The following is a 458,500-nucleotide window of genomic DNA, read 5'->3' on the forward strand; positions in this document are numbered from 1 at the left end:
ACCCGTTCCCATACCGAACACGGAAGTTAAGCTTCTCAGCGCCGATGGTAGTTGGGACATGCGTCCCTGTGAGAGTAGGACGTTGCCAGGCTATAGCCCCTTTGGGGCTATTATTTTGCCGAAAATTCATTATGGCCCCTTGGTCAAGCGGTTAAGACACCGCCCTTTCACGGCGGTAACACGGGTTCGAATCCCGTAGGGGTCACCATTTTGGAGGATTAGCTCAGCTGGGAGAGCATCTGCCTTACAAGCAGAGGGTCGGCGGTTCGATCCCGTCATCCTCCACCATAATTTTTTATAATACTTTTTGCCGGGGTAGCTCAATTGGTAGAGCACGAACGAATAAGCTCCCTGAATAAACATCAGCATACTGACCGAGCTGCTGCTTGCATAAGCTTTCTGAGGTCAGGATGACGGTAACAAAGACAGCGTAAACGAACTTAATATTTTTCTAAATTATACGCCGGGGTAGCTCAATTGGTAGAGCAACTGACTTGTAATCAGTAGGTTGGGGGTTCAAGTCCTCTCGCCGGCACCTTTTCTTTATTTTAGTACGAGCCATTAGCTCAGTTGGTAGAGCAGATTGCGGGCTTCATTGAATAAGCACCCGCGGGCAATCTGCGAGAAAGAACGAAAGTTCTTTTGAGCATCTGACTTACCACAATAAAAGATTAGTGAATCATTATAGTACGAGCCATTAGCTCAGTTGGTAGAGCATCTGACTTTTAATCAGAGGGTCGAAGGTTCGAGTCCTTCATGGCTCACCATAATAAGTTCCATTCTCTTTTTTTGCTTGTTTTATGCGGAAGTAGTTCAGTGGTAGAACACCACCTTGCCAAGGTGGGGGTCGCGGGTTCGAATCCCGTCTTCCGCTCTCTTTCAAGCCGGGGTGGCGGAACTGGCAGACGCACAGGACTTAAAATCCTGCGGTAGGTGACTACCGTACCGGTTCGATTCCGGTCCTCGGCACCATTTATAGAATAATGCGCCCGTAGCTCAATTGGATAGAGCGTCTGACTACGGATCAGAAGGTTGTGGATTCGACTTCTTCCGGGCGCGCCATATAAACGGGAAGTAGCTCAGCTTGGTAGAGCACTTGGTTTGGGACCAAGGGGTCGCAGGTTCGAATCCTGTCTTCCCGACCAGGAAGTTTACATTCACATTATGGGGCCTTAGCTCAGCTGGGAGAGCGCCTGCTTTGCACGCAGGAGGTCAGCGGTTCGATCCCGCTAGGCTCCATTGTTTTTTAAAAAATGGCGGTGTAGCTCAGCTGGCTAGAGCGTACGGTTCATACCCGTAAGGTCGGGGGTTCGATCCCCTCCGCCGCTATCGCATTAATGGACCTTTAGCTCAGCTGGTTAGAGCAGACGGCTCATAACCGTCCGGTCGTAGGTTCGAGTCCTACAGGGTCCATTTATATCTCATTTGGAGGAATACCCAAGTCTGGCTGAAGGGATCGGTCTTGAAAACCGACAGGCGGGTCAAACCGCGCGGGGGTTCGAATCCCTCTTCCTCCTCCATATTATTTTTAAGCTTTATAATTTCTATTGTCGCGGGGTGGAGCAACGAGCGTTGCTTCAATGAATAATCTGCGAGTTGTATCAATCGAGCTGCTGCTTGCATATGCTTTCTGAGATTGATACAGTCCATGGGTACATTGAGCATGGACAAAATTTAATATTTATTATTGTCGCGGGGTGGAGCAGTCTGGTAGCTCGTCGGGCTCATAACCCGAAGGTCGCAGGTTCAAATCCTGTCCCCGCAATTTGGTCTGGTAGTTCAGTTGGTTAGAATGCCTGCCTGTCACGCAGGAGGTCGCGGGTTCGAGTCCCGTCCAGACCGCCATTTTTTATTCCGGTATATTAAATGCCGTTGATATAGATTTTTTCTATGGCTCAGTAGCTCAGTCGGTAGAGCAGATTGCTTACATCACCGAAATTGCTTCTGCGGCAATCTGCGAGAAAGAACGAAAGTTCTTTTGAGCAAAGGATGATCCTAATAAAAGTTTAGGAGACTATATTAAAACGGCTCAGTAGCTCAGTCGGTAGAGCAAAGGACTGAAAATCCTTGTGTCGGCGGTTCGATTCCGTCCTGAGCCATCATTTACCTAATATGCTTTTCTTTTTTTTTATATATGGAGGGGTAGCGAAGTGGCTAAACGCGGCGGACTGTAAATCCGCTCCCTCAGGGTTCGGCGGTTCGAATCCGTCCCCCTCCACCATCATGGCGGTTGTGGCGAAGTGGTTAACGCACCTGATTGTGGTTCAGGCATTCGTGGGTTCGATTCCCATCAGCCGCCCCATTTTTATTCATGTTGGGCTATAACCAAGCAGTAAATAAAGCATCGTGGTTTGATTGCAGTATGCTTTGGTTCACGTTCAGATTGCCCAGCCAAAGTTAGGCAGCATAGCCAAGTGGTAAGGCAGAGGTCTGCAAAACCTTTATCCCCGGTTCAAATCCGGGTGTTGCCTCCAAATTTCTAGCATGCGGGTGTAGTTTAGTGGTAAAACCTCAGCCTTCCAAGCTGATGTTGTGAGTTCGATTCTCATCACCCGCTCCAAAATGTGGGCCTATAGCTCAGCTGGTTAGAGCGCACGCCTGATAAGCGTGAGGTCGATGGTTCGAGTCCATTTAGGCCCACCATATTATTCCGCAGTAGCTCAGTGGTAGAGCTATCGGCTGTTAACCGATCGGTCGTAGGTTCGAGTCCTACCTGCGGAGTCATTATTTTTAAAAGTAGAAGTAGAGAGCAAAGGTTCTCTGCTTTTTTTGTGTTGGTGCCTGTCATCCATTCAAACGTCCAAGTAGAAGGGCCCTACTTCGATGAAATGAAGAGTTCGATTCTCTCCCCCAATCCAGATATCGAAAAGGTGCCGGAAACGGAAACTTGGAACCAAGGGGACGGTTCTGGTGGCTTTTTGAACAAGAAAAAGTGAATGAAAAGACCTTAAGAACCGTCCCCAGGAGTCATTTTTGTGCCCAATTATCGATTTATTTTACACCGCTGCATGGATCGACATAATATTACTGTTCTTCCTTATATTTATTTAAGCAATTTTTACAAATACAATGTTTTCTTCGACTTTCCATTGGCACTAATTCGAAAATACCATTGGGGAATTCCTCCATATCACACCAGCAGTTACCGTGTTCTCCAGGACCTGTCATGCAATTGTTTTCCTCTCCACATATAGGACAATATTTATTCGCCAATTCCAATCCTCCCTAATTTCCTCATAATATATATAAATGTAGATTTCCAGCTCTGTAACGCATCCTTTAAATTTTTGAGCTTGTCGTTCTATGTTGTCTTTGCCCAAACGATTGATTAAATGATTTTTACGGAATTAGGGACTAAAATTAATGGGAAGCTGATCATCGTAATCATGCATCCCTAGTATTTATTTCCTTTAGTTGTTAAGGGTGGAAATTCTGTACTTTCTTCTCTAATCAATAATGTCAATTTTTATCTGATATCCTACATATGTCATTAGGTATTTACCTAACTCTTTCCAGCTGTAATTGTCTTCTGCCATTTGAATTACTGGTAGTTTTCCATTAGTTTGTTCATCTGACATATTTTACCATTACATGTATATGTTACTTTGCTTGGCTGCGGTCCCACAATACTCAGCTCCTTTTTCACAATTTCTATTCTATTATTTTAACCTTATGATACATTTTTTTGAAGGGTGATTTCGACCAGGGGTGACCAAGGGGACGGTTCTGTTGGTTTTTTTACCAATGAAAAAATCCAACAGAACCGTCCCTGAGGGTGGTTTTCTTTTTCCTTCCTTTTGTAGCAAGGAAAGAAGGTGATAATCTGGAAATATATCTGTTTATGCCCAAAACATTCTTTTTTATAACTTTTAGGATTTTACTTGATTGTCGATTCCAGCTGGAATTGTTTTTCGACGAAGGATGAAGATGATGCTAACGATGATGATAAACGGTACTCCAACTAGCCATGCGACCCGGAAGTCTGATGAAAAGGCCATCGTAATCAGAATAGCGCTTAATAGAATGATTCCAATCCACTGTAATAGCGGGAATAATGGGGCTTTTACAGGCAGTGGCTCTGGATGTTGTAAATGAACACTATTTCTAAAGTTTAGATGGCTTACTAAAATAATAATCCATACGAGGATTCCCCCGAATAATGCTACCCCAAAAAGATAGTTAAAAGCCATTGGGCTAAAGTAAGAAACAAGACTGGCAACCAAGACACCACCGCTAGAAGCTAGGATGGCATTCACAGGAGTGCCGGTTTTGTTTAAATTCCCTAGAGATTTCGGTGCGTAGTTCCCTCTTGAAAGCGAGAAAAGCATTCTGGAAGTGAGATAAAGATTTGTGTTCATGCTTGATAAGGCCGCCGTTAGGACGACAAAGTTCATGATTCCTGCCGCATAACGAATTCCGGAATTTTCAAAGACCTTCACAAAAGGACTTTGTTCCACTACCGTTGCACCGGCATGTGCCCAAGGGACGATGGCCAGGATAATGGCTAATGACAGAATATAAAAAAGGAATAAACGAATAATCATGGTTTTCATTGCTTTTGGGACTGCTTTTTGTGGATTTTTAGACTCACCAGCGGTAACTGCAATGATTTCTACCCCGTAAAAGGAGAAAATGGCCATGAGTACACCCATCCAAACCCCTTTAAACCCATGTGGAAAGAAACCTTGATTATCGGTATAATGACCAAAACCAACGGATTCCGAGTGTCCAATCCCAAATACAACGGAAATTCCAAAAATGATAAAGAGGATAATGGCTACCACTTTAATCATAGCAAACCAATATTCTATTGATCCAAAATTTCCTACAGAACGACTGTTAACATACAGAATAATGGCACCAAACCCAAGTGTCCAAAGCCAAATAGGAATCGAGGGGAACCAATATTGCATGTATATTCCCACTGCGACCGCTTCGCTGCCTATGGCGATTACTTGGGCAGCCCAATACATATAACGAACTAAGAATCCAACCCAAGAATTTAGATACATTTCAGCATATGTGCCAAAGGAGCCGGCTGTCGGATGAACAACCGCCATTTCTGATAGACTAAACATCATGATTACAGCAATACATGCCGTAATCACATAACTGATTAGAACTCCTGGCCCAGCATAGCCAATAGCAATCCCGCTTCCCATGAATAATCCAGTTCCGATTGCCCCGCCAATGGCAATCATCGTGAGTTGACGGTCGGTAAGCGCCCGTTGCAGACCCTCTTCTTGCTTTACTAAATGATCCTTCATAAACTTGCCCCCTCTTTTTTATATCGCCCGATAACGGATATCGATGAATCGACGCTTTTTCCTGCAATGATAATGCTTAAAAAAGTAAGAACGGTATGATCTAATCCATCTGTTAAAAAGGTCAAAAGAAGTACACAGCCATTTACGGCCATCATGGTTTTTCCGATTGTTATGAAGGGAAAATGCTTTGTAATCACAACACTGGCAATATCGAGTCCGCCCGTTGTGGCACCGGCTTGGATGACAATCCCAATCCCAATCCCTGAAAGTAATCCCCCTAAAATACACCCAATAATAGGTGAAGGAAGGGTAGGTATTGTTGATAAAACGGCTAAAAAGAGAGAAAGTGCTCCCATTCCAATCAAACTAAAAAAGGCAAAGGAGGAACCGATGGAACGGTATCCGATTAAAAATAATGGAATGTTGAGTATAAAATAGACAAGTCCTAAGGGGGAATGCAGGAAGTTGGCCAAGATCACGGCAATTCCCCCCAATCCCGGTGCCGTTATGCCATTTGGTTTTTGAAAAACATAATAAGCAGCAGCTACAAGGAAAGTGCCTATAAAAATCGCTGCGATTTTTTTACTTTGTAATAAGAGCATGGGCAATCGCCTCAATGGTCCGGATAATTTCTTCTTCTGTGTTATAAAAATGCGGAGCGATTCTAAGTACATCATTACGGGCTGATACAATGATTCCTTGGGATTTCAAGTGACCTTCTAAATAGGCAGCATTTTTCACCCGAATAGCGGTAGTGCTTCCCTTTTGCGCAGTATCTAAAGGACTAGCGATTTCGAGTTGGTGTTTTTGAGCGGTTTCTAGACAGACCTTAGATAAATGCTGTAAATACGTTTCAATCCGTTCGACGCCAATGTCATTAAGGAGGGAAATGCTTGCATGGGCGGCATAAGCATTGATCATGGGCGGTGTTCCTGTATCAAACCTTCGCGCACCATCTGCATAGTCTAAAACTTGATTTGTAAAAGCAAATGGATTTTTCCGGCTAAACCATCCTGTTGTCAGTGGTTCTAATTGATTGGCCAGTTCTTTTTTTACATATATAAAGGCAATTCCGGGAACTCCAAGTAAAAACTTCTGGGCTCCTGCCACGAGCGCATCCACATTACTATCTTTGACATCGATCGAGACACTTCCGGCGGACTGGTAGGCATCGACAAATACGTAGGACCCTTTACTGCGAGCGAGGGAAGAAAGCGATTTCAAATTCTGCTTAAAGCCGTTATAATAGGACACATGTGGGATGGACGTAACAAGTGTTTGGCTGTCAATCGCTGTTTCGTAGGATTCAAATGAAATTGTTTGATCCTCTTCCACAGGGATAAAGGTTACTTGTGCGTTTCTCCTTTCGTGAGAAAGCCAAACATGTCCAATGCAAGGAAAATCAATATCTGTGGTGACGACTTTATTTCGCTCAGCTGTAAAGGAAAGGGCACCGGCAAAAGCAGAGGCTGCGTCAGACACACTAGATAAAACAGCAATCTCTTCGGGATCGGCATTAATTAATGCAGCAAACTCATTTTTAGCATCTTGAACCCGCTCCATCCAGCCCATCCAATCCATGCCATTTTCCGTCCAGCTTTCAAGATACTTATTTATGGCATCTTTCACTGGCAAGCTGATCGCACTTTGTGAACAACTGGATAAATGGATGGTATTTGCTAATGTTGGAAAAAGCTTTCGTTGTTCTTTAAAAGGATGATTCATTACTTTTCTTCCTTTCTATCAGTCTGGTTAAAGGAGGCGCGCACATGAATTTATGGGTTGAGAAAGGGATGTGGGAACCTGATATCTTTAAGCAAAAAGGGACGCTCAAGTCTTACCCAAAGGGTACCTGCCTATTTATGGAAGACCAGCCCTTATCGGATGTTTATTTCATTCTAGCAGGGCGTATAAGAGCCTACCTGCTGTCTCCTTCCGGCGAAGAACGGCATTTGTTTGTTGTCGGAGCGAAATCACTCATTGGTGAATGCAATGTTTGGACTACGAAAATATATCCGTATAGTGCTGCTGCATCAACGAATATAGAAGTTATTAGAATTCCCCGAGCTATATTCCAAGAAACAGTCAGGGCAAGTCCAAGCCTTTTTGAACATGCATTGCAATCCATGAGCCAAAAACAAAATGCCTTGCTGGTCCAAACCCAATTAATGAGCTTTTCCAAAATAGAGGAACGAGTTATGTTTGTGCTCGTGCAGCTGGCAGAAACATTTGGAGAAAGAACAGGAGATTGTGTTTTCATCACCATCCCATTTACCCATCTAGAACTTTCTCAGGTTGTCGGCTCCTCAAGAGTAAGCGTCTCTAACGTCATGCTTTCCCTGCAAGAAAAGGGAATTGTCAGTAAAGTAAATAAGCAATACCTCATTCATTCAATGGACGCTCTCAAACTTTTAACCTACGATAAGTTTAATGTTTAAAACAATTAAGTTCTGTAAAACGTTTTACAAAATGTTTGAATTCAGTGAATATTTTGCGCTTTGGAGCTGAAATGAGTAAAGTTTATGGAAGTGAATTCGGTATCGAGTTTAGAAAAACTTGGCAAAGGGATAAAAAGAAGCCAAAACAGTGAAATAAGCTGTTTTGGCTTTGTCATTTTTCTTATATTAAACTATTTAAAAAACCCAGCTGGCGGCAACTGATACGCTGCAACAATTGTCTTCGATTGTGTATAGTTATCCAATGCTTCCTTACTATATTCCCGGCCGACGCCACTGTTCTTAAAGCCGCCGAATGGTGCGCCGGACTGGAAGTTAAAGTACTGATTAATCCAAACACTTCCTGCCTGCAGTTTATTCGCAGTGTCTAAAGCATTTTCAAGATCGTTTGTCATAATACCTGCCGCGAGACCGTAGTCAACATCATTTGCCATCCTGATGACATCATCGATATCGCTCCATCGTGTAACCGTGGCGGCAGGTCCAAAAATTTCCTCTTGGGCAATTCTCATCTCACTCGTAGCTTCAATGATGGTTGGCTCAATAAAATAGCCATATTCGTTACCTGGAACCGTAACACGATTGCCACCATAGAGGATTTTAGCGCCTTCTTCTTTAGCGATCTCGAAATAGCCGAGTACACTCTTACCTTGTTTCTCATTAATCAGAGCACTTACTCTTGTGGATCGGTCCGTCGGGTCACCAATTTTTACTTCTTTTGCTCTGGCAATTAATTTTTCTACAAACTCGTCATAAATGTCCTCATGGATGAAGAGACGCGTTCCAAGAATACAGCTTTGTCCGTTAAAGAAGGTGTATCCGAGTGTTGCATTTTCCACTGCACGATCAATATCTACGTCTGGAAAAACAATGTGCGGGGCTTTCCCGCCAAGTTCCAGGGTGACTGGCAGGATTCTTTCTCCAGCTGTTTTACCAACTAAACGCCCAACATCAACACTTCCAGTGAAGGCGAGCTTGTGTACATCCGGATGATCGATCAGTGCTTGGCCTGCTTCCGTTCCGTAACCTGGAACAATATTCACGACACCTTTTGGCAGAACTTCTTGTAAAAGTTTAGCAAATTCCATCGTGGAAAGGCTCGCATCTTCTGCAGGTTTTAATACGACCGTGTTTCCTGCGGCAAGCGCCGGAGCCAGCTTAAAGGAAACCATTATCATCGGTACGTTCCAAGGAATAATTTGCGCACAAACGCCAAGAGCCTCTTTCTTAACAATTAAATGTCCGTTTTGAACAGGTCTCGAGGCGCCTTCATATGTTAAGATTGCAGAAGCGAAATAGCGAAATTGATAGATTGCTAGCTGGTAATCCAGGTCGAATTCATGAATCGGACGGCCCGTGTCCAGACATTCAATCATTTTAAGACGGTCTTGGTTTGCTTCTAGTACATCAGCAACTTTATGAAGTAAAGCGGATCGCTCTTCGATCAGCGTAGTAGACCATCCTTTAAATGCTTCGTTCGCAGCTGTTACTGCCCGGTCAATCTCTTCTTTTCCGCATCTGGCGATTTTTGACAGTAATTTTCCGTTTGCTGCGTTGATAGCATCAATATAACCATTGGACGGCTCTACGAATTCACCATTAATAAACGCGCCGTACGTTTCGTCAAGCTTAAGGTCTACCGTCACTTTTTCACTAGTTGTTTCCATTACAATACCCTCCAATTATTATGATATATCCTCAAAAAAATGAGTGACTTGACACTTGCAATCAAATTGTCGTTAAAGTGTATTACTCTTTTTCAACCAACGCGATAACTCGGACAGGGCTGCCACTGCCTTTTTCAATTTTTAATGGATTCACGATTAGAATCGCGCCTTTTGCTGGCAGTTGATCCACATTTGTCAATTGAGCGAGACCGTATTTATTTGCTTTGTGCATATAATAGTGATTAGGGAAGGGGGGATTAAATGCGCCAGCAATCCCTGCATCTGTCCCGACGGTTTCCACGCCAACCCCTAGAATATCCCGTTCCTCGGCAAGAAAGATCGAGGCTTCCTTCGTAATTCCAGGCGTATGCGGCAGACCATCTTCGCCAATGTTATAAAATTTTTCGTGATCGTCTACAAAATTAGCCCATCCCGTATGAATTAGTACCCATGAATGTTTAGGAATTTCTCCATGCTGTTCTTCAAAACGTTGAATATCAGCCACTGAAAGACAATAATCCGGATTTTCTGAGACTTCTTTCCTTATATCGATGACGCAGGCTTCGCCAATCATGTTATTTAACGGCATTGTATCTACGGAATCATGATCCCTGCCCGAAATCCAATGGACGGGGGCATCAAAATGTGTGCCGCAATGTTCCCCCGCAACAAAGTCATTCCAATAAAAATCAGGGCCTTTTTCATCAAAATTGGATAACGGTTTAAGCTTAAATCCCCCTGTATTCGCAAATGGTTCTGGCAGCTTCATGACAGGTGTTTTTTCATTCAAAATCTGGGATAGATCCACCACTTTGATTCGTTCACTAAGGAGCCCGTTTAGCACTTCACCTAAAATAGTTGTTTTTACACTCATATTGTTTCTACCTCCATTTTTACTTTTTCATCTTCACTTGAATAAACATGAGGTATATAAACATCTACTACAGTCGTGCGCCCTTCTTTCACAAGTTGCATGGCTTTTTTTAGGGCATCTTTTAGTTCGGAGCGTTCCTTCACAGTTATCGGATAGACATCGCCAGCGGCTTCGGCAATTTTTGCCAAATTGGCTGGCGGATCAAAATTCACAAAAAATTGGTCGGTTTCATTGGCTATACCATGTGGATGAACACCCAAGGTTGATTGTTTTGGGGCTTTCCAGCCACGGTTATTGTAGATGACCGTTAAAAACGGGGTGTTATATCTTTTTGCCATCCAATGGACAGTAGATGGAATACTGAATAAATAGGAACCGTCTCCCGTAAGACTAACAATGGTTTTATCAGGTTTGGCTAATTTCATTCCGATGGCTGCGCCGCCATTCCAACCTAAAGAACCAGCACCGCTTCCATAATATGAACCTGGTGTATTTACTTCAATATGATTAGAAATGACTCCATAATTTGTGATGCCCTCATTCAAAACAATCGTATCTTCATCGATTACTTCTCTTATACAAGCAGTAAGGAACTCGGGGGTAATGACATCACTTTCTACCTGCTCGATCCGGCGTTTTTCTTCCCATTGACCATTATGAATGTCAGAGAACTTCTTCCAGCGCTTAGCCACTATGTCTTCGTCTACATCGCTGCTATTTTCTAAAGATTGGTTTATTTGCTGAAGAGCCACATTTGAATCTGCTTTAAAGAACCGCTTGGAAGGGATATACCACAATGGCATTTGTTCTTTCAACGGATCCACGTCGATATAATATACTGTTGCCTTTTCAGACGGTTTATTTTTCATTGGGATCCAGGGGACATCACTATCTACTACAAGGACAAAATCTGATTCAGCGAGTAATTCGTTTTGATTCTCCGTATTCCAATAGGAACCGCAATGCATTGGGTGGTCAGCTGGAAAATTCATTTGATGTGGTATCGATTCAATGACAGGAATGGCTAAACGCTCGCTTAAACGGACAAGCTGGCTGACCGCTTCCGGGTTTCTACCTAGATAGGATGTGACAATAAGTGGATTTTTGGCTGCGATTAAATCATTCGTTAATTCTGTCACTTGTTGGGGAGGAATAGCACTTGGTGAGATCGGTTCCCAAAGTTCTTTATTAATCGTGACAGGTTCAGCCTTTGCTTCCATAGCCTCCCGTGGACCCATTAGATAAACCGGCCCCATTGGGTCGCTTTTGGCAATTTGCAGGGCACGATGGACAAGCTGCTTCACATTGGCACCTGTGCGGATTTCATTATCATATTTTGTATATCCGCGCACAATGCCGCGTTGATCAAAGACATCCTGAATCCAGTGGATGAATTCATTCCTGCTCCCAGTTAACTCGTTTTCTTGTGTGTATGGTGAAGCACCGGCAAAAATTAATACGGGAACCCTGCTTTTGGCTGCGTTATGGATCGCCCCTCCAAGGTTTTGCGTTCCACACTCTACATGAACCATAACTGCTTGAGGTTTACCCGTCGCCTGGGCATAACCATGTGCGGCACTTAAAGCGACAAATTCGTGAGGGCAGGTGATGACGGTTGGCAATTTCGTATTTTCTTTTTTCGCCGCTGCTAAACTCTCAATGATTGCTGGGTGATCACTTCCTAAATTGGCAAAAATATAGGAAACACCCGCTTCTTGTAATGCTTCTAAAAATGCAGTACTCGTTGTATACAATACAAGTCCTCCTTTTTATGGAAATGTGTATATGATTATTTTATAACTGCAATCCGTCTTCCGTTGTTAACGAGTTAACATACCTGTCTTTATTTGTTAACGTTTACAAAAATATGTTACTATTAGAAAAAATAACTTCCCTATATTTTCATAGAGAGAGGAGAAGGAAACTTGATGGACAATAAACGATTCAGCTGGGAAAGTTATGGACAACTTCTTCACCTTCCAAGCAATTCACTATTATTTAGACAGGGTGATCTTGGTACAGGATTCTATTACTTAAAAGAGGGAGAAATCAAAATCAGCATCGTTAGTGACAATGGGGACGAACGGCTCATCGATTATTGCTATCCTGGAGAGCTAATAGGTGAACATGGTATCCATGAATCTTCTTATCTCACTACAGCAGAAACAACAATAGATTCTCGTTTATATTATTTCTCCCTAAAAAGCTTTTCAGATTTATGTACAAACGTTCCGGAAGCAGCTGAGGATATCAGTCTATCTCTTACTTCAAAAGTTCGAATGTTAATGGACATAAAATCCATTTTAAATGCCCCTGTTGAAGTTCAACTAGCACATTTGTTTAATCGGTTCTATGAAAAAACAGGAAAAAGTGAAATTCCCTTAAGCCAAACCACTATATCTAATTTTGTTGGTATGTCACGTGTGACGGTATGGAAAAAATTAAAAGAGTGGAGAAGGGAAAATATCATCACAATCAGTGATCGAATCATTTACTTACATGATATAGAAAAAATTAGACACAAGTTAAAACTATTTATTTAAACCTTTTTTTTAAGAAATATCTGCTATTTCCTTTAGACCTTGGGGATTGAGGACGGTTATATTCTTATTTTCTACTAAAATGTATTGATTCTCCCACTTTTTGAAGAGTTTGTATATGGTAATCCTTGTTAACCCAGTGTATTTAGAAAGATCTTGTTGTGTCAACGGAATCCTGTTGTTGTTATATTGCTTCCTAATTTTTAAAATGCAGCGAGCCAAAAGCTGCTCGGCAGGCAGAGAATGAATTAGAATATTGTTTAATAGGAGCCCTATTTTTTTTCCGAGAGAATGATAAAATAATAATCTTAGTTCATGATCATCCTTCATCAAACCCTTAATTGTACTGTATGGAAGGAAATACACCACAGAATCCTCAAAAGCCCGTGCTGTTGAAAAATAGGGCTGTCTATCAACCGTTTGCTCACCAAACACCTGGCCTTCCGTTATAATATCTATGATTTGATCCTTTCCAGCAAACGCGCTGGTATATATTTTAACGACTCCCTTTTGCAAAAAGTAAAATCCTTCTTCTCCACATGAGTCTTCTTTGAAAATGATTGAATTTCTTTTAAAAAACATTCTTTGTCCATATTTAAGATAATGTGTCCAATTTTTTTGTTTAGGTTTAAGGATCAACATAGTATCTCCACCTTTCGTTAACCGGCACGGAATCAATCAATCTGACTGTCTATAATAAATTGAAATAAAATGAAAAGGGCTAAGTCCTATAAATATGAATATACTTATAGTTCAGCCCTATCAAACTTTTAAATTTCTCCGTTTCTATTTTTCGGTATAAATAAAATCGATAACGCAGCCATGATACCCGCAAAAGCAAAGACATAAAAGTTCGTCGAGAGTTTAAAATTCCAGGACATAAATAATCCAACCAGAATGGGTGCTAAAATAGCTCCAATCCTGCCAAACCCAAGTGCCCATCCTAAAGCTGTACCCCGGTTTCCCGCGTCAAAGTATTTTGAAATATACGCATTTAGGATTAACGTGGTACCAATCGTCCCAAAACCTGCGAATCCAACAAGGCAATAAACGATAATCATCGATGACTTTATGCTTAATAATGAAATGGAAATACCCGCAAGTAAATAGGAAATACTGATGACTTTTTTTGAACCCCAGCGATCTGCTGCAACACCAGCTAAAAGGGATCCCGCAACGGCTGAAAGATTGAGCATTAACAAAAGTCCGAGACTTGAACCAAGTGGATACCCGGCTTCCCTCATCATTTTAGGCAGCCATGTTGTCAATCCATAAATCATAAACAAGCCCAAAAAGAAGGTAACCCAGAAAAACATGGTTGCCCGAATATTCTGTCTCGAAAAAAGTGTTGCAACCCTATTCGTTTTTCTTTTCGTTTCCTGCTTTTTATTCAATTGACTTTCCTTTATCGATTCAATGGAGATCTTATAGCGGTTCGCAAGACGCGTTGCCTCTGCGTGTCTGCCTTTCGCTACAAGAAAATCAATGGATTCAGGCAAAAATTTAATCATGAAAGGAACAGCAAGAATCGGTGCTGCACCAACAAAAAACATTAATCGCCAGCCATATTCGCCAAGGAAAAACATGGAGACTAAGGCTGAGAAAACACCGCCAAATGCGTATCCTGTATACATCATCGCATACATCAGGGACCTGCGTTTAAGAGGGGAATATTCAATGGTTAAGGCAGATGCTGTTGGAATGATCCCACCGCATCCAATCCCTCCAATAAAACGGAATAATCCGAATAGTTCAGGAGAGGGTGCCATTGCCGCGAAAACCATCATGACAGAAAATAGCGATAGACAAATGATCATAATCTTTTTCCGCCCCAAAATGTCAGTAATAGTCCCTACAGACACCGCCCCTATTAACATTCCAATGAGGGCATAGCTTCCGATAGAACCTGCCGCTGCCGGAGATAAGGACCATGCTGGGTCGTCCATTAATGTTGGAAGGACAGCACCATAGATTGCCAAGTCATAACCTTCTGCAAACATGCCAAACCAACAGATCATTACCACAAGGAAAGTAATGCCGGGAATTGCTTTATTTTCATTAGTAAGTCCATTTTGAAAACCTGTAGGGCTTTTCGAATATCCATCTTTAGCATGTGAAGTTTGGCTCATAAAAACATCTCCTTTGATCATAAACTTTTTCTTATCGTTAAGTTTTTCGTAATCTTGACCCAGATGTCGAATTTGTGAATCCGCTTACATTTATCGCTGTGAACTTAGCTCTTGATATCCTCCTTCCATAAAAAAGAAATCGTATTGTAATATCACAGAAGATTGGAATTATTCTTTCATTATAATTCCAAATTAGTAGTATAACTGTTAACGGGTTAACATGTTTTCCGTATTGTTATCTGAACCATGGGGACGGTTCTGGTGGTTTTTTTAACAATGAAAAAAGCCATGAGAACCGTCCCCATGGCACCTTGGCAACTACCTGTGGCAACTTTTTTTCAAAATTCTCCCGTTTAAAGCTAATTTTTATGCATCGATGAGACGAATCAATCGCATCATGATTGAGGAAGCAAAAAAAATCGAAACATTAATCAAGGATAAAGGGTATAGTGTCGATTACGTTGGCATGAACCGAGGGCTCGATGAAATATTTGTCATCCTTCCCGATACAGAAAAACGTGTTGATGAAGTTCGAACTATCATTCAAGCCTATCAAAAAGGAAAGTATAATGAATTTTCTTTGGATATTCGAACTGTGAACCTCATTAATTTGGATCAGGAAACAAAACTCAAAAAAGATCTTTATGTGATTTTCGAAGGGTTAGTGGCTAAGAAAGAGGCGTACAAAGTCAATTCTTTCACCTACTCTACAACTGATCAGCTTGTGATTACCATCGGAACATCCCTAGAGAAAAAGGATCAGAAGATAGAAGAGCAAATTCGCAAGGAAGTATCAGCGCAACTAGACAAAGATTATAAACAACCATACACCATTAACATGGTTGGATTAGAGGAACTGAAAGCAATAGGGGAATAAGGGGGAGACCAAAGGGACGGTTCTGCTTGCCTTTTTCACAACCAAAAAGACAATGAGAACCGTCCCCGTGGAACTCTCATATAATACCAATTATCGCTCTAAAACAAAGCAAAAAGAGTAAATAAGCTGTGACGCTGAAAACAAAAATTAAAACGATTGGCAGGAAATAGGTGATGGCTGCCATAACACATATAATCAGAATTACCAAAAAAGTCGATGGTAAGCAGGTTAAGGACAGGAGGAAGGAATTCTTCCATAATGTTGGTATCGAGAGATTATAATGAACCATTAATGTGACCATGTAAATGGACATAAGGAAAAGCAAAATACCTATGGATATTAAAATAGATAAAATAACCGTTCGAAACACACTGTTAAAATTGTCCAAAATACTAAGATTGGCAAATGCAATACCTAAGTAGAATAACCAAGCAAGCTCAAGAACCATGCTTTGCTTAAAATTTTCTTTAAATTTTTGAAAGAAAATTCGAAAAATTCTCGTTTCCTTTTTAGTCACCCATTCTCTAAAAACTCCGAACATAGCTGCTGTTGAAGGGAAAATAGTGAAGATTGGCAAACATGCTATAATCCAAAGTAGATTTAAAAAAAAGAGATTCGATATACGTTCAGTTATGGAAAAAAACTTCACGTATTGCACCTTCATAAATATCCTCACTTTCCCTAAAACCATTTAATTAGTTTGATAATATCGTTCAGTCACAAATTTTGCAAAATCCCCTCGAACAATTGTGGATGAATATTCGATTGGGACCATTTCAGTTGAATAAGTAAGGGACTCTGATTGGAAAGATGGGGTGTTCTCGGGAATCCCTAATAATTTACTAATCGGCAGTGTTGGGATTACAGGCTCGATCGATTCAATAGATTTTAAGAGCTTCAAACCATATTTCGTTTTGAGCAATTCAAATAAAGAGCCTGAACAATCATCATGAATTAAGTTAGGTGCTACTTTCCAAGGTACATAGGATGTGGAATGCTGATAAGGTTTTTGCCCGGCAAACCGCAAACGAACAAGCCTAAAGACAGGGTCGTTCGGTTGTATATCTAACGAATTTGCAAGAAATAAAGTCGCAGGTATTGTTTCGATACTTAACACTTCGGAATGAGCCTGCAGTCCTATACTCTTCATTTGCTCTGAAAAACTTTTAATCGTTAGAGTAAGAGTTTCTTGAATTTTTGGTTGTGCAACGAAGGTTCCTTTTCCTTGTAATTTGTAGATTCGTCCTTCTTGTTCAAGTTGTTGAAGTGCTAAACGAATGGTAGTCCGGCTAACCTCAAATTCCGAACAAAGAGCAGTCTCACTCGGCAGTTTCCCCCCAACTTGATAATATCCTTGATCGATCCGCTCAAGAATTTTTTCTTTAATAGAATAATACAATGCAGTTCCAGTTTTGTTTTTCATATATTTCACTCGTCCTTAAAATTAATCTCTATTGTAATCATGTTATAACAAGTTGATGAAAAAAGAAAGTTTAGATTTTTTTGATACATTTAATTAAGTGTCGGGAAACGTTGTCCTATAAGGGGTAAATTATATATTTATGATAAATTTAGAATATTAGTAAAATTAATGTTGACGTTCCTTTGTCTATGTACTAACATTGGATGTAGTAACAACATAACAAGTACTCCTTTGTTTTACCTCGAGAAAATTGCAGCTTAATAAATATTTTTGAATTTGAAACCGCTTTCCCTCTAAAAGTAATAAATATGAATATCTCCCTAAAATTTTGGACACACGATAAAACCATGTTCGTGTGTTCAGTTGTAATAACAACATAATGAGTTTAACGCGACGAAAGGAGAGACACATGGAAAAATACGATGTAATCGTTCAAGGCGTAGTGTCCACCGATGTGATATTTTCATCCATACCAAAAATGCCGAATCCAGGAGAGGAAGTTTATTGCGGTGCTTTTGAGTTCACATGCGGTGCTGCTTATACTACTGCCGTTGCTTTTGCAAGATTAGGCCTGAAAGTGGCGGTTATTTCCCCTATTGGGAGTGACGTGTTAAGTCAGTTTGTGCTAAAGAGCCTTGAATCTGAGGGTGTATCTACCAAACTTATGAAAAAATTAAATCAACCTCTCCGAACGCTGTCTGTTGCCATCAACTATGGTGGTGATCGTTCCTTTCTTTCTTATCAAGATGATGCGAAGGATTTCAATTTCGAAGACTATACGAACTCTATTATTGAGAAGGTCGATGCGTCCATCCTCCACTTGGGAGCTGGGCCACAGTCATTATCAACCATTCAATTAGCTAAAGAAAAAGGGATGAAAATATCGCTTGACATCGGATGGGATGAGCACTGGTTAAAGGATTCTAAATTAATAGAAATGATAAAGCTCAGTGACTTTTTTACACCCAATTTAAAAGAAGCTTGTTATATGACCAGCAATACTTCTGCGGAAGATGCACTAAATACCTTACAAAAGTGGTGTGAAGACACTTTGATCATCATCAAACTTGGGCCAAAAGGAGCTTTGGTGAGTATAAAAGGGGAAGAGGTTGTCGTACCTGGATACAAGAAAAATCCAATTGATACAACTGGAGCAGGCGATGTGTTTGCGGCAGGTGTATTAACCGGTCTTTTAAAAGGATTTGAAATAGAGAAAGCAGTTCGATTAGGGAATTTTTGTGGTGCTTGCTCCGTTGAAGGATTAGGAGGGGCAACTAAGAGTCCTTATTGGAACCAGGTAGAAGAAAAGTTTTTAAATACCAACAAACAAGACGAAACGGAGGAACTAGTATGAAGTTAACTGTTCTTGGAGGAGCTGGTATGCGAACTCCTCAATTAATCCAGGGGTTATTTAAACATCCTGACCTCCATTTAAGCGAAGTGACACTATTTGATAATGATGAGAATCGACTTTTGGTGATGGGGGAACTTTCAAAATACCTTGTCAAACTGCACCAAGCATCGTTTAAACTGACTTTTACTTCTGACATTAGAGAGGCTGTCAGAGGTGCTGAGTTTATCTATTCTGCTATTCGAGTAGGTCAAGAAGAATCCCGTGTCCTTGATGAACGCGTTTCTCTAAAACATGGAGTAATCGGTCAAGAAACAACTGGACCTGGCGGATTTGCCATGGCATTACGTACCATTCCAGTGATGATCGAGTATAGCAAAATCATTCATGAAGTTGCTCCGCAAGCATGGCTCTTGAATTTCACGAATCCGTCAGGGCTCCTTGCACAAGCTCTCAATACATATGGTCATCATGATAAAGTCATTGGTATTTGCGATGCACATGCGGGCATTAAAAATGCATTAGGGAAGTTTCTTGGTGTTCCTCATACAAGACTACAGGCTACATACTTTGGACTAAATCATTTAGGCTGGGTGCCTTCGGTGATTGTTAATGGTGAAAATAAACTTCCTGAAATTCTAGAAAACTATGAGTCTCTTTCACGTTCTTCTCATATCTTTAGCTTTTTTGATCCAGAACTAATCCGAAACATCGGGATGCTCCCTAATGAATATCTCTACTATTTTTATTATACAGATCAGGCTGTAAAAAATATTAACGAGTCAAATGAAACCCGCGGGGAACAAATTGTTAAACTAGGAAGACCTCTTTTAGATCGGTTGTATGAGCATGTGAAAGCAGGAAACATTGAACTGGCTTGGGCGGACTATAAGCAAACAATGGAAGAGAGAAATAACACATATATGTCACGTGAAACTTCTGGCAATGTTCATAATGTGTACGAGAAAGAAGAAAAAATTGAAATCACCTATGAAGAGGAAGGTTACGAAGGTCTCGCTTTAAATATTATCAAAAGCATTAAATACAACAAGCAGCAAGTATTGACATTGAACATACCAAATAACGGTACAATTGCTGGGCTTCATCATGATGATGTGGTGGAGGTTCCTTGTTTAGTGAACGAAAATGGTTATTTTCCATTAGCTGTTGGTGAAATTCCAGATGTTGCGATGTCATTAATGAAGCCTGTGAAAACATATGAAAGGTTAACGGTAGAGGCAGCAATTACCGGTGATTATGACACAGCATTAAAAGCATTAACGGTACATCCTCTAGTTCCATCTTATACCGTAGCAAAAGCAATATTGGATGAGTATTTAGAGGTCCACCAATCCTATCTCCCGCAATTTAATAGTGAACAACAGGAATTACCCAATTAAAAAGCTTCCCATCATTTAAGGAGGGATGCCGCTACTACATGGAAAAGGGTAGTACGATGGTTTGTATGTCACGTTAATTTGTTTAAAAAATATAAAATTATCAAAGGGGAGAAAAATGTGAAAAAATCAGTAAAAAGGTTTGGAATACTACTATTAGGTCTTATGCTAATCGTCATGTCAGCGTGCTCCAAGACAAGTTCACAATCCGAAACAGCCAACGGTGAAATTGTAATTAAGTTTCCTCATTATTATGTAGGAACAGATCCAAACGCCCAATGGTTTAAAAAGGTAGTAGATAAATTTAATACCAATCATAAAGGTAAAATTAAGGTTGTTACAGAAGAAATCGCAGGGGAGCAAAACTATGTAGACAAAATGAAGCTGCTTCTGCAGTCAGGTGATTTGCCTGATATTGGGATGTCGCCACTAGGACTACTGGATCTTGCCTACAAAGCAGGGAAAGCGGTTGACTTAACACCATACTTAGATGATGATGGGGAATTTAAAAGTCAGTTCGATCCCAAGTCTTTGGAAGTGAATACCTTCGATGGAAAAGTATATGGTTTTCCTACCTTTAGAGGAATGATGCAATACTACTATAATAAAGAACTATTTGAAAAAGCAGGCATTAAACAGCCAGCTCAAACATGGGATGAATTGTTCAGTCAATTTGACACATTAAAAGCAGCAGGAATCACGCCAGTATCAATGGATACAGCAGAGACAGGCTGGCTTACCTCTCTTTGGTTCAATGCCATGATCGGAAGTCACAGTCCAGAGGGATTGGAATTTATGAACACCTATTTTCCAAAAGACTTTAATAAACCATACATTGTTGATTCTCTAGAAAAAATTCAAACAATGTTTAAAAAATATACGACTAAAGATGCGGTCGGAGCCAAATATGATACTGCTGCTATGCACTTTTTAAATGGTGAGACAGCCATGATTGCAAACGGTCCATGGATGATAGGGGATTTTAGTGATACGAAAAAAGCAAAGAAAGGTTTGGATAAGCAAATTGGTGTTGCACTATTCCCTGAAAACACCTTATTTAACTCACCTGAAAAAGGATATTTTGTTTTATCGAAAGATAAGAAACATGCAGATGCTGCTGTAGAATTCTTGAAATTTCTTGTGAGTCCAGAGCATCAAAAGGAATTGTTAGTGCTGAAAGGAGAGCTTCCTGATTCTCCTAAAGTAGAAATCACGGACGATGTAAAACAAAAGTTTCCGATTTTAGCAGATTTCTTAAGTCAATCTGCAAATGCGAAAAATGAAATCTTGTATTACCAAAAGACATGGCATAACAACGTACAAAACGAAGTAAGTAACATCTATCCAGCCTTGGCAAATGGCCAACTTACGCCAAAAGAAGCTGCTCAAAAGTTAACAGAAGCAGCGCAAAAAAATTAATACACTAAATAGGCTTTTTCATGAATCGAAGGACGATTACGTCCTTCGATTCCACTTACATGATTACTAGGAGGTGCAGCATGAAACACAATCGAATTTGGTATGCTATTTTTCTAACACCCGCTGTTATCATCTTTCTTCTTGTGTTTGGATATCCGGTTATCAATGTGATCTTCACATCTTTTTTCGATTATAAAATAAATCAACCGATGAAATTTATCGGTTTTGATAACTACATAAGATTATTTTCAGATCAAGCTTTTCTGGTTGCGTTAAAAAACACGATTATCTGGGTAGTGCTGCAAGGTTCATTCCATGTGGCATTAGGTGTGTTGATTGCATTGGTTCTTTCACATAAACCATTTGGCTGGAAGTTCGTACGAACATCCTACATGATTCCAATCATCATATCCTCAGCCGCGAGAGCCATGTTGTTACTATATGTATTTAATCCTCAAATGGGTATGATCAATTCCATCTTAAAAATGATTGGTTTCGATGATTTTTCACTTAATTGGTATTTCGACCCTTTAACATCGTTTTGGACTGTAACAAGCGGCTGGTTATTCTTTTCAGCACTAATCACCATTATTGTTATGGCTGAGATTGCAACGATTCCCCAATCGCTTTATGAAGCAGCCAAAATTGACGGGGCAACAAAGTTTCAAACGGATCTGTTCGTTGTCTTGCCTTTATTACGAAATGTAATTGGAATCAGTGTTATTTTGGCGACAACAAGTATGTTAAAAGAATTCGAACTGATTTTTTTAACGACAAACGGAGGTCCTAATGATTCAAATTTAAATTTACCACTTTATTTATATAAAGAAGCCATGATGTTAAACAATTACGGGTATGCAAATGCGATTGGAACATTGTTGATTTTCTTAGGCTTGTTCATTATTCTTGTCACCACTCGAATATTTAAATTTGGACAATCGGAAGTCTAGGTGTGAAGGAGAGATGAAATTTGCGAGATAGCACCAAAGGAATTATATGGAAATCAGTGACTTGGATCTTTTTGGCGATCATAACATTTATCTCGATTCTGCCAATTTTTTGGGTTTTAATATCATCTTTTAAAACAACACAGGAAATAACTTCTACACCATTATCTCTTCCAACATCACTTAGTTTTGATGGCTATATAACGGCCATTAAGGTATCGCCAATTTTCCAATACTACGGGAACAGCATTGTGGTTTCTGTCGCATCAACTGTATTCAATTTAATTTTTATGGGGATGGCCGCTTATGTTTTTGCAAGGGTCAAATCAAAGGTCATTAATATATTGCTTGCAGTTATGAGTATCACATTGTTTATACCCATTACGTCTATGATGCAATCAATATACAGTGTGGTTGAGTTTATTGGACTTTATGATACAAAAACAGGATTGGTTTTGGTGTATACAGCCATTGGAATTCCCATTACCCTATTTGTTCTTCGAAGCTTTTTCCTTACGATTCCTAATGAGATTGAGGAATCGGCTTACATGGACGGTGCGAGTTTTCTTCGTACGTTTTACTCAATTGTGGTGCCAATCGCAAGACCTGGGTTCGCAACAGCAGCGATTATTCAATTTATCAATTGTTGGAACGAATTTTTGTTTGCCTTAACCCTTACCTCAAGCAACGAAAATAGAACTGTTCCATTGGTGTTAAATTATTTCACCTCTATGTTCAGTTACGATTATACTGCGTTATTTGCAGCGCTGACGATGATTACGATCCCGAGCATATTGATGTTTGTTCTGCTTCAAGAGCAAGTGGTTAGCGGATTAAGTTCCGGATCAGTCAAAGGGTAATGTCGTTTATCTTTCAAAATCTAAAATGCTTGAAAACTAGTGATTTTTAAAAATTTCATGAAAAGGAGAATACAAATGAACAGGGTTACGGTCGGAATTATCGGAGCTGGACGAATTGGGAAATTACATGTTGATCATTTGCGGTTGATTCCTCAAATAAAGATTAAAGCAGTGTCAGATATAGAGGTCAGACATTTACAGGAATGGGCTGAGAGTAGAGGAATTCCTGTTTTAACAACAAATTATCAAGATTTGCTGGCGGATTCTGAAATAGATGCTGTCTTTATTTGTTCACCAACGACTACACATGCACGAATCATTAAAGAAGCAGCTCTTGCTAAGAAAAATATTTTCTGTGAAAAGCCGGTTAGTTTCTCAGTGGAAGAAACAATGGATGCGTTAAAAGTGGTGGAAGAAAATGGCGTTCAGTTACAGGTGGGCTTTAATCGTCGTTTTGATCGTAATTTTAAGAGAGTACATGATCTTGTTCAAAATGGACAAATTGGAAAACCGCATATTTTAAAAATTACTTCAAGAGATCCCGAGCCGCCTTCCTTGGAATATGTACGGACATCAGGTGGATTGTTTATGGATATGATGATTCACGATTTCGATTTGGCTCGGTATTTACTGAATAGTGAAGTAGTGGAAGTGTCTGCACATGGAACAAATCTACTTGATCCTGCTATCGGGGAGGCTGGTGATATAGATACCGCCATCGTTACATTGAAATTTGCGAATGGTGCACTTGGAGTGATAGACAACAGCCGTCAAGCTGTTTATGGATATGATCAGCGTGTTGAAGTATTTGGAACAAAAGGAACAGCAATGGCTGATAATTGCCGGCCCACGACAGTGGAAGTATCGACAAGAGAAGGCGTTTCCAAAGATAAACCCTTATATTTTTTCCTAGAACGTTATACGCAAGCTTATATCGAAGAGGTCACTCAATTTGCAAAGACTATTTCAGAAGGTCATGATGTGAGTTGCACTGGGATGGATGGTCTTCAAGCGGAGCGGATTGCAAAAGCTGCCAAGGAATCTTTACTAAAAGGCTGCCCTGTTAAGCTCGATCATTCAAACCAGGAAATTACTTTGAATTCATAATTAAATAAAAGGTAATTATCGTTATCCAATTGAAGGGAGATTGCTAGAAATGTTTAAAGAGAATCAAATAAAGCTTGGTATTGCTCCAATCGGCTGGACGAACGATGATATGCCAGAGCTTGGGGGTGAAAACACTTTTGAACAATGTATAAGTGAAATGGCTCTTGCCGGGTTTAGCGGAAGTGAAGTGGGAAATAAATATCCACGTGACATTGAACAGTTAAAAAAAGCCTTAGCCTTGCGTAACCTGCAAATTGCTAGTGCTTGGTTCAGTGCATTTTTAACCACTAAGCCACTTGAAGAAACGGCAGCCGATTTTATCATCCACCGTGATTTTCTTTATGAAATGGGTGCTAAGGTGATTGTGGTTTCTGAACAAGGCCATAGCATTCAAGGGTTAATGGACGTTCCTTTATTTACTAATAAACCAGTATTCTCAGAAGAGGAATGGACTAAGCTTGTAGATGGACTGCATTATCTAGGTGGTTTGGCTGCGGAAAAGGATATGAAAATTGTCTATCACCATCACATGGGTACAGGTGTACAAACAACAGAAGAAATTGACAAGTTAATGAAGTTAACAGACCCTAACCTTGTTTCGTTGTTATTTGATAGCGGTCATCTTGTCTTTTCTGGTGAAGATCCACTGACCATTCTTAAAAAATATTTACCTCGCATAAAGCACGTCCATCTGAAGGATATTCGCCAAGATGTTGTCGATCGAGTGAAAAGGAATGGCTTAAGCTTTTTACAGGCGGTAAAAGAGGGAGCCTTTACCGTTCCGGGGGATGGGGGAATTGACTTTAGTGAAATGTTCACAACAATTGCCAGCTCAGATTATCAAGGTTGGTTTGTTGTTGAGGCAGAGCAGGACCCTGTAAAGGCAAACCCTTTTGAATATGCACTAAAGGCCCGCCAATATATTAAGGAAAAGAGTGGTCTCTAATACTAGTTAATTCTATTTTCAATAAAAAAATTCAATAGGCGTTAGTGAAAAGGAAGGGTATATGGAAGAAGAACACAAATGGTTGTTAGAACCGAAAGTCAAAATCTGGCCGGAAAAGAACTTAGAGGGAACCTATTATTCAGTATTTTTTACGGTTTTTTTCTAAGATAATATTTCTGAATTTTTAGTAAAAATATCTAAAGAACTAACGCCGATTTTTTATTATAACTATACTGTAGAGGTTTTTATTAAGTAAAAATTGAAAGGAGAAAAAGGTATGAAGAAAAGGTTTTCAACTATTGCTAAAACATTAACTTTAACGATGATGTGCAGTCTTTTTCCATTAGGTTCTAGTTTGGCAAAAACGGAAGAAAAACCGGTCGATTTAGATATGTTGTTCATCGGAGCTCATCCTGACGATGAAGCTGGCGGTTTGTCTACATACGGCCAGTGGATTGAACAATATAACTATAAGATGGGTGTAATGACCATTACCCGCGGAGAAGGCGGGGGAAATGCAGTCGGGACTGAAGAAGGTTCTGATTTAGGTATTTTAAGAGAAAAAGAGGAAAGAGATGCTGTATCAATTGCAGGAATCAATCATGTATTTAATTTAGATAAAGTTGATTTTTATTACAATGTTAGTGCGCCTTTAACTGAAAAAGTGTGGGACCATGATGTAACACTTGAGAAAGTTGTACGAACAATTCGAATGACAAAGCCAGAAATTCTCTTCACAATGAATCCATCACCAACACCAGGAAATCATGGTCATCATCAATATGCCGCGAGAATGGCAGTGGAAGCATTTTATGCTGCTGCAGATCCTACTAAGTTTCCAGAGCAAATTTCAAAAGAAGGTTTGAAAACTTGGAGTGCAAAGAAAATCGTCTATCGCGGGGCCAGCGGTTCAGGAGTTAACATCGGGGGAAAATGTGAAACCACTTTCGTTCCATCTGAACCAACTGATAAGGTGTACAGCATTTGGAGCGGAAGAAAATCAGAAAAGCAAAACAAGACATGGGCACAACTGGAACGTGATGCCCAAAAACTTTATGAGTCTCAAGGCTGGAAGGTATTTGATGATGTCCCGAATGATCCAAATCAATTAGGCTGTGATCGTTTTACCGAGTTTGATAGCCGTGTACCAATTACAAAGGATAACCAACAATCGACTTCATTACTTGAAGGTGCTCTTCTAACAACTGAAAAAGGTCTTCCTCTTGGAACAGAAATATCTGTTACAACTTCAAATTACAAAATTGTTCCTGGGGAAACGTTTAAGGTTAATATTGAAGTAACCAACAACAGTGAAAAGATTTTAAAAGATGCAAATCTAAAACTGGAATTACCTGGTGGGTTGGAAGCAGAGACGAATGGTCAAGTGTCTATTAAGCAGCTTAAAATGGGTGAAACCCAAAAGTTTAGTTTTACTGTAAAAGCTTCAACAACGATGGAAACGAAAAGATATCGTCTTAACGCCACATTAGCTGTTGGGGAAAAACAAGGCTTTTCAAGCAGAGTAATTGAAGGGGTATCAGCTTTAGAAGCGAAACTCCAGCCATTACCTCATGTAAAGCAGTTCCAGGAATGGGCGGAGAAAAACCGCGTCCAGCATTTAGAGAATTTAATTAAACCTGTATTTTCAATTGGTTTGGGTGAATCGAAGGATGTTCAAGTGAATGTAACAAATAACAGCAGCAGTGTTCAAAGTGGTGAAGTATCCATTCAGCTGCCGGAGGGATTCCAAACACTTCAACCTTCCATAACCATTGATTCTCTGAATCCAGACGAAACAAAAGCCATACAGTTTTCGGTTCAGAATACAAATACCTCATTAAAGACTTCTAATGAGGGAGGTACAAATGGTGATTACGACTTTACAATTACGACTAAAACCACTGATAAATCTGTGGTTCAAAAGGCAGCTATTAATTTAGTTCCTGTCACTGATATACAGCAAGCGGCAACGGAGCCAACGATTGATGGTGAGGAACACGAAGGTGAATATCCTGATCATGATATTGATTTAAGTCGGTTATGGGAAGGATCAGTACCAACCTCTTCTATGGACGCGTCCGGTCATGCCAAAGTGAGTTGGTACAAAGATGCATTATATTTCTACGTTAACGTTCAAGATGATCTGTTAGGTACTGTCTTAGATAAGGACGATGCAAAACGTCACTGGAGAACGGATTCTGTAGAAATTACCATCGACCCGCAAGGAAATTCAGAAAATACGTCTTCAACCTTTAAAGTCGGTGTTTTCCCAACAACGACTGAACATAAGCCTGCGGCCTACCGCGATGCTGATAACTATCAGGGTCCAATCGAACTGACTGCTCCAGGAATGGAAATCGCATCAAAAATTAACGAAGAGAATTATAATGGGTATACGATGGAAGTGAAGATTCCTTTCTCTGTATTACCTGCAGCAGTTGACCCTGAAAAGTTTGCCTTTAATATTTTCGTCTATGATTCAGATACCAAGGACAAAACAGGGCAAACCCGCCTCGGTTGGTCAACATGGGGTGGTGTCCAAGGAGATCCGTATCGCTGGGGCCATGGAAAGTTAAAAGACTACCACCCGGATGTGAACTTGCCGCAACAACCGAAAGAACCTATTATTCCAATGGATGTTGCGAAAAGTGTTTTATCACCACAATCTATCTTACAGTCCTCTCTGAATGGAGTTCCACTAGCCAGCGGAGTGGCACTTGAGAAAGATAGTCTAATGATGGTCGGAAAACCAAAAGTGAGTCAAAAGACTGTCAATGTGAAGCTCAAAGCTAAAATACCTGGGACCGCAAACGTGTTTCTGTGGTCAAATAAACAAATTTTAGACAAGAAATCAATCGATTTTGAATCTAATAAGCAAGCTGAAGTGGTATTGCAATATCCTACTGACAAATTAACAGAAACTACCTATGTGCTTGTTTCTTATGAAACAAAAGATGGCAAAACAATGAGTTTATCTTATCCGATAGGAAATTAATTTATCACAAATTCCCTTGGCCGATTATTTATAGCCAGGGGGATTTTTCTATATCAGGGTGACCATGGGGACGGTTCTGCTGGCTTTTTTCCGCAATGAAAAAGACCATGAGAACCGTCCCCGCGGTTTTTCATCGTAGAATCCAGGTGCCTATTCACAGCCCAAACAGTAAAAACCAGCTTGGATGACTCCAAGCTGGTTTCGTCTTTTGGATAATTTCTTACTTATTCAGATGGCATTTCGTTGAAGAATACTACATCTTCAATTGGAAGACGGGTAGTCGGATGTCCTGGTTTTGCTGCTTTTCCCATCGCAATGAGCATTACAGGCACATATCTTTCGGCAATTCCGAAAGCTTCAACAAATCTTGCTTTATCGTACCCTCCCATTGGAACTGTATCATACCCTTTGGAACGGGCGACAAGCATGAGCTGCATGGAAATTAGTCCGCCATCCGTATAGACGATTTGGCGAGCTGTTTCAGGCGGCAAGCTTGAGTACGTTCCGGTCGTACGCTCGATGAATGATGTAGCCGTATCCTCCGGCATAAAGCCTGCTTCCACGGCCTGTCCATAAATTTTTTCAGCTTTCTTATAGCTTTCTACGTCACCTAGCACAGCAATAACAGCAGAAGCTTCCACTACCTGTTGTTGGTTAAATGCGATGGGTAGAAGCTTTTCTTTCAACTCTGGCGTATCAATGACTAAAAATCGCCATGGCTGAAGGTTTGAAGACGATGGAGCCAATGTTGCCAGCTCCAGTATTTCGGTCATTTCTTCGCGAGAGATGTGCACCGTTGGATCATATGCCCGAACAGAACGACGTTCCCGAACCACATCGATGAACGATTGCTGTTCGATTTTTTCAAGCGTTTGTAAGTTTGTCATCATGATGCCTCCTAGTAATCAATTAATCGTTTCTATTAAGAAATTCATTTATGGCAAGGGTTACGAACTCTTTGTGTTTAAAATTTCATCTACTACTATTGTTCGCATGATACAAATTTACATTACTTATTTTACATCGTATTGTCAAAAATTATGATTCTTACTACTAGGATGGTATAAGGGATTAGGATACTTGCCATAGAATTCAATTGAATATAAGGGATTCTTGTTTCTTTAAAATAATAACTCCATGTGGACTGGATGGAAGCAACAAACGATTCCTCATTTTGGTTTAGGGGATCTGGAATGTTACAGCTATTAGAATTTGAACAAAATAGAAGCTGGCGAAAAACAAGATGTTTTTCGCCAGCTCTTTACTTTTTAGACAACCCCTATTTTACAATCCTTTTTTCACTTTCATTATAAAAGGACTACCTTATTTACTATGACCCGCTGGAGTCCGCACCTTGATTGAATCAGTCAAGGTAATGTTGTTAGAAGAGTTGCCAACGTACACTTTGTACTCGCCATCTATAGTTTTCCATGCATCAGCACTGGAATCCCAGATGGACAGTGGGTGATTGCTTGCTGCTGGGTCAATGGTAATAGTCACACGTTTCTTTTCACCTGGTTTCAGCCAGACTTTTTCAAATCCAACAAGCCGTTTAGGCGGTTCGTTGGCAACTTCAGGCAGACCTAAGTAAACTTGCGGTACTTCCGCACCTGCTGCTTTTCCGGTATTTGCTACAAAGAAGGATACCTGAATTTTCTTAGTCCCGTCCGTTGTCTTCGGCGTAACAACTAGTTTAGAGATGTCAAAGTTGGTATAAGACAAACCATGACCAAACGCAAAAAGAGGCTTGATTCCTTGTGCATCGTACCAGCGGTAACCCATTTCCAAACCTTCAGAATAGTACACTTGCGGGATCTCTTTGCCCGTGCTGTCAAGTACACCTTGATTAACGCCTGGATAGCGATCTTCCGTACTGGTTGGTGTGTCCGCTTTGGAAACCGGATAGGTCACTGGAAGCTTTCCGGATGGGTTGGCGAGCCCAAATAACAAGTTAGCGACAACATTGCCGTCCTCCTGACCTGGATTCCATGCTTCTAAGATAGATGGGACTTCATTAACCCATGGCATAAGTACAGGATCACCATCTTTAAGAACTAAAGCCGTTTTCTTGTTCGCTTCTGTCACAGCTGAAATCATTTCATCCTGGTTGTCAGGCAATGACAAGCTAGGGCGGTCACGGCCCTCGCTGGTTACTACACCAGCCATGAGGATGACGATGTCCGCATTCTTAGCCGCAGCAACAGCTTCGTTAAGATTGCTATTGTCATTAGCCACTGTTACCTTGGTAATCGCTGCGCTAGAGCCTAGTTTATCTAAAGTATTTTGAAGTCCCTGTAGAGGTGAAACGGTATATAGCGGACTTACCCGCGAACTGCCGCCTCCTCCTGCAACCGCTGCGTCAACATAGGTTGACTTACCGATTAAGACAATAGAATGAACCGATGGGTTGAGCGGAAGCAGGTTACCCTCATTCTTCAGCAATACGGCTGTCTGTTCTGCAATTTCGCGCGCTTTCGAACCGTTCGTCTCAGCATCGATCGTCCCCCGTACAATCGGACGGTCGAAAATTCCATATTTGAACATTTGGACATATCGGCGACTGAGAGCTTGGTTAACGGTATCCATCGTTAAGCTGCCATCCGCAAGTGCGGCATTAATGTTGGCATTGTTGAAGAATCGGGCACTCTGCATTTCAAAATCCAATCCGGCGTTAAGCGCTGGGGCAGTCGAATGGGTAGCACCAAAGTCAGATTGAACGTACCCTTTGAATCCCCACTGATCGCGCAAAACGGTATTCAACAGATACTCGTTCTCACAGGCATAGGTTCCGCTTACCCGGTTGTAGGAACACATAATGGAACCAACGTTGCCATCCTTTACTGACATTTCAAATGGGAGCAGGTAAAGCTCGTGAAGAACTTTCTCATCGACATTAACGTTCACTGACATGCGGTTTTGCTCTTGATCATTGAGTGCGTAATGCTTTGACATGGCAATAATATCATTATCTTGGATACCCTGAATTTCTTTAGAAGATAAAACACCAGCAAGATAAGGGTCTTCACCCATGTATTCGAAATTGCGGCCATTCTCGCCTAAGCGTGCAAGATTCATGCCTGGTGCTTCGAGTTCGTGCAGCCCAAGCGTACGGGCCTCACCACCCATTAGGTCACCGAAAGCGTAGGCAAGACTGGGGTCAAAACTGGCTGCCAGTCCAATTGCAACAGGTAATGCAGTCGCCTTATCCTGCGGGCTGCAGTCACCGCCGCCTAGACCTACAGGACCATTGGTAATTCTAAACGTTGGGATCCCGAGTTCAGGGATTCCAGGAACGTGCCTGCCTGGGCTTCCGCATTCAGGCAGCTCCGGGATTGCTCCACTTTTCCCCGCAAGCTGTTGGATTTTCTGGTCAAGCGTCATTGCATTGATAAGTAGTCCGGTACGTTTTTCAGGCGAAAGCGACGTATCCATCCAAGGCAGCTGGGATGAAACAGCGGCCTGTTCAGCGTTCACCTGTGTTGGCTGTGCAGAAAATGCCCCGCCTGCAATAGCTGCGACAGCTACACTCGATACAAATGAAGACCACACAAGTTTCTTGAATTTTTTTCCTACTTTTAACACCTTACCAACCTCCCCAAATTGGAATAAAGATTTTACTTTTTACCCACTCTTCACCTCCGTACTAGTTTTCATGAAAGCGCTATCTAAAAGATGTCAATCTCATTATAATGAACCATCTCAAGATTACATTTGTGATATTTTTATAATTTTTTGTAAAAAATCTATCTGACTATTGAAAAAATTAAAAATGATTATTTGGTAATAGGAAATATTTCTTATTCTTAAATGGTTAAAAGAGGACAATCCATTTGGTTTAAATGAGGAAATCAAAATAATCATCTTTAATTGTATGGATAGTGGAAAAGAAGATGAAGTTCCAGAATACGTGGTTGAAGAGTTTCATTTTGACGACATGTTTTCAACCGCTTATTACATATTTTGTGACGCTTACGACATAAATCGGAACACTTATGACCTTTTTTCAAAACTTACGACATTTTGCTGGATATTAATTGGGAATCACCTAACTTGAATGGCTCTAAGTCGTACTTTCCTCCACTTACGACATAACTTTGTCCACTTACTACCGTCCCCGTCGAACTTCGCGGAACTCTTCTGCTAAACAGCATTGTATAACAAGGTACATTGTTATACAATGTTATTAGCAATATTTGGAGGAGATTTTATGGATAGGGAATTGCTGAAAGGGAGCATTGAGATTCTCTTGCTGTCTTTGTTAGTCGAGAGTGACTGTTATGGTTATGAAATGACCAAGAAGTTGCGCATTTTAAGCGAGGATGCCTACCACATGAATGAGGGTACTTTATATCCGGCCTTAAAACGGTTAGAAAATAAGGAATGTGTGACATCCTACTGGAGCCAGCAGCCTGATGGAACTAGACGGAAATATTATTCTATTACCGAAACGGGGCATAAACTGCTTTCGGAAAAGCTCAAGAACTGGAAGCAAATCAATGCGTTAATTGATCGAACGTTAGGAGGATTAGCATGAATGAACTGGAGCGATATCTACAACAGATCTTAGCTGACTTGCCTCAGGAAGAGAGGGAGGAAATGCACGAGGAGTTATATGCCCATCTTGTCGAGCATATGAACGACTTAATGATTAAGGGGTATTCTGAAGAAGAGGCTGTGCACCAGGTAATCCAATCCTTCGGAAATGAGCAAAGCTTAAATCAGGAACTGAAGAGGGCTATGTTTCCTTGGTTGAAGATTGTCCGTTTTGTCTGGAGCGTCATCTTTGTCACCGCGTTTTTATGCCTTGTCTCGTATTCTGCGATGGAATTTTATCATCCGGAATTTTCTAATACTATCCCGGCTGAAAGTGTGGTAGGAGGATTTTTTATCGTCGTGTTTATGGCTGGGGCAGCCGAAGCGATATATGAGGCGATTAACCAGCAGTTCAATACGAAGTGGCTTCGCAACCCGTGGCTGTTCTTTTTTGTACCATCTTTGCTCGTTGGAGCGATCCAGTCTCAATCATTGATAAACCACCCGGACCAATATCCGGATGGTCTATGGCTTGATTTGTTCGCTATCCCGATCGGGGCGTTTGCTTATCTAATTGCAAGACAGATTTTTACCTTGCTGTTCTGGAACAAGAATCAAACAAAGAACAAGCGAAGGACGTTGATTCGCTGAAAAATTCCGGTGCCTGATCAGGCACCGGATTGTGTCGGAGGACTATGGGACGGTTCCTATGGTCTCCACTACCCTCATTAAAAAGCCATGAGAACCGTCCCCGTGGTCCTCCCTCCAGGGCGCTTGCGCTTTTCCTTCCAGGCTGTCAATCACCAAACATTTTTATTGCTATTGGTTTCCTTTGTTCAAACTTATAAATATAGGTAAATCCACATTCCCTCGCTATGTTATAGGCCTCTATCAGATTGGCTCCAACGGTTTCGGCTTTGTGCGAGTCTGATCCGATGGTTAAAATCTCTCCGCCCAACTCCTTGTATAGTTGAATAATATTCATGGATGGCAGTGTCTGTTTCAAGCCAGATCTGAGACCTGAAGTATTGATTTCAATCCCAATATTCCGTTCGATGGCCTTTTTTAAAATTTGGTGTATAATTTCCTGATAGTCTTCAAATTGATAGATTCCATACTCTTTATAGCCATAGCGCTTCATTAAATCTAAATGGGCGATCACATCTATGTCGGCTGCTGACACCATTTTATACAATTCTTCAAAATAAAGCTGGTAGGCTTGTTGATTATGTTCTTTGAGTACAATTCGGAGCTTTTGGTTGTTTATATTATGGACGGAGCCTAAAATGAAATCTAGATTTAGGTGTTTAAGAGTTTGGTCATATTTATCCGTTAAAAGATGGGGCTCACAAAGTTCTATCCCGGCTTTTACTGTTAATTGGCCGCGAAATTTCTCCTGACAATACCGAAGCTCACTAAAATATTTATTAAAATCCATGTGACCATAGGTTGGTGCAAGCGGATTAACCGAGAAATGCTCAGTAAAGCAAATCTCTTTAATATTATTTTCTATTGCTTTCAAACATACTTCTTCCATCATGGCAGTGGAGTCAAATGAATTGTTTGTATGATGATGATAGTCCATTAAGTACACAATATTTCCTCCTAAGAGATTCTGATACTATCTATCTTTCATTAAAATTAGGTGTTTGGCAACTATGAAGGTTCTTATGAAGACCATGGGAAGCCCATGGGGACGGTTCTTGTGGCCCACACAGACCTCAATAAAAGCCATGAGAACCGTCCCTGTGGTTCTCAAGAAGGAATTTTCGGAATTTTCCCGATAATAAATTGACAATGGAATTATTATGTGAGAATATCGATTTATGAATCCGCTTTCAATGATTGACATGTGAATAGTTACGGATGATTGTATTGGGAGAGAGTGACTAGTATCGCCGCCGAAGGAGCAAATTCCATAAAATCCTTGGAATAAATCTCTCAGGTAAAAGGAACCAATACATGACGTAGCTCTGGAGAGTGCATATTTCGTTATATGCCACCAAAGGGGACCTGCAATTTTTGTGGGAGAAACTTTCAGGTAAAAGGACAGAGAGGGTAGAAACATACCCTTCTTCTGTTCTTTTTTTGTTTGTGAAATCCTGCCATTAACCGATCAGCGAAATGGAACATTTTCTGTGAAAAGGAGGAAATAAAAAAACTACTCATTGTAGGAAACCATTTCTTTAGATTTTTCTACTTAGGCTGATAAGTTTGACAAAGAAGATTAAGTTTAATCGCACTAAATTCTAAAGTGGTTTGACAGAATTTATATCAAACTTTTAATTTGTAATGGTTAGAACAATGTCACAAATCCTAAAAAGGAAAAGAGGGGTAAACACATGCAGGAACAAAAATTAGCAAGAGGCCTAAAAAACAGGCACGTACAATTAATTGCCATTGGCGGGGCAATCGGGACTGGATTATTCCTTGGGGCAGGAAAATCAATCCATCTAGCGGGGCCATCCATTTTATTTGCTTATCTGATTACAGGTATCATTTGTTTTTTAATTATGCGCTCACTAGGAGAACTGCTTTTAAGTAATTTAAACTATCATTCTTTTGTTGACTTCGTACAAGACTATTTTGGTAATATGGCAGCCTTTATCACCGGATGGACCTATTGGTTTTGCTGGATTACGATTGCAATGGCGGACTTGACAGCAGTTGGAATTTATACGCAGTTTTGGTTTCCGAGTGTACCACAGTGGATGCCTGGATTAATAGCAGTTGTTATATTGTTGATGATGAACCTTGCAACCGTAAAACTTTTTGGCGAAATGGAATTTTGGTTTGCATTGATTAAAGTTATTGCGATTGTATCTTTAATTGTGATCGGCATCTTTATGATTATTAAGGGTTTTTCCACAAATTCAGGACCATCCAGTTTCACGAATTTATGGAGCCACGATGGGATGTTCCCGAATGGCATGAATGGATTTATCCTCGCATTCCAAATGGTCGTGTTTGCGTTTGTGGGAATTGAACTTGTCGGCCTCACTGCCGGGGAAACAGAAGACCCGGAAAAGGTTATTCCTAAAGCAATCAATAATATCCCGATTCGGGTTCTCATTTTCTACATCGGCGCACTTATTGTGATTATGAGCATTTATCCGTGGAACGCTATTAAACCGGCGGAAAGCCCATTTGTCCAAGTATTTGTCGCAGTTGGTATAGCGGCCGCGGCCGGTATTGTCAATTTTGTCGTCCTAACATCAGCAGCATCGGCATGTAACAGTGCGATCTTTAGTACAAGCCGGATGGTATACTCACTTGCAAAAAATCAAAGTGCACCTACATCATTTGCAAAACTCACTACACGTAAAGTACCTTCAAATGCTTTGTTCTTCTCAACAGTTGTTATACTTATTGGCGTTGCTTTGAACTACGTCATGCCGGAAGGAGTATTTACTCTGATCACGAGCGTTTCTACCGTTTGTTTTATCTTTATTTGGGGAATTACTGTCGCAGCCCATTTAAAATATCGAAAAACAAGACCGGAATTAGCTAAAGTGAACAAGTTTAAAATGCCGCTTTATCCATTTGCCAATTATTTGATCCTTGCTTTCCTTGCTTTCGTTCTTGTCGTGCTGACCCTTGCGGAAGATACTCGTGTTGCCTTGTTCGTTACACCTGTCTGGTTTATTTTGCTAATTGCCATTTATAAGGTACGGATGATGAAAGCCATTCAGGGAGATCAAGTGAATCAGGAAAAGATTAGCTGAAAATTAAGCGGCAACTCAACATCCATCCTTATAAAAAAATTAAAAAGAAAGCTATTAATAAAAACAGCGTGGAGGCCCTTCATTGATTGGGACCTTTACGCTTTTTATTTGCAGGCTTTTGGTTGTTTATATTATGGACGGAACCTAGAATGAAATCTAGATTTAGTTGTTTAAGTGTTTGGTCATATTTATCCGTTATAAATCGTTAACTACAATATAGGTTGCTTTTACGGGGCCATGTACGCCGACGACGAGATTTAGCTCAATATCAGCTGAGTTGCTTGGCCCGGTGATAAAGTTGATGCAGGAGGCCACGTGTCCTGTTTTTTGATAGACTTCGCGCATTTTCACTGCGGCCTGGGTCATTCTTGGAACGAGCGTGCTTTTTGGAATCAGCATAATGGATGCTTTCGGTAAAAAGCTGACGGTTCTTCCCTTATCTTTATCGCTAAAAAGGACGACTGTACCGGATTCGGCAAGCGTTATTTCGCTAATCGTGATGCCGACATTGGCGTTTTCTGCTTTATTAATATTCTCTTCCCCTAAGGTGTGGTCCCATTCAAACACATCGATCTGTTGGGACGGCCACTCTTTTTTCATTACGGAATCGAGCCCCCACTCAGAGAACCTTTCGTCCTTCCATGTGACAACCGGACCACCACCGCAGTTAGCGACCACATCATTAACCACAGCAGGAAGACCCTGCAAATCAGTTGTAAAAATGTCCGTATGGATTTTTTGGCAATGTTCCTCTAATACAGCTAAAAGCTCATCCTGTGTTGCATCCTTATATACCTCGTGCTGCGGCTGGTATTTCCAGTTTGGTTTTTGAATCTTCGAAGAAATTCGCGGCCGGCCTAGACGGCTGGCAATTTGATTTAAAAGTTTATCCCGATTTTGGATGGTGCCGTTCATGATTCTTTGTCTCCTTTTTCGCGATTAGTAAACCAATCTCTAAATCTCTCTTTATTTGGAGCCGGGAATTCTCGAATATCCGTCCATGCCTTAAGCGGCCCCGGCCCTTTGGAGATTTTGCCTCCTGACGTAAAGGGGTTCATGGCAGCAGGTGCGATTTTTGAACCAATCTTGTAAAGTGTCGGTGATGCGGCACCAAGCCCAAAGGCCTTCATTAATAATTTTTCTGAAACGGGTGCTTTTCCTTCTTTTTCAACAATGACTTCACGGTGTTTATGAAGCAGATTGTGTAACGGAATTTTCACTGGACATACTTCGGTACACGCACCGCAAAGGGTAGAGGCATATGGAAGCTCCTTGTATTCATCATATCCTCCAAGTAATGGCGAAAGAACGGCGCCGATTGGTCCTGGATAGATGGATCCGTAAGAGTGGCCGCCAATATGACGGTAGACAGGACAAACATTGATGCATGCCCCGCAGCGGATACATTGCAGAATCGATTGGAACTCGCTGCCGAGAATGTCTGATCGGCCATTATCGACAATGACAAGATGAAATTCTTCCGGGCCATCGGCATCCAATTCTTCGCGAGGACCAGTTAAAACCGTAATATAGCTCGTTAGCTTCTGCCCGACCGCACTGCGGGTTAACATACTTACGAGAACTTCCATTTCTTCGAAGGTAGGAACGATTCTTTCCATGCCCATGACAGTGATTTGGGTTTTTGGCAAAGCGGTAACCAAATCAGCATTCCCTTCGTTCGTCACTAAACTAAAGGAACCCGTTTCGGCAACGGCAAAGTTACAACCAGTAATCCCAATATCGGCTTTGAGAAATTTCTCTCGAAGGGTGACCCGGGCTTGGGAGGCAAGTTCTTCCGGTTTTGATGTGTTTGTATAGCCAAGTTTGTTCGCAAATACATCGCGGATTTGCTCTTTGTTTTTATGAAGCGCCGGTACCACAATATGTGATGGCGGGTCATGCTCATCGAGCTGGAGAATATATTCGCCAAGGTCAGTTTCGACCACCTCACAGCCTTCTTCTTCCAGCATCCCATTTAAACTGATTTCCTCGGTCACCATTGATTTTGCCTTCACGACTTTTTTGGCCTCTTTTTGCCGGATAATGCCTCTAATATATTCATTGGCATCTTCCTTCGTTTGCGCAAAAAAGACATGACCGCCAAGCTTGGCTATGTTGTCACTTAACTGCTCCAAATAATAATCGAGGTGCTCAAGCACGTGCTGGCGGATTTCCTCGCCATGATTGCGCCAGTCTTCCCAATTATCTAATTCGTCGGTTGTGACAATTTTTCGTTTAACCCCCATACCGTCTTGGGCCCCGGCGATAGCCCCACGCATAAATTGATCATGAATGCCCCGGTCGACACGATCCTTAAACTGTTCCGTGCTAATCTTCATTGCCATATGAATTTCCCCCCATCTATAAAAATATGAAACTCGAATTTCGCTTTTCCAATGATAGTAGAACTGCCTTTTAGCGGCTATTTAACACTTCTGCAATATGCAATACTTTAACCGGTTTTCCTAATCGCTCGATTCGCCCGCCAATATTCATTAAGCAAGCGCCATCTGCCCCAATAAGGTAATCGGCGCCGGTTTCTTCAACATGACATACCTTTTCATCGACCATTTGTTCAGATATTTGAGCATTTTTGACGGAGAAGGTGCCGCCAAAGCCGCAGCATTGTTCTTTACCCGGTAATTCTGTGAACTTTAAGCCCTTTACATTTTTTAATAGAATCATTGGTGGTTCTTTAACCCCCAATAATCGTGTCATGTGGCAGGAGGTATGATACGTTGCCGTTCCTTCAAACGTGGCACCGACATCTTCCATTTTTAAAACCTCCACAATAAATTGTGTCAGTTCATAGGTTTTTTTCGCTAATTGTTTTGCTTTTGGTTCCCAAACAGGATCCCCGGCGAAAATATGCGGGTACTCATGGAACATGAATGCACAAGAGCCGGACGGTGAAACTACGTATTCCGCATCACGAAACGTTTCCATCATTCGTTTCATTGCCTCTTTTGTTTCCTTGATATAGCCGCTGTTATAAGCAGGCTGGCCACAGCATACTTGAGATTCCGGGAATTCCACCTCACACCCAAGTCTTTCAAGCAGTTCAACTGTCGCTTTACCGACATTGCTCTGGAATAAATCGACGATACAAGTAGCAAAAAGTGATACTTTCATTTTTTTCTCCTCTCTAAAATGGTCAACTGGTCATCTGACGACCTAACGATATTGTTATTTTCTATCTTACAATAAAAGCAGTAGGTTTAGGAAGGGCTTTCATAGAAAAGTATGGTCTACGTGTCTAAAAAAAGAGTTCCTAAAAGTAAAGGAACCCTTGTTTTATCTATATTTTTCTGCATTAAAAATTATTAAAGCGCTCTTGTATATTCGTAATATTTTTCCAAAATCGTACCGACATTATCAAGGTGATGAAGCATCTTTTTCCTTGCGGCTTCTTCATCCTGGTTCTTAATCGCTTCATAAATCGCCAAATGCTCTTTATATAACTGCTCGATTGTTGTTTGTTTAGAAAACAGCCAAACCTTGCGCGTTTCACGCATCGTTTCGACCATGAGTTCTGACACATGATTCATTAAGTTCATCAATAGCTGATTCTGTGCGGCTTCAGCAAGGGCTAAATGAAATTCTAAATCAGCTTTTTCACCCAGATCTTCATCCTCTTTTGCATCAAGCATTGTTTCTAGAGCAGCCTCCATCAAGGAAAGATGCTGGTCCGTTCTTCTTTTTGCAGCTGCCGCTGCAGTTCCGCTTTCAATAATCTTCCTTACCTCTAATAATTGGGTGATGTCCTCCTTATTCATTAAAATGGCTGTTGATAATGGAAACGTAATTTGGTCTTTTTCAAATTCCTTTACATAGGTTCCCTCACCTTGCTTCATTTCAATGAGTCCCATCGCCCGTAATGAAGTTAACGCCTCACGAATAGCGGAACGGCCAACCTGAAAGTTCTCAGCGAGTTGCGTTACGGAGTCAAGTTTATCGCCCGGTTGCAGCTGACCTGACCGAATCATTTCATAAATGGCATCGGTAACTTCCTCATAAATCTTTTTTGGTTTAATCTTTTTATAATTCATTGTTTTGGCTCCTTAAAACAATTCATCGACCATGATGCATTTCAATTATATCAAATGAATGTGAATATCCTTCATTTTCACCTTATGTTTTGGTTGAAAGGTCTATGAGCTGCTTTTGTATTCCATGGTTAAATCATCCAATACAGTTAATTAACTTCAAAATATTGTCTAGATACCGTCCGGATGGTATACTTATTGAAGGAGGGATAAATTTGAAAAAGAGGGCTTTAAATGAAGAACTATTGGATGCTGCATCACGCGTTATTAATACAAAAGGCTTTTCTCATTTTTCATTAGCAAATGTTGCAGAAGAGGCAGGAGTTAGCAAAGGCGGACTTCTCCATCACTTCCCTAGTAAGAGGGCGCTAATTGAAGGGGGAATTACGTCTGTCCTTGAAAAGTACACAACGAGTTTAGAACAAAAATCTGCTTTAGATTCAAATCCGGGTCATACGCTTAGAGCTTACATAGATGTATCGCTTAAAGATCCCGAACAAATGGAAGCAGGATTATTAGCTGCCATTGCTACTGACCCCGAACTGCTTAAGCCTGTACAGGATCATTATCTTGTATGGCAAAAACGAGTGGAGGAAGATGGATTAGATCCTGTATTGGCAACTATTATAAGACTTGCTATCGATGGATTATGGTTCTGTGATATGTTTGGATTTGCACCGCTTGAAAATGACTTTCGGGAAAAGGTGCTGGAGGAATTATATTCTTTAACAAGGCAGGATGGTTGATTCTACATCACGTTTTGACAAAAAACTGCATTCTTCTCTATAAATTCCTTTATGATGGCTTTGAAAGGACAATAAAAACCATTGTAAGGGTTTTTTTGTTTAAAGTTAATTAATTATTTCGATTATTTCAGGGGAGTGATCAAAATGGGATGGATTTATCTTATTTTAGGTATTATTGCAGAGGTATTAGGCTCAACATCGATGAAAATATCGGAAGGATTTACAAAGTTAATTCCGTCTATCATGATTTTTGTTTTTTATGGGCTAAGTCTGATCCTCGTTACCTTATCACTCAAAAGTATTGAAGTGGGTGTAGCTTATGCCATATGGGCGGGATTAGGGGTTGCGATTATTACCTTTATCTCCATCTTTTTGTTTCAGGAATCGTTCAACCTTATGAAAGCCATCTCCATTTTATTGATTATTGCGGGTGTCATAGGACTAAATCTTAGCGGAGAGAAAAGTAAGCCGGAAACACAACTACATCAAGTGAAGATGGAAAAGGAAGCATAAATATGCCCTTAAAGCCGGTATTTGCAGACATTCAAATACCGTTTTTTAATGTTCATGCAGGAGAAATGAAATATTGTTATTGCAAAAAAAAGGAGGTGCTGTTATTATTTGTTTAAACCGTCTGGACGGTCTTGGTGTAAGTAGATAACATTTTATATCTACTTTTCAAGAAGCCTGTTTTTTTTACACAACGAATTCAGAATATTGAAAAATGGTAAAAAGGGGGAAATTATGGTAGGTGATCAAAAAATTTATGACATTACCATCATTGGCGGCGGGCCAGTAGGGCTTTTTACAGCCTTTTATGGTGGTATGCGGCAATGCAGTGTCAAGATTATTGAAAGTATGCCTAAATTAGGAGGACAACTAGCGGCCTTATATCCAGAAAAGTATATTTATGATATTGCGGGCTTTCCGAAAATTCAGGCACAAGAATTAGTGGATAGACTGAAAGAACAAGTTTCTCATTTTGATCCAACTGTGTGTTTGGAGGAAAAGGTAATCGATGTTTTTAAAGATAAGGATGAACTTTTTCATATCACAACAGATACCTCCCTTCATTTATCCAAAACCATCATTATTACGGCTGGAGCAGGCGCTTTTAAACCGCGAAAGCTTACAGTCGAAAATGCAGAGAGATTTGAAGGTAGGAATTTACACTATTTTGTAAACGGTATGGAACGATTTGCTAATAAAACCATTCTTATAGCAGGCGGGGGAGATTCTGCTTTAGATTGGGCGCTTATGTTAGAATCCATTGCAAAAAAAGTCACACTCATTCATCGCAGAGATACGTTTCGTGCACATGAACATAGTATCGATTTATTAATGCAATCGAAGATAGAAGTAAAAACTTCCACTGAGATTTCTAGTTTGGAAGGGAAAGACACTATTGAAAAGGTTCGAATCTTAAATAATAAAACAAATGAAGCGGAAACGATTGAAGTTGATGACCTCATTATTAATTTTGGCTTTGGTTCTTCAATTGGATCTATTAAGGAATGGGGATTAGCACTAGAGAAAGGGAATATTATTGTCAACTCTAAAGGAGAGACAAACATTGCAGGAATTTATGCTGCTGGAGATATAGTTACGTACCCGGGGAAGGTTAAGTTAATTACTGCAGGGTTTGGTGAAGGGCCAACGGCTGTAAATAATGCAAAAGCTTATATTGATCCGCAATCAAAATTGCAACCTGTTCATAGTTCTAATATGAAATTTTAATCCTACTGGCTCTCATGGTTTAAAAATCTGAGTATTATCTTTATTAACACTATTGAAAAAGTGTTTACCTAATGGTATGATTCTTTTACATACCGTCCAGACTGTCTTTTTGAAATCAAAGTTAAGGGGGAAAATAAAATGTTAAAAACAAGTGCACCTTTTCCACATCGTTTCCATGCTGATCCTGAACAATCCTATGCGTTAACGGGGCCTTATTACACAAGTCCTGAAATTTTTGAAATGGAGAAGGAGGCTATATTCTATAAAAATTGGCTTTTTGTTTGTCATAAAGAAAAGTTAGTAGAACCGGGCTCCTACGTTACTTTTTCCGTAATTGATCAAGAGATCTTTATTACTAGAACAAAAGAAAACGAATTAAAAGCTTTTTATAATGTGTGTCCACATCGTGGTCATCAATTAGTAGAAGGGGAAGGTAAAAAATCTATCATTACGTGCCCTTATCACTCTTGGACATTCCGTCTGGACGGTCAACTAAATAAGGCGAGAGGCCAAGATAAAGTAAAGAATTTTGATGCTAGTGAGCATTGTTTAACACAAGTTAAAGTAGAAGAATATGCAAGCTTAATTTTTATTAATATGGATATGAATGCAAAGCCGGCAAATATTGTTTATGACGGTTTGGAAGAAGATCTTCACCGCTATGTTCCTGACCTAGGTAAATTAACGTTTGCCCATCGGATCAAATTTGAGGTGAAAGCAAACTGGAAAGTTGTTGTTGATAATTTCTTGGAGTGTAACCATTGTAGTACGACTCATCCAGCGTTGTGCGATTTGATTGATTTAAAGAATTATAAATCGCATATTTACGAAAATTATTCTTCACACATTGCGCCTATGGGAAATCCGAATAGTAGGGCTGCATACAAGATTGACCCAAATGGCGGAAATCAAAACTTTTATGCTTACTGGTTATGGCCCATGACCATGTTTAATGCAAATCCAGGTGAAACGGCTTTTCAAATATTTCATATCGTTCCTACAGGTCCTGACACAACGACTGAGTACTTTGATTTCTATTTCCTTGATAAAGAACCTACTGAAGAGGGCTGGGCAGGGATTAATTATATGGAAAAAACGCTTAATCCGGAAGATATTGAAATCTGTGAAAGGGTTCAAAAGGGTCTTAAATCAAAAGGATATGCCGGTGGAAGGTTAATAGTCGATGAGGATCGGACAGGTGATTTTAGTGAGCATGCTGTCCACCATTTCCAAAGTTTAGTACTCAAATCTTTGAATGTGCTTTAATTCTTGGATTTTAAAAAAAAAACATTTTATTAGAATGAGAGAGGATGTTTATATGCAAATCGCTACAAAAAAATATCAAATGTTCATTAATGGGGAATTTGTTGAATCTACTTCAAATGAAACTTCGCAAGTGATTAATCCGGCAACGGAAGAGGTAATTTCCGAGGTTCCAAAAGGCACAATTGCCGATGTCCGCCAGGCGGTTGATGCGGCTGCAAAGGCTCAGAAAGAATGGGCGAAGCTTCCGGCGATTGAACGGGCAACGTATTTAAGAGCGATTTCTAAGGGGATTCGTGAAAACGCTGACAATTTAGCGCGCATCATATCTGAGGAAATGGGAAAAACGAAAGCGCTTGCTGAGGTGGAAGTGAACTTTACGGCAGACTATATTGATTATACGGCCGAATGGGCTAGACGTTATGAAGGAGAAATAGTCCAAAGCGACCGTCCAAACGAAAATATTTTCGTCTTTAAACAACCGATTGGGGTTGTTGCGGGTATCCTTCCTTGGAACTTTCCGTTCTTCCTGATTGCCCGTAAAGCAGCACCTGCTTTACTGACTGGTAATACGATTGTCCTTAAACCAAGTGCCGAATCGCCTAATAACGCGCTTGAATTTGCTAAAATTGTTGAAAAAGCAGGCTTGCCAAAGGGAGTCATTAATATCGTTACCGGAAGCGGTAGTGTGCTTGGAAATGAACTTGCCTCAAATTCAAAAGTTGGTTTGGTCAGCTTGACAGGCAGTTATCATGCCGGTGCGGCAGTCATGCGCGCAGCTGCTGAAAACATCACAAAAGTATCACTAGAGCTAGGCGGAAAAGCACCAGCGATTGTAATGGCGGATGCGGACCTCGATCTTGCCGTAAAATCTATTGTTGCTTCTCGTGTGATTAATTCCGGACAGGTCTGCAACTGTGCCGAGCGAGTTTATGTCCATGAGGATATAGCAGATGAGTTTTATGAAAAAATTGCCGAAGCCATGAAACAAATGAAATTTGGTAATCCATTAGTTCATTCAGATATCGATATGGGACCTCTAGTCAATAAGAGCTCTTTAGAAGCAGTGGAGGATCATGTAAAAGATGCCATTGCTGCAGGAGCAAAGTTGTTAACGGGCGGCAAGCGTTCGGGAGAAGTGGGATATTATTTTGAGCCAACCGTTCTGATTAACGCAACGAATGAGATGAGGATTATGCAGGAAGAAATTTTTGGTCCGGTTTTACCAATCGCCACCTTTAAGGATCTGGATGAAGCCATAGACCTTGCAAATGATTGTGAATTTGGGTTAACCTCTTCCATTTACACTCAAAACCTGGACGTTGCGATGCGAGCAAGTAATGAATTGCAATTTGGAGAAACCTATATTAATAGAGAGAATTTTGAGGCGATTCAAGGATTCCATGCAGGATGGAAGAAATCTGGAATCGGTGGTGCGGATGGAAAACATGGTTTAGAGGAGTATTTACAAACTCATGTTGTGTACCTGCAATATAACCTAGAGAAAAAGTAGCATATTTGAAATTTTTATATACGGGGTTCTGTAAATCTGTTGATTTACACGATACATACTTTACAGCACAAGATTTGCGGTCCCCCTTTTTTTTGTCGAAACATAGCGCGTCTTTGGTGATTTGCCAGCTAAATGAGTCGTATTTAATAAAGGGAGATGGTAGAGCTTGAAAGGGGAAACGGAGAATAGGGAATTAAAAAGAACGTTGGGTTTTTTTAGTGTTTTTGTACTTGGTTTATCACTTATGGTTCCAACTACAGTTTTTATTGTTTTCGGGCTTGCTTCAGACGCTACGAATGGACATGTTCCCCTTGTTTATATAATTGCTACGGTTGCCATGTTATTTACAGTTTTAAGTTATGCCAACATGGTAAGGGTATATCCAAGAGCCGGTTCGGCCTATACTTACGTGCAACAAGCCTTCAATTCCAATCTTGGCTTTTTTATTGGATGGGGTACACTTTTTGACTACATTTTTTTTCCGATTGTCTATGTATTATCCATAACGATTTATTTAGAACCGCTATTTCCGGGAATACCTGTATGGATCTGGGTCTTAGCTATCGTTCTTACAATCACACTTGCGAATATTTTTAATGTTAAGATTGCCGTCTCATTTAGCATGTTACTTCTTGTCCTTCAACTCTCTATCGCTGTCGTATTTGTTGCATTGTTAATTAAATTTCAATTGAATGCTTCTGCTCCACTCTTTTCCTGGGAACCATTTATGCCGCATAATCTATCTTTACCTGTGATTTTATCTGGCACAGTGATACTCGCTTATAATTTTATTGGGCTTGATGCAGTAAGCACTTTAGCAGAAGAAACGCATAACCCAGTAAAAACAATCCCCAAAGCAATGATAAGCATTGCCCTTTTTATCGGAATTATGTATACAGCCGTAAGTTATTTTATGCAGATCCCTTTCCCTGATATCTCTATTTTTTCGAATGTGGATGCAGTAACATTCGAGATTGCTGACAAAATTGGAGGGATGTTGGTTGCTTCTGTTTTTTTAGGAATCTTAATATTTAGTGTTATTGTTGGGGGAGTGTCAGCCCAAATGGGTATCTCACGACTTTTATATGCAATGGGAAGAGATAATGTCTTACCTAAACAAGTATTTGGCTATTTACATCCTCGAACGCGCATCCCAGTTTTTAATATCGTCATCTCAGGAGTTATTAGTATGACTGCGGTATTTTTAACGTTGGATACAGCGATTTCTATCATTAGCTTTGGAGCCTATACTGCCTTTACTTTCGTCAATTTAAGCGTCATACGTCACTATATCATCAAGAATAAAATGAGATCCATCAAATCGATTATTCATTATCTAGTATTTCCTATAATAGGTATCCTCTTTATCGCATTATTGTGGTCCCACATAAGTGAAATTGCAATAGTATTAGGACTCCTTTGGAACTGTATTGGGTTCATCTACCTGCTTTTTCTTACAAAAGCATTTAAAAAACCAGTACCAACCTTCACAATTGATGCAGGGGAGCAGGTGGAACACGGGGACGATTCTTCTGGTTCGTTTTCAGTGGGGTCAGACCCTCATTCAGTTAAAGTGTAACAAGGGGACGGTTCTTCTATTAGTACCGAAAATAAAAGGGGCAAGATTAGCCTAAATAGCATGTAAGAATTCGTAACAAATTAGGGCAAAATTAAAAAGCTTGTAAGGAGAGGCTAAGTCGGCCTCTTCTTACAAGCTTTTCGCTTAAAAGAGGGTTTTTCCCGGAAACCTCTAGTTGGCGGTTTGGGGTCAGCTATATAATTTTTATAACATCGCCTGACAATGTGCCAACGTAAATAAACTAAAATAGGTTCAAATTTCTAAGCTGATTTGTTGTTGTGCTGTTTCTTTTTTATCTCCTATTATTAAAACAGTAACGATCATTAAAAGGATAATAAAAATTAGCCCAAGAAACGCTGGAAAAAAATTATTATAAGTATCTACTGTGTAACCCATCAGTATTGGACCTAAAGAACCTAATATAAAGCCCCCAAATTGTATCATCGCAGCCCAAGAGGTCGCTTGCTTTGAATTAGTTGTTTCTTCAATTGGAAGAAGTAGCGCCAAAGGAAATAGTCCGCCGGCACCAATACCCAAGAAGACAGTAGCAAACCATGGGGAAGCGTTCATAATGAGCAAAATCACCCCTATTAATTCAAATATACAGCATATTAGTAGCCAATTTTTTCTATGCTGATATTTACTTACCAAAACGGGTATCAAAAAACTAACAGGTATCTGAATTACTGTAAATAAGGTGAGTACTAAACCAGACTGGAAATGGTCCATACCCATTTTCTGTACAGCTGGAGATAACCAAGCTGTTATAGAATAAAAAATAGCAGACATACAACCGAAAAATAGCGTAAATATCCAAACGCGAATATTTTTTAGTGGAGTTTTGGGTATAGTCATTGAAGGGATTTTTATTTTGGTTTTTTTTAGAAGTGGCAGCAGAAGCAAGCAAGCTATTAATGCTGGAATACCCCAAAAACCTAGTGTCTTTTGCCAAGAACCATTCCACGTTTTGAAAAGTGGAATGGATACGCTACAAGCAAGTGAGGCACCTATAACCATTGAGACAGAGTAAACGCTTGTTACTCCTGGATGTTCAGGGAAGTGTTTTTTGATAAATCCTGATAGTATTGGGCCTGCAATACCTATACCTATACCAGCAACTATGGCTGTCATTAGTAATTGATAACTATCATGTGAAATTATTCGAAAAAAAGTAGCGATCATAATAAAGAATAGTGCGATAAATAAAGAACGCTCAATACCTATTTGATAATTTAATATTGTGGCGATAAGGGAGAATAGTCCCATACATATTACAGGCAGAGTGGTTAGTAAACTCGCTTCTATCCCATTCATACCTAATTCCTTTTGAATTGTATCAAGTAACGGTCCAACTGAGGTAATAGAAGGCCTTAAATTAAGGGAAGCAAAAAATAAAACAACCAATAAATAGATAAAGCGCATATAATGTTCTCCCATCCTTGATTAATAAGTGTTGATTTTAGTATAGTTATAACTAATATATTGTTCAATTCTATTTTTTCTATGGAAACGATAGATAAAACCTATAGATGGAGGGAGAATCTTTTGGAATTTAGACAAATACAATACTTTCTTATGTTGTGTGATGAATTGCATTTTACGGAGGCAGCTAATAAATTAGGTATCTCCCAGCCTACATTAAGCCAGCAAATACGTGTTTTAGAGGATGAATTGGACACGCCTTTATTTGATCGTATAGGCAAAAAAACGGTGTTGACTGAAGCAGGTATGCTATTTCAGCAATATGCACAGCAGATTGTTCATCAAATGGAAAATGCCAAGCTCTCCATCTCGGATCTCATGAATCACCATACTGGCACTCTGAAAGTAGCTGTATATTCATCTGATTTAGATAATCGGTTAATCCCTCTTCTTATTGATTTCCATAAGGAATACCCTAAAACTAAAATTCAAATCATACCTTCCATAGATATATTGAATGATGTTTTAAATAACGAAGTAGATATTGGTATCGGATTAGCCATTAAAGCGGATCATCGTCTTCACATAACGCCCCTTTATACAGAAGGTTATCACTTATATGTAAGTGATCAACACGAATTTTCACAAAAAAGAATGGTCTCACCAAAGGAACTATCCACATTGCAAATGGTGATGTATCCAAAAGGATTCATTGGGCGTGATATAATTGACAAATGGTGTGAAGCAAATCATATTTCGATACAAACCATCATGGAAACGGGTTCAGCCACATCGTTAATTAAATTGGTGCAAGAAAATATTGGTGCCACGATTCAACCCTGCCAACTAATTGATTATTTTCGGGAAACCGGTGTGACATCCATCCCAATTAAAAATGCCCCCAGCAGGGAATTAGGGATCTTTTATCGAAAAGATAAATATTTAAGTAAAGCTGCCCATTCATTTATTAACAAAGGAGTAGCTTTATTACAAAAAGCATAATAAGTAGTTTTAAAATTGAAATAAGAAAAGGTGTGAGGTTATATGTTTGAGAACAAAATTACTCAAGTAAAGAAAAGCACTCTATCTCAAAATATTGTTCAACAAATTATGGAGCTGATTATGGATGGCACTGTTTCTCCAGGCGAGAAGCTCCCAAATGAAAGACAATTAATGGAGTTATTTGGAGTGGGACGTAGTACGTTAAGGGAAGCCATTAATGCACTTGTTGCCATGGGACTGATAGAAGTGCGAGTGCCAGAAGGAACGTTTGTTTCGGAATCGTTCTCCTCTTTTTTTACAAAGCATCTTAAACTAATGTCAAAGGTCAGTTTTAATAATATCGAGGAGCTTATTGAGGCTAGGATTGCGTATGAGTGTGACTTAGTTTCTTTGGCTGCTCTAAAACGAACACCTAAAGATTCTATGGAATTGGATAATGTCTTGACCAAAATGGCACAGGAGCAAGATAATGAACAATTTTTATTATTAGATTTAGAATTCCACAATCTTATTGCCAAAATGGCTCGTAACTCCTTTATGAATGAGGTTTTGTTTATTTTGCTTGATATCATAAAAGAATGGATGCACAGGGTTATTCAAAATTATCCTGTCAAGGAGATTGCCTTTGACCATCATAAGAAAATTGCAGAAGCCATTAAAGCCAATGATCCAGATAGGGCAAGGGAGAGTATGTATGAGCATTTACATGAAGTTAGTAAAATATTACTTTCTAATTTAGATAAATAGATGAATACTCTGATCCTTCTTTTTAAAATTTTAAAAATATTTTAAAAATACAAAAAATAATGTTGACTTTGATCAAATCAATCTATTATAATTCGATTATCATCAAGGTCTGATCATAGGATAATAACACTAAGGGGGATTTTTATGAATTCTATTAAAGAAGGTATAAAGGTTTATCAGCTTTACATTAATGGTGAATTTCAGGATTCAACTAGTTCGAAATTTAAAGCGGTTACAAACCCTGCCACAGGTGAAGTTATTTCCCAAATTCCAGAAGCAACCATTACAGAGGTAAAACTAGCCATTGAATCAGCTGACAAAGCCCAAAAATCTTGGTCACGTTTGCCTGCTATTGAAAGAGCGAAGTACTTGAAGGAAATTGCGAATAAGATCCGTGAAAATGAAGAGCAACTTGCAAGAACGATTACAGAAGAGCAGGGTAAGTTATTATCTCTTGCTCGAGTTGAAGTAAACTTTACAGCAGATTATATCGATTATATGGCAGAGTGGGCAAGAAGATATGATGGGGAGGTAGTTCAAAGTGACCGTCCGAATGAACATATCTTTGTCTTTAAAAAGCCGATTGGTGTCGTAAGTGGAATTCTTCCATGGAACTTTCCATTCTTCCTTATTGCTAGAAAGATGGCGCCGGCTTTAGTAACCGGTAATACAGTTGTTATTAAACCAAGTACTGAAACTCCTAACAATGCCTTTGAGTTTGCAAAGTTGGTCTCTGAAACGAATTTGCCTAAAGGAGTATTTAATCTTGTATCTGGGAGTGGAAGTGTCGTCGGCAACGAGTTATCCTCAAATTCAAAAATAGGCATGGTTAGTTTTACAGGAGGCGTGGATACAGGAACTCGGATTATGAAAGCTGCAGCAGATAACATCATCAAGGTTTCGTTAGAATTAGGAGGAAAAGCTCCTGCAATCGTGATGGATGATGCCGATTTGGAATTAGCAGTAACTAGCATTAAGCAATCAAGGATCATTAATAACGGTCAAGTTTGTAATTGTGCCGAACGTGTGTATGTTCATGAAAAAGTTGCAGATAAATTTATAAATATGCTTAGCGAAGCTATGAAAAACACGAAATCCGGAAACCCAATAGAAGAATCAACAGAGATCGGGCCTCTTATTAATGAAGCATCTGTCCAACATATTGAAAAATTACTAGACGATGCAAAGAAGGGCGGGGCTACAATCATTACGGGAGGCAAAAGAGAAGATTCAAAGACTGAATTGTATTTCCAACCAACGGTTGTGACGAATGTTACTCAAGATATGGATATTGTTCAGCAAGAAATATTCGGTCCGGTGCTTCCAGTCTTGACGTTCAAAGACCTTGATGAAGCGATCCTCTTAGCAAATGATTCAGAATTTGGTTTAACATCTTCCATTTATACGCAAAATCTTGATGTTGCCATGAAGGCATGTAAGGAATTGCAATTCGGGGAAACCTATATTAATAGAGAGAATTTTGAAGCTATTCAAGGTTTCCATGCTGGATGGAGAAAATCGGGAATTGGCGGGGCCGACGGAAAGCACGGCTTAGAAGAATATTTGCAAACCCATGTTGTGTATTTACAATACAATCAAGATAAAAAATAATTCGTGTGAGGAGGTTACCATGAATAAGGTAGAATATCAGCCAAAAATTAGTAAATATAAATCTATTAAACCATATGAACTAGATGTAGGCGTTAACTTTCATGATATGATGATACAGGATATGGGGCCAAAAACCTTGATTGTCGGTTTGGCTACCTTTGAACCAGGTAAAAGTTTACCTTGTCATATTCATAATGTCGAGGAATCCGTTACCATTTTAAAAGGAAATGCCTATTGTGATGTAGAAGGAGTAAGGACAGCATTAGAGCCCTATGATACATCATTTATTCCGGCGAATATTCCTCACCGTTTTGTCAATGCCAGTGAAACGGAAGAATTAATTATCCTGTGGGCTTATTCGCAGATTGATGAAAGCTTTTCACAGGTTGACATTGACCGGATTATTGTCCCAACTGATCGTTGTATGCTGGCTAGGTAACAAAGAGATAAAAAGAGTATGGTAAAAAACAATTGATTAAAATTGCTTTTCTTACCGTACTCTTTTATTGTGAAGAAACACCGAGAAAAGGAGGATTATAAGGTGAATATTCATAGGTATAAGCATCTAGAGGAACGGTTTTTGCCTAGGCTTACTTCCACTCAGGTAAGGGATTTACCCAAGGAAGATGCCTTAGTCATTCTGCCTATTGGAGCAACGGAGCAGCATGGTCCGCATTTACCGGTTTACACGGATACTATATTAGCAGAAACCGTTTTAGATGAAGCTTTTCAGCATCTATCCAAGGATGCAAATATTTGGACTCTCCCTTCCATCCCTTTTGGAAAAAGTGACGAGCATATGGATCGTCCCGGAACATTTTCTTTTTCTTTCGACACCCTTCGTTCGATCCTTTTAGATCTTAGTAGAAGTGTTCACGCAAATGGATTTAGAAAATTAGTATTATTTAACGGTCATGGGGGAAATATTGATACGTTGAAACTGGCAGCCAGACATGTGAGAATTGAGACCGGGTTAATGGTTTTTATTATTAATGTCGGAAATTTAACCATACCAGCAAGCATTATTTCTGAAGAGGAAATGTTCATGGGGATTCACGGTGGAGATTACGAAACTTCCTTACTCATGAGTTCTTATCCAGAATGGGTGCAAGATGACAAGCTTCCAAAAGAAGTGCCGATGCTTGCGGATAAGTCGAAGTATTTGCGATTTCAAAAAGGAAACTTTGCTTGGACAATTGAGGATGTGAGTGTATCAGGAATTCTTGGAAATGCGCAGCTGGCGACAAAGGAAAAGGGAGATGCGCTTTACAGGGAGCACGGAAGAGAAGTAGCCTCCTGTCTTTTGGATATTCTAACATTCGAGATCAGCGAGCTAATTGAACATTTACCAATTCAAGTAACAGAGGCAGGATCCGCAAAATAAGGGAGGATTAAAAGGTATGACTTTGTCTTATATAAGTGAATTGCAAGCTTTTTTGAAAGAAAAACAAATTATTACTGATCCGGTCCTTACGCAGAAGTTATCAAGAGATTGTTATTGGTATTCCCCTATTCTTGATGAAGAGTTAAAGGATATGAAGGCAGATGCTGTTGTAATACCTGAAAATTTGGAGGAAATCGAACAAATCTTTGCCATAGCATTTGAACATAAACAGCCTGTTCTATTCAAAGGTTCTGCAACAGGTAATTATGGTCAAATTGTTCCATTACAAGGTGGGATCCTAATTGACACAAAGCTTTTGAACAAAATTATCGAAATAAATCCTGGAGAAGTGCGAGTGGAGCCAGGCGTTAAGATTGGAATGCTTGAGAAAACTTTAAGAGAAAATGGTCAGGAGCTTTGTATTTTCCCTAGTACGTATTTAAAAGCGACGGCCGGTGGATTTGTCAGCGGCGGCTCTGGAGGGATTGGATCCATTACCTGGGGGAATCTATGGGACGGGAATGTAATTGAACTTACCATTCTAACGATGGAAGAAAAACCGAATAAGCTCACTATTTCAGGAGACGAACTTCTAAACTATATCCACAGCTATGGAACAACTGGATTTATTGCAGAAATCGTTTTTCGAACTTCTGAGAAGACAGAATGGATTCAACAAATCATATCTTTTGAAAATCTTGATGACTCTCTTCGATTTTCTGAAAAGCTGGCGTATGCATCTTCTATTCAAAAACGGTCAGTATCAACGTGCGAATGGCCCATTCCGTCCTATTTCAAACCACTGTCCAAATTTATTCAAGAGGGCAAGCATGTCGTAATCATTGAAATTAATGAAGAAGCAAGTGATGAGTTGCAAAGATTGGTAGAGGAGTGGAATGGCGAAGTCACATATACCATTTTAGCTGAAAAGTATCATAAAGGCTTAACTTTATCAGACTACACTTGGAACCATACAACATTATGGGCTTTAAACGCAAATGAACAAATGACGTATCTGCAAGCCAGCTTCGATTTAAATCGGTATATTGAGCAGGTTGCACTTATCCAAGAACAATTTAAGGATGAATTTTATCAGCATTTTGACTGGATGCGTATGGATGGAAAGGTTGTTCCTCAATCAATTCCTCTTGTTCGGTTTAGTACGAAGGAAAGACTCGATGAGATGGTTCGCTTTTGCGAATCGATTGGCATAAAGATTTTTAACCCCCATACGTATCTGCTAGAAGCAGGCGGCTGGGAAGCACATATCTCTTCAGTGTTAAGGACGAAAGGAAAGAATGACCCTCGCGCCTTGCTGAATCCGGGGAAAATTAGGGTTACATTAAGTGAAATTGTAAACTGATATACCATTTATGTAGAAAAAAGCTAGATTCAATTATCTGAATATTAGTAATATTTTTTTAAAGTCACTCTATCTTTCAACTGATTTATCCTATTTGCTTACTTTAGCGTAAATTCATAAATTGTCAACTATGGAGACTAGTAGATCTAAGGTCGATAAAAGGATAAGAAAATCCGGCAAATTAGTTTCAATTAAAACGGGGAAAGGGCAATAAATGCAAACCTTGTTACAGAACGCACAGTTAATTGGAAAGAATGAGTTAAGAAATATCACGATTGAAGATGGTGTTATTCAATCTATACAATCAGTTAAGCTTCCGATCAAACAAGAAGAAAATGTTGTTACCATTAATTTGGAAGGAAAAGTAATACTTCCAGCCTTTGCTGATATTCATATGCATTTAGATAAAGCATTCACGTATCCTTCTATTCAAAATAAGTCAGGAACCTTATCAGAGGCAATTAGGCGCTTTCAGGACTATCAGCCATCCATTAATTCTGAAATATTAGAATTGAACATGTGTAAAGGGATATACAGCGCGATACGACACGGGACGACCTCGCTTCGAACACACTTGGATGGAGATTCAACGGAATATATTAAACATGTAGTGGAAGCTTATCATGCAGTCAAGAGTAAATTTTCAGATTACATTCATATTGAAGCTGTCATCATGTGCCCATTTAACATGACTTTGGAAATGGAAAAAGATATTCGGTGGGCGCTTAATAATGGGATTGAGCACATTGGCGGGGCCCCTCATCTATCAGAACATCCGCAAAAAAACTTAGAGAGAATTTTTGATATCGCAATATCTGAAAACGCTGACATTGATTTGCATGTTGATGAGTCGGACGACCCGCAAGTCAATACTTTACCGGATATTTGTAAGTTGACTGATGAAGCAAATTATAATGGCAGGGTTATAGCTGGTCATTGTACTTCTCTTTCAGCAATGGATAAAGAACAGGCACATGAGATATTGCAAGGAGTGAAGGAATCTAAAGTAAGCATTGTGACATTGCCTGGAGCAAACATGTACTTGCAAGGGCGAAATGATCAAGGAATTATCCGACGAGGATTGACGCGGGTAAAGGAAATGATTGAGTTAGATATACCGGTTACGATTGGCTCTGATAATATTCAAGATCCCTTTCATCCATATGGAAAGGCTGATCTTCTACAAATGGCTTTACTAGGAAGCTATGGGGCACAACTCACTTCAGAAATGCATATGAACAAGCTAATAGACATGATCTCTATTATACCAGGTCATTTGATGAAGCGTAAACACGGGTTAACCCCCGGTTGCCCAGCTGATTTCGTTATTTTAGAAGTACGTGATCCTCGATTAATCCTCGCGGAACAAACACCCGCGAGAGAAATTTGGAGGAATGGAAGAAAGATTTGTAAAGTAACAGAAGTCGTCGAATTCGACCCTTTACTCAGTGCCAAAATTACCTCTATTTAGTTTATAGAGTAGGAATGCGAAGCATTATAAAGCTGAATTATATATGGGGGTGCATTATTATGGAAGATCATTCTACTATTGAAGAGGCGTTGTCAAAAAAGTACAAGCAACCAAAGAATATTGAGCAATTCGGCATTGAAGTCATTCCTAATGAATTAAGGACTGTAAAATGGTGGGATATATCGGCCATCGTATTAAATTTTGTTGTAAATCCCGGTACTATAGTAATTAGTGGTTCTTTAATTGCTGCTGGATTATCGTTCGGACAATCAATATTAGCGGGCTTTTTCAGTATTTTAATGGGTTTCGCAATCTATCTTGTAGCTGCGACTGTTGGTGTTGATTACGGGATTCCAGGGATTGTAAGTATGCGGAGTGTCTTCGGAATTCGTGGATCCTGGCTTGCTTCTGGGTTGAGGACGATATCAAGTGTGTATTGGTTTGCGTTTCAGACCATTTCCGGAGCTTTGGGTCTCACTGCTGTTTTAAAAGTCATGTTTAATACAGAAGTCAATTTAATTGTTGTAAGTCTTATATTTGGCTTGCTGCAAGTTTTAGTAGCTACGTTTGGCTATAATACTTTGAAGGTTTTATCCCGATACGCCTTCGCGTTAAAAATTATTTTCTCTACGATTATCGTATACGTATTAATGAATTATCCCCAGGAATCATTTCAACCTTTAGCTGTCTTTAACTTTGCGACAGGCGAAGGAGTGAAATGGACTTTAATTGCGCTATGGTCGACGAGTATGGCTGCTGCCTGGTTTTCTAATTTTACTGATGCAGCAGACTTTTGCCGATATTCTAAAACTCGTGTAGATATGTGGATAGGAACTTTCCTAGCCGCCGTTTTAGGCCAACTGATTTGTTCGTTTGTAGGTGGATATGCTGTCGCAGCAAGCATGGGTAAAATCTCAAACCCATTTGACGTTATCGTATCCACATCAAACGGTGCAATGTGGTTTCTAGTGCTCATATTCACTTACATCGTCTTGGATAACTGGACCATTAATGTTCAAAATTTATATACAGGTGGATTAGCGTTAACGAGTATATTTAGTAGCTTAGGACGTTTCTGGGGAACGATCATTGTGAGTGCAGTAGGGGTCACTCTATCAATAGTCCCTCAATTAGTCGAAGGTTATATAGGGTACATGTCGATATTAGGAGATCTTTTTGCACCTATGGGAGGTGTATTCGTAGCCCACTATTTGTTCTTTGCACGTGCGACTATCGATTTACCTTCTTTGTTTAACCAATCAAACCGTTATTGGTATTGGAAAGGATTCAATCTAGCTGCGATGGTTTGGATTGTAATCGGCTTTTTCATTAATAGGACTGTGCCAACTCAGTATTTGAACATTTTGATAACCGCTATCATATCGGCCATTGGATACATTATTACAGTATCTATCGCGCGCAAGTGGTCACCTAGTTTAACTATCGCAACACAAAAAGTAAAGCACAATACCGTTGAAGATATGTTGAGCGAAAATAAAGTGTCCACTATGTAGAACCAATATTTTAGAGGAGAGATAAAATGTTCAATCGAATTGCAGTAATAGGGGCAGGGATTATGGGTAATGGAATTGCCCAAGTAATTGGAACAGCAGGCATTCCTGTTAACTTATACGATATCCATCAAGAGTCCCTTGATAAAGCTTCTAGTACTATTGAAAAAAACTTGGATTTAATGATTCAACAATCTGTATTAGCGAAGGAAGAGAAACCCTTAATACTAAAAAGAATTTCTTACACAACCGACTTACAGGAATGTCTATCTCAATGCGACATGGTTATTGAAGTAGTGCCAGAAATTTTAGAACTTAAACAAACACTTTACAGACAAATAGAAAAAAACGTAAAAGACCATGTTATCATTGCGTCAAACACTTCAGCTATACCACTGACAGAGTTGACCCAACAGGCAAAAATACCTGATCGATTTATCATCACACACTTTATGAACCCAGCCCCCTTAATTCCACTAGTGGAAATTATTTCTCAGGAGCAGACGAATGTAGATGTGATTGATCAGACCATTCAGTTTATAAAGAAAATTGGAAAATCCCCCGTTCGGCTTAAAAAGGAGATTCCAGGAGCAGTTGTGAACCGCTTGCAGGCAGCATTATTGCGTGAGGCTTTCCATTTAGTAGAACAAGATATCGTCAGTTTACAGGAGATTGATCAGATTATCAAGGATGGGCCAGGCTTCCGTTGGGCATTTATAGGACCAATGCAAATGGTTGACCTTGGCGGTCTAGACACATGGAAGAGAATCATGGACCATCTATCACCGGAATTAGAAAACTCAAAGACATGTTCTTCCTTAGTACAGGAGTTAGTGGAGAATGGGCGATTAGGAACTAAAACAGGGAAGGGAATTTACGATTATGATGACGAACTTATAGAGCAAATTACTTTTGAGAGAGATCAAGATTTTATTAAACTCCTTAAGGTTAGGAACCCTGTAAATAGGGGCAACGCCAGTGAAGAGTCGGGAAAAACTGATCCCCATTCCGCTAAAGTTTAAAGCAATAAAGAGCGAAAGCTAATAATAAAAAAAGCGTAAAGGCCCTTTATTGATTGGGAACCTTTACGCATTTTTATTTCTAGGCTGTCAGTTAACAAACATTTTTATTGCTATTGGTTTCCTTTGTTCAAACTTATAAATATAGGTAAATCCACATTCCCTCGCTATGTTATAGGCCTCTATCAGATTGGCTCCAACGGTTTCGGCTTTGTGTGAGTCCGATCCGATGGTTAAAATCTCTCCGCCCAACTCCTTGTAAAGTTGAATAATATTCATGGATGGCAGGGTCTGTTTCAAACCTGTTCAAGATTCCATACTCTTTATAGCCATAGCGCTTCATTAAATCTAAATGGGCGATCACATCTATGTCGGCTGCTGACACCATTTTATACAATTCTTCAAAATAAAGCTGGTAGGCTTTTTGATTATGTTCTTTGAGTACAATTCGGAGCTTTTGGTTGTTTATATTATGGACGGAGCCTAAAATGAAATCTAGATTTAGGTGTTTAAGAGTTTGGTCATATTTATCCGTTAAAAGATGGGGCTCACAAAGTTCTATCCCGGCTTTTACTGTTAATTGTCTGCGAAATTTCTCCTGACAATTTCGAACCTCACTAAAATATTTGTCAAAATCCATGTGCCCATAGGTTGGTGCAAGCGGATTAACCGAGAAATGCTCAGTAAAGCAAATCTCTTTAATATTATTTTCTATTGCTTTCAAACATACTTCTTCCATCATGGCAGTGGAGTCAAATGAATTGTTTGTATGATGATGATAGTCCATTAAGTACACAACATTTCCCTCTAGGAGATTCTGATACTATCTAATATACCAAATTCCCCTATATAACGAAAATCTCCTTCTTGGAAGCGTGGGTGCCGGCCCTTGTCAAAATTTGTAGTATCATATTAATTGAGAGTGTAAGCGTTTTCAATTATAATAAGGACAGGTGGATAGCACGTGTGGCTATCGTGGTATTGTGCGTAGGATGGGGCCGATACTATTCATGATTACTAGCTAAGTAGAGACAAATAACCAATATTACTTATAGTAAATCATGTATTATTTTTTTATAAGAAAAGGCAAATTTAAAAGCTTGGTTAAAGAAGGGAGAAGGCAAGTGGAGAAAAATAAAACCTTGTTCGACCATTTTTTAAAGGGAGATCGATTTGAACTTCATGCATATCTTGCTTATTTGTTTAATCAGTTTCCGGAACAAGTAGAAGAAAAGATGGCGGGTGAATAAACGATGGATGAAAAATTAATAAGGACAAAAAAGTAAAAGCGGTCAATTTTATTTCAGGGAGAATAAAATTGATCGCTTATTTATTTTGGCTTAAAGGCAGAAATTCAAAATTTATCGCACCCTTACAAGCTGCATCCGCTGGTTGAACAAAGACGGATAGGATAGAGACCCGAGCATGATGCTTGTGACGGCGGCGGTGGTTAAGAGTAAAAATAAAATGAGCAATTGGAATTGCACGGCTTGAATGGGATCGGCGCCTCCGATGATTTGGCCGCTCATCATGCCAGGGAGCTGGACGAGTCCAATTGTTTTTTGGCTTTCGATTGTCGGAATCATACTAGCTTTTATCGAAGTGATCAGCTGGGTGCGGATGGCCTGTTTGGGTGTTCCGCCCAAGGATAGGATGAGTTCGGTCTCTTCCTGCCGCGCTTCTACCTCAGCAGAAAACCGGTTAAGGAACAAAATCGCAAGGACCATGGAGTTCCCAATCACCATACCACTGATAGGGATGATATATTGGGCGGTTGGCGGCGTAATGTTGAAACCGAGTAAAATGCCTTGCGTCAGCACTTCTATAAAAAGTAATGTTACCGCCACTTTCCACGTGATTCCTTTAATCACACTTCCTTTTTTTCGGGCATTTTGCGTGGCGGCGCCAATCATGACCGTTACCATTAGAAGCATAAACATATAGCTTTCCGTTTCAAACACGAAATGGAGAATGTAGCCGACAGCCAGCAGCTGGATAATCGAACGGATCGTTGCAATGATTGTGTCCTTTTCCAGACCCAGTTTTAGCGTTTTCGATAATAGAAGCGGGATGAGGACGAAAATAAGTGCGAAAGATAGTGAAAGATAACTCATTGTCCTTCTCCTTTCACAAAACGCCGGACTTTTTCATTTTCAGGTGAATTCAGCAAGCCACTTTCCCCGGTTTCGACAACTTTCCCGTCCATCATTACCCAGGTGTATTCCCCGATTGTCAACGCCTGCTCTAGATTATGCGTGATCCAAATGATGGTGGTGTTGAACTTTTTGTTTATTTTTACAATCAGGTTTTCGATTTCCTTCTGTGATGCCAGATCGAGTGAAGAGGTAATCTCATCGAGCAAAATAACCCGGGGACGGTTAACAAGTGTCCGGGCAATCGAAACCTTTTGGCGCTGACCTCCTGATAAATCCTTGATATTTCGGTGTAAAAGGGTCTCATGAAGACCGACATTGCCCAATAACTCCTTCGCCTCTTCTTCCATTAATTGTTTTCCCTGCAGCTCCATTGGCAGCGACAGATTTTTGAGTACGCTGCCGCTTATCATGGGCGCACTTTGAAGCGCGATTCCGACGTACCGTCGCAGTTGGACCGGTTCGTAGCTGTCGATGTTTTTGCCGTTCATCAAAATGTCTCCCGAATCCGGTGACAGCAGTCCATTGCATAATTTGAGCAGTGTCGTCTTCCCGGCTCCTGATGGCCCGACCAACGTGGTGATTTTGCCTTCAGGAAACGATCCGGTAATATCGTTTAAAATGGGCTGATTGCTAACGGAATAATAGACATTCCGAAAATGTACAGCCGGTTTATAATCCGCTGCCACTCCACTTCACTTCTTTCCAATTTCTTCTTGGGGAAATTATATCATAAAAGCCAAAGGGACGGTTCTTGTGGTCTTTTCAAATCTTGAAAAGAACCAAGAGAACCGTCCCCCTGGACTACCTGGACTCAAAACTGCGGTAAATGTTCTTTGTGTGCTTCTAGCATTTCGTCTAATATTTGCTTGGCCACTTTGTCGGATGGAACGAGCGGGTTGATGGTCATGGCAAGTAATGCTGTGTTATAGTCACCGGTTACGGCTGCTTCTGCCGCAACACGCTCAAAGGATTTAATTTGCTGCACTAGTCCTCTAACGGCAACAGGAAGATCGCCTACAGAGATGGGCTTAGGGCCATCCTTTGTGATCACACAGTTTACTTCAACCGCGGAATCATCTGGAATGCTGGCAATGGCACCGTTGTTACGTGTATTAACTGGCTGAATATCTCTTTTATCATTGTAAATCGAGTTAATCAGACTGCAGGCAGCATCGCTATAGTAGGCGCCGCCGCGTTTTTCTAGTTGAGGCGGTTTAATATCAAGGGTCTCATCCTTATATAGTTCGAATAATTCGGTTTCTAATTTTTGCACCACTTCCGCACGAGTACCTTCTGTTGCTGCCTTTTCTACTTCTTCTTGCAGCATTTCGTCCGTCTTATAGTAGTAACGGTGGTAGGGACATGGGATGACCCCTAAACCTCTAATGAAGTCAGGCTCCCATGACAAGCCGGAAATGTTCTTCATGGTCATTGCATTTTCCGGGTTCGCCATTGCTTCGATAACTTGGTCTTGAACACTTACGCCGTCAACGAATGTATCAAGCCCGAATACCATGTGGTTAAGACCGGCGAAGTTTACTTGAACACGCTCAGGTTCCACATTCAATGATTTCGCAATGCCCATCCGCATACCGATTGGCACGTTACATAAGCCAACTACCTTCTTAATGTTGCTGTACCGTAATACAGCCTCCGTTACCATCCCAGCAGGGTTCGTAAAGTTAACGAGCCAGGCCTCAGGACAAAGCTCCTCAATATCTTTACAGATTTCAAGAATAACAGGAATGGTACGGAGCCCTTTAAACAAACCGCCAGGTCCATTTGTTTCTTGCCCAATCACATTGTATTTTAATGGAATCCTTTCATCCTTCGCTCGTGCTTCTAAAAGCCCAACACGGAATTGTGTGGTAACAAAGTCTGCGCCCTTTAATGCTTCTTTTCTATCTAGTGTCAAATGAACCTCAATGGGAAGTCCTGCCTTAGCAATCATTCGTTTTGCAAGGTCTCCAACAATTTCTAACTTTTCTTTCCCCGCTTCAATGTCCACTAACCATAGTTCTCTTACCGGAAGCTCATGATAACGCTTAATAAAACCTTCCACTAACTCAGGAGTATAACTGGACCCTCCGCCAATTGTTACGATTTTCACGCCTTTTGACATTTACAAAACCCCCAGAAATGAATTTTTACTGTTCTTGAGTCCATTCTATTGGCTCAAGTGTGTTGCGTAAATATCCTTCGGCCATTTAGGTTTTTATATCGTTAAAAGGAATTCGTTACAAATAGGGAACACTGTGTTTCTTTTGGTGTGGTATGATAATAACATTAGGAGGAGTTCTCATGTTTTCGGGAGATATGATTGCATCGTTTAATGAATTAGAAACTTCTTTATATGACTATATTTGTAAAAATGGTCCCAAAGTTATCTACATGCGGATCCGTGATTTAGCGGACGAAACACATGTCTCAACTTCTACCATTCTTCGCTTTTGTCGAAAAATCAATTGTGAAGGGTTCACAGAATTCAAAGTGAAATTAAAGCTTTTTTTATATGAGGATGTCAAAAGTAATCTAAAGAGCAGCCAGTATGCACTCTCTGAATTTGTTGAGCGGACCTTAAACGGGAATCTTGACGCGGCCATCATGGCGGCGGCTTCATTGATTGTGAAATCTGATAACCTCATCTTTATCGGGACGGGAAGTTCAGGGATCTTGGCGGAGTATGGAGCAAGGTATTTTTCAAGCCTAGGAAAATTCTCGATGTATGTGAAGGATCCTTATATCCCGATTCACGCGAATTATCTGCACAATAGTACAACCATTGCCTTATCGGTCACAGGAGAAAACAGTTTTTCCATTTCCCATCTGAATCAGCTCAAACAAAAAGGCAGTCATATAATCAGCATCACGAATAATAAACATTGTACTATGGCCAAAATGGCCGATATAAATATTTCCTATTATGTAACGGAAGAATGGTACAAAAAATCAAATATTACAACCCAAATACCCGTAGTTTATATCCTTGAGGAAACGGCTCGGGAAGTACAAAAGCTATCGTAGGACCATGGGAGGACCATGGGTAGGACCATGGGGACGGTTCTTGTGGTCCACACAAACCTCAAAAAAAACCAGGAGAACCGTCCCCTTGGCATTTCACGAAGCGGGAGGAGATTAGAAAATATGAGCATTGGTTATTTTAATGGAGAATTTATTCAACTGGATCAAGCAGTTGTTCCGATTGATGAACGGGGACATCAGTTTGGCGATGGTGTCTATGAGGTGATCCGTGTGTATGATGGAAAACCTTTTATGCTGGATGAACATTTACAGCGGTTGATCACTAGTGCAAGGGCGATTAAATTACAAGTTGAACAATCCGAGGAAGACTTTAAAGCGATTATTTTAGAAGCCGTGCAAAAATCGAACTTACTCGATTGTGATGTGTATTTACAAATCACGAGGGGAATCGCAGTACGAAAGCATCTTTTTCCAGAGGCCCCTTTGTCCGTTTCCATGACCGTTCGACCGGCGAAAATAATTGAAGATTCTGTTAGGGAGAATGGTGTTACGGCAATGTTCCATACAGATGAGCGATGGGCAAATTGTTATATTAAATCATTAAATCTACTGCCTAATATTTTAGCGAAGCAAACCGCGGATGAAAGTGGCTGCTTTGAAGCGATCCTTGTAAAAGATGGATATGTAACAGAAGGAACGAGCTCGAATGTGTATATCCTTAAAGACGGAGCGGTCTACACTACACCGTTATCGAAGCAAATTTTATCAGGCATCACACGCATGGCGGTTGAAAAAGTCACCCATTCTCTCGAAATTCCTTTCATTGAAAAAATGTTTACCCCTGATGAATTACTCGAAGCTGATGAAGTGTTTATGACAAGTACTTCATCCGAAATTTTGCCGATTGTGAAAGTGGATGGAAAGGACATCAATCAGGGAAATCCGGGAGAATTAACTTTGAAAATGCATAAGAAATTCAAAGAATTGATTAAGTAAGACCGTGGGAATAAAACCGGAAGACCATGGGGACGGTTCTTGTGGTCCACATAAACCTCAATAAAAACCAGGAGAACCGTCCCCCTGGCACCCTTAGGAGGGATCGGAGTTGGAGTATCATACGCCTAAGAAGGTTAGGGACAGGGGGATTGTCATCGGACGGCTCCCTGTCGGTGAGAAAAACTGTATTACGGATGTGGAGGGAGTCCGGGTTGGCCACGTTACACTTGATTACCCTATGGACGGGTTGGGTGATTATGCTTGCACGGGTGTGACCGCAATATTACCGCACGGCGGCAACCTTTTTAAAGAAAAAGTAACAGCAGCAAGCTGTGTGTTGAATGGCTTTGGAAAAACAACTGGCCTCATCCAAGTAAATGAATTAGGCGTGATTGAATCACCGATCATGTTAACCAATACGTTCGGCGTTCCGGCCGTTACCCAGGGGGCATTGCAATACATGCTGGAGGAAAATTCTGAAATTGGTGATACAACGGGAACGATTAATGTGGTTGTAGGGGAGTGCAATGATAGCCATTTAAATTCGATCCGGCGATTCCCGGTCCAACCGGAGCATGCGATTGAAGCCATCAAAAAGGCATCCAATCATGTTGCGTCTGAAGGAGCAATCGGGGCTGGGAAAGGCATGGTTTGCTTCGGATATAAAGGGGGAATTGGCTCCTCTTCCCGAATGGTTGAGGCAGGTGGTCATTCGTTCACTGTTGGATGCCTAGTCCTAAGTAATTTTGGGAAAAAAGAAGAATTTCGCGAATGGGAATATTTACTTCGACGAGAAGAAAGTGTTCCAGCTTTATCGCAAACAACAGACGGATCGATTATTCTTGTTTTAGCAACAGACGCACCGCTTAGCAGCAGACAGTTGCAGAGAGTAGTCAAACGATGCGGGATTGGTCTTGGCAGAACGGGGAGCCACTTTAGCCATGGAAGCGGTGATATCGTGATCGGCTTTTCAACGGCCCGTAAAATTCCCCATTCTACAGATGAATTAATCGAAACACGTAGTCAGCTCAGGGAAGACCATCCACTCTTCAATCAACTTTTTACCGGGGCTGCAGAGGCTGCTGAAGAAGCAATCTTAAATTCATTATCACAAGCGGTAACGACGAAAGGCAGAAATGGACATGTTGTTCATGCTTGTCCACTTCAATAGAAAATGGAAAGCCAGAGGGACGGTTCTTGTGGTCTACTCAAACCCGGAAAAGAACCACCAGAACCGTCCCCTTGGCTGCTTTTTGTTATATTTTCGATGGCTCAAATGGATTATAGGTAAATCGCCATTTCTTTTCTGAAATTTCCTTTAAGCCTTTGCGCATCATTCGAAAGACTAGAATCCATGATGCCGCCATCAGAATGAGTTGCCCGAATGGAAAAATACCTGGGAGCGGGGTGTCCCATAGAGCATGCATCAAAATGGCCAGAATAAATATTCGAAGAAACTTTGGCTTGATCAACATGTTCAATTCGAAATGTTTGTCCCCTTGGATCATACAGAATGCGGCTCCTGTCAAAGCGGCCCACGCGACATGTCCCCCTGGAGCTAATAGGCTTCGCCAAAGTATGGTGGTATAAAGCGTATGGTAGCTTCCAGAAATAAGTCCCCTTAATGCATAACCGGCGGTTTCAAAAGCTGCAAAGCCGGCACCTACCGCAGCACCTAATAAAAGTCCATTCAGGATATATCTGTACTTCAGTTTTCGTACAAAATAAATAACGGTAACGGCTTTGGCGAGTTCCTCCGCTATACCAATCGTGATGGGATTGATGTTGTTTTTTAGAATATCAAAGAACACGAGCGCCACTAGCATGGAGAGGATCCCGCCGATAAACACCACATAGATGATTCGATAAATCGCAATATTTTGAGGGGCGTTCATTTCCCAAAAGAAAATCAGTGTTGTGAAAGGAACGGCGAAGGCACCGACTATAATAAGACCGGGGATAAAGTTTACATTTTGGAACAGGCTCACCCCTACGTACAGTCCTAAATAAGCAATGAGCGCAAAGAGAAAGACTCGCGCAAAAAGCCACGGTTTTGGCCATGTTTCCTTCACTTCTCTTATCTTGGGCGTTGTAAGTGCTGTTCCTACTATAAAAAGGCGTTCAGCCTCCAGTTCGCTATGCCTTCTGAATACCCGCGATAATATATTTCGAAATTTAGGTTCAACCGAACGTTCAACCCTCGGAACCATGTCAACAAAATGAGCAAACTCATAAAATAGGCTATTTCTTTCCTCAACTGTTTTATCAGGGCTATTACTGCTATAGCCACAGTTTAAGCAGCTTTTCACCTCGTCCGGAATTACATAAGCACATTGTGGGCACTTCATTTACCTTCCTCCTCAATATGAACAAACCTCTTTAGTTGGCTTTATGTTCTCCAAATAGCGGTACGAGAATACGGAAGTAGGAGAAAGCATCGCATTTCGGTGCTTTATCACCGCCCGATTTTAGAGGGATGCTTTATTTAAAAAAAGACTAATAAAAAGAAGAATAATTGCAAAGGATTACCTATATGCAGGAAAAATTTCATTCGTATTAAACGTTCATTTATCAATCCATATGCACCTTCATTTTTGCTATAAGGAGTTGGGCTAAAGCATGGCATTTACGGAAGGCATTAAACAATCTAAAGAAGGCATACAATTGATTATAGAAGCAAATAATATTATGTCTGAAGCGGTTGTTAATCACTTTCTTTTTACATGGCAATGGTGGTTCGGGATTGGATTATTTATTGTCCCATGGATTATTTGGCTTCTGTTTCGAAAAAAAGAAAGCTCGGGAAGGTTACTTCTTGGAGGGTTGACCACGATCATTTTATCACTAATTATTGATCTTATTGCTGTTTCATTAGGGTTATGGAGCTATCCAATGGAATTTTCACCTGTTGCACCACTGTTATTGCTTCCTTATCATTTTTCGTTAGTCCCGGTGGCCGTTATGTTTGCAATACAAATTAAGCCAAAAGCGAATTCGCTTTTAAAAGGGGCCATACTTGCGGCACTTTCTGCTTTCGTAGGCATGAAATTTTTTGTCTTGATTCATTTTTACGATCCAAAAAATTGGTTATCCATTTATGACTTTTGTATTTATTTATTTTTATTCTATGTTGCTTTCTGGTTTAGTAAGATCAGAGGGTATGAATCGATATCTGAACAATAATGGTGCAGCTTGGAGACGGTTCTTCAAGAGCACCGAAAAAGAGGCTTCTTAAGGACAAAACTCGCATCCCAAATTTAGAAACAAATGATCCCGATTGTTAATCAACCGGGATTTTTACTATATTCATGATAGAATAAAATTAATGTCGTTGATTTGAGCATTTGGGGGGATATTATGAATGAAAATAAGTTAAAACACCTTGAATTTATTCAGGGCGTAATCAATCGAATGGGGCAAAATTCCTTTTTATTGAAGGGCTGGGCTGTAACTCTTGTGGCTGGACTTTTTGTTTTTGCGAATACCCAAGATATGGACTATAGATATATTTCCATTGCATTAATACCCACTATTTTCTTTTGGCTTTTAGATGGTTATTTTCTTTGGCAAGAAAAGTTATTCAGAAAACTTTATGATCACGTTAGAAAAAAAGGTGAGGGAGTGGTGATCGATTTTTCAATGAATGTGAAACCTTTTCAGCCAGTAACGAGTTCATGGATTTCTATTTGCTTTTCGACTACATTAAGTTTATTTTATCTTCCCATCATTGCAATTATCATCATTACCATGGTGTTTGCTTGTAAATATTAATTTTTATGGTTAAAAGTAACGAAAAAGGGAAATGGATATTATAATAAAGACCACTTTTTGGAGGAGAAATGACCCCAATCAAACCAAAATTATTTATTGGATCTGCCAGAGAATCCGCTGAATATGTTGATGCCATTCATGAAGCACTCACAAATGTTGCTGAGGTTACGCCTTGGACTGCAGGTGCATTTCGCCCACTCGAATATAATATGGAAAGTCTTGAACGACTATTAGATGAAAATGATTTTGCTGTATTTGTATTTTCACCGGATGATGTAGTAAATATACGAGGAACGATTACATTTACGACAAGGGATAATACTCTGTTTGAAATGGGGTTATTCTGGGGAAGGTTAAGAAGAGGACGAGTGTTTTATATCATTCCTAATGCAACCCCGGAAAGTGAGGAAGCAATAGGGTTTCGCTTACCTTCAGATCTGGACGGTCTTACGGTATTACGGTACGAAATTCGTGGTGATCATAATCATGATGCTGCTGTTAATTTAGCTTGCAGGGCTATAAAAAGAAAAATGGCAGAGTTGGGCGTTTTTCAAGATCCAGCAAAGCTTTTAGCAGAAGCACAAGCAAACATGGATAAAGACTATTCCTTAATTCGTATACTGCGAACCTTAGCAAAACGACTCTTAGCAGACCCATCGAAGCAGTTTGAATATCTCCAAGAAGCTATTAGGAACGCTTATCAAGCTCCAAATTCTTATTACGTTGAAGGGATAGGCGTTTGGCTGGCGGAGGGTAGAGATGGTCTGAAACAAATAGCTGGAAATGATGGTCAAGGGCAATTTTACCCCTTTGATGTGAATGAAAATAGGGGAGAAACAGATAGAATCATCGTCATTGATTGTTTTTTACAAAGCAACGAGCTGGTTTTCCAAAAAATTAATTCAGCCTTTGATAATACGTATGTGTTGTGCTATCCTATAGGAAATCAGTTGGTTTTGACCGTTGCCATAACGGGAAGAAGGGCATTAAGTCAAGAAGAGATTGACGATATATTTCTCGATAATTATAACCTTTTAAGCACAATAAATAATATCTTTGGAGGTGCATCTTCATGAAAAGAGCAGTGATATCAAAAGTAGACAAAAAGTCATATAAACTTGGAGAAACTGTTACGGGTGTAAGAGCAGTTATTACCTCCATTCACGGAAAAGAAGAATCAGGAAAAGTAGTGTATAAACGAAAAGCTGATTATAGAGAGGACCCGTTTAAGAAGCGGGCTTAAGTGGGGGCAGACTCCCACTCGGCTAAGGTTTAAGGCGTTAAAGGAATTGAATTGAGGTATCAGAGATCCCAGTTGTTAATCAACTGGGATTTTTTATGTTCTTTTATTGAGTGTACTTTGTTGCTCTTTGGGCCAATTGCGACTTACTGAGCTTCCCCCAAATATGACTTTCTATTCCCAAAATATGACTTTAGGAATGACTTTTGTCACTATAAAGTGTGTTCTGGGAGAATTAAACTAAATTTTGCAGGGTAATGCTCTAGGGCTGAGGTCGTAGATTATATTACATCACCTGCCCGATGTTGAGGGCGAAATGGAAAACTTATAATAAACAGGTGGAATTATCCAATCAACAAGACTAAAACAGGGGAATGGAAGAAAAAACGGAGGGGAAGAGAGTAAATGAAATCATGGATTAAATTTTCATTAAAGAACGCTGGGGTTATTTTTATTGCCATGTTAATGGTGATAGCAGGGGGGATTTATTCAGTCAAAACGATGAAGATGGAGTCAATGCCTAATGTCGACATTCCTTATATTGTCGTCCAGGTTCCCTATATCGGTGCAACTCCTGACCAAGGATTAGAGGATATTGGCAAGCCATTGGAAACAAATTTGTCGGGCATCAAGAAACTAGATAATTTGTATGTTGAAGCTCACAGTAATATGGTCGTGGGGATTCTTGAATTTGACATGAGCAAGGATATGGACGAAGCGGAAAAGGATGTCACGACGGCCGTCGCTTCCATCAAACTGCCTGCAGGGGCAGAAAAACCGGAAATTTTAAAGGACGGTCCATCGGCCATGGCTGTATTTTCGTTTGCCCTTTCATCGGAAACAGCGAGTCAATCCGATCTGACACAATACATCAATGAGCGGATCAAGCCGGCATTGACAGGGATTGATGGGGCCGGAAGCATTGATATTTCAGGTGAGACGGAAAAGGAAGTAGCGATTAAACTCGATCCGGAAAAAATGAAGCAGCATGGAATAACCTATGAAACAGTCAAGCAAACATTTTTAGCACATAATTTTTCATTCCCGGCGGGGCAGGTAAATGTTGAAGATAAAACATTCAATGTGCAAGCCGATTTCAAGCTCAATTCCGTTGAGGATGTTAAAACCATACAAATTTTGGCCCAAGGACCTACTGGAATCGAAAAAGTGAGCTTGTCGGACATCGCTTCCATTTCTTATAGCAACAAAAAGGAAACGGTCTATACAAGATTGAATGAAAAGCCGGCCGTTCTGGTCGAAATGAAAGCACAGCCCGGCTCTAATACAGTTGAAGTGGTGGAGCAGGCAAAGGAAAAGCTGGATGCATTAGATCTTCCTGCCGGCTACAAATTAACGAAATTATATGATACATCAAAAGAAGTAAAAACATCTGTTGATGGGATGCTGCGGGAAGTGCTGCTTGGTACCTTGTTTGCCGTGATCGTCACGTTCTTGTTCCTTCGTAACATACGAGCAACGATTGTCGCCGTTCTTTCGATTCCTTTATCGATATTAGCCTCGATGATTACTTTGAAATATTTTGGCTATAGCTTAAACATGATGACCCTTGCTGGAATTGCCGTCGCCGTCGGACGGGTCATTGATGATTCGATTGTCGTGATTGAAAATATTTACCGGCGAACCTTATCTAGCCCGAAGCGTGATGAGAGAATGGTTCTTACGGCTGCCAAAGAAGTAGGTGGGGCGATTACCTCTTCCACCCTTACAACCATTGCCGTATTCGGGCCGCTTTCCTTTGTTCCGGGGATTATTGGCCGCTTTTTTGCTCCGTTTGGCATTACGGTCATCGTGGCTCTCGCCTTTTCTTTGATCGTTTCGTTAACCGTTGTACCGTTATTGGCCAAATTATTTTTACTGCGGATCAAACACCAAGAGGTGAAAGAAACATTTTTTGAAAAAGCCTATAAGCATGTATTGTCATGGGTATTAAATAAACGGGCTGTCACGATTGTTTTAGCGATTATCCTATTTGCCGGATCATTAGCATTAGTTCCAAGGATTCCGCAAAACTTTTTACCACAGGAAAAAGCAGTCTCCTATCGTTTAACAGGCGATTTACCAGCCGGAACTTCGTTAGAAAAAGCAAACAAGATTGCGGTTAAAGTGGAAGACATTTTGAAAAATGAAAAGGATATTAAACATACACAAACAATTGTGAATGGGGAACATATTCGTTTTTCGATTGATTTAAAGGATGGTATCACGAAGGGGCAAACTAGTAATTTTGAAAAAAGTGTAAGAGCAAAAGTTGAAAAATTGGACGATGACATGCAGGTTGCCCTTTCACCTGTTGGGATTGTTGGAACAAGCGGTTTAGCGTTAATGGTCGAGGGCGGGAATGCCAAAGATTTAGAGACGGCTGGAAAAATGATTACGGATAAAATTAAAGATATTGATGGCTTAGAAAATGTCGAATCCAACCTCTCAGGAGTGAAGGAACAGCTTCAATTGAAAATCGATGATCAGCAAGCGGCCGAAAACGGGTTAAGTCCGATCATGATTGCGGGATTTGTGAGAGAGCTCATTTCAGGTGATCATGTCGCTGAGATGCAAGTAGAAGGAAAAACAACGAGTGTCAATTTGTCATTGGCTAGCACTTCCGAGGGCACGATCAATGACATTATGAGTCAAAAAATGACCAATCCGATGGGGCAGCAAGTAGGCCTTTCAGAAGTGGCTACCTTGACGAAAACACCGAGTCCGTCCGCTTTGTATCGTTTAAATCAGCAGCCATATGTGCAGATTTCAGGCCGGATTACAACGGATAATTCTTCTGGCGTGCAGGCAGAGGTCGATAAACGACTGAAAACCTTAGATTTACCAAAAGGGGTAAGCTATCATTCAGAAGGTCAAGCGCAAGCGATGAATGAAGGGTTTACCAATATGATGCTGGCGATGGCCGTTGCGGTTGTGCTTGTGTTTATCGTGATGCTGATCGCATTTGGGAATATGTTAATGCCAGTCGCCATTCTCTCTTCGTTACCATTCTTATTTTCGGGTGGCTTACTAGGATTATATCTTACGAATCAAGCACTTGGGATGCCGGCTTTAGTTGGGTTCCTGATGTTAATCGGGATTGTTGTCACAAATGCGATTGTCTTGATGGAGCGTGTGAAGCAGAATGAGAAGAAGGGCATGGAGGTTGGCGCCGCGTTACTTGAAGCTGGAAAAACCCGACTTCGCCCGATTCTCATGACGGCCCTCGCGACAATCGGTGCATTATTACCATTGGCCCTCTCAAGCGAAGGCGGATTAATCTCACGGTCTCTGGCGATTGTGGTTATCTCAGGACTGTTAACATCCACACTCTTAACCCTGGTCATTGTACCAACCACGTATCATGTATTGAAATCAGTAAAGGGACGATTTTCTAGGAAAACTGCTGCTAAGCTGACTGAAAAGGAATCAGCGTAGCGGGGGTAAGCCCAAGGGGACGGTTCTTGTGGTACATTTTCATTTTAATCGCAACCATTAAGGGTCATATCCGCTGTTTCTCGGCAGCGGGACTGACCCTTTTTATATAGTTTTGGAGAGGAATCTTATGTTTCGAAATTCACTGTTTCTCCTATTGGATGCATTTCAATTAGGATTTTGGCCCAAAGTGAATCCAATAGCCCTTATTGGGTGCGTTTCTATCAGAATATCCTCTCATTACGACATATTTACAGTAGTTTATTACATATTTCTAGGCGCTTATGACATGATTCCGGACTCTTACTACCTATTTTTCAAAACTTATGACATTTTCTGGTATAAATTTGAAATTCCTGCGTATTTGAGTGACTTTATTCCGGCGTTTACTCCAAATGAAACATAAGAACCGTCCCCGCGCACCATGAATAGCATGAAGTTCTAGCGTAGTGGTATATCTGGCACGATTTTCTCTTATAATGGGGACATGGGTGCCGTTATCCAATAGAGAGGAGGTTAACCGTATGGGAAATAGGAAATGGTGGATAATCCCCGCGATTCTTTGGATGGCCGCTATCTTTTGTTTTACGCAGCTGCCGTATTTTACAGGGAAAAACACTTCAGATGCAATCCAAAAGGTTGTAGTAACAGAGCATAAGGCCATTCATACCCCAAGTGCTGATAAGGAAGAAGTGAATGTGCTCAACTTTATTGTAAGAAAGGCAACGCATATCACTGTGTTTGGTTTTCTTGCCTTGTTCTTGTTTAAGGTAGTAGAAAACATGCGTTTCCCGTATATTCTCTCATGGGTGCTTACTTTTCTCTATGCTATAACGGATGAATACCACCAATCCTTTATGCCTGGTCGCACTGCGGCCTTTATGGATGTCTTAATTGATTCGTTTGGTGCATTTCTTTTTTTATTTTTGACTTTTATTCTTAGAACGAAACAAAGTACATTTTTAAAAATAAAAGCGTAAAGGCCCTTTAGAACTCAGGACATTTACGCTTTTTTAAAATGATCGCGAAAGTGATTCATTCATACTTTTAACGCAACAGAAGATGAGTGATTAGTTTAAGCCAACCGAAAAACGCAACCCATAACGGGACGCTTAGAGACGTTCCCCAAAACAATCCAACTAAAAGATTTCCTTGCTTGTCCATGAAATCCACTCCCGCCCGAGTTTGATAGTTGCTGTAGATCATATTGTGTTTCAATAAATATAAATGAAACCGTTTACGAAAACAATGGTCCAAAATAAGGATGTTTATCACTAGTAACGCGATACAAAAGTAGGGATTTCCGTAGAATGTTTTAAACGTCTTAAGCCAAGGTGGTGGGGGTATTAGTCCTATTTCTAATAATATTAATGGGTTAATAGTGCTATTTTTCAATGGTAATTGATGGTATAATATAAACGAACACATAGTTCGTACGAAAGGGCAAATCCATTGAAAGATGGTGGCGCAAAGCTATAGGGGCTAAGGTTTAAAAAACTATGCCAGCCAGATACCGAATATGACACCTTCCTACGAATTATGAAATATATTATTGTGGAGGGAATCTATGTTACTATTTCTTGCAGGTTCAATTGTCGGTTCTTTTGCTATGCTCTTTACCATGAGTCTAATGATGGCGGCTAAAAGAGGGGATGAACAAATCGAGGCTTACTTTAAAGAAAAAGCGTACTAAGTAAGTAGAAAAAACGGTTTGTAAATATGGATTTGTCAGATTAATAGAGGAAAAAAGCCCGCCTTAAAAAAATAATTAAGGGGGGCTTTCCTGTGGTTACCAAGGGGACGGTTCGAGACCGGTGATAAACTAAACTTTTTTTGCACCATTTTTTATGAAATGTTTGAATATTTTGTTTGAATCTGAAAAGTATGGATTTTTTTCAATAAATCTTCTAATTGAGGGGATGTTTCTGTTCATATCCTCTCTATTTTTAGGAAAGACGTAACGATCTGTCCCTCCTATAATAAGTCACACCTAAAATCAGCCTCCGGAGGAGTGGTACCATAACTTCGCAAAATGAATACCTTTTTAAAAGCCTCTTTATTTGGGAGGGGGAAACTGTATCTAAAAACAGATAAAAATTACAAACAAATAGTTCCTTGAATATGGAAATCTCCATTTTAATCAAAAAATACGGAATACCCAAGGATTGAAACCCCACAGGCCAAAACCGCGACTTCATTCTTCTTGGGCAATCTAAAATTTTGCGAAAGGACCTTACCCTCTAAATAACACTAAGGCCCGACTAGCTTCTATTCACTAGCTGGACCTTTTCACGCGCAAAACTTCCGATTGTTCCCTAAAAGAACCGTCCCCGTGAGTTCGGATTCATTTCGCTCAGACTGAAAAAGAAAATTCAGAACGGCCTTATGGTTTCTCTCAGACATGTAAGGATAGAAGGATCCAGACTAAAAGCCTATGTCTCAAAATATAAAGCCATGGCACGTGAACGAATGAAACAAGAAATAAAGTGTTAAAGAATTTGTGCCAGAACTTTATACAGTATTCGTTCAGAAATAAAATTCACCCAAATATTTATATAATTCTTTGATTATAATCATTTCGTAGCAATAGCAGGTTTTCTAGCAGCATGTGATACTGATCCTGCAATGATAACTGAGATTAATACAATAATAAATGCATTCAGAAGACCTACAACATCTCCTAACTTTCCTAAAACAGGAGGGCCGACTAGAAATGCACAATAGCCTACTATTGAAACCGCGCCTACTCTTGCCACTGAACCATTAGGATCATCACCAGCTACAGATAATCCAACAGGAAATCCAATAGAAGCTCCTATACCCCATAAAAAAACACCTATTACACCTATCGTGAGATTTGAATTAAAAATAACAAGGGTTATACCTATCACTGCTAATGTGGCTGAAACACGTAGGGTGAAAACACGGCCATACTTATCAAGAAATAAACCTGCCGTGATACGACCAATAAACATTGCTGCTAAGAATACTCCATAAATAGCTGTGCCCGTTACATGTCTAACATGAAAGCCATCAACAAAAGCTAAAGGAAGCCAGTCATTTGCTGAGCCTTCTGCAAATGCCATTCCAAGGACAATTACTCCGATTAATAATGTTCTTGGTTCCTTCCAAATGTTTACTTTAGGTGTAGAATTGTTTATTGCTTTATTAGAATGAACGTTTTCTTTTCCTGTCCCTTCAGGTACGAACTTGTATAAAAGTAAAATAATGGTAAGGACTAAGGCGCTAATAAAAATTAGGTGCATGATAATGGATAAATGAATGGAAATGGCTAATGAACCTAACCCTGCACCAGCCAGAGTACCAGCACTAAATGAAGCGTGAAGTGCTGGTAATAATGTTTTGTTAGTTGCGTGCTCAAGGGAAGATCCTTCAACATTAATTGCTACTTCTGCAAGTCCGTATCCAATACCAAAAACGATAAGCCCCATAAATATTATCCATTTCAAAAGTATAAATGAACCAATTCCTACTATCAATAAACCCACTACTATCAATAAAAAACTAAAGACTATAGCATAACGAGCTCCAGTGCGTACAATAAATCGACTTGCACTGATAAGTCCAATAATTGATCCTGATGCTAACCCAAAAATAATCAATCCCATTGTTCCGTTTGAGGCATTAAGTGCATCTCTTACTTCCGGCGTTCTAGAAATCCAAGAAGCAAAAGAAAGGCCAGGTAAAGAGAAAATAATGAACAGTGCATTACGCCATAAACGTAAATTTGTATTAATATTATTATTTTGTTGTGCAATACACATTATATTTCTCCCTTTCTATTAATCCGTAAGTTAACCGGTCAACTTAATATTTAATTGTATAGACTGGTTGTTTCTAATGCAATGAAAAGAATGTTTAGAATTAATTTTTTAAATAAACTTAATTGTCTAAAAATTACCTTTACAAAAAATTAATTAAATGATAATGTTATTAAAAAGTATGGAGGTGAACCGGTGTACATAATAAAATAAATGGTGAACCTGATTATGGTGATTCAAGATTGAGTCTCTTGCGTCAAGTAAACCGGTTAACAATTTATCATTCTAGTTTCCTTTCAATTAAAATTTTTCAGAAGTTCCTCATGAACCTACATAAGAAAAACTTGCAGCAAGTTTAAAAAAGCAAGAACCGCATCTTTCCCATCTTTCTATTGTTGTTGACATACGAGAGATGCTAAAAACGGAAAGTGAACCGGTCAACTAAACGTTTTTTCAAAGTGGATCATAATCTCTGTCACCTAAGAACAGCTATAGCAAGGTAAGTTGACCGGTTAACAATCTGCGATGATTCTGTTTTCAAAGAAATCTATTCATTAAAAAAATTATTAAATTAGTAAAGATGGTGAAAAACATGGCGATCATTAAGGTTTTTGATCTAACTATAGAATTCCCAGGCGTAAAGGCTTTAAATGAGGTAACACTTGAAATAGAAGAAGGTCAGGTGGTGGCACTTTGTGGAGAAAACGGTGCTGGTAAGTCAACTTTGGGGAAAATTATTGCTGGTGTCAATCCATACGGTACCTATCAGGGTAAAGTTCTTTTCAAAGGCTCGGAGATAATATTCTCATCAACTTTAGATGCCGAGAAGAAGGGGATTGCTATCATTCATCAAGAATTGAATTTATTCAATGAGATGACGGTTGCCGAAAATATTTTCATTAGCAACATGCCCAACAAAGGAGGGGTTATAGATTTTCAAGTGTTGAATGAACAAGCTAGGGAACTTCTTGAAAAAATTAATTTAACCATTGATCCAAGAACTAAGGTTAAAGATTTAACGGTAAGTAAAAGGCAAATGGTTGAAATAGCAAAAGCGATTGCTAAAAATCCTAAAGTATTGATCTTCGATGAAGCAACCAGTTCTTTGACGAATAATGAAGTTTCTACCCTGTATGACATTATTAATGCCTTGAGAAAACAAGGTACAACAATGATTTATGTCTCCCATAAATTAAATGAAATTTTTGATATTTGTGATTCAGTCGTTATCTTGAAAGACGGGAAATATGTAAATTCAGCCCGCGTGAAAGATATCACCAAAGATGACATTATCCGATGGACGGTAGGCAGGGAGCTCGAGGATTTGTATCCCCCCAAGCGAAGCGCTAATATCCAGAGTGAAGTCCTTTTGAAAGTAGAGGATTGGAGTGTATTTGATCCGCAAGGGACGGGCAAAAGGCTTGTGGATGATATCTCTTTTAGCGTGAGAAAAGGAGAAATCCTTGGGATTTATGGACTGGTAGGTGCTGGGAGAACAGAACTTGTCGAATCCATTTTTCAAGGCCGAGATGGAAGCTATTCAGGGAAAATGTTTTTGGATGGTAAACCGGTCAACATAAAAAATCCTGCACATGCAATTGAAAATGGGATTGCTTTAATTACGGAGGATCGGAAGAAAACGGGTTTGGTTCTGGGGTTAAGTGTGGAGAGCAATGTATCGCTCGCCTCATTAAAGCAAGTTGCCAATAAAATGGGTGTCATTGATAAACAACAAGAAGATGAAAGAGTGCGGTCAATGGTTACAAACCTTCGTATTAAAGTGCCTGATGTCAAACACTTGGTAAAAAATTTATCCGGTGGAAACCAACAAAAAGTGGTGTTGGGAAAATGGCTCTTAACGAAACCTAGATTCTTGATTCTCGATGAACCTACCAGGGGGATTGATGTGGGGGCGAAATCAGAGATTTATAAGATTATGAGGAACTTAGCAGATGAGGGAATTTCTATAATCATGGTCTCATCCGAGCTTCCTGAAATTCTAGGAGTAAGTGACCGTATCCTGGTCATGAAGGACGGAAAGATAACCGGTGAAGTACTTCAGGGAAAAGCTGATGAGGAAGCGTTAGTTCGTTACGCAATGGGAGGAGTTCAACATGTATCGTAAAATTGAAGTGGACCAAATTCCACAAACTTATAGCGATAATCGTGGTAAGCGGATTCATACCATTAATTGGAAAAATTATACATCATTAGCTGGTTTAGTTCTTTTAATTATTATTTCATCAATTATGAGTCCTACATTTTTGTCCCCATTTAATATTGTCAATGTAGCTTCACAGATTGCAGCGCCTGGTGTTTTAGCCATCGGGATGACGTTGATCATTTTAACTGCTGGAATTGATTTGTCAGTTGGTAGTTTGATAGCTCTTACAGGAGTTGTATTAGCACTGGCGACTCCGGTTGTCGGTTGGCCAATGGCCTTATTGCTTACCATAATCGTTTCTATCACAATCGGATTGTTACATGGGCTGGTCATTACAAAATTAAATGTTCCACCTTTCATTGTCACGTTAGCCGGTCTCACCGGATACAAAGGATTGGCTTTGATTTTGACTGGAGCGGCATCGGTTCCTATCAAAGAGAGTGCCTTAAACTACTTGGGAGCAGGTAGAATCGATGGCATGACTTCATACATTATCTCAATCATTATAAGTGGATTAATCCTCGTAAATTATTTGAGATCCTTCAGAAAATATGAAGCAAGTGAAAAAATTAAAAAATTAGTAGTAAATTTGGTATCCATAGCGTGCTTGTTATTTTTTGGTTATCTCGTTTTTCAGGTGGGAGGAATACCTGTACAAGTTCTTGGATTTGTTCTGATCTTTGCAGTAGTTTGGTTTGTTCTAAACAAAACCATTTTTGGCCGTGAAATCTATGCCATTGGGGGAAACCCTGAGGCAGCGAAATTAGCGGGTGTGAAAGTTAACCGGGGGTTAGTGATTGTTTACTCTATTATGGGACTCCTATCCGCCATAGCAGGAATCATGGTTGCGACTAGGCTGGGCTCAGGAACCCCGCAAGTTGGAAACTTAGGTGAATTGGATGCTATTGCAGCAGTTGTTATTGGTGGTACGAGTTTAATGGGAGGGGTCGGTAAACTAGGAGGAACGATTATTGGTGTTATTCTCATAGGAATATTAAACAATTTATTATCGCTACTGAATATTACCGCGGATATGCAGATGATTTTCAAGGGTGCCATTATTTTGGGCGCCGTAATTTTGGATGGAAAACTTAGTAAAAAATAGGTAACTATTTTTAGGAAGTGGGTCAATAGGAGTTAATGAATAAGTTTGATTAACAATTCTAGTATTTTCTTTTTTTAAAAAAAACGGGGGTGTACCATGAAAAAATCTAGACTAGTCTTTTTAAGTTTTTTAATCGGATGTATGTTAATCATTGCAAGTGCTTGCGGGAACAAACAAGAGGCAAGTAGCGGAAAAGTCGAATCTGGCAATGGTGGAAAGAAAATTGTAATCGGTGTTACGAATACTACTTTAAAGTCACCCGTGTATCAAATTATGAAAGAGAAAGCGGAAAAGAAAGCAAAAGAACTTGGGGCAGAGGTAATTTGGCAAAGCGCAGAAAATGATCCTGCCACTCAGGCCAACCAAGTGCAAAACTTCATCGCTCAAGGCGTAAGTGTCATTGTTATTGAGCCGGCTGATGCAAATACTTCAAAAGAGCAGGTGGCCCGTGCAAAACAAGCGAAGATCCCAGTAATAAATTTAGAGGATCTAATTATGGGAACGACGACAGATTTAAGAATCGTGGCTGACAGCGAGAAGGTGGGCGAGATGCAAGTTGATAGTTTTTTGAAAGAGTGGGGGGATAAACCTGCCAATGTGATCGTCATTTCCGGAGCTAAAGGAAATGAAGGTGCGGAAACGATCACCAAAGGAGAATTTAATATTATTAACCAACACAAAAATTTAAAAGTAGTTGCGAACCAGTATATCGCAAACTGGGACACGCAGTTAGCCATGAATATGATGGAAAATGTATTAGTAAAGCAAAATAACGATATTCAAGCAGTATTTGCCAATAATGACGGAATGCTCACTGGTGCCCTAAAAGCTGCAAAAAATAATGGTGTATTAAATAATATTCTCTTCTATGGTGGTGACAATGATCAAAATATAGTAGAAGAAATCATAAAAGGAACTCCAGTAACGACAATAGATAAAGGCGCTTCACTGCAAGGAAATAGGCTGGCTGAAGCAGCAGTGAAATTAGCCAAAGGCGAAAAACCAACGTATGACAAGATCGTTGACGGTACACCTGTTTGGTACACTCCGATTTCGATTGTCAATAAAGATAACCTTGATGTTGCCAAAGAGAAGTACCCGGAATTATTCAAGTAGTCATGAATGAACTGCTACTTTAGCGGTTCGTTTTTGAAGCGCTTAGTGCGCTATCTCTAGGTGAGAATACTGAATAGAATCTAAAGAATTTGAGGATGTCTTAAATGAAGATTGGTATTTGTCAATGGTCCTTACCTATCGATGGACCCCATGCATGTAAACTAGCTGCTCAGTTAGGAATTGATGGTATACAATTAGATATTGGTGGATATGAAAGAGGATTTCCTCTTTCTAGAAAAATTGTTCAGGAATCTTATTTAGAGCTTGGTGACCAATATGGTGTGAGCTTTCCTTCAATCGCTGTGAATGAGACATCAAATTGGAGCATGACCACTCCCAAGAATTCACAAGAACATCAAATTATTATGACAGCAATTACGAAAGCAATTGAAACAGCAGAAATAATGAACATCCCACTAGTGATGATTCCAAGTTTTGAAGCGAGTGACATCAAAAATGAATTTGATTTTCAGCGCAGCATTGAAACATTACAAGATGCTTGTGACTATGCCAAGGATCTGGGAATTACGATTGCTACCGAAAATCTGTTGTCAATTGATGAAATGTTTAGATTATTTAATGGAGTAAATCGTTCCAATTTAAAGCTTTATTTTGATACTCAGAATCACTATTTAAGTAAGGGATACGATATTCCTGAAATGATAGAAAAGCTAGGGTCACTATTTTGTAATGAAATTCATGTGAAAGATGGAAGATACGGCTATGTGAGTGGTTCATTGCTTGGTGAAGGAGATTCAGGATTTTTTAGGTCGATGGAAGTTTTGAAAAAAATCGGATATTCGGGTTGGATAAATATTGAGAACTACTATGATCAATTGCCTTTAAGCTTAGAGAATGATAATCCCGTTGAACTTATCAAAAAGGATATAGAGACTTTGAAATCTACTATAAATGAAGTTGAAATAAAATATTAACAAAAAATTAATGAGATTCCTTTTAGACAAAACGTTTATGAAAAGGGGAAATATAATGGATTTAAAAAGTAAATCTGTCATCGTAACAGGTGGAGGTAAAGGGATTGGGAAGGGAATTGCTCTGGCTTTTGCCCGTCATGGTGCGGATATTATGGTTTGTGACCTCAATATGGAAACAGCCGAAAATACAGCCAAGGAAATTGAGGCACTTGGAAGGAAAGCGCTCTCATTCAAGATGGATGTAACAAATGAAGAAGATACAAAAAGAATGGCAAAAGCAGCTGTTGAGTATTTTGGTAAAATTGATGTACTGTGCAACAATGCCGGTATTGTCAAAATGAGCCTTATCGAGGAAACCGAACTTAAGGATTGGGAACTTCAGTTTGCTATTAACTGTCGAGGAGTATTCCTCTGCTCTAAAGCTGTAATTCCCTTCATGAAAAAGCAAGGAAGTGGTAGGATCATTAACACTGCATCTCAAGCAGGTAAAACCGGGCTACCGTTGGTAACCACGTATTGTGCGACAAAAGCTGCTGTCATCCTATTTACTAAAGGTCTAGCAATGGAGTTAGCGCCTTATAATATCTTGGTAAATAGTGTATGCCCTGGTTCGGTCAATACGGATATGACAGCACAAGAAGCGATATGGGCAGCAGAAAAACTGGGTGGAACTCCAGCATCACACATACAAAAATGGAAGGATGCTATCCCACTAAATCGTCTTGCGGAGGCAGAAGACATTGCGAGGGTGGTAGTTTTCCTTGCTTCAGACTACAGCAGCTACATGACAGGCCAAGCTATTAATGTCACTGGTGGTCAGACCATGCATTAACAAATCGAAAATCAGTATATATTAATGTGATTCTAGTTACATCATACCACCATCCGGAAGGTTCTGTATTTTCCATTTACGAACCGTCTATTTGGTGGTTCTTTTTTAGTCATTACTCTAATGCTGTGAGTAAAATAAATATGACCTAAGGGAATGGTCTGATCAATAATGACCAGGGATATATAATATAAAAAAAAGCAGGACAACATGGATTCTGCTTTTCTTTTTAAACCATTACTTACAATCTCAACTCCCACAGAGCGAAAATAGATCAATATCCACCATTAACCTATTTTTAATGTTCGCAGTAGGTTATTTACTTAAGATTACAAGAAACATTTATATGAATGTTTATAAAAATCATGTAGACTTCCTTACTAAAAGTTCAATGGGAAGGTCAATGTTTGCAGGGTCAGACGTTCCTTGTTCAATTACATTTAAAATAGTTTGAGCCGAAAGGACGCCTTTATTAAATACATTTTGACCAATTGTCGTCAAACTGGGCAATGAATAACGACTAATGACTAGGTCGTCAAAGCCAACGATGGCATAATCTTCTGGAACTTTTTTTCCATGCTCTTGAAGTGCTTTACTAATTCCAACGGCTAGAATATCTGAAGTTGCAAAAATACCTGTTACCTTGTCCCCAAATTCTAATAGTTTTCTCCCCATTTGAAAGCCAACCTCATAAAAACTACCTTGACCATCAAATAATAGATCCTCATTCAAAGGAAGATTACTTTCCTGTAGTGCTTTCATATACCCATGAAGGCGTTTTTCATCTACTGAGATTTTATTTAAAGCATGTCCCATAAAACCAATACATGTATGACCCTTATCAATTAAATGTTTTGTGGCAATATATCCACCCATTTCATCATCAATTCTAATATTTGGATAGCCTTCCCCGTGTTTTTCATAATTATCTATTAAAACAATCGGTATATTTAACGTTTTTATTACGTTATATATACTCTCAGGAAATAAACCTAAAAAAATGAGACCGTCTAAATTCCTTTTTTGAACCCAATTTTTGCATTCAACCGGACCCATCATGCTAGAAATGAGAAGGTCATAATTCTGGTTCTTAAAGACATACTCCATTCCACCTAAAATTTCAGTATAGTAATGATTTTCCCTGAAAATAGGGGCAAGAGATTTATCAAATGAAGGAATGACAACGCCTATAATATTTGATTTTTTCTTGGTTAAGCTGATTGCAGTGAAGTCAGGTTGGTAATTAAGCTCTTTAATTGCTTCTAATACTCTTTCTTTTGTTTCTTCGGAAGTTTTATTTATACCGTTAAGAATGTTAGAAACAGTTGTCCGTGAAACACCTGAGTATGCTGCTACATCGCGAATAGTAACTTTTTTTTTCATTTTCTCATACTTCCTCCGTTGACCGGTTAACTCACTATTTAAATTATATAGATTGATTCATTTTAATGCAATAATATACGCCTGTATAAAATTAATTTTCTAAATAAAATAAATTATCTCAATATTTTCTTTACAAAAAAATAATAGGATGTTATTTTTATTTTAACCTCTTGTTGACCGGTCAACAAAGAACAGTGAACTTAATAACTGGTGTTGTTAGTTTGAGTCTTTTGTGTTAGGTGAACCGGTTGACAAAAAAATTAATCTCAATTGGCATACATAAAAAAACAGGAGGATAAAAGAAATGGAAATGCACTATGACATCATTATCATCGGTACTGGCGCAGGTGGTGGGACTTTAGCTTACGCATTAAAAGATAGTGGATTAAAAGTTCTAATTTTAGAACGTGGCGATTATATACCGCAGGAACCAGAAAATTGGAATACGAAAGCTGTCTTTACGGATAAGCGCTATAGAGCAAAAGAACACTGGTACGACGAACAAGGAAAGCCATTCTCGCCAGGAACTAATTATTGTGTAGGAGGGAATACAAAAGTTTATGGTGCTGTTATGTATCGATTGCGAAAGGAAGACTTTAAAGCGCTTGAGCATGAAGGAGGAAAGATTTCTCCAGCTTGGCCGATAGAATATGAGGACTTAGAACCTTATTATGCTCGTGCTGAAAAATTGTATTGGGTACATGGGAAGACAGGGGAGGATCTAACTGACCCACCAAGGTCTGCACCCTTCCCTTATCCAGAAATTCCGCATGAACCAGTATTAGAAAAAATTGCGTCAAGACTAAAGAAACAAGGACTTAACCCTTCGCATCTTCCTATGGCTGTTAACTTTCATGCTGAAGGGAATTGCATTCGCTGTAAAACCTGTGATGGATTTCCATGCAATATTCATGCTAAAGGTGATGCCGATGTGTGCTGTATACGACCGGCACTTCAATCTCCCAGTATTACGATGATTACAAATGCTTATGCCCGCCGAATATTGACCGATGAAACTGGAAATCGTGCCACTGCAGTTGAATATGAGAAGGATGGAAAGGTATATACAGTGAATGGTGAAACGATTGTTTCTGCATGTGGTGCTATAAATTCAGCTGCTTTACTTCTCCGTTCAGCGAATGCTAAACATCCTGATGGACTAGCCAATCAATCAGGTTTGGTTGGTCGTAATTACATGATGCATATTAACACAGCAATTATTGCTCTAGAGCCCAAAGAAAACTCGACTGTTTTTCAAAAAACATTTGCTCTTAACGATTTTTATTTTGGCAGCCCTACGTTCCCATATCCTATGGGGAATGTCCAAATGCTTGGGAAGCTACAAGGTTCCATGATGAAAGATAAATTGCCGCTTATCCCTTCTCCAATTTTTAATGGTATTGCAAAGCGAAGTATAGATTTTTTAGTGATGTCCGAGGATTTACCCGACAGAGAAAACCGTGTAACTGTAACAAAAGACGGTAAAATTAAAGTTCGGTATAGAGTAAATAACATGAATGCTCATAAAGAGTTAATTAAAGAGACAAAAAAAATGCTTAGAAAAACTGGATATCCCATCTTAGCGGCTCAGCCAATGGGGGGGATTGAAACAAATTCCCATCAGTGTGGTACGATTCGTTTTGGTCATGATCCTGCCACCTCTGTCCTTGACCAATACTGCCAGGCTCATACAGTTCAAAACTTATATGTTATGGATGCATCGTTTTTTCCGTCATCAGCGGCGGTTAATCCAGTTCTGACTATTGTTGCACAAGCATTACGGGTTGGGGATCATCTACTTAAACAAAAGACCCTATTACCAGTTGGTGAAAGTATGTTTGAGTTAAAGTAGGATAGTAGAAACGATCTAATCATGTAAATCATTGAAGAGTAAAGTATATAAATCTCTTCCAAGTAGAATTGAATGAAAAGATTCTTGTGCAATGCTAGGTGGTCTATGATCTTGGGCAACTTACTTTTTCTTGAAGATGTCCAAGACCGCGCTTCTACCAACATCGGAATGTGGATGCAAGTGTACTAGTAATCAAGGATGAATGCATGTAAGTTACGTAATGAAATGAAGGGAAGTGAGAAGAATGAGTCATTTTTCGACTGCGAGAAATTTGAAAGCGGATTCAATTTTGGAGGCCAGAACAGAGAAAATAGGTGTGATGGAGAAGGTAAGCTTCGGATTAGGAGATACTGCTTCAAATTTTATTTGGGGTATGACCACGAGTTATTTACTTTTTTTCTACACCAATGTTTACGGTATATCAGCAGCTGCAGTGGGAACCTTGTTTTTGGTTACAAGAATACTTGATGCCATTTCTAATCCAGTGATGGGTGTTATAGTGGACAGGACCAAAAGTAAACATGGAAAAGCTAGGCCTTATTTGCTTTACCTGTCCATACCACTTGGAGTTTTAAGCGTGTTAACCTTTATTACACCGGATCTCTCATCATATTCTGGAAAATTAATCTATGCATATGTAACATATTTTTTACTAGGAATCTGTTATACAGCGGTCAATCTTCCTTATGGTTCAATGCTGACAATGATGACAAGGGATACGAATGAAAAGCAAAAATTAGGTAGTTATCGAACGATGGGAATGGGACTAGGTGCTACCATTGTAGCTTTTTGTACCTTGCCATTAGTTGACCTTTTAGGAAATGGAAATCAACGGTTAGGGTTTCCTCTTGTAATGGCCGTATATTCTATCCTCGGTACATTCATGTTTTTCCTTGTTTTTAAAAACTGTAAAGAACGCTATACAGAGTATAAAAAAGTAGGAGAGAAGCATGAAACAGGGAAACAAGTAATGAATATGTTTAAAAATAAACCGTGGGTATTGCTTGCTTTTAGCTGCTTAATGCAGTACTTAGGAATAGGCGCAGTGTCTAGTATCGTTATCTATTATGCACAGTATGTTCTCCAAGTACCTGCAATGGCTACAGTTTTATTGGTAGTGGTCAATGGAGGCAACTTCCTCGGAGGTCTAATTGCAAGCCCTATTTTAAAAAGATTTGGAAATAGAAATGGAAATCTTCTCACGCTTGGAGGAGCTCTATCATCCTTTATTCTTTTAGTCTTCTTTGGAAAACAAGTTATTCTGTTTACTATTTTGATGCTTATCACCTACATTTTAATGGGAGTGAGTTTTGCTGCAATTTATGCGATGTTGGGTGATACAGTTGATTATCAAGAGTGGAAATTTGGGAAGAAAAGTGAAAGTTTACTTTACTCTTCATATAGCTTCGCTTCCTTATTTGGTATCGCACTAGGCTCTGCACTTGTAGGATATGCATTAGGTTGGGGAGGGTACGATCCGAACGCAATTACGGATGGAGCACGAAGCATGATCTCTATTGTCCTGTTTACTAGTGGTATTTTATTTACAGCACTTCAGATCCTTCCACTCCTGTTCTATAAGCTGGACAGATATCATGGACAAATTCTTAGCGAATTAAATAATAGGAGACCCGTATAGCGGAAGCCTCAATAAGTAATTCATTGTTAAAGGAAGAGCGTTAACAGCTTTTTGAGAAGTAAAATAGGAATTGTTATGTGTGATTGTAGTCTGATTATTTTCATGCGTCCAATTATCATAATTAACTAAATCGTCTAAAAATATTAATTGTTTAGAAAACCATCTTTACAAAAAATTATTTAAATGTTAGCTTTATTAGTAAGCATATTAAGAGTAAGAAATCATCACTTTCCGTAAAACAAAAGTGGAAAGTGATCCAGTAAGAGGTGCTTCAATTTTAAACCTCTTATGTTAAGTGAACCGGTCAACAAAGAAAAAATGATTTGTTACACTCTGAAAGGTGAACCGGTTAACAAAAACAAAAAAGGGAGAAAAATGATGAGCAAATCAACCGATATGGTAAAAAATGAACTCGAAAAATTGGGTAATAATGAAAGTAATCGTGAAACATTAACAGGTAGTCAAATTATTGCAAAGGCTTTAAAAAATTATGGAATCCCTTATGTTGCAGGTATTCCTGGTCACGGAAGCTGGACGCTAATGGATGCTTTTCATCAGGAAGGTTGTGAAATCCCTTTTATCCAAGTAATGCACGAGCAAAGTGCAGTTCATCTTGCCGATGGATATTACCGTGCTTCGGGAAAACCGATGGCTGCTATGACTTCCGTTGGTCCTGGTGCAACAAATACGATAATTGGATTGGCCACAGCTTATGCTGACTCGACACCAACCATTCTGCTTACTGGTGGAATCGGAACCCATATGCGTGGTCACGGATGCATGCAGGAATTGGATCGTTACCATTCTAACGATTTTCCACGTGTTACCGAGGGGGTAACCAAGCGAAATTGGGAAGTCAGCCGGGTTGATGAGCTTCCCTTTGTTATGCACCGTGCCTTTAACGCTATGTTGAGTGGGAGACCAGGTCCTGTGCATATAGAGGTTCCAATGGACGTTCAAGCTGAGAGTGCAAAGGTTGAAATTCATGAACTTAAGAAAAGAATGCCGATGGGAAGACCTCATCCTGATCCAGAGGCAATCGAAGCTGCAGCACGGTTATTGTTATCTTCCGAACGACCAGTAATTGTTGTCGGTGGTGGTGCCATCACTGCAGAAGCTTCATCTGAAGTGCGTCAGCTAGCAGAAGTCGTTGGTGCAGCTGTAGTAACAACATGGAACGGAAAAGGAGCAATGCGAGAAGATCATCCTCTATTTGCAGGGGCAATTGGCCATACTGGAACAACAAGTGGCAACTACCTAGCAGCAAATGCAGATGTAGTCATATCGGTCGGGTGCCGATTTACTGATAGTTCTTCTTCAAGTTATGTAAAGGGTGTAACATATTCTTTCCCTCCGGCTAAGCTTATTCACATTGATATTGATCCACAGGAGATCGGAAAGAACTATCCAACCGAAGTAGGGATTGTAGCAGATGCTAAGTTTGCTCTTCAAGAACTATTGGCAATCATAACGCCAGAACAGGCAGAGGAAATAAATGAACGTCGTGGCAGTTATCACCTTGAGATTGAACAGAAAAAGGAAGAGTGGGAACAAAAACTTGCTCCTCGCCGTGATAGTGATAAATCACCGATGACCCAACAACGTGTAGTAGCAGAATTACGCAAAGTGCTTCCTCGTGATGGAATTGTAGCTGCAGGTTCAGGTAACTGTGAAAGTGTAATTAAACAAGGATTTCCTTTATACGAACCACGTACTTATATTCACTCAGGAAGCTGGTCTCCAATGGGCTGGGCTGTTCCAGCATCTCTTGGAGCAAAATTAGCAAGGCCAGATAAAAAAGTAGTGTGTGTCGTTGGTGATGGAGATTTTATGCAGTCATTACCTGAGATTGCTGTGGCAGTTATGCACAATATTCCTGTTGTTTTCTTAATTTTAAACAACATGGGTTATATGTCTATTCGCGGTGGCCAGCGCAAATTGACCACTCGACATATTGGTGCTGAATTTAGTCTGAAAAATGGGGAGCCATACACTCCAAATTTCGCTGAAGTAGCTAAGAATTTCGGACTCCAGTCTTGGAGAGCAGAAACACCAGATGAAGTAGCAAAAGCATTAGCAAAAGCATTAGAAGCTGATGGGCCTACACTAGTAGAGGCAATAACCTCAAGGGATGCAGCAGGTCCATTTACTCCAGGTTGGTGGGACTTCCCGGTAGCAGAATACATGGATGAAGAGCGTCGAGATGACTATGCGAAGCATCGATCTCTTCAACAACATCTATAAGTCTATTTGATTTATCAGGAGGGAAAACCAATGAGTAGAAAAAAAGCATTAGTACTACATGGAGGATGGAAATGGCATTATCCAAATGAATTGGCTGAATTAACTGCTAATCGTCTACTTGAAGGATATGAAGTAGAATGTACCGACGATGTGAGTATCCTAGAATCAAATCGTTTACATGAATTTGATGTTATGATCCCTATCTGGACTGCTGATCGAATCAGTATTATGCAAGAACAGTCAATCGTTAAAGCTGTTGAGCGAGGGGTAGGATTAGTAGGTTGGCATGCTTTAGCTGCAGCTTTTGATAGTGAACATCCTCATAAGTTCTTTAAGATGGTTTTAGGAGGACATGTCCTTGGTCACCCAGGTGATTTTATTGAGTATGAGGTAAATTTTCCAAAAGAAGACCCTTTAACAGAAGGGCTCTCGAGTTTTAAAATTTCCTCCGAACAGTACTATATGCATACAGACCCAGGTAATGATGTAATTGCAACCACCAAAATGGATGGAGCTGAATTTACTTGGTTGAAAGGTAACCCAATGCCGGTTGCTTGGAAGAGGCAATGGGGCAAAGGACGAGTATTCTATCATACACTAGGACATAGCCCTAAAGATTTTGAGATACATGAGGTAATGGAGTTAACTATACGCGGAATACGTTGGGCCACGAGGTAATCTAGCTATGATAATTAATAGGTAGGTTATAAAAAATTGGACTGCCTACACACACATTTGTAAACCCAATTATTTTGCGATCATATCATAATGACTTTAAGAGATGAATCTTAAGAAATTTGGTGGTTCATCTCTTAAGGCAAAAGAGGTACTTCGAAAAGACGTTCACGGTGCTATTAACAATCCTTAAGTCAATGGAGGGCTAAATGGAAACGAATATTATAAGTTTTATTAACCAAGGTGTAGGGTGGTTAAAACTGAACCGTCCTCAGGCACTCAATGCTCTTTCTGCAGAAATGGTAGAGAGTCTATATGCAACTTTAGATATATGGAGAGCAGATCCAAAAGTGTCGTTAATCTGTATTTCAGGAGAAGGAACAAAAGGTTTGTGTGCTGGGGGAGATATGCGATTCTTCTACGATCACCGGAACACTAACGTGGTAGAGTGTGCTCAACGTTTCTTTACTACGGAATATCGGATGGATTTAATGATTCATCAATATCCAAAACCAATCCTTGTTTATATGGATGGAATTGTTATGGGCGGCGGTGTAGGATTATCTGCCGGGGCAAGTGAAAGGATTGTTACAGAAAAAACCAAATGGGCGATGCCGGAAATGGATATCGGTTTCTTCCCTGATGTAGGGGCAAGTTACTTTTTGAATCAAATGCCTGGTCATGTAGGTCGTTATCTTGCGCTTACGGGAGAAACCATACAGGCTCCTGATGTAATTTATGGAGGTGCTGCGAATCGTTATATGAAAAGTACTCTTTGGGAGGAATTCATTAACGAGATTCAAAAGAAAAATTGGAGTTTGCACAATACAAGGAAGCAAATTTGTGAGTTACTAGATTCCTTTTGTTCTCATCAAGGAGAAGAATCTCCTCTATCTGTATTGCAAGCAAAAATAGATAAACACTTTGCCTATGAAACTGTAGAAGAAATTGTGACTTCATTGGGTATGGCAGCTGATTTAGGAGATGATTGGGCATGTAAAACAAAGTCAATCATCCAATCTAAATCTCCAACTTCATTGAAAGTGACTCTAAGCCAATTACAGAAGGGAAAAAACCAGTCACTTACTTCATGTTTAAATATGGAGCTTGCTTTGAGTATGAATTTTATGCAGAATCATGATTTCTATGAAGGGGTCCGTTCTGTGTTGGTTGATAAGGATCGTAATCCGCATTGGAGGCCAAATTCATTAGCTGAGGTAAGTAAAGAGGATGTAGAAAGCTATTTTCATCATAATATTAATGTTTCGAATACTTTACTGTGAACTGAAATGCTAGGAGGGAATTTATGACAGGATTTTCAGAGTTTCGTATGCCTAACCCCGTTTTTTACGGTCAAAATTCTTTAACCCAGCTTGGAGAGCAAGTTGTAGCCTATGGAAAGAAAGTACTCCTGATAAGTGATCGTATAATGGAGAAAATAGGTCATGTTAAAAAATGTGAAAAGATTTTAGAAGATTATGATGTTTCTTGTGTTTCCTACCTGGATGTCAACACGGAACCGACGGATTTGCATATTAATGAAGCACTTCATCTTTGCTTGACAGAGCAATGTGATGTCATTGTGGCGGTAGGCGGAGGCAGTTGCATTGATGCTGCCAAAGCTGTAGCAGTAGTAGCTACAAATGGTGGATATATTGGTGATTATATGGGAGGAAATTCTACAATTAAAGAACACCCTATTCCACTTATTGCCATTCCTACTACGGCTGGAACTGGTTCAGAAGTAACAAATGTTACAGTGATCACTAATACCACGGAAGATATCAAAATGATGATTAAACATCCAGCATTTCTTCCTAATGTAGCTATTGTGGATCCGGTTCTAACAATTTCTACACCTCCCCCAGTTACCGCGGCAACAGGTATTGATGCACTTTGTCATGCAATTGAAGCCTATATATCACGTTTATCACAACCATTAACAGAAGATTTGGCTCTTTCGGCAATAGAAGCTATTATGAATCATTTAAGAGTAGCTTATAAAGATGGAGAGGATTTGAATGCAAGACAAAAAATGGCGATTGCCTCTATGCAAGCTGGCCTTGCTTTTACAAACGCTTCCGTCACGCTAGTTCATGGGATGTCACGTCCAATTGGAGCTTTATTTCATGTGCCGCACGGTATTTCAAATGCTATGTTGCTTCCAGCAGTACTTGAATTTACTAAAGAATCTGCCATCGATGCATTAGCGACAATCGGACGTATTATTTCCCCTGAATTGAAGGCTTTAACAAATGAAGAATTAGCAGATGTAACTATAAATAAGATTAAGCAGCTTTGCTGTGATTTAAATATACCAAATATGAAAACTTGGGGAATTGATGCACATAAATTTCAACAAGTAGTTCATAAAATGGCAACAGATGCTTTAGCAAGCGGCAGCCCCGCAAATAACCCAAAAGTGCCATCCCATCAAGAAATAGTAGATTTATATTACTACTGTTATGATTATGATTTTTTGGTCAGCAAAAATACGATTCAATCATAAAATTTTACGAGCTTATTTAAAAAGGAGAATGCAAAATGTCAACGATTACTAATACAGAAGTAATTAAAAATTATATTGACGGCGAATGGGTGGCATCATCTACAACCAAAACGGAATCTGTATATAATCCAGCTACGGGTGAAATCATTGCCCAAGTATCACTTTCAACAAAAGAAGATGTAGATAAAGCTGTACAAGCAGCTAATGAAGCTTTTAAAGGCTGGTCAAAAATAGCAGTGCCAAAACGTGCACGTATCCTGTTCAAATACCAACAATTACTAGTAGATCATTGGGATGAGTTAGCGAAAATAGTCACAATCGAAAATGGGAAACCCTTTACTGAGGCACATGGAGAAGTACAGCGTGGAATTGAATGTGTGGAATTTGCAGCTGGAGTTCCTACGTTAATGATGGGGAAACAGCTTCCAGATATTGCAACAGGCATTGAGTCTGGTATGTATCGCTATCCAATTGGGGTTATTGGCGGTATTACACCCTTTAATTTCCCAATGATGGTACCGTGTTGGATGTTTCCACTAGCGATTGCTTGCGGCAATACCTTTGTGTTAAAGCCGTCTGAGCGTACACCACTTTTAGCTGCAAGATTAGTAGAATTATTTGAAGAAGCTGGTTTACCAAAAGGAGTACTAAACATCGTCAATGGTGCCCATGATGTTGTAAATGGTCTTCTTGAACATAAATTAGTGAAAGCCATTTCATTTGTTGGCTCACAGCCGGTAGCTGAGTATGTGTATAAAAAAGGAACAGAGAACTTAAAACGAGTTCAAGCGTTGGCCGGTGCGAAAAATCATTCCATTGTGCTGAACGATGCAGATCTAAATATAGCAACGAAACAAATTATTGGTGCAGCCTTCGGTTCAGCTGGTGAGCGTTGCATGGCGGCATCGGTTGTCACTGTGCAAGAAGAAATTGCAGATCAATTAATTGAAAGATTAGTAGAAGAAGCGAACAATATTGTGATTGGTAATGGATTAGAAGAGGATGTATTCTTAGGACCTGTTATTCGCGAGAATCATAAAGAGCGTACGCTTAGCTATATCGAATCAGGTGTGGAAGAAGGCGCTCATTTAGTTCGTGATGGTCGTGAAGATGCAGCTGTGAAAGGGAATGGATACTTTGTTGGACCAACTATCTTCGATAACGTGACACAGGAGATGAAAATCTGGCAAGATGAAATTTTTGCACCCGTATTATCGATTGTGCGTGTCAAGACGCTGAAAGAAGCTATTGATGTGGCCAACAATTCTCGTTTTGCAAACGGTGCTTGTATTTATACAGACAGTGGGGCAAGTGTTCGGGAGTTCCGTGAAAATATAGAGGCCGGTATGCTAGGTGTGAATGTTGGAGTTCCAGCACCGATGGCTTTCTTCCCATTCTCTGGTTGGAAAGACTCATTCTATGGGGATCTTCATGCGAATGGTACAGATGGTATTGAATTCTATACAAGAAAGAAAATGCTCACGGCCCGTTACTAGAAAATTCTTTAGGAAAGTGAATGGGAAGTAAAGATTCCCCTAAAATACAGAGTGTGATTTTTTCTAGCTTACTAGTCTAAAAATCCACTCTGTTTTCAAATTTTTATGTAGCTCAACTTAAGGTAGGTTTTTTTAAAGTGGAGGGGTAAGGTAATATGGCTCACAATCTAAATGGAAAAATTGCATTAGTTACAGGTGGCTCAAGAGGACTTGGAAAACTTATTAGTGCAGCTTTAGCCGATTCAGGTGCAACAGTTATTGTAAACTATGCAAATAATCAAGAAGCAGCACAACAAACCGTTGATTTTATTCGATCTACTGGAGGAAAAGCTCTATCCGTCAAAGCGGACGTGACAGATGAGGAATCAGTAAAGCACCTTGTTAAACAATCTGAAGAAAAAGCTGGTGGAGATATAGATATTTTAATTAATAATGCAACTGGCCCTCATCCGGAATTACCTATTGAAGAGTGTACATGGAACGATTATTTAGATCAACTTAATTTCTTCGTAAAAGCACCTTTATTATTAACAAAAGCTGTTTTACCTGGAATGAAGAAAAAAAATGAAGGTCGAATTATTAATATAGGAAGCGAAGTTGTTCAGATAGGAAATCCAAATTTTTCGAATTATGTAACAGCAAAGTCTTCTCAACTTGGAATGACACGTTCTTGGGCAAATGAGTTAGGACCTTTTGGCATTACGGTTAATTTAATCAATCCAGGTTTTATCCCAGTGGAAAGACATGAGGGAATAGATACGAGTGAATATAAAAAAGGAGTTCCTCTTGGTAAAATGGGTGAGCCTCGAGATATTGGAAATGCTGTTGCATTTTTGGCATCAAATGAAGCGAAGTTTATCACAGGACAATGTTTATCAGTTAATGGTGGAAATACCTTTGGAATTTAGAGGTAATAAACTAGGAGGAAGTACCTTGGTAAACGTAGAGATAAATGAATAACAAATTCCGTATGAAATGACAAACCCAGGTATTTCTGGGAACTTTCTTTTAGATAGAGACTAAATAAAGGCTCTGAATATAAGTATAAAATTAAAATATTTACTACTAAATGGGAGGAAAGCTACAGTGATTAAGTATTTAAAAGAAGGTAAAGCAAAAGAAGATATTGCATTAAATGATGAGCAAGTTTCCAATATAGTTTCTGAGACAATCAAAGAGATTGAACAGAATGGTGATAAAGCGGTCAGAGAATTGTCAAGAAAATTCGATAAATGGTCACCAGAGAGCTTTAAATTAACTGAAGCACAAATTCAAGAATCTATAGATCGATTATCAGAAGAGATCATCCACGATATTAAATTTGCTCAAAATAATGTACGCAGATTTGCTGAAGAACAAAGAAAATCAATGGTGGACATTGAGGTAGAAACACTGCCAGGTGTTATTTTAGGACATAAAAATATCCCAATTACTAGTGTAGGGTGTTATATTCCGGGTGGTCGTTATCCAATGTTGGCATCGGCACAAATGAGTGTATTAACAGCAAAAGTGGCTGGGGTAGAAAGAGTCATTGCATGCACACCACCAATTAATGGAATAATTCCAGACACTACAGTGGCTGCTATGCATTTTGCTGGAGCTGATGAAATTTATATTTTAGGTGGAATTCAGGCAATGACGGCAATGGCAATTGGCACAGAAACTATACAGGCTGTAGACATGATTGTAGGACCCGGAAATGCATTTGTAGCTGAAACAAAAAGACAATTATTTGGTAGAGTTGGAATTGATTTATTTGCTGGTCCAACTGAAACTTTAATCATTGCTGATGAGACATCTGATGCAGAAATTGTGGCTACTGATGTTTTAGGCCAAATTGAACATGGTCCAACTTCACCAGGTGCTATTATTACTACCTCTCAGAAGCTAGCTGAGGAAACTTTAGTAGAAATAGAAAGACAAATTAAGTTATTACCTACAGGTGAGATTGCTAAGGTAGCTTGGGAAGATTATGGAACATTGATCGTTGTTGATACAATTGAGGAAGCATTAGAAGAAGCGGATAAACTGGCGTATGAGCATGTACAAGTTATGACAGAAGATCCTGATTATTTCTTGCATAATTTAAAAAATTATGGAGCACTTTTCCTTGGTCCTGAAACAAATGTAGCATATGGAGATAAGGTAATAGGAACAAATCATACTTTACCTACTAAGGGGGCTGCTCGATATACAGGTGGACTATGGGTAGGTAAGTTTCTTAAAACTTGTACTTATCAAAAAGTTACTGAAGAAGCAAGTGCATATATTGGGGAGTATGCTGCCCGACTTTGTCAATTGGAAAACTTTGCTGGACATGCTGAACAAGCTTTAATCCGAGTACGTAGATATGGAAGGAAATAGACGATAAAAGAGTTATTGGTTCTAGTGCGAATAGTACGAAACTTTTAATATCCTTTTTGCACTAGAGTCGATTTTATTGTGTAAGGGGCTTGCTAATAGATGGTGAAAAATAAGTTCATAAAAATATATGAAGACATGGCAGAACAAATTCGAGATCAGATTGAAGCAGGGTCAATGTTGCCTTCAGAAAAGGAATTGGCCATTATATATTCAACGTCAAGAGAAACGATCCGCAAAGCACTTAAAATATTGTCTGATAGTGGATACATACATAAAGTACAGGGTAAAGGATCAATTGTACTGGAAGCGGCAAATTTTGAATTTCCCGCTTCCGGGATCATTAGCTTTAAAGAATTGTCTAAAAAGACGGGTCAACAAACAAAAACGGTTGTAAAAGAGTTAAAAAAAATAAGACCTACAAAGGATTTGATAAAGAAAATGAAATTAGGTAAGGAAGATGCCATGTGGAAAATCTTCCGAGTGCGGGAGATTGAAGGTGAAAAGATTACTTTAGATAAAGATTTTCTTGCTGAAAAATATGTCCCTTGGTTAACAAAAGAAATTTGTCAAGACTCTATCCACGAATATCTTGACAGGGAATTAGGACTAACGATCTCGTTTGTTATAAGAGAAATTTTAATAGAAGTACCAACGGAAGAAGACCGTGGCCAATTAGACTTAGAAGACTTTCACAGTATCGTTGTTGTCAAGAACTATAACTATCTTAAAGATGCTAGCTTATTCCAGTACACAGAATCACGCCATCGGCCCGATAAATTTCGTTTTGTAAATTTTGTTAGGAGTAAATAAGAGACTAATTGTGAATGCAGTTAAATGGGCTCAGCCTGTACAACGAAATCGTCCAGTCTACGATCGTGATAGGAGAAGGGAGATAAAAAAATGATAAAAGAAATTTATTATATTGTTGTAATGGGGAGTACCTTTGAACGGTATAGTGAAGAATTAGATCACTATCCAAGTGAAAAAGAAATTGAAGGCTTCATCAAAAAGTATAAAGGCGGAGTAAGTTTAAAAGTAGAAAAAAGATATAAATGCGTAGATTAATAGATGTTTAGAACCAGTGGTAGAACCAGTGGGACGGTTCTCCTGGCATTTTCCAATGCAAAAGAAACCAAAAAAGCCATGAGAACCGTCCCCATGGCAATTTCCCTTTATAGTTCTTCCCCGTTGCTTTCGATTACTTTCTTATACCAGAAGAATGAGTCTTTCCGGCTTCTCTCCAATGTACCGTTGCCTTCGTCGTCTTTATCGACATAGATGAAGCCGTATCGTTTAGACATTTCGCTAGTTGACATCGATACTAAATCGATTGGCCCCCAAGCTAAGTAGCCCATTAAGTCAACGCCATCGCCAATGGCTTCTTTCATTTGTTCGATGTGTTTTCTTAAGTAATCAATACGATAGTGATCATGGATGGAACCATCTTCTTCCACCTTATCATAAGCACCTAAGCCATTTTCAACAATAAACAGCGGCAATTGATAACGGTCATACAGTTCGTTTAAGACGACGCGTAAGCCAATCGGATCAATTTGCCAACCCCAATCAGATGCTTCTAAGTAAGGGTTTTTAAGTGAGTTCATTAAATTACCCTCGGTCCGTTCTCCTTCCGGGGAGGCTGAAGATAACATCGACATGTAGTAACTGAATGTAATGTAATCGACTGGATGCTGTTTCAGAATCTCATCGTCACCAGTTTCTTTGACAATCTCAATCCCATTTTCCTTAAAGAAACGATCCATGTATTTCGGATATTCCCCGCGGGCATGGACATCTGTAAAGAACAGATTTTCCTGGTTATCCCTTTGCGCCTTTAATACATCTGCAGGATTTGGTGTGTTCGGGTAATGACTCATTCGTGCCAGCATGCAGCCCATTTTTCCATTTGGATTTATTTCATGTAATTTTTTCGTAGCAAGCGCACTTGCGACAAATTGGTGGTGTAATCCTTGATATCTTGCTTGCATCGAGTTTGCTTCTTGATCCGATAAAACGCCGCCGCCGGTAAACGGGCTAATGGTAATCATATTGATTTCGTTAAAGGTGATCCAATAGTTTACCTTCTCTTTATAACGCTTGAATACTGTTTCGGCATAGCGAACGAAATGTTCAATGGATTCACGGCCAACCCAGCCATTATATTTTTCCGTTAAACCATAAGGTGTTTCGTAGTGTGATAAGGTTACAATTGGCTCAATATGATATTTCGCTAATTCATCAAATACATTGTCGTAAAATTGTAATCCTGCTTCATTTGGCGTTTCATCATAGCCATTAGGAAAAATCCGTGACCAATGAATCGAGAGACGAAAAGCCGTAAAGCCCATTTCAGCAAGTAAGGCAATATCCTCCTTATAACGGTGATAAAAGTCAATTCCTTCGCGTTTCGGATGGCGTGCGGTCGATTCACCACTTAAAGTTTTTCGAATTTGTTCAGTGGTGATTTCCATTGCATTGTCTTTTGTTCGCTGATCTTTCGGAATGTATTCGACAAAGTCTGCAGCAGATAAGCCTTTGCCGCCTTCATCAAAGCCGCCTTCAATCTGGTTGGCAGCCGTTGCTCCGCCCCAATAAAAGTTTTTTGGAAATTTTGCTTCAAATTGTGCCATGGTAAACTCTCCTTTATTTTACAATTGTTAGTATTGTTTCTTCTGCAGTAACAAGTCTTGGATTTGTTGGTACGACGTCTAAATAATCGGCCGTGGTGGTGATGATCACAGGTGTTGTCGTCTTATAGCCGGCCTCTTTAATAGCTTGAATGTCAAAGGTTACTAATTTGTCGCCTTTTTTAACGATTGAGCCTGATTCGACATGGGATTCAAAGTGTTTCCCGCCTAATTGAACGGTATCAAGGCCGATGTGGATTAAGACCTCAACGCCATCTTCACTGATTAAGCCGATTGCATGTTTCGTCGGGAATAGTGTTGCTACTTTCCCATCAAAGGGTGCGGACACAATCCCTTCAGTTGGTTCGATCCCAACACCTTTACCCATTGCCCCGCTTGAAAATACAGCATCATCTACTTTTTCTAAAGGGATCATTTCACCTTTTAATGGTGCAGGTAATTCATAGGTTTTGCTTGAATCCTCATCAGTATGAAGTGGTGCAGCTTCCACTGAGTTTTCAGTAGCTTTTTTCTTCCCTTCCGTACCAAAGATGAACGCTAAAATGGTTGCAGCAAGGAAGGCGGCGCCAATACCGAAAATATAGCCGAGTGTCGGTGTATAGGCTGGGATGGTCAGTGCACTATTAAATACAAACCCAAATACTCTTACATTAAATGTGGCAACAATCGCACCGCCAATGGCGCCAGCTATTAATAATAATGGTAATAACTTTCGGTATCGTAATACTAAGCCGTAAAGTATTGGTTCGGTGACCCCAGCGAACAAACCGGATAGTGTTGCCGCAAAGGATAAAGATCGTAATTCTTTATTTTTCCTCGAGCGTAAGAATATCCCAAAGGCGATCCCCATTTGTGCAAATGTAGACGCTGCAGTAATCGGTCCAATCATATCGCCGCCGCGGGAGAAATTATCAATCATGATGGGAACTACGCCCCAGTGCACACCTAAGATGACTAATATCGGCCAAATACATGCAATGATAATCCCAGTGACGATGGCCGATTTTGCCATTAAGAAAGTTACGGCTGTCCCAATTCCTAAACTAATGTATTGGGCAAACGGCCCGAACACTAAAGCCGTTAATGGGACCATGACCAAAATACCTACCATTGGAACAAAGAACAATTGAATCGTATCTGGTGTATGTTTTTTTACGAACCGTTCTAACGGTGCATAGATGGCCATGGCAATTAATAATGGGAATACGGTGGATGTATAATCCGATGCAATCAGCGGGATCCCGATAAAACTGACATCCCCAGTTGCTTTTAACAATCCTGCGAAATTAGGGTCAAGCAACCCGGCTGCAATGGCGCCGCCAACAAAGGGATTGGCATTCAACTTCTTAGCCGCGGAAATCCCCACAAAGATCGGTAAGAAATAGAAGAGGCCGCTTGAGGCTGCGTTTAAAACAGCGTAGGTTGATCCTTTTATATTAATCAGGTTTAAAATATCAAGGATTGCTAGCAATGCCTTGATCATACCTGCCCCTGCTAGAGCCGGAATTAATGGGGAGAACGTCCCGGAAATATATTCAAAGACTTTAGCCATGACGCCAACTTTTTCGCTTTTTTCATTATTAGAGGCCGATTCTCCAGACTGAATATGGTGGTTCTTCATAATCTCTGTATAAACTTTTCCTACTTTATTTCCAATCACCACTTGAAATTGACCGCCTTTTTCTACCACAGTCAGAACATCAGGGACATTACGTAAGGCATCCTTATCAGCTTTACTATGGTCATCCAGCTTAAATCTTAACCGCGTTGCACAGTGAACGAGGGAATGAATATTTTCTTCGCCGCCGACTAATTCAACAATGCGATTGCCTAATTGTTTGTTCTCCATTGTTTTCTCTCCTTTTGAAAAATAAAAAACCTGAAAAGAACAGAAATAGACATACATCTACTCGTTGTTCTCCCCAGGTTTTGCCTGCCAAACAGTAACAATCCTTTTAGGAATGGTTTAATTTTTTTCTCGACTTGAAACCCGATGAATATGAATCATAAAATAGGCTAACTCATCTTTGGTCATTTCCATTTGATATTGCTTTTTCAAATACGCTTGTACTTTCTTCGTGCATTCATAGGCTTGCGGGTATTGCAGCTTTACTTGCTGATACAAGGCATCATTCGCATCGTCATTTAACTCACCGCGCAGCATTCTGTAGGCGAAATAGCGCAGGTGGGTGATGAAGCGGCTGTAATTCATCGACTCTTCATCAAAATCAAATCCATAATGATACTTCACAATATTTGTCACATCATGAACGATGTTCGTCATCGCCATTGTCTCTTCCATCCCGGAACTATCTTGCCTTGCGTTGAAGAGATGCAGGGCAATGGATGCCGCTTCATCTTCGGGCATACTTACACCCGTTTTCGCTTGGATCATTTCCAATGCTTTAAGAGCAGCACGGTATTCCGCTTTGTAAAACTTTTGCACTTCCCACATCAGTGCATTCTTGATTGAGAGCCCATTTTTTGTTCTTGTTACAGCGAAATGAATATGATCAGATAATGATAAATAAAGAGAATCATTCAGTTCAGTGTGCAGTTCCCTGTTGGCCATCTCGATAATATCTTTTGAGAGTGCCATGATTTCATATGGAATTTCATCGAGTAAATCAGATAATTTTTCAGCAAAGCTTTTAGAAGGGGTGATAAATGTCTTTTCTATTTTTTCCGGATCGATCTGGTCGCCAATCTTTTTCTGAAAAGCGAGGCCTCTACCCATGACGACCATCTCCGTTTGATTTGAATCCGCTGTTAAAGCGACATTATTATTAAATATTTTCTTGATTTCCATATTTATCACTTTTCCTTCGAAAATTTAAATAAAAAAACCTGGATTAACAAAATCATAGATAGGTTTCCCTACTATAACTTTAATTAATCCAGGTTTTGCCTGCCGAACAGTAACAATCCTCTGATTGATTTTTATTATAGATGATAACGGTTACTTTTGCAATAGAAAAAAGTGACAGGACTTGTGTGGCTAGAACGATTAAGTGAAATGTTCGCAAAAAAGCTGTGCTAGGTATTCATTGCAAAATATTACTATAAAAAAAACGGACGGCTCTTGTCCTTCCTTGGCAGGAAGCACTTGAGCCATCCTTCTTAATAAATCACAACCGGGTCGTATGTGCTTAGAGTATTATACAAGGTTTTCATTACACTAGGGGGCGTGTTGACGCAGCCGCCTGATCCTGCCGTTAGATAGGCAGTACTTCCCCAGTTTGACCGCCAGCTGGCATCGTGAAATCCTTGTCCGCTGTTTGTGAACGGAGCCCAGTAATCCACTTTAACAGCATAATCTCCTTTACCTACGGCAGTACCCGTAAGTGTGTACCCTGTTCGTTTATAGAGGATATACCATACTCCTTTTGACGTGTCTTCACCGGTACTGTGTTTGCCGGTCACTACATTTGTTGTGAGTACCAATTGTCCATTTTTGTAAATCCAAATCCGCTGTTCGGCAATGGACACTTCAGCATACGTGTCACCAATGCCATTATTCGCAGTCGTTTCAAAGCCGATGCCTTCATTGCTCCAGCCTTTTCCGTAAATATTTGAAGCAGCGATCGATTTTTCTCCTTTTTCAAAAGTTTCCTTAACCAACGCTGTTTCTTTATCCACATCCAATGCCCAGCCATAGCCTTGTCCTTTTACCGAAATGACCGAACCTGAGTGAGTCTTAAATGTGAAATCTTTATTTAAGGTTGATTGAGAACGATTAATTTCATCTATCTTGGTCTTAATGTCACTCTCGGCGATTGTAACCTTCTTATCTTTTGACACATAGGCATTTTTAATTAATTCACTGGCTTTTAAACTATGCACTTTGTCCTGTACCTTATACTCAACGGTCCGCCCAAGGAGATCCTTTAGCGCGTTCTCCTCTTCTTTTATAATCGGACTGTCCGCTTTGAGCGGCTGTAGTAATACGGGATTCAGATGGATATCACTAGTATATTTTTGTTTATTAAAATCCTTTAATAGCCCTTCGATATCATACTGTTCTCCATTAATGCCATCTGCAATGACAATTTTACCTTGTTCCACTTTCGCCTCAGCATCTTGGGGTGCTTTTAATTTCTTATTCATGGATCGGAGTTTTTCTTCTACTTGCTTTTTCATCGTTTGGGTTCGAAACTCATCCGCCTGTTTGGGTAATAGCGAATAACCTTTTTCCTTTGAGGAAGGAAAAAACGTCCACTGGCTTTTCAGTAATTTTTGTACCTCAGAAAGATCTTTATCTGAAAATACCATCTGCGTATCTTTTTCATCTAAAATGAGCTGTTCTCCGACATATACTCTGTTTTTTAATACAGCTGTTTTTAATTTTTTTGTTGCTTGATCAGCAGTCAGTCCACCGACTTTTGTGTCATTAATCGTAATCTGCGAATTGAACCGGGTTGCCTGATAATAGCTCATCCCCGTAAATAGAAGTGCAATAATAATGATAACTCCAATTACAATAAATTTCCGGTTCTTAGGCCGTTTGAATCGGTTACTCCGTCCAGTATTCATTTCTTCAACTGTATCTTTTGCCGTGCTCATCTACATTCCCTCCGCTACATGGTAACCCAGCTACCAACCTTTTGCCTTACTTTTTAATTATAACTATTATACTACTAAATGGTATGGTGTGGAATTTGTCACATTTTGTATAAGGGAAAAAATTTTATTTTATTGAAGCAAGGGAGCAATTATTCTTGCTTCATTTTGTTGATTTCATGGGGACGGTTCTGGTGACTTTTTTTATTTGTATCTTAATAGTAGCAATTAAATTTAAAAGATAAATATTAACAAATTGATATAAAACAAAAGCCCAGAAATAGATTCTGAGCGTTTGCAATAATTCACTATTAATAAAATAGAGTAGCCTATTGATTAGCGGCTTCTTTTATACTGCCTGCAGTATTATGAACAGAAAGTTGATCAAGCAGTTTCGTACTCTCTGTATTTAGCCCTATCAGATTAACCTTAACTCCATTTTGCTGATACTTCATCACTACTTTATCTATTGAGCCAATGGCAGAGTCATCCCAAAGATGGGCATGGGATAAATCGATATCCACTTCAGCTATTTCTTCTTTAAAATCAAAATAATTCACAAAATCGGTAACAGAAGCAAAAAAGAGTTGTCCTGATACACGATAAATCTTTTTCGAGGAACCTTTTACTGAAAAAGTTTTAATATCAACTTTTGAAATCTTAGAGGCAAAGAAAATGGCACTCAAGATTACCCCTATCAATACCCCAATAGATAGATTATCCGTTGCTACGACGGTAATGACTGTAATGAGCATAACCGCAGTTTCTGATTTAGGCATAATCGGCAATTTTTTTAATGAAGACCAATCAAATGTCCCAATGCATACCATGAACATGACAGCTACTAATGCAGCCATTGGGATTTTAACAAGGACATTATTTAAAGCCACAATAAGAATCATTAAAAATATAGCAGCCCAAAAGGTGGAAAGCCTACCACGTCCACCTGATTTTACATTAATCCCAGATTGACCAATCATGGCACAACCAGCCATTCCTCCAAAAAATCCAGAGACAATGTTGGCAATCCCTTGACCACGAGCCTCTCGATTTTTGTCACTAGTTGTATCTGTCAAATCATCTACAATTTGTGCCGTTAAAAGAGATTCAATTAATCCAACAACAGCGATTCCAAGTGAATAAGGAAAGATGATTCGCAGTGTTTCCAAATGAAATGGAACATGGGGGAGCCAAAATGTAGGCAAGGCTTGTTTTAATTGACCAAGGTCTCCGACTGTGTTGACGTGTGCACCAGTTGCCACCGAAATAATGGTGATGATAATAATCGCTACAAGTGGTGAAGGAACTGCCTTTGTTAATCGAGGGAAAAGATAGATGATGGCTAATCCTCCTGAAACCATTGCATACATCACCCATGATTGCCCTTTAAAATGGGTTAGCTGCGCCATAAAAATTAAAATAGCTAATGAATTCACAAAACCCACCATAACCGAACGAGGAATAAATTTCATTAACCTAGCTACTTTCAGAGAACCAAAGATAATTTGAATCATCCCTGTTAGGATTGTTGCAGCTAATAAGTACTGTAATCCGTGATCTTTCACTAAACCACCCATTAATAAGGCGGTTGCTCCAGTTGCAGCTGAAATCATAGCAGGCCTGCCACCGACAAAAGCAATCACAAGGGCAATACAAAAAGAGGCATATAGACCAACCATTGGATTAACACCCGCAATAATCGAAAAGGCAATCGCTTCTGGAATAAGTGCTAAAGCCACAACAGTACCTGAAAGAATATCTCCCTTCATATTCCCGAACCATTCATATTTAATTGTATTTACATTCAACAATAGACACCTCATTTATATATTATTATTTTGACTTTCAACTCTCATGAAAGCCGGGTCCGTTAATAATAATAGAAAGTATAACTGAATATGACCATTTTGTGAAACCTAATGTAAACGTGGTCATAAAAGCTTTACTCTTAAATACTGCTATTTCGGCTATTTTATTAGGTTTTATTAAATAAGATTTATCGTCCGATAAATGGGGCTGAGAATATGGGCCCTCCTGCCTTATAGATGAAGTAACTATGACCATGAACTCTATATAGGAAATGCCTAGGTAAATGGGGATAAATAAGGAACGCACTAATTGGCTAGAATAATAAGGTGAAAGGGGTTTGTATATGGACTTTACAATTAACTGGAAAGAAAAAATGGCATTTTCGGGGGTTACCCCATCCGGGCATGACTTTATAATGGATGCCGCTTCAGAAGTGGGAGGTGAGAATACAGGTCCGAGGCCTACGGAATTACTTTTGCAGGCCGTTGCCGGCTGTACGGGAATGGATATTATCTCGATCTTGCATAAAATGCGGCTGGAGCCTGCCTCCTTCCAAATGGATGTGACGGGTGAGCGTGCCGAAGAGCATCCGAAAAAGTTCACATCCATTAACATTCATTATGCGTTCGATGGGGAATTACCGGAAGATAAGGTCATACGGGCGATTCAATTATCAAAAGATAAATATTGCTCGGTTTCTCATTCGTTAAATGCGGAAATAACCGTAAGCTACTCCATTAATGGTGTGAAAGGTAACAATAGCATTTAAGGGGAATACTCTCAGCTTAGCAAAAGTATAAAATTGTATAGTGTGAAAGCGGCGTGAATCACTTCAGACTCGCTGCTTTTTTATTGGTTATTTCCGACAAACTTTTCACCTTTTCATGAAACAAAAGACGCACCTATCAAGCGATCCAGCGTTTCTAATCAAACAATTAATTGATGTAGAAAAAAGTGATAAAGAGAAGAACGCTGTAGGAGCCGAAGAATGGAATCATTTTCTGGGGAATAATGTTGTTTTTTCGATTCAAATCATCGACAAATATTTTCTCTCCAGATTCCTCGAATCCCTATACAGCAGTGTATTCAGCTTTCAAACAAACAATTGATAATGAAACTGAACGATACTTGTCGTTTTTAACAAAAATTGACAAGAAAGGTTTAGAAGTGTTACATTAGATTTAGTAAATTAGTAATTTACTAAATTACTAAATCGCGAACGGTTCCTGGAGGTTATCATGAAAATTCCAACTACATTAAAACATAAACCTGTTATTGTCTCCGAAAATTACGAAAATGTTGATGGCAGAAATGCGTATCAAACCGACGCAAAAGGTCTCTCATTAGGCTTGGCGCAGTGGAATGACCGGGGAAAAATTGATATTTCCGCTAAAGTGTGGAGACATACTGGCGAAAAGTGGTCAAGGCAATCTGAGGAACTGCCGCTGCATCGGGTTATTGATCTTGCAATTCTCGTTTGCCGAACACAACTTCATTTCCGAGATGCTTACCGTTATGAAAAGTTATATGATTCCGAAAACCCTGTTATTGATCGAGTAGGTTTGCAGGGGGACGCCATGTCGGTGGCAGTATGTACGGACAATGAAAAAATTGATGAGGATATTCAATTATTCCGCCAAGCCCTCAGTGAAGATGATGAGCTTATGGGTGAACGATTGCGTGTCTTATCAAGCATGTTAAAAGAGATGGGCTATTAGTTATAGTGCTCGAAGGGAGAGGAAACTATGGATAAGAGCAGGCGTAAGGAGCTAAAAGCGGAATACAAGGAAATTAAAACCTATATGGGAGTTTACCAAATATTAAACAAAGCCAATGGTAAAATCTATGTTGATAGCTGTCCCAATTTAAAAAATAAGTGGCTGACCTTACAGGCACAACTTGAAATGGGGATGTTCGCCAATTTTCAGTTGCAAAAGGATTGGAATGAACTTGGAGCGGAGGCATTCGACTACGAGGTGCTAGAGAAAAAGGACGCTGGCGAAGTGACAGATAAGCGCTGGGAGGCCAAGCAAATGAAAAAGCCGTGGCTGGAGAAACTGCAGCCCTACGGGGACAAAGGGTATAATCGATTAAAATAGGTGACAGCTCGCCCCGAGATTAATCCTTCCTTCATTGGCTTGATGAACGACTGCCGTCGCAGTTTGGGCCAAGTGCGACTTAATCGTCTTTAACGGCCTGATGAAGGCAATTTTGTTGGCATTCGATCAGAGTTTTGGTCTTCATTGACTTTATGAAGACCATTTTGCGTGCATTCGATCAGAGTTTTGGTCTTCATTGACTTTATGAAGACCGTTTTACTGGCATTCGTCCAGAGTTTTGGTCTTCATTAGCTTGCTGAAGACCATTTTGCTTACATTCGATCAGAGTTTTGGTCTTCATAAGCTTGCTGAGGGAGGGTACGGCTCAATTTTCTCCGCTTACGACATGTTTTCAGCCGCATATTACATATTTTGTGGTACTTACGACATATATCCGAACACTTATGACCTATTTTTTAAAACTTACAACAATTTGCTGGAAATTAATTAGAAATCAAACGAACTTCAGTATTTTACTTCGCACTTTCCTCCAACTACAACGTAATCACTTTATATTTAGTCTCTTAGAATTAGCAACTCTCTCTTTTTCATTATTTTCAATATGTATACACAACTAAGAACAGTTTGTTAACGCTTCTGAATTTTATGGGCATGTGCTGTAAATTAGCAATATACTTCAAATATGAATATTACTCTATTGAAAAAATGATAGTGAGGGAGAGAATGAGATGTCTACCTATAATTGGATTGATACAATTCGTGTTACCGAGGATATGCTGGAGAGGAAGGATCAGCGCCTGCCTGTTATTTGGATTAGTGCGCTGGATTGTACAGGGTGTAAGGAGGCTTTTACCCGCTCGATTGAACCAACTACATTGGATGCGATGTTGAATTTTATTTCGTTGGAATATAGTGAACTGCTTTCTGCCGCGGGCGGCTTTCAGGTGGAGGCACATAAAGAGTCGATTTTCGAAACGTATAAGGGGGAATATATCCTTGCCGTTGAAGGCGGGATCCCTGAAAGTGATGAATTTCTGATGATTGCCGGAAAATCTGTCAGGGAGGAAATTATCCACGCTGCAAAAAATGCCAAGGCCGTGGTCGCCTTTGGAAGCTGTTCTTCATGGGGAGGTATTCCCGCCGCCGGCATGAATCCTACAAATGCTGGGGATATTCGGTCGGTTATTCCTGATAATGTCCCAGTTGCGCTTGTTCCAGGCTGTCCGCCCATTCCTGAGGCGATGATCGGGACACTTCTTCATGTGCATTTTCATGGCGAGTTGCCGGAGCTTGATAAAAAGCTTCGACCAAAAGCCTACTATCAGAAAACCGTTCATATGACCTGTCACCGCAAATCCTTTTTCGATCAAAAATTATTTGCCGAATCCTATGATGATGAAGGGGCGCGGAAAGGTTATTGCCTATTTAAATTAGGCTGCAAAGGTCCAGCAGCTTTCAATGCCTGTGAATCAATGGGGGTTGACCGCTGTATTGCAGCAGGATTCACCTGTATCGGCTGCTCGGAAAATGGCTTTTGGGATAAGGGCGGATTTTGCGGCGGTAAAAAACGGATTAAATGAGGTTCCAGCACGGCAGGATGGAGCATTTCTATGCATAACAAAACCAAGACGTGAGACCAATTCCACGCCTTGGTTTTGTTTTATAAAGCTAAATTTAATGCTCAAATCCCCACATGATGACAAGGCCATCATCATTATGGATAATCGTAAAGTTATCCTTATCTAACACATCAGTTTGTCTGGCCTCCATAACTAATTCAGTTAACACTGCTTCGGAGGCAGGTGCACCAATGGCGATGGCCAGTTTGATCAATAGCTCCTTGTCGGAAGAGGAACCCCATACGTATCCAGGATCACCGATAGAACCGGTCACGCCAACGGCCCCAATCGACCAACCATCCTTAAATAACTCAAACACTTTCAATTTTGAATTATAGTCAACTGTTACACCATATGGTGCTGCGATTTCGTTAAGTTTCTTTTCGTAGATGGCCCTTGGTGTATTATCTGGGTCTTTCACCCATACACCGTCTTCGTCAATTACATAGCCTTCGATGATGGTATTAACGGCCATGACCCCGTTTGGATAAAGGTAATACCAATCTCTGCCTAGTTGAAGCCAACCGGTTTTCATCGCCCCGTTCCAATCAAGAAAATAGCTACGCCCGTCAATCTCAACCCAGCCAGTCAGCATCGCTCCGTCTGTGCCAAGGTAGTACCAAGTTCCGCTCATGTTTTGCCAGCCGGTTTTCATGGCGCCATTTTTATCTAAAAGATACCACTCTCCGTCATCTTTGATCCAGCCCGTCTGCATGGCACCTGCGTTATTCAGGTAATACCAAGTCCCGTTATCGTTCAGCCAGCCCGTTTTGAGCCCGTCTTTACTTGTGTAATACCATGTCCCATTGTCCTTGATCCAACCTTTGTGGAGGGAACCATCACTTTGAAAAAAGAACCAGTCAATCCCGATTTTCACCCAGCCGGTTTGCATTTTGCCATCCTTGTTGGTGTAATAGAACTTATCTGTTGCAGTAAAGTATAACCAACCGGTTGACATTCTTCCTTTGTTATCGAAAAAATACCAAACTCCTTTTTCCTTGTACCAGCCGGTCAGCATTTCCCCGTTGCTTTTGAAAAAGTACCATGTGTACCCATCCGGCCCTTCAGGTAAATAAAGCCATCCGGTTTTCATTGCCCCTTTTGTGTCCAGATAGTACCATCTTCCTTGATCAAACAGCCAACCTTTGTAACTCGTTCCATTTGTATAGTAATACCAAGTCCCGTTGCTGCTTTTCCATCCGTTCACGGCTTGCTTGCTCACAGTGCCCTGAGTCCCATCAGTTCCCGCAGCAGAAACTTGTGAATACATGGCGAACGATAAAACAAAGGCAAAAATAGTTGAAAATACTAGTTTCTTCATTATATTTCTATCCCCCCTAGCTAGTAATTATTACTAGATTAATATACCATGATTTGGTATAAATGGGAACGAAATTAAGAATGGAATAGGCCTTTTTTCACAAAATGTTTGAAAAGCTTTAAGCCCGTGTAAAGGGCAGCCAAAATGGGTTTCGCAAACAAGTAGCGAGGTTTCGCAAACAAACAGGTTACTTTCGCAAACAAGCGGCGAAGTTTCGCAAACAAAATCTCATGGAAGGCCCAGCGCCCTCCATTTAATAGCTGAAACTATGTGACTTTCGAAAAATCCCCTTCTTTTTAGAAGGAAATAGCTCATTCCCTTGAAAAACAAGTCGGCCGATTCCCGCTTACGATCCTTTTGATTCTTTTTCCAAAAAAGAGTATTCTGGTAGAGTAATCTTACATATGCAAATTGAAAAATGATAGATGGAGGTATTTTGATTTGGAACCATTATTTTTAAAACCCGTTTTTAAAGAGAGAATTTGGGGCGGAACGGCTTTACAAAAAGAATTTGACTATGATATTCCAACAGAACATACTGGGGAATGCTGGGCTATTTCTGCTCATCCGAATGGCCCTTCGATGATAGAGAATGGACCCCATAAGGGAATGACACTGGACAGTTTATGGAAGGAACATCCTGAATTGTTTGGAAATCCGGATGGGGAGGTTTTTCCGCTTTTAACGAAGATTTTGGATGCGAATATGGATTTATCTGTGCAGGTTCATCCGGATGATGCCTACGCGATGGTGAACGAAAATGGCGAGTTAGGCAAAACCGAATGCTGGTATATCATCGATTGCAAAGAGGATGCTGACATGATTTTTGGCCATAATGCGCGTTCAAAAGAAGAGCTGGTTGAGCAAATGAATGAAGGAAACTGGAGCGATTTGCTGCGCCGTGTCAAAATTAAACCAGGCGACTTTTTCTATGTGCCAAGCGGAACGATCCATGCTTTATGCGAAGGAACGCTGGTATTAGAAACACAGCAGAGCTCCGACACAACCTACCGGGTGTACGACTATGATCGCCGCGATGCCGAGGGGAACTTACGGGATCTTCATTTAGAAAAAGCAATTGAAGTGACGACTGTTCCACATCGGGATGCGGTTAGTACACCAGTCATTCAGGAGAGTGGAAATGCACGGATCACCACCTTTGTGGAATCGGACTTTTTCTCTGTGTATAAATGGGAAGTTCGTGGTAAGTCTATTTTTTCAATACGCGATCACTATTTGCTTGTAAGTGTGATTAACGGCGAGGGAACCCTTTCGCATACGGGCAACCAATACGAATTGAAAAAAGGAACCCATTTCATCATTCCAGTGGGATTTGGCGAGTTTAAAATAGATGGCGATTGCGAATTGATTGTCTCGCATACGTAATCAAAAGAGTAAGGATCCTTACTCTTTTTTTTGCGAAAAAATAGGCTGAAGAACCCTTTCGTTTAGTCAATCAATCATTTGATTAGCAGCCAATATAAAGATACACTTACCTATATCGTTTTTAGAGCAGGTGCAAGGAATGAATAATAGACAACAAGAATTACTTAGAATCATTTTGATGAATGAGGAAGTGGCCTTACATATTAAGGATTTAGCGGAGCAGCTTGATTGTGCCGAGAAAACGGTGCGGAACGATTTGGACCGATTGGAAGAGTTTTTGCATGATTACCCGAATGCTAAACTGACTCGCAGGCCCGGTTTTGGCATCTCTCTAGATATAAACGAAGATGAGAGACGGCAAATTTTAATCAGCTTATTTTCCAGCCAGCCAAAAACGAATGAAGAGAGACTGTTTGAAATGGCTTTTCAGCTGTTAACCAGCAAGAAGGCGATTACGTTACAGTTTTTTGCCGATCGGTACTTTATGCCAAAAGCAGCCATAAAAAAAGACTTGGAGACCATTACCGAGTGGCTGCAGCGCTTTGACGTGGTGCTTGTCTCAAAGCAGCGACTTGGACATGTGATTGGAGGGTCAGAACGGCAAAAACGAAATGCCTTGGCGCGCTTGTCCGACCTGACTCCATCAAGTACGCAGGAAAAGAACTATGTATTACAATTATTTTTGCCCTATGAGATCAGCGCCGTAAAGAAGACACTGGTGGACATGAGAGACAAATATTCGCTTGCCTTTAGGGATGAAGCGTTAGAAAGCTTGCAGATCCATGCGTTGATTATGCTGAAACGGATTAGGCAGCGGTCACCTGTATCGATTCAACCGACTGAAAAGGAAATGGCTGCTAAGCGGAAGGAATATCACTATGCAAACTGGTTTTTTGAACAGTTCGAGCCCATCTTTCAAGTGAGTATTCCGGAAGAAGAGCGGGTTTATTTTACCTGGCACCTGATTAGCAGTAAGCGAACAGAGGAAGAAGCCGGGCAGGTTTACCAATATGATGATGAGACAGCCTCAGTCGTTCTTACTCTCATTGATAGATTGAGCAAACTGATATTAGTTGATTTTGCAATCGACTCGACACTTACGAATGGGCTCGCTGTCCATTTACATTCTGTCATTAATCGAATGAAATACGGTTTTCCGATTACCAACCCGCTGCTGTCCAATATTAAGAAAATGTATCCATACATGTTCAATATGGTTATTTTGGCGCTCGAGGAAATCCAGCAAACCGATCAGTTCGACATTCCTGAGGATGAAGCGGCCTATCTTGTCCTTCACTTTCAAGCCTCGATTGAACGGATGGAAAGTAAGAAGGCTTTAAGGAAGAAAGCACTCATTGTGTGCCATCTTGGAATGGGCATGTCCTATCTGCTAGAGGCGAAAATTGAACAGCAGTATCAGGACATTGAGGTCCTTGCCTGTATAGGGAAGGCGGAAGTGAGCGAATATGTAAGACTTCATCGACCGGACTTTATCATTTCGACCGTCCCACTTGAAAAAATAAAGGTCGAGCACATCGTCATTTCGCCGCTTTTTGGACAAGAGGATCAGAGGAAGTTAAGTCAGTTTGTCGAGAAGCTGAAACTTCAAAAACCTGATTTTCAGGGTCCGTATATTTTTTCGAAATACTTGACAGAAGAGCTTGTGTTTATGAAGGTCGAGCGTGAGCATCGCTATGAAGTGGTGGAAATGCTGGCGACATTGCTTTTTCAAAAAGGCTATGTGAGTAAGGAGTTTATCCATAGTGCAGTGAATCGAGAGAGGACCTCAGCAACAGCGATTGGCGGAGGAATTGCGATTCCCCACGGAAATCCATCCTTAGTCGAGAGGACTGCGATTGCTGCAGCAATCCTGAAGGATCCGATTGATTGGGGCAATGAGAAGGTGTCACTCGTGTTTTTGCTCGCAATTTCAAAGGAAAATCAAGGAGACAATCGAGGGATCATTGGAAAAATTGCTTCACTAAGCGAGTCGCCAATGGTTGTAAATACGTTAACAACCGTACGTGATGAAAGTGAGTTTTTGCGAATATTGGAAGGAAATTAGAGCGGTCGGGATATCTGCTCTTTTTTTGTGCCCGATGTGCCGTATTTTTTCGGTACATTGGCACAATTAATTTTTATTTACCGCAACTTCCGGTAAAAATATAAAAAATTTAATGGACAAGCAGGGTCTATTATATAAGTAAGCGATTTCTTAATTATTTTTAACAATAGGAGGAACCAGGATGGTGAAAATATTAGCTGTTACGGCTTGTCCGGTTGGTATTGCTCATACGTATATGGCCGCTGAAAATTTGCAAAAAGCGGGCAAGACGCTTGGCGTCGATATAAAGGTAGAGACACAAGGTTCGATTGGGGTAGAAAATGCGTTAACGGACCAAGATATTGCCGAAGCGGATGGGATTATCATTGCTGCCGACAAAGAGGTTTCGAAAGACCGGTTTGCCGGAAAAAGGGTCATTGTAACCGGTGTTCAAGACGGCATTCGCAAACCGGAAGAATTAATTAAACAGATTCAAAACGGCGAGGTGCCTGTTTATAAACCGGAATTAGCCTCTGCCGGTGGTGCTAAAAAGAGTGGTTCAAAGGAGAATCCCATTTATAAGCATTTAATGAATGGTGTATCCTATATGGTTCCATTCATTGTCGTTGGGGGATTATTGATTGCGATTGCGTTAACGCTTGGCGGTGAGCAAACACCGGGTGGAATTAAGATTCCGGATGGTTCCTTTTGGAAGCAAGTTGAAAGCCTCGGCGGGACTGCATTCATGTTCATGGTGCCAATCTTAGCCGGATTCATTGCGGTAAGTATTGCTGACCGGCCGGGACTTGTTCCAGGTATGATTGGCGGTTATATTGCAGCCAATGGCAGTTTTTATGGAAGTGAAGCAGGTGCCGGATTTATCGGCGGAATTATTGCCGGTTTCTTGGCAGGTTATGTAGCCCTTGGCATTAAGAAAATTAAAGTACCAAAAGCAGTTCAGCCTGTAATGCCGATTATTTTTATCCCGATTCTTTCTTCGGTCATTGTCGGTTTATTATTCATTTACGTGATCGGGAATCCGGTTGCAAGTGTGTTTGAAGGATTAACTACTTGGCTTGCCGGTATGCAAGGCGGAAGCTCGATTGTGTTAGCGATGATTCTAGGTGCAATGATTGCGGTTGATATGGGCGGCCCATTCAACAAAGTGGCCTTTTTATTCGGTTCGGCGATGATTGGAGAAGGAAACTATGAAATTATGGGACCTATAGCTGTGGCCATTTGTATTCCACCGATTGGTCTTGGACTTGCTACATTTATCAACAAACGCAAATTCAGTCAAACGGAAAGAGATGCCGGCAAAGCATCGTTCACGATGGGATTATTCGGTATTACCGAAGGGGCGATTCCGTTCGCGGCGCAAGATCCGCTGCGCGTTATTCCAAGTATTGTTGTCGGTTCAATGGTGGGTTCCGTGATTGCCATGCTTGCTGGTGTGGGTGACAGAGTGGCACACGGTGGTCCGATTGTTGCGGTATTAGGTGCAGTTGATCATGTCGTTATGTTCTTTGTAGCTGTCATTGTTGGGGTCATTGTCACTGCGATCATGGTAACGGCATTGAAGAAAAATGTTGAAGGTGCTGCTGTGCCGGCAGCGACTGGTGTAGGTCCAGTCATTGGAGCAGCTACGCCTCGGAACGAGACTGTTACGGTGAAAGTGGAAGAGGGAGCCACTAACAATGCCGAGATACAAAAGTTAACGGATATTACTAGCATAGAATTAATCGATACAGATTTAGCAGGAAACACACGTGATGATGTGATTGATGAATTGATTGCCAAGTTTGATGCAGTTGGTATTTTAAGCTCGAAGCAGGAATATAAACAAGCGATTTTAAATCGTGAAGGTGAAAGTTCAACAGGTCTTGGGATGAACATTGCCATCCCGCACGGAAAATCAAATGCGGTGAAACGCCCGGCTGTTGCCTTTGGGATTAAGCGTGACGGTGTTGACTGGAACAGTTTAGACGGAACCGATGCGAAACTGATCTTTATGATTGCCGTACCGGAAAAAGCTGCCGGGGATGCTCATCTGAAAATTTTACAAATGCTATCCCGTAAGTTAATGGACGACCAGTTTAGAGAGCAATTAGTAAAGGTAACTTCTAAAGAAGAAGCTTATAGGTTGTTAGAAACTATTCAGTAAGATAGTAAAAGTGTCTAGTTTAAGATTCCGAGAAAAATAAAGCCGTTGCCTCTTTGACTATTGTAAAACTGTCAAAGAGGTGACGGCTTTTTCCCTTTCTGGTTGTTAATGCTACTGTACCAAGGGGACGGTTCTCTTGGCTTTTTTGAAGCAAGGGGACGGTTCCCTTGTTTCAATTCAAAACAATTTAAATCTATTTATTATGATTGTCCAAAGTATTAAAGTTAATAATGGTAGTGAGACGATGGTGATTAACCATGCTCTTTCGAATAGATTGTATCCCTTTTTTTCCGCAAACCACTCACAAAGTAAGATAAGAATATAAAGTATTATAAATTGGATTGAAAGTGTTAATAGTTTATATGTGACAAAGGAAAAAGCTCCGTGGTTATCCATTTTTAGCCCCTTTCAGTAGTACATGTTTATTCATTTTGAATTCATTCCATGCCCAGTCATGCCTTGAAAGGATTTTTTTCTAGAAAATTGTTTTATCTAAGGAATTTCGGCGCATTTTATCAAAAAAATATTGTGAATTTTATTGTTCTCCCCTTAAAAGGGGTAATATTACACTAAATGATTTGCTTATTGGGGTATTTAAAGCGGGCTCTAATAATATATCGGCGAATTTTATAGGTTTATCGGCGAATCTGAGCAATATATCAGCGAATTTTTAGTTTTATCAGCGAATCAAAGCAATATATCAGCGAATCAAAAAAATAACAATTTTTTAGAACCCAAAATTAGTTAGTAAAAGACAAAAAGGAGATCATGACTTAATGTGCATTCAGACATAAGTCATGATCTCCTTATTCATTTTCATTTTGAAGCCATAAGAAGAACGAAATCGCTACGCGATAGTTCTTTAAAAGGCTTCCAGTTCCAAAAAAAGCATAAAAAATGAAAAATTTTGCGTATAGATCTTACGCAAAGAAAACAGTAAAGCACAACCAGCCCCTACCAGCTAGTTGTGCTTTTTTACGCGCAAAACTTCCGATTGTCCGCTATAAGAACCGTCCTCTGCTTCCATTAACATTGACTGAATTGATTTTGAGTATTAAGACGGAATTAAATATAACCAAAATATAATCAAAAGTTAACGAATAGGGGGTTATAAGCCGTAATAAGATTCGATGTAATAGAAGGTCGAGATGAAAAGTCTTTGAAAGAGTTAATGGTGCAGCCCATCGAGTTCATGAGTTAGGGGAAAGTTGTGGAATAGAACCTAACGATATTATGATATCCATTATTACAAATGGAGCGGCTGACTGGAGTTTTGGCTTTGGTGAGGCCCAGCTTTTAACGGGGTAATTGTAGTTGTCTTTAGAGAATCTTCTGCAATAAAGCTAATTGATTAGTAGTTAAATTGTAATCGATTTCATTGATCAAGAAAAAAAAGTTGACTGAAAGCGTTTTTAGTATTAAGATGAAATCGAATATAACCAAAAGATAACCAAAATATAATAAAATCATCAAATTAAAGCGATAAATCAAAAGGTTATCAACCTATAAGAAACGATTTTAGTCAACAAGCACAAATAACTTTAAGTAACGATCTTTAAGGAGGAACAAGAAATGACCGAAGTAATGGTGAAAGTTGAAAAACTAAAAAACTATATAAATGGTGAGTGGGTAGAAAGCAAAACTGCTCAATACGAAGATGTATACAACCCGGCAACAAAAGAAGTTATTGCTCAAGTTCCGATCTCTACAAAAGAAGATCTTGATTATGCTGTAGAAGTAGCAGCAAAGGCATTTGAAGAGTGGAGAAACGTCCCTGTTCAAAAACGTGCTAGAATTCTATTTAACTTCCAACAGTTATTACAAAAAAATACAGATGAGTTAGCAAGGATTATTACTATTGAAAATGGTAAAAATCTTTCTGAGGCATTAGGTGAAGTTGGACGCGGAATTGAAAATGTTGAGTTTGCTGCAGGAGCTCCTACGCTCATGATGGGTGATTCATTGACAACTATCGCAAAGGACGTAGAAGTAACGAACTATCGTTATCCAATTGGGGTTGTCGGCGGTATCACACCATTCAACTTCCCGATGATGGTGCCTTGCTGGATGTTCCCAATGGCGATTGCGGTTGGTAACACATTTGTATTAAAGCCGTCTGAAAGAACTCCGTTGTTAGCGCAAAAATTAGCAGAACTATTAGAAGAGGCTGGTCTTCCTAAAGGCGTGTTCAACGTTGTTCATGGTGCACACGATGTGGTAAACGGACTTCTTGATCATCCACAAGTGAAAGCTATTTCATTTGTTGGTTCACAGCCAGTTGGTGAGTATGTTTACAAACGCGGCAGCGAGAACCTTAAACGTGTTCAAGCCTTAACAGGTGCTAAAAACCACTCGATCGTTTTAAATGATGCTGATTTAGATCATGCTACAACAAATGTTATTGCTTCTGCATTTGGATCTGCTGGCGAACGCTGCATGGCTTGCTCTGTTGTAACAGTAGAAGAAGGCGTTGCAGATGCATTCCTTGAAAAATTAATCGAAAAAGCAAAAGAAATAAAAATCGGTAACGGCCTAGATGAAGGCGTGTTCTTAGGCCCGGTTATTCGTGAACAAAACCATCAACGTACATTAGGCTATATCCAAAAAGGGATTGAAGAAGGCGCGAAATTAGTTTGTGACGGCCGTGAAAGACAACCGGAAGAAGGATATTTTGTTGGACCAACCATTTTTGACAGTGTGACAACTGATATGCAAATCTGGAAAGACGAAATTTTCGCTCCGGTACTATCAATCGTTCGTGTTAAAAACCTAAAAGAAGCAGTAGAAACAGCCAATAAATCAGAATTTGCCAATGGTGCATGTCTTTATACTTCAAACGCTTCATCTATTCGTTACTTCCGTGAAAATATCGATGCAGGTATGTTAGGTATTAACTTAGGTGTTCCGGCACCAATGGCATTCTTCCCTTTCTCTGGCTGGAAATCTTCGTTCTATGGAACATTACCTGCAAACGGAAAAGATGGTGTTGAGTTCTATACTCGGAAGAAAGTCGTAACAGCAAACTACAAAGCACCAACATTTGAATAAAATTTTGAAGTTACCATCCCAACTATCATTAGTTGGGATGATAGCTATACATAAATGAGGAGTTGAAAAAAGTGAGTAAATTACTCCGAAAACCCAGTTTAGTAGAAACCTCATCAGGAGTTACGATTATACATGAAGTAACAAGTGAAAATTCTTCATTAGAATATGTCGCCATGAAAGTGATAGATTTAGCTCCGGGAGCAAGCTACCGAGAAGAATTAGGAAAAGTAGAGTGCTGTATTGTTGCCTTAACTGGAAAAATAAATGTAACAGACGATAAAGAAATATTTAAAAATATTGGTACAAGAGAAAGTGTTTTTGAAAAGAAACCAACAGATAGTGTCTATGTTTCTAATGACCGTTCGTTTGCCGTTGAAGCGGTTACAGAAGCGCGTATTATTCTTTGCTATTCTCCATCTGAAAAGCAATTACCTACTAGACTGATAAAAGCAGAAGATAACAGCATTGAACATAGAGGGAAATATAATAATAAACGACTGGTACACAATATTCTGCCTGACTCGGATCTGTCTGCAAATAGTTTACTAGTGGTAGAGGTCTTTACAGAAAGCGGCAACTGGTCCAGCTATCCGCCACATAAACATGATCAAGACAACCTGCCACATGAGTCATTTTTAGAAGAAACGTACTACCATGAAATGAATCCAAAACAAGGATTTGTTTTTCAACGTGTGTATACAGATGATCGTTCGCTTGATGAAACGATGGCAGTTGAAAATGGAGATGTTGTGTTAGTCCCAGCAGGGTATCATCCTGTAGCGGTTCCAGATGGGTATGAATCTTATTATTTAAACATCATGGCAGGACCAAAACGAATTTGGAAATTCCATAACGAACCTGCTCATGAATGGATCCTTGAGCGAAAATAAATGATGAGGAGTTGCTAAACAACATGAAGATTGAATTTAAATCTGAAAGAGAATTTGACTTAATTGCCATTGGCCGTGCATGTATGGATTTAAATGCGGTGGAATACAACCGACCAATGGAAGAAACCATGACATTTAAAAAATATGTAGGTGGATCACCAGCTAATATTGCCATTGGAGCGTCTAAATTGGGCTTAAAAGCAGGATTTATCGGTAAATTAGCTGATGACCAGCATGGCCGTTTTATTGAGCAATATATGAGAGGTGTTGGGGTTGATACCACTCAAATGTCAGTAGATCATGAAGGCCATAAAACTGGATTAGCTTTTACAGAAATTAAAAGCCCGGAAGAATGCAGCATTTTAATGTACCGTGACGAAGTAGCAGACCTTTACTTACATCCATCTGAAGTGAGTGAAGAGTATATTAAAAAGGCAAAAGTTCTTCTTGTTTCAGGTACAGCTTTGGCAAAAAGTCCATCACGTGAAGCGGTATTAAAAGCCATTCATTTAGCAAAGAAAAATGATGTGAAGGTTATATTCGAACTAGACTATCGTCCATATACATGGGCATCACCTGAGGAAACATCTGTTTATTATACTTTAGTTGCTGATCAGGCAGACGTTGTTGTGGGTACACGTGATGAGTTTGATATCATGGAAAATCTTAAAGATGGCAGCAACGAGGCTACTGTAAGCCATTTATTTAAACATTCTCCAGAGTTAATTGTGATTAAGCACGGTGTAGAAGGCTCCTATGCGTATACAAAATCAGGGGAAACGTTCAGAGGCCATGTTTATTTAACGAAAGTATTAAAAACATTCGGCGCTGGTGATTCATACGCATCCGCTTTTCTTTATGCGCTAATCTCAGGTAAAGATATTGAAACAGCCCTAAAATACGGCAGTGCCTCTGCAGCAATTGTTGTAAGTAAACACAGTTCTTCTGAAGCGATGCCAACAGTAGAAGAAATTGAGCAATTAATTGCTGAACGATCCAAAGAAGCAGTGACAAATCAGTAAGAGGTGAAAATGTCCATGGGGAAAATTAGATTAACAACCGCACAAGCTTTAATCAAATTTTTAAATCAGCAATATATCCATGTTGATGGTGAAGAATTTCCGTTTGTTGAAGGTATTTTTACTATATTCGGTCACGGAAATGTATTGGGAATTGGGCAGGCATTGGAACAGGATCCAGGCCACTTAAAGGTCTTCCAAGGTAAAAACGAACAAGGAATGGCCCTAGCTGCGATGGCGTACAGCAAACAAATGCTTCGTCAAAAAATCTATGTTGTCACAACATCTGTAGGACCTGGTGCTGCTAATCTTGTTACGGCTGCGGCAACAGCGCTGGCAAATAATATTCCAATGTTGCTCTTACCGGGGGATACGTTTGCAACAAGACAGCCTGATCCAGTATTACAGCAAGTGGAGCAGGAATACAGCTTAGCGATTACAACGAATGATGCCTTAAAACCTGTCTCCAGATATTGGGATCGTATTACCCGTCCTGAGCAGTTAATGTCAAGTCTAATCCGTGCCTTTGAAGTGATGACAGACCCGGGTAAAGCTGGCCCTGTAACGATTGCCCTTGCGCAGGATGTTGAAGGGGAAGCGTATGATTATGATGAGAAATTCTTCGAAAAGCGCGTCCACTATTTAGACCGCAAAGCACCGGTAGAGCGTGAACTAAAAGGTGCAGCTGAGCTGTTCAAAGCAAGCAAAAAGCCATTAATCCTAGTTGGCGGCGGTGCTAAATATTCAGGAGCACGCGACATCATAGTGGCTTTATCTGAAAAACATAATATTCCATTAGTAGAAACTCAAGCTGGTAAAGCGACGGTAGAATCTACTTTTAAAAATAACTTAGGCGGTATGGGTGTTACTGGTACGCTGGCAGCAAATAAAGCAGCCCGTCAGGCAGACCTCGTGATCGGAATCGGTACCCGTTACACAGATTTCGCCACTTCCTCTAAAACAGCATTTGACTTTGATAATGCTGAGTTTTTAAATATTAACGTCAGCCGCATGCAGGCATATAAATTGGATGCCTTCCAGGTAGTGGCAGATGCGAAAACGGTATTAGAGCAATTGGCACCGCTATTAGAAGGATATGAAAGTGAATTTGGCGAAACAATTGCCGAATTGAAACAGGAGTGGAACGCTGAACGTGACCGCTTAAGTAAAGTAACCTTTACTCGTGAAAACTTTGAATCGGAAATTAGAAGCCATTTCACACAGGAAATTCTTAATGAATATGCCGATGCATTAAACACGGAATTGGCGCAAACGACAGCGCTAATCGCTGTAAATGATACGATTGATCCAGACAGTACGATTGTTACTTCTGCCGGGTCACTTCCTGGCGATGTACAGCGTATCTGGAATCCAACGGTTTCGAATACGTATAACGTAGAATACGGTTATTCTTGTATGGGTTATGAAGTATCAGGAGCGCTGGGAGTTAAATTAGCTAACCCGGATAAGGAAGTATATTCTCTTGTCGGTGACGGGTCATTCTTAATGCTGCACTCTGAGCTGATCACAGCGATTCAATATGGCCAAAAAATCAATGTTGTGTTGTTTGATAACTCTGGTTTCGGCTGCATTAATAACCTGCAAATGGGCAACGGCATGGGAACTTATTTCACAGAGTTCAGAACACATGACAATAACATTCTAAATATTGATTATGCAAAGGTAGCGGAAGGTTATGGTGCGAAAACTTACCGCGTAAACACCATTGAACAATTGAAAGCAGCTTTAGAAGATGCGAAGAAGCAGGAAGTCTCCACTTTAATTGAGATTAAAGTAATTCCAAAAACAATGACAGAAGGCTATGACAGCTGGTGGAATGTCGGAGTGGCAGAAGTATCCAATAAAGAAAGCATCCAAAAGGTATATGAATTAAGAAAGCAAAAATTAGAAACGGCAAAACAGTACTAAGAACGGATGGCATATTGGTTGATGAGAGAGGTGAGATTCTAATGACTAAAGTAGCAACAAGATTAGTTTCGATGAAAGATATGCTGTTAAAAGCGAAAGAAGAAAAATATGCGGTTGCACAAATCAATATAAATAGTTTCCAATGGGCGGAAGCCATTTTAGAAGCGGCGGAAGAAGAACAATCTCCGATTATTGTAGCATCCTCTGATAGACTTGTAGATTACTTAGGGGGATTTAAAACGATCGCCACAATGATAAATAGTATTGTAGAGACAAAGAATATTACCGTACCAGTCGCTTTACACCTCGACCATGGACGCAGTGTGGAACGCTGTAAAGAGGCGATTGATGCTGGATATACGTCCGTAATGATTGACGGATCACATCATCCGATTGATGAAAATATTGAAATGACCAAGCAAGTAACTGATTATGCAAGACTTTACGGCGTTTCAGTGGAAGCAGAAGTTGGGACGGTTGGCGGTAATGAAGACGGACTAATTGGCGGCATTCAATATGCGGATCCTGGGGAATGTTTCCGTATTGTTCAAGAAACAGGGATCGATGCTTTAGCAGCAGCGCTTGGCTCAGTTCATGGTCCGTACCTAGGTGAGCCGAAGTTGGGATTTGCTGAAATGAAGGAGATTTCAGAGGCGACCCATGTACCACTTGTCTTACATGGCGGTTCTGGTATACCTGATTACCAAATCCAAAAGGCGATTGAACTAGGTCATGCGAAGATTAATGTGAATACAGAATGTTTGCAGGACTGGACGAAAGCAATTCGAAAAGTGTTGGCAAATGATAGCGAAGTATATGATCCTCGCGCAATTCTAACACCAGGTAAGGAAGCAGTCAAAGCAACTGTAAAGGCAAAAATTAGAGAATTCAAATCAAATAATAAAGCGTAAATATTGAGGGGATGTCAACTAACTAAGAATGCAGTAATTTAAAAGTAATTGAGGGGTTTATTTGCGAGGAGAGTGTATAAATTGGAACAAAAAGTGTTATCTGATTATGAGCATTTATCAAGAGCCGTCTCTGACTTTATTGTTGATTATGTTAATCAAAATCCCAATAGTTTGTTATGTTTGGCAGGTGGTCATACCCCGTTGCGTACGTTTGAACTACTTGTTGAGGCGAATAAAAAGAAATTGGTAAACCTCGAACAATGCAAGTTTGTTAGTTTAGATGAATGGGTTGGTTTAGGAAGAGACACTAAAGGGAGCTGTAAGGAAACCCTTTACAATCAATTGTTTGAACCATTATCCATTAATGAAGATCAAATTTGTTTTTTTGATGGGTTATCAAAGGATCTGGATTTTGAATGTAAGCGAGTTGACGATTTTATTAGAAAGAATGGTTCAATTGACCTTGTGCTCTTAGGTGTGGGGATGAATGGACATCTTGGATTTAATGAGCCAGGAACTGATCCGGATTTATATTCTCATATTGTTCCATTAGATCCGGTGACAACAGAAGTTTCATCAAAGTATTTTGAGGGAAAAAAGGAGGTCACAAAGGGAATATCGCTTGGAATCAAACACTTTAGGGAAGCTGATACAGTTATGATAATGGCTAATGGCTTAAAAAAGGCAGCGATTATAAAAGAAAGTTTTACGAAGGAACTAAACATTCAGGTACCTTCAAGTTTATTACAGAATCATGAGAATTTATATGTGTTTTTAGATGGAGAAGCAGCAAGTGAACTAAGGCATTAGATATAACCTAATAGATTGGTGGTATTGTTTATGAGTTGCAATTGAATCAAGGAGAGAATTTCCTGCTGGTGAAAAAATTAAAATAGAGATTACTAAATATCAATATTTTGAACTATAGCAAGGGAGGACCGATTTATGGGTATGAAAAAAGTGTTAATAGGTTTATCAATCTTTTGTATGATAGCTCCAAGCTTTGCTGCACGTGCAGAGGCCAAGAGTTATGAAGCTAAAAAAGAAACGAACGGCAGTATTGTGGCAGATTGGAAATTTTCAAAGGAATATGTAAAAAGCGGAGCAATTGAAAACGGGAATCTTGTCATTAATGATGCAAGTAAAAATGGAAATGATCTGGAGCTGGTGACAGTGGGGGACTCATCTTCACCGGAACTGGATGGGATAATGAAATGGTCTGAAGATGATTATTATAATCTAGCAAATGTAGATAGCCTGCAATTCTCTAATTCTAAGAAAGCTCCAGTGGGAAGATATTTAAGAACCATCAACAAAGCACCGATCAATTCGGAGAAATTTGAAGATGGATTTACGATTGAGGCTATTTTTAAATTACCAAGTAATTTTAATAGTAGTTTACATAGCTGGATGGGGATTTTAACAAGACAGGGACAGGCTGCAGACATTAATAAAATGGACGGTGAGAAAGAAATCCTGACTACCTTATCCATATCAAATGATAAGGAAATTCAATGGACAAGCCACCCAACTAATCTAAACTATAATGAGACGAATTGGTCCCGTTCCTTAAATACAGATGAATGGTATCATTTGGCGATCGTTAATGATGGGCAATCAACGAATTTAACGGTGAATGGCGTAAGCGATTACGGAAAATCAATTATGGTCAAAGGAATTGATTCTATAGAGGGAAAAGGCTGGAATATTGGTGCTTCCGAGTGGGGAAATGAATTAGATGCCTTATTTGCAGGCGAAATTCAAGAAATACGGGTTGCTGATAAGGCTTTGGATAAAAAAGATTGGCTTATCCCAGATGCACGTGATGATCAGCCGATTGAAGGTACAAACGATAAACTTCCACTCTTGACAAATAATAAGAATTATAATTTTCTTTTTGTCCCAGATCCACAAAAATACTCGAATATGAACCCAGAAATATTTGACAGTCAAATGAAATGGATTGCTAAAAACACAAAGAAGAACAATATTGCCATGAACGCATTTGTTGGAGATATTGTTGACAGTAATGCTGTGAAGCAATGGGAAAATTCTCTTCAATCTATATCCTATTTAGATAAAAAGGAAATTCCTTATGTGATGACGGCGGGAAATCATGATTATGCAAATGGAGACCCTTACTTAACCTATTATGGACCGCAGCGTTTTGCGGATAAAACGTACTATAAAGGATCCTCTCCTTCGGGATATGGTTCGTATTCGTTGGTAAAGGGCGGCAGCTATGAATATTTGTTTTTAATGGTTGATATGAAAAATCTTCAAAAAGACTTAGAATGGTCGAAAAGCGTCTTAGATCAACACAAAGATAAACCAACTATTATTGTATCTCATGATGTGATCTATCCGGAGACTGTAGACAATAAAACTGTAGCGGTTGAGTCAAGCAGGGGCCAAATCATTTGGGATGAACTTGTGAATAATAATAATCAAGTATTTATGACGGTAAATGGACATTTCTTTGGGGTCACCCATCGGGTCAAGCAAAATGCAGCAGGTAACGATGTTATTCAAATGTTAGTCAACTACCAGTATGATTATCGAGGGGGAAATGGCTGGCTGAGACTTGTAGAGTTTGATGAAGCGAAAAATAAATTGTTTTTCCGTACCTTCTCACCTTTTGTTGATGAAATGAAAAAGAAGGAAAGAACGTATGTTGATTTCGAATATTTAACAAATGAATATAACTTATTTGATTTAGATCTTAATTTTAAAAAGAGATTTAATTTGAAAAAATAATAGGTTTGTAAAAAAGTAAAAAAGAGGAGAGTGGAATCATGAAGAGGAAACTAAAATCTTTCATCTGCGGTTCAGCTGTTGTTTTAGTCCTTTCACAAGGGATGATGACCGTATCAGCAAAGTCAACAGATTCTCACAAGGATGCCGGTAAATGGATGTCCGGGGATTACCATATCCATACCATCCAATCAAGTGATGCATCAGAGCCGTTTATGAAACTGGAAAATATTTTGAATGCTGCCTTCCGTGAGGATATTAACCAAATGCCTGCTGAAACGGTGGTAAAGGTAAAATACGGCGAGCCTCTTGACTATATTATGCTGGCTGACCATTTGCGTAATTCACCGAGAGATCCCGATGGTAATGAAAAACCTACAGCACGCTTTGAAGCCATGCAAGATCAGCTGGCAAAAATCCGTTTATTGCAGGCGACTGGAAAATACACTGGCAAGATAATTTATCCCGGTTTTGAGTGGGATATGATGGATTTAGATCATGGTGCAGTCGCCATTATTGATTCCAACAGTAATAACGTACCATTTGATGCGATCCGTCAGTTTGAATGGCTATACAGCTATGATACAAGTACGGACAAGTTTAAATCGAACGAAGCCGAGCTATGGGGAGAAAGACCGGATAAGAATAAGCTGAAATCAGATAAAAGCAAAACCTTTGAAGCGATTAAATGGTTAAAGGACAATTATCCTGAAAGCTTTGTATTGCCGAATCATCCGTCCCGTCACAATGGGGGCGGTGGAGAAGTTACCGTAGAAGATCTTCGTAAGATGAATGATATTGCACCAGCAATTGTCTTTGGTATGGAAGGAATGCCAGGAAATCAGATGGCCGCCAGCTTTAATCGATCCGAGCTGTCTGATATATATGGTGGTGTGGATGCGATGGTAGCCAAGGTAGGAGGTGCATGGGATGCCATGCTTGGAGAAGGCCGGCATTTCTGGAATTTCACCAATTCAGACTTTCATTTCAAAGTTAGCAGCAACCGCAAATATTCAAGCGGCTACTGGCCAAGCGAGTATCAAAGAAGCTATACATGGGTTGAAGGCAAAGAGTTTAAGGATGTTGTTGAGGGAATGCGTTCAGGTAAATCGTACAGCGTATATGGCGATCTCATTAATGCACTGGAGTTCAATGTAGAAGGAAAGAAAAAGCAAGCAGAGATGGGCGAGGACTTGCATGTGTCAAAGGGTGATCAAACGACTATCACTATTCGTTTTAGAAGTCCAGAGTACAATAACTACATGCCAATTACTGCTCATAGCACTTCTGTTACGAACAAGGTCAAGGTTGATCATGTTGATTTAATTTCCGGTGAGGTAACCGGCAAGATTGACAAGAGCCAATATGCGAGCAATACGACGAATGATACGACTAAGGTTGTCAAGCGCTTTACTCAAAAAGACTGGGGCAAGCCGGATAAAGATGGCTATTATACAGTAAAATACAAAGTAAAGGCTGATACTGACCGTTATTATCGTCTGCGCGGTACCAACCTCGGTATGAATGTGGAAGGCTATATGAAGGACGGGGAGCCATTGATGGATCAATCCTTTGACTATGAAGGAACTCCTACACCTGAGCAGAATGAAGAGCGTTTTAACAATATCAATGACCGGAGTTACACTAGCATGTGGTTTTATTCTAATCCGATATTTGTAAAGGTTAAGTAATTTGCTGGGGTCCGTCACTCGATGCTTTAACGCAGCGGAATTAAAAACAGCAGCAGAATTAAACGAAGAAATCTATTAAACAAGGAAAAAGGTCTTCATCAACCCAATGAAGACCTTTTCGCGAATCCGGAGCAAAAGTCAATTGTAGGGGCATTTACTTGTAAGATGCTGGAAGCTATATTATTTCAGATGGGGACATGCCGTTATCTTGGCAGAAACAGGAGCTGGATACCATGATTCAATGGATCACACCAACAGGAGGAGAAAACAATGAAGGTTGATTACCATTTACATCTTGAAGAAGGGCCGTATTCATTGCGCTGGCTCGATCGAACAAACATTGCATTAGATCATTTTTATCCTATACACCACGAGAGACATACCATGGAATGGCTTCATGAAAGTATGAAGCGTTTAAATGAACGAGTACAAAAGGGTTCGTATGATGCCTCTTGGATTGACCTCTATTTACAGGAAGCGAAACGTAAGGGCCTGCATGAGGTAGGGATTGTCGATCACTTATACCGCTTTAAAGAAACAAGGGCTTATTTTGAAAAATACGTTGATATCAGTGATACAGAGCTTGGGAATCTGCAAAGAAAATGGTTAAACCAGGTTATGACAGAATCGATGGGGGATTTTGTCCAAGCGATTACGGAAGCAAAACCACGCTGGGCTGCTGAGGGAATTACCCTTCGCATGGGCATCGAAGCCGATTATTTTCCAGGCGGCGAAAAGGAATTAAAGGAGCTCCTGAGTGCCTATGAGTGGGATTATGTGAATGGATCCGTTCATTTTTTCAACGGCTGGGGCTTCGATAATCCTGAGACACAGCACCTTTTTGCCAATTATGAGTTGAACACGCTCTATAAGGACTTTTTCGAGGTTGTCGAAAAAGCCATCCGCAGTAACATCTTTAATTTTGTGTCTCATTTGGATAATTTAAAAGTGTTCAATTTCCGTCCAGATGAAAGCAGCCTGATTCCGCATTATGAAAAAATTGCTGAGGCCTTAGTGGAAACCGATACAGCTACTGAAATCAATGCGGGATTATATTATCGCTATCCTGTCAAGGAAATGTGTCCAAGTCCGAAATTTCTGGATGTACTCGTGGGCAAAGGGGTTAGCTTTACTACCTCATCAGATTCTCATTTCCCTGATGACATTGGCGCCTATATTGACTTAAATACTGAAACACTGCTAAACAAGGGAGTTACGAAAATAGCAACCTTTGAAAAACGCGAAAGAATCATGAAGCCATTGGGCGAGAGGGTGAAACATACCGCAAAGGTTTAATCATACATCAAAAGCAGCCTCTCCTATGGATAGACAAATGGACTGTCTGTGAAGGAGGATATCGAAATGGGGCATTTGGGAATTCTATTTGAAGATCATTTGATAAAAAATATCGAGATCTATCTTCGGCTTGTCATCAGTGCGCTTCTCGGAATGTTTATTGGCTGGGACAGAAGTGCCAAAAACAAGCCAGCCGGGTTAAAAACATTTATGTATGTTTCCGTTTCTTGTACATTAATTACGATTATCTCCATCTATAGTGCTGAGGTTTTTGGGAATTCGAATACGAATAATCGAATGGATCCGATGCGTCTGACGGCCCAAATTGTGTCGGGCTTAGGATTTCTTGGGGCCGGCCTGATTATTAAAGATGGAGTCCGCGTAAAAGGTTTAACCACGGCTGCGATGGTGTTTTTTGCCGGTGGCGTGGGAATCGGAATTGGTGCGGGATTTTATGGAATTGTTTTTGCAGCTGTGTTCATTACCTTTATATTGGCGAAAATCGGTCTATTGATCGAAAAAAGGCAAACACTGTCTAAAGAAAACAAAGAACAGCAAGGGATTCGCAAAAATCAGGGGCATGAAAAAACTCCGTGACAGTCCTTTGTCGCCTCCTTTTTTTGCAATCGAATCGCAGGTATCCACCATAATTTCGCCTTGTTTGTTACGTTTTTTGTCATAAAGCCTAATGAAATAGGCTGGGAGGCGAATTATACTAAACTATGAATACGGTTTTAGCCTAAAAGCGTAGGAAAGCAGGTGATAGATTGGATTTACTCATTATTACTTTTAATCTAAGATATGATAACCCAGAAGACGGTGAAAATAGCTGGTCTAATCGTAAAGCGAAAGTGGCGGAAATCATTAAACAAGAGCAGCCTGCGATTATTGGTACACAGGAGTTGCTTCCTGCGATGATCAAAGATTTAGATGAATTGCTAACCGACTATGATTGGTTTGGCCAGCCAAGACAAAACGATGATGAGCATTGTGCGATTTTTTATAAAAAAGATATGGTTCAACTTGTGAAAAATGGCACATTCTGGTTATCAGAAACCCCTTCGGTAAAGGCAAGCATCAGTTGGAATTCGGCACTGCCGCGAATCTGTACATGGGGTGAATTTGTCTGCTTAAATAGCGTACATAGATTTAGGGTTTTTAACACCCATCTGGATCACATCAGTGAAGAAGCGAGGATAAAGGGTGTACAGGTTATAGAGAAATATATGTCTGCCTTAAATGAGAGTGAACATCTCCCTGCGATTTTGACAGGTGATTTTAATGCTGAACCAGACAGTGACGAAGTGAAGTTTTGGGAGGACAAACCGTTCACAAGTGTTTATTCTGTCATGAAGACTACAGGTAAGGAACTAACCTTTCATGATTTCGAAGGCAGTTTGGAAGGCGCGCCGATTGACTTTATATTTGTTTCAAAAGACATAGAAATCAAGAGTGGCAGGATTATTCATTCGAAGGTGGATAACAGGTATCCATCCGATCATTATCCAGTTTCTGCCGCAGTGAAAATTTAAAGGGAGTGATTCATGATGCAATTAAAAATGGGGAAAGACGGCACATTTAAAATTTTACAATTAACAGATTTACACGTTGGCTCCATGCCATTTAATGAACAAGACTTACATACATTTGAGCACATTAAGGATATGAAGGAAAAAGCAAATCCCGACCTGATTGTCATCAGCGGCGACTTAGTCTGGTCGGAAGGCGTTCCAAATCCACAAGACAGCTTTAAGGCGTTAGTTACTGTATTAAACGAATTGGAAACACCAATCGCCGTCACTTACGGGAATCATGATACAGAAGAGGGAATTACCCGTTCCGATTTACGCAGCTTGGAAAGCCAGGTCCATTTGTTAGCGGAAAAGAAATATTCCCATGTGGTAGAGGACCGGGAATCTTACTGTGTCGAGATTACAAAAGAGGATGGAACGGTGTCGAATGTATTGTATTTACTCGACAGCGGGGCCGAGGACCCTTTAAAAATCGGCCAGTATGAGTATGTTCATCCGGACCAAGTTACCTGGTTTAATGAAGTATCACGTAAATATCAAAATAGAACAAATGGTTTTAAGCCAGACATGCTTTTCCTTCATATTCCACTTCTTGAATATAAAGAAGCATTTTGCAATGGGCAAGTAAGCGGGACAAAGTATGAAGACATATCTTCACCAGTGATTAATACAGGTCTTTATACATCCTTATTGATTAACGGTAAGGTTGCCGGCGTATTTTGCGGTCATGATCACGATAACGACTTTGTTGCTGATTATCAAGGAATCAAATTAGGCTTTGGAAGAATCAGCGGGTTTAATTGCTATGGAGAACTGACTCGTGGTGCCCGTGTGTTTACTCTTTATGATGACAAAGCGTTTGAGACGAGTATCATCGAAACAGAAAGGTTTTTAACTGTTAAGTAAGATATTAGTAGGGGAGTGTGCTCTTTGTACAAAGATATTATTGCCGAAGCCAATCAGATTGTAAGGGAGTCTATTGATGACCCAAAAGTGAGATCGATGTTTGAAAACTGTTTTGGTGATACATTGACTAAAACAACTAAGTATTTGGATGATGGAACGGTCTTTTTGGTGACGGGTGACATCCCGGCCATGTGGCTAAGAGATTCGTCGCTTCAATTAAGACCTTATTTACCTTTCCTTGGCAAATACAAGGAGTTGGACCGATTGGTTAAAGGTGTGATCAATCGTCAAATCGATTTCATTTTGAAAGATCCTTATGCGAATGCGTTTAATGAGACGGCGAATGGGAACAGATGGGATGATGATATTCCGCTGCAGGAACCTTCCATCTGGGAACAGAAATATGAAATAGATTCCGTCTGTTTCCCGTTTCAATTAGCCTATCAATATTGGAAGTATACCGGGGACACTAGCATTTTTACAGAAACATTTAAAAAGGCGGCACAAACAGTGCTATCACTATGGAAGGTCGAGCAAAATCATACCGACTTTTCTACCTATTCGTTTCAAAGACCAGAAACCGAGGATCTTTGTAATGAGGGGAAAGGGTCGCCGGTTGGCTATACAGGGATGACATGGTCGGGCTTTCGGCCGAGTGATGATGCTTGTGTCTACCATTATTTAATCCCTAGTAATCTATTTGCGGTAAGAATTTTAGAAATTATGTCAGAAATTTTTGAAGAGATTTACCAGGATGGGGCTTTACAATTAGCGGCCAAGAATTTGTCATCAGAAATTTCTTATGGTATTCAACGATATGGGGAAATCAAGAATGATGCCGGCCAATCGATGTACGCCTATGAAGTAGACGGGTTAGGGAATCACCTGTTAATGGATGATAGTAATATGCCGAGTCTATTATCTTTGCCGATGCTGATAAACATGGAAAAGACAGATGTAAAATATCAAACGACACGGAATTTTGTCCTAAGTAAACAGAATCCCTATTATTTTGAAGGAACTTGTGCAAGCGGCGTTGGCAGCCCGCATACACCAAATGGCTATATTTGGCCGATCGCTCTAGCAGTGGAAGGGATTACGGGAAATAGTCAAAATGAAAAGTGGGAAAAGATTCAGTTGATTTGTCAGAATGATGCCAATACAAACCAATCGCATGAATCGTTTGATTGTAATGATGCTGCTCAATTTACGAGAGAGTGGTTTTCTTGGTCAAATGCGATGTTCTGTGAATTAGTGCTGGATTATTGCGGCTATAAGGTAAGCTACAAATAGGCTCAAAGAAGGGATGATCGCCAAAAAGTAGAAAGATATAGAATTTTATAACTTTTAAATGATTTGTCCGTGACGAAAAATGTCATTAGAGCCTTTGAAAGCGCAATCACAAGTTTGTATGATTAAGTTGTAATCAATTTATTAGATAGATTGCAAGTATAAGTACATTAGGAGGGTAAAAGGCAATGGGTAAAAGAAAAAGGAATAAGTTTTTATATCTTTTCAGCGGTTTACTAGTTTTAATGTTCGCTTTGGCTGGATGTAGTTCTTCTAACGAGGCAAGCGGCAAATCAGCTGACGGTAAAACGAAATTAACTATTCATTATTATGTGGGCGCCATCAGTAAAGGTTCTATTGATGCAGCTAAAAAGAACTTTCCAAAATACAATTTAGACTTTGTGGAGCTACCGGCAGATAATAACTATGATGTGAAGTTAAAAACGAGCCTGAATTCAAAATCAGCGCCGGATATTGCTGCAGTCAATAGTAATATTCAAGACTTCCTTCCGTATGCTAATAAGTTTGTAAACTTATTGGATTATGGTGCAAATGATCTGGCAGACCAGTATGTTGAGTGGAAATGGGAATCAGCCAAAACTGGTGATAAGAAAAGCATGATTGCCATGCCTCTGGATATTGGTCCTACTGGTTTATTCTATCGCGAGGATTTGTTTAAAGAAGCAGGTTTACCGACCGATCCTAAAGAAGTTTCTACGAAAATTGTTACTGCGGATGATTATTTAGCAGCTGCTAAACAAATGAAAGAAAAGATTGACAAGCCAATGTTCCTTTCCGCTGTCGGCATTCTTGGAGAACGCTACAGAGCACTTGATTCTGGTATGTATAAAGAAGACGGAAAATTAACTTTAGCTGACGGCAAATTGAAAGAAGAATGGGATTTTGTTGTAAAAGCGATTAATGAAGGTTATACATTGGGAACAAAATCAAATTCTGTTGACAACGTCAATGCTCAAAACGAAGGAATGTACGGTGCATATATTGGAGCTTCTTGGGGTGTAATGGACGTTAAGGATGCTGATCAATCAGCTGGTAAATGGCGTATTGCAAAAACCCCTGGCGGCTATTCAAACCAAGGCGGCTCCTATTTAGCTGTATTAGGAAATACCAAACATCCTAAAGAGGCTGTTGAAGTAGTGAAATTCTTAACAAACGAAGCTAGTCAATTATCCAACTTAACTGAAAATAGCCTTTTCCCTTCAATGAAATCGATCTATGACAAACCAGAAATGGTGAATAAAGATGACTTCTTTGGCGGTCAAGAAATCAACGAGTACTTTATTGATGCTGCTAATAACATTTCTTATGTGTATAGAGATACTAGAGATACATCTGCATTCAGATATTTTGAAGATCAAATCACTTTAGTTGAAACACAAGGTAAAGATCCTGAAAAAGCTTGGAAAGATGCAGTGAAAAAAGCAGAAGGATTGTAAGGAAAGGGTGAGATTAAGCATATTTTTGCTTAATCTCTATTCTCTTTATATGAGGTGAAAGACATGGAGGCTATTACGAATAATATGCCAGATGACAAGAGCTCTAAGAAGAAACGAACATTAAAAGGCTTTGCCGATAAAGTAACTCCTTATTTATTCATATCCCCTTTTTATATACTCTTTCTTATTTTTGGCCTATTTCCGATTGTATTCTCTGGAATACTAGCATTTAGTCAATGGGATGGTATCGGGGATGTACAGTTTACTGGATTAGAAAACTTTAAGAGGTTAATGGCGGATACAGACTTTTGGCTATCGATCAAAAATACGTTGATCATTTGGGTCATTCAAACAGTTCCAATGCTAGTGATCGCGTTAGTGCTGGCCTTCCTTATTAATCTTCAGTTTGTTAGGCGTAAGGAATTTTTCAAAACAACCTTTTTCTTGCCATATGTTACATCGGTTGTAGCTGTCACAATCCTATTTGGATTGATCTTCTCGAATCAAAGCGGATTGATCAATGCTGTTTTGGAAATGTTTGGCCGTGAACCGATTGCTTTTATCGATAGTCCATTTTGGGTAAGGATTGTCATTGCTTTAGTTGGTATTTGGCAATACTTGGGGTACAACATGATTATTTACTTTAGCGGCTTACAAAGGATTCCGGCTGACTATTATGAAGCAGCCATCATTGATGGAGCTTCTAAATATCAATTGTTTACTAAGATCACAATCCCATTGTTAAAACCAATTATTCTATTTACCGTGATTATGTCGACCATTGGCGGTTTACAAGTATTTGCAGAAGCGCAGGTATTAGTGCCAACCAATGCCACAGCAGAAGGTGGCTCATTAACGATCGTTTACTATATCTATCAAACAGCTTTCTTACAAAATAGATATGGATATGGTTCTACTATTACGTGGGGATTAGTTGTCATCATACTGGTCATTTCCTTAATCAACTGGTACTTAACATCATACAGAATCAAGGGAGAGGATGACTAATGAAGAAACTATCACTTTCCAATATTGTTATTAAAGTTATCTTAATCATTGGTGCCATTTTCTCATTATTCCCTTTTTACTGGATGATTGTGATGGCAAGCAGGACCAATAGTGAGATTTTCGCGATACCGCCTCATTTCACACTTGGTACCCATTTGATAGAGAATATAAATATTGTATTTACACAAACAAACTTTTTTCAAGCCTTTTTAAATACCTTATTCTATGCCGTCGTCGCTACGACATTGGTGTTGTTCTTCGACTCCCTGGCAGGATATACATTTGCCAAATTGAAGTTCAAGGGAAAAAAATTCTTGTTTGTCGCGTTATTGTCGACGATGATGATTCCCGGACAAATCAACATTATCCCGCAATTTATCATGATGGATTTCTTCGGCTGGGTAGGGTCCTATAAGGCCTTGATTGTTCCTGGAATGGCCAATGCATTCGGTATATTTTGGATTAAGCAATATTGTGAAAATGCAATTCCGGATAGTATCATTGAGGCCGCAACGATTGACGGATGCGGTAAATTTGGAACCTATTGGAGAATAGGGATTCCAATCTTAAAGCCTGCCATGTCCTTCTTAGCCATTTACACCTTTATTGGGGCATGGAACGATTATACATGGCCATTAATTATCTTAAATGATGAAGCAAAATATGTGATTTCGCTGGCGTTAACTAGATTACAAGGATTGTATTTTACCAACTATCCACTTGTTATCACAGGTACATTAATCACTGTGGTGCCAGTATTAATTTTATTTGTCTTCTTTAGCAGACAGCTGATGGCTGGTATTACGGATGGAGCTGTTAAAGAGTAAGGAAAGGAGTACCTGAGGATGAAAGAGAAACTTTGGTTATGGCTGGATAAAGTAATGGACATCATACTCTTGAGTCTGGTAATTCTTATATTTTCTTTACCTGTGATCACGATGCTGGCTTCTTTCTCTGCAGGAATTCAAGTCTTTCGGTATAAGCAGACAGGTCAAGTGTCAGATAATGTGTTTCGGCTGTTCTTTATCTCATTTAAAGCTGTATTTTTCAAAGGCTTAATCGGTGAGCTCGTTCTAGGTTTGTTTTATTACATCGGGATGGTCAATATCGAAATTGCCAGAACAGCTGGTCAGTCGATGAGTATTTTCATCTATTCTATTACTGCCTTTTTCATGCTGGTGATCACTTTAACTGCGATCAATTATATGATTGTGATGCCCGATAAGGAACGGTCCATGAAAGTGATGCTAAGAAATAGCTTAATTATGACTTTTGTTAAATTTCCCTATTCCTTCACTATAAGTATCTGTTATGTAGCTTTAGTCCTATCGATTATTATCTTTCCTCCGATTATGATCGTTACAATCGGAACAGTAAGTTTTATCCATCAAAGGTTTGGAAAGAAAATATGGAATGCAACTGGTCAAGCCTTGATCGCTCCATAGATTCCTTCAGCTAAGATAAGCATCAAATAGTTAATGGAAGGTGTGTTTTATATGTTTTACTTGCTTGATAAAGTAAAAAGTAGGATTGAAGAATTAAATGGCTATCGATACCAAAATCGAGAAGGCATTAATGAATGGTTTTATAAAGAAGACGAAACAAAATCAGAAAAATATCCGCCTAAAGTAGATGAAACATGGAATGTGTTCCGCCGCGGCGAAACATGGTCAGGACGGGACTATTATATTTGGCTATCTAGCAAATTGTCTATACCTGATTCAAAAGACGACGAATTCATTTTACTGTTTGATTTCGGGAAAACCGATGGAGGAACGAACTCAGGTTTTGAATCCTTGCTGTTTATTAATGGTGTTCCTTATCAAGGAGTAGATGCGAATCATAAAGAAGTATTTATCGATAAACGATTCTATGGAACAACAATCGATTTGAGTTTGAAATTATGGTCTGGGTTAGAAGGCGGCGGTCCGCCAAGAACCATCAAACATGACTTTAAATATAGCGACATCGCAAGCTTGCAGCCGGATGTTGATGATTTATATTATACGGCCAAAATGGTTTTGGAAACGGCAGAGATTCTTGATAAAAATGATCCAAATAAAGTGATTTTAGAACAAGCTTTGGCGAAGACCTTTAAATATATTGATTGGTCTGAACCGGGAAGTGAATCTTTTTATCAATCCTGCATCGAGGCAAACGAAATCATGCAGCGTGAGATGGAGAAACTGGACAAGCATACACCTGTAACGGTGACAGCGATTGGACACACTCATATCGATGTGGCCTGGTTATGGAGATTGAAACATACGAGAGAAAAGGCGGCAAGATCGTTTTCGACAGTTTTACGGTTAATGGAACGTTATCCGGACTACGTTTTCTTGCAATCACAGCCGCAATTATATTCCTATATGAAAAAGGATTATCCGGAAATCTACGAGCAAATTAAGCATAGAGTTGCTGATGGTTCGTGGGAAATTGACGGCGGGATGTGGCTTGAAGCAGATTGTAATATACCATCGGGTGAATCGATTGTCAGACAGCTATTGCACGGAACACAGTTCATGAAAAATGAATTTGATAAAGAACCGAACTTCTTATGGCTGCCAGATGTTTTCGGCTATTCATGGGCATTGCCGCAAATTTTGGTGAAGTCCAATATCAAGGCCTTTATGACAACGAAGATTAGCTGGAATCAATTTAATCGGATGCCGCATGATACGTTTTGGTGGACGGGTATTGATGGAAGCAAAATCTTAAGTCATTTTATTACAACACCTGAACCTGAAGATTATGGGACCGATTCCTTCCATTATACGTATAACGCCGTATTAGAGCCAAAGACGGTGAAAGGTGTCTATGATAACTATATCGATAAGAACATTAATCAAGAAATGCTTGTTTGCTATGGCCATGGAGATGGCGGCGGCGGTGTGAATAGAGAAATGCTTGAACAGCGGAGACGCTTGGATAAAATCCCAGGCCTGCCATTTGTGAAGACAGGTTCTGCTAAGCAATACTTTGAAAATCTGCGCGAGACGGTAGAAAATACGGATGAATATGTTCATACATGGGACGGAGAACTGTATCTTGAATACCATCGCGGAACATATACTTCTCAAGCGTTCGTTAAGAAATTTAACCGTAAGCTGGAGTTAGGGTACAGGGAAGCCGAGTTTTTAAGACTATGGGCGTTAAAAGAGAATAGTCAGGCTGAGTATCCAATGGACAAGCTGCATGACGGCTGGGAGATTATTCTCCGCAATCAGTTCCATGATATTATTCCGGGTTCCTCGATTCATGAAGTATATGAGGATGCGAGATTGGAGTATGGTGAAGCAACAGAGATTTTAGAGCGAATTAACAATGAATTCCGTTGTGAAATAGTAAACAATCAACCAAATGAATGGACTGTTTTTAATAGCAATGCATGGGAACGCAGTGATTTTGTGTTCATTCCTGAAAAAGCAGCGGGGTTAAGCTTTGTCAATCATGCCAACCAACCTTTAGAATCGGTTGAACTAGTGGAAGGTTATATCGTGTATGTAACGCAAATTCCGACTTTAGGCTATGAAACTATTAAAGGGTTCAGCAAGAAGGAAGACACTGCTGAAGCAGAGGTATTTATTGTAGAAGAGCAAAAGGTGGAAACGCCATTCTACGTTATTGAGTGGAATACTGACGGCCAATTAGTTGGACTCATAGATAAAGAAACAGGAAGAGAAGTCCTTGCAGGTAAAGGAAATGTATTCCAGCTGTTTGAAGATAAACCAATGAACTTTGATGCATGGGACATCGATATTTACTATAGCGAAAAAATGAAAGAAATTACTGCAAGTGAAATTACGGTGAAGGAAAAGAATCACCTGTTTGTTGAAATTGAATTTACCTATCAATTCGGCAAATCTGACATCACTCAAACGATGCTCGTAAGTTCAAAAACTAAGAGAATTGATTTTAAAACAAAGGTAAATTGGAATGAACGTCAGCAATTGTTGAAAGTAGCGTTCCCTGTGAATGTAAGAACAACAGAAGCAACATATGATATTCAATTTGGTAATGTGAAACGCCCTACACATTGGAACACAAGCTGGGATATGGCGCGATTTGAATCAGTTGCCCATCAATGGGTTGACCTATCTGAATATCAGTTCGGTGTAAGCCTATTGAATGACTCGAAATATGGTCATGACATTAAAGAAAATGTCATCCGTTTAACCTTAGTAAAGGGAGCCATTGATCCAGACCCAACTGCAGATGTGGGCGAGCATGAATTTACCTATAGCCTATATCCTCATAGCGGTGATTTTATTCAAGCGAATACGGTTCAAGAGGCATGGGCGCTCAATTGCCCGCTAGAGGCAGTATCTGGAACGGTACCTTTTGATCAAAAACAACTTATTAGCTTTATGAATGAGCCGAAAATCTCGATTGATGCGATTAAAAAGGCAGAAAATTCTGATGGCTTCATTGTCAGATTCCATGATTATACAGGCGGCACACAAAAAGTGACGTTCAAAGCTAATTTCCCATTCAGTTCTTGGACGGAAACCGATTTAATGGAAAATCCAATTGGTGAACTGGAATCCACAAACGAAGTGGAAATAACAGTGAAACCATTCGAAATTAAAACCTTACTGTTCACATAAGACTTTCAAAGGGAACTTTCAACTTTGAGAATTATCCAGCTCCAGCGCCTAGCCCCTCGAGGTCACAAGCCAATCCGTCCAAAAGGTTAAAAAGCAACCTTTCGGCCGGCTCGTCTTGCGCTTGTCGGGGCTGACCAAGGCGCTTGCGCTTTTATTTGTATAATATTTTTCAGTCATTTAGCTGTCAAAAATGGTTACAAGTAAGATTGTTTAGATGCTTTTCGATATTTATTATGTAACTAGGGGGTAGGCATCATGGTGAGATTAAAGCAAAGAGAGCTTCAAATATTGGAATTCTTACTTGTCCAAGAAGAATTTATGACCTACAAGAATATCTCTGAACATTTACATCTCACAGAACGACAAGTAAGGTATGACATTAATAATATTGAAAAGTATTTAATGAAAAACGATATGGATGTAATCAGGAAAAATCCCAAAAAGGGAATTATCGTAGTGGAGAAGGCGGGTCTTAAGGAGAAACTGCAAGCCTTCAACCAATACACGACGATACGTGAATATAAGTACTCAAAGAAAGAGATTCAAAGTTTTATCTTGCTTAAATTGTTAATCTCAAGCGAAATTGTCCCGGTTGCGGAATTCGAGGATATTCTCTTTATTTCCCGGACGACCGTGTTAAACAATTTAAGCGAGATCGAAGAAATGCTCCTAATCGAGAATTTGTCATTGGTTCATCATACGAGAAAAGGCTTCACCATTTCCGGTCCACAAGTAAAAAAATATAACTTTTTTACAAGAGTGTTAATGGAGTTAATTAACATTCGAGAAATATATAGCTTTTTAATAAACAATGATAATGTTTTCTCGAAGCAGGCGGAATTGGTGTTATTTAATCTGCTTGATCTGGATATTTTGCAACATGCCTTACTGGAATGCCGCAATATCGAAAAATATGCGGGGAAAGTCTTAGATGACCGCAATTATGTCTTATTATTAATTGTCGTGATGAAAATCCTCCAAGAAAATGCTGATTGGCATTTTAATGATTTTATTCATCATCGCGAAGAGCAGTCCGAACATGGGGCGCTTCTATTAACGATTATTGAAAATATGAGAAGCCATTCCGATTATAGAGATGATCAAACGATTGCGAAATTTCTTGTAGAAATTATTGACCATATAAGCAGGGCCTATCACGTTGATTTCAATGAGAATCCTGCTTTTATCTCGCAATTAAAAGCACATATTGAGGCAATGGTGAAACGGGTGAAGCAGTCAATTGTTGTCCAAAACCCGATTTTTCACGAATTTGTTTCGGACTATAAAGAGCTATTTTTAGCGGCAAAAGCAGCATGTAACAATGCGGAGAACTATTTGGGGATTACCATTGGAGATCAAGAGATTTCCTTTATTGCGATCTACTTTGCATCAGAGATCCGCAGGCAGGAAGATCGCAAGGTGAAAATGGCCAGAATATTAATTGTCTGTGTGGAAGGGTTAGCGATTTCGCAAATGATCAGCACGCAGATAAAGAAAATATTTGAATATGAAGAAGTAAAAACCTTACCTGTACGGGAGTTTAGCGCAGAGCATCTCAATCAATATGATTTTATCATTTCTACGGTTGATTTGCCGGATATTCAGTCTTCCAAAATATTAAAGGTTAATAATTACTTGCGGAAAAAGGATTTAGAAGTCCTGCAGCAGCATTTAAGCTTAAAACTCGTCATGAATGAGAAAAACGAGTTAGATAAATTTAATTTGATTATGCAAACAATCCGTGCAAATACCAACATTACAAATTTGAGTAAGCTGGAATTGGATTTAATTAACATCCTTTCGAAAGATGAGGCAAGGGCTCCTAAAAAGGATATCCCGAAAATTTGTTTTGATGAATCTTATATCACGAAGGAAAAAAACATTCCAACCAACCGATGGGATTTGGCCATCAAAGCGGGGACACGTGCATTAATCGATAAAGGGTTAATTAGTGAAAACTACGAGCAAAAAATCATTACTAACTTGCGAAAGTTTGGTCCTTATATGGTTGTCGCACCAGGGGTTATGCTTGCCCATGCAGGAATGGAGGACGGGGTAATACAGGATTCCATCTCGATCACCATTTTACCAAATGGAATCGATATCAATGATCGATTTGAAAAGCCGATTAAATTAATTATTACATTAGCTTTTAAATCGAAAGATACCCATATCCTCGTGGAAAATATCGCAAAGCTGGCATTGGATGATGAGAAAGTGGGAAGGTTAATTCAATTACAATCAAATAGAGAAATATATGATTTGGTTTCTGCAACACTATATAGCTAAGGGGTGGTTTTAATGGTGAATGAGCAAATCTCATTTGAAATGATTTCAAAAGCAGGAGAAGCATTTTCAATTCTTGTAAAGGCGCTGGAACATGCCCGGAACGGGAAACTGGAGCTGGCGGAAGAAAATATAAAAAACTCCGAAATATTAATGAATGAAGCCCATAACTTACAAACTAGTTTAATTGTGAATGAAGCAAATGGCGTTCCAAATGAATTCTCTGTGTTATTAATTCATGCTCAGGATACGTTAATGAATACCATTTTAATGTCAACCATTGTGAAAGAAATGATTCTTACGTTCAACACTTTAAGGAAGGAGATGGTATGCAATGAACAATAAACTGCACATTCTATTGCTTTGTAATTTAGGCGCATCCACAGGCATTTTAGTGTCCAAGATGAAAGAGGTTGTCAACAACAGTGAAAAACTGAAAGACAAGGATATTAAAATCGAAGCGCATCCGGCAGGAGAATTAAACGAACATATAGCTCATTTCGATGTGATGCTTCTTGGTCCGCAAATCGGCCATCGTTTTGATGAACTAAAGGAATTGGCAGATGCTCATCAAAAACCAATTGAAATCATTAATAGCAAGGATTATGGAACGATGAATGCGGGGAATATTATTAAACAAGCAATTGTCATGAATTCACAAAGGGTTAATTAATAGGGAGTTCGCTTCAATGAAATTACTCCTTAGGTTTATAGACAAACGAATCCCCACCATTCAAAAGGCGATTGCACCCTTCGCGGGGAGACTGGAGAAGCAAAAACATTTAGCTTCCATCAAAAATGGAATGCAGGACTTAACAGCCGTCTTACTTATTGGATCGTTTTTCTTTGTTATTTCAATCATTTTACAATACTTACAGAAAAACCTTGGGGTAGTAGGACAGCTTAAGCTAGATTTATTGAATATTCCGGTACAGATGACATTCGGGATGCTGTCGATCTATGCAGCTATTTCTGTATCGTATCGCCATGCGAAACGGATGGATGCCCCTATCATCCCGTCGATTTTTTCCAGCGTGTTTATTGTCGGGGTTGCTGTTGGCGGGATTACCCCGACTGGAATTGATTATGGGAATTTTGATTCAGGCGGCTTCCTCATTGCTTTAATTGTGTCGTTAGTGACAGTTGAAGTCGTAAACAAATGTACGAAATATAATCTAACCGCTAAATTTAAACACATCCCAGAAGGCAGTGTTCATACATTCCAATTCGTCATGCCCGTTGTATTGCTTGCGGCTGCCTTCCTGACTATCAATCTATTAATTGAAACTACGACAAAGCAGACTAATGTGTCAGAGTTGATCTTTCATTACCTGTTTTGGGGGATTGAATCGATTGATACACCTGTCATGGTCTTTATACTCGTTTTCCTGGAAATGCTGTTTTGGTTTATTGGCATTAATGGGTATGCTGTTTTAGCCGGTTTTATTCTACCGTTCGCCACCTTCTATTTAGGAGAGGACCTTTCGGCCGTGATGAACGGGGAGACACCGGAATATATTTTCACTCCTAACTTCTGGGATTACTTTGCTAGTTTATCAGGAGCAGGGATTGCCGGTGCCCTTGTCATCTTAGCATTGGGAAGTAAAGTGAACGGGATTAAAAGTGTTGGTAAAACAGCTGTTATTCCAAGTTTATTTTCGATTACGGAACCGATTCTCTACGGCCTGCCGATTGCTTTTAATATCTATTTGTTTATTCCATTTGTGATAGGAACGCCGATATTGGCCACCTTACAATGGTATATCTTTAAATGGGGATTTGTGAACTTCCCGGTTGTTCATGTGGCCGATGCGCCACTCCCCGTTGCTCAGGTTTTGTCCACAATGGACTGGCGGGCGTTAATCATGATGATAGTTGTCTTCATACTCGCGATCATCATGTATTACCCTTTCTTTAAGCTTTATGAAAAAAGTGTGATCGAAGAGCAAAATAATCAAGATAACGATCCGTATGCAGATCTTGATCTAGATTTTTAAACCGCATGGGAGGAAGAAAAAATGAAAACTATTACAGTCAATGGGACCAGAGATCATCAGCCTATTACCCTAACTTGTTCAAATATTGTTTTGGGATCTGGGGATTTCTTGAGACTTGATAATATGGAATTTGCCGCGCCTGTTTTAGATGAATATATGGCTCGTGGCGGTAATACGTTTGATACCGCAAGACATTATCGTCATAGTGAGAAGGCTTTGGGAACATGGATGGAAATGAGAGGCAACCGTGACAAGTTGAATATTTTAACAAAAGGATGCCACCCTGTAAGGGAAAATTCACACCAGCCAAGAGTAACCCCGGAAGCGATTGAAGAAGATTTAATGACTAGTTTAGAGTATTTAAAAACCGATCACGTTGAAATGTATGCCCTGCATCGTGATGATCCAACAAAACCGGTTGGCCCGATTATGGAAGCTCTTCATAAACAGGTTGAAGCAGGTAGAATCTACGCTATTGGCCTGTCCAATTGGGAATTGAATCGAATCATCGAAGCTGATCATTATGCAAAAGAAAATGGGTTAACCCGACTTAGCTTCAACAGCCCGAACTTAAGCCTGGCTAAGCCATTAAAGCCGCGCTGGGAAAATTGTGTGTCCGCGAACAGTGACATGGTGAAATGGCATGAAGAGACAGGCCTTCCGTTATTTTCTTGGTCCAGCCAAGCAGGGGGATTCTTCTCAGGACGCTTTGCTCCAGAGATTCGCGACGATCAAGAAATGGTCGAAGTTTATTATAGTGAGGAAAACTGGGAGAGATACAGCCGTGCTAAAGTATTAGCTGAGAAGAAACAGGCATCACCGATTCAAATCGCTTTATCCTATGTGTTATATCAATCGTTTCCTACTGCCGCTCTAATCGGTTCTGAAAATAAGAATGAATTAGTTTCTTCCATTTCAGGTGCAGCCATTGAACTTTCTCCAGAAGAGATCCATTACTTGGATTTGAAAAGAGCTGATTTGGCGTGAAAAAGATAAGGTCAAAAATTGCGGCGCAAATGTATTCCGTCCGCAAGGAATTTGCGGAGGATGCTGAAGGGACTTTAAGCAGGTTGAAGGAAATTGGTTTTGAAGCTGTTCAGCTTGACGGGATGAGAGGAAATGATCTGATTCAAGTTGCCCGTTTACTTGAAAAATATCAATTACGGGTCGCAGGTATGCATATCAAGCATGATCGGTTTTTTAACGATTTAGATGGAATCATTGAAGAGGCCTATTTATTTGGCTGCAAAACGATTTACGACAAGTATATTGATGATAAAGAACAGAACGAACAAGGCTACTGCAAAACAAAAGAAGTGTTGCTGGCAGCAGCACAAAAATTGAGTCCGCTAGGTTTTAGAGTCGGGCTTCATAATCCTGAGTATGATTACAACAATGTCATCGATGGTCGGAAAGTCATGGATTATATTACCGACCCTGTTAATGGGGTATGCATTTACCCGGAGCCAGATACGTATTGGATGACGGTGGCTGGTGAAAATCCAGTGGAAGCGATTAAGAAATACAGCGGAAGAGCTCCGATTCTCCATTTGAAAGATTATCGTTCCGGCTATGATGTGAACGATATGGATAACAATTTAATGGAGGTTGGCAGTGGTGAGATCGATATGAAATCCGTTGTGGAATGGGGAGAAGCAAACGGAGTCGAATATTATTGTGTAGAGCAGGATTATTCTAGAATTGGCATCTTTGAGAGCTTAAAAAGAGGATTCGATTATCTCGTAAGCCTGGAAGAAGAATTGTAGAGGGGGATATGGATGAACGGGAGCGATTTTACTTTCGAAACGAGATGTTTGAGTTCCCTTGAAAAAGTGTTTGCGGATGAAGAGCTAACACACCCTTCGTTTAAAAGAGCAACTTCATTGCAAAATGAAGTTTTTTCTTTTCAAGTTGCTTATCGATTTAAGGGGGAACCGATCAAAAATATCAGTGTGGAAGTACAAGCGGATATTCAATCTCCTGTTCAAGTTCGGATGGTGGGGCTGGTTCCATCGGAATACCCTAGCTTTCACGACCATGATGATCAGGTTCTCCGGACGGCACCGGGGTTATATCCAGATCCCTTGTATCCGATTGATGAAGAAGGAATGATTGGTTATCCAAACCAATGGCGATCTGTCTGGTTTACCGTTCCTATCGATAAAAAGGACCAACCGGGCGTTCATGAAATTGCCATCGTTTTTAAAAATGAAAATGGCGACCAGTTGGCGGTGGAACAATTTCAACTTGAAGTGATTCCTGTTGAATTGCCTGAACAGCAATTGATTCATACGGAATGGTTTCATACGGATTGTTTGGCTGTCCACTACGATGTGGATGTGTTTAGTGAGGGGTATTGGGAACTCGTGGACCAGTATGTAAAAACAGCAGCTGACCATGGAATCAACATGATTCTTACTCCATTGTTTACCCCGCCGCTTGATACAGAGGTAGGTGGGGAACGGCCTACTGTCCAATTAATCGGGGTAGAAAAGCATGGAGATGATTATCGTTTTTCTTTTGACAAATTGACACGCTGGATTGAGATTTGTTCAAATCGCGGCATTCAATACTTTGAATTTTCCCATTTATTTACCCAGTGGGGTGCGTACCACGCTCCGAAAATTGTCGCCGTTATTGACGGGCAGGAGCAATCAATTTTCGGCTGGGATACGGATGCAACCGGTGAGGATTATACAACGTTCCTTTTCCAGTTCCTACCGCAGTTCGTGCAATATATTAAAAGTCACCATCTGGAAAAGCAGGTTTATTTTCATATCTCCGATGAACCAAACACGGAGCATTTGGAATCCTATATGCGTGCAAGTGCATTGATCTTTACCCATCTTGCGGAATTTCCTATTATTGACGCCTTATCGGATTATGAATTTTATAAAAAAGGATTGGTTAAACAGCCGATTCCAGCGACCGATCATATCGGACCATTTCTCGATAACGGCGTACAGAATCTTTGGACTTATTATTGCAATGCCCAATATAAAGAGGTTTCTAATCGCTTTTTTAACTTCCCATCAGTCAGAACGCGGATCCTTGGTTTACAACTTTATAAACATGATATTAAGGGATTCCTGCATTGGGGCTATAATTTTTGGTTTTCACAGTATTCACGTAAACCTGTTGATCCGTTTAAGAATACAGATGCGGATATCAGCTTCCCTTCAGGTGATGCCTTTTTAGTGTATCCTGGCGAAAAAGGTCCGATTGAATCGCTCAGACTCGAGGTCTTTTTCGATGCCTTGCAGGATGTACGAGCACTAAAGTTATTGGAAGGTCTGATAGGAAGAGACGAAGTCATTGCCTTATTGGAAAATCAACTAGAGCATCCGATTACGTTTAAACAATACCCATGTCACAGTGAGTGGTTATTGAGTATCCGGGAACAAATAAATAGAAAAATAGCTGATTCTATCTAGTCTTTCAATATAGCCAGCGCATCGGTGGCTATTTTTGTACTGGTATGAACTTGATACATAGGAAGGAGCAAACTTTTATCATGTTGAAAGCGAAAGAAAAATATGTATATACACCGCCAGCAAATGGATATCCCGAGTGGAATAACAATCCGGACATTTTTGAATTAAATCGTCTGCCGGCACATGCCACCAGTATGCCGTTTTTATCGGCAGCTGCTGCCATGACAATGGACCGAATGGAGTCGCCAAACTGTCAATTGTTAAATGGTCAGTGGAAATTTGCTTTTTTCAAGAATCCTGCGGCAAGGCTTGAGGACTTTTATCAACTTGGATTCGATGAAGGTGCCATGAAGCCGATTCAAGTTCCGTCGCATTGGCAGCTTCAAGGATATGATTATCCGCAGTATACAAATATCCGCTATCCATGGGAAGAACAGGAGGACCTCAAGCCGCCATTTGCACCAACGGACTATAATCCTGTTGGTCAATACATTACCTATTTTGATATTCCGAAAGAATGGGACAACCAGCCTGTGTATATTCATTTTGCTGGCGTGGAATCAGCTTTTTACGTTTGGGTAAATGGCGATTTGGTCGGATATGGCGAAGACAGCTTCACGCCAAGCGAGTTTGATCTCACACCATATTTAATAGAAGGAAAAAATAAATTAGCGGTAGAAGTCTATCGCTGGAGTGATGCCAGCTGGTTAGAGGATCAAGACTTTTGGCGGCTAAGCGGTATTTTTCGAGATGTCTACCTCTATACCACACCACTTCTTCATGTTCGGGATTATTTTGTACATACTCATTTGGATCAGGAGTATATAAACGCTGAGTTGTCTATTGATTTCAAGTTGTCGAATTATGCCAGTTTGTACGATGTTCCGGTAACGATTGAGGCACAATTATACGATCCCGCCGGTAACAAGGTTTTTCAAGAAATGGTGGCTGAGCAGTACAGGCAGTCCGAAGAAGAGGCAGAGCTGCACTTTAGTAAAAAGATTCTCTCACCGTCGCTTTGGAGCGCTGAAAAACCTTTGCTATATACCTTTGTTGTTACCGTGGAAAATAGGGAAGGGGCGATCATGGAGGCGCAAAGCTGTAAAGTGGGCTTTCGAAAAATTGAAATCAAAGACTGCCTGATGCTGATCAATGGCAAACGCGTTGTGTTTAACGGTGTGAACCGCCATGAATTTTCCCATCTAAGGGGACGCTCGATTACCAAGGAAGAAATGGTTCACGATATCTTGGCGATGAAACAGCATAATATTAATGCCGTCCGTACCTCCCACTATCCGAATCATCCTTATTGGTATGAGTTATGTGATCAATATGGTTTATATGTGATCGATGAAACCAACTTAGAAACGCACGGTTCGTGGAGGTATGGCCAAGAGGAAATAAATGATACCGTTCCAGGGGATCGTGAAGAGTGGACGGCAAATGTCATCGACCGCTGCCATTCCATGCTGCACCGGGATAAAAACCATCCTTCCATTGTGATCTGGTCCCTCGGAAATGAATCGTTTGGCGGCACAAACTTTATCAAAATGAAGGAACATATGAAGACCGAGGACCCAACCCGGCTTGTACACTACGAAGGGGTGACGCAATACCGAGCCTCGAATGAAGCAACTGAAATCGAAAGCAGGATGTATGAGTCTCCGTCTATGCTTGAGGAATATGCTTTACAGGCAGAAATGAGTCCTGTTCCGGTAAAGCCTTATATTGTCTGTGAATATGCGCATGCGATGGGAAATTCAGTCGGAAATCTCTATCAATATACAGACCTTTTTCAAAAATACCCAATTTTGCAAGGAGGTTTTATTTGGGATTTTAAAGATCAGGCCATACAAACGACCGCCGATACCGGTGAAACGTACTTAGCATATGGCGGTGACTTTGGCGAATCACCGCATGACGGGAATTTCTGCGGCAACGGTCTGTTATTTGGGGACGGGTCGTTAACACCGGAAATTTTTGAAGTAAAAAAATGCTATCAACCGATTGATGTTCGTTTTGAGGACAACGTTCTTACTGTGGTCAATAAACAGTTATTTACCGATGTGGGCGAATATGAAACAAGATGGACGATGTTGAGAGATGGGGAAGAAATAGCAAGTGATACTCTTAGGGTCACTTGTCCGCCATTATCACAGGCCGTTATAGACTTAACCGATGTTCTCGCAAAGTTGGTAAAAGCAGACCAGGAATCTATTCTCACGATTAGTTTTCATACCGTGACGGATCAGCCATGGGCTAATAAGGGGCATGAAATTGCCTTTGATCAATTTGTCCTATCGGAACGAAGCGTTGTTTCGCCGGTACAAGGGAGACCTTTTAAAAATATCGATGAAACCGATGACCAGTTGAAAATAGAAGGGGACACCTTTACTGTGTTCATCAGCAAATCAACAGGGTTGATTACCTCTTTGGTGATACAGGGTGCAGAGATATTAGCTGATCCTATTGTTCCGAATTTCTGGCGGGCGCTAACGGATAATGACCGCGGCAACAAGTTAGGGGAGCGTGCGGGAATTTGGGAACATGCCGGCAGGACGGCTAAGCTTGAGCAATTTAAAGTTGAAGAGACGGTTGGTAAAGTTGTGGTTCGCACTGTCCTTCAATTGCAAACGTCTCCTCTATCACAATGTATCATTGGGTACGAAATAACCGGCTTCGGGGAAGTACGGGTTGTATTTGAACTGGTGCCTGGTGAAGGGCTGCCGGAAATACCAGAAATCGGGCTGATTCTCCCATTGGAGAAGTCGTTTGAACATCTGTCATGGTACGGAAAGGGCCCGCATGAAAATTACTGGGACCGTGAAAAGGGTGCCAAAATCGGCCGTTACGTTTCCACCGTTACAAATGAGTTTGTTCCCTATTTAAAACCGCAGGAACATGGGAATAAGACCGATGTTCGTTCCTTTGAAATTGCAAATAAGCAGGGAGTAAAACTGCGTGTTACGGGTGAGTCATTACTAGAAATCAATGCTGGTGCCTACTCGGCGACTGAGTTACAGGAAGCGGGCCATACGTATCAATTGCCGGAACGGACGAAAACTTATGTGCGTGTCAACCATAAGCAAATGGGCGTCGGCGGTGATGACTCCTGGGAGGCTAAAACACATCCTGAATTCACACTATTTGCTGATCAAACATATCGCTATGTATTCCGATTCGTGTGCCTGTGATGGCCATCTGAAAAATATTGTAAAAGCTGACGTGTCGAGCAAACTAATGGTTGACAGGTACAGAGAGCGGTTATTAAAGGTAAAATCATAGATGGAAGCGGAGGCCATTTCTCTTGCTTCTTTCTTTGCGAATTAACATGGGGCGGTTTTTGGAAAGACCGATCCCTTTCACCTAAAAGGAGGTATTAAAGTATGTTAGGAGCAATTGAAGCAGGCGGAACAAAGTTTGTTTGTGCTGTTGGGGATGAAAATGGTCAAATCCATGAGCGGATTCAGATTCCGACAACGGTGCCAGAAGAAACAATAGGTCAGGTGTTGGAGTTTTTCCGGCAGTATTCGCTGGAAGCTATCGGGATTGGTTCTTTTGGCCCGATTGATGTAAACCGGGAGAGTTCAACATATGGTTATATCACGTCGACCCCTAAGGTGGCTTGGAGGAATTATCCGTTTGTCCAAGCATTGAAAGAGGCATTTAATGTTCCGGTTGGTTTTACGACAGATGTGAATGCGGCGGCATTAGGTGAAGTATCGATTGGAGCTGCCAAAGGATTGGACAGCTGCTTGTACATAACGGTTGGCACTGGAATTGGGGCTGGGGCTGTTGTTCAAGGCAAGCTTTTGGAAGGATTGTCCCATCCGGAAATGGGACATATCCTGGTGCGGCGTCATGAGGACGACCATTATAAAGGAAAATGTCCGTACCATCATGATTGTTTAGAGGGGCTTGCGGCCGGACCGGCTATTGAGGAACGCTGGGGTGATAAGGGCGTAAACCTTGTGACCCGGCCTGAGGTCTGGGATTTAGAAGGGTATTATATCGCTCAGGCGTTGATGCAGTACATTTTGATTCTTTCTCCAAAAAGAATAATCTTAGGAGGAGGAGTCGCGAAACAGGAGCAGGTATTTAGTGCGGTCTCTAAGTACTTGCCAGAGTTACTTAATGATTATTTGGCGTTACCGGATCTGGCTGAATATATTGTGAGCCCGGGTCTTGGGGACAACGCTGGAATTACTGGGGCGCTTATTCTGGCGAAGCAGGCTCTTTAAGACAAGAGCGCAGGCCAGGTTTGTATTAAATTGAACAACTCAAAATAAAGGCCTTTTCTCACGTTAATGAGGAACGGCCTTTTTGGTAATATAAGAATTTATTTTTTACTTATTCAGCAATAATAAGTTGAATGTTATTCTTTTGTGCGTAATTCTCGTAAACTTCATTAGGCATGGTATCTGTTACAAGATAATCAATCTTATCTAATCCGCAATAGGTCATTAACCCGTATTTATCAAATTTATCATGGTCAACTAATAAAAATACTTCAGAGCTTCTGTTCACAATGGAAGCTTTTAATTCGCTTTCAAGTGGTGAAGAATTCGTAACACCATTTGATAAGGAAACTCCTGTTGAAGCCATAAATGCTTTATTAATATTATAAGCATTTAAAATATCCATATATTTCAAGATCCCGAATGCCTTTGTCTTTCTTTCAAGTATTCCGCCTGCTGTAATCACGTTTAAATTTTCGAAAGGAAGTGCACGAATGATAAAATCAAGGCTATTGGTGATTACCGTGACCTGTTTGTTATTGATATATTCAATCAATTCAATTGTAGTTGTACCAGAATCGATAAAAATAATATCTCCGTCCTGTACATAATTCGCTGCAACTTTCCCAATCATTTCCTTTTCTGTTTGATTACGTACTCGCCTGTCATGGAAAGATTCTAATTTAGCACGCTTGTCATCATTTACAGCTACGCCGCCGTATACCTTTTTAAAATCCCCTTTTTCAACCAGTTCCTGAACATCACGGCGAATCGTGTTTTTAGATACGTTAAACACGTTCATTAATTCATCTAAAGATACTGATTTATGCTCGATAATATACTCTTCAATTTTATTGATTCGTTTATCTTTAATCATTCCTATTCACCCTTTATTTTCCAAATAACTTCAAATTGGTGCCGTTTTCAATATATCAATATTAATTATATATTACCAACAAATTATCAAAACTTCATTATGTAAATCAAGAATTTGTTAGATAAATAATTACCTAACTCTTTTTTTAACCTTTTTTCCTACTAATTTATTTCAAAATGAAAAAATCTTGACTGTAGCGTTTAAAAAATTGAGATGATATCATCAAGATCTAATCAAGATTTAACAATAATGATTTAATGGATTTACAGTATGATACGTATTCTAAAACGCTTTAAAGAACTGAGCCAAAACTAGGTAGTAAAAGACAAAAAGGAGATTTAGACATAAGTCTTAATCTCCTTTCCATTTTCATTTAACTTGCCTCATTGAAGTGCCAGCAATGTCATTTGTTGCCCTCTGTTTCCTTCGAGTGTTAGTGTTACTTTTTTTCCTTGGTGGTTAAATAGTTCATTTATCATGTTTTCGGAGGCTTTTGCAGCATACGTGTGGCCATCAGGGGTGATAAAACGAAATGTTCCCTCAGAGTCTACTCCTCCTATTTGAGCTGTTACTCTTATTTGATTAGGAGTAGAGGCAGGAATGTTGATTGCTTGGCCAATTTTCAACTTTGTTGGGTTCACTGATGGATTTAGTGCTTGAATGGAAGCGACAGAGACCCCTAATGCTTTACTAATTTTTGTAAATGTATCACCGCTCTTAATCATATACAAAGATGAACTTATTGTTGTGCTATCCTTATTAATAGACTCGGCAGATTTGTTATTCGTTAAATATGCGGCACTAACAAACGCTGCTTTGCCGTTGAACTGAATTTGAGCCCAACCATTAGAGGTGGCTGTCACAGACACACGGTCGTTTAATTTTAACGAACCTAGAACAGCACTGCTCGTAGTAGCAGCTTCCCTCACTCTCAATGACGATGCAGTCACAACCATTGTTTTTGCTTGAGATTCAACTGCTTGTTTTTGCGAAAGATAGGTATCACTCACAAAACAAACTCGCCCTTTAATCAGAATGCCGGCCCATCCGTCCTCTACGAATGCAACCTTCATAACATCCCCTTTTTTATATGTTCCGGTAATACTACTTGCAGTGTTTGGCTGAGAGCGAACATTTAGTGTTGTGGCAATAACAGTTCTGTCCTCTACTTTTGGTAATAGAATTTTTTTACCGTCAATGGAAGACAGCCCATTGGCATCTAATATTTCCTGCGCTGTGACACCATGTAACGCAGCAATTGTTTCAATTTTTTCACCACTTTTAACCTGATACGTGTATTCTTGAATAAATGCTGCATTCGCGCTTGTATACAAACCGAGAACAACGGTAAAAATGCCAGTCACTACAAGTTTTTTTACTATATTTGTTTGAATCCATTGGCTAACCTGTGAAACATATGTATTCCAATTTGCCTGAATATCTTTTAAGTATCCTTTGACATCTAGTACATTTCGAATATCAAACTGCACGCTTTTATAATATTCACGTTTTTCCATCCGTGAGGTGAAAACGGGCACACTCTTCGTTTGCTTGCTTTTTCCGTACGTTTCTTTCCTGCTTAGCGTTAATTCACCATTTACAACTAATTCTTTTGTCAAAATCACCATATCTCCAATTCTCTCTTTTTAGTTAAAAATAAGATATCCCCCTCTGTAATATTCGCCGTGCGGGATCATTTTCTGTCCCAATTTGTCATAATTAGCCGAAAATAGATGATGTTGGGCTAACTAACATAATTTTTATAACCTAGCCGTAAATGGTGAGGAACTATTTGTAAGTTGGACCTCTGATCGAACCTTTTAAAAAATTTTATCAAATTGTCGCCTGATTTTTTTCCACAAAAAAAACGGCCTGAATGAAGGGATCATTCGGCCGCCCTATGAATTGGTAAATAAGAACCAATTTTGTGTGCATAAAGGTCTGAATATTTGTATTGTCTGGAATCTTTATAAAACTGTAAATGAATTTTAATAATGTTCCAATATGATATACATAAAGGAGTGTGAGGTTATTGAACACAGTGAAATGGTTTTGGCACTATTTAATCATTAGTTACTACAAATCCAGACTCTCCATCGATCATGATTGCAAAGAAGTTTTAAGGAAAAGAATGAGGTATCATAGAATTAAGCAATATCTTTTAGAGAATAAATAAACTTTGTAAAGGAAAAGTTTTACCATTATAAAAAAGGGGAGGTGGGCAGCATCATGATTAAAGGAGTTATATTTGATTTTGATGGGTTACTTGTAGATACTGAGACCGTTTGGTATGAGGCGTTTAAAGAGGTACTTTTGGAAAAACATTCGGTTGAACTGGACCTAGCGGGCTACTCCCGATGTGTGGGTACAGGCAATGATGTCTTATATCCTTACATTCATGAAATCACAGGGAAGCCAGTAGATTGTGAGCAATTAGAGAATGATGCTTACGACAAAGTTAGAGTTAAAATGAATGCCCTTATTCTTAGAGAAGGGGTGAAGGAATACCTGGATGAAGCGAAACAACACAACTTGATCATTGGTTTAGCCTCCAGTTCGTCCAGAGAGTGGGTTATAGGATATCTTGAACAACTGGATATTATTGATTATTTCCATGTTATCAATACTAAAGATGATGTTACTAGGGTTAAACCAGATCCGGAGTTATATAAAAAAACATTAAGCGATTGCAGCTTGCTGCCGACAGAAGCGATCGCCTTCGAGGATTCATTAAATGGTTTACAAGCAGCAAAACAAGCCGGAATTCGCTGCGTGATCGTCCCAAACAATGTGACGAGAAATTTAGAGTTTATCCATCATGACTATCACCTCGATTCGATGAAGCAAGAGAAGATGAGTGAAGTAATAAAGAAGATTTTTGGCACAGGGCTAGAAGCCCCGCTTGGCTAAAATTTTGAAAAAAGGCCGGATTCATTGCGAACCCGGCCTTTCTCATTTAGATAGTGAAGAAGGAGAATCGTCCCCCTGCTCCCAAAACTATTGATTTGCCAATTGATCACGGTCTGCTGATAGTGGTGGTTCCTCCAGCCAGCCGTTTTGAATCATGAGGGTTGCGCCGTCCGCTGCATATGAAGCGATTTCGGCGGATAACCTTAAGTACTGAAGAGACAAGTCTTTTCTCATGCTTGTTGCCATGCTTGTTGCATAATACCCAATACTAAGAGCAGTTAACGAAGTGGTCATAAACATCATTATTTTATCTGAAAATGGAGCGACCGTGGAATCTGTGATGCCGATATCCCAAGTCATAGGGACAGGCAAATTATCTTCTTCTAACAATGAACCAAATACCTTCATATGTTTAAAAGCAATTTCTTTTCCTCTTATCATGAATGCTCCGACTTCTTTTGATTGCGCCACCTGACTATATCCCATCATTGTGGCAGACCCAAGTGCGTTTTTTTGGAGATTTGAAAATAAGTTTGTAATTTCGATTGCTGATAAAGGCCTTTTTTTACCTAATAGTTCAACCATCCAATTTTGATCTTTTACAAAATTCACCTCTTTAGGAGGAATTATATGGGGGGAACGAATGAACAAACCTTTTGATAACAAAAGACTTTTAGCCTTCGTATCATATTCCTTCAATTCAAGAAGGCATTCAGAAAAGTAAGAATCTATATCTGACCGTACGGCTAATGTCTTGGAAAGTGCATAAAAATGAAGAGCGGGTATTCCCATGTTATAAATGAAAAATAGGATAAAATTATCTGAAAACAATCTGGGAGCGGAAGTATTCACATCCTCCTCTACGTGAAATCCATGCGGCACTGGGTAACCTTCTTTTTGGAAAATGGCCGTTAGTTTTTGTATGTGAGCTTCCGCAAGATCTAATCCATGCTTTATGATGGGCCGTAATTCGGTATCTTCAGCTATTCCTAAGAAATAGGTAAACAAACATTTACTCATGCTGCTATTTATATATGCCGTCCAAAGTTGAGAGACTTCTGAAGCCGTTAATTTAATGTGTTCAGTTCCCATCCACGAACCCCCTTACATTTTGACTACCGATTATTATTCACATCATCGGTTCAAAATATTCCGTGAAGCAGGGGGACCGGAGCACCTAGTTCTATAGCAGATGATTGGCTATCAAAAAAGAAAGCTCTCTATTGTGGAAAACGCTCTAGCTATTTTTCAAAAAGCACTTAAGTTAAAGACAATAATTTTACTAAATCCGCTTCAATGCTGCTTGGATCTATCGTTGGGGCATAGCGTTTCATCACCTGGCCGTTCCGGTTGACTAGGAATTTTGTGAAATTCCATTTGATTCTAGGGGATAGAAGACCTGTCTTTTGTTCCTTTAAAAACTTGAATAACGGATCTGCAAAGGGGCCATTTACGTCGACTTTTGCAAAAATAGGAAAGGTTACACCGTAGTTTAACTGGCAAAATTCTGTCGTTTTTTCAATTTGGTTAAATTCTTGATTGTTAAATTGGGAACATGGAAAACCCAATATCTCCAACCCGCTATCCTTGTATGTCTCATATAATTGTTGAAGGCCTTTAAATTGGGGAGTAAATCCGCATTTGCTGGCTGTATTGACAATGATTAAAGGCTTGCCTTCGTATTCTTGTAAGGATTTCTCCTCACCATTCGGCATTTTTACTTGAAAGTCATAAACGGTTTTCATTATAAACACTCCTTTAAAATTGGATATTCGCCAGGTTTTACAGGGAAAATTGGATAAATGCACCATTTCAATAAGTATAAACTATCCTTTAGAATTTCACCTCTATTTTCACTATAAAGAGTAAAAGTTGAAGTTTGAAAAGACCTACCTTTTCTAGTGGAGTCCAGAAATGGCAGGTCTTTTTTTAGGTATTCTTGTCGGTCTAATTGCTTTTATTTCTTATCAATTTTTATTTCGTGAATTGTCGGGTTTTTTCCTTCCGGCCATTCAATATTTAGGTCAAGAATTTCCGGAATTTGCTTTGTATCAAAGAATTGGTAGCCTGATACAATGGTTCCGAGTTTTCTCCAGCCAGTTGAAGTTCTTACGGAAATCTTACTTCCGGATAAGCTGTTTGGATCTTCTAAAATGGTGATTCCTGTTACGCTTGTGCCGGCTTCCCCAATATGATAAAGTATTTCTCCAGCTTCTGTTCCAGCCGGCATGAATTTCGTATTCAGTTTGCCATCAACAAGATTATCCTTTGCATACCCTAGTTTCGCTGCTGCATTGGTTGTAATCGTCGGATCATTGTTTTCCGGGTAGTAGGCACCATCGTTGATCACCAATTCTTGCATTCTAATCCACTTATCTGACCCGACTTTCGTTCGTGTCACTTTAAATCGCAAATACTTGATTTTTTGATCTAAATCTCGGACTTCTTTTGTCCGATAGGGGGCTTCCAGTTTATCAAAGATTGCATCAATCTGGTCTTCATTCGTTGCTTCGCCCTCGTTTGCACCGTCTTGGCTGCCAAAGGTCATCACGGTCGTCCACTCGTTTCCATCTAAAGAAGCCTCAAGGATGGCATGTCTTGGATAGTCATGTTCGCCTTCTGCAATAACCGCTTTTAGACTATTCAGTGTGATTTCCTGGCCCATATCAAACGTAATATATTTTCCAGATAATTGACTGTTTTTTAACCAACCAGGTGTGGTGAAATCGGCGTCAAACAGCGCCAGTGGATTTTCCGTACTTGTGTAATTTGTCTCTTTCACTGATTTCGGTTCAACTTCAAACGATGTTACTTTAAAAATATCTAAAGTAAATTCAACTGGCTTCGCTTGTTTATTTAATAGCCTTACATATCTGGCGTCAGATGGAGCTGAGTTACTTTTTACCTTCTCCCACTTTATGCCGTTTAATGATGTTTCCAATGTTAACCCTTTTTCAGAAGGTGCTTTGATATCGGTTACATCTTTGACCCTGCTTAATTTTACGCCGAGATATTCATCTTTGTGGAGGGTAATTGCACCTGCATCTGTTATCGAAGTCACAGACTTCTCTTCATTTATAGATACATTTTTATATGCATCGACATTTGTAAAAATACTTGCTTTTGTTTCTGTTTTCTCAAGATCTAGCAGTGCTGCCACCTTTGGAGAAATCTTGTTCTCTAGGTTCGTTGTAAAAGGCTGCAGCCGTTTTTTAGCAGGTGTTGTTTTCATCGTGCCGCTTAAAAGTGGGCGATCATAGTTTAAGCTTTGCTGGCGTAAAGCCGTCGCTTTTGCGAAATGATCCCAGGTTTCGGCTTTATTGCCTGCTTCAATGGCCAAGTCTGTTTTGATAAACTGAATATCCGCAAGGACCATATCCCGTAATCCTTTTACAAATGGCTCTAACTCTTTCTTTAACTTTTCATTTTTCGTTTTTGCCAAAAATCCATTTGCGGCATCGGCAATTTTTTGCAGTTCAGCGATTGCTTCAGGTGCAGAATCTTTTAACGTGCTGCCGTTGTTTACTTTAGACGTAATCGAATCTAACAAACTCTTGATATCTTCACTCTCTGATAGTTTAAGACCGTTAGGATCAGCGTCAGACATATGTTTGGCTAAGGTATGAAGCTCTGCTGCTGCATCTGGTTCGATATAGTTAAAGCCATCTTCCCAACTTTTTTGGGCGTTAAACGTCTCTGTGTTCCATGTATAATCAGCAATGGCAAAAAGCGCAACCTTTGAGGCTTCTGCTTCTTGCATTGGGTTTGTTACGGCACCGGCAAGATTTTTAATTCCAGGCTCCAGCATTTCTCCTTTACCTAAAAATACACGCGACATATCGACATCATTGACTGGCCAGTTGAGCCAGAATAGTGGATCCCTTCTTTCGACTCCGCCATTACTTCTAGTCTTAAATGTATCAATGGTAGACTGGACGATAGGTGCACAAGTTGTCGAGCCAGTCCAGAAAATTTGAATGTTTTTATCGAATCCCTGCTCATAAGAATTCAACTCGGCAGGATTCCAAGCCCAGCTTGAATTATAGCTTGCAGGACAATAAAGAATATCATAAACATCGCCTTTTGCTTTTGCCCAGTCGGAAACTGAATGCATCAAGGCGATAACATAATCACGCGGCAGACTGCCTACATCATCACCTAAAACGCCGAATTGACGAACCCCAACATCGTATAATTGTTCGAATTTTGCCAGCATTTTATCGGTATTTTCTTGAAGTTTAAGCATCGGATCGCCGCCTGTTTGCGAGATCTTCGCTACTTCCGCTAATGGAGAAATTGTCCAAACGAAACGAGTTTTATTCTCATTTCCTACTTGCGCCATTTCTTTAATTTCTGCTAATTTTTCGGGCGGATAAACTTCTGCCCATTTTTCTCTATGATAAGGGTCATCCTTTGGTGCAAATACATAGGATGTCATTTTGAAATTACCGCCAAATTTCATCAGCGACATGCGGTCCTCATTGCTCCATGGAATGCCGTAGTATCCTTCAATAAATCCTCTGATTTTTGTATTGGCATAGTCTTGAATGGTTAAATTTCTGACTTCTTTGCCTGCAGCTTGGGCCAAGATGGCATTTAACGTTACCACACCATAGAAGCTGGCGTCGGTATCTTTTCCTAAAATCGTAATCGTATTTTTTTGGATTTCTAATTGATAGGCATCAATTTTAGTGAAATCCATGCCTTCGCTGTTTACTTTGTTTTCAGCATAAATATCTACAGGGCCGTTTGAGCCTTTCGTTCCTACTAAAATATTCATTTTGTCGTCAGCAGGCTGTGTCCCAATGCTTGGAGCCGGGTAGCCATTTTGTTTCAACACGTTTTCTACTTTTTTCTTTGTTACGGAATCAATGGTGTCGTCATAGATGACTTGGATCGCTTTGTCTAATTTAAGCGAGCCTTCATGATAGGTTACTTTGTGAGGTATAGGGTATATTTCATACTCTTTTGAAGAATTTTCATTTGCAGAAGCCGCAGGTGCTGTCATTCCAATTACTGTAGTGAATAGCACCGTAAAAATGATAGCTAGATTGAGCCAAAACTTTTGTTTCAAGTCGTTTCCTTCTTTCTAGATAATTTTATATTTCACTCCTGAAGATAGCGTTCTCCCGCAGATCACATCCCTCTTTAATTTTTCAATAATTGGTTTTTGTAATTAAAAAAGGCATGGAAAACAGCCGAGAGTGCTCTCGTTTTGTTTTCCATGCCTAGTATGATCTAGTAACATGAAACCAATTATATACCCCGATTCTAAACCGCTTACAATTCCAACGTCAATACATTAACTTATTTTTAGTAAAAATTTACTATTTAAAAGTTTGATAAGTAGGTATAAGGAATTATTTAAGTGAAATATCTGTCCTCATTCTTCCGGAAATCACAAAAAAGTGCAGGATTTTGCAAAAAAGTGAAGATAAAGATAGTTAATTTTTTGAATTTTCGTGATAGTCTATTAATGAAAGTGTTTTCAATTTGTGGAAGAGGAGGTAAAAATTATCTGTTATTTTACTAAAATCAAAAAGAGAGGATATGGACAAATGAAAAAAGCAATCAGCCGTCTTATTTTAATTACAGCACTGATTCTATCGAGTTTTACTGTTCCTGCTTATGGACAAGAAGCGGGGAAACCAACTAATACCACAACGGAAAACAAAGTTCAGTATGAGGGGGAGAGGCGGATTAACTTTAATGGGAATTGGCGCTTTCAACGAGAAACAAGTGGCAGTATAGCAGGAGCACAGAATCCTGCCTTTGACGATTCTTCCTGGCGGCAGTTGAATCTGCCTCACGACTGGAGTATTGAGTTAGATTTTAATAAAGCTTCACTTGCGACACATGAGGGAGGCTATTTGGACGGCGGAATCGGCTGGTACCGAAAAACCTTCACCGTGCCTGAATCGATGAAGGGAAAACGGATTTCCATCGATTTTGATGGTGTCTATATGAACAGTACCACCTATTTAAATGGGCAGATGTTAGGTACCTATCCGTTCGGTTATAATGCCTTTTCTTATGATATTACGGATAAACTCTATACAGATGGCCGAGAGAACGTTCTTGTTGTCAAGGTAAATAACACGCAGCCGAGCAGCCGCTGGTATTCTGGGAGCGGGATCTATCGAAATGTGTATCTCACCGTGACCAATCCGATTCATGTGGCGAGATACGGAACGTTTGTCACGACGCCAAATTTGGAAACCACTTTTGCAGCTGGCAGAGCCGATGTCAACATCAAAACGAAGGTCAGCAATGAATCGGGTGAAGCTAGGAACGTGAAGGTGAAGTCGACTATTTATGATGATGCTGGAAAAGCTGTTTCGACAGTGGAGTCGGAGGAAAAAACAGCTGCAGCGGGTGCAACAGCTAATTTTGAAGACAACACGATCATCGAGCAGCCGAAGCTCTGGAGCATCGACAATCCGTACCGATACAAGCTTGTCACTGAAGTCATGGTTGGCGGTCAAACCGTGGATACATATGAAACGCGCTTTGGTGCCAGATATTTCAAGTTTGATGAAAATGAGGGATTCTCGCTAAACGGGAAGTACATGAAGCTGCATGGCGTGTCGATGCACCATGATTTGGGTGCGCTGGGTGCGGCTACGAATGCACGTGCCGTGGAAAGACAAATGCAGATTATGAAGGAAATGGGTGTCAATGCGATCAGGGTCACCCACAATCCGGCATCGCCGGAGCTGCTTGAGGCCGCCAATAACTTAGGTCTATTCATCGTCGAAGAGGCCTTTGACAGCTGGGCACAGTCGAAGAAGACGTATGACTATGGACGGTTTTTCACGACGTGGGCAGAGCACGACATAAAGGAAATGGTCGATCGCGGCAAAAACGAACCGGCGATTATCATGTGGTCGATTGGAAATGAAATTTATGATACGACCAATGCTGCCGGAGTGGAAACGGCGCGTAATTTAGTCCGTTGGGTCAAGGAAATTGATACAACCCGGCCGACAACAATTGGCGAGGATAAAACCCGGGGAGATAAGGTGAATGTCACTCCGATTAATAGTTACATTAAGGAAATTTTTAATATAGTCGATATTGTCGGACTGAACTACAGCGAGAACAATTATGCGGGCTACCACCAGCAGAATCCGAATTGGAAGCTGTATGGATCTGAAACATCTTCAGCGACCCGTTCGCGCGGTGTCTACACCCATCCGTATCAGTATAATCAGAGCACGAAGTATGCAGATCTGCAGCAATCCTCCTATGACAATGATTATGTTGGCTGGGGCCGAACGGCGGAGGATGCCTGGAAATACGATCGAGACTATAAGCATATCGCAGGACAATTTATTTGGACGGGCTTTGATTATGTTGGCGAGCCGACTCCTTATTACAATGCTTATCCGGCAAAAAGCTCGTATTTTGGTGCGGTCGATACGGCCGGTTTTCCGAAGGATATTTTTTACTATTACCAGAGCCAATGGAAAAATGAACCGATGGTGCATCTGCTGCCGCATTGGAACTGGTCTGAGGGAGAAACAGTCCGCGTTCTAGCCTATACGAACGCCTTTAAGGTTGAACTTTTTCTAAATGGCGAATCATTAGGGGAGCGGAGCTATGAGAATAAACAGACTTCATGGGGTGCTCCTTATAAAGAAACAAAAGATGGAAAGACATACCTTGAATGGGCAGTACCATTCAAAGCCGGAAAATTAGAAGCAGTGGCCAAAGACGAGAGCGGCAAGGAAATTGCCCGTGACCAAGTAGTTACCGCAGGGGAGCCAGCCGCTGTCAGATTAACAGCTGATAAAAAGGTGATCACTGCAGACGGTACCGATTTATCGTTTATTACAGCCGAAATCGTTGACAATAAAGGGAATGATGTTCCGAATGCCGATCATCTGATTAAGTTTGACGTATCAGGCCAAGGGGAATTGGCCGGCGTTGACAACGGAAACGCGTCCAGTGTGGAGCGATACAAGGACACCAAGCGCAAGGCTTTTAGCGGAAAAGCGGTAGCGATTATTCAATCAAATAAGCTGGCTGGGGAAATCACCATTAATGCTTCTGTAGCAGGACTTTCCAGCGATACCACGAGCCTATTTACCGTATCGCCTGCAGACCGTGAAAAAAAGACTGTTGTTGGGATGGATGCGGTAAATGTCACCGTCAATGTCAATGAAGCGCCAAAGCTGCCTTCTGAGATGAAGGTATACTATAGTGATGCAACCGCTGATACGAAAAATGTAACATGGGATGCGATTGATCCGAAACGTTACAGCACTATAGGTAAATTTACCGTTGCGGGTAGTGTGGACGGAACTTCGCTTAAGGCCAAAGCTGTCGTGACCGTCAAAGGAATTGTCGCAGTGAAGCCTGTTTCAACGGCTACAAAGGTTGGCGTACGTCCGGTGCTTCCGGAAAAAGTGACGCTTCTCTACAGTGATGAAACGACCATGGATGTGGACGTGACGTGGACAGAGATTGCCGAAGACAAACTCACTAAAGAAGGCCGTTTTGTTGTCGAAGGCAGCGTTGAGGAAACAGACTTGAAGGCACAAGCCTATGTCAGGGCGACAAACGAAAGTAAATCGGTCAATATTATGCTACCGGCGCAAGGCTCGTCTTATCCGGAGCTTGAAGCAACTTTTACCAATCCGGCAGACAATCTTCAGCATTTGAACGATGGAATTAAGAGCTATACCAATAGCCCGGTCAATCGCTGGACGAACTGGACCAGAACGCCGCGTGATGATGGTGACTCGATTACTGTCAATTTTGGCAAGGAACATGTCATCAATAACTTAGATTTGTTTGTTTTTACCGACAGTGGCACGGTGGTTCCGGAAAAGGCAGCGGTGCAATATTGGGACGGAGCGGCTTGGAAAGATGTCGAGAATCTAACCCAGCCATCGCAATATGCCGTCGAGAAAAATGAAATCCGCTTTGACGCAGTCTCAACCGATAAGTTGAAATTCCATTTGACACCATCAGTAAAAGGAAAATTCCTGGCCCTGACAGAGGCAGAGGTGTATGCGGACCAGATTGTGATGAGTCCGACGGCTGAACTAAGCGGCATTACTGTCAATGGGAAGGCGTTAGCAGGTTTTGCTGCTGCTAAAAAGAATTATGAACTTGTATTGCCTTATGGCACTGCCCTTCCTAAAATAGAGGCGGCGGCCGCGGACAATGCCACAGTTACCATTTTGCCGGCATTCTCTTATCCGGGAACCGCTAAACTATTTGTTACATCAGAGGACGGGAAGGTAACTTCAGAAAACAGTATTCAGGTGTCGATGGAAGAACCAAAGCTGATCTCCGCTGAGTTATCCGTGGGTAAGACGAATATTGTCGAGGACGATATGGTTGACCTTAAGGTAAAGGGTCTTTTAGAAAGCAAGGAAATCGTTGACTTAACCGACATCCAGCCAACATATGAATTTGACAAAAATATTATTAGAATTGAAGGCAACAAGCTGTATGCGCTTGAAGCAGGCGAGGTCAAGGTGAAAGCAACGGTGAAGTACAAAGGTGTGACCGTCACGACACCGGAAGTTACTTGTAAAATTGCAAAAAATCCGACTCCAAAAAACATTGAGAGCTTAGAACCGGTCACGGTTATGGTCGAGAAAGGTGAAGCCCCGAAACTACCAGAAACGGTGGTCGCCCATTATAACAGGGGAATCCCACGCGAAGTCAACGTGAAGTGGGACAGAATCAATCCGTCTCTTTATCAAAAATTAGGTGAGTTTACGGTTTCAGGCAATGTGGAAGGGACAAACATTAAAGCGCAGGCAAAGGTTGTTGTGAAGGGTGCCGTTGCGATTGAGGATGTCACAATGGCGGTGTTGCTAAAGCAAGTGCCTGAGCTGCCGGAAGAAGTCACTGTTTTTTACAGTAATGGTACAGAAGAACATGCCGAGGTGAAGTGGGAGGAGATTCCACGGGATGAACTCCGAAATGTCGGCGAGTTTAAGGTTAAGGGTTCTGTCAAGGGCGTTAACCTGAAAGCAACTGCTACCATTAGGGTAACGGATGAAGTTGGCGGTGAGCAGAATATCAGCCGTGCGAAAAATGGCTACGAATATCCGAAGGCAGAGGCTTCGTTCACCAACAATGGGCCAGGATCGAGTGACAGAATTGAAGCAATCAATGATGATGTCATCTCATACGATACTGAGCCGCACAATCGCTGGACGAATTGGCAGCCGAAGCCGCGTGCAGGTGACTGGGTCTCAATTACCTTTGGAGACTATGAACCTACGGAATATGATGTTGATAAAATGGAAATTCACTGGTTCGCAGATTCCGGTACATCATATCCAGCTAGCTTCAAAATCCAGTATAAATCCGGAGATAGCTGGAAGGACGTCACCAACTTAAAAAGTGATCCAGCGTCACCAGAGTTGGGTAAGGCTAACGTATCTACCTTTGATAAAGTGAAAACCTCGGCTATAAGAGTTGAGATGACTGCACAGTCGGGCAAGAGCTTAGCCATCACGGAGATTAAAGTATTCTCCAAGTGGCCTAAGGCAAGTACTGAACCAAAGGTTTCCGATATTAAGATAGGTGGAAAAAGTGTTCTCGATGACTTTGAACAAAAAGGCGACGACTATGACCTAACTATTGATGTGGACGATGCAAAAGACCTGCAGAAAATCAAAGCTAAGGCTGAGGGCAATACAAGCATTACTGTCGTGCCAGTCGTGTCGGCTCCATCAACCGCCAAAATAATCGCCAAATCCGAGGACGGTAAAAAAGTGAAAGTATACTACATTCATTATAAATGAAGCGCAGGCAGAGTTGGATAGAAATCAGTGCATCATGAATAGAGGCAAGTTACCTGAGCCAAGCATCATGCTTGGCTCATTTTCTGTTTTAGAGATGGGGTGGCGAGTAAATTGTGGTAAGTGCAAAAAGATATGTAGGAAGTATAATTACATTTTAAACAATGCCGAAATAGGATAGAAGATTCATGATTAGGAATAACCTAACGTTAATATAATATTGACAAAATTCAGACTATAATTCTATAATTAAGAAAACGTTTTCCGAAAACGTTTTCTTAATTATAAAAATGAGGTTTTGCTATGACGATAACCATTAAGGATATTGCCAGAAAGGCAAATGTTTCTATTACGACAGTCTCTCGTGTGATTAATCAAAAGAGTGAGGGAATTGGAGAGTCAACCCGTAAAAAGGTGCTAGACATTATTGAAGAGCTCGATTATCGGCCTAATACGATTGCAAGAAGTATGATTACGAAACAAACAAACACCATCGGATTAATTATTCCGGATATTAGAAACCCTTTCTTCCCCGAGCTTGTTAGGGGGGTGGAGGATTTGGCCAATCAACATGCCTATAATGTCTTTTTGTGTAATACAGATGGAGATCCGAAAAGAGAATTAGAGTATGTAAGCTTAATGAGGGAAAAAAATGTCGATGGAATCATATTTACCTACTCATGCGCTGAAACCATTCATCAACTAGAAGAAATTGTACGGGAAAGGAATATTCCATTAGTCCTACTGGACCGGGGGGTAGATGACCAAAAGTTTAGTGGTGTTTCGATTCATAACGAAAAAGCGGGTTATCTCGCGACAAAGCATTTACTTGGGCTTGCCCATACTAAAATCGGTTGTATAACAGGTCCGGCACATTATTCAAACTCGAAGGCACGGTTGAGTGGGTATATGAGGGCCCTAGGAGAAGCGGGCATTCCATTCGATCAAGATTTTATTCTAGCTGCTGACTACCAAATGGATGGCGGGTACCGGGCAGCCAAAATCTTACTCTCGAAAAAAGATATTACAGCTATTTTTGCTTTTAACGATTTAATGGCTTTTGGTGTCTATCAGGCAGTAACGGAATTAGGAATGAGAATCCCACATGACCTGTCGGTAGTGGGTTTTGACAATATTAAATATAACCAGCTATTAACCCCAAAGTTAACGACCATTGAGCAATCTGTTTACGAAATGGGCGAAATTTCAGCAAAAATCCTATTTGAACAAATCACTCAAGGAGGTGATGTCAAAAACAAAACGTTGTATCTTGAACCATCACTGATTTTGCGAGAAAGTACCAAAAAACTAGAAAACTAGAAAAAAGGAGAACCGACATGTCCAAACCAATTATTATTGATTGCGATCCTGGAATTGACGATGCATTAGCCATCCTTCTTGCAATTTCATCTGAGGAACTTGATTTAAAACTCATCACTACCTGTGCAGGTAATCAAACTAGTGAAAAGATTACGACAAACGCCTTAAAGCTAGTAAGTTTTGTCGGTGAAGAAATTGAAGTTGCGAGAGGTGCTGTAGGCCCGTTACTTCATGAATTGGTTCTTGCGGAAGTAGCTCACGGCGAATCGGGCTTTGGCGGAGTGGAGTTAGGAGCACCTCATTATTCGGTTAGTAATCGTTCCGCACTTGAAGCCATGAGAGATACTATTCTAAACTCGCCGCAAAAAGTGACCATTGTTGCGATTGGGCCACTTACCAATGTTGCACTATTGATTAAGTCATATCCAGAGGTCATGGGGAATATTGACCAACTATCGATTATGGGTGGGGCATGTAATGGCGGAAATCGTACTCCAGTAGCAGAATTCAATATTTATGTAGACCCGGATGCAGCAAAAATTGTTTTTGACTCAGGTATTCCGATTACGATGTTTGGCTTAGATGTTACGAATAAAATACCGATGTATAAAGAGGATATTGATCGTATTCGCTATATTGGCAATAAAACAGGAAAAGCAGTAGCTAGCATGTTAGATTTTTACTTTAGGGATGGGCGTGCTGATGCCATGCATGACCCATGTGCGGTAGCAAACCTGATTGACCCTTCCTTATTTACTTTTATTCCTTGCAATGTCGAAATTGAGACAAAGGGTGAGTTTACGAGAGGGCAAACCGTAGTCGACAAGAAAGATCGAACAGGAAAGCCGAAAAATGTAAATGTAGCATTTGATGTGGACCGCGAAAGAATTCTTGATTTACTTTACACTGCGATAGAAAAATTGAACTAATCCATCATTAGTCATTCAAATGTACCAACCTGCTCCTATGTTTTTACTTAAAAAACTTAACCCAGGGGGAATTTAATTTATGAAAAAAGGTCTAAAGTACGATTTTACACTGATTGCAATTCTACTTATTCCAATTGGAGTGGCGATTAATGTCGTCATTTCACAGCTTGTTCAAGTATTGCGAATCCCTTTGTATTTAGATGCGATCGGAACGATGTTAGTAGCGATGATTGCCGGACCATGGGTTGGAATGGTAACGGGTGGGCTTACGAATGTCATTAAGTCGATATTTTCGCCAACGGAATTGCCTTTTGCGATTGTTTCGATGGTGATTGGACTTACAGTTGGTTATTTTTCTATCAAAAAAATGTTTACTGGTGTTGGAAAAACCGTCATTGCCGGCGTCATTTTAACCTTTATTGTGATTATTGTTAGTACACCGATTAGTGTCATCCTGTTCGGCGGGTCAACAGGAGACTCCTCCTCTGTTGTAAGAGCAATATTCTTGGCTTCGGGACAAGGAATATGGAAATCTGTCTTTTCATCCAATCTTATTGTTGAGAGTATTGACAAAATATTATCACTATTGATTACGTATGTTATTGTGAAAAAGATGTCTGACCGCTACTTATCCAAACATAATTATGGTCAAAATTTTTTAGATTCCTAGTTTATTATAATGAGAGGGTTTGCCATGAAGGAAAAATCCAACAATCTGCTTCTTGATCTATATCCATCAACAAAATTTTTGATCACGTTATTTATTATTATTTCTGTTTTTATTGTAAAAGGGTATTTGTATGGCTATTTAATGGTGCCGCTTTGCCTGCTAATTGCTTTATATGCAAGAGTTTTTAAAGAGTTTGCAAGCTTGTTGATTAAAACGCTTCTCGTATTGTGTACGTTTATCTTTTTAATACAGAGTTTTTTCTATCCGGGTGATACTATCCTCTGGAGTTGGAGTTTCCTTTCGCTGAGGCAAGAAGGAATTGATTTCAGCTTGCTGCTGACATCAAGAATTGCCGCGATCGGGTCAGCCTTACTGTTGTTTTTCCGCATCACTTCAGTCAAGGATATTGTGTATTCGTTAGAACAGCTTGGTCTTCCATCAAAAGTAACCTATGTCGTCTTATCGACACTGACAATTATCCCTGAAATGAAGAAGCTGTCGATGACGATTATGGATGCACAAAAAACGCGCGGGGTTGAAACTGAGGGCAATTTACGTGTACGGGCAAAAGCCTTTTTGCCAACGTTGACCCCGCTGATTTTAACGTCGGTTGCCAGCACGGAAGAACGGGCGATCACGTTAGAGGCTAGGGCTTTTACAGCACGAGTCAAAAAAACAAGCCTATATAGGATTGAAAAAACGCAAAAAGACACAGTTGTTCGAATCCTACTCGTTATTTTACTACTGGTCATCATTGTCTGGAGGGTGGCTTTATGAGTTTTATTCAACTGAGGAATGTATCCTATAAATACCCGATCGGGAAAGGCGATGTGCTAAAGGATGTCAATGTAGAGATTGAAAAGGGCGGTTTTTACGCGTTGATTGGTGCCAATGGCAGCGGGAAAACCACCTTTTGTAACGTATTACGCGGTTTTGTTCCCCATTTTTATAAAGGGGATTTACGCGGCGAAGTGCTGATTGATGGCAAAGATATTCGTGAGTGGGATATGGGTGAACTGGCACAGAAGATTGGTTTTGTTTTTCAAAATCCCTTTACGCAGATCAGTGGGGTAAAGGAAACCGTTTTTGATGAAATTGCCTTTGGCTTGGAAAACTTAGGCGTAGAGGTTGACGTGATTATCCAGAAGGTCGAGGATGTGATTGACATACTGGGGATTGGTTATTTACGTGATAAAAATCCTCAAGAGCTTTCAGGCGGGCAAAAGCAAAGGGTTGCGTTAGCCTCAATTATCGTCATGGAGCCGGAAATTTTAGTGATTGATGAACCAACGTCGCAATTAGACCCCCGCGGTACGGAAGACATTTTTAAAATTATTGAGCTGATGAAGCTTAAAGGGAAAACGATTATTTTGGCTGAGCACAAAATAGAATTAATTGCTGAAAAAGCGGAAATGATCCTTGTTTTCAAAGATGGTGAAGTGGTCATGCAAGGAACAACTAAAGAAATTCTTACGGATAAACGGGTGCAGGAATATGGTGCAGCACTGCCGCAATATGCGCTGTTAGGTCTTGAAATGGAGAAGCGAAACTGGGATGTTGATCGGATTCCACTGACGGAACAGGAAGCGATCTCAACGGTAAAAGGATTGCTGGCAGCGAAGGGAGGACAAGTATGTCATTCTTAACACTAGATGATGTGACCTATTCTTATCCTAACGGCTATAAAGCAGTAGAAAATGTGAGTATGTCTTTTGGTAAAGGGGAATCTGTTGCAATCGTAGGGCAAAACGGAGCTGGAAAAACGACGACCGTTAAATTAATGAACGGACTATTAAAACCGCAAGTAGGGAATGTCATTATTGATGGGTGGAATACAAAAGACTATACGACCGCGCAAATCTCGCGGAAGGTAGGATACGTGTTTCAAAATCCTGATGATCAAATTTTTCACAGTGATGTGTACAGTGAAATTGAGTTTGCTCCCAAGCGACTCGGCTTGTTGCCCGAAAAAATCAAAGAAAATGTGATGAAAGCAGCTGAGCTGGCGGGGGTTGTCCCTTACCTAAAGGAACACCCCTACAATTTGCCTTTTTCAATGCGGAAATTTGTGACCATCGCCTCCGTACTAGCCATGGATTCAAGTGTTATTATTCTCGATGAACCAACCGCCGGTCAGGATTTACTGGCGATGGAAAGATTAGGATCGATCATACGCACGTTGGTTGCCGAAGGAAAAACCGTGATTACGATTACGCATGATATGGAATTTGTCGTCAATAACTTTGAGCGTGTTATTGTCATGGCCAATCGAAGGAAGATTTCAGAAGGGAATAAACGAGACATCTTTTGGGATTATGATGTGCTAGAAGAAAGCATGCTCAAGCAGCCACATATTAGCCGTGTGAGCCGTTCGCTGCAATTAGGAGAGAAGGTCTTGTCAATCGATGAGATGATGAATCATTTACAACAAGTAAATAATTGGTAGAATGAAGCTTGAGGTGGGTTCTTTGAAGAAAATACTCGTAATTGGGAGTTTGAATATGGATTTAGTTGCCTATGTTCCACATCTCCCGCATCCTGGTGAAACGATTAGTAGTACAAAGTTTCAACAAAATCCTGGAGGGAAAGGGGCAAATCAAGCTGTTGCTGCCGCGAAACTAGGAGGAAATGTCGCCATGATCGGCCGGGTAGGGGTGGATGATCATGGTCAAGTGCTATTAAATAATTTGAAACAAGCCGGTGTCGATATCACAGGAATACGGCAAGAAGGTACAACAGGAATGGCTTTCATTAATGTAAGTAAAGACGGAGAAAATAATATTGTTTTAGTCCCTGGGGCGAATCATCAAGTAACTCGTGCGGATATCGACGCTTCCATCGAACTGATAAAAGAGAGTGAATTTATCATTATGCAGCTGGAGATTCCGCTGGATGTGGTCGAATACGTCTTGGCCATTGCTGCCGAGCATCAGAAGGAAGTTATTTTAAATCCGGCACCCTGTCAACCGTTATCTGACAAGATGCTTCGAATGGTTCATACCTTAATACCGAACGAAACGGAACTGCAACAACTGACAGGGATGCCAACAAGCACCATGGAAGAACTTGTGAAAGCGGCTCTTTTATTAAAATCGTCAGGTGTAGTTCGAATCATCATTACCATGGGAGATAAAGGTTCCTTTTTACTGAATGACGAACTTCAAGTCCATATACCGGCAACAAAAGTGATTCCGGTTGATACGACAGCAGCGGGAGATTCGTATATTGCCTCCTTTGCCGTCGGCATAACAAAAGGCATGAGTGACCAAGAAGCAGCAGAATTTGCCAGCAAAGTCTCCTCCATTGTCGTCACACGAGAAGGCGCACAGCCATCATTGCCAACATTAGAAGAAGTTTGAAGCAAGGGGACGGCTCTCTTGCTTCATTTTTTTATGCTTTTTTCGGGCCGGCAGGGCTTTTAAAGAGCTATCGTCGCACTTTCCTCCAATTATGACCCACTTTCAACGATCTTAGAGGTATCCCTTATTCAAATTTTTATAGTCTAAGAACTGCCCCTTGCTTCAAAAGGTGATAATATCAAAAAAAGTTGTTTGAAAATTTGCGCAAGTATGATAAACTAACATTAGTTTAATATAAAAAACTTGGTTTACTATAATAAACCAATAAAAGGTGCAGTGATGGTTATGAAAGAAAAGTATTGGGTCCCGGCAATCGAGCGGGCAGATAAGGTATTAAAGCAAATTGGTGAATTTCCGAATCAGTTACGTTTGATTGAATTATCCAAACGAGTAGATATAAATAAAAGTTCCCTATTCTCCTTGTTAAATACATTGGAAACATTGAAATGGGTAACCAAGGAGGATGGCGATACATATTCGTTAGGGCCAGCATTAGGTGCGATTGGCTCCGCCTATTTCCGCCAGTTTAATATATTGCAGTCCTTCTATAAAGAAGCCAGCCAATCTGTTGCCAAAATTAATGAGCATATTCAGTTAGGAATTTTAGACGAAGGGGATGTGGTTTATTTAGGAAAAATGGAAGGGGATTCAAGGGTCCGCCTGATCACTGATCCCGGTATGCGTTTTCCCGCATACGCTTCCGCAATTGGGAAAATTCAATTGACGCGATACGCTAAGGCAGAGCTCGAGGAAATGTACCCGAAACAATGGGAGCCAAAAACCCCCTTTACGATTTCAAACATCAACGTTCTCAATGACAATGTGCAACAGGCGAAAAAAGATGGCTACGCGATTGAGAATCAGGAAGCTTCTTTAGGATTCCACTGTGTCGCTGCGCCCGTTTATAATTTTGAAAATAAAATAATCGCTGGGGTTAGTTTTACTATGATGACAACTAGTTGGGAACAGAAAAAAGACTCTGCGAGGGAAGAAATCATCCAACTTGCCAGCCGATTATCCCAGCTTGCAGGCTTTACTGGGGAACAAAAACAAATGATCGAATAACATTTTCAAATAAGGAGTGGAGATTTTATGCAAACGGCTTTTTCCGAAAAAACGTATAAAAACTTTATCAATAACGAATGGATTGAATCCGAATCCGAGCAAACCATCAAAAGCATCAACCCGGCAAATAAAGAAGAAATCGTCGGCTACGTGCAAAATTCCACGAATACAGACTTGGAAAATGCTGTACAAGCGGCAGATAAGGCGAAAAATGCGTGGCGGAAGCTTGGTCAGGCCGCACGGGGTCAGCTTCTATTTAAAGTCGCCAATATCATCGAAGAAAACTTGAATGATATTGCTGAAACATTGACAAGGGAAATGGGAAAAACACTTCCGGAGGCAAAAGGGGAAACCGCCCGTGGGGTGGCGATTCTCCGTTATTATGCAGGGGAAGGGATGAGGAAGGACGGGGACGTCATTCCATCATCGGATAAGGATGCGCTCATGTTTACAAAGCGGACTCCCCTCGGCGTCGTTGGCGTGATCACGCCTTGGAATTTTCCCGTTGCCATTCCGATTTGGAAAATCGCACCGGCTCTCGTATATGGAAATACCGTCGTATTCAAGCCAGCAACAGAAGCAGCCGTAACTGCTGCAAAAATAGTGGATTGCTTTGCAAAAGCAGGACTTCCCGAAGGGGTAGTGAATTTTATTACCGGTTCTGGTTCGGTTATTGGCCAAGCGTTGATTGATCATCCACTTTTAAATGCGATTACCTTTACCGGTTCGGAGGGTGTTGGTGAAGGGGTTGCAAAATCAGCAGCAGCCCGCGGAATTAAATTCCAGCTGGAAATGGGCGGTAAGAACCCCGTCATCGTGACAAAAGATGCGGATCTAGATGCTGCAGTGGAAGCCGTGATCAGCGGGGGATTCCGTTCCACTGGGCAAAAGTGTACAGCATCAAGCCGTGTCATTGTTGAAACTGCCGTTTACGATGCTTTTAAAGAGAAGCTGATTCAAGAAACGGAAAAAATTACGGTGGGCGATGGGTTAAAAGAAGGGATCTGGATGGGGCCATGTGCCAGTGAAAGCCAGTTTACTACCGTCAGAAAGTATATTGAACAGGGACTAGAAGAGGGAGCTTCCTTACTTTACGGAGGAGAGCCATTAACTGGCGGTGAGTTTGATAAAGGATTTTATGTCGCTCCGACGATTTTTGAAAATGTAAAACCTGATATGGCAATTGCGCAGGAAGAAATTTTCGGCCCGGTTATTGCCCTCCTTAAAGCGGCGGATTTAGAAGAAGCGATTAAGCTTGCCAATGATACAAAATATGGATTGAGTGCCTCCATCTTTACGTCGAATATTGGTTCACTGCTTGAGTTTATTGATGAAATCGATGCCGGTCTCGTTCGAATCAACGCTGAAAGTGCAGGAGTTGAGCTTCAGGCACCATTTGGCGGCATGAAAGCATCCAGCACCGGTTCACGTGAACAAGGGGAAGCAGCGAAAGAATTCTTTACCACCATTAAAACCGTGTTTATTAAAGGCTAATCAAAATGGGGGATTTCTATTCTGGAAATCTCCCGGAAGCAACTTTTTGAAAAAATAAGGAAAGAAGGCAGAAAGATGAAAGAATCCAGAGCGTTATTAGAAAAGCTTGGTTACCCGCCTACAGATCTAACTGAGCTTCCGACTTCTACAAAAACTTTCCCGGACGGAGCGCAATACCGGATTGAACTTCCAAGTGTGGAGGGGCCGGTTGCGTTAAAGGAAATGTTAGCTGAAATTGACCACTATGGCTTAACGATTCACCGGGTATCACAGGGAAGCGGAATTATGCTGCAAACAGACGAAGAAATCCTGGAAATGTGCAGGCTGACGGCTGAAAGAGGAATGGAACTCAGTTTGTTTGTCGGCCCGCGCGGCACATGGGATATCAGTGCGCAGCCGTTGACGGAAGGCGGAAAATCGATCGCATTGCGTCACGAAGGGTCCGACCAGCTTGTCTATGCAATGGAGGATCTAAAAAGAGGAGCTAAGTTAGGGCTAAGGGGTGCATTAATTGCAGATGAAGGTCTCCTGATGCTGACGAAGGAAATGAAAAAGTGCGGCCAGCTTCCAGAGGACTTTGTTGTAAAGGTATCTGTGCAAATGGGATCTGCGAACCCGGTTTCTGTGAAGTTAATGCAAGACCTTGGGGCAGGCACGTATAATGTCCCAACAGCGCTTACCCTGTCAAAACTTGCATCCATCCGCCAGGCAATTGACATTCCGATTGATTTATATGTAGAAGTGCCGGATAATTTGGGCGGTTTCCTCCGCTATTATGAAATTCCGGAAATCATTCGGGTATTGGCGCCTGTTTATATTAAATTTGGGCTACGCAATCATCCGGATGTCTACCCTTCTGGGAAGCAATGGGAAAGTACAAATATATCACTAGTCAAAGAACGTGTCCGCCGTGCCGCACTGGGAGTTCAAATGATTGAGCGCTATTATCCGGATGCGAAAACATCCAAATTAGGTGCTGAAGGATTGGGCATTCCAAGGGTTACTACCACGTCTGCAAACCTTTCATGAACGTTTTAAAAGATAGGAGGAACTTGAAATGAAATTCGTCTCGTACCGTTCACAATCCAGCACGCATCTCGGTGTCTTAACCAAAGACGACCAAATTATTAAAATTAGTAGTTTACATGATTTGTACAAGAACCGTATTCCGCTAGACGTTACACTTCCAAATGATATGAAGCGGTTTATTGAACAAAGTGAGACAGCCCTTCCATATGTTGAGGCGCTATTGAATTGTTATGAGAGTGATCATGGAAAAAATGATCTTGCTTCATGCTCCATATCGGATGTTGAGGTAGTGGCTCCGATCGCCCAGCCGGAGAAAATTATATGCGTCGGTTTGAATTATATCGACCATTGTAAGGAAACCAACATGGAGCCGCCATCATCACCGGTTATTTTTTCAAAATATGCCAATGCCATCATTGGTGACAAGGCCGCGATTGAATTACCGATTAACTCCAATCAAGTCGATTTTGAAGCGGAATTGACGATTGTTATTGGGAAAGAAGCGAAATGTGTTTCTGAAGCAGAAGCGGAAGACTATATCTTTGGCTATACGATTATGAATGACGTTAGTGCAAGGGATCTGCAATTTGCCGACAGCCAATGGTCCCGCGGAAAATCGGCTGATACATTTGCGCCAATTGGTCCGGCGATCGTAACGAAAGACGAAGTAGGGGACCCGCATCATCTGGATATTTCTTTAACCCTAAATGAGAAAATCATGCAGCAGTCCAAAACGAGTAATTTAATTTTTCGCATTCCCACTATTGTCTCGTTCTTATCCCAGTCGATGACATTAAAGCCGGGAGATTTAATCGCTACAGGTACTCCACCGGGTGTAGGCATGGGAAGGGATCCGCAGGTTTGGCTGAAAGGAGGAGATACGCTGTCCATTACGATTGAGAACATTGGCACACTATCTAATGATGTTAAAAAACACAATCCTAACAAGAAACAGGATGCAAAGGAAAACGCCCTTCTACCCTCCAAGTAACTTATTTTTAGCAAAAGGTAAGCTAGCACTCTTCTAAGAATTGACGGAATCTTCTTTTAATATTTTGCAACCGATTACATTGGTGGATTATCCGTATAGGTTTTGTTTTACCCTCATTATGAAAAATCACTAGGAGAGTGAAAAGATGAAATTAAAACAGTCAATTGATAAAGTTCCCGGCGGCCTTATGGTTGTCCCGCTATTAGCAGGTGCTTTGTTAAATACGATCGATCAGCTTCATTTGCCTCTTATTATGGACTTCCTAAAAGGTTTGGGTGTCGCCGCTAACGCGGATGGAAACTATGAATTCTTGAAAATAGGCGGCTTTACCCAGGCATTGTTTAAGGATGGGGCTTTAACATTGTGTGCGCTGTTCTTGTTTTGTGCCGGCAGCCAAATGAATCTCCGGGTAGGTGGCAAGGCCCTTAAAAAAGGGGTATTACTAACAACATCAAAATATTTGGCCGGTTTTATTGTCGGGATGGTTTGGGGGATGTTGTCAGATCCGGTGCATGGCTTCCTTGGTTTATCGACAATGGCCATCATTGCCGCGATGACAAATGGGAACGGGGGAATGTTTGCTGCCTTAACAGGACAATACGGAAACCGTTCGGATGTAGGGGCAACAGCCGTCCTTTCCCTTAACGATGGACCGTTTTTCACCTTAATGGCACTGGGGATGATGGGCGCGAACTTCCCGTTAATCGCCTTTGTTGCCGTTCTTCTGCCGATTTTGATTGGTATGATATTAGGAAATCTTGATAATGAGATCCGCACATTTTTAGCAGCCGGAGAGTCTTTGGTCATTCCTTTCTTTGCTTTTGCTTTAGGTGCCGGTATGAACCTGGCAAGTTTCTTTAACCCGGAAGTAGTGGGTGCAGGGATTGTCCTTGCTGTAATGACCGTTATTCTTTCCGGGGGAGCAATGGTACTTACCTTCAAGCTCTTCCGTGAGAAAAGTTTTATTGCACCATGGGCAGAAGCTTCAACTGCCGGAAATGCGGTGGCAACGCCTGCTGCGATTGCTGCAGCCGCCACTGTCGCAGCCGGATCAGGACTAATGACGGCTGCCGAAGCGGAGGTCTATCAAGGTCTTGTGGCTGTAGCATCGGCACAAATCTCGATTGCCACCATTACCACGGCTTTGCTTGTACCAGTTGCCGTTATTTTAGCAGATAAGTATCAAAAGAAACGTGGTATCGATGGAAAAGTAGAGTTCCATGAAACGGGGAAAAAAGCTAGGGGTAATGCGACTGTTGAGGAAAATATCGTTTAATTTTTCCTAATATTCTTAACTTTGTTATGATGATATACAAGTGAAAGGGGAGCTTATGTTGGAGTATTCTTTTGACGGTTACAAAAGAAATGATGGGACGGCAGGAATCCGGAATCACATCGGTGTCATTTGTTCGGTCGTTTGTTCCAGTGTCGTTGCCAGAGAAATTTCCGAGAAGGTACCTGGAGCTGTTCCATTTGTCCACGGTAATGGCTGTGCACAGCTCGGGGATGATTTTAAATTAACGAAAAATATGCTTGCGGGCGTTTCTTCAAACCCAAATCTATATTCAGCCCTTCTTGTCGGACTAGGGTGCGAAACGAACCAAATCAGTGGCTTGCTTGAGAGCATTCCGAAAACAAAACCGGTAAAAGGAATCGGGATTCAGCAGCTGGCCGGAGGAGAAAACACGATCAATAGAGGTGTGGAAATTGCTGAACAATGGTCGAGAGAAGCAGCAAACCAAAAACGGGAGCGCCTGCCGCTTTCCGCACTGACAGTTGGCGTTTTACCGGTAGATTTGGATGAAGATGCATTAAATAGAGTGGCTCCGGTAATAGGCGGGGTTGTTGATAGATTGGTAGAAAGGAAGGCCAACGTTCTGTTCGGACTCTCGCAATCATTAGAACCAGCGGGCTCGGAATTATCCGAACGTTCCGAGAGTGAAAGTGTGAGAAATAGGCTGAAAGGCATTGGCGAGGGATTACAACGGAGACGTTGGAAAGAGGTAAGCAAGGGATCGATGACACATGATGATTTTTCCAAAAAAGAACAAGAACTTGCCAATCTGGAATTGATGATGACAGGTACTCAGTCTATTGCTAGTGTGCTAGGGTATAGTGAAATTCCTTCCGAGAAAGGGCTTCATCTCATAACAGTTCCGAGCAATATCGTTGAGGCCTTATCAAATATGGCATCCAGCGGCTGCAATCTTGTGCTAGTCGTTAGCAGCAGAGGGGTGCTGACAGGATCGCTTGCCCTGCCATGCATGACGATTGCCCCAAAGAATCCAAACGAGGCTTTTGACGAACTCATTGACTATACCGTCACAACAGAAGCTGCTCCTAACCAAGTGGAAGCAGTGATCGCTTCACTCATCGAAATCTGTTCTGGAAAGCTAACAAGCCTTGAAAAATTAGATCTGGGTGAGTTTTCTATACCTCACGTAGGAACGACATTTTAAATGCAGAAGGAGTGAACAAGGGTGAGCCGAAAATTTAATGCACTTAAATTGAATGCGACCGATAATGTGGCTGTGGCGCTTAGAGGTATTAAAGAAGGGGAATGGCTTTCGATTCAAGGGGATGATGAGAAAATACAAGTGATGCAGACCATTCCTTACGGACATAAGATTGCCACCACCTTGATCCCTAAAGATGCCAAAATCCTCAAATATGGAGAATGCATGGGCATTTCAACGGAAGAGATTCTGCCCGGTTACCATGTCCATGTCTTCAATGTTCGCGGACTAAAAGAAGAGGAACGATTAAGTTCTATTAAAGAGGTGCAGCTGCCATGAAAACATTTGAAGGATATCGGAGGCCGAATGGAAGCATAGGCGTCAGAAACCATGTGATTGTCATTAATACGGTGGGTGAATTGGCGAGTCTGACAAAAAAGCTGTCCCAGCTTGTCCCGGGTGTTATTCCAGTCGCACATCAGGCGGGAAAAGCCCAATATCCAGAGGATTTAGAACAGACCATCAGGACGCTGAAAGGGACGGCGGGTCACCCGAATGTTAGTGCCGCGCTATTTTTAGGAATGGGTGATGACGATCCTGCTGAGGAAATAGTTGATGTTCTGAAGGAAAGCGGTCATGATGTCCATGCGATTACGTTTCAGAGGGATAAAACAATCACCGACGTTTTGAAAGAAGGAAAACTCTGGCTGGAAAAGGCAGTGGAGCGGAGCCACGGCCAAAAGAAAGTAACTGCCGATGTGACTGAATTGATAATCGGGTTAGAATGCGGTGGATCTGATGCATGGTCGGGAATCACGGCAAATCCGGCAATTGGTTCCTGTTCCGATGCAATTGTCAGAGATGGCGGCACAAGTATTTTAGCTGAAACAACGGAAGCGATTGGGGCGGAACATATTTTGGCCAATCGCGCCGTAAGCCCAGCGGTAGGCGAAGCATTCCTAAAAATTGTTAAGGAATATGAAGAAAGAATTCGTGACACGGGTGAAGATATTCGGTCCGCCAATCCAACGCCAGGAAATATGGCAGGCGGGTTAACGACCCTTGAGGAAAAATCATTAGGCTGCATTAAAAAAGGCGGAAATTCCACGTTAATGGAAGTCATCGCCTATGCGGAAAAGCCGACCGAAAAAGGATTTATCTTTATGGATACACCGGGTTATGATGTTGAATCGGTCGCCGGCCTTGCCGCAGGAGGAGCGCAAATTGTCCTGTTTTCCACTGGCAAAGGCTCACCAACTGGTTCGCCAATCGTACCAGTTATCAAAATCGGAACGAACCCGAGACTCTACGAAATTATGTCGGAGCATATCGATGTCAATGCCGGAAAAATCATCGAAGGAATCAACACCATTGATGAAATCGGTCAAGAAATCTATGACCTCATCATGGAAACCGCCAATGGAGCCCAGACTGCCGCCGAAAAACACAAAAATCAAGAATTCGCTATATGGCGATTGGCTCAAACTATATAAAACTTTGGGGAAGGAGGGGATTCCGTGATTAGGGATTGCCCTCCTTTGCTATGCAAGTAATATAAAAAAGCACAAGTCTCCAACTGAAGTTACGCCTTTATAATTTGGGTTATTCTTCTAATTCCTTCACCACCAAAAAATAAAACAGGAATTCTTTGTTTTCGCTTGAATATTATAATAAATAGAATTTGGGGGTATATTATGAATGAAAATAAGTTAAAACACCTTGAATTTATACAGGGAGTCATAAATCGAATGGGACAAAATGCCTTTTTATTGAAAGGATGGGCAGTAACTCTTGTTGCTGGACTTTTTGCTTTTGCGAATACCCAAGAGATGGATTATAGATTCATTTCAATTGCATTAATACCCACTATTTTCTTTTGGCTTTTAGATGGTTATTTTCTTTGGCAAGAAAAGCTGTTCAGAAAACTTTATGATTACGTTAGAAAAAAAGGCGATGGAGAGGTTATTGATTTTTCAATGAATGTGGAACCTTTCGTGTCCGAAACAAGCTCATGGATACGTATTTGTCTTTCTAATACATTAGGCCTATTTTATCTTCCAATAATTGTTATAATTATAATTACTATTGCGTTTGTTTGTAAATATTAATTTCTATGGTTAAATATACCAAAAGAGGGTGATATAATTAAATAAAGTACATTGCTAAATAACATTTTATGGAGGAGAAATGACCAGAATCAAACCAAGATTATTTATTGGCTCTGCCAGAGAATCCGCTGACTATGTTGATGCAATTCATGAAGCACTCACTCATGTTGCTGAGGTTACTCCTTGGACAGCAGGTGCATTTCGCCCGCTAGAATATAATATGGAAAGCCTTGAACGACAATTAGATGAAAATGATTTTGCTGTATTTGTATTTTCACCGGATGACGTTGTAAATATACGAGGTACCATTACATTTACAACAAGAGACAATACTCTGTTTGAAATGGGGTTATTCTGGGGAAGGTTAAGAAGAGGACGAGTGTTTTATATCATTCCGAGTGTAACACCGGAAAGTGAGGAAGCAAAAGGTTTTCGATTACCTTCAGATCTGGATGGTCTTACTGTATTAAGATACGAAATCCGTGGTGATAGTAATCACGATGCTGCTGTTAATTTAGCTTGCAGGGCTATAAAAAGAAAAATTAGAGAGATGGGCGTCTTTCAGGATCCAGCAAAGCTCTTAGCTGAAGCTCAAGCTAACAGGGATAAAGACTATGCCCTAATTCGCATACTCCGAACTTTATCAAAACGACTCTTAACAGACCCAGCTAAAAAGTTTGAATATCTACAAGAAGCTGTTAGGAACGCTTATCAAGCTCCATATTCTTATTACGTTGAAGGAATAGGGGTTTGGCAAGCGGAGGGGATCGATGGTCTGAAACAAATAGCCGGAAATGATGGCCAAGGAAAATTTTACCCATTTAATGTAAATGAAAATAGGCGAAAAACAGATAGAATAATCGTCATGGATTGTTTTTTACAAAGTAACGAACTGGTTTTCCAAAAAAGTAGTACAGCCTTTGATAATACGTATGTTTTATGTTATCCTATAGGGAATCAATTGGTTTTGACGGTTGCAATAACGGGAAGAAAGGCATTAAGTCAAGAAGAAATTGACGATATATTTCTCGATAATTACAACCTTTTAAACACGATAAATAATATCTTTGGAGGTGCATCTACATGAAAAGCGCAGTGGTATCAAAAGTAGACCAAAAATCGTATAAACTTGGAGAAACTGTTACGGGTGTAAGAGCGGTTATTACCTCCATTCATGGAAAAGAAGAATCAGGAAAAGTTATTTATAAACGAAAAGCAGATTATCGAGAAGACCCATATAAGAAGCGTGCTTAGGTACGGTTCCCATTACGCCCTTGCGATGTTCGATAGATTTTTTCCTTCTTTCTCCTCTAAGTTCTGTTCGCAAATATTTTACCATACCCGCTTTCTAAAAAATCCTTAAAAAAACATCCATTCGGTAATTTTTAACCTTCCGAGTGGATGTTTTATTTTACTTTCATTCCTAATTTGATTGGGTAATTTCCCACTCAGCGGAGGGACGGGGGAGTCAGGCAGAACGCCTGACTTTTGAAATATTACTTGTTAAACAAAAATTAGAAATAGTTGATGTACATTTATGGCCGAGTGCGACAAAGTATGTGCATGGTTACAAAGAGGTTCCCGTGGATCTTGATTCATAAAACCGGTGATTTCCTTTAATAATGAGTCCAATTTCCTTTATTGGATGCATTTTGCTTAGGGGTTTCATCAAAAATGAATCCAATGCCCCTTATTGGATGCATTTCGCTCGGGAATTTTACCAAAAATAAATCCAATTTCGGCAGTATTCTTGGAATTTTGTCCTTTATCGGCTTGATGAAGGACATTTTTGCCGGGATTCTTTCGGAGATTGATTAAGTCCTTCACCAGTTTACCAGTGGTGTCAGGCACCAACCAATATAAGAGCCCCTTTCGTAATCGTAGCGAAAGGGGCCAAAATCTAATTTTCCTTTTTATTTTGCTTCAGGATGTCGAGGAACATCGGTTTGTATTCCCAGTTGGGATATAGCAGTCTTTGATCATCGAAGTGCGGTGAAAATGGATTGCCGTTTTGGCCTGGAGGCAGGATGTTCACGCTCTTCGTATTGCTCTTCGAGAATTCGACGATTTGGTTGTAGGTTCCTCTGTTCATATAAAGGATATCTGCGACACTGCCGGCACCCTGCGGTGAGAAGTTGATTTTTGCAATCGGTGTGAGCCAATCATTCAATGGTTTCCCTTGATTGCTGGAGCTTAAGCTTTGCACCGCGCTTTGAAGGCTTTCTAGGGCCATCTGGTTCAAATTAATGTCTCCTAAGAAGCTATATTTTGTTTGTAATTCTTCTTGATTGGCAGTGAGAACATGATACAGCAGATCATTCGAGTCCGCACCAGTTCCCTTTAATTCCCCTAAGACTTTTGCTTTTACCAGATTGAACCAGCTTCTGAAAATCGTTAAGCCTGGGTCATCATAAAGCACATCTCCATTATTGTTGGTTTGGTACATATCCCAGTTGTTAACAAGTTCAGCAGCCTGCTTGACGGTTGTTGGCAGTTCTTCTTCATTGTTAATTTTAGATACTAGTAGATTTTTGAAAAAATAAGCATTTAATTCGATGTGGCCAGACTTTTTGTTGATTTTCTCCATATCCGACCAAGAAACTTGCTTCAGTGAAGCAAGCTGATCAAGAATAAATTTTGAGCGATGGGTTGGCCCATACAGGGCTTCGGTTGACTCCCAGTCGGGACTTGGTTTATTGTTCCAGTTGGCTACCACACCTTGAGCGGGATTCTGGCTATGCGGCAATGTTTCAAACGGTGCGTCTCCTTGCCAATCCTGCGATTCCTTGCCAATCCTGTGAGCCATCTCCAAGCATTGGAAGGCGGTTGTCGGTACCTTCTGCTCTGATTGGCTTTCTTCCGGTCACCCAGTAGCCCCGATATTCCCTTGTTTGTCCGAATAAAGGAAATTGTGGATGTCGGGATTTCCTTTGCCGCTTTTTCAAACTGTTTAATGTTACTGGCAAGGTTAAAATCATAAAAACCAACCATTGCCTCCACTTCCTGCCCCCAGTGGGAGCGTTTTTGCGTACAGGCCGTTTGAAAGTCTAAGTAGACCCCGTCTACTTAGACGTTTCCATGAAATTCAAGCCCAAACATCCAAGTAGGGCCTGTCTACTTAAACATTCCGTAGATTTAAAGATGTTATCTAAGGCCTTTTTAAGAATAGAGGGTTACACCGACCAGTCCGGAAAGTACAATGACATAAATTGGATTCCAGCGAAGTTTTAATAAGGCAAATAAGGATAGCGCAAAAATGAGCAATAAGCTGATTGAACGAAAGGAGATAGTGTGGACAACCAGGTTATTGGTTCGAGCAAAACTTATCGCTGCATAGATAATTAAACTTGTGACAAGGGGCTTTAACCCATAAAAAATAGCTGCTACCACTGGATTGTGATGAATTTTTATAAAAAAAGTGGCAACCGTTATGACTAATATAATGGAAGGAAGCAGGATTGCAATGGCAGATAGGATAGCACCGGTGATTCCTGCTGCCGTATAACCAATGAGAATAGCACAGTTGGCAGCGATTGGACCTGGTGACATTCCGGCAATGGCAATCATATTGGTCAACTGTTCTGCAGACATCCAGTTGTATTTCGTGACCGCAGCTTCGATGATGGGCATCATGGCATATCCCCCTCCAAAGGAGACAAACCCCATAATAAAAAATGTGTGAAACAGTTCCCACAATACCATGCCAATCTCTCCTTGTTCTTAAATTCCAGCCCCCATATAATAGTCGGGATTATTGGCTGGATCGGTTTCCTTATTTGGTTTCAGGTCAATTTTGTAGCCCATTTTCTTTTTAATAAAAATAACGAACCATCCGGTTAAAGCTCCCAGGAAGATGGCGATGATTGGATGAATGAAAAACAGTACCGGAACTCCTATAAGCATGATAAAGAAGGTGGTTTTGTCGATAATGGCTGTTTTTGCGATTTTGATGGCAGCATACACAATGATTGCGACGATGGTCGCTCTGATCGATACAAAAGCCGCCTCTAGCTTTGGATTATCATGAACGAAAAAGTAGGAGAATCCTAACGATAGAACAATAAAAAAAGTAGGAAGCGAAACACCCATCATGGCTGCAAGTGCCCCTTTGATTCCAGCAATTCTGTGACCAATAAAGGTGGCCGAGTTAATGGCAATCGCCCCAGGGACCGACTGTGATAAGGCAAACACATCCGTAACGTCTTCACTTTCCAGCCATTTTCGCTTTTCTACTATTTCTCTTTCAATCAAAGGTATCATGGCAAAGCCCCCTCCAAACGTCACAGGGCTAATTTTGAAAAAGGTCCAAAAGATTTGAAACATCAGTTTCCATTGTTCCGTCATGTATATCCCTCACTCTGTTGGAAAATTCCTTAGTGTTAATATAGTAATCTTAAATTCATTCTATATACTACGTTATCAGATTAGGCTCTAAGGGTAAATGGCAACAATTTTATGGGCTATAACCATTTCTTATAGCAAGAGACTTGTTGGGTTGACTCTACAAGCATTGGTGATATAATTTAGGTAATTAACAAATTTCATTATAGTTTGGAGGCAGGCATACATTATGAAACCATTGCAGCATGAAAGCGTCATCCCGCTTTATCACCAATTAATGGAAAGGCTGAAAGGTTCGATTGAAAATGGGCAATGGTCACCTGGTGATAAAATCCCATCGGAAAATCAATTGATGGACCAATTTGGTGTGAGTCGTAACACGGCAAAAAAGGCCATTGAGGAGCTTGTACAAGTAGGGAGCCTTTACCGAATTCAAGGAAAAGGGACCTTCGTGGCTAAACCGAAATTGCAGCAGTCGTTGATGGGATTCTATAGCTTTAGCAAAGTATTAAAAGAAAAAGGTATGAATCCTAAAGATATCATTCTCAAAATAGAAGAAGTCAAACCTACTGCCAAAATCATGGATGCACTGCAGTTGAGTGAAGAAGAGGATGTTATTGAAATGAAACGCCTTCGTTGTGCCGATCATGAGCCGTATATTTTGGAATCATCGTTCATTCCAAAACACGTGGTATCAAATATGGAACAGCTAAAAAAGGTGGGCGAAATTTCCTTATATGATTTATTTTTGCAACAGTTTAATATCGTTGTAACCAAGGCGAAAGAGGCATTTGAACCCGTCCTCATTCGTGGGGACGAAAGTGAATATCTGCAAACGGAGGAAGGTCGTCCGGCACTCTTGCTTGAACGAACTGCCTATGATAGCAATGGCTTGCCTGTTGAATTTTGTATATCCATTGTCCGTGGCGATCGCTGTCGTTTTTATACTGAACTAACGTAATCGTAGAATCACTCATAGCATGTTTGTCTATGAGTTTTTTTAAACTACATCCTATACCAACAACCCAACGATGTTTTTTTTAAATAATTCAAATTGATGGGTTGACAGGTTACCTAGGCAGAGTGTATATTCGAATTAGTAAAAATTTTCAGTCAAAGTTCGATGGTATTTTTTTAAACAAACTTGTACCTACAACCCAATAACCAAATGGGTATGTGGGCTATTCTGAATGGAAGTAAAACCTCTCTTATTAAATATTAAAAAAATTCAATAGATTTTGTATAATAGAGTAAAGATTTGTTATTCTACTTATGAAAGCGCTTAAGATCATAATTAAGAGGTGTTTTATTGTGACAAGATTAAAGGATATTGCTGAACATGTAGGTGTATCCATTTCTACTGTTTCGAGAGTGATTCAAAATGATCGCACCCGAAATGTAAACCCAGAAACAAAAACAAAAATTTGGGAAGCAGTTAAGGAGTTAGGGTATATACCCAATCAACATGCTCGAAATTTAGTCATCAATCATCAAGATAAAAAGCAAACAAGAACAATGAAAATTGGGTGGGTGGCCGATCCGGCACAAGCAGAAATTAATCCATATTTCGCCACCATTTATACAGGGATTCGTGATACATTAACAAATCACGATTATACCTTGATTAGTATTACTAAGGATGAGCTTGAAAACGAGGCGCTGCTTCTTAAGACGATTCATGACTTGGGGATTGAAGGGCTTCTGCTGATCAGCAGGATTGATGATAGCCTGATTGAATACATACAGCAAACGATCCCATTGGTTGGATTGGACTTTTTCTATACAGATAAAAAAATGGCTATTGTCGATTATGACCGCGAGGCTGCAATTAAAATGGTGGTTCAACATTTAGTCAGCCAAGGACATCGGGAAATTGGATTTATTGGCGGAGGCGTTAAAGAAGATTTTGAGGATTTGCATGCGGAATATCGATTTAAAGGCTATCAATCTGCCATGGAAGAAGCAGGACTTGAAGTCCGGCCAGATTGGGTTATCAATACGAAGTGGAGAATGGATAAAAGCTATGAGGAAATGAACCAGCTCATTAAAAGGAGCCGAACGCATTTGCCAACAGCCATGGTTTGTGCCAGTGACATGATGGCCATCGCTGCCATGAGAGCTGTGATCGAAAATAATCTTAGCATACCGGAGGACATCGCCTTCTTTGGTGTGGATAACATTGAAATGGGGAAATATTCGTCGCCGCCGCTTTCAACAGTGGAAATTCCTAAATACGAAATGGGAAGAATGGCAGCAAAGACGATAATGGAAATGGTGGAAGAGGAAATTCCCCTTCCAATCAAGCTGATTTTGCCGTTTGAATTAGTTATTCGGGAATCATCTTCAATAAAACGAACCTAAGTGGTTCTTTTTTAAACATCTTTTGGAAAACGTTTGCCTTAATGTTGGAAGATTTTCCACAGAAAACATGTGTGGTTGAGAGGAGAGATTTAATTGAAAACATTGACAGCGATCCTTATCGGAGCAGGTGACAGAGGGGCGAGGGCATATGCACCGTTCGCATTGGCCTATCCGAATGAATTAAAGATTGTCGGCGTGGCAGAGCCGGGTATCGAGAGAAGGACGAAGTTACAACAGGCGCACGATATTTCCGATGAGCACTGTTATGAGTCGTGGGAAGAGGTCTTACAGCTCGATCAAAAAATTGCTGACATTGCGATTATTTGTACACTTGACCGGTATCATTTTAAACCAACGATGAGAGCTTTGGAGCTGGGGTATCATGTTCTCCTGGAAAAGCCAATGTCTCCTGACCCGCTCGAATGTATTGCAATGGAACAGGCAGCGAAAAAATATAACCGGCAGCTGACCATCTGCCATGTCCTGAGGTATACCGAATTTTGGTCCACGATTCAAAAGGTAATTGCCAAAGGGCAAATTGGTGGGGTTGTATCGCTGCAATTAAATGAAAATGTCGAAGTGATGCATATGTCCCATAGCTTCGTCCGTGGTAATTGGAACAACAAGGAGAAATCAAGTCCGATGATCCTGCAGAAATCCTGTCATGATATGGATATTATTTCGTTTGTCATGGGAAAGGAATGTAAGCGCATTAGCTCCTACGGTTCACTGATGCATTTTAAAGAGGAAAATGCCCCGGCCGGAGCACCGAAGAGGTGTTTGGATGGCTGTCCCGCCGAATTAAGCTGTCCATTCCATGCAGGTAGATATTATCTTGGCGAAGGAAAGGGCTGGGCCAAGAAATTCACTGAGGACGATACGAATGAATGCATTATCAAGGCATTGCAGGAAACACCATATGGAAAATGCGTATACCGCTCAGATAATAATGTTGTCGATCATCAGGTAGTTAACATGGAATTCGAGGGTGGCGCAACCGCCACGTTTAGCATGTGCGGCTTCACTAGAGAGCAAACGCGGATCGTGCAAATCATGGGAACAAAAGGGGAAATCCGCGGAAACATGGAGGAAAACAGTATTTCCATCTTTGATTTCCTCACCAAGCAGGAAACCATTATCAAATTTGACAACCCTATTGGCGGTCACAGCGGTGGCGATAACGGAATCCTGAGGACATTTCTCCGCGAAATCCAATTTGGCAGTAACGAGAATGGCGTTTCTTCCACATCTGCATCCGTGAGGAGTCACCTCATGGCATTTGCCGCTGAAGATTCAAGGTTAAATGAGGGTCAATCTATTCATATCGATGACTATTATCAGAGTTTACTAGAAATTATCAAAGCTTAAGAAACGATTGTTCACATCGCAGTTTTTGTGGTGTTGCAATAATAAGTCATATTTTAAGAACAAAGGTTATGGGAAATGAAATCCTAGGGGAAAACGTTATTATTGGAGGTGGTGGGCGTTATCCTAAACATATCAATCGTATGAAATGAATTTTTTTATCAAAGAAAAACCCTTAAGTTTTAATAAGTGATTTGGTTAGAAATCTACTAAACTTTATATGAAGGAAGGGAAAAATGATGAAAAAATGGCTACTAATGCTTTTAACCGTGGTACTTGGATTAATGGGGCTTGCGGGCTGCAGTGACAGTGATAAGACTTCAAGTGAGGCAAAAGATGGAAAGGTAGAAATTACGTATGGTTTTTGGGATAAGAAACAAGTCCCTGCCATTGATGAGATTGTTAAACAGTTTAACGAAAAATATCCAAACATCAAAGTAAAAACAGAGCTTACTCCTTATGGTCAATACTTTCAAAAGCTTGAAACGGCTGCAACGGGCGGTGCTTTACCCGATGTTCTGTGGATGAATGGTGCTCACGTTGTTCAATATGCAGAAGGAAAGGTCATCCTTCCATTAAGCGATATGGCGAAAAAAGATAACTATAGCTTAGAAAATTATCCGAAATCGTTAATTGATCTATACACTGTAGACGGGAAAGTGTATGGGATTCCAAAAGACTACGATACAACAGGCTTATGGTACAACAAAACAATCTTTGATGATGCAGGTGTACCATATCCGGACGAAACTTGGGATTGGAGTAAATTAAAAGTAGTAGCAAAACAGCTGACAGACAAAGAAAAAGGCATATGGGGCTATGCGGCTTTGATGGGCAACCAAGGCGGATACTATGATTTCATTTGGCAAAATGGCGGACATATTATTTCTGAGGATGGCAAGTCCGTTGGATTCGATCAGCCTGAAGCGATCGAGGCACTGAAATACAATATTAGCTTCATTAAAGAAGGTTTGTCACCAACGCAAGCACAAATGACCGAAACAGCGGCTTCTGAATTATTCTCTTCAGGAAAAGTAGCGATGATGTTCGATGGTCCCTGGATGGTTCCAGAATATAAGAAAAATCCCGACCTAAATGTTGCTGTAGTTCCAAAAGGGAAAAAACGCGCGGTAGCGATTCACGGGTTATCCAATGTGATTGCAGCGAATACCAAACATAAAGACGCGGCATGGAAGTTTGTTCAGTTCCTAGGCTCTAAAGAAGCAGCAGATATATATGCGAAAACAGGAACGGTCATCCCGGCATTTAACGGTACACAAGATGCCTGGAAAGATGCGGTTCCGAATTTAAATCTTCAAGCCTTCATTGATGGAGCAGAATACTCTGTTCCACTTCCAAGTGTGAAAAGTACAGGTGAAATTTGGCAGTATGAAACAGATATCCTGAAAAAGGCTTGGAGCGAAGAAGAAAGTGTTGAGGATGCTGTAAAAGAGTTAACGAAAAAGGCAAATGAGGCTTTTTCTAAGAAGTAAACTGAGAAGCGCAAGCGATGGACAATTTTAAAAAATGAAGAGAAGAATTAATTCTTCTCTTCAATTTCCTTAAAGGGAGGGAATGCTGTGAAAGAAATTCCTCTTCAGGCCGAAGCGAAAGCACCTAAGAAATTAATGGTTTCTAGTTTAACAAAGACAAGGAAACGGTCCGATTACTTTTGGGCCTATCTTATGATCGCACCAACCATGTTGGGTTTGTTCATTTTTTACCTGTGGCCCATTATCCAGACCTTTTACTATAGTTTTACGGAATGGGGCGCATTTGGACAATATGAATGGACAGGCTTAACAAATTATAAGCGGATGCTGGAAGATGCAACCCTCTTACAATCATTTAAAAACACAGGCATTTATATTATCTTTACGGTGCCAATTGGAATTTTCCTATCGATTATAATAGCCGTTCTTTTAAATCAAAAAATTAAAGGGAAATCAGTGTATCGGACAATGTATTTTTTACCTGTGATTACGATGCCTGCTGCAATTGCGATGGTATGGAAATGGCTTTATAACGCTGATTACGGTCTTTTCAATTATCTATTATCCTTAGTCGGGATAAAGGGGCCCCAATGGGTCAGTGATCCGAAAATTGCGTTGTATTCGATTATTGTCGTCGCGATTTGGAGCGGAATTGGTTATAACATGGTCATCTTCCTGTCCGGACTACAAGGGATCCCTAAAATGTATTATGAAGCGGCAGAAATCGATGGCGCAGGTCCCATCAGGGTGTTCTTTAAAATTACACTGCCGCTGCTCTCTCCTGTTATTTTCTTTGTGTCGATCATGTCTCTCATCGGAGCGTTCCAAGTGTTTGACTTAATTTTCATGATGATTGGAAAAAGCAGTACGGCTTTAGAAAGTACCCAGTCGATTGTATATTTGTTCTATCAGCATGCCTTTGTATTAAATGATAAGGGATATGCAGCAGCGATCGCCGTTCTCTTGTTAATTGTGATCTTGATTATTACTGCGATTCAAATGGTCTTACAGAAAAAGTGGGTTCATTATGATTAAAAGGGAGTGGTACCATTGGAAAGAACGAGACAGCTTGTAACAAGTAAAACATTCCTAATCCATTTCATCCTGATTGTGGGATCAGTGGCAATGGTATTGCCTTTTTTATGGATGATCCTCACCTCGTTAAAAACCTATGCTGAGTCCATCCATGTTCCGCCTGTTTTAATCCCAAAGGATTTTCAATGGGGGAACTACAAAGAGGTTTTTGGACTTCTGCCTTTTTTCAAATTTATGTTTAATACGGTCATTATTACGGTGCTCAGAACCGCAGGCCAGTTGTTTTTATGTTCGTTAGCAGCTTATGCTTTTGCCCGGATTGAATTTCCCGGCAGGAATTTTCTATTTTTGTTAGCGTTAACAGTTTTAATGGTACCGGGGCAAGTGTTTTTATTGCCACAATATATGATCATGGTGAAATTAGGCTGGTTGAATTCTTTGCAAGCCGTGATTGTCCCAGGTTTGTTTAGTGCATTCGGTACGTTCCTGTTACGACAATTCTTTATGGGGCTTCCAAAGGAATTAGAAGAGGCCGCCCGGCTTGACGGCTGTAACCATTTCCAAATTTACTGGAGAATTATGCTTCCGCTTGCAAAACCAGGTTTAATTGCATTAGGAATTTTTACGACTCTTTGGAGCTGGAATGAATTGATGTGGCCAATGATTGTGAATAGTTCTCCGGAATCTATGACCCTATCAGTAGGATTGTCATCGCTCCAAGGCCAGTATTTGACCAATTACCCCATTCTCATGGCAGGTTCCTTTTTAGCTATATTGCCAATGTTGCTTCTATTTATATTCTTGCAAAAGCAATTTATTGAAGGAATTGCTGTCACGGGTGGAAAATAAAACCATTACATGCGGTCGGATGAGGCCGTATGTAATGGTTTTTCTTTAGCTGAAATGAAAGTGTAGCTTTTATAGAAATTTTACGAAAACGGGTTGACCCATCAACCCGCTTTATTTTATAATAAATTGTAGGAAAATTGCAAAAACTATAACTAAGGGAAGGAGGGAGTTAGATCTAATAGTAGAAATAAAAACAGAAAATTTACATGTGGAGGTAGGATATGCTAAAACGTCAAGCTAGGTTAAAAAAACTGATGAGTGTTTGCTTATCAGTAGGTATGTTGCTTTCGATGCTTCCAACAGCATCTGCTGCTACAAATGAGAAGGAGAACTCAATTAATAATGTTTCTACCAATCAGATCTATAAGACTATAGGAAAAGTATCTAAGATTACGAAAGAAAAAAATAACGTTTACTTGGACTTAGAAACAGGAGAAAAAATAAAAATTAACTTTCTAAAAAATAATGTTTTTCGACTGCATCTAGAACCAAAGGGTGTTTTTGAAGAATATCCAACTCCCAACAAACCTGAGCATGAGACAAAAATTATCGACAAAAATGTTAGCGATTACAAAAAGCAATATGGTGATATTGACATTAAGGTCGATGAAAGTGATAACAATGTCTATAAAATATCTACAGATGCATTGGAATTAAGAGTGGATAAAACTACTTCAAAAATGAGCCTGTATGATAAGAAAAGATCAAAAATTCTTTGGAGTGAGAGTGAACCGCTAAAACATTCAAGCGGAGGTACAGTTCAAACCCTTGATTCAAAAGAAAACGAATATTTTTATGGTGGCGGTCAACAAAATGGATTTTATGCTCATAAAAATAATTCGATAAAAATTGCCATTGGGGGAGGTTGGGATGCAGGTGCTGCGTCAAGCCCAGTGCCATTTTATTTAAGCACTGAAGGGTATGGAGTTATGCGAAATACCTTTAAGCCAGGCGTTTATGATTTTACAAAAAAGTCTACCTTTACTCACAGTGAAGACAGATTTGACGCTTATTATTTTGTAGATGATTCATTGCCAAAAGTCATTAACGAATATACAGAATTAACCGGGAAACCGGCCCTTATGCCAAAATACGGTTTCTATTTAGGGCATGCTGACTGTTTTAATGGAACTCATAATGGTCATAAGGACCAACGAACACTCTTGAATAATGGGTTAAATACATTAAATCAATATGTAGACAACGATATGCCTTTAGGCTGGTTTCTGCCAAATGATGGTTATGGATGCGGGTATGACGGACTTGGTAATTTGGAGCAATTTGTTGATAAAGCAAATGATCAAAAGGTAGAGGTAGGATTATGGACACAAAGCAATCTCTATCCAGACCCAAGTTTACCTGAAGATAGCCCTTTACGCAGAGACCTTGATGGGGAAGTTAAAGCGGGTGTAAGAGCAATAAAGACTGATGTTGCATGGGTTGGGCAAGGATATTCCATGGCCTTAAATGCAACACGCCAAGCTGCAGAAGGAATTCAAAAAGAAGAAAATTCGGGTGGTGCACGTCCTTTCGTTATTTCTCTTGATGGGTGGGCAGGTACTCAGCGTTATGCAACGTTATGGTCAGGCGACCAATATGGAGGTAATTGGGAGTACATAAGAATGCATATCCCAACTTACATTGGCGCAGGCTTATCAGGAAATCCAAACGTCGGCTCAGATATGGATGGAATATTTGGCGGAGATCCAAAAGTACAGACACGTGATTTCCAATGGAAGGCATTCACTCCTATCCAAATCGATATGGACGGCTGGGCATCAGGGGGCACTGATTATAGTAAGTCTAAAAATCCGTGGAATTATGGTGAACCATACGCGTCGATTAATAGGATGTATTTAAAATTAAAGTCACAAATGATGCCTTATATCTATACCATTGCTGAGGAATCAACAGCAAAATCCATGCCAATGGTAAGAGGGATGATGTTAGAATATCCTAACGATCCATATACGTACGGGACGGAAACACAGTATCAATATATGTGGGGGCCCAATATATTAGTGGCGCCAATATATGATGGAACCTCTAATGCTGCTGAGGTAAGGAACGATATTTATCTTCCGGATAAAGATCAAGTTTGGATCGATTATTTTACAGGTGAGCAATATCAGGGAGGCTCGGTTCTTCATAACTTTAGTGCTCCACTATGGAAGACTCCTGTATTTGTTAAGGCTGGTGCAATTATTCCAATGGCACCAGAAAATAATTCTATTAATGAATTAAATGGTTCAGAAAATAGAATATTTGATGTTTATCCATCAGGAAAATCGGAGTTTACCCTGTATGAAGACGATGGTAAAACGGTTGAGTATAAGGAAGGAAAAAATATAAGAACAAAGGTCACTTCAGAAATTACCGGGAACAAAGTTGATATAACCGTTCATGCCGCAAAAGGGAAGGGTTATAAAGGCATGGTTAAAGAGCGGGGCACAGAAGTAATTGTTAATACTCGTGTAAAGCCAAAGAATATACATCAGGTTAAGATTGATAATAAAAATATTAAATTACGAGAGGTTACGAGTGAAGAGGAATATCAAAACTCGGAAAACGTGTACTTCTATAATGAAAATCCAAACCTGAACAAATATTCCACAAAAGGTTCACCATTTGAAAAGACTGAAATTATTACATCACCAAAGTTATATATCAAGGTGGGGAAAACAGATATCACGAAAAATGATATTACTTTTTCCATAAATGGCTTTGATAATACTCAAAAGAGGGAAGTAGTGGATCAGGAAGTACCAACTATTCCATCTGGGCTTCATGCTGATGAGGCCAACATTACAGACCGAGATATTACATTAAATTGGGATCAGGTTGATGGTTCAAATACAACCTACGATTTAATGATTAATGGTATTGTCCATACCAATGTGTTTAAGTCAAGTAATAGTCAGCAAGTCCCATTCTTCCTCCATTCAGGATTACCATCCGATACAGAGCAATCTTATCGAATCAGAGCAACGAATACAAAAGGATCATCAGTCTGGAGTGATGAAGTCAAAGTAAGAACAAAGCTTGACCGATACAGAAATGTCCCTAAGGATATGACGGCAAAAGCAGATAGTCAACAGCCGGGGCAAGAAGCATCTTTAGCCGTCGATGGAAAGGACGAAACATTGTGGCATACTTCATGGGGAGATGCGGGCAATAAATTGCCGCATACCTTTGAGATTGATATGAAGCTAGCTTATGAGTTAGATAAGCTTGAATATGTGCCAAGGCCGGATGCAGGGAATGGTACGATTTTAAAATACAATTTAGACGTAAGTCTAGATGGTAAAACCTATAAAAATATCATTACTGATGGAACATTTGAGAGAAATAAGGACACGAAAGTCATTGATTTTAAGGAAAATGTTACTGCAAGGTATATTAAGTTAACCATTACAAACTCTGTAGGCGGTTTTGCCAGTGCACAGGAATTTAGACCATACAAAAAGGATAAAACCGAAGGAACGGTTGTAGGCGAGAATATCCCTAATGGTGTCATTGATGAAGATGACCTGCTCTTCTTTGCGAGTTATATGGGTGTTGATCAAACAGATACAGCTTGGGGACAGGTATCAAAGGTTGACATTAATTTCAATGGGGTCATTGACGCCTATGATTTAATGTACGTAGCTTCCCAATTGGGGCAACAGCCGCTTCGGCCAACAGGCAAACCGATTGCCGGACTATTACACATCAGGCCCGACAAGCAACAGTTAAAAGCGGGCGAGGAATTTACGATCGAGATCATTGGGGCCGGCCTAAAGGATATCAATGCTTTCAATTTGGAACTTGCACTTGATTCGAACAAATATGAAGTAGTAAAACAGGGTGAAAATATGGTTTCTTCAACCAATGAAACGGCCAAAATGTTAAACTACTCTGCAATGGCGGGTATTGGAAAATCTGAACAACGAATTATGGCTGCGTTTTCCAACAAGGGGACGCAACCAACATTGGAAGGAACCAAGACATTGGCCACGGTTAAGTTAAAGGCTAAGAAAGACTTAACTTTCGATATGCCAATCACTAGATCATTGCTCGTTAATACAGCCTTTAATACCATTGATAAAATTGGCAACGTTTTAAAGCCTGGTGAAGAACCGGGAGAGGTTGAACAACCACAGGAGCCGAAAGAACTACAGTTATCCAATAAAGATATGTCGGTTACTGGTCCGGGTGAGAAGATGCAAGGTGGTACAGCCGCTTTTGCCAAGCTGATTGACGGTGAGATCAGTGAAAGTTCCCTTGCGGAATTGAAATGGTCGATTACCGAAGCAGACGGAATTTCGCTGCCGCTGCCTGTAGATTTTAATTTTGGTAAACCACAAGAACTGACCAAATTTATCGTTTATAACCGCCCGCAATATACGAACGGCAAAATTAAAAAACTTAGTGCCAAAGTATATACGGAAGCAGGGAAGGAATATGATTTAGGCGTAAAAACTGTAAACTCGAATGATAAATCGGTCACTTTTGATCTTGCAGGGGCTGCAATACCAGCTGGCACTAAATTTTCAAAGTTATCGATTAATTTCGAGGAATCGCATAGCGGACTGCTTATGCTATCTGTTGCAGAAGTGGAAGTTTTTGCAAAGAATCCTGCCTATGTAGATAAATAAAAATACATTTATCTAATTACCTTGGCGGCGTTAGGGTTGACCTGTTAACCCTAACGCCTGTTTTTATGGATTCAACCTTTACTATTAATGGGAGGGGAAAACGATAGATGAAAAAGAAGTTATCGATATTCTTATCTACTGCACTGATGATTAACATTATGCTTCCAACCGTAAACAGCTCCAATTCAACAAAAGTTTTAGCGGCTGAGTCAAGCTTTGTAAACATTGGGAATGACAAAGTAGAAATTGGAAATCATTCTATCACAAGAGTGATCGATGTATCCGATTCTAAGATGAAGACAAAAGTAGTCACTAACAAACGAATTGAAAAGGATTTAGTTCCTGAAGAAGGTTCGGAGGATTTTGCGATCCATTTGGTCCCCGAGAATCAAACACCTGAAGAGCCCACAAAAGATAGAAACGTGGGAATTCCTGAAGCACAGAAACCTAAATCTCAGATTGATAGAAAAAATTGGACTGCAACGGTTTCCGATTCTTCTGGCAAATCTAAAGATGGCGCAACAATGCTTGATGGCAATGACAGCACGTATGTAGACTTTAGTGATGGAAAAAAGGCATGGCCATATGAAGTAGTTATTGACTTAAAGGAAGAAAAAACAATCGGATCGTTCGGTTATCAAAAAAGGCCAGGATACCAAGACCAAGCATACGGAATCAATGGAACAATAGGAAAATATGAAATTAAGGTTAGCAGCGACGGTGAACATTGGACAGATGCAGGTACCGGTGAATTTTCATCCAAAGACTATAACTTGCATAAGGTTGGCAATCTCTACAATGTGGGAGATATGGTCTATGGCAATTTAACAGAGGCGAAAACAGCAAGATACGTTAAGATTGTTGAATTAAGTGGAGCACTATCAGATGATATTTCACTTACCGGAGCCGAAATTTACTTGTACGAAGACACATTGAAATACACTCCACAAGAGATTATTGACCGGTCAGGCTGGAACGTAAAAGTAACAGATCCAATTGGCGCTGAAAAGAGTGGCGCAGCGCTAATAGATGGTGATAATAATACAATCGTTGACTTTGATAAAGGTGTAAAAGAGTGGCCTTACACAGTTACAGTTGATATGGGGCATGTCACCACGGTAGGATCTTTTAGCTATCAAAAGCGACCTGGATTTTCCGATGCTGCATGGGGAGTAAATGGAACGATCGGGAAGTTCAAACTCCAAGTTAGTGAGGATGGGAAAAAGTGGATTGGCGCTGGTGAGTCAGAGTTCACAAAGAAGGAATACAACCTTCATCAAGAAGGCGGCTTGTACAATGTTGGCGATTTGGTTTACGTAAGCCTTGACCAACCAAGAGAAGCAAGATATTTGAGGATTATTCAGTTAAGCGGCGCATTGTCATCCGATATTTCCTTTACTGGCGCAGAGTTGAATCTTTATAAGGACCCGTACCGATTTAAGGCTGCAACAATCCCTGATCAGGGTGGAGAAACTGAGAAAAACACGATTAAAGCAAGTGATTTAACGATAAAACAGGTAAAGGAAGAAGAATACAAAACGGGGAAGCGTATTCAATTCGTATTTGAAGAGTATGAAAAGTATAACTCGAAATGGTCCATTAAGTACAACGTATTTGTAGAAAACGATGCTCCATATTTAAGAAGTAACATTGAAATCGATTCATCAAATAAAGATGCTGCTATCGACTTTATCGATGTGGATCAATTCTTATTGCCAAATAATGTGGAAGGACTGTTCCATCACCCGCCGCTAAAGGATATTTCCTCCATGTGGATTGGAAAGTATGAACTAGTATTGGGGCAGCCGATTTATGCAAATGGTATGTTCTTTGGGTCAGAATTTCCTGCCTCTGACACAGATGTAGTAAATAACACGATGCAGGTGCGGTATTACTCAGGCAAGAATTTTAAAAAGCTGGCGGAAGACAAACAGCTCAATGCGGATGGGAGCTTTACGACTTGGAATAGCGTCATGGGTGCTGCGGCCGGAACGGATAAAGACGTCGTTCAAACGGACTTTTTCACCTATATTAATGATATCGCCACAAAGACGGAATTCCGAAAGCAATACAATTCCTGGTATGACAACATGTTGGATATTACAGATGAGAGTATTGCCAATTCGTTCTATGGAACGGAAAAAGAGCTGAGCAAAAATGGAGTAGAGCCACTGGATTCTTATGTTGTGGATGATGGCTGGAATGCCTATGAAACCGTTAACTCCGCTGGTCAGGAAACGAAAACGCCATATGATAACAAAACAGGATTCTGGGAGTTCAACAACAAATTCCCTAATGAATTATATCCGGCAAGCGATATGGCAAAGAAATTTGATTCAACGTTTGGACTGTGGCTTGGACCTCAGGGCGGCTACAATTACTTTGGCGGATTTGCCGAATTTCTTGAAAAGAATGGCACAGGACATGTGACCAATGATTATTGGAAAAGCGTAGACGTAGGCTCCAAGACATATGTAAACAATCTGACCAAGCTCTTCTTGGATTATCAAAACAGATTTGATATTGAATATTGGAAGCTGGATGGATTTGCTCTAAGACCTTCAACCGATCAAGACAATCAGCACATGGTTGGCGGTGACCACAATATGTATTATACGTCAGACCTTTGGGAAACTTGGATTGATACCTTTAATGCCATGAGACAAGAAAGGGAAGAAAAAGGCAGGGGCTTATTTTTAAACCTTACCTGCTATGTAAACCCAAGTCCGTGGCTGCTTCAATGGGCGAATACGATTTGGATTCAAGACTCTGGTGACAATGGATTTTTGAGTACCTACGGTGGAACCCAGGCAGAACAAATGATGTCATACAGAGACAATGTTTACTTTAACATTTTTAAGAAAAATGGTCTGCAGTTCCCATTGAAAAATGTGTATAATCATGATCCAATTTACGGAGTTTCCGCAGGCATCAAATTTACCGACGATGATTTTAGAAATTACTTGATGATCAATGCCACAAGAGGAACGGCATTTTGGGAATTATATTTTTCACCGAGCATGATGAATGATGCCAAGTGGAGAATAACAGCTGATGTATTGGAGTGGGCCGAAAGCCATTCGAAGACGCTTGAAAAAGCAAAGCTATTTGGGAAGCGGCCAGATCAAGGCGGTGTTTATGGCTATTCAGCCTGGGACAGCGGTGAAGGAATAGTTTCATTTAGAAATGCCGGCAATAAAGAACAAAGCTATATGCTAACATTAGATAATACTGTGGGTGTTCCAACGGATATGGAAAATGCCAAGATGGTTCAGGTTCTGCCAAGAGCTGATGACACCAAAGTCGAGAAGATGAGCTATGGCGATACGTTAACGGTCACATTAGCCCCGCATGAGTCAAGAATCTACCAATTTACCAGCAAAGATCAAGCGCCAGCTAAGATTATCTCTGTAAAGAACACAAAAGAGAATACTGTGAAGGTTAAATTTGATCAGAGAATTCAGAATCCAATGATCACTGTTAATGGGAAGCCTGCAGATGCTGCTATTTTGGAAGATTATCGATCCATTGAAGTTAACACTGCTAAAGAGATTGGTAAGGAAAACAAAGTAGACATCAACGTCGAAAACATCTGGGGCACCCCTACTGCTGCTAAGAAGGATTTCCATGGGTATCCAAATGGATATGCGGCAAAGCTGTTGGAGAAAACGGATGTTGAGAATGGAGATAGCTTAAAGACTGTGCATTTTGAAAAAGCAAATATTGACTTGTACAGTACCGATCATAAAGAATATAAATTTAAAAAACAAATTCCGTTAGTTGGAACAGACGACTTTTCCATCTCATTTAAGTTTCGATCATCCGGTAATAACCAAGCCATTTTAAACCAGGATGGTGCCTATTCCATCTCGATTGACGAAAACGGCTATCTTACCTTTACTGTGGGAGGTGACGTTGTCCATTCAAAGGCGCAGGTAACGAGTGTTGCCGAAAAGGCATCCGGAACGTTTGGAACTCCTGAATATAAACCAACCACAACCAATGAAACAGTTAAGGGGAAAGTTAATGATGGAAACCTGCACGATGTGAAGGCCGTTAGAGAAGCAAATGGAATGATTAAACTTTATTTAGATGGCGAACTCTTGTCATCTAAATACGTAAAAGATATATTCTCATTGCCAAAAGGAAAAATCACCATTGGCAGTAAAAAAACGAACCTGCAGATTGCAGAGATAAAAATTAAAAATGAAGCAGTTGCGTATGATGAGGCGAAAAAATCGTATGAAGATCTGAATTTAAAGCCCGGATATAAGGAATTGGACAGAACGGGATATAAGGCATTTGCAGATTCGGAAGAAAAACAAGCCGGGGCAAATGAAGGCGCAGCAGCGAATGTATTAGACGGAAAAAATTCTACTTGGTGGCACACGCAGTATAATGGAGCAAGGCCTGTAACACCACATTGGATAACCATTGAAATGCCGAAGGCTGAACCTGTTGACGCTTATGAGTATGTAAGTAGAAACGGAAACGGCAACGTGAAAAAGTACGAATTACAAGTATCAGATACGAATGAAGATGGCAGCTGGAAAACCGTCAAATCCGGAGAAATGGAGAATGGCGGAAGCACTTTAATTGAGTTCGATCAACCAGTGGAAGCAAAGTTCTACAGATTGTACATCACGGAAACGTATGGCAATCCGGTTAATACATTTGCATCGGCTGCCGAAATAAAGTTGTATAAGAAAAATGAAGGAGCTGCGGATTTTTCAAAATTAGCCGCTGCTTACGAAGAAATGACTCTTTTCGGTGATAAGCCTTATTCAAAGAAAAGTTTAGACATCTCAGGTTTTAATGCCTTAAAGGATAAAGTTGTAAATGTATATGAAAATCCTAGTTCAACACAACCTGAAATAAATGAATCCATTACTGATTTTACGCAAAACTTTGCGGCTATTGTATCCAAGCTGGAGCAAGGAGACAATAAGAAACCTTAGTAGCTGTAATGACAAAGGGTTTGCTGAGAGAAGAGGAATCGATAAGCTGATGATTTCTTTTCTCTTTTTTTGAATGTACTGTTGACCCATCAACCCATATAGTATATAGTTGAATTGTAAGAATAATTTGGATTTTGAGAAAAAGAGGGGGAAATTAAATGGGAAAAAAGATTAGCAGTATGATTTCAATCCTGTTGATCGCGGTTTTATTACTTGCAGCATGCAGCAGCAGTAGCAGTTCTTCTTCAGAGAATACTACGATTAAGTATTGGTCCATGTGGAACAAAGGGGAACCACAACAGAAAGTCATCCAAAAAATCATTGATGAATATGAGGATGCAAATCCAAATGTCAAAGTGGATGTTCAATGGATGGGCCGTGAAGTCATGTCGAAGGTAAGAAATGCAGCGTTAAGCGGGGATGCACCGGACCTCACAGAGCAATCAGGGGCAGAGGTCGAAGGAGCATTAATTAATAACAAGTTAGTAGAACCTTTAAATGACCTACTCTCTAAGAAGATTCCAAATGAAGGAACCGAATTTCAAAATGTATTTATAGATGACATTCTTCCATTCTATCAAAAGGATGGTAATACTTATTTTATCCCATATGAAATTATCAGCTCTGGTTTTCACTATAATGAAACCCTTTTCAATAAATATGGAGTTGAACCCCCGGCTACTTGGGACGAATTTGTGGAGCTCAATAAGAAGTTCAAAAGTGAAGGTTTAGCTCCACTTGCTCAGGATGGCAATATCGATTTTTACAATGCTTATTATTATTACTGGTTAGTAGAACGCCTGTTGGGCCCTGGTGCTCTAGTAAAGGCAGCTGGGGATAAGACCGGTGAAATATGGTCTCAGCCAGAATATTTGGAAGCAGCGAAGAAGGTACAAGAACTTGCAGATAACAAATTCTTTGCAGACGGTTATAAAGGAAGTCAATACCCTGCAGCACAAACTGCTTGGGCCAGTGGCAAATCAGCCATGATTTTAGTAGGAAGCTGGCTGTCAAGTGAAACGGCTGAATATTCTTCCAAGGATTTTAAATACAAAGCGTTTCCTTTCCCGGCAGTTGAAGGTGGAAAAGGCGGCGCTGACCAAGCTGAACTTTACTTAATCGGATGGGTTGCTCCTAAGGGGGCCAACAAAAAAGGAGTTCAAGACTTCTTAGGCTTTGCCATGCAGAAAAAATACCAAGAAGGTATTGTGAAAGATACAAAAAATATTAGTACAAGAAAAGATTTAGAAGCACCGGAAGCGCTTGCAGATTTTAGAGATATTGTTGTCAATGCCTCATCCTACCATAAGGAATATGATGGTTTGCAGGCTGAATATCCGGATTGGTGGAAAACGGTATTCTTACCTCTAGATGATAAATTAATTTTCGGTGAAATAAAAGCTGAAGAGTTTGTTCAAAAGCTGCAACAACAAACAAAAGATTACTGGAGTAAAAAATAATTTTGTTGGAAAGCAGGAGGAGTAAGCGTTCTCCTGCTTTCTTTAAAGAACCAAGTTATAAAGGGGAGGGTGAAATGTGAGATCGGGAAAGAAAAAGCTAACAATCCTATATTTGCTGCCAGCAGTTAGCCTATATCTTATTTTCTTTATAGGACCTGCTATCTATGGAATCTGGATCAGTTTTAATGAGTGGAGTGGTTTTACTGATGATATGAAGTTTGTAGGGTTAAAAAATTACGGAAAATTAATGGTGGACCCCATCTATTGGCATTCATTTTTAAATATGATCCTTATTTTATTTGTTGGGGGCTTTGTTGTTTTTCTCATTGGATTTATTTTTACCGCTCTGATGAGCCAAGGGGTCACAGCAAAAAAGGCAATCCGCGCTATTATCTTTTTTCCGCAAATCATTGCACCTATTGCATTGGCGGTCGTTTGGAATTATTTATACCGCTATGATATTGGGTTTTTTAATTCCATTTTAACTTCTATTGGACTTGACCCGGTTAACTGGACCGGTCCGAACAACATTATGATGTCATCAATATTTGCCATTATTTGGTATAGCACTGGTTTTTATGCCATTATTCTTTTAGCCGGGGTAGATAAAATTCCGAACACGATTTTTGAAGCGGCTCGAGTAGAAGGTGCATCCACGTTTAAAATTTTCACGAAAATTACACTTCCATTAATATGGGATGTTATGTCCATTGCAATTATCCTATGGGGAATTAATGCCATTCGATTATTTGATTTCTTGTTTGCCTTTGGTGGAGCAGAGCCGCCGACAAGGATGTGGAATACTGCCATGTATCAATTCATCCTAGGATTCGGGCAGCGAACGCCAATTTATCAATTAGGGTATTCAAGTGCTATTGCTGTGACCATGATTTTTGTTGTCTTATTGTTTGTTGTTACTGGAAGAAAGTTATTTAAACGTGAGGTTTACGAGCTATAGAGTTGCAGCAAAACGGAAAGGGGCAAAACAGAGTGAAATCAAATGGACATAGCGTGTGGTCTGCACTTGGAAAAACATTTTTATATGTTTGGACGTTATTTATTTTATTTATTCTAGGTTGGATTGTATTAGCTTCTCTTAAAACAAACCGTGAACTATTTGAAGGGTTTTGGAGCCTGCCTGACTCCTTTCAATGGAGCAATTATTATACTGCCTGGGTGCAGTCTGATCTGGCCTCCTATTTTTTAAATAGTTTAATAGTAGTTACCATTAGTGTAATTGGTATCGTATTGGTGAGTGCGCCAGCCGCTTACGTTCTATCAAGGTATAACTTTATTGGCAGGGAGTTTCTTACAAATGCCTTTGTTATTGGCATTGGGATTCCCTATCAAGCTGTATTGATTCCGATTTATTTACTGTTAATAAAAATTGGGTTACTTAATTCATTTATTGGCCTGATCATTGTTTATATTGCCTTGTCTCTTCCATTTACAATCTTTATCTTAACCGGCTTTTTTCAAAGTTTACCTTCAGATGTCGAGGAAGCAGCGATTATTGATGGGGCGAGTGAAAATGCGATATTTTGGAAGGTTATGCTTCCGATGGCCCGTCCTGGATTGGTCACCGTCATGATTCTAAATGCCGTTGGATTATGGAATGAGTTTTTGCTTGCAAAAGCATATATGAATGTCAATGAGAAATATACATTGTCGGTTGGTTTATACCAGTTTTATCAATCGATGCAATATAACTCTGATTGGGTAAGTTTGTTTGCTGGTGTCGTTATTATCATATTCCCAATTCTTATTTTCTATTTATGGCTGTCAGATAAAATTATCGAAGGAATGACGGCTGGGAGTGGAAAATAAAATTTGATCTATTTTCATTATTATATTTTTATGGGAGATTGACATGAAAAATTTAGATTCATCAAGTTTTGTCCCACTATATCACCAATTAAAAGAGATCATTGTTGAGAATATTGAAAACAACGTTTGGAATCCCGATGATAAAATCCCTTCTGAACATCAATTAAGCGAACACTATTGTGTAAGTCGAAATACGACAAAAAGGGCTATTGATGATTTGGTACAGGAAGGTGTTCTTTATCGGGTTCAAGGGACAGGTACTTTTGTAACTAGACCGAAAATAGAACAGTCACTTTCTGGCTTTTATAGTTTTAGTAAGGTTCTTAAAGAAAAGGGTTTAAAGCCAACGGATACGATTTTAGAGATAAAAGTAGATAAAGTACCACCACAGGTTGCTCAGGAATTAGGGATGAATAGAGATGAAGATGTGGTTGTCCTTCGAAGACTTCGATGTGCAAACGGAGAGCCAATCATTCTGGAAACATCCTATATACCTAACAGACTAGTTGGAAATATCGACCAAATGAAGTTGGTAGGGGAAAAACCGCTGTATGACATATTAGCAGATGAATATGACATTTTGGTGACTTCTGCAAAGGAAACCTTTGAACCAGTATTAATAAAACCTGCTGATGCAAGTTTTCTGCAAGTAAAGCAAGGCAGTCCCGTCTTATTGTTAGAAAGGGTTGCCTTTGATCAACGAAAGATGCCTGTGGAATATTGTAAGTCGATTGTCCGTGGAGATCGATGCAGATTTTACACAGAGTTAATATAAATTTGGGGGTGTTTGGTAATGAAAAAGGCAATCGGCATTGATATTGGCGGGACGAAGATTGCGGCGGGAATCATTTCGGATACTGGGGAACTCCTTCAACGAACAGAAGTAAAAAGTGATCCTTCCGACCGAGAAAATATGTTTGATAAAGTCGTAGAAGCTGTAGAACAAGTTCTAGAAAAATCAGCTTTATCCTTGGCAGAAATCGAGGGCATCGGTGTTGGTGTACCAGGAAAGGTGGATCGTGAGAAAGGTATCGCAGTTTTTCAAAACAATTTACCTTGGAAACAGTTTCCTATCGCAACCCGTTTACAGGAGCAATTTGGCATGGAGCAGATCACCATCGATAACGATGTCTATATGGCGGCTTTTGCAGAATGGAAGACGGCACAGGTAAAACGGGATGAAACCTTTGTCTACGTGACGATCAGTACGGGAATCTCCTGCTCCATCATTCATAATGGATCATTTTTCAGAGGGGCCGGATTTGCCGGGGAACTCGGTTTGATACCAGTCCTTTCGAAGAGAGCTAATGAGCGATTGGAAAAAATCGCTGCCGGACCGGGGATCCAGAAATTAGCCCAAAAGGAATTGCAAGTAGATACTATTTCAACCAAGGATGTCTTTGCAGGATATCTAAACAGGGAACAGGAATATCAGCCGATTATCGAGGAGATGACCGACCATTTAGCTCAAGGTCTCTATGCCATTTCCTGCTTATTAGATCCACACAAAATGGTTTTCGGCGGCAGTGTCATTGTAAATAATCCTTGGCTGCTAGAGTCGATCAAAGAAAAATTAAAAATCTATCAACTTCCTGAGCAACAACATATTTTAGATCAAATGAGAATCAGCACATTAAAGCAGAATAATGGAGTCGTTGGTGCAGGATTGCGCGTATTCGAAAGGAAATAAATAAGAATAGGAGTGTCAGAGATGTTTACATTAAATCAAGAAAAATTGGGGCCATTAGGTGCAGCCATTACAACTTCGGAAATTAAGCAGCAGCCGGATTTATGGGGTGAAACATATGCATTGTTTAAGGAGAAAAGTGGGGAGATTAAAGAGTTTTTACAAAAACTATCACAGAAACATGATCGGGTTCGAGTTATTTTTACGGGTGCTGGAACGTCTGCCTATGTCGGTGACACAGTCACACCATATCTAAAAGAAAAAGTAGATGAGAAACAATGGGAATTGCTAAGCATTCCGACAACTGCTTTGGTCTCAAATCCTTATCAATTTTTAAAAGCAGACTTCCCAACATTGTTGATATCCTTTGCTAGGAGTGGCAACAGCCCGGAAAGTGTCGCAGCTGTGGAAATGGCCGAACAAATAGTTACTGATTTCTATCAGTTAACGATTACCTGTGCAAAAGAGGGTGAATTAGCCAAGCGTGCAAAAGGTGATGAAAATAATCTTTTGTTGCTGATGCCTGAAAGAGCTAATGATCAAGGCTTTGCCATGACCGGAAGCTATTCGTGCATGACGCTGACGGCATTACTCGTTTTTGATCCGTTGTCGGTTGAAGAAAAATCGACGATTGTCACAACCATTCGCCAAATGGGTGAAAGTGTTATTAGTAGAGAAAACGTTATTCAAAAAATAATCGATCATGATTTTGAGCGCATCATTTATCTTGGTTCAGGAAGTTTGGAAGGCTTAACAAGAGAAGCACAATTAAAAATATTAGAGCTAACAGCAGGCAAAATTGTTACCGCTTTTGATTCATCGTTAGGATTCCGACACGGTCCTAAGTCATTTGTAAATGAAAAAGCGTTGGTTTTTGTTTTTGTTTCCAATCATCCTTATACGCGTCAATACGATTTAGATATATTAAAAGAATTGCAACAAGATAGTATTGCCAACTACATTTGTGCCATCGAGGTGGATGGAGAAACGAATTATGATGGCGATACGTTCTCCTTCGGCAAAGAAGCTCAGGCCGTACCGGACGCTTATTTGGCACTGCCGTATGTCATGATTGGCCAAACGGTTTCACTGTTAGCCTCCATTAAAGTAGGTAATACACCAGATACCCCATCGCCGTCCGGAACAGTCAACCGTGTTGTTAAAGGGGTAACCATTCACGAATTCAAGTAATAGATTCATGTAGCCTAAAATGGCGGGGGCATAAACTGAGGTGGAAAAATGAACAAATTTATTTTTGCGGAAAAGTTTTTTCTTGAAGCAATGGTGGCAGGTCCTGGGTTTCTGGAAATCAGAGATGGAAAATTCGGCGCCTTCTCTAAGAATTTACCCAATGAATCAGCAGAAATCATTGATTACACGGGAAAATGGATTGCACCGGGTTTAGTGGATACACACATTCATGGATTTAAAAATCACGACATTATGGATCATGATGTGGAAGGATTGAATGTGATTTCTGAAGGGCTGCTATCCTGCGGTGTGACGTCCTTTCTGCCGACAACGTTAACATCCTCAACAGAATTGTTAAATCAGGTGGTTGAAATGATAGGGGCAAATTTCACCAAAGTAAAAGGTGCAAAAATTAAAGGGATCTTTTTAGAAGGGCCATTTTTTACTGAAAAACATAAAGGCGCACAAAACACGAAATACTTTGGTGACCCTTCGATCGACAAGTTGAAAAAATGGCAGGAGCTGTCCAATCATTCGATTAAAAAAATTGCGCTTGCACCTGAAAGAAAAGGTGCAGCGGAATTTATTGAATATGCCGTAAGGGAAGAAATTACGGTTGCTTTAGCCCATAGTGATGCGACATATGAAGAAGCAAAACAAGCGGTTGAAAAAGGGGCTTCCATTTTTGTTCATACTTTCAATGGAATGAGCGGGCTGCACCATCGTGAGCCGGGGATGGTTGGCGCGGCCATGAACCTGAAAGATGTGTTTGCTGAAATCATTTGTGACGGACATCATGTCCATCCTGCTGCCGCTAACATTTTAATGAATTGCCGCGGCAGGAAGAAAACTGTGATGGTGACTGATTGTATGATGGCTGGCGGGATGCCGGAGGGTCACTATCAGCTTGGAGAATTTCCTGTTGAAGTGAAAAATGGTGCGGCCCGTTTGGAAAGCGGCAGTTTAGCAGGCAGTATTTTGCAGTTGAAGGATGCCGTCAAAAATGTTGTCGAATGGGGAATTGCTACACCGGCGGAAGCGATCTATATGGCGAGTACAGCACCTGCTAAAAGTGTTCAGATCGATGACGAATGCGGGAAAATTGCTGAGGGGTGCGCTGCTGACTTTATAGTGTTGACTCCAGTGCTGGATTTAACCGCGACTTACCTTGATGGTGTCTGTCGTTATCAAGCTTAAAACTTCAAACAGAAAGAGGAAGTGCAATGATTTTAGCTGTCACAATGAATCCATCTGTTGATATTTCCTATCCTATTGATGGATTCAAGTTAGACGATGTCAACCGGGTAGGACCGGTACGTAAAACGGCTGGCGGGAAAGGCTTGAATGTTGCCCGCGTGATCTCGCAAATGGAAGAAGAAGTCTTGGCGACAGGTGCCCTTGGTGGAACCATTGGTGATTACATCGTTAAGGAATTAAATAAAAGCAACATTCGAAATGACTTTTTGAAAATCAATCAAGAATCAAGAAATTGTATCGCCATTCTTCATGAAGGGATGCAAACAGAAATTTTAGAATCCGGACCGACGTTATCTAAAGAGGAAGGGACAGCCTTTTTAGAAAAATTCGCAAGCCTGCTGGCTGAAGTTTCACTTGTTACGATTTCAGGCAGTTTACCGAAAGGGTTACGAACCGATTTTTACCAACAAATGTTGGAAATCAGCCACGAAAAGGGAATTCCGGTGATTCTGGATTCATCAGGAGAATCATTAAAACAAGCCTTGCTACATGTGGAAAAGCCCTTTGCCATTAAACCGAATACAGCGGAATTGTCTCAGTTGCTCGGTATAGAGGTCGAAGATAAAATCGGCAGTTTGAAGGCAGCTTGTGACAATGACTTATTTAATGGGATCGAATGGATTGTCGTATCAATGGGTGGTGAAGGTGCCTTTGTTAAGCATGGCGGCGATTATTATCGGACTACGATCCCAAAAATAGATTTGATTAATCCTGTTGGCTCCGGTGATGCTACTGTTGCCGGGTTAGCTGTTGCACTGAATAAAAATCAGGACGTGGAAGCTGTGTTGAAAACAGCCATGACCACAGGGATGCTCAATGCGATGGAAGCTGGAACTGGTTTTATTAATTTTTCAAAGTTTGACCATTATTTTGATTTGATTAAAGTTAGTAAACTAGATTGCTAGAGGAGAATGACGATGTTAACACTAACAACAAAGAAATTTGAAGCATTAAAACGGTTATCCGATGAAAATGGCGTGATTGGCGCATTAGCGATTGATCAACGTGGCTCATTGAAAAAAATGATTGATGCTGGTAATGCTAGTGATGTCGGGGACGCGGGCATCATCCGGTTTAAAGAATTGGTTTCTCAGGAATTGACACCGTTTGCTACTTCGATTCTTTTGGATCCGGAATATGGTCTGCCGGCTGCAAAAGTTCGTCACAAAGACGCAGGCTTATTGGTTGCTTATGAAAAGACTGGCTATGATGCAGCAAAAGTGGGGCGGTTGCCTGATTTATTGTCGGAGTGGTCCGTTAAGCGATTAAAGGATGCTGGTGCAGATGCCGTCAAATTTCTACTTTATTATGATGTAGATGAAGACAAGAAGATTAATGAATATAAGCATGTTTACATGGAACGTGTAGGCTCCGAGTGTGTGGCTGAGGACATTCCGTTTTTCTTGGAAATTGTATCATATGATGCCGAAAATGATGATGTGAAAAGTAAAGCATTCGCGAAAGTGAAACCGCATAAAGTGATTGGGGCAATGAGAGAGTTTTCCAATCCCAAGTACAATGTGGATGTGTTGAAAGTAGAGGTTCCAGTCGATATGAACTTTGTCGAAGGATACGCAGAAGACGAGACTGCCTATAGTAAGGAAGAAGCGGCTTTCTATTTCCAAGAACAAAGTGAAGCAACAGAGTTGCCATTTATTTTCTTAAGTGCTGGTGTAAGTGCCAAACTATTCCAAGAAACATTGAAATTTGCCAAGGAATCCGGCTCGACCTTTAACGGCGTGTTATGCGGCCGGGCAACCTGGAAAGACGGTGTGGCGCCTTTTGCTTCAAACGGTGAGCAAGCGGGGCGTGACTGGTTACAAGATACCGGTAAAAGGAATATTGAAGAACTAAATACCGTGTTGAAAGCAACAGCCAGCTCATGGTTCGATAAAGTTAAATAACGGAACGTTAAAAGTAGAAATAGTCTTCAATCATACCGCAATCGATATCGGTAAGGTGCAAGAACGTCCAATACACCGGACAGCTTCGCTTGCAATTTGGGCTTTAGCTGTGTGAAATGATAGTGCCATTGACTGGTTCACGAAATAACAAAAAAGGCTGCCGCGGCAGCCTTTTTTGTAAGTTTATTTGATTTAGCGTGATACAGTGGTACGGTATTAGATCAAGGAATGAGTTAATATTGTGCCATTTTTTTGTACTCCATTCAGTAATAATTCGTCGACCTCACTTCGTCCCCTGTGCCTCATCTAGAAATAGGAAATCCCTCCTAAAGATAATTAGCAATCGATATATTTTCCTAATTTTCTTTATATTTCTTTAATTTCCCTTAACTTCCAATTTACAATTGCGGAGTAGTATTGATTTTGTAAACAAACTTAATCAAAAAGGGGATGGTTAAAATGAAACACAAAAAGTTACTGGCTGCATCGATTGTGACATTGCTTCTTGGTTCTACGTCAACCTATGCGGCATATACAAAATTGGTTGGTCCGAAAGAAGATGGAACAGCTGTTACGCCACATGGATGGACGGTTACGCCTCCGGGTTCACAAGCGACGCTCGGTGATTTTCCAATGGGTGGTGTGTTAAGCCCTGACCATCGGTATCTTCTTGTTTCCAACGATGGACAAGGTGAGCAATCCCTTCAAGTGGTGGATGTTAACACCCAGCAAGTCGTACAGACCATTCCTTACAAATCTCCTGAAGCCCTGTATTTAGGGGTCGCCTTTAGTCCGGACGGAAAAACGGTCTATGCATCAGCGGGCGGCAATAACAAAATCCGCGTCTATGGATTTGAAAACGGAACATTGACTGAGCGTTCACCGATCATGCTTACAGATAAAAACAAAACAAACTACTACCCAGCTGGAATTTCTGTTTCAATGGATGGGAAGTCACTGTTAGTAGCGAATAATTTACATCATTCCGTTTCAAAAGTGGATCTCACCACCAATCAAATTGTAAAAACCACTTCTGTCGGTAAAAATCCTTACACAGCCGAACTAAGCCATGATGGGAAATCTCTTTATGTAAGCAACTGGGGTGAAAGCAGTATCAGTGTTGTCGACCCGGAATCGTTAACCATAAAAAGCACCATTCCCGTCGGACTGCATCCAAATGCCATTATTGAAAATACGGTGGACGGGATGATTTATGTATCGAATTCCGACAGTGATTCCATTTCCGTTATAGACCCTACTCAACAAAAGGAAATTAAAACAATTTCACTAAGCCCATATAAAAATGCACCTACAGGTAACCAGCCCAATGCGCTTGCTTTAAATGCAGATGGACACACTCTTTACGTTACGAACGGAGGAACAAACGACGTAGCCGTTGTGAACCTGCAAAAAGGAGAAGTGGATGGACGAATTCCTACTGGCTGGTATCCAAGCGGTGTCTACTTAAATGAAGATAAACTCATGGTCCTGAATGCCAAGGGTCTTGGAGCTGGTTCGAACCGGGAAGGCCAGTATATCGGGAGTATGATCAAAGGAACGATGTCATTCATCGATATTCCAGATGAGAAGCAGTTGAAAAAATATACGAAACAAGTAGAAAAAAATAATGAAATTTATAAGCCAACAGGTTTTAGTGCAAGTGATAAATTCCCAATCCCTCGCTTCGAAGGTCAAGAATCACCAATCAAGCACGTCATTTATGTAATCAAGGAAAACCGCACGTATGACCAAGTATTTGGCGATGTGGAAAAAGGAAACGGCGACCCTAGCTTAACCATCTTTGGCAAAGAGATTACGCCAAATATCCATCAACTAGCGGATCAATTCGTTTTATTGGACAACTTTTATGCGAATGCGGAAATCAGTGCCCAGGGTCATAACTGGTCTACGGCGGCACAATCCAATGATTATGTAGAGAAAAATTGGCTTGCCAACTATTCCGGACGTAACCGCGGCTATGATTTTGAAGGAGATAATGAGGCTGCCTATCCAAAAGCAGGATTCCTCTGGACAAATGCCGCTCGTTCAGGTGTAACCTACAGAAACTATGGGGAATTCGTCAACTATGACAAAAAAACAGGAAAATATGTTGCGAACGAACCTAGTATGGGCAATAACTTTGACCCGGACTTTCCTTCCTATGATCTGAAAATTTCCGATCTCACCCGGTATGAGGCGTGGGCAGAAGAATTTCAGCAATACGTAAAAAACGGGAATCTGCCACAGCTGCAAATCGTTCGTCTGCCTAACGATCACACGCTTGGAACAAAGGTAGGAGAACTAACGCCGCAAGCGATGGTCGCGCAAAACGATTATGCACTTGGAAAGCTTGTTGAGATGGTCAGCCAGTCCCCTTATTGGAAAGACACAGCCATTTTTGTGACAGAAGATGATGCCCAGAATGGATGGGATTCGGTGGATGCCCACCGCACAACATCACTCGTGATCAGCCCGTACACACAAACTGGCAAGGTGGACAGCACTCTTTATGATACCACCTCCATGCTGCGGACGATGGAAATGATCTTGGGCATGAAGCCCATGACCCAATTCGATGCTTCTGCAGTTCCAATGGTTAATTCGTTCACACATAAGCCAGCCTTTACTCCTTTTAAGGTGATCGAACCAACCTATCCGCTTGATCGGAAAAATGGGGTAAACGCACCGATGGCAAAAGAATCTGCAGAATTAGACTTTACAGGGGTTGACCATGCAAACCCTGAAAAATTAAACAAGATTCTTTGGAAAGCGACAAAAGGAGATAAACCATATCCTGGAGAGAAAAAGTCTAACTAAATCATGATGAATTGGGTGACGCAAAGTGAAAATTAGCAGCCACACTTGTATATAAGCAAACGCTATTTATTTGGTGTTATCGGTGCGGTCTAAACCCTTTGGTCACCCTTTTTTTAATGCTGTTTTCGCCAAAAATGTTGTTAATAGCAATGTTTTTTCTTCTGATCATTGCTAATACCGTGTAATTTTACATCTTTTTTGCAGATTAATCTGATATATCGGCGAATTTCCTAAGTTTATCGGCGGATTTTCACATATATCGGCGAATTCAACCACTTTATCGGCGAATTTTCAAATATATCGGCGAATCATAAAAAACAACAATCGTTTAGAAAAGAGCTTTGTTTAAACCTATAAATTTTCCCGCTCCAGCGATTTTCATATTAATGGAATGATCTATTCCTTTAAAAGGTGGTTTATTTTTCCATGAATCGATTTATTGAAGCAGCAATGAAACGGTCGGTTTTAATTCTAACCTGTGTCGCCTTGATCATCACATGGGGGGCGATGTCTGCTTTTCAGATGCAGCGCGATTATCTGCCGCCAATTAATAACACGGCCCTTATGGTTACGATTCAGGCCGACCATTATCAAGCGGATCAGGTGAAACAAACGATTGCGGCAAAGGTGGAGGAAGCAGTTCAATCTGTTGATAAGCTCAGCTACATCGAAACCAACTCATTTGATGGCGGATTCATGGCGAGTCTCTACTTCCCCAACCATACGGATATGGAAGAGGCGGAAAACGACGTACAGAAGGCCGTTGAAAAAATGGAATTGCCAAACCTTGTGAAGACACCACTTGTTTCACGGGTCAGTACGAACTCTTTTCCCGTCCTGCGTCTAAGTTTAACAAGCGAAAAAATAGAGGAAAATCAATTGCGGACATCGGTTCAAGATAAAGTGGTTAATGAAATAAAACGTGTTCCAGGCGTCATGGATATACGGGTAACCGGTGCAGGAAAAGCCGGATACGTGTTGACGCTGAAACCCGGCACACTCGAAAAACACCGTTTAACAGTAAATGATATCGAAAATGCCCTTTCTTCGATTCATCCGATCTGGCCGCAAGGGACGATAAAAGAAAACGGCGGACCGGAAGGACAAATTTCCATGCCCATCCGCGTTACAGGGTGGGATCTGAATCGTACAGACTTAGAAAACATTAAAATTCCTACGTCTGACGGAGAAACCGTCGATTTACAAGAAATCGCCACGATTAAGAGCAGTCTAGTAGACCTGCAAACGATTTCGAGAACGTCGGGACAGCCAAGTGTTCTTCTTGATGTATTAAAAACACCTTCAGCAAACGTAACCGATGTGACAGAACGGATTAATGAACGAATCCAAGCCCAGCCTGAAATCAAGTCAGGAGACGTTCACCTCTCCCTTTTATTGGACCAAGGAAAAGAAATAAACACTGCTTTAAAAGGGTTAATCAAGGAAGGGTTATTAGGAATTGTGTTCTCAGTCATCTGTGTCTTTGTCTTTTTTAGAAATGTCCGTTCCACACTGATTATTGCCTTGTCATTGCCGGTCTGCCTCCTTGCCGCAACAGCGATCCTGAAAGCGATGGATGTCAGTTTGAATATCTTAACCATTTCCGGATTAATCGTCGCGATGGGGCGAGTGGTCGATGATTCAATTGTCGTAATCGATAATATGTACAGAAAACAAATGGAACAAACGGTCCGCCAGGTATCAGTTCGGCAATTGGCAGGCGGGGTAGTGGAAATGATTCCTGCCATTGTTTCCTCCACTGCCACTACAGTCGCTGTGTTTCTGCCGATTTCGCTAATTGGCGGGATGATTAGCTCTGCTTTTTCCGGATTTGCTTGGGCCGTTGTCATTGCCCTTGTCACCTCACTGGCCGTTTCGATTTTGGTCGTACCTGCTTTAGCCTATTTATGCTGGAAAAAACAGCCCATTACGAAGTCAGTGGACGTGGAGATGACAGCGCGAAACGTACTCCAATGGGTATTTTTAAAGAAAAAAGTAATTGTAACCGGTGCGGTGGCCTTATTTGCTATAACAGTTTCGATAGCTGCTTTTCTGCCAGTGAATTTTTTTCCAAGAGAAAATGCCAATGGTGTGACCATTCAAGTGGAACTTCCGGAGCAAGCCCTGCTTGCTGATGTTGATGCTGAGGTAAAAAATATTGAAACCATCTTAAAAGATCAAACTGAGGTTGAAACCTATACTTCTACTCTTGGCTCAACGTTTACACCTATGTTTGACGATGTGTTTGATGAGGGCGGCGGTTGGATTCAAAAGCAAAATATCGCCAACATTACGGTAGGGATTAAGAAACAAACAGACACAGACCAATTCGTGAAACAATTGCGCAGCCAGCTTGGAGCGTTATCAACAAATGCGGTCTTCACCGTTGCCAATCAAAATATTGCGGGCGATGATTCGCGCTTAAAGGTGATTTTAACCGGGGAAGATCAGCGCGATCTAGATGCAGCTGCGATTCTGGTAAGAAGTAAACTGCAGATGGTCCCTGGCTTAAGTGTGGAAGGAACGGCAAATGATGCCGATGAGTCGATGAAACATTTCCTTGCGCTTAATCAGAACAAAATTCAAGACTTAGGTCTGAATGTCGATGAAGTTACGAATCGAATAAGTCGCTATTTACCTCAAAACGTAAGAATGGACGTTGCCAATGGAGAGGTAGCGATTCCGATTGAGCTGCAAATGGATACGGCTCAAGGTAAGCTCGTATCGGCTGGTGACCCGAATCCGAAAAAAACGATTCTTTCAAAAATGGGACATGAAACGTTTACAGCCAAGGATGGCTCACAGGTGTCGCTGGCGGAAATTACGACATTAGAAACGAGCAGCCAAACGGTTATCAGTGAACGGGACGGCCGTTCATTTGCTGCTGTGACCGGTAATATTGTCACAAGAGATATTGGCAAGGTAACGAGACAAGTAAATGAGACCATGAAAGGGTTGGACCTTCCTTCTGGTGTTGACTATTCGCTTGGCGGAATTTCTCAGCAAGTCAAGCAAATGGTGATGGAGATGAGCCTAGCCCTCATACTGTCGCTTGCACTTGTCCTGATGATTGTCAGTGCGGTATTTCGCGGCTGGCATGCACCGGCTGCCGTATTGATGTGTATTCCGATGGCGTTGATTGGGTCTGTTTGGGGCATGGCTCTTCTTGGCATGGAATGGAATCTGGCTGCCTTGATTGGCATGTTGATGCTTGCAGGTATTGCGGTCACCAATGGAATTGTCCTCGTCGATAAAATTGAACGGAATCTTGCTTCAGGAATGGAAGTGAGAAAGGCCATCCTTTTCGGAACTGCTACAAGGGTGAGGCCGGTGCTCATGACAGCGGGGACGACGATTCTGACTCTGCTTCCTTTAGCGGCCTCAAGCAACGGAAACACACTTGTATCGCAAACCCTCGGGGTTGTGGTTGTAGGCGGGATGATTAGTTCGACCCTTATCTGCCTCCTCATCATACCTATTATGTATGAATGGCTGAGTGTAAAGCGGAATAAAACAAAAAACCGTCAGCAGCAACCGGTATCAGCGTAAAAATTTGCTGTTATCGTCCTAGAAAACAAGAAAACTAGTGGGTGACTCGCTAGTTTTTCTTCATTTCTGCACTATTTAGAGGGAGAGGAATTCAGTCCTTATATCCAGCAAATTGGTATAGTTTTGGTTAAAATTGCCATAAACTAAGAAATCACCAAAAAAATCAGCACAGTTAATGGGGTAGTTAAGATGCAAGCATACTTTCAATTTCATTCAAAGCTTGATTCGTTCCGTCTCTTTTCAGTGGAACACCTTACGACGATGGGGATTATTTTCATTCTTTGTCTTCTTCTATTTTTAATGAGGAATGAGCTTAAAAAGGAGGAAAAGGGAAGGCATCTTCGTTTTTTTCTTGCGGTTCTCTTAGTGGTTGCTGATGTATTGGAACATCTTTGGCTTGTGGTTGAAAATGCTTGGTCTATAAGGAAAGATTTGCCGCTGCATCTCAGTGATCTCGTTGTCATACTGGCCATAGTCATGTTGCTTACGAGAAGCGAAAAACTTTTTCAATTTATGTATTTTGCGGCACTAGGTAGTTCTATTCAAGCCATCCTGACACCTGATCTTGGCAGGTTTTCGTTTCCACACTTCCAATATTTTGAATTTTTTGTTTCACATGGAGGAGTAGTGCTGGCATGTTTGTTTATGGTGGCTGCCTTCCGTTATCGGCCCACCATTCGTTCCATGTGGGTGACCATTCTACTAGTGAATCTATATGCTGTATGTGTCTTTTTCCTAAATAAGCTACTGAGAGCAAATTATCTGTTTATCATGAAAAAACCAAAAAGCACCTCCCTGTTAGAATATCTCGGTCCGTGGCCATGGTACCTCTTTTCAATGGAGCTTGTGATGGTCCTGAGCTTTTTCATACTTTACATTCCATTTTGGAACAAAAGAAAATAGCGGGGGACGGGGGAGTCAGGCAGAACGCCTGACTTTTAAACTATTACTTATAAAACAAAAATAAGAAATAGTTGATGTACATTTATGGATGTGTGCGACATAGTATGTGCATGGTTACAAAGAGGTTCCCGTGGATCTTGATTCATAAAACCGGTGATTTCCTTTAATAATGAGTCCAATATCCTTTATTGGATGCATTTCGCTCGAGAATTTTACCAAAAATGAATCCAATCCCCCTGGATGCATTGCACTCAGGAATTTCCCCAAAAATGGCTTGATGAAGGACACTTTCGCTGGGATTTTTAGCATATTGTCCTTCATCGGTTTACCTGTGGTGTCAGGCACCGCCCAATACAAGAGCTCCTTTCGTAATCGCAGCGAAAGGGGCTCTAATCTAATTTTACTTTTTATTTTGCTTCAGGATTTCTAGGACCATCGGTTTGTATTCCCAGTTGACATATAGCAGTCTTTGATCATCGAAGTAGTGCCCGTCTACTTCTGCTGCACTCTCATTTAACTTCTTAATTAATTTACCTCTCAATCATTTTTGTTTACTTTTCTTTCGGAGGGAGGTTATTTCGATCTCTGTCACTGCCTAAATTATTGTTTAAACTAATCTGCTCACTACAATTTGTGCAAACGCTATCAGCACAAACCTTGTAAACCTGCTAGAGTCATTGTATAATTTTTCGGGGTATACTAAATATTTTGTCGAAGGGTGGATGATTTGTGTTGAAAAAAGGAAAAGTTTTTCTGACTGCTATTTTAATAGCTTTTCTTGTTGTTGCGTCAGTACAAGGCTTATTTCCTGCTGGAGTAAAAGCAGATAGTGAAGCTGGTACAGGGAACACAGCAAAGTTACGTATCTTGGAAACTACGGATCTTCATTCGAATGTTATGCCGTATGATTATTATCAAGGTACAGATCAAGGAATTAAATATGGTTTGGCGAAGACTGCAACACTGATCAAGGCGGCTCGAGAAGAAGATGGAGTTAAAAACTCGATGCTTTTTGATGCGGGCGATTCCATCCAAGGGAATCCTTTGGCAACGTATGCTGCCAAAAACCTGAAGGAAGGCGAAGTTCATCCATTGTTTAAAGCAATGAACACCCTTGACTACGATGCAGCGATTGTCGGGAACCATGAGTTTAATTATGGCCTGCCGTATCTGGAGCGTGTCTTAAAAGATGTTAACTTCGATGTGATAAACGCGAACGTTTATCGTGCTGACAATGGAAAGAACTATTTTACTCCTTATGTTATTAAAGAAAAAACCTTTGTCGATGATGCAGGGAAAGAATTTACTCTAAACGTTGGTGTCATCGGTTTTGTTCCACCACAAATCATGAATTGGGACAAGTTCCATCTGGATGGAAAAGTAACAGTTGAGGGGATTACGGAAACAGCAAGAAAATTCATCCCTGAAATGAAAGAAGCTGGGGCAGATATAATTGTCGCGATTGCTCACTCCGGCTGTGACATTCAGGAAGAAGATGATCAAGAGGCTGAGAACGCTGTTTATGAATTAACGAAGGTTCCAGGCGTCGATGTCATGCTGTTTGGACATGCGCACACAACGTTCCCAGGGGCAAGTGGCTTTAACAATAAACCGGAAATTGATAATAAGACAGGACATATTCATGGCGTTCCTGCAGTTGAAGCAGGAAAATGGGGCGACAACTTAGGCGTCGTCGATTTAAAACTTGTTAAAGATGAAAATGGCAAGTGGACTGTCGATAAGCAAGCTTCGAATTCAAAGAATCGCCCGGTTTCCGTAAATACTCCATTGGATCAAGAGATTGTCGCTGGAGTTAAAGACATGCACGAGGCAACGATTCGTTATGTGAATGAAAAAATTGGCGAAACGAAGCAGCCACTGTTCAGCTTTTTCTCAAGAGTGGCAGACGATGCCAGTTTACACCTTGTGAACCTGGCGCAAATCGATTATGCAGAAAAATGGATTCCAGTAAATAAGCCGGAATTAAAAGGTATTCCAGTTGTTTCGGCGATGGCACCTTTTAAAAATAATACAAATGTTGCGGTTGGCGATCTTTCAATCAAAAGTGCAACAGATTTGTATAACTTTGACAATACGATTAAAGCGGTAAAAATGAACGGGGCTCAAGTGAGAGAGTGGCTTGAATTTTCGGCTTCATCATTTAAACAGATCGATCCAGCTAAAGAGGAACAACAAGATTTACTTGATAACTCTTTCCCTGGCTACTTATATGATGTAATTGATGGTGTTAAATACCAAGTGGATGTCACCAAGCCTAGAAGATATGACTGGAGCAAGGGTGTCCTTGAGAATGCGGATTCACACAGAATCATCAATTTTAAGATGATGGATGGTACGCCGATTAAGGATGATCAAGAGTTTATCGTTGTGACTAATAACTACCGTGCCGGTGGCGGCGGGAAGTTCCCGGGCCTAGTGGACGGAACTGCTGAGCTAGTGCTTGATTCTACTGATGAAATTCGTGATATTTTGATGGATTATATTAGAGATAGAAAAGTCATTGACCTAAAGCCGGATTACAACTGGTCGATTGCACCAGTAGACGGAAATGTAACCATGACATTTACAGCTTCCGCGGTTGCAAAACAATATCTGGACTTAGTACCAAACATTAAAGCACTTGGTGAAGAAAATGGGGGCAACCAAACCTATCAATTAGTCCCAAGTGCCAATGAAGAACAACCGGTTAAAGAAGGTTGGCAATTCGAAGCCGGCCATTGGTATTTCTATGAAGATGGCGCGGCACAAACTAGTTGGTTAAAAGATAAAGCAAACTGGTATTACCTTGGTACTGATGGAAAAATGCTTGAAAATGACTGGGTATTGTATAAAAATACCTGGTACTACTTGGGCAATGCCGGTAAAATGCTTGAAAATGGCTGGGTGGAGTACAATAATGTATGGTACTACTTAGGTAAAGAAGGAAAAATGCTTGAAAATGGCTGGGTACAGTACAAAAATGCATGGTACTATCTAGGCAAAGACGGCAAAATGCTTGAAAATGGCTGGTTACAGTATAAGAATGCATGGTACTACCTAGGCAAAGAAGGAAAAATGCTTGAAAATGGCTGGGTGCAGTACAAAAATGCATGGTACTACCTGGGCAAAGAAGGAAAAATGCTTGAAAATAACTGGGTGCAGTACAAAAACAAATGGTACTACCTCAAGAACGACGGCACCATGGCAGTAAACACAACCGTCCAAGGATACAAGGTTGGGGTAGATGGAGCATGGATTAAATAAGAAACATGAAGCCGGTACTAACGGGTTCGGTTTTAAGGTGCAAATTCAAAAAAACAATACAAAAAGGCGTGCGAACTGGCAACAGCTCGACACGCCTTTTTTCTTACCAAATCTAGAGAATCTAGCGCACTTTTTTCAGCCAGCTAACGATTCCATAAATAATTAGCAGGAACACACCCATCTCAAGAGCATGGTCGGCCAAGTTAAGAACTCCACCAGAGCGAATGATAAAATCTGTTACCTGTCCAAACAAAAGCCGATCAATGCCATTTCCAATTGCACCTCCGACTAGAAATCCGAGACTACTATCGATGAGTGCACCCTTCATTTCTCCGGTTCTGCGAAAATAGAAAACACCTATCACGAACAACACAGCCACAACGCCGAAGAGCCGTCCATAGCCTTGAAATAAACTCCCGGCCATCCCGCTATTTTCGATATGTGTGAATTGTATTCCCCATAATGTAAATGCTTCGTTTATGTCAATGTAGGTACGAATCAGATATTTAGAAAGCTGGTCAGCCCCGATAACGAGGATTGCAATTACATAAAATAGCATATAGAGCCCTTCTTTCTTGTTGAATTACTTGCCTCCTTACTCATCAGTATAATTGAACACCTAGAAAAAGCATCAAAAACGTTCTTACCTTGGAATGCTGAAGAAAATAATTTAATATTGAAATGAAAAAAAGACCTACAAACAAATTTGTAAGTCTTTTTTCGACATATACGATCTCTAGCAATTTGTACGATTTCCAGCTTTTTAAAAAGAAAAAATGCTACAACCTCAACCTTGGTAACTTTGAATCATATTCGCCATATGAGCGTATGATGCACCTGCACGAACTGCGGAAGTTACTATGATAGCTTCAGCAAGCTCTTCGCTGGTTGCTCCTTGTTTTTCTGCGTTTTTTGTATGAACGTCAATACAATATGGGCATTGAGTAGCGTTTGCAACAGCTACAGCAATAATTTCTTTAAATTTTGTAGTTAGTTTACCTGCTTTTGTTGCTGCAGCACTGAATGCTTGATAACCTTTAAAACCATCTGGTGCAAATTTGCCTAATTGGCTTAAATTCTTTAAGTTGGAACGAGCGTAGAGTACATCTGATGCATCTTGAGCCTTTGCATTATGGACATGAGTACTATGTGTAATGGTACCGCCAGCTTCAACTGCTGCTGTCACAAATACAGCTTCCGCTAATTCTTCCAAAGTAGCACCAGCTTTTTTCGCATTTTTTGTATGAGCATCAATACAATAAGGACATTGCGTTACATGAGTAATGGCCACCGCAATAATTTCTTTTTCTTTTTTCGATAGTGCACCCTCTTTAAAAACAGCCACATTAAAATCATTAAAAGCTTTTAATTGTTCTGGTGCAAGATTATTTAAATGAGTTAAATTTTGTGTATTTTCTTTTGAATAAAGATGTGATGTCATTCTTCAATCTCCTTTTAATTTTTAGTGTATCCCTCAATTAGTGAATATCATGCACGAATCAAACAGAAACAGCACCATGTGAATTTTTCACATGGTGCCTGACACAATATAATGTTTTAAAAAACTAGGAAACTCTTACTCTTCAAGCTGGAAGGCATGGGCTTCTTTTCCATTTTCATCCAGTGAGCATCGGTCGTGACTATACCTTCTTAATCTCATTTTTCACTCGATTATAAAATTCCCAATATTCTGATATCAAAAGTTAATGGGTTAACACCTTTTTATCCCAAAATTCGTTATAGTTACTCCGTACCGCTTAAAATAAGGGGCCTGCCACCGCTCGGATTTTATCGAATATGGAATGGTTTTGATGTAAGGGCATGGGGTCTCTCCCCATGCCCTATCTTACTTATAAAATATATAAATTGTATTCTATACAAGTTTTCACTATAATAATGTTTAAAATAATTTCAATTATTCCGTCATCTAAGCCCTTTCATTTTAACAAAGGAGTTTTGAGGGAGGGGGAGTCTATTGTGATTGAGTCCGTTAGAAAAGCTTGTCAAATTATAAGTTGTTTTTCAAATGAAGATCCTGCCTTGGGGATTGGAACGATTGCGGATAAACTAGGCATGAATGTTAGTACTGCCCATCACATCGTCTCCACATTATGTGATGAAGGGGTATTGATGAAGGATAATCGGAAAAAATATCGGCTTGGCTGGAAATTACTAGAGTGGAATAATCATGTGATGTTTCAGCAAGATGTTTACGAAAAAGCGATGCCATTGGTAAAGGAATTGATCAATCGATTTAGAGGAACTGTCCATATTGCCATGTTTGATAAAGGGACCGTTGTGTTTGTTTTAAGGGTATCTTCCCAGGAATCGACCCCCATCCAAACGTACATCGGGTCAAGGAAACCAGCCTATGCCACGAGCTCTGGAAAGGTTTTGCTTGCGTACAATCCAATATTTCTACAAGAGACTATTAATCGGGGGTTGTCATATGAGGCCCCCAATACCATTACAGATATTCATCAGTTAAAAAAAGAGCTAGCGGAGATTCGGAAACATGGCTACTCTATCAGTAATAATGAAAATTCAGATGGCATGTATGGGATTGCAGCACCGATTTTTTCCTATTCAGGCGACATACTGGCGGCAGTTAATTTAGTCGGACCCACTTCCTATATGCAAGGCAGTAATCGAGACATGATCATCCAAAGTGTCAGAAATACGGCGCAGTCCATCTCAAAAGAATTAGGGTATATTGAAATTTAATCCGAGCCATTCTATAACATTTTATGGAGGTGTTCTTTATTATTAAGCATACGGACCCCAAGACATTTGAGGCAGAATTCTTAAGTTTTGTAAACAATTATGTGAAAAAGCAGGGCGGGAAAGGCCCTAAAAGTGCCGAAGTTCGATTTATGGGTGATACTATCGTTTATTTCCTCCGCGGCATATTAACAGAACGAGAAAGAAAGCTCATTCAAAGCCCAGAGGGACAAAGGGTCGTGATAGAGTCAAGAAGAGTATTTTTAGAGATGGATAAAGAACATCGAATTGCCAAGTTTGAGGAATTTCTTGGATGCAAGGTGCTCGAAAACTATGAATCTTGGAATTTGGAAAATGACTCAGCAACAGCCGTATTATTATTGGAAAAAAATATGTGGAAAAGCTCCTAAAAGTTTTTATTTACAATATGCAGAATATTCGGTATTATGATGATTACAACAAACGTATACAGTTGCTCCTGTATATCTATAAACCATGCCTAGCAATGGGTGGTCTTTAAAGAAGGCAAACCATAGCTGTTCTAGATTGTTCCGATAGGAATGGTCTGTGCAGTTATGGTTTTTTTGTTGTCCAGCTCCAGCGCCCTAGCGGCTAGTGTCCTTCGCTCACCGCCCTACGATAAGTCAACATCGGATCGCTCCGCTCTCCGTGTTTCCTTTATCTCAGTTGGAGTGCTCCAGGTCATACGCCGCTGACCAGGGCGCTTACGCTTTTCTTGTTGTTCAAAATTTAAAAAGGAGAAAAAGCAGATGACGAATCATGTACTTGTAGAAAGAAATGTAGTGTTTGGTAAGACGGAAAAGGAATATTTAACGGCGGATCTGTATAAGCCGACACTGATAGTGGAAGATTTGCCGGTTTTAGTATTGATTCATGGCGGTGCCTTTCAAACGGGTTCGAAAGAAATGTATAAAGACTGGGGGGAAAAGCTTGCCGGGGAGGGCTATTTCGTAATGGCAATTAACTACAGGCTGGCCACTTCCTCCTATTCAACCTATCCAGGCGCTTTAGAAGATTTAGAGATGGCTATGAATTGGCTGGTTTTTCAAGCGAATGAAAGGGGGTTAGATGTTGGCAAGATTGGTCTTATCGGGGATTCAGCCGGTGCCTACTTAGCTGCACTTTTCGCGTTAAAGGTTCGGCCATTTAGTTATAAGATCTGTTCTGTTATTGGTGTGTATGGCGTGTATGATCTAGTAGCGGAGTGTCTACATCCCGTTCGGGAGCGGAAAAATAATATGTTTGAAAAATTACTTGGATTACCCTTTAAGGAAAATGAAAGGGCTTTCGCTGTGGCTTCACCAGTTACGTATATTGACGAGGCTGTCACCAGCCCAACATTTGATACCAACTTTTATCTAATTTGGGGTGGGAAAGATCAGATCCTGAATCCTTCACAATCATACGTTTTCTATGAAAAATTAACAGAAGCAAACATTGAGGTAGAGGTCACGGAAATAGAAGATAAAGGTCATTTCTGGTTTAATCTATTACCCGGCATTGAAGGAGGGGCTGTTTCTGATTATCCAAACCATCTTCTTTATCCTAAAATCATTTCTTTTCTTAAGAATACCGTTCAACAGAGTCATAGAGTGAATTTTTCCAAGAGGCAAATCGAAGTATTAGCTCAATTTGAAAATTTACCATTAATCAATTAAAACTGGAGGTCATGTGTAATGAAAAATAATGCCTATGTAGCCGTAGAAAATCAGCCAACCAAACGGGGATCTGCTGAAACGAAACCTTTGAGTAAAATAACTATCTTAGTCACAGTTATTTGTTGGCTGACTATTTTTATTGAAGGCTATGATTTAGTTGTTTACGGTGCGGTCCTTCCATCCCTTATGGATCCAAGTGAATGGGGCTTGTCCGCCACACAGGCAGGGGCCATGGGAAGCTATGCCCTATTGGGGATGTTTATTGGGTCGTCTGTTGGTGGTGTTCTTTCCGATAAATTTGGAAGAAAACTAGTGTTACTTGCCTCTTTGGTGTTATTGTCCATCATGATGATGCTGTCGGCTTTGGCCCTTTCGCCAGATAGCTTTGCTGTATTCCGTTTTATTGCTGGATTAGGAATAGGGGGAATTGTTCCGGCCGCATCTGCCTTAACCACGGAATATTCACCGGCAAAATATCGTTCGTTAGTCTATGTATTAATGTATACAGGTTTTGCTTTTGGCGGAGTAGCGGCAGCGGTTTCCGGCATGCTGTTCATTGCACCTTTCGGCTGGAGATTTTTATTCTGGTTGGGTACGATCCCGATTCTAATCGTACCGTTTGCCATGAAGTATTTGCCAGAGTCTATCAAATTTTTACAGGCATCCAATCAGCAAACGAAAGCCCAAAAGCTGATGGAAAAACATCATTTGGCAGAGGAAGTGGCTGGTGATGAGGAAGTGACAGGGAAATCCAATAGCTTGGTCAGTATTTTTTCAAAAAAATATTTGGCCTCCACCGTGTTATTCAGTTTCATTTATATCTTGGCATTTCTCCTCATTTACGGCATGAATACGTGGCTTCCAAAAATCATGCAGCAAGCAGGTTATCCGATGAATTCGAGTTTGGCGTTTTTGCTTATCTTTAATCTGGCGGCTATTTTCGGCGGAATTATAGCAGGAGCAGCAGCGGACCGGATTCGTCCGAAAAAAGTCATTTCTTTTACCTATTTTTTAGCCGCATTAAGCATCGCCCTACTTAGTATCAAGTTCAATATCGTGATCATATATCTGCTTATTGCGGTCGCAGGGTTTGGAACTACGGGCACAACTTTTGTCCTTGCGAGTTATGTGATGAAACACTATAATTCCCAGAATCGTGCCACAGCCATCGGGATCTCTTCTGCTATCGGACGTTTTGGTGCAGTGGCCGGCCCAATCCTTGTTGGAATCATTCTAAGTATGGGTGTGGGCTTCCGCTTTAATTTTTATTTGTTTGCCATAATAGCAGCTATTGCTTCCGTAGTGATTTTGTTCGTACCGACAAATCAATCTAATCAGCAATAGTAAATATTTTAAAAAAATTCAACCAATTTCACATTATGAAAAAACTCAATTTTACTGAAAGCGCTTTTTCACTATATTGGTATTAGAAACTTAGTAGACTTCAAGGGTTAGAGATCTTCTGACGATTTACTAAGAAAAATAATAAATTGGAGGAATTATAAATGGCTACGATGACAAAATTAAATGCTTTTAACTTAGTGAAATGGATTGAAGAAAATAAGGATCAACTCAAGCCGCCAGTAAATAATAAGGTGCTTTGGGAGGACTCCGAATTTATCTGTATGATTCTTGGCGGGCCGAACAAACGCCGTGATTTCCACGTCGATCCTTCAGACGAATTCTTTTATCAAATTAAAGGCGATTGCTATGTCGAGGTTATTAATAATGGCAAACGCGAAGTCGTAACTGTTAAAGAAGGAGAAGTATTTATGCTGCCGGCGAATGTGCCGCATTCGCCGCACCGTGTTGCAGATACCTATGGGCTGGTTATTGAACGAAAGCGTGCAACAGGTGAACTGGAAGATTTCGTTTGGTTCTGTGATAACTGTGACAAGGAAATGCACCGCAAAAGCGTGCAATTAACGAATATTGAAACACAAGTAAAAGGCGCGATTGAAGAATTCAATAGTAGCCTAGATCTTCGCACATGTGAAAGCTGCGGCCACGTAATGTCAGAAGAAGTAGGGTTATGGAAATGAGAGTAGATTTTCATACACATATCATTCCCGAAGACATTCCAAGCTTCGCCCAAAAATTTGGCGGCGAACGCTGGCCGACGCTGGAGAAAACATGTTCCTGCGGCGCGAACATCATGGTCGCCGGGAAAGTGTTCCGTGAAGTAACGGACCAGGTATGGAGTCCGGAAAAAAGAATCGAGGATATGGATAAAGAAGGTGTCGATATCCAAGTCTTGTCGCCGATTCCTGTGACGTTCTCTTATTGGGCCGAACCGGAAGCGGCAGAAGAAATGTCGAAAATTCAAAATGATTTTATCGCAGATACCGTGAAAAAGTATCCGGACCGCTTTATCGGCCTTGGAACGGTTCCATTGCAGGATGCTGAGGTTTCGATTCGCGAAATGGACCGCTGTATTCATGAGCTTGGCTTAAAAGGCATCGAAATAGGGACGAATATTAACGGTAAAAATTTGGATGACCCCGCTTTTACGAAGTTCTTTGAAATGGCGGAAAAATGGGAAGTACCATTGTTTATTCATCCGTGGGAAACGTTAGGCAGGGAACGGATGCCGCGCCATAATTTCATGTACACCGTCGGCATGCCAAGTGAAACAGCATTGGCTGCTGCCAGCTTAATCTGCGGCGGTGTGATGGAGCAATTCCCAGGCTTAAAGATTTGTTTCGCCCATGGCGGCGGGTCTTTCCCGTATATCCTGCCGCGTTTGGACCAAGGGTGGAAGGTATGGCCTGAATTGCGTCAAATCAGTAATCCGCCTAGCCATTATGCGAAAAACTTTTACTTTGATTCTTTAAATTATGATCCGTTAAACATCAAATATTTAGTGGATCGTTTTGGGCACGAAAAAGTGGTGATGGGTTCGGATTATCCGTTTTTATTAAGGGAAATTCCGCCTGGAAAGGTCATTGATGACACGGTAGAACTGACGGAAGAACAAAAACAGGACATGTTAGGCAGAAATGCGCTTGCCTTTTTAAATATTGAAATAAAGGAAGAGATCAAACGATGAGTACACCAGAGGAAAAGCTAGCGGAATTAGGTCTGGAGTTGCCCGCTTTACGTCCAGCACATGGAGACTACGTAGGTTGTGTGAGAACCGGGAATTTGTTGTTCACCGCCGGCCAGGGCGTGGACCAATACCACGGGAAACTGGGCCGGGATTTATCAGTGGAAGAAGGGTATTTAGCCGCACAGCAATCGATGCTGAACCTTTTAAGTGTGGTGAAAAATGAACTTGGCGAACTAAGTAAGGTCAAGCAGTTCGTTAAAGTGCTCGGAATGGTCAATAGCACGGAAGAGTTTACCGACCAGCCGAAAGTGATGAATGGTGCATCTGATTTACTCATGAAACTATTTGGTGAAAAAGGAAAGCATGGCCGTTCAGCGGTGGGAATGGCGCAATTACCGAACAATACCGCAATTGAAATTGAGATGATTCTTGAGATCGAGGAATAGGAGGAACGGGTATGGCGAAAGAATTAGTAGCTGAAAATACCATCATTCAAGATGCGAAGCTTTTTATCAATGGAGAGTATCGGGATGCACTCACTGGGGAAACGTTTGACTCCCTTAATCCTGCAACAAATCGAAAACATGCTTCGGTGGCCAATGGCGGCCAAGAGGATGCGAAGCTTGCCATTGACGTCGCCCAACGCACGTTCGTGAGCGGCGTTTGGAGTAACATGCCTGTTGAAGAAAGATCAAAAATCCTCTGCCGGATGGCTGATTTAATTATGGAAAATGTCGACCGGCTGGCACTTATTGAAACATTAGATGTCGGAAAGCCGATAAAGGAAAGCCGCGGCTTTGATATTCCACGCGCTGCCCAAAACTTCCGCTTTTTCGCTGAGATGGCGAAGTACATGGTACATGAGCATTTTGATATGAGCAATCACATGTCCTATGTCCAGTATGCACCTGCTGGTGTCACAAGTTTAATCATTCCATGGAACTTGCCGTTTATGCAAATGACATGGAAAGCCTCTGCTGCTTTGGCGGCAGGAAACACCGTCGTGATTAAGCCGGCATCCTATACACCATTAAGTGCCGTATTACTTGGCGAGATTGCCAATGAAGCAGGATTGCCGCCAGGTGTCCTGAATATCATCACCGGCCCAGGAGGCACAGTCGGAAATGTGATGGCGTCCCATCCATCGGTCCGTAGAATTTCGTTTGTCGGTGAGTCCAATACCGGTAAAACGGTCATGCGCAATGCCGCTGAAAACCTAATCCCTGTTTCCCTAGAACTTGGAGGCAAATCGGCAAATATTGTCTTTGAAGATGCTGATTTAGATGAAGCGGTTGCCGGTTCGATTGAGGCGATTTACCGCAACCAAGGTGAAATTTGTTTAGCTGGTTCGCGAATCCTTGTTCAAGAAAGTATTTATGACAAGTTTTTGGATAAGTTTGTTACAGCGGTGAAGAAAATAAAAGTCGGTGACCCAACTGACGAATCGACGGATATGGGGGCGCTCGTGTCAAAAGGCCATTTACAATCTGTTGATGAATACGTACAAATCGGGCTTGCAGAGGGTGCAAAATTGGCCCATGGCGGTAAGCGGGTTGAGGGTCTCACAGAAGGAAACTTCTATGAGCCGACTGTTCTTTATGATGTAAATAATAAAATGCGCGTTGCCCAGGAAGAAATCTTCGGACCTGTACCGGTGATCATTCCATTTAAAACGGAAGAAGAGGCAATTCAAATTGCCAATGATTCCATCTACGGCTTGGCAGGTGTTGTGTGGACAAATGATTTAAGACGCGCAAACCGCGTGACATCACAAGTTCACTCCGGCTTATTATGGGTGAATTGCTGGTATGTCCGAGACTTACGCACACCATTTGGCGGAGCTAAAGCGAGCGGCATTGGCCGTGAAGGCGGACGTCATAGTTTTGATTTCTATACAGAAGCGAAAACCATTACAATGAAAAAATAAAGAAATAAACAAAAGGTGACACATGCTCACCTTTTGTTTATTTCGAATGAGGAGGGTATTCTGGTGGCAGTACGAACGATTGAGTATGCACATGAACTATTGAAAGCGGAAGAAACGCGGCAAGCGGTCCAAGCCTTGACGGATCGCGATGAGCTGTTAACGGTGAAAGATGCCTATCAAATACAATTGGAAGCGATCAATGTAAAGCTGGCCCAAGGGAAAAAAGTTATTGGAAAAAAAGTAGGGTTAACAAGTGCAGCTATGCAAAAAATGCTGAACGTGAATGAACCGGATTATGGCCATTTGTTAGATGAAATGCGTGTCGAGAATGACGCAACGGTAAAGGCGGATTCGATGATCTCGCCTAAGATTGAAGCGGAAATCGGTTTTGTTCTTGCAGAGGATTTAGTCGGACCGAATATTACCTATTTAGACGTGATGATGGCAACCAAATATGTGGTGCCGACACTCGAAATTATAGATAGCCGGGTAGAAGACTGGAAAATCAAATTAATTGATACAGTGGCAGATAATGGTTCTTCTGCTAAAGTTGTCGTGGGCGATAAATATACAGCGCTCGACGGTGTTGACTTACGTACAGCTGGCATGTCTCTATTTAAAAATAATGAACTTCTTGCAACAGGTGCAGGTGCGGCGGCACTTGGCCATCCGGCACACGCGATTGCCTGGCTCGCCAATAAATTACATGAATTCGGAATTACTTTGAAAAAAGATGAATTAATTTTACCAGGAGCATTATCCGGCGCCGTACCGGTTGCTGCCGGGGACACCATTGAAGCGAAGTTTGGTGCACTTGGGTCGGTAACGGTTCATTTCGAATAATGCGATCCGGCTGGGGTTATGTGTAAATTGGTATCAGCCCCATGGGCAAAAATAAATAAAGTGAGGGCATAAAGGATGACTCTACTAACAAATAAAAACAAAGAAATTATTGAGTATTTGTATACGGCAGAGCGTGATGTACGGGAAGTCATTAAAGTGACGGACGAATATCCGGAATTAACCGTAAAGGATGCGTATGAATTACAGTCCGGTTTACTGGCACGCAAATTAGCGGAGGCTGGCACGAAAACGGTCGGTGTGAAGTTAGGTTTAACAAGCAAAGCGAAGCAAGTGATGATGGGCGTCAATGAAGCAATCTATGGTTATTTACATAGCGATATGCTCGCTTTTGAATGGGAAGCGGTTTGCTATTCAGAGTTGATCCATCCAAAAGTGGAACCAGAAATTGCTTTTTTATTAGGGAAAGACTTACAAGGTGAAAACGTAACGGAAGAGGACGTCTTAGAAGCAACCCAATATGTGGCGCCTGCACTTGAAGTGATTGACAGCCGTTATAAAGATTTTCGCTTCACCTTAGTGGATGTCATTGCGGATAATTGTTCTTCCGCTAAATTTGTCGTGGGAAGTAAATGGGTTTCACCAAGCTCGCTTGATTTAGGGAACGTCGGCATGGTCATGTCTAAAAATGGCGAAGTGGCCCAAACTGGTTCGAGCACAGCGGTACTAGGGCACCCGGCTACTGCAATTGCCTGGGCCGTAAACGAACTGGGAGCCCGCGGGAAAGGACTAAAAAAGGGAGATATCATCCTGAGCGGTGCGATCACCGAAGCCATCGCATTTAAGCCCGGAGATTCGGTGATTGCAAATTTTGAAGGCTTAGGCAGTGTATCCATGTATTGTAAGTGAGTGAACAGAAGAGAGTGCTACCCATAGTGGCATCTCTTCCTTACATTCAAATATAGGATATGGGACTTTCTATATAGCGTTATGCTGATGCCATAAGAAAAAATAGTTTGCAAGAAAAATAGTAAAGTGCATATTTACGTCATTTATATGAGGTGAGGAAAATGAAACATAATGACAATTTCCAGGATATTATCGAAAGGGAGAAAGGATTAAATAAGAGTTTAAAAACCTCCCAGCTTACCATGATTGCTATTGGCGGTGCGATAGGAACTGGATTATTTTTAGGTAGCGGTCTTGCAATTGGCAGTGCGGGTCCAAGCGTGATAGTAAGCTATGCGATTGGTGCGTTAATCGCGTTGCTGCTGATGGGGTGCCTTTCTGAAATGACCGTTGCTCATCCGACTTCAGGATCATTTGGTGCTTACGCTGAACGATATTTGAATCCTTGGGCAGGGTTCGCTGTTCGCTATTCCTATTGGTTTAGTCTTGTTTGTGCAGTTGGCACGGAAATCACTGCGGTTGCCATTTACATGAAATATTGGTTTCCGACTGTTCCAGGGATTGTGTGGATTTTACTATTTTCTGCTTTGCTTCTTTATGTAAACGCTACCAGTGTAAATGTGTTTGGTGCTGTTGAATATTGGTTCTCCCTTATTAAAATTATCGCCATTGTTGGTTTTATTATCTTAGGGGCTTATGTCATTGTTGGAGGGAATCAAACAAATATCGGTACACAAAACCTAACGATGCACGGTGGTTTTTTCCCAAATGGGTTTTGGGGAATGTGGATTGCAATCTTTGTTTCACTCTTTAGTTATTTAAGTATTGAAATGATTGCTGTTAGTGCCGGGGAAGCGGAAGACCCTGAAAAAGCCGTGCCCATTGCACTTCGCTCTGCGGTTATTCGACTGATCTTATTTTACTTATTAACGCTTTCCCTTATGGTCATGATTGTGCCGTGGAGTTCCGCAGGTTCAGACAAAAGTCCATTTGTAAAAGTGATGGAGATTCTCCACATACCGGGAGCAGCTGGAATCATGAATTTTGTTATCCTTGTTGCTGCGCTTTCCGCTATGAACAGTCAATTATATATTTCTACTCGAATGATGTTTTCGTTATCACGTGCAGGATATGCCCCTAAGAAGTTAGGGCAGTTAAGCAAAAATAAGGTTCCTGTCATTGCTTTATCTACTTCAGCAATCGGGATTGCAATAGCGTCGGTTTATTCAGTTGTTTCCCCTGAAACAGCATTTGTACAAATGATCTCGATTTCAAGTTTTGGTGCGATGTTTGCTTGGTTCATGATTTTTGTGACACATTTCTTTTTTCGTAAAAAATGGAATCAGCAAGGAGGCCGGAAGCTTCCTGTACAAATGATAGGTTATCCTTACTTAACCATTTTGGGTGCAATTTTGTTAGCATCTGTCGTTTTATCTACTTGGTTTTCTCCTATGTTTAAGGATACCTTACTACTTGGCTTTCCAGAGTTAATTTTCATATCAGTTGCTTATTTTATTTGGAAGAGAACTAAGTCAAAAAGTCACGATGAAAGTATAAGCAACAAAGGTCCCAGCTTATAAAAATCTATTAAACTAATATAAAGGATGACGTAAAATGATCAAATTTGAGGACAGTTGGGAGTTTGCTAAGAGGAAGGACCGTGAAGATGTTTTAAGGGATATACGGGAACGGTTTTGTATTCAGGAAAATGTGATGTATATGGATGGAAATTCATTAGGGCTATGCTCGAAGGACGCGAAAGAAGCTTTATTCCATGTGATTGATTTGTGGGAGAAACATGGAATTGGTATTTGGGATGTCGAGGATAGTAAATATTTTCTGTATCAAAAGGTTCTTGGTGCAAAACTTGCTCAATTGATTCAGGCAGATGACGATGAAGTCACGGTTATGACAAATACAACCATTAATATCCACCAAGGGATTAGTACATTTTATAAGCCGACACGAGACCGTTACAAAATCTTAGTCGATGATCTTAATTTTCCTACAGATCGGTATGCCATTGATAGCCAAGTAAGATTAAAAGGGTATGACCCAAAAGATGCGGTTAAAGTCATAGCAAGTTCTGATGGTAGGTTTGTTTCTGAGGATGCGATTATTGAAGGAATGACAGAAGATGTGGCATTGATTTTGCTTCCTTCGGTTTTATACCGGAGTGCACAGCTGCTTGATATGGAACGTATTACGAAAGAAGCACATGATAGAGGAATTATTATTGGTTGGGATTTATGCCACTCTATCGGAATCGTTCCGCATGATTTCAAACATATTAATCCTGATTTTGCCGTTTGGTGCAATTATAAATATTTATCAGCGGGACCGGGTGCTATTGCCGGTTTCTACATTAATAAAAGGCACTTTGAAAAGGAGCCGGGTTTAGCTGGATGGCATGGAAATAACAAAGAAACTCAATTCAAGCTGCTCAATGAGTTTGATCATGAATTAAACGCTCATGGCTGGCAAACGGGGACACAGCCGTTATTCTCTATGGCACCACTAGAAGGGGTTCTAAACATTTATCACAAGGTTGGTATGGAAAAGATTCGTGCGAAATCATTGGATATTACCAGATATTTGATGGATCTGGCGGATGAACGTTTGGCGAAATATGGTTACATCATTGGAAACCCTCGCGAAGATCATAAACGGGGCGGCCATATTTGTCTTGAACATGAGGAAGCTTACCGCATTTGTAAAGCACTGAAAAATCGTGGTGTTGTGCCAGACTACCGTGAACCGAATGTCATAAGGCTTGCGCCAGTACCACTCTATGTTTCATATGAGGAAGTGTATCGACTCGTGGAAATCCTTGAGGAAATAGCGATTAATATGGATTATGAGAACTATAGCAATAAACGTACACTTGTTGTATAAGAGGTATTCATTTTTAAAAAAAGAGGTAGATTACAATGAGTATTTTAGAAGAAAGAGATTTTAAAAGAATATCCTATGGCCGCAATGAAAATCAATTTGGGGATTTAAGGCTTCCTGCGGCGGGGGATGGGCCGTTTCCTGTTGCAATTGTTATTCATGGAGGTTTTTGGCGAGCAGGATTTTCATTGGATCATATGAATCCATTCGCTGAAAGTTTAACAGCACAGGGCATCGCTACTTGGAGTATAGAATATCGGCGGGTTGGTCAAGAAGGTGGAGGATGGCCAGGCACTTTCCAGGATGTTTCAGAAGCGGCTGATTTTGTTCGTACTTTGTCTGAAAACTATCCGCTCGATTTAAACCGTGTTGTGACAATTGGTCACTCAGCCGGCGGACATTTAGCATTATGGGCGGCTGCCAGGCACAGGCTTCCTCAAGATAGTATATTGTCTAGACTTGAAAATCCGTTATCCATAAAAGGGGTTATTAGCTTATCGGGGGTTAGTGATTTAGCACTTATGTGTGAAGTCCATTATCTGAGGGAAATCATAATAAAAGCCAATGATAATCCCACTCGAGACCTAATGGGAGGTAATAATAAGGACTGTCCAAGTAGGTTTGCTGAATGTTCACCTATTGAACTACTACCAATCGGCGTACCTCTTGAAATTATTCACGGATCACTAGATATAAATGTGCCAGTTGGTATTAGTGAAAAGTTTGCAAAAGCTGCTGAATATGCGGGAGATGATGTTGCCCTTAAAGTTCTTCCTAATTCAGAACATTTTAAACTCATCAACCCAGATTCAGAAGAATGGGCCGTAGTATTAGAATCCATTCTTTCATTAATCAATAAAGATTAAACCAAAATCTTTTAGAACAGTACCAATAAAAATACCTAAAGAAACCTAATCAGGGTTGTGAATTCTAATATCTCACAACCCTGTTTAATGTAAACTTTTTTGTTAAAATTTGTCCTCATCTTTTGCTGATTTTATTATAAAATGTTATTTATATCCAGCTTATTCAGGATGTTTCCTTTTTAAGGTTTAGAAGGGTGAAGGAAAGCTCAGGAGAATATTTTTCATTGTAGAGAATATATACAGAATAGGAATCTAAGTACGGAATTTCTGGTTAAGGGAGAAATCTTATGAATAAATTAGTAAATGACAATTTGTATGAAACGAGAAATTACCTAGTAAAAGAGATTGCTTTATTAAGTGATGCTCAATTTAATAGTAAGCCGGATATGAATAAGTGGAGTATTGCACAAGTTTGCCATCACTTAGTTTTAGTGGAAGAGGCATCTCTAAAGGCTATTGCATGGGGATTAAAAGAGATTGATAGTGCTCAAAGAGAACGTAAAAAAGTTGACCTTATATTATTGGATAGAACGAAAAAGATTAAAGCTCCAAAAATCGTTGAACCAGATGTCGAACCATTTGAGGTTCAGCAAATAATTAATTTGTTACACGATTCGAGAAAAAAATTGATGACTTTTCTTAGTACTATAGAAGATAAATCCATATTGGCGGAAAAATCAGTGAAGCATCCTGCTATTGGTGAATTACCTCTTGATCAATGGATTGAACAGATATATTTGCATGAACAGCGGCACATAGAACAAATAAAAGAGATAAAATTACTTTTATGTTGACCATGGGGACGGTCTGAACATATCCCTGTCAAGTAGACAGTAATAAAAATAACCACCCTTCTTCAGCAGCCTACAGGGTAGTTGATTGAGGGTGCACTGTCAAGTGCTATTCAGAACTGAAAAATATTTGTATAAAATTATAAGTTGCACCCTTTGAAAAAAAGATTGATCAAAATAATCATTTATTTGGTCAAACTTTTTAATAAAGCTACAGTAAATCATTCAAAATGATTTAATGTGTGTTTATATGTAAAACAAAAACAGCACCATGTGAATTTTTCACATGGTGCCTGACACCCTATAATGTTTTAAAAAACTAGTAAACTACTACTCTTCAAGTTGGAAGGCATGGCTGAAATGGATTTTTCCATTCTCATCCCGGATTTCCACTGTAGCTTGCTTATTTACTGGATCTACCTGGAACACACCGAAGTTGAAGAAATTGCCTTCCGCATACATACTTTCCGGGCCAAAGGTTGGATCCAATGTACCAGGATTTATTTTTACTGCCCCAATTGGACCGCTGATCAGCTCGTGATAATCGGTTTTGCCGTCTTGATTGGCATCATACTTGATGACTTGGGCAAAATGGACATCGGTCGTGACGAAAAATACGTTCTTAATTTCATTTTCCACGATAAAATCAGAGATTTTTTTGAACTCGTTCTCATAACCGGTTGGATCATTTGGGTTTACTTGATTTGCATTTGCCCATCCATCCCTGGCATTTGCCTTTCCGGTCGGAACGGAGATTGGCACAGAAGTAGCAACAAGTTTAACCTTTGCATCTGACTCGAGAAGCTGCTGTTTAAGCCATTTCAACTGTTCTTCACCGAGCATTGTTTTATCCGGTCCATCCGCTTGGGTGTTCGGGTCGCGGTAACCCCGGTTGTTAAGAATCATCATATCAAGTGTATTTCCCCATGAATACGTATGATAAAGCTTGTCCGCTGAACTGCGTTCCCCCGAAATTGGCCAATAATCTTTGAACGCACTTAAACCGCTTGGAGTTAACGGTTCAGATGGGCCCGAAAAGTCATTGGTTACTTCATGGTCATCCCAGATGGAGAAGGTTGCAGTTTTTTGTAAAAGACTGCGCAATCCTGCATCTGTTCGGTTCTCCTTATATTTCGCCCAAAAATCCTGTACGGTTTCGGATGGAGGATTAGGAACAGCCGGTGTCTTATTATCTGCATAAATGGTGTCCCCGCTGAACAGGAAGAAGTCCGGATTTAAGGCTGACATGGCCCGAAATGTTTTATAAGGCGGAATTTCTCCCTGACCGCCAGTATCTCCGCCCCAAACCATCGTCATTGGTTTTAAGCTGTTTTGTTCTGGTGCTGTTTTGAAGGAACCGTTCACCGTATAGTTGCTTGAAACGGCATGCGCGCGATAATAATAAGTGGTATCTGGCTTTAATCCGTCGACACTTACGTTTACCGCAAAATCATGCTTGGCATCTGCATGACTGGTTTTGACGATGGAAGGGCGTGTAAAGCTGGGATCTGTCGAAACTTCAAATTGAATATTGGCTGGTCCGCTTGCACGTGCCCATAATACGGCCGAAGAATCGGTCACATCCCCGCTCGCTACACCATGTGAAACAAACGGCTTATCCAGTAAGTCCACTAACAGGTCAGGGTTATTCGTGAACTCTCCATCCACACCAAGTGAAAGAAGTGATGCCAAGTCGTCCTGTGAATTCACTGTCCATGGATGGACAAGAAGTTGATTCTGGTGTGCGGCTTCCATAAACGTTGGGACAACAAGTTCTTTACTAGGGCCTACTCCGGCTGCGTATTCAGAGATTCGCTTAAATTCCTGATAGACATCCTTCCCTTTCAGCATAGCGGCAGTATAAAGTTGAATCAGCTGTACATTTGGCGCCATAGTTTTCAATTTGCGGAGGCTTTCCTCACTGAATGATTCAAGAATTAGATTCTTGTCATTCAGAACATTGGTTTTTTTCAAGATATCAATTAACTTTTCTTCCATTCCGGGGTAGACATTTGGTGCTTTTGTCTCCATATATAGGCCGACTTTTCCATTTCCTTTTTGTTTTACAAAATTAATCGCTTCTTCAAGTGTTGGGACGGGCTGTCCCACATATTCTTTTTTCGCCATGTTCGGAAATGCTGCGTTAAACCATGAACCTGCATCCAGACGTTTAATTTCATCCAGTGTAAAATCTTTCACTTGCCATGGTGCCCGATCAGGATAAAGTTCCTTTGCATTTGTCGTTCTTCCAAGCGTTTCATCGTGCATGGCAATCAAGTGGCCATCCTTCGTCATTTGTAAATCGAATTCCACATAATCTGCTTTCATTTGCATTGCTTGTTTATAGGCTGTCAAGGTATGCTCCGGGCCGTATGCTGATGCCCCGCGATGGGCAATGACTGCAACGTCAGAGGTAATTGGACGTAAGGTAGATTGTCCATTGTCAGTAACGATCTTCTTTTCCGGAGCAGCTAAAACGGCCCAAGGTTCAGCGGTAGTTACAGCAAGGGATAGACAAGCAAGACCAGCGATCAAACTCTTTTTCATTTTCAATCATCTCCAATAGGGTTTATGTCTGTCATACATAAAGGTATAGGAGAATTGTAAAGTTAGATTTAATAGAATATTAATATTTAGTAAAGATGGCAAAAATAGTAAATATTAATTATAAAAAATAGGATAATATTGGTTTTTACGTGATAAAATACCTATTCAAGAACCACGGGGACGGTTCTGGTGGCCAGCATTAATCTTCAAAAAAGCCAAGAGAACCGTCCCCTATGCTTGAAATAAAGTGACAAAACTAGTCTTTTTTTTACAAAAATAGAAGTAGTCCTTCCCTATAATGCAACACCTTTTCCTAACACCCTTTAATAGAATAGTAGTTGTATTAAAAAAAAAGAGGAGTGATGTAATTGAAAAGGAAAAAATTGATAACAGGGCTGGGTGTTGTCGCACTTTGTGCTAGTTTAGCGACTCCAACTCTAGCAGCTAATTCTTCTAACGGAAATTTAACGAACGATAATCAAGTGTATTCTATCCAAGGCTTTACAGATCACGCTGAAATGGTAAAACGACTGCAACAAATCGAGAAGAATAGCCAAGGAAGAGTTGCTTTAGAAGTGGTCGGTCAATCGAACCGCGGCCGAGCCGTTTATAAAGCTAGAGTAGGGAATGGAAAGAAAGTTGTTCTCATTGAAAGTGAGATCCATGGAAATGAAAAGACTGGAACAGAGGCATTGTTGAATCTCCTTCAATATGTTGGTTCTAGTAATTCTCCTGAGGCAAAGAAAATTCGTGATGAAATGACTTTAGTTGTTTTACCAAAAATGAATCCAGATGCATCTGAACTTAATCGTCGTGGAAATGACATGTCTTGGGCTGAAGTAGTAGCCAAGTTCCCACAGCTTGCTAGTGCCTCGAAACCAGCGTGGAATTATTATGCTTCAGGAGTATTACAAGAAAGGGATTATACTGGAAAGCCTGGTTTTGATGTAAACCGTGATTTTAATCCTGACTTAAACTATGTTCCAAAAGCAGCGGACTTCCCGGGAGCATCGAATAAGCCAGGTTGGTACATAACACCGGAGTCACAAACGGTAAGAGAGGTGTACAAGTCGTTAAAAGCTGAATTCGGCAAAGTCGATGTATTTATTGATTTACATCATCAAGGACAATATTATGTTGAAGGCACGGACGATATTGTTACGATGTCCTTATCGGCTGACTTTGTACCAGACCCTAGAACTCCTAGGGGAGAAAAATATGCACAGTATGCTAGTAACTATAATTTTGAATTTTCCAAGCAATTGAATCTGGCAGCATATAATGCGCTTCAATCAATTGGCCAAAATTCACCTTTCAACAATATTTCTCTATATAGCCAAAATCTTGATCTGCCTGGTACAGCTTTAGGCAGCTTCGCCTTGAATGGCAGTGGAACCGTGCTATTTGAGGTAAGAGGCCAAACTCACACATTGGGTCAAAAGAAAAAAGGTCAATTGGTTAAAGCCGTTGAAACCGGATTGTATGGGATTATTAATGGCGTCGCGGATGGGTCTGTAACACAACTTAATGCTGATGACTATAATAACATTCCGAGAACTTCATCCACTCCATCATTATAGAGTGTATTTGAAGTGAATCTCGTATAAATTGGTACCGCGTGGAAATCAACCACGTCCTTATCTATTTTGTATAAGTAGATAGGGGCGTGTTTTTTTTACTCTTTGGTAGGTTAAACTTTAAAAAAATAGTTTGGCCTGAAGAATATCGAGTGCGCTGTTGATTTCCTCTAAATCTTCTTTTGAAGCATTTTGTATTCGATGTAGAAACCGTGATTCTACATGGGCAAAGGCTTCGTTCATCATGGTTTCTCCAGCCTTTGAGAGACGAATATATTGTTTTCGGCGATCTTCGGTATCGGTTATTTTTTCAATTAAATTTTTTTCACTTAATTTTTTTAATTCACGACTCGTATTTGGCATAGACATATGTTGGCAATCACTAATTTCACTAAGGGTAACAGGCTGGCTAACGGTTATATATTCAAGAATGTTATATTGCACAGGCGTGATGGAATCAGATTTTGCCTGTTGAGTTAATTCGTGTGTCACACGATGAACCGATGTCGTAAAGGACACCCATTTTAAAAAAAGAGCTTTTTTGTCCATATCTCTCACCTCTTACCACGAAGATAACAAATTTGTTATCATAATACAATTATCATTTGACAACAAAAAACACGACTGCTATGATTTGGTTATCAAATGATAAGTAAAAGGGGTGCTTTATGAAAATCCTTGTAATTTACACCCATCCTAACCATCAAAGTTTATGTTACGCATTTTTACAAAAGGTCCTTAAAGGAAGCCACGAAAATCCAAATATAAAGGATATACAGGTGTTAGATTTGTATGAGGAAGGTTTTAATCCAGTTCTTGTGTTTAATGAGCATAAACGAAGACGTGATATGTATCGTGATCCACACCTTGAAAAATACCGGGACCAAATTATCTGGGCTGATAAGATTGTCTTTGTCTATCCCATTTGGTGGGGAAGACCTCCAGCCATGATGCTGGGATACATTGATCAATTATTTGCTGCAAATTTTGCCTACAAGGATAAGAAGGGACTACTACCGGAGGGACTATTGAAAGGAAAATCAGTTGTATGTGTGTCCACCATGAAGGGGCCGGCAAACTATCCACTTCTCTGGTTAAATAATTCACATAAAATATTGATGAAAAAAGCCTTATTTAGTTTTGTCGGAATTAAACAAGTTAAGTTTTTTGAGTTTGGTAATATGGAAAGTCCAAAGGGAAAACAAACAAAAAAACTAGAAAAGATTTATCGTTATTTTAAAAAGATAGATTGTTAAAGAAACTTTGGGCTGCGTTTTTATCGGATTTATTGGATGCATTTCATCCAGGATTTTCGGGAAAAATGAATCCAATGGTCCTCATTGGATGCATTTCTCTAAAGATTTTTACCAAAAATGAATCCAATCCCATTTGGATACATTCATTCGCAATATCCTTCGATTACGACATGTTTTCAGCTGCTTATGACATATTTTGTGGCACTTACAACATAATTCCGAACACTTACAACATAAAATTGGCAACTTACGACTATTTCCCGAAACTTACAACATTTGCTGGATATTAACTGGAAACCTTTGTGGAAATTTAAGTAATGATTGCGCTTGACTATTTCGATTATTTGGACTATAATCTTTATAAATTTTCAAATAATTTATGATTAAAAGCGTTGAAGAGGGAAAGTACGATTATGTTATTTTACACAGAGAGCTTCGGTAGCTGAAAAGGAGCAAAAATACGAATCCGAACAATGGCCTCAGAGCTTCGTGCTGAAACGATCTAATTAGATTGGAGTAGGTTTCGACGAGATTTGGTACTCGTTATCCATACCACAGTATAAAGAGCAACCTGAAAAGCTCATGTACTTGCTGAGGCTGGTTTGTGTGAGCAAACAGTAAATTAAGGTGGTACCACGTGGATCTAAACCACGTCCTTATCTATTTTCTTGAAATAGATAGGGGCGTGGTTTTTTTATTAAATGTGAAGCGAGGGGGCCCAGTGCTTTTGCTTCACCCGTGCTTCAAGAATATGAAACGAAGGAGGAAAATATAATGAATTACAATCTTGTGTTGCAAACTGATTTTGGTACAAGTGATGGTGCAGTTAGTGCTATGTATGGTGTGGCGATTTCCGTTAATCCGATGATCCGGATCTTTGATCTAACCCATGACATTCCCCAGTATCATATTTGGGAAGGTTCCTACCGATTATATCAGACGGTTTCTTACTGGCCAGAAGGAACGGTGTTTGTTTCCGTTGTTGACCCGGGTGTTGGCTCTGAGCGCAGAAGTATTGTTGTGAAAACAGCCTTGGATCACTATATTATTACTCCGGATAACGGGACACTCACTCATATTAAAAATTGTATTGGTATTAAAGAAGTGAGAATCATTGATGAGACCGTCAATCGCTTGCCGCAATCCGGTGAATCGTATACGTTCCACGGCCGTGATGTTTATGCATATACGGGGGCAAGGCTCGCTTCTAATATCATTACGTTTGAGCAGGTTGGCCCAGAGGTTCCAGTCGATTCTATTGTTGAATTGCCGCAGCCGGAGCCGAGTATTACGAAAGAGGTGCTCACAGGTCATATTGACATCCTTGATATTCGCTTCGGTAATTTATGGACAAATATTGACCGTGTTCTCTTCAAGGATTTACCCGCGGAATATGGCGATTCCTTTGAAGTAACGATTGAAAATGATACCCGCCAAGTCTATAAAAACATTATGACCTATGGCCGAACATTTGCTGACATCCATTTAGGCGAGCCATTGCTATATGTAAATTCGCTCGATAAAATCGGTGTGGCGATCAACCAGGGTTCATTTGCCAAGGCGTATCATATTGAAACAGGGGCATCTTGGAAAATATCTATTCGAAAAATACCAAAAATTATATATAATTAACTTAGTAAAAATATAAATTATGGGGGTTGAGGAAATGAAAGGGAACCAATTATCAATTAAAACCATCGTCGCGATTGGGATTGGTGCAGCGGTATTTGTGATATTAGGGAGATTTGCCAGCATTCCTACAGGAGTGCCGAATACGAATTTTGACACATCGTACGGCTTTTTAGCGTTAATGGCAATTGTTTTCGGACCGGTTGCCGGCGGCTTGATTGGGTTAATCGGCCATGCATTAAAGGATGCCATTTTCTACGGAACTCCGTGGTGGAGCTGGGTGATTGTCTCCGGAATCGTTGGTTTCTTAATTGGCCTTGCAGCGAAGAAAATCAATATTGAATCAGGTGTTTTTAATGTAAAAAAAATCATTCTGTTTAATGTGGTTCAAATCATCGTCCAAGCAATCGGCTGGTTTGCGATTGCGCCAACCTTGGATGTCCTGATTTATGCTGAGCCAGTAAATAAAGTCTATTTACAAGGCCTTGTCGCCGGCGGGTTAAATATGGTGACTGTTGCTGTTCTTGGTACGTTGTTGCTTAGTATTTATGCAAAAAGCCGGAGTCAAAGCGGCAGCCTGACGAAGGATGTTTAATGAGAAGTTTTGCATCGGGAAAAGACTAGGAGAAATTTTATGAAAAAACCGGTTATTCAATTTGAAAACTATAGCTTTCAATACCGCAGTCAGACAGCGCCAACCTTACATGAGATCAACTTAACGATCTATGATGGGGAAAAGGTTCTCATTGTCGGCCCTTCAGGCTCGGGAAAAAGCACACTTGGCCATTGTCTCAATGGCCTTGTTCCCTTTTCATACAAAGGGAAAGTGTCAGGAAGTTTAAAAATCGGCAGCGAGGACGCTAAAGATTTAGACATTTTTTCCTTATCGAAAAAAGTCGGAACGGTCCTTCAAGATCCTGATGGTCAATTTATTGGGCTTACGGTTGCTGAGGATATCGCGTTTGCGCTTGAAAATGATTGTGCACCGCAAAGGAAAATGGTTAAAAAGGTCGACGAGGTATCGAAAATGGTGGATATGGAGGATTATTTGGACGCCTCGCTGCACCATCTTTCCGGTGGGCAGAAGCAGCGGGTTTCACTCGCAGGGGTTATGGTCGATGACGTGGATATTTTATTATTTGATGAACCGCTGGCCAATCTGGATCCGGCAACAGGGAAATATGCGATTGAACTGATTGATCGAATCCACTGTGAAACAAACAAAACGGTCGTAATTATTGAGCACCGTTTAGAGGATGTCTTGGATCGCCCTGTTGACCGCATTATTGTCGTCGATGATGGCAGAATCATCAGCGATATGGCTCCGGATGAACTGTTGGCCTCACCGGTTTTGGAGCAGTGTTCCATCCGCGAGCCTTTATTTGTGAAAGCGGCGAAATTCGCCGGTTGTCGTATTACACCGGAAATGAAGCCCGCACATCTTGATACCTTTCAAGTCGAAAGCTGCAGAGATCAGCTAATCGACTGGTTTACAAATGTCGTGCCCCCGGAGCCACGAGTGAAAACAGAACCGATTTTGGAATTAAAGGATATCAACTTTGGCTATACACCGGGGCAACGAACGATTCAGGATGTTTCTTTTTCAATTGAAAAAGGGGAAATGATCAGTATTGTTGGAAAAAATGGTGCCGGAAAGTCGACGCTGTCCAAATTAATTTGTGGCTTTGAAAAGCCGAGCTCAGGGCAAATTTATTATCAGGGGCAGGATATTAGCAACGATACGATTAAAGAGCGCGCCTTGAGGATTGGCATGGTGATGCAAAACCCGAATCAGATGATTTCGAAGCAGATGATCTTTGACGAAGTAGCGCTTGGCCTTGTGATCCGCGGTATACCGGAAGCGGAAATCAAGGAACGGGTGTTAAAAACCTTGAAAATCTGCGGCTTGCATCCGTTCCGAAATTGGCCGATTTCGGCGTTAAGCTTTGGCCAGAAAAAGCGGGTCACGATCGCTTCGATTTTAGTTTTAGAGCCGGAGGTCATCATTCTCGACGAGCCGACCGCAGGGCAGGATTTCCGCCATTATACCGAGATTATGGAATTTTTGGTGAAACTTAACCTTCATGGTGTAACTATCATCATGATTACCCATGATATGCACCTTATGCTTGAGTATACACCGCGGGCGATTGTGATTGCCGGGGGACGAAAAATCGCTGATGACACAGCCGTCAATATCCTCGCGGATTCCCGGGTCATTAGTGAAGCAAACTTAAAGGAAACGTCTTTATTCGAATTGGCAGAGCGGGCGGGAATTGGCGAATCGAAGCAGTTTGTCGACCGGTTTATCGCGTATGATCGAGAGGTGAGGCAGAAATGGCAGTAGAAATGCTTTCATACATTGAGCGGCAATCACCGGTCCATCGGCTGACAGGTGTGACCAAGCTGATTTGCTTTATGATCTGGTCGTCGGTCGCGATGCTCACCTATGATACGCGCGTTTTGATCTTTCTCTTCTTATTCAGTATTGGTGTTTTTATCGTTTCCAAGGTAAAACTAAAGGAAGTGGCTTTTGTCCTTCTGTTTATTTTGTTTTTTCTCATGATTAATAATCTCGCAATCTATGCTTTTTCGCCGCAAGAGGGTGTGGCGATTTACGGGACAAGCCATGTGGTGTTTGACTTCGGTGGCGGGCGCTATTCACTTACGCTTGAGCAATTATTTTATCAATTGAATGTGACGCTGAAATATTTCACCGTCATTCCCGCTGCAATCCTATTTATCGTGACGACCAACCCGAGTGAGTTTGCCGCATCACTAAACCGCATCGGTGTCAGCTACCGGATTTCGTATGCTGTTGCACTGGCGTTACGCTATATTCCTGACATTCAACGGGATTTTCGGACGATCTCACTTTCCCAGCAAGCCCGCGGGATTGACATGTCGCGCAAAGAAAAGCTGCCGAAGCGGACCAAGAATGCCGCCTCGATCATCATCCCGCTCATCCTATCAAGTCTCGATAAGATTGAGGTGATCAGCAATGCAATGGAACTTCGCGGTTTTGGAAAAAACAAAAAGCGCACCTGGTACCGGGCCCGTCCCTTTCAAAAAATAGACATCGTCACTATCATCTTATTCATACTCATTCTAGCAGTATCACTATACATCACCTTTCAAGATGGTGACCGGTTCTATAATCCATTTTGAAGCAAGAGAACGAGTATCTTGCTTCTTTTTTATGAAAAATGAGGATAGCTTTGCGAATATGGGAATTGTAATGGGATCTGCCATCGGTTGTCTGAAATAAGATATATTTATAATATTTAATCCTTGACAACTTGATAGATTTCATTTTATAATTCGTTATACTAAAATAATGTTATATATTGTAGAGCGTTGAAAGGAATTTAGTAGTGCTTAGCAATTTTGTCTTCAGAGAGCTGATGGTTGGTGCGAATCAGTACAAACGTAAGCATGAATTACACTCCGGGAGTTTCTTTTTCGTAGTAAAGGCAGCAGCCTTTATGAAGGGAAAGACGGCATCATAGCCGTTATCAGAATGAAGTGGTGAGCGTATGCTCACAACTAGGGTGGTACCGCGAAGTCTATTCGTCCCTACTGGTTTATTCCAGTAGGGACTTTTTGTTTATTCGAAAAATTTAATAAAATACAAGCATGGAAGGGAATACAGTAGTGCTTAGCAATTTTGTCTTCAGAGAGCTGATGGTCGGTGCGAATCAGTACAAACGTAAGCATGAATTACACTCCCGGAGTTTCTTTTTCGTAGTAAAGGCAGCAGCCTTTATGAAGGGGAAGACGGCAACAAAGTCGTTATTAGAATGAAGTGGTGAGCATAAGCTCGCAACTAGGGTGGTACCGCGAAGTCTATTCGTCCCTACTGGTTTATTCCAGTAGGGACTTTTTATTTATTCGAAAAACTTAATAATATACAAGCATGGAAGGGAATACAGTAGTGCTTAGCAATTTGTCTACAGAGAGCTGATGGTCGGTGCGAATCAGTACAAATGTAAGCATGAATTACACTCCCGGAGTTTCTTTTTCGTAGTAAAGGCGGCAGCCTTTATGAAGGGGAAGACGGCAACAAAGTCGTTATTAGAATGAAGTGGTGAGCATAAGCTCGCAACTAGGGTGGTACCGCGAAATCTTTTCGTCCCTACTGGTTTTCCAGTAGGGTTTTTTTTATGAAAAGGAGGGATTATGAATGAAATGCAGAATTCGATTACCTAGTTAGGAGAATTCACAAAAATATTGAAAAGATAGAAAGGATTGAATGAAGTATGAACCAACAATCAAAATCCACAAAACAGATTCCCGCTCATTTGCGACAATTTGTCTCAGAGCAGCACTACGAGGAGTACACACCCATTGATCATGCGGTATGGCGATATGTGATGAGACAAAATCATCATGCACTAAAGGATACAGCACATCCGGCGTACGTGGAAGGTCTCCGTGCATCAGGGATTGACACAGAGGCAATTCCAAATGTATCAGACATGAACGAGCATCTTTCAAAAATTGGCTGGGGAGCCACTATTGTAGATGGATTAATTCCAGGTGTTGCATTCTATGATTTTCAAGCGCATGGTATTTTGCCAATTGCCGTCGATATTCGTAAAGTAGAAAACATCGAATATACACCGGCACCGGATATTATTCACGAATCCGTAGGTCATGCACCTATCCTATTTGATTCTAAATATGCTTCATACGTAAAACGATTCGGAGAAATTGGTGCCAAGGCATTTGCAACAAAAGCAAAGCATGAAGTATTTGAGGCAGTCAGACATCTTTCGATTGTCATGGAAGATCGCCATTCCACACCACAACAAATTGAAGAAGCAAAACGATTGGTAAGCGAAAGGAAAAAAGCGGTAAAGGGGATGTCAGAAGCAGATCAAATCTCGCGGATTTTCTGGTGGACAGTGGAGTACGGCTTAATAGGAACGTTGGAAAACCCGCAAATATACGGCGCCGGACTTTTATCGTCTGTAGGAGAAAGCAAGCATTGCCTATCTGAAAACGTAGTAAAACTTCCTTTTTCTATAGAGTCTTGTATTCAGACAAGCTACGATGTTACGACCATGCAGCCGCAATTATTTGTTTGCGAGAGTTTTGATCAATTGACAGAGGCTATCGAAAAGTTTGCCAATTCAATGGCATTCCGGAAAGGTGGAACGGAGAGCTTAGATAAGGCGCTTCAATCAGGTAGCACGTCGACATTTGTCCTGAACTCCGGATTACAAATTACAGGAACGATCGAAAAAATGCTTAAAGATTCAGATGGCGAGGCCATTTATGTGAAAACAGCAGGACCAACAGCATTGGCTATTAATGATAAGGAGCTTCCTGGACATTCGAAAACTACTCATTTCAGCGGTTTTGGCACTCCAATTGGTTTATTAGAAGGGGACATCTCTCTTGAAGAATGTACCGAGGAAGACCTTCAGACTTTTGGAATTGAAAAAGGTCGTAAATCGACTTTGGCTTTTAAGAGCGGCATTCAAGTAACGGGTAGGGTCTCTACAATAATCCGAAACAACAACAAACTAAATCTCATTTCCTTCGAAAGCTGCAGAGTCACATTAGGGGATCAAGTGTTATTTGAGGAAAAGTGGGGAACGTTCGACATGGCTGTAGGATCAGCCGTTACGTCAGCATTTCCAGGCGTTGCTGATGCAGAAGCATTCTTCGGTGTAGAAGAAATACCTAAAAAGGCTTCAACAGAACCAAGACTGTTAACAGAAATAGAAAATCTGTACCAAACAATCAGAGAAATCCGTGAAAAAGAGTCACTGGATGAAAATAGTATGGTGACTATTCAAAACGTTCTTCAAGTGTTGAGAAGAACTTATCCAAAAGAATGGCTGCTGCGCTTGGAAATTCTGGAATTGTTCTGTGAGCATTGTGTGCAAACAATGGAAACAGAACAGGTCCATCAAGAATTGCTTCGTCTCAGCACAACAAAAGAACTTCAACGTCTTATCAAAAATGGATTATCGTTACTTCCGCTTCAAAAGGAAAGTCAAAGATGTTAACAGCATTGACTCCTTTAGAACTTCAATTGGAGTGTGCAAAACTTCAAAACTGGAAGATTAAAAACGATAAATGGATCGAAAGGAAATATATGTTTAAAGAATACATGCAAGGTATTCAATTTGTTTCAGCAATCGGTCAAATTGCTGAAGAAAACCAACATCATCCATTTATCAACGTCCAATATAAAGCCGTTATTGTTTCGCTCAGCTCCTGGGCTGCAAAAGGTGTAACAGCTATAGATATTGATCTAGCAGTCGAATTCGAAAAAGCGTATGAACATGTAAATCATACTATTTCATCCATAAGGTGATTAGTATATCGAAAAAATGATTTTATGTATAGATGAATGAAAGAAGCAAGGGGACGTTTCTCTTGCTTCTTTTCGCTTTTCCGAGCCTGTCACGACCTGATGAAAAGATTCAATACAGTAAAAGCCCCTTACGTCTAAGGGACTTTTAACTGTCAAAATATAAATAAATTAAGCTTCACTTTATGCAATCCTCGATATTTAGAAACCGATTTGCCCACTGTTGATAAAATTTTTCTTCATGAGAAACGAGTAATACACTACCTTTAAACTGAATTAATGCTTTTTGTAGTGCTTCTTTTGTTTCCGCATCTAAATGATTGGTTGGTTCATCCAAGATGAGGAAATTGTAAGGCGAAAGAAGGAGTAAGCATAATTTCACCTTTGACTGTTCTCCGCCACTTAGCGTAGCTATTGCTTGAGTAGTATGAGTATTCTTCACCCCACATTGAGCCAATCGACTTCGAATTTCCTTCACGCCCAATTTTGGGTAAACATCTGAGATAATTTGGATAGGTGTTTTTGCTCCATCTTCCCATATTAAATCTTGTTCGAAATAACCAATCTTTACCGATTCTGCAAACTGAAAACTACCTGCAACTGCTGAAATACGTTGAACGAGTGTTTTTAGTAATGTTGATTTTCCAATTCCGTTGAAGCCTGTAATTACAAGCTTTTCTCCGCCTAAAACAGAGAAATACAATTTAGGCAAGAGGGGTTTACCATAACCAACCTCAAGCTCATTTACCCGGAGAGCTACCTGTGCGGAAAGTGGGATTTCCTTAAAGGTAAAGGTCGGTTTATGAGTGAAAACAGGTGGAGCCATTCGTTCCAACCTTTCAAGCTGCTTCCGGCGTCCTTGAGCTATCTTGGTATTCACTCCAGCAATATTTTTTCGAATAAATTCTTCCGTCTTTTCGATCTTTTTTTGTTGAGCTTCGTATTGTCTGATATAATCTTCCCGCAAATGCTCTTTTTGACGAAGAAAATCCGAGTATTTCCCCGCATACTTTTTGATCGTTCCAAACTCGATATCACATATACATGATGATATTTTCTCTAAAAAATCAAAATCATGGGATACAACGACATAAGCGCCATCGAAGGCTGATAAATAATTGGCTAACCAGTCCACATGTTCCTTATCGAGAAAATTTGTTGGCTCATCCAACAATAGCACATGGGGCTTTTCGAGCAATAGCTTTGCTAAAATTACTTTTGCTCTCTGACCGCCGCTCAACTCCTGAATGGGACGATCGACGCCAATTGCATGAATCCCTAAGCCATAAACCACTTTATCAATGTGACTTTCAATTAAATAAAAATCACTCGTTTCAAGCTTCTCCTGATATGTTGCTGCTTGCTCCAATAGACCGTAATCACCAGTGATGGCCATTTCTTGATAGAGATCATTCAGTTTTTTTTCTAGTTCAAATAAATGGGCAAAAGCTGTTTTCAAATAGTCAATAATTGTTCTAGTACCATTGATTTCGGCATATTGATCAAGATGCCCAATACGAATAGTAGATTGCCATTTAATCATTCCGCTATCTGGAATGACTTCTCCCATCAATATTTTGATCAGCGTGCTTTTTCCTGCGCCATTTTGTCCTACAATCCCCATATGTTCACCTTTGTATAAATCAAAACTAGCTTGATTATATAGAACTTTGTCTATAAAACTGTGGGTTAAATTTCTAACTTCAAGTAAACTCATCATAATTCCTCTTTTCCTAAAAATAAAAAAAGCAAAGAGACAGCGTTACTAGACGCCAGCTCTTTGCTTTGGTGGTATTGCTGCAACAGATGCAACAAAAATGATTTCAATTTGAAAAAAACTCATTGAAATATCCAAAACAAAGGGCCATAGACAAAGCATTGTCTATGGCCCTTTAATCTATTATCCATCGGCAAATAGTCATACTCAAATAAGCATAGTGCCACTACACTTTTTTCAGCAAACTATAAGCCGATGAATATAGGAAACAGTATGCTTCCCGATTAAGCTCCTGACACAATGCTTCATCGTATACATTTGTGCGGAGCTAAGTTCTGTAATAAATACTCTAGACTGGATATTCATTATGGAAAGCACCTTCTTTCCCATTTATACTATTATAATATCACAAAAATGTTCTTGTAAATGTTGCGAACCCTACTTGATGTTTCTATAACCTATAAAGTTAAACCACCATCTACGAGTGCAATTGAACCGGTCATATAGCTTGCTTTATCTGATGCTAAGAAAGCAACCATTTCAGCGAGCTCTTTCGGATCAGCATAACGACCCATTCTCATATTGGAAAACTCTTCTGGAACGTAACCGCCTTTTTCAAACTGCTCAGCGACACTAGCGGTTAACGCTGTTTGAACACCGCCTGGGCAAAGTGCATTAATACGAATTCCTTTTTTCGCATATTCTAATGCAGCGCCTTTTGTTAAGCCGATAACCGCATGTTTGCTTGCAGAATAAACAGCTACACTATGTTCAGGACGAATTCCTGCAGTTGAAGCCGTGTTAATAATCGATCCGCTACCTTGCTCTTCCATTACTTTTAGTACATATTTCAATCCAAGGAAGACACCTTTTACATTGATAGCCATAATCCGATCAAATTCAGATTCCTCTACTGTAGTGAAAGGTGCGAATTTTTGAATGATCCCTGCATTATTGAAAAATATATCAATGCGTCCATATGTTTCAACGGCTTTATTGACATAGTTTTGCACATCTTCACTTTTTGATACATCAGCCTGAACGAAGATTCCGTCTCCACCTTGCTCTTTCACAAGCTTTAACGTTTCTTCCCCTGTTTCCTTATTGAAATCGACTAATATAACTGTTGCACCGTCACTAGCAAGTTTTAAACTGCTTGCTCTGCCAATTCCACTACCTGCACCAGTTATCACGGCAATTTTATTTGTTAATTCCATGTTTGTCTCCCCTTTGTTTAAGATTTCTAACATCACCTATTTTATTGCTGAATAAGAATTATTTATTGTATTATTTTACGGATAATAGTATTTTTTTTAGGTGAAAAACAAACAATGTAACCGATTTACAAAAATGAATGGAGCAGATGAAATAAATGGAAGTATCAAAAGAGGATCTACACTATATTTGTCAGCTTATTTTTGAAGCTCATCAAATCCCTGTTTATTATCTCAATCAATTTGGTGAATTCGAATACGAATTTTCAAGAAGTGACATACGGAGTAATCCCTATTATGTCCCGTTCAAGGAGCAGATGAGTGTATATACTAATAAAGAGGATCCAAATGATTTTCCTATCTTCTTTTCCAATTCAAATTTGAACTTTTTCTTTGTCAATCTTAAAGAATCGGACCATTTTTTAGGAACGATTATTGTAGGACCTTCCCTTGATTCAGCAATATCTGATGAGCTTATTACGAAGATCATGGATGCATTTAAAGGAAACATCAATAAAAGGAATCTCATTGAATACTATCAAGCCGTCCCCATTATGGATCATCAACAACTCCTAACAATTAGTTTAATGGTTTATTATTTGATTTATCATAAAACGTTAGATAAAAGGTTTGTCCTCCAAAACAATAATGAGTTTGACCTCGTCGTAATTGAATCAGAGAATCTGGATCTGGAACTTTCGAAAGGGAGAAGGAATTTCATTTTTCACTCCAATCTTTCCTATGAACTGGTGTTGCTTGATTATGTCAAAAACGGACGGATCGATAAATTACAGGATATCTTCGATTACTCCATTGTCGGTGAGGCAGAATTAGGATTATTGTCGAAACGAAATCGCTTAAGAAGTGAAAAAAATTTAATGATAACGGGCATTGCCCTTGTTTGCAGAGCAGCCATTGAAGGTGGCTTACATGAGGAAACGGCCTTTACTTTAAGTGATATCTATATTCAACAACTTGAGGAATTAGGAAACCTTAAAGCAATATTGAAATTAACGGAGGAAGCCATAAAGGATTTTACGAAGCGTGTGTACCAATTAAATGAAGAAAAATATTCTGCCGCCATAACCGCTTGTCAACATTATATTTATAACCATCTTTATGGCGATATCACACTTGATCACCTTGCAGAAATGTGTCGTTTAAGTCCCAATTACTTATCATCCCTATTTAAAAAAGAAGTTGGTATACCGATAAGTGAATATATCCAACGGCATCGAGTAGACGAAGCAAAAAAGCTGCTAGTATTAACAAATTATTCGATTTCAGACATCAGCACATGGCTAAATTTCAATGATCAAAGTTATTTTATAAAGATCTTTAAAAAATACACAGGTTTAACTCCTAAGCAGTTTAGAAATGATCATTCTTCTGAAAATACATCGACATGATTGAAGAAAACCACTCCTGTATGAGGAGTGGTTCACTTAAAGGAATGTGCAAATGAATCAAAAACTATTGGCAGAGTTATTCTAAGGTAGGCTCTTCCCGTTGTTTAGCTCCATGAACCAATTTCACTTTAATATCTAGCTTAATGGAATCTTTCGTTAACGGAATTTTTCCATTATGTTCTGCTTGTTTCCAGGCGTTTACGTTTTTCCTATAAAGAACCTCTGATAGTCGATACACATCGGCGTCGAAGTTAAGTCCTTTTGAATACGTTTCCATAATTTGTTTTTTTATTTCCTTTTCTGATTCTGATGCTAAACTAGCAAGATTGACTTTTTTCACTAGGACAAGCATTGTAGCTTTTGCTTTGATCTGCACATTAAAATGAATGTCCGAATTTTTTACGACTGGATGTACCTTTACTTTTAACTTTTCAATTACTAGATCAACCATTGGCCCTTCTTTACTTCTTACCTCTAGCCCGTCTCGAACAAAATCTTTATTCATCCATCTAAAACCTGCGGCATGATCGTTTGTTATTGTTCCTTTAAGAGCATCCTTTGTAGTAATAGCAATCCCATCTGTTTTAATTGCATCATGTCCTCCTTTATCTGTTACCCAGTTTTTTTCGGAAATGCTTATGAAAGGGATACTAGCCTCGTATCCAGGCTCGTCCAGCGCGATAAGCAATTCTCTCATATCGATCGGACGAGTAAACGAACTTTGATGGAATGTGGCTTTAGGATCGCTAAGCCTTGATAGGGCGGTAGACATATCAAGAATTGGAGTAGTAACGAATACTTTCGAAAGTGGTTCCTTTGTTGCGTACATAAAAATACGATAGCGCGTCTCCCGATAGCGATCCAACATATCAATCGTTGCTTTGACCCCCACTTGCTTTAGCGCATTTTCTGTGAAAACAACATAGGAAAGATGGCCCCAGAAAATGCGTCTTTGGGTACTTTTATAGAGGGTGAAAATTGCTTTATCAAACGTTTTTGCCGAGGCATGGCCGACTTCAACATTTACTTGAGGTCCTCCGGCTCCGCTGGACTCAGATTTTGCCATCAACCGTAAATTTATTATTTGTAAATAAACGGTATAATGACCATCCTTATAATCCACTCCCAACCCTTGAGCATAAACCATTCGCTCAGATTCATTTGTATCCCAGCAGCCTGCTATTGGGATAACAGCCAGCACGATCAATGGAAGAAACAAGTGTTTTATCAGTTTTCTCCTCATTAGGATTCCCCTTCTTTTCGGGTAGGATCGTTAGGGTTTAGAGAGTTTGCTCTACTGACTTTTTTGGAATCGGGTAAACGAAAAACAGATTTTAAGATATTCATCATATCAATACGGGTGGCTAAGCCTAAATAAGGAACCCCAAAAATCCGAATTTTAGCAATGTAAATAATAATAATAAAGATTGAGATAAAAAAACCAAAAAAACCAAAAATAGAAACACAAAAGATGACAAAAAACCGGATTATAGAAACTGTTCCAATTAACCACTGGTTTACCAGTGTAAAGGTAGCAATAGTCGAGCCTGAAATGACCACAAGCATGGCAGGATTTGTTAATCCTGCTCTAATTGCTGCATCTCCGATAATCAGTCCGCCTATTACGCTGAGTGTTTGTCCGACTGCAGTTGGCAAGCGTAGACCAGCTTCCCTAAATAATTCAAATATAACCAGCATTAATAAGGCTTCGAGAGAAGTGGGTAGTGGAACTCCTCTTCTCGATTCTACAATGGTTGCTAAAAGCGTGAGCGGAAGCTGATTCTGATGGAAAGCAGAGAGGGCAACCCAGAAACCCGGAAGGAAAGTTGCTATAAGAATTCCGACAACCCGCATCAATCGCTCAAAGGAGCTAAAGGCATAGTTCTGTTCTTTATCCTCGGAACTCTTTAACAGAAAGAACAGGTTTACTGGTGTTATATAAGCATAAGCAATCCCATCGATTAAAATAATGACTCTGCCACTTAGGAGAGATTGAACGGAAAAGTCTGGTCGTCCAGTATAGGCATGACGTGGAAACAAACCGAATGGGTTTTTATCTATTAATTCTTCTAATTGTGTACCGCTAAAGAGCCCATCGATTTCAATAGCAGACAACTTTTCCATGATGTTTTGTAAAATTTCTTTATCAGTAATATCGTCTATATATAGGACAGATACCTTTGTTCTGGTTCGCCTGCCAATTTCCAGCGATTTACTTGCAAGCGAGGTGGTTCGAAGTCGTTTTCGAATTAATGCGATGTTGATTGAAATGTCTTCAATAAAATTGTCTCGTGGACCTAAGAGACTCACTTCTGTTTTTGTTTCTTCCGGGTTTCGCTGCGGCCGTTCCGAAATGTCAACTAGAAAAATGCTTCCCGGTATATTGAAGTCCAACAGCATTTTTCCGGAAAAAATCTCTGAAACTGCTTCATCTTCATTTTCTAGCAATTTAAGAGAAGGGAGGTGAAGAAGGTCGAGAATCTTTTCCTTGCTAGGTTCCGCATGTAATGGCGAAAAAAAAGCTTCAAGACGATCGGGAACCGTTTGATAAAGCATATCGTTTCTAATTAAACCTTTACAGTAAATCATCATCACCTTGTGCTGATTGAATTTAAAAGGTTCAAATATAACATCTTCGTTTTTTTTGAATAACTCCCGAAGAGTTTGTTCGTTTAGATACTTTGATGCTGTTGAAATTTCTTTTTCATCAGGAGTTTTAGTTGTATTCTGAGTCTTTTTCTTTTTCTTAAACATCTTTGTTCGGCCTCCATACTTTTCTTTCAAAAATCGCTGCCAATAGACCGAGGAAAACTGATAAGCCTAAGAAGAACCAGAGCGTAAATGGTAAAATAATCGCAGATAACATTCGCAAGTATTGAAAATCACTGATCGGCAGTAATGCTATAGCAGTAATTGCAGCTATAATCATTAACAGATACCATTTCTGTTTCTTTTTAAATGGAAGATACTCCCTTATTATCAGCAGAAGTAATGAAATTCGGATAAATGCACCTGATAGCCATTGATAGATGGATAAAAAGTCGACGTGTTCAATAAAATTCCCCAGAGAGGCCAGTCCCCATTCCTCGTATGGAGGAAATCGCTGTTTTGATGCTTCAACGGGTCCAAATTCAATCACAGCTCCCATCAGGGGGCCAACTGTTAATAATGTTAAGATGATTGAAGCTATTATTAAATGACCAAACCGAATAGGTGTTTCAGTTTTGTGTTGAAGGAACAGAAGGAATATTAATTCCACCATCCCTGAACATTGGTATATCGTCCCTTTTAAAACAGGGCGAAACCCATGTTCGAGAAAGGGCATGAGAAGTGAAAAATTTTTGTATTGAATATTAGTAATTGCTACAAAAAAGCCGAGAAGAATAATAAAAAATAAAAGAAAAAAATTAACGATACTCAAGGTACGCAGACACGTTCCTGCCAGCATCCAACAAACCAAAATAAAACAAGCTGCTAACAAAAAAAAAGGAGTCTTCGGTAGGAAAGTAATATTGACCCAAGTAATTGTCTCCCTTAATGTCACTCCCGCAATAATGGTCAAATAAAGGATAAAAATGAAAAAAATAAAATTGCCTAGCCATTTTCCAGTATATTTTTGCATCCATATATTCAAGTGCTGCTGCTTTGTTTTTTTATGAATAAAAAATAGAAGAGGAACCCAGAGAAGTACAAAAAAAAGTGAAACAATCACACTTAACCATGAATCTCTTCCTGCGGTTTGTATCAATGGTGAAATAATAATGACATGATTCTTTAAGCCAATCGCAGTTATAGATAATAGGATTAATTGAAATACAGTAATCGAATCTGACTTCTTTATAGCTATACCTCCCTATAAGTATAATAATGGTAAATATTATTTGTATTTTACTATTATTTATTCTTGTTATATTTTTTTAAGAGGATTCTTGATTAGTGTACTTTTTCTTACGTCATTTTGGATTTGTTTAAATCAAGACTTGCTTACTCATTGAAATATCCAAAACAAAGGGCCATAGACAAATAATTGTCTATGGCCCTTTAATCTATTATCTATCGGCAAATCATTGTAAAAGAGGCTTCCTTTTGTTCCCAACATAGTCCAACTTATATATTATAAGTAGAGTCCAGTGACGTAGACTGCTGTGATTGTTTTTGCAATCTCTGCAACAGAACCGTGGTGTTCATTGCGGATAATTTCCCATAGGTACATTTCATTCGTAAAAAACCAGCCTCGTGCAACAATCTCATGATTTAATTCTGCTCTGGCCAATCCATTTTGTTGCGCATAGGCAACATCCTCTGAAATCCGCTGAATAAATTTTTCCCGAATCGCTTTCCATTTCTCTGAAACTAAAGAAGAAACCCCAATTGCTTGTTCAAAGATTTGCATCATATCCCGTTCAGCTTCTGCCAGTAATAAAAATGAATGGGCTTGTTTGTTAATGATTTCTTCTGCTTTTTTTTTGGAATTTGGAAGGAAGGAAATCTCGGCAATTTCATAAAATCGCCCCATGACATCCTCCATCAATACGATTAAGAGATCTTCTTTTCCTTCAAAATGGACATAGGCTGTTCCGTAACCAATGTTCGCTTTTTTTATCATTTGCGAGATGGTTGCTTTTTGGAAGCCTTCTTGAAGAAAAACTTCCTTCGCAGCTTGTAGTAATTTTTGCCGTGTCACCATCGAGCGTAAATGTCGTTTATCTTCTACTTTAGTTTGACTCATTTTGATTCCTCCACTACTCATTATCTCTAGAATATATTGATTTTCATAGAAATGGAAGGGAACTTAGTGGTAATAATATTAATAATAATCTGAAAAAATAATATTGACATGATGTCATATTCCTTGGATAATAATATTGACATGATGTCATATTCATTTAAGAAAGCGCTTTAAAATATTTTATTCATTGTAAAGGGGAGACTCATGATGCTTTTGAATAACTTTCAACCAACTTTAGAATACGCGAAAGAATTGGATAAGGAAGATTCTCTAAGACATTTTCGAGAAGAGTTTTATTTAATGCCTGGATCTATTTATATGGACGGGAATTCATTGGGACTTCTTTCAAAAAGAGCGGAAAAGACTCTATTAGAATCTTTAAACGATTGGAAACAATATGGGATTGATGGCTGGACGCAGGGCAATCATCCATGGTTCTTTATGGCGGAGAAACTGGGCGAAAAGCTTGCGCCCTTAGTAGGAGCTGCTGCTGGAGAAGTTATTGTAACGGGTTCTACAACCGTCAATCTGCATCAGCTTGTTTCTACCTTTTATAGGCCAGAAGGAACGCGCACAAAAATTTTAGCAGATGAACTCACCTTTCCATCCGATATTTATGCTCTTCAAAGTCAGGTAAGGGTCCATGGATATGATCCAGAAACAGATCTCATTCGCGTGAAAAGTTGCGATGGCCGCTTTTTAGAAGAGGATGATATTATCGAAGCGATGACCGATGAAATTGCCTTAATTGTCTTGCCTACAGTCCTTTATCGCAGCGGTCAAATATTAGATATCAAACGTTTAACCGAAGAAGCCCATAAAAGAGGTATTTTAATCGGGTTTGACGGTTGCCACTCAGTTGGTTCAATCCCACATTCCTTCAGTGAATGGGATGTTGATTTTGCGTTTTGGTGCAATTATAAACATTTAAACGGCGGACCTGGCGGTGTTGGCGGCTTATTTGTCAATCGTAAGCATTTTGGAAAAATGCCTGGACTTGCTGGCTGGTTTAGTTCAAATAAAGAGAAACAATTCGATATGGAGCATACATTAACTCCGGCTCATTCAGCTGGAGCGTTCCAAATTGGAACTCCACATGTACTTAGCGTTGCCCCATTAATCGGATCATTAGAAATTTTTACAGAGGCTGGTATTGAAAATATTCGCGAAAAATCTCTTAAAATTAATCAATATTTAATGAATTTAATTGATCATGAATTAGCAGGTATGGGCTTTTTCATTGGTACGCCAAGAGAAGATGTACGCCGCGGCGGGCATGTTAGCCTTGAGCATAGTGAAGCAGCACGGATTTGTAAGTCATTGAAGGAAAACGGCATCATTCCTGATTTTCGAGCACCTAACATTATTCGACTTGCTCCTGTTGCCCTCTATACTTCCTATGAGGAAGTTTGGGGAGTGGTGCAAATTCTTAAAAAGATCATCATTGAAAAACAGTATGAGAAGTTTAAGAATGAACGTGAAGTAGTGGCTTAATGTGTAGGGACAATAGAGGGATTCCCTCTATTGTCAGTTAGACAGGCGCATTGTTTAGAGGATGGTCAGACAAAGCCTTATGGTTAAAGAAGGGGATGAAAGAGATGAAGAATAAAAATAATGAAGAGGGATTAAAACGGGAATTAACAACACGTCAGCTTTCGATGATCGCGATGGGGATGGCGATTGGAACAGGATTATTTCTTGGAAGTGGACTAGCCATCGGTACCGCAGGACCGAGTGTATTGATTAGCTATACAATTGGTGCGTTCATCGTTTTATTATTGATGGGATGTTTGGCCGAAATGACGGTTGCCTATCCAACCTCGGGATCTTTTGGAACGATTGCTGATAAATATCTTCATCCCATGGTAGGCTTTCTTGTCCGGTACTCCTATTGGATTGCTCAAGTTCTTGCTATTGGAGTTGAAATTAGCGCGATTGCCATCTATATGAAATATTGGTTTCCAGAGGTTCCTGGGATTGTTTGGATCATCGTATTTGCAGCAGTTCTCATTTATGTAAATGCAACTAGTGTAAATGCCTTTGCGACATTTGAGTATTGGTTCTCGATGATCAAAGTTAGTGCCATCGTTGCGTTTATTCTTCTTGGCGCGTTTGTTTTGTTTGGAACTTCCAGCCATGTAAATGTGGGTGCTAAGAACCTTGTCGATCATGGCGGGTTTATGCCGTTTGGTTTCAAAGGTATGTGGATTGCCGTCTTTATTTCTCTTTTTAGCTTTCTAGGAACAGAATTGGTAGCGGTTACTGCAGGTGAAGCAAAAGAACCAGATGTAGCTGTACCGAAAGCATTGAAAGCAACTGTATTCCGTTTGACTGCTTTCTATGTGTTGACGATGGCGATTATGTTGATGATTGTTCCATGGAAATCAGCAGGGATTGAAGAAAGTCCGTTTGTAAAAGTAATGGAGATCTTAAATATACCGGGTGCCTCTGGAGTCATGAATTTTATCGTTTTAACAGCTGCTTTATCATCCATGAACGGACAGCTATATGCTTCATCACGAACGATGTTTTCATTATCGAGTGAAAAGTTTGCACCAGCCATTCTAGGTAAACTGAATAAAAAAGGTGTTCCAACAACTGCTCTTATCGTTTCAACAATGGGGATTGCTCTTGCAGCCGTGGTAAGTGCACTGATGCCAGGATCATCCTATGCATTTATGATGGGGATTTCCATGTTTGGTTCACTGTTTACCTGGCTAATCATTTTTATTTCACATTTGTCTTTTCGAAGGGGATGGGAGAAAATAGGCGGTCGTAAATTGCCTGTAAGAATGATGGGCTTCCCCTATTTGACGATATTGGGAGGACTTCTGCTTCTAAGTTTAATGGTAACAGCCTGGTTTACTGATTTCAAAATCATGCTTCAATTTGGTATTCCTTGGCTGCTGTTTTTATCGCTAGCTTATTTTGTGATAAATAAAAGGAATTCACAGAAATCTGATGTTTTGCAGAATCAAGAGACTGTTTAGAACAAGCTTTTCGTATCACTATACGTCACCTTTCACGTTGGTGACCGGTTCTATAATCCATTTTGAAGCAAGAGGAGGGTTCTCTTGCTTCTTTTTTAAAATATAAGGATTTATAAGTTTTGACTTTGAGAATTGTCCAGCTCCAGCGCCCTAGCGGCTAGTGTCCTTCGCACTCCGCCCTACGATAAGTCAACATCGAATCGCCTCCGGCTCTTCGTGTTTCCTTTATCTCAGTTGGAGTGCTCCACAAGGAATTTCTTCGGCAGCATAAGCATCGCACGAAGAAAAAGCGTTAGCTTTTTCGAGGAGGCCATACGCCGCTGAACAGGGCGCTTGCGCCTTTCTTATGAAAAATGAGTTTTGGTCACAGGTCTTTTCACAAAAAGCGAAAATTAATGTGCATGTAATTTAAGTATCTGTAAATACTCCGCACCGGTAGAGGTAATTTTTGTGCCAGTTCTCCCTCGGCCTTTTGTGATGAAACCATGGATTTCGAGGGTATCCAACCTGCGTCGAACTTGTTGTGGCGAGAGATAATGACGATTTTCCCTGCTAGCCATTGAAATAAATTGACGACTGGCGGGCTTGCCGTTATCATTACAGTCCTTGATGGCCTCTAACATAAATAGATATTCATCTATTTCTAATAAACTCTTAGGTATTGGATAGTCTTGTTCATTAGATAGGCTGTTTTTCTGAAAGCGGTCCTGCGGAATGTCTTTCCATTCGATTTTGTTCCCGTCACAGATCGTGAGCATATAGTCAATGGCACTTTTTAATTCACGAACATTGCCTAACCATTCCTGTTTTTGAAGCTGTTCTGGCAGGTCTTGTCCAACTTTTACCCATTTCCCGCTTTTGGTAATAAAGTGTTTTACTAATAAAGGGATGTCTGCTATTCGTGCTCGAAGTGGCGGAAGAGAAAGGGTAAGAACATTCAAACGGTAAAACAAATCAGACCGGAACGTGCCTTCTTGTGATTTCAGTTGAATATTTTTATTCGTTGCCGCGATAACCCGGACATTTATCGGAATTACTTTTCTCCCGCCGATTCGGCGCAATTCCTTTTCCTGAAGAACCCTTAATAAATGGGATTGGACGGTTAAACTAATATCGCCAATTTCATCTAAAAATATCGTTCCATTATCAGCTAATTCAAATAATCCTTTTTTTCCACCCTTTTGTGCTCCTGTAAAAGTCCCCTCCTCGTACCCGAATAATTCACTTTCAAGCAAATTTTCCGTTAAAGCACTGCAGTTTATCGCGATAAAGGGTCCGTTTTTTCTCATTGAATGAAGATGGATAGAATGTGCGAATAATTCTTTACCCGTACCCGTTTCCCCTTGAATTAAGATCGGATGCTCGGAAAGAGCAAGTTTTTTGGCAATTTGTTTACTTTCATTGAGTAAAGGGTGTTCACCAACAATATCATCAAAATCATACTTTGCGTAAAATCCCTTGTTTCTTAGTTCCCGCTGTGCCATTTTTTCGACTTCAAACGCTTGATTAATGCTTTTAAATGTCGCTACGATCGTATTTTCTGTTTCCATATGATGACGGAAAATAACAAGATCGACACCGTATATCGTAAAAAATTTACTTTCTTCATTACTACTTAGGATAAAATCAATAATTTCCTGCTGAACGATGACCTCATCTAATGGTTTATTAATGGCATCCATTACAGGAAAATGAAATAGAGCCTCTAAGCCACGGTTAAAAACGGTGACCTTCTGGTGTTGATTAATGGCTAAAATACCGTCATCGACAGTGTCGACAACATTTTGAATATGTTGATTCAACTGTTTTGCATTTTGTTCCGCAATTGATAGTTCCCGTTGTAAATCAATGATGTTACGAATATACCTTTCTGAAATCAATGACGAGACTTTTTCGCCCAAACAGAAATATTCGACTACTTTTAATATAGTTGCCATATCAAACAAGCGAACGCCAATGTCGATAACCCTTTTAATGGACGGAGGACAAAGATGGGGCTCACCGGGAGATATAGCGATATCAATATTTTTATAAAAAATCTGTTCCTTCTTAAACGGGACGAACCTTAAATGATCAATACCTAGCTGATAAAGAGATTCTATTAGTTCAACCGTAGCAAAATCATCATCATTGACGACAAGAACGTCGGAATCTATCGGGATTTTTAACAGCTGATCAATAAATTGGTGATGGACTGTACGTTTTCCGACAAACAGTTCATTACTATGTATGTTACACAATTCATGAGCTTCTACTCTCGTTACCTCCGATGAAAACAGGATAAAATCAACGTTCAATTGAGTTGGCAGTGCTTCTTCTGTTGCAAAACTTTCAATGTGGACGTAATCGCCCAATAATTGTTGAAGCTGCTCATGCAGGACTTGCTTTGTTTGGCTGCTTCCCGTTATTAACGTAATGGATTGTTTTATCATAAAAACCCCTTTTGGTTCAATTTGGTTCTATTATATTACAAAAAAGAACCAAAAAGAGCCGATAAAGAAGAATTAATGATAGATTTTTTTGAATTAGTAGACTACTTCGCGATTGGCATAGAAATTGCATATTAATTAGGGGGATTGCATGAAAAAACAAAATAAGGAGATGGTATGATGAGTCAATTGGGTAAAAAGGTGGAATCGGTTCCACCAACAAAAAAACCGATGCAAATAAATGTGTTTGCTTTATTATTCTTTGTTGTTGTAGCGGCAATGATATTAACCTATATTTTGCCGGCAGGGGAATACAATCGTGTAGAAGTGGATGGACGGACAATCGTAGAGGCGGATTCGTTTAAATGGACGGAATCCACACCTGTCAACCCATTTGATATGGTGCAAGCCCTCCATAAAGGGATGGTTGAAGCCGGTGGTATTATTTTCTTTGTCTTAATTATTGGCGGTTTTTTTGGTGTTTTCAGTGCGACAGGTACGATTGATGTATTAATTGCGACAATGGCAAGAAAGTTAGCGAAGCGAGAAAAGCTATTAATACCGATCATGATGCTGTTCTTTGCCGCCGGGGGATCGTTAATGGGAATGGCGGAAGAGGGACTAGCCTATATTCCACTATTAATTCCGCTTGCGTTGGCCCTCGGTTTTGATACGATTACGGGCATGGCGATTGTGTTGCTTGGCGCCGCTGCAGGTTTTACAACGGCTGTTATGAACCCATTTACAGTAGGGATTGCTCAGGGGATTGCTGAACTGCCACTATTCTCTGGAATAGGGCTGCGCCTTATCTTGTTTGTGGTTGTTTACCTTGTGTCTGTCATATTCGTCTATCGATATGCGATGAAAGTAAAACGAAATCCTGCGCTAGGTTTCTATGGAAATTACAACAGGGAACATGCAGATAAGCTGCTTCAATCGAAGGTTAATCTAACAACAAAACACAAGCTCATTCTTGGAGCTTTTCTATTAAACTATGTTGTTCTAGCATTTGGTGTTATTAAATTTGAATGGTATCTTTCAGAGATTGCTGCCTTATTTATTATTTTAACAATTGTCGTCGGGATTATAGGAAAACTTTCTGTAGACAATATCGTGAAAAATTTTACGAGCGGCTCTGCTGCTTTAATTAGCGGTGCTTTAATTATCGGTGTATCGAGAGCGACATTGGTTGTATTGAACCAAGGGCATATTGTCGATCCTATGTTGCACGGGGTGTCTGAAGTCATTAAACATGTTCCAGGAACAATCAGTGTTATTGGGATGTATGGCTTCCAATCAGTTATTCATTTTATCTTAGCGTCAGGAAGCGGGCATGCGATGTTAACGATGCCAATTATGGCGCCGCTCGCTGATTTACTTGATATTACGAGACAGACAGCTGTATTATCTTTCTCATTTGCTGACGGAATTGGAAATATAATTTTTCCAACTGCCGGTACATTAATGGCTGGTTTAGCGATTGCTGGAATTCCGTGGACGAAATGGGCGAAATGGGTCCTGCCGTTAGTCATCATTCAATTTGTAATCGGATTAATTGCGGTTGTTATCGCGCATGCGATTAATTACGGTCCATTTTAAAGGTAAAAGTCATCAGAGGTGTAACTAAGGAGGAGAATGGCAGTTGCTTACGTTGATTAAAGATGGGGAAGTGTTTGCCCCACATTATTTAGGGAAGAAAGATATTTTACTAGTCGATAGCAAAATTGGCTATGTAAACGAGTTGATTGAAAATCCGAAGCATTTTGTTCCGATTACGGTGATTGATGCATCGAATCAAGTGGTTGTACCAGGATTTATCGATGCCCATGTTCATATCATTGGCGGCGGAGGTGAAGGAGGATTCAAGACACGGACACCGGAATTGAACTTAACTAATTTAACGACTTCGGGCATTACTACGGTTGTGGGTGTCCTTGGAACAGATGGGACAACACGCCGAATGGAAAGCTTGCTTGCTAAAGCGCGGGGGTTAGAAGAAGAGGGCGTAACGAGTTATATTCATTCAGGTTCGTACCAGCTGCCGGTTAATACGTTAACGGACAAAATAGAGAAAGATATTATTTTTATTGACAAAATAATCGGGGTCGGGGAAATAGCCATTTCCGACCATCGGTCATCTGAGCCGACATTTGATGAAATTGCAAAAGTTGCTACAGCCGCACGAAATGGCGGAATTTTATCGGGCAAAGCTGGTGTATTAGAAATTCATGTCGGGGATGGTGAAGAAAAGCTTTCTTTGCTTGAGGAAGTTGTTAGTAAAACCAATATTCCGATTTCCCAGTTTCATCCAACCCATATTAACAGAACGGAAGAATTATTTAGGGCCGGGATTCAGTATGCCAAAAATGGCGGATATGTGGATTTAACGACGAGTACGATACCGCAGTTTTTAGAAGAAGGGGAAGTGAAGTGCAGCAAAGGCTTGAAGATCATGCTGAATGAAGGGGTTCCGATTGAAAATATTACATTTTCTTCTGATGGACAAGGCAGTCTGCCGTCTTTTAACCGGAAAGGAGAGTTAACAGGACTTCAGGTTGGAAAAGTATCTTCCTTATTTAAAGAGGCAAGAGATTCAGTTCTTGAAGAAGGGATTTCATTAGAACAGGCATTACAAGTCATTACGTTAAACCCTGCTAATGTGCTAAAGCTGAAACACAAGGGCAGGATCCAGGAAGGAATGGACGCTGACATCGTTTTACTAGATAAAGAGACACTAGAAATTGATACTGTTATCGCCAAAGGAAAAGTGATGGTAAAAAATAAAGTGCCGATTGTAAAAGGTACATTTGAGTAAGAGGCAGCGATTCTAAAGTAGATTCATGATTACATTTTTGCAAAAATTGGAGGGATAATGTTGAGAAAGTTACCGATTATTTTTGTCCTAGTCTTAACGATGTTTTCTATTACTATGTATTCATTTCAGGCGGGGGCGACTGAGAATAAGAATAGTTTATCAAAAACATCCGGCAAAGGTTCTCTAGTTATTGTAGGTGGCGCCTTAAGTTCAGATAATGAGGCAGTTTATAACAAATACTTAACACTTGCCCAACAATATAAAGGGAAATCATTAAATGATGTCAAGATCGCGATTATTCCGGCTGCCAGCGCGGCCCCGATTGAAAGTGCTGATGCGTATAAAGACGATTTCGTTCGCTACGGCGTACCTGAAAAAAATATCTATACGGCTCCGATAGCCTTAATGGATGACCCTTCGACAAAAGATGTGGATGAATCAACTTGGAAGGATAACGGAAACAGTGCTGAAATAGCAAAAGAATTAGAAGAGTTCGATGCGGTTTGGTTTGTAGGCGGAGATCAATTACGTCATATTAAAACGTTAGTGTCTGCAGACGGTAAAGATACAGTCGTGTTACAAGCCATTAGAAAAATATATGAGAACGGGGCAGTCCTTGGTGGAACAAGTGCGGGGGCTGCGGTTATGAGTAATCCGATGATTGCTTCAGGAACAAGCGTAGGTGCATTAAATGAAGGGGTTCATATTCTAAAGAACTTTGACCAGGAAACGGGTGACGATCAACTTTTTCTAACGACCGGTTTAGGGTTTTTTACACATGGAATAGTTGACCAGCATTTTCTAGAACGAGGCCGTTTTGGCCGATTGCTTGTCGCATCACAATATAACAAAACACGTTATGGCTTTGGAATTGATGAAAATTCGGCAATGGTTTATACAGGAGCAGACGAAAGTGTTGAAATCGTTGGTGCAAGTGGTTTGTTAATCGTAGATTTGCAAGGGGCGACAACACCAAAAGGGAAACGTTTTGCGCTGAACAATGTAACGATGCACTATTTGGAAAAGGGGGACCGGTTCCATTTAAATGATGGGACGTTCACGCTTAATAAGCTGCACGTGACGACAAAAGGGATTGAATATTACAGCAAAAATCCAATTGCAAAGGATATTCTTGGACCGCAAGTATTAAAAAAGGTGCTAACTGAAGATTTAATAGATAATGAGGCAACAACAGCGGAGGCCCTTTGGTTTGACATGGAGGATGAGAAGAAAGGAACTGGATTCCGATTTACTTTTAGAAAAACAGATAAAACAGAAGGGTTTTGGGGAAGAATTGATAAGGTCGGATCTTACTCTGCCTTAAATGTTCAGATGGATGTTGAACCAATTTCGATTAAAATTTCCATAGATAAATAGCATACTAGGACTCTAATCATGGATTAGGGTCTTTTTTTTGAAAAATATTCATCAGGTCACATTCAGGACACATACCTAGTATATTTTTCTATAAATATACAGTTGCAACAAGGGTATCACGCCTCTTTCATTGAATATGTGTGTAAGGATATTTTTTAAAATCAACAAAAACCCTTGCACTTTAAGGTCTGGGTTATTTATTTGCAATAATTTTTATAGAATGATATTAGCAGTTTAAAAGGTGAAAAATCTTATCGAGAGGTGGAAATTATTGAAGGCAGATGCTGTTTTTGAAGGTGGCGGGGTCAGGGGAATTGCCTTTATTGGAGCAGTTCAAGCCATGGAAGAGGAAAAAGTTGAATGGCAAAGACTGGCTGGAACATCAGCCGGAGCCGTAATCGCTGCGCTTTTGGCAAGCGGCTATAAAAGCGATGAAATTAGAGACAGGATGAGCGATATCAATTTTTCGAAACTTCGAGGTAAGACGATTCTGAATCGAATACCCATTTTCGGAATCCTTTTAGAACTAATGATTCATCTGGGAATGTATAAGAATGATTATTTGGAAACATGGATGGATTCACTTCTTTCAGAAAAAGGCATTAAGACGTTTGCTGATCTTCCAGATGGAAAGCTGAAGATTATTGCTTCTGATGTTTCGAATGGCCAAATGCTTATTTTGCCAGATGATTTGGAACGCTATGGGATGACCCCTGCTGATTTGAAAGTTTCAACTGCCGTTATGATGAGTTCTTCTTTACCATTTTTCTTCCGTCCGGTTATTTGGAAATCAAAGGACCGTAACAAATCCTATATTTTAGATGGCGGATTACTTAGTAATTTTCCAATATGGATATTTGATACAGACAACCCTCGTTTTCCAACCTTCGGCTTCCATTTTGTGAAAGAGGAAGTGAACATAGATGCGGTTATCCCAACGCCGATCCACCTTTTCAAAAATATTTTTATAACGATGCTCCAAGCCCATGATTTACGATATATGAACGAAGAAACGATTGAACGCACGATTCAAATTCCGACTGGCAACATCAACGCAACTGATTTTGTACTAAACGATGATGAAACTGATTTTCTCTATAAATCAGGCTATACTTCTGCAAAAGAATTTTTGTCGAATTGGGATTTTGGACAATATAAAGAAAAACGAATGCAAAGAGTAAAGAATAAGAGGTACAAGAAAGAAACAAGATGAGCCGCTACAATGGCTCATCTTGTTTTTAATGTTTAGATAAAGTCCGAATAAATGACCTTGAGCCACGTTTTGCTGCCAGGAAGCCTGTTCCCTCAATGAGGTTGGAAAAACTGTAAACGAGTTGAAAGTTTACAATCTATTCATATACTTTACTCTTTTTTAACAAGGCCGTTACCTGATTAACATACAGTTTTGGTAGAGTACTAACAGATAGACCTGTCCTATACTAAACAAAAAACTGCTTACACAGAAAGGTGAATCAGGTATGAGAAAAAGAAACAGCCTAGGTCCAAAGCGTATTTTATCAGCTTCACTTGCGTTAACGCTTATGTCGGCTCCACTCTTTTCATCACAAGTAAATGCTGCAAACGATCAAAAGCAAAATAATGGTCATGGAGCTGAAAATGTTCGTTCGGATAAACAAGACAAAGCGGCGAAAGACCTTGTAAACTTACGACTCATGGAAACGACCGATATCCATACAAATCTACTATCCTATGATTATTATAAGGATGCTCCATATGAGAAGGTTGGGTTAGCGAAAACAGCTACTCTCGTAAAACAAGCACGACAAGAAGTAAAGAATAGTGTTTTAGTGGACAATGGAGATTTAATTCAGGGGACTCCGCTTGGAACGTACAAGGCGAAAATAGAACCATTGAAAAAGGGAGAAGACCATCCGGCCATTAAAGCGATGAACCAAATGGGTTACGACATGGCTACACTTGGGAACCATGAATTCAATTATGGACTAGATTTCCTCAATGAAACCTATGATGATGCAAACTTCCCAGTGGTAAATGCTAACGTGTATGTGGATGATCATGATCAAAATCCAAATAATGATAAAAATAAATTCACTCCGTATCAAATTGTAGAGAAAAATGTAATGGATGAGAACGGGAAGAAGCATAAGATAAAAATTGGTTATATTGGATTTGCCCCTCCACAAATTACCGAGTGGGATCAAGCCCATCTTGAAGGTAAGGTTATCACCAAAAATATTGTGGAAACGGCAAAGAAATTCATCCCGGAGATGAGACAAAAGGGAGCAGATTTAATCATTGCCATGACTCATTCCGGATTCAGCGGTGATAAGGCCAACACGGAAGATGTCATCTATTCTTTAAGTGAAGTACCTGGAATTGACGCGATCACCTTTTCCCATACACATAAGTTGTTCCCTGCTAAATCAGAGGCAGCTCTTGATGGATTATTTTTAGGCGCAGATAAAAAGCCTTTACCGGGAGTGGATAATGCGAAAGGCACGATTAACGGTGTGCCAGCTGTACAAGCAGGCTACGGCGGCGGCTCTTTAGGGCTAATCGATTTGCAACTTAAGAAAGAGAAGGGCACATGGTCAGTAGTGAATTCTCAATCCTCTACCCGTGAGACCTATAAGGATGTTAAAGATTCTGTTACTGGTCAGACAAAAACAGTGAGCACGGTAGAACCTGATAAAACCATTTCAAAGCTTTTGCAAGCTGATCATGATGCAACGATCAACTATGTGAATACCCCAATTGGTAAAACAACGGACGATATTCACAGTTATTTTTCATTAGTTCAGGATGATCCATCAATTCAAGTCGTAACGAATGCCCAAAAATGGTACGTTGAAAAATACATTGCCCAAAGTAAACCTGAGTTTAAAGATTTACCAATCCTATCGGTTGGTGCTCCATTCAAGGCTGGCCGCAATGGAGTAGGCGAATATACAGAAATTAAAAAAGGCGATTTAACGATCCGCAGTGCGGGTGATTTATATCTGTATGACAACACATTAAAAGCCATTAAGGTGAAGGGTTCAGTCGTGAAGGAATGGATTGAAATGACGACAGGAAAGTTCAATCAAATTGATCCGGCTAAAACGGAAGAACAAGCACTGTTAAATCCAGCCTTCCCTGTCTTTAACTTTGATGTTATTGATGGCGTAAACTATCAAATCGATGTAACGAAACCTGCAAAATATGATTCAACAGGAAAATTGATCAATCCAGATTCAAGCCGTGTCATCAATCTTACTTACAACGGTCAACCAGTCGATCTTAATCAGGACTTTATTGTTGTGACCAACAACTACCGTGCCGGCGGCGGTGGTAACTTCCCAGGTGTAAAAGGCAGCGAACTAGTGGTTGACTCCGCGGATGAAAATCGTCAAATTTTAATGGACTATATTTCGGAGACAAAAGAGATCGTTCCTACTGCTGACAACAATTGGTCGATTGCACCAATTGATGGCGATGTAAATGTTACGTTTACTACATCTCCAGAAGCAAAAGCCTATATTAAACAAGACAGCAATATCACGTATACCAATCAAACAGATGATCAAGGTTTTGGGATCTTCAAATTAAATTTAAGTCCTATAAAAGTACAATTACTGGGCTTAAACGATTTACATGGCCAGCTTGATACGGATACGAAGATTGGAACGGAATTGGCTGGAAATATGAAGTACACAGCTGCCGCAATGAAACAGCGGAAAGCAACAAACCCGAACACACTTTTAGTTCATGCTGGTGATATGATCGGTGGAAGCCCGCTCATTTCTGCTCTCTTCCAGGATGAACCGACTGTAGAAGTAATGAATGCCATGAAGTTTGATGTTGGCACACTTGGTAATCATGAATTTGATGAAGGAATGGCTGAATTGCAGCGCATGATTCATGGCGGCGACCATCCTAAAGGAAATCCCGGTTATAAGGGGATGGACTTCCCTGTTGTAGCAGCAAATGTTTTTGATAAATCAACAGGTAAATTAATTACTGAACCTTATGCTATTAAAGAAATCGGCGGCAAGAAAATGGGATTCATCGGTGTCGTAACGCAAGAAACTCCTAACATGATTGTGTCCAAAGGGAATGAAAATCTGCAAATTACCGATGAAGCAGAAGCAATCAACAAATACACGGCTGAATTAAAGAATCAAGGCATCAAAGCGATTGTGGTTCTTGCCCATAACCCAACCACACAAACAGGTAACAGTGCTTCATTTGATGCTTCAAAAATTGCTGAACAGGTGGATGATGAGGTCGATGTCATTTTCGCTGCTCACAACCATGTTGGTGTCAATAAAGTTGTAGATAACAAGCTGATTGTTCAGGCATACTCTTACGGCTCGGCTTTTTCCGATGTCGATTTACAGCTTGACCCAATAACCGGGGACATTGTGGAAAAGCAAGCAGAGATTGTAACAGTATTCCAAAAAGATTACACGCCAGATCCAGAAGTATCAGCGATTATGAAGAAGTATGAAGATAAAATCGCACCGATAAAAGCCGAAGTAGTTGGTGAGTCTAAAACAGCGTTAGACAAAGGATACCCTAGCGCGACAACGGGTGATTTTGCCCTAGGCAACTTGATTGCCGATGGTATGAAAGCTGAAATGAATGCTGATTTTGCCTTAATGAATGGCGGCGGTGTCCGGGCCAATCTTAATGCAGGTACTGTCACGTTCGGAGACCTTTTCTCCATCCAGCCTTTCGGTAATGTGTTAAATAAAGTGAAGCTTAGCGGTGCAGATTTGGAAACGGTGCTAAATAACCAAATTTCAGAGATTACCGCACCAAACGGAACCAAATCATATAATCTCGACTTTCATGTGGCTGGTTTTAAATACACATGGGATGGCAATACAGGCAAAGTCGTAGATATCTTCTTATCAGATGGCAAGAGGATTGATAAGAATAAAGAATACACTGTTGTTGTAAACAACTATATGTATGGAAATGCTAAATACGGTATTAATGATCTTGCAACTGATTTAGAGGTTGGTCCTGAAGATTTACAGGGTACATTAAACTTTGTCAAAACACTTCCGAAACCATTCGAATATAAAGCAGAAGAACGCATTAAACAATTAGTACCATTAGCTATAGCTCAATAGCTTTCATACATGAAAAAACGGCTTGGTTTAGATATCCTAAATCAAGCCGTTTCTTATTAATGGGGATTTTTGAAAAATTTTATTGTTTTTCCATCTCAACGATTAACAAAATGACATCGCCTTAGACGCTAGAGATGCCATGGTCGTCGAGGATGATATCACACTTCACGCAAATGCAACATCACATGAAATGTAGAACAACTCTACATAGTCGTTTCCAAAATCTACACACAATAAGTCCACGCTGCAACTCCTTTTCGATCAAAAAAAACGGAATCCAATAGCACCCACTAGTCCAACCTTATTAATCTAGAAAATTTGCACCAATATTTTTTGAATTTTTTTCACTTAACCATTTTTATTAAATATTTGTCCAAGCCATTGCTTCTTAATTACATACTTTAGTGTATTACGTTAAGGAGGTGATTAAATGGTTCGTATTATTGATTATCAAGCAACAGAGCCTGTTAGTAGGGTTGGTCAAATTAGACCAATTCTTATTCCTCATTCACCGAGAAAAGTTGTATTAGCAACAATTCGAATAACTATTCCTCGAAGGAATGCTAAAAATAATCATGTGGAATTAATTGCAACTGTGGGAGTGCGTGGGGTCACGGGTACATCTCAAATTTTATTTAAGATTTTCCGTGATGGAAGGGAGATTTTTAGGGCCCAAGAGGGAGTAGAATCAGATCCTACATCAGAGGTAAACTATGTTGTGACAGTACAAGGTATAGATACGAATGTGGGAGCAGGAACGCACACGTATCAAGTGACTGCTGAAAATATTACGGATGGTACAGAAGCGGCTGTTGTAGGACCAATTTCTTTTAGTGGTTTAGCTATAGCTCCAACTGACGAAGATCGTGATAGTGATCGAGATATGGATCGTGTCACGAGTCAAGATCGAGACCAAGACATGGATCGTGTCACGAGTCGTGATCGAGACCGGGACATGGATCGTGTCACGAGTCGTCGTCGTGTCACGAGTCGTGATCGAGACCGGGACATGGATCGTGTCACGAGTCATCGTCGTGTCACGAGTCGTGATCGAGACCGGGACATGGATCGTGTCACGAGTCATCGTCGAATCACGAGTCGTGATCGAGACCGAGACATGGATCGTACAACAAGTCGTCATCGGGATCGGGATCGGGACCGTGATCGAACCACGAGTCGCAACAAGAACCGTGAACAAGATCGAAGGCCGAGAAGTCCCTTTGATGATTTTTTCAGAAGGTTCTAGTGAGAAGTTAGCTACTAGCTAGAAAGATGGGAACTACCAAGGAGGCAGAATACTAATATAATAGCATTCTGCCTTTTAGAGCATGGAAGTTCAGCTATTGCTGTAGTTGCTGTTGGATTAGGTACATATGCTCAAGCGGAAACGTACAAAACCTATGCTACAACTGTTCCGATTGTGTATGATTAGCGTGAATCAACTAAAGGATATTATGCTGGTAACGGGTTCGTAGTAGCGTAAGCAAATAAAAGCACAACTAGCGAAATTGAGCTGGTTGTGCCTTAGTGTTATCTACGTAATACTGGCATTATATCCTGTTCGGCTTCTGCCATTAACAAAAAGGCTTATGCCTGCTTGTTAATGATGTTATGATTTTTTTTGTAAACGATCTCAATGGGGAGAAGGGGGATTCCCCCAAAAAGCATTTAGGAAATCCAATCCATACAATTCAAGTTATTGCAATATTACGGGTTCCGTGATAATCTTATTGCGCTATATATTTGATAGGAGTGGGAAGAATTGAACACCAAGGCTTTTATTTTGGCATCCATCACTGTTATCATTTGGGGATCGAGTTTTGCCGCAATTCGCGTAGGGTTACATGGGGGCTATTCCGCTGGTCACTTAATTCTCAGCCGTTACCTGATCGCATCGGCTATTTTCGTTATTTTTGCATTGTGGCCTGGTGTTAAATTTCGGCTGCCGAAAAAAGAGGATTTGCTTAGAATTTCCGTTCTTGGCTGGGTCGGCATCAGTATTTATCATATTGGGGTTACGTTCGGTGAACAAACCGTGTCAGCAGCGACTGCAGCTATGTTAGTCTCATCTACACCTATTTTTGCCGCACTTATTTCCGTATTTATTTTAAAAGAGCGCATGGGCATGTTTGGCTGGATCGGATTAGCGTTAGGTTTTATTGGTATCGGAATTATTACATTAGGAACAGCTGGATCGTCCTTTCAACTATCGAAAGGCGCTTTTTTAGTGCTCATGTCCGCTGTTGCCACGTCGGTGTTGTTTGCTTATCAAAAACCGCTTTTGAGCCGCTATACATCGATTGAATTAACCGCTTATTTCACATGGGCCGGAACGTTACCATTTTTTATTTTTTCCCCCGGATTGTTTCATGATATTCAACATGCAACAATGGAAGCGAATTTATCTGCACTCTATATTGGTATTTTTCCAACGGCCATCGGCTATGTCACATGGGCCATGGCACTCTCCACCGGAAAGGCCAGCGCCGTTACGAGCATGTTGTATATTGAACCGGTATTTGCCATCCTTGTTGCTGGGGTCTGGCTTAATGAATGGCCTACTATTCTTTCAATAAACGGCGGTGCTATCGCCATTGCTGGTGTCATTGTTGTCAATTTACTAGGATCAAAGCAGCACTCCCCCGCGAAGAAACAGCATAAGGCGGAAATAACCTAATTTGGTTTCATAGTATTGTTCGCAGATAGCATCAAAATGGTAACTTAATAGTGTTAATCCAAATAGAACCGAGGGATATTCTCTTGGTTTTTCTTGTTTTTTGGAAATTGAAGCAGAAGAACCGCCCCCTTGCTCCTTAATCTTTCATCAAATTGCTCGTCCATTTAAATGCTTCATTATAGCATTGAAGGGCAATTTCATCCTCAATTTGCAATTTCTCACAACAAGAACTAACATCATTCCAATTTCCTTTTTCAATGGAGATGCCTAAATCCAATGAATCTTTTAACTGATTAGAATTCCCTTTTAGTGCTTCGCAGATGTTTTCTTGAAGCGGCATTACCCTTAATACCTCATCCATCTCCATTCCTAACAATACATCCATAAGGGAAAACATTCCGGTTAAGAAATACGATGATGATTCCTTGCGCAAATTTTTATGTAAGGCAATAAGCTCACACATTTTTGCTCTAGTCAGGCTATTGTTAAATATTTCTCTAGACCATTCACTCTTTCCAGTGATATTTCCTCTGATTGCAAGAATATAGAGCCATTTTTTAAGTTCATTTAACCCAAGACGGATAAGTGCCTGTCTAATTGAGTTTATTTTACTCTTTGGGCGAAATGCTGGGGAATTAATCAGTTTAAGAAGCTTATATGATAATGATAAATCTTGTTCAATTAACTGGGTTATGTAATCGAGATCAGGTTCACTTATAGATAAATGATTGATAATGGCAAAATAATTTTGAAAATACTCAGGAACATCCCGAGTGGAAAGAATGATAGGCCTGGAAAAAAAGTAACCCTGAAAATATTCATAGCCTATTTTTACAGCGGAGTCAAACTCTTCTGAGGTTTCAATCTTTTCGGCCAGCAGTTTTATATTATATTTTAGGGAAATTTCCTCAATTGTGTGCCTCATTTGCTCTGTTGTCTCTCTGAAATCCACCTTAATAATATCTGCATATTCCATTAGGGAGTAAGAATGGGGATTATCCCTATTAAAAACAAAATCATCGAGCGCAATTTGATAACCCTTACACTTAAGTTCATTGCAAATATCCAATAGTTCCTGACTTATTTCAACAGTTTCTAATATTTCTACTACTATTTCGTTCGGTTGGAAATAAGTCGGAAGCCTTAATTGAAGTAGTTTTTCTGTAAAATTAATAAAACAAGGTTTCCCACTTGAAAGTTCATTCATTCCAATATTAATAAAACTATTAATAATAACATCTGTCGTAGCCATATCTCCGTTAATTTCAGGAAACTTGTTCTCTTGATTATTCCGGTAGAGCAACTCATAGGCAAAAATTTCTTTCCTTTTCGTGAATATTGGCTGCCTGGCGACAAAAGCCTCCATTCTAATCCCCCTCAAATTAGCAAAATTGCGCGAAAATGATCCTAATTTATCTGTCGAATTTTTTGTTATATTTGGATATTATAAATTAAATATATCGTAAAACGAAATATTGCTCAACTGAATTTTCAAGATTATTGGTAATTATTGAAATTTTTCCAAGAAAGTTAATAACGAAAAGGAGTTTTCATTTTTTTCTCTTAAAAAAAAAACTGAATGGGATTATCCATTCAGCTTTCGACACTTTAATTTAATTCTAATTGTGTCTTTAATTCAGTTTGAACCCTTTGTTTTTCTTCAGGTGAAACCAATCCATAATAAATTTTATTGATCATTGTTCCTTGTTCTTTTATCTCCATTTGCTGAATGTTTTTTCCGGCCTCTTTATAATTTTTTTGAATGTCCATGAGTTGATCAAAAGTTAGGTTGGTCCTTACATTTTTGCCAAGGGCGGCGAAAATATCAGAGAAATTAGTCAAACTTGATACACTTGCTCCTTCCTGAATGACTCCCTGAATGATTTGGCGCTGCCTTGTTTGACGGCCAAAGTCACCCCTTGGGTCTTCGTAACGCATTCTAGTATAGCTTAAAGCTTTTTCACCAGACAGATTCAATGCTCCCTTTGTAAAATGGAATCCATCTTGCGTAAAGTCTAAATCATTCTGGACTGTAATTCCGCCAACAGCATCAACGATATCCTTAAATCCTTCCATGTTTACCTGCATATAATAATCGATTGGAATATCAAGGAAATTCTCAACTGTATCCATTGACATTGGGATTCCACCAAATGCATAGGCATGGTTAATCTTATCTTCTTTCCCTTTTCCTATTATTTCAGTACGGGTGTCACGCGGAATACTCAGCATTTTTACTGAATTATTATTTGGATTTACGGCCAATACGATAATTGTATCAGAACGACCTTTGTCCCCTTTACGTTCATCCACACCTAACATTAATACGGAAAATGGGTCTTTGTTTTTGAACGTTACTGGTTCTTGACGTTTTTCCGATTGTTTCCGTTCAATTGGCTGGTGCATTGTTTCGACAGCATTTTTAAAAGATTTATATACTGTAAAAGCATAAGCGCCACCAGCAACTAACAAAACTAAAAGGATAATTCCAGTTACTTTAAGCCACTTTCTTTTCTTTTTAGTAGTCCTCATTCGGCAGATCCTCCAAAAAATATACAATTTTTTTACATCTATCATATAGAATAGCAAAAAATTCGTGGGGTGAATATAAAAAATGTGAGATTTTCCCTTTTGATTGACACTCAACTATATTTGGCTTGTGCCGTTTTTTTTATTTACTCTCTTTTAAGAACAGAAGAAATGGATTTGGTTGAAAAACATGCTAATACATTATAATGAACAGAGCGTTCTTTATTGAATGCAAAAAAAGTAAGGAAACACGAGATTTAACGATAAAAAGAACGATAATTGTCGTTATTTAGGTGAAAAGACCTGTTTGTTGGGTTTTTCAAGTTTACTATTTTAGCATATACTCAACTTAGTGGTTCATTATAAAGAACGACTACTCCGAATCGTTCTGGCTACATAAGAAGATAAATTGCTTACTATCAAACGGATTCTAACGATTTAAAAAGGAGGGAGAACAAATTATATTTGCTAGATTAATACATGGGGAATTAAGCGGATTTTGTAAATATTTTGTAGGAATTTGTAATAAATTAAATAGGAAACCTTTTAGTAAAACGACAAAATACAACAATTTAATAAAATAGGACTAGATATAATAAAGATATCATCTTTGAATTAAGTATATAAACCTATGAATGTTTAGTGGAAATGGTAAAATTGTATTGTTTCAATGGGATTTGAAACAGAAAAAGGCAAACCCTTTGAAAAAAGGGGACGCAAAGCCGAGGGTCTAAGGCAGGTGCTACATGCTATGATGGCCGGGTTACCTGGAATACGTGTGTATTTTAGGGGTGATAAGGATGTTAATGACAGACCGAGAAGTTACGGACATCGACAAGGAATGGCTGGAACTCATTTTAGAGGCAAAAGAATTGGGATTATCAATTGAAACCGTTCAGGCGTTCTTACATCAAGATTAGCTACAAGTAAAATACCTGTGAATAACTAGCATACATACAAAAAATTTAAAGCATTCTGCAAAAATTATCTTTTTGCGGAATGCTTTTTTTCTCCTTGCCAAATTGCAATCCAATATTTTGGCTTTGCGAATGGATTTCCTTTGTCATCTATGCCGTTTTAAACACCAAACGAAGCTCCATTCTTTCTACTATATTTATAGTTGATTTAGGCATTCAAAGCCAATTGAATCATCAGCTCGATCCCAGCGGGGATGGCGGCTTCGTCGATGTCAAATTTTGGATGGTGGTGCGGATATTGACTATTTTCACTTTTCATTCCGACGTTGATGAAGGCTCCGGTTTTTTCCTTTAAATAATAGGAGAAATCTTCAGCGCCCATTACTGGTTCCTTTTCCACGAAGACATTTTCGCCAAAGGATTTTTTGATAATTCCCTTCGCAACTTCGCATGCCTCCGGGTGATTGTACAATGGCGGCGTTCCCTCGATAAAGTGGTAGTGCCCCTTTGCGCCAAAGCTTGCGCAAATAGCTTCCGTTAGCTGTGCTGTTTTTTTGTGCATCAGTTCGGCTCCTTCAAACGTCAACGCTCGAATCGTTCCTTGCAGTGTAACTTTTTCAGGAATAACATTATAGGAATTGCCTGCTTGCATCCCGCCAAACGAAATGACGCCTGCATGCAGCGGGTTTAAGTTCCTGCTGACAATCGATTGAAACGCCTGAATAAGGTGGGTCGCGATGTAGATCGGGTCCACCGTTTCATGTGGATAGCCGCCATGACCTCCTGTTCCTTCAATTGTGATGTCAAAGTCGTCGCTCGAGGCCATGGCATAGCCGGTGGCAAAGCCAATTTCTCCAAGCGGCATTCCAGAGATATAATGAATGCCGTAGATAGCATCGACTCCGTCTAAAATCCCTTCTTTTACAAGCTGTTGTGCGCCGCTTGGCGAGGCTTCCTCAGAGCTTTGAAAAATTAAGACAATATTGTTTTTTACAAGATGTGGATTTTCGCTCATCCATTTTGCAGCCGCGAGCAATGTAGCAGTATGACCATCATGGCCGCAGCCGTGCATAACGCCGGGGACCGTTGAAATATACGGCTTGTTTTCTCCTTCTTCATGAAGCGGCAGGGCATCCATATCGGCCCTTAGCGCAATTGTCTTTTTTCCTTCTGTTCCTTTAAAAAAAGCAATCACATTGGGTGCTGAAAACCGCGAATCTGTCGGAATACCAAATTCCGTTAATTTCTCTTTTACATAGGCTTCTGTCTTATATTCTTGTCCTGATAACTCCGGGTGCATATGAAAATGCCGGCGCTGCTGAATCGTCCAATCAATTAGCTCTGAATCTACTAATTTTGTCTGTAACATGGTTGCTCCTCCGTGGTGGTTATTTTTCTAAAAATAAACGTGGATAATTATACGATTATCTTAATATATATTCACGTGGAATGCAACCAGAAAGGAACCAGTGAATAGTGTCATGCGCCCATTGAACAGATTCATTTACCAATAGGAAAACAGGATTTTGCCATTATCACGTTTTGTAATTAATGTCATTTATTTGTTTATAGTCCAACTTTCAACAAAATATGATACTATCAAAGATATTACAGAATCGAAGGGGAAAGAAGATCATGTCGTTAAGTGTTAAGTTGGAAACATTTCGGAAAATGCCTAAAATAATCTTAGTTCTTTGCATGGTATTGACGGTGATCCCGGGTTTTTTAGCTAGATTGGATATGTTTTATATTGATGATATGGTTTGGTTTTTATTGCTGATCCCATGCTTTATTTTTTCCTATTATTTAGGGTTTGTCGGCGGGCTTTTTGCGGCATTGACGGTTAACATCTATCATCTGTTTTGGTTTACTTATGAAAAATACCTGCTAATGGCGGAATTAGTCAACCAGGAATTATCACTCCATGTGGGTGTGGCTATCGTCACATTTTTGTGTGCAATTGGTGTTGGATTATTGTCGGAAAAACTAACCGAAAAACAAATGCAGCTACATAGCTTGAATCAAAAATTAAAGCATTTAGCCTTATATGATTCTCTAACAAGCCTCCCAAACCGCCATTATTTCATGGAAAAATTATCCAAAAATTTGCATGGAAGTCAACCGGTTTCCCTGTTGTTTGTTGATTTAGACGGATTTAAAAAAGTAAATGATACCTATGGTCACGAAGAGGGCGATCATATATTAATAGAAGTAGCGAATCGGTTAAAACACTGCTGCAATGATTCTATGTTTGTAGGCCGCCTTGGGGGCGATGAATTTATTGTCTTGTTAGTGGGGGCAGATCAAGAAACATCCATTGACATCGCGACGGAGATCTTGAAGAAGCTACAAATGAATGTACATGATTTGAAGATCTCGGCCAGCATTGGCATCGCCTTAGCTAAACCTGGCGATACCCCTTCATCCCTATTAAAAAGTGCGGATACCGCCATGTATCATGTTAAATCCACTGGAAAAAATGCAGTCGGTGCCTGAACTAAACCATAGTCATTTTTTGAAGAGCCAACATGCATGTTGGCTCTTCTTCACTTTTAGGGTCATTGCCTCCGGTGCGGGTCTTGAAGGACATGTTAATCAAGGTTCCTTGTTGAAAAACTTTGAGTGAGGATATCCTATCAGGGATGAGCTCCAATATGTGCGGATTACGACTTAAACGTCTTTAACGGCTTGATGAAGACTATTTTGCAGGCTTTGGAGCAGGGTTTTGGTCTTCATTGGCTTGATGAAGACCATTTTGCTAGCTTTGGAGCAGGGTTTTGGTCTTCATTGGCTTTATGAAGACCATTTTGCGGGCTTTGGAGTAGGGTTTTGGTCTTCATTAGCTTGATGAATTCATTTCTCTGGAAAATTTGCCAGAAATGAATCCAATACCTCTCAATGGATGCATTTCATTCGGGATTTTTACCAGAAATGAATCCAATGCCCCCTTAATGAATCCATTCATTCACACTTTCCTCCTAAAACGAACTTTTGTTAGATCCTTACCACTGAATTTTGGTGTCAGGTACCAGTTTCAAATTAATTCCAAATGGTGCCTGACACCATTATCAAGTTTATTCCAAAATACCCCCACGAATTTCCGGCAGCGAGCAAAATCTGTTGCTTGCAGCGCAACCTCGACCTTCAGTGTGACCTCCAAACGACTGTGAACATAGAGCATGTCGCGAAAGGCATCAACTGCGCCGCAAAAGTGGGGATAAAAGCTATCGCCTGTGCCGATTACACCTGTCACAACATGCTTGACATCCGCCGCTTCAAAAGCGTGATATAGCGCGAGCATTTCACCCGGAATATCTCCATCTCCCCATGTATAAGTTCCAATGATGACCCCATCAAATGCCGATAAATCCCGCAAAGGAAACTGTTCAACCCGAAATAGATGTACCTTTATTTCATTCTCAAAAAATAAATCCCTTATGCAATGGACTAGTTCTTCCGTATGCCCTGTTTTAGAGGTATACACGATGGCAATATTCATAGTTCATCAAAACTATTCGATTGCGACACCTTCGCATAGGTTCGCGACTTTTGTTCAAAGAAATCCGATTTGGTCCCGTTCATCATTTCATCGCTGAACACATGAATCCAGGGCATTGGATTGGTTCGCTCTTCATATAGATTCGCTAAACCAAGCTGGCGCAAGCGTTTATTTGCAAGATACTCTGTATATCCATCGTACTCGTCCAAATCAATTCCGTTTATATCCCGCAAAATGAAATGAGCCCACTTCTTTTCCAACTCGACAGCTTTTCCAATCGCCCGATAGACATAGTCGATATTTTCCCGATGATTCAATTCAGGATGTTCTGTTAACAGAATCCGGATAAACTGGGAGATGAAGTAGGCGTGCTGCATTTCATCCCGTTGGATATAGCTGATCATTGTGCTTGTCTTAAGCATTTTTTGCTGACCGGCAAGATGATAGAAGAAAGCGAATCCTGCATAAAAATAGATCCCCTCGAGATTAATCGAGTTCACCGCTAATTGGAATAAATGCTGTGGTGTGGGGTTCTGGCGAAAGCTTTCATATGCCTGCAAAATCAGATGGTTTCGCTCCTGTACGATTGGGTCACTTTTCGCTTGATTGAACCGGGCATTCTGTTCGCTCAAAGGAACAAGTGAGCTCAGAATATATGAATAGGATTCATTATGAACCGCTTCCTGCTGAGCAATGACAGCAAAAATCGCCTTAAAGCTGGAATCCGTCACATAATCCATCACTTGCGTCATCGTCGGTGTTTGCAGGCTATCAAGCGAGGCAAGCTGGGTATTGATCCGTAAAAAAACATCTTTCTCCGTCGCGCTGAGCAGGTCCCATTGTTTAATATCATCCTGCATATTAATTTCTTGCGCCTTCCAAAAGTTTCCTAATAAAGTTTGATACAAATCGTACATTTGCGGGTAGGCGATATCATTCCAGTTCAGCAGGCCGGATGACTCGCCGTTAATGATCCCTGTTGATTTATTAGGAAACTCCGGGTTTAGCAATTTTATTTTTGATAAGGGAGCATGAATATCCATTAATAGAAACCTCCTGCGTATTTTGCTAAATTTATTAAAAAACAAAACCAATGCTAACTTTGACATGCCTCACATTCGGCTATTTCTGCCTGCGATGTACTTCTGACGTAGTACGTCGTTTTTAGCCCATGCTGCCACGCTTCCATATGCAGGTTAAGTAAATCCTTGGCTTTGATATCATGACGAACATACAGGTTGAAGCTAATCCCTTGGTCGATGTGACGCTGGCGGGCTGCGTTTTGTTTAATGCTCCATACTTGATCTAGTTCATGTCTTGCCCGGCGGTAATAGGTATATGTTCGATGATTCAAGTCCGGGGCAGTTACCTTGAATTTAAAATTTTTCTTCTCCTCGGCATACTCAACCGAATAGATCGGATCAATCCCATCTGTGGAGCCGCCGATTTTCGCCGTTGAGGAGTTTGGTGCAACGGCCATTAGCCAGCCGTTACGGATTCCATTTTCCGCAATCTCCGTTGCTAAATCGAGCCACCGATTAGAACGATAATTTTTTCGCGAAAAATACGCCCCTGTTTGCCACTCAGATCCTTGAAACTCCCGATACGTCCCTTTTTCGATGGCCAGCTCCTTGGAAGTCCGAATCGTATAGTAAGCAATGTCCTCATACAGGTGATCGGCCAATTCGACTGCGGCCCCTGACTCCCAGTGAATGCTTCTAAGGGCAAGCAGATGGTGCCAGCCGAACGTTCCAAGTCCAATGGCCCTGAATTTTTGATTGGTAATCTGAGCCTGTCCAACCGAAATGGTATTTAAGTCAATCACGTTATCCAACATTCTTACTTGAATGCAAATCAATCGCTCTAGCACCCCAGCCGGCACCGCTTTTGCGAGATTAATAGAAGACAAGTTACAAACCACGAAATCACCGGGCTTCCGAACGATGACGATGTTCCCATCTTCATCCTGGTATTCGTTGACAATCGTTGTCGCTGACATATTTTGCGCGATTTCCGTGCATAAGTTGCTGCAATAAATCGAGGTGCGCCCCGCTCCAATAAGATGCTTATTGGGATTTTGCCGGTTCACTTCATCCCGATAGAACATATACGGGGTCCCCGTTTCCAACTGGGACACCATAATCCGCGCCATGATATCCATCGCCCGGTACGATTTCCGCGGCAGCAACGGATGGGCCGCGGCTTCCTCGTATTTTTCAGAAAAAAAGTGCCTGTCGGTTTCATCATAAAAATCCTCGAGTCCAAGTGGGGTCCCGTTTTCATCTCTCCAGCCCATATATTGCTTCACTTGATGGGGGCAAAAGGTATGCCACTCACCGATACTTCTTCCTTTCTCGTCTGTTTCTTGAAGTTTTTTCATAAAAAGATCGGGTATAGCCACCCCGGTAAAAATATCATGGGCTTTGCGGCGTTCATCGCCATTATTTGTTTTCAAAACGAGAAAGCCGTTCATGATATCTTTATGGAACACATCTAAGTACACGGCAATGGCGCCTTGCCGCTGCCCTAACTGGTCGACGCTGACGGCAGTACCATTGACGAGCTTAATCCACGGCACAATCCCCGAAGAGTTCCCTTTGAATTTTTTAATATCGGAGCCAAGGGCGCGGACTTTTCCATAATAGAGTCCAATACCGCCGCCATCTTTACTCAACCTGGCGATATCCCAATTATTTAAATAAATGCCGTCGAGGGAATCGTCAACGGTATCAATAAAACACGAGGAGAGCTGGCCAAAGCTTTTTCCAGCATTCGCTAATGTCGGTGTCGCAACGGTCATGTAGAGATGACTTAATGCCCAATAGGCTTCTTTCACAAGCTGTAGGCGTTTCGAGGGATGCTCATTCTGCATGATCGTCATCGCGATGATCATAAAGCGCTCTTGCGGCAGTTCATATACATTTCGCTCATGATCTTGCGCCAGATAGCGGTCTGCCAGTAAAAATAACCCGATGTATGTAAAAAGGGTATCTCGCTCCGGGTCGATCTCTTTAGCTAATTCATCGATTTCGTTTTTCGAATAGCTGTTTAGTAGATTGTTCGAATAAATGCCGATTTCCGTTAATTGGTTGATTAGCTGGAAAAAATCACCGTACGTTGCTTGGCGGTCATATCCCCGGTTCTTTGCCGCTTCCTGATATAATTCATTCAAATATAATCGGGCGGCGACAAAGGTCCAATCGGGCTGATCCATCGCAATCTGATTGACGGCATAGAGCAGCGCTTGCCGGTTGGCCGCTGCCCCTGTTGCAGCCAATTCTCTGATTTGCTTTTCCAGCATCGTTGTATCCAACTGATATTTCTCCGCCGCTTGTTTGATAGAAGTTACTAGCAGATGAAATTCATCTTTTATTTTTGTAGTCATGGTTTCATTCCTCCTGGAAAAACAATAGTGTTTTGTGTCACAATCAACCCCCGAAACGACAAAAAATCCGCTCGGGATCTCCGAGTGGATGAAACGGATCACTACACAAAAGGAAAAAGTAGATTTCCTGCCTTTTGCTGCCACCGTTCATCTTCTCAATCCCCGAAGAAGTGAAACTACTTAAGAAAGACAGGTCTCCTGACTTATGCTTCATTCTACTCCTGAGCCCTTCCCATATCAGCGTCTATTTTCATAAACTTTCTCATACAGTGGTTTGCTCATTTCGTCAGCAATTACAGTTGCGGGGGCAGCTCCGGATTCACACCGGATTCCCTATTAAGCCGCTAGCGGCATCTTTACCTAAGGTAAATACAATATATAGTTGTATTTTCTAAAAACATAACAATATGTAGTTAAGAAACTAAAATCAATCATAGTATAAATAGTTTCGTATTTCAAGTATTTTCGGAAAGGGAAACAAAATCTAGGCCATTGCGCCCTTTTTAAAAAAATTTACACGATTCATAAAAATTAATATAATAATAGTATAAATTACCTGTAATGTTCCCTCTGTAATGGTTTTGGTAAAAAATAAATAGTTTTTGTCTTGATTATGAAGGTAAGGAGATTTTCAATGAATATTGGTGTTGAAGTGGGTTTATATCAAGTAGTGATTGTCCTCTTACCTATTTTTGTTTACCATTTATTTTTTAATGAAAAGGAATTCGAGCGTAGAAAGCCCTTTTCAAAACTGACCATTATTTTAATTCTCATCCTCATTCTAACGATGTCATTTCCTGTAAAATTTTCCGAGGAGTATGTGTATGATTTTAGAATTGTGCCCTTTATTATCGCCTTTGTGTATGGCGGGACTATTCCAGGTTTATTCACAGCGGTGGTTCTGTTAGGGTACCGGTTTATCATTGGCGGGGATGGCTTTTATGTCGTTCTAGTCAATTACTCACTCACTTGTGCAGTTTTCATTTTAATGCGCAATCAATATGAATCATTTAAAAAGAAAAATAAGCTGATGTTTGTTAGTTTTGTGTTTTGGGTTAACACGATTATCGTGATCCTCACGCTATTTACAAAAAATCAAATAGAGCAAATTCCTTTTATGGTGGTGTTTTATTTCATCACTTGGATTTGCTTAGTGATGGTTGTATTTGTCATGGAAAATGTCAATCAGCAAATGGAAATGCGTGAAAAATTGCAAAAGGATGAACGTCTTAATGTGATTAGTCAGCTTGCCGCTTCAGTTGCCCATGAAGTCAGAAATCCGTTAACATCTGTTCGCGGCTTTTTACAGTTAATGGATGATGACGATAATTTAAAAAGTGCCCAGAGGCATTATATTGAGATTGCTTTAGCAGAACTTGACCATGCGCAATCGATTATTAATGATTATCTTTCCTTGGCAAAACCGAATACGGAAGGTTTGACAATTGTCAATGTTTCGGACGAGGTTAAAAAGACAGTCGCACTCATGACCTCTTATTCAAATATCCAAAACATTTCCATTCACATGAATATTCAAGATTCCCTTTATATGAAAGGTAATAAAAGTGAAATGAAGCAGGTTTTAGTCAATATTATGAAAAATGGCATTGAAGCGATGAGGACTGGTGGCGATCTCCATGTTCAGGCGATGGAGAAGGATGACGAAATCATGATTAACATCATTGATAGCGGCAAGGGAATGACAAAAGACCAGCTTGCCAAATTAGGGACGCCTTTTTATACGACAAAGGAAAAAGGAACAGGTGTGGGTCTAACAATCTCGTTTCAACTTATTCAAGCAATGAAAGGGACGATATCGGTAGAAAGCCATGTCGGACAGGGGACTACTTTTATGATTCGATTTCCGCGCTGGTCACACCCCGATGCGGTCGAAGAATGAGGTAAAAAAACCACGTTGTACTGTGGTTTTTCTTTTTTTAAGAGACGCTTTCGCCCCCAGGTTGGTATAGAAGATTCATTATTACATGTCCGGTACTGGAAACACATTCGAAAGGCATCCTTTTTGGTACGTACTACATTACCATGGCTAAATATAAATCAAAAAAGAGGCTGTCCTAATGACAGCCCAAGAAAAACCGAGAGATTTATAGAGGATCATATGATGATCTACTGTAATCCGAAAGGCTGCAATCCTTCCTTTTTCACCTTAATACGCCAAACCACGTTTTTAGATGACTCGGTTACATATAGGTAGCCATCATGAAAAGCCAGGTTAGTGGTAAAGGTACCTGCATCTTCAGGTAAGCGGATAGTGCCATATTTAAATCCGCTGGCATCAAGAACGGCAATTTCTCCCGCTTGAAAATGGGCAAGATATAGATTGCCTTCGCTATCAACTGCAAGTCCATCTGGGCCGATTCCACCCTCAAATTGCCCGAAAACAAACGCTACTTCACGTGAATCTTTGGCATTTTTAGATGGAACAGAGATAATTCGATTTGTGGCAAAATCAGAGATATAGACACGCTGCCCGTCTCCCGAGATGGCGATCCCATTTGGGTAGGCAATATTTTCTTGAAAAAGCTGGGGCTCGGAACTTCCCGGCGGCAGATAGAAGACACGCCCGATTGGCTTTGTTGCGCTAGACCCCATCGGCTCGGTAAAATAAAGTCCGCCGGATTCATCGAATACCAGGTCATTCAGGCCGTTTAACGGCTTACCGTTGTAGGAATTTACAATCAAGGTGCGTTCTCCTGTAGTGGTGTTGTATGCATAAAGTTCGCCTGTAACATCCGTGATAAAGAGGCGTCCATCTTTATGAAACATTGCGCCAACGGGAAGTTTATTGGTATTTTTATCAACGATTTTAACCTGATCGTTTTCGACCTTCATGATTTCCCCGGTAGCCGGACTGACCATCCATATTTGGCCATTTCGATCAAAATTAATCCCCTCGATGAAGCCGCTGCCAGTAGTGACTTTTTCCCATTTGGCATTAGGATGGACAATTTCCGAAATTGAATGTCTATCCTTCGTGGGGACAGGTTTTGTTTCGTATAATGCTTTTGCACCGACTACAGTAACAGCCACAAGGGAAAGAACAATGAACAAGGTAACTGCGAAACCCTTTTTTCTCATTTTTTGAATCCTCCTTTTTAGATAATTGAGTATAAAAATCAATCTTAGATGATTAAACAATGATACCTGAAAGCGTATGCAGCTTTACTGTAGCATTGTCCTAAGAACAGAAACAACGCTAAATAGTATCTGAATTTTTATTTAATTCAGATAAATATTCCTACTATTGGGGAAATAAATAATCTGTTAAACTATAGGATTAGTCTATTGGCGGTTAATATGTTATTGCGGGTTCCAATCAAGACTATTGGAACCCGGAATTAGATTTAGAGGATCAAAAAGGGTTCCAATCGAGGCTATAGGAACCCGAAAATAGATTCAGAGAGCCGAAAAGGGCTCCAATTCAGTGAAAAAGGCACTTCTAAGTAGGTACGGTGTTTAGGAAATAAACTATATCAGCGAATTCGACCGATTTATCAGCGAATAATCAAATATATCAGCGAATCCGACCGATTTATCAGCGAATATTCAATTATATCAGCGAATCAATGCCAGGGCCGGTTTGATAGCACTAAATCATCCACTAGAAACGTTATTTTTACCGGAATTCGCAATTTCTGTCTTCTTACAAGAAATTTATTTGCGAAACTAACGAGTTTATTTGCGAAACTCCCCGATTTATTTGCGAAACGACCGAGTTTATTTGCGAAACCCCCGCTTTATTTGCGAAACCTAAAACTAGCTATCTTCAAAACAAAAAAGAGGCTGCCCGGAGACAGCCTTCAAATAACAATTACCGTGAATGAACTTTTTCGCCTTGCACCCAGACTTCACAAATGTTTTCCGGCCGCGCCAAGTACATGATTTTTTGAAAAATATCATGTAAATCCTCATTTGCATCATAGAGAGGCAATTTGGCCGTTTCGAACGTCGTATCAATGATTTGAACATCCCAAGCATAGTTTTGGACTAAACGTCCGATTGGCAGGCTGACACTTTCGCCACCGCCGGCAGTAGCGAGATAGAACGCTTCATTAATAGTGATGCGGGAATTTGGCACACCGCGATCTCCAGCAGGAAGGGCAGTATTCACACCATCCTCCAACATCCTCGATGACATCACCGCTTGCCTCACGTTGTCAAACAAACTCGGTGAAAAACCGCCGGAAATGTCAGACCCTAACCCAATCTCTACACCTTTAGCAAGCAGACGGGCAATGGGAATAACACTATTAGCAAAATAAGCATTGGAAATCGGACAATGGCATACAGCAGTACCCGTTTCCGTAAATAAGTCCGCATCCTGATCACCTAAGAAATTGCAATGCGCCATGACCGACTTTTCACGTAATAGACCAAAATCATGTAAGGCAAACGCATCATTTTTCCGAAAACGCTCCCGGACGTACCCATGCTCCCAATCACTTTCGCTGCAGTGTGATTGCACATATGTATCATACTTTGCCGCTAATTCTCCTAAACCTTTTAACGCCTCGTCGGTACAGCTGGGAATAAAGCGCGGAGTCACAACTGGGTAAACGCCCTGTTTCGTCCGCTTAGCTAATTCTTTGACTGCTAAAATAAATTCCTCGGTATCCGCTATGGCCGTTTGTGCATCAGCGTCGCGATAATAGTCGGGCGTTTGTTCAGGGTTATCCATCACCACTTTCCCCACTAATCCGCGCTGCCCTTTTCCGGCACAAATCTCGGCAAGCACTAAACTGGCTTCCTTATGAACCGTGGCAAAATAAAGCGCCGTCGTTGTTCCGTTTGCGAGCAGGGTGCTTACGACATCTTGGTAGACATTTTTCGCAAAAGCTACATCCGCAAATTTAGACTCAATTGGGAAGGTATACGTGTTTAACCAATCATAGAGCGGGATGTCTAATGCCGTTCCAGCTTGCGCCCATTGCGGTGCATGCACATGCAAATCGATGAAACCAGGCAAGAAGTACTGGCCTTCAGCTAACCGATGAAAGGTTTCATCACCACTATAGGCATCCAATAAAGGTTGGTAGTCGGCATCTTCCGGGGCAACGACTTTTTCAATCATGCCTTCTGCATTAATACAGAAAAGATAGTCCTTTAAAATTTGTACATCTTTTGGTGAATTGCTTGAAAAAGCAGTTCCAAGAAAAATATTTGTGTATTGTTTCATGTAAGCCACCTTCATTAAAAAAATTTTTTTTGCAATTATAGGGGATTCAAAATGGGGATGCAAAAAAACGTTCTCTGCTTCCACTTTGCATTATCAATTTGCCAGTGTTTATAATTTATTAACTATACAATCCAAAAGGAGGGAAGACAATGTCCTTCACTAAAAAATATGAATCCTATTTAAATCATGAAGTATTCAATGATACCCCGGGAATGGTCGAAATCAAAGCAAGAAAGGAACTGCTTGAAGCGCCGGATGTGGATCAGCAGCAGATAAGAGAGATTTTTCAAACGGGCATGAAATCAGTGCCTATAGACCGAGGTTCTACTCCAACACTGTACTTTCCGATAAAAATCAGATTAAAAGTGGAGGCAGTTTTGCTGTTATCTCCAAAAAATAACATGGAAGAGGAGTTTGCAAGCAAGCTTGATTATTTGGAAAAACTGGCTGACCTCGGCTGCAAGTGGGCAGAGGAGAGTGCTGAAAAAGAGCAAGTAAATAAAGACTATAATCTCGCAAGAATGAAAGTAAAAAGAGTATTTTCAACCCTTACCCAGCCATTGTGTCTTGTTAGCTCAACCGGGGTGATTCAGGAAATCAATGACCTGCTTGCTTCAATGGCAGGAAAAAGAAGAACGATCTTACTTGGAGAGAGGATTTCACAGCTGCTTACACCCTCCAGTTGGGAAAGGATTCAAGGGGCAACACGAAAAGTAGAAATGCAGCTGAGGCTTCACGATCATCGAGAGGGCGATATTTTAGCTACGGTTCAACCAATTACATATGAGAGGGAGATTGAATCTTACCTTATTATTGTCAAAAAGTTAAAAACACCTAAGAGTGAGACGAAACATCGAAAGTTGCATACGTTTGCGGAAATAAAGGGTATTAGTGAACCACTCCAGCAAGCAATCCATGCAGCGAAGCGGGTGGCCAAGGGAGATGCCACCATCATGCTGCGGGGGGAAAGCGGAACAGGGAAGGAATTGTTTGCGCAATCGATCCATAGTGAAAGTGAACGGAAGGAGAAACCGTTTGTCACGATCAATTGTGCGGCGATTCCGAAGGATTTGCTTGAAAGTGAGTTGTTTGGCTATGAAAAGGGTGCCTTTACTGGTGCGGAAAAGGATAAACCCGGGCGCTTTGAAATAGCCAACAAGGGAACGATTTTTTTAGATGAAATCGGGGATATGCCCCTTTATTTACAAGCGAAAATCCTTCGCGTTATTCAAGAAAAAACCATTGAACGAATTGGTTCGAATAAAAGTATTGACATCGATGTGCGGATCATTACGGCAACGCATCAAAACTTGGAAAGTCTCGTAAAGGAAGAGAAGTTTCGCGAAGATTTGTATTATCGCATCAGTGTGATTCCGATTTTTATTCCGCCGCTTCGGGAGCGGAAGGAAGATTTGCCGATTTTAATCGAACATTACGTGCGGGAATTCTCAAAGGCGATGAAGCTTCCTCCAAAACGATTATCAGAAGAGGCGCTGCATAAGCTCCTAGACTATCGATGGCCCGGTAATATTCGGGAGATGCAAAACGTCGTCCGCCATTTTGTCGAGTTAGAAATTGGCGAGACAGTTACACTGAAAAGCTTGCCATTACTAGTTTTTGATAAAGATGAGGAATTTACGTTAAAGCGGGTTGCTGAAGCCCCAAAATCCTCTTCTAAACTAGAGAAAAGTGAAATTATCCATTTATTAGACCGTTATGGTTGGCATACAGAGGGAAAGAAAAAAGCGGCATCTGTCCTGGGAGTCAGCCTTGCTACCCTATACCGGCGAATGAAGAAGTTGCACATATAGTAAAATGAGAAAAGTTGAGAAACTGTGAGAAAATATGAGAAAAATAAATAAATGTATTATATTTTTACGTATAACAGGGATTTGTTTCTCATTTTTTCTCAACATGAGAAAGAACAAACCAAATGCAAGATTGTTCCAAAACATCAAAATAGTCTGCAAATGGACTATTTTTTTATGAATGCGAAAAGTTGGCACGGAACTTGCATATTAGAAGGATGTGGTTGTCAATGGGGTGGATTATCACAAAAAAGGATATCCCCTATATTAGTTTAGGCGCAAAATTCCTAGCTTGCGGCGGAGGTGGAGACACTAAAACAGTTGAGTACTTATTCCTTTCGATAATGGATGATTCGGATCTTATTGTGGTGAAAACAGCTGTTGAAATCGAACATGAATGGATTGTTCCAGTGGCAATGGTGGGCTCTACCGTTTTATTTAACGAAGATTTGCCTACAGGGGCGGAACCCGCACAGACGCTTAAACTGTATGAAGCAGAAACAAAAAAGAATGCGGATGCCGTGATTTCGATGGAAATCGGAGGAATCAATGCCTTAATTCCACTGCTGATTGCTTTAGACAGAAATCTTCCGGTTATTGATGGAGACGCTATGGGAAGGGCGTTTCCGAAGCTGGAAATGACGACGTTTTACAACTCCAATATTTCTGTGTTTCCTTTGGCGGCCAATTCTAATGAAGAGACGCTAATCGCAAGAAATCAGCAAGAATTTTCAGAGGTATTCGATTCGTTTATTTTCAACCGAAAAGGATTTGGCAATATCGCCTGTTTTGGAATGACGGGTTCGCAAGCGAAGTCATTCATGCTTCCAGGGACATTAAAGCTGACATGCAATATCGGAAAGGCATTAACATCAGGCTCTGTTGACGAGAAACTGGCATCGCTTCAATCGATATTTTCAAATTCTATCTATGGGGAATTACAAGTGGGTTTTGTAGGACGTATTGGAACGATCGAGCGATGGTTTGAGGATAAGATGCTCGTAGGTTCATGCCAGATTGCAGGACAGCTGTCTTTTTCAGATAAAAAAGCGGAGCTTTATTTCCAAAACGAATTCTTAAGCGTTAAGGTTACTGGCAAAGGGTCATCCGCAACCCCTGACTTAATCATCTTGCTCAACTATGAAACGGGGATGCCGGTGTCTGTGTCTGATATTCGCGAAGGGTTGTTTGTACTTGTTCTCACCATACCCGCCTCTAGTATTTTTTATACAAAGGAATTGTACAAGCTCGTCGGCCCAAAGGGCTTTGGAATTCCAAATCATTTCTACGCTTCCGGTGAGGGATTAGGAGGGCTGTCAGATGAAGATTGGTATTGATATCGGCGGGACGACAACACACGCTGTCTTGGTCACTAGTGATGGCCGGATTTTACAAGCGTCGCAGCATATCACAACCCCTGATTTATTAACTGGGGTAAAAGGGTCTGTTCAAGCTCTCTTCGAAAGGACAAGTATTTGTCCGGCGGAGGTTAAGGGCATCTTTATTGGCACAACCGAGTTAATCAACGCAATATTTGAGGGACGAGTGATGTCGAGAACGGCGCTGATTCGGATTGGAACGCAGCCGACGAAAATAGAACCGGCCATTACTTTTCCAGAAACATTGCGGTCATCGCTTAAGAAGGTTTGGTTTGTAAAAAGCAGCAACCACTATAACCACGCTACATTAGAACCGAACATACACGGTGAATTATTTTCCATTTTTCAGCAAATCGAAGCACATGCAATTGAAGCAGTTTCAATTGTCGGTACGTATTCACCGATGTATGAAGAAGAAGAGCTTTGGGTGAAGAAAGCGATAAAGAAACGCTTTCCGAACATTGCGATTACCGTTTCACATAGACTTGGAAGTATCGGTTATATCGAACGTGAAAATGCAGCCATCTTAAATGCCTTATTTTCCAAACTAATCCGCAGCCTTTTGGCTGAGCTATCTAGCTGTTTTTCCGGTTTGGCCTTTACTTGTCCCTTCTGGCTGACCAAAAGTGACGGGTCGTTGATGACGGTACAGGAGGCAATGGATTTCCCGGTATTAACGATTTTCTCGGGGGTTGCTAATAGTTTGAAAGGGGCAGCCATCTTAACCTCTTATAAGGATTTGCTTGCCGTGGATATTGGCGGAAGTAAGATTTATGCCGGCCGGGTTCGAAATGAACAACTGAGAGAAGTCAATTCCTCTACCAATCTAGCAGGGATTGATACGAGTCTAGCGATGCCGGAATTTATTTCTTTGCCTTTCGGTGGTGGAAGTATCCCCAACATCGAGGATGGCCAGGTCCGTTTTCTGCCACATCATTCGAATGATATTGCGATAGAAGGTTTGTCTTGGGGTGGGTCCTCGTGGACGGTGAGTGACTGTTTTTTAAAACTTTTTCCGGAAGCTTTTTATGATGAAAAAATTGATACCGCAAGACTGGCCGACTTGTCAAACAACGATTGTGAATTGGTGGTCAGTCATGTGATGGGGCAGCTTAAATTAGCTCTGGATCAGCTTCAGGAGAGTGAAGAAGAATTGCCAATCGTTCTTGTCGGGGGAGGTAGTCCGCTTTTCGGACAGGAGTTGTTTGGTCAATATAACCAAGTGATGAATCCTGCGGGTTATCCGATTAGCAGTGCGATCGGGGCGTGTTTTGCACAAGTAAGTGAAGTGGTTGATAAAGTCTACTGGCTTCATAACAGGTCAAAAGAAGAGATTCTGGATGAAGCTGTCGCAGCCTGTAAAAAGGCTGTTTTGAAAAAAGGTGCAAGCCCGGAATCGATTCATATCTCCTATGTGGAAGAATATCCATTTGCCTATTTAAGAGGGGAAATTCTTCGCGTTAGGACAAGGGCAATGGGAGCTTTAATTTTATAAAAAGGGAGTGTGTGAAAATGGCTGAAAAAACGAATATTGGCGATGATTTCTCTTTATCTAGGGTTCCGCAATCAGAAAGGCAGTCGTTATGGAGCATCACGATTGTCAGGGTGGGTTCGCTTGCAACAATTTCACAATTTTTATTAGGAGCTGCACTAGGATATGGCATGACCTTTTGGCAGGCCTTTTGGGCAACGATGCTCGGCAGTGTTATTTTGGAGGTCATCAGTTTTCTATTAGGTTATGCTGGTGCCCGTGAAGGTCTTTCGACAAGTCTTTTATCACGATGGACGGGATTTGGCCGCTATGGTTCAAGTATCATTGGGGCAATCATTGCAATTGCGTGTATCGGCTGGTTTGGTGTGCAGAACTCTGTTTTTGCAAATGGACTTGTTCAAGCAACAGATGGTGCTTTGAGTCTTCCTGTTGCCGCAACCCTTACAGGATTAGCAGTAACGGTTTTAGTTATCTTTGGATTTAAATTACTGAGCGCAACGGCTTCGATTGCTGTTCCTGCATTTCTTTTGGCTGTTGGTGTTGGCATTTATCAAGTGCTAAGTGATCATTCGATTTTCGACTTAATGGGAGCAGCCCCTGCCGGTGAGAAGCTTACGATGGGTGTTGCAGCGACGATGGTTGCTGGCGGATTTATCATCGGTGCAGTCATCACGCCTGACTTTAGCCGTTTTGCCAAAAGTGGAAAAGATGTCTTTTGGATGACGATGATTGGAACGATTATCGGCGAGCTTTGTATCAACATGATTGCCGTGTTAATGGCACTTGCTGCCAAAACAAGTGATGTAGCCAGCATTATGATGCAAACATCCGGCTGGCTCGGCGCAATTGTGGTAGTCTTTTCGACAATCAAAATTAATAACTTGAACTTATATTCGTCATCCCTTGGTTTTACAACGATTTTTGATTCTATTTTTAAACTCAAGCTCAACCGCGGTATGGTTACCCTGGTTATCGGTATTATTGGTACCGTGCTTTCTGTTCTTGGTATTCTTGATAAATTTGTGGACTTCCTTGTGCTGTTAGGTGTTTTTATTCCGCCAGTTGCCGGGATTATGGTGATCGATTATTTCTTATTAAAAACGCACCGCAAAGCCCTGGATGAAAGCCGAAAAACGGGGGCATTGCCAGAGGATAGTGAAAAACTGAACCCAATTACCTTACTTGCCTGGGCAGCCGGATTTCTTGCTGGATATTTTGTCAAAGCCGGTATTCCGTCGATCAACTCACTTGTCGTCAGTGCCATGATCTATTACGTCGGGATGCTTATTATGAGAGCTGTAAAAAACGGTAATGGGGTAAATCGGAAGGTTGCATAAGCTAAATTATTAGAATATTGGAGGTATTTTGATTATGAGAAAAATAGGAAAACAGGAAATTGAAGATATGGCAGTTGGGGCAGCCCTGCTTGGAACAGGCGGCGGGGGTGACCCTCACATTGGAAAACTGATGGCCCTTCAGGCGATTGAAGAATATGGCGAAGTGACACTTTTGGATGTTGATGAAGTTCCAGAGGATGCGCTTGTTGTTCCTTCCTCGATGATGGGGGCGCCGACGGTTATGCTTGAGAAGCCGCCAAGCGGGGAGGAAGCGATTGAAGCCTTTCAAATCCTTGAAAAATATTTAGGGAAAAAGATCTATGCAACTTTCCCAATTGAAGCGGGCGGAGTCAACTCAATGCTGCCGTTTGCCCTTGCGGCACGATTAGGTCTGCCTGTCATTGATGCGGATGGCATGGGAAGAGCCTTCCCAGAATTACAAATGGTGACCTTTTATTTAGATGGCATTTCAGCAACACCAGGGGTTTTTGCTGATGAAAAAGGGAACACCGCTTTGTTATCAACAATTGATAATGTGTGGACGGAACGAATTGCCCGCGCTGCTACCGTTCAAATGGGCGGCTCGACAATGGTGGCCATGTATTCAATGACCGCTAAGAATTTGAAGGAGAGCGGCATCCCGAATATTTTGAAGCTGGAAGAAGAAATCGGAAAAACGATCAGATTGGCGAAAGAAAACAATGTGAATCCCATTCAGGAAGTTTTGAAAATAACGGGCGGATTTGAATTATTCCAAGGAAAAGTCAGTGATATCAACCGCAAAACGGAAACAGGCTTTGCCCGCGGGGTGGCAACCTTCGAAGGGTTGAATGCCTATAAAGGTGAAACATTAAAGCTTCGCTTCCAAAATGAACATCTGCTTGCCCAGACAGATACCCGAGTTCTTTGCGTGACACCGGATTTAATTGCCGTGCTTGATGCAGAAACAGGTCTTCCAATTACGACTGAGGGAATCCGCTACGGTGCCAGAAGTGTCGTGATCGGTATTCCATGTAATCCGAAATGGCGGACAGAAAAAGGAATTGCCACTGTTGGGCCGAGGTATTTCGGCTATGATGTTGACTATGTTCCGGTAGAAGAGCTTGTGAAAAAAGGAGTGACATTGTAATGGGATTTTATCGTATAGGAATTGATGTGGGCGGCACCCATACGGATGCCGTGCTATTAGATGAGAACAATCAGGTAGTTTCAGAAACAAAGTCGGCGACAACAGAGGATGTAGCGACAGGTATTTTTAACGCAATGCACAAAATTATTAACGATGCCAATGTGCCCCGAGAGCAAATCAAGTTTGCGATGCTTGGAACAACGCACTGTACAAATGCGATTGTCGAAAGAAAAAGGTTGAACAACATTGCCGCGGTTCGGATTGGTGCCCCGGCTACATTGGCGGTAAAGCCGCTGATTGGTGTACCGGATGACCTTCGCGATGCATTAGGAAAACATGTCTATCTTGTTCGTGGCGGCCATGAATTTGATGGCCGTGAGATTGTTTCATTAGATGAAGACCATTTGTACCAAATTGCAGAGGAAATTAAAGGTTCAGTGGATTCCGTTGCCATTACATCTGTCTTCTCACCAGTTTCCAAATCACATGAAAAGCGGGCAGGTGAGATTTTTAATGAAGTATTAGGGGATGAGGTTGCAATTTCCTTATCTTCGGAAATTGGTTCAGTCGGTTTGCTGGAACGGGAAAATGCGACGATTTTAAACGCTTCCGTGGTCAATGTGGCGAAAGCAGCAGCGGATGGCTTTATCAATGCCTTGAAAAATGAAGGCGTTGATGCGAAAGTCTTTTTTGGTCAAAATGATGGTACGTTAATGTCGGTTGACTATGCGGTGAAATACCCTATTTTCACAGTCGCATGCGGCCCGACCAATTCATTGCGTGGTGCCTCTTATTTAAGTAATCTATCAGATGCGATTGTCGTCGATGTCGGCGGTACGACATCCGATGTTGGTGTGCTAGTTCAATCCTTTCCGCGGGAATCTTCTTTGGCGGTTGAAATTGGCGGTGCACGGACCAATTTCCGGATGCCTGACCTCGTTTCAATTGGACTTGGCGGCGGTACAATTGTCCGCATCCAGGAAAATGGGGAATTTACGATTGGACCAGATAGTGTCGGCTACCGCCTTCCTGAAAAGAGCTTGATTTTCGGAGGAGATACGTTGACGACAACGGATGTGGCTGTGGCCCTTGGGAAAGTGGACCTTGGCGATGCGGAGAAAGTCACACATCTTGATAAAGAATTATTGGGTAGAATTTATGCGAAAATCGTTGAATTAGTAGAAGATGCGATTGATAAAATGAAAACAAGTGCGGGACCTGTCCCAGTCATCCTTGTCGGTGGCGGCAGCGTGTTACTCCCAGAACATCTAAATGGAGCATCTGAAGTGATTCGTCCCGAGCATTCCGGTGTGGCAAACGCGATAGGATCTGCTATTTCACAAGTCAGCGGGCAGGTTGAAAAGATTTATGTGTTAGATGAGATTGGAAGAGACAACGCCTTGGAGGCAGCGAAATCTCAAGCAATGTCCGAAGCCATTCAAGCCGGTGCGGATCCAGAAACACTTGTCATTGTCGATGTCGAAGACGTTCCGCTTGCCTACCTGCCAGGAAATGCAACTAGAATCCGTGTGAAGGCAGCTGGTGATTTAGCTCAGGAAGACCAACCTGTTGCAGCAATTTAAGGTAAGTGTGACCATTATTAAAAAAGAAACTTAAAGAAACGCCCCGGAATTATGTCTTACCTTCCGGGGCGTTTGGATTTATTTATGAGGCTAGTTTTGGTTAAGTCTGTGGAAAATCATTACATAAAGAGGTAACAGTTTTTATGATGCCTTTTGTACTTCCGACTCATGGACTAACTCCACATGAAATTTGTTGGTCTTCTCGCGAATTTCCCAATAGCCGGAAGTATACTTATAAATTACAGTGTAAAGCTTACCATCGTATAGCACTTCTTCTAATTCCATTTCCATACCACCCTATCTTTTTTTAAATGAGTGATATTATCTATATTCATTCATTCTCTTTTTATGTCAAATACTGCAAGGTTATAGGAGAAAAGAATCGTTTTTTGCAGTTGGTGGAGTAAACGGTCAAAAATCATTTCATTTGCTCGAAATATGTTCGTGAAAGTGACGAAAAGATGAAAGGGGGTGAGATGTTGCACTTCCGCCATTTTCTACTACCAGCTCTTATGGTTGGAGCAGCCCTATTTTTACCAGGCAATGCCTTCGCCGAGAAGAATGAGCATAATGGACAGCCAAATTCCCACAAGGAAATGGTGCAAGCGAATAATCCTTCCGAAAAAACTGAGACCCCGGCTAAACAGGTTAAAGTTCTGATGAATGCAAAGGATGCAGCTAAAGGGGCTAATGTTCCGCCAAAAAACGAGAATGCGATGACCACTGGAAAACCTGTGACGGTACCTGAACCCGCTAGGAAAAATCAGCAGGCTTCCAATGGTGCACCTAAACAAGCAGCTTCCCAAAAACCTGCTACTGCAGCGCCGAAAGCTTTACCGGATCAGGCAAAAGGGAACGGATACGGTTTAAACAAGACGGAGAAAACCGTTGAAGCCCCCGGCCAAGAAAAACAAGCAGCTGGCCAGGAAATCGAAAGAGAGTTAGAAAAGAATAAGCTAACTACTCATGATGTTGCCGTGCATAGCGCTGATATTACTGTAAATGATAAAAGCGAATCGACGAGATTGGTTCCTAAATTCGAACCGCAAGGGGAGGGTTCAGACCTATCAAACCTAAACCCAAACCCAAAACCGTTTGAGCGTTTCGAATTCCAGCAGCCAGTGCCTTTAGAAAAGGACAATGTTCCTGTCAGTAAGGAAGAGATTCCCAAGGTCGATCAGGCCATAAACCCACCTCAACGGTCAGACAGTTCAGGCGGCCAATCAAATGATCGAGTCAGCACGGGGGTAAGCACCATTAGCTTGATAGATAAGTGGTTTGTATGGAATAAGGATTATGAAATGAAGCTTGTCCAACCATATCTTTCTTGCTATGCCTTAATGAATTCACAATGGGTGAATGCTCCACCTTCACCACCGCCGCAAGAAGCTCCTTTTTTTAAAACCGTTAACCGCAGCTAATCGCCACGGAACACGAAAATAAAAGGAGCGAATATGAATATGAATATGAAACCTTATTTAAACACAAATAAAATTGTTAAATCTATTGTACTTACTGGTGCGCTATCTTTTGGCATTTTTGCAGGAGGACATTTTACAGAAGCTGCTGGTCCGGATAAGGCAAAACCAGAGCACCCCGTTCATGTAAAAGCAGAAAATGCGGTAAAGGCTCAAAATGTACCTGCTTCAAAACCTGTAGCCCCTGCACAACCAGCGGCACCTGCAGCTAAGGAACAGCCTAAAGCTGGACAAGCAGCCAAATCTCAAGCGAGTGTGCATGCCAGCGAAACGGCAAAAATGCATGCTAATCCAAACTCAGCCGTTCTGGGCAAGATTGGAAAAGAAGAAAAGGCAGTAACGGAAGAAGCTCCTGTTCAAGAAGCTCCGATTCAAGAACCTGCAGTGGATGAGACTGTAACGGAGGCAACTCCTGTTCAAGAACCTGAAGTAGAAGCGGTTGTTGAGGATAAATCGGACGAAACAACTGAAAATCAAAGTACTGAACCAGGTTCTACCTCAACGGAAGTTGATTCCGATGATGCAGTCAAAGCTGAAGCTGAAGCTGAAGCGGCAGTTAAAGAAGATGAAAAAACGACAGACGTTGATTCTGATTCAGCAGTGAAAACTGAAGATAAAGAAGATGCTGACCGTGATTCTGATTCAAAGAAAGTTGTTGCTGACCATAACGCTGTAGTGAATACTAAAGATGATGAAGACAGTGAGTCGACGGACGAAGATACAGACTCAGACAAAGAAGCTAAGGTAAATCCTTCGGCTGCTAATAAAGTAAAATCTCAAGCGTTCGAACATGCAAGTGACAATGCTAAAGCGCACGCTGCAGCAAACTCAGCTGTACTAGCTAGTGGTGAAGTTTCTGAAGATGTAGTGTCTGAAGAAAAGTCAACCGAAGATGCAACTGAAGTAGTATCTGAAAATGATGCAGCAGTTGTTACAGGCGAACAAGATCAAGCTGAAGAAGCTACTGAAGTTGTCGCTGAAGAGGTAACAGATGAGTCTGCAACTGTATTAACTGAAGCAGATGAAGTGGATGCAGCAGAAGTCGTTGCCGAAGAGTCAACTGAAGTAGTATCTGATGAAACTACAGAAGCAAGCGAAGCTGTAGCTGAAACAGAAGAAGCAGCAGTTAAGGCAGACGATGCAGTTGAGGTTGAAAAAGTAAACCCATCTGCAGCAAACAAAGCAAATGCTCAAGCTAGCGTAAAAGCAAGCGCTCAGGCAAAGGCACACGCTGCAGCAAATTCGGCTGTACAGGCAGTAGCTGTAGAAACTGAGGTCGTTGTAACGGATGAAGAAACAACAGACGAAGTAGTTGCTGAAGATACGACTGTAAAAGCTGCAACAATAGAGTAGTTTTCTATTTTGAGGGGATCAAACGCCCGCTTATCTAAGGTTAACCGTGTTACATCGCGTATTTGGGACAGAGAGAGAAATCTCTCTGTCTTATTTAATGAAATGAGAAAGTATAAATTTCGACTTTGAGAATTGTCCAGCTACAGGCTCTTTCCGCTTTTCTTAAGACAGGGGAATAGTTTCCACTGTTACCAGTGTGTTTTGGTTGACTCGATTTTTAAAATCATATATTATGAATCCGAGATACTTACAACTAAGATAATTAAAGGAGACTATTTATATAATGAACATACTAGTAGTAAAAGCAAATAACCGTCCAGCTTCAGAAGCTGTTTCTAGTAGAATGTATGAAACTTTCATGGAGAACTTAGAAGGTGTTAACGTAACAACTTACGATGTCTTTGCAGAAGATATGCCTTACTTTGGTCAAGATTTATTCAACGCTTTTGGCAAAATGCAATCAGGCGAAGAAATGACAGACGTTGAACAACGAATTTTAGCGGCAAAACAAAAGGCAATGGATGCACTGACAGCAGCTGACCTTGTTGTATTTGCTTTCCCATTATGGAACTTAACAATCCCTGCTAAATTACAAACATTCATCGACTATGTATATGCAGCTGGTTTCGCATTTAAATATGACGAAAATGGCCAATTAGTCAGCCTGATGACTGATAAAAAAGCCGTAATTTTAAGTGCACGCGGCGGCATTTACTCAACTCCAGAGACTGCACCAATGGAAATGGCTGCAACTTATATGAAAAATGTATTTGGCGGCGTATTCGGTATGGAAATCGTGGATGAAGTCATTATCGAAGGCCATAACGCAGCTCCAGACAAAGCGCAAACGATTATTGCAGAAGGCTTAGCAAAAGTGGCCGAAGTAGCAAAACGTTTTTCAGCAGTAATAGCGTAAATCGGAGACAATCCCCGCCTAGCTTAGATTGTGCTAATCAAAATTATTATGAAAGCTCTTTTCTTCTCGTCTCGGGAAGAAGAGAGCTTTTTTTCGTCGTATTAAAGGGGCGCAGGTAAAGTAGTAAAAAAGTAGGATAGATGGGTCTTACTTTTTTACTATGAAAATAGTATAAATTTACCTTAAATGGGTGCCTTGAGGTGTGTTACGATAGTAACAGTTTAGTATGTGGAGGTTTAGAGCAGTGAGAGGAAAAAAGGTGTCAAGAGATCCTTTTGATCGTATCCTGTCTGCAGCGATAAAGGATGCCAATCGAAGACTGGATTTTTACCAGGCTTTCTTAGAACTGGAAGTGGTGGTCCTTGGAACGGTGTCAACGGAGCAATCTACTGTTTATTTGAAATATCTGGAGATAGACAATGAACTGGTTCTTCCAGTCTATTCAAGTTTGGCTAAATTTCATTCGATTTTTCCAGCTCACCAACCCTATGTGAAAATAGATGCAAGGGATCTTTTGCAATGGGTGGAGCCTGAGGCTTCAATGGTGGTGAATCCAGGCTTTGGCGTAAGCAAGAAGCTAATTCCGGAGGAGCTTGAAACGCTTCGCGATGGGCAAATTCTTGCCTACTTTTTTGAACAATTTCCCCAAAAAGAAAAAGAGCGGTACCTGGCTGAACAAGTGACCAAGGTGCCTGACACCACAATCGAGCTACTGTCTGCGTGTTTACAAACATTTCCTCCTATTAAAAGCGCCTATCTGACGAATCTTTACAATCCTGCAACGGGAGAAACGCCTTGTATGCTAGTAGGACTTGATGTTGAACCACAAGACACTGAATCATCCCGGGTATTATTTTTACAAGTAGTAGAAGCCGTTCGGCAAAAAACGGACATACAGTCGAAGCTGGAAATTGCCATACTCGATGAAGCCTTGCCGCTAACCGGTTCGATTGTACAAAACATAGAGCCGTTTTATGTGCGATCCTCAATTGTTGAGTTAAAAAAACTGTTTCACTAGAGAAACCAATCAGAAAGGAGGGTCTTTTGATTGACGAAGATTTATGTTAACGGAAATGAAATTCAATCCACCAACAATAGTATTAAGTCTGTATCCTCGGAGTTAGTGGAAGCAGCGGCCCGCTTGACTTCTCTTAAATCGGAAATTGACTACCGCATTGCTCAGCGGAAAGGGATCGATTCTCGTTTGGGCCAATCGGCCAAGTCGCTCCGGGAGCTGGAACGGAAAGTAAAGGCCGTTCACCAGTTTATTGACAACTCCATGGATCAATACGAGAAGGCTGATCGCAAAGCGGCTTCCTTCACTGTTCCTGGGGGGAAATCATTCTGGGAAAAGCTTGGCGACGAGTTGAATACAGTTGGGGAAGTGATCACAGGCTTCGGCGCCGGACTGGTTGATACGCTTGTTTCCACAGTAGAAGGACTCTGGAATGTGGTCACGCATCCGATTCAAACCGTAAAGGGACTTGTCCATGTCGTTCAACATCCGATTGAAACAGGAAAGGCAATCTGGCAATCAATTACAGATTCCTGGAATAAGGATGTAGTCAATGGGGACGCTGAAAGTGCCTCGCATTGGTTTGGGCGTGCCTTCGGGGAAGCGGCACTTGCCGTTGTTGGGACGAAAGGCGTGGATAAGGCGGTTAAACTGACCAAGGGAGCCACAGCGGTAAAAGCGGGTGATGAAGTAGCAGCAGCTGCTAAACTGGAGGCTGGAACTTTTGCTGACTCCATGAGTAAGGCAGATGCTAAAAAGTATAATCAATTTTGGGATTATGCTGAACACAATATAGGTGTAGAAGATCGGTTGAAAATTGGCGGCTGGGATTATCCTCCAGGTGGAAAACTATACGACGAACATAAGTCCGTTTACGATAACCCAAGCTATTTTGAACAAACCAATGGAAAAACCATTTATCCAGGCACGAATGGCGATCCTAATATTGATGGGTTTTTAAATGGAAAATATGATATTGTTACGGTAGAAAGAGGTTCATCGATTGACCGATTTGGTAATAATGGATCTGGAAGATACTTTTCCCCTGAGGGAGACAGCTTTGAAAGTAGAGCATTGCCTCCTTTTATGAAGGATATGCCATATGAAGCCTATGAGGTAGCAAAACCATTTCAAGCAAAAGCAGGTCCGATTGCTCCGTGGTTTGATGAACCTGGTATGGGGAAACAAATATTTACTGATTATTTGATCAGAGATCGAACAGGGAAAGAAGTTCCTGCAACTGTTGAGAACTTATTGAAGAATAACTATATTATTAAAAAACAATAGGAGATTTGATGGAATATGAATATTAAACAGGCTGCTGTTTTACTAGAACAAGAAGGCATCCGAGTGGAGGCAACGGGTCAATCGATCCATGTCATTCCAGTGGCTCAGGATGAAAATATCTATAAGTTGGAAAAAAGAGATGAACAGTGGGTATACCTATTTATTCAATATGAAAGAAACAGTGAAGGACGGGAAATGATAGTAAATACTTTCCGAGATGAAACAGAGGCAGCCAACTATTTCTTCCTCGTGACCTTACAGTCTAGCTATTTTCAAAAATATATTTTTACATTTAAAGAAAAAAATACTTCTTTAAAAATAGGCACCCCAAGCTTTACAATGAGTGCTCTGCAAAAAGCTTTAAGTTCTTTACAAGTTGTTCACACATCATTTAGTTTTTTTGACGAGGAAGTCGCGCCACATAGTATCCATTTGAAAAGAGTAAGTCCAACCGAGTGCAAGGTTCAATATATCGGGAACAATAAACAAGTAGTATTTGAGACAATTGAGTTGGAAGACTGGGATGCCTATTCCGCTATGTTTGATTATGTATATTTATTAGCATTATTGGATCAAAAGTGCAAAAACTTAGCAGAAAATCATCAGATTGAAGAAGCCTTTTCGGATGAGGATTTTGCGATTTTTCTAACGGCTTAGGAGAACCAAGGGGACGGTTCTGGTGGTTCCTGCCTGCCAAGATATACACGTGAAAAACCAAAAAAAGTAGAGAGAGCAATCTCTCTGTTTTTTTGGTTTCCAGAATACCAGGGTTTCGGCAATAGTAATGAAGTTGTGCAATTTTTGTCAAAAGGATAAAAAATTTCCCAGGAGATTATGAAGGATTTCAGATTTTTTTGTAGAAAATTAGTATTATAACGTTTTATTGTGATTTTATACCTCAAATTACCCTCGCAATTTATTTTCCTTATTTCACTCTTTTTCCATCCGTTTATTGATCCTGATTGTAAAAATTTGGTTTATTTGATGATAAAGTATGTACTTCATTAAAATTAGTCAAAATCCTGTTTCAATAGCAAAATCTATTAATGTTAGGGGGAATATCCTTGAGAAAACAAAGGACTAAGAAACAGCAAAGGCAATTAGAGGAAGGGGTTCAAGTTTTCCTTTTTTTGATTGCAGGAGCTTCTTATTATCTTACGCACAGTATTTCAATGACCATCATTTTTGTTATTATCGCATTGATCGTAATAATTGCAATCGCCATCATTCAAAAAAAGAAGTACAAGGAACGATTAAGGAAATCGGGTATCGCAGAAATTGACACAATGGATGGTATTCAATTTGAGTACTATTTAAAAGAACTTTATCTTTCAAAAGGGTATGCAGTAGAAGTGACGAGTGCAAGTGGCGATTATGGTGCCGATTTGGTTATGACGAAAGAAGGAAAGAAATTTGTCGTTCAAGCAAAGCGATACTCAAAAGATGTTGGGATAAAGGCTGTTCAAGAGGTTGTGGGTGCTAAATCTTATTATTCGGGGGATGAAGCATGGGTCGTAACGAACCGGTATTTTACGAAGGCAGCTAGAGAATTGGCTCGAAAAAGCAGCGTTATTATGGTTGACCGTGATGTGTTAATCGATTTGATCCTTGTATTAAATTCTACGGATGAGAAGCCAAATCCCGAAAAGAATATCCAATCTGTATCAAGTATGACTGATTTTACATGCAGTAGATGTGGAAGCCCAATGGTTTTAAGGACAGGAAAAAGAGGTGAGTTTTTGGGATGCAGCAATTTCCCAAAGTGCCGAAATACTAAGAATGTGGGGTAGATAGACAGTAGGGTGCTGGCTACGAATCTCGATAAGAGACCGTTTCGGTGATTTTAAAAGGGATTCGGTCGCGTAGAGCCTCGATAAGAGACCGTTTCGGTGATTTTAAAAGGGATTCGGTCGCGTAGAGCCTCGATAAGAGACCGTTTCGGTGATTTTAAAAGGGATTCGGTCGCGTAGACCCTTGATAAGCGACCGTTTTGATGATTTCAAAAGGGTTTTGGTCGCGTAGACCCTCAGCTTTTTATATTGCTGGTGGTTTAAATTGTAATCGATTCACCCTCAAAATATTACTAAACAGAACAAATGTTTTGGTGTAAAATAAATAAAGTGTGGTGTTTTGTGAAATAGCCACAACAATTTCATTAGAGGTGGACATACAATTGAATGGTACAGCACATGCAGCATTTGGAGCGGCGACAGGATTTGTCGTTGCCAACACGATTCAAACCTCTCCATCTACGACGCTCTTATTAGTCGGAATAGGAGGAGTATCTGGGTTAATCCCTGATCTGGACATTGATGGGAGTCTACGGGGCAAAATCACCATATCCCATAAAGTAATTCGGACAGTTGCCCAGCTAATTGGGGCCCTGATGATCTTTTATAGTATTTTTGAGGGCGGAACTACAGAGAAATGGATTGGAATCGGCATTGGATTGGCTATGATGGTTGTAGCGTCGAAGATCAAGCAAAAACATATGTTAACGATCACAGGAGTCGGTGTACTAGTAGGAGGATTCTCCCTACAAGAATCATGGTTGATTCTACTTGGGATTTATATTTTAATCGCATCCTTTGTATCGCACCGCAGCTATACCCATTCTATTTTGGGTGTTATTTTTTTCGGGATTATCGCTTCCAGATTAGAAGCTTCCCTCGGAATTGAAGGTGTTTTCTATACCTGCCTTGCCGGATACATCAGTCATTTGATTGCAGATCTTAAAATCCTACCATTTAATAAACGGGGGATAAAATTGTTTTTACCTGTTTCATCGAAGGAAATCTAGATGCCTGCTACTGCCTCATAATTTGTATGAAATTGGCGAAACTAAGCTAAATAAGCAATTATTTTGACAACGATTTTTACCTTCAGTAAAATTAGCTGATATATTAACCAATTTACACCATCATTGGAGGCAGTGAATTATGAAAGTTGTAGCGATAGTTGGAAGCATACGTAAGGAATCATATAACCTAAAACTTGCAGAGTACGTGCAAAAAAGGTATCAAGAGCACATGGATATTGAAATTTTGAGCATCCGCGATCTTCCGCATTATGATCAGGATACTGAATTAAATCCACCTCAAGTGGTGACGGAATTTAAAAGCAAAGTGGCGAATGCAGACGCTGTTCTTTGGGTAACTCCAGAGTATAATTATTCGATCCCAGGTGTATTAAAAAATGCTATGGATTGGTTATCCCGTGTAGATAAAGTCATGATTGGTAAGCCATCTTGGATCATGGGTGCGACAATGGGCGCACTCGGAACAGTACGTGCCCAACAGCATTTACGGGATATTTTGTTTTGCCCAGGGATTGGCTCTCAACTGTTACCTGGAAATGAAGTATATGTAGGAGTCGTTCATGAAAAAATGGATGAAACAGGGAACCTTACCCATGAGCCGACGATTAAATTTATCGATCTAGTTGTTGATAACTTTATTAATTGGTATAACAAAATAAGCTAATCAAACAATGTGAGCACCCTTAAAAGGATACGAAACGATCCATTTTGAACCTTGCTCAAAAATAAAGACGAAAAGCTCCCCTCTTCATAACCAAAGAAGAAGGGAGCTTTTTATTAAAAAGATAAGACTTTAAGAATTGTCTAGCTGCAACGCCTAGGGGCTCGGGGTCAAAAGCCAATCAGTCAAGAAGGTTAAAGAGCATCCTTCTCGCCCGCTCGTCTTATGCCTGTCTCCCCTGACCAGGGCGCTTGCGCTTTTCTTATTATTTTTTAAATAAATGTAAAGGACAGATTGTTATGAAGTTTGTGATAGCGCCCGATTCATTTAAGGAAAGTATGACGGCGAAGAATGCTGCCCTTGCAATGGAAAAAGGAATAAAGAAAGTTTTTCCCGATGCGGAATGTGTGATTGTCCCAATGGCTGACGGTGGGGAAGGCACGGTAGAATCTCTAGTTAGTATGGCGAACGGAGAGATAATCCAAACAGAAGTGCTCGGACCATTAGGGGAAACAGTAATGGCGGAATATGGTCTATTAGATGCGGGGAAAACAGTTGTCATTGAAATGGCAAGTGCAAGTGGCTTAGAACTAATTAAACTTGAAGACCGAAATCCATTACGAACCACCACATACGGTACGGGTCAATTAATCAAACATGCGTTAGACAAAGGTGTGAGTCGCTTTTTAATTGGAATTGGCGGCAGTGCAACCAATGATGGAGGGGCAGGCATGCTCCAAGCGCTTGGTGTTTCATTTAAGGATCGGAACGGTGATGAATTACCGTTTGGCGGTGGAGCCTTACATCAATTACATTCGATTGATTTGAGCGGATTGGATGAAAGAATGAAAATGGTTAAAATAGATGTAGCTTGTGATGTAACGAATCCGTTAATTGGCGAAAACGGAGCATCGGCCATATTTGGTCCTCAAAAAGGCGCAACGCCTGCGGTTGTGAAATTCCTCGATCAAAATTTAGCTCATTTTGCTAAGGTAATTAAGCAGCAATTGGGTCAGGATATTGCCCATTTGGATGGTGCCGGAGCTGCAGGCGGACTTGGTGCAGGGTTAATGGCCTTTCTAAACGCACAGCTGAAAAAAGGAGTCGACCTTGTCATAGAGTATACCGGCTTTGAGGAGCGAGTCCAGGGTGCTGACTTTGTTTTTACCGGAGAGGGCAGCATCGATGGCCAAACCTTGTTTGGTAAGACACCATACGGGGTAGCTGCCATCGCTAAAAAATATTCGATTCCAGTTATTGCGTTTGCGGGTAGAATTGGCAGTGGTGTTGAGTCATTATATGACAATGGATTTACTGCGATTGTTGGTATCTTAAAGGGGGTTACCTCATTAGAGGAAGCGCTGGAGTCCGGAGAAACTAATTTAGCTTTCGCTGTAGAAAATATCTGCCGTGTTTTAAAAAATTGAAATTTGGATGATAATTGAATGGCGCTGCCGATTTTTCGGGCAGCGTCTTTCATTTGCCTCATATTTGCTGCACAAAAATAATAACAAAAACCACAATAGGACAATTTTAGGCAAAGTGGAAAAAATTAAATTTTACATTTTTTCATTAAGCACTTAACATTTGTTCAAAAACTATGCTATAGTTATCTTGTAATATGTGATGTAGGATAAGAGCGTTAAAGTGGATATACATGTGCGATCGTATGCTTCTATATAAATACTTTTTGAAATGGCAATTTCTTAACTTCATTGAGAAGAGAAACTGCTTTTTCCTTTTTAAGGAGGAATTTTTGTGGGGTTTGTTGGTTTATTCCTTTCAGGTGCCGCTTTATTTTTAAATAGCCTTATGTCATTAGGAAAGGCTGATACAAAGAGCGTTGGAATCTTTAATATTTTCGTAGGAAGCATTCAAATTATTATTCCATTTTATTTACTTATTGTTTCCGATCAAAATAACTGGGAACTTTATAATGATGCGGCGACCTTTTTATTCGGGTTAACTTTTTTATATTTAGGAATAACTGTATTGAAGGGGCTTGAAAGCAACGGTCTCGGTTGGTTTAGTTTATGGGTTGCGATCATTGCGGTCGTTTATACCATTACCTCTATTGTCCACTTTCATGATGTGGTCAATGCCTTAACATGGGGAATGTGGTCATTTTTATGGTTTCTCTTCTTTTTATCCAATACGCTTAAAAAGAATATTAATGATTACGTTGGTAAAGTTGCATTTGTCCAGTCATGGGTCACATTAACCATCCCATCGATGCTTTTCTTTTTAGGCATCTGGAATACTCCCCTTGTCGCTCAAATCTGGACCTACGTATTAATTCTTTCTATATCCTATTTTATTATTGCAAGTCTGTTTAAATTGAAATTTGCCTTTAAAAAAGAAAATGAATCGAAAGAGATTCAAGCTATCTAGGTGAAGCATGGGAACCATCCCATGCTTCATTTTTTTTTGATTTAAGAAATTTTTAATATTTCATTAATCGCCTGTTTAGGGTGTTTGTCTATTATAGTCTTGTATCATTAATTTAGTTAGAGGAGGAACGTCAATGAACAAGAAAGTGCTGGCTGCTGCGGGCATTAGTGGATTATTAATGGCAGGAGGTGTCCTATCCGCGTCTGCATCGACCTCTGGATATGACCTGTTCAAAACGGCTGTGAAGAAAACACACACCATCGACAGTTTTGCTGCCCATACTACTGCATCCTTAACGGATAACGGCAAGGAGATTTACCAGGTTGATTCCTTGAACACCCTAAATGTAAAGGATGAATCAGGAAATAGCACCGTCAGTGTGACAAATGGCGGTACAACGACAAAGGTAGATTATTTTTCAAAGGCCGATCAGACGGTCGTGAAGAGCAGCAAGGATGATAACTACTATGTCAAACAAGAAACGGAACATAAGAAAGCGTCTAACGAAAAGGAACATAATGATGAAAACCTCTCACCACAAATGCAAAAAGATGTAGAGGCCATCTTTGATGCGGTTACAAAAAACTATCAAGACAAGATTACCACGAAAGATGGCGGCAATGGGCAAACAGAATTGCAATTGGATCTTTCTAAAAATCAAATACCTGCTGTAGGGCAGGCGGTTGTGTCCTTCTTCCTTAAGAATATCGACCAGCAGAAGGACATGCATGAAAAAGCGGAATTTGGTTCCTTGCAGTTTGCGGATCTTAAACCACAGCTTCCGCAACTAAAAAATAACATAAACGTATCCCGTGTTGTCCTAAACGGTGTAGTGGATAAGAGTGAATACTTAGTCGGCCAAGAAGCTACGATTTATGTTTCCGGTGATGATGTAAATGGAACACACCATGACCTAGTCTTAAAGCTGGCAAACAAATTTGATCAGTTAAATCAAGCTAAAGTAACAGGCGTGGATTTGACAGGCAAAAAGGTTGTCACTGTACAAGAAAAGCATGATGGACATGAAGATTAATTTACAAAAATAAACAACGAGGCAGGGGAGATCCTTTCCTCTGTCTTTGATTTTAAAATATGAATATTACGAACAGGGAGCTTGTTTAGATAAAGGAGTGAGCTGTGTGCCAGTTCTCGAAGTGCAAAACGTCACGAAGCAATATAAAAATGGACGTGGTGTTGAAAATATTAGTTTTTCCATCGAACAAGGTGAAATTTTCGGGCTATTAGGACCAAACGGTGCCGGAAAAACAACGCTGATGAAGTGTATTGTGGCATTATGCCGCCCTGATCAGGGGGAGATAATGATCAATGGGTACAATGTCAGGGAACAGTTTGAACAAGCGATGCAATCGGTTGGAACATTAATCAGCGGGGTTGAGGCGTTTGATTTTTTAACTGCCTATGAAAATCTTCAACTTGTATCCCGGCTCTATCCATCTCTTGAAGAAGGAAGAATATACGAAGTGCTCCAATGGGTCGGAATGGAGGCACATAAGCACGAAAAAGTGAAATCCTTTTCAACGGGAATGCGGCAGCGTTTGTATTTGGCAGCTGCATTACTTTCTAACCCGACTTTTGTAATCTTAGACGAACCAACTAACGGTCTCGATATTGAGGGGAAACTGGATTTTCAAGAGCTGATTAGCCGGTTGGCCAGGGAGGAAGGTGTCACCTTTATCCTTTCCACTCATTTGATTGATGAGGTGGAGCGATTATGTAATCGGATCGCGATTTTGTCAAAGGGGAAAATTATTGGGGAAGTGGCGAAAAATCAATTAGTGGAAGGGCAAACCTTTGAAACCTTTTATATGAGCCATATTCGGAAAGGGAAGGAAGTGAACCAGCATGCTGAACTTACAAAATGAGTGGACCAAATTAGTACGAAAGAAATCATCGATTGTATTGTTATGCCTCTCTGCCATATTTCCTTTACTTGTTGGCCCCGCTATTCAAATGATGCAAAGCAAGTTTGGCTTCACTGCCTTTGACGGGGAGTCGTTCCCACTGGTGATTTTAAGTTTAGCCGTCACCTTTTACCTGCCGTTATTATTGGCGCTTTGCGTCAGTGATATGTTTGCAGGGGAACAAGAGCAAAAGACACTATCCTTCTTGCTTGTCCGTCCGCTCTCACGGTTCAAGCTATTTACTTCCAAGATTGTCTGTACGGGCATTTATTTATTGACTCTTTTACTCGTTGTCTGTCTTTCTTCCTTACTAACAGGGGCTATTTGGCTTGAGAACTTTACGTTTAGTGGTTTAGTAGTGGGGTTATCGTCGTTTTTGTTATCATGGTTTCCTTTAATGGCAATGGGAATCCTTTTGGTTTTCCTTGCACAATGGGTTGGCTCAAGCAGCAAGGCCTTAACCTTTTCAATTCTTCTTTACTTAGTAATGGTTGTCCTAACCTACCTTTTTCCCACTATTGCCGAGTGGCTGCCGGTATACGACAATAACTGGTATCAACGCTGGATCAATAATGGGTTGAATAGCGCCACTTTCGGCAGAAGCCTTTATCTTGTATCATTTGGTGCATTATTCTTCACACTAGGCTACTATAAATTTAGTCAAAAAGAATTTTAAAAAGAAAAGCGCAAGCGCCCTGTTCAAATCTCAAAGTCGATATTATTAATTTCTTATCTAATGAAGAAGGTAGTGTTTAGATGTCCATTCGTTTAAGACTTTTATTATCCAATCTTGCCATGATTCTTGTGCCCATCATATTTGTCTGCTTATCTGCGCTGTTAGTGGCCTTACTTTTTAGAGGGGATATAAAAGAATTGCGAAACATCTACCTCCCGCCGGAGCACTACGATCATATGACGGAAAAAAATCAATTATTAATTGATCTACACAAGGAAACAATGAAAAACCCCGGGACATTTTTGGATCAAACTTATTTAAAGAAGATTGATAGTCAACTAAATAAAACGGGTGGCACCTCATTAGCTGTGAGAAAAGGTAAGCAAATGATTTATTTACCCGCAAAATTAAAAGGATTAGAAATGAATGAACTTCCGCCCTTTGGCTTCTTTGGCGAAGTAGACCCGGTCGAACGAATTGATCATCAATTTATCTCGATAAAAAAGCTTGATTTTTTCTATCCTGACGGTGCAGAGGGGTCATTGTTCTTTGTTACGGATGCCAGCAGTTTTGCCAAATTCGTAAGGGCCTCCTTCCCGATTTTATTTATTGTCTTGATCATAATCTTAATCGGGACGAATGGATTGTTGACCTACTATGTGTCAAAAAGCATCATACTTCCTATTCGGCGATTACAAAAAGCTGCCAAGCGAATGGAGGATGGCGACCTGACACTACCCATTCCGGTAACATCCAAAGATGAAATGGGACAGCTTGCCCAAGGGTTCGAAGAAATGAGAGTGAGGTTAAAAGAATCGATTGAAAAGCAGCTCGCATATGAGGAAAATCGTAAAGAACTGATCGCCAATATTTCTCATGATTTAAAAACGCCGATTACGACCATTAAAGGATATGTGGAAGGGATCAAGGATGGTGTCGCCAACAGCCCTGAAAAAGTCGATCGTTACATTCAAACGATTCATTCAAAGTCAATTGAATTGGATCATATGATTGATGAACTCTTTTTATACTCCAAACTAGATTTACAGCGGCTTCCTTTCCATTTTGAAACCATTCATTTTGATCACTACCTTCAGGATTTTGTGGAGGAGCTTCGCTTTGATTTGGAGGAACAGCAGGTTGAAGTCAACTTACGCATAGAGAAAAATGGCGATTATCTCATCATCGGGGACCGTGAGCATTTGAAACGGGTGATCACCAATATTGTCGATAATTCTTTGAAGTATATTGATAAACCGGACAAAGTACTTTCGTTTCATTTATCGACAGTAGATGATGATGTTCTTTTCAGCATGACGGACAATGGCCCAGGGATTTCGGAAGAGAATTTATCAATCATCTTTGACCGCTTTTATCGCGTCGATACGGCGCGCGGAACGGAAAAGGGCGGAAGTGGATTGGGGTTATCGATTGCAAAGCGAATTATCGAGGAACATCATGGTTCGATCTGGGCAGAAAGTGGGCAAGGACAGGGAACAACTATTTCTTTTACGTTAAATAAAGCAGGTGAACTTAAGTGAAACGTATTTTAATTATTGAAGATGATAAGAGTATTGCCGAGCTTGAACGGGATTACTTAGAAATAGAGGGATTTTCGGTTGAGATTGCTTTAACTGGTGACGATGGCTTAAGCAAGGCTTTAAGCGAAAATGTCGATTTGGTCCTGCTCGATCTTATGCTTCCAGGGGTTGATGGCTTTCAAATCTGCAAAGCAATCCGAACCGAAAAGGATATTCCTATTTTAATGGTTTCGGCCAAAAAAGAAGACATTGATAAGATTCGTGGTTTGGGATTGGGGGCAGATGATTATATTGTCAAGCCCTTTAGCCCAAGTGAGCTGGTCGCAAGGGTGAAGGCACATCTCGCTCGGTATCAACGACTAATTGGAAAGGAACCCCAAAATGACAGTATTATGATCCGGGGTCTGCGGATTGATCAGGGCTCTAGACGGGTTTATGTCAATAACCATGAGGTGGTTATTACGACAAAGGAGTTTGATGTACTGACCTTTTTTGCCCTTCATCCGAACCATGTGTTTAGCAAGGAACAGTTATTTGAAAAGCTATGGGGCTATGATTCCTTGGGTGAAATTTCAACCGTTACCGTCCATATTCGAAAGATCCGCGAAAAAATCGAAACCGACCCATCCAATCCCCAATACATCGAAACCGTCTGGGGCGCCGGCTACCGGTTCAAAGCGTGAGAGGATGGTGCCAAGGGGACGGTTCTGGTGGCTTTTTTTAGGACCTAGTTCTTAAAGCAACAATAGAAATTCATAAAAAAGGATAGGTAGATTATGTCACATTTTATTCAGTCCATCTTTGATTTGCTTTCCAACCTTGGCTACTTAGGCATTGCCCTTGGTTTAATGGTAGAAGTCATTCCAAGTGAAATCGTCTTAGCCTATGGCGGTTATTTAGTTTCCATCGGAAAAATTTCCTTCGTGGGTGCAGTGATCGCAGGGACAATCGGCGGTCTGATTGCGCAATGGTTTTTATATTGGTTAGGGCGATATGGGGGAAGACCGTTCCTCAATAAATATGGAAAATATTTATTGATTCAGCCGCATCATATCGATCTTGCCCAACAATGGTTTAGCAAATTTGGGTCAGGCGTTATTTTTACAGCACGGTTTATCCCTGTTGTGAGACATGCCATTTCGATTCCTGCGGGAATTGCTCGTATGTCATTCGCCAAGTTTAGCATCTATACCGTCGTTGCGATTATTCCATGGTCGATTCTTTTTCTATATCTAGGGATGACATTGGGAACGAAATGGGATCAAATTAATCAGGCGGCAAAACCTTATGTTACTCCAGCCATCATTATCGCTATTCTTTTTACAATTGGTTATGTCGTTTATAAATGGAAATTCAAGAAAAATGAAACAAAATAGAATATGGCTCAGAGGATTATATGGAATGGGAGAAGATACCAAACTAATACTTTACGTAAAAAGTAAATATTATAGCTATAACTTACATTACTGTGACCACCAAGCATATTAAGGTTGAACATTAGATCGATCACTAATTATATGAGGTGATAGAAGTGCTATGAAGGATAAAAAGAAGGATAAAATTCTAATATTATCTGCCTCATTTGGAGCCGGGCATAAACAAGTGGCAAATGCGCTTAAGGAAGCCGTAAATTCTAAGCTTCCCAATGTAGAACCACTCATTATAGATATCATGGAGTGGTTACATCCCTACGTGTATCCTATAAGTCATTACTTTTACAATCGACTCATTAAAATGGTTCCTCAGGTGTATAGCTATCTTTATAAAAGAACACGTGAAAGAAATGTTTTCTCTGAGAAGTTAAATACTTTGTTTACAATGGGAACGTATTCCATGCTTGATATTATTGAAAAAGTTCAACCCATTGTTGTTGTTAGTACCTACCCGTTTGCTGCGGGGATCATGTCTAATTAAAGGAAAATGGTTTAGTTAGCATTCCCGCTGTAACGATAATAACAGATTACACAGACCATTCTTATTGGATCTATCCCTTTACGGATCAATATATTGTGGGATCTCAGCAGGTAAAGGATCGACTGACAGCTTTAGGGGTAGAAAGCCATAAAATTAAACCTACGGGCATACCTGTTCGTAGTAAATTTGTGAACACACAGTCGCGAGAAAGACTCGCTAAAAAATACAATCTTCATTCTACCTTATTCACTCTTCTTGTCATGGGCGGCGGAGAAGGCTTTATCGGAAAGGGGCTTTCGACCTTTCACGCTTTAGAGGAGATTTCATCACCCATTCAAATCATTATCGTTTGCGGACGAAATATGAAATTAAAACATCAACTGGAGGAATTGCTTAGCAACTCAAAACATCATATTCTTCTTCTGGGATATAGTGAGAATGTAAATGAGTTGATGGAGCTTTCTGATTTAATGATTTCGAAACCTGGCGGGGTCACAACATCAGAGGCAATGGCGATGGAGCTTCCTTTGATGATTTATCGTCCACTTCCTGGCCAAGAAGAAGATAATGCCAATTTCTTAGTGAAATCAGAATTAGCGATATTAGCTAAAAATGATGAGGATTTAATTGGCAAAATTGAAAGTGTCATGAAGGACAGGACACCACTAAATACGATGAAACAAAGGGCAAGGCAATACCACTCCAAGACCTCAGCCATTGATGCTCTTGAGGAAATTATTCGGACGATAGACCAAGTAAAAGAACAAGAAAATGCCTTTATACTAATGGGAATGAGACCAAGTATTTAAAAAATGGTTAGCCACACCTGTTTTCCTTTGAACACAGTGTTTACCTATTTTGGAAAAAAGATCGTTGTATTTTCAAGGATGAATACTTACATTAGAAAAGATTTGGAGCGTGTGTAAATGAACTACTCTAGTGAAAAAGACAGTAATAATAAGAAATACCAATCCAAAACCCGGCAGATGTTAAATAAAGTACCAGAAGTCACAATCTTCTTCTGGATCATCAAGATCCTGGCTACGACGGTGGGAGAAACGGCAGCCGACTTCCTGAATTTTAACCTAAAATGGGGCTTAACAAATACGACGATCGTTATGGCAGTCCTATTGCTCATCGCACTTTTCTTCCAGTTCCGATTGAGGAAATACGTGCCAAGTATTTACTGGCTCGCAGTCGTGATGATTAGTGTCGTTGGCACGCTTGTAACTGATAATTTGGTGGACAACCTTGGTGTATCACTAGTGACGACAACGATCATCTTTGGTGTGGCATTAGTGGCGACTTTTTGGGCTTGGTATGCAAGTGAAAAAACACTTTCCATTCACTCTATCTACACCTCCAAGCGGGAGGCGTTCTATTGGTTGGCTATTCTGTTCACTTTCGCATTAGGTACTGCTGCAGGTGACCTCATTGCAGAGGGTCTGAACATGGGCTACTGGAAGTCGGCACTCATGTTTGCTATTCTCATTGGGGTGGTTACCTTTGCTTATTATCGATTGAAGTTGAATGCAGTGCTGTCCTTCTGGATTGCCTACATCTTGACCCGTCCTCTCGGCGCTTCTCTTGGCGACTTTTTGTCACAGCCGCGTAAAGACGGCGGTCTTGGTTTAGGTACGGTGGGGACGAGTGCCATCTTCCTTGTCACAATTTTATGCTTGGTCATCTATCTGACGAAGACGAAAAGAGACGAACTTCCTCGTCCAACAACAGAATAATCGTAGTAGTAAATAACACATGGAGAGGATCTTTTCATGAATCTTAAATCTCATCTAATCATCGGTTTTATCTTTAGTTTAGTCTGTGTAGTCGGGTTCTGCGTGCTATCTTTGTTAATAAGTGACCATAAAATAATCAATTTTGATAGCAATGTAATAGCAGCTATTCAGGGACTGGAAACACCATGGTTAACAAAAGTGATGAAATTTTTCACCTTTGTTGGTTCAACACCAGTTGTCATCATTCTTAGTATCTTGTTAATCATTTTTCTTTATAAGGTCTTGCATCATCGTTTGGAATTAATTTTATTCGTTTCAGCCATTATCGGCTCGGCAGTCATAAATCAAGTTTTGAAACAAGTCTTTCATCGCGTCCGTCCCAATTTTCATCGTTTAATTGATATTTCAGGGTTTAGTTTCCCAAGCGGTCATGCCATGAATGCCTTTACCGTGTATGTGATCATTTCCTTCTTACTTTGGCGTCATATTCCAAGCAAGTGGGGAAGAGGCTTGTTAATTTGCTTAAGTGCTGTCATGATTCTAGCGATTGGAATCAGCCGCATCTATTTAGGAGTCCATTATCCTAGTGATATTATTGGTGGATACTTAGCGAGCGGATTCTGGTTAGCGGTCGCCATTTGGTTTTTCCAATATTATAAAGAAAAACGATATAACAAAAAATTAAAACGTAGTTAACTCCCTAAATAATGAAGCATAAGAAAATGAAGTATACGATGTTTCATGCCTATATAGAGCCAAATGGAATAAAGAAGCTAACAATTTATTGTTAGCTTCTTTCGCTTCTTGTTTAGATAAATGGAGTTTTGAAATATTAAAAAGGTCAACCACTATATTTTTGAAAATGACATTGACTTTCATTCTCAATTAAAATATAATTTTTTTGAGTTAATTGAAAATGATTTTCATTATTAAACAAATAAAATTGTATACATAAGGAGGAAATTATGAGGAGAAAGCTAGTTACTATACTAATGATTTTACTTACAGCTTTTATTATTCTTCCGAGGAACAGTTTTGCTGCTCTTGTATCGGATGATTTGCAGCAAGCAAACAGTATCATTACTCAAACTATTCAATCAGTGGATAAGGGTGAAATGGATGCAGCCTCCGAGCACTTCAAGACCTTTAGAACCACATGGCTTTCAATAGAAGATGGAGTAAAAAAACAATCACAGCAGGCTTATCATGATATTGAAGATCACATGGGGCAAGTATCATTTGCTTTAGCTCAACAACCTGTTAATCAAGAAAACGTGAAAAATGCACTTTTAGGATTAAAAAACATCAATCAAAAGTTTATAGATGGTAAGTTCGCCGCAACGTCCGGTAAAGGCAGCAACAACTCTGATCAGAAGGGGAATGTAGCGGATTTGGTCTCTTTACTTAATCAGTCGCTCGCAAAAATTAACGACAATGATATTCAGGGTGCAAAAGACGATATAGAAAAATTTCGTCAATCGTGGTTGAATGTCGAGGGTGTAGTCCTTACCCAATCCTCCAAAATATACAGTGATGCAGAAAGAGATATGGTTGCGTCATACTCGATGCTATCCTCCAATGATGTATCAGGAGCTAAAAAAACTATTGAAGGAATGCGAGATTATCTTTCACCACTTGTCAGTAAAACAAGTTATAACATGATGGATGCGATTACGATTCTTCTTCGTGAAGGTTTAGAGGGATTACTTGTCGTTGTTGCCTTGCTAGGCTTTTTAAGAAAAGCAGGTCATGAAGAAAAAAGTAAATGGATTTGGCTCGGGGTTGGGGCAGGAATGGGAGTAAGCATTATTCTTGGCACCATTGTAAACCTTTTATTTTCAGCAGGGGCATTTGGCAGTAATAATTTCTTAATTGCAGGCTGGACAGGGGTCTTTGCAGCAGTCATGCTTCTATATATGAGCTACTGGCTTCATAGTAAGTCAAGTATTGCAGAATGGCAGAGATACATTCGTACACAAAGTACAAAAGCACTGAATACAGGTAGTCTATTTTCTTTAGCCATTCTATCTTTTCTTGCCGTTTTCCGCGAAGGGACTGAAACCGTTCTATTCTTTATTGGAATGGCTTCTTCAATAAAATTAACATCTCTTTTATTGGGCATTGCCATTGGACTCTTCATACTTGTTATTTTATCTTACCTCATTCTGAAGGTAGGGTTAAAAATACCGATGCGTCCATTCTTTTTGGTATCTAGTATTCTAATGTTTTATTTATGCTTCAAATTTACAGGCATGGGAATTCATGGATTGCAGCTTGCAGGACTATTGCCTGCCACCCAAGCTCCCATTCCAACGATTGACTTTTTTGCCTTGTATTCAACATGGGAGAGTTTGATCCCACAGATGATTTTGTTAGTTATTGCGGTAATTGCCGCATTCCTAAATAAAAGAAAAGATAATAAAGTAAAGTTACAATCAGGGGGAAACGTAAATGAAATCGCGTAAATGGATCGTTCCAATTTTATTAGCCTCTTCTTTAACATTGGCTGCGTGTGGTGGAGCAAATTCAGACAAAAAGACTGAGGAAAAAAAGACAACAGTTTCCATTAGTGATGGTGCGAAGGAAATGAGACAAACCATTTCTGATTTGAAAACACAATTAAATACAAAAGATGCAGCCAAAGTAAAAACAAGTGGAGAAAATCTAGAAAAATCTTGGCAAACATTTGAAGATGATGTGAAAGAAAAGAATGCTGATTTGTACGAAAAAGTTGAAACGCCACTTCATATCATTGAAGCGGGAGCAAAAACAGAACCACTTGATGAACAAACCCTTACTAAAGCAGCAGATGACCTTGATACGGTATTAGCTGATGTGGAAAAATTAAAATAAGAAAAGGGCAAGCGCCCTGTAGCTGGACAATTCTCGAAGCCAAAACTTAGAAAAAAATGCGGTAACTCCTGTTGGGACTTACCGCATTTTTTTCTAATTATTAATTTGAAACTAACTTTAAAATAACAGTCGTTCCTTCATTCACCTCACTTTCAATGATGATCCCGCCATTGTATTTTTCGATTAAACGATGTGCGATCGCTAACCCTAAGCCATAGCCACCCTGTTTTCTACTTCTTGCTTTATCTACGCGGTAAAAGCGATTCAAAACCATAGGAATGTCATGTTTAGGAATACCTATACCTTTGTCCTTTATTTCAATTTGCACGAAATTTTCCTTTTTTTGAATCGAGCATTTGATCCATTTCTGTTCTTTCGAGTACTTTACGGCATTATCCAATAATATAACCAATATTTGCTCCAGGTGTCTTGGTTGAAAGGCGATTAAACTTCCTTCTAAATTCTTCATGTCGAGAATGAACTCAAAATCGTTATGGAGGTTTTTGAAATTTCTTAGAGTATTTTCGATTACTGGTATCGGATTCATCCATTCGATTTGTTCTTTTTGTTTTTCGGATTCCGCCCTAGAAAGTTCTAAAAGCTCTGAAACAAGATCACTCAAATATTTGACTTCCTCTAGTGTTGATTCCAATGACTCATCTAGCAATTTAGGGTCGTTTTTCCCCCAGCGTCTTAACATGGTAAGATTACCGCGAATAATGGCAATCGGTGTGCGAAGCTCGTGTGAAGCGTCTTCGACAAATTGTTTTTGCTGCAAAAATGATTCTTCAAGCTTATCCATTGTCTCGTTGAACAACTCTCCAATTTCTGTGATTTCATCCTTGATACCATTGGAAGGTACTCTTTCGTGTAATCCAGTTTTCTGAATTTTTTTCATCGTATGGAGGATGTTTTTTACCGATTTTAATAATTGTTTCGCGATAATAACCCCACCAAAGCCGCTTAAAACAATGGAACCCAAACCAGCTAAAAGCATGACAATGATGAATTTATTTAGGAGTCCGTCAAAAATCTCCATGCTTTGAATAATCTCGATCGTTCCTGTACCGTTATTCAGTAATAAAGGACTACGAAAAATGAGAAATCGATTTTCACTTGTTTTTATTTGGTCAAACTCTTCCGTTTGGACAACTTTTGAAGGAATATTTTCATCAGGAACATCTTGAGATGCCGAAATGAGCGTTTCCCCATTGGAATTTAGAATACGGATCATTTGATGATTTCCGCTTAGTCTTTCAATATAATCACTACTTGAATAAATATCCTGCTCATTTAGTGAATTGGTTTTCGAACGTTCGTGATAATAGGCTTTTGTTTCTTTCATCTTTTGCTCAATGACATTGTTTTCTTCCGTAAGCATCCAACTATTTAAAACAGAATATTGAAGGATATTGTATAAGACGAATAAAATAAATAGCAGCAGGGAAGACCATAATACGAGTTTATACTTGATTGGAAGAGCAGAAAATTTTATCATTTTCGAATCACATATCCAATTCCTCTTACGGTTTCAATAAATGGCTCACCGTTTGATGTCTGAAGTTTGTTTCTTAAATAACTAACATAAACATCTACGACATTTGTTTCAACTTCAATATTGTACCCCCATACTTTTTCTAATAACATCTCCCGTGTAAGCACGAGACCAATATTCTGAAGGAAAATGATCAGTAAATCATATTCCCTTTTGGTTAATTCAATTTCATCATTGCCACGTTTTACAGTTCGAGCCATTGTGTCGACTTCTACATCATGAAAGGTAAGTGTGGAGTGCTGTTGCTTGCTCCTTTCAGCCCGGCGGAAGATAACACGGATCCGTGCTAACAATTCCTCCGTTGCGAATGGCTTAGGAATATAATCATCTGCACCGCTATCTAAGCCGGATACTCGATCCATCACGCTGTCTCTGGCCGTTAACATGATAATAGGTGTATCTTTGACAGCACGTATTCTTCGGCACACCTCTAACCCATTTAGCCCTGGAAGCATAAGATCTAATAAGATTAGGTCCCAATTTGATTGTAAGGCTATTTCTAGACCTTCTCTTCCATCATTAGAAACCGTCACTGAAAATCCTTCATATTGCAGCTCAAGAACAATAAATTTAGCTAATTTTTCTTCATCTTCTATTAATAAAATATTCTTCACTTGTATCGCTCCTACGTGCGTGTTGTGAGTCATTTAATAAAATTAGTTTATCACAACAATTGGAATTAAATCTGAAAATCAGGACTCTCGTCAGTATATAGGAAACTCCCTTTCACGGAATGTAAAAGGGAGTTCAATTTCAACTTCTCGTATAGGTATGCAAATCTTCATAACTAGAAAGAATTAGTCGTTTTCGTTTTCTTTCCCGTTATCTTGTTCATCCTTACTATCATCTTCTGATTTCGTGATCTTTCCTGTTTTTGCATCAACTTTTACATCATAGCTTTTGCTGTCCTTGGCTGCCACATGAACACCATAAACGACAGAGCCATCTTCATCTTCTAATTCTACTTCCTTAACGGTACCATCTGTATATTTTTGCAATACAGTGTTTGTTGCTTGTTCTTGCGTAATAGTAGCTTCTTTTTGCAATTTTGCTTGCTCATTTGGATCTTGTTTTTCTTCTTTAGTCTTTTCTTGTTGGCCTACTGCTGCAGCAGGTTTCACTATATTGGTTCCAACTGCTCCTCCTCCAATAACGCCTAATGCTAATACAGATGCTAATATTTTTGTGCCAATCATGTTTATGTCCTCCTTATTTTTAAAAGCATGTCTTACAATTTCAATATTACCCATGATTCATTATGTTCCTATTTGAATTCTCTTAAAATCAGGTAAAAATTATATTAGAAATTTCTAATGGTTCGATTATCTTTTTCTTTTCATGGAAATGAGGAACAAAGATAATAATAGTAACGGTATTACAATGGAAACGATTTGTACTTGAAGTGGAACAATTTTTGTATTGCCAATTATTTTCACTGGTATGGCATCACTTGAAGTAATCACATGATACTCTTTGGAAACAACCGTTGTATATAAGTAATAATCAGCGGTATAGACCAATTGAATAGGAAGATTCACAATTTTTTCTTCATGCGGTTTCATCGTTCCGATTGTAACCGGTTGGTCGGCACTATAGTCCTCTAAATTTACCGTCCAGTTCTTTGATAAATTAGCCATCGTAATGTAAGTAAAGATATCTTTTATTTCTTTATCAGATGTATTGGTGATTTTCACTTTTATCTTCAATTCTTTCCCGGGGTACTCTGCTACTTTTGTAGGGGAGAGGATCTCAATGGTGAAATCTGAATTGGATTGAGCCTTGGCAAACCCAGAGTTAAAAACAAATAAAAACGTAAATAAAAGCAAGATAGTCAAATATTTTTTCATGTTATTCACCCCTTAAAAAATCCACTTTCTTCGCAATCAATAATGCGATAAATAAGGTTAAAAGGAAGAAAATGAACACAGGTATTAGTTCGATCAATACCTGGGAAAAAGCAAGCTTGTTGATAAAAATATCTTTCATGGCAGTCATACTTGCAGAGACTGGACTATTTTCACTTATGATCTTTGCTAACCCGGATTTTTTCATGGTTGTTGATAAAAACATCGGAATAGCGGTTATTAAGAATGCCATGATTGCTAAAATCATCGCGTTCTTAGTGGATACGAGGACGGTTGAAAAAATTAAGGCAATCGATGAAAAAGAAATAATCAATACAGTCCCAATCCCATATAAATAAAGGAGAATAGTAGGGAATAAGTTTGCCTGATACGCTAATACGAATAAATAAGGCAATGACACCAAGGTAATAATCAGCCAAAAGATAAGAATCGCTGAAAGCTTAGCAAGGATGATGTTTCTTTTCGTTAAGGGGGTTAATAACAAGCTTTCTAATGTCCCTTTTTCTTTTTCACCGGCAATCATGGTGGAGCCAATGACCATTGAAATCAATATATTAATTCCAAGTAAAAGTTTTAGCATCGTCATGACAACAGTAGGTTGATCCAATAGACTTAATTCTTTCACACTGATAAAACTAAACGATAGAATACTCATTAATAGAGAGACAACGAATAAAAAACCGATTCCTTTTCGTGAGAAAATATGTTCTCTAGTTTCTTTTTTCACTAACGCATAAAACATTTTATTGTTCCCCCTTAACATCTGACGTGAGATGGAAAAATACATCTTCCAATGAAAGGTCGTCTTTATGAATTTCTTTTTTATACTTGTCCATCAACCCTTTAACGGAACCTTCTTCTATAAGGGTTCCCGTCTTGACAATCGCAACTCGATTACAAATTTTTTCAATATCTTTTAATAAATGCGATGTGATAAAAATGGTAACACCTTTTACTTGATTTAACTGGAGAAGGATATTTTCAATATCCTTTTGTCCCTGTGGGTCTAGACCCAACGTAGGCTCGTCTAAAAAAATGATTTCAGGGTCATGAATAAGTGTACGAGCAATGCCTAACCGCTGTCTCATCCCCCTTGAATATTGCGAAATCTTTACATTGGCTTTTGCAGTAAGACTTACCAAATCCAAGAGTTCAGTGACCTTGTCCTGTCTTTGCTTCTTGTTAATCTTGTGCAAGGCAGAAAAGAATAGAAGGTACTCTTCACCGGTCATCCACTCATAATACCCGTGTGATTCTGGCAAAACGCCAATATGTGTTTTGATTTCTTCCCTATTCTTTTTTACATTTATGTTACTCACTTCTAGATCGCCGCTCGTTGGTTCAATCAGACCAATCAGCATGCGGATGGTGGTCGTTTTACCTGCACCATTAGGGCCAAGAAACCCATAAATATCTCCTTCATTTACATGTAAACTAAGATTTTTTACTGCCTCAAATCCGTTATCATAAACTTTTCGTAATTGATTCGTTTTTATCATGTAACACACCTCTTTTTGAAAAATCTCTCAAATTAATGGTAACCTATATCATTTAAGCAACCCTTAACAGTAGATAAGATTATGATTAGAAAAAGATTAGAAAAATCTAATGATTGTTTGAAAGGGGGATTTCTTTTCTTCGTAGAAAGGAGAAAAGGCCTTTTGCATTTTAAAAAGAGAGGAATGTTTGTGGGCTTTTTTGGTATCTCTTATTTCTAGTAGGGGTGTTAAGGGGTATTTTTTAAAAAATCATACGCTAAATTACCTAGTTGGAAGGTACTAGGAAAATTTACAAAATTCTATCAATTTATTCACATCGGCACAATAATTGACGCTTATCATGTTAGTTGTAAGCAAATTACATGTTGGGGGCGATAATGATGAAATCACGCTTGAAAAAGAAGTCGATTCCTTTGATTGCAACAACTCTTTTGGCAACAACTGCTTTTACGACCCAAACGTTTCAAAGTTTAGGTCAAAATCAAAAAGCTGAAGCAAGTACCCTTTCAGCAGAAAAAAAGAATGGTGCGAAGTGGCTTGCCGGTGATCATCATGTACATAGCGAGTGGAGTGTTGGCTGGGACAACACGAAAAATCCTCCGGAGGCGATAAGGGGTGGGGATGCTATTTATCCCATTGTAAAAAATGCTGAAAATGCCAAGAAATATGGGCTTGATTGGATGGTATCAACCGACCATGGGGGACCGAATCATTCTAAAGTGAACTTGGAACAAGCTTATCCTGAGCTGCTTAAATCACGGCAAGCCGTTCCTGACCTCCTGCAATTTTACGGAATGGAATTTGATACACCTGCAGCCGACCACAGTTCCTTAATTATTCCAAAGAGTGATGATGAGTCTGAAACTCTTTATAACATCGAAAGTCAATTTAATAAACGGGATCCACATCCGAATGATGGCAGCCGTGATACGGAATCCAATATGATTGCGGCCCTTAACTATATGAAGGATTTGGATGAACCACCCGTTTTGTTTGCTAACCATCCTGCGCGCTCAGCAAGCGGGGATGCCAAGTGGGGCCAGGATACTCCGCAGGAATTCCGTAATTGGAACGATGCGGCACCGAATGTTTCTGTGGGAATGGAAGGTGCTCCAGGTCACCAAGCAGGTGCCATTAATAAGGATGGATCGATTGATCCGAAGGGTGTACGCGGCGGTTACGGTAATTCAGGCGCTCCAACGATGGGCGGATTCGACCAAATGTCCGCTAAAGTCGGCGGTTTATGGGATTCGATGCTAGGAGAAGGAAGACATTGGTGGATCACTTCGACATCCGATTCCCATGTCAACTGGCGTGACGGTGGAAGCGACTTCTGGCCAGGTGAATATTCAAAAACTTATGTAAAAGCTGAAAAGAACTATAAGGATATCATGGACGGACTTCGTAATGGAAATGTGTTCGTCACAACAGGCGACTTGATCTCAGAACTTGATGTGAAAGCCCAAGCCGTTGGAAAAACACCGTGGAATGCCGTTGCTAATGGGAACACCGCTTCTATCGGTGAGACATTGACATTACCAGGCAAGAAATCAAGGGATGTGACGGTAACGGTTCGTCTTCTTGACCCAAATGGAAAAAATGCCAATGGGGATAATCCAAAAGTAAAACGGGTGGACTTAATTGTCGGTGAAGTGACCGGAAAGGTAGAAGATCGTACAACTGCAGTCAATCCGACAACTAAGGTGGTCAAACGGTTCACGGAAAAAGACTGGAAAAAAGACGGGGACTATATCACGATTTCCTACACGTTAAAAGATGTGGATAAAGATAGTTACATTCGGTTGCGTGGAACCAACACAGACCAGTTAGAACCAGCATTAGACCCTAAAGGCGAAAACCCATGGTCCGATCTTTGGTTTTATTCAAACCCAATCTTTGTAAAAACCAATAAGTAAGAGAATAGGGACGAGGAACATCAAAATTCCTCGTCGTTTTTTTACATGAAGGGAAATGAATTGTCTCTATGAAAAAACTAGCCTGTTTACTTATATTACTTTCACTCAGTAGTATATTTTCTTCATCAGCATCGGCTCATTCCAATAACAGTGAGGGGTATTCGCTCATTGAAGTAAAGAATAACACTCTTGACTATGAACTTAAGGTTGATCTTGAGGAATTAGGGCATGCGTTGAATAAGGAAATCGATCAAACTGAATTAATCGATTCTGCAGTTGTTGAAAACTATGTTAATACCCATATAAAGCTTTATGCTGATAGCGTTCAGATTGAAGGAAGTATTCAAAAATCTGATGTAGAAATGATAGAGGACCGTCAGTTTGCAGTGATGAATATGACCTATAAGATCGAACAGATTCCTGAAAAATTAGTTGTCGATTACAATCTTTTTTTAGATGATTCGGATCCGAGCCATGCCAACTTTGCGACGATTAAAATGGATGGGAAGCAGCAAGAAAAAATTCTTACATATGAATCAAGAGAACTAGAGATTGGCCAGGTAAGCATGTTCCAGAACATAAAACAATTTACCCTGCTTGGATTAGAGCATATCTTTACGGGCTATGACCATATTTTATTTGTCATTAGTTTACTTTTCGGGGTAAAAAACTTTCGCCATATCGTTTCATTAGTAACGGCTTTCACAATTGCCCATAGTATCACCTTGGCGCTTGCCACTTTGAACCTTGTCTCGCTGCCCAGCAAATTGGTGGAGTCAGCAATTGCGCTAAGTATTGTGTATGTTGCACTCATCAATATTTTTAATCGCGAGCCAAAACATCAGCCGTGGCTGGCCTTTGGCTTTGGACTCATTCATGGCTTTGGCTTTGCCGGAATTTTAGCAGAAATGCGATTGGACCGAGAATCGCTGGCAGCCTCACTTCTGTCTTTCAATATTGGAATCGAACTCGGACAGCTCATCATCGTATCCCTGGCCTTGCCAGTCATTGCCTTTATTCAAAAGATAAAGCGAATGAACTGGCTCATCCCCGGAACCTCAATTGGTATTTTGAGCTTCGGCCTTGTATGGTTTATTCAGAGGGCTTTTTGAACCAAGGGGACGGTTCTCATGGCTTCACTTGAGAACCGTCCAAGCTTTATTTAAATCTAAATAGTAAACCCGATTTTCCCAAATTGGTCGGCATTTTCCATACGCTTGAATGCTTGGTCAAATTGTTCCAATGGATAGATCCGATCGATAACAGGTTTTATTTGATGTGTTTGAATAAACTCGATCATTTCTTTATACTCTTCGCCGCTGCCCATCGTGGAACCGATCAGACGATATTGTCCATAGAAAAAGTCACGCAGATTGAGGTCAACGACATCCCCTGCAGACGCTCCAAATGTGACAATGGTTCCCCCGCGCTTCAACTGTTTGAGGGACTTATTAAAGGTAGCCGCACCAACACATTCAATGACCAGGTCCACTTTTTCGCCGCCAAGCGCCTTCTCCCAGTCTCCATTGCTATCGAAGGCCCTGTCCGCACCAAGTTCGAGAGCTTTCTGGCACTTGTCATGCGATCGGGAGGTAACGAGAACAACGGCTCCTGCTGCTTTGGCGAATTGTAGTAAGAAGGTGGCAACACCGCTGCCAATGCCAGGAATTAGTACTTTCATTCCAGGGCGGACTTGACCTTGGGTAAACAATGCCCGATAGGCTGTCAGTGCTGCTAAAGATAGGACACCTGCCTCCTCCCAAGTTAAATACTGAGGTTTTTGCACGACATTCTCAGCGTGAATGATGATCTGCTCCGCAAAGGTACCGTTGTCTGGATAGCCAAGAAGGTCAAATTCTTCTGGGGGTGCCGGACTTTTTTCTCTCCACCTAAGGCTTGGATTTATGATGACTTCATCCCCGGCCTGAAGTCCGACGACACCCTCACCGACAGCATCTATAACTCCAGCACCGTCCGAACCGATAATAAGTGGTGGTTCCGTAGGTTTATGACGCTGAAGCACGAACAAATCACGATGGTTTAAGCCTGCGGTCTTCAGGCGTACGCGTACCTGCCCCGCCTGTGGACGCAGTTCTTCTGTTTCACGACACGATAATCCATCAAAACCCGTTTTCTCAGCATGAATAATGGCTTTCATCCAATCACTCCTTTTTCCAATTACGTTTATAAAAATACTCAATATAATAATCATAATCTGAAAAATGAAATTTTAAAAGAAATTGAGAAAAGATGTGAAGTTCATGAGGACGAATCTTGTGAAGGAATCGGTGAAACTGTCCACATGAGGGGTTCATGAGGACGAAACTAGCAAAGGAATGGGTGAAACTGTCCGCATGAGGGGTTCATGAGGACAAAACTAGCAAAGGAATTGGTGGTACTGTCCATATGAGGGGTTCATGAGGACGAATTGGAGAATTATTTTTGCAAAAAAAAAACATCCCAGCTCATTATTTTTTTGAGATGGGACGAACTGGTTCTACAAGATGAAAGGGAAGGTATTCGTGGTTGTTTTCGATTTTTTCAATGATGGTTGCTAATAACTTTTTCATATTTATTTCCTCCTATTGATTTGATACCTTTATTATCAAGGATATGGTGTATTTAGACAATCTTGCTGAAAACGGAAACAATTGGATTGAAAACGACAACATTCCCAATGTAAGCGATGTTTCCCATCGCTTTCTTAGTAATTCATCGTTATTCGCCGTTTTTGAAGTGAAAGAACCGTCCCCCTACTTCAAAATATTTTTAATCCTACTTTATTGATTGATTTTATAGGAATGGAAGCGTTTTACTAAGGTGGAATACTATTTTCAGATGATTGACAAAATAAAAATAGATTAGTAATATCTAAACTATCTTAATAAACTCATAAACACTTATCGCGAGCGACCGAGGGACAAGGCCCTATGACGTCCGGCAACCCCCTTTTTGGGAAGGTGCCAATTCCTGCAGAATGACTTTCATTCTGAAAGATAAGTCGAAATATCCGTTTGTATTTCGATGCCTCTTTCAGTTGAAAGGGGCATTTTAATTTTTCCAAAACTATTGGATATAAAAAAAGAGGTCAGCATATGATTGAGATTCAGAATCTTACAAAGGTTTATAAAACGAAAAATGGCACGGTAAAAGGTGTTGATGAGGTTTCGCTCTCCGTTCGAAGAGGGGAAATTTACGGGATTGTCGGCTATTCCGGCGCTGGAAAAAGTTCGCTCTTGCGCTGTATCAATCTGTTGGAGCGGCCTACTTCAGGCGCGATTACCGTGGATGGCACTGATCTTACCCAATTAAAAGGGGAGAAGCTGCGTTTAGCACGGTTAAAAATTGGGATGATTTTTCAACACTTTTACCTAATCAGCCAAAAAACAGTGTTTGAGAATATTGCGTTTTCCTTGAAAGCTGCCAACTATCCAAAAAGCCAAATCAAAGCACGGGTCGAAGAACTGCTGGCAACCGTCGGGCTTGCGGATAAACGGGATGTTTACCCTGCACAGCTGAGCGGGGGACAAAAACAACGGGTTGGGATCGCTCGGGCCTTGTCCAATAATCCGAAGGTGCTCTTATGCGATGAAGCGACTTCTGCATTGGATCCAACGACAACAAAGTCGATCTTGAATCTATTGAAAAAAATCAATAAGGAACTCGATATCACCATTGTGCTCATTACCCATGAAATGAATGTGGTCAAGGAAATTTGCCACCGCATGGCGATCATGCAGGATGGAAAGGTCATTGAGGAGGGCGCGGTGTATGACCTGTTTGCCAGCCCCCGGGCCGAACTGACAAAGGAATTTATTGAAAGTGTCGTGTCCTTTGATGTTCCGGAAGCCATTTTAAAAAATTGTGAGGGTCCGATCATAAAAGTGACCTTCAAGGGGAAAGTCGCCGGTGAGGGTGTCATTTCCGATATGCTCCAGCAATTTAACGTAAAAGGGAACTTCCTTCATGGTTCGATTGAATATATTCAAGAATTGCCGCTGGGCATCTTTATTATGGAACTGAAAGGGCAGAAGGAGGAAGTAAGCACGGCGCTTCAGTATATCGAAGACCGGGCAGCGCAAGTGGAGGTGTTACGCGATGGGCTTTGATTTTCAGCATCTTTTAGAACTGATTCCTGATATTAATACAGCTTTTGTCCAAACGATTTATATGATCATCATCTCTTTAGTGATTGCCATTGCCATTGGCCTGCCAGTGGGAATTCTCTTATATGTCACGGACAAAGGATTGTTTTTGCAAAATCGCGGACTTCAAGTTTGCATGGGTTTTATCGTCAATTTAATTCGGTCGATTCCATTTATTATCTTGTTGGTAGCATTGATTCCATTAACCAATTTTCTCGTTGGGACAACGATAGGGCCAACTGCCGCGAGCGTGTCGCTTTCGGTGGCATCGATTCCATTCTTTGCCCGAATTGTCGAGACGGCATTACGAGAGATTGATAAAGGGGTCATCGAAGCAGCGATTGCTGCGGGTGCTACTCCATGGATGATCATTAAGGATGTCCTCCTCCTTGAAGCAAGATCGGGGATTATTTCCGGTATTACCTTAACACTCATTAGTTTAATTGGCTTTTCGGCGATGGCGGGGACAGTGGGCGGCGGCGGAATCGGTGATTTAGCGATTCGCTTTGGTTACTATCGCTACGATAATACCATCATGATTGCGACTGTTGTTATATTAATTAATTTAGTTCAGTTTGTTCAGCTTCTTGGTGATTTCGTAGCCAAATCTGTTGATAAAAGAAAATAAGAGAGAAGGAAAATGTCATGAAAAAATGGTTTTTAGCAATGGTTTTACTTTTAGTCGTAGGGGCGTTAGCAGCTTGCGGCAGCAATTCAGAAAGCAGTGATAAGGCAAATGCCAAATCCAAGGATATTAAATTAGGGGCTACCGCCGGTCCGTATAGTGATATGTTAAAGAAGGCAATTGTACCTGGATTAGAGAAAAAGGGCTATAAAGTGGAAGTTGTCGAATTTAGCGATTATATACAACCAGACAAAGCGTTAGATAATGGTGATATTCAAGCGAACCTTTTCCAAAACTCGATTTACCTTGCAAGTTTTGCGAAAGAAAACAATATGGATTTGTCTGCTTTGATTTCGGTTCCAACAGCACCAATGGGTATTTTTTCAAAAAAATATAAATCATTAGATGAAGTAAAGGATGGGGCAACGGTTACCCTTCCGAATGACCCGACGAATGCGGCCCGTGCTTTGAATACTCTCCGCGATGAAGGGTTGATTAAAATCAATGAAAAGGCCGATCCGATTACAGTATCAGAGAAGGATATTACGGAAAACAAGAAAAACTTGAAATTCCAGCCGATTGAAGCTGGTCAGCTGCCTCGTTCTGTTGATAGCGCCGATTTAGCTGCTGTTCCTGGAAACTTCGCCTTAGCTGCTAAGATGGACTTGCTTGATGCCATAGCGCTTGAAAACATGCTTAATCCGTATCGCAATGTCGTTGCCATCAAAACAGAAAATAAAGATACCCAGCTGGCTAAGGATATTAAAGCCGTTGTAGAATCTGCTGACTTCGAAAAAATCATTGACGACCAATTCAAAGGCTTCGGAAAACCCGATTGGATGAAATAAAAAAAAGTCCCTTCTCAAATCGAGAAGGGATTGGTTCGTTATCTATAACTCGAGTTGCGTTTTTAATTCATTTTGCACTCTTTGCTTTTCTTCAGCTGACACCATTCCGTAATAGATGTGATTAATCATTGTTCCTTGTTCTTTAATCTCCATTTGCTGAATGGACTTTCCGGCATCCTTGTACCCTTTTTGAATCGATGCGATTTGATCAAATGTAAGGTTCGTTTTTACATTTTTGCCAAGGACGGTAAAAATATCGGAAAACTTCGTTAAGCTTGAAAGACTTGCTCCTTCTTTGACCACACCTTCAATAATTTGACGCTGTCTTGTTTGGCGGCCAAAGTCACCTTGAGGGTCTTCTTTTCTCATTCTTGTATAGCTTAAGGCTTGAGCACCATTTAAAGTAAGCTCTCCTTTTGCAAAATGAAAGCCATCTTGGCTGAAATCTAGATCATTCTGAACGGTGACGCCGCCAACGGCATCAACCATACTCGTGAATCCTTCCATGTTCACCTGGATATAATAATCAATGGGAATATCAAGGAAATCCTCGACGGTATCCATCGCCATTGGAACCCCGCCAAAAGCATAAGCATGGTTAATTTTGTCCTCTTTCCCTTTGCCGATAATTTCGGTACGGGTGTCCCTTGGAATGCTGAGCATCTTCACTGAATTGTTGTTTGGGTTGACCGTTAAGACAATCATCGTATCGGAGCGGCCCTTGTCACCTTCGCGCTCGTCCACACCAAGCATTAAGACTGAAAACGGATCTTTAGCCTTGAGCGAGACAGCTTCGTCCCGTTTTTCAGATTGTTTTCGCTCAATCGGCTGATGCATTGCGTCAACTGCTTTATTCAATGATTTATATACAGTGTACCCGTAAGCTCCTCCACCAATTACCAACAGAGAGAGAATTGCCGCGGTCACCTTTTTCCATGTTTTCTTTTTTCGAGATCTCATTTTGGAAAAAACCTCCTAAAAATCACTTGCTTCTCAGTTTACCAAAATAATAGGCTATTTGATATGTAAAAAATATGGAAATGTATTTTAGAAGTGGTTGATGTTTATAAAAAAATACCCTCTAAGCTTTTAGACGAATTTTCATATTGTACATTTTTTTATCCGCTACTCTTAATAAATCGTCAAGTGTTTTGCCATCACTGGGGTAGATAGCAGTACCGGCCGAAACGCTGATTTCTTTGTAAGTGGTTGAGATCATTTTAAGATTTTGGTGTATTCGCCCCATCGTTTCATTGGTATTGTTGTTTTTCGAGAGGATGATGAATTCATCCCCACCCCAACGGGCAACGATATCTGTATCCTGGACACTTTTTTCTAATTGACTGGAAAGGACCTTTAATAGGTTATCCCCTTCTTTGTGTCCGAAATTATCGTTGATAGTTTTAAAGTTATTGATGTCGGATAGGATACTAAATTGTTCTGGTCCGCTTAAAAGTCTGCAAATGACCACAACTGTCGTAAAAATGAATAAAAACCATATTGGTTTTTTGTAGAAACCAATCCCTAAAAATACGGTGGCCAGGATATAAAATACATATAAATGATTCTGCTCGATTTGGTAGTAATACAAGATGGCATTCATAAGCAATAGAATAAAAAATCCCCAGCGAAAATAGACAGGATTATTGAGCCATTTATTCATTTTCTGATCCATACCTATTTCCTTCTATAGACGTGAATTTGAGAGCAAGGGATTACAAAAGAATTTTACTATAAACAACGGGGGAATCTGCCAATTTTCTACAAAAGTCGAAAAATTGACAAAAGTCGAATCCTGATGGTGGAGTGCTGATACCTACAGCACGTTCTTGAGGGCGATGAAGGACAAATGAGAGTAGATTGCGTAGAGATTTGTCCTTCATTAGCAAAGGTTGAAAAAAACTACTCCCCCGATGTAAAGCAAGGAGTGGTCAATGAGTTTTCGTTTAAATTTCATCGTTTCATTCCTCTTTCTGCTAGTTTTGCAGGCGGCTTTTTCAAAAAGGAGTCGAAGCGGAATTTACAGTAGGCGATGAGAAAAAACTCAGGCCAGGCCATGGCAATCAGGTATTGCATTAGGGCAAATGCCCCCAGTAACACGTATATTTCCAATAAACCATAGCCGTTGCTTGAAATGGCTTTGATGATTGAACCTCCAAAAATAGTGGCCCCAATCACAAACGATAGGCTAATATGTCCTTTGGACGTTTGAAAATCGTAAAGTAATTTCCCGCCCTTGCGGAACGCCCCTTTTTTGACCCTTCTGACCGATCTCCAGGTCGAAAGGGCTAAATAGACCAGCCCTCCGCCAATCAGAACAAAGCCAGTCGTCCACATATACCCCGGAGCAAGGCGGTCTTCACAAGCGAGAAAGTAGACCTTATAAAAATCAAGTGACAATTTTAAACTAAAAATGGTCAATAAAATGGCTTGGAACTTTTGAAACTTATACGTATTTTTGGTAAATGTGAAAAAAATGGCTATCAAGAGGTTTACTAGTAATAAATAGATATCTATTCTAATAAATTGAAGCCAGTCATCACTAATAAACATCATCGAACCGGCTCCGACATCCACAACCAATGTGGAAACCGCGCTAATAAAAAAGGTGACCCAAAAAAAGGCAGAGATGCGGTCAGGGCTTAAACGCCCGTTTGCCACGTTCTTAAGTTCATAAAAGTCTGCTTCGTTACAATTTTTTAACATACTATTCTCCTGGATTCGCCGCTTTCGCTTTTGCAGCGGCCTCCGCCTCCGCCTTTGCTTTTGTCTCTGCCGCTTTTTTTGCTTCTATTTCTTTATGTATTTCATTTGCTGTACTTTGGATGTCGTGACCAATTGACTCTAGTTCACTTGCTAACCGGGAAAGCTCTGTTGCCAGTTTGTCAAAATGATTATTGATGTACGTCATTTCACCAGCCTTCCAGCTGCTGCCTAGACTTTCTTTCACGACATTTAAACTGTTTTTACTGCTTCTAACATCTGAAGCAAGATCATTAACCCGTCCGCCCTGAATAAGGGCCTTGCTAAGATTAAATTCCATAATATTCATCACCTTTTTCCATTTTATAATGTCTAGCTACATTATTTTGGAAAAAAGCAAAAAATGAATAGATTTTCCTATAAGCAAAGGAAAAATGTGCTATATGGTGTCAGGCACCATTTAGGACAAAACTTCACGAATCCGGTTGGAAATGTCAAAAAACTGGTTCATTAGGGAATTAAATGTAAGGATGTTCTTTTGAATAGAGAGGGGACGGTTCTCCTGCTTCATTTCTAAATATATTATTAAGTATTTATTAAAAAGAGGGGAATTAACGAGGTAAGTAGTACAATAGTATCAGGGTACCTGCCACGACGGATATTTTATAATAAAAAGCATACGGCTTGTATGCAGGTTCATATACTGGATAGAATGGAATAGACTTGTTGCGCTTTTAGTTAAAGTATTAAATAACATTTCTATCTTGTCATTAGACAAGGATTAACGATGTTAAGAAAGGGGCTTTTATATGACTAAAAAACTATTAATTATTTCTTCTGATAACACCGGTCATGGTCATAAAAGTATCACAGAATCCTTGTGTGAAAAGATTGGAATCGATAATGATATTAAAGTACATGTAGTAGATGGCTTTTCATTGGGTGGACATCCACTAATGAATATTGGCAAGACCTACGGCCCCATTACGAGAAGATCAGAAAATTTATGGGAGATGGTATTTAACTATTCAGCTGAAAACCCAGAATTAATTGACAAATTTATCGAAATTCTTATTAGGAAAAATTTCTTGAAATTACTAGATGAAGAAAAGCCCGATATAATTTTATCTGTTCATCCAAATTTTAATGGTTCTATTTTGAATATTTTGGAAAAGGAATTTATGAAAATTCCATTTATTACGCTTATTGCCGACCTTGTGAACATATCGCCACTTTGGGCGGATCAGAGAGCTAATTATATCATTAGCCCCACTATTGAAGCACGTGATAAGTGTATCGAGTATGGGATTCCAGCTGAGAATATAAAAGTTGTAGGGTTCCCCGTTCGCTCAAGATTTTTTAGAAATAGCACAAATAAAAAAGTGAATTATCAAGTTGGTACACCACTAAACTTCTTAATCATGAGCGGTGGTGAGGGTGTAGGGAATATGAAGCGTATTGCTGAGATTCTGTTTGATCATTTTGATTGTACCGTGAAAATTGTGGCGGGCAGAAATGCAAAGTTAAAGGCAGAGTTAGAGCAATCGCTTAAGATGAAGTATGGAAATAAAGTGGATATTTACGGTTTTACTAAAAATATTCAAGAACTCATGTTTCAGGCAGATATCGCGGTTACAAGAGGGAGTCCTAATGTAATGTTTGAGGCGTTCGCTTCCAATACTCCGATTATTATCACAGGTGCGTTACCTGGTCAAGAACAGGACAATCCAACCTTTGCCGAAAAATTAAATTTGGGTGTGATTTGTGAAGATACAAGCGAGATCGAAGCTAAGATCAACCAATTACTTGAAAATGATGCTGAGAAGCTAAATCATATCATCCATTGTCAAAGAAAGTTTATCAACTCTCGAGCTGCAGAAGAAATCATCCAATTCATGTTAGAAGTGGAAAATCATTTGGAGTGGAAGCTACAGCTTGCGTAATACGTTTAAAGAAAATACTTATTATGACTAAATGATAAAATTTAACCATTTCATCCTATTAATAAAGGTGTGTTCTTGTATTTGAAAAGTTCGAATCCTCAAATGGTGTTCACCATATTGGTATTTATTGCCCTAGCTGCTTTTGATAATATCATCGTCGGATTATTTCCTCCACTATTTCAGTATATAGCAGATGATTTGCATGTAAAAATTGCTAAATTGGGGACGATTTCAGCTGTGAATATTTTAGTTACAGCTGTTTCTTCTGTTTTTTGGGGATATCTATCAGGAAAATTCAAACGTAAAAAATTGATTATCATCGGAACGTTGATTTGGGTTGTATCCGTATTTTTGACATCTATTAGCCAGAGTTATGGAGAGCTTCTCATTTATCAAATATTAACGGGAGTCGGGTTAGGGTGTATTGCCTCTATTGGCTTTAGTGTATTAACTGATTCTATTCCATATGAGAAACGTGGGATGATTTTGAGCCTTTGGGGCATGGCCCAAGGCTTAGGAGGAATTGCAGGAGCCCTTTTGGCCTCTTTAACTGCAACCAACACAAGTTGGAGATGGCCTTTTGAGATAGTAGGTTTTGTAGGCTTTTTTCTCATTATTTTATACCTTTTCGTAAAAGAACCTGCAAGGGGAGGAGCAGATCCTGAACTGAAAGGTCTCATGGAAAATAATCAGTCCTATCATTATGTTATCGAAGCAAAGCAAATTGTACCAATTTTATTAAAAGGAAGTAATGTGTATCTTTTCTTGCAGTCACTTTTTATGAATATTGCAACAGGTAGTCTCATATGGCTTCCAACCTTATATATTTTCAAAATTCAACAACTAGGATACACTGTAGAGACATCGATGATTGCTTCGGGTTACTTATATGCCATATTTCAAATTGGAGGAATTACATCGGTTTACTTTGGTCACCTTGGTGACAGATTTCAAAAGAAAACGTATAAAGGAAGGGCAATGTTAACCTCATTCTTTGTATTTCTTACGATGCCCCTATACATACTAATGTTTATGATTCCAATGAACAATCTGCTTCTACCTCATGACAATAATGCTTTAAGTATTTTCCTTAGTTTAATGGGTCAGCTATTCATGAATCCATGGATGGCTTTATTGTTTGTTTTGTCTTTTTTAGCTTCTGCAGCTCAATCTGCAAACACACCTAACTGGCTCGCACTTATTACTGAGGTAAATTTCCCGGAGCATCGAGGGACAGCTTTTAGCGTCGCCAATCTTTTCAGTAGTTTAGGCAGAACCATTGGAAACGTAGGAGTCGGTATAGTGCTCAGCATGGTCTCGACTCGCTATCATGAACCAACTTCTTATATAATAACCTTAGCGGTCCTTCAAATTTTTCTCATTCCTTCAGCCATATGTTATCTTTTAATGGCAAAAAAGAATATGTTTGATATACAGAAGGTGAAAGAAACACTGAAGCTACGATCAGAACCCGAGCCACATGAGGGATAATATTATTCGTGGAGTTGGAGACACATTTATGGTTATAAGTTTTATAATGAAAGTAGAAAAATAGTATATTACCTAGCTGGTGGAGGGAAGAAACGTGAATAACCTATTACAAAAGGGTCAGAGTATATTTACAAGATATTTTGCCTTTTTCTATATGGCTGTATTCCTCCTTTGGATGAAAACATACATAGCTCAAATAACGCAGTTTAAATTAGGGGTGGAAGGGTCATTTCAGCATTTCCTATTATTTATCAATCCTTTCGGATCTTCCCTCCTTTTTTTAGGACTTGCTCTCTTTTTTAAAGGACGGAAAAAGTATAGTTGGCTAATGGTCATTTATTTTCTTCTATCTGTCCTTTTGTATAGTAATATTTTGTATTATCGCTTTTTTAATGACTTCATTACGTTACCGACGCTAACTCAAACAAAAAATGCAGGAGAAATTGGTGGTAGTGTCGTTTCTTTATTAAAATCGTATGACTTTTTATTCTTCATTGATTTCTTTCTGTTGTTGGCGTTACTTGCATCTCGCTTTATTAAAATTGAAGCTGGAAATGTGAATCGTCGAAAGGTTAGTGCGTTATTTTCACTTTCGTTAGCGCTTTCTTGTGCCAATTTAGGTTTAGCGGAAATAGATCGCCCCGAATTATTAACAAGAGGATTTGACCGGAATTATATTGTCAAATATTTAGGGTTGTACAATTACACCATTTATGATGTGGTTCAAAGTACGCAAGCATCGGCACAAAGGGTAATAGCAAATAGCGACGATATTACTGAAGTCAATAATTATACAAAATCAAATTATGCAAAACCCAACCCGAATTACTTTGGTTTCGGAAAAGGAATGAACGTCGTTTATTTCCATCTAGAGTCGTTCCAAAATTTCCTTATTGATTACAAATTACATGGAGAAGAAGTAACCCCATTTTTAAATTCAATGACGAAGGATAAAAATACCGTTTATTTTGATAATTTCTTCCATCAGACGGCCCATGGGAAAACGTCTGATGCTGAATTTATGTTGGAGAATTCATTATATGGATTACCCCAAGGTTCTGCATTTATGACAAAAAGTTTAAACACGTACCAAGCGGCTCCTGCCATTTTAGGAACCCATGGCTATACGTCTGCGGTCTTCCATGGGAATTCCGGGAGTTTCTGGAATCGCGATGAAATTTATAAATCGTTTGGATATGATAAGTTTTTTGATTCAACTTACTATCAAATGGACCCTGAGGACCTGGCACAGTATGGGCTTATGGATAAGCCGTTTTTAAAGGAATCGATGCCGCTTTTAAAATCATTACCACAGCCATTTTATACCAAGTTCATAACCGTTACGAATCATTTCCCATTCCCAATTGATAAAAAAGATACGACAATTGATCCACATACCACTGGTGTCTCATCTGTCGACTCGTATTTTCAGACTGCCCGCTATGCGGACGAAGCGTTAAAGCAGTTTTTTACATCAATTGAGAAAGCTGGATTATTAGACCATACGATTATTATAATGTACGGTGACCATTATGGAATTTCAAAAGATAATAATAAGGAAATGGAGCATGTTCTAGGGAAAGAAATTACACTTTTTGAAAGCGCTGGATTACAGCGAGTACCGTTATTGATTCGGGTGCCTGGGTTAGAGGGTGGAGTGAATCATGAATACGGCGGGCAAATTGATCTTCTTCCAACACTGCTTCACTTGTTAGGAATTGATACGAAAGAGTATGTCCAATTTGGTACAGACTTGTTGTCTAAACAGCATGATGATTTAATTCCTTTCCGAAATGGTGATTTTGTCAGTTCAACCATCACATCCATTGATGGAAAATTCTATGATTCAACAACGGGAAGGGATTTAGGAATTGACAAGTTAACAAAGGCTGAGAAAGATCGGAAAATGGTCGATGAGAAATTATCGCTATCAGATCGAGTGGTAAATGGAGATTTATTACGTTTCCACAATCCAAAAGGTTTTGTTTCAGTTGATCGATCTAAATACAACTATCATCAGAAATAAAGAAGCAAGGGGACTTTCTCTTGCTTCTTTCCTTTTCTGTCCCTTAATGCGTGTCTTTCTACTTTTAAAATTCAAAATACCGGCGAAGTAAATAAGAAACCCACTTACAATGAGGATGATTGCGGATATTTTCGAGTAATCCTTTCACGATAGCAGGGGGTAGAGTCGGTTCGATCAACTGTTCTTTTAGCAGGATCAACGATTCTTTTTCAATGGACTCCTGCATTTCATTGATTTTTTGTGCAATGTTTTCGAGGAGCTGTTCTTTCGGGCCTACCTCACTCATCGGCTGCTTAAACATTTGGCTAAGCTCTTGTGTCACAAATGGAACCGTCGTATGCTGCGCCAGTAACGTTGTTTTTTCCACAAGCGACTCCGAAAGTAACTTCAAATCCAAGGGGACGTTATAGAAGACAAATAACTGTGAATACATATTCATAAAGCCTTTAATACAATACATTAAATCATACTTTGTCTCTTTGACTTCCTCACCGTATAATCGCTCAATCATTGCTAAGATCACGTTCTCAACTAATTTATCGTAGTATTGCATTTTTAAAATCAGGTCTTTATTAAATGTCTGTGACTGCTCTTTCATGAGAACTTTGGCAAAATCCGAATGCTTATGAAAAGCATGATAGATGGAATAGTAAAACTTATATAAAAGCTGCTCATTCTCCGTGTTTCTGACTATGTAGTCAATATCAGAGGTGATTTGCATCATAAAGTAGTCAATTAAGGCGATAATCAATTCGTCCTTTGACTTGAAGGTTAAGTAAAAGGCGCCTTTAGAAATCCCGCAATGCTCGGTTATTTGCTGGACAGATGTGGCTTCAAACCCCTGCTTTGCAAAAAGCTCCAACGCCTTCTCCATAATTAATTGTTTTTTTATCATTTGATTTAATCGCTCCTATAGTTAAGGATGTCCAGCTAAGGCCCCTGAACAAGGCGCTTGCGCTTTTCCTATTTCATTGACAAATGACTCGCTGGTCATTATTATAAGTAATTGAGCTTATGAAGTCAATTAAGGGTAGGTGTAATTGTGAAAGGGTTAGTTAATTTTGTTTTGAAAAATAAATTAGCAGTTTGGCTGCTTACGATCATCATTACGGCATCTGGTATTTATTCAGGTACGCGAATGAATATGGAGACGATTCCGAATATCTCGATTCCATACTTAATGGTCATGGACGTTTATCCGGGTGCCACTCCTGAAAAGGTAATGGAAGATGTCTCCATGCCGATTGAAAAAGCGGTAGAAGGGCTTGATCATGTCAAAGCCGTTTATTCAAATTCCTACTCTAACATGTCTAGTATTCAAGTAGAATACGAGTACGGCATCGATATGGATGAGGCGAAACGGGAATTAAAATCTGCGCTTGACTCCTTGAAATTACCGGAGGGTGCACAAAAGCCGACAACGACAGCAATTAGCATGAATATGATGCCGGTTGTTGCCTTAAGTGTCAGCAGTTCAAAAGAGGATATTGTTGATTTAACGTCAACAGTTGAGGAAAGCTTGCTTCCAAAAATCGAGAAAATCGAGGGTGTTGCATCGGCAACGATTACCGGTCAGCATATTGAAGAAGTCGACCTTACCTATAACAAAGCAAAAATGGCTGAATTTGGTTTAACGGAAGATAAAGTTAAGCAAATGATTCAAGCAAGCAATATGGCTGTTTCATTAGGACTTTACGAGTTTAAAGCAGGGGAACAAGCTGTCGCGATTGATGGCAAGTTCATGACCGCTGATGAGTTAAAGAATATGCTGATTCCAATCACCCCATCAGCTGCCAATCCATCACCATTTGTGAAGCTTAGCGATATCGCAACGATTGATACAGTTGGTAAAGTGCAATCGATCTCGCGCACAAACGGGAAAGATGCTATTGCGATTCAAATTGTCAAAGGCCAACAGGCAAACACAGTTGATGTTGTCAACAAGGTGAAGAAGGTAGTGAAAGAAGAAAAGGCAAAAGTCGATGGTCTTGTCATCGATGTCACCCTTGACCAAGGGAAGCCGATTGAAGAATCAGTGGCCACGATGATTGAAAAAGCGATATTTGGCGGTTTAATTGCCGTATTAATTATCCTTCTTTTCTTACGTGATTTTAAATCTACGATTATTTCGATCGTATCGATTCCAGTTTCGATTTTTATGGCTTTATTGCTCTTACACTGGATGAATATAACGCTCAATATTATGACACTTGGTGCGATTACGGTTGCCATCGGCAGGGTAATTGATGACTCGATTGTCGTCGTGGAAAATATCTACCGAAGACTGCATTTAAAGGAAGAGAAATTAAACGGTCGTGCCCTTGTACGGGAAGCAACAATTGAAATGTTCAAACCAATAATGTCCTCGACATTAGTAACGGTTGCGGTATTTGCGCCAATGATTTTTGTAGGTGGGATGGTCGGTGAACTGTTTGCTCCGTTTGCGTTGACGATGGCGTTTGCGCTTGGAGCGTCGTTACTTGTAGCGATTACTATCGTTCCGGCTCTATCGCATTTCTTATTTAAGAAAAAGTTATACGGTGAAAAAACAGCAAAACGCCATAAAGAGGTCGGAGAATTAGCGAAATGGTACAAATGGTTCCTGGAAAAGACGCTTAATCATAAAGTGATTGCCTCCATCCTTGCAATTGTGTTATTAGCCGGAAGTTTGGCGTTAACACCGTTAATCGGCTTTAGCTTCATGGGCAGTGAAGAGGACAAAGTGATGTACTTAACGTACACACCAAAAGCAGGTGAGCTTAAAGACGAAACATTAGAAAACGTTCACGCTGTCGAAGAGAAGATGCTAAAACGTAAAGATGTTAATATCGTTCAAGTATCTGTTACGGATGCCGGCGATCAGATGTCAGCGATGATGGGCGGAGGCGGAGGCGGTGCCCTAATGTACCTCATCTTTGACCCAGACATGAAGGACTTCCCGAAAGTAAAAGAAAACATTGAAAAGTATGTAACCAGCCTTGATCAATCAGGCAAATGGAAGAGCCAGAATTTCGGTGCGATGTCGGGTTCGACCAATGAAGTTAGCTACACCCTTTACAGTGAAAATATAAACAAGCTGAATCAATCTGTTAAAAAGGTTGAGGCAGTGCTGAAGAAACATGATGACTTAAAAGATGTGACATCTAGTGCAGAGGATGCTTACGTCGAATATACTTTCCGTGTTGAACAGGCTAACCTGTTGAAGTACGGGTTAACAACGGGTCAGCTCGTGATGATGTTAAGTCCGCAAAAAACGCAAGATGTGTTAACGACGGTTGAAAAGGACGGCAGCTCTCTAGATGTCATCGTACAGCAGGAACAAGCTGCACAGCCGGAATCAATCGATGACCTTTTAGCAAAACAAGTACCGACAGCACTTGGTACAACAATGCCGCTCTCAGAGCTTGTTACTGTGAAAAAGGGAACAACGTTAAATACGCTTGCACGTAGTAAAGGTGAATATTACGCAACGGTTTCCGGAAAAATTAAGAGCGCTGATATTTCGAAAGTAACGTCTAAAGTTGGAAAAGAAGTGGACAAATTAGATTTACCAAAAGGTGTGACCGTCAGTGTTGCAGGGGTACAGGCTGATATGACGGAAACCTTTACACAGCTCGGTATCGCCATGGCAGCAGCGATCGCCATTGTGTACTTCATCCTTGTTGTCACTTTCCGTGAAGGTGTGGCGCCATTCGCGATTCTATTCTCGTTACCATTTGCCGTCATCGGTTCATTTGTTGGTTTGTTAATCGCTGGGGAGACCATCTCTGTGTCGGTCATGATGGGTCTATTGATGTTAATTGGTATCGTCGTCACGAACGCCATCGTACTGGTCGACCGGATTATTCATATGGAACGTGATGGATTGAGGATGCGTGAAGCGGTTCTAGAAGCGGGTGCAACGCGTTTACGTCCAATCCTAATGACAGCCATCGCCACAGTCGGTGCGTTAATCCCATTAGCACTTGGCGCAGGCGGCGGCGGAGGCTTAATCTCAAAAGGCCTTGCGATTACCGTAATCGGTGGCTTAACAAGTTCAACGCTATTAACGTTAATCGTCGTACCGATTGTTTATGAAATCCTGTCTAAGATTTTTAAAAAGAATCGCAGGGAAATTGAAGAGAATTAAAGAAAGTAAAGGGCATTCACCGAATCCTTTTATTACACATAAAGGGTATTTAATCATACAAATCAAACTGAACCAAGGGAATTTCCCTTGGTTTTTTTATCTTTCGTCATACAAAATGACCCTTCGTAGGTAATCCTTTTTCTTAGTCGGATGGAGTAAGTAGTAATTCGGGCCGAGTGTAAATTAAAGAGTGGTCGTCTCAATGGTTTAAAATCAAAAAGTTAGAAATTTTCATCATAAGTGAATTCACGCGTTTTATTGGATGCATTTCATTCAGGATTTTTATTAAAAGTGAATCCAATAGGCCCCATTGGATGCATTTTATTCAGGATTTTTATTAAAAGTGAATCTAATAAGCCCCATTGGATGCATATCACTCCGGGTTTTTACAAGAAATGAATCCAATAGCCCTTATTGGATGCATTTCACTTGGAAATTTTGCTGAAAATGATTCGAATGCCCCCTTATTGAATCCATTACGCAGCACTTTCCCCCAATTGTGCACATTTTGGATAGTCTTAATCTGGCTGCTGCGCCTGATTGATCCCCCGTTTAATAAGTGCAAACGAATGTATAAAAAGGGGGCTATTTTCATAAGTTTATTTGAACGGTTATTCTCCTGTGGAAGGTAAGCTTGAAAAGGGGGGAGCGGGATGAAATATACGAAATCTATTATCAGCGGACTGATTGTGATTGTTATTTTAGTCGTTGGCTTTTTTTCAACGACAACCGTTGCATCTGGTAATAGGGGCGTTCTTTTGCAATTAGGGGCCGTTAAACCGACCATTTTTACAGAAGGGTTTCATTTTAAGATTCCATTTATCCAAACGGTTCAATTGATTGAGGTCCGGGTGCAAAAAGAAGAAAGTACCCAGACGGCTGCTTCGAGGGATTTGCAAATGGTTACGGCCAAGGTAGCAGTGAACTATTCTGTTGATCCGGAAGCCGTGAACAAGCTCTATCAAGAAATCGGTTTAGATTATCGTTCCCGGATTGTTGATCCAGCGATAGCGGAGTCACTCAAGGCGATAACTGCGCAGTACACCGCGGAAGAGTTAATCTCCAAACGTCCGGAGGTATCAGCGCAAGTGAAGGATATGCTTGGAAAAAAGTTAACAAAATATTTTATGATTCTTGAAGATATCAATATTAAGGAATTTGCTTTTAGCGAGGAATTCAATAAAGCGATTGAATCTAAACAAACCGCCGAACAAAATGCTTTACGCGCCCAAAGAGACCTTGAAAGAATAAAAATTGAAGCAGAGCAGAAAATCGCTCAGGCAGGAGCAGAGGCCGAAGCCTTACGATTGAAAAAACAAGAAGTAACAGCCGAATTAATCCAATTAAAACAAATTGAAGTCCAAGAAAAGGCCTTAGAAAAATGGGATGGCCACCTGCCAACTGTCACAGGCGGAGCAACACCATTTATAGATCTAGATTCACTTAAAAATAACAATGCCAACTAACGGTGCCGGATAACCAGAGATAAGGGGCCTGACTCCCCCGCATTAATGCAGTGGGGGTCAGGCCTCTTTTAGCAAAAGGAGCCGTTGATTTATCGGGCAAAGCCGGTTAGAAGGGTCTATCCGAAAGCGGATGGTATAGAACATCTGTTAGGTATTTCTACAGTAGGAGACCGAATTATTCAAGTTGGTAAATAAAAGTGGCCTATTGCTAATTCGGCCCCTTTATTTGCGAATTTACACGGTTTATTTGCGAATCTGACCCTTTTAATAGCGAATTTACATGGTTTATTTGCGAATCGAGCAAAGGATGTTATTTCCCTTTTGGTTTAATTTTGCGGAAAAATTCAAGCGTGAAGAAATGGTGAACACAAGTGAAGCACAAGGACCGTCCCCGCGCTTCTTTAATTAGGACAGTAAATCTAAGAATACTCAACTGTTATTGAAAGAGATGGAATTTTATAATAATTGGAAGGGCTTCCAATTGAGGGGGTACTTAAAAATTGTTGAGGGGGAGTATTGTGAGGAAAAAAAGAAGTACTATTTTCAACCGTATTGCATCAATGTCTGTTGCTATGTGTTTGCTAAGTTCAATGGCAACTCCAGGGGCCAATGCCGCAGTGAATGGGGACGGAACGGATGTAGTCAATGAAAATTATGTAGACAAGCTCAGTCTAAAGCCGCTGGCTCCAGCGTTCAGGGTTGAAACACTTTTGAAGTGGTCGCCTGAAAATGATCCGGATGCGGAATTGAACCGTGCCAGCATCCCGTTAAACAAAAATCGTTTCAAAGGACACCAGATAAATCCACTGGCTAACCCAGAGGCGGGTATTACCTCTGCCGCAATCACAACATGGAATCATGATGAGGCAAGTTCTGTCGGCGGCAATGATTTTAATGTATACGCTTTCGATAACTGGCAATTACTAGACTCCTATATTTACTGGGCAGGAACCAATGAGGGGATTTTTGCCATCCCTACACCGGATATTGTCGATGCAGCCCACCGTAACGGGGTGCCTGTCTACGCAACACTCGGTTTCCCGTGGGGAAGTTCCAAGGAAGGTGTTGCTGAAATAGCAGCCTTCACTAAGCAGGAAGCTGACGGCAGTTTCCCGGTAGCTGACAAAATGATTGAGGTTGCTGAATATTTTGGTTTTGACGGTTACTTTTTCAATCAGGAAACATCTGGTGTCAGCAAGCAGACAGCTGAACGGATGAATGAAATGATGCGCTATATCAAGCGGAAATCTACCCTTCAAATTAGCTGGTACGATGCCCAAGATAATAGTGGAGCGATCCGCTATCAGAATGCCGTCAACAGCAACAATGACATGTATGTCAAACCGGCATCGGATGGGAAATACGCCGTGGATGAGTTCTTTTTAAACTATAACTGGGGCACCAGCCAAATTAACACAACCGTTGACACGATGAAAAGTCATAACCGTAATCCGTTTGACGCTTATGCAGGTTTTGAGGTCCAGCAGAATTCTTACAACACCCCGATTAATACAAATGCACTTTTGGATGAAAAGAAACAGCCAAAAGTGTCTATTGCCCTTTATACACCAAACTCAACAATGGGGTTAGCAAAAGATCCAGCTGATTTCCATGAACAGGAAAAGTACTTTTGGACAGGCCCGCAAGCGGATCCAACACAGGCAGACGATTCAGCAGCATGGAAAGGGATGGCTCGTTTTGTTACGGATTCATCCGTTATTCAGAAGCTGCCGTTTACTACAAATTTTAATAGCGGACACGGAAAGCAATATTTTGTAAATGGAAAAATAGCTAGTAATCTTGAGTGGAATAATCGGTCTGTCCAGGATGTTATGCCGACATGGCGCTGGTGGACACGTAATGAAGGCAGCAAAATAAAGGTTTCCTACGATTTTGATAAAGCCTATAACGGCGGCAACTCGCTGAAGTTCAGCGGTGCGCTTGATGCCGGTTCTGTAAATGACACAATGCTGTACAGCACTAAACTACCTATTACAGACACGACTAAAGTCCGTCTCGTTTATCAAAACCAATCTGGTGCTGAGGTTTCGCTAGGTGTTGCTTACAGTGAAGATTATTCACAGGATCAAATGAAATATTACACATTACCTTCGTCCGGTGATGGTTGGAAGACGACGGTCGTTGACCTTGGGAAGGATGCTGGGAAAACGGCATATGCTTTAAGTCTAAAAGTCAATAATGCTGAAAAACTAGAAAACTATTCTTTCGATTTAGGTCAGCTATCTCTTTATGATTCAACGGCAGCGGCTATCTCGAAACCGCAAAACGTGGAGATCCAAGAAAAAATCCTGAAAACGGCATTTGAGGCAGAGGCCCGTCTAAGCTGGTCCGAGCAAGAGAATGTCATGAATTATGAGATTTATCAAGTGAATGCTGATGGGGTGGAAACACTCTTAGGAGTTACGCCGAATAACTATTTTTATACTCCAAATATTGCTCGAACTACTAAAAACGCTTCGGCTGATAATATGACAACATTGAAAATTGTACCGGTTAATCAAGACTACAGCCGCGGTGAGGCAGCTAAAGCTGCGTTTGACTGGGGCATGGGTACGGATGCAACGGAACTGGAGCTGAATCCTCCTTCTGCAAATGTCGCGCTGAATGCCAAAGTAACATCTGTCTCCATGGAAAATGATGCAGAGCCAGCCTCTAAAGCATTGGATGGAACAGCGACCGCTAACAGTAAATGGTGCGCGACTAATGCCAAAAGTGGTTACATGACGATTGATCTTGGCGAGTCAAAAACAATCCGTCGCTGGCGCGTGGAACATGCCGAATATGGCGGGGAAGCAAGCAACATGAACACGGTTGATTTCGAACTGCTTTATAAAAATGATAACGGTGAATGGGTCAGCGCCAAAAGGATTACAGGTAATACGAAAGCCGTAACCGATATTGTCTTGGATCAGCCTTTTACAGCAAGAGAATTCAAACTGCAGGTTTATAATAGTGGTACTTCCCCTTGGGGAGCGATTCGTATTTATGAATGGCAGATGTTTGAAAGTGCTGTATTACCGAGAACGGAAAATATCATGATGCATTTTGCAAGCGCTGAAAATAATCTAGGTGCTGAGGATAAAGTGATCATCGAAAAAGCTAAACACGGTCAAACAGTTCGATTATACAAATCCCTGGACTCCAAGGATGTTTTAGCGGAAAAGCAGGTAGAAAAAGATGGAACGATTACCTTTGAACAGTTGGACTTTGGCTCTGAGGGAGGAAGGATCTACTATACAGTGCAGAACGCTGATGAACGGGAAAGCCTGAAGTTTAGTACCGCTTACCTGAACGAAAAGGTAACCGAGGTCATTCATAAAATCAACGCACTGCCAGAACTCGACGATTTAACGCTCGAAGATAAGCATACCGTCAACGATTGCAAAGTGGCCTACAACAAGCTCCATCCAACACTAAGAAAACAGGTCACGAATTATGAGCGTCTAGTACAGGCTATAGATCGTATTCAGGAGTTAAAGAAGAAATAGGGGCGCAAGGTTCCCCGCAGTATCAAGTGTGATAGAGGGCAACGTACCCTCTGTCTTTTTTTAGGTTTGCGAGTAATTCGGGAAAAGTGCCGAGTAAAAAGCTAAAACACGCGAGTAAATGTTTCAATCCGACGAGTAAGCAGAAGATTTTCATAAAAATTCCCCATTCATTGGACAAATTTTATATAAGCTGTAATATCTTTATGACTTGCCCACATTCTATTGATTGTTGTGGCAGGTTTTTTTATTGTTAGTAGGGAGAGTATTTAATCACAAAGAAATGACAGCGTTTTCGTGCGTTATAAATAGATGAAGGAGGGGAAGTCTCATGAAGAAGACGGCCCATATTATATCCCATTCCCATTGGGACCGGGAATGGTATTTACCTTTTGAACAACATCGCTATTACTTTATTAAACTTATGAATAATCTTATTGAACAGTTCAAAAAAGAAGGAAATGCCTTTCAATCGTTCCATCTGGACGGTCAAACGGTTCTTTTAGAGGATTATTTCGCTGTTCACCCTGAAAACCGCGAAATCATCAAACAATTAATTGAAGAGAAAAAGCTATATATCGGCCCCTGGTATGTGCTGCAGGATGCCTTTTTGACAAGCTCTGAGGCAAATGTCCGAAACTTACTGATTGGCATGAATGATACGAAAGCCTATGGACATGTATCAAAAATTGGCTATTTTCCTGATACATTCGGTATTTACGGGCAGGCGCCACAGCTGTTAAAACAAGCGGGTATTGATACCGCCGCTTTTGGACGGGGAGTTAAACCAACCGGTTTTAATAACACAGTATCAGATACGCCAAACTTTGAGTCTCCTTTTTCCGAGATGATCTGGAAATCGCCGGATGGCTCTAGTGTTTTAGGCATTCTATTTGCGAATTGGTATTCAAACGGAAATGAAATTCCGGTGGATGAAGAAGAAGCGAAAGTGTTCTGGGATAAAAAGCTCGAGGATGCAGAAAAATATGCATCGACGAATCAGTTATTGTTTATGAATGGCTGTGATCACCAGCCGCTGCAAAAAACGATTCCTGAGGCGATCGAAACCGCCACAAAGCTCTTTCCTGATTACACCTTTAAACATTCAAGCTTTGATGAATATACAGAGGCATTAAAAGGTTCCCTTCCGGAAAAGCTCCAAGTCATTGAAGGCGAATTGCGCAATCAGCGGACAGACGGCTGGTCGACTCTTGTCAACACCGCATCAAGCCGGATTTACTTAAAGCAATGGAATAACCATTGTCAAACCCTTTTGGAAAAAATCGCTGAGCCGCTTGCGGCCATGAACTATCTCGCAAACGGAACCTACCCGCGGGAATATATCCGTTTTATGTGGAAATCACTGATGAAAAACCATCCGCATGACAGCATTTGCGGCTGCAGTGTCGACGAGGTCCACCGTGAAATGGTGACCCGTTTTGAAACAGTTGCGCAAATGGGAGAAGTTTTTGTAGAGGAAAAGGCTGCCGAGCTTGGCCAGACAATCGATACATCAAAAACACCAGCCGGTGGAATTCCGCTCATTGTCATGAATACAACGGGATGGAACAAACAAGAAGTCGTCACACAAACAGTTGATCTTGATAAGGTTTATTTTTCGCAGATGCACTTTGAAGAAATTCCGGGTTATTTGCAGGAAAAAGAAATGTCCGGATACAAGTTGGTTGATGATGAGGGTAAGGCTGTCGAATTCCAACTAGAAAGCCCGACGATCGAATTTGGCTACGACTTACCGGACGATCAATTCCGTCAGCCGTTTTTTGCCAAGAAGGCAAATCTATCATTCTATACAGAAGATATTCCTTCTTTCGGATACAAAACTTTTTATCTTGTTCCAAATGCTCACCCGGCAGATCAGCCGCAAGCACTGTCTCCTGAAAAAACCATGGAAATGGAAAATGAATATGTGCATGTCCTGTTCCACGAAGATGGCACGTATGATTTAACGGTTAAGGCAACCGCCAAGACCTTCCATCGTCTCGGCATTTACGAAGACACAGGGGATATTGGGAACGAATATATGTTCAAGGAAGCGAAGGGGCATGCTGCCATCACGACAAAAGGTGTACCCGCGGAATTTGCTTTTTTGGAAAAAAATGCACTGCGAACCGTGCTGGAGTTTCAACACACATTGTCCATTCCAGTTTCTGCGGATGGTCGATTAGAAATAGAACGAAATAAACTCATTTGGCATAAGGAACGAGAAGCGGGCAGGTCCAGTGAAATGACCAAGCTAACGCTTCGAACCATTGTTACACTTGAAAAAGGCATGAAGGGGCCGGCCTTTAAATTATTCATCGATAATCAAGCAACAGACCACCGTCTTCGTGTTCTTTTTCCAACAGAACTGCAGACGGATACACATAAGGCTGATAGCATTTTTGAGATTGTTACCCGCCCAAATATACCGGAAAAGGAATGGGAAAATCCGAGCTTTTGCCATCATCAATCGCGCTTTGCCAGCCTTGCGGATGACAAGATGGGATTAACGGTTGCGACGGATGGTCTGCAGGAATACGAAATCGTTCCAGAAGACGGAACGATTGCGGTAACCGTGCTTCGTTCGACCGCGGAGCTTGGGGACTGGGGCTATTTCCCGACTCCTGAAGCACAATGCCAAGGCATGCAAACAGCGGAATGGCAGGTACTTCCGCATGAAAATGATGTTATTTTTTCAAAAGCTTATATAGATGCCTACCAATACAAAGTCCCGCTCATGGTGATTCAGACAAGTGCACATGAAGGCACATTGCCGGGAACACATCAGTTTGTAAACTGGGAACCAACTGGACTTGTCTGGACATCGATGAAAGTGGCGGAAGAGCGCGATGATGTCATCATGCGCTGGTTTAACCCAGCAGGCACGAAGGAAAATCTGAAAGCCGGCATTAACGATGATTATCAATCCTATAAAAGTACGATTCTTGAAGAAAAAATAACAGAATCAACAAATCAATATGAAGTAAAAGATTATGAAATTATCACTTTAGGTTTTCAACCTACGAGACAGGAGAGGGAAAGATGACAACAGTACTTCCAGAATCGCTGCAAAAACTCATCCAGCATGTAAAAGAATTTTTTCCAGATGATGAAAAGCTGCACCGTATGTTTGAACAATGTTTTGTGAATACGTACGAAACAACGATGAAAAAACAAGAAGATGGCAAAACATTCGTGATTACAGGCGATATTCCTGCGATGTGGTTAAGAGACTCAGCAGCACAGGTTCGACCCTATTTACTTGCTGCTGAAGAGGATGAAGAAATCGCTGATTTACTTGAAGGGGTTATTCGCCAGCATTATGCTTTTATTTTGCACGATCCTTATGCCAATGCTTTTAATGAAACGGCAAATGGCAAGGGGCACCAAACAGACCTTACAAAGATGACGCCCCATATATGGGAGCGGAAATACGAAATTGATTCCTTGTGCTATCCTGTTCAGCTGGGTTATTTATTCTGGAAATCAACAGGGCGTACAACACATATAAATGAAACCTTCCAGCACGTGATTAAAACCATTATCCAAGTATGGCGGGCGGAGCAAGATCATGAAACTAATTCTCCCTACTGGTTTGAACGTGCGGATGTCCGCCAGTCCGATACCTTAACACGTGATGGAAAGGGAGGGCGCGTTGTACCAACAGGGATGACATGGAGCGCCTTCCGCCCGAGTGATGATGCTTGCACTTACGGTTATCTTGTACCGGCTAATATGTTTGCTGTTGTCATTTTAGGTTACGCTGCGGAAATGTGTGATGAAGTGCTTCACGATTCTTCCTTAAAAGAGGAATGCTTGAAGCTTCGTGAAGAGATTCAACAGGGGATCGAACAATACGCGAAACATGACCACCCGATTCACGGCGAAATGTATGTGTATGAAACTGATGGGGAAGGGCGGGTCAATTTAATGGACGATGCCAATGTTCCGAGCCTGCTGGCCGTACCCTATTTAGGATACCTTTCATTTGATGACACGAAGTATGTAAACACACGCTCATTCCTTTTAAGCCGGGACAATCCTTATTATTATGAAGGAAAATATGCAAATGGGATTGGCAGTCCGCATACGCCTGATCATTATATTTGGCATATTGCTCTGGCCATACAAGGGATGACAACAACAAATGAAGCGGAGCAGCAGGAAATTTTAGCTTATTTTAAAAGTACGGATGGCGGTACAGATTTTATGCATGAAGGCTTTAACGCCGATTGCCCTGAAGAATTTACAAGGGATTGGTTTGCGTGGGCAAACACGATGTTTAGTGAATTTGTGTTAAGTCTTACAGGGAAAGCTGTTAAAGGCAGTCCGCTATATCAGCAATTATCGAAAAATAAAGCATAGACAATCATGTCATTTTGAAAGGGTGATAGCGTCATGAAAAAAGATCACTGGATGATCTCAAGCTGTGAATTGGTATGGAGGGTGGTTCTGGCAAATCTGTGCTGGCTTGCCTTTACCGCCCTAGGGTTAGGGATTCTGGGCTTTTTCCCGGCGTCTATTGCCCTTTTTACGATTGTCCGGAGATGGCTTAAGAAAGATACGGATACACCAGTATGGAAGACTTTTAAGCATGTTTATTTTAAAGAGTGGAAGAGAAGTAATGGAATTGGCCTTGTTTTTTACAGCATTGGCCTTTTCCTCTTTGTCGATATCCGTATTGTAGAGGGAATGATGACAGGGGCATTCGCCAGCTTTCTTTCAGTCATCCTATACTTTCTAGTGTTTCTTCTTCTATTATCGGTTGGGTATTTCTTTTCCATTTATGTCCATTACGAGTTGTCAAATAAAGAATATCTAAAACAGTCCTTTTTATTTACCATGACAAGTTTACCATCCACCATATGGATTGGTGCAGGACTCTTTGTCATTGGCTTTCTAATAAATAAGCTGCCAGGCTTACTACTTTTTATTTCTGCCGTTGCTCCTGCCTATTGGATGATGATGGTCAGTCTAAACCGGTTTAACCGTTTAGAAAATAGAGCGGCATCTTTATAAATGAACCTTTTTACAAAAAGGGAGGAGAATGAACATGATACTCAACTTAAAAGGAGATCTTTCAGCGGTTGCAGACGGACTTGAGGCATTGCGAGAAAATTTATCGATTCAATTTTCCGAAGAAGGTTATCCGATACATGTAAAAAAGCAAAATGGCCCATTGCGGGTCGTCAATCATCATGGCCAAGGTGAAATTATTTTTGAAAAAACGGTTCACTTTTTTCGCGCATTAGGGTTATGGCTGGAACATTTTAGTAAAGGGAACGAATTTGATTTAACAGAAGATCCGCAGTTTGAGATGAGCGGCGTGATGCTTGATGCGTCTAGAAATGCTGTCCCAACAGTTGCTGAAGTGGAAAAACTGCTGCAGAAAATGGCCATGATGGGATTAGACACATTGATGCTTTATACAGAGGATACGTACGAGGTTAAGGAGCATCCATATTTCGGCTATATGCGCGGACGCTATACATTTGAAGAGTTACAAGCATGTGATGAATATGCCGGGAATCTCGGGATTGAGATGATCCCTTGTATTCAATCATTGGGCCACTTACGGGAAGCGCTTAAATGGAATTATGCTGCCGCCTTCAAAGACACGGATGATATTTTATTAGTCAACAAACCTGAAACCTACGAGTTTTTGGAAAATTGTATAAAGGCAGCTTCAGCACCATTTAAGACTAAACGGATTCATATCGGAATGGACGAGACGTTCCAGCTTGGGTTAGGAAAATATTTAGAAGAAAATGGCTATGAGAACCATATTGATCTGATGAATCGACATCTGCAAAAGGTTGTTTCAATCACGGAAATGTTAGGGCTTAAACCAATGATTTGGAGCGATATGTATTTTCCGTTATTCGCAGAAAACAGTAAATATAAGGATGAAAATGGCAAGATTCGCGAGGACATAATTGCGGGTATTCCTGATGTCGAGCTTGTTTACTGGAATTATTATCGAAAAGAACAGGAAGTCTATGAAAAAGATTTTCATAACCATAAACTGCTGGGCCGGACGCCGATCTTTGCCGGCGGGGCATGGACATGGAATGGAATCGTTCCGAACTATGGAAAGGCGATTGCGACGACAGAAGCCGCGCTTGCTGCCTGTAAAAAAGAAGGGATTAAAGAAGTATTTGTCACGCTGTGGGGTGATAATGGGGCAGAAACACCGTTCTCAACTTCTTACCCAATCTTGCAATTATTTGCAGAATATACGTATCAAAAGGACGTAACCATTGAAAAGGCGGCGGAGCGATTTGCATTTTGCTGTGAGGGACACTTTGATGATTTCATAAATTTGAAGCTATTGGATGAAACACCTGGAGTCATGAAGGATAACATGAATACATCAATGACGTCTAAAGTGTTACTCTATCAAGATATTTTAATAGGCTTATATGATGAAAATATTCGCGGTCTGGCTTTAGGAGAGCATTATGAAAAATTAGTCCCTGTCATTGAGCGGGCGAAGCACCATAACCCAAAATGGGAAGCACTGTTTGACTTTTATGAACAGTTGGCACGAGTTCTAAGCGTGAAGGCGGAAATGGGTATCCGCGTAAAGGAAGTTTATGATCAAAAAGACTATGAGCAAATGAAATCAATCATGGCCGAATTGGATGAAATCCAAGCCAATGTTGACCTCTTACGGAGAAAGCACCGTAAAGTTTGGTTTGCTGCATACAAACCATTTGGCTGGGAAGTCATTGATATTCGTTATGGCGGGGTGATCACCCGGATGGATTCAGTAAAATATCGAATTAACCAGTGGCTTGAGGGTGTGATCCCTACGATTGAGGAGTTAGAAGAAAAACGCTTGCGCCATGATGGTCCATGGGAAATTGTCGATGGATTAGTGGGCGGCAACGTCTACCATCGAATTGTAACGGCAGGGAACTTCTCACTTTAAGGGATCTACAGCGCGCAAAGAAGCATTAAAAAATTATTAATTAGTCCAAATGGGGTGAAATAGTTGTTTTTAACGGAAAGAAAATTTGAAGAGCGGATCCAGGAATTAGATGGTTATCGTTACCGTGATTGTGTCGCAATTGACCAATTTTATACAAATGAAGATGACGGCACAATTGGTGCCCATCCTCCGGTTGACTATGATAAAAAGGCCGTAATGAAAATCGGCGACTATTGGAAGGGCCGCGATCGCTATATTTGGCTTCAGGCAGATGTCGATTGCCATTTACCATACACCAATCATCAAATCGCAGGTCTGTTCTCATTTGGAAAAACCGGCGGGGGCAATAATTCCGGGTTTGAATCTTTACTGTTTGTGAATGGCAAACCATATCAAGGTGTCGATTCGAATCATGAAGAAGTCCTTTTTGATGAACAAACCGCGAAAGGACCGCTGCGTTTAGATTTCCGTCTCTGGTCCGGGCTTGAGGGCGGAGGCGTCCCAATTGAAAATGAATTTAAACTGAAGATGGCAAAAATCGGCTGGCTGGACCGCCGTGTCGATAACCTTTATTACACTCTTCTGGCTGCTTACGAAGTATTAATCGAAATCAATGAGGAAGACTCGGCCAGTACGATTTTGAAAAAGGTACTTTCTGACGCATTACAGCTTATTGATTGGACCGAGCCAGGAAGTAATGAATTCTATGAATCCTGTTATGAAGCGGAAGCCAGCTTGACCGCGGCGATTCAATCGATCAAACAAACATCCGATATTACGATCCATACAGTCGGTCATACCCATATTGATGTTGCCTGGCTTTGGCGCTTGAAAAATACGCGAGAGAAAGCGGCTCGTTCGTTTTCCACTGTGCTCCATTTAATGAAGCAGTTCCCTGAATACCTGTTTTTGCAAACGCAGCCGCAGCTCTATGATTATATCAAAACCGATTATCCGGACATTTACGCCCAAATGAAGGAACGAATTGCGGAAGGCAAGTGGGAAGCGGGAGGCGCGATGTGGCTCGAGGCTGACTGTAATATTCCAAGTGGTGAGTCCCTTGTACGGCAAATCCTCCATGGAAAAGCATTTTTTAAAGAAGAATTTGGCGTCGATTGTCAGTATTTATGGCTGCCGGATGTGTTCGGTTACAGTTGGGCACTGCCGCAGATTTTGAAAAAATCAGGCATCAACACGATGATGACAACGAAGATTAGTTGGAATCAATATAACCGGATGCCGCATGATACCTTTTACTGGAAGGGAATCGATGGAAGCGAGATCCTCACGCATTTTATTACCACACCTGAACCTTGGAATTCTGCGGATTCTTGGTTCTATACGTACAATGGCTTTATTACCGCGAAAACGGTTAAGGGCGCTTGGAAGGGCTATCGGGATAAGGAATTATCGAAGGACCTGCTTCTTTCCTATGGTTATGGTGACGGCGGCGGCGGTGTCAATCGCCATATGCTCGAAATGCGCAGAAGATTTGACCAATTGCCAGGTATGCCGAATGTGAAGACAGCAACAGCCGGCGAATTTTTCGGAAAACTTCATCAAAATGTGGCGGAATCGAATGGCTATATCCATAAATGGGATGGCGAACTGTACCTGGAATACCACCGCGGTACCTATACAAGCCAGGCCTTTATGAAAAAGATGAATCGAAAATTGGAGCTTTTATATAGAAGAGCCGAATTCTTATCTTCCTGGATTTCTGAAAATGGTGATTGGATTGGCAATGACGAGCTCAAAAGTGGCTGGAAAATTATCTTACGCAATCAATTTCATGATATTATTCCGGGTTCATCGATTCATGAAGTGTATGAGGATGCGCGGGAAGAGTATCAGGAGGCGCTTGAGTTAGTAAATGGGATTGAATCCGAAATAATCAAGGGTGGAATTGAACAGGCTGACCGTTCTGTGGTTCTGTTCAATGCGACACAGCATTCAGGCAAGAAAAATGTGGTTGTACCGCAATTTGCTGATTTTGCGGCTGGTGTTTGGAAAAATAGAAGCGGCGAAGCGTTGATCCATCAAAAACGCAAGTATGGCTGGCTCGTTGAAGTGGATTTACTGCCATCGTTCGGTGCGGTAACGTTAACTTTTGAGCCAGTAGAAGCTGAGAAAAGAACTTCAAATTTTAGCTATAGTAATCATAAATTAGAAACACCATTCTACATGGTGGAGTGGAATGAGTTTGGTCAAATGACCAAGATCTTTGATAAAGAAGCAAGCCGTGATGTTCTTGTCGCGGGCCAAAAAGGGAATATCCTGCAAATTTTTGAAGATAAGCCGCTTGCGCATGATGCCTGGGATATTGATATTTATTATCAAGAAAAAATGGAAGAAATCCGTGATTTAGTCAGCTTTGAGGTAGTGGAAAATGGGGAGCTAACGTTTACGATTCAGGCGAAGTGGATGTACCATCATTCTGAGATTTCTCAGCGGATTGTATTCTATCAAAATGACCGCCGGATTGATTTTGAAACGAATGTCGAATGGCATGAAAAGAGAAAGTTACTGAAAGCGTCCTTCCCTGTCGATGTGCGGACAACAGAGGCAACTTATGATATTCAATATGGCAATGTCAAGCGCCCGACACATTGGAATACAAGCTGGGATATGGCGAAATTTGAAACTGTCGGACATCAATGGGCCGATTTATCTGAGCCGGATTACGGGGTTAGTCTGCTGAACGATTCGAAATATGGCTATGACATTAAGGAAAACACGATGCGCCTTACTTTATTAAAAGCGGCGACACATCCAGACCCGGAAGCGGATCAAGGATCCCACAGCTTTGTGTATTCTCTTTACCCGCATATCGGCGATTGGCGCCAAGCGAAGACCGTGGAAAAGGCATGGGATTTAAATGACCCTATTCTCGCTGTAGAAGGAAAATGGACGAAGCAAGCGTCATTTATCGAGGCTGATTGTGACCATATTTGGATTGATGCCGTGAAGCCTGCATACGATGGCAACGGGATTATTGTCCGTTTACACGAGTATGAGGGTCGCAGAGGGAAGGTCTCATTGAACGTTCAAAAAAACATCCAATCATGGGTGGAGACCAATTTAATGGAAGAATCGATTGCCGAAGAATCTGGAGCGCCAATTGAGTTTGATATTAAACCATATGAAATAAAGACAATTAGAATTTTATAGTAGGAAAAAATGGCCGGCTGGATGATTTCAGCCGGTCTAGATTTTGCCATTTTATTCGACCTTTAGTAAAAACTAAGATTTTTGCACTTAATCCCAAATTAGTCAACTATAAATAGGCGGGCCGGAGCTTTAAAATAAAGGTATGGAAGTGCTTACATTTATAGAAAGGAGGAAAAATATGAAAGGAATGTTGAGTGATCTTTATAAAAATCGAATATGGCTGCTGATGGTTTTACCCGGTACCATTTGGTTATTATTATTCTCTTACTTGCCGATGTTCGGACAAGTCTTAGCCTTTAAAAAATTCAGGATCGACCCGGATGGATTTTTTGCCAGTGTCATCAATAGTGAATGGGTAGGCTGGGATAATTTTAAATACTTATTTACCTCTGACGATGCCTTTATTATTACAAGAAATACTATTCTATACAATCTTGTCTTTATTATTTTAGGTCTTGTGGCAGCGGTTGCAACGGCCATTTTACTTAGTGAGTTAGTCAATAAGAAGCTATCAAAGTTTTATCAGACTGGAATGCTGTTCCCGCATTTTATTTCTTGGGTCATCGGCAGCTACTTTGTCTTTACTTTCTTAAGTGCAGACCGCGGTCTTTTAAATAATGTCCTTGGCTGGTTTCACATCGATCCCATTTCATGGTATAGCGAGCCTAAATATTGGCCGTTCATCCTTGTATTTATGAGCCTCTGGAAAGGGATTGGATATGGCAGTATCGTGTATTTAGCAGCGATTGTCGGTATTGATAAAACGTATTATGAGGCGGCAATGATTGATGGTGCGACAAAGTGGCAGCAGATCAAACATGTCACATTGCCAATGATTAAGCCATTGATGATTATCTTAACGATTATGAATATAGGCAGGATTTTTAACTCGGACTTCGGATTGTTTTATCAAGTCCCAAGGGATGCAGGGGCCTTATATCCGGTCACTAATGTTATTGATACGTTCGTTTACCGTGGTCTTATGACCTTGGGGGATATTGGTATGAGCACTGCGGCAGGTCTTTACCAGTCGGCTGTTGGTTTCGTGCTCGTGATCATCACGAACTATATTGTGAGAAAAATTGATGAGGAAAGTGCATTATTTTAATGCGGTCTTCTTCACGAAGGGAGGAAAGGTCGCCCGGCGGCTAAGACAATGCCAAATGAACTTAATAATACGCAAACATCTATCATGCTATCCCAACCTGTAGAAGAAGTGAAGGGAGGGATGGCTAAGATAAAACGGAAGAAGACCAGAAATCATCATCATCTTCACCCAGTCACCAATTCGATTATTAGTGTGCTATTAGGTATTTTTACCTTGATGTGTATCTTTCCTTTTATCTATGTCATTATTATTTCCTTTACAAGTGAGGAAAGCATTGTAAGGAATGGCTTTCAGTTAATTCCTGCGGATTGGAGTACCGATGCTTACCATTACTTATGGAATATGAAGGAGCAATTATTCCGTTCTTACGGTGTAACGATTATCATTACAATTGTTGGAACGATTATTAGTGTGTTAATGATTTCCTTTTATTCTTATGCGATTTCAAGACCGCAATTTAGGTATCGGAAATTCTTCACCTTCCTAGCGTTTTTTACAATGCTTTTCAGCGGTGGATTAGTTCCAACTTACATTATTGTTACTCAATTTTTACATCTGAAAAATTCCATTTGGGCATTAATTCTGCCGCTTGCCATGAATGCATTTTATATTATCATCATGCGAACATTCTTTTTAAAATCTGTTCCGGAATCCATCCTGGAATCAGCAAGAATTGATGGGGCAAGCGAATGGCGCTCCTTTTTCCAAATCGTCTTCCCGCTTTCATTACCGGGGATTGCCACGATTGCCTTGTTTAGCACACTTGGTTACTGGAATGACTGGTTTACCGCCTTGCTGTACATCGATCAACCGAACTTAGTGCCGCTCCAGGCATTACTGATGAAAATCGAGGCAAATATGGAATTTATGCGGCAAAATGCCGAAATTGGTTTAATGCAGTCCACTTTATTTAATACCATACCGCAAGATTCTGCTAAAATGGCCATGGTCGTTATCGCCACATTACCAATAGCAGTCTCCTATCCGTTTTTTCAAAAATACTTTATTAGTGGACTGACAATCGGCGGCGTTAAAGAATAATTAAATAGAAAGAGGAGAGTTGAAATGAAGAAGAGATTAGTATTGTTCCTTGCATTAATTTTATCCATTGGAACTGTTCTTTCAGCCTGCAGCAGTAAAGACACGACGGCTGAAAGCAAAGGCGGCAAAAACGGTCAACCATATGAAATCAAATGGTATACCATTGGAACTCCGCAAAAAGACACTGACAAAGTGTTTACGGAAGTAAATAAATATTTGAAGGACAAAATCAATGCCACAGTGAAAATGACGCAAATCGACTGGGGCGATTGGGATCAAAAAATGCAAGTTATGATTAATTCAGGAGAACCTTTTGATATTGCTTTTACGAACGGAACGAAATATGTCCAAAATGCACAAAAAGGTGCTTTCACGCCACTGGATGAGTTGTTAAATAAAGAAGGAAAAGAGCTAAAACAGGTAATTGACCCGTCCCTTTTAGAAGGAGTTAAAGTTAACGGAAAAATATATGGGGTGCCAACTAATAAAGAAGCAGCAAGACAAACGGTTTATACGTTTAATAAACGCCTTGTCGATAAATATCACTTCGATATTACGAAAGTAAAAACCTTAGAAGACCTTGAACCAATGCTTAAAGTTATCAAAGAAAATGAACCAAGTATTACTCCAATGGCAACGGTTAAAGCTTATCTGCCATATGACTATATTTTTAATAATGAAATGCCATTTGCCTTCCCGATTGAAGGGGACAGAGATCATGTTACGAATTTCTTTGAAAGCGATTTAACTATGGCAACATATAAAACGATGCACAGCTATTTTAAAGCAGGCTATCTGAAGGAAGATGCTGCAACAAGCAAAGACAGCTGGCCAATGGATGTAGAGAACTGGTTTGTCCGCATGGGTGATTCCCAGCCATATGCTGATTTACTGTGGTCCCGTTCCGCTAAATATGAGGTTGTTTCTGTACCGGCTGAAGAGCCAACCACTTTTAATGATTCTGTTTCAGGTTCCATTCAGGCAATCTCAGCTACATCAAAGAATCCTAAAAAAGCCATGGAATTCTTAAACCTGCTTAACACAGACCCATACCTTCGCAACCTTGTTGACAAAGGAATAGAAGGGGTTCATTACGAAAAGAATGCTGAGGGAATGATCAAAGATCTTCCTGCACGTATTGATAAATATAACATTCCAACTTATTCTATTGGAAATTTCTATACCTTGTATTTATATGAAAATGATCCAAAGGATAAATGGGATAAATTCAAGGCGTTTAACGATGCAGCAAAACCGGCACCAACTCTTGGTTTCCACTTTAACAGTGACCCTGTGAGATCGGAAATCGCATCCATTACAAATATTTCCAAGGAATTCTATCCGGCTTTGGCAACAGGTTCAGTTGACCCAGAAGAATACCTGCCAAAATACAATAAAAAGTTGAAAGATGCTGGAATTGATAAGGTTCTAAAAGAAATTCAAAAGCAATTTGATGAATGGAAGGCAAAGCAAAATAAATAAAGAAATAGAATCAAGCTGGGGTGAAAAAATTCCAGCTTGATTTTATTTCACAATGTATCAATTCCATCATGTTAAAATTAATTAAACACTATGAATAATTGAGGAAATGAAAATGGAATTGAAAAGAAAAAGGCATTTTAATCAAAAAATATTTAATCGACTCTTTTTAACCTCTTCGATCACCATCATTGTGACGGTTATTGTCTTAATTGTGACGATTACAAACTATTATTCAGATATCATTATTCAAAAGGAAGTCAATATCAATACGAGAACGATGGAAAGGGTAGAGGATTATTTTTCCGGTAAAGACTCTGATATTAATAGAGCGATTCGAGATCTTTATGTAAAAGGGGATATGATTGATGATATTTCCTTCGCCCTCCACAATGGCTATGAGAAATATTTAGAATACCGCCTGGATAAATTCTCGGAAGACCAATCGTTCACTCCGAGAAATATCGATACCTATTTTAATGGCTTTTTTAGTCAGGATAGTGATATTAATGCGATTAGTTTACGTTCGTCGGAAAAACCCTCGATTGAATATTTGTTAATTAATAATAACATTCGATGGAATAAAAGCATTGTTGACCGTCCGACAAATCCGGACTCGTATCTAAATGAAGGGTTTCCAAGAATTAGTGAAGGAAGCCTGCCGAGGGGCCGGAAATTAAGAGATACCATTACAAAGATGGTGGAATTAAACAACCCGGTTACTCTCAAAAAAATAGGTGAGATTTCTATTTTTTACTCGTCAGACCGTTTAGACAAAATGTTAAAAAAGCATGAAGGGGCACCATCTTCATTCTTTTTACTTGATCCTGACGGCAAAATTATATATTCCGTGAATAAAGGTGTTCCTGATGAAATTTTAAATATGGTAAAACAGGAAACAAATGAGACAAAAATAAAGTGGGAAAATGAAAAGTATTATATTAATTCGCTTGCAAGCAAGGGAGAGTATACGTATGTAAGTGTTATTCCTGATAAAGGCTGGCAGAAGTTATCGATTGTAAGGGGAACGATGTGGATTGTCATTATCCTTCTCCTCTCCATTGCCATTTTGATTTCTTATTCCTTTATGCGAAATTACTCGCGGAGAATTAATAATATTGTATCCACTATTCGTCAAGTTGAAAAGGGGAACCTGGATGCGCGGATTCCTGAATCAAAACATGAGGATGAATTATCAAGGATTGCTGTCAATATTAATTCGATGTTGAATGAGTTGAATCATAATATTGAACAATTTTACGTGCTGACGATGAAGCAGCAACAGGCAGAATTAAAAGCACTTCAAGCACAAATTGACCCGCATTTTTTATTCAATACTCTGGAGGCAATACGAATGGTAGCTGTCGTAGAGGGTTCAAAGACCTCTAGTAAAATGATTTTCCATTTAGCGAAGCTTTTCCGGTACTCGTTAGAATCGAAAGACATGGTGCCTTTATATGTGGAAATTGAAAATGTGAAACAATATATCAAATTGCTCCAGCTTAAATTTCCGGATAAGCTGCAGGTACATTTAGATATTCCCAGTGATGTAGAACAAACAATCGTTCAAAAATTTATCCTGCAGCCAATCATAGAGAATTATTTTATCCATGGATTTAAGAAGGACCAGCCCGATAATGAGTTATTCATACGTGCCGCTGCACTCGGCGATAAAATCGAAATACGGGTAGAGGACAATGGTAAGGGAATGACGGAAGAGGAGTTAACCAACATCGTACATCATATCAATCGTGAGGATGGGGAAGAAATGAAATCAATCGGTCTAAGAAATATCCATCAACGCTTAAAATTGAAATATGGAAACCAATTTGGCATTTCGCTTCAAAGTGTTCATGACCAAGGGATGATAGTTACACTAACGATTCCAGTGCGGGGAGCTAAACATGTATAAGATCCTTCTTGTTGACGATGAACCGCTCATTACTAAAGGACTTCAGGCGTTCTTAGATTGGGAGGATTACGGGTTTGAAATTGCCTGTACGGCTGAAAGCGGGGAAGAAGCCCTCGCCTATCTAAAAGAGAATCCAATCGATATTCTGATTACTGATATATTAATGGGGAAAATGTCGGGCCTTGAGTTAATTGAAGAAACGAAGAAAATACAGCCACAGATCAAATGTATTGTCTTAACAGGTTATCAGGAGTTTGGGTTTATTAAACAAGGGCTATTATTAGGAATCGAAAACTATTTAGTGAAACCTGTTGATGAAGAAGAATTATTGACGACCGTCCAAAATGTAGGCCAGAAATTGAATGCTGTGACAGGCGCCGACACTGCACAGGAAACGACAACATTACAGGATAATACGTTATGGCGCTTTATAAATGGAGAGATAGAGAAAAGTGATTGTCTTGAAAGATTGGCATTATATAATATTCAATTTACTCAACCCTATTATAATGTCTCCATTTTAAATTTTGAACATTATCATATGGCTGAGATTTCAAAGGAAATTCGAAACTTGATTGAAGAACACTTTTCAGCCACATGTCTTTATAGCCTAAATCAGGAAATTATTATTATTTTTGGCGGGACAAGTGAAGATGAATTATTTGCTTCGAACCAAAGCCTTGTTCATCAGCTGCAAAAGGGACAAATAGGGGCGGGTGTTTTCTATTTATCTATGGGAAAAACGATTAAAACGATAGATGAACTGGATGAAAGTTTTAGCTGTGCAAGAGAATCCAGTTTGCTCCAGCTTTACTCAGATCCCAATGTGCTGATTTCAGAGAGGCTTTCGATTGATAAACACGATGAAGTAAAAAAACAGCAGGAATTTAAAGAGAATATCGTGAAACAACTCGTTCAAGCGGATGAAGAAACGCTGCAGACGATTGATTTATTTTTTGAAGATTTTACGAGGAATACAAAATACATCTCACCGCAGGTGGCTAAAAAGTATACGTTTGACTTAATTTCCTATATCCATTATTCATTACAGCCGGACGATCTATCACATTATACAGCCGCCGTTGAAAGAATGGTGTACAGCACTGATACCAATCAGTTGAGGACCGTTTTGAAGGAATATTGCAATGGACTCATTTTTTCAATCCATAATCAAGTGAATATGCGCAGTCCGATTGTGCAAAATGTGCTTCAGTTTATACATGCCCACTATGATCAAGGGATCTCATTAAAAACACTTGGCCAACAGTTCCATGTAAACGCTATCTATCTTGGGCAATTATTTCAAAAAGAAGTCGGGGTTGTCTTCTCCGAATACCTGAATCGCTACCGCTTGGAAAAAGCAAAGGAATTACTAAAAACCTCCCATTACCGTGCAGGTGAAATTGGGAAAAAAGTCGGTTATTCAGATACCGCTTACTTTTATAAGCAATTCAAGAAAACGGTCGGTGCGACCCCGAGCGAGTGGCGGAAAATTTGAACTCAAATGATGAAATAAAAAACTATCAAGGAGGGTGATACTCAATGGACACTACTAATCAAGGAAATAACATAACCTATCGTTTTCCCAAAAACTTTTGGTGGGGAAGTGCTGCGTCCGGCCCGCAAACGGAAGGTGCGGCCGCCACAGATGGCAGGAAAGCAAGCATTTGGGATTATTGGTTTAGCATCCAGCCGGAATGCTTCCACAATCAAGTTGGGCCTGCCAATACATCTAACTTCTATCATCAATTTAAAGAGGATATACAACTGATGAAAGAAACAGGCCACAACTCCTTCCGCACGTCGATTCAATGGTCACGCCTGATTCCGGACGGCGTCGGGGAAGTAAATGAGAGGGCGGTCACCTTTTACAATCAGGTTATCGATGAACTCATTGCCAACGGAATAGAACCATTCATGAATCTCTACCATTTCGACATGCCGATGTGCATGCAGGAAAAGGGCGGCTGGGAAAGCCGGGAAGTCATTGATGCCTATGTCAACTTTGCAGTAACCTGTTTTAAACTCTTTGGTGAACGCGTCAAGTACTGGTTTACCTTCAACGAACCGATTGTTCCGGTCGAGGCCGGCTATTTATATAATTGGCATTTTCCGAATGTAGTAGATTTTAAGCGGGGAGCACTAGTTGCTCACAATACGATTGTGGCTCACGCCAAGGCAGTCGAGGTTTTTAAAAAATTGAACCTCCCCGGCAAGATAGGAATTATCCTAAACTTAACGCCATCCTATCCAAGAAGCCAGGACCCGGATGATGTAAAAGCTGCCCATATAGCCGACCTATTCTTTAACCGCAGCTTTCTCGACCCGGTCACAAAAGGGGAGTACCCTCGGGACTTGGTTGAAATTTTAAGAGAAAGAGATTTACTTCCAACCGTAGAAGCAGGAGATTTAGCCGTCATCCGGGACAATCCAATTGATATGTTAGGCGTAAACTATTATCAGCCGCGCCGCGTGAAGGCAAAGGAAGAACCGGCAGCGCAGGACGCTCCATTTATGCCGGAACATCTATTTGATCCTTATATCATGCCAGGGCGAAAAATCAATCCGCACCGCGGCTGGGAAATATGTGAGGAAGTCATCTATGACATTATGGTGGACATTCGTGACCATTATGGCAATATCCCCTTCTTTATCTCAGAAAATGGCATGGGGGTTGAAGGGGAAGTGAAATTCCGTCATGAAGAAGGGTTTATTGAGGATGATTATCGAATTGAGTTTATTCAAGAACACCTGAAGTGGGTGCATAAAGGTCTGCAAGAAGGAGCGAACTGCCTTGGCTATCATCTTTGGACATTTATGGATAACTGGTCATGGACAAACGCCTATAAGAACCGATACGGATTAGTAGAAGTCGATCTAACAAACGATTTTAAACGAACGATTAAAAAATCAGGCAGATGGTATAAAGGGCTGTCTGAAAACAACGGATTTTAAGCAATCACTCTATTTAAATAGCATGAAAGAAGTGGTGGGAATGGAAAAGTATCTTCTCGGAATTGATTTGGGTGGAACCAATTTACGGCTTGCCGTTGTAACAACAGATGGGAAAATGATCGAAGAAATCAACGTGAAAACGGAAAGTGATAAAGGTCCGGAATATGTCATCAACCAGATGATCGAGCATGGCCGGGAGATTTTGCAAAAATGGACAATTGAAACCATCGGCATCGGCTCCCCCGGCCCATTAGATTTTGAACAAGGCCTTATTTTAAGTCCGCCCAATTTACCTGACTGGGATCAAATCCCCTTAGCGTCCATATTGGAAAAAGCATTACAGCGCAAAGTTGTGCTTGATAATGATGCCAATGCAGCCGCACTAGCTGAGGCCACCATTGGAGCGGGAAAAGGGAAAGAGTCAGTTTTTTATATTACTGTTAGTACCGGAATCGGCGGTGGATTTGTTTTCCGCAAACAATTGCTGCAAGGGGCGCATTTCTGTGCCGGTGAAATCGGCAATCTCATCGTTGACCGCGATGGCCCGCCGCACCATACGCTAAATATCGGGGCATTAGAAACGTTGGCAAGCGGTACAGCTGTGAAGCAGCAAGGACGAGAACGACTGGGGATCACCGGACATGCTGGCGAAGTATTCGCAATGGCGATGAACGGAGACAAAGATGCACAAGTGATTGTCGATCAAATGCTTGCCTCTCTGGCAAAAGGAATCGCCAATATTGTTCATACTGTTGACCCGCACATGATTGTGCTAGGCGGTGGTGTCATGCAATCAAAGGACTATATCATGCCGCTCCTTCTTGAAAAAGTAAATGGCTACTTATATCCGCAGCTGCGGAAAAAGATTCAGATTGAATGTGCGTCGTTAGGGACAAAAGCAGGTGTGATTGGGGCGGCCCTCTTGACGCAGCAAGCATCATTCCATTAAGAGGAGCGAATTACCATGAAGACTTACATGGTTTTTGATATTGGCGGAACATTTATTAAGTACGCGGTCATGAACGACCAAGCGGTGAAGCTCGAAAGCGGAAAGGTACCCACTCCGAAAGAAGGATTAGACGTTTTCCTGCAGAAGATCACCGACATCGTAACCCACTATAAAAGTTTGTTTGATCTTCAAGGGATTGCGGTCAGTTCGCCAGGGGCTGTAGACGTGATAAGAGGCTTTATTGGCGGAGCAAGTGCTATTCCCTATATCCACGGTGTGTGCATGACAGACTTGATAAAGGAACGAACGGGTCTTGACGTAACGATTGAAAATGATGCGAACTGTGCCGCATTAGCAGAGGGGTGGAGAGGCGCAGCTCAAGAAACGGATTACTACATTTGTATTGTCATTGGGACAGGAATAGGCGGCAGTATCGTCATCAATCAAACTATTTTACGTGGAGCGACCCTTCATGGCGGCGAGTTTGGCTATATGATTATCGGAAATCCACCTAAGAATCCACTGCAAGCTACCTGGAGCCAGGTTGCATCGACACGTGCACTGATAGAAGAGGTTGAAGTAAGAAAGTCACTGTCAAAAGGAACATTGGACGGGGAACAAGTATTTCGGATGGCTGAAGCGGGTGACCCCATTGCCCAAGATTGCATTGCTGAAGTTTACAAAAAGCTGGCAATCGGCATCTATAATTTGAAGTATGCTCTCGATCCGAAAAAAATCCTGATCGGCGGGGGAATTAGCAAGCGGCCAGAAGTAATTGCCGGCATAAATCAGGAATTGAAGAAATTAAAGGACGAGATCTCTACGTTAGAGATTACGGTTGAAGCATGTCAATTTGATAACGACGCCAACTTAATTGGAGCTTTATTTCATTTTTTAAAAATAAGAAATAGCTCATTAAATTAAGTTATCCGAAATTTCGAAATTAGAAATATTTTTGTGGTTTGCTTTATATGATTAAAAGCATGAAAAAAATTTTATTTTCAAAAGGAGGAAGCAATGTCCGTTTTTAAAAAGTTAAAATCCTTTTATCTTCCATATAAAAAGGATTTTATGTGGTCGATGCTTTTCATGCTTGTCGTGGCTGGGATTACGGTGGTCTACCCGATCATTTTGCAGATGACGATTGATGAGGTCGTGCTTGGCAAGCAATTCAACTTGGTGCCGTGGATTGCCTTGGGATTTATCGCCATCATGGCGGTTAAAGGACTATCCACGTATATTCAACATTACTTAGCCGATATGTTTGGGATTAAATCGGTGTTTCAGCTGCGAAATGCTTTATATGAAAAACTGCAGCGGCTGTCGTTCAGTTATTATGATAATGCGAAAACAGGGGACTTAATGTCACGCTTGACCGCCGATGTGGAAGGCTTTCGCTTTTTCGTCTCCTTTGGATTTAGCGAGGTGCTGCGGTTTGTCATTGTCGTCGGTGCCAGTTTATGTGTGATGCTGTATTATTCAGTTTCGCTCACATTCGTCACCGTTGCAGTGCTGCCGTTTATCAGTGTGGTAGTTTATAAGTTTGATAAGGAGGTTCACCCCGCTTTTCGCGGGATTCGCGAATCGTTTGGAAGCTTAAATACAAAGGTGCAGGAGAATATCAGCGGGATTCACACGGTGAAGGCCTTATCGAAAGAGAATGTGGAAATTGAGCGCTTTAACCAGAGCAATCAAGTGTATCGGACAAAACAGCTGACAACCGCAGCTGTTTGGGCAAAATACTTTCCGCTAATGGAGCTGATTGGCAATATTTCTGTCGTGGCTTTATTGGGATTCGGGGGCTTTCAGGTCATAAATGGAACCCTAAAACCAGGAGAGCTTGTCGCTTTTTACAGTCTTGTTTGGTATATTATGTGGCCGATTATGAATCTTGGTTTTACGATTAATATGTTTTCACAGGCGAAAGCCTCCGGTGAGAGGCTCTTAGAGGTATTAGAAGCGGAGGAAACCATATACGATGGTGAGGAGGTAGTGCCGATTGATCATATTGAAGGGAGCGTTGCTTTCCAAAATGTGACGTTCTACTACCAACAAGAGGAAGCGGCAGCCCTTCAGCATATTAGCTTTGATGTACAGCGGGGTTCTACGATTGGTCTAATTGGTGCGACCGGTTCCGGAAAGACAAGTATCATCCAACTGCTGTCACGCTTTTATGAGCCAACTGAAGGGAAGATTCTCATTGATGGCCGGCCGATTAAGGAATATAAACTGAAAACGCTGCGTTCCACTATTGGAGTCGTCTTACAGGAAACCTTCCTTTTTTCATCGACCATCAAAGCAAATATTTCTTACGGCCGACCGGATGCGACGAACGAAGAAATTATCGAGGCGGCGAAACGGGCGGAGGCCCATGAATTTATTATGGAATTGCCCGATGGTTATAATACGATGCTTGGGGAACGGGGCATGGGCCTTTCCGGGGGACAAAAACAGCGGATTGCCATCGCCCGGGCGATTTGTATGAATCCCGCAATCCTGATTTTGGATGATTCGACGAGCGCGGTCGATATGGAAACGGAGTTCCAAATTCAGACAGCCCTTCAAGAAGTGATGAAGGGGAGAACGACCTTTATTATTGCCCATCGGATTTCATCGCTGAAGCATGCTGATGAAATTTTAGTCCTTGAAGATGGGAAAATCGTTGAACGTGGAACACATGAACAGTTAGTCGCCAACCATGGACCCTATCAACGAATTTATCAGATTCAATACCAAGATCAAGCGGCAATTACGCAAAAGGCAGTTAGGTAGGTGGAAAGATGGAAGAAACTCGAAAGAAACAGCTGATCTTGGAGCGGTTTCACTACTCCCAGGATCAAGTGATTGATAAGCCGTTTAACTGGAAGCAAATGATGCGCTTATTACACTATTTAAAACCATACACGAAAAATTACCTGCCGCTTTCGTTTGCAGCGGTGATCCTGACAACGGCGATCCGGTTGTTGATTCCGATTTTAATTGGTGTCTATACGCTGGACCGGGCGATTATCAAAAAAGATACGACACTTCTGATCCAGCTTGTTTTGATCATTTCCGGGTTATATTTGTTGTCGTATGCGGTCAATTCATTAAGAATCCGCTGGATGAACACGCTTGGCCAAAATGTGATTTATGATTTGCGCAAGCATTTATTTACTCATGTTCAGTCATTGTCACATCGATTCTTTGACCAGCGTTCAGCCGGGTCGATTTTGGTGCGGATTATGAATGACATTAATTCCTTACAGGAGCTGTTCACGAGCGGTGTCATTAATCTGTTAACCGACTGTCTGCTTTTGCTTGCAACGATTTTTATCTTGTTTTCTTTAAATGCCAAACTAACGATTGCCATCATGGTCATCTTGCCGATTATGTTTTTCATTTCCACAAGCCTGCGAAAAAAAATCCGGGTATTGTGGCAAATGGTGCGGCAGAAGCAGTCGCAAATCAATTCCCATTTGAATGAAAGTATTCAGGGAATCCGCGTTACCCAGACCTATACCCAGGAAAAAGAAAACATCGCCTTTTTTAAGGGTCTGAACCAAGAGAATTTTCAGACGTGGAAGCAAGCAGTCCAAAAGAATGCGATGTTTGGCCCGTTTATCGAGATGACGAATGCGGTAGGGACGGCTATTCTTATTTGGTACGGTGCTGTTCTGGTTGCGGGCGGTGAAGCGACCATTGGGGAGTTTGTTTCGTTTGCCTTTTATTTAGGGATGTTCTGGGAGCCGATCTCACGCCTCGGCCAATTGTATAACCAGCTGCTGATTGGGATGGCGTCATCTGAGCGGATCTTTGAATTTTTAGATGAACGGCCATTGGTCAAAGAGCGGGCGAATGCTCTTCCGCTTGATTCAATTAAAGGCAAGATTGATTTTGAAGACGTCGAGTTTTCTTATGATGAAAAACGAAAAGCGTTAAAGGGGATTTCTTTTACAATTAAAGCAGGAGAGACGGCAGCGCTTGTCGGGCATACCGGATCAGGGAAAACAACGATTGCAAATTTGGTCAGCCGCTTTTATGATGCGACGGCCGGAACGGTTAAAATCGATGGCTGTCCGATACAAGATCTTTCGATTGCCAGCCTGCGTTCGCAAATTAGCGTGGTACTGCAGGATACGTTTATTTTTTCGGGTACGATTATGGAAAACATTCGCTTTGGTAATCCAAACGCAAGCGATGAGGAAGTGATTGCAGCGGCGAAAGCAGTAGGCGCCGATCATTTCATCACGCAAATTTCGAGTGGGTATCAAACAGAAGTGGAAGAACGCGGCAATGTCTTGTCCGTCGGGGAACGCCAGCTTCTCTCTTTCGCAAGAGCACTCCTCGCTGACCCGAAAATTCTCATTCTTGATGAAGCAACCGCGAGCATTGATACCGAGACAGAAGTGAAGATTCAAAAGGCATTAAAAACACTATTAAAAGGAAGAACAGCGATTATGATTGCTCACAGGCTCTCCACGATCAGAGAAGCCGACAAGATTATTGTACTTGACCATGGAAAGATCCTTGAGCAAGGGAATCACGAAAGGTTAATGGCACAACAAGGGGTTTACTACGAATTGGTGAAAGCACAATACAAAATGCTTGGTGTGGGTTGATCGTTTAATTATTTGAAGAGTAAAAAACCCCTTAGACATAGAATCTAAGGGGTAATTGTTCCTTCTTTAACCGTTTGTGTAATCGGTTTTTGCTTCTGACTCAAAAAGAAAAAGACACCGAGCAGAACGAGAAGGCCGCCGACAATCTGCCAGCCGACGAGATGCTCATGCAGTAACAGATAAGCCAATATAGTAGAACCTACGGGTTCGCCTAAAATACTCATCGAGATGGTTGTGGCATTGACGTAGTTTAACAGCCAGTTATTAATCACGTGGCTGAGGGTCGGAACGGTGGCGAGTAATAAGAAGATGCCCCATTCCTTGGCAGGATAGCCGCTAAGTGCAACCCCTGTCGATACGTTATAAATCGTAAGAACAATCGAAGCAAAGAAAAAGACAAAAAAGCTATAAAGCCAGTGCGATACTTTTTTCACGATGGTTTGACCGATTAATAAATAGCCCACCACTGAGATCACGCTGAAAAACGAAAGCAGATCCCCTATAATGGCATCCTGACTTAATCCAAAATCTCCCCAGCCAATCATCATCGCTCCGACGATGGCAATTCCCATCGTCATCAATGCGGACATCGTTGTTCGTTCCCTAAAGAGTAAAAAGCCCCCGATCAATGAGACAATCGGCTGCAAGGCAAGAATGATGGTTGAACTTGCTACCGTCGTTAACTTCAACGACCCAAACCAAAGGACAAAGTGGAGCGCTAAAAAGAAGCCGGAAAAGAATAAGAAGAACCAATCTTTTTTGGCTATATGTTTGAAATCATGACGTTTTTTCCATACGAATGGTACCATTAAAATGCTCGCAAACCACATACGGTACATACTCAAGATGGAAGCCGGTGCATCAGACCATTTTACAAAAATAGCCGAAAAAGAGATGGCAATAATGGAAATGGTAAGCGGCAGGCTTATCGATTTTGAACCTTCCTGTTTCATTTTTTCCTCCTATCATGATGATGTGTTGCCACAGCTGTTAATTTAAAATAGCATAGGTATTGTAGACTATCAATTTATTATACTAGGGTTTTATCGTTGCCTCAACATAGGATGGGTGGAAAAAAACCCGTCTTTGTTGCTAAAGTGAGGAAAAAAGACCCCTGGATACATAAAGGGGTCTCCATAAGTTTAAAATTAAGACGGCTGTACTGGCGGAATCTTCTTGATTTCCCTGTTCGCATAAACAGCTTCAATTTCACCCGATTGCAGCAATGTTTTAATCGCATTGGAAGGCAGCCTTATTGCCACCCCATTAAAAGCAGCAGTGTAGGTGTGTGTGATGGTATAAGGAATTTGCTCTCCGTCTAAATATTTTTTCACATCAGCCTGGAAGCGTTTATGGCTCTCTTTTACATCCTGTTCCGCTTGTTCCAAAGAAAGTGTTTCTCCGTTCTGTTTTGCAAGCTCAACGGCCACTTTTGCCGGTTGTGTTTTAAAATGAATGAGAATGGTAACCTCTTTGTCACTATTCAAATCTATCTCAGGGTCAATATGAATATTAGTGGTCATCGCTTCTTCCCCCGCATTTGGTTTTTCTTTTTCCTTGTTGAAGGATAGAAAATAAATCCAAGCACCTGCAATTACTGCCAACAAACAGCCGACTAGTATAAGCTTCCCTTTTTCGAGCATATCACCCCACCCCCATTCCTAAAATTGGATGTCCTTGTTAGTATATGTTCTTTTAATGGCCGTTAAAACCCTTTGATTATTGGAAAATATTGTGCTATTTTATAAAAAAACCAGGTGAGTGTCCTTCACCTGGGATGTATGGTTCAACGTGTTTTCACTTTTTCAGTCTTGCTGTTAGCTATGACGCCCTTTGAATCACTAAAACGCTGCATCCGTTTTAGTGCTTCTTGCAGCTGCGGCATCGAGGCGGCGTAGGAACAGCGGATATACCCTTCGCCGCTTTCGCCAAAAACATGGCCGGGAACAACGGCGACTTTTTCCTGCATCAACAGTTCCTCGGCAAATTGTTCAGAGCTCAGGCCGGTGGAGCGGATAGATGGAAAGACGTAAAAGGCGCCCCCGGGGGTGTGGCAATCAAGTCCGATTTGATTGAGTGTCTGCACGACATAGTTCCGTCTACGGCGGTAACTGTTTCTCATCGATTCCACTTCATGATAGGTATTGCGAAGTGCCTCAATGGCACCGTGCTGCAGCATATTCGGCGCACACATCGTCGTATATTGATGAATTTTCAGCATGACCTCGACAAATTCCTTTGGTGCTGCAAGGAAGCCCAGTCTCCAGCCTGTCATCGCAAATCCTTTGGAAAAACCGTTAATTAAAATCGTCCGCTCGTACATACCGTCGATGGCCGCTACGCTTGTAAAGGTTTCATCATAGGTGAGTTCGCAGTAAATTTCGTCGGATACGACGATTAAGTCGTGCTTGCGAATGATTTCGGCAATTTCAATCAGCTCAGCCTTTGTCAAAGTACTGCCGGTTGGATTGTTTGGCGAACATAACAAAATCGCTTTCGTTTTTCCAGTGATGGCGGCCTCGATTTGTTCTGGCGTTACTTTAAAGCCATTTGCCGGTGATGTGGCAACAGCGACCGGTGTCCCGCCGGCAATCGCAACCAATGGGGCATATGAGACGAAGGCTGGTTCAACAATAAGAACCTCATCGCCTTGGTTCAAAATGGCACGAAAGGCAAGGTCGATTGCCTGACTTGCTCCGATTGTCACAATAATTTGACTTTTCGGGTCATACTGAACCCCAAATCTTCCTGAAAGGTAGAAAGAGATTTCTTCCCGTAATTCGAGCAGTCCGGCGTTGGCCGTATAGGAGGTAAAGCCTTGTTCCAGCGATAAAATGGCTGCTTCGCGAATGCTCCATGGGGTAATAAAATCCGGTTCACCGACACCCAAGGAAATGACATCCTTCATGCTGGCGGCCAGATCGAAAAATTTCCTTATCCCAGAGGGCTGCAAGTCTTTGGCTGTTTTTGAAAGATAGTGTTCATGATCATGTTTCATGGTGAAACCACCATTCTACGGTCTTTATCATCATTGCCAATATTAAAACTTACACCATCATGTTTGTATTTTTTTAGCATGAAATGGGTGGTGGTGGACACGACGTTTTCAATCGTTGATAATTTTTCCGAAACAAAGGCCGCAACTTGATTCATTGTTTTTCCTTCAACGGTAATCGACAAATCGTAGGCACCCGACATGAGATAAAGGGACGATACTTCAGGAAAACGAGAAATTCTCTCTGCGACTTCATCGAATCCAACACCGCGCTTCGGGGTAACCTTCACATCAATCATAGCGATGACGCCTTCCTGCCCCTCAACTTTGCTCCAATCGATTAAGGTTGGGTAACTCATAATAATTTTTTCATCTTCTAATTTCTGAATAGCGGCTATTACCGTTTCCTCGCTGCACATGGCCATTAATGCGATAGATTCTACTGGTAGTTTGTGGTTTTCTTCAATGATTTTTAAAATTTCAATTTCTTCATTGCTAAGCTGCATGCCTAAGGCCCTCCTCAACTTTCTACTATTGCATATTGATGATTTTAATCCTATTTGCAGTGTCTGTCACGTCATGCGATAAAAAATAGGCTACTTTTTATAAAAGTAGCCCATAATCATTATTAATTAGTCCTTTTTTAGCCGCTTCCGCCAACAGATCGACAATATGAACAGCGCGCATTTTCTCAGATAAGCCTTCTCGCTCAATGCCAAGCTGCATTTGTAACAGGCAGCCGGGATTGGCGGTCACAATGGTGGCGGCATTTGTAGCTTTAGCTTGAACCATTTTATAGTCGAGCATGACCATCGACGACTCCGATTCTACGATATTATAAATACCGGCGGAACCGCAGCAGCGGTCGGCCTCTTTCATTTCTTTATAATCTGCCCCTTTTATCGCTTGAAGCAGAACCCTTGGCGCGGATGCCGTTTTCATGACATTCCGTAAATGGCAGGAGTCCTGATAGGTAATCACCTGCACCGGAAGCTCCAAGTTAACCTTATTATGAAAATCAACCTCTACTAATATTTCAGAAATATCCTTAATCTTTTCCTTGAAATTTCTGGCTCGGTGACGCCAATCAGGATCATCCTTCAGAAGGTGATCATAATCGACTAAAAACGCGCCGCAGCCGCCGGCATTGGTAATGATATAGTCGACGTCTAACTCTTCAAATGCGATAATATTCCGTTTCGCTAGTCTTTTGGCTAGATCCTTTTCGCCACTATGCCCATGCAATGCACCGCAGCAAGTTTGATTCTTAGGAATCACAATCTCGCATCCGGCTAATTGAAGCAGCTTCATCGTTGCGTCGTTTGTTTTCATGAACATGGTATCCATTAAACAGCCGCTGAAAAAAGCAACCCGGTGCACCTTTTCCGCCAAAGCCGGCAGATGTTCAGGCCGGTTTTTCATCTCTTTCATCGTTGGCACTGCGGGTAATACCTTTTCCATTGTGGCTAAACTTTCAGGCAAAAGTCCTAAAAATCCTATTTTTCGTGCCAGAGTTTGGATCCCGGAGCGCTGATAGAAACCAAGCATCCCGACGGTCCGCCGCATGCGTTCTGGGTGCGGAAATAACCCCTCAAAAACGGTCTTTCTAACGGCCCGGACCGGCAATGAATGTTTTTTGTTCTGATTAATAATATCTCTTGCCTCTTCTAATAAATGACCATAATTGACGCCTGACGGGCAGACCGGTTCACAGGCCCGGCAGCCGAGGCAAAGTTCAAGTGAGCGCTCGAAATCCTCATCCGGTTCGATTATTCCGTCGACGACTGCTTTCATAAGCGCGATTCTTCCCCGAGGAGAATGCGATTCCTTATAGCCTGATTCAATATAGGTTGGGCATGTCGGCAGACAAAAGCCGCAGCGCATACAGTTGAGCAATTCATCCTCGTTCATCCGTGCTTTAAATTGTTGCTGAATCTTTTCTTGTTCTTGTACCGTTGTCATCTTGTGATCACCACGCGTTTCTTGCTGTCCTTGGCAAAAACTTTCCCCGGATTCATAATGTTGTTCGGATCAAATGCCTGTTTAATCGCTTTCACCGCAGCGATGCCTTCCGCCTTCAGCTTCCATTCAAGGTACGGTGCCTTCATCGCACCAACTCCGTGTTCCCCGGTAATCGTTCCGCCTAATTCTATCGCCTTTTCAAAAATTTCCGCAAATGCTTTTTCAACTCGCTCCATTTCTTCCTGATTTCTGGCATCGGTCGCACAAGTTGGATGAAGGTTTCCGTCTCCCGCGTGACCAAAGGTACAAATCGTCAGCTGATATTTTTCGGTAATGTCATTAATGGCCTGCACCATATTGGCGATTTCCGATCTTGGCACTGTGGCATCCTCCAAGATTGTTGTCGGCTTCAAGCGGGCAACGGCAGAAAGTGCGGCCCGACGTGCGGTTCGTAGTGCGTCGGCTTCCTCTTCCGTCGCGGCAACCTGAATCGATACCGCATGCTCCTGCTTACAAACCTCAGCGATTTTTATCATATCCCGTTCAACCACTTCAAGCGGGCCATCCTGTTCAATTAAGAGTACCGCTTGTACATTTGTAGGCAGGCCGATTTGGGCAAAATCTTCGACTACCTTTAATGTCGGCTGATCAAGGAACTCCAGCGTTGTTGGAATAATTTTATTGGCAATAATCTTGGAAACCGACTTGGCTGCGGCACCCAGATCTTGGTAAAGAGCAAGCATCGTCTTGCGCGTTTCCGGCATCGGAATCAGTTTCAAGGTGGCTTCCGTAATGACAACGAGCGTTCCTTCTGAGCCAACAAACAGCCGGGTCAAATCATACCCTGCGACATCCTTTGCCAGCTTTCCGCCAGTGCGGATGATATCACCATTCGGCAATACCGCCTCAAGACCGATGACATAATCTCTCGTTACACCATATTTGAGACCGCGCAAACCGCCGGAGTTCTCATTGATGTTGCCGCCAATGGTCGAGATTTTCATCGAGCTTGGGTCCGGCGGGTAAAATAGACCTTTTTCTTCAATGGCATGAATCATATCAAGCGTAATGACACCCGGCTGTACAGTAATCGTTAGGTTTTCTTCGTCAATTTCGATGATCTTGTTCATATGTTTAAAAAGAAGAACCACCCCGCCCTCGGTTGGGCATGTTCCGGCACAAAGATTGGTACCGGAGCCGCGCGGCACAATCGGAACGTTATACTCATTACAAAGCTTGAGGATTTCTGAAACTTCTGCAGTATTGCTTGGTGCGACCACGGCATCCGGCATCGACTGGAAGTTGGGTGTTGCATCATAGGAGTAGACTAAACGTTCTGTTTTGGAATCAGCGAAATTTTCCTTGGTTACAATAGAGATCAGTTTTTCTTTTACTATATTCGAAAGCATTCTGTTTCCCCCATTCTTACGGATTAATCCTGCTCTATGGAAAATGAATCGTTTTGAAATTTTATTTTAATAAATATATAATAATTATAAAATACTAATTCGAAAGGAGCAATACTATTGAAATATTCATTATTAGCTACTGATTTGGATGGTACATTATTAAACGATCAAAAAGAGATTGACGTTGAAACGATCGAAGCGATTCATGAATACCGCAGACGTGGAGGGAAGGTGGTGATTTGCAGCGGCCGTTCACCCCTATCAACGAAATGGATTGCTAATACCATCGGCCTAAAGGGCGAGCCGATCATTGCCTACAATGGAGCCATCATGCTGGATGAAAATGGAGCGGTACAAGAGCAGGCTGTATTTCAGCACGAACCGCTGTTACATTTCTGGGAGTTATGTGAGGCGGAAGGAATCTATGCCCATTTTTATGAAGGGGATACGCTGCTCGTCCCGATGGTAACGAAATGGAATGAGAACTGGATTGAAAATAATATTCCTCCATTAGAAAAAACCGGTGGCAGCCTCACAGATTGTGAATCCTTCCGAAAAAACTGCAAGGTCATGGTCATCGATCATTTTTATCAATATATGAAAGAAAAGCAACCTAAGATTACGAAAATAGCCGTATTTGATGATGGGGATCGACTTGCCGATTTTTCAAAGCGGATTGTCGAGCAGGTTGAGGACATGGAAATCAGCAGCAGCCTCAATTTTCTTAATTTAGAGATTTCACCGAGTGGTGTGACAAAGGCGTCGGCCCTTCTAAAGTTAACGGAGCAGCAGGGGATCCCGATCACGCAAACGGCTGCGATTGGCGATAATTATAACGATGCACTCATGCTTTCCATGGCAGGGCTGGGAATTGCGATGGGGAATGCCCCTGAAAAAGTGAAACTAGTGGCGGATAAGGTAACAGGGAATAATAACCAGGCAGGAGTAGCCGAGGCCATTCACAGATATTTACTGGATTAAATGGTGTAAAATAATTTTTTAAAATAACATTTCATATTTTTTATAAAAATATTGAATTATTATTTCAATCCGCATATAATATAAATATACAGAAACCGCTTACAGCTTAGAGAAAACTAACTGGGGGATACCATACAATGGAAGAAAATCTTGAATTATTAACGACAGAATCACGAAACGAACAATCCATGCAAATAGATACGGCAAAACCAATGGATATTTTACGGATCATGAATGAGCAGGATCAATTGGTGGCCTTAGCCGTAAATGAAGTCCTGCCGGAAGTAGAGGCAGCAGTAAAGTTTGTCTTTGAATCCTTTAAAAACGGGGGACGGCTCATTTATCTGGGGGCAGGTACGAGCGGCCGATTAGGGGTTCTGGATGCTGTAGAATGTCCGCCTACCTTCAGCACAGACCCTGAAATGGTTCAAGGATTAATGGCAGGGGGCGAAGGTGCCTTCATAAAAGCAGTCGAAGGTGCGGAGGATGATCCGGAGCTTGGTGTCAGTGATTTGAAGGCATTGGATCTGACAAAACATGATACCGTGATCGGCATCGCTGCCAGTGGCCGGACACCCTATGTGATTGGCGCCTTACGCTATGCACGCAGCATCGGTGCGAAAACAGTCGCCCTTTCCTGTAATAAAAATGCGGCGATTACTAAGGAAGCGGACCAAGGCATCGAGGTAATCGTCGGTCCGGAAGTGCTGACAGGTTCGACCCGGTTGAAATCAGGGACAGCCCATAAAATGATTTTGAATATGATCTCTACCTCATCGATGATTCTTTTAGGAAAAGCCTATGATAACTTGATGATTGATGTTCATGTCAGTAATCAAAAATTGAAGGAACGGGCGATTGGCATCATCCGCAAAATTACAGGGGTTTCTTATGAAATGGCATTGGAAACACTAGAAAAAGCAGACCTTCAAGTCAAAACGGCAATTGTCATGATTAAGACGAATACAACGAAACAAGAAGCAGAACAATTATTAGCAGAAGCAAATGGTTATGTGAAAACGGCCATTCAAAATGTTGAAAAATGATGCAGATGAAAAGGTGGTTTTGGGTGTGGCAGCAGGCGGTTTAAAAATGATTCAAAATATGCTGGAACAGCTTCCGGCTTCTGAGCGAAAAATTGCGGAGTTTATTCTGGAACACCCGCAATCGATTTTAAACAGTACTGTCAATGACATCGGGGTTCAAGCAAATACGAGCGGAGCAGCCGTTATTCGGCTCTGCAAGTCTTTGGGCTTAAATGGGTTTCAAGATTTAAAAGTAAGAATTGCAGGGGATTTAGTGAAGCCCGTTGAGGAAGGATATCGCGACATTGAACCCGGCGAATCCTTTTTCTCCATCGTTCAGAAGACAACAAGCAATAGTATCCAAAGCATCCGTGATTCGGAAGAGATCATCAATTACGATGAATTGGAACGTGCTGTTCACACCTTGCTGCCTGCCCAAAATGTTCATTTTTTTGGAATAGGCGCTTCTAATATTATCGCGAAGGATGCACAGCAAAAATTCCTTCGCATTCATAAAAATGCAACCGCTTTTACGGATACACACCTTGTTGCGACGCTTATTGCAAATGCCAACAAGGATGATGTGGTGTTTGGCATCTCTCACTCCGGGGAAACAGCTGAGGTTAGTAAAGTGATGACTCTAGCGAAAGAGCGCGGCGTGAAGACGATTAGTTTAACGAAATACGGACAATCAACCGTCTCATCCCTCGCGGATATTAAGCTGTTTACCTCGTATTCCGGTGAGGCACCGTTTCGAAGTGCAGCTACATCATCGCGCCTGGCGCAGCTATATATCATTGATATTTTGTTTTTGTCGATGGCAACCGTTCAGTATGAGAAAACGATTCATTCGATTGACAAAACAAGGGAAGCGATTCGATTTATCAAGGAAGGGAAATAATTACAGGGGGTGATGCGGACACCATTCCGTTCTTATTTTTTCGAAAAATAAAAAACAACAGAGAGAAGGGGAAATTTAGTATGGCTGGAGAGAATAAACAATTAGCCGAAAAGATTCTTGAACAATTAGGCGGAGCAGCGAATGTTGGCAATTACACACATTGTATGACAAGACTTCGTGTAACACCAAACGATGAGTCCAAGGTCAACAAAGCGGCGATTAAAAAAATTGACGGCGTCCTTGGGGTAGTGGAAGAAGAGACACTCCAAATTATCTTGGGACCTGGAAAAGTAAATAGAGTAACAGAAGAGTTTGGTAAGTTAATAGATGCTGCCGGCGGAATTGATTTAAAGGCAAAGGCAGCGAGCACAAAGGCTGAAATTAACAAAAAGAATGCGACACCATTTAAGAAGTTTTTACGAAAAATTTCTAGTATTTTCATTCCATTAATTCCGGCACTCGTAGCCTCTGGTTTGATTACAGGGATCACAAAAGCGATCATTCAAGCTGGATGGCTCGCAGGGGATTCCCAACTTGCCACAATATTATCTGTCATTGGTAGTGGACTATTTGGTTACTTAGGCATTTTAGTCGGTATGAATGCCGCGAAGGAATTTGGTGGTTCACCTGCACTTGGGGCGATTGCCGGTATTTTGATCATTAACCCGGCCGTTGCAGGCATCCATTTGTTTGGCGCAGATTTACTTCCTGGACGCGGAGGTTTAATTGGCGTATTGTTTGCAGCGATTTTTATTGCCCTAGTTGAAAAACGAGTTCGTAAGTTTGTTCCACAATCTCTAGATCTTTTTATCACACCAACGGTTGCTTTATTGGTTACTGGTATTGTTACTTATCTTGTATTTATGCCGCTTGGTGGTTTCGTTTCAGATATTATCACAAAAGGATTAACTTCTTTACTTGATATGGGCGGTGTAGTGGCAGGATTTGTTCTCGGAGCAACCTTCCTTCCACTTGTTGTAACTGGATTACATCAAGGTTTAACACCTATCCACTTAGAATTAATTAATACAATTGGTGATGACCCACTTTTGCCGATCTTAGCAATGGGTGGAGCAGGTCAAGTAGGTGCAGCGTTTGCAATTTATCTTAAAACGAAGAAAACGCGCTTAAAAAGAGCAATTGGCGGTGGTCTGCCAGCAGGTATTCTTGGAATTGGTGAGCCGTTAATTTTCGGTGTTACCCTTCCTCTAGGTCGTCCGTTCTTAACAGCATGTTTAGGTGCTGGTGTCGGTGGTGCGTTCCAAGCAGCATTTGGAATCGCAACGGTCGCGATCGGAGTATCTGGATTACCACTTGCGTTCCTTGTTGTAACAGGTCAAGTTCTCCTTTATTTAGTAGGGGTATTGATTGCCTATGCAGCAGGATTCTTATTTACTTATTTATTCGGGTTCAAAGATGAGATGGCCGGTGAATTTGATTGATTGGTATTTCCTTCTATTTAAATGATCCATTAGCAGAAGAGCGGATTGCTCTGGCAGGGAAATTGGGTGTGAAGCGGGCGTTTACCTCGCTTCACATTCCTGAAGAGTCCGGGGATTTAGCGGATCGCGCGAAACAGCTGCTGCGGGTAGCAAAGGAAGCTGGAATAGAGGTTTATGCGGATGTTTCGTTGAAAACGCCTGCCCACTTGGGATTGGATAGCTTATTAGCGTTAAAATCTTTAGGGATAATCGGGTTGCGCTTGGATGACTTTTTTGCGCATGAAACGATTTTGGCGCTGGCTGAAGAGTTCAAGCTTGCCTTGAATGCCAGCATCCTGTTTGAGGAAGATGTACGTGCCTTAATTGAAGGCGGATTGACGGCTGATCAATTGCTGGCGTGGCATAATTTCTATCCCCGCCGTGAAACTGGATTAGCTGAATCATTTTTTCAATCGCAAAATGAACTTTTTGGACGGTACGGCATACCGGTGAGCGCTTATATTCCAGGTGACGGGGAGAAACGCGGCCCGCTGTTTGAAGGACTGCCAACGCTGGAGGGGCATCGAGGGGCGGATCCGTTTTTGGCCGCGCTGGAACTGTTTTCGACGGGTGTCGAGGATGTGTATATCGGGGATTCGGAAGTAAGTGTTGACCTTTTGGAAAAATTAATTGATTTTGATGGTCATCGTCGAGTTTCGATTCGGGTGGAAGGGTTCCAAGCGGGGGAGTTCCGTCTCCGTCCTGATTTTTCCCGTGACGTACTTCGGCTAATGGAAACAAGAAGTGCCGAGGCTGTAGTTCCTGAGAATACTTGTGTCCGGCCTGTAGGCACGATTACAAGAGATAATGACCGCTACGGACGGTACCGCGGCGAGGTCCAAATCACGATCCATGATTTACCTGCCGATGAGCGGGTCAATGTGGTCGGAAGGGTTGTCGAATTCGATTTACCGCTGCTTCCCCTGCTCCAACCAGGCCAAGTTATAAAATTAATAGAGTGCTGAAACGTAGGAACTGCCTTATCTAGTAGATAAGGCGGTTTTTTCGGTTATGGGATACTGGGGCGATATAATCATCATTCCTGCTAAGCGACCGAAGTGGTGGGGGAATTGTGGGGACTGTAGCGTAGAGCTGAGTTAAATTGAAATCCATTTAAAGTAATTTAGGTTATAATAGGATAATTACAGCTAACAGGAGTAGAGAACATTGGAAAAACAAAATAGCAGGTATAGATGGGTTGTTTTTGCCACGGTTTTGTTTGCGTATTTTTTGATTGTGAGTCAAAGAACAGCACCGGGATTAATTTCAGATCAATTGATGAAGGATTTCAGCCTCACTGCCTCGACCATCGGATTACTAACGAGCATACAATTTTTGGCCTATTCAGGACTACAAGTCCCGATTGGAATTTTGTCCGACCGTTACGGCCCCAATCTATTTTTGATTGTTGGCGCACTGCTAAATGGGGTAGGTACACTCATTTATAGCGTTGCCCCAAATGAAATGGTGCTCTTTCTTGCCCGGTTATTGGTGGGTGCGGGGGATGCCGCCATTTGGGTCAATTTGGTGATTATTTTAAGCAAGTGGTTTAAGGTGAGGGAATTTGTTGGCTTACTTGGCTTTGCGGGAGTAGCAGGGAGTTTTGGTTTCTTGCTCGCGACCGTTCCTTTTTCCGCATGGATTGCCAACAAAGGCTGGCGGCTCCCATTTTTTACAACAGGGATTGTGCTATGTCTGTGCGGAATTCTTCTCTATTATGTGCTCGAAAGGAAACCGAAACAACTTTTTCAAAATGATTCTGCTGCACCAAGTAAACAGAAGAAAAAGCGGGAAAAAACACTTGTGATTTTAAGGCGTATTTTTTCCAATCGCCAGGCATGGGCGACATTCTTATGTCATTTCGGTCTTGTCGGTACATATGTGGGATTTATTGGTTCATGGGCCGTTCCCTATGGGATGCATGTGTATGGCATGACCCGGTCGGATGCCAGTCAGCTTATTATGGTTGGTCTTTTTGGGGCAATAATTGGCGCCCCGCTGACAAGCTGGATATCAAGCCGCTTGGATTCGATTAAACGCCCCTATTTAATCGTGCATCTGTTTGTCTTTTTCAGCTGGATAACGTTTCTTTTCTTTAGTGGGAAGCCGCCATACTTTATGCTCGTGATCATCTTTTTAATCATGGGTTATGGAAATGGCGCCAGCGCGTTAACCTTTGCCGTTGTACGGAAGTCCTTTGATATGAAAGAGGTTGGGGTCGTCTCAGGGTTTGCCAATACAGGCGGTTTTTTGAGTGCCGTCCTACTGCCAAGTATTTTTGGCAAGGTACTAGACCATTTTCACACTGCCCCTTCAAGTGTTGGCTATCGCTACGGGTTCATTATTCCCGTTCTGTTTGCGGTGATTGGCCTAATCGGCGGAATCTTGATCAAGGAACAGCTGCAGGAATCAAAACAGGCAAGTGAAGTAAGGGTTTAAATAGGTAAAAAAAGGTCAGCTTCCGAAATGGGAAGCTGACCCTTTTCCATCCTATTTATTTAATCCATGCCCCGCTCGAACCGAGTCTGTATCCTCCGATGCTGGTATTCGCAGCCATGATGCCATTGGAATAGAAGTAATACCAGCTGCCGCTAACTGCCACCCAGCCAGTTTTCATCACACCGCCGCCATCAAGGTAGTACCACGAAGTGCCTTCTTTCAGCCATCCGGTTTTCATCGCGCCAGAGGGATCCATGTAGTACCAAGAGGCACCATCCTTGACCCATCCGGTTTTCATCGCGCCACTGGAAGCGAGGTAATACCAAGTGGCACCGTCTTTCAACCAGCCAGTTTTCATCGCTCCGCTGGAAGCAAGGTAATACCAAGTCGCTCCGTCCTTGATCCACCCTGTTTTCATCACACCACTAGGGTCCATGAAGTACCAGACAGCTCCGTCCTGTACCCAGCCAGTGGTCATGATGCCATTTTGATAGAAGTAATACCACTTGCCGCCAGCATCCAGCCAGCCTCTTGTGGCATTGCCTTTGCTGTCAAGGTAATAGCGATTAGTCCCTTGCGTGATCCAGCCAGTGGTCATGTTGTTTTTCTGTGCTGGCTCATATTGTTTTTGAATGGCCGTTTGAGGGTAGTAAAATCCTAAGATCTCATTATAGAACTTGCCCGCATTGCCGCGATTGTTGGCGCCATGCTGACTCATGCCCACACCATGGCCGTTTCCGGCACCGGAAACAGTAAATGCATCATCGGTTTCTTTCATGTCAGAAATTAATGTGCTTGGCATCGTGCTTCTGCCGATGATATCGCGGACAACATCGGCAATTCCGGATACTTCCTTCGTTTGAAGCGAAAGCTTTCCGGTTGAATCGACAGTATCTTTTACGAAGAAACTGAACGAAATACTTCCCCTTATGATACGGCCGCTTTCCGTTGTATCATAGAAAGAAAACCTCGGAACCGAAACAATCTTAATTTGTTTATTACTATACCCATCCTTATACAGCCACGATTTGATTTTATCAGTAATGGCTTGATCTGTTTCTTTTGTTTTATCCCACCAGCTGTCAGGATGACTAAGATCTAGGGCGGTTGTATCGATTTGCTGTTTATGAATCGTATAATTCCATTCCACTGCCGTATCCGTATCATACTCATCTTTTTGAATTGGGAAGTAGGGAAGCTGGGACCCACCGAATTCGTTGGAATTACTCTCCGTCATCCCACCATTTGAAGCGGAATAGATTCCTTCAATCACACTGTTTTCATAGGTTAAAACCTCTCCCGCAGTTTTCTCAACTGCTGCTGTCGAATTAGGGTGAAAATTGCCCGCTCCTCCGAATGCCTGGAAACTAGTCGTATCGTCAATTTTATCCGGTTTTTTATTTACCCAATATAGCGCATACGAACGTGCGGCAACAGCCTGAGCCTTGAGCGCTTCCTTCGACCAGGTGGAGGCAATCATTTCTGATGGAACAACTGATTTCAGGTAATCCTCCATATTGAGTGTATTTGTTGGACGTACAAAGGAACCATCCACGACAAATTTAATGCTTCCCATGTAATCACGGTTGTTAATAGCGGCACGGTCGCTGTCATTAACAGGTGTGATGGTTAGATTATCACCAGAAGCCAGTTTCGTACTGCCGTCATACAGGCTTAGCTTTTGACTTTCTACCTTAATCGTGTACGTCTTGTTATTGATTAATAGAATTGAGGTCCCAGTTAAATAGTAGCTTCCCGTTATTTTTAATGAAATAGAAGACTGGTTACCTAAATAGTTTACTAGCTTAACTGGTATTTGTGGTTCTGATGCAGCCGCTTCCTTGTGGCCCGGCATCATCCCGAACAGCATGATCGCAACAGCAAACAAGGTTACTAATTTTTTCATTTGTGACAGGCACCTCCCGAATAATGTTGAATTGTGATGAAACAAAGTGGATTTTGGAATCTACAACCCTATTTTTTGAAAAATTGGTACTATTATAGAATACAGTAATTTACTCGATTTTTGTAGAAAAAGCTATTTTTAAAGATTAATAGTTTACCTTTCTCGACAAAAAAATCCCCTGTCAGGGGATTTCTGCGTTTATTAAAATTGTAAGTACCAAAGAAGGAAAAAATGAGCCCCGGAGATAAATGAAAACCCGTTTCATTTACCGTTTAGGAAAAAAACGGGCTACAATAGTTAATGAAAAGAGGTAAAAAACCGAAACGATAATAAAAAAACCGAGCAAAACATCTTTTGCCCGGTTTTTGTGAAATTAATGCTGTAGAAAAGCGAGTTGAATAAAGAACAATACCGCGAACACGTAGAGGAGTGGGTGGATTTCACGCCATTTACCTTTTGTGATTTTTAGCAGCGGATAGCTGATAAATCCAAGTGCGATTCCCGTTGCAATGCTTGAGGTCAGCGGCATACTGAGAACGGTTAAGAATGCCGGAAAGGCTTCATCAAGTTCGTTCCAGCGGATTTTCGCGATACTGCCCATCATCAGGCTTCCGACAATGATCAACGCAGGTGCCGTAATGGCAGCAATCCCGGACACTGCGCTAACGAGAGGGCCAAAGAACGCTGACACCATAAAGAGAACAGCAACCGTCACCGAGGTTAAGCCAGTCCGGCCTCCTGCTGCGACGCCGGAGGTCGATTCAATAAAGGCCGTTGTCGGGCTTGTCCCAAACATAGCGCCGACCGCTGTCCCAAGGGAGTCTGAAAGCAATGCCTGGCGGGCGCGCGGCAATTTGTCTCCCTTCATTAATCCTGCCTGATTCGCGACCCCAATCATGGTGCCGGTCGTGTCAAAAATGGTGACTAAAATAAAGGAAAATACAACGGCATATAGGCTGTGCTGCACCACGTCCGTTAGTGCTGTGATTGGATTCGCTACAATCAGCCCCTCTGGAAGGGAAGGCAGCGCCATAATCCCTTTAGCAAAAGAAAGCTGGCCGGTAAAGAAGGCGATTAGCCCCGTAACGATCATTCCGAAAAATAATGCACCATTAATCCGCAGCGCCATCAAGATTAATGTGACGGCAAGCCCAACTATCGCTAAAATCGCTTCTGGGGAATGCAGGTCGCCCAGCCCGACAAGATTGGATGGGTGTGCAGTGATGATTTTTGTTTGACGAAGGCCGATAAAGGCAATAAATAACCCAATTCCCGCAGTAATTCCGTGCTTGAGGTTTTCCGGGATGGCCTCGATTAATTTTTCCCTAAATGGTGTTAACGATAAAATGACAAAAATAATACCGGCAATGAAGACGGCGGCGAAGGCGGTTTGGTAGCTAATCCCTTGGTGGCCGCCGACGACAGAATAGGCAAAGTAGGCGTTCAGCCCCATCCCGGGCGCAATGGCGATTGGATAATTGGCGAAAAGCCCCATCCACAGTGTGCCGACCAAAGCGGCGATGATGGTTGCCGAAAAGACTTGTTCGAATGGAACGCCGGCATCGGCAAGAATGACGGGATTCACCACGACGATATACACCATAGTAAAAAATGTAGTGATTCCCGCCATCATTTCCGTCCTTGTATTTGTATGATTTTCTTTGAGTTTAAACATTGGTAGGGTTCCTCCAAAACACGAACGTTTTTTAATGACTTTAATATATTATTCGCTTTTAGGTGAAATTACAATAGTAAATATTATTTTGCCCCATATTGGTATTTTTTACGCTTGTTATTAAAAGGTCGATGTGACAGTTTTGTCTTCCTGCACTCGATTTTTGTCCTCATGAACCTTTCATGAAGACAGTTATCAGCGGTTTTAGGGAATATATCAGCGAATTTTTCATTTTATCAGCGAATCCAGCCCATATATCAGCGAATTTTAAAATATATCAGCGAATCAATATAAGCAACAATCTTTTTGAAAAAAGCCTTCATATTTAATTACTCGAATCCACCATTCTTTCATATAAATCCAGCACCGATTGCCCGTAGGTTTCACCCGACACGGCCCATTTTCCATTTAAATCGGTCCAATTCGGGGCGGAGCCTCTTTCTACTAATTGAAAACGCGGGTCCACTAATGGGTACTGATCTGGTAATGGCTCAGTACTCGCGTAGGCGTATAAATGCTGCAGGTGCGCAAGGACTCCGTCTTTTGGCGTTGCGAAGCTTGCCCCCCGAGTAGCACCCCCGGTTGCGCCTATCCCGGCAAAGTTGTTTTGCTCCGGCTGTACGACTCCGGTAAAGCGAAGATAGTTTGTTTCATGCATGGCCTGGGCAAAGGTGATATCACCCCTGATGCCATAGTACTCACCAAGTGTCTGATAAAGGCTGCCCAGCTCCATGGCATCAGGATTGATCCCTTTCACAAAAGAATTCATTTGTCCCGCCGATAGCTGTGTCGGGCCCATGATCGAATTGCGGTCAGCACTTTCCAAAGTCGTCACGCCATTTTCAGCAACAAGGAAGGCATCGGTAATCCCAGCCGCTTTTACCTCGGCTAACCGTTTTTCAGCATTTTCACGGTTAGAATTGGCCCCAGCCTGTACACGATACCAGTTTTTCCCCGCAATGGTTGTCGGTTTCACAAACGCGTCAATACCATTTGCCTCTAAAAAAGCCACGCGCTCATCAGCATTTTCTCGTGATTGGAAGGACCCGGCGATCACCTTGTATAGTGTACCGGTAACCGGGTTTGATGGCTCCGGCGGCTCCGGCGGATTGTTGGTTTTTCTTTTTAGATTAAAGGCGATGGCAATGCCGTTTGCATGACCTTGAGCCACGTCCTGACGCCAAGACGATTGTTTCATTAAGGCGGCATCATGGGAATTGTCGATAAAACCGTTTTCTGATAAAAAAGCCGGCATTGTTGACTCTCGTAACACGTGGAAATTCGCCTTTTTCCGGCCGCGGTCTTTCAGCTGATTCAGCTTTATTACCTCTTCGTGAATGGTACTTTGGTATTTGGCTGTGGTGGAAGAGTCCGACAAGCTACTATAAATATAGTCCTCATATCCTTGGGCAGAACCGGAAGCGGCGTTGATGTGAATAGCCAAATAATAATCTGCGCCCCAGCTGTTTGCCTCAGTTGTCCGCTCGCTTAAGCTCTTGCTGACATCGGTGGTCCGGCTCATTTTAATGTCCACACTTTCATAGCTATTGGTTAAGATGTCGCGTATTTTTAGCGCAATATTTAAGGTAACATCCTTTTCGTTTAAGCCATTGCCCTGGGCACCGGGATCTGTGCCGCCGTGACCGGGATCTAAATAAAGTTTCAAACTGAACTCCTCCTTCTCCATTTTATATTTCTACATTATATGATATGGGAAAAGCTGTATTCTGTTTGGGTGCCGTTCCGGACTTCCCGTCTAAGAAAATTCCATGCAAGGATTACTAGTTTTTATTTATATTTTTATAGGGAAATAGTATGATAGTCTTTTAGGGATATTTCCATTTTTTAAAAAAATTAGGAGGATTTAAGGTTGAAACAATACTTTTCAATTAGGTTATTTATTGTTCTTTTCGGGATGGCGCTGCTGCTCCATTCTCTGCCAGATCACACTGCGGCTGCAGGGATTCCAACGATTACCGTTCAGAACATTACGCTTGACAAAAAAGAAGCGATGGTAGGCGATACGGTTGAGTTATCGATGGATGCCGACTCACCAAGCGGTCCGCTTGAACGTCTCGTCGTGTCTTTCAAAGGTGCTGATTATGAAAGTTATATGAATCATGACGTAGATTTGATGAAGGATCCTGCGAATCCAACCCGCTGGCATGCGAAAATCAATCTAACCGAGGCCTTTGCCAAGGGAAACTTGAAGGTCAGTATGATTCGATACTACTTTCACGTTAATGATTATATTTTATATAATCAAGCTCTCTATCCGGATGCTAATAATACAGCCGACCTTAGCGGCGGGGATTTTTTTGTCGATCCGGCAGGGTATCAGCCGGAGCTTACATCAATTAGCATAGATAAAAAACAAGGACAAACCGGTGATTTACTGACTTATTCTTTTTCCGCTAAGGGGCTTCATGAAGATAGTACGAACACGATTCAGGTCTTCTTTCGGTCGCCTTTAGGGGATCAACAAAAGGATTTTTGGCGGGATTTCCAGATGTCCGGTACAAGCTTTGAGTTCAGGATTGCTCCAAATGACCAAAAGGGCATATGGAAGGTAGATCGGATCAGGCTTACCGATAAGAAAACCGGCAACACGATTATCTACTACAATCAGTTATTTTACGACAAGGCAACCAGCAGGGATTTCAGCCAGATTGAGTTTGAAGTCATGCATCTAAATGGCTGGGTAAAGATCAACACCGATTGGTATTATTTCAATCCGGTAACAGGTGAAAAGGTCAAAGGCTGGTTTCAAGATCAAGGTTTCCAGTATTATCTTGATGAATTCGGCAGAAGGTATAGCGGCTGGTTAGACTATGAAGGGCATGAGTACTACTTTAATGAAGATGGGATCATGGCCACCGGTTGGGTTTATGATGATTGGTACGAAGATTTCTATTATTTTAATGAAAAAGGGCACATGTTAACAGGAATACAATGGATTGATGGCGACTGGTATGCCTTTGACGAAGACGGGGCTATGGTGACCGGCTGGTACCAGGAAAAGGGGAAACAGTATTATTTTGATGAAGAGGGGATTGCCCATAACGGCTGGGTGCTTCTCGGTAATGATTGGTACTTCTTTGGTGAAAAAGGGGAAGCCGTCAGCGGCTGGAAGCTCTATAAAGGGAAATGGTATTTCATCCGGGATGGCCGGATGTTGACGGGAATCACCGAAATTGGATATGCCACCTACTATCTGAACAAGAATGGTGAAATGGAAACGGGCTGGAAGCTAGCAGGAGGGAAATGGTATTATTTCAAGCCTGTTTCTGGCAATGCGGTGACCGGATGGTTCCAAGAGGGGAAGGTCTGGTATTACTTTGACACTAAAGGTGTCATGGCGGCAGGCTGGAAACAAATCGCCTATCAGCAGCAAAATTCACCGAATCAAAAGGTCTGGTTCTATTTTGATCAAAATGGCGCGATGCAGACGGGCTGGAAATTACTCGGCGGAAAATGGTATTACCTCGAATCTAGCGGAGTCATGGTGACAAACCTGAAAACCATTGGCGGGATTACGTATTATTTTAAAGCGGATGGGTCAATGGCGGCTAACGAGTGGATTCAATTTGGCCAAGGTCAGATGTGGCGTTACTACCTTGCCTCCGGTCAGAATGCCGTTGGCTGGCACACCATTAATGGTAAGAGATATTATTTCGATAAACAAGGAATTTGGCAAAAATAAATGAACGCAGGTGACCTCGGTTGCCTGCGGTTTTTAGTTTCATTTTAGGGGATTATTGGCAGATACCGATGACATGCTGTTTTTTCAGAAAAATGGTATAATGAAAAAAGTGAATGAAATTCTAGCTAAGGGGAAATGAATATGATTCTCGTTGTTGGCGGAGCTGGCTATATTGGCAGCCATCTTGTAAAGGAATTAGTTGAAAAAGAAGAAGTCGTTGTACTCGATAACCTGTCGACTGGACATCGTGATGCTGTTGATAGCAGGGCTATCTTTGTAAAAGGTGACCTTGGCAATGTGGATGATCTCCTTATGGTCTTTAGAAGTTATCCAATCAAAGCTGTTATGCACTTTGCTGCTTATAGTTTGGTCGGGGAGTCTGTTGTTGACCCGTTGAAATATTATCAAAACAATGTGGCATCCACTTTAACACTGTTACAGGTCATGATGAAATTTAAGGTGAAAAACTTTATTTTCTCTTCTACTGCCGCTACATATGGAATTCCTGATGTTGAGCTTATTGATGAAACAAGTGCCACGACACCGATTAACCCATATGGCCGTTCGAAACTAATGGTGGAGCAGATTCTGGCTGATTTTTCAAAATCCTACGGTTTGAACTATGTGGTGCTGCGTTACTTTAATGCGGCGGGTGCCCATGCATCAGCGGCGATTGGCGAGAGTCATGATCCGGAAACCCATTTAATTCCTATTGTCCTGCAGCAACTGTTGGGCCAGCGTGAAAAGATCGCTGTCTTTGGGACAGATTATAATACGCCGGACGGTACGTGTATCCGCGATTACATTCATGTGACGGATTTAGCGAATGCCCATATCCTCGCACTCGAGGCTTTGCTTTCAGGGAAGAAATCGGCTGAGACTTATAATCTTGGCAACGGTCTTGGCTATTCTGTTAAGGAAGTCATTGAAACATGTGAAAAAGTTACCGGTGTGGAGGCGAACGTGGAAATGGCCGACCGCCGCGCAGGTGACCCGGCAAGACTTGTTGCATCCTCGAATAAGATTTTCACTGAACTCGGCTGGAAAGCAGAGCGGAATTTAGAAAAAATTATTGCCGATGCCTGGGAATGGCATCAGAAACAAACCTATTAATCCTTTTACAAAAAAATGCGCATCTCCTAGCGGGGATACGCATTTTTTTTACACAGCTTCCTTTTCCAATAATCCAACTAATTCTAAGCCTCGCAAAATTCCATCCTCGTTGACATGGTTGGTTACGTATTTTGCCACTTCTTTCACTTGATCCACGACGTTACCCATTGCTACACTGTTTTCCACGAACGAAAGCATTTCGATATCATTCAACCCGTACCAAAGGCGTAGACTTGATCCGCCGGGATGTTTAAGTGGTCGATGAATGCTTGGATTCCCTTTGCCTTCGATCCACCTGAAGGTAATACATCCACGGAGCGCTCATGCCATCTGATAAATTCAAATTTTTTAAACCTCTCCTCATACATTGCCTACTCCTCCGGATTATAAAACAGCAATGATTGAAGAATGTCTCTGTCTTTATAAAAGTGCGGATCATGGATGATGTTTTGTTGAATATAAAGTCTAAAAAGTATTGAAATAACACTGCGTTTAGTATTACTGTTATTACAAATGTTATAACTAGGAACAAATGTAAAAAGATAAAAGTAAAAAAGTTTAAAGTACAAACTTGCACACAAAAGTGGTCTGGAACAGGTAAAAAGTTGGACTGAAAACGGTTTCAAATTTCATAACATTTCAAATACAATTAAACTAGAAGGAGGTTGTAGTGATGTTCCTTGATGATCGAAGTGTCAATTTATTACATGAATTGATTAGAACTCCGCAAGTAAAAAATAAGGAACTAGAAGATAAATTTAACCTAAGCAGAAGACAGGTCGCCTATTCGCTTGAAAAAATTAATCAGTGGCTGCAAACGAAAAATTTAGTTCCGATTACAAAAAGTAGAAACGGGAATTTTATTATCGATAAAAAGATATTTGTCCACTTTTCAGATGGAACTTCACATTCTGGCAATCTTGAAGAATATTTACCAACTGAAAAAGAAAGAGCACTTTTAATTATTTTATACTTATTAGGTAAAAGAGAAGACATTTCCCTTTTCCATATTATTGATATCTTAGACGTAAGTAAAAATACCGGGATTAGTGATATGAAGGAAGCAGCAGAATTTATTAAAAAATACTCCCTATCCATTGTTTATACCCGATCTGGGGGATATGACATAACTGGCGACGAGTTCCAAATCAGGAAACTGTTAATCGTCGTCGTGAAATCTGTTTTAAACTTTTTTAACGGCCATAAATATTTCGAGAAATTTTTACACCTAGATATTTCCACAACGCAGGAAAAAGTAAGGTCAATCGAGGAATCATTAAACATTCACTTAACAGATGAAAGCTATGAAAGTTTGCCGTATATGATTGAACTAATCTTTATCAGAATCGAACAAGGCCACCTGATGGGCGCCGACTTTTATATTGGATTGGACGAATTGGCAGATACGGAAGAATATGCAGCCTCCAAGCAGCTCCTAAAAGAGGACATGGAAGTACCGATTCCTGAAAGAATCTGGCTGACACTGCAGCTGCTTACTTCCAATGTTCGCTCAGCTGATATTCTGACAAATGAACGCATTCATGATTTAAAAACAGCCATTGGCCAAATGATTGAGCTTTTTGAAAAAAAAACCTGCCTCTTCATTGTCGACAAAGAGGACATTTTGGGCAAATTACTGCTCCATATGCGTCCAGCCTATTACCGAATCAAATATCATTTAACCCTAAAAAACCAATTTTCAGCCAAGATGATTGAAGAGTACATGGACCTGCATGAAATTGTCGCCGCCTCCATTGAACCACTTGAAGACCTAATTGGCGAGGAATTCCCACCCGGTGAAATTGCCTTTATCACGATGTTTCTTGCCGGGCAGCTGATTAAACAGGGTGAAGAGCTGAATAAAAAGAAACGAGCTTTAGTTGTCTGTACAAATGGGCTGACCATTTCAAAAATCATGCAGCAGACGCTAAAGGAAATATTCCCGGAATTTTATTTTGCTGAAAGCCTTTCGTTACGGCAATTCCAAGACTATCAGCTCGATTATGAAATTGTCTTCAGCACAATCCCGGTTCAGTCGGAGAAGCCGATGTATTTGATCAATCCATTAATGACCTTAAGCGAAAAAGAATCCTTACGGAGACAAGTGATTAACACCATCGACAAGGAAAGCTATGCAACCATTAACATTAGCAGGTTGATAGCGACCATAAAAGAGAATGCCATAGTCACAGATGAAATGGCATTACTAACCTCTTTGTCGAAGCTGTTTCAAGAAGGACAGAAGAATGAGCCGAAAGAGGTTAAAAACGTCACCTACGGATTGAAGCAATTTTTACCAAGCGATTTTATTCAACTTAGAGATCAGGTGGAAACTTGGCAGGAAGCCATTACCATCGCATGTGAACCGCTTGTCAAAAACAATATCATCAAGCCGTCCTATGTGACAACGTTAATTGAAGAAAATGATCATCAGCAGATTTATAGTTTTTTAGGAAAAAAGATGGCGATTCCGCATGCGGCTCCTGAAAAAGGTGTCATGGCTGATGCGTTTGCCATGCTTGTTCTAAAAAATCCGGTTGAATTTGCAAACGGTCATAAGGTATTCATTGTTACACCACTCGCTATTTTTAATCAAAACCGTCATTTAAAGGCACTATCACAATTAGTTGAACTTGCTGAGGATGAAGAAAAAATCTCCGAGCTGCTAGACGTAAACGATAGTTTAGATGCCTGGTTTATCATTAATGGCTGTTGAATTGTTAGGGGGAACTACCATGTTTTTCGATAAAAAAATAACCTTTTTTGACTTAGAAGCAACCGATCGAAAGGATGCATTACGCCAAATGGCTGAATCTTTACAGGCAGCTGACCTAGTGTCTGCATCGTTTGAAGAAGGAATTTTAAAACGAGAAGAAACATTTCCAACAGGACTAGCTGTAGAACCATATGGGGTGGCCATTCCACATACAGATGCCGATAAGGTTTTTACGCCGCAAATTGCCTTCGCGTCGTTAAAAAATCCCGTCAAGTTCCAAATGATGGGCAATGGCAATGAAGAGGTGGATGTTTCCTTAATCTTCATGCTTGCCTTAAAAAAAGCGGAAGACCAGCTGACCACGCTGCAACGGTTAATGGAAATTTTCCAAGATCAAGCATTACTAACGGAATTTGCAGCATGTAAAAATCAGGATCAGTTGGAGAGGCTGTTAAGCAGGGTTGGGCTTGAATAGCGAACCGTGCTCGGAAAAAATGATAAAAGGGGGACTTTACAATGTCAGTGTTACAATGGTTTGTTGATCTTGGTGCAAGCGTTATGCTGCCCATTCTATTGTTTATCTTCGGCATTATTTTAGGGACAAAACCAGGGAAGGCCTTTAAAGCCGGGTTAACCGTTGGGATTGGTTTCGTCGGTTTGAACCTCGTCATTGGTTTGTTAACGAATAGCTTAGGGCCTGCAGCAAAGGCGATGGTAGATAACTTTGGCTTCCATCTAGGTACAATCGATGTCGGCTGGCCGGCCGCAGCCGCCATCTCCTACGGTACGGCGTTAGGCAGCTTAGCCATTCCATTAGGCATTGGGATCAACGTCGTCTTACTGATTACAGGTCTAACAAAGACACTTGATGTTGACATTTGGGATTACTGGCACTGTGCCTTCACTGGATCCCTTGTCTATGCGTTAACCGGAAACTTTGCTCTTGGCTTATATACGATTGCGATTCACTTAGTCGTGATTTTCTTCCTTGGAGACTTGATTGCCAAAGATATTAGCAAATTTTACGGATTCTCAAATATCACCTTCCCGCACGGTGCATCTGCGCCATCCTATTTAGTGGCAAAACCATTAAACTGGGTGTTTGATAGAATACCAGGCTTTAACAAATTAGAAGCTGACCCAGAATCCATCCAAAAAAGAATCGGAATCTTCGGTGATTCTACTGTTATGGGTGTGTTAATTGGTATCGTCATCGGGATCCTCGCTGGATACAATGTGACGGAGATCATGCAGCTTGCCGTCCAAACCGGAGCCGTTATGATGTTAATGCCGCGTATGGTATCGCTATTAATGGAAGGGCTTTCGCCAATTTCAGAAGCAGCAAGTGATTTTGTCAGAAAGCGCATGCCTGGCCGTGATTTATATATCGGGATGGATAGTGCCTTGTCCGTTGGTCACCCGGCCGTTCTTTCCGCATCCCTAATCATTGTGCCAATTACATTGTTCTTAGCCGTTATTTTGCCAGGGAATAAGGTATTACCATTTGGTGACTTAGCCACTATTCCGTTCTTAGTCTGCTTAATGACACCAGTGTTCAGAGGAAACATCATCCGTACTGTTGTTGCCGGAACCATTTATATGGCCGTTGGTTTGTTAATTGCTTCATGGGCGGCACCGTTAATCACGGATTCAGCCTTAGCGGCCAAGTTTGATATGGCTGGAAATACAAGCATTTCAGCTCTCGTTGATGGAGCTGTATGGACTACATTCATCTTTGTCGGCTTGGCAAAGGTACTCAACTGGGCAGGTATCACCATCATTGGTCTAATCGCCTTTGGAGGATTATTCTACCTAAACAAAATTAAACCGAAACGTGACGCAAAGCTCGGTAAAGATCAAAGCGCCAGCTTATAAAAAAGGTGGAGCGCAAATCAACAACCAAGTTTAACAGTAAAAGAAGGTGGTGAATCCGATGTTAGAGGACTTCAAACAATTAGTCTGTGAAGCAAATAAAGCACTGAAAGATTTAAATTTAGTCAAATGGACAAGCGGAAATGTTAGTTTTCGAGACCGTAAGAGTAATCGAGTGATTATTAAACCAAGCGGCGTTCACTTTGATGCGTTAAAACCCGAGGATATGGTCATCGTTGATTTGGATGGCAGGGTAATCGAAGGCAAGTTAAAGCCATCCGTGGACACGGCCAGCCATTTATATGTATACAACCATCGGGATGATATTCATAGTATTGTTCATACTCATTCACCGTTCGCAACCAGCTTTGCGATTAGGGGTCTGGATATCCCTTCCTACACGACAACTGCGGCGAACATCTTTAAGGATTGTGTTCCGTGCTCTGACTTTGCGGCCATTGGTGAGGAAGAGGTGGGAAAACAAATTGTTGACCATATTGGCGATTCATCTGCCGTATTGCTCCGAAGCCATGGGGTGTTCACGGTTGGAAAAGATATCGAACATGCATTGAAGGCGGCTGTCATTTTAGAGGAAACAGCAGAATATGCTCATTATGCAACATTGCATGAGCCTGATCTAATGCCGCTAAGTAAAGAGGTCATTGCCTCTTGCAACCATTTTTATAAAACGTCCTATGGACAAACAAACCAAAATACGATAAAAGGATGATGAAAAATGAAAAAATTATTGATTATGTGTGGAACTGGAATCGCAACCTCAACAATCGTGACAGGGAAAGTGAAAACATGGTTAGCGGAAAATGGCCTAGAAAACAAAGTAAAATTATATCAATCAAAAATCAGTGAAGAGTTAAGCCGCATTGATGATTATGATATAATCGTTTCCACGACATTGGTACCGGATAATATCAAGAGTAAGGTTATTGATGGTGTACCGTTGTTAACCGGCATTGGAAAAGACGTGATGTTTGAAAAAATTAAAACACAAATTCTAGCCTAATAGTAGAACAGCCTGCCTATCGTGGCAGGCTGTTTTTTGTCATTGTCCAGCACAAGCGCACTTGTGCTTTTATTAATTTACTAAACCAATCATTTTCAAGCCATTGTATAGGCCGGCATCCATCACATCGGTTGTTCTGTTTTTTGCATAGGCAAAAAGGTCGGGATGGGCATTCCCCATAGCGAAGCTTTCGCCGACACTAAGCAGCATTTCCTTATCATTCAACCCATCGCCGAAGGCAATTGCCTTTTCTTTTGGAATGTTTAAATGCTCTAAGACCTGACTTACTCCAGTGCCTTTATTCACATTATCACGAAACACATCATAGCAATGCTGCATTCCCTCCACATTGGCCTGGGATAAAACAAGGCGGTCAACCTCCCCATACATATGGACATCCGCAGGCCTCATATTAATGAAGGTCATGGCCAGTACATCCTCGATTTCCCCTTGAATACTGCTGATGGGTTCATTTCTTCGATAGTCGAATTTGGTCACAAACTGTTTGGCGGCAGGCGAATTCAAATCGGTAAGATAGTTGGCCGTTCCTGTATGTAAGGCGATTTCATGTTGATGCCGAGCCGCAATCGCCAGCACTTGTTCAACCCCATCTGGATCGATGGGCTTTTTAAAGCAGCTGTGTCCTCGGATGATGGCTGCGGCACCGTTATACCCGATGGAGGATTCGACATTTAATTCCTCAGCCAGCTCTGTTAATTCATGAAGCGGTCTTCCCGTTGTTAAAATAACCTCAATCCCCTGATTCTTAACGTCCAAAATGGCTTTTTTGGTCGACTGTTCAATTGTATCGTCGGGTCTAATGATCGTTCCGTCAATATCGAGAAATAAGGCTCTATACTTCATCTGCAAACACTCCTTGCTTCTAAAAAATGTCCCAATGCTCTACCTTTAAAATGGTCTTGATATTACTATATAACCCCAAAATTCCGAATAATACAAATTTATTATGTTAATAGGATGATGGATCCGCATCAAAAAGGTAAGCCAACTCGTGTTCTATAAAAATATTTCGAAAGATGATTGACAGTCCTAATAGTTTTTATTATTCTAAATATATAACAAATGTAATGCATTATAACAAATGTGAAATAAATGTTTTTAAGTTATGATGCGTAACAAATGTTATAGGCGATGATTTAAATCTATTTTTTTCTGCACGTTTGTAAGCGTTTTATTTGAAAATAAAAACGCTTCTATTAGAAGGGGAAGGGGTGTAATCGATAGTTAATCATGCCGCATAAGGGTATAGGAGGAAAATTATGCAATTTGCTATTATTCTTTGTGCCATTCTCGTTGTACAATATGCACTTTCACTCATTCAAATCAGGTCTTATAAGAAAAATATTGATAAAATTGTCCGCGATTATAAGGGGGAAGATGGTTATTTTATGTTCTCCGGGATGCAAAGAGGGAAATTCCGTCCGGGGGCAATAGCCGTTCTTATTGTCGATCAAGACTATATCGTTCACGAATGCCACATGTTAAAGGGCATGTCGGTTTTTACGAAATTCAAACCGATTCTATCCTATAATGGTCAGCATGTTGGGGAAATCGTGAGCGATGTCAGCGACAGCACCGTGAAAAATAAGAAAAACAAGATTCCTGCATTTAAAAAAGCACTATTACAAGCAGGCGAAAATGCGTTATTAACGATTTCAAAAAGTAAAATTTCAATGGAAAGTTAAAGGAGGGCAACAAAGTAATGGAATGGATAAAATGGTTGGGTGAACATTTCATCGGGATGTTTAATGCCGGTGGAGAAACATTTATGGGATTATTTACAGGAATTGTCCCAACATTGGTCGTTCTTTTAACATTTACGTATGCTGTTATGAAGTTCATTGGTGAGGAAAGAGTGAGTAGAGCGATTCAGTTCGCTGCAAAATATACCTTGTTACGCTATACGCTGATGCCAATTCTATCTGTCTTAATGTTAACCAACCCAATGGCCTATACATTTGGACGTTTCTTACCTGAGAAACAAAAGCCGGCATTCTATGATTCTGCCGTTTCCTTTGTTCATCCGGTTACAGGATTATTCCCCTATGCAAATGCCGGTGAACTATTTGTCTATTTAGGTATTGCCAATGGAATCAAGGAATTAGGACTACCGATTGCAGACCTTGCCGTTCGTTACTTTTTAGTAGGTATTGTTATTATCTTCATCCGCGGGGTTGTTACCGAGTTAATCACAAAATATTTATCTAAAAAAATAGAAGCGTAAATCACGATAGAAGGGAGAGATTCTACATGTCTAAACATGGTGTATTTGTATCAAAAGGTTCAGGCGGTTGGGGCGTGGGCCTTTATATAGAGCCAAATGGTAAAAAGAACAAAGTTGTGTCTATTACCGGAGGCGGGATTCATCCGGTAGCAAGAAGGATTGCAGAATTAACTGGTGCGGAAGCAGTGGATGGGTTTAAAGGTTCCTATCCGGAAGAAGAAATGATGTGCGTGGTCATTGACTGTGGCGGCACGGCGAGAATTGGTGTCTATCCAATGAAGCGGATTCCAACGGTAGATGTTCTTCCCTCCTCACCTTCAGGTCCGCTGTCAAAGTATATCACCGAGGACATTTTTGTTTCGGGTGTAACGGTTAAAGATATTGCCTTGGCAGAGGGACATACACAAGCAGCTGGAGCGCAAGAGGTTGTTGAAGATGAACCTAAATTTAACACAAAAGATAAAGAGAAATTCAAGGAGAGCTATCAACAGCTGAAAAAAGAGCATGCTGAACATCAAAAGGAGAATTTCCTTTTGAAATTTTCCAAAGGAATTGGGAATGTAACAGGAACGTTTTATCAAGCAGGTCGTGATACTGTTGAAATGTTACTTAAAAATATTATTCCATTTATGGCATTTGTCAGTATGTTGATGGGGATTATTAACTATACTGGAATTGGTGATGTAATTGCGAATTCGCTATCACCACTTGCTGGTTCTTTATGGGGACTTATAGTCATCGTTATCGTTTGTACACTGCCATTCCTATCTCCAGTACTTGGGCCAGGTGCGGTTATCGCGCAGGTTATCGGAGTCTTAATCGGAAGCCAGATTGCATTGGGCCATATTCCGCCGCAGTACGCTTTGCCAGCATTATTTGCGATTAACGGTCAGGTGGGCTGTGACTTTATTCCAGTTGGTTTATCCCTAGGGGAAGCTAAACCGGAAACGGTAAGATATGGTGTTCCTGCAGTATTATATAGCCGTTTAATTACAGGTGTCCTAGCAGTTGTTATTGCTTATTTTGCAAGTTTTGGAATGTATTAATATTTGAAAAATAAAACTATGCCTACAGATGCTTTTGCAGTTGTTTTGGCATGGTTTTCCTTTTTGTGGGTTCACCTAATATTCAGAAATACATCTGATTTTCCATCGTTTGTAAAGCTAATGGAAGCTATACTTATAGTGTGGAAACATCCAGTGTTCATTTTATCATTAATTTTTGTAAGGAAGAGGTTTGTTCGGTGGTTATTTTAGACAATAGAAGAATATTAGTAAAGGTTGCCCAAATGTATTATAACGAAGGTGCTACACAATCAGAGATTGCAGATGTCATTGGTGTCAGCCGTTCGCTTGTGTCGAAATATTTGTCGAAAGCAAGGGAGGCAGGAATTGTTGAAATCACCATTCATGATGAGGGCCTCCATCAATTTAATCAATTAGAGCGGAAAGTGGAGCGGCTTTATAACCTACGCGAAGTTGTTTGCATTGAAAGTGTGGGGCAGGATTCATCCAAGAAACAATTAGGTGAAGCAGCAAGTGAATTTTTACAAAGGGTCGTGAAAGACGGGCAAATTATTGGTTTCTCCTCGGGGACGACATTAAACGAAGTGGCTAAGGCAATGAATTCCCCGCAATTGTTTCCGTCAGTCACGATTGTTCCGTTGGTAGGGGGAGTTGGAAACGAACAAGTAGATATCCACTCCAATTCGATTGTCGCGAAAGTGGGGGCAGTGTTTCAGGCTCGATGTGAATTGCTTCATCTCCCTGTTATGGTTGATACGAAGGAAGCCAAGGAAATCCTAATGAGGCAGCCTTCTATTAAAAGTACGTTTGACATGGCTGAGACGTCGAATATTGCCGTGGTTGGGATAGGCGGAAGACCTGAGCATTCTACTATGGTTAAATCCTACCTAGGCTCAGATTATCAAGCGATTGTGGAGGATACTGAAATTGTTGGAGATATTTGCTATAATTTTATCAATAAATTTGGCAAGCCTGCGGCAAATTCGTGGAATCAACGGGTAATTGCTCTTGGACTTGAAAAATTAAAGCAGATCCCGCTTGTGATCGGTGTAGCCGCCGGATTAGAAAAAGTAGAGGCAATTAAAGCAGCGCTTGAAGGAAATTTAGTTCATGTTCTTATTACAGATGAAGTGACGGCAAATGCGCTGGTGGAATGAAGAGAAAAGAAAGCTGCACACGGGCTCACTCTGGGTGCAGTTTTTTTATGATTGATTTCATACAAGAAATAGGAAAAATAATATAAGTTTTTTGAAAGTTCACTCTTGACAGGGCTTTCATAGAGGATTAAACTTAACTTGTAGGAACAAATGATAATCATTGTAACAAATGTGAATAAAAACAAGATAGTGTTACAATGGATAACATTTGTCCATAAGTTTATATAAGTATTCGAGTTTGTTAGTTGAATAGAATGTAAGCGGTATAATTTTAGGAACCTATTTAGGAGGAATCTTACATGTCAATTTATCAACAACTTTTACAACGTGAACGTGAAAATGCCCCAATCAGAGTAGGAGTCATTGGCGCAGGTCAAATGGGATTCGGTATGATCGCGCAAATTTCAAATATTCCTGGAATGATTGTGGCAGGCGTGTGTGATGTAAATGTGGAGGCTGCCCAAAGAGCAGCGGACTATTATAATTCGAAAGCGAGTAAAAGAAATCCTGTAATCGTGACAAATGATTATCGTGAGGTTATTCAGTCACCAACTGTTGAAGTCATCGTTGATGCGACAGGCGTTCCAGAGGTTGGGGCCAATATCTCGCTTGAAACTTTGCGTTCAAAAAAACACCTTGTTCTTTTAAATGTTGAAGTCGATATTACAATCGGTTCTGTAATGTACCAAATGTTTAACAATGCAGGGCTTGTTTACACAGGATCTGCCGGTGATGAGCCAGCCGCAACACTAGAACTATATGAATTTGCTAAAACAATGGGATTTGAAGTATTAGTTGCCGGTAAAGGAAAAAATAATAAATTAAACCCTGTATCGAATCCAGATGTTTGCGCTGAAGAAGCAAGACAAAAACAAATGAGCGCCCATATGCTGGCAGCGTTCCAAGACGGTACCAAAACAATGGCAGAAATGAATTTATTAAGTAATGCAACCGGATTGCTTCCTGATAAAGTAGGGATGCACGGGGTATCTGCAACCGTTCAAGATGTCGCTGAAAAATTGGATCTAAAAGAAAATGGCGGGATTCTAGACAACTTTGGTGTAGTGGAATATGTAGACGGTCTTGCTCCTGGCGTATTTGTCATCGTAAAAAGCGAACTAGAGCCAGTTGACCACGAGCTTCGTTATTTAAAAGTGGGGAAAGGGCCGCACTATACACTCTATCGCCCATACCACCTTGCAAGCTTAGAAACGCCAATTACAATTGCGAAGGCTGTTTTACAGCATGATTCATCGATCCATCCAATCGGAGCACCAATTTCGGAAACAGTTGCTGTTGCAAAACGTGATATCAAAGCAGGCGAAACATTGGATGGTATCGGTGGCTATTCTGTTCGCGGCGTACTTGAAACACATGTAGATATGAAAGTAAATGGACATATTCCAATCGGTCTAATCAGCGGTAAAGTCGTTGTGAAAAAGGATATTAAACTTGGTCAATTCTTAACATTAGACGATGTGGAGTTAGACCCTTCAACAACAGTATGGAAATTAAGATCCCTGCAAGATCAGCTTTTTCCAGTAAGTACTGAGAATCGTCCCTTAGTGAAACTATAAAAAGTATTTAAGGAATAGTGGAGGTATGAACGTGACAAAATCAGTTGTACAAGAAATTGGAGTATTAGTACCAACATTTAAAGAGGATAAAATTGTCATTTTATTTGGCCCGCAGGCACCAAAGGAATTGCGCGAAATGGCGGTCATCCATGAATTTGAACACCTGACTGAAGAACCATTAAAACAGGGCGGTACGATTCAATTTGGCGATGAGTCCTTTACGATTACGGCCCTTGGTACCCTTGCGAATAAAAACTATAAAGAGCTAGGGCATATTTCAATTTACTTCCAGGAACCAATGGAAGAAGTATTACCTGGAGCTGTATTTGCACACCCACATCGATTCCCGACGATTGATGAGGGAACGGTTATAACGGTTAAGTAGATACGTCTCTGTCCGCGATAGCGGTGGCGAAAATTAAACATCGAATGGATCAATGTCAAAGATAGAGGGAAAGAGGAAATGGGTCGATAAAACCTGTCCACTTTTCCCTTTTTTAATTTAAAAATTATGCCCTGAAAAAGTTAGAAAATAGGCTGTTTTTTACTTGACGGAAAGAACGATACGGTATATGATGTTTACAAATGTAACACATCAGAACAAATGTAAAAGAGGAGGAAAAGAAATGATGAAAACAGTGAAACTTCCTGAGATGATTACGGAAGAGAAATTGAAAGATTTATATAAACAAATGTGGCTTATTCGCTATTTTGATGAGAAGGTTGATCAGTTCTTTGCTAAAGGATTGATTCACGGAACGACACATCTATGTGTCGGCCAAGAGGCATCCGCTGCCGGTTCTATTGCTGTTATTGGCAGAAAAGATAAAATTGTCAGCACACACCGCGGCCACGGCCATTGCATTGCCAAAGAAGGAGACGTTAACAAAATGATGGCTGAATTATTCGGTCGTGAAACAGGTTATTGTAAAGGAAAAGGCGGTTCAATGCACATAGCCGACGTGGAAAAAGGAAACCTTGGTGCTAACGGAATTGTTGGCGGAGGCTTACCGCTTGCTGTTGGCGCGGCCCTTACTTCTAAAATGAAAAAAGAAAACTATGTTGTCCTTTGCTTCTTTGGCGATGGAGCCTCAAATGAAGGAAGCTTTCATGAATCAGTGAACCTAGCAGCGATTTGGGATCTGCCGGTCATCTTTATTTGTGAAAACAACCAATACGGTATGTCTGGTCCGGTAAAAGAAATGACACGTGTGGAAAATATTGCAGACCGTGCTGCAGCATATGGAATTCCTGGCAAAGTGATCGATGGCCTCGATATGGTTGAGATTATGAATACGGTGGATGATGCGGTAGAACGTGCCCGCGCTGGCTTTGGCCCAACTTTGATCGAAATGAAAACATACCGCTGGAAAGGCCACTCAAAGAGTGATGCGAAAAAATACCGTACCCGTGAGGAAGAGAAAGAGTGGAGAGAAAAAGACGGCATTAAACGTTTTAAAGAGTTCTTAATCAGTGAAGGGATCTTAACAGAAGAGAGTGCAAAGCAGCTGCATGATGAAGCGCTGAAAGAAATCGAGGACGCTGTGAAGTTTGCAGAAAACAGCCCTGAACCATCAATTGATAGTTTACTAGAGGATGTCTACGCATAAACAGAGGAGGATGAAAATAATGGCTACAAGAGAAATTACTTATTTAGAAGCAGTTCGGGAAGCAATGAGCCAAGAAATGCGGGTAAATGAGGATGTTTTTATTCTAGGTGAAGATATCGGTGTTTACGGCGGGGCGTTCGGTGTTACCCGCGGCATGGTTGAAGAGTTCGGACAAGAGCGTGTACGCAATACCCCGATTTCGGAAGCAGGGATTGCCGGTGCAGCAGTTGGAGCTGCATTAACCGGCATGCGTCCGATCTTAGAACTGCAATTCTCAGATTTTATCACTATCGCTATGGATCAAATTGTGAACCAAGCAGCAAAAACACGTTATATGTTTGGCGGTAAAGGAAAAGTGCCAATGGTGTTAAGAACGCCAGCCGGTTCCGGAACAGGGGCGGCAGCGCAGCATTCTCAGAGCTTAGAGGCATGGATGGCCCATATTCCAGGCTTGAAAGTGGTCCAGCCTTCCACCGCATATGATGTAAAAGGTTTACTGAAAGCAGCAATGGACGATGACAACCCAGTTATTTTTTACGAGCATAAATTGCTATATAAAACTTCTTCAGACGTCCCAGAAGAGCAGTATTCAATTGAACTAGGAAAAGCAGATATCAAACGTGAGGGCACAGATGTAACGATTGTTGCTACGGCCATCATGGTTCATAAGGCACTTGAAGCAGCAACAGAACTTGAAAAAGAAGGCATTAGCGTCGAAGTCGTTGATCCACGGACGATCGTTCCGCTTGATACGGAAACAATCATTAATTCAGTGAAAAAGACAGGCCGATTAATTGTGGTTCATGAAGCTGTCCGACGCGGCGGTATTGGCGGCGAAATCGCCAGTATGATCGCTGAAAGTGAAGCATTTGACTATCTTGATGCACCGATTAAGCGCCTTGGTGGTAAAGAAGTACCAATTCCATACAACCCGAATTTAGAAAGAGCAGCGATTCCACAGGTGCCTGACATTCTGGCAGCAGTTAGAGAAACCGTTAAATATAAATAGGAAGGAGGGGTTTTTAGATGGCAAAGGAAATTTTTATGCCAAAGCTTAGCTCTACAATGGCAGAGGGTACCCTCCTTCAGTGGTTTAAAGAAGAAGGGGACAGCGTCGAGATTGGCGAACCGCTGTTTGAAATCATGACAGATAAAATTAATATCGAAGTAGAATCTTACGATCCAGGTATATTATTGAAGAAATATTTCCAAGTGGATGATCAGGTGCCGGTCAACCAAATTATCGGTTATATCGGTGAAGCAGGTGAAAAGGTGCCTGACACCTCACCGGGCATTTCCGGCTCAGAAGAAGCAGAACAAGTAGCTTCGGTAGAAGCCATGGTATTCACACCGGCAGAAACAGCTATTCCAGTTGGTACTGGTTCGGCAGCGGAAAGCGGGCAAAGCGAAAAACCTCGTGCGACTCCAGCAGCCCGCAGGCTTGCCAGAGTGAATGATCTGACACTAGGTTCGATTAAAGGCAGCGGGCCAAATGGCCGTGTTCAAAAGAGAGATGTTGTAGCAGTCGTTGAAAGTGCAGCGGCACAGCCGAAAGCAACGCCACTGGCACGGAAAATTGCTGCTGCTGGGCAGGTTGATCTCTTCGCTGTTACAGGTAGCGGTATTAACGGAAAAATTGTTAAAACAGACGTCATGCCGCCTTCATCGAGAGCAGAGGGCGCTTTGGCTCCGGCTGCATCACAGCGCAAGAAGATGTCCGGCATGCGAAAAGTCATTGCTGAGCGGATGGCACAAAGTGCTTATACAGCACCGCATGTAACGTTAACAACAGATGTGGATATGACAAAAGTGAAAGAGCTTCGTTCGACCCTTTTGCCTATTATCGAAAAACAAACCGGACTACGTTTGTCTTATACAGAAGTGTTAATTAAGGCTTCCGGCGCTGCTCTAGCACGTCATCCTGAAGTGAATGTTTCGATTGAAGGAGACGAGATCGTCCAGCATGGACATGTTCATATTGGACTTGCAGTGGCTGTTCCTGGCGGTTTAATGGTACCTGTTGTGAAAGATGTCCTCTTTAAAGGGCTTTCTGAACTTACGCAGGATGCGAAAGATATTGGAAAGCGGGCACGTGACAATAAATTGCTGCCAGATCAGATGAAAGGCTCTACATTTACCATCAGCAATCTTGGTATGTACGCGATTGACGCGTTCACGCCAATCATTAACCAGCCTGATAGTGCCATCCTTGGTGTCGGCCGGATTGTGGATAAACCTGTTGCGGTCAATGGGGCGCTGGAAATTCGTCCAATGATGACGCTGAGCTTGTCATTTGACCACCGTGCCATCGACGGGGCTCCGGCAGCTGCCTACTTGACAGAATTGAAACAAATTCTTGAAAATCCGTTTGAGTTACTTGTGTAATGAGGTGAAAGAGTTGAAAAAATCCTATGAACTTGTCGTAATTGGCGGCGGCCCCGGAGGTTATGTGGCTGCGCTTCATGCGGCGGAACTTGGCAAAAAAACAGCATTGATTGAGGCCGATTTTCTCGGAGGTACCTGTCTAAACAGAGGCTGTATTCCGTCGAAGACCTATTTAAAGCATTCCGAAATTATTGAGCAAATTGAAAAAGCAAAGGAGTGGGGAATCGAAACCGGTTCCTTGACCCTTTCCTTTGATAAAATGAAAAAACGAAAAAATGACGTGATCGAGCGTTTACGCGGCGGCATTGCCTTTTTACTGAAGCAGGGGAAAATCGATGTCTATAATGGCTTTGGAAGCTTGCTGGCAGACGGAAGCGTTAGGGTAGAAACAGAAGCGGGAGAAGAGATGATTCAGGCTGAAAAAGTAATTGTTGCAACAGGCTCAACCCCTGCAGTACCGCCGATCCCTGGGCTGGATTCCGTTAACTATCATACGAGCGATACAATTTTTGATCTTCCGGATATTCCTAAATCCGCGGTAATTATCGGCGGAGGGGTCATTGGTGTTGAATTTGCCACAATTTTTGCCTCGTTGAAAACAGAGGTCACGATTGTGGAGGCGGCAGATCGAATTATCCCAACTGAGGATGCAGAAGCTTCGAAATTTTTAGCAAAAGTTTTAAAGAAAAAGGGCATTAAGCTTCATGTGGGAGCAAAGGTGCAAAAGGTTGAAGAAACAGCGGGCATCAAAACGGTTATCTGTGTCGATGCGAAAGGGAAAGAGATCTCATTGGAGGCTGAAACCTTACTTGTCAGCACGGGGCGCCGGCCTAACTTTTCTGCTGTAACAGAGGTAAGCCTGGAACAAAATGGACCGTTCCTCAATGTGAATGATCAAATGGAGACAAGCATGGCCAATGTATATGCAGTTGGTGATGTGATTGGTGGCTGGCAGCTTGCCCATGCAGCGAGTGCTGAAGGGGTGGTTGCGGCTAATAACGCAGCCGGTATCCATGACCGGATCGATTACAAGGTAATGCCGCGATGTATTTATACCCTTCCGGAGATTGCGTCTGTTGGTTTGTCTGAGGATGAGGCGAAGAAGCAAGGCATCGAGGTACGGACAGAGAAGTTTGATTTTGCCGGAAGTGGCAAGGCCTTAAGTGCAGGTGAGCCTGAGGGATTCACAAAACTGATTTTTGAAGCAAAATACGGCGAAATTATTGGTGTTGTGATGGCAGGATCTCACGTGACGGAAATGATTTCTGAGGCATCCGCGTTTATGTATCTAGAAGGAACGGTTGAAGAAGCAGCAAAAATGATTCATCCACACCCAACGATTTCAGAAACATTTTTTGAAGCGGCTGTGAAAGCTGCAAAAAAGCTAAAAAAAGAAGTCCAATACGTATAACAGACGTGCGAGCGAACAGATATCGTTTTAAAAGTGCCGTGAACTTTAGTTTCCCGGCACTTTTGCATATCAAGATGATTTTCAATTAGCTATCGTGTAAAATGATGGTATGCATTTCAGTAAGGAGATGGATTTGTGGAGTGGCAAGAAAGAAGGCAATTGGTCAAGGTCTCCAGCATGTATTATAACGATGGCTGGACACAGGCGGAAATTGCCAACAAATTAGGAGTATCAAGACCTGTTATATCCAAATTGTTGCAAAAGGCAAAGGATGAAGGAATTGTTAATATTTATATAAAAGATGAAACGGTTCGGACCGTTGAATTGGAGCAGCAGCTTGAAAAATATTTCGGCCTTCAAGATGCTATTGTCGTACCCAATAATAGTATATCAAGTGAACTGGCAAAACGGGCCGTTGGGCTTGCCGGTGCCAACTATATCTCGCGAAATATGAAAAGCGTCAAAAGTATTGGCATTTCGTGGGGGACGACACTTGCCCATCTTGTACAAGAATATCCCTATGAGCATAGGGAAGACATTAAGGTTGTTCCGTTGGAAGGAGGCATGGGTGTTCGGTCGGTAGAAATCCATGCCAATCAACTGGCAAATGATTTAGCGAGGAAAATGAGCGGAACATGTACCTATCTCTATGCCCCAGCAATTGTTGAAACCGAAGAATTGAAACTTCGTTTAATGGCGATGCAGGATATTGAAATGGTGTTAGAAAGTGGCCGTAATGTCGATGTTGCGGTAATTAGCATTGGTAATCCATTCAAGGAATCCACATTAATGTATGTTGGGTACTTATCAGAAACGGATTTAAACCATCTTGGTGAAATAGGTGTAGTAGGGGATATAGGCTATCGTTTTTTTGATAAAAGCGGAAATTCTGTTCAAAATCCTTTGGGCAGTAAAATAATCGGAATTACTTTAGAAGAATTGAAGAACATTGATAAAGTAATTGCAGTGGTTGAAGGGGAACATAAAGCGGAAAGTGTACTGGGCGCTTTAAGAGGCGAGTTAATTGATGTTTTGATTATTGATGAACAAATGGCAGTTGGAATTTTAAAAAAATATCAAAATGAGTTATAATATATAGGAATTACTACTACATTTACTCATTACTAGTTTGGGGAAAAATCAGCTAAAACCGTTACATGTTCATAATCTTCTGATTACTATATAGTATAAAGGAATAAAATGTTTTGAAATATATAGCCTATAAATAATGGTTCCGATTGTTGCTTTTTTGAAAGAGAGTCTGTGGAATATTTGTAAAGGAGAAGACCTATATGAAGATTTCAGAAATAGATGTCACCCTTTATTGTTCACATTGTCATGACGAAACCTTGCATCATGTTCAATATTTAAATAATAAGATTCAAAGTATTGTTTGTATGAATTGCCATCGTACAATTAAGACGATAATGAATCCGAGGAGGGAATTGTATAAAGAAGTTTATAAGCGGGTTACCTCTAAACCTACAAGATTAAAAGATGAATACAAAACGAACCATGGGGAGTTTATTGAAGGATTTCCGAAAAGAGTTTTAAGTAAGCCCTTACGGTTTGTAAAATATTTAAATGAAACGAAAGAAGCTTTGAAAAAGATCAATAAAAAGGTGGAATGAATTGATCCTTTTTTGTATATGATATTTCATAGTTTTTTGATTGAAATAGCCCTCCGACAATTATCGGAGGGCATGTTTTGTTTTTATAATAAGTCATTTATTTGAAATATCTGTGATTAACAAAGCCATTTACCTATCGATTAAATTTAGGTATGATTTGCATATGTAGATTTTTGTCGAAAGGCTGTGGATTTATTTGAAATCATTTTTTAAAAATTATCGATTCACCCTGATTTTACTGTCGTCGATTGTGATTGGCGGGGTTGCAGGTTTAATTTTTGGGACAAAAACTGCGGTCGTGAAGCCGTTTGGTGATCTTTTTCTCAATCTAATGTTTATGATCATTGTACCATTAGTATTTTTTAGTATTGCTTCGGCGATTGCGAACATGAACGGCATGAAGCGGCTTGGGAAAATTATGGGCAGCATCTTGGTGGTGTTCCTGGTCACCGCTTCTGTTGCGGCCATTCTCGGATTAACGGGTGCGTCCATTATTCATCCGATTGAAAATGCTGATATTGCGGCAATTAAAGAGGTCATGAATCATTCGACTGCGGAAACGGATGCAGAAAAATTAACGTTTCTTGATCATCTTGTCGCTACTTTCACTGTTTCGGATTTTAATTTATTGCTTTCAAGAAGTAATATGCTTCAGCTGATTGTCTTCTCGCTATTGTTTGGTATTTCGACCGCGATGGTGGGGGAAAAGGCGAAACCGGTTTCTGACTTTTTGGCGGCAGCTACTTCGGTTATGATGAAGATGGTCAGCATCGTGATGTATTATGCGCCAATTGGGCTTGGTTGTTATTTTGCCGCGGTTATCGGCGAACTCGGCCCGCAAATTTTAGAAGGATATGCCCGCTCGTTTGTGCTGTATCTGATTTTGACGGTCATATATTACTTTGGGTTCTTCACCCTTTATGCCTACATCGCCGGTGGCAAGTTGGGAGTCAAGGTGTTTTGGAAAAATGCCATCACACCATCGGTTACAGCGCTTGCGACGTGCTCGAGTGCGGCATGTATTCCCGTGAACCTTGATACGGTTCGTAAGATGGGGGTGCCGAAGGATATTGCCGAAACGATTGTCCCGCTTGGGGCGAACACCCATAAGGATGGTTCCGTCTTTGGCGGCGTACTGAAAATCGTCTTTCTGTTTGCTTTATTTGGAAAGGATTTAACGAGCATCTCAAATATATTAAGTATTCTTGCCGTTGCCTTTTTAGTCGGTGCGGTTATGGGTGCAATTCCCGGCGGTGGGATGATCGGCGAAATGCTGATCATCAGCGTCTATGGCTTCCCGCCGGAAACCTTGCCAATTATCGCCGTGATTAGCACCATCATTGATGCACCGGCTACACTGCTCAACTCAACAGGCAACACTGTCTGCGCCATGCTCGTCACACGACTCGTCGAAGGAAAAAACTGGCTCCGCCAAACCTTCAAAACCGGCGAAGAAGTCGCATAACGGACTGCAATGGTGCCTGACAGCATCGGTGCCTGACACCAATAACACTATAAAGTGCAGTGCAAACTCGAAAATGGTGTCAGGCGCCATTTTGAAATTTATGGGAATCGAGGCTGATTTGGCTTTGGTTCTTTTTTTATTTTGTTGTGTGATAAAGGGCTATTGGCGATCGAAAAGGCAAAAGACCAGAGAGTTCGGTCACCAATAAGAGCTATTTGCCCCCAATCACCAGAGGCTAGTTAATCTAAATTTTTTCCACATTTACCCGTCCTGAAAAAAAGGTGGCCCCGCCTCCCATATCGGCAATGCGATCGGGGGTCAAAGAGTTTATTAGGTTTCTATTTCCTTTTGAAGCTTCTGCAGAGCTGTCTGCAGCGTCCGCCCAGAGTCCTTGTGTCACGACCACTCCCGGAAGGACATTTTCCCCCACCGCAACTTGCAGCTCACACTCCCCACGCTGGTTCCATACTCGCACCATATCACCATCCTCAATTCCAGCTGCACGGGCATCCAACCGATTCATATGCAATCGCAATTTCTTTTCCAGCTCAACGTGCTTTCTAATGTTGGAGAAAGTAGAATTTAAGAAATTATGATTCGGGCCTGGTACAAACTGATAGAAGTGGTCTCCATCGTTCACGAGCGGAATATAGGTGGGCAGCGGCGGGTATCCATTCTGCTTCATTCGCTCAGAATATAACTCTATTTTTCCACTTGGGGTCGGGAGTGTCCCGGGGAACAACGGCTTTACCTTGGCTTTCAAATAGTCCTGCGCGACTAAAGCCTCGAAGTCAATCCCCTCTAAAAAAGGATTCCGCGGGTTATCAAGCGCGCCGGCAATCATTTCTGCTTCTGTTTCAGTGAAGGCTGCCTCGTCGCCGAATCCCATTTCTTTCGCTAGCAAACGAAAGACGTCAACATTTGATTTAGACTCCCCGTATGGTGCGATGACTGGCCGCTGAATCTGCATGTAGTGATGCCAGTACGAGGTGTATAAATCCGTGTTTTCAAATGACGATGTTGATGGAAGAACAATATCCGCGTACTTGGCCGTTTCGGTTAAAAATAAGTCATGGACCACTACGAATAAATCTTCGCGCTCCAAGCCATTTCTAACTTTATTGCTAGAAGGAGCAACCAACGCCGGATTTGATCCATACACAAACAGCGATTTTACAGGCTGGTCTACCGTTACTAACGCCTCGCCCAGTAAATTCATGTTAATGACGCGGGTATGTTTATTTTTCAAAAGGTCCGGCCGTTGCAAGCTATCAGTGTTGGGTGCAAGATAGGCAGAATTTCCTTTGATGGCCCCGCCGCCCTTTACTAGCCATTGTCCGGTTAGGGCAGGAAGGCATGCGACCGTGCGGACGAACATGCCGCCGTTGTCGTGATGCTGCGGCCCATTGCCGATGCGAATAAAGGAAGGTGACATTTCTCCATACATCCTGGCCAGCTTGTAAATGTCTTCGACCGGTACACCGGTGATTTCGGAAACAGTGACAGGGTCGTATTGAACGACATGGTCGCGCAGCGTTTCGTGACCAACAGCATATTTTTGCAAAAATTGTTGATTAACCATATTTTCAGTAAACAATATGTGCATCAACCCAAGTGCGAGGGCACTATCCGTCCCTGGTAAAATCGGAATAAACCAATCTGCCATTCTGCCAGTTTGATTTTTATGAACATCGATGACGACGATTTTGGCACCGTTCTGCTTGCGGGCCTTTTGCGCCAGGGCTACTTGGTGCATGTTCGTACTGGCAGCATTGATACCCCAAAAAATGAACAATTTGGCGTGAATGGTATCCTCGGGGTCAATTCCGAAGCTGCCGCCCATCGTATATTGGTACCCAGCCGATCCAGCCGACGAACAAATGGTTCGATCCAGCCGTGAGGCACCCAAGCGATTCCAAAAACGGCGGTCCATTCCTTCGGCACTGAGCCGGCCCATGTTGCCATAAAAGCTGTAGGGTAGAATGCTTTCCGGTCCATCCGTTTCGATGAGTTCCTTCCAGCGAGAAGTAATTGTAAGGAGCGCTTCCTCCCAGCTAATTCGTTCAAACTGACCCTGACCTTTGCGCCCTATTCGTTTGAGCGGGTATTTCAAGCGTTTTTCATCATATATCCGTTCTGTCAAATTGCGAACCTTGTTGCATATATGGCCTTTTGTTACCAGATGCTCGGGGTCACCCTCAACCTTTACAATTTTTTCGTCCTCCTTATGTAGAAGCAATCCACACTGATCTGGACAATCAAGCGGGCAAACAGCACGAAACACACCATCCCGCTCCTGAATAAAAGCTGCCATAGCAAATCCCCTCTCCACGATAAAAGCATCATCATAGTACTACCTGACTGTCCGCCACGAATGGACAGTGTCTTTTTATGGTGTCAGGCACCATTTGTTAAGGGACCATTTGTTATAGATTGATATTTTTAAATATTGCTACTATCATAACATTATTTTGGGTGTCAGGCACCACAAAGGCACCACGGTTTTTCACACACTTTTCACATGTTTATGCCATGGTTGTGCCGCACTGTTCGTTTATACTGGGGAGGAAAGGAGTAATGGACGATGGAAAAGGGTTCACACCGGGTGAAGAAGAGAAGGTGTTTCAGCGATTTTACAGCGGGGATGCCGGGGGCTCGGGAATCGGCCTTGCGATAACAAAGGCGATTGTGGAAGGAAACGGCGGCGAATTACGGCGTTTAATGGTAAGTTGGGAGGCGCGGTGTTTACATTGCGCATTCCGCTTTAACGGGTGAAATTTTGGATACTCATGGGAAATCCCTGTTAAACAAAAGTAAGAATCTTCCTGTAACCAAAGAAAAGTTCCTGACAACAAAACAAAACCCCCATTCACATTTAAGTGAAATGGGGGTCTTCTCGTAAGATAAGAAGTATAAATTTCGACTTTGAGAAATGTCTAGCTTCAGCGCCCTAGCGGCTAGTGTCCTTCGCTCTCCGCCCTACGATAAGTCAACATCGAATCGCCTCCGGCTCTTCGTGTTTCCTTTATCTCAGTTGGAGCCCTCCAGGCCATACGCCGCTGACCAGGGCGCTTCCGCTTTTCTGTCCGTCACAGGTGGACGGTGTCCATTTATGGTGCCTGGTACCCTTCCTTAGTTGCCGAAGAATTTCTTTAATCCGCTCAGTAGCCCGTTGCAGATCTTGCTTTGGTAGCTGTCGTTTATCAGGTTTGCTCTTTCATTATTATTGGAGATGAAGCCAATTTCTACTAAAACAGCCGGTGCTTGGTTTCCTCTGATTACCCTGAAGCTTTCATCCTTAATGCCTCTACTCACGGCTCCAGTCGATTTGATAATTTCATCTTGAAGGAACGTGGCGAGCTGTTTACTTTCCGCCGGCATCACACCATCCACAGAATTATGATAGGTTTCAATTCCTTGCGCACTGGCGCTTCCTGCTGAATTCACATGAATACTGATAAAAGCATCCGGTTTGATAGAATTTGAGAATATCACTCTATTATCCAATGAAACAAAAACATCAGTGCTTCTGGTCAAATAAACAGTGGCTCCTTCGTTTTCAAGAGCCTTTGCAAACTTGAGGGCGACCTGCAGGTTGATATTTTTTTCAAAAATACCACCGGCCCCAGCCCCGCTGTCATACCCGCCATGTCCAGGATCTAGGATAATCGTTTTCCCTTGAATATCCTTTGTAACCCAAGCACCGTTTGAATCTAAGAAATATTCTTGGCCGTTTACGGTGATCCAGCCAGTCTTCATGACGCCATTTCCGTCAAGATAATACCATTTATTATTGACGTATTTCCAGCCTGTTGCCATACTTCCGGATTTGTCAAAGTAATACCATTCTCCATTAAGCTTCGCCCAGCCGGTAACCATGGCCCCGCTGGAATTTAGAAAATACGTCTGTTTGTTTAGTGTTAACCAGCCTGTTTGCATTTCACCCTGATCGTTTAAATAGTACCAGGTCCCGCCGGCCAACTGCCAGTTCGTCTTCATTGAAAAATCACTGCCAAAATAATACCAGATGTTATTGGATTTCAACCAACCTTGCTGCAGCTGTCCCGTTTGAGTGGCATAATAATTTTTCGAATCGATGGTGAATGAGCCCCCAGTAAACAACCCCCCATCCTGATTAAAATAATATCCTTTGCCATTTACTACAGATATTCCAGTTGCCATAGCGCCGTTTTGGTCAAAGTAATATTTTTTCCCCTGAACTTCATACCAGCCTGTTTGCATGGTCCCATCTTGGTTTAAGTAATAGCTTTTTCCGTTTGAAATCAGCCATCCCGTTTGAACAATGCCTTCATTATTGGAAAAATACCACTTTTCTCCGACTTTTCCCCAGCCATAGCATAAGGCCCCATCAGTTTTAAAAAGATATTTTTTTCCTGAAATCTCGATTACGCCTTTTGCAGCGGCCCCATCACGATTAAAATAATAAGTTTGTCCGTCTTTCTTCAGCCACTGGTCGGCTTGCATGACTCCTGTTTGATCAAAGGAATATAATGTTGAACCAGTGTTCAGGAACCCTATGCTTCTTTCGCCGCTAGTATTAAAATAGTACCAGTTGGAGTCAAGATTAAGCCAGCCTGTTTTCATTGACCCGTCATTTTCCATGTAGTACCACTTGCCGCTGCTGTCCAGCCAGCCTGTTTTCATAGCACCGTCGGATTGCATGTAGTACCACTTGCCGCTGCTGTCCAGCCAGCCTGTTTTCATTGCACCATTGGATTGCAGGTAGTACCACTTACCGCTGCTGTACAGCCAACCGGTTTTCATTGTGCCATCAGCTTCCATGTAATACCACTTATCTCCGGTTTTCACCCAACCCGTCTGCATAACTCCTTTTGCATCCATGTAATACCATTTGCTTCCTATGTATACCCAACCGGTGGCAACTGTTTGGTTTTGGTAAAAATACCATTTCCCGTTTTCTTGCGTCCAGCCCGAATTGCCTGCATAAGAATGAGTCCCCCCCAATCCTAAGCCTAGCACCAACAATGCAAAAAATGACAAAAATAATAGTTTTCTTTTCAAAGCTTATGTCCCTTTCTTGTCTCGTTCTTGTATTTCTCCAGATTGGGTACAACCCCAAAATAAAGTCTGACATTCTATTAACTTTTCACGCCCCTTTATTATTTTTTAAAAAAATGCGGGTATATCCCCTAGGTGAATCATGAAATTATTAATTTTATATTAAACTCTATTTTTGGGAATGTGAAGTAAAAATCGACAGTCTTCTTCCTAAGATGGTAAAAAAACGCAAATTATGACCACCATACACGAGCTCCATCGTGTCGAAGAGAGGTTTATAAAAAAATATAATCACCATACCCCCAATTCTTCCCATTCTCATATGATATACAATGAAAATATACGGGGAGGTTTGCTCTATGTATCCTTTTACAAATTACCGCGATGCCTTGAATCGGCAAGCCAATACATTGGTTCAAGATCTTGAAAAGGCAATAAATGGGGAATATAGCGCCATTGAATGTTATGCTAGGCTGGCTAATTTGGCGCCGCATCAGAAGGCACGGGAGCAAATCCTGGAGATACGCGAGGATGAAATTAAACATTATCAGCAGTTTGTTCAGGTTTATCGGGGGTTAACGGGAATGCCTCCACAGCCAAAGATTATTGAGGGCTGTCCAAGCGTTTATGTAAAGGGGTTGGAGTTTGCCCTCGAGGATGAGCAAAAAACAGTGGATTTTTACATGGAGATAGCAGATGCCGCGAAGGATCCGTTCATTATAGAAGTATTCAGAAGGGCAGCGGCGGACGAACAAAATCACGCTGTTTGGTTTCTGTATTATTTTTCAAAGGCGAAGTGACTGATAAGAAAAATGCCCCGGGAATAAACTTTCACCGGGGAATTTCTGTTTGCTGGGTTGTGTTAAGGGGGGGAATTAGTCCCCGCCGCCTCCGTCTGAATCTCCGCCCCTAGTGGAATTGTCGTAGTCATTGGCTGAATCATTGTAACGGTCATGATAATCATAATCATTGCTGTGTGATCTCTGTTTCTCCTTGTTGTTTAAACTCGGGAAAATTATGAAGGCCACTATGATTAATAAGGTACCAAAGAACTCCTGTGTGACGAAAATAAGATAAATTCCGTACCCAAGAAGGAGAACACCAACCAATCTTTGAATCATTCTTACACTTTTCAGAGACATTCCCCCTTAATAAAAAGTAAGAAATGATGAGACTTTATTAATAATTATTAGGCCAAAAGACTTTTTATACGTTCCTGACGCATTTTGAGCTTGGTCGACTTTCCGGACAAAAAGGTTCCTCCACAATCACCCCAAATCGCAAACCGCCTAATGCCAAGAACTAGCCTTTGAACACTTTGTTACATATTCAAAAATCGCTTACCCATGTGGGAAATATTTGTATAATAGAAATGAAGGGAATGGTGCCTGTCACCAATAATACCATTTCCATCGTAATAATATTTTAATAGGAGTGATTGATTTGGCTCGGAGGGCTCGTTTATGGTTTGAAGGTGCGAAGTATCATGTGACCAGCAGAGGAATTAGAAAGAGTCTGCTGTTTTTTGAGGATGAAGATTATAAGAAGTATCTGGCTTACATAGAAGAAACAAGGGAACGTTACCCCTTTAATCTCTACTCTTACTGTTTAATGTCCAATCATACCCATCTCCAGTTCAAAACGCTCGAAACCCCACTCAGTATCATCATGAAACACCTCAATACAAAATACGCTAAATATTTTAATCAAAAGTACGATTTTTCGGGCCATGTTTTCGACAAGCGCTATGGTGCCGAGCTCATCAACTCTGTTGAATATGAGATTGATGTCAGCAAATATATTCATCTAAACCCGGTGGAAGCCGGGATGGTGACGGCGCCCGAGGAATATCCTTGGAGCAGCTATCGTGCCTATCTCTACGGCGAATGAGATGGTGAAGCAAACCCTCATATTGACCCCAAACCAATCCTTTCTTATTTTCCAGACCCGGAACCCCATTTTTATCAGCAATACATGCATTCCTTAGTAACGGACAAGTTCTTTTGGGAGGATGGAAAAATCATCAAACGTGAAGGGGAGTGGTTTCCATGTGGGCACGAGTAACGAGTATCGGTTTAAAGGGGATGGAAGGCTACCGGGTGAATGTGGAAGTAGCGACATATGTGGGGAATGATTCGTTTAAAATTGTCGGGCTGCCCGATGCTGCGGTAAAGGAGTCGAAGGAGAGGATTATTGCAGCACTCAGTTCGCTGGGTTACGTCCTATCAGGTAACAAAATTATCATTAATCTTTCGCCGGCCGATCAAAAGAAAATCGGGCCAATGTTTGATTTCCCGATGGCGATTGGCTTGCTGCTGAGTTTGCATGAGTTAGAGGAAATGATTCCTAAAGATACCGGTTTTCTAGGTGCGCTATCCTTGGATGGTTCAGTCCAGCCAGTTGAGGGACTGCTGCCTGCCGTGCTTGCGGCAAAACGTCTGGGAATTCAGCGACTTTACATCCCTTTAGATGATCATCTTCCGGTTCTTGATATCGAGGGGTTGGAAATCATCTATGTTTCTTCCTTAAAAGATGTTATCGGTCATCTCGCGGGGCAATGGGTTCCTCCATTTTTTAAAAAGGTGGAAGAAGAGAGCGACTGTGAAAATAATAGATATCTAGATTTTCAGCAAATCATCGGTCATGCCGGTGAGAAACATGCACTTGAGGTAGCGGCCGCCGGGGAACATCATGTCCTGATGACGGGACCTCCCGGTTGTGGAAAAAGCTTATTGGCTGAGAGCTTTCCGTCCATCTTGCCGCCATTATCCAAAGAAGCGCAGCTTGAGGTCCTCAGCTTGTATCAATTAAGCCGGAACTCTTATACACAGAGCCAGCTGCCTCCTTACCGTAGCCCGCATCATTCCGCCTCAGGGGTTGCCATTATCGGCGGCGGTCAATATCCTAAGCCAGGCGAAATATCGCTGGCCCATCGAGGTGTTTTATTTTTAGATGAAATCGGAGAATTTTCAAGGAAAACATTAGACATGTTGCGGCAGCCGCTTGAGAATGGTTTGATCACGATTAGCCGCACTCACGCCACCATTGCCTATCCTGCTTCTTTTCTATTAATTGCGGTGATGAACCCATGCCCTTGTGGATATGCCGGCTCGAATGCTCATTATTGTACATGCTCACCTAAGCAAATTCTCACCTATCAAAATAGACTCTCGGGTCCGCTAAGAGATCGGTTTGATATTAATCTCGCATTAAGACCTGTCGATTTTAATGCCGCCTCGATGACGCAGGCGGGAGAGCAGTCAAGCTTCGTGCGTGAGCGAGTAAAGGAAGCAAGGGAAAGGCAATACGACCGTTATGGAGAAGAGATTTGTAATAACCGCGTCCCGTATGAAGTCCTTTTGAGGGATCGGCCATTAACTGATTCACAGCAATCCACTTTACAGCAGCTGGCGTTTAAGAAAAATTGGAGCAACCGCACCCAAATCAAAATCATCCGCCTCGCCCGCACCATCTCAGACCTCCAAGCAAGCCCCGCCATCACCGACCAAAGCATAAGCGAGGCAATCAAGTTGAATACAGTGTAAAGGGTGTCAGGCACCATTCGTAGACTCTGTCCACGTGGGGTGGACAATCAGTTCTTTCATGTTTTCAGCCTTTCCTTGATATTTTCAGAATGTGCTAGAAAAATAACTGCGATTATGGCGAGTGCAATTACACAGGTTACCCCATTATATGTCTTGAAAAATAGAAAAATTGGAATGACGAGGAACGCTCCTAACCCCGCGAAGGTAAAGCTTTTGGTAAAGGGATAGAGGGCGAAAAATCCCACCAGAATTACGGGGATAAGCAGCGGCTCAAAACAAATCATCCCGCCAATAAAGGTCGAAATCCCTTTCCCGCCCTTGAACTTCAATGCAACTGGTTTAATATGGCCAAGAATCGCCATCCCTAGTCCAAGCAGCTGCATATACTCAGGAAAATGAAGATAGCGGGCGATGAGAATGACGCTCACACCTTTTAATGCATCTCCAAGAAAGATGATAACGAACGCTTTCTTTCCATGAAGACGACCGGCATTGCGAGCCCCAACATTCCCGCTTCCATGAAGGCGAATATCATTGTGATACAGGGCTTTTGTAACCAGATACCCAAACATGATATTGCCAATTAAATAGGAAAGAACAACATACAACCACATCACTTGATTCACCGCCTAGGAAGAAGTCGAAATTATTATTGGTTCCTCTCAGAATGTTTGTCGAAATTTTTACCAACATAGTCATAAATTTACTTTTCATGCTTACTTCCATTTTGAGGTGAAATGAATATCATTTCAATGGGTATTTTCCCGGAAGTCGAGAAACGAATTAAAAATGATAAAACATGATGTAGATGACTTTTTAAATAAACAATAACAAGCTAAGTGCCATGACTGCCATGCCGCCAATCAGCCCATAAATCGATAAATGCGCCTCATCATATCTTTTGGCAGCTGGCAGTAATTCATCAAGTGAGATAAACACCATAATCCCCGCAACGGCAGCAAATATGATGCCAAACATGATGTCATTCAGAAATGGCATTAAGAAAAGGTAGGCGACTAATGCGCCAATTGGTTCTGACAAACCTGACAAGAAAGAAAGCTTAAAGGCTCGCTTCTTATCACCTGTGGCAAAATAAACAGGGACGGAAACGGCAATCCCTTCAGGAATATTGTGGATGGCAATCGCTACGGCAATGGCAATGCCAAGCGCCGGGTCTTGAAGTGCCGAGGTGAAGGTTGCAATCCCCTCTGGAAAGTTATGAATGCCAATGGCAAGCGCCGTAAAGGTCCCCATTTTTAATAAATCCGGCTGACTGCCCTTACCTTCTGGGCCGGGAACATTCATGTCCTCCACCGTTTTCAGCTCGTGGGGGTTGCTTTGTTTGGGAATAAATTTGTCAATGCTGGCGATCAAAAGCATGCCGCCAAAAAAACCGCCAACGGTTAACCAGTTTCCAGGGCCAATTCCCAAGGCGTCCACAAGTGCTATTTTTGCTTTTACAAAGATTTCAATCATGGATACATAAATCATGACCCCGGCGGAAAACCCAAGGGTTACCGATAAAAATTTTGTGTTGGTGTGCGAGGTGAAAAACGCCAGAACACTGCCAATTCCAGTAGCAAGGCCTGCGAATAATGTTAATCCAAATGCTAATAACAGATTTTCAGTCACCTTCGTTTCACTCCTTTACGGAAGTTTCACTATATCTCATAGGCTTTTTAGGTTTAGTTATCTTTATATGCGCAAACTCAGAAATGTTTCCGATGAGAAACAATTTGCCCATCAATCATCATACCAATAAAAAGACAAATAGAAAACTGACTGAACAAGCCGCCTTTTGACGAATGTTCAGTCAGTTGATTCCGTACTTATTTATTCAGAGGGGGGATGGAGAAAACCCCCGATATGGACGTTTCCATTTATTGGATTTCCAATTGTTTCTTAAGTTCGGTTTGAATTCGCTGCTTTTCCTCTGGTGAAACAAGGCCATAGTAAACTTTATTAATCATGGTGCCTGTTTCATTTATTTCCATTTGCTGAATATTTTTTCCGGCCTCCCGGTAATTTTTTTGGATATCCATCATCTGATCAAAGGTCAGATTTGTTTTGATATTTTTCCCAATGGCAGTGAAAATATCGGAAAAATTTGTTAGGCTTGATAAACTCACGCCCTCATTTATTACCGCTTGAATGACTTGACGCTGTCTTGATTGGCGGCCAAAATCGCCCCGAGGGTCTTCATAGCGCATTCTTGAAAAACTAAGCGCCTGCTCCCCATTTAAAGTTATCTCACCCTTTGCAAAATGATAATCATTTTCGGTGAAATCCAAATCGTTCTGGACAGTTACCCCGCCTACGGCATCAACAATATCACTAAAACCTTCCATGTTAATCTGCATATAATAGTCGATTGGAATATCAAGAAAATTTTCAACTGTATCCATTGACATTGCTATCCCGCCGAAAGCATAAGCATGATTGATTTTATCCTCTTTACCCTTGCCAATAATTTCGGTGCGGGTATCACGAGGGATGCTAAGCATTTTTACGGAATTATTATTTGGATTGACTGTTAAAACAATAATTGTGTCAGAGCGCCCCTTATCACCCTCCCGCTCATCCACACCCAACATTAAAACAGAAAATGGATCTTTTTCTTTAAAAACCACAGGTGTCTACCGTTTGGCAGATATTTCTCTTTCAAGCGGCTGGTGCATCGTTACAACGGCATTTTTTAAGGATTTGTAAACAGTATAGCTATAAACTCCAATTCCAATAACCATAAGCAAAAGTATAATTCCAGTAACCTTTAACCATTTTCTACCTTTTCGATTGGCGGACTTCATCGGCAAAACCCCCATAATGATCAAATTAAGACAAGTTGTCAGGCACTGCTCGTGGATACTTTGTGTGTTTGTCCACTTTGGGCGGACGCTCTAGGTAGGTATGTATGCTTCTATTGCTGGCAAGGTTCTTGATGGTAGTTGTGATGGTGTGTAAGAGGAGGTGAGACTCATGATAGTTTTATATATGTAATGTACTATCCATTTTATCACCCAAAGTAAGAAAATCCCAATCTTCTTTGGATAATATTTTATAAGATTTGTAGCGGGCACAGAAAATAGGCACAAAAATAACAGGAATACAGCGTAAAACTGTATCCCTAGTGTCAATAGTGGTAAGGGTGTCAGGCACCATTTCCACTATCGTCGTCTTTTTTTTGTTTTTTCTGGTGTTCTTGGAGGGCGAGGAGGATGTCTTGGACGTCGATTTTGCCGTCTTTGTTTAGGTCGGCCAGGGTGTTTTCTGGCGCTGGCGGCGGCACTGGTGCTGGAGCAGGTCCAGCGGCCACTGCTACTGCCGGACTTTTCGGTCTAAAAGCAAAGGTAAATACGAGCAGCACAAGGATGAGCAATCCTGATACACCATCGACGATATAGAAGATGGTCGTATAATCGGACCAAAGCGTCTTACTACGGCTCATCTTCTTCTCGGAATTGGCGATATATTGTTTGATCTCGGAATGATTTGGATAGATGCGCTGAACCGCTTCAAATTTGTCCAAAGCGTGCTTATAGTAACCGCCCCAATACAATTCCAGGCCTTCCTTGTATAGTTTATCTGTCTCGCTTTTCGTATTTCTGACACCAGCCTGATTCACAAATTCTTTTACTGTATTCACTGGCACGGAAAAATTAAAGCCTTGAACCTCTTGGCCATTCACCGTATCGCCTCTAAAGGTCAGTAATCCAATAATCTGGCCCTTTTCATTAATAACAGGTCCGCCGCTGTTCCCGTGCGTAGCGGCTGCGTTAATTTGAATGACCGGACTTCCTTGTTCCGTCTTTTTTGATGTAGCCGAAATTTGACCGGCATTCATCGAGGAAATCAGGGATGAATCAGGTGACAATAGATCAGAATCTGCTGCAGCCGGGTACCCGCTTACCCAAATGTTGTCCTGACTTTGGATGTCATCCGAATTTCCAAGCGGTAAGGTAGGCAGGTTCTTCCCTTCAATTTTTAGAACGGAGACATCTTTTCCTTCATTAATAGGGGCACCGTAGCTTTTAACCTCGCCATCAAGAACATCCCCTCCTGGTAAAATAACTTTCAATACTTTTTGAATCCCAGTGTATTGGGTGTACGTAAGCATGTACTGGTACGCGGTTTCATAGTCTACTTTAAAATAATCTGCCATAATGCCAACAAGTTGTTCAAAAGCCGCATTGGCAATGTCCTCATCTTTCATTTGGGTTGCTTCAACAACATGTGCATTTGTAACGATATAGCCATCAGAGCTAATAATCGCACCGGACCCAGAACCTCCAACAACTGATTGATAGCTTAGTTGATTTAATACTGCCATAACTTCGGGGTCATCAGGGTTGTTAAACTGCCATTGGACAATCGCATAATCAACGATCCGGACGACCGCCGGCTTTGTATATTCTGCTAGTTTCTGTGCTTGGGCTATTTTCCCTTCTGCTGGTTTGATATTAATGAGGAAGAAGGAGGCAACAATCACTGCAATAAGCAGCAAACTGAAAGGTATAGTAAACAGGGCCCTTTTCTTCAAAATCAAATTCACCTCTCGGATTGATATTTACAATTCACTCTGCAATATATTCCGTGGTGGGTGAAAGGCAATTTGTACATAGTGAATTTTTAGATAAAATCAGTGTGGGATATAGAAATATGAACTTTTTGTGACGGGCAAGGAAGGTTCTTGTTTTTTTAATCGGAAGTTGTATAATGAAAGTAAATAAGAACTAATGTTCGCATCGTAAGAAAGACAATATGGAAAACATTCAAATTTAAGGAGTGTTAACATTGTTAATCGATGAAGAACGCGCAAATAGGCTTCATAAATCAATATTAATAGAAGAAATATCATCACATAACATGAAGCTGAAAAAAACAGAATTGTTTGCTTTATTTCTTGAAAAAATTGATGGGAACGACCTTTTGCAACTGGGGATTATAAAGAAATATCCTGCCATTTTTGCGTTGCATCCGTCAGATTTAGAAGAATTATTAGGGATCACAAAATCAGAACGGATCCGCTGGACAAAGGAGGCTAACTTGCCTGTCGAGCACTACGAATCTTTTAGAAAATGGGGTCAAACATTAGAGTATCCTATGTATAATTACTATGAAGCAATCCAGATAGTACATAAGGGCTTAATTGAAAAATGGCGAAAAGCACATAATGAAAAAGTGGCCAAAAATCGAAAAGCTTCAGCAAGGATTGCTGTCAAAACGAGAAAACAAAATCGATTGCTGGTCAAATCATTTTATGAAGATGAATGGAAAACCTTGCTAAAGCAATGGTATAAGGAAGATCAGGTCACAGGTGCCACACTTCAGCTGGCATTTTGGACCATGTGGGTCAATCGCTTTGCCAAAGAAATGCAATTAAAGGAAAGAAGGGCTGTTAAAAAGGCCGTTGAATATCGGGAAAAGAAGGAACTTTTTTATCAATTGAAGGAAGAAGCGCTCAACGCCCTAATGAACTCCCCTCTTAGTAAGCTTCAGTTTTATCGTCCGGAAAGTCCAGACAAGATTTCTGACCTTCAATTTTGTGAACATCATTATAACTTGTGGGTTTTGGCTAGGAAATATGATTATATTAGCAAATGGGAGTATTTTAGCTTGAATGAAAAGGAAATTAGAAAATGCCCAAGCTGCACCTTTAGTACAAAAAATGATTACTATTCTTTATTCTATCTTTCTATTTGCAGTGGAGAATTTAAGTTTAGTTTCCATACTCCATATCCTATTGGCAAAGAAAAGTTCCCAGACCCCACAAGCTTGGAGAGAGTTGTCCATGAAGAACAAGAGGGACTATTCAGGTTCGGAAGAGGATTATTTGATGAGGAAAAAATCATTTTTACCGAGATGAACATATTGAATTTTTTTAAAGAATCACTGGAAAAATACAATATCACTTTACATCAACAATATGTTTTATCATAAGTATAGGAGAATATAAAAAGCCCATCTCCGAGGGAGCGGGCTCGACTTCACTTCGTTTTCTATTTGAATGGGTAGGCTATTTTCTATCATAATTAGCTTTTTATCGTTCTTGGCCTGCCACAGTTTCTTCTACGGTTGCAGTCTTTCCATCTTGTTTCTGCACAGGAGCTTCACCGGTTGTAGTCTTTCCGTCTTGTTCCTGCACAGGAGCTTCACCGGTTGTTATCTTTCCGTATTGCTCCTGTATAGGATCTTCTACGACTGGCGTTTTCCCGACATCGTCATTGCCTTTGTCTACATCATCCGAAGGTTTAGGTTTTTCCAAAAGTAGAGCACCGTTAGTGTCAAAGGTATATTCTTTGCCATCTATCGTCTGTTTCCCTGTAACCATGGTTCCTTCAGTATCGAGGTAGTAAGACCTCCCTTGTTCTTGAATCCAGCCAACTGCCATTTCACCATTGGGCTTAAGGAAATACCATTTGTCTTCATCCTTTAGCCAGCCTGTTTTCATCGCACCATCTTTTGCTAAGAAGTACCGTTTAGCGTCAATTTCCACCCAATCGGTTAGCATAGCGCCATCGCCATTGAGGTAATACCACTTATTATTAACTTTTGTCCATCCGGTTAGCATAGCGCCATCACCATTGAGGTAATACCACTTATTATTAACCTTTACCCAACCGGTTTGCATAACGCCATCGCTATTGAGGTAATACCACTTATTATTAACCTTTACCCAACCGGTTTGCATAACGCCATCGCCATTGAGGTAATACCACTTATTATTAACCTTTATCCATCCGATTTGCATAACACCATCGCCATTGAGGTTATACCATTCTCCAGCAATTTTCACCCAGCCAATCTGCATGGCTCCAGAAGCATCTAAATAGTACCATTTGCTATCAACCTTCACCCAACCGGTCTTTATGACACCATCGGCATCAAGATAATACCATTTGCCTTGATCCTGAATCCAGCCTGTTTGTTTGCTGGTATTTTTATAAAAAGTCCATTGACTGCTCTTTTTTACCCAGCCTATATTGTTACCTTGGCAACGTTTAATAAAATTTTCCCATTTAGGTAATAAATTTTTGGGGCAGTTCTTACCCGTCCAATGTTTATGAGGAACAATATGTTCACTCGATATGGTAAATCGGCTCATTAAATATTGGACGACTTCGACTGTATTGGAAACGGTCTGGTCATAATTGCCGTCTGCATTCACACACATTTCGATATGAATCGATGTTCGATTGCCTGGACCATTTCGCCCATCTCCTGCAGCCCATGCCACTTCATCAAACGGGATCGATTGAATAATTGCGTGGTCATCGACCGTTACGTGCCAGGATGCAGTGCGGTCATTCCCGCGTTCCTGTAATCGTGCATGTGCCTCTGCGTTCGCCCCCCTGCTTGTATTATCGGTTTCATGGATGGTAATGTATTTGGGCACCAATGTTAGTCCGGGACGGGTGCTAGTGTTTGAAGCAGGAATGAGTCTTTGAATAATATTCATGGCTTTTCCTCTCCTTTATTTATTATTTATGCAAAAAAGAGGCAAATGGTCAGGGCGTAGGCTTGTTTTAGAACTTTTTACACACATTCTTTAAAATTGGTTCCATGATGCTGAATGCCACTACCTGTTTCCTTACTGCCATTAAAGGTGTTCTTTTTATATATAGAAGTGGCGAACCCTGTATTGCTTTTCCCTTCATCTGAAATTTGGTATCATGTTAGTGGGTTTACATTGCTAAAAATTACATAAGTTGCTCGTGGATGGAAATAGTGAGGTAATACGGGTAATAATTTTTTCATTATTCAACGGAATAGTATAATGACTAGAACTTGGAGGTCCTTATGGAGAATCAAATAAAGGTAATGACAGTTTTTGGAACTAGACCGGAAGCGATTAAAATGGCTCCACTGGTAAAAGAATTAGAAAAATATCCAGATCAAATTAAATCAATTGTCACGGTAACAGCACAACACCGCGAAATGCTCGATCAGGTCTTGCACATTTTTGACATTACGCCTGATTATGACTTAAATATCATGAAAGCAAGACAATCATTAATTGATGTCACGACCCGCAGCTTAGAAGGACTTAATCAAGTCCTTGCCGATGTTAAGCCGGATATTGTGTTGGTTCATGGCGATACCTCGACAACCTTCGTGGCAAGCCTGGCTGCTTTTTATCATTCGATTCCGATTGGACATGTGGAGGCGGGTCTTCGGACACATAATAAATATTCGCCATACCCTGAGGAAATGAACCGCCAGTTGACAGGTGTCTTGGCTGATCTTCACTTTTCGCCAACAGTCCAATCAAAGCAGAACCTTTTGGTGGAAAATAAAAAAGAAGCCGCTATATTTATCACTGGAAATACCGCAATCGACGCATTAAAAACAACTGTGAAAGATAATTATTCGCATCCTGTATTAGAAAAGCTCGGAGATGACCGCTTAATTTTAATGACTGCACACCGTCGTGAAAATACGGGGAAGCCGATGGAAAACATGTTCCGGGCAATCCGCCGGGTGGTGGAAAAGCATGATGATGTCCAGGTGGTCTACCCTGTCCACATGAACCCTGTAGTCCGTGAAATAGCCAACCGGGTGCTTGGGGAAAATGACAGAATTCATCTTATTGAGCCATTAGATGTGATAGATTTCCACAACTTTGCTTCAAAAGCATATTTGATTTTAACTGATTCAGGCGGCGTTCAGGAAGAGGCGCCATCCTTAGGGGTTCCTGTGCTTGTCCTAAGGGACACAACCGAACGTCCGGAAGGAATTGAAGCGGGCACATTAAAATTGGCCGGAACAGATGAAGAAACGATCTTTGGTCTTGCTGATGAACTGTTGTCGGATAAGTCCGCACATGATCAAATGGCCAAGGCCTCAAACCCTTACGGAGACGGTCTGGCCTCCAAACGAATCGTCGAAGCCATCCTCTACCACTTCCAAAGCCGTAACGACCGACCAACAGACTTCGGCGAAAACTAAAATGGTGTCTACGTAAAATGTCAGGCACCATCCGTGGACACTGTCCATTTTAGGCGGACAATTTTTGCTTGGAATTGGTTTCTTTTCACATTTTATAGTGCCCCCTTGCCTTTTAGCAGACAAGGGGGCATTGGTTTGACTCATGTTTTGGGGAGTGTTTTGATGAGATTAAAAAGGATTCATCATATTGCTGTTATTTGTTCGGATTATCAAAAATCAAAGGATTTTTATGTACGGATTCTCGGGCTGAAACCAGTCCGCGAAGTTTACAGGGAGGAGAGGGACTCCCATAAGCTTGATTTGGAAGTGAATGGGCAATACCAAATTGAGTTATTTTCCTTTCCAAATCCGCCAGCACGCCCAAGCTATCCGGAAGCTACCGGATTAAGACATATTGCCTTCGAGGTGGATGATGTTGAAGAAGCAGTTCTTGAATTAGCAGGACATAATGTAGCTGTTGAAGCCATCCGTGAAAACCCCTTAACAAACAAGAAATTCACTTTTTTTACCGATCCGGACGGACTACCAATCGAACTGTACGAACGATAAAAAAATATGAAGAAAAACCAAAAAGCAGGTGATTAATTCGATTTCCTGCTTTTTCCAGACTATTACTAATATCTAGGGATGCCGTATTCAGTCGGAGACCATGTGCCATATCCAGTATTTGGATGTGATCCGGAAATATTCGGACTCATTCCAGGGTAACCTGCGGGGACGGCACCAGGGTACCCAAAGGCGCCTCCTGGTTTCCATGCTGCTGGTTTACTCCATGGTGATGGTGCTCAACAGGCATTCTAATAGGATAATACATAAAGCTCTCCTCTCTCCTCATTATTTCTATCTCCTCAGTAGCCTATGAAATACTTCATATAATTCTTGGGTAGAAGCCCACAATAAGCCTTCCTAAGGAAGTTAGGCGTAAACGGTGTCCATATGTGGTGGACACTGTCCACGAATGGTGCCTGACACCATAAACAACACCAAACACCAAATAACACCAAAACACTAAAAATACGTCTTAGGTCTTAGATTTCTTTCGGTTTGCGGTCTATGGCAGGCAGGAGTTTTTTCGTGTATTGTGGAAGTAGTAAATGGAAATAACTTTCTTTTGTAGAAGTTCTTTTGAAGAATGTGAAACATTCATTTACTTTCATTCGTATGAATATAAAGGATTATTAAGTCAGGAGTCGATTTATTATGAACCCGATTTTGTCATTACTGCTTCGCTCATTCGTGGCTGTCCCTATAACCGTGAGTACATGGCTGATTTGCTATTTTCCTATTGGACTCACCTTCTGGTCATCAACTGCTTTTGCGATTATTGGAGGGGTTCTTACCCACCTGATCCTCTCGCTGTTTATGAACACCAGCTATTTAAAAAAACATCAGCTATCACGGAAAGAATACCGCTATATTAAGAAAAATTTAGCCGAAGCAAAACAGAAAATCAGGCGCTTAAATAAAAGTATTTTCAAGATCCGGGATATTTCATCTGTCAAACAAAGAATTGATATCCATAGAATTACGAAAAAAATACACAAGATGACAATGAAAGAACCGAAACGTTTTTACAAGGCCGAGGAATTTTACTTTTCCCATCTAGATTCAGTTGTTGAGTTGACAGAAAAATATAGCTTTCTGTCCTCTCAACCGAAACAAAACATTGAGATAGGGCAATCCCTGATTGAAACACGAAGAACATTAAATGAACTCTCCAAGGTGTTGGAAGAGGATTTATATCATGTCATTTCGAATGACATCGATACATTAAACTTTGAAATTGATGTCGCTAAGCATTCTATCAAAAAGAAAAAAGATTCCAAATTTCCTGAAGAAAATAGGTGGCTAAAATGAGTGAAAACAACCCAATCGAACTTAATAAAACTGGAAATTTATTAGATGATATTCTGGCCGATCCGTTTGGCAATAAGAAGGAGTTGACCCAAAGTCAGGCCCCGCAAACGCAAACTGGTGAAGCCAAGCCGGTCAAATTAATTGATGTCATTCCCGAAGAAAACAGGGCAAAGGCGTACCAGCTTGCCGAACAAATTGATCCGACCAACCATCAAGCGATGATTTTATACGGAACCCAGGCCCAAGGAAAGTTGTTATCCTTCTCGCATGCGATGCTCGAGCATGTACAGAAAAAGGACGTCGGCGAAATCGGGGATATCATCAGTGATTTAATGAAAAGGCTTGATGAGGTTAATCCGGATGAACTAAAGGATGGGAAGCCATCCTTGTTTGCACGTATGTTTGGAAAAATTTCCGGATCGCTCCAAGAGGTGCTTTCCAAATATCAAAAAACAGGGGCGCAAATTGACCGGATCAGTGTGAAGCTCGACCGCAGCAAAAATGTTCTATTATCCGATATTAAATTGCTTGAACAGCTTTATGAAACGAATAAAGAATATTTTCATGCACTTAATATTTATATTGCTGCAGGTGAAATCAAGCTTGAAGAAATGCAAACCAAAACGATTCCTCAGTTGAAAAAAGCGGCTGAAGCCGCAAATGACCAAATGAAGTTTCAAGAGGTCAACGACATGCTTCAGTTTGCTGACCGTTTAGACAAGCGTGTGCATGATTTAAAATTAAGCCGTGAAATTACGATTCAAAGTGCACCGCAAATCCGGTTAATTCAAAACACGAACCAGGCATTGGTGGAAAAAATCCAATCATCCATTATGACGGCGATTCCATTATGGAAAAATCAAGTGGCGATCGCACTGACGCTTATTCGCCAGCGTCATGCGGTTGAGGCACAAAAGCAGGTATCGAAGACAACCAATGAGCTGTTATTGAAAAATGCCGAAATGCTGAAAACCAATACGATTGAAACGGCGAAAGAAAATGAGCGAGGCCTCGTCGATATTGAAACATTAAAGAAAACCCAGGAAAGCCTTATCACCACACTCGAAGAAACGATGCGTATTCAAGAAGAAGGTCGGCACAAGCGGCGCCTCGCCGAACAAGAACTTGCCAACATGGAAAACGACCTGCGATTAAAACTGCTAGAAATAAAAGGGAAATAAGAAAAGCGCAAGCGCCCTGGAGCTGGACAATTCTCAAAGTCGAATCTTTAATTTCTTATCTTTTAACAAAAACGGGGCTGCCCACACGCTGCAAATTACTAGCAGCAGGTGGGCCCCAGTTTTTCAGTCTACAAGCGCAAATGCTCCTATAAGTTGTGTCCATCCAGCGTGGACAGTGTCCACAAAGGGTGTCAGGCACCATTTCTCCTATCTGTCTATTAGTTATTAACTTGTGCGGTTTCTAGGTATTCTTCGAGGGTGATGCCGCGGCTCATGATTTCTTTGGCGATGGCTTTTCCGACATAGCGGAGGTGCCAGGGTTCGTATTGGTAGCCGGTTATGGTGTCTTTGCCTTTTGGATAGCGGATGATAAAGCCGTATTCAGAAGCATGTTCCTGGAGCCAGTCCGCCTCCAGCGTTCCTTCGAAGCAATCCTCGGCGGCACATTTTCCATTCCCGCCCGTTACATCAATCGCAAGTCCTGTTTCATGCTCGCTTGTGCCAGGAACGGCGCTATATGTTCGTGCTGCTTCGTACCCGTCAACATTAACGTAGTGATTGAACAAACTGGTTTGGGTATCACGGGAGCGGTATGCCGAAACACCTAGAAGACTAACACCATCTCGTTTGGCACCAGCAAATAATTTTTCGATCGCGGCAGCAGCTGCCACCCGCATTTTTCGTTTTTCTAATTTCTTTTCAAAGATGAAAGGGATGTCGGGATCAACCAAATCACTTGGATTGTAATTATCAGGCAGCATATTGTGCTTATTGACAAGTACAGGAATTACGTCAGGATTGGAAACAACCTGCATGTCTGTTCCGTTCTGAACACCGCTCCCATTATTGGCTGGATCAGGAGACTGATTATTGGCAGGGACAGGCGGAAAATTTGCCGTTTTTCCATCTTTTTGTGCCAAATGATTTTTCCACGAACAGCCCGTTATAAAAAGTGCAATCACAAGAAAACAAACAATAAGTAAACGTAATTTTGTCATACTAAACGTCCTTTTTTCAAAAATTCACTTCCCTAAACATCATGGACACTATCAAAGACTTTAAAACGTCCCAGGAAAAGAAAGCCCGCCCCTAAATATGTAGTAAAGTGACCTCGAATTTTTGAAAGGTGACAAAATATTCAAACATTTTGGGCCTAAAGGCACTTTAAATTTGTATGTAGATTGCTTATAATTTGTATAAACACATAAATCGTACGAAACGGCAAAACCATTGAAAAATGGTGACGCAAAACTAGAGGGGCTAATGTTTAACGACGATGCTTGCCAGTTACCGAACACGACTACTCCTGCGATTTATGTAAACCAACAATTGAGGAGGTTTTCATGTGTTGAAAATGTTTATTAGGGGTAAATATTATTATCATTTATTCCAGCACCGTCACAATGAATTGCTGCAGCAAGATTGTCTTGATGAAGGGCTAAGAATGAAGTTAAAGGTTAAAGCGACGTATCATAATAGCAAAGCGGTTGAAATGGGTATGAGAATCTAAACGCCTCAACCAATTTACACAAGAAGAAGCCTAGGGTCGTCTATCTGACCTAGGCTTCTTCTTGTGCAAAAGGGTGTTTTCGACATAATCTATGACCCGCCGTCGCACTTACAAAAAAAGTGCCGGGTGCTTGACCCGACACTTCCGTTAAAGATTTTAGTGTTAATGTGACATGACTTCGCTGCCATCATCGTGCCCATCTTTAGTAACTTTCAAAGCACCGACAGCACCTTTCGTCACGTGATTGAATTGGTGGGTAACAAACGGGTAGCTGCCTTCCTTCGTGACGGTAAATTCACCGACAGCTCCGCCGCTCGCTGGAAGCATGATTGTTTGCATTCCTTTCATATGGTTAAACGGATTGCCGTCAAGATAGACATCATCAAACATGGTGCCAACAACATGGAAGCTTGAAACTTCATTTGGACCGACGTTCATCACGTAGAATCTCACTTTGTCGCCGACTTTTGCAAGCAGCGGTTTGTCTACAAGCGCACCTACTGTACCGTTCGTATTGATATCACCATCTTTTAAAGCCTTGGCTGAGAAAACAACATATTTGGGTGTTCCATTTGTAAAATCTTCTAAATCGTTGTATTTGTACCACTCATTTTGAACGATGACATATTCACGGTCCACTTCAGAATCTGTTGGATAGCCACTCGTTGGTTTGACGATAATCGTGCCGTGCATCCCGTTGGCAATGTGTGACAGCACCGGTTTTGTACCGCAATGGTACATGAACACCCCTGGGTTGTCAGCCGGATAGCTGAATGTACCGGTGTGGTCTGGCATAACATTTGCAAAATCCTCAGACGGCGCGGCATGTACGGCACTGGAAGTCCATGCTGTGCGGGATAGCCGGATCGATATTTTTCAATGTAAAATTGATTTTATCGCCTTGGTTCACCACAATGACAGGCCCTGGGGCTTCACCATTGAAGGTCCAAGCTTTATACATATCACCTTTAGAAATTTCAATATCGGTGATTTGTGAGGTCATTTCGATGTTTACTTCATGCTCGCCGATTCGATTGATTTTTACTGGAGTTGGTTTTTGATTAACATGCTCATGGGGTCCGAAAACAGTTGAACCTGCGTTCTTGCTGGCTTCGGCCTTAACAGCCTTTTCATTTGAAAGATCCGCTTTACCACAAGCACTAAACACAATGACAGATGAAACAATAACAGCTGCAAACTTCACTATCTTACCCATTTAAAATCTCACCCATTACCCCTAATATTCGTTTAATGATTACGCTTTCATTGTAACTCCTGTAAAAAACTCCCTAGTGATTTATGTCACTAAGCATTAGCGGAATGGTGAACAATTTGTGAATTAGTGAGCAAAGTCATATTAACACCTTGTTAATACTAAATAATAGCTCCCAAAAATGGTCAATCTATATGGTAAAGGAGGGTGTTTTTTTGAATGATAAACGGGATGAAACAAGTGAAGGCTTGAATCAAATCATGGAGATTATTAACGCAAAAGGTGATGAAGGTGAACTTAAGGAGATTGTCGAAAAAGGAAGGACCACCCCAGATACAAAGGGGCGAGATAAGGAGTAAAAAAATGGACTTAGAATTCACTTCTAGGTCCTTATTTAGGAGTTATCCTCAGGGTAGGGAAATATTTGGGGATAAAATAGCCTATATTGTGGATATCTATTATAATAATGTGGATAAAAGCGTACGGAATGTGGATAGAAAGTTCTGTAAGTACTAAATGTGGATAAACGATAAAAGAATGTTGATAAACTTGTGAATAACATTAAATTATTGTTGATAACCGCAACCATTATGTGGATATCTTCTTGGAATCTGTGAATATCCCCTTTTATAGAAGGAATGCCACCTTCCAGTCTTTTTACATGGGTTTTTGAGGTTTTTGAAATAAAATTTCAGAAAATCGTAAGAAATTTTAAAAAATGCATCTAATGAAATACTCCTTTATACCCAATTAATCAAGGAAAATAGGACTGTATAGGACATAAGTGGTATAGACGACCATACATACCCCATATATGATTAAAGTAGTTGCAAACGCTGCCATTTATCCTTACATAACAGGCGTTTACAATGGAATCAATCATAATTTAAGGGGGACTTATGAAAAAAAAAACGTTACTCATTTCTTCCATTTGCACTGTTTTTTTGGGAACCAGCACTGTTTTTGCCAACAATGACACAACGATTGTTCCAACGATTGAAAAACAAGAAAAAAGCAGTCCTTTCACATCAGAGAAACCTCACCCAGTTTTCACGTGGAATTCAACCGTGATCCCAGTTTCAAGCGTTCTTCATCCTAGTTCTGCAAAAGGTGCCGGCATGGTAACAGCACCGCTTCAGCAAATCGACCAGATCCTAAACCAAGCTATTTCAGAAAAAGTTATGCCCGGTGCAGTTGCCTTTGTGGCCAGGGGTGGAAAAATCGTTAAACACACGGCATACGGGAATTCTGCACAGTACACCGATGGCAAGTTTACCGAGATGGAAAATCCAATCCCGATGCAAGAGGATACCATTTTTGACCTTGCATCAATTAGTAAAATTTTCACAAGTACGGCGGTGATGATTCTTTTTGAAAAAGGATTATTTGAACTAGATGATCCGGTTGCCAAATATATTCCTGAATTTGCTGCAAACGGCAAACAGAACGTCACCATTCGTCAGCTATTAACACACACCTCCGGATTCGTCTCCTGGATTCCACTCTATACGAAAGGAAATTCACGTGACGAGAGATTGCAGTTGGTTTTTCAACAACCATTAAAAAATCCACCTGGCACTACCTATGAATATAGCGATTTAAACATGATTACCTTAGGTGGATTGGTTGAGCGGTTATCCGGCCAGCGCCAGGATGAATTTGTGAAAGAACATATTACGGGGCCTTTAGGGATGAAGGACACGATGTATAATCCGCCGGCCTCCTTGAAAAACCGGATTGCTGCGACGGAATATCAATCCACGCCAAACCGCGGCCTTGTCTGGGGTGAGGTTCACGATGAGAATGCCTGGTCACTTGATGGGGTGGCAGGTCATGCCGGTGTCTTTTCAACAGCCGAAGATCTTGCTAAGCTTGCGCATATTTTCATCAATGAAGGCAAGTATGCTGGAAAAAGTATCCTGAAGCCGGAAACGGTCAAACTATTACTAGAGAATCAAAATGCAGCTTACCCAGGTAATGACCACGGACTTGGCTGGGAGCTTGGGCAAGGCTGGTATATGGATGCCCTCTCCGAAGGAACTTATTCCTTTGGTCATACCGGTTATACGGGAACGTCGATTGTCGTCAGTCCGAACAATAAAACCGTGGCGATTCTACTGACAAACCGTGTCCATCCAAGCAGAACAACCGTGTCGACGAATCAAACTAGAAGATTGTTTGCAAGGCAGGTTGCGGACGCCATTCCTGTTTCGATACCTGGCAAAGGACCAGCTTGGTTTGCCGGTTATGGCGATAAGCTGAACCGCGTCATGGAGGCTAATCTTCATTTGCAGAAAGATGCAAAATTGACGTTTAGTACTTGGCATATGACCGAGTACCAATGGGACTTCGGCACCGTTGAAATTTTAAAAGATGGTGTGTGGCAAAAAACTGTTGAATTCACCGGTACAAGCAATGGCTGGGAGCAAAAAGAAGTAACGATTCCAAAAGAGGCGGAAAAGCTTCGGTTTATTTATAAAACAGACACAGCGAATAACGGTCGCGGCTGGTATATCTTGAATCCGAAACTTGATTTAATGCCGCTAACCTTTACACAGAACGACTGGCAGTTAAGAGACTATTAAAATAGAGGAGGAGAAACCATGCGAAAATTTTTCAAGCTGTTTATCACCTCATTTCTGGGATTTGCCCTTTTGTTAACGGGGATTCCACTTGCAGGGGCAACTGCAGCTTCAGGGATTAAGGATCTAGTAATTGATGTTAACGTTCCGCAAGTGACGAGAGAAGTGAAAGACAACACGATTCAGTTGAATGCACTAAGTGTGTATGAAGACGGCCACTTTAAGCTGGCTTCGGAGAATCTAACCTGGAAATCTTCGAATAAAAATGTTGCCGCTGTCAAAGATGGTGAGGTAACCCTATCAGGACACAATGGAAAAACGTTTATCTCTGTCAGTGATGGCAGCTTCACCGATCGAATTGCAATTCAATTTAAAGGAAATCAAGGTGAAATCCTTGTGGAAAAAGAAAAGGGATCACGCTATGACCTAATCGGCCAGGCAATCGATAAGATGAGCATGGAAGAAAAAGTCGGGCAAATGCTGATGCCGGACTTCCGAAACTGGAAGGGGAAAAATGTCACGGAAATGAACGATGAAATTGCTGAGCTTGTCAAAAAATATCATCTTGGCGGTGTCATCCTGTTCCGTGAAAACACGGTAACAGCTGCGCAAACAACGAAGCTCGTATCTGCTTATCAAGAGGCTGCGGAAAAGTATGGGCTCTTGATTTCCGTTGACCAAGAAGGCGGAATTGTTACACGTCTACAGTTCGGAACCGATTTTCCTGGAAACATGGCGCTTGGAGCCTCAAGGTCTGAAGAATTGGCCGAAAAGGTGGGCAAGGCGATTGGCGAAGAGCTTAACGCTGTTGGTATAAATATGAACTTTGGACCTGTTCTTGATGTTAATAATAATCCGGATAATCCGGTTATTGGGGTTCGATCGTTTGGCGAGGATCCTGAGCTTGTTGCCAAAATGGGTAATGCCTATATTAAAGGCCTTCATGAAACAGGAACGGCTGCAACGGCAAAGCATTTTCCTGGGCATGGTGATACCGCAACCGATTCGCATCTAGGACTGCCTGAGGTGCCACATGATATCGACCGTCTGAAAAAGGTGGAATTATACCCATTCCAGCAGGCGATGGATGCCGGTATTGATGCGGTAATGTCGGCACACGTTACTTTTCCAAAAATCGATAGCACAAAAGCCATTTCGAAAAAAGATGGCACGGAAATTGCTATTCCAGGCACCCTATCTCACAAAGTGCTAACGGGTCTTATGCGTGAAGAGATGGGCTTTAAGGGTGTGATTGTGACGGATGCCATGAACATGCAGGCGATCGCCGACCATTTTGGCCCGGTTGATGCAGCCGTTCGAGCTGTAAAAGCGGGAACGGATATTGTCTTAATGCCAGTAGGGCTTGAACCCGTAGCAAATGGGCTTTATGATGCCGTGAATTCCGGGGATATTTCAATGGAGAGAATCGATCAGTCCGTTGAGCGGATTTTAACGCTGAAATTAAATCGCGGGATCGTGAAGGCGGAAGTCGAAAAGAGCCTTGATGAAAAAATCGCCAATGCCGAAAAGGTTGCAAGATCAGCTGAACATTTACAAGTAGAAAAAGAAGCAGCGGCTAAGTCGATTACGCTTGTAAAAAATAGCGGTGTTCTGCCACTAAAAACTGGAGCGGACGAAAAAATCGTTGTCGTGGGTTCAAGCGCTTCGGTTATTACGGCTGAGGTCAAAAAGCACCATCCTAACGTAACCGTGATCGATACGGCAGCACCACTTTCAGCTGCCAATTTGGCTATCGCGAAAACAGCCAAATACATCATTGTTGGAACGAATACTTCTACAGTGAGCGGAAGATTGCCTTCTGCCAATTTAATGAAGCTAGCCAATCAATTGATTGAGCAAACGAATGCAGCGGTGATTGGTGTTGGGATTCGCAATCCATATGATATTATGGCCTATCCAAATGTAGATGCCTATCTGACACAGTATGGTACGAAGGATGTAAGCTTTGAGGCTGCAGTTAACACCATATTTGGCGTAAATAAGCCGACTGCCAAACTTCCGGTTACGATTTTCAACCAGGATGGCAGCGAATTATACGGGTTTGACCATGGTTTAGGGTTTTAATTTTTCAAAAATAGGGGGGAGTTCGATGAAAAAGAAATGGCTTACGAGTATTTTGGCGCTGCTGCTAGTTCTTTCGACCGTATCGGCGGCACTTGCTAAAAACGATAAAGATAAAGGAAAGAACAATGGGAAACTCCGTTTAGGTGTTGAGGTGCTATTAAAGGACCGCCTCGATTTAATTAAAGGGAAGCGGGTTGGCTTGATTACCAATCCGACTGGGGTTGATCAAGAGCTTACGAGTGTCGTAGATTTGCTGTATAAAAGTAAGGATGTACAGCTGACTGCCTTATACGGGCCGGAACATGGTGTCCGCGGCAGCGCTCCAGCTGGTTCATATGTGGAGTCCTATATCGATGAAAAAACAGGGGTGCCGGTATACAGTTTATATGGAGCAACAAAAAAGCCGACACCTGAAATGTTAAGCAATGTCGATGTACTGTTATTTGATATTCAAGACGTCGGGGCGCGTTTCTACACGTATATTTACACAATGGCGTTAGCGATGGAAGCGGCAAAAGAAAACAATATTCCTTTCGTCGTGCTCGACCGTCCGAACCCTATTAGCGGCGCGAAGGTAGAGGGACCAGTCCTCGAGGATAAGTACTCTTCCTTTGTTGGTGAATTTCCGATCCCTGTCCGCCATGGGATGACAGTTGGCGAATTGGCTAAGCTATTTAACAAGGAGTTCAACATCGGCGCCAATTTAACGGTTGTAAAGATGGAAGGCTGGAACCGCAGCATGTATTATGATGACGCTGATTTACCATTCGTCATGCCGTCACCGAACATGCCGACTCTAGATACAGCATTAGTTTATCCGGGTGCCTGCCTAATTGAAGGAACGAATGTTTCCGAAGGACGTGGGACAACAAGACCGTTTGAATTAATCGGTGCACCATTTATTAATAGTGATGATTTGGCTGCAAAGTTGAATTCGTTTAATTTACCGGGTGTGACATTCCGAGCTGCGTCGTTCATCCCGTCAACATCAAAATTTGTGAACAAGTTAAGCCATGGTGTGCAAATCCATGTTACAAACCGGAATGCCTACAAGCCATTTGAAACAGGACTTACCATTGTCAAAACCATCCATGACATGTATCCGAATGATTTTCAATTCCGGGCACCGGGCACTAACGGTATTTCTTTCTTCGACAACCTAGTCGGCAACGGCACCATCCGCGCTGGAATCGAAGCAGGCAAATCCATCGAAGAAATGAAAGCAGCCTGGCAGCCAGAACTAGACAAATTTATGGACGTCCGCGAAAAGTACCTATTATATTAATCCCGGCATTTAAAACCTGAGAGGCCTTCTATTTAGGAGGTCTCTTTACGTTTAAAAATATCCTCAGAATTCCGTCCGAAATAAGTACTTCGCGGAATAAATGGTAAAGTTGGCGGAATTCCGTCCTAGTTTGGCGGAATAAATTAGAAAGTTGGCGGAATAAACACGAAAACCCGCGGAATAAATGGTAAATTCCGCGGAAATCCATCTAAAACCCCTGGAATTAATGCTCGCCTCTTCATCCAACCGCATTTTTCCTCTATACATCCACCAATGGCACACTTGTAAAATATAAGATGACAATTGTCATCTAATTTTGGTGACATTACTTACTAAAATTCCCATCCTCGAAATCATACAATGAAATCAAGTAATACAGGAGGTGTTCGGAAGATGAATGAGATTTTAAGCTTATTGAACGTGACAAAGTCATTTCAACATAAAACAGCAGTTAACCAAGTATCTTTCACAATTGGAAAAGGGGAAGTAGTGGCGATTCTTGGCCCGAATGGGGCTGGGAAAACTACGACCATCTCGATGATCTTAGGACTGCTTAAACCAACTGCAGGCGAGGTCAAATTATTTAACCACCAGCCGCAGGAAAAACAAGTTCGTGAAAAGATCGGCACCATGCTCCAGGAAGTCAGCGTTATGCCGGGCCTAAAGGTTCGTGAGATTCTTGAACTCATTAGAAGCTATTATCCACACCCGCTCGCATTAACAGAACTTATCAACCTAACAGGCTTGACAGACCAGGACCTGAAAACACGGGCTGAAAAATTATCAGGCGGGCAAAAGCGCCGCTTAAGTTTTGCTCTTGCACTCGCGGGAAATCCGGAGCTGATTATTTTTGATGAACCAACCGTCGGCATGGATATTACCTCGAGAAATCGCTTCTGGCAAACCATCCATCACATGGCTGACCAAGGCAAAACGATCATTTTTTCAACCCATTATCTGCAGGAAGCCGATGATGCTGCAGACCGGATCTTACTTTTTAAAGACGGTGCGATTGTCGCTGACGGAACACCAGCGCAAATCAAAGCAAGAATTTCGAAACAGTCCGTTTCCTTTATCGTAGACCCAGAGATATCGCTAGAAAGTCTATATCTCCACAGTGAAATTGACGATATATACAGAAAAAACAACCGTGTCTACGTCCAGTCGAACAACACAGACCGAGTCTTAGAGCTACTTTTCCAAGAAAAAATCGGTGCCCGTGACATCCAAATTGAACGCGGCAAGCTAGAAGAAGCGTTCGAACAACTGACGAGCGGCACGAAGGAGGCCATATAAAATGAAAACATTTCAAATGCAGTGCAAAGTCGAAATCATCCGCATCCTAAGGAATCGCTATTTTGTGTTTTGGTCACTCGTCATGCCGATTCTCTTCTATTATATTTTTACAAATGTAGTGAATACAAATGCCCCGGACAAGGCGGAATGGCAGGCGCACTATCTCATGTCCATGACAGTATTCAGCGTGATGGGCTCGTCGATGATGACACTTGGCATCCGCATGGTGCAGGAGCGCTCCCAAGGCTGGTCGACATTTATTCGCGTCACACCGCTTTCCGACACCGTCTATTTTGCGGCACAAATGATTGGTCAAAGCGTGATCCACCTTCTTTCAATTATCATTATTTTTATCGCAGGGGCGATCATCAATGACGTTTCGCTTACCGCATTTGAATGGATCGCCAGTGGTTTATGGATCTTGCTCGGCTCGCTGCCATTCCTCGCGATCGGCACGTTAATCGGGATGATGAAAAAGGTGGAAACGGCAGCAGGCATCAGCAATGTGATTTATATGGTGCTTGCGGTCGCCGGCGGGCTGTGGATGCCTCTCGAGATTATGCCAAAAATGATGCAAAACATCGGAAAATGGCTGCCGTCCTATAATTTTGGCAACGGTGCTTGGGAGATTGTCCGCGGCAACATGCCAGATTGGAAAAATATGCTGATTTTAATCGCCTATTTGGCCTTATTCATGCTACTATCGAAGTATATTAGAAGAAAAACGGAAGCAGTGTGATGCGTTATGAAAAAGTCATTTAGCCTTTTCCCGCGCCAAATGGGCTTTTTCCCTTATATCTTTCTTGTTTATATCGGGTTCCCAGTTTTTTATTTAACAAAAGAGACAGGAGTCAAGCAGCTCATCGGCTATGGGATGGTGCTGCTTTTCTTGGTGACCTATCGTCAGCTTTATTTTTCAATGGGGAAAAGAAAATTCACCTACTGGCTTGCGGTGCAACTGGCGATCGTCTTTATTTTCAGTATGTTTTATCACTTAAACTACATGTTTTTAGGCTTTTTCCCGGCGAATTTCATCGGCTGGTATCAAGAAAAAAGAATGTTTAGACGTGGGCTATTGTGCTTAGTGGTTGTCGAAATTCTTCCGTTCATTGTCCATGTGATCCGAACAAAGACTTTTTTCACCCCGGCAGAGCTTATTTTCTTCGTTCCGTTCCTCATCATTATGCTGATGTCTCCGTTTGGCATCCGCTCGATGAATCGCCGGATGGAGCTAGAAAAAGAGCTTGTACGGGCAAATCAGAAAATTGAAGAACTGGTAAAGCGTGAGGAGCGGGTCCGAATTGCCCGTGATCTCCACGATACACTCGGGCATACACTTTCCCTCCTCACGTTAAAAAGCCAGCTAGTGCAGCGGTTGACGGCGGTCGACCCCGAACGAGCACGGCTAGAGGCGAAAGAAATGGAGGTCACTTCCCGTGCCGCACTCAAGCAGGTTCGCGAGCTTGTAACGGATATGCGGGCAGCCACGATAACGGAAGAGCTTCTGCAAGTACAGCAACTATTACGCGCTGCAGGAATTACCTATCAGTACGATGGGGATGTTGATTTTTCCGGTATTTCCCCTTTCAAGCAAAATATCATTGGCATGTGTGTGCGTGAGGCGGCGACCAATGTCGTGAAACATAGCCGCGCCACCCATTGCTCGATTTCCATCAAGCTTTTATCTGAAAAAATGAACATAGTTGTCCGCGATGATGGGATGGGTATAAGGAATAATCACGCTTTTGGAAATGGTTTACGGGGGATGGAAGAGAGGCTGGCACTCGTTGACGGTGTAATCAAGCTGTCAAACCATAACGGTGCCGTTTTGGAAATCAATGTACCAGTTATAAGAAAAGCGGAAGCACCTGCATAGTGCTGGAGCAGTAAAGGAAGCTTTATTTTTAAAAAAGAGGGGGCGGCAGGATGATTCGTTTGTTTATCGCAGAAGACCAGCGAATGTTATTAGGGGCACTCGGCTCTCTGCTAGATTTAGAGAATGATATGAAGGTGATCGGCCAAGCGTTGAACGGGGAGGAGGCACTCGCCTCGATCCTTGATCTTGAGCCGGATGTCTGCTTGATGGATATTGAGATGCCCATTTTAAATGGACTCGAGGTGGCAGACGAACTGGCAAAGCGTTCATCACCCAGCAAGGTTATTATATTAACGACCTTTGCACGCCCTGGATATTTTGAGCGGGCGGTAAAAATCGGCGTCCACGGCTACCTGCTGAAGGATGGGGAAATTGATGAGCTCGCCGAGACCATTCGCAAGGTGATGGCAGGAAAACGGGTGTTCAGTCCGGAGTTGACGTTTGACGTGATTCGTGAGGAAAATCCGTTGACCCCAAAAGAGCAAGAGATTTTAAGATTAGCAGCTTTAGGAAAAACAACAAAAGAAATCACATCCGAGCTCTACCTATCATCCGGCACTGTCCGCAACTACATCTCCGAAATTATCCACAAGTTAGATGCCAAAAACCGAACCGAAGCCGCCAGCATCGCCGAGAAAAAAGGCTGGCTCTAGCGGTGAAGAGGTGCCTTTTATATAGGTACCTTTTTTATTGCGCCAGGCCGGCCATTTTTCGTCTCAAACGCTCACAAATAATTCGCTCATTCATTACCTCACGCTCTCACGTGGACAATTCCCCATTTATTGCCCATTTCTGTTGGACATTCTTCCATAAACAACGTTACCGAATAATTTAATACAAGCGATGTCATTAAGATATAAGGGTACTTCAACTAATCCCAATCTCAATCGGTAGTGAAGGGGGAAAAAAACATTCGTGAACATATTAATCGTTGGAACAGGATATGTCGGAACGACGACAGGTCTTATTTTTTCCGAAATGGGTCACCAGGTAACAGGGTTAGACCTCGATAAGAATAAAATAAAAGCATTAAAAGCCGGTCGATTACATTTCTATGAGCCCGGACTTGAAGATTTATTAAGCAAACATGTTACAGCCGAAACGATTAAATTTACCAAGAAAGCAAAAAAAGCCATCAAAGAGAATGACGTGATATTTATTTGCGTCGGAACGCCGAAGGGTACGGACGGCAGTGCCGACCTTACCTATGTAAAAAATGTCGCCGAGTCCATCGGCAAATATATGAACCACTATAAAGTCATTGTCACCAAAAGCACGGTGCCTGTTGGGACGGCTGATTTAGTGACGAAATGGATCACGGAAAGCCAAGAGGATCCGATTCCCTTTGATGTCGTCTCCAATCCCGAGTTCTTAAGGGAAGGTTCCGCGCTTCAGGACGCCCTCAATCCTGATCGAATTGTCATTGGGACAACCGGTGAAAAAGCGAGAGCAATCATGAAGGAACTATACAAAGACTTCAACTGCCCGATCGTTGAAACCAACCCGAAAGCCTCCGAAATGATCAAGTATGCAGCAAATTCCTTCCTCGCAATGAAAATTTCCTATATTAACGAATTGGCCCGGGTTTGTGATGTGCTGAAGATCAATGTAAATGAAGTTTCAAGAGGAATGGGGCTCGACCACCGAATTGGTCCGCATTTCCTTCATGCGGGATTGGGCTATGGCGGTTCCTGCTTTCCCAAGGATGTGAATGCGCTAATCCAAATCGCCAAGGAAAATGAAACGGCACTGACTATTTTAGAAAAAGTCGTACAGGTGAATGAAGCACTGCCGTTAACCCTTATTGAAAAATTAAAGCAAGCCCTCGGGGGTGATTTGAATAATAAGACAATCGCCATTCTCGGGTTAGCGTTTAAAGCGAATACGGACGATACACGGGAATCGCCAAGTCTTATTTTGATTGATAGATTAAAAGCCGAACAAGCAAAGGTAAAGGTACACGATCCGATTGTAAAAATAGATGGGCCCCCAGAACAATTTCCTTCGATTGAAGAAACGGTTGCCGGTGCAGATGCACTCATTATTTGTACAGACTGGGAAGTGTATAAACATCTTGATTGGGCAAGTCTGAAGCCGCTAATGGGTCAACCAAATATTTTTGATGGAAGAAACATGCTTGATAAGGAATTAGTGGAGGGTTTAGGATTTCATTATGTAGGGGTCGCCAATCATTAGAAATCACATACGAGGAGGATACAATGTCAAAATGACAGCCTTGATCCTCTTTTTCTTTGTTTTATGGACTACATAATTGGAAAATACGTGGAGGACCCTGCCCACAGCGGGTGGCGTTGCTAGTTTATAGGCAGCAATAAGTATTGACACAAAATCATATTCTTGATACATTTAACTGACGAACGTTCGGAAGGATGGTTATATGACTTCAAAACGAATAAAGGAAGTTGCACTCAATCATTTCACGATAAATGGATATGAAGGGACATCAATGGCACAAATTGCAGATGATGTAGGGATAAAAAAACAATCCATCTATACTCATTTCAAAGGAAAAGATGAACTTTTTCTTCAGGTATGCCTTGATGTGTTTGCGGATGAATTACATTTTGTGATCAATTTTATAGAAAGTAACGCTACTCGGCCGATAGAGGAATTCTTATTTGGTTTTCTTTCACATTATAAAGAGCGATATGAGAAGAACGACCATACAAAATTTTGGCTTCGAATCTCGTTTTTTCCGCCAACACATCTCTATGAACAGATCATGAAAACTGTTTATGAATATTTGGATCAGTTAGAAGAGCTTTTAATTCCGGTGATGGAAAAAGCCATGGAAGATGGAAAAGTCAGCTCCACCATTGATGCTAAGCGAGCTGTTGCTGCATTCTTGGGAGTGTTAGATGGAATATTCGTTGAAATGTTATACGGTGGTCCTGAGCGAGTACTAAAACGATTAGATGCTTCATGGTATCTATATTGGCGGGGATTGTCGAAAGAGTCGCTGTTTTAATGGAGGGAATTGGAATGAATCGAAATTGGGTACTTGTCATCATTGCGGGTATTATTGAAATTCTGTGGGTAATGGGGTTGAAGTATTCTAGTAGCTGGATCACGTGGGCTGGGACTCTTTTCCTTATTTATTTATCATTTGTTGTGTTGATTCAAGCTACGAAAAAGGTTCCGGTAGCTACAGCTTATGCAGTCTTTACGGGAATTGGGACAGCCGGTACAGTTCTGACGGAGATGATTGTTTTCGATGAACCTTTTAGTTGGACGAAAATCTTCTTTATTCTTCTACTTTTAGCTGGTGTAGTAGGATTAAAACTTGTCACGTCAGAATCAGGCGAGAAAGAAGGTGCAGCATAATGGCTTGGATTTACCTTATTTTAGCTGGCGGTTTTGAAGTGGTTGGGGTGACAGGTATGAACAAGGTTGTTAAATACAAAAACGTACAGTCATACTTGATCTTGTTTATTGGATTTATCTTAAGTTTTAGCTTTCTCGGGCAAGCAATGAAAACCCTCCCGATGGGGCTTTCATATGCAGTTTGGACAGGAATTGGCACGATCGGAGGAACAATCGTAGGAATGTTGTTTTACGGAGAATCGAAAGATTGGAAACGGATTTTATTTATCGCGATGATTCTAGCAGCAGTAATGGGTTTGAAATTAACTTCATAATTAGAAAAAGAAAGGACATTACTTATTTTAATAGAGTTTTGTGTAATGTCCTTATGTTTTTTTATAAAACTTTTAAAAAGGCATTGACCAATCTATTAATATACTGTAATATATGAAAAGTCGTCAGCAAGACGATAAGCAGTTAAAAAAGTTGTTGACAATAACAACTTGAAATGATATATTAATAAAGTTGCTTCTGAACGAAGTGACGAACTTGCTCTTTG

General features: G+C 40.9%; 364 protein-coding genes, 21 tRNA genes, 1 rRNA gene, 4 pseudogenes, 6 riboswitches and 4 other annotated features. Of the genes and pseudogenes, 293 read left to right on the top strand and 97 right to left on the bottom strand.

The window, feature by feature from the left end; genetic code table 11:
* From rrf to ACIQXV_RS00110, 22 genes are all read left to right on the top strand, one after another.
* Positions 1 to 91: ribosomal RNA gene (gene rrf, locus ACIQXV_RS00005) — 5S ribosomal RNA — on the top strand; the annotation flags it as partial.
* Positions 92 to 133: 42 nt separating this feature from the next.
* Positions 134 to 208, top strand: a tRNA-Glu gene (locus tag ACIQXV_RS00010).
* A gap of 4 nt (positions 209 to 212) precedes the next feature.
* Positions 213 to 288 (top strand) — tRNA-Val (locus tag ACIQXV_RS00015).
* A 174-nt stretch (positions 289 to 462) separates the two neighbouring features.
* Positions 463 to 535, top strand: a tRNA-Thr gene (locus ACIQXV_RS00020).
* Positions 536 to 691: 156 nt separating this feature from the next.
* A tRNA-Lys gene (locus ACIQXV_RS00025) sits at positions 692 to 767 on the top strand.
* A gap of 35 nt (positions 768 to 802) precedes the next feature.
* Positions 803 to 874 (top strand) — tRNA-Gly (locus tag ACIQXV_RS00030).
* A 9-nt stretch (positions 875 to 883) separates the two neighbouring features.
* A tRNA-Leu gene (locus ACIQXV_RS00035) sits at positions 884 to 972 on the top strand.
* Between the two features lie 13 nt (positions 973 to 985).
* Positions 986 to 1,062 (top strand) — tRNA-Arg (locus ACIQXV_RS00040).
* Positions 1,063 to 1,068: 6 nt separating this feature from the next.
* Positions 1,069 to 1,145, top strand: a tRNA-Pro gene (locus ACIQXV_RS00045).
* A gap of 21 nt (positions 1,146 to 1,166) precedes the next feature.
* Positions 1,167 to 1,239: transfer RNA gene (locus tag ACIQXV_RS00050), tRNA-Ala, on the top strand.
* Positions 1,240 to 1,255: 16 nt separating this feature from the next.
* A tRNA-Met gene (locus ACIQXV_RS00055) sits at positions 1,256 to 1,329 on the top strand.
* A 10-nt stretch (positions 1,330 to 1,339) separates the two neighbouring features.
* A tRNA-Ile gene (locus tag ACIQXV_RS00060) sits at positions 1,340 to 1,413 on the top strand.
* Between the two features lie 14 nt (positions 1,414 to 1,427).
* Positions 1,428 to 1,520, top strand: a tRNA-Ser gene (locus tag ACIQXV_RS00065).
* A gap of 171 nt (positions 1,521 to 1,691) precedes the next feature.
* Positions 1,692 to 1,765: transfer RNA gene (locus ACIQXV_RS00070), tRNA-Met, on the top strand.
* Between the two features lie 3 nt (positions 1,766 to 1,768).
* A tRNA-Asp gene (locus tag ACIQXV_RS00075) sits at positions 1,769 to 1,845 on the top strand.
* 181 nt (positions 1,846 to 2,026) lie between these two features.
* Positions 2,027 to 2,099, top strand: a tRNA-Phe gene (locus ACIQXV_RS00080).
* Between the two features lie 37 nt (positions 2,100 to 2,136).
* Positions 2,137 to 2,221, top strand: a tRNA-Tyr gene (locus ACIQXV_RS00085).
* Between the two features lie 5 nt (positions 2,222 to 2,226).
* Positions 2,227 to 2,302, top strand: a tRNA-His gene (locus tag ACIQXV_RS00090).
* Positions 2,303 to 2,400: 98 nt separating this feature from the next.
* Positions 2,401 to 2,474, top strand: a tRNA-Cys gene (locus tag ACIQXV_RS00095).
* Between the two features lie 12 nt (positions 2,475 to 2,486).
* Positions 2,487 to 2,560, top strand: a tRNA-Gly gene (locus ACIQXV_RS00100).
* Positions 2,561 to 2,566: 6 nt separating this feature from the next.
* Positions 2,567 to 2,643 (top strand) — tRNA-Ile (locus tag ACIQXV_RS00105).
* A 6-nt stretch (positions 2,644 to 2,649) separates the two neighbouring features.
* A tRNA-Asn gene (locus ACIQXV_RS00110) sits at positions 2,650 to 2,721 on the top strand.
* Positions 2,722 to 3,024: 303 nt separating this feature from the next.
* On the opposite strand, the gene ACIQXV_RS00115 is transcribed toward ACIQXV_RS00110, so the two are convergent.
* The 5 genes from ACIQXV_RS00115 to ACIQXV_RS00130 all read right to left on the bottom strand — a co-directional run bounded on the left by ACIQXV_RS00115 (position 3,025) and on the right by ACIQXV_RS00130 (position 6,992).
* On the bottom strand, positions 3,025 to 3,213 hold the full coding sequence (locus tag ACIQXV_RS00115; RefSeq protein ID WP_402954208.1) for a cysteine-rich CWC family protein: 189 nt from the start codon (positions 3,211 to 3,213) through the stop codon (positions 3,025 to 3,027).
* Between the two features lie 233 nt (positions 3,214 to 3,446).
* On the bottom strand, positions 3,447 to 3,578 hold the full coding sequence (locus ACIQXV_RS29780) for a DUF7713 domain-containing protein (RefSeq protein WP_483874201.1): 132 nt from the start codon (positions 3,576 to 3,578) through the stop codon (positions 3,447 to 3,449).
* A gap of 291 nt (positions 3,579 to 3,869) precedes the next feature.
* Positions 3,870 to 5,267 carry an amino acid permease gene (locus ACIQXV_RS00120; protein WP_402954211.1) on the bottom strand — a complete coding sequence of 466 codons (1,398 nt, stop codon included), beginning with the start codon at positions 5,265 to 5,267 and terminating at the stop codon, positions 3,870 to 3,872.
* Positions 5,264 to 5,869, bottom strand: a complete 606-nt coding sequence (locus ACIQXV_RS00125) for a YitT family protein (protein WP_402954214.1) — start codon at positions 5,867 to 5,869, stop codon at positions 5,264 to 5,266. The genes ACIQXV_RS00120 and ACIQXV_RS00125 overlap by 4 nt, the downstream gene beginning before the upstream one ends.
* The gene (locus ACIQXV_RS00130; protein WP_402954217.1) at positions 5,850 to 6,992 is read right to left on the bottom strand and encodes an aminotransferase class V-fold PLP-dependent enzyme; all 1,143 of its coding nucleotides are present in this window, start codon (positions 6,990 to 6,992) and stop codon (positions 5,850 to 5,852) included. The genes ACIQXV_RS00125 and ACIQXV_RS00130 overlap by 20 nt, the downstream gene beginning before the upstream one ends.
* Positions 6,993 to 7,036: 44 nt before the next feature.
* Here ACIQXV_RS00130 and ACIQXV_RS00135 point away from each other — a divergent pair, with 44 nt between their 5' ends.
* Complete coding sequence (locus ACIQXV_RS00135) at positions 7,037 to 7,705, top strand: Crp/Fnr family transcriptional regulator (protein ID WP_402954220.1); 669 nt, start codon at positions 7,037 to 7,039, stop codon at positions 7,703 to 7,705.
* A 191-nt stretch (positions 7,706 to 7,896) separates the two neighbouring features.
* Here ACIQXV_RS00135 and ACIQXV_RS00140 read toward each other — a convergent pair whose 3' ends face one another.
* The 3 genes from ACIQXV_RS00140 to ACIQXV_RS00150 all read right to left on the bottom strand — a co-directional run bounded on the left by ACIQXV_RS00140 (position 7,897) and on the right by ACIQXV_RS00150 (position 12,018).
* Positions 7,897 to 9,390: an aldehyde dehydrogenase family protein gene (locus ACIQXV_RS00140; protein ID WP_402954223.1), complete on the bottom strand. Its 1,494-nt coding sequence runs from the start codon at positions 9,388 to 9,390 to the stop codon at positions 7,897 to 7,899.
* A gap of 82 nt (positions 9,391 to 9,472) precedes the next feature.
* A complete protein-coding gene (locus tag ACIQXV_RS00145; protein ID WP_402954226.1) occupies positions 9,473 to 10,264 on the bottom strand; it encodes a cyclase family protein in 792 nt (263 codons plus the stop codon).
* Positions 10,261 to 12,018, bottom strand: coding sequence for a thiamine pyrophosphate-requiring protein (locus tag ACIQXV_RS00150; RefSeq protein ID WP_402954229.1), 1,758 nt, complete (start codon positions 12,016 to 12,018; stop codon positions 10,261 to 10,263). Before ACIQXV_RS00150 ends, ACIQXV_RS00145 begins: the two co-directional genes overlap by 4 nt.
* Before the next feature lie 174 nt (positions 12,019 to 12,192).
* On the opposite strand from ACIQXV_RS00150, the gene ACIQXV_RS00155 reads away from it, so the two are divergent.
* Positions 12,193 to 12,807, top strand: a complete 615-nt coding sequence (locus ACIQXV_RS00155) for a Crp/Fnr family transcriptional regulator (RefSeq protein ID WP_402954232.1) — start codon at positions 12,193 to 12,195, stop codon at positions 12,805 to 12,807.
* Between the two features lie 9 nt (positions 12,808 to 12,816).
* Here the strand turns inward: ACIQXV_RS00155 and ACIQXV_RS00160 are convergent, their stop codons facing one another.
* Positions 12,817 to 13,446 carry a Crp/Fnr family transcriptional regulator gene (locus tag ACIQXV_RS00160; RefSeq protein WP_402954234.1) on the bottom strand — a complete coding sequence of 210 codons (630 nt, stop codon included), beginning with the start codon at positions 13,444 to 13,446 and terminating at the stop codon, positions 12,817 to 12,819.
* Between the two features lie 128 nt (positions 13,447 to 13,574).
* Positions 13,575 to 14,933 (bottom strand): MFS transporter, encoded by a 1,359-nt coding sequence (locus tag ACIQXV_RS00165; protein WP_402954237.1) that lies wholly within the window; start codon positions 14,931 to 14,933, stop codon positions 13,575 to 13,577.
* A 397-nt stretch (positions 14,934 to 15,330) separates the two neighbouring features.
* On the opposite strand from ACIQXV_RS00165, the gene ACIQXV_RS00170 reads away from it, so the two are divergent.
* Positions 15,331 to 15,810, top strand: a complete 480-nt coding sequence (locus ACIQXV_RS00170; RefSeq protein ID WP_402954239.1) for a hypothetical protein — start codon at positions 15,331 to 15,333, stop codon at positions 15,808 to 15,810.
* A 76-nt stretch (positions 15,811 to 15,886) separates the two neighbouring features.
* Here ACIQXV_RS00170 and ACIQXV_RS00175 read toward each other — a convergent pair whose 3' ends face one another.
* Together ACIQXV_RS00175 and ACIQXV_RS00180 are read right to left on the bottom strand one after the other, a co-directional pair.
* Positions 15,887 to 16,501 carry a YesL family protein gene (locus ACIQXV_RS00175; RefSeq protein WP_402954242.1) on the bottom strand — a complete coding sequence of 205 codons (615 nt, stop codon included), beginning with the start codon at positions 16,499 to 16,501 and terminating at the stop codon, positions 15,887 to 15,889.
* The gene (locus ACIQXV_RS00180) at positions 16,502 to 17,233 is read right to left on the bottom strand and encodes a GntR family transcriptional regulator (protein ID WP_402954245.1); all 732 of its coding nucleotides are present in this window, start codon (positions 17,231 to 17,233) and stop codon (positions 16,502 to 16,504) included.
* Positions 17,234 to 17,642: 409 nt separating this feature from the next.
* Between ACIQXV_RS00180 and ACIQXV_RS00185 the strand changes: the two genes are divergently transcribed.
* The 8 genes from ACIQXV_RS00185 to ACIQXV_RS00220 all read left to right on the top strand — a co-directional run bounded on the left by ACIQXV_RS00185 (position 17,643) and on the right by ACIQXV_RS00220 (position 28,255).
* Positions 17,643 to 18,587 carry a carbohydrate kinase family protein gene (locus tag ACIQXV_RS00185; RefSeq protein WP_402954248.1) on the top strand — a complete coding sequence of 315 codons (945 nt, stop codon included), beginning with the start codon at positions 17,643 to 17,645 and terminating at the stop codon, positions 18,585 to 18,587.
* Positions 18,584 to 19,984, top strand: a complete 1,401-nt coding sequence (locus ACIQXV_RS00190) for a family 4 glycosyl hydrolase (protein WP_402954251.1) — start codon at positions 18,584 to 18,586, stop codon at positions 19,982 to 19,984. Before ACIQXV_RS00185 ends, ACIQXV_RS00190 begins: the two co-directional genes overlap by 4 nt.
* Before the next feature lie 117 nt (positions 19,985 to 20,101).
* Positions 20,102 to 21,400 (top strand): ABC transporter substrate-binding protein, encoded by a 1,299-nt coding sequence (locus ACIQXV_RS00195; protein ID WP_402954254.1) that lies wholly within the window; start codon positions 20,102 to 20,104, stop codon positions 21,398 to 21,400.
* Between the two features lie 80 nt (positions 21,401 to 21,480).
* A complete protein-coding gene (locus tag ACIQXV_RS00200) occupies positions 21,481 to 22,350 on the top strand; it encodes a carbohydrate ABC transporter permease (RefSeq protein WP_402954257.1) in 870 nt (289 codons plus the stop codon).
* Positions 22,351 to 22,370: 20 nt separating this feature from the next.
* The gene (locus ACIQXV_RS00205) at positions 22,371 to 23,207 is read left to right on the top strand and encodes a carbohydrate ABC transporter permease (RefSeq protein WP_402954260.1); all 837 of its coding nucleotides are present in this window, start codon (positions 22,371 to 22,373) and stop codon (positions 23,205 to 23,207) included.
* 75 nt (positions 23,208 to 23,282) lie between these two features.
* Positions 23,283 to 24,314, top strand: coding sequence for an inositol 2-dehydrogenase (iolG, locus tag ACIQXV_RS00210; protein WP_402954263.1), 1,032 nt, complete (start codon positions 23,283 to 23,285; stop codon positions 24,312 to 24,314).
* A gap of 49 nt (positions 24,315 to 24,363) precedes the next feature.
* Positions 24,364 to 25,260 carry a myo-inosose-2 dehydratase gene (gene iolE, locus ACIQXV_RS00215; RefSeq protein WP_402954266.1) on the top strand — a complete coding sequence of 299 codons (897 nt, stop codon included), beginning with the start codon at positions 24,364 to 24,366 and terminating at the stop codon, positions 25,258 to 25,260.
* Between the two features lie 277 nt (positions 25,261 to 25,537).
* Positions 25,538 to 28,255: a sugar-binding protein gene (locus ACIQXV_RS00220; protein ID WP_402954269.1), complete on the top strand. Its 2,718-nt coding sequence runs from the start codon at positions 25,538 to 25,540 to the stop codon at positions 28,253 to 28,255.
* Between the two features lie 224 nt (positions 28,256 to 28,479).
* Here the strand turns inward: ACIQXV_RS00220 and ACIQXV_RS00225 are convergent, their stop codons facing one another.
* A complete protein-coding gene (locus tag ACIQXV_RS00225; protein WP_402955207.1) occupies positions 28,480 to 29,142 on the bottom strand; it encodes a nitroreductase family protein in 663 nt (220 codons plus the stop codon).
* A gap of 436 nt (positions 29,143 to 29,578) precedes the next feature.
* Entirely contained in the window at positions 29,579 to 31,837 is a 2,259-nt protein-coding gene (locus tag ACIQXV_RS00230) for a beta-glucosidase family protein (RefSeq protein WP_402954272.1), read from the bottom strand.
* A 625-nt stretch (positions 31,838 to 32,462) separates the two neighbouring features.
* Between ACIQXV_RS00230 and ACIQXV_RS00235 the strand changes: the two genes are divergently transcribed.
* Positions 32,463 to 32,789 (top strand): PadR family transcriptional regulator, encoded by a 327-nt coding sequence (locus ACIQXV_RS00235; RefSeq protein ID WP_402954275.1) that lies wholly within the window; start codon positions 32,463 to 32,465, stop codon positions 32,787 to 32,789.
* Positions 32,786 to 33,439: a permease prefix domain 1-containing protein gene (locus ACIQXV_RS00240; protein ID WP_402954278.1), complete on the top strand. Its 654-nt coding sequence runs from the start codon at positions 32,786 to 32,788 to the stop codon at positions 33,437 to 33,439. Before ACIQXV_RS00235 ends, ACIQXV_RS00240 begins: the two co-directional genes overlap by 4 nt.
* Positions 33,440 to 33,584: 145 nt before the next feature.
* Here ACIQXV_RS00240 and ACIQXV_RS00245 read toward each other — a convergent pair whose 3' ends face one another.
* On the bottom strand, positions 33,585 to 34,382 hold the full coding sequence (locus tag ACIQXV_RS00245) for a histidinol-phosphatase HisJ family protein (protein WP_402954281.1): 798 nt from the start codon (positions 34,380 to 34,382) through the stop codon (positions 33,585 to 33,587).
* Between the two features lie 272 nt (positions 34,383 to 34,654).
* Positions 34,655 to 34,756, top strand: a riboswitch (glycine riboswitch).
* Positions 34,757 to 35,130: 374 nt separating this feature from the next.
* Here ACIQXV_RS00245 and ACIQXV_RS00250 point away from each other — a divergent pair.
* Positions 35,131 to 36,513: an amino acid permease gene (locus ACIQXV_RS00250; protein ID WP_402954284.1), complete on the top strand. Its 1,383-nt coding sequence runs from the start codon at positions 35,131 to 35,133 to the stop codon at positions 36,511 to 36,513.
* Between the two features lie 195 nt (positions 36,514 to 36,708).
* On the opposite strand, the gene ACIQXV_RS00255 is transcribed toward ACIQXV_RS00250, so the two are convergent.
* From ACIQXV_RS00255 to ACIQXV_RS00270, 4 genes are all read right to left on the bottom strand, one after another.
* A complete protein-coding gene (locus ACIQXV_RS00255; RefSeq protein ID WP_402954287.1) occupies positions 36,709 to 37,428 on the bottom strand; it encodes a LutC/YkgG family protein in 720 nt (239 codons plus the stop codon).
* A complete protein-coding gene (locus ACIQXV_RS00260; protein ID WP_402954290.1) occupies positions 37,425 to 38,858 on the bottom strand; it encodes a LutB/LldF family L-lactate oxidation iron-sulfur protein in 1,434 nt (477 codons plus the stop codon). The genes ACIQXV_RS00255 and ACIQXV_RS00260 overlap by 4 nt, the downstream gene beginning before the upstream one ends.
* A gap of 70 nt (positions 38,859 to 38,928) precedes the next feature.
* Positions 38,929 to 39,645: a (Fe-S)-binding protein gene (locus ACIQXV_RS00265; RefSeq protein ID WP_402954293.1), complete on the bottom strand. Its 717-nt coding sequence runs from the start codon at positions 39,643 to 39,645 to the stop codon at positions 38,929 to 38,931.
* Positions 39,646 to 39,836: 191 nt separating this feature from the next.
* Entirely contained in the window at positions 39,837 to 40,562 is a 726-nt protein-coding gene (locus ACIQXV_RS00270; protein ID WP_402954296.1) for a FadR/GntR family transcriptional regulator, read from the bottom strand.
* Positions 40,563 to 40,774: 212 nt separating this feature from the next.
* On the opposite strand from ACIQXV_RS00270, the gene ACIQXV_RS00275 reads away from it, so the two are divergent.
* The 6 genes from ACIQXV_RS00275 (at position 40,775) to ACIQXV_RS00300 (ending at position 47,397) form a co-directional block, all read left to right on the top strand.
* Positions 40,775 to 41,305 (top strand): TetR/AcrR family transcriptional regulator, encoded by a 531-nt coding sequence (locus ACIQXV_RS00275; RefSeq protein ID WP_402954298.1) that lies wholly within the window; start codon positions 40,775 to 40,777, stop codon positions 41,303 to 41,305.
* A 144-nt stretch (positions 41,306 to 41,449) separates the two neighbouring features.
* Positions 41,450 to 41,818 (top strand): DMT family transporter, encoded by a 369-nt coding sequence (locus ACIQXV_RS00280; RefSeq protein ID WP_402954301.1) that lies wholly within the window; start codon positions 41,450 to 41,452, stop codon positions 41,816 to 41,818.
* Positions 41,819 to 42,049: 231 nt separating this feature from the next.
* Positions 42,050 to 43,042, top strand: a complete 993-nt coding sequence (locus ACIQXV_RS00285) for an NAD(P)/FAD-dependent oxidoreductase (RefSeq protein WP_402954304.1) — start codon at positions 42,050 to 42,052, stop codon at positions 43,040 to 43,042.
* Positions 43,043 to 43,180: 138 nt separating this feature from the next.
* Entirely contained in the window at positions 43,181 to 44,308 is a 1,128-nt protein-coding gene (locus ACIQXV_RS00290; RefSeq protein ID WP_402954307.1) for an aromatic ring-hydroxylating oxygenase subunit alpha, read from the top strand.
* Positions 44,309 to 44,360: 52 nt separating this feature from the next.
* The gene (aldA, locus tag ACIQXV_RS00295; RefSeq protein WP_402954310.1) at positions 44,361 to 45,818 is read left to right on the top strand and encodes an aldehyde dehydrogenase; all 1,458 of its coding nucleotides are present in this window, start codon (positions 44,361 to 44,363) and stop codon (positions 45,816 to 45,818) included.
* 166 nt (positions 45,819 to 45,984) lie between these two features.
* Positions 45,985 to 47,397 (top strand): APC family permease, encoded by a 1,413-nt coding sequence (locus ACIQXV_RS00300; protein ID WP_402954313.1) that lies wholly within the window; start codon positions 45,985 to 45,987, stop codon positions 47,395 to 47,397.
* A gap of 252 nt (positions 47,398 to 47,649) precedes the next feature.
* On the opposite strand, the gene ACIQXV_RS00305 is transcribed toward ACIQXV_RS00300, so the two are convergent.
* Positions 47,650 to 48,819 carry an MFS transporter gene (locus ACIQXV_RS00305; RefSeq protein ID WP_402954316.1) on the bottom strand — a complete coding sequence of 390 codons (1,170 nt, stop codon included), beginning with the start codon at positions 48,817 to 48,819 and terminating at the stop codon, positions 47,650 to 47,652.
* A 123-nt stretch (positions 48,820 to 48,942) separates the two neighbouring features.
* On the opposite strand from ACIQXV_RS00305, the gene ACIQXV_RS00310 reads away from it, so the two are divergent.
* From ACIQXV_RS00310 to ACIQXV_RS00350, 9 genes are all read left to right on the top strand, one after another.
* Positions 48,943 to 49,821, top strand: a complete 879-nt coding sequence (locus ACIQXV_RS00310) for a LysR family transcriptional regulator (RefSeq protein ID WP_402954318.1) — start codon at positions 48,943 to 48,945, stop codon at positions 49,819 to 49,821.
* Positions 49,822 to 49,863: 42 nt separating this feature from the next.
* Positions 49,864 to 50,568 (top strand): FadR/GntR family transcriptional regulator, encoded by a 705-nt coding sequence (locus ACIQXV_RS00315; RefSeq protein WP_402954321.1) that lies wholly within the window; start codon positions 49,864 to 49,866, stop codon positions 50,566 to 50,568.
* Positions 50,569 to 50,712: 144 nt separating this feature from the next.
* The gene (gene aldA / locus ACIQXV_RS00320) at positions 50,713 to 52,179 is read left to right on the top strand and encodes an aldehyde dehydrogenase (protein ID WP_402954323.1); all 1,467 of its coding nucleotides are present in this window, start codon (positions 50,713 to 50,715) and stop codon (positions 52,177 to 52,179) included.
* Positions 52,180 to 52,198: 19 nt separating this feature from the next.
* Positions 52,199 to 52,618 (top strand): cupin domain-containing protein, encoded by a 420-nt coding sequence (locus tag ACIQXV_RS00325; RefSeq protein WP_402954326.1) that lies wholly within the window; start codon positions 52,199 to 52,201, stop codon positions 52,616 to 52,618.
* Positions 52,619 to 52,720: 102 nt separating this feature from the next.
* Positions 52,721 to 53,563: a creatininase family protein gene (locus ACIQXV_RS00330; protein WP_402954329.1), complete on the top strand. Its 843-nt coding sequence runs from the start codon at positions 52,721 to 52,723 to the stop codon at positions 53,561 to 53,563.
* A 16-nt stretch (positions 53,564 to 53,579) separates the two neighbouring features.
* Positions 53,580 to 54,926 carry an FAD-binding oxidoreductase gene (locus ACIQXV_RS00335; protein WP_402954332.1) on the top strand — a complete coding sequence of 449 codons (1,347 nt, stop codon included), beginning with the start codon at positions 53,580 to 53,582 and terminating at the stop codon, positions 54,924 to 54,926.
* A gap of 214 nt (positions 54,927 to 55,140) precedes the next feature.
* Positions 55,141 to 56,397, top strand: a complete 1,257-nt coding sequence (locus ACIQXV_RS00340; protein ID WP_402954335.1) for an amidohydrolase family protein — start codon at positions 55,141 to 55,143, stop codon at positions 56,395 to 56,397.
* 59 nt (positions 56,398 to 56,456) lie between these two features.
* Positions 56,457 to 57,911: a purine-cytosine permease family protein gene (locus ACIQXV_RS00345; protein WP_402954338.1), complete on the top strand. Its 1,455-nt coding sequence runs from the start codon at positions 56,457 to 56,459 to the stop codon at positions 57,909 to 57,911.
* 26 nt (positions 57,912 to 57,937) lie between these two features.
* On the top strand, positions 57,938 to 58,930 hold the full coding sequence (locus tag ACIQXV_RS00350; RefSeq protein WP_402954341.1) for a 3-hydroxyacyl-CoA dehydrogenase family protein: 993 nt from the start codon (positions 57,938 to 57,940) through the stop codon (positions 58,928 to 58,930).
* 169 nt (positions 58,931 to 59,099) lie between these two features.
* Here the strand turns inward: ACIQXV_RS00350 and ACIQXV_RS00355 are convergent, their stop codons facing one another.
* On the bottom strand, positions 59,100 to 59,714 hold the full coding sequence (locus ACIQXV_RS00355; protein WP_402955210.1) for a PHP domain-containing protein: 615 nt from the start codon (positions 59,712 to 59,714) through the stop codon (positions 59,100 to 59,102).
* 337 nt (positions 59,715 to 60,051) lie between these two features.
* Here ACIQXV_RS00355 and ACIQXV_RS00360 point away from each other — a divergent pair, with 337 nt between their 5' ends.
* Entirely contained in the window at positions 60,052 to 60,177 is a 126-nt protein-coding gene (locus ACIQXV_RS00360; RefSeq protein ID WP_402954344.1) for a hypothetical protein, read from the top strand.
* A 111-nt stretch (positions 60,178 to 60,288) separates the two neighbouring features.
* Here ACIQXV_RS00360 and ACIQXV_RS00365 read toward each other — a convergent pair whose 3' ends face one another.
* The 3 genes from ACIQXV_RS00365 to ACIQXV_RS00375 all read right to left on the bottom strand — a co-directional run bounded on the left by ACIQXV_RS00365 (position 60,289) and on the right by ACIQXV_RS00375 (position 63,205).
* On the bottom strand, positions 60,289 to 61,041 hold the full coding sequence (locus ACIQXV_RS00365) for an ABC transporter permease (RefSeq protein WP_402954347.1): 753 nt from the start codon (positions 61,039 to 61,041) through the stop codon (positions 60,289 to 60,291).
* Positions 61,038 to 61,769: an ABC transporter ATP-binding protein gene (locus tag ACIQXV_RS00370; RefSeq protein ID WP_402954350.1), complete on the bottom strand. Its 732-nt coding sequence runs from the start codon at positions 61,767 to 61,769 to the stop codon at positions 61,038 to 61,040. The genes ACIQXV_RS00365 and ACIQXV_RS00370 overlap by 4 nt, the downstream gene beginning before the upstream one ends.
* A 125-nt stretch (positions 61,770 to 61,894) precedes the next feature.
* Positions 61,895 to 63,205 carry a 6-phospho-beta-glucosidase gene (locus ACIQXV_RS00375; RefSeq protein WP_402954353.1) on the bottom strand — a complete coding sequence of 437 codons (1,311 nt, stop codon included), beginning with the start codon at positions 63,203 to 63,205 and terminating at the stop codon, positions 61,895 to 61,897.
* 179 nt (positions 63,206 to 63,384) lie between these two features.
* On the opposite strand from ACIQXV_RS00375, the gene ACIQXV_RS00380 reads away from it, so the two are divergent.
* From ACIQXV_RS00380 to ACIQXV_RS00390, 3 genes are all read left to right on the top strand, one after another.
* On the top strand, positions 63,385 to 64,107 hold the full coding sequence (locus tag ACIQXV_RS00380; protein WP_402954356.1) for a MurR/RpiR family transcriptional regulator: 723 nt from the start codon (positions 63,385 to 63,387) through the stop codon (positions 64,105 to 64,107).
* 120 nt (positions 64,108 to 64,227) lie between these two features.
* The gene (gene dat, locus ACIQXV_RS00385; protein ID WP_402954359.1) at positions 64,228 to 65,061 is read left to right on the top strand and encodes a D-amino-acid transaminase; all 834 of its coding nucleotides are present in this window, start codon (positions 64,228 to 64,230) and stop codon (positions 65,059 to 65,061) included.
* Positions 65,062 to 65,170: 109 nt separating this feature from the next.
* Positions 65,171 to 66,232, top strand: coding sequence for a DmpA family aminopeptidase (locus ACIQXV_RS00390; protein WP_402954362.1), 1,062 nt, complete (start codon positions 65,171 to 65,173; stop codon positions 66,230 to 66,232).
* A gap of 85 nt (positions 66,233 to 66,317) precedes the next feature.
* Here the strand turns inward: ACIQXV_RS00390 and ACIQXV_RS00395 are convergent, their stop codons facing one another.
* Positions 66,318 to 67,409 carry a PrsW family glutamic-type intramembrane protease gene (locus ACIQXV_RS00395; protein ID WP_402954365.1) on the bottom strand — a complete coding sequence of 364 codons (1,092 nt, stop codon included), beginning with the start codon at positions 67,407 to 67,409 and terminating at the stop codon, positions 66,318 to 66,320.
* A 271-nt stretch (positions 67,410 to 67,680) separates the two neighbouring features.
* Between ACIQXV_RS00395 and ACIQXV_RS00400 the strand changes: the two genes are divergently transcribed.
* From ACIQXV_RS00400 to ACIQXV_RS00430, 7 genes are all read left to right on the top strand, one after another.
* Complete coding sequence (locus ACIQXV_RS00400; RefSeq protein WP_402954368.1) at positions 67,681 to 68,244, top strand: CBO0543 family protein; 564 nt, start codon at positions 67,681 to 67,683, stop codon at positions 68,242 to 68,244.
* 174 nt (positions 68,245 to 68,418) lie between these two features.
* Positions 68,419 to 68,832 carry a hypothetical protein gene (locus tag ACIQXV_RS00405; protein ID WP_402954371.1) on the top strand — a complete coding sequence of 138 codons (414 nt, stop codon included), beginning with the start codon at positions 68,419 to 68,421 and terminating at the stop codon, positions 68,830 to 68,832.
* Between the two features lie 68 nt (positions 68,833 to 68,900).
* The gene (locus ACIQXV_RS00410) at positions 68,901 to 69,908 is read left to right on the top strand and encodes a TIR domain-containing protein (RefSeq protein WP_402954374.1); all 1,008 of its coding nucleotides are present in this window, start codon (positions 68,901 to 68,903) and stop codon (positions 69,906 to 69,908) included.
* On the top strand, positions 69,905 to 70,075 hold the full coding sequence (locus ACIQXV_RS00415) for a hypothetical protein (RefSeq protein ID WP_402954377.1): 171 nt from the start codon (positions 69,905 to 69,907) through the stop codon (positions 70,073 to 70,075). Before ACIQXV_RS00410 ends, ACIQXV_RS00415 begins: the two co-directional genes overlap by 4 nt.
* A gap of 402 nt (positions 70,076 to 70,477) precedes the next feature.
* Complete coding sequence (locus tag ACIQXV_RS00420) at positions 70,478 to 73,507, top strand: efflux RND transporter permease subunit (protein ID WP_402954380.1); 3,030 nt, start codon at positions 70,478 to 70,480, stop codon at positions 73,505 to 73,507.
* Between the two features lie 521 nt (positions 73,508 to 74,028).
* On the top strand, positions 74,029 to 74,484 hold the full coding sequence (locus ACIQXV_RS00425; protein ID WP_402954383.1) for a VanZ family protein: 456 nt from the start codon (positions 74,029 to 74,031) through the stop codon (positions 74,482 to 74,484).
* Positions 74,485 to 74,936: 452 nt separating this feature from the next.
* Positions 74,937 to 75,022, top strand: a riboswitch (cyclic di-GMP riboswitch).
* Between the two features lie 49 nt (positions 75,023 to 75,071).
* On the top strand, positions 75,072 to 75,197 hold the full coding sequence (locus tag ACIQXV_RS00430) for a hypothetical protein (RefSeq protein ID WP_402954386.1): 126 nt from the start codon (positions 75,072 to 75,074) through the stop codon (positions 75,195 to 75,197).
* 880 nt (positions 75,198 to 76,077) lie between these two features.
* Here the strand turns inward: ACIQXV_RS00430 and ACIQXV_RS00435 are convergent.
* Positions 76,078 to 77,289 carry an MFS transporter gene (locus tag ACIQXV_RS00435; protein WP_402954389.1) on the bottom strand — a complete coding sequence of 404 codons (1,212 nt, stop codon included), beginning with the start codon at positions 77,287 to 77,289 and terminating at the stop codon, positions 76,078 to 76,080.
* Between the two features lie 589 nt (positions 77,290 to 77,878).
* Between ACIQXV_RS00435 and ACIQXV_RS00440 the strand changes: the two genes are divergently transcribed.
* The 5 genes from ACIQXV_RS00440 to ACIQXV_RS00460 all read left to right on the top strand — a co-directional run bounded on the left by ACIQXV_RS00440 (position 77,879) and on the right by ACIQXV_RS00460 (position 83,438).
* Positions 77,879 to 79,411: a sugar ABC transporter ATP-binding protein gene (locus ACIQXV_RS00440; RefSeq protein ID WP_402954392.1), complete on the top strand. Its 1,533-nt coding sequence runs from the start codon at positions 77,879 to 77,881 to the stop codon at positions 79,409 to 79,411.
* Positions 79,401 to 80,555: a sugar ABC transporter permease gene (locus tag ACIQXV_RS00445; protein ID WP_402954395.1), complete on the top strand. Its 1,155-nt coding sequence runs from the start codon at positions 79,401 to 79,403 to the stop codon at positions 80,553 to 80,555. Before ACIQXV_RS00440 ends, ACIQXV_RS00445 begins: the two co-directional genes overlap by 11 nt.
* A gap of 96 nt (positions 80,556 to 80,651) precedes the next feature.
* On the top strand, positions 80,652 to 81,671 hold the full coding sequence (locus ACIQXV_RS00450) for a substrate-binding domain-containing protein (protein WP_402954398.1): 1,020 nt from the start codon (positions 80,652 to 80,654) through the stop codon (positions 81,669 to 81,671).
* 104 nt (positions 81,672 to 81,775) lie between these two features.
* Positions 81,776 to 82,606 (top strand): sugar phosphate isomerase/epimerase family protein, encoded by an 831-nt coding sequence (locus ACIQXV_RS00455; protein ID WP_402954401.1) that lies wholly within the window; start codon positions 81,776 to 81,778, stop codon positions 82,604 to 82,606.
* Positions 82,607 to 82,661: 55 nt separating this feature from the next.
* Complete coding sequence (locus tag ACIQXV_RS00460; protein WP_402954404.1) at positions 82,662 to 83,438, top strand: SDR family NAD(P)-dependent oxidoreductase; 777 nt, start codon at positions 82,662 to 82,664, stop codon at positions 83,436 to 83,438.
* 360 nt (positions 83,439 to 83,798) lie between these two features.
* On the opposite strand, the gene ACIQXV_RS00465 is transcribed toward ACIQXV_RS00460, so the two are convergent.
* Positions 83,799 to 84,818 carry a LacI family DNA-binding transcriptional regulator gene (locus ACIQXV_RS00465; RefSeq protein WP_402954406.1) on the bottom strand — a complete coding sequence of 340 codons (1,020 nt, stop codon included), beginning with the start codon at positions 84,816 to 84,818 and terminating at the stop codon, positions 83,799 to 83,801.
* A gap of 304 nt (positions 84,819 to 85,122) precedes the next feature.
* Here ACIQXV_RS00465 and ACIQXV_RS00470 point away from each other — a divergent pair, with 304 nt between their 5' ends.
* The 11 genes from ACIQXV_RS00470 (at position 85,123) to ACIQXV_RS00520 (ending at position 98,662) form a co-directional block, all read left to right on the top strand.
* Positions 85,123 to 86,670: a GMC family oxidoreductase gene (locus tag ACIQXV_RS00470; protein WP_402954409.1), complete on the top strand. Its 1,548-nt coding sequence runs from the start codon at positions 85,123 to 85,125 to the stop codon at positions 86,668 to 86,670.
* A 244-nt stretch (positions 86,671 to 86,914) separates the two neighbouring features.
* Positions 86,915 to 88,309 (top strand): MFS transporter, encoded by a 1,395-nt coding sequence (locus ACIQXV_RS00475; RefSeq protein ID WP_402954411.1) that lies wholly within the window; start codon positions 86,915 to 86,917, stop codon positions 88,307 to 88,309.
* Between the two features lie 375 nt (positions 88,310 to 88,684).
* The gene (locus ACIQXV_RS00480) at positions 88,685 to 90,553 is read left to right on the top strand and encodes a thiamine pyrophosphate-binding protein (protein ID WP_402954414.1); all 1,869 of its coding nucleotides are present in this window, start codon (positions 88,685 to 88,687) and stop codon (positions 90,551 to 90,553) included.
* A gap of 30 nt (positions 90,554 to 90,583) precedes the next feature.
* On the top strand, positions 90,584 to 91,231 hold the full coding sequence (locus tag ACIQXV_RS00485) for a ThuA domain-containing protein (RefSeq protein WP_402954417.1): 648 nt from the start codon (positions 90,584 to 90,586) through the stop codon (positions 91,229 to 91,231).
* A gap of 206 nt (positions 91,232 to 91,437) precedes the next feature.
* Positions 91,438 to 92,511 carry an enoyl-CoA hydratase/isomerase family protein gene (locus ACIQXV_RS00490; protein WP_402954420.1) on the top strand — a complete coding sequence of 358 codons (1,074 nt, stop codon included), beginning with the start codon at positions 91,438 to 91,440 and terminating at the stop codon, positions 92,509 to 92,511.
* 23 nt (positions 92,512 to 92,534) lie between these two features.
* The gene (locus ACIQXV_RS00495) at positions 92,535 to 93,737 is read left to right on the top strand and encodes an iron-containing alcohol dehydrogenase (protein ID WP_402954423.1); all 1,203 of its coding nucleotides are present in this window, start codon (positions 92,535 to 92,537) and stop codon (positions 93,735 to 93,737) included.
* A gap of 35 nt (positions 93,738 to 93,772) precedes the next feature.
* Positions 93,773 to 95,233 (top strand): CoA-acylating methylmalonate-semialdehyde dehydrogenase, encoded by a 1,461-nt coding sequence (locus tag ACIQXV_RS00500; protein ID WP_402954426.1) that lies wholly within the window; start codon positions 93,773 to 93,775, stop codon positions 95,231 to 95,233.
* Between the two features lie 155 nt (positions 95,234 to 95,388).
* Positions 95,389 to 96,141 (top strand): SDR family NAD(P)-dependent oxidoreductase, encoded by a 753-nt coding sequence (locus ACIQXV_RS00505; protein WP_402954429.1) that lies wholly within the window; start codon positions 95,389 to 95,391, stop codon positions 96,139 to 96,141.
* A 178-nt stretch (positions 96,142 to 96,319) separates the two neighbouring features.
* The gene (gene hisD / locus ACIQXV_RS00510) at positions 96,320 to 97,597 is read left to right on the top strand and encodes a histidinol dehydrogenase (protein WP_402954432.1); all 1,278 of its coding nucleotides are present in this window, start codon (positions 96,320 to 96,322) and stop codon (positions 97,595 to 97,597) included.
* A gap of 99 nt (positions 97,598 to 97,696) precedes the next feature.
* The gene (gene treR / locus ACIQXV_RS00515; RefSeq protein ID WP_402954435.1) at positions 97,697 to 98,407 is read left to right on the top strand and encodes a trehalose operon repressor; all 711 of its coding nucleotides are present in this window, start codon (positions 97,697 to 97,699) and stop codon (positions 98,405 to 98,407) included.
* A gap of 90 nt (positions 98,408 to 98,497) precedes the next feature.
* Positions 98,498 to 98,662, top strand: coding sequence for a hypothetical protein (locus ACIQXV_RS00520; protein ID WP_402954438.1), 165 nt, complete (start codon positions 98,498 to 98,500; stop codon positions 98,660 to 98,662).
* Between the two features lie 107 nt (positions 98,663 to 98,769).
* On the opposite strand, the gene ACIQXV_RS00525 is transcribed toward ACIQXV_RS00520, so the two are convergent.
* The 5 genes from ACIQXV_RS00525 to ACIQXV_RS00545 form a co-directional block, all read right to left on the bottom strand.
* On the bottom strand, positions 98,770 to 100,227 hold the full coding sequence (locus tag ACIQXV_RS00525; RefSeq protein WP_402954443.1) for a glycoside hydrolase family 1 protein: 1,458 nt from the start codon (positions 100,225 to 100,227) through the stop codon (positions 98,770 to 98,772).
* 13 nt (positions 100,228 to 100,240) lie between these two features.
* Positions 100,241 to 102,094, bottom strand: coding sequence for a beta-glucoside-specific PTS transporter subunit IIABC (locus tag ACIQXV_RS00530; RefSeq protein ID WP_402954446.1), 1,854 nt, complete (start codon positions 102,092 to 102,094; stop codon positions 100,241 to 100,243).
* A 117-nt stretch (positions 102,095 to 102,211) separates the two neighbouring features.
* Positions 102,212 to 103,054 (bottom strand): BglG family transcription antiterminator LicT, encoded by an 843-nt coding sequence (licT, locus tag ACIQXV_RS00535; protein ID WP_402955213.1) that lies wholly within the window; start codon positions 103,052 to 103,054, stop codon positions 102,212 to 102,214.
* Between the two features lie 311 nt (positions 103,055 to 103,365).
* Positions 103,366 to 104,808 (bottom strand): L,D-transpeptidase, encoded by a 1,443-nt coding sequence (locus tag ACIQXV_RS00540; RefSeq protein ID WP_402954449.1) that lies wholly within the window; start codon positions 104,806 to 104,808, stop codon positions 103,366 to 103,368.
* Between the two features lie 326 nt (positions 104,809 to 105,134).
* Positions 105,135 to 106,613, bottom strand: coding sequence for a SulP family inorganic anion transporter (locus ACIQXV_RS00545; protein ID WP_402954452.1), 1,479 nt, complete (start codon positions 106,611 to 106,613; stop codon positions 105,135 to 105,137).
* Positions 106,614 to 106,957: 344 nt separating this feature from the next.
* On the opposite strand from ACIQXV_RS00545, the gene ACIQXV_RS00550 reads away from it, so the two are divergent.
* The 4 genes from ACIQXV_RS00550 to ACIQXV_RS00565 all read left to right on the top strand — a co-directional run bounded on the left by ACIQXV_RS00550 (position 106,958) and on the right by ACIQXV_RS00565 (position 110,254).
* Positions 106,958 to 107,383 (top strand): OsmC family protein, encoded by a 426-nt coding sequence (locus ACIQXV_RS00550; protein WP_402954455.1) that lies wholly within the window; start codon positions 106,958 to 106,960, stop codon positions 107,381 to 107,383.
* A gap of 469 nt (positions 107,384 to 107,852) precedes the next feature.
* Positions 107,853 to 108,332, top strand: a complete 480-nt coding sequence (locus ACIQXV_RS00555) for a DUF6530 family protein (protein ID WP_402954457.1) — start codon at positions 107,853 to 107,855, stop codon at positions 108,330 to 108,332.
* A 27-nt stretch (positions 108,333 to 108,359) separates the two neighbouring features.
* Positions 108,360 to 108,713 (top strand): GIY-YIG nuclease family protein, encoded by a 354-nt coding sequence (locus ACIQXV_RS00560; RefSeq protein ID WP_402954460.1) that lies wholly within the window; start codon positions 108,360 to 108,362, stop codon positions 108,711 to 108,713.
* Between the two features lie 689 nt (positions 108,714 to 109,402).
* Positions 109,403 to 110,254: a hydrogenase small subunit gene (locus tag ACIQXV_RS00565; RefSeq protein WP_402954462.1), complete on the top strand. Its 852-nt coding sequence runs from the start codon at positions 109,403 to 109,405 to the stop codon at positions 110,252 to 110,254.
* Between the two features lie 94 nt (positions 110,255 to 110,348).
* Here the strand turns inward: ACIQXV_RS00565 and ACIQXV_RS00570 are convergent, their stop codons facing one another.
* A complete protein-coding gene (locus ACIQXV_RS00570) occupies positions 110,349 to 111,614 on the bottom strand; it encodes a hypothetical protein (protein WP_402954465.1) in 1,266 nt (421 codons plus the stop codon).
* A 441-nt stretch (positions 111,615 to 112,055) separates the two neighbouring features.
* Here ACIQXV_RS00570 and manA point away from each other — a divergent pair, with 441 nt between their 5' ends.
* The 31 genes and pseudogenes from manA to ACIQXV_RS00725 all read left to right on the top strand — a co-directional run bounded on the left by manA (position 112,056) and on the right by ACIQXV_RS00725 (position 153,504).
* Positions 112,056 to 113,000, top strand: coding sequence for a mannose-6-phosphate isomerase, class I (gene manA / locus ACIQXV_RS00575; protein ID WP_402954468.1), 945 nt, complete (start codon positions 112,056 to 112,058; stop codon positions 112,998 to 113,000).
* A 139-nt stretch (positions 113,001 to 113,139) separates the two neighbouring features.
* Positions 113,140 to 115,065: a BglG family transcription antiterminator gene (locus ACIQXV_RS00580; protein ID WP_402954471.1), complete on the top strand. Its 1,926-nt coding sequence runs from the start codon at positions 113,140 to 113,142 to the stop codon at positions 115,063 to 115,065.
* Between the two features lie 184 nt (positions 115,066 to 115,249).
* Positions 115,250 to 117,208 (top strand): fructose-specific PTS transporter subunit EIIC, encoded by a 1,959-nt coding sequence (locus ACIQXV_RS00585; protein ID WP_402955216.1) that lies wholly within the window; start codon positions 115,250 to 115,252, stop codon positions 117,206 to 117,208.
* 1,194 nt (positions 117,209 to 118,402) lie between these two features.
* Positions 118,403 to 118,516: pseudogene (locus ACIQXV_RS00590) on the top strand (tautomerase family protein); the annotation flags it as partial.
* A gap of 276 nt (positions 118,517 to 118,792) precedes the next feature.
* Complete coding sequence (locus tag ACIQXV_RS00595) at positions 118,793 to 120,256, top strand: CoA-acylating methylmalonate-semialdehyde dehydrogenase (RefSeq protein WP_402955220.1); 1,464 nt, start codon at positions 118,793 to 118,795, stop codon at positions 120,254 to 120,256.
* A 71-nt stretch (positions 120,257 to 120,327) separates the two neighbouring features.
* Positions 120,328 to 121,146, top strand: coding sequence for a 5-deoxy-glucuronate isomerase (gene iolB / locus ACIQXV_RS00600; RefSeq protein ID WP_402954474.1), 819 nt, complete (start codon positions 120,328 to 120,330; stop codon positions 121,144 to 121,146).
* Between the two features lie 23 nt (positions 121,147 to 121,169).
* Positions 121,170 to 122,168, top strand: coding sequence for a 5-dehydro-2-deoxygluconokinase (gene iolC, locus ACIQXV_RS00605; protein WP_402954477.1), 999 nt, complete (start codon positions 121,170 to 121,172; stop codon positions 122,166 to 122,168).
* Between the two features lie 15 nt (positions 122,169 to 122,183).
* On the top strand, positions 122,184 to 124,094 hold the full coding sequence (iolD, locus tag ACIQXV_RS00610; RefSeq protein ID WP_402954480.1) for a 3D-(3,5/4)-trihydroxycyclohexane-1,2-dione acylhydrolase (decyclizing): 1,911 nt from the start codon (positions 122,184 to 122,186) through the stop codon (positions 124,092 to 124,094).
* A 41-nt stretch (positions 124,095 to 124,135) separates the two neighbouring features.
* The gene (gene fba, locus ACIQXV_RS00615; protein ID WP_402954482.1) at positions 124,136 to 125,005 is read left to right on the top strand and encodes a class II fructose-1,6-bisphosphate aldolase; all 870 of its coding nucleotides are present in this window, start codon (positions 124,136 to 124,138) and stop codon (positions 125,003 to 125,005) included.
* Between the two features lie 81 nt (positions 125,006 to 125,086).
* Positions 125,087 to 125,815 (top strand): glucosamine-6-phosphate deaminase, encoded by a 729-nt coding sequence (locus ACIQXV_RS00620; protein WP_402954485.1) that lies wholly within the window; start codon positions 125,087 to 125,089, stop codon positions 125,813 to 125,815.
* Positions 125,816 to 125,950: 135 nt separating this feature from the next.
* Complete coding sequence (locus ACIQXV_RS00625) at positions 125,951 to 127,762, top strand: laminin G domain-containing metallophosphoesterase family protein (protein ID WP_402954488.1); 1,812 nt, start codon at positions 125,951 to 125,953, stop codon at positions 127,760 to 127,762.
* Between the two features lie 38 nt (positions 127,763 to 127,800).
* Positions 127,801 to 129,450, top strand: a complete 1,650-nt coding sequence (locus ACIQXV_RS00630) for an S-layer protein (protein WP_402954491.1) — start codon at positions 127,801 to 127,803, stop codon at positions 129,448 to 129,450.
* A gap of 270 nt (positions 129,451 to 129,720) precedes the next feature.
* On the top strand, positions 129,721 to 130,746 hold the full coding sequence (locus ACIQXV_RS00635; protein WP_402954494.1) for a histidinol phosphate phosphatase domain-containing protein: 1,026 nt from the start codon (positions 129,721 to 129,723) through the stop codon (positions 130,744 to 130,746).
* A 66-nt stretch (positions 130,747 to 130,812) separates the two neighbouring features.
* Complete coding sequence (locus tag ACIQXV_RS00640; RefSeq protein ID WP_402954497.1) at positions 130,813 to 131,343, top strand: MgtC/SapB family protein; 531 nt, start codon at positions 130,813 to 130,815, stop codon at positions 131,341 to 131,343.
* Positions 131,344 to 131,513: 170 nt separating this feature from the next.
* Positions 131,514 to 132,278, top strand: coding sequence for an endonuclease/exonuclease/phosphatase family protein (locus tag ACIQXV_RS00645; RefSeq protein ID WP_402954500.1), 765 nt, complete (start codon positions 131,514 to 131,516; stop codon positions 132,276 to 132,278).
* A 12-nt stretch (positions 132,279 to 132,290) separates the two neighbouring features.
* Positions 132,291 to 133,184 carry a metallophosphoesterase family protein gene (locus ACIQXV_RS00650; RefSeq protein WP_402954502.1) on the top strand — a complete coding sequence of 298 codons (894 nt, stop codon included), beginning with the start codon at positions 132,291 to 132,293 and terminating at the stop codon, positions 133,182 to 133,184.
* 24 nt (positions 133,185 to 133,208) lie between these two features.
* Positions 133,209 to 134,477, top strand: a complete 1,269-nt coding sequence (locus ACIQXV_RS00655; protein WP_402954505.1) for a glycoside hydrolase family 125 protein — start codon at positions 133,209 to 133,211, stop codon at positions 134,475 to 134,477.
* 185 nt (positions 134,478 to 134,662) lie between these two features.
* Positions 134,663 to 135,931: an ABC transporter substrate-binding protein gene (locus ACIQXV_RS00660; protein WP_402954507.1), complete on the top strand. Its 1,269-nt coding sequence runs from the start codon at positions 134,663 to 134,665 to the stop codon at positions 135,929 to 135,931.
* 63 nt (positions 135,932 to 135,994) lie between these two features.
* A complete protein-coding gene (locus tag ACIQXV_RS00665; RefSeq protein WP_402954510.1) occupies positions 135,995 to 136,939 on the top strand; it encodes a carbohydrate ABC transporter permease in 945 nt (314 codons plus the stop codon).
* Positions 136,939 to 137,766, top strand: a complete 828-nt coding sequence (locus tag ACIQXV_RS00670; RefSeq protein WP_402954513.1) for a carbohydrate ABC transporter permease — start codon at positions 136,939 to 136,941, stop codon at positions 137,764 to 137,766. The genes ACIQXV_RS00665 and ACIQXV_RS00670 overlap by 1 nt, the downstream gene beginning before the upstream one ends.
* A gap of 18 nt (positions 137,767 to 137,784) precedes the next feature.
* Positions 137,785 to 138,384 (top strand): YesL family protein, encoded by a 600-nt coding sequence (locus ACIQXV_RS00675; protein WP_402954516.1) that lies wholly within the window; start codon positions 137,785 to 137,787, stop codon positions 138,382 to 138,384.
* A gap of 51 nt (positions 138,385 to 138,435) precedes the next feature.
* Positions 138,436 to 141,546, top strand: a complete 3,111-nt coding sequence (locus ACIQXV_RS00680; protein ID WP_402954519.1) for an alpha-mannosidase — start codon at positions 138,436 to 138,438, stop codon at positions 141,544 to 141,546.
* A gap of 255 nt (positions 141,547 to 141,801) precedes the next feature.
* A complete protein-coding gene (locus ACIQXV_RS00685; protein WP_402954522.1) occupies positions 141,802 to 143,835 on the top strand; it encodes a BglG family transcription antiterminator in 2,034 nt (677 codons plus the stop codon).
* Between the two features lie 12 nt (positions 143,836 to 143,847).
* On the top strand, positions 143,848 to 144,177 hold the full coding sequence (locus ACIQXV_RS00690) for a PTS sugar transporter subunit IIA (RefSeq protein WP_402954525.1): 330 nt from the start codon (positions 143,848 to 143,850) through the stop codon (positions 144,175 to 144,177).
* Complete coding sequence (locus tag ACIQXV_RS00695) at positions 144,167 to 144,505, top strand: PTS sugar transporter subunit IIB (protein ID WP_149871815.1); 339 nt, start codon at positions 144,167 to 144,169, stop codon at positions 144,503 to 144,505. The genes ACIQXV_RS00690 and ACIQXV_RS00695 overlap by 11 nt, the downstream gene beginning before the upstream one ends.
* A gap of 16 nt (positions 144,506 to 144,521) precedes the next feature.
* A complete protein-coding gene (locus ACIQXV_RS00700; RefSeq protein WP_402954528.1) occupies positions 144,522 to 145,829 on the top strand; it encodes a PTS sugar transporter subunit IIC in 1,308 nt (435 codons plus the stop codon).
* Positions 145,830 to 145,850: 21 nt separating this feature from the next.
* Positions 145,851 to 146,816, top strand: a complete 966-nt coding sequence (locus ACIQXV_RS00705; protein ID WP_402954531.1) for an aldo/keto reductase — start codon at positions 145,851 to 145,853, stop codon at positions 146,814 to 146,816.
* 29 nt (positions 146,817 to 146,845) lie between these two features.
* Positions 146,846 to 147,595: a sugar phosphate isomerase/epimerase family protein gene (locus ACIQXV_RS00710; RefSeq protein WP_402955223.1), complete on the top strand. Its 750-nt coding sequence runs from the start codon at positions 146,846 to 146,848 to the stop codon at positions 147,593 to 147,595.
* Between the two features lie 12 nt (positions 147,596 to 147,607).
* The gene (locus ACIQXV_RS00715; RefSeq protein WP_402954534.1) at positions 147,608 to 149,263 is read left to right on the top strand and encodes a DUF4091 domain-containing protein; all 1,656 of its coding nucleotides are present in this window, start codon (positions 147,608 to 147,610) and stop codon (positions 149,261 to 149,263) included.
* 80 nt (positions 149,264 to 149,343) lie between these two features.
* A complete protein-coding gene (lacZ, locus tag ACIQXV_RS00720; protein WP_402954537.1) occupies positions 149,344 to 152,457 on the top strand; it encodes a beta-galactosidase, LacZ type in 3,114 nt (1,037 codons plus the stop codon).
* Positions 152,458 to 152,649: 192 nt separating this feature from the next.
* Positions 152,650 to 153,504, top strand: coding sequence for an ROK family protein (locus ACIQXV_RS00725; RefSeq protein WP_402954540.1), 855 nt, complete (start codon positions 152,650 to 152,652; stop codon positions 153,502 to 153,504).
* Between the two features lie 109 nt (positions 153,505 to 153,613).
* Here the strand turns inward: ACIQXV_RS00725 and ACIQXV_RS00730 are convergent, their stop codons facing one another.
* Both ACIQXV_RS00730 and ACIQXV_RS00735 read right to left on the bottom strand, forming a co-directional pair.
* The gene (locus ACIQXV_RS00730; protein ID WP_402954543.1) at positions 153,614 to 154,378 is read right to left on the bottom strand and encodes a DeoR/GlpR family DNA-binding transcription regulator; all 765 of its coding nucleotides are present in this window, start codon (positions 154,376 to 154,378) and stop codon (positions 153,614 to 153,616) included.
* 383 nt (positions 154,379 to 154,761) lie between these two features.
* On the bottom strand, positions 154,762 to 155,997 hold the full coding sequence (locus ACIQXV_RS00735) for an SH3 domain-containing protein (protein ID WP_402954546.1): 1,236 nt from the start codon (positions 155,995 to 155,997) through the stop codon (positions 154,762 to 154,764).
* Positions 155,998 to 156,607: 610 nt separating this feature from the next.
* Between ACIQXV_RS00735 and ACIQXV_RS00740 the strand changes: the two genes are divergently transcribed.
* Positions 156,608 to 157,288, top strand: a complete 681-nt coding sequence (locus ACIQXV_RS00740) for an HAD family hydrolase (RefSeq protein ID WP_402954549.1) — start codon at positions 156,608 to 156,610, stop codon at positions 157,286 to 157,288.
* 87 nt (positions 157,289 to 157,375) lie between these two features.
* Here the strand turns inward: ACIQXV_RS00740 and ACIQXV_RS00745 are convergent, their stop codons facing one another.
* The 3 genes from ACIQXV_RS00745 to ACIQXV_RS00755 form a co-directional block, all read right to left on the bottom strand.
* A complete protein-coding gene (locus tag ACIQXV_RS00745; RefSeq protein WP_402954552.1) occupies positions 157,376 to 158,380 on the bottom strand; it encodes a DUF3231 family protein in 1,005 nt (334 codons plus the stop codon).
* 167 nt (positions 158,381 to 158,547) lie between these two features.
* Complete coding sequence (locus ACIQXV_RS00750) at positions 158,548 to 159,033, bottom strand: glutathione peroxidase (RefSeq protein ID WP_402954555.1); 486 nt, start codon at positions 159,031 to 159,033, stop codon at positions 158,548 to 158,550.
* 212 nt (positions 159,034 to 159,245) lie between these two features.
* Positions 159,246 to 162,362, bottom strand: a complete 3,117-nt coding sequence (locus ACIQXV_RS00755; protein WP_402954558.1) for a glycoside hydrolase family 84 protein — start codon at positions 162,360 to 162,362, stop codon at positions 159,246 to 159,248.
* Between the two features lie 484 nt (positions 162,363 to 162,846).
* On the opposite strand from ACIQXV_RS00755, the gene ACIQXV_RS00760 reads away from it, so the two are divergent.
* From ACIQXV_RS00760 to ACIQXV_RS00855, 20 genes are all read left to right on the top strand, one after another.
* The gene (locus tag ACIQXV_RS00760) at positions 162,847 to 168,063 is read left to right on the top strand and encodes an Ig-like domain-containing protein (RefSeq protein WP_402954561.1); all 5,217 of its coding nucleotides are present in this window, start codon (positions 162,847 to 162,849) and stop codon (positions 168,061 to 168,063) included.
* A gap of 300 nt (positions 168,064 to 168,363) precedes the next feature.
* A complete protein-coding gene (locus ACIQXV_RS00765; RefSeq protein ID WP_402954564.1) occupies positions 168,364 to 169,380 on the top strand; it encodes a LacI family DNA-binding transcriptional regulator in 1,017 nt (338 codons plus the stop codon).
* A 17-nt stretch (positions 169,381 to 169,397) separates the two neighbouring features.
* Positions 169,398 to 170,309 (top strand): nucleoside hydrolase, encoded by a 912-nt coding sequence (locus tag ACIQXV_RS00770; protein WP_402954567.1) that lies wholly within the window; start codon positions 169,398 to 169,400, stop codon positions 170,307 to 170,309.
* A gap of 79 nt (positions 170,310 to 170,388) precedes the next feature.
* The gene (locus ACIQXV_RS00775; RefSeq protein ID WP_402954570.1) at positions 170,389 to 170,979 is read left to right on the top strand and encodes an ECF transporter S component; all 591 of its coding nucleotides are present in this window, start codon (positions 170,389 to 170,391) and stop codon (positions 170,977 to 170,979) included.
* A 24-nt stretch (positions 170,980 to 171,003) separates the two neighbouring features.
* Positions 171,004 to 171,756: an energy-coupling factor transporter transmembrane component T gene (locus tag ACIQXV_RS00780; protein WP_402954573.1), complete on the top strand. Its 753-nt coding sequence runs from the start codon at positions 171,004 to 171,006 to the stop codon at positions 171,754 to 171,756.
* Positions 171,753 to 172,625 carry an energy-coupling factor ABC transporter ATP-binding protein gene (locus ACIQXV_RS00785; RefSeq protein WP_402954576.1) on the top strand — a complete coding sequence of 291 codons (873 nt, stop codon included), beginning with the start codon at positions 171,753 to 171,755 and terminating at the stop codon, positions 172,623 to 172,625. Before ACIQXV_RS00780 ends, ACIQXV_RS00785 begins: the two co-directional genes overlap by 4 nt.
* Positions 172,613 to 173,425 carry an energy-coupling factor ABC transporter ATP-binding protein gene (locus tag ACIQXV_RS00790; protein WP_402954579.1) on the top strand — a complete coding sequence of 271 codons (813 nt, stop codon included), beginning with the start codon at positions 172,613 to 172,615 and terminating at the stop codon, positions 173,423 to 173,425. Before ACIQXV_RS00785 ends, ACIQXV_RS00790 begins: the two co-directional genes overlap by 13 nt.
* A gap of 1 nt (position 173,426) precedes the next feature.
* Positions 173,427 to 174,338: a ribokinase gene (gene rbsK / locus ACIQXV_RS00795; protein WP_402954582.1), complete on the top strand. Its 912-nt coding sequence runs from the start codon at positions 173,427 to 173,429 to the stop codon at positions 174,336 to 174,338.
* Between the two features lie 285 nt (positions 174,339 to 174,623).
* The gene (locus ACIQXV_RS00800) at positions 174,624 to 175,403 is read left to right on the top strand and encodes an IclR family transcriptional regulator (protein ID WP_402954585.1); all 780 of its coding nucleotides are present in this window, start codon (positions 174,624 to 174,626) and stop codon (positions 175,401 to 175,403) included.
* A 27-nt stretch (positions 175,404 to 175,430) separates the two neighbouring features.
* Positions 175,431 to 176,897, top strand: coding sequence for an alpha-ketoglutaric semialdehyde dehydrogenase GucD (gene gucD / locus ACIQXV_RS00805; protein ID WP_402954588.1), 1,467 nt, complete (start codon positions 175,431 to 175,433; stop codon positions 176,895 to 176,897).
* 75 nt (positions 176,898 to 176,972) lie between these two features.
* A complete protein-coding gene (locus tag ACIQXV_RS00810; protein ID WP_402954591.1) occupies positions 176,973 to 177,926 on the top strand; it encodes a U32 family peptidase in 954 nt (317 codons plus the stop codon).
* A 28-nt stretch (positions 177,927 to 177,954) separates the two neighbouring features.
* Entirely contained in the window at positions 177,955 to 178,917 is a 963-nt protein-coding gene (locus ACIQXV_RS00815; protein ID WP_402954593.1) for a fumarylacetoacetate hydrolase family protein, read from the top strand.
* 145 nt (positions 178,918 to 179,062) lie between these two features.
* Positions 179,063 to 180,193 (top strand): 2-keto-3-deoxygluconate permease, encoded by a 1,131-nt coding sequence (locus ACIQXV_RS00820; protein WP_402954596.1) that lies wholly within the window; start codon positions 179,063 to 179,065, stop codon positions 180,191 to 180,193.
* Positions 180,194 to 180,248: 55 nt separating this feature from the next.
* Positions 180,249 to 181,376 carry a UxaA family hydrolase gene (locus ACIQXV_RS00825; RefSeq protein WP_402954598.1) on the top strand — a complete coding sequence of 376 codons (1,128 nt, stop codon included), beginning with the start codon at positions 180,249 to 180,251 and terminating at the stop codon, positions 181,374 to 181,376.
* A gap of 21 nt (positions 181,377 to 181,397) precedes the next feature.
* Positions 181,398 to 181,712: a UxaA family hydrolase gene (locus ACIQXV_RS00830; protein WP_402954601.1), complete on the top strand. Its 315-nt coding sequence runs from the start codon at positions 181,398 to 181,400 to the stop codon at positions 181,710 to 181,712.
* A complete protein-coding gene (locus ACIQXV_RS00835; RefSeq protein ID WP_402954604.1) occupies positions 181,709 to 182,866 on the top strand; it encodes a UxaA family hydrolase in 1,158 nt (385 codons plus the stop codon). The genes ACIQXV_RS00830 and ACIQXV_RS00835 overlap by 4 nt, the downstream gene beginning before the upstream one ends.
* Before the next feature lie 201 nt (positions 182,867 to 183,067).
* Positions 183,068 to 183,481 carry a hypothetical protein gene (locus ACIQXV_RS00840; protein ID WP_402954607.1) on the top strand — a complete coding sequence of 138 codons (414 nt, stop codon included), beginning with the start codon at positions 183,068 to 183,070 and terminating at the stop codon, positions 183,479 to 183,481.
* Positions 183,482 to 183,560: 79 nt separating this feature from the next.
* Positions 183,561 to 184,568, top strand: coding sequence for a TIR domain-containing protein (locus tag ACIQXV_RS00845; RefSeq protein WP_402954610.1), 1,008 nt, complete (start codon positions 183,561 to 183,563; stop codon positions 184,566 to 184,568).
* Entirely contained in the window at positions 184,565 to 184,735 is a 171-nt protein-coding gene (locus ACIQXV_RS00850) for a hypothetical protein (RefSeq protein WP_402954613.1), read from the top strand. Before ACIQXV_RS00845 ends, ACIQXV_RS00850 begins: the two co-directional genes overlap by 4 nt.
* A gap of 420 nt (positions 184,736 to 185,155) precedes the next feature.
* Positions 185,156 to 185,299, top strand: coding sequence for a hypothetical protein (locus tag ACIQXV_RS00855; RefSeq protein ID WP_402954616.1), 144 nt, complete (start codon positions 185,156 to 185,158; stop codon positions 185,297 to 185,299).
* Positions 185,300 to 185,381: 82 nt separating this feature from the next.
* Here ACIQXV_RS00855 and ACIQXV_RS00860 read toward each other — a convergent pair whose 3' ends face one another.
* The 4 genes from ACIQXV_RS00860 to ACIQXV_RS00875 all read right to left on the bottom strand — a co-directional run bounded on the left by ACIQXV_RS00860 (position 185,382) and on the right by ACIQXV_RS00875 (position 187,825).
* Positions 185,382 to 186,287 (bottom strand): penicillin acylase family protein, encoded by a 906-nt coding sequence (locus ACIQXV_RS00860; protein WP_402954619.1) that lies wholly within the window; start codon positions 186,285 to 186,287, stop codon positions 185,382 to 185,384.
* Positions 186,232 to 186,468, bottom strand: a complete 237-nt coding sequence (locus tag ACIQXV_RS00865; protein ID WP_402954622.1) for a hypothetical protein — start codon at positions 186,466 to 186,468, stop codon at positions 186,232 to 186,234. The genes ACIQXV_RS00860 and ACIQXV_RS00865 overlap by 56 nt, the downstream gene beginning before the upstream one ends.
* A 172-nt stretch (positions 186,469 to 186,640) precedes the next feature.
* Positions 186,641 to 187,183, bottom strand: a complete 543-nt coding sequence (locus ACIQXV_RS00870) for a chromate transporter (protein WP_402954625.1) — start codon at positions 187,181 to 187,183, stop codon at positions 186,641 to 186,643.
* Positions 187,184 to 187,201: 18 nt separating this feature from the next.
* Positions 187,202 to 187,825, bottom strand: a complete 624-nt coding sequence (locus ACIQXV_RS00875; protein WP_402954628.1) for a chromate transporter — start codon at positions 187,823 to 187,825, stop codon at positions 187,202 to 187,204.
* Between the two features lie 226 nt (positions 187,826 to 188,051).
* Between ACIQXV_RS00875 and ACIQXV_RS00880 the strand changes: the two genes are divergently transcribed.
* The 21 genes from ACIQXV_RS00880 (at position 188,052) to ACIQXV_RS00980 (ending at position 224,379) form a co-directional block, all read left to right on the top strand.
* Positions 188,052 to 188,783 carry a GntR family transcriptional regulator gene (locus tag ACIQXV_RS00880; protein ID WP_402954631.1) on the top strand — a complete coding sequence of 244 codons (732 nt, stop codon included), beginning with the start codon at positions 188,052 to 188,054 and terminating at the stop codon, positions 188,781 to 188,783.
* Between the two features lie 350 nt (positions 188,784 to 189,133).
* A complete protein-coding gene (locus ACIQXV_RS00885; protein WP_402954634.1) occupies positions 189,134 to 190,183 on the top strand; it encodes a LacI family DNA-binding transcriptional regulator in 1,050 nt (349 codons plus the stop codon).
* A 93-nt stretch (positions 190,184 to 190,276) separates the two neighbouring features.
* Positions 190,277 to 191,551 carry a Gfo/Idh/MocA family protein gene (locus tag ACIQXV_RS00890; RefSeq protein WP_402954637.1) on the top strand — a complete coding sequence of 425 codons (1,275 nt, stop codon included), beginning with the start codon at positions 190,277 to 190,279 and terminating at the stop codon, positions 191,549 to 191,551.
* Between the two features lie 236 nt (positions 191,552 to 191,787).
* Positions 191,788 to 193,041, top strand: a complete 1,254-nt coding sequence (locus tag ACIQXV_RS00895) for an ABC transporter substrate-binding protein (RefSeq protein ID WP_402955226.1) — start codon at positions 191,788 to 191,790, stop codon at positions 193,039 to 193,041.
* 135 nt (positions 193,042 to 193,176) lie between these two features.
* Positions 193,177 to 194,076, top strand: a complete 900-nt coding sequence (locus tag ACIQXV_RS00900; RefSeq protein ID WP_402955229.1) for a carbohydrate ABC transporter permease — start codon at positions 193,177 to 193,179, stop codon at positions 194,074 to 194,076.
* A gap of 90 nt (positions 194,077 to 194,166) precedes the next feature.
* Positions 194,167 to 194,925 carry a carbohydrate ABC transporter permease gene (locus tag ACIQXV_RS00905; protein ID WP_402955232.1) on the top strand — a complete coding sequence of 253 codons (759 nt, stop codon included), beginning with the start codon at positions 194,167 to 194,169 and terminating at the stop codon, positions 194,923 to 194,925.
* A gap of 221 nt (positions 194,926 to 195,146) precedes the next feature.
* Positions 195,147 to 199,562, top strand: a complete 4,416-nt coding sequence (locus ACIQXV_RS00910) for a discoidin domain-containing protein (protein WP_402954640.1) — start codon at positions 195,147 to 195,149, stop codon at positions 199,560 to 199,562.
* 107 nt (positions 199,563 to 199,669) lie between these two features.
* Positions 199,670 to 204,520, top strand: a complete 4,851-nt coding sequence (locus ACIQXV_RS00915) for a discoidin domain-containing protein (RefSeq protein ID WP_402954643.1) — start codon at positions 199,670 to 199,672, stop codon at positions 204,518 to 204,520.
* Positions 204,521 to 204,678: 158 nt separating this feature from the next.
* Entirely contained in the window at positions 204,679 to 205,980 is a 1,302-nt protein-coding gene (locus tag ACIQXV_RS00920; RefSeq protein WP_402954646.1) for an ABC transporter substrate-binding protein, read from the top strand.
* A gap of 76 nt (positions 205,981 to 206,056) precedes the next feature.
* Positions 206,057 to 206,938, top strand: coding sequence for a carbohydrate ABC transporter permease (locus ACIQXV_RS00925; protein ID WP_402954649.1), 882 nt, complete (start codon positions 206,057 to 206,059; stop codon positions 206,936 to 206,938).
* Positions 206,939 to 206,970: 32 nt separating this feature from the next.
* Positions 206,971 to 207,807 (top strand): carbohydrate ABC transporter permease, encoded by an 837-nt coding sequence (locus ACIQXV_RS00930; RefSeq protein ID WP_402954652.1) that lies wholly within the window; start codon positions 206,971 to 206,973, stop codon positions 207,805 to 207,807.
* 43 nt (positions 207,808 to 207,850) lie between these two features.
* Positions 207,851 to 208,582, top strand: a complete 732-nt coding sequence (locus ACIQXV_RS00935; RefSeq protein WP_402954655.1) for a GntR family transcriptional regulator — start codon at positions 207,851 to 207,853, stop codon at positions 208,580 to 208,582.
* An 18-nt stretch (positions 208,583 to 208,600) separates the two neighbouring features.
* Complete coding sequence (locus ACIQXV_RS00940) at positions 208,601 to 209,497, top strand: ROK family protein (RefSeq protein WP_402954658.1); 897 nt, start codon at positions 208,601 to 208,603, stop codon at positions 209,495 to 209,497.
* Between the two features lie 21 nt (positions 209,498 to 209,518).
* Positions 209,519 to 210,685: an AgaS family sugar isomerase gene (locus ACIQXV_RS00945; RefSeq protein WP_402954661.1), complete on the top strand. Its 1,167-nt coding sequence runs from the start codon at positions 209,519 to 209,521 to the stop codon at positions 210,683 to 210,685.
* Between the two features lie 48 nt (positions 210,686 to 210,733).
* Positions 210,734 to 211,882, top strand: coding sequence for an N-acetylglucosamine-6-phosphate deacetylase (gene nagA, locus ACIQXV_RS00950; protein WP_402954664.1), 1,149 nt, complete (start codon positions 210,734 to 210,736; stop codon positions 211,880 to 211,882).
* Between the two features lie 26 nt (positions 211,883 to 211,908).
* Entirely contained in the window at positions 211,909 to 212,847 is a 939-nt protein-coding gene (lacC, locus tag ACIQXV_RS00955) for a tagatose-6-phosphate kinase (protein ID WP_402954667.1), read from the top strand.
* Positions 212,848 to 212,859: 12 nt separating this feature from the next.
* Positions 212,860 to 213,846: a tagatose-bisphosphate aldolase gene (gene lacD / locus ACIQXV_RS00960; protein ID WP_402954670.1), complete on the top strand. Its 987-nt coding sequence runs from the start codon at positions 212,860 to 212,862 to the stop codon at positions 213,844 to 213,846.
* Positions 213,847 to 214,305: 459 nt separating this feature from the next.
* Positions 214,306 to 216,663, top strand: a complete 2,358-nt coding sequence (locus ACIQXV_RS00965) for a bifunctional YncE family protein/alkaline phosphatase family protein (protein ID WP_402954673.1) — start codon at positions 214,306 to 214,308, stop codon at positions 216,661 to 216,663.
* 426 nt (positions 216,664 to 217,089) lie between these two features.
* Positions 217,090 to 220,212: an efflux RND transporter permease subunit gene (locus ACIQXV_RS00970; protein ID WP_402954676.1), complete on the top strand. Its 3,123-nt coding sequence runs from the start codon at positions 217,090 to 217,092 to the stop codon at positions 220,210 to 220,212.
* Positions 220,213 to 220,401: 189 nt separating this feature from the next.
* Positions 220,402 to 221,115: a YwaF family protein gene (locus tag ACIQXV_RS00975; RefSeq protein WP_402954679.1), complete on the top strand. Its 714-nt coding sequence runs from the start codon at positions 220,402 to 220,404 to the stop codon at positions 221,113 to 221,115.
* A gap of 729 nt (positions 221,116 to 221,844) precedes the next feature.
* Entirely contained in the window at positions 221,845 to 224,379 is a 2,535-nt protein-coding gene (locus ACIQXV_RS00980) for a bifunctional 2',3'-cyclic-nucleotide 2'-phosphodiesterase/3'-nucleotidase (RefSeq protein ID WP_402954682.1), read from the top strand.
* Positions 224,380 to 224,500: 121 nt separating this feature from the next.
* On the opposite strand, the gene lspA is transcribed toward ACIQXV_RS00980, so the two are convergent.
* On the bottom strand, positions 224,501 to 224,938 hold the full coding sequence (lspA, locus tag ACIQXV_RS00985; protein WP_402954685.1) for a signal peptidase II: 438 nt from the start codon (positions 224,936 to 224,938) through the stop codon (positions 224,501 to 224,503).
* 228 nt (positions 224,939 to 225,166) lie between these two features.
* Entirely contained in the window at positions 225,167 to 225,820 is a 654-nt protein-coding gene (locus ACIQXV_RS00990; RefSeq protein ID WP_402954688.1) for a carboxymuconolactone decarboxylase family protein, read from the bottom strand.
* A 536-nt stretch (positions 225,821 to 226,356) separates the two neighbouring features.
* Here ACIQXV_RS00990 and ACIQXV_RS00995 point away from each other — a divergent pair.
* The 14 genes from ACIQXV_RS00995 (at position 226,357) to ACIQXV_RS01060 (ending at position 240,017) form a co-directional block, all read left to right on the top strand.
* Positions 226,357 to 227,103: an IclR family transcriptional regulator gene (locus ACIQXV_RS00995; RefSeq protein WP_066092845.1), complete on the top strand. Its 747-nt coding sequence runs from the start codon at positions 226,357 to 226,359 to the stop codon at positions 227,101 to 227,103.
* A gap of 23 nt (positions 227,104 to 227,126) precedes the next feature.
* On the top strand, positions 227,127 to 227,510 hold the full coding sequence (locus tag ACIQXV_RS01000; RefSeq protein ID WP_402954692.1) for a Na-translocating system protein MpsC family protein: 384 nt from the start codon (positions 227,127 to 227,129) through the stop codon (positions 227,508 to 227,510).
* 360 nt (positions 227,511 to 227,870) lie between these two features.
* The gene (locus ACIQXV_RS01005) at positions 227,871 to 228,779 is read left to right on the top strand and encodes an alpha/beta hydrolase (RefSeq protein WP_402954694.1); all 909 of its coding nucleotides are present in this window, start codon (positions 227,871 to 227,873) and stop codon (positions 228,777 to 228,779) included.
* A gap of 18 nt (positions 228,780 to 228,797) precedes the next feature.
* Complete coding sequence (locus tag ACIQXV_RS01010; protein WP_402954697.1) at positions 228,798 to 230,123, top strand: MFS transporter; 1,326 nt, start codon at positions 228,798 to 228,800, stop codon at positions 230,121 to 230,123.
* Positions 230,124 to 230,284: 161 nt separating this feature from the next.
* The gene (locus ACIQXV_RS01015; RefSeq protein WP_402954700.1) at positions 230,285 to 230,821 is read left to right on the top strand and encodes a 3-hydroxyanthranilate 3,4-dioxygenase; all 537 of its coding nucleotides are present in this window, start codon (positions 230,285 to 230,287) and stop codon (positions 230,819 to 230,821) included.
* Positions 230,812 to 231,828 (top strand): amidohydrolase family protein, encoded by a 1,017-nt coding sequence (locus ACIQXV_RS01020; protein ID WP_402954703.1) that lies wholly within the window; start codon positions 230,812 to 230,814, stop codon positions 231,826 to 231,828. Before ACIQXV_RS01015 ends, ACIQXV_RS01020 begins: the two co-directional genes overlap by 10 nt.
* On the top strand, positions 231,825 to 232,274 hold the full coding sequence (locus ACIQXV_RS01025; RefSeq protein ID WP_402954706.1) for a RidA family protein: 450 nt from the start codon (positions 231,825 to 231,827) through the stop codon (positions 232,272 to 232,274). Before ACIQXV_RS01020 ends, ACIQXV_RS01025 begins: the two co-directional genes overlap by 4 nt.
* 11 nt (positions 232,275 to 232,285) lie before the next feature.
* Positions 232,286 to 233,755: an aldehyde dehydrogenase gene (locus ACIQXV_RS01030; protein ID WP_402954709.1), complete on the top strand. Its 1,470-nt coding sequence runs from the start codon at positions 232,286 to 232,288 to the stop codon at positions 233,753 to 233,755.
* Between the two features lie 63 nt (positions 233,756 to 233,818).
* The gene (locus tag ACIQXV_RS01035) at positions 233,819 to 234,598 is read left to right on the top strand and encodes a 2-keto-4-pentenoate hydratase (RefSeq protein ID WP_402954712.1); all 780 of its coding nucleotides are present in this window, start codon (positions 233,819 to 233,821) and stop codon (positions 234,596 to 234,598) included.
* A gap of 75 nt (positions 234,599 to 234,673) precedes the next feature.
* Positions 234,674 to 235,465 carry a 2-keto-4-pentenoate hydratase gene (locus ACIQXV_RS01040; protein ID WP_402954715.1) on the top strand — a complete coding sequence of 264 codons (792 nt, stop codon included), beginning with the start codon at positions 234,674 to 234,676 and terminating at the stop codon, positions 235,463 to 235,465.
* Positions 235,466 to 235,626: 161 nt separating this feature from the next.
* Positions 235,627 to 237,045 (top strand): amino acid permease, encoded by a 1,419-nt coding sequence (locus ACIQXV_RS01045; RefSeq protein WP_402954718.1) that lies wholly within the window; start codon positions 235,627 to 235,629, stop codon positions 237,043 to 237,045.
* Positions 237,046 to 237,079: 34 nt separating this feature from the next.
* On the top strand, positions 237,080 to 238,360 hold the full coding sequence (gene kynU / locus ACIQXV_RS01050) for a kynureninase (protein ID WP_402954721.1): 1,281 nt from the start codon (positions 237,080 to 237,082) through the stop codon (positions 238,358 to 238,360).
* Between the two features lie 35 nt (positions 238,361 to 238,395).
* Positions 238,396 to 239,223 (top strand): alpha/beta hydrolase family protein, encoded by an 828-nt coding sequence (locus ACIQXV_RS01055; protein ID WP_402954724.1) that lies wholly within the window; start codon positions 238,396 to 238,398, stop codon positions 239,221 to 239,223.
* Between the two features lie 287 nt (positions 239,224 to 239,510).
* Positions 239,511 to 240,017, top strand: a complete 507-nt coding sequence (locus ACIQXV_RS01060) for a DinB family protein (RefSeq protein WP_402954727.1) — start codon at positions 239,511 to 239,513, stop codon at positions 240,015 to 240,017.
* A 327-nt stretch (positions 240,018 to 240,344) separates the two neighbouring features.
* Here the strand turns inward: ACIQXV_RS01060 and ACIQXV_RS01065 are convergent, their stop codons facing one another.
* On the bottom strand, positions 240,345 to 242,561 hold the full coding sequence (locus ACIQXV_RS01065) for a glycerophosphodiester phosphodiesterase family protein (protein WP_402954730.1): 2,217 nt from the start codon (positions 242,559 to 242,561) through the stop codon (positions 240,345 to 240,347).
* A 368-nt stretch (positions 242,562 to 242,929) separates the two neighbouring features.
* Here ACIQXV_RS01065 and ACIQXV_RS01070 point away from each other — a divergent pair, with 368 nt between their 5' ends.
* Positions 242,930 to 244,141, top strand: a complete 1,212-nt coding sequence (locus tag ACIQXV_RS01070) for a M14 family zinc carboxypeptidase (RefSeq protein WP_402954733.1) — start codon at positions 242,930 to 242,932, stop codon at positions 244,139 to 244,141.
* Positions 244,142 to 244,258: 117 nt separating this feature from the next.
* On the opposite strand, the gene ACIQXV_RS01075 is transcribed toward ACIQXV_RS01070, so the two are convergent.
* The gene (locus ACIQXV_RS01075; protein ID WP_402954736.1) at positions 244,259 to 244,687 is read right to left on the bottom strand and encodes a MarR family winged helix-turn-helix transcriptional regulator; all 429 of its coding nucleotides are present in this window, start codon (positions 244,685 to 244,687) and stop codon (positions 244,259 to 244,261) included.
* 119 nt (positions 244,688 to 244,806) lie between these two features.
* Between ACIQXV_RS01075 and ACIQXV_RS01080 the strand changes: the two genes are divergently transcribed.
* The 7 genes from ACIQXV_RS01080 to ACIQXV_RS01110 all read left to right on the top strand — a co-directional run bounded on the left by ACIQXV_RS01080 (position 244,807) and on the right by ACIQXV_RS01110 (position 253,354).
* Positions 244,807 to 245,394, top strand: coding sequence for an NAD(P)H-dependent oxidoreductase (locus tag ACIQXV_RS01080; RefSeq protein WP_402954739.1), 588 nt, complete (start codon positions 244,807 to 244,809; stop codon positions 245,392 to 245,394).
* Positions 245,395 to 245,777: 383 nt separating this feature from the next.
* Positions 245,778 to 246,055: a binding site (T-box leader), on the top strand.
* Between the two features lie 113 nt (positions 246,056 to 246,168).
* A complete protein-coding gene (locus ACIQXV_RS01085) occupies positions 246,169 to 247,026 on the top strand; it encodes an SAM hydrolase/SAM-dependent halogenase family protein (protein WP_402954742.1) in 858 nt (285 codons plus the stop codon).
* A gap of 34 nt (positions 247,027 to 247,060) precedes the next feature.
* Positions 247,061 to 247,618 carry an ECF-type riboflavin transporter substrate-binding protein gene (locus tag ACIQXV_RS01090; protein ID WP_402954745.1) on the top strand — a complete coding sequence of 186 codons (558 nt, stop codon included), beginning with the start codon at positions 247,061 to 247,063 and terminating at the stop codon, positions 247,616 to 247,618.
* A 39-nt stretch (positions 247,619 to 247,657) separates the two neighbouring features.
* Positions 247,658 to 249,370 carry an ABC transporter ATP-binding protein gene (locus ACIQXV_RS01095; protein WP_402954748.1) on the top strand — a complete coding sequence of 571 codons (1,713 nt, stop codon included), beginning with the start codon at positions 247,658 to 247,660 and terminating at the stop codon, positions 249,368 to 249,370.
* A complete protein-coding gene (locus tag ACIQXV_RS01100) occupies positions 249,361 to 250,191 on the top strand; it encodes an energy-coupling factor transporter transmembrane component T family protein (RefSeq protein ID WP_402954751.1) in 831 nt (276 codons plus the stop codon). Before ACIQXV_RS01095 ends, ACIQXV_RS01100 begins: the two co-directional genes overlap by 10 nt.
* Before the next feature lie 180 nt (positions 250,192 to 250,371).
* Positions 250,372 to 250,604, top strand: a binding site (T-box leader).
* A gap of 47 nt (positions 250,605 to 250,651) precedes the next feature.
* Positions 250,652 to 250,884: a binding site (T-box leader), on the top strand.
* Positions 250,885 to 250,931: 47 nt separating this feature from the next.
* Positions 250,932 to 251,163 (top strand) — a binding site (T-box leader).
* A gap of 119 nt (positions 251,164 to 251,282) precedes the next feature.
* Positions 251,283 to 253,043 carry an aromatic amino acid hydroxylase gene (locus tag ACIQXV_RS01105; protein WP_402954754.1) on the top strand — a complete coding sequence of 587 codons (1,761 nt, stop codon included), beginning with the start codon at positions 251,283 to 251,285 and terminating at the stop codon, positions 253,041 to 253,043.
* A complete protein-coding gene (locus ACIQXV_RS01110) occupies positions 253,037 to 253,354 on the top strand; it encodes a 4a-hydroxytetrahydrobiopterin dehydratase (RefSeq protein WP_402954757.1) in 318 nt (105 codons plus the stop codon). The genes ACIQXV_RS01105 and ACIQXV_RS01110 overlap by 7 nt, the downstream gene beginning before the upstream one ends.
* Positions 253,355 to 253,529: 175 nt before the next feature.
* Here the strand turns inward: ACIQXV_RS01110 and ACIQXV_RS01115 are convergent, their stop codons facing one another.
* Both ACIQXV_RS01115 and ACIQXV_RS01120 read right to left on the bottom strand, forming a co-directional pair.
* On the bottom strand, positions 253,530 to 255,068 hold the full coding sequence (locus ACIQXV_RS01115) for an ABC-F family ATP-binding cassette domain-containing protein (RefSeq protein WP_402954760.1): 1,539 nt from the start codon (positions 255,066 to 255,068) through the stop codon (positions 253,530 to 253,532).
* 458 nt (positions 255,069 to 255,526) lie between these two features.
* Positions 255,527 to 256,285, bottom strand: coding sequence for an SDR family NAD(P)-dependent oxidoreductase (locus ACIQXV_RS01120; protein WP_402954763.1), 759 nt, complete (start codon positions 256,283 to 256,285; stop codon positions 255,527 to 255,529).
* 155 nt (positions 256,286 to 256,440) lie between these two features.
* Between ACIQXV_RS01120 and ACIQXV_RS01125 the strand changes: the two genes are divergently transcribed.
* A complete protein-coding gene (locus ACIQXV_RS01125; RefSeq protein ID WP_402954766.1) occupies positions 256,441 to 257,691 on the top strand; it encodes a helix-turn-helix domain-containing protein in 1,251 nt (416 codons plus the stop codon).
* A 76-nt stretch (positions 257,692 to 257,767) separates the two neighbouring features.
* Here the strand turns inward: ACIQXV_RS01125 and ACIQXV_RS01130 are convergent, their stop codons facing one another.
* From ACIQXV_RS01130 to ACIQXV_RS01145, 4 genes are all read right to left on the bottom strand, one after another.
* Positions 257,768 to 258,934 carry a Ger(x)C family spore germination protein gene (locus ACIQXV_RS01130; RefSeq protein WP_402954769.1) on the bottom strand — a complete coding sequence of 389 codons (1,167 nt, stop codon included), beginning with the start codon at positions 258,932 to 258,934 and terminating at the stop codon, positions 257,768 to 257,770.
* Positions 258,934 to 260,445, bottom strand: a complete 1,512-nt coding sequence (locus tag ACIQXV_RS01135) for a spore germination protein (RefSeq protein ID WP_402954772.1) — start codon at positions 260,443 to 260,445, stop codon at positions 258,934 to 258,936. Before ACIQXV_RS01135 ends, ACIQXV_RS01130 begins: the two co-directional genes overlap by 1 nt.
* Positions 260,438 to 261,538 (bottom strand): GerAB/ArcD/ProY family transporter, encoded by a 1,101-nt coding sequence (locus tag ACIQXV_RS01140; protein ID WP_402955235.1) that lies wholly within the window; start codon positions 261,536 to 261,538, stop codon positions 260,438 to 260,440. Before ACIQXV_RS01140 ends, ACIQXV_RS01135 begins: the two co-directional genes overlap by 8 nt.
* 267 nt (positions 261,539 to 261,805) lie before the next feature.
* Positions 261,806 to 262,420, bottom strand: a complete 615-nt coding sequence (locus ACIQXV_RS01145) for a TetR/AcrR family transcriptional regulator (protein ID WP_402954775.1) — start codon at positions 262,418 to 262,420, stop codon at positions 261,806 to 261,808.
* Between the two features lie 207 nt (positions 262,421 to 262,627).
* Between ACIQXV_RS01145 and kynU (ACIQXV_RS01150) the strand changes: the two genes are divergently transcribed.
* Together kynU (ACIQXV_RS01150) and ACIQXV_RS01155 are read left to right on the top strand one after the other, a co-directional pair.
* Positions 262,628 to 263,914: a kynureninase gene (kynU, locus tag ACIQXV_RS01150; RefSeq protein WP_402955238.1), complete on the top strand. Its 1,287-nt coding sequence runs from the start codon at positions 262,628 to 262,630 to the stop codon at positions 263,912 to 263,914.
* A gap of 104 nt (positions 263,915 to 264,018) precedes the next feature.
* Positions 264,019 to 265,410, top strand: a complete 1,392-nt coding sequence (locus tag ACIQXV_RS01155; RefSeq protein WP_402954778.1) for an amino acid permease — start codon at positions 264,019 to 264,021, stop codon at positions 265,408 to 265,410.
* A 392-nt stretch (positions 265,411 to 265,802) separates the two neighbouring features.
* Here the strand turns inward: ACIQXV_RS01155 and ACIQXV_RS01160 are convergent, their stop codons facing one another.
* Positions 265,803 to 267,842: a sigma-54 interaction domain-containing protein gene (locus tag ACIQXV_RS01160; RefSeq protein WP_402954781.1), complete on the bottom strand. Its 2,040-nt coding sequence runs from the start codon at positions 267,840 to 267,842 to the stop codon at positions 265,803 to 265,805.
* A 177-nt stretch (positions 267,843 to 268,019) separates the two neighbouring features.
* Here ACIQXV_RS01160 and ACIQXV_RS01165 point away from each other — a divergent pair, with 177 nt between their 5' ends.
* The 7 genes and pseudogenes from ACIQXV_RS01165 to ACIQXV_RS01195 all read left to right on the top strand — a co-directional run bounded on the left by ACIQXV_RS01165 (position 268,020) and on the right by ACIQXV_RS01195 (position 279,810).
* Complete coding sequence (locus ACIQXV_RS01165; RefSeq protein ID WP_402955241.1) at positions 268,020 to 269,438, top strand: YfcC family protein; 1,419 nt, start codon at positions 268,020 to 268,022, stop codon at positions 269,436 to 269,438.
* A 43-nt stretch (positions 269,439 to 269,481) separates the two neighbouring features.
* Positions 269,482 to 270,654: a beta-aspartyl-peptidase gene (iadA, locus tag ACIQXV_RS01170; RefSeq protein ID WP_402954784.1), complete on the top strand. Its 1,173-nt coding sequence runs from the start codon at positions 269,482 to 269,484 to the stop codon at positions 270,652 to 270,654.
* Between the two features lie 57 nt (positions 270,655 to 270,711).
* Entirely contained in the window at positions 270,712 to 272,031 is a 1,320-nt protein-coding gene (locus ACIQXV_RS01175) for a cyanophycinase (RefSeq protein WP_402954786.1), read from the top strand.
* A 271-nt stretch (positions 272,032 to 272,302) separates the two neighbouring features.
* Positions 272,303 to 273,244 carry a patatin-like phospholipase family protein gene (locus ACIQXV_RS01180; protein ID WP_402955244.1) on the top strand — a complete coding sequence of 314 codons (942 nt, stop codon included), beginning with the start codon at positions 272,303 to 272,305 and terminating at the stop codon, positions 273,242 to 273,244.
* Between the two features lie 265 nt (positions 273,245 to 273,509).
* Complete coding sequence (locus ACIQXV_RS01185) at positions 273,510 to 277,133, top strand: bifunctional 2',3'-cyclic-nucleotide 2'-phosphodiesterase/3'-nucleotidase (protein WP_402954789.1); 3,624 nt, start codon at positions 273,510 to 273,512, stop codon at positions 277,131 to 277,133.
* A gap of 430 nt (positions 277,134 to 277,563) precedes the next feature.
* Positions 277,564 to 277,980: pseudogene (locus tag ACIQXV_RS01190) on the top strand (exosporium protein C); the annotation flags it as partial.
* Between the two features lie 915 nt (positions 277,981 to 278,895).
* Positions 278,896 to 279,810: a DMT family transporter gene (locus ACIQXV_RS01195; RefSeq protein WP_402954792.1), complete on the top strand. Its 915-nt coding sequence runs from the start codon at positions 278,896 to 278,898 to the stop codon at positions 279,808 to 279,810.
* A 136-nt stretch (positions 279,811 to 279,946) separates the two neighbouring features.
* On the opposite strand, the gene ACIQXV_RS01200 is transcribed toward ACIQXV_RS01195, so the two are convergent.
* Both ACIQXV_RS01200 and tagU (ACIQXV_RS01205) read right to left on the bottom strand, forming a co-directional pair.
* Positions 279,947 to 281,176: an EAL and HDOD domain-containing protein gene (locus ACIQXV_RS01200; protein ID WP_402954795.1), complete on the bottom strand. Its 1,230-nt coding sequence runs from the start codon at positions 281,174 to 281,176 to the stop codon at positions 279,947 to 279,949.
* A gap of 242 nt (positions 281,177 to 281,418) precedes the next feature.
* Positions 281,419 to 282,342, bottom strand: a complete 924-nt coding sequence (tagU, locus tag ACIQXV_RS01205) for a polyisoprenyl-teichoic acid--peptidoglycan teichoic acid transferase TagU (RefSeq protein WP_402954798.1) — start codon at positions 282,340 to 282,342, stop codon at positions 281,419 to 281,421.
* A 678-nt stretch (positions 282,343 to 283,020) separates the two neighbouring features.
* Positions 283,021 to 283,110, top strand: a riboswitch (cyclic di-GMP riboswitch).
* A gap of 29 nt (positions 283,111 to 283,139) precedes the next feature.
* Between tagU (ACIQXV_RS01205) and ACIQXV_RS01210 the strand changes: the two genes are divergently transcribed.
* Positions 283,140 to 283,259, top strand: a complete 120-nt coding sequence (locus tag ACIQXV_RS01210) for an anti-repressor SinI family protein (protein ID WP_402954801.1) — start codon at positions 283,140 to 283,142, stop codon at positions 283,257 to 283,259.
* A gap of 205 nt (positions 283,260 to 283,464) precedes the next feature.
* Here ACIQXV_RS01210 and ACIQXV_RS01215 read toward each other — a convergent pair whose 3' ends face one another.
* On the bottom strand, positions 283,465 to 284,625 hold the full coding sequence (locus tag ACIQXV_RS01215; RefSeq protein ID WP_402954804.1) for a M20 metallopeptidase family protein: 1,161 nt from the start codon (positions 284,623 to 284,625) through the stop codon (positions 283,465 to 283,467).
* 266 nt (positions 284,626 to 284,891) lie between these two features.
* Between ACIQXV_RS01215 and ACIQXV_RS01220 the strand changes: the two genes are divergently transcribed.
* On the top strand, positions 284,892 to 285,752 hold the full coding sequence (locus tag ACIQXV_RS01220; RefSeq protein WP_402954806.1) for a GGDEF domain-containing protein: 861 nt from the start codon (positions 284,892 to 284,894) through the stop codon (positions 285,750 to 285,752).
* Positions 285,753 to 286,290: 538 nt separating this feature from the next.
* Here ACIQXV_RS01220 and ACIQXV_RS01225 read toward each other — a convergent pair.
* Genes ACIQXV_RS01225 through ACIQXV_RS01235 form a run of 3 tightly spaced genes read right to left on the bottom strand, consistent with a single transcriptional unit; the run spans position 286,291 to position 290,140 of the window.
* Positions 286,291 to 286,755, bottom strand: coding sequence for a flavodoxin domain-containing protein (locus ACIQXV_RS01225; protein WP_402954809.1), 465 nt, complete (start codon positions 286,753 to 286,755; stop codon positions 286,291 to 286,293).
* Positions 286,752 to 287,798 (bottom strand): ribonucleotide-diphosphate reductase subunit beta, encoded by a 1,047-nt coding sequence (locus ACIQXV_RS01230; RefSeq protein WP_402954812.1) that lies wholly within the window; start codon positions 287,796 to 287,798, stop codon positions 286,752 to 286,754. Before ACIQXV_RS01230 ends, ACIQXV_RS01225 begins: the two co-directional genes overlap by 4 nt.
* A gap of 53 nt (positions 287,799 to 287,851) precedes the next feature.
* Positions 287,852 to 290,140, bottom strand: coding sequence for a ribonucleoside-diphosphate reductase subunit alpha (locus ACIQXV_RS01235; protein WP_402954815.1), 2,289 nt, complete (start codon positions 290,138 to 290,140; stop codon positions 287,852 to 287,854).
* Between the two features lie 172 nt (positions 290,141 to 290,312).
* Positions 290,313 to 290,513, bottom strand: a riboswitch (cobalamin riboswitch).
* 261 nt (positions 290,514 to 290,774) lie between these two features.
* Between ACIQXV_RS01235 and ACIQXV_RS01240 the strand changes: the two genes are divergently transcribed.
* Entirely contained in the window at positions 290,775 to 292,040 is a 1,266-nt protein-coding gene (locus tag ACIQXV_RS01240; RefSeq protein WP_402954818.1) for an ATP-binding protein, read from the top strand.
* A gap of 227 nt (positions 292,041 to 292,267) precedes the next feature.
* Here ACIQXV_RS01240 and ACIQXV_RS01245 read toward each other — a convergent pair whose 3' ends face one another.
* Together ACIQXV_RS01245 and guaD are read right to left on the bottom strand one after the other, a co-directional pair.
* Positions 292,268 to 293,239: an SMP-30/gluconolactonase/LRE family protein gene (locus ACIQXV_RS01245; RefSeq protein WP_402954821.1), complete on the bottom strand. Its 972-nt coding sequence runs from the start codon at positions 293,237 to 293,239 to the stop codon at positions 292,268 to 292,270.
* A gap of 733 nt (positions 293,240 to 293,972) precedes the next feature.
* On the bottom strand, positions 293,973 to 295,337 hold the full coding sequence (gene guaD / locus ACIQXV_RS01250) for a guanine deaminase (protein WP_402954824.1): 1,365 nt from the start codon (positions 295,335 to 295,337) through the stop codon (positions 293,973 to 293,975).
* 149 nt (positions 295,338 to 295,486) lie between these two features.
* Here guaD and ACIQXV_RS01255 point away from each other — a divergent pair, with 149 nt between their 5' ends.
* From ACIQXV_RS01255 to ACIQXV_RS01280, 6 genes are all read left to right on the top strand, one after another.
* Positions 295,487 to 297,148 carry a sigma-54 interaction domain-containing protein gene (locus ACIQXV_RS01255; protein ID WP_402954827.1) on the top strand — a complete coding sequence of 554 codons (1,662 nt, stop codon included), beginning with the start codon at positions 295,487 to 295,489 and terminating at the stop codon, positions 297,146 to 297,148.
* A gap of 227 nt (positions 297,149 to 297,375) precedes the next feature.
* Positions 297,376 to 298,482, top strand: a complete 1,107-nt coding sequence (locus ACIQXV_RS01260) for a DUF917 domain-containing protein (RefSeq protein WP_402954830.1) — start codon at positions 297,376 to 297,378, stop codon at positions 298,480 to 298,482.
* A complete protein-coding gene (locus ACIQXV_RS01265; protein WP_402954833.1) occupies positions 298,466 to 300,019 on the top strand; it encodes a hydantoinase/oxoprolinase N-terminal domain-containing protein in 1,554 nt (517 codons plus the stop codon). The genes ACIQXV_RS01260 and ACIQXV_RS01265 overlap by 17 nt, the downstream gene beginning before the upstream one ends.
* A gap of 17 nt (positions 300,020 to 300,036) precedes the next feature.
* Entirely contained in the window at positions 300,037 to 301,353 is a 1,317-nt protein-coding gene (locus ACIQXV_RS01270; protein WP_402954836.1) for a purine-cytosine permease family protein, read from the top strand.
* A gap of 34 nt (positions 301,354 to 301,387) precedes the next feature.
* Complete coding sequence (locus tag ACIQXV_RS01275) at positions 301,388 to 302,482, top strand: S-methyl thiohydantoin desulfurase family protein (protein ID WP_402954839.1); 1,095 nt, start codon at positions 301,388 to 301,390, stop codon at positions 302,480 to 302,482.
* The gene (locus ACIQXV_RS01280) at positions 302,482 to 304,065 is read left to right on the top strand and encodes an ROK family protein (RefSeq protein ID WP_402954842.1); all 1,584 of its coding nucleotides are present in this window, start codon (positions 302,482 to 302,484) and stop codon (positions 304,063 to 304,065) included. The genes ACIQXV_RS01275 and ACIQXV_RS01280 overlap by 1 nt, the downstream gene beginning before the upstream one ends.
* A 141-nt stretch (positions 304,066 to 304,206) precedes the next feature.
* Here ACIQXV_RS01280 and ACIQXV_RS01285 read toward each other — a convergent pair whose 3' ends face one another.
* Positions 304,207 to 304,356: a hypothetical protein gene (locus tag ACIQXV_RS01285; protein WP_402954845.1), complete on the bottom strand. Its 150-nt coding sequence runs from the start codon at positions 304,354 to 304,356 to the stop codon at positions 304,207 to 304,209.
* Positions 304,357 to 304,541: 185 nt separating this feature from the next.
* Here ACIQXV_RS01285 and ACIQXV_RS01290 point away from each other — a divergent pair, with 185 nt between their 5' ends.
* The 23 genes from ACIQXV_RS01290 to ACIQXV_RS01400 all read left to right on the top strand — a co-directional run bounded on the left by ACIQXV_RS01290 (position 304,542) and on the right by ACIQXV_RS01400 (position 326,629).
* Entirely contained in the window at positions 304,542 to 305,486 is a 945-nt protein-coding gene (locus tag ACIQXV_RS01290; protein WP_402954848.1) for a hypothetical protein, read from the top strand.
* Between the two features lie 39 nt (positions 305,487 to 305,525).
* Positions 305,526 to 306,896: a hypothetical protein gene (locus ACIQXV_RS01295; protein WP_402954851.1), complete on the top strand. Its 1,371-nt coding sequence runs from the start codon at positions 305,526 to 305,528 to the stop codon at positions 306,894 to 306,896.
* A 283-nt stretch (positions 306,897 to 307,179) separates the two neighbouring features.
* A complete protein-coding gene (locus ACIQXV_RS01300; RefSeq protein WP_402954854.1) occupies positions 307,180 to 307,812 on the top strand; it encodes an FMN-dependent NADH-azoreductase in 633 nt (210 codons plus the stop codon).
* Positions 307,813 to 308,056: 244 nt separating this feature from the next.
* A complete protein-coding gene (locus ACIQXV_RS01305; protein ID WP_402954857.1) occupies positions 308,057 to 308,830 on the top strand; it encodes an enhanced serine sensitivity protein SseB C-terminal domain-containing protein in 774 nt (257 codons plus the stop codon).
* Positions 308,831 to 308,860: 30 nt separating this feature from the next.
* Positions 308,861 to 310,114, top strand: coding sequence for a TNT domain-containing protein (locus ACIQXV_RS01310; RefSeq protein ID WP_402954860.1), 1,254 nt, complete (start codon positions 308,861 to 308,863; stop codon positions 310,112 to 310,114).
* A 15-nt stretch (positions 310,115 to 310,129) separates the two neighbouring features.
* Complete coding sequence (locus ACIQXV_RS01315; RefSeq protein WP_402954863.1) at positions 310,130 to 310,771, top strand: hypothetical protein; 642 nt, start codon at positions 310,130 to 310,132, stop codon at positions 310,769 to 310,771.
* A 407-nt stretch (positions 310,772 to 311,178) separates the two neighbouring features.
* Positions 311,179 to 311,904, top strand: a complete 726-nt coding sequence (locus ACIQXV_RS01320) for a restriction endonuclease (protein WP_402954866.1) — start codon at positions 311,179 to 311,181, stop codon at positions 311,902 to 311,904.
* A gap of 383 nt (positions 311,905 to 312,287) precedes the next feature.
* Positions 312,288 to 312,914, top strand: a complete 627-nt coding sequence (locus ACIQXV_RS01325) for a metal-dependent hydrolase (RefSeq protein ID WP_402954868.1) — start codon at positions 312,288 to 312,290, stop codon at positions 312,912 to 312,914.
* A gap of 139 nt (positions 312,915 to 313,053) precedes the next feature.
* Complete coding sequence (locus tag ACIQXV_RS01330; protein ID WP_402954871.1) at positions 313,054 to 313,596, top strand: NADPH-dependent FMN reductase; 543 nt, start codon at positions 313,054 to 313,056, stop codon at positions 313,594 to 313,596.
* Positions 313,597 to 313,892: 296 nt separating this feature from the next.
* A complete protein-coding gene (locus ACIQXV_RS01335; RefSeq protein WP_402954874.1) occupies positions 313,893 to 315,020 on the top strand; it encodes a glycerate kinase in 1,128 nt (375 codons plus the stop codon).
* Positions 315,021 to 315,351: 331 nt separating this feature from the next.
* Positions 315,352 to 315,984, top strand: coding sequence for an AmiS/UreI family transporter (locus tag ACIQXV_RS01340; protein WP_402954877.1), 633 nt, complete (start codon positions 315,352 to 315,354; stop codon positions 315,982 to 315,984).
* A gap of 133 nt (positions 315,985 to 316,117) precedes the next feature.
* Entirely contained in the window at positions 316,118 to 317,017 is a 900-nt protein-coding gene (locus tag ACIQXV_RS01345; protein ID WP_402954880.1) for a hypothetical protein, read from the top strand.
* Between the two features lie 106 nt (positions 317,018 to 317,123).
* Positions 317,124 to 317,867, top strand: coding sequence for an ABC transporter ATP-binding protein (locus ACIQXV_RS01350; RefSeq protein WP_402954883.1), 744 nt, complete (start codon positions 317,124 to 317,126; stop codon positions 317,865 to 317,867).
* Positions 317,848 to 318,582 (top strand): ABC transporter permease, encoded by a 735-nt coding sequence (locus ACIQXV_RS01355; RefSeq protein WP_402954886.1) that lies wholly within the window; start codon positions 317,848 to 317,850, stop codon positions 318,580 to 318,582. The genes ACIQXV_RS01350 and ACIQXV_RS01355 overlap by 20 nt, the downstream gene beginning before the upstream one ends.
* A gap of 80 nt (positions 318,583 to 318,662) precedes the next feature.
* Positions 318,663 to 320,123, top strand: coding sequence for a sensor histidine kinase (locus ACIQXV_RS01360; RefSeq protein ID WP_402954889.1), 1,461 nt, complete (start codon positions 318,663 to 318,665; stop codon positions 320,121 to 320,123).
* Entirely contained in the window at positions 320,120 to 320,806 is a 687-nt protein-coding gene (locus ACIQXV_RS01365) for a response regulator transcription factor (protein WP_402954891.1), read from the top strand. The genes ACIQXV_RS01360 and ACIQXV_RS01365 overlap by 4 nt, the downstream gene beginning before the upstream one ends.
* Before the next feature lie 93 nt (positions 320,807 to 320,899).
* Positions 320,900 to 321,499: an undecaprenyl phosphate transporter UptA gene (gene uptA / locus ACIQXV_RS01370; RefSeq protein ID WP_402954894.1), complete on the top strand. Its 600-nt coding sequence runs from the start codon at positions 320,900 to 320,902 to the stop codon at positions 321,497 to 321,499.
* Between the two features lie 160 nt (positions 321,500 to 321,659).
* Positions 321,660 to 322,037: an MGDG synthase family glycosyltransferase gene (locus ACIQXV_RS01375; RefSeq protein WP_402954897.1), complete on the top strand. Its 378-nt coding sequence runs from the start codon at positions 321,660 to 321,662 to the stop codon at positions 322,035 to 322,037.
* A 38-nt stretch (positions 322,038 to 322,075) separates the two neighbouring features.
* Positions 322,076 to 322,846 carry a glycosyltransferase gene (locus ACIQXV_RS01380; protein WP_402955247.1) on the top strand — a complete coding sequence of 257 codons (771 nt, stop codon included), beginning with the start codon at positions 322,076 to 322,078 and terminating at the stop codon, positions 322,844 to 322,846.
* A gap of 117 nt (positions 322,847 to 322,963) precedes the next feature.
* Entirely contained in the window at positions 322,964 to 323,776 is an 813-nt protein-coding gene (locus tag ACIQXV_RS01385) for a COG4705 family protein (protein WP_402954900.1), read from the top strand.
* 36 nt (positions 323,777 to 323,812) lie between these two features.
* A complete protein-coding gene (locus ACIQXV_RS01390) occupies positions 323,813 to 324,472 on the top strand; it encodes a phosphatase PAP2 family protein (protein ID WP_402954903.1) in 660 nt (219 codons plus the stop codon).
* Between the two features lie 269 nt (positions 324,473 to 324,741).
* Positions 324,742 to 326,241, top strand: coding sequence for an FTR1 family iron permease (locus tag ACIQXV_RS01395; protein ID WP_402954906.1), 1,500 nt, complete (start codon positions 324,742 to 324,744; stop codon positions 326,239 to 326,241).
* Positions 326,228 to 326,629 (top strand): hypothetical protein, encoded by a 402-nt coding sequence (locus ACIQXV_RS01400; protein WP_402954909.1) that lies wholly within the window; start codon positions 326,228 to 326,230, stop codon positions 326,627 to 326,629. The genes ACIQXV_RS01395 and ACIQXV_RS01400 overlap by 14 nt, the downstream gene beginning before the upstream one ends.
* Positions 326,630 to 326,729: 100 nt before the next feature.
* Here ACIQXV_RS01400 and ACIQXV_RS01405 read toward each other — a convergent pair whose 3' ends face one another.
* From ACIQXV_RS01405 to ACIQXV_RS01430, 6 genes are all read right to left on the bottom strand, one after another.
* Positions 326,730 to 328,127, bottom strand: coding sequence for a sensor histidine kinase (locus ACIQXV_RS01405; RefSeq protein WP_402954911.1), 1,398 nt, complete (start codon positions 328,125 to 328,127; stop codon positions 326,730 to 326,732).
* Complete coding sequence (locus tag ACIQXV_RS01410; RefSeq protein ID WP_402954914.1) at positions 328,124 to 328,798, bottom strand: response regulator transcription factor; 675 nt, start codon at positions 328,796 to 328,798, stop codon at positions 328,124 to 328,126. Before ACIQXV_RS01410 ends, ACIQXV_RS01405 begins: the two co-directional genes overlap by 4 nt.
* A gap of 183 nt (positions 328,799 to 328,981) precedes the next feature.
* On the bottom strand, positions 328,982 to 329,380 hold the full coding sequence (locus ACIQXV_RS01415; protein WP_402954917.1) for a PepSY domain-containing protein: 399 nt from the start codon (positions 329,378 to 329,380) through the stop codon (positions 328,982 to 328,984).
* Between the two features lie 126 nt (positions 329,381 to 329,506).
* Positions 329,507 to 330,031: a hypothetical protein gene (locus tag ACIQXV_RS01420; RefSeq protein WP_402954920.1), complete on the bottom strand. Its 525-nt coding sequence runs from the start codon at positions 330,029 to 330,031 to the stop codon at positions 329,507 to 329,509.
* 1 nt (position 330,032) lies between these two features.
* The gene (locus ACIQXV_RS01425) at positions 330,033 to 330,791 is read right to left on the bottom strand and encodes an ABC transporter permease (RefSeq protein ID WP_402954923.1); all 759 of its coding nucleotides are present in this window, start codon (positions 330,789 to 330,791) and stop codon (positions 330,033 to 330,035) included.
* A gap of 1 nt (position 330,792) precedes the next feature.
* Positions 330,793 to 331,548 carry an ABC transporter ATP-binding protein gene (locus ACIQXV_RS01430; RefSeq protein WP_402954926.1) on the bottom strand — a complete coding sequence of 252 codons (756 nt, stop codon included), beginning with the start codon at positions 331,546 to 331,548 and terminating at the stop codon, positions 330,793 to 330,795.
* Between the two features lie 377 nt (positions 331,549 to 331,925).
* On the opposite strand from ACIQXV_RS01430, the gene ACIQXV_RS01435 reads away from it, so the two are divergent.
* Both ACIQXV_RS01435 and ACIQXV_RS01440 read left to right on the top strand, forming a co-directional pair.
* The gene (locus ACIQXV_RS01435) at positions 331,926 to 333,464 is read left to right on the top strand and encodes a CehA/McbA family metallohydrolase domain-containing protein (protein ID WP_402954929.1); all 1,539 of its coding nucleotides are present in this window, start codon (positions 331,926 to 331,928) and stop codon (positions 333,462 to 333,464) included.
* 68 nt (positions 333,465 to 333,532) lie between these two features.
* Positions 333,533 to 334,576 (top strand): HupE/UreJ family protein, encoded by a 1,044-nt coding sequence (locus ACIQXV_RS01440; RefSeq protein ID WP_402954932.1) that lies wholly within the window; start codon positions 333,533 to 333,535, stop codon positions 334,574 to 334,576.
* 56 nt (positions 334,577 to 334,632) lie between these two features.
* Here ACIQXV_RS01440 and ACIQXV_RS01445 read toward each other — a convergent pair whose 3' ends face one another.
* Positions 334,633 to 335,622, bottom strand: a complete 990-nt coding sequence (locus tag ACIQXV_RS01445; protein WP_402954935.1) for a zinc-binding dehydrogenase — start codon at positions 335,620 to 335,622, stop codon at positions 334,633 to 334,635.
* A 739-nt stretch (positions 335,623 to 336,361) separates the two neighbouring features.
* Positions 336,362 to 336,467: riboswitch (SAM riboswitch) on the top strand.
* A 92-nt stretch (positions 336,468 to 336,559) separates the two neighbouring features.
* Between ACIQXV_RS01445 and ACIQXV_RS01450 the strand changes: the two genes are divergently transcribed.
* From ACIQXV_RS01450 to ACIQXV_RS01460, 3 genes are read left to right on the top strand one after another with little or no spacing between them, the layout of a single operon-like run.
* Positions 336,560 to 337,573, top strand: coding sequence for a methionine ABC transporter ATP-binding protein (locus ACIQXV_RS01450; RefSeq protein WP_402954938.1), 1,014 nt, complete (start codon positions 336,560 to 336,562; stop codon positions 337,571 to 337,573).
* Positions 337,563 to 338,237, top strand: coding sequence for a methionine ABC transporter permease (locus ACIQXV_RS01455; protein ID WP_402954941.1), 675 nt, complete (start codon positions 337,563 to 337,565; stop codon positions 338,235 to 338,237). Before ACIQXV_RS01450 ends, ACIQXV_RS01455 begins: the two co-directional genes overlap by 11 nt.
* Before the next feature lie 17 nt (positions 338,238 to 338,254).
* Positions 338,255 to 339,082 (top strand): MetQ/NlpA family ABC transporter substrate-binding protein, encoded by an 828-nt coding sequence (locus ACIQXV_RS01460; RefSeq protein WP_402954944.1) that lies wholly within the window; start codon positions 338,255 to 338,257, stop codon positions 339,080 to 339,082.
* A 42-nt stretch (positions 339,083 to 339,124) separates the two neighbouring features.
* Here ACIQXV_RS01460 and tagU (ACIQXV_RS01465) read toward each other — a convergent pair whose 3' ends face one another.
* The 4 genes from tagU (ACIQXV_RS01465) to ACIQXV_RS01480 all read right to left on the bottom strand — a co-directional run bounded on the left by tagU (ACIQXV_RS01465) (position 339,125) and on the right by ACIQXV_RS01480 (position 342,125).
* Positions 339,125 to 340,042, bottom strand: coding sequence for a polyisoprenyl-teichoic acid--peptidoglycan teichoic acid transferase TagU (tagU, locus tag ACIQXV_RS01465; protein ID WP_402954947.1), 918 nt, complete (start codon positions 340,040 to 340,042; stop codon positions 339,125 to 339,127).
* Positions 340,043 to 340,163: 121 nt separating this feature from the next.
* Complete coding sequence (locus ACIQXV_RS01470; RefSeq protein ID WP_402954950.1) at positions 340,164 to 340,757, bottom strand: GGDEF domain-containing protein; 594 nt, start codon at positions 340,755 to 340,757, stop codon at positions 340,164 to 340,166.
* Between the two features lie 278 nt (positions 340,758 to 341,035).
* Positions 341,036 to 341,788, bottom strand: a complete 753-nt coding sequence (locus ACIQXV_RS01475) for a hypothetical protein (RefSeq protein ID WP_402954952.1) — start codon at positions 341,786 to 341,788, stop codon at positions 341,036 to 341,038.
* 1 nt (position 341,789) lies between these two features.
* Complete coding sequence (locus ACIQXV_RS01480; RefSeq protein ID WP_402954955.1) at positions 341,790 to 342,125, bottom strand: hypothetical protein; 336 nt, start codon at positions 342,123 to 342,125, stop codon at positions 341,790 to 341,792.
* 469 nt (positions 342,126 to 342,594) lie between these two features.
* Between ACIQXV_RS01480 and ACIQXV_RS01485 the strand changes: the two genes are divergently transcribed.
* The 3 genes from ACIQXV_RS01485 (at position 342,595) to ltaS (ending at position 347,245) form a co-directional block, all read left to right on the top strand.
* Positions 342,595 to 343,728: an MGDG synthase family glycosyltransferase gene (locus ACIQXV_RS01485; RefSeq protein ID WP_402954958.1), complete on the top strand. Its 1,134-nt coding sequence runs from the start codon at positions 342,595 to 342,597 to the stop codon at positions 343,726 to 343,728.
* 81 nt (positions 343,729 to 343,809) lie between these two features.
* The gene (locus tag ACIQXV_RS01490) at positions 343,810 to 345,219 is read left to right on the top strand and encodes an MFS transporter (RefSeq protein ID WP_402954961.1); all 1,410 of its coding nucleotides are present in this window, start codon (positions 343,810 to 343,812) and stop codon (positions 345,217 to 345,219) included.
* A gap of 94 nt (positions 345,220 to 345,313) precedes the next feature.
* Positions 345,314 to 347,245, top strand: a complete 1,932-nt coding sequence (gene ltaS, locus ACIQXV_RS01495; protein ID WP_402954964.1) for a lipoteichoic acid synthase — start codon at positions 345,314 to 345,316, stop codon at positions 347,243 to 347,245.
* 64 nt (positions 347,246 to 347,309) lie between these two features.
* On the opposite strand, the gene ACIQXV_RS01500 is transcribed toward ltaS, so the two are convergent.
* Complete coding sequence (locus tag ACIQXV_RS01500; protein WP_402954966.1) at positions 347,310 to 348,140, bottom strand: TetR/AcrR family transcriptional regulator; 831 nt, start codon at positions 348,138 to 348,140, stop codon at positions 347,310 to 347,312.
* A 147-nt stretch (positions 348,141 to 348,287) separates the two neighbouring features.
* Between ACIQXV_RS01500 and ACIQXV_RS01505 the strand changes: the two genes are divergently transcribed.
* The 18 genes from ACIQXV_RS01505 to ACIQXV_RS01590 all read left to right on the top strand — a co-directional run bounded on the left by ACIQXV_RS01505 (position 348,288) and on the right by ACIQXV_RS01590 (position 380,496).
* Entirely contained in the window at positions 348,288 to 351,374 is a 3,087-nt protein-coding gene (locus tag ACIQXV_RS01505) for an efflux RND transporter permease subunit (RefSeq protein ID WP_402954968.1), read from the top strand.
* A 653-nt stretch (positions 351,375 to 352,027) separates the two neighbouring features.
* The gene (locus ACIQXV_RS01510; protein WP_402954971.1) at positions 352,028 to 352,840 is read left to right on the top strand and encodes a prohibitin family protein; all 813 of its coding nucleotides are present in this window, start codon (positions 352,028 to 352,030) and stop codon (positions 352,838 to 352,840) included.
* 518 nt (positions 352,841 to 353,358) lie between these two features.
* The gene (locus ACIQXV_RS01515) at positions 353,359 to 356,349 is read left to right on the top strand and encodes an endo-beta-N-acetylglucosaminidase (RefSeq protein WP_402954974.1); all 2,991 of its coding nucleotides are present in this window, start codon (positions 353,359 to 353,361) and stop codon (positions 356,347 to 356,349) included.
* Between the two features lie 328 nt (positions 356,350 to 356,677).
* On the top strand, positions 356,678 to 359,392 hold the full coding sequence (locus tag ACIQXV_RS01520) for an alpha-mannosidase (RefSeq protein WP_402954977.1): 2,715 nt from the start codon (positions 356,678 to 356,680) through the stop codon (positions 359,390 to 359,392).
* Entirely contained in the window at positions 359,389 to 360,711 is a 1,323-nt protein-coding gene (locus tag ACIQXV_RS01525) for a glycoside hydrolase family 125 protein (RefSeq protein WP_402954980.1), read from the top strand. The genes ACIQXV_RS01520 and ACIQXV_RS01525 overlap by 4 nt, the downstream gene beginning before the upstream one ends.
* A 33-nt stretch (positions 360,712 to 360,744) precedes the next feature.
* The gene (locus ACIQXV_RS01530) at positions 360,745 to 361,365 is read left to right on the top strand and encodes a YesL family protein (RefSeq protein ID WP_402954983.1); all 621 of its coding nucleotides are present in this window, start codon (positions 360,745 to 360,747) and stop codon (positions 361,363 to 361,365) included.
* A gap of 34 nt (positions 361,366 to 361,399) precedes the next feature.
* The gene (locus ACIQXV_RS01535; RefSeq protein WP_402954986.1) at positions 361,400 to 363,280 is read left to right on the top strand and encodes a beta-N-acetylhexosaminidase; all 1,881 of its coding nucleotides are present in this window, start codon (positions 361,400 to 361,402) and stop codon (positions 363,278 to 363,280) included.
* A 63-nt stretch (positions 363,281 to 363,343) separates the two neighbouring features.
* Positions 363,344 to 366,451 carry an alpha-mannosidase gene (locus tag ACIQXV_RS01540; RefSeq protein WP_402954989.1) on the top strand — a complete coding sequence of 1,036 codons (3,108 nt, stop codon included), beginning with the start codon at positions 363,344 to 363,346 and terminating at the stop codon, positions 366,449 to 366,451.
* A gap of 178 nt (positions 366,452 to 366,629) precedes the next feature.
* Positions 366,630 to 367,559, top strand: a complete 930-nt coding sequence (locus tag ACIQXV_RS01545; protein WP_402954992.1) for an ABC transporter permease — start codon at positions 366,630 to 366,632, stop codon at positions 367,557 to 367,559.
* A gap of 120 nt (positions 367,560 to 367,679) precedes the next feature.
* Positions 367,680 to 368,600 (top strand): carbohydrate ABC transporter permease, encoded by a 921-nt coding sequence (locus tag ACIQXV_RS01550; protein WP_402955250.1) that lies wholly within the window; start codon positions 367,680 to 367,682, stop codon positions 368,598 to 368,600.
* Positions 368,601 to 368,624: 24 nt separating this feature from the next.
* Complete coding sequence (locus ACIQXV_RS01555) at positions 368,625 to 370,082, top strand: ABC transporter substrate-binding protein (RefSeq protein WP_402954995.1); 1,458 nt, start codon at positions 368,625 to 368,627, stop codon at positions 370,080 to 370,082.
* Between the two features lie 112 nt (positions 370,083 to 370,194).
* Positions 370,195 to 371,991, top strand: a complete 1,797-nt coding sequence (locus ACIQXV_RS01560; protein WP_402954998.1) for a sensor histidine kinase — start codon at positions 370,195 to 370,197, stop codon at positions 371,989 to 371,991.
* Complete coding sequence (locus ACIQXV_RS01565; protein WP_402955001.1) at positions 371,984 to 373,489, top strand: response regulator transcription factor; 1,506 nt, start codon at positions 371,984 to 371,986, stop codon at positions 373,487 to 373,489. The genes ACIQXV_RS01560 and ACIQXV_RS01565 overlap by 8 nt, the downstream gene beginning before the upstream one ends.
* Positions 373,490 to 373,560: 71 nt before the next feature.
* Complete coding sequence (locus tag ACIQXV_RS01570) at positions 373,561 to 374,946, top strand: glycoside hydrolase family 1 protein (protein ID WP_402955253.1); 1,386 nt, start codon at positions 373,561 to 373,563, stop codon at positions 374,944 to 374,946.
* Positions 374,947 to 374,986: 40 nt separating this feature from the next.
* Positions 374,987 to 375,895 carry an ROK family protein gene (locus ACIQXV_RS01575; protein WP_402955004.1) on the top strand — a complete coding sequence of 303 codons (909 nt, stop codon included), beginning with the start codon at positions 374,987 to 374,989 and terminating at the stop codon, positions 375,893 to 375,895.
* A 15-nt stretch (positions 375,896 to 375,910) separates the two neighbouring features.
* Positions 375,911 to 376,819: an ROK family protein gene (locus ACIQXV_RS01580; protein WP_402955007.1), complete on the top strand. Its 909-nt coding sequence runs from the start codon at positions 375,911 to 375,913 to the stop codon at positions 376,817 to 376,819.
* Positions 376,820 to 376,912: 93 nt separating this feature from the next.
* The gene (locus ACIQXV_RS01585; RefSeq protein WP_402955010.1) at positions 376,913 to 378,667 is read left to right on the top strand and encodes an ABC transporter ATP-binding protein; all 1,755 of its coding nucleotides are present in this window, start codon (positions 376,913 to 376,915) and stop codon (positions 378,665 to 378,667) included.
* 8 nt (positions 378,668 to 378,675) lie between these two features.
* Positions 378,676 to 380,496, top strand: a complete 1,821-nt coding sequence (locus ACIQXV_RS01590) for an ABC transporter ATP-binding protein (protein WP_402955013.1) — start codon at positions 378,676 to 378,678, stop codon at positions 380,494 to 380,496.
* A gap of 44 nt (positions 380,497 to 380,540) precedes the next feature.
* Here ACIQXV_RS01590 and ACIQXV_RS01595 read toward each other — a convergent pair whose 3' ends face one another.
* The 6 genes from ACIQXV_RS01595 to glcD all read right to left on the bottom strand — a co-directional run bounded on the left by ACIQXV_RS01595 (position 380,541) and on the right by glcD (position 386,862).
* Positions 380,541 to 381,449, bottom strand: a complete 909-nt coding sequence (locus ACIQXV_RS01595) for a DMT family transporter (RefSeq protein WP_402955016.1) — start codon at positions 381,447 to 381,449, stop codon at positions 380,541 to 380,543.
* 195 nt (positions 381,450 to 381,644) lie between these two features.
* Positions 381,645 to 382,139, bottom strand: a complete 495-nt coding sequence (locus tag ACIQXV_RS01600; RefSeq protein ID WP_402955019.1) for a protease inhibitor I9 family protein — start codon at positions 382,137 to 382,139, stop codon at positions 381,645 to 381,647.
* Between the two features lie 143 nt (positions 382,140 to 382,282).
* A complete protein-coding gene (locus ACIQXV_RS01605) occupies positions 382,283 to 383,494 on the bottom strand; it encodes an aminotransferase (RefSeq protein WP_402955022.1) in 1,212 nt (403 codons plus the stop codon).
* Positions 383,491 to 383,997, bottom strand: coding sequence for an Lrp/AsnC family transcriptional regulator (locus ACIQXV_RS01610; RefSeq protein WP_402955025.1), 507 nt, complete (start codon positions 383,995 to 383,997; stop codon positions 383,491 to 383,493). Before ACIQXV_RS01610 ends, ACIQXV_RS01605 begins: the two co-directional genes overlap by 4 nt.
* A 97-nt stretch (positions 383,998 to 384,094) precedes the next feature.
* Positions 384,095 to 385,453, bottom strand: a complete 1,359-nt coding sequence (locus ACIQXV_RS01615; RefSeq protein ID WP_402955028.1) for a (Fe-S)-binding protein — start codon at positions 385,451 to 385,453, stop codon at positions 384,095 to 384,097.
* Positions 385,450 to 386,862, bottom strand: coding sequence for a glycolate oxidase subunit GlcD (glcD, locus tag ACIQXV_RS01620; protein ID WP_402955031.1), 1,413 nt, complete (start codon positions 386,860 to 386,862; stop codon positions 385,450 to 385,452). The genes ACIQXV_RS01615 and glcD overlap by 4 nt, the downstream gene beginning before the upstream one ends.
* 117 nt (positions 386,863 to 386,979) lie before the next feature.
* Here glcD and ACIQXV_RS01625 point away from each other — a divergent pair, with 117 nt between their 5' ends.
* The 6 genes from ACIQXV_RS01625 to ACIQXV_RS01650 all read left to right on the top strand — a co-directional run bounded on the left by ACIQXV_RS01625 (position 386,980) and on the right by ACIQXV_RS01650 (position 393,689).
* On the top strand, positions 386,980 to 387,843 hold the full coding sequence (locus ACIQXV_RS01625; RefSeq protein ID WP_402955034.1) for a Cof-type HAD-IIB family hydrolase: 864 nt from the start codon (positions 386,980 to 386,982) through the stop codon (positions 387,841 to 387,843).
* Between the two features lie 137 nt (positions 387,844 to 387,980).
* The gene (gene murQ / locus ACIQXV_RS01630) at positions 387,981 to 388,889 is read left to right on the top strand and encodes an N-acetylmuramic acid 6-phosphate etherase (RefSeq protein ID WP_402955037.1); all 909 of its coding nucleotides are present in this window, start codon (positions 387,981 to 387,983) and stop codon (positions 388,887 to 388,889) included.
* A 25-nt stretch (positions 388,890 to 388,914) separates the two neighbouring features.
* On the top strand, positions 388,915 to 389,769 hold the full coding sequence (locus tag ACIQXV_RS01635) for a MurR/RpiR family transcriptional regulator (protein WP_402955255.1): 855 nt from the start codon (positions 388,915 to 388,917) through the stop codon (positions 389,767 to 389,769).
* 80 nt (positions 389,770 to 389,849) lie between these two features.
* Positions 389,850 to 391,211, top strand: a complete 1,362-nt coding sequence (locus ACIQXV_RS01640) for a PTS transporter subunit EIIC (RefSeq protein ID WP_402955043.1) — start codon at positions 389,850 to 389,852, stop codon at positions 391,209 to 391,211.
* Complete coding sequence (locus ACIQXV_RS01645) at positions 391,208 to 392,215, top strand: MupG family TIM beta-alpha barrel fold protein (RefSeq protein WP_402955046.1); 1,008 nt, start codon at positions 391,208 to 391,210, stop codon at positions 392,213 to 392,215. The genes ACIQXV_RS01640 and ACIQXV_RS01645 overlap by 4 nt, the downstream gene beginning before the upstream one ends.
* A gap of 202 nt (positions 392,216 to 392,417) precedes the next feature.
* Positions 392,418 to 393,689 (top strand): MFS transporter, encoded by a 1,272-nt coding sequence (locus ACIQXV_RS01650; protein ID WP_402955049.1) that lies wholly within the window; start codon positions 392,418 to 392,420, stop codon positions 393,687 to 393,689.
* A gap of 55 nt (positions 393,690 to 393,744) precedes the next feature.
* Here ACIQXV_RS01650 and ACIQXV_RS01655 read toward each other — a convergent pair whose 3' ends face one another.
* From ACIQXV_RS01655 to ACIQXV_RS01665, 3 genes are all read right to left on the bottom strand, one after another.
* Positions 393,745 to 395,595 (bottom strand): SpoIID/LytB domain-containing protein, encoded by a 1,851-nt coding sequence (locus ACIQXV_RS01655; RefSeq protein ID WP_402955052.1) that lies wholly within the window; start codon positions 395,593 to 395,595, stop codon positions 393,745 to 393,747.
* 373 nt (positions 395,596 to 395,968) lie between these two features.
* On the bottom strand, positions 395,969 to 397,270 hold the full coding sequence (locus tag ACIQXV_RS01660) for an NCS2 family permease (protein WP_402955055.1): 1,302 nt from the start codon (positions 397,268 to 397,270) through the stop codon (positions 395,969 to 395,971).
* 325 nt (positions 397,271 to 397,595) lie between these two features.
* Positions 397,596 to 398,957: an N-acetylmuramoyl-L-alanine amidase gene (locus ACIQXV_RS01665; protein ID WP_402955058.1), complete on the bottom strand. Its 1,362-nt coding sequence runs from the start codon at positions 398,955 to 398,957 to the stop codon at positions 397,596 to 397,598.
* A 183-nt stretch (positions 398,958 to 399,140) separates the two neighbouring features.
* Here ACIQXV_RS01665 and ACIQXV_RS01670 point away from each other — a divergent pair, with 183 nt between their 5' ends.
* Together ACIQXV_RS01670 and galE are read left to right on the top strand one after the other, a co-directional pair.
* Positions 399,141 to 400,973, top strand: a complete 1,833-nt coding sequence (locus ACIQXV_RS01670) for an N-acetylmuramoyl-L-alanine amidase family protein (RefSeq protein ID WP_402955061.1) — start codon at positions 399,141 to 399,143, stop codon at positions 400,971 to 400,973.
* Between the two features lie 141 nt (positions 400,974 to 401,114).
* The gene (gene galE, locus ACIQXV_RS01675; protein ID WP_402955064.1) at positions 401,115 to 402,086 is read left to right on the top strand and encodes a UDP-glucose 4-epimerase GalE; all 972 of its coding nucleotides are present in this window, start codon (positions 401,115 to 401,117) and stop codon (positions 402,084 to 402,086) included.
* A gap of 48 nt (positions 402,087 to 402,134) precedes the next feature.
* On the opposite strand, the gene ACIQXV_RS01680 is transcribed toward galE, so the two are convergent.
* A complete protein-coding gene (locus tag ACIQXV_RS01680; RefSeq protein WP_402955067.1) occupies positions 402,135 to 402,284 on the bottom strand; it encodes an HAD hydrolase family protein in 150 nt (49 codons plus the stop codon).
* A gap of 11 nt (positions 402,285 to 402,295) precedes the next feature.
* The gene (locus ACIQXV_RS01685) at positions 402,296 to 402,454 is read right to left on the bottom strand and encodes an HAD hydrolase family protein (protein WP_402955069.1); all 159 of its coding nucleotides are present in this window, start codon (positions 402,452 to 402,454) and stop codon (positions 402,296 to 402,298) included.
* Between the two features lie 305 nt (positions 402,455 to 402,759).
* Here ACIQXV_RS01685 and ACIQXV_RS01690 point away from each other — a divergent pair, with 305 nt between their 5' ends.
* From ACIQXV_RS01690 to ACIQXV_RS01710, 5 genes are read left to right on the top strand one after another with little or no spacing between them, the layout of a single operon-like run.
* The gene (locus tag ACIQXV_RS01690; protein WP_402955072.1) at positions 402,760 to 404,802 is read left to right on the top strand and encodes a BglG family transcription antiterminator; all 2,043 of its coding nucleotides are present in this window, start codon (positions 402,760 to 402,762) and stop codon (positions 404,800 to 404,802) included.
* Positions 404,803 to 404,821: 19 nt separating this feature from the next.
* On the top strand, positions 404,822 to 405,277 hold the full coding sequence (locus tag ACIQXV_RS01695) for a PTS sugar transporter subunit IIA (RefSeq protein WP_402955075.1): 456 nt from the start codon (positions 404,822 to 404,824) through the stop codon (positions 405,275 to 405,277).
* A 41-nt stretch (positions 405,278 to 405,318) separates the two neighbouring features.
* Positions 405,319 to 406,677 carry a PTS galactitol transporter subunit IIC gene (locus ACIQXV_RS01700; protein WP_402955078.1) on the top strand — a complete coding sequence of 453 codons (1,359 nt, stop codon included), beginning with the start codon at positions 405,319 to 405,321 and terminating at the stop codon, positions 406,675 to 406,677.
* A 58-nt stretch (positions 406,678 to 406,735) separates the two neighbouring features.
* Entirely contained in the window at positions 406,736 to 407,404 is a 669-nt protein-coding gene (locus ACIQXV_RS01705) for an L-ribulose-5-phosphate 4-epimerase (protein ID WP_402955081.1), read from the top strand.
* A gap of 6 nt (positions 407,405 to 407,410) precedes the next feature.
* The gene (locus ACIQXV_RS01710; protein WP_402955084.1) at positions 407,411 to 407,695 is read left to right on the top strand and encodes a PTS sugar transporter subunit IIB; all 285 of its coding nucleotides are present in this window, start codon (positions 407,411 to 407,413) and stop codon (positions 407,693 to 407,695) included.
* A 72-nt stretch (positions 407,696 to 407,767) separates the two neighbouring features.
* Here the strand turns inward: ACIQXV_RS01710 and ACIQXV_RS01715 are convergent, their stop codons facing one another.
* Positions 407,768 to 408,559, bottom strand: a complete 792-nt coding sequence (locus tag ACIQXV_RS01715) for an HAD family hydrolase (protein ID WP_402955087.1) — start codon at positions 408,557 to 408,559, stop codon at positions 407,768 to 407,770.
* 416 nt (positions 408,560 to 408,975) lie between these two features.
* Here ACIQXV_RS01715 and ACIQXV_RS01720 point away from each other — a divergent pair, with 416 nt between their 5' ends.
* The 13 genes from ACIQXV_RS01720 to ACIQXV_RS01780 all read left to right on the top strand — a co-directional run bounded on the left by ACIQXV_RS01720 (position 408,976) and on the right by ACIQXV_RS01780 (position 422,201).
* Positions 408,976 to 409,401 carry a transcriptional regulator GutM gene (locus tag ACIQXV_RS01720; protein ID WP_402955089.1) on the top strand — a complete coding sequence of 142 codons (426 nt, stop codon included), beginning with the start codon at positions 408,976 to 408,978 and terminating at the stop codon, positions 409,399 to 409,401.
* A gap of 17 nt (positions 409,402 to 409,418) precedes the next feature.
* The gene (gene srlA, locus ACIQXV_RS01725) at positions 409,419 to 409,940 is read left to right on the top strand and encodes a PTS glucitol/sorbitol transporter subunit IIC (RefSeq protein WP_402955092.1); all 522 of its coding nucleotides are present in this window, start codon (positions 409,419 to 409,421) and stop codon (positions 409,938 to 409,940) included.
* A 26-nt stretch (positions 409,941 to 409,966) separates the two neighbouring features.
* Positions 409,967 to 410,986, top strand: coding sequence for a PTS glucitol/sorbitol transporter subunit IIB (gene srlE, locus ACIQXV_RS01730; protein WP_402955094.1), 1,020 nt, complete (start codon positions 409,967 to 409,969; stop codon positions 410,984 to 410,986).
* 197 nt (positions 410,987 to 411,183) lie between these two features.
* Complete coding sequence (locus tag ACIQXV_RS01735) at positions 411,184 to 412,122, top strand: sugar-binding transcriptional regulator (RefSeq protein WP_402955097.1); 939 nt, start codon at positions 411,184 to 411,186, stop codon at positions 412,120 to 412,122.
* A gap of 299 nt (positions 412,123 to 412,421) precedes the next feature.
* Complete coding sequence (locus ACIQXV_RS01740; protein ID WP_402955100.1) at positions 412,422 to 413,699, top strand: NAD(P)H-dependent oxidoreductase; 1,278 nt, start codon at positions 412,422 to 412,424, stop codon at positions 413,697 to 413,699.
* A 31-nt stretch (positions 413,700 to 413,730) separates the two neighbouring features.
* Positions 413,731 to 414,084, top strand: coding sequence for a PTS glucitol/sorbitol transporter subunit IIA (locus tag ACIQXV_RS01745; protein WP_402955103.1), 354 nt, complete (start codon positions 413,731 to 413,733; stop codon positions 414,082 to 414,084).
* 241 nt (positions 414,085 to 414,325) lie between these two features.
* Positions 414,326 to 415,309 carry a thiamine pyrophosphate-dependent dehydrogenase E1 component subunit alpha gene (locus tag ACIQXV_RS01750; RefSeq protein WP_402955106.1) on the top strand — a complete coding sequence of 328 codons (984 nt, stop codon included), beginning with the start codon at positions 414,326 to 414,328 and terminating at the stop codon, positions 415,307 to 415,309.
* Between the two features lie 19 nt (positions 415,310 to 415,328).
* Positions 415,329 to 416,318, top strand: a complete 990-nt coding sequence (locus ACIQXV_RS01755) for an alpha-ketoacid dehydrogenase subunit beta (RefSeq protein WP_402955109.1) — start codon at positions 415,329 to 415,331, stop codon at positions 416,316 to 416,318.
* Positions 416,319 to 416,335: 17 nt separating this feature from the next.
* Positions 416,336 to 417,694, top strand: a complete 1,359-nt coding sequence (locus ACIQXV_RS01760; protein WP_402955112.1) for a dihydrolipoamide acetyltransferase family protein — start codon at positions 416,336 to 416,338, stop codon at positions 417,692 to 417,694.
* Between the two features lie 13 nt (positions 417,695 to 417,707).
* The gene (gene lpdA / locus ACIQXV_RS01765; RefSeq protein WP_402955116.1) at positions 417,708 to 419,105 is read left to right on the top strand and encodes a dihydrolipoyl dehydrogenase; all 1,398 of its coding nucleotides are present in this window, start codon (positions 417,708 to 417,710) and stop codon (positions 419,103 to 419,105) included.
* Positions 419,106 to 419,282: 177 nt separating this feature from the next.
* Positions 419,283 to 420,197: a sugar-binding transcriptional regulator gene (locus ACIQXV_RS01770; protein ID WP_402955258.1), complete on the top strand. Its 915-nt coding sequence runs from the start codon at positions 419,283 to 419,285 to the stop codon at positions 420,195 to 420,197.
* A gap of 200 nt (positions 420,198 to 420,397) precedes the next feature.
* Positions 420,398 to 420,736, top strand: coding sequence for a bh protein (locus ACIQXV_RS01775; RefSeq protein WP_402955119.1), 339 nt, complete (start codon positions 420,398 to 420,400; stop codon positions 420,734 to 420,736).
* A gap of 196 nt (positions 420,737 to 420,932) precedes the next feature.
* The gene (locus tag ACIQXV_RS01780; RefSeq protein ID WP_402955122.1) at positions 420,933 to 422,201 is read left to right on the top strand and encodes a dicarboxylate/amino acid:cation symporter; all 1,269 of its coding nucleotides are present in this window, start codon (positions 420,933 to 420,935) and stop codon (positions 422,199 to 422,201) included.
* 244 nt (positions 422,202 to 422,445) lie between these two features.
* Here ACIQXV_RS01780 and ACIQXV_RS01785 read toward each other — a convergent pair whose 3' ends face one another.
* The gene (locus ACIQXV_RS01785) at positions 422,446 to 424,515 is read right to left on the bottom strand and encodes a molybdopterin-dependent oxidoreductase (protein ID WP_402955125.1); all 2,070 of its coding nucleotides are present in this window, start codon (positions 424,513 to 424,515) and stop codon (positions 422,446 to 422,448) included.
* Positions 424,516 to 424,778: 263 nt separating this feature from the next.
* Between ACIQXV_RS01785 and ACIQXV_RS01790 the strand changes: the two genes are divergently transcribed.
* Complete coding sequence (locus ACIQXV_RS01790) at positions 424,779 to 424,976, top strand: sensor histidine kinase (protein ID WP_402955128.1); 198 nt, start codon at positions 424,779 to 424,781, stop codon at positions 424,974 to 424,976.
* Positions 424,977 to 425,333: 357 nt separating this feature from the next.
* Here the strand turns inward: ACIQXV_RS01790 and ACIQXV_RS01795 are convergent, their stop codons facing one another.
* Entirely contained in the window at positions 425,334 to 427,244 is a 1,911-nt protein-coding gene (locus ACIQXV_RS01795) for an N-acetylmuramoyl-L-alanine amidase (protein WP_402955131.1), read from the bottom strand.
* Positions 427,245 to 427,600: 356 nt separating this feature from the next.
* Between ACIQXV_RS01795 and ACIQXV_RS01800 the strand changes: the two genes are divergently transcribed.
* The gene (locus ACIQXV_RS01800; RefSeq protein ID WP_402955134.1) at positions 427,601 to 428,041 is read left to right on the top strand and encodes a ferritin-like domain-containing protein; all 441 of its coding nucleotides are present in this window, start codon (positions 427,601 to 427,603) and stop codon (positions 428,039 to 428,041) included.
* A gap of 75 nt (positions 428,042 to 428,116) precedes the next feature.
* Here the strand turns inward: ACIQXV_RS01800 and ACIQXV_RS01805 are convergent, their stop codons facing one another.
* Positions 428,117 to 428,383: a hypothetical protein gene (locus ACIQXV_RS01805; protein WP_402955137.1), complete on the bottom strand. Its 267-nt coding sequence runs from the start codon at positions 428,381 to 428,383 to the stop codon at positions 428,117 to 428,119.
* A gap of 301 nt (positions 428,384 to 428,684) precedes the next feature.
* Here ACIQXV_RS01805 and ACIQXV_RS01810 point away from each other — a divergent pair, with 301 nt between their 5' ends.
* Together ACIQXV_RS01810 and ACIQXV_RS01815 are read left to right on the top strand one after the other, a co-directional pair.
* A complete protein-coding gene (locus ACIQXV_RS01810; RefSeq protein WP_402955139.1) occupies positions 428,685 to 429,131 on the top strand; it encodes a transposase in 447 nt (148 codons plus the stop codon).
* 158 nt (positions 429,132 to 429,289) lie between these two features.
* Positions 429,290 to 430,786, top strand: coding sequence for a YifB family Mg chelatase-like AAA ATPase (locus ACIQXV_RS01815; protein WP_402955142.1), 1,497 nt, complete (start codon positions 429,290 to 429,292; stop codon positions 430,784 to 430,786).
* A 56-nt stretch (positions 430,787 to 430,842) separates the two neighbouring features.
* On the opposite strand, the gene ACIQXV_RS01820 is transcribed toward ACIQXV_RS01815, so the two are convergent.
* From ACIQXV_RS01820 to ACIQXV_RS01835, 4 genes and pseudogenes are all read right to left on the bottom strand, one after another.
* Positions 430,843 to 431,400: a glycerol-3-phosphate acyltransferase gene (locus ACIQXV_RS01820; RefSeq protein ID WP_402955261.1), complete on the bottom strand. Its 558-nt coding sequence runs from the start codon at positions 431,398 to 431,400 to the stop codon at positions 430,843 to 430,845.
* Between the two features lie 202 nt (positions 431,401 to 431,602).
* Entirely contained in the window at positions 431,603 to 432,418 is an 816-nt protein-coding gene (gene zupT / locus ACIQXV_RS01825; RefSeq protein ID WP_402955144.1) for a zinc transporter ZupT, read from the bottom strand.
* Positions 432,419 to 432,666: 248 nt separating this feature from the next.
* Positions 432,667 to 433,608: pseudogene (gene tagU / locus ACIQXV_RS01830) on the bottom strand (polyisoprenyl-teichoic acid--peptidoglycan teichoic acid transferase TagU).
* A gap of 326 nt (positions 433,609 to 433,934) precedes the next feature.
* Positions 433,935 to 435,323: a S1C family serine protease gene (locus tag ACIQXV_RS01835; RefSeq protein WP_402955146.1), complete on the bottom strand. Its 1,389-nt coding sequence runs from the start codon at positions 435,321 to 435,323 to the stop codon at positions 433,935 to 433,937.
* Positions 435,324 to 435,577: 254 nt separating this feature from the next.
* On the opposite strand from ACIQXV_RS01835, the gene ACIQXV_RS01840 reads away from it, so the two are divergent.
* The gene (locus ACIQXV_RS01840) at positions 435,578 to 436,723 is read left to right on the top strand and encodes a hypothetical protein (protein WP_402955148.1); all 1,146 of its coding nucleotides are present in this window, start codon (positions 435,578 to 435,580) and stop codon (positions 436,721 to 436,723) included.
* Positions 436,724 to 436,823: 100 nt separating this feature from the next.
* On the opposite strand, the gene ACIQXV_RS01845 is transcribed toward ACIQXV_RS01840, so the two are convergent.
* A complete protein-coding gene (locus tag ACIQXV_RS01845; protein ID WP_402955150.1) occupies positions 436,824 to 438,242 on the bottom strand; it encodes an N-acetylmuramoyl-L-alanine amidase in 1,419 nt (472 codons plus the stop codon).
* Positions 438,243 to 438,583: 341 nt separating this feature from the next.
* On the opposite strand from ACIQXV_RS01845, the gene wecB reads away from it, so the two are divergent.
* Together wecB and gloA2 are read left to right on the top strand one after the other, a co-directional pair.
* Positions 438,584 to 439,732, top strand: a complete 1,149-nt coding sequence (wecB, locus tag ACIQXV_RS01850; RefSeq protein WP_402955152.1) for a non-hydrolyzing UDP-N-acetylglucosamine 2-epimerase — start codon at positions 438,584 to 438,586, stop codon at positions 439,730 to 439,732.
* A gap of 162 nt (positions 439,733 to 439,894) precedes the next feature.
* A complete protein-coding gene (gene gloA2 / locus ACIQXV_RS01855) occupies positions 439,895 to 440,281 on the top strand; it encodes an SMU1112c/YaeR family gloxylase I-like metalloprotein (protein ID WP_402955154.1) in 387 nt (128 codons plus the stop codon).
* 145 nt (positions 440,282 to 440,426) lie between these two features.
* Here the strand turns inward: gloA2 and ACIQXV_RS01860 are convergent, their stop codons facing one another.
* Positions 440,427 to 440,567, bottom strand: a complete 141-nt coding sequence (locus ACIQXV_RS01860; protein WP_402955156.1) for a hypothetical protein — start codon at positions 440,565 to 440,567, stop codon at positions 440,427 to 440,429.
* Positions 440,568 to 440,932: 365 nt separating this feature from the next.
* On the opposite strand from ACIQXV_RS01860, the gene ACIQXV_RS01865 reads away from it, so the two are divergent.
* Both ACIQXV_RS01865 and ACIQXV_RS01870 read left to right on the top strand, forming a co-directional pair.
* Positions 440,933 to 441,589 (top strand): 5-bromo-4-chloroindolyl phosphate hydrolysis family protein, encoded by a 657-nt coding sequence (locus tag ACIQXV_RS01865; protein WP_402955159.1) that lies wholly within the window; start codon positions 440,933 to 440,935, stop codon positions 441,587 to 441,589.
* Positions 441,586 to 442,770: a toxic anion resistance protein gene (locus ACIQXV_RS01870; protein ID WP_402955162.1), complete on the top strand. Its 1,185-nt coding sequence runs from the start codon at positions 441,586 to 441,588 to the stop codon at positions 442,768 to 442,770. The genes ACIQXV_RS01865 and ACIQXV_RS01870 overlap by 4 nt, the downstream gene beginning before the upstream one ends.
* Positions 442,771 to 442,988: 218 nt before the next feature.
* Here the strand turns inward: ACIQXV_RS01870 and ACIQXV_RS01875 are convergent, their stop codons facing one another.
* Positions 442,989 to 443,768 (bottom strand): M15 family metallopeptidase, encoded by a 780-nt coding sequence (locus ACIQXV_RS01875; RefSeq protein ID WP_402955165.1) that lies wholly within the window; start codon positions 443,766 to 443,768, stop codon positions 442,989 to 442,991.
* A 212-nt stretch (positions 443,769 to 443,980) separates the two neighbouring features.
* Positions 443,981 to 444,065: riboswitch (cyclic di-GMP riboswitch) on the top strand.
* A 50-nt stretch (positions 444,066 to 444,115) separates the two neighbouring features.
* Between ACIQXV_RS01875 and ACIQXV_RS01880 the strand changes: the two genes are divergently transcribed.
* Positions 444,116 to 444,280, top strand: coding sequence for a hypothetical protein (locus ACIQXV_RS01880; protein ID WP_402955168.1), 165 nt, complete (start codon positions 444,116 to 444,118; stop codon positions 444,278 to 444,280).
* A 162-nt stretch (positions 444,281 to 444,442) separates the two neighbouring features.
* Here ACIQXV_RS01880 and ACIQXV_RS01885 read toward each other — a convergent pair.
* Positions 444,443 to 445,496 (bottom strand): annotated as a pseudogene (locus ACIQXV_RS01885) (multicopper oxidase domain-containing protein).
* Positions 445,497 to 445,708: 212 nt separating this feature from the next.
* On the opposite strand from ACIQXV_RS01885, the gene ACIQXV_RS01890 reads away from it, so the two are divergent.
* From ACIQXV_RS01890 to ACIQXV_RS01945, 12 genes are all read left to right on the top strand, one after another.
* On the top strand, positions 445,709 to 445,852 hold the full coding sequence (locus ACIQXV_RS01890; protein WP_402955171.1) for a hypothetical protein: 144 nt from the start codon (positions 445,709 to 445,711) through the stop codon (positions 445,850 to 445,852).
* Between the two features lie 540 nt (positions 445,853 to 446,392).
* Positions 446,393 to 448,078 carry a serine hydrolase domain-containing protein gene (locus tag ACIQXV_RS01895; RefSeq protein WP_402955174.1) on the top strand — a complete coding sequence of 562 codons (1,686 nt, stop codon included), beginning with the start codon at positions 446,393 to 446,395 and terminating at the stop codon, positions 448,076 to 448,078.
* An 18-nt stretch (positions 448,079 to 448,096) separates the two neighbouring features.
* A complete protein-coding gene (gene nagZ / locus ACIQXV_RS01900; protein WP_402955177.1) occupies positions 448,097 to 450,160 on the top strand; it encodes a beta-N-acetylhexosaminidase in 2,064 nt (687 codons plus the stop codon).
* Between the two features lie 25 nt (positions 450,161 to 450,185).
* Positions 450,186 to 451,445 carry an exo-beta-N-acetylmuramidase NamZ family protein gene (locus ACIQXV_RS01905; RefSeq protein ID WP_402955180.1) on the top strand — a complete coding sequence of 420 codons (1,260 nt, stop codon included), beginning with the start codon at positions 450,186 to 450,188 and terminating at the stop codon, positions 451,443 to 451,445.
* Positions 451,446 to 451,838: 393 nt separating this feature from the next.
* Positions 451,839 to 452,741 carry an ABC transporter ATP-binding protein gene (locus ACIQXV_RS01910; RefSeq protein WP_402955183.1) on the top strand — a complete coding sequence of 301 codons (903 nt, stop codon included), beginning with the start codon at positions 451,839 to 451,841 and terminating at the stop codon, positions 452,739 to 452,741.
* Position 452,742: 1 nt separating this feature from the next.
* Complete coding sequence (locus ACIQXV_RS01915; protein WP_402955186.1) at positions 452,743 to 453,480, top strand: ABC transporter permease; 738 nt, start codon at positions 452,743 to 452,745, stop codon at positions 453,478 to 453,480.
* 6 nt (positions 453,481 to 453,486) lie between these two features.
* Positions 453,487 to 454,617 carry a sensor histidine kinase gene (locus ACIQXV_RS01920; protein WP_402955189.1) on the top strand — a complete coding sequence of 377 codons (1,131 nt, stop codon included), beginning with the start codon at positions 453,487 to 453,489 and terminating at the stop codon, positions 454,615 to 454,617.
* Between the two features lie 50 nt (positions 454,618 to 454,667).
* Positions 454,668 to 455,270, top strand: a complete 603-nt coding sequence (locus tag ACIQXV_RS01925; RefSeq protein WP_402955192.1) for a response regulator transcription factor — start codon at positions 454,668 to 454,670, stop codon at positions 455,268 to 455,270.
* Between the two features lie 262 nt (positions 455,271 to 455,532).
* On the top strand, positions 455,533 to 456,813 hold the full coding sequence (locus ACIQXV_RS01930) for a UDP-glucose dehydrogenase family protein (protein WP_402955195.1): 1,281 nt from the start codon (positions 455,533 to 455,535) through the stop codon (positions 456,811 to 456,813).
* A 202-nt stretch (positions 456,814 to 457,015) separates the two neighbouring features.
* The gene (locus ACIQXV_RS01935) at positions 457,016 to 457,606 is read left to right on the top strand and encodes a TetR/AcrR family transcriptional regulator (protein ID WP_402955198.1); all 591 of its coding nucleotides are present in this window, start codon (positions 457,016 to 457,018) and stop codon (positions 457,604 to 457,606) included.
* A 14-nt stretch (positions 457,607 to 457,620) separates the two neighbouring features.
* The gene (locus ACIQXV_RS01940; protein WP_402955201.1) at positions 457,621 to 457,962 is read left to right on the top strand and encodes a DMT family transporter; all 342 of its coding nucleotides are present in this window, start codon (positions 457,621 to 457,623) and stop codon (positions 457,960 to 457,962) included.
* The gene (locus ACIQXV_RS01945; RefSeq protein WP_402955204.1) at positions 457,962 to 458,276 is read left to right on the top strand and encodes a DMT family transporter; all 315 of its coding nucleotides are present in this window, start codon (positions 457,962 to 457,964) and stop codon (positions 458,274 to 458,276) included. Before ACIQXV_RS01940 ends, ACIQXV_RS01945 begins: the two co-directional genes overlap by 1 nt.
* The last annotated feature ends 224 nt before the right edge of the window (positions 458,277 to 458,500 follow it).

Origin of the sequence: Neobacillus sp. NPDC097160 (assembly GCF_044762155.1) — a bacterium.
Taxonomy (GTDB): domain Bacteria; phylum Bacillota; class Bacilli; order Bacillales; family Cytobacillaceae; genus Neobacillus.

What these genes read in the sequence shown, in the direction of transcription:
- ACIQXV_RS29780 (WP_483874201.1), bottom strand. Translation starts at nt 3,578, where the DNA reads ATGTCAGATGAACAAACTAATGGAAAACTACCAGTAATTCAAATGGCA.
- ACIQXV_RS00120 (WP_402954211.1), bottom strand. Translation starts at nt 5,267, where the DNA reads ATGAAGGATCATTTAGTAAAGCAAGAAGAGGGTCTGCAACGGGCGCTT.
- ACIQXV_RS00125 (WP_402954214.1), bottom strand. Translation starts at nt 5,869, where the DNA reads ATGCTCTTATTACAAAGTAAAAAAATCGCAGCGATTTTTATAGGCACT.
- ACIQXV_RS00130 (WP_402954217.1), bottom strand. Translation starts at nt 6,992, where the DNA reads ATGAATCATCCTTTTAAAGAACAACGAAAGCTTTTTCCAACATTAGCA.
- ACIQXV_RS00135 (WP_402954220.1), top strand. Translation starts at nt 7,037, where the DNA reads ATGAATTTATGGGTTGAGAAAGGGATGTGGGAACCTGATATCTTTAAG.
- ACIQXV_RS00140 (WP_402954223.1), bottom strand. Translation starts at nt 9,390, where the DNA reads ATGGAAACAACTAGTGAAAAAGTGACGGTAGACCTTAAGCTTGACGAA.
- ACIQXV_RS00145 (WP_402954226.1), bottom strand. Translation starts at nt 10,264, where the DNA reads ATGAGTGTAAAAACAACTATTTTAGGTGAAGTGCTAAACGGGCTCCTT.
- ACIQXV_RS00155 (WP_402954232.1), top strand. Translation starts at nt 12,193, where the DNA reads ATGGACAATAAACGATTCAGCTGGGAAAGTTATGGACAACTTCTTCAC.
- ACIQXV_RS00160 (WP_402954234.1), bottom strand. Translation starts at nt 13,446, where the DNA reads ATGTTGATCCTTAAACCTAAACAAAAAAATTGGACACATTATCTTAAA.
- ACIQXV_RS00165 (WP_402954237.1), bottom strand. Translation starts at nt 14,933, where the DNA reads ATGAGCCAAACTTCACATGCTAAAGATGGATATTCGAAAAGCCCTACA.
- ACIQXV_RS00170 (WP_402954239.1), top strand. Translation starts at nt 15,331, where the DNA reads ATGATTGAGGAAGCAAAAAAAATCGAAACATTAATCAAGGATAAAGGG.
- ACIQXV_RS00175 (WP_402954242.1), bottom strand. Translation starts at nt 16,501, where the DNA reads ATGGTTTTAGGGAAAGTGAGGATATTTATGAAGGTGCAATACGTGAAG.
- ACIQXV_RS00180 (WP_402954245.1), bottom strand. Translation starts at nt 17,233, where the DNA reads ATGAAAAACAAAACTGGAACTGCATTGTATTATTCTATTAAAGAAAAA.
- ACIQXV_RS00185 (WP_402954248.1), top strand. Translation starts at nt 17,643, where the DNA reads ATGGAAAAATACGATGTAATCGTTCAAGGCGTAGTGTCCACCGATGTG.
- ACIQXV_RS00190 (WP_402954251.1), top strand. Translation starts at nt 18,584, where the DNA reads ATGAAGTTAACTGTTCTTGGAGGAGCTGGTATGCGAACTCCTCAATTA.
- ACIQXV_RS00200 (WP_402954257.1), top strand. Translation starts at nt 21,481, where the DNA reads ATGAAACACAATCGAATTTGGTATGCTATTTTTCTAACACCCGCTGTT.
- iolG (WP_402954263.1), top strand. Translation starts at nt 23,283, where the DNA reads ATGAACAGGGTTACGGTCGGAATTATCGGAGCTGGACGAATTGGGAAA.
- iolE (WP_402954266.1), top strand. Translation starts at nt 24,364, where the DNA reads ATGTTTAAAGAGAATCAAATAAAGCTTGGTATTGCTCCAATCGGCTGG.
- ACIQXV_RS00220 (WP_402954269.1), top strand. Translation starts at nt 25,538, where the DNA reads ATGAAGAAAAGGTTTTCAACTATTGCTAAAACATTAACTTTAACGATG.
- ACIQXV_RS00225 (WP_402955207.1), bottom strand. Translation starts at nt 29,142, where the DNA reads ATGACAAACTTACAAACGCTTGAAAAAATCGAACAGCAATCGTTCATC.
- ACIQXV_RS00235 (WP_402954275.1), top strand. Translation starts at nt 32,463, where the DNA reads ATGGATAGGGAATTGCTGAAAGGGAGCATTGAGATTCTCTTGCTGTCT.
- ACIQXV_RS00240 (WP_402954278.1), top strand. Translation starts at nt 32,786, where the DNA reads ATGAATGAACTGGAGCGATATCTACAACAGATCTTAGCTGACTTGCCT.
- ACIQXV_RS00250 (WP_402954284.1), top strand. Translation starts at nt 35,131, where the DNA reads ATGCAGGAACAAAAATTAGCAAGAGGCCTAAAAAACAGGCACGTACAA.
- ACIQXV_RS00255 (WP_402954287.1), bottom strand. Translation starts at nt 37,428, where the DNA reads ATGAACGGCACCATCCAAAATCGGGATAAACTTTTAAATCAAATTGCC.
- ACIQXV_RS00260 (WP_402954290.1), bottom strand. Translation starts at nt 38,858, where the DNA reads ATGGCAATGAAGATTAGCACGGAACAGTTTAAGGATCGTGTCGACCGG.
- ACIQXV_RS00265 (WP_402954293.1), bottom strand. Translation starts at nt 39,645, where the DNA reads ATGAAAGTATCACTTTTTGCTACTTGTATCGTCGATTTATTCCAGAGC.
- ACIQXV_RS00270 (WP_402954296.1), bottom strand. Translation starts at nt 40,562, where the DNA reads ATGAATTATAAAAAGATTAAACCAAAAAAGATTTATGAGGAAGTTACC.
- ACIQXV_RS00280 (WP_402954301.1), top strand. Translation starts at nt 41,450, where the DNA reads ATGGGATGGATTTATCTTATTTTAGGTATTATTGCAGAGGTATTAGGC.
- ACIQXV_RS00285 (WP_402954304.1), top strand. Translation starts at nt 42,050, where the DNA reads ATGGTAGGTGATCAAAAAATTTATGACATTACCATCATTGGCGGCGGG.
- ACIQXV_RS00290 (WP_402954307.1), top strand. Translation starts at nt 43,181, where the DNA reads ATGTTAAAAACAAGTGCACCTTTTCCACATCGTTTCCATGCTGATCCT.
- aldA (WP_402954310.1), top strand. Translation starts at nt 44,361, where the DNA reads ATGCAAATCGCTACAAAAAAATATCAAATGTTCATTAATGGGGAATTT.
- ACIQXV_RS00305 (WP_402954316.1), bottom strand. Translation starts at nt 48,819, where the DNA reads ATGCGCTTTATCTATTTATTGGTTGTTTTATTTTTTGCTTCCCTTAAT.
- ACIQXV_RS00315 (WP_402954321.1), top strand. Translation starts at nt 49,864, where the DNA reads ATGTTTGAGAACAAAATTACTCAAGTAAAGAAAAGCACTCTATCTCAA.
- aldA (WP_402954323.1), top strand. Translation starts at nt 50,713, where the DNA reads ATGAATTCTATTAAAGAAGGTATAAAGGTTTATCAGCTTTACATTAAT.
- ACIQXV_RS00325 (WP_402954326.1), top strand. Translation starts at nt 52,199, where the DNA reads ATGAATAAGGTAGAATATCAGCCAAAAATTAGTAAATATAAATCTATT.
- ACIQXV_RS00335 (WP_402954332.1), top strand. Translation starts at nt 53,580, where the DNA reads ATGACTTTGTCTTATATAAGTGAATTGCAAGCTTTTTTGAAAGAAAAA.
- ACIQXV_RS00340 (WP_402954335.1), top strand. Translation starts at nt 55,141, where the DNA reads ATGCAAACCTTGTTACAGAACGCACAGTTAATTGGAAAGAATGAGTTA.
- ACIQXV_RS00345 (WP_402954338.1), top strand. Translation starts at nt 56,457, where the DNA reads ATGGAAGATCATTCTACTATTGAAGAGGCGTTGTCAAAAAAGTACAAG.
- ACIQXV_RS00350 (WP_402954341.1), top strand. Translation starts at nt 57,938, where the DNA reads ATGTTCAATCGAATTGCAGTAATAGGGGCAGGGATTATGGGTAATGGA.
- ACIQXV_RS00355 (WP_402955210.1), bottom strand. Translation starts at nt 59,714, where the DNA reads ATGGACTATCATCATCATACAAACAATTCATTTGACTCCACTGCCATG.
- ACIQXV_RS00365 (WP_402954347.1), bottom strand. Translation starts at nt 61,041, where the DNA reads ATGAGTTATCTTTCACTATCTTTCGCACTTATTTTCGTCCTCATCCCG.
- ACIQXV_RS00375 (WP_402954353.1), bottom strand. Translation starts at nt 63,205, where the DNA reads ATGTCAAAAGGCGTGAAAATCGTAACAATTGGCGGAGGGTCCAGTTAT.
- ACIQXV_RS00380 (WP_402954356.1), top strand. Translation starts at nt 63,385, where the DNA reads ATGTTTTCGGGAGATATGATTGCATCGTTTAATGAATTAGAAACTTCT.
- dat (WP_402954359.1), top strand. Translation starts at nt 64,228, where the DNA reads ATGAGCATTGGTTATTTTAATGGAGAATTTATTCAACTGGATCAAGCA.
- ACIQXV_RS00395 (WP_402954365.1), bottom strand. Translation starts at nt 67,409, where the DNA reads ATGAAGTGCCCACAATGTGCTTATGTAATTCCGGACGAGGTGAAAAGC.
- ACIQXV_RS00400 (WP_402954368.1), top strand. Translation starts at nt 67,681, where the DNA reads ATGGCATTTACGGAAGGCATTAAACAATCTAAAGAAGGCATACAATTG.
- ACIQXV_RS00405 (WP_402954371.1), top strand. Translation starts at nt 68,419, where the DNA reads ATGAATGAAAATAAGTTAAAACACCTTGAATTTATTCAGGGCGTAATC.
- ACIQXV_RS00410 (WP_402954374.1), top strand. Translation starts at nt 68,901, where the DNA reads ATGACCCCAATCAAACCAAAATTATTTATTGGATCTGCCAGAGAATCC.
- ACIQXV_RS00415 (WP_402954377.1), top strand. Translation starts at nt 69,905, where the DNA reads ATGAAAAGAGCAGTGATATCAAAAGTAGACAAAAAGTCATATAAACTT.
- ACIQXV_RS00420 (WP_402954380.1), top strand. Translation starts at nt 70,478, where the DNA reads ATGAAATCATGGATTAAATTTTCATTAAAGAACGCTGGGGTTATTTTT.
- ACIQXV_RS00425 (WP_402954383.1), top strand. Translation starts at nt 74,029, where the DNA reads ATGGGAAATAGGAAATGGTGGATAATCCCCGCGATTCTTTGGATGGCC.
- ACIQXV_RS00430 (WP_402954386.1), top strand. Translation starts at nt 75,072, where the DNA reads ATGTTACTATTTCTTGCAGGTTCAATTGTCGGTTCTTTTGCTATGCTC.
- ACIQXV_RS00435 (WP_402954389.1), bottom strand. Translation starts at nt 77,289, where the DNA reads ATGTGTATTGCACAACAAAATAATAATATTAATACAAATTTACGTTTA.
- ACIQXV_RS00440 (WP_402954392.1), top strand. Translation starts at nt 77,879, where the DNA reads ATGGCGATCATTAAGGTTTTTGATCTAACTATAGAATTCCCAGGCGTA.
- ACIQXV_RS00445 (WP_402954395.1), top strand. Translation starts at nt 79,401, where the DNA reads ATGTATCGTAAAATTGAAGTGGACCAAATTCCACAAACTTATAGCGAT.
- ACIQXV_RS00450 (WP_402954398.1), top strand. Translation starts at nt 80,652, where the DNA reads ATGAAAAAATCTAGACTAGTCTTTTTAAGTTTTTTAATCGGATGTATG.
- ACIQXV_RS00455 (WP_402954401.1), top strand. Translation starts at nt 81,776, where the DNA reads ATGAAGATTGGTATTTGTCAATGGTCCTTACCTATCGATGGACCCCAT.
- ACIQXV_RS00460 (WP_402954404.1), top strand. Translation starts at nt 82,662, where the DNA reads ATGGATTTAAAAAGTAAATCTGTCATCGTAACAGGTGGAGGTAAAGGG.
- ACIQXV_RS00465 (WP_402954406.1), bottom strand. Translation starts at nt 84,818, where the DNA reads ATGAAAAAAAAAGTTACTATTCGCGATGTAGCAGCATACTCAGGTGTT.
- ACIQXV_RS00470 (WP_402954409.1), top strand. Translation starts at nt 85,123, where the DNA reads ATGGAAATGCACTATGACATCATTATCATCGGTACTGGCGCAGGTGGT.
- ACIQXV_RS00475 (WP_402954411.1), top strand. Translation starts at nt 86,915, where the DNA reads ATGAGTCATTTTTCGACTGCGAGAAATTTGAAAGCGGATTCAATTTTG.
- ACIQXV_RS00480 (WP_402954414.1), top strand. Translation starts at nt 88,685, where the DNA reads ATGATGAGCAAATCAACCGATATGGTAAAAAATGAACTCGAAAAATTG.
- ACIQXV_RS00485 (WP_402954417.1), top strand. Translation starts at nt 90,584, where the DNA reads ATGAGTAGAAAAAAAGCATTAGTACTACATGGAGGATGGAAATGGCAT.
- ACIQXV_RS00490 (WP_402954420.1), top strand. Translation starts at nt 91,438, where the DNA reads ATGGAAACGAATATTATAAGTTTTATTAACCAAGGTGTAGGGTGGTTA.
- ACIQXV_RS00495 (WP_402954423.1), top strand. Translation starts at nt 92,535, where the DNA reads ATGACAGGATTTTCAGAGTTTCGTATGCCTAACCCCGTTTTTTACGGT.
- ACIQXV_RS00500 (WP_402954426.1), top strand. Translation starts at nt 93,773, where the DNA reads ATGTCAACGATTACTAATACAGAAGTAATTAAAAATTATATTGACGGC.
- ACIQXV_RS00505 (WP_402954429.1), top strand. Translation starts at nt 95,389, where the DNA reads ATGGCTCACAATCTAAATGGAAAAATTGCATTAGTTACAGGTGGCTCA.
- treR (WP_402954435.1), top strand. Translation starts at nt 97,697, where the DNA reads ATGGTGAAAAATAAGTTCATAAAAATATATGAAGACATGGCAGAACAA.
- ACIQXV_RS00520 (WP_402954438.1), top strand. Translation starts at nt 98,498, where the DNA reads ATGATAAAAGAAATTTATTATATTGTTGTAATGGGGAGTACCTTTGAA.
- ACIQXV_RS00525 (WP_402954443.1), bottom strand. Translation starts at nt 100,227, where the DNA reads ATGGCACAATTTGAAGCAAAATTTCCAAAAAACTTTTATTGGGGCGGA.
- ACIQXV_RS00530 (WP_402954446.1), bottom strand. Translation starts at nt 102,094, where the DNA reads ATGGAGAACAAACAATTAGGCAATCGCATTGTTGAATTAGTCGGCGGC.
- licT (WP_402955213.1), bottom strand. Translation starts at nt 103,054, where the DNA reads ATGGAAATCAAGAAAATATTTAATAATAATGTCGCTTTAACAGCGGAT.
- ACIQXV_RS00540 (WP_402954449.1), bottom strand. Translation starts at nt 104,808, where the DNA reads ATGAGCACGGCAAAAGATACAGTTGAAGAAATGAATACTGGACGGAGT.
- ACIQXV_RS00550 (WP_402954455.1), top strand. Translation starts at nt 106,958, where the DNA reads ATGGACTTTACAATTAACTGGAAAGAAAAAATGGCATTTTCGGGGGTT.
- ACIQXV_RS00555 (WP_402954457.1), top strand. Translation starts at nt 107,853, where the DNA reads ATGAAAATTCCAACTACATTAAAACATAAACCTGTTATTGTCTCCGAA.
- ACIQXV_RS00560 (WP_402954460.1), top strand. Translation starts at nt 108,360, where the DNA reads ATGGATAAGAGCAGGCGTAAGGAGCTAAAAGCGGAATACAAGGAAATT.
- ACIQXV_RS00565 (WP_402954462.1), top strand. Translation starts at nt 109,403, where the DNA reads ATGTCTACCTATAATTGGATTGATACAATTCGTGTTACCGAGGATATG.
- ACIQXV_RS00570 (WP_402954465.1), bottom strand. Translation starts at nt 111,614, where the DNA reads ATGAAGAAACTAGTATTTTCAACTATTTTTGCCTTTGTTTTATCGTTC.
- ACIQXV_RS00580 (WP_402954471.1), top strand. Translation starts at nt 113,140, where the DNA reads ATGAATAATAGACAACAAGAATTACTTAGAATCATTTTGATGAATGAG.
- ACIQXV_RS00595 (WP_402955220.1), top strand. Translation starts at nt 118,793, where the DNA reads ATGGTGAAAGTTGAAAAACTAAAAAACTATATAAATGGTGAGTGGGTA.
- iolC (WP_402954477.1), top strand. Translation starts at nt 121,170, where the DNA reads ATGAAGATTGAATTTAAATCTGAAAGAGAATTTGACTTAATTGCCATT.
- iolD (WP_402954480.1), top strand. Translation starts at nt 122,184, where the DNA reads ATGGGGAAAATTAGATTAACAACCGCACAAGCTTTAATCAAATTTTTA.
- fba (WP_402954482.1), top strand. Translation starts at nt 124,136, where the DNA reads ATGACTAAAGTAGCAACAAGATTAGTTTCGATGAAAGATATGCTGTTA.
- ACIQXV_RS00625 (WP_402954488.1), top strand. Translation starts at nt 125,951, where the DNA reads ATGGGTATGAAAAAAGTGTTAATAGGTTTATCAATCTTTTGTATGATA.
- ACIQXV_RS00630 (WP_402954491.1), top strand. Translation starts at nt 127,801, where the DNA reads ATGAAGAGGAAACTAAAATCTTTCATCTGCGGTTCAGCTGTTGTTTTA.
- ACIQXV_RS00635 (WP_402954494.1), top strand. Translation starts at nt 129,721, where the DNA reads ATGAAGGTTGATTACCATTTACATCTTGAAGAAGGGCCGTATTCATTG.
- ACIQXV_RS00640 (WP_402954497.1), top strand. Translation starts at nt 130,813, where the DNA reads ATGGGGCATTTGGGAATTCTATTTGAAGATCATTTGATAAAAAATATC.
- ACIQXV_RS00650 (WP_402954502.1), top strand. Translation starts at nt 132,291, where the DNA reads ATGATGCAATTAAAAATGGGGAAAGACGGCACATTTAAAATTTTACAA.
- ACIQXV_RS00660 (WP_402954507.1), top strand. Translation starts at nt 134,663, where the DNA reads ATGGGTAAAAGAAAAAGGAATAAGTTTTTATATCTTTTCAGCGGTTTA.
- ACIQXV_RS00665 (WP_402954510.1), top strand. Translation starts at nt 135,995, where the DNA reads ATGGAGGCTATTACGAATAATATGCCAGATGACAAGAGCTCTAAGAAG.
- ACIQXV_RS00670 (WP_402954513.1), top strand. Translation starts at nt 136,939, where the DNA reads ATGAAGAAACTATCACTTTCCAATATTGTTATTAAAGTTATCTTAATC.
- ACIQXV_RS00675 (WP_402954516.1), top strand. Translation starts at nt 137,785, where the DNA reads ATGAAAGAGAAACTTTGGTTATGGCTGGATAAAGTAATGGACATCATA.
- ACIQXV_RS00680 (WP_402954519.1), top strand. Translation starts at nt 138,436, where the DNA reads ATGTTTTACTTGCTTGATAAAGTAAAAAGTAGGATTGAAGAATTAAAT.
- ACIQXV_RS00685 (WP_402954522.1), top strand. Translation starts at nt 141,802, where the DNA reads ATGGTGAGATTAAAGCAAAGAGAGCTTCAAATATTGGAATTCTTACTT.
- ACIQXV_RS00690 (WP_402954525.1), top strand. Translation starts at nt 143,848, where the DNA reads ATGGTGAATGAGCAAATCTCATTTGAAATGATTTCAAAAGCAGGAGAA.
- ACIQXV_RS00695 (WP_149871815.1), top strand. Translation starts at nt 144,167, where the DNA reads ATGAACAATAAACTGCACATTCTATTGCTTTGTAATTTAGGCGCATCC.
- ACIQXV_RS00700 (WP_402954528.1), top strand. Translation starts at nt 144,522, where the DNA reads ATGAAATTACTCCTTAGGTTTATAGACAAACGAATCCCCACCATTCAA.
- ACIQXV_RS00705 (WP_402954531.1), top strand. Translation starts at nt 145,851, where the DNA reads ATGAAAACTATTACAGTCAATGGGACCAGAGATCATCAGCCTATTACC.
- ACIQXV_RS00710 (WP_402955223.1), top strand. Translation starts at nt 146,846, where the DNA reads ATGTATTCCGTCCGCAAGGAATTTGCGGAGGATGCTGAAGGGACTTTA.
- ACIQXV_RS00715 (WP_402954534.1), top strand. Translation starts at nt 147,608, where the DNA reads ATGAACGGGAGCGATTTTACTTTCGAAACGAGATGTTTGAGTTCCCTT.
- lacZ (WP_402954537.1), top strand. Translation starts at nt 149,344, where the DNA reads ATGTTGAAAGCGAAAGAAAAATATGTATATACACCGCCAGCAAATGGA.
- ACIQXV_RS00725 (WP_402954540.1), top strand. Translation starts at nt 152,650, where the DNA reads ATGTTAGGAGCAATTGAAGCAGGCGGAACAAAGTTTGTTTGTGCTGTT.
- ACIQXV_RS00730 (WP_402954543.1), bottom strand. Translation starts at nt 154,378, where the DNA reads ATGATTAAAGATAAACGAATCAATAAAATTGAAGAGTATATTATCGAG.
- ACIQXV_RS00740 (WP_402954549.1), top strand. Translation starts at nt 156,608, where the DNA reads ATGATTAAAGGAGTTATATTTGATTTTGATGGGTTACTTGTAGATACT.
- ACIQXV_RS00745 (WP_402954552.1), bottom strand. Translation starts at nt 158,380, where the DNA reads ATGGGAACTGAACACATTAAATTAACGGCTTCAGAAGTCTCTCAACTT.
- ACIQXV_RS00750 (WP_402954555.1), bottom strand. Translation starts at nt 159,033, where the DNA reads ATGAAAACCGTTTATGACTTTCAAGTAAAAATGCCGAATGGTGAGGAG.
- ACIQXV_RS00760 (WP_402954561.1), top strand. Translation starts at nt 162,847, where the DNA reads ATGAAAAAAGCAATCAGCCGTCTTATTTTAATTACAGCACTGATTCTA.
- ACIQXV_RS00765 (WP_402954564.1), top strand. Translation starts at nt 168,364, where the DNA reads ATGACGATAACCATTAAGGATATTGCCAGAAAGGCAAATGTTTCTATT.
- ACIQXV_RS00770 (WP_402954567.1), top strand. Translation starts at nt 169,398, where the DNA reads ATGTCCAAACCAATTATTATTGATTGCGATCCTGGAATTGACGATGCA.
- ACIQXV_RS00775 (WP_402954570.1), top strand. Translation starts at nt 170,389, where the DNA reads ATGAAAAAAGGTCTAAAGTACGATTTTACACTGATTGCAATTCTACTT.
- ACIQXV_RS00780 (WP_402954573.1), top strand. Translation starts at nt 171,004, where the DNA reads ATGAAGGAAAAATCCAACAATCTGCTTCTTGATCTATATCCATCAACA.
- ACIQXV_RS00785 (WP_402954576.1), top strand. Translation starts at nt 171,753, where the DNA reads ATGAGTTTTATTCAACTGAGGAATGTATCCTATAAATACCCGATCGGG.
- ACIQXV_RS00790 (WP_402954579.1), top strand. Translation starts at nt 172,613, where the DNA reads ATGTCATTCTTAACACTAGATGATGTGACCTATTCTTATCCTAACGGC.
- rbsK (WP_402954582.1), top strand. Translation starts at nt 173,427, where the DNA reads ATGAAGCTTGAGGTGGGTTCTTTGAAGAAAATACTCGTAATTGGGAGT.
- ACIQXV_RS00800 (WP_402954585.1), top strand. Translation starts at nt 174,624, where the DNA reads ATGAAAGAAAAGTATTGGGTCCCGGCAATCGAGCGGGCAGATAAGGTA.
- gucD (WP_402954588.1), top strand. Translation starts at nt 175,431, where the DNA reads ATGCAAACGGCTTTTTCCGAAAAAACGTATAAAAACTTTATCAATAAC.
- ACIQXV_RS00810 (WP_402954591.1), top strand. Translation starts at nt 176,973, where the DNA reads ATGAAAGAATCCAGAGCGTTATTAGAAAAGCTTGGTTACCCGCCTACA.
- ACIQXV_RS00815 (WP_402954593.1), top strand. Translation starts at nt 177,955, where the DNA reads ATGAAATTCGTCTCGTACCGTTCACAATCCAGCACGCATCTCGGTGTC.
- ACIQXV_RS00820 (WP_402954596.1), top strand. Translation starts at nt 179,063, where the DNA reads ATGAAATTAAAACAGTCAATTGATAAAGTTCCCGGCGGCCTTATGGTT.
- ACIQXV_RS00825 (WP_402954598.1), top strand. Translation starts at nt 180,249, where the DNA reads ATGTTGGAGTATTCTTTTGACGGTTACAAAAGAAATGATGGGACGGCA.
- ACIQXV_RS00835 (WP_402954604.1), top strand. Translation starts at nt 181,709, where the DNA reads ATGAAAACATTTGAAGGATATCGGAGGCCGAATGGAAGCATAGGCGTC.
- ACIQXV_RS00840 (WP_402954607.1), top strand. Translation starts at nt 183,068, where the DNA reads ATGAATGAAAATAAGTTAAAACACCTTGAATTTATACAGGGAGTCATA.
- ACIQXV_RS00845 (WP_402954610.1), top strand. Translation starts at nt 183,561, where the DNA reads ATGACCAGAATCAAACCAAGATTATTTATTGGCTCTGCCAGAGAATCC.
- ACIQXV_RS00850 (WP_402954613.1), top strand. Translation starts at nt 184,565, where the DNA reads ATGAAAAGCGCAGTGGTATCAAAAGTAGACCAAAAATCGTATAAACTT.
- ACIQXV_RS00855 (WP_402954616.1), top strand. Translation starts at nt 185,156, where the DNA reads ATGAATCCAATGCCCCTTATTGGATGCATTTCGCTCGGGAATTTTACC.
- ACIQXV_RS00860 (WP_402954619.1), bottom strand. Translation starts at nt 186,287, where the DNA reads ATGGCTCACAGGATTGGCAAGGAATCGCAGGATTGGCAAGGAGACGCA.
- ACIQXV_RS00870 (WP_402954625.1), bottom strand. Translation starts at nt 187,183, where the DNA reads ATGGTATTGTGGGAACTGTTTCACACATTTTTTATTATGGGGTTTGTC.
- ACIQXV_RS00875 (WP_402954628.1), bottom strand. Translation starts at nt 187,825, where the DNA reads ATGACGGAACAATGGAAACTGATGTTTCAAATCTTTTGGACCTTTTTC.
- ACIQXV_RS00880 (WP_402954631.1), top strand. Translation starts at nt 188,052, where the DNA reads ATGAAACCATTGCAGCATGAAAGCGTCATCCCGCTTTATCACCAATTA.
- ACIQXV_RS00895 (WP_402955226.1), top strand. Translation starts at nt 191,788, where the DNA reads ATGAAAAAATGGCTACTAATGCTTTTAACCGTGGTACTTGGATTAATG.
- ACIQXV_RS00900 (WP_402955229.1), top strand. Translation starts at nt 193,177, where the DNA reads ATGGTTTCTAGTTTAACAAAGACAAGGAAACGGTCCGATTACTTTTGG.
- ACIQXV_RS00905 (WP_402955232.1), top strand. Translation starts at nt 194,167, where the DNA reads ATGGTATTGCCTTTTTTATGGATGATCCTCACCTCGTTAAAAACCTAT.
- ACIQXV_RS00910 (WP_402954640.1), top strand. Translation starts at nt 195,147, where the DNA reads ATGCTAAAACGTCAAGCTAGGTTAAAAAAACTGATGAGTGTTTGCTTA.
- ACIQXV_RS00915 (WP_402954643.1), top strand. Translation starts at nt 199,670, where the DNA reads ATGAAAAAGAAGTTATCGATATTCTTATCTACTGCACTGATGATTAAC.
- ACIQXV_RS00920 (WP_402954646.1), top strand. Translation starts at nt 204,679, where the DNA reads ATGGGAAAAAAGATTAGCAGTATGATTTCAATCCTGTTGATCGCGGTT.
- ACIQXV_RS00935 (WP_402954655.1), top strand. Translation starts at nt 207,851, where the DNA reads ATGAAAAATTTAGATTCATCAAGTTTTGTCCCACTATATCACCAATTA.
- ACIQXV_RS00940 (WP_402954658.1), top strand. Translation starts at nt 208,601, where the DNA reads ATGAAAAAGGCAATCGGCATTGATATTGGCGGGACGAAGATTGCGGCG.
- ACIQXV_RS00945 (WP_402954661.1), top strand. Translation starts at nt 209,519, where the DNA reads ATGTTTACATTAAATCAAGAAAAATTGGGGCCATTAGGTGCAGCCATT.
- nagA (WP_402954664.1), top strand. Translation starts at nt 210,734, where the DNA reads ATGAACAAATTTATTTTTGCGGAAAAGTTTTTTCTTGAAGCAATGGTG.
- lacC (WP_402954667.1), top strand. Translation starts at nt 211,909, where the DNA reads ATGATTTTAGCTGTCACAATGAATCCATCTGTTGATATTTCCTATCCT.
- lacD (WP_402954670.1), top strand. Translation starts at nt 212,860, where the DNA reads ATGTTAACACTAACAACAAAGAAATTTGAAGCATTAAAACGGTTATCC.
- ACIQXV_RS00965 (WP_402954673.1), top strand. Translation starts at nt 214,306, where the DNA reads ATGAAACACAAAAAGTTACTGGCTGCATCGATTGTGACATTGCTTCTT.
- ACIQXV_RS00970 (WP_402954676.1), top strand. Translation starts at nt 217,090, where the DNA reads ATGAATCGATTTATTGAAGCAGCAATGAAACGGTCGGTTTTAATTCTA.
- ACIQXV_RS00975 (WP_402954679.1), top strand. Translation starts at nt 220,402, where the DNA reads ATGCAAGCATACTTTCAATTTCATTCAAAGCTTGATTCGTTCCGTCTC.
- lspA (WP_402954685.1), bottom strand. Translation starts at nt 224,938, where the DNA reads ATGCTATTTTATGTAATTGCAATCCTCGTTATCGGGGCTGACCAGCTT.
- ACIQXV_RS00990 (WP_402954688.1), bottom strand. Translation starts at nt 225,820, where the DNA reads ATGACATCACATCTTTATTCAAAAGAAAATACACAAAATTTAACTCAT.
- ACIQXV_RS01000 (WP_402954692.1), top strand. Translation starts at nt 227,127, where the DNA reads ATGGAGGTGTTCTTTATTATTAAGCATACGGACCCCAAGACATTTGAG.
- ACIQXV_RS01005 (WP_402954694.1), top strand. Translation starts at nt 227,871, where the DNA reads ATGACGAATCATGTACTTGTAGAAAGAAATGTAGTGTTTGGTAAGACG.
- ACIQXV_RS01010 (WP_402954697.1), top strand. Translation starts at nt 228,798, where the DNA reads ATGAAAAATAATGCCTATGTAGCCGTAGAAAATCAGCCAACCAAACGG.
- ACIQXV_RS01015 (WP_402954700.1), top strand. Translation starts at nt 230,285, where the DNA reads ATGGCTACGATGACAAAATTAAATGCTTTTAACTTAGTGAAATGGATT.
- ACIQXV_RS01020 (WP_402954703.1), top strand. Translation starts at nt 230,812, where the DNA reads ATGGAAATGAGAGTAGATTTTCATACACATATCATTCCCGAAGACATT.
- ACIQXV_RS01025 (WP_402954706.1), top strand. Translation starts at nt 231,825, where the DNA reads ATGAGTACACCAGAGGAAAAGCTAGCGGAATTAGGTCTGGAGTTGCCC.
- ACIQXV_RS01030 (WP_402954709.1), top strand. Translation starts at nt 232,286, where the DNA reads ATGGCGAAAGAATTAGTAGCTGAAAATACCATCATTCAAGATGCGAAG.
- ACIQXV_RS01040 (WP_402954715.1), top strand. Translation starts at nt 234,674, where the DNA reads ATGACTCTACTAACAAATAAAAACAAAGAAATTATTGAGTATTTGTAT.
- ACIQXV_RS01045 (WP_402954718.1), top strand. Translation starts at nt 235,627, where the DNA reads ATGAAACATAATGACAATTTCCAGGATATTATCGAAAGGGAGAAAGGA.
- kynU (WP_402954721.1), top strand. Translation starts at nt 237,080, where the DNA reads ATGATCAAATTTGAGGACAGTTGGGAGTTTGCTAAGAGGAAGGACCGT.
- ACIQXV_RS01055 (WP_402954724.1), top strand. Translation starts at nt 238,396, where the DNA reads ATGAGTATTTTAGAAGAAAGAGATTTTAAAAGAATATCCTATGGCCGC.
- ACIQXV_RS01060 (WP_402954727.1), top strand. Translation starts at nt 239,511, where the DNA reads ATGAATAAATTAGTAAATGACAATTTGTATGAAACGAGAAATTACCTA.
- ACIQXV_RS01065 (WP_402954730.1), bottom strand. Translation starts at nt 242,561, where the DNA reads ATGAAAAAGAGTTTGATCGCTGGTCTTGCTTGTCTATCCCTTGCTGTA.
- ACIQXV_RS01075 (WP_402954736.1), bottom strand. Translation starts at nt 244,687, where the DNA reads ATGGACAAAAAAGCTCTTTTTTTAAAATGGGTGTCCTTTACGACATCG.
- ACIQXV_RS01080 (WP_402954739.1), top strand. Translation starts at nt 244,807, where the DNA reads ATGAAAATCCTTGTAATTTACACCCATCCTAACCATCAAAGTTTATGT.
- ACIQXV_RS01085 (WP_402954742.1), top strand. Translation starts at nt 246,169, where the DNA reads ATGAATTACAATCTTGTGTTGCAAACTGATTTTGGTACAAGTGATGGT.
- ACIQXV_RS01090 (WP_402954745.1), top strand. Translation starts at nt 247,061, where the DNA reads ATGAAAGGGAACCAATTATCAATTAAAACCATCGTCGCGATTGGGATT.
- ACIQXV_RS01095 (WP_402954748.1), top strand. Translation starts at nt 247,658, where the DNA reads ATGAAAAAACCGGTTATTCAATTTGAAAACTATAGCTTTCAATACCGC.
- ACIQXV_RS01100 (WP_402954751.1), top strand. Translation starts at nt 249,361, where the DNA reads ATGGCAGTAGAAATGCTTTCATACATTGAGCGGCAATCACCGGTCCAT.
- ACIQXV_RS01105 (WP_402954754.1), top strand. Translation starts at nt 251,283, where the DNA reads ATGAACCAACAATCAAAATCCACAAAACAGATTCCCGCTCATTTGCGA.
- ACIQXV_RS01110 (WP_402954757.1), top strand. Translation starts at nt 253,037, where the DNA reads ATGTTAACAGCATTGACTCCTTTAGAACTTCAATTGGAGTGTGCAAAA.
- ACIQXV_RS01115 (WP_402954760.1), bottom strand. Translation starts at nt 255,068, where the DNA reads ATGAGTTTACTTGAAGTTAGAAATTTAACCCACAGTTTTATAGACAAA.
- ACIQXV_RS01120 (WP_402954763.1), bottom strand. Translation starts at nt 256,285, where the DNA reads ATGGAATTAACAAATAAAATTGCCGTGATAACTGGTGCAGGTAGTGGA.
- ACIQXV_RS01125 (WP_402954766.1), top strand. Translation starts at nt 256,441, where the DNA reads ATGGAAGTATCAAAAGAGGATCTACACTATATTTGTCAGCTTATTTTT.
- ACIQXV_RS01130 (WP_402954769.1), bottom strand. Translation starts at nt 258,934, where the DNA reads ATGAGGAGAAAACTGATAAAACACTTGTTTCTTCCATTGATCGTGCTG.
- ACIQXV_RS01135 (WP_402954772.1), bottom strand. Translation starts at nt 260,445, where the DNA reads ATGTTTAAGAAAAAGAAAAAGACTCAGAATACAACTAAAACTCCTGAT.
- ACIQXV_RS01145 (WP_402954775.1), bottom strand. Translation starts at nt 262,420, where the DNA reads ATGAGTCAAACTAAAGTAGAAGATAAACGACATTTACGCTCGATGGTG.
- kynU (WP_402955238.1), top strand. Translation starts at nt 262,628, where the DNA reads ATGCTTTTGAATAACTTTCAACCAACTTTAGAATACGCGAAAGAATTG.
- ACIQXV_RS01155 (WP_402954778.1), top strand. Translation starts at nt 264,019, where the DNA reads ATGAAGAATAAAAATAATGAAGAGGGATTAAAACGGGAATTAACAACA.
- ACIQXV_RS01160 (WP_402954781.1), bottom strand. Translation starts at nt 267,842, where the DNA reads ATGATAAAACAATCCATTACGTTAATAACGGGAAGCAGCCAAACAAAG.
- ACIQXV_RS01165 (WP_402955241.1), top strand. Translation starts at nt 268,020, where the DNA reads ATGAGTCAATTGGGTAAAAAGGTGGAATCGGTTCCACCAACAAAAAAA.
- ACIQXV_RS01175 (WP_402954786.1), top strand. Translation starts at nt 270,712, where the DNA reads ATGTTGAGAAAGTTACCGATTATTTTTGTCCTAGTCTTAACGATGTTT.
- ACIQXV_RS01185 (WP_402954789.1), top strand. Translation starts at nt 273,510, where the DNA reads ATGAGAAAAAGAAACAGCCTAGGTCCAAAGCGTATTTTATCAGCTTCA.
- ACIQXV_RS01200 (WP_402954795.1), bottom strand. Translation starts at nt 281,176, where the DNA reads ATGGAGGCTTTTGTCGCCAGGCAGCCAATATTCACGAAAAGGAAAGAA.
- tagU (WP_402954798.1), bottom strand. Translation starts at nt 282,342, where the DNA reads ATGAGGACTACTAAAAAGAAAAGAAAGTGGCTTAAAGTAACTGGAATT.
- ACIQXV_RS01210 (WP_402954801.1), top strand. Translation starts at nt 283,140, where the DNA reads ATGTTAATGACAGACCGAGAAGTTACGGACATCGACAAGGAATGGCTG.
- ACIQXV_RS01215 (WP_402954804.1), bottom strand. Translation starts at nt 284,625, where the DNA reads ATGTTACAGACAAAATTAGTAGATTCAGAGCTAATTGATTGGACGATT.
- ACIQXV_RS01220 (WP_402954806.1), top strand. Translation starts at nt 284,892, where the DNA reads ATGTCGTTAAGTGTTAAGTTGGAAACATTTCGGAAAATGCCTAAAATA.
- ACIQXV_RS01225 (WP_402954809.1), bottom strand. Translation starts at nt 286,755, where the DNA reads ATGAATATTGCCATCGTGTATACCTCTAAAACAGGGCATACGGAAGAA.
- ACIQXV_RS01230 (WP_402954812.1), bottom strand. Translation starts at nt 287,798, where the DNA reads ATGGATATTCATGCTCCCTTATCAAAAATAAAATTGCTAAACCCGGAG.
- ACIQXV_RS01235 (WP_402954815.1), bottom strand. Translation starts at nt 290,140, where the DNA reads ATGACTACAAAAATAAAAGATGAATTTCATCTGCTAGTAACTTCTATC.
- ACIQXV_RS01240 (WP_402954818.1), top strand. Translation starts at nt 290,775, where the DNA reads ATGAATATTGGTGTTGAAGTGGGTTTATATCAAGTAGTGATTGTCCTC.
- ACIQXV_RS01245 (WP_402954821.1), bottom strand. Translation starts at nt 293,239, where the DNA reads ATGAGAAAAAAGGGTTTCGCAGTTACCTTGTTCATTGTTCTTTCCCTT.
- guaD (WP_402954824.1), bottom strand. Translation starts at nt 295,337, where the DNA reads ATGAAACAATACACAAATATTTTTCTTGGAACTGCTTTTTCAAGCAAT.
- ACIQXV_RS01255 (WP_402954827.1), top strand. Translation starts at nt 295,487, where the DNA reads ATGTCCTTCACTAAAAAATATGAATCCTATTTAAATCATGAAGTATTC.
- ACIQXV_RS01260 (WP_402954830.1), top strand. Translation starts at nt 297,376, where the DNA reads ATGGGGTGGATTATCACAAAAAAGGATATCCCCTATATTAGTTTAGGC.
- ACIQXV_RS01265 (WP_402954833.1), top strand. Translation starts at nt 298,466, where the DNA reads ATGAAGATTGGTATTGATATCGGCGGGACGACAACACACGCTGTCTTG.
- ACIQXV_RS01270 (WP_402954836.1), top strand. Translation starts at nt 300,037, where the DNA reads ATGGCTGAAAAAACGAATATTGGCGATGATTTCTCTTTATCTAGGGTT.
- ACIQXV_RS01275 (WP_402954839.1), top strand. Translation starts at nt 301,388, where the DNA reads ATGAGAAAAATAGGAAAACAGGAAATTGAAGATATGGCAGTTGGGGCA.
- ACIQXV_RS01280 (WP_402954842.1), top strand. Translation starts at nt 302,482, where the DNA reads ATGGGATTTTATCGTATAGGAATTGATGTGGGCGGCACCCATACGGAT.
- ACIQXV_RS01285 (WP_402954845.1), bottom strand. Translation starts at nt 304,356, where the DNA reads ATGGAAATGGAATTAGAAGAAGTGCTATACGATGGTAAGCTTTACACT.
- ACIQXV_RS01290 (WP_402954848.1), top strand. Translation starts at nt 304,542, where the DNA reads ATGTTGCACTTCCGCCATTTTCTACTACCAGCTCTTATGGTTGGAGCA.
- ACIQXV_RS01295 (WP_402954851.1), top strand. Translation starts at nt 305,526, where the DNA reads ATGAATATGAAACCTTATTTAAACACAAATAAAATTGTTAAATCTATT.
- ACIQXV_RS01300 (WP_402954854.1), top strand. Translation starts at nt 307,180, where the DNA reads ATGAACATACTAGTAGTAAAAGCAAATAACCGTCCAGCTTCAGAAGCT.
- ACIQXV_RS01315 (WP_402954863.1), top strand. Translation starts at nt 310,130, where the DNA reads ATGAATATTAAACAGGCTGCTGTTTTACTAGAACAAGAAGGCATCCGA.
- ACIQXV_RS01330 (WP_402954871.1), top strand. Translation starts at nt 313,054, where the DNA reads ATGAAAGTTGTAGCGATAGTTGGAAGCATACGTAAGGAATCATATAAC.
- ACIQXV_RS01335 (WP_402954874.1), top strand. Translation starts at nt 313,893, where the DNA reads ATGAAGTTTGTGATAGCGCCCGATTCATTTAAGGAAAGTATGACGGCG.
- ACIQXV_RS01345 (WP_402954880.1), top strand. Translation starts at nt 316,118, where the DNA reads ATGAACAAGAAAGTGCTGGCTGCTGCGGGCATTAGTGGATTATTAATG.
- ACIQXV_RS01355 (WP_402954886.1), top strand. Translation starts at nt 317,848, where the DNA reads ATGCTGAACTTACAAAATGAGTGGACCAAATTAGTACGAAAGAAATCA.
- ACIQXV_RS01360 (WP_402954889.1), top strand. Translation starts at nt 318,663, where the DNA reads ATGTCCATTCGTTTAAGACTTTTATTATCCAATCTTGCCATGATTCTT.
- uptA (WP_402954894.1), top strand. Translation starts at nt 320,900, where the DNA reads ATGTCACATTTTATTCAGTCCATCTTTGATTTGCTTTCCAACCTTGGC.
- ACIQXV_RS01375 (WP_402954897.1), top strand. Translation starts at nt 321,660, where the DNA reads ATGAAGGATAAAAAGAAGGATAAAATTCTAATATTATCTGCCTCATTT.
- ACIQXV_RS01385 (WP_402954900.1), top strand. Translation starts at nt 322,964, where the DNA reads ATGAACTACTCTAGTGAAAAAGACAGTAATAATAAGAAATACCAATCC.
- ACIQXV_RS01390 (WP_402954903.1), top strand. Translation starts at nt 323,813, where the DNA reads ATGAATCTTAAATCTCATCTAATCATCGGTTTTATCTTTAGTTTAGTC.
- ACIQXV_RS01395 (WP_402954906.1), top strand. Translation starts at nt 324,742, where the DNA reads ATGAGGAGAAAGCTAGTTACTATACTAATGATTTTACTTACAGCTTTT.
- ACIQXV_RS01400 (WP_402954909.1), top strand. Translation starts at nt 326,228, where the DNA reads ATGAAATCGCGTAAATGGATCGTTCCAATTTTATTAGCCTCTTCTTTA.
- ACIQXV_RS01405 (WP_402954911.1), bottom strand. Translation starts at nt 328,127, where the DNA reads ATGATAAAATTTTCTGCTCTTCCAATCAAGTATAAACTCGTATTATGG.
- ACIQXV_RS01415 (WP_402954917.1), bottom strand. Translation starts at nt 329,380, where the DNA reads ATGATTGGCACAAAAATATTAGCATCTGTATTAGCATTAGGCGTTATT.
- ACIQXV_RS01420 (WP_402954920.1), bottom strand. Translation starts at nt 330,031, where the DNA reads ATGAAAAAATATTTGACTATCTTGCTTTTATTTACGTTTTTATTTGTT.
- ACIQXV_RS01425 (WP_402954923.1), bottom strand. Translation starts at nt 330,791, where the DNA reads ATGTTTTATGCGTTAGTGAAAAAAGAAACTAGAGAACATATTTTCTCA.
- ACIQXV_RS01430 (WP_402954926.1), bottom strand. Translation starts at nt 331,548, where the DNA reads ATGATAAAAACGAATCAATTACGAAAAGTTTATGATAACGGATTTGAG.
- ACIQXV_RS01435 (WP_402954929.1), top strand. Translation starts at nt 331,926, where the DNA reads ATGATGAAATCACGCTTGAAAAAGAAGTCGATTCCTTTGATTGCAACA.
- ACIQXV_RS01440 (WP_402954932.1), top strand. Translation starts at nt 333,533, where the DNA reads ATGAAAAAACTAGCCTGTTTACTTATATTACTTTCACTCAGTAGTATA.
- ACIQXV_RS01445 (WP_402954935.1), bottom strand. Translation starts at nt 335,622, where the DNA reads ATGAAAGCCATTATTCATGCTGAGAAAACGGGTTTTGATGGATTATCG.
- ACIQXV_RS01450 (WP_402954938.1), top strand. Translation starts at nt 336,560, where the DNA reads ATGATTGAGATTCAGAATCTTACAAAGGTTTATAAAACGAAAAATGGC.
- ACIQXV_RS01455 (WP_402954941.1), top strand. Translation starts at nt 337,563, where the DNA reads ATGGGCTTTGATTTTCAGCATCTTTTAGAACTGATTCCTGATATTAAT.
- ACIQXV_RS01460 (WP_402954944.1), top strand. Translation starts at nt 338,255, where the DNA reads ATGAAAAAATGGTTTTTAGCAATGGTTTTACTTTTAGTCGTAGGGGCG.
- tagU (WP_402954947.1), bottom strand. Translation starts at nt 340,042, where the DNA reads ATGAGATCTCGAAAAAAGAAAACATGGAAAAAGGTGACCGCGGCAATT.
- ACIQXV_RS01470 (WP_402954950.1), bottom strand. Translation starts at nt 340,757, where the DNA reads ATGGATCAGAAAATGAATAAATGGCTCAATAATCCTGTCTATTTTCGC.
- ACIQXV_RS01475 (WP_402954952.1), bottom strand. Translation starts at nt 341,788, where the DNA reads ATGTTAAAAAATTGTAACGAAGCAGACTTTTATGAACTTAAGAACGTG.
- ACIQXV_RS01480 (WP_402954955.1), bottom strand. Translation starts at nt 342,125, where the DNA reads ATGGAATTTAATCTTAGCAAGGCCCTTATTCAGGGCGGACGGGTTAAT.
- ACIQXV_RS01485 (WP_402954958.1), top strand. Translation starts at nt 342,595, where the DNA reads ATGACTAAAAAACTATTAATTATTTCTTCTGATAACACCGGTCATGGT.
- ACIQXV_RS01500 (WP_402954966.1), bottom strand. Translation starts at nt 348,140, where the DNA reads ATGATAAAAAAACAATTAATTATGGAGAAGGCGTTGGAGCTTTTTGCA.
- ACIQXV_RS01510 (WP_402954971.1), top strand. Translation starts at nt 352,028, where the DNA reads ATGAAATATACGAAATCTATTATCAGCGGACTGATTGTGATTGTTATT.
- ACIQXV_RS01520 (WP_402954977.1), top strand. Translation starts at nt 356,678, where the DNA reads ATGAAGAAGACGGCCCATATTATATCCCATTCCCATTGGGACCGGGAA.
- ACIQXV_RS01525 (WP_402954980.1), top strand. Translation starts at nt 359,389, where the DNA reads ATGACAACAGTACTTCCAGAATCGCTGCAAAAACTCATCCAGCATGTA.
- ACIQXV_RS01530 (WP_402954983.1), top strand. Translation starts at nt 360,745, where the DNA reads ATGAAAAAAGATCACTGGATGATCTCAAGCTGTGAATTGGTATGGAGG.
- ACIQXV_RS01535 (WP_402954986.1), top strand. Translation starts at nt 361,400, where the DNA reads ATGATACTCAACTTAAAAGGAGATCTTTCAGCGGTTGCAGACGGACTT.
- ACIQXV_RS01545 (WP_402954992.1), top strand. Translation starts at nt 366,630, where the DNA reads ATGAAAGGAATGTTGAGTGATCTTTATAAAAATCGAATATGGCTGCTG.
- ACIQXV_RS01550 (WP_402955250.1), top strand. Translation starts at nt 367,680, where the DNA reads ATGGCTAAGATAAAACGGAAGAAGACCAGAAATCATCATCATCTTCAC.
- ACIQXV_RS01555 (WP_402954995.1), top strand. Translation starts at nt 368,625, where the DNA reads ATGAAGAAGAGATTAGTATTGTTCCTTGCATTAATTTTATCCATTGGA.
- ACIQXV_RS01560 (WP_402954998.1), top strand. Translation starts at nt 370,195, where the DNA reads ATGGAATTGAAAAGAAAAAGGCATTTTAATCAAAAAATATTTAATCGA.
- ACIQXV_RS01565 (WP_402955001.1), top strand. Translation starts at nt 371,984, where the DNA reads ATGTATAAGATCCTTCTTGTTGACGATGAACCGCTCATTACTAAAGGA.
- ACIQXV_RS01575 (WP_402955004.1), top strand. Translation starts at nt 374,987, where the DNA reads ATGGAAAAGTATCTTCTCGGAATTGATTTGGGTGGAACCAATTTACGG.
- ACIQXV_RS01580 (WP_402955007.1), top strand. Translation starts at nt 375,911, where the DNA reads ATGAAGACTTACATGGTTTTTGATATTGGCGGAACATTTATTAAGTAC.
- ACIQXV_RS01585 (WP_402955010.1), top strand. Translation starts at nt 376,913, where the DNA reads ATGTCCGTTTTTAAAAAGTTAAAATCCTTTTATCTTCCATATAAAAAG.
- ACIQXV_RS01590 (WP_402955013.1), top strand. Translation starts at nt 378,676, where the DNA reads ATGGAAGAAACTCGAAAGAAACAGCTGATCTTGGAGCGGTTTCACTAC.
- ACIQXV_RS01595 (WP_402955016.1), bottom strand. Translation starts at nt 381,449, where the DNA reads ATGAAACAGGAAGGTTCAAAATCGATAAGCCTGCCGCTTACCATTTCC.
- ACIQXV_RS01600 (WP_402955019.1), bottom strand. Translation starts at nt 382,139, where the DNA reads ATGCTCGAAAAAGGGAAGCTTATACTAGTCGGCTGTTTGTTGGCAGTA.
- ACIQXV_RS01605 (WP_402955022.1), bottom strand. Translation starts at nt 383,494, where the DNA reads ATGAAACATGATCATGAACACTATCTTTCAAAAACAGCCAAAGACTTG.
- ACIQXV_RS01610 (WP_402955025.1), bottom strand. Translation starts at nt 383,997, where the DNA reads ATGCAGCTTAGCAATGAAGAAATTGAAATTTTAAAAATCATTGAAGAA.
- ACIQXV_RS01615 (WP_402955028.1), bottom strand. Translation starts at nt 385,453, where the DNA reads ATGACAACGGTACAAGAACAAGAAAAGATTCAGCAACAATTTAAAGCA.
- glcD (WP_402955031.1), bottom strand. Translation starts at nt 386,862, where the DNA reads ATGCTTTCGAATATAGTAAAAGAAAAACTGATCTCTATTGTAACCAAG.
- murQ (WP_402955037.1), top strand. Translation starts at nt 387,981, where the DNA reads ATGGAAGAAAATCTTGAATTATTAACGACAGAATCACGAAACGAACAA.
- ACIQXV_RS01640 (WP_402955043.1), top strand. Translation starts at nt 389,850, where the DNA reads ATGGCTGGAGAGAATAAACAATTAGCCGAAAAGATTCTTGAACAATTA.
- ACIQXV_RS01655 (WP_402955052.1), bottom strand. Translation starts at nt 395,595, where the DNA reads ATGAAAAAATTAGTAACCTTGTTTGCTGTTGCGATCATGCTGTTCGGG.
- ACIQXV_RS01660 (WP_402955055.1), bottom strand. Translation starts at nt 397,270, where the DNA reads ATGTTTAAACTCAAAGAAAATCATACAAATACAAGGACGGAAATGATG.
- ACIQXV_RS01665 (WP_402955058.1), bottom strand. Translation starts at nt 398,957, where the DNA reads ATGGAGAAGGAGGAGTTCAGTTTGAAACTTTATTTAGATCCCGGTCAC.
- galE (WP_402955064.1), top strand. Translation starts at nt 401,115, where the DNA reads ATGATTCTCGTTGTTGGCGGAGCTGGCTATATTGGCAGCCATCTTGTA.
- ACIQXV_RS01680 (WP_402955067.1), bottom strand. Translation starts at nt 402,284, where the DNA reads ATGCTTTCGTTCGTGGAAAACAGTGTAGCAATGGGTAACGTCGTGGAT.
- ACIQXV_RS01685 (WP_402955069.1), bottom strand. Translation starts at nt 402,454, where the DNA reads ATGTATGAGGAGAGGTTTAAAAAATTTGAATTTATCAGATGGCATGAG.
- ACIQXV_RS01690 (WP_402955072.1), top strand. Translation starts at nt 402,760, where the DNA reads ATGTTCCTTGATGATCGAAGTGTCAATTTATTACATGAATTGATTAGA.
- ACIQXV_RS01695 (WP_402955075.1), top strand. Translation starts at nt 404,822, where the DNA reads ATGTTTTTCGATAAAAAAATAACCTTTTTTGACTTAGAAGCAACCGAT.
- ACIQXV_RS01700 (WP_402955078.1), top strand. Translation starts at nt 405,319, where the DNA reads ATGTCAGTGTTACAATGGTTTGTTGATCTTGGTGCAAGCGTTATGCTG.
- ACIQXV_RS01705 (WP_402955081.1), top strand. Translation starts at nt 406,736, where the DNA reads ATGTTAGAGGACTTCAAACAATTAGTCTGTGAAGCAAATAAAGCACTG.
- ACIQXV_RS01710 (WP_402955084.1), top strand. Translation starts at nt 407,411, where the DNA reads ATGAAAAAATTATTGATTATGTGTGGAACTGGAATCGCAACCTCAACA.
- ACIQXV_RS01715 (WP_402955087.1), bottom strand. Translation starts at nt 408,559, where the DNA reads ATGAAGTATAGAGCCTTATTTCTCGATATTGACGGAACGATCATTAGA.
- ACIQXV_RS01720 (WP_402955089.1), top strand. Translation starts at nt 408,976, where the DNA reads ATGCAATTTGCTATTATTCTTTGTGCCATTCTCGTTGTACAATATGCA.
- srlA (WP_402955092.1), top strand. Translation starts at nt 409,419, where the DNA reads ATGGAATGGATAAAATGGTTGGGTGAACATTTCATCGGGATGTTTAAT.
- srlE (WP_402955094.1), top strand. Translation starts at nt 409,967, where the DNA reads ATGTCTAAACATGGTGTATTTGTATCAAAAGGTTCAGGCGGTTGGGGC.
- ACIQXV_RS01740 (WP_402955100.1), top strand. Translation starts at nt 412,422, where the DNA reads ATGTCAATTTATCAACAACTTTTACAACGTGAACGTGAAAATGCCCCA.
- ACIQXV_RS01750 (WP_402955106.1), top strand. Translation starts at nt 414,326, where the DNA reads ATGATGAAAACAGTGAAACTTCCTGAGATGATTACGGAAGAGAAATTG.
- ACIQXV_RS01755 (WP_402955109.1), top strand. Translation starts at nt 415,329, where the DNA reads ATGGCTACAAGAGAAATTACTTATTTAGAAGCAGTTCGGGAAGCAATG.
- ACIQXV_RS01760 (WP_402955112.1), top strand. Translation starts at nt 416,336, where the DNA reads ATGGCAAAGGAAATTTTTATGCCAAAGCTTAGCTCTACAATGGCAGAG.
- ACIQXV_RS01770 (WP_402955258.1), top strand. Translation starts at nt 419,283, where the DNA reads ATGTATTATAACGATGGCTGGACACAGGCGGAAATTGCCAACAAATTA.
- ACIQXV_RS01775 (WP_402955119.1), top strand. Translation starts at nt 420,398, where the DNA reads ATGAAGATTTCAGAAATAGATGTCACCCTTTATTGTTCACATTGTCAT.
- ACIQXV_RS01785 (WP_402955125.1), bottom strand. Translation starts at nt 424,515, where the DNA reads ATGGCAGCTTTTATTCAGGAGCGGGATGGTGTGTTTCGTGCTGTTTGC.
- ACIQXV_RS01790 (WP_402955128.1), top strand. Translation starts at nt 424,779, where the DNA reads ATGGACGATGGAAAAGGGTTCACACCGGGTGAAGAAGAGAAGGTGTTT.
- ACIQXV_RS01800 (WP_402955134.1), top strand. Translation starts at nt 427,601, where the DNA reads ATGTATCCTTTTACAAATTACCGCGATGCCTTGAATCGGCAAGCCAAT.
- ACIQXV_RS01805 (WP_402955137.1), bottom strand. Translation starts at nt 428,383, where the DNA reads ATGTCTCTGAAAAGTGTAAGAATGATTCAAAGATTGGTTGGTGTTCTC.
- ACIQXV_RS01815 (WP_402955142.1), top strand. Translation starts at nt 429,290, where the DNA reads ATGTGGGCACGAGTAACGAGTATCGGTTTAAAGGGGATGGAAGGCTAC.
- ACIQXV_RS01820 (WP_402955261.1), bottom strand. Translation starts at nt 431,400, where the DNA reads ATGTGGTTGTATGTTGTTCTTTCCTATTTAATTGGCAATATCATGTTT.
- ACIQXV_RS01845 (WP_402955150.1), bottom strand. Translation starts at nt 438,242, where the DNA reads ATGAATATTATTCAAAGACTCATTCCTGCTTCAAACACTAGCACCCGT.
- wecB (WP_402955152.1), top strand. Translation starts at nt 438,584, where the DNA reads ATGGAGAATCAAATAAAGGTAATGACAGTTTTTGGAACTAGACCGGAA.
- gloA2 (WP_402955154.1), top strand. Translation starts at nt 439,895, where the DNA reads ATGAGATTAAAAAGGATTCATCATATTGCTGTTATTTGTTCGGATTAT.
- ACIQXV_RS01860 (WP_402955156.1), bottom strand. Translation starts at nt 440,567, where the DNA reads ATGAGGAGAGAGGAGAGCTTTATGTATTATCCTATTAGAATGCCTGTT.
- ACIQXV_RS01865 (WP_402955159.1), top strand. Translation starts at nt 440,933, where the DNA reads ATGAACCCGATTTTGTCATTACTGCTTCGCTCATTCGTGGCTGTCCCT.
- ACIQXV_RS01870 (WP_402955162.1), top strand. Translation starts at nt 441,586, where the DNA reads ATGAGTGAAAACAACCCAATCGAACTTAATAAAACTGGAAATTTATTA.
- ACIQXV_RS01875 (WP_402955165.1), bottom strand. Translation starts at nt 443,768, where the DNA reads ATGACAAAATTACGTTTACTTATTGTTTGTTTTCTTGTGATTGCACTT.
- ACIQXV_RS01895 (WP_402955174.1), top strand. Translation starts at nt 446,393, where the DNA reads ATGAAAAAAAAAACGTTACTCATTTCTTCCATTTGCACTGTTTTTTTG.
- nagZ (WP_402955177.1), top strand. Translation starts at nt 448,097, where the DNA reads ATGCGAAAATTTTTCAAGCTGTTTATCACCTCATTTCTGGGATTTGCC.
- ACIQXV_RS01905 (WP_402955180.1), top strand. Translation starts at nt 450,186, where the DNA reads ATGAAAAAGAAATGGCTTACGAGTATTTTGGCGCTGCTGCTAGTTCTT.
- ACIQXV_RS01910 (WP_402955183.1), top strand. Translation starts at nt 451,839, where the DNA reads ATGAATGAGATTTTAAGCTTATTGAACGTGACAAAGTCATTTCAACAT.
- ACIQXV_RS01915 (WP_402955186.1), top strand. Translation starts at nt 452,743, where the DNA reads ATGAAAACATTTCAAATGCAGTGCAAAGTCGAAATCATCCGCATCCTA.
- ACIQXV_RS01920 (WP_402955189.1), top strand. Translation starts at nt 453,487, where the DNA reads ATGAAAAAGTCATTTAGCCTTTTCCCGCGCCAAATGGGCTTTTTCCCT.
- ACIQXV_RS01925 (WP_402955192.1), top strand. Translation starts at nt 454,668, where the DNA reads ATGATTCGTTTGTTTATCGCAGAAGACCAGCGAATGTTATTAGGGGCA.
- ACIQXV_RS01935 (WP_402955198.1), top strand. Translation starts at nt 457,016, where the DNA reads ATGACTTCAAAACGAATAAAGGAAGTTGCACTCAATCATTTCACGATA.
- ACIQXV_RS01940 (WP_402955201.1), top strand. Translation starts at nt 457,621, where the DNA reads ATGAATCGAAATTGGGTACTTGTCATCATTGCGGGTATTATTGAAATT.
- ACIQXV_RS01945 (WP_402955204.1), top strand. Translation starts at nt 457,962, where the DNA reads ATGGCTTGGATTTACCTTATTTTAGCTGGCGGTTTTGAAGTGGTTGGG.